Here is a 461373-nt window from a genome sequence, read left to right on the forward strand (position 1 = left end):
CCTGCTGCAACATCGACCACTGTATCTTTATGCCCAATGACCGCTAAAATCGAAATTAACAAAGCGTTAATCATTAAAAAATCAAATAACTTTAACAGGATATCTAATCCGTTATCGGCAACTTTTATTTTATTGCTCATACGTGTTAATACCTTTAATTATATTAACTATGCCCCTAAGTAAACTAGAAGCTGTGAAAAACATCAAGTATTCAGTCGAATACAAAAAAATGGTCACACCAAAAATGACATGACCATTGTTATTATAGGGTAATTAACCGATTAAATACTACAAAATTACCAGAATAGAGTTAAATCATTGTAAACATCGCCCCACAATATAACATTTCGAGCCATAAGTATTCACATGATTAATTTAGCCTTAATTATAATTAGTTGGCATGATGATTATTCAGTGTCAACATCCCTTCGGTGACGATAAAATCAATAATCGTATCCAGCCCTTTGCCTTCTTTAAGGTTGGTAAACACATACGGCTTATCATGACGCATACGTTTGGTATCAGACTCCATCACTTCAAGCGATGCACCAACATAAGGGGCAAGGTCGATTTTGTTGATCACTAATAGATCCGAACGAGTAATACCTGGGCCACCTTTACGTGGAATTTTCTCACCTTCTGCCACATCAATCACATAGATGGTTAAATCAGCAAGCTCTGGGCTAAAGGTAGCGCTTAAGTTATCGCCACCACTTTCAACAAATACTACATCTAGGTTTTGGTGACGTCTTGCTAGTTCATCCACCGCAGCAAGGTTCATCGACGCATCTTCGCGGATCGCCGTATGCGGGCAACCGCCTGTTTCCACACCGATAATACGATCGGCTGCCAGCGCCTCAGCGCGCGTTAAGATCTTGGCATCTTCTTGGGTATAAATATCATTGGTCACGACCGCAATATTTAATTTGTCACGAATCGCCTTACATAAAACTTCTAACAGCGCTGTTTTGCCCGAACCAACAGGGCCACCGATACCAATGCGTAGCGGTTGTTTATAGCTTGGTTGTGAAGAAGTTGCTTGATTTTCCATGTTAAAATGTCCTTTTGTATACTCAAAATCATTCAAGATGCAGCAAGGCAACCAGATGTTGAGTGTATCGCTTAAGAGCGAAATAACCTTGTGTATTGAGTTTCATGAGCGCTACTTGCCATCGCAATGGCGGGCGTAAAGCTGCCGATTTCATCATCTGTGAGTTGCTCAGATTTTAAAAGCGCCTCTGGCATCACGCTTGATAGCGCAAGCAAGACTTGTTGCCCTGCGCTTTGTCCAAGCGGAATGAGCTTGACCCCAGCCGTGACGAGATTTTCCGCCCAGCTCCATAAGTAGCCTTGTTTGAGCTCAGTTAAACCTATGCCCCAGACTTTTGCAGCAAGCGCAAAGCCAAGCAGTTGATTATGCAGATGCAATTTATCTTCAAAAACTGCAAAGGCCTCGGGTAACAATTGCTTGCCGAGCACAAACATCGCGCGTCCACGTTGGGTTTCTTCAAGCCGAAGCTCTTTGGTCTCGCGGCTGGCATATAAAAAAGCGCTCCACTTTTCGACGGCTTGCCAATCAATTTGCAGCGTTTCTTGGCTTTCATCTAGTGTAATGGCTTGATAAAAGCGCGCGAGAATAGGCAGCTCAAGGCTTGCTAAACTATAATTTTGTTGCAGCTTCATCCAAGCAATGCAATCGGCTTGATTTTTCACCCATCCGCCTTCCACCGCCCACTCCAATCCTTGCGAATAAGTAAAGCCGCCAATTGGCAAACTTGGACTTATCAGCTGAAAAAGTCGAAATGGGCTGGTTTGAGATGTGTTTGTTTGCATAATCGGCCTAAGCTGCAAGGGTTAGAAATGCAGAAGCTGCGATCACGCCACCTAACCAACGGCTAGCGATCAATTGACCTAGGCTGCGACCTGCTAGCATCAACACACTTGCGCCAACCAGCATACCTAAACCAAACTCAACCAATGAGCCTGTTGCTTCAACGCCGTGTGCATAACCGTGGAAGAAGACGAGCGCAACACTCGCCATGCCAAGACCTGTGCTAAGCTTTAAGTTGCTGAAAAGTTTCGTATTTGAAAAGCTAAACCAAATGCCAGCAGCCACTACAAACATAGATGCGCTAATGGCTAATTCAACACCATTGATTGCGCCGAAGGTTGCGCCAAAGCCAAGTCCTGCAACTAAGCTTGCTAGCGCCATCATTGCCCAAGAAAGTTGGAATTTAACTGCTTGCTTGCGATCAGTGTCTTTATTTTGCGCAGCGGCTAGGCTCAAGAAAATGCCAAAGCCAAGCAGCATTAAAAGGTGATCCATGCCTGTGATTGGGTGCATCACGCCTTGCGCAAACGCCATATCATGACTGTGCGCCATATTGCCAACGTGGGCGAAAGCAGGCGTCGCTGCAAAGCTTGCTGCTGCGCCAAATAGAGAAAGTTTTGCAGTCGATTTTAGTTGTCTTGTTTTCATATCAAATCCTTGATTTTTTTTGCTTTTTCAAATTTAAATTTAGTGGTTGTGCGAGTGCGTATGGGAATGGCTGTGACCATCATCAGCGTCACTTCCATGAGAATGGCCATGTTCGTGAGAATGACTATGCCCATGCGAGCTGCCGCCGTATGCCCCATCTTCTGGCTCAAACGCCGCTTTCTCTGAGGTCACTTGCGCGCCAAGCCCTTGCACCATGTCATCGAGCACATGATCGTGCTGATAACGCACAAAGCCTGCGCCAATTTGCAGTGGTACATGGCGGTTACCTAAGTGATAGGTCACGCGGTTTAAAAGCAGCGCATCATCGCAATACACACTTGAGACAGACTCAGGCGCTGCGATCACTTCGATGATCTCGCCGGTTTCACTTTTAAGTAAGCTGCCACCACGTAAGATTTGTCCACGCGGCAAGAAAAGCCCTGCATCTTGCCCATTATCAAGCACGACGCGTAAGCGGCTTTTGATGCGCTTGTTAATCGGTAAACTTAATGTGGTCACCACTTGGCTTGCAGCCTCGCTAAAATTTGGGCTGCCTTGGGTGATCACAGAGGTAAATTCTTGCATTATTTGTCCTTTTTATTTCTGTTAACGCTGCTACAACTTCAAATATGACGACAATTAAAATAAGAAATAACGCTGCGCCATAGGCAATACTTCAGCCGGCTCACAAGTTAACAGCTCACCATCGGCGCGCACTTGATACGTCTGAGAATCAACTTCAATTTCTGGTTGCCAATCATTTAATTTCATATCTGATTTAGAGATATTACGGCAATCTTTTGCCACCCCAATCAAGCTTTGTAGGCCTATTTGCTGAGGTAAGTTTTGCTCTTTAGCAAGTTTTGAAATAAACAGCATCGAGGTTTTCTTGCTTGCTTGACCAAAGCTGCCGAACATTGGGCGATAATGCACAGGTTGCGGCGTTGGGATGGATGCGTTTGGATCGCCCATTGGCGCCATCGCAATCATGCCACCTTTGATAATGCAGCTTGGCTTAACACCAAAAAATGCTGGTTTCCATAAAACTAAATCTGCCAGTTTGCCCACTTCAATCGAGCCCACTTCATGGCTGATCCCATGCGTGATCGCAGGGTTAATCGTATATTTGGCCACATAACGACGGCAGCGGAAGTTATCATTTGCTTCGCGCGTATCTTCTGCTTCTTGGTTGGCTTTGAGATCTTCTTCAAGGCTGCCACGTTGCACTTTCATTTTGTGCGCCGTCTGCCAAGTACGTAAAATCACTTCCCCGATTCGCCCCATAGCTTGAGAGTCAGAAGAGATCATTGAAAATGCGCCCAAGTCATGGAAAATATCTTCTGCCGCAATGGTTTCACGGCGAATACGTGATTCGGCAAAAGCCACATCTTCAGCAATCGATGGTGATAAATGGTGACACACCATCAGCATGTCTAAATGCTCATCGACAGTATTGACTGTGTATGGGCGAGTTGGGTTGGTCGAAGATGGCAAGATATTGGCCTGACCACAGGCTTTGATAATATCTGGCGCATGACCGCCACCCGCACCTTCTGTGTGATAAGTATGGATCACGCGATCGCCAATGGCGCCAAGGGTTGATTCAACAAAACCTGACTCATTTAACGTATCGGTATGAATCGCCACTTGGGTATCGGTTTCTTCGGCAACGCTTAAACAAGCATCAATCGCAGCCGGCGTACTGCCCCAATCTTCATGCAGTTTCAGACCAATCGCGCCTGCGGCGACTTGCTCAGTTAAAGCTTCTTTTAAGCTTGCGTTACCCTTACCAAGCAGGCCAAAGTTCATTGGAAATTCATCCAAAGATTGTAGCATGCGGTGCATGTTCCAAGGCCCAGGGGTACAAGTGGTTGCATTAGTGCCAGTTGCAGGACCTGTGCCGCCACCAATCATAGTGGTGATCCCAGAGCTCAGCGCTTCTTCAATTTGTTGCGGACAAATAAAGTGGATGTGAGAGTCAATTCCGCCTGCGGTCACAATCGAGCCTTCTGCGGCGATAATTTCTGTGCCCGGGCCAATGATAATGTCAACGCCTGGTTGAATATCAGGGTTACCCGCTTTACCAATCGCGCAAATGCGACCATCTTTAACGCCGATATCAGCCTTGACCACGCCCCAATAATCTAAAATCAATGCATTGGTTAAAACTAAATCTGGCGTTTCGCTTGATGGCAACTGACTTTGTCCCATGCCGTCGCGGATCACTTTGCCGCCGCCAAATTTCACTTCATCACCATAAACGGTGTAATCTTTTTCCACTTCTAGCCAAAGATCAGTATCGGCTAAACGCACTCTGTCGCCTGTGGTTGGGCCAAACATTTGTGCATAGGCCTCACGTGATATTTTTGCCATTTGATGTCCTTATCTATCTTAGTTTGATAGCTTTCTATTCACATTCATTCAATCTCTATACAAGAGAATTAATCCAATGGCCCCATGACCTTCCCTTGAAACCCGTAGACTTCACGCTTGCCAGCAAGGGCAACTAATTCAACGGTGCGGGCTTGGCCTGGCTCAAAACGTGTCGCGGTGCCGGCTGGAATATTAAGACGAAAGCCGCGGGTTTTTTCGCGATCAAATGACAAGGCGTTATTGACTTCATAAAAATGATAATGCGAGCCAATTTGCACCGGTCTGTCACCATGGTTTTCCACGCGGATAGAAATCGTTTCGCGGCCTTGATTGATTTCGATGTCACCCTCTTGGGTTTGAATTTGGCCGGGCGCCCATTCGGTATTAATAATGCTTGATCCCATAATTTATCCTTTTTAACTCATTGACTTTTAGGCTAATAATGTCGTGATACGATGATCGAGCTAAACAATCGGATCATGAATCGTCACAAGTTTAGTGCCATCTGGAAAAGTAGCTTCCACTTGCACATCTGGGATCATTGAAGGCACGCCTTCCATCACATCATCAGCAGTAAGTAAAGTGCGTCCATAGTTCATCAACTCGGCAACGGTTTTACCTTCACGTGCGCCTTCGAGTACCGCACTTGAAATCAGCGCGATGGATTCAGGGTAATTTAGCTTCAAGCCTTTGTCTTTGCGCTGCTGAGCAAGCATGCCGGCGCAAAAGATTAAAAGCTTGTCCTTTTCTCTTGGTGTTAATTCCATCTTCTGTCCCTATTCTTTAATCTAAATAATGCTTTATCTAAAATCAGGCGAGCTAGGTTGCCCAAATTCGTGGAATGTCTGGACTCTCGCCAAACCAATGCATACGAACCGCTTGCCAAATCTGGCAAAATGCTTGCTGCATCGGCTCGCTCCAGTTGCTCCATGCACGAACCACAATTAAACGCTCAATTTTAGTGCAGGATATAACCAATTCGGTGCGTGGTTGCAGAGTTTGAATATCTAAAAGCAAGTTTTGTACCAGTTCAAACTCTTGATCGTCTTTTAGAGTAATAAAAAAGCTTCCAAGCATTTGAAAACCTTGTAGTCCAACCTCGCGCATCAAGGCATCATCGCCCTTGAGGTTTAATTGCTCGGTTAAGATTAATTGTGGGTTTTGCGGATCTTTGGCATCAAAAATTTGTGTTTTGCCTGTCAGTTGTCCGAGCTCGAAGCACTCTTTTAGTGCAGGACGTCCAAAACAGTGCACCTCCCAGCCCAAAAATAGTGCATCGGTTCCAAGGTAAATATGGGTTTCTAAATGCGCTTTGGCATCATTAAAGAAGATATTTTCTTGTGGCAGCCATTCTAAAAAGCTGCCTTGCGCCACAGTTAAATCTTGCACCTGTTTGGAAAAGTGCCCGTTGTGGCGATAAAACTTAGTCGCGCCGGGCGTGGTTACTAGTGCATGCGCACCCGCTTGCGTTTTCGCCGTAATATGCAGCTCATCACCGCCTACCACACCACCTGGTGGGTGCAGCAAATATAAATGGCAAGCACCTGTTTTTTCAGGATAAAATGGACGCTGAACACTTAAAGGGCCAAATTGCTCACGGCGGCTGAGTTTGGTTTTACCCAAAGCACCAGCTTGGTAATAAGCGGCTTGATTTGCCTCTTCAATCTCTGATGAGTCGCTGACTATTTCAGCTGTAGGTATGGCATGTAAACTTGGGCTGAAGGTTAATTTAAGATCAGCCTTCCAGCTTGGTTTTGAAGATGGCGTGACAGGGGAATCGGTAGAAAGGGAAGTTTGAGTTGCAGTGTGCATAGGCGCGTTTTGTCCTTAAATCTAGTGCTATCCATGATTGAATAAACTAATTAAAGCAAGAAACGCGCCAGAGTGTATTAGCTCCTGATAATATTAAAGATCTTGGGATAACGTCTTGGCAAGCTTGATTAACTCACAACGAGTATGTTCAAGATCTTCTGTATGGTGATGCAAAGTTTTTGAATTGAGCGTCATAAACGGAATCGTCACCACGGCAAGAATTTCTTTTAACGCGCCAAAAATCGGCACTGAGATATTCGTTACCCCTGAGATTTGCGGACTTTCTCCAACAAAATAACCCTGCTCGATAATTTTAGTGATTTGTTCGCGCGCATGGGCAACTTCTTCTTGAGTCGCAATATCTTTGTTTATCATGGCTTGGCGCTGCTCTTCTTCCACGAAACTTAACCAAACAAGCCCTGAGCCTGAGGCGCAAACATCTAATTTAGCACCCTCTCGCAAGCTAAAGCCCATTTTGTACGGACTCTTTTGACTTGCAATCACCACCAGCTCACCATTGCTATAACGGCTGATATGACACGATTGATTGACCTTATTGGATAAGCTTTCCATCAAAGGCAGCGCCTTTTTGAGTAGCAGCGCCACGGGAGGATGCTGATTCGATAAGGCAAACATTTTTAACGTGAGGTAATAGCCTGAATTTTCGGCTGAAAGTGCCACATATTGGCGCTCCACAAGCACAGACAACATACGGAATATTTCATTCACGCTGCGATCGAGTCGCTCTGAAATTTGCTTTTTGGTTAAAGGTTGGGAAGATTGAGCGAGTAATTCAAGAATATCTAACCCCTTTTCAAGGGCCGGTGCTCGGTATTGGGTTTTATTGGTTTCCATATTCATTTCACTCTCTAGGACCCAAGCTTTAGGACTTCATAAAAGTAAGGATGATTTATCTTAATCAAGTCACATATAAAATGCTATTAAAAAAGCTTTCCTACGCAGATAAGAAAGCTTTATTGATTATTTTTTATATCCAATCCCGATTACTTAATTAAACCAAGCGATTCAGGAATAAACATAGAGATTGCCGGAATATAAGTCACCATCATTAAAATCAAGAAGATCATTAAGAAAAATGGCAATAAGGTTTTCACCACGTTATCAATACTTATCCCACTCACCTTACAACCAGTAAATAAAATTGGACCAACCGGTGGCGTAATCGTGCCTAATGATAAGTTAAACACCATTAAAATCCCAAAGTGCACAGGATCCATTCCAAAACTCATACAGATAGGCAAGAAAATTGGCGTAAAGATTAACACCGCAGGGGTCGGATCCATAAAGGTACCGACAAAAAGTAAAATCAAGTTAATGATCAGCAAGATAATAATTGGATTATCGGTTAAAGAGAGCAAGGTATCAGCGATCATATCTGGAATTTGAGTAAAAGCCATCACCCAAGACATGATCGAGGATGTTGCGAGCATAAAGATCACAATTGCCGACATTTTTGCAGTATTTAAGAATATTTCAGGCAAAGCTTTTATGCTTAACGAGCGGTAGCACAAGGTTAAAAATAGCGCATAAACTACAGCAATAGCAGAGGCTTCGGTCGCGGTGAAAACGCCGCCCAAAATCCCACCAATGACGACGACAATCAAAGATAAACTTGGGATCGCATCGATTGTGACGCGCAGGCATTCTTTTAAGCTAAGTTTTTGGCTGGAGACATAACCACGACGCTTTGCCATCAGACCAGCAATTAGCATCACCCCTAACCCCCAAAGAATTCCCGGTAAGTAACCGCCGACAAAGAGCGCTGAAATAGAAACGCTGCCGGCAATGGTGGCATATACAATGAGAGTATTGCTCGGAGGGATCAACATACCTGTTGGCGCTGAAGCGATATTGACCGCAGCGCTATAGGCTGGATCATAGCCTTCCTTTTTTTGAATCGGAGACATGATCCCGCCAACCGCCGCTGCCGATGCCACGCCAGAGCCGCTAATCGAGCCAAACAGCATATTTGATACGACATTGGTTTGCGCCAAAGAGCCAGGGAAAAAACCACTGACTAGCTTAGAAAAGTTAATTAAACGAATGGCTATACCGTCATTATTCATGATGTTACCAGCTAAAATAAAAAACGGAATTGCAAGCAGTGCAAAGGAGTCTAAGCCCGTAAACATACGTTGAGCGGAAGTTATCATCGCGCCCTGACCGGGTAAAATCACCATCATTGCTGCAAAAGATGAAATCCCGACACTAATACTAATGGGTGTACCAATAATTAAGAAAAAGAGGACACCACAAAACATCACTAATGATGCAATTACAGCCAAGTCCATAATGAGTCCTTAGTAAGCTTTATGCTTTATTTAAATTGATTTTAATTGTTGAATAAATTTTGCTTGATTATAAATAAAATAAAACAAAATCATGCAGCCACTAATTGGGATCGCAGAATAAATCACGCCCATTGGAATTTGTAACGCTGAGTCCAATTGCCACATTTGACGCACGGTACTGGTATAACCGCCAAAGATCATAATACTTGCGGCAAAGACTAAAATAACTGTCTCGGAAAACATATCGACGATTATTCGTAGCTTAGGTGGGAATTTATCTTTAATAAAAGATATCGACATATGCTCACGTAAACCAAACACATAAGCGCTGCCATAAAAAATAAGCCAGATAAATAAATAGCGGGATAACACCTCACTAATCGCACTTGGACTATTTAATAAATAACGCGAAGCGACTTGATATGTCACCAAACATGTCATTGCCCCCACAATAAAAATACATAAACTTGCGACAATTTTATCGACAATAGTTTTAGACTTTTCCAAAAGATTAAAAAAGCCTGATGTTTGAGTATTCATTTTCACAACCAACCTTAAAAGCTAGTGATCTTGTTTTAGGTTTAAGCCAAAAGACAGATCACCAGCTTTATTTAGTTTAAATTAAGCATCAATAATTTTTTGATAAAGCGCTTTTTGTTCATCTGTTTTTAACATTTCAGACTGAAGCGGTTGGCAGCTTTCTTGGAATGGTTTGATATCAACTTCGTTAAACTTCGCACCTTTTGAAATGGCAAAATTCTTCGCATCTTCAATTTGTGCATTCCAAAGTTTAAACTCTTCAAGCGTGCTCTCTTTGGCTAATTTCTTAAAGCTTGCTTGGTCTTCCTCAGACATGCTAGATAAGAAGTCAGTGCTTACTACTAATAAGTCCGTCACCATTAAATGACGCGTTTCAGAGAAATAAGGTGCAACTTCGTATTGCTTGAGATCTGAATAAGTGATTTCGTTATTTTCAGCGCCATCAAGCACGCCTTGTTGAATGGCACTGTAAACTTCCCCTTGCCCCATTGGCACACCGGTGCCGCCCATGCAAGAGAGCATTTTGATCATCGTATCTGACTGCATCACGCGGATCTTACGCCCTTCCATATCGGCAACGGTATTAATTGGTCCTTCTTTGGTATACATGCTGCGAGCGCCTGCTGTATAAGCGGTTAACACATCAAAACCAAACTTACTGGTTGAGGCAAATAGATCATCTAACATACCAGAAGTAAAGACTTTTTCTTGGTGCTCAGAACTTGAATAAATATATGGTAAACCAATCACTTGGAAGTTTTTATCATAGTTTTCAACGATAGGATTGGCCACCACAGCCATTTGAATCGAGCCATTTTGTACGAGCTCAAGAGCAGAGCGTTGGTCGCCTAATAATTCGTTGGGAAAAATGTTTAGTTTATAGCGGCCATCGGTTGCAGCATCGAGCTTTTTACCAAAATCTTCCAAAGCTTGATATTGCGGGTGTTTATTTGATTGGTTAAACGCCACTTTTAAGGTTGCGGCATTGACCACACCAGAGACTGCGCAAAGCCCACCAATCACGGCACTTAATGTCATCAATTTAAATGTTTTAGTTTTCATGATTCTTCCTTTTTGTGTTCACGTTTTAAAATTAATAATTATTTTAAATTTGGCATTTCAATAAAATCCATGTCGTCAAAGGTTTGGTTCTCACCGACCATTCCCCAAATAAAGCTATAATTTTTCGTGCCACAACCCGAGTGAATTGACCAACTTGGAGACAAGACCAATTGCTTATCTTGCACCACGATATGACGCGTCTGACTTGGTTCGCCCATAAAGTGGAACACCACTTGTGATGGGTCAACGTTAAAATAAAGGTAGGCTTCCATACGGCGTTCATGGGTGTGAGCCGGCATAGTGTTCCACACACTGCCTTCTTTAAGGTGGGTGATGCCCATGCAAAGCTGGCAAGTGTCGACGAGATCAGGATGTAGATACTGAGTTAACAAACGCTCGTTGGCATTGGCTTTGCTGCCTAGCTCAATTTTGTTGGCATCTTGTTTGCGAATAATTTTATCCTCGTAAGCGTGATGCGCCGGCGCACTTAAGCAATAAAACTGAGCAGGATTTTGTGTATCGAGCGAGCGAAAGCGAATATTTTCCTTACCAAGGCCAATATATAACGCATCTTGATTGCCAAGCTCAAAGCTCTCTTGGTTGGTCTCGATGACAGCTGCGCCACCTAGATTAATGATCCCCAACTCACGACGCTGCAAGAAAAAGTCAGTGCCAAAAGCCTTTTTATCAATAAATTCATCAAGCGCAAGCTCACGAGTGGTTGGCGAGACGCCTAAAATCACCAGTCTATCGATATGGGTGTAGACGATTTGTACAGAATCAGCTTGAAACAAATCCTCAGTTAGAAATTCGTCACGTAAACGTTGAGTATCGTATTGACGTGCATCTTGTGGGTTGCTGTTGTAATTAATTTTCATATCCACTCCTTAAGTCTGATCACAGAGTAGATATGAATTCATATTTGATCAAACTAATTCATATATAAGTGAATCATTTTTGCGAGGATGATCGCTATTTTTTTAAACCATCGTTTCTATTTTGCTTTACACATAAAAAAACTTGCCAGATCTGCAGCTGACAAGTTTGGAGATATCACACTATTTGTTAGAGAAAGATAGAAAACTACAGCGCCTGTTTGTACAAGCGAATCACATCCTCTCGCGTCATCGCAACAGGTGCTGCGCCTGCGCAAGGATCAGCCAGCGCATCATCCGCCCAGATTTCAAAATCGGCTTCTGTGACGCCAAATTCAGCAAAACCACTTGGAATATTAACTTCTTTATTTAAATCACGAATAGCCGCTACAGCTGCTTTACTTGCTGTTTCAATATCCATGTCTGAAGTATCAACGCCAAGAGCTAATGCTAATTTTGCAAATTTATCTTGACGCGCTTCACGGTTAAACTCACAAATGATAGGCAGCAAAATTGCATTACAAACGCCATGTGGAAGATCTTTATGCGCCCCAGCAGGGTGAGCCATTGCGTGCACCATACCAAGTCCTGAGCTATTAAACGCAAGCCCTGCAATAAATTGAGCTTGTGCCATCATTTCACGTGCTTCTTTGTCTTGCCCATCATTCACCGCACGAGCAAGCGCTAGTTTAATTAAGCGCACAGCTTCAAACGCACTAAAATCAGTTAAAGTATGAGCACCTGCAGCAACATAAGCTTCAACAGCATGCGTGAGCGCATCAATACCAGTGGCAGCTGTGACAGAGGCAGGAATATTAAGCATGACTGAAGGATCATTAACAGAAATATCAGGAATAATATTATCACTGATAATCACATGCTTGACCTTGGTCGCCGTGTCTGTGATCACCGCATTACTTGTTACTTCTGCGGCAGTTCCTGCAGTCGTATTAATCGCATATAACGGGCAACCAATTTTTTTAACTTGCGCAATACCATTATAATCGGCAATCACACCTGGATTATTTGATAAAATACGCACAGCTTTTGCTGTATCGACAGCACTACCGCCACCAAAACCAATGACAAATTTAGCTTTATCGTCTTTATATTGCTTAAACGCAGCATTCACTACATTTGTATCAGGGTTTGGCTTCACATCTTTAAATAAGCTTAAATTTAAATCTGAATCGATTAACTTTTTATAAAAGCCAAGCTCAACCATTGCCGGATCGCAGACAAGTAAGCCTTTATCTGTACCATGAATATCAATAAGCTGATCGACTAATGCTTCAATTGCACCAAAACCAGCTAAGTTTACTTTTGGAAAAGAAAGTTTAAATACTGACATAATTGTCCCCTATATTTTTTATAAATGATATGAATCTATTTCAAATATCACTACGTAGAGATATATTTGAAATAGAAGCAGAGCTGATAATAATTAGACTAAAAGAAAATAGCGTCTGAATAAATCTGGACGCTATTTTCTATATTAAAACTTAAAGCCCGAAGGTCTCTTTAAGTTTTTGCATATTTTCTACGCTGACCCCTTCTGGCTCAAAACCGCTTGCAAGGCACATTAAAAATAGCTTCGCACCTTTATTTGCAACATCAATAAAATCAAAGGCAACAAGTGCGTCTGGGCCAGTTGCCACTGCGCCATGTTTTTCCCAAATAGCGACATCATGCTCCGCAAGTTTTTCTTTCGTGCCTTCTGCCATCGTTTTACTACCTGGCATGCAATATGGGACAATGCCAATTCCACGCGGCACAAATGCGCGCACTTCAGGGATCATCTGCCAGCATGCATGCGTATAAGCGGTATCATCATGGGCGTATTTTGGATGATGTGATAAAGCAATTAATTCAATTGGATGGGTGTGCACTACGCAGCGATCTTGACTGCCTGCTTGTTGCTTTTGAATAATGATCTCAACATGCGAGATGAATTCACTTGTTGGCGCATAATCCGCCTCACCACGACCACCCCACAGAATATGGTAACCTTTGGCTTCATCATCAATACGCAGTACGCAACCTGCAAGTTCAGGCGTTTCTAATTCACGGATACGCTCGCCTGTACCTTTGACAAAAAAGATATGCCCAGCGGCAGCACTTGGAAAGCTATCATCGCCAATCATAGATAACTCACAATGTGGGAACTGATTCAAATCTTGGTTAAATTCACCAAAAATATCTGTTAAATCAACCGAGATATTACCACCGTTACGCTCTGCCCATTCACGCTGCCATAGGTATTGAGCTGCTTCAGAGACTTTCGCAATCTCTCGGCGCACAGCTTCATTTAATTCAACTTGTTTCATAATTTATTCCTTGCCGTTAAGTCATATAGAAAGTTGGTTTTAGATCAATGCTTTGTGGGGACATATCTGGGTTCGTTTGCATAATATCCCCCATGTATTTCCACCATTTTTGGCATACCTCACTTTGGCTAACCTCGGCCCAAGTCGCCTCATCTTTCACTTCTACATAACCAAATAATTGATGCGTTTGTGGGTGAAAGAAAATCGAATAATTTTGTCCACCTTTGGCCTTCAAAAGTGCGAGCATTTCTGGCCAAACTTCATCATGACGTTTGATATACTCATCAACCTTGCCTTCATCAAGCTGCATTACAAATGCTTTACGGATCACTTCAGTCATCTTTTCACCCATTTAAATTTTCATAAATACCACAAACTAATATTAACGTTTAATTAATACTGCTTCTTCGTAATGACGGATATCTTCCAGCCAATCTTGGCCCACTGGCGCCCCTTGCTGCATGCAATAATAATCCCAAACAGCAGCCCAAGGTGTTGAGTGACCTTCTTCCATCAATGCAAGACGAGTCGTGTAGTCACCGCTATCTTCTGCCGCTTTTAGGCGATCCACTGGCTCAAGCATGGCTTTTAGTAGTGCTTTACGCATATTACGTGTGCCGATAACCCAAGCTGCGATACGGTTGATGGATGCATCAAAGAAATCTAAACCAATATTGACGCGGTCAAATAAGTCATTACGTACAATTTCGCTCGCGATAGCTTGTGTTTCAGTATCAAACGACACCACATGATCACTGTCCCAACGCATTGGGCGTGTCACGTGCAAGATGAACTCATCGACATATAAAGAACATGCTGAAATCTTATCGCTGATCACCTCTGTTGGATGGAAGTGGCCAGCATCAAGACAAAGTAAAATGTCACGGCTTGCTGCGTAGCCCATATAGAACTCGTTGCTACCAACGGTATAAGCTTCTGCGCCTATCCCGAATAATTTAGATTCAACAGCATCTTTATGATATTTAGTGTCAATTTTTTCACTGATAATCTCATCAAGTGACTCTTGCAGACGTTTACGTGGACCTAAACGGTCAACTGGCATATCTTTCATGCCATCTGGCACCCAAATATTCATTACTGATGGCGTGCCCAGTTCACGACCAAAATACTCAGAAATTTTACGGCTCGCCTTACAATGCTCAATCCAAAAATCACGCACTGCTTTGTCTGGATGTGAAAGCGTCATACCATCTGCGCTTTTATCATGTGAGAAACATGATGGGTTAAAATCTAATCCCACTTTATTTTCTTTCGCCCATGCCACCCATTTTGCAAAGTGCTCAGGTTTAATTTGGTCGCGTTCAACTGGCGTGTCAGATTCAAGATAAATCGCGTGTAAGTTCAAACGCTTCGCACCCGGAATCAAAGAAAATGCTAAATCAATATCTTGACGTAAGTCTTCACCATTGCGCGCACGGCCAACATAGTTCCCTGTTGCTTGGATGCCACCACTTAGCTCTTGATCTGGGTTTTCAAAACCACGAACATCATCCCCTTGCCAGCAGTGCACTGAAATTGGCACTTCATTAAGTTTTGCAAGGACAGCTTCCGTGTCGACGCCTATTTCTTTAAACTGAGCTTGCGCGATTTCGTATGCTTGTTTAATTTGATTTTCTTTCATAGCGTTAAACCTTATTTAGATAGAAGTGCATCGAATCGCGATACAACTTGTGATAAATGAGAAATGTTTTTGGGTTGATACGTATCAATTTCAAAAGACTGACGTAAAATTTTGCGCCCTTCATTGATATCTTTAATTTCGCCAAGAGCAATAAACTGACCGACTAAATTGCCCAAAGCAGATGCCTCGGTTGGGTTGGCGCATACCTTGATTTGGCACACGTCAGCTGTGAGTTGATTTAAAAATTTGTTATTTGCACCACCGCCAATAATATGTAGCTCAGTCAATGTTTGTGGCGCAATCGACTGCAGCATTGCAAATGTTTTGGCATAACGCAGCGCCAAGCTGTCATAAATGCAGCGCACCACTTGGCCTAAGTTTTCAGGCACCTGTGTCGCACTTTCACGACAGGCTGCAATAATTTCTGCTTGCATATCTTGCGGGTTTAAAAAACGAGGATCGTCTGGATTTATCAAGCACTTAAAAGGCTCTTCTTGCTCAGCTAACGCCACTAAATCTGCAAAACTATACTCAGGATGTGCTTTGCGTACTTCTTGCACCAACCACAACCCCATGATGTTTTTTAAGATTCGATAACGCCCTTCAGCGCCACCTTCATGAGTAATTTCAAGTTCGGTGGTTTGCGGATTAATTAAAGGCTTAAATGACTCTATCCCCATCAATGACCAAGTGCCTGAGCTTAAATAAGCCACATGTTGGCCTGCAAGCGGCGCGCCGGCGACAGCAGAAGCAGTATCATGACTTGGCACGGATGCAAGCGGGATAGATTGGCCTTTAACTTGATATTCACCAATAATTTGATTTGGCATTTGAACATCCAAAAGCCAGTGATCTGGAATGTCTAATTGCTTGAGAATGGTTTGATCCCAAGTTTTAGTTTGGCAATCAAGCAGCCCAGAGGTCGATGCATTGGTATATTCACAATGCTTCACTCCAGACAGGCGATAATTTAAGTAATCAGGAATAAATAGCAGCGTTTGAGCTTGTGATAGATAACTTGGTTTTTCTTCAAGTAAGGCTTTTAATTGATAGATAGTATTAAATGGTAAAAACTGTAACCCAGTTCGCTGATACAATTCATGACGCGACATATTTTGCGCAAATACTTTTTCCATCATGCCTTGAGTGCGTGCATCACGGTAAGACACAAACTCACCTAACGCTTCACCTTCTTGATTTAAAAGTACAAAATCGACGCCCCAGCCATCAATCGCAAGACATTTTGGTTCAATACCTTGCATCAGCGCTTTGTCGATACCTTTTTTAATTTCAGCAAGTAAGCCTTCAATATTCCAACAATCCTTGCCATTATGAGATTCAATGCCGTTATAAAAGCGGTGCACTTCTTTTAACGTTATTTTCTTATCTTGCTGTAATCTGGTTGGATTTTCTAAACAACCCAGGATCACGCGACCACTGGATGCGCCGAGATCAACGGCTAAGACTTGAGTATTCATAAGCTCTCACTTGCTTGATAGTACGTCTGAAAAATATGGATTTATTTTTTCATGACGTCGCAAGTAAAACCTTAAAAGGTATGCCAATTTTTGAAAGCATGTGTCTGATTTGACAAGATAAGCTGCGTGAGATCACAAAATGCAGCTCATCTTTTTATTGAGGATGGAGAATGAATAAGAAGTGATTAAGCGGATTCTAACTCTTGCTCAGCGCGTGATAACAGAGCAAATTCTTCTTTTGCTGTTTTCGCTACTAAGTGGTGGCGACTATAAACAAGATAGTAAGCTATACCTACGGCAAATAAAACCATAGTGGAAACAAAGGCTTTCACATCATAAGCATACACCCCAGTTAAAGCGATAAGCGAGAGTACAAAGGCAATCCCAGAAGTCAGTATGCCACCCGGTGTTTTATATGGGCGAGGCAAATCTGGTTGCTTGATGCGTAATAAAATATGGCTCAGTGACATCATGGCATACGAGATTGTGGCCCCCACAACCGCCATCGCTAAGATAAAGTCGCCTTCCCCGCTTAAAGACACGATAAAACCTAAAATTCCAGGATAAATCAAGGCTCGAACTGGCACTTTGCGCTTGCTAGTTAAAGATAAGTCCTGCGGAAGATAGCCAGCTCTTGACAAGGCAAAAACTAGACGGCTATAGCCATAAATAATTGAGAAGAAAGAAGCAATCAGCCCAGCTAAACCTAATAGGTTAATCAAAATTGCGACTTCAGAATGTCCAGTTAGGTTTAGTGCATCAACCAAAGGCACGGCGCTTGCACCAATCACATCTGCGCCAACTGCGCCACTTAATAACACCACTACAAGCACTGCGGTTAAGATTAAAAATAGCATGGCAGCGATGATCCCTTTTGGCACATCTTTGGCTGGATTTTTGGCTTCTTCTGCGGCAAGTGGCACGCCTTCAACAGCTAAGAATAACCACATCGCAAATGGTAATGCCGCCCACACGCCATAATATCCCATAGGTAAGAAACTGCTTTGCTCCGGCTGCGCTGCAACGCTAAATAGAAGATCTGAATTAAATTCAGGTACGAGTACCACTGCCGTAAGAATGATAGCAAAAACAGCCAATGCGCTGATCACCATCATCAATTTCATTGCCTCACCTGCGCCATACGCATGGATGCCAATAAAAGCTATATAGAAAAGTGCATACACAAATGGCCCATCAATGCCGACTAATTCATTCACTGCTGAGCCAATAAATATCACGATTGCAGCTGGCGCTAAGGAGTATTCAATTAATACCGCAAGCCCCGTTAAATACCCCCCTAATGGCCCCATCACTTGGCGAGCAAAACTATAACCCCCGCCCGCTGCAGGAATTGCGGCTGACATTTCAGCTAAGGATAAAACTAAAGTGAAATACATCAAGCCCATTAAGAGCGCAGCAATCACAAACCCGCCCCAGCCCGCTTGAGCAATCCCAAAGTTCCATCCTGCAAAATCACCAGAGATCACAAATGAAACCCCAAGCCCTGCGAGCATTAACCACCCTGCAGTGCCTTTTTTGAGCTGTCTTTTCTCTAAATATGTTTGGTCTGACATGTTAATTTCCCTATCTATTTGTTAGACAAAAAGTTTGTGTTTGACGTGAGATCTGCGTGGGCGAATCGGATGCTGGCAAACTTGGCGCAACAGATTCGGCGCGATCTTTAACTGCTATGCCTGAAATATCTAATCGTTTCGATTCTTCAAGCAGATACAAGCATTTATTCACCGCATCCACATAACTCAAGCCTTCAAGTCGGATATTTGAAATGCAGTTCCGTCTTGCATCTTCAATACCCACTTTTGGCGCCCATGTTAAATACAGTCCCATACTATCTGGCGAACTCAGTCCCGGACGTTCCCCAATAAGCATGATCACGGCTTTAGCATCTTGCATCACTGCAATTTCATCCCCGATTGCCACTCGCCCTTGCGCTACCACTGACAGCGGCGCGATATGCAGGTTTTTCTCTTTAGCTTGCTGCATAAAGGTTTGTAAAAACGGCGCGGCATTTTTTGCAATCGCATACGAAGACAAACCATCTGCCACCACAAACGCCAAATCATACTGACCCTTATGATCGCGCTTTAGTTGATGGCGGCTTTTCTCATCTAAACGGCGACCTAAATCAGGGCGTTGTAAATATTCAAATCTATCTTTGACTTGGCTATGCAGTTTATACGCAGGTAATAGTCGCTCAAGCTCTGGCAAATTAGCGCACTGTTCAAGAAAAGCATCAACATCTAAGCCATGATGCACAGCGTCCATTGCCTTAGCATGTGCGAGTTGAAATTTTAATAACTCATCGGTTGGGGTGCTTGAGCCAGCGCGTCCAATCGCAATCCGCGCTTGAGTAAACTGGCGTAACTTTTGCCACGGATCTGGCTTTACATTTTGTTTAGAAGAATGGCTAGTAATTGAAATCACACTCATGATGCCTCCGAAATATTACGCAGCGGCGCAGCAAGCGCTTGGGATAGGTTTTCACTTAATTGAGTCGAGAGATCATCTGGCACAATTTGCATTTGTTTCAGCCAAGCATCAAACTCAGGCGCAGGACGTAAACCTAGAACTTGTCTCGCATAAAGCGCATCATGAAAAGAAGTGGTTTGATAATTGAGCATGATGTCATCTGAGCCTGGGATCCCCATAATAAACGAGCACTCGGCAACACCAAGTAAGGTCAACAAAGTGTCCATATCATTTTGATCGGCAAAGGCATGGTTGGTATAGCAAATATCACACCCCATCGGCAGACCAAGTAACTTACCGCAGAAATGATCTTCAAGCCCTGCGCGTATGATTTGCTTGCCATCAAAGAGGTATTCTGGGCCGATAAACCCAACCACAGTGTTGACCAATAGCGGCTTAAATTTACGCGCAACGGCGTAAGATCGCGCTTCACAAGTTTGCTGATCTAAGCCATGATGCCCGTTGGCAGATAAAGCGCTGCCTTGACCGGTTTCAAAATACATCAGGTTTTGCCCAAGCGTGCCACGATTAAGCGATAAACCCGCTTGATAAGCTTCTTCGATTAAAGCTAAATTGATCCCAAAGCCTTGGTTGGTGACCTCAGTGCCACCAATGGATTGGAAAATTAAATCAACCGGTGCGCCAAGTTCAATCGCCTCTAATGTATTCGTAATATGCGTGAGTACGCAAGATTGGGTTGGGATCTGATATTCTTGGATCACATCATCCATTAAATGCATCAGCTTAACTGCTTGCGCGACACTATCGGTTGCAGGGTTAATTCCAATCACGGCATCGCCATTTGCATACAACAGACCATCGAAAATAGAAGCAGCAATGCCGCTCGCATCATCCGTTGGGTGGTTGGGTTGCAGACGCGTGGATAAGTGACCTTTTAAACCTATGGTATTTCTAAACTGGGTAACAACAAGGCATTTCTTAGCCACTAATATCAGATCTTGATTACGCATAATTTTGCACACAGCAGCGACCATTTCGGGCGTCAGCCCTGCTTGAATACGCGTGAGCTCAACGCTTGTCGTGGTTTCAAGCAATAACCAATTTCGAAAATCACCCACAGTAAAATGCGCGATTTCAAGAAATGCTGTGCTTGAATGCTCATCTAAAATAAGGCGCGTGATTTCATCGCTTTCATAGGGGATCAAGGGGTCATTTAAAAAGGTGGTAAGTGGCAATTCAGCGAGCGCCATTTGCGCCACGGCTCTTTCCTGCGCAGAGCTTGCGGCAACACCTGCCAGTTCATCCCCACTACGTTGCGGCGTCGCCTTTGCCATTAATTCGGCAAGGCTTTTAAATGTATAAGTGTGCGAGCCTTGTTGGTAACGATAGCTTGGCATGGATTATCCTTAGTTAAAATTTTTCTTACTAAGAAAGCATAAGCAGCAATCGTGCCAAAAACCAGCGTATAAAAGACGAGCAAATCACTCAAAATTCAAGCTATATTGTTAAGTATATGTTACCTATATTTAAAATTTACTTTAACCTTCAAAATTAATATTCCAAATTGGTGCATTTAATTTTTGACGCACCATTTCTGTGCAAATAAATGTGCACAGCATGTCACAATTTCTTCATCTAAATCCACAGAATATGTCATAAAAAGTCGATACAGTTCGCATCTTTATCCGCACTTTGTACAAGGATCTACGCATGCAAACATCTTATTTTAATCCCAGCCGTCGCCAATTTATCAAACAAGGCAGTATTCTTGCTGGCGCAACTGCGCTGCTTAGTGCCTGCGGGGGCAATGGTCCAAAATATGATTTTAATGGCGCAACCAATAGCCAGAATTTTCAAGTCGCTATTTTAGGGGATGTGCATTTCCATGATATTTTTGGCAACTATGAGTTTACTGGCAATGATGTGAGCATTCGCTCAATGCAAGATAGCGTCGAAAGCACACGCATGTTTAATGAAAACTACTTTGCATTTAAGCAAGCACTTGCTGACATTCAAGCCCAAGGTATTTCATTGGTGGTCTTAGTTGGGGATATGTCAGATGATGGACAAGTTGCCACAATCGACGGGCTGGCTGCATTTTTAGAACCTTATAAAGCGCAAGGCATGCAATTTTTTATCACCAACGGCAATCATGATCCAAACGCCCCTTTTGGTAAAAACCAGAGTAAACGCTTCCTGAACTCAGATGGCTCAACCACAACTGTTACCTCTGACGAAAATACCGATCCAAGCGAGCCCAATACCCTCATCACACAAAAAATGTGGGGGCTTGGCTACGAAGGTTTGTTTGAACGCCTAGGCAAGTGCGGCTTTATGCCTCAAGATTCTTATCTGCATTATGAAACCCCATGGGGCAGCACGGATATTGACAAACGTGGCAAACAAATGTCATCCCTTGATGGTGAAGCCTCGCACTGGTGCCATGATTCAAGCTACTTAGTCGAGCCAGTCGAAGGTTTATGGATTGCAAGTGTCGACACCAATGTACACAATCCAATTACTGGCGCAGATATTGACCTGTGCGCAGAAAAAACAGGTGAGAACTGGGAATCCAATGCCAAAGGCTACGAAGAAGCGAAAACCTATAAAGCAGAATTATTTGATTGGCTCACCGATGTCACCGCACGTGCTGAGCAAGAAGGTTAGTGCTTACTTGTTTTCTCACATTACCCTGCTGTGGAGTATTTAAACTACTCTGCCGATGATTTTTATTATCTTTTCGATGATAGTTCTTATAATCATAAGCGCGTGCCATCAGATGACACAGCGCAGCAAGTGCGCGCAACTGGTGTGCGTTTAAATATCGCAGGTCACATTCATATTAGTGATACGGCGCGTCATGTTTCGCCAAATGGTGACGTGCTATTTAATGTGCAAGCCCCATCACTGGCGGCTTATATTCCTGCATACAAAGTTGTGAAGTTTAATAACCGAGATGAAGTTGAGATCACAACTCATACTTTAGATGAGGTTGCGGACTTTGATTCACTTTTCCCTTATTACCAAGCCGAGCTTGAATATAGAAAAGCACAAGGTGAAGATGTGGCATGGGAAGATATTTTAACGGCGACTAACTATCGTGAGATGATGTTCAAGCATTTGATTATTTTAAATAATATCCGCACCTCTGAAAAATGGGGACAAGATATTAAAACCATGTATGACAACAAATTGCCACTTAAAGCCGTCATGCTTGCGGGTGAGTTGAAAGCGTTAAGTGATGAAGAATTAGTCGCTTTTGTTAACGCTGAAGATTTAAGCTCAGATCAAGCCATGCTAGATGTCTTGACTAGCATTAATGCCAACCTTGATGCCTATGGTGCGCTCGATACTGTTAATGCTTTCTTAACTCAGTTTAGCTTGCCAGAGTCGGAGCTCAATAGCCGTAATTTTGCGGATTATTGTGATGATATGCTGCATATGCGCTCAGGGGATGAAGATGCGATTGCTGATATTGGTGAGTCGAACGTGATTGTTTATGCTGTGGTCAGTGAGTTTTTTAACCGCTTTGATCTTGACGGTGACTTAACCCAATCAAGTGGGGAAGATTACTTAGGTGGTGATCCAAGCCACGGCAGTGATATTGATGCCCTCACCACTGCCGCGCTGCAAACCCGTCTCGCTGCTTTTGCGCGTGTCTATTATCACTTTATCACTGCGCAACCTTCGAAACATTTTGTGCTGGATTTGGCAAACGGGACATCACAAGATTTATGGGGTGGCAATATTTTACGTGATTATGCGTAAGCACCTCTAAAAATCCAAAAGCCCTAAAACCCAAAACCCCCTAAGCAACTTGCATCACTTAGGGGGTTTCTTCAAGGGTGACCGAGTTTATTTCGCTAGCCAAGTCTTTAAATCAATAGACAAAACTTGCGATATATCCCAGTTCTATTTTTGCTTCACGTTGTTATTCTTTTTCGTCACAGCTGATCTGCACCTTGGCAAGCTCAGAAAAGTTCAAACCTTCGTTTTAAAATGTTTTTATAGAGTGTTTAAAGATTCTAAACTTCTGTGAACGGAAATGAGTATATGCTGCTTTATTTTTTTCGCCCAGTTAAATAAATACCTAGATCTCAAAAAGATCCAAAATGAGATCCAAACCGATGAATTATCTAAAATCTGACGGCGTTCTGTTGGTGAACTGTTTAAATTTCGTACTAAAATAGTTGCTATCTTTATAACCAACCTGAAAAGCTATCTCTGTGATAGAGTCTTCTGAGTATTGTAATTTGTTCATCGCTTGGTTGATTCGCACGCGGTGCACATAATTATTTAAAGATAAGTTAGTCATTTGCTTCATTTTTCGACTTAAAGTGCGCGAGGAAACTTGAAACTGCTCGGATAAATCCGCCACACTGATATCTTGATCATAATGATGAGCGATCCAATCTAAGATCTGCAAGATCACATTCTCATGATCTGCTTTCGCTTGATGCGTTAAACGACCACGCGAAATCTCCACTACTAATTGCTGAAATAGCGCTTCTTTCATTAACTTAGATTCAATGCCCATTTGCTTATTTTCTTGATCCATTTGTGCAATCAAGTGGCTGATCCGCCCCATCGCATTGGTCGTCACAAACCAGTGATTAAAGGCGTCATCATCTTTAGGTAAGAGTTCTTTTAGAATGGGGCCTGCGCTAAGTTTATCTTTCTTAAACAATATATTAGTAAGAAAAAGGCCTTCGGAAGATTCAAATAAATGCCTATCGCGTGGTGAGATAAAGCAGATCAGGTTTTGTGATAAATTCATCGGGACATCATTGAGCACATGCTGCCCTGCCCCTTTGGAAACCACCACTAATTCATGAAAGTCATGACTATGCTCAGGAAAGTCCTGTTGCGGTGCACGCACTTCCGTCCAGATCGCCGCTTCATTTTTAAAAAACTCTTCACTATTTAATTGAAACATCATTTTATTATCCAGAATGAACCCTAGATAAGATAGGTAAGTTATAACAATTAAACAAGTGAACGAAATCAATATATCCTTAAATTTCATGAGATTTCGACAATTTTGTGATGCCCCTCTGAAAAACAACAAAGCCCATGCGATATACGTCTTATCGCACAGGCTTATGTTTACTTATTCATCGCAAGCTTACAGATAAGTGCGTAAGTATTCAGATAAGCACAAGATCGCCATCGCTTGACCATAAGGCATTGAAGTTAATGGGATATTACGATAATAATCTAAATCCTCGCCCATCGCTGTACCAAAGGATACATTGGTCAACTCACCATCTTGGTTAATATAATCAGCCAAAATACGATCCACAGCTTTGTGCGCCATTTGGGCATATTTCTCATCAATATAACGCAGGCGAACAGCTTTTAGGATCCCGTAAGCAAAACCAGCACTGGCTGATGTTTCAACATAAGAGTTCTCATCATCAAGCAAAGTACACCACAAACCATTGGCTTGTTGACTGGCAGCTAGCGCTTCAACCTGACGCCCCAACGTGTGGATCAAGTGACGGCGATATGCATCGTGTGCTGGCAGATCGAGCAATTCAAGAAAATCAGGGATCACAATAGTTACCCAGCTGTTGCCACGCGCCCAACGAGCATTGGCAAAATTATGCTTGCCGTCAAATGTCCAACCGTGGAACCAAGTGCCAGACTCGCGATCCATCAAATATTGAATATGATTTAGGAACTGGAATTTCGCTTCTTCAACATATTCAGGGCGATCAAGCAGGAGGCCAATTTTAGTCAGCGGCATAACGCTCATCATTAAAGTGTCATCCCACATTTGTTGAGTATTTTCGCTATTATAAACAATGTGTTGAATACCACCTGAAGCCGTGCGAGGCATCTGATACATCACATAATCTGCCCAAGTTTCAAGGTATGGAACTAACGACTGATCGCCAGTTTCTTCATAACGATACGCAAGGGTTAAAAATGGGCAGACTGTATTCACATTTTTTGTGGCTTGCTCTTCACTAAAGCGGTCTTTAAACCAGTCATCAATAATTTGCACAACTTCTTTATCATTGGTTTGCTGATAATACTTATACATACCATATAAACCGATGCCATGAGTCCACTCCCAACCGGCCCAACCCTTGGTATCAATCACACGACCATCATCAAGGTGTAATAAAAACTCACCTGTTTCATCTTGAATATTCACTAAATTATCAATCAGACGCTTAATATTATCGACCACTTCACTACGTGGGTGTGGACGCTCAATACATGCGAGTAGTTTGCTATGCTTCACGGGAAAAACTGTCGGTGTCATAATATTTTGTCCTTTTACAATACGCCAAGTAATCTTGGTAAAAATAGAGTTAATTCAGGGATATAAGTAATTGCGAAGAGCACTAGAATAATCGCAATATAAAATGGGATCAGCGGTTTGACTAAGCTTTCAACCTTCACTTGGCCAACACTTGCGCCAACGTATAAGCCGCTGCCAACTGGGGGCGTAATCGTGCCAATCGCAAGGTTAAACACCATCAAGACGCCAAAGTGAACCGGATCCACGCCAATTTGAGTGACGATTGGTAGCAAAATTGGCGTAAAAATCAAGATCGCAGGGCCGATATCCATAAAGGCGCCAACGACAAGTAAGAAAATGGTCACGGCAAGCATGATCACCGCTGGGCTCTCTGAAATGCCGAGTATCATGGCGCTTAATGCAGCAGGAATGCCTGTCATCGCCATTGCAAATGACATTGCTGATGAAGTGGCAAGTAAGAACATGATCACCCCACTCATCACAAAGGTTTGCATTAAAATACGCGGTAAATCATTTAGTTGAATCGTACGGTAAAGCCCAAGGGTTAAGACTAAGGTGTAAATCACAGCCACTGCTGAGGCTTCCACCGCAGTAAAAATACCTTGCACTATGCCGCCAACAATAATCACGACGAGCAGCAAACTTGGCACCGCATCTTTGGTGACTTTCCACGCCATACCTTTTTGTAATTTAAAGAAAGTCTGATAATTATTCTTCTTGGCAATAAAATAGGTAATGATCATGCAGCCAAGGCCCCATAAACTCCCTGCTACAAAGCCGCCTGCAAAAAGCGCTGCAATCGAAGTGCCGCCACTAGCCAGTGCATATAAGATAAAAGCGGTTGTCGGTGGGATCAGCATGCCTGTTGGCGCTGAAGCTATGTTAACCGCAGACGCAAACTCACGGCTGTAACCCTCTTTGGCGCTCATTGGGATCATCACCCCACCAATTGAGGTGGACGCAGCAATCGCGGAGCCAGACACTGCGCCAAACATCATGTTGCCCGCAATATTGGTGTAAGAAAGCGAACCCGGTACGCGGCCTGTAAAAATCTTGGCAAAGTTCACCAAGCGCGTCGCAATGCCGCCGTTGTTCATGATCACCCCCGCGAGGATGAAAAATGGTACAGCTAAAAGCGCAAAGCTGTCTAAGCTTGAGAACATTTTTTGCGCCGTGGTAAACATGGCAATATCAAATGGCAGCACCAGCATAATGGTGCAAGTCGAGGCAATCACAATACACAAGCCAATAGGTGTCCCCATTGCAAGTAATAAGGCAAAAATGCCGACTAACATACCAGAAGCTAAGATTGGATCAGGCATTAGAGTGCTCCTTCTTCTGATTGAGAATTATCTTCTGTTGGTGCCATCGACGGTGACTTTTTAATTTCTCTATCTTGTTTAATATCAATAATATTCAATACAGAGTAAATAATGATGAGCACGCCAGAGATAGGCAGCACGTAGTACACCACTCCCATAGAAAGCTGCAAGACAGGTGAAACTTGCGTCATGGCATTGCCTGAGATTTTTAAGCCGCCAATGATGAGGACATAAATAGCAAATAGGATAAACACCACTTGCAAAATAATGTTCCATGTCTTCACGAATCGCTGTGGCGCTTTGTCTAAAAATAGGGTTAAGTTGATATGCTCACGCTTTCCAGCGACATAAGCCATACCAATCACAGACACCCAAACTAATGAAAAACGTAAAAACTCTTCCGAAAATGTACTCGGCGCGTTAAAGACATAACGGCTAATTACCTGCCAGCATGCAACGATAACCATAAGTATCATCGCGCTGCAGCCAAAAACCCCGATGACTTTATCGAGCCACCACCTAATTTTTGTAGTCATAAGATCACCTTGTGATTTATTTTAATTTTGTTTCACGGTGCAAGACGAGCTTGCGAACTTGGATAAAATTCATTCATCAGCGGCTTGGTTGGCCATCTCTATTTGTTGGTAGATTTGATACACGTCTGGCTTGGCTTTGAGCGACTCATAAATAGGTGCAACCGCTTGTTTAAATGGGCTTTGATCAACTTGAGTAAACTCAACATTAAATTGCGAAACCGCTAGCTCTCGGGTTTTTGCCATCTCGGCTTGCCACGCTTTTTTCTCGACGTCGATTGATTCTTTAATCGCATCCAATAAGGCTTGATATTGCTCCTCAGTTAATTTTCGCTTGGTCATGGTGCTTAAAATGACAATATCCGGTATGCGTGTATGCATATCATAAGAATAATAACGCGCCACCTCCCCATGACGGGCAATCGTTAGTGCAAATTCATTATTCTCTGCGCCATCAATAATGCCTTGTTGTAAAGAGGTATACACTTCCGCTTGACCCATCGCAATGGGCGCTGCGCCGAGTAGTTTGAGGGTTTTAATCGAGGTCTCACTTTGCATCACACGGATTTTTTTACCTTTTAGATCCGCTAGCGTTTTGATAGGAGCTTTTGCCATATAAAAGCTACGTGCGCCCGAGTCGTACCAACCTGCACCGATATAACCTTGAGCACGAGTGGCTTCATAGATAGGCGTCATAATTTTTGGATCATCCATCACGCGATAAAACGTCGCCTCATCTTTAAACATATAAGGCAAAGAAAACACGCCATAATAAGGAGAGAAGCTTTCTAGCAAACCAGAAGATACTTTGGTAATGTCAATCGCGCCAACTTGCGTCATTTCAACTAATTCACGCTCACCGCCCAGTTGTCCATCTGGAAAGTATTGCACCACAACCTCGCCATTGGTTTTTTCTTCCACGGCTTTACCTATGTACTTCAAGGCATCTTTTACAGGTTGGCTATTTTCAGCATAAGCAAGACGTAAAACAGTTTGCGCTTGAGCAGGAGCAAGCATCGTCATGGAGACACTACAGGCTATACCTATAGCTTTTAAAAGTGAGGTGAGTTTCATGGTATCTTCCTTAGTCTGTAACTAAAATTTGGATTTTTAAAGTCAGCCTATTGTCAGCACTCAACTGCCCTTCGTGTTCAGGGCTATTGTTATGACATTATTGTGTCTTTTATATGCCTTATTGACCTTTAAAATTCCGCCAAATGAGTGATTCACTTGTCGTGTTTTTCAAGCTCAGCGAACCAAGATCACATTTTTGTTACTGCCTATTTCATGCTTAAAATTAACTTTATTTTTAACGAAAAATAAGAATCACAGACATAAAAAAATGCCAGCCTAAAACTAAGCTGACATTCACTTTAAAGCCCCTTACTTATGCAAGTTAGCTAAGTACTTTTATCTCAAATTAAGCCAATACAGACTCAACATAGGCTTTAATTTCAGCATCTTGACAGTTTTCAAAGAAACACGCTTGGAAGCGCTCGCCTGTCACTGCTGTTTTGACTAACTCTTGATCAATGGCACGTAGCGTATCAAGGTAGCTATCTTTGTTTACCGCAGCTTTAACTTGGCTCAAGATGCCAGCATTTTGCACTTGTGGCGCTTTACGCTCAACTGGATAACCTTCACCACGAGGGCCTGTGAATGCTTTTTCAAAGATATAACGTGCGTTAAGCTCTGCCGCCCAACCAAAACCTTTCGCAAACGCCAAAGATAATGCATTGCCATTATTGATTTGGTTAAATAGGAAAGCATCTGATGGATCAAGGCAATAACCACATGCCACACCTGGGTGAAGGTTAAGTGACATCATAGCGCCTTGGCCTGTCCCACAACCTGCGACGACAAAATCAACCGCTTTTGAGTTTAAAAGGATACTTGCTTGAATACCTAGGTGGATATAAGTCAAGTGGTGATCGTTTTCATCACTCATGCCAACGTTCGCAACAGTATGACCAAGCGGCTCAACAACCGTTTTAAGCTCATTTAGAATCGTTGCGTTTTTACCCGCTTGGCTGTTTTCCATCATTAGTGCAATTTTCATTTGCGTCTCCAGTAAATTTTTGTCTGATATAAGATCTTGTATAATATAGTTAAACTTTAAATTAACGTGCTAACCAACCACCGTCTACAGCAACAGTGTAGCCATTAATATACGAGGCTGCATCCGATGCTAGGAACACACATGGGCCTGCTACATCTTCTGGTGTGCCCCAACGATCTGCTGGAATGCGCTCTAAGATCGCTGCATTACGCTCTTCATCTGCGCGCAGTGCTTGGGTGTTATTGGTTGCCATATACCCTGGTGCAATCGCATTCACATTGATATTGTGTTTTGCCCACTCATTTGCCATCGCACGGGTGATGCCCATTACTGCGCTTTTTGATGCCGTGTAAGATGGTACGCGGATCCCACCTTGGAAAGACAGCATTGATGCAATATTAATAATTTTACCGCCAGTGCCCTGTGCGATAAATTGTTTTGCCGCTGCTTGCGCCATAAAGAAAACTGTTTTTGAGTTAATGTTCATCACATCATCCCAGTTTTGCTCGCTAAATTCGATCGCATCTTCACGGCGGATAATCCCTGCATTGTTGACAAGAATATCGATTTTACCGAATTCGGCGACCGCTTTTTCGATGATCATTGGGATGTCATCTTGTTTTAATAAGTTTGCACGCACATCTAAAAATGTATGACCACCTGCATTCATTTTTTCAATTGTCTCACTTGGCTCCACATAGTTCACACCAACCACACGGCAACCTGCTTGGGCTAAACCTAATGCCATACCTTGGCCTAGGCCCGTATCACAACCTGTTACTATCGCGACTTTACCTTGAAGATCAAAAGAGTTGAGGATCATATCTATTCCTTAGCTTTGTTTTAAGTGCCTGAATTAATAATGTGATTCAATGTTTACCAACAAGAAGAAACATTGTCATCACTTACATGCCTATTATATAAGCGCAAAATAAATCAGAATTCAAGTATTTTTGAAATAACGTTTCATTTTTGTTTTATGCGTCGATATTTTTGGCATAATGTAATACAATTGAAACTACTTAGATTTGATCTGAGTCCCTTGTGTGTGATTTCTCTCTCAAAAAACCATACAAGAAAAGAAAAAACATTTTGATGTGATCTAGATCACACTTAATCGGAGTTAAATTTTAATTTGCTTTGCGAAAAAATAATACACCGTATATATTGTAATAAAATTTCATAAAGGAATAAATTCAGATGAAAGCAAAAACAATCGCAGTCATCGGCGAATGTATGGTTGAGTTGCAAAAAGCAGCCGATCTGTATCGTCAAAGCTTCGGTGGTGACACTCTAAACACTGCACTTTACCTATCACGCCTAACCAATGTTGAGGGTGTTGAAACCTCTTATTTCACAGCATTAGGTAAAGATTCTTTCAGCCGCCAAATGCTTGACGCATGGCAAAGTGAAAAGATTAATACTGAGCATGTACATATTTCTGAAACGAAATTGCCTGGTATGTATGCGATTGAAACAGATGACACTGGTGAGCGTACTTTCTTCTACTGGCGCAGTGATGCGGCCGCTAAATTCTGGTTACGTGATTTCACGACGACAGAAGTTGTTGAGAAACTGTCTAAACATGAGCTTATTTATCTAAGTGGCATCAGCCTTGCGATCCTTCCAAGCGATTGCTTAGATAAGCTATTTGATGTGCTAAAACAATGTAAAGACAAAGGCTGCCAAGTTGCATTTGATAACAACTTCCGCCCTGCGCTTTGGTCTTCAATTGAAGCGGCGCAAGATGCTTATGAGCGCATGCTTAAACTAACGGATATTGCTTTCTTAACTTTTGATGATGAAGTAATGCTTTATCAGGATAAGCACGAAGAAGAAGCTATCGCACGTACACAAAAGTTTGGTGTTGAGCACATCATCATCAAGCGTGGTGAAAAACCTTGTTTTGTGATCACTCAAGGCGAGCAAGTTGAAGTGGCGGCGAACAAGATTGACAATGTTGTGGACACCACAGCTGCTGGGGATTCATTCAGCGCTGGTTACCTTGCTGCTTATGTTACAGGTCAAACCCCTGAAAACTGTGCAAAAATGGGTCATAGCCTAGCTGGCACAGTGATCCAATATCCTGGCGCAATTATTCCAAGTGAAGCAATGCCTTCGCTTAACAGCTAAAAGCAGATTCTATTTTATACCAACTTGAGCTTTCGAGTTGGTATTTGTATGTATAATTAGCTTTATGTAATAAAATTACGGTTTAAACTTATCTGTTATTCATTTGCTTCAAAATAATGGAAGTAATGCTAACAATTCAAAGGAAATTTAAATGTCTACGTTAAACGACAAACTAAAAGCGATCCGTGTTGTTCCTGTTATCGCTATCAATGATGCAAACAAAGCAGTAAAACTTGCACAAGTTCTTATTGAAAATGGCCTACCATGTGCAGAAGTTACTTTCCGTACTGCTGACGCGGTTCAAGCGATCAAAAACATGCGTGAAGCATACCCTGAAATGCTAATCGGTGCGGGCACAGTGCTAACTACTGCGCAAGTTGATGATGCAATCAACTCTGGCTGTGACTTCGTAGTAAGCCCTGGCTTCAACCCAACAACTGTTCGTTACTGCCAACAGCGTGACATCGCTATCGTCCCTGGCGTAAACAGCCCAAGCCTAGTTGAGCAAGCAATGGAAATGGGTCTTGATACACTTAAGTTCTTCCCTGCTGAGCCTTCAGGCGGCGTGAACATGCTGAAAGCACTTTCTGCTGTTTACCCAGTTAAATTTATGCCAACTGGTGGCGTAAACCCTAAAAATGTTAACGACTACCTAGGTCTATCAAGCGTTCTTGCTTGTGGTGGTACTTGGATGGTTCCAAACGATCTTATCGATAACGAAAAATGGGATGAGCTTGCAGCGCTAGTAAAAGAAGTTGCAAACATCATTGGTTAATATTCTTGGCTTGAGACAGCCTAATTGCGCTGTTTAATCCTAGCTAGATATTACATTAAAGCCGTTACTAAAGATTTTAGTAACGGCTTTTTTATATAAAAATAAAAGGCTTACACATCATCTAGTAAAACTCGAAGCGCCATTTTATAGCCTTTCACGCCAAATCCAATCAGAGTGCCATTGGCAACTGGTGACACATAAGAATGATGGCGAAAAGCTTCTCTGGCATGCACATTAGTAATATGTACTTCGATAACAGGAACTTTTGTACCGGCAATCGCATCATGCAAAGCAACTGAGGTATGGGTATAAGCCCCCGGATTAAATACGATTCCTAAGCACTCGCCTTTTTCAAAAGCAAAGTGCGCTTGATGAATCGCATCGACCAATGCGCCTTCATGATTTGACTGTAACGCTTCCAATTCAACCCCATGCGTTGCGGCGTATTCACGACACATATTCTCTACATCCGTTAATGTATCTGCGCCATATTTTTCAGGCTCACGTGTGCCGAGCAAATTTAGGTTGGGTCCATTGAGTAAGAGTATTTTCTGCATTATCCCTCCGTTGATGCGCTTACAAGACTGATCTTTTTATCTAAAAACAAATATATACATAATTTAGCACGCATTGTCTGGTGAAACACATATAAAATTAAATTATCCAAACTTTGCTTAGCTTCTAATATAAATCTCAATAATTAGTGTAAGATCATTAAATTAATCCTTATCAACTGTACAAAGGAAGTGCCATGAATGATCCCATCAGCATCTTGCTGTCCAATCTACCGATAATTTTAATCCTTGTCTTAATTATCCTGACCCTAAAAAAAGGCATCAAGTTCGTGCCGCAAAACCAAGCTTGGCTGATTGAGCGTTTTGGTAAGTATCAATCAACTAAACTGGCAGGTTTAAACTTCATTATTCCATTTATTGACCGCATTGCAGCTGAGCGCAGTCTAAAAGAGCAAGCCCAAGATGTGCCCTCTCAATCGGCAATCACCAAAGATAATATCTCGCTAATCGTTGATGGCGTCTTATATTTTCGTGTGCTTGACCCTTACAAAGCAACCTATGGCGTGGATGATTATGTCTTTGCTGTCACCCAACTCGCGCAAACCACCATGCGTTCTGAGCTAGGTAAAATGGATCTTGACCGTACTTTTGAAGAGCGTGATTTGCTCAATACGAATATCGTGAGCGCAATTAACCAAGCAGCAGAACCTTGGGGCATTCAGGTCTTACGTTATGAGATTAAAGATATTGTACCGCCAAGCTCGATTATGGAATCGATGGAAGCACAAATGAAGGCGGAGCGTGTGAAACGTGCGCAAATCCTTGAGTCTGAAGGGGATCGCCAAGCAGCAATTAATGTAGCTGAAGGTCGAAAACAAGCGCAAGTGCTTGAAGCAGAAGCAGAAAAAGCTGAGCAAATTTTACGTGCAGAGGGTGAAGCAGCGGCCATTTTAGCAGTCGCCAATGCTCAAGCCAAAGCCTTGATGGAAGTGGGTGAAGCGGCGGCAACTGAGCAAGGTCAAAAGGCTATTCAACTTGATCTTGCCACCAAAGCCATTGCGGCAAAAGAAGCGATTGCCAAAGAATCTTCGGTCGTATTACTGCCAGAAAACGGCACGGATCCATCAAGTATTGTGGCCCAAGGTATGTCGATTATTAACGCGCTAAATAAAAAGTCTTAATGACAAATCATTAGAATAATTTACAGTGTAAATACTCCAAACATCAAACGGTTATAGAGACCATAAATACGTCATGGTTGAGACTCACAAGTGAGCTTCGCCATGACGCACTTTTTATTTAGCATTCATTTTGCGCAGAGGTAGCCATGCAAAATATCACTTCTATTCTATTTTTTGTCGGTATGTTATTGCTGATCTTAGAAGTCGCGGTATTGGGTTTTAGTAGCCTAATTTTACTCTTCATCGGCGCTGCTTTTATTCTTACCGCCGCATTATTATGGCTTGGGATTTTACCTGTGAGCGTCACAGCAATAGCCTTGACCTCTGGCGCTTTGACCTTAATCTTTGCCATTTTATTATGGAAACCATTGAAAAAGCTTCAAAAAACGCCAGAAGAAAAGCCGCTTGAAAGTGATTTTTTAGAGCATGAGTTTATTTTAAGCGATGACCTCAACGAGTTTAACAAGGTGAGTCATCAATATTCAGGTATTACTTGGCAGGTCAAAAGTAGCCAAGCCATTCCTCAAGGCACCCTAGTTAAAGTTGTACGTTGTGAAGTAGGCGTATTATGGGTGGAAGTTAAAGCGTCATAACATATCGCCTAGATAAAAAAGATACAAAAAAGGGTAACAGCGCAGCCATGATGGCCTAACTACTACCCTTTTTTATTGTATGTTTAAAATTTACTGCTTCGCAAACTCAATCATACCTTTATTCACTACCATGCCGAAATAGCCTGTCTGTAGTTTTACTTTCTCGTTTAAGCTTGTGCCAGCTGGCGCTGAGCAGAAAATAAACTTAGGTGAGCCGCCACAAACGATTGCAGGATCATGCTCTGGGCCAAATAATTGATTATAGCCTTGCTCTGGCACTTCAAGCAGTTTCACTTGTTCCACGCCATTATGATCTTGTAGTGACCATTGCTTTACTGAGGCATCAATTGTCTCTTCACCGATTTTTTGAATACGGTTTTGCTCATCAGTAATCGCAACAATTTTAAGTGGTAAACGCTTTGCTTCCTGCTCGGCAGTCATTGTCACCCCTGGTGGTGCGATCTGTAAAAACGTCCCGCCAAGTGGATCATTATTTGCCGCAGCAGTCGAAGATGAGCCTGTACTTGCACACGCACTTAGCATTAGGGCTGCGCTTAAAGGTAGAAGCTTAGTTAATAATTTTTTCGACTGGGTAAATACCATGGTAGATCCTTAAAAATAAAAGTGTTCTTGCATGGTAAAGCTTCACCGCTGAAAAATAAATAATATTCATGATATTTTTGTGTAAAAAACAATGTTCTCCACACTATATATGTATGTTTTTCATGATTTAAAACTAACCAGGGTGCCCATCAACCCTTGGTTGACAAAGCATTGGTACAAAATGTCGTATGTATAAAGCTAAGCTTATAACCCAGCATAAGGCTGCAAAATCAATTAGATAAAATAATTGACTCGGTGCAAAAGCAACACCAAAACTGCGTACGATAGCTGCAATGGATAAACACAAATATGCTAGCCCCATTTTCGGCCCTTTGTATATCTCTCGCCCTGTGTGCCCCATAGTGACGCGGCAAATCATCGCAAGGATCACCCCAGCCAAAGTGCCAATGGCAAATAAATGGGTCAGCGAATGTCCGAGTAATGGATTCGTGGTCAAGCCTTTTACTAGCATGCCAAGCGGTAATGCTAAATAGCCAAGGTGTAAACTCCAAACCAAAGGCTCAGACAAACTTAAATAGCCTTTCCAGCGATATAAACGCACCAGTTGACACACGCCACCAAATACTAAAATCACCTTCACCAAGCTAACTTGAAGCGGGAAAAAGCTTAAAATAATCAATGCAAGTAAAGGCAGATTTGCCGCCCACTCGAGCCAAAAAATTGGCTGAGGTTTATCAAAGTTAAACTTACGCGCGGTGAAAAATGGGATCACACGGCCGCCCATAATCGAGATCAGCAGCATCATCCACCAAAGCATCGCCTGCCAAACACTTGAGGCAGTAAAAGGCGCAACGCCCTTGATGGTTGCATAGCTAAAAAAGTTAAAACCTATCGCTAAAAGAAAGAGTGGGATAAAAAATAAGTTACGATAGTTTTTGCTTTTCACCGCGCGCATGCCAACTTCATACGCGACCCACGCAAGAAAGAACGCCTCGACACAAGCGGTCATCCATAAAGGCACGGGCAGCCAAAATAAAATGCGTACCAAAAGCCAAATCCCAAGTAGCGCAATTAAAGGTTTAGATTTTATCCCTGGGATCCCTGTCCACGTTTGCACTGCGGTTAACACAAAACCTGCGATAATGGCAAAAGCAAAACCAAAAATCATTTCATGGGCATGCCACCACAACCCCGGTACTTGCAAGCCAAACCCCATGCTCGAGACTTGGCTCAAGGCGCCAGTTTGAAACATCCACGCCCAAAGCGGGACAATTAATAAGGCGTAGAAGCTGCCGGCAAAGAAAAAACAGCGAAATGCCAAGCGAAAAAGCGGATAAATTTTATCTTCAATGCTTTTATCTAGGATTTGCATGAAAAACTCCAGTAATGATGATCTCAATTAGTTTTAAGGCTGCGCTGAAATCATATTGAATGACTGATTAATAAACTAATCTCTATGGTTGCTATAACCTATTGCACAATTCATGCCAAAATATAAACAACTGATATTTAATGCTTTTTTATTTATAACTTGTCTGCGCCTTAAATATGATGTAAAAAACACATCAAACCAAAAATAAATGAGAGCATTATGCCGATACCGACTGTGACTACTGATATGCCTTCAACAATCAGCCAAGCTAAAGAGCCTGCTAATTTACCTAAAAAGCTTGAATCTGTGCTGCTCGATATGGCGCTAAAACTCAATGCTCAACCTCCCAGCGCCAAGCAATATCAAATTTTGCTACAAGGCTTACAACAAGTGGTCAATTTTGATGCCGCAGGTTTATTTATCTATGAAAAAAACAGCCCCAGTTCATCACAACTAACATCACAGCCAGCTAAAGATAAAAAAGTGCTGCGCCCACTAGCAACCAAAGGCTTAGCCATGGAAGTCATGGGGCGCACCTTTGACCCAACGCAGCACCCGCGCTTAGCGGCGATTTTAGACAGCGCGCATGCGGTTCAATTTGCCAGTGACTCCAAACTTGCAGACCCATTTGATGGTCTTTTAGCCCTTTCCGATCAACCTAGCTTAGGCGATCACCGTGAAATCGACGTGCATGCCTGCATGGGATGTAGTCTGCGGATTGAAGGTGAGATTATTGGCGTGCTCACCATTGACGCTGCCGATCCCGATGCTTTTTTACAATTAAAGCCGCAAACCCTTGAAACTTTTGCAGCCTTTGCCGCAGCGACGATACGTAATATTAGTTTGTTTGAAGCGTTAAAATTTGCTCACCAAAAGCAAAAAAACTGGACCAAAACCTTAATCGAACAAACCCGCAGTAAGTTTAGCACTCTGATTGGCCAAACCCCTGTGATGCAGGCATTAAAATCTAATATTAAAATGGTTGCGCCGAGTCAATATGCGGTGCTGATAAGTGGTGAAACTGGCACGGGCAAAGAGTTGGTCGCACAATCTATCTATCAGCAAAGCCTGCGCAGCGACAAGCCTATGGTGTATGTCAACTGTGCAGCCTTGCCTGAATCGATTGCCGAAAGTGAGTTATTTGGTCATGTAAAAGGCGCATTTACCGGTGCCAATTCACATCGCAGCGGTAAATTTGAACTTGCCGATGGCGGCACCATATTTTTGGATGAAATTGGTGAGTTGCCACTACTGCTGCAAGCAAAGCTATTGCGCGTGATCCAGCAAGGTGAGTTGCAACGTGTTGGATCTGATCAAAACAAACATATTGATGTGCGCATCATTGCCGCCACCAACCGAGATTTAGAACAAGAAGTCAGCGCAGGACGTTTTCGCTCCGATCTCTACCATAGATTAAATGTCTTTCCGATTTATGTGGCGCCATTGCGGGAACGTTTAGCCGATATTCCTCTTTTAGCTGGGCATATTTTAGATAAGCTCAAACCTCAACTTGGGATCAGTGACTTGTATGTCAAAGCGGCGGCGCTCACTCAAATGCAACACCAAACTTGGCCAGGAAATGTGCGTGAGCTCGAGCATAGCCTGATGCGCGCCGCATTACGCGCGATTGGTGAGCAAAGTCAAGGCATTGATATTAAACATTTTCAAGCTGACTTTCATTTAACTGATATGCAAACAGACACTGAGGCTTGCGCTCAAACAACGCCACTCAATGTGCCAAGCACAGAGCCTGAATCAAGGCAGGAACAAGGCTTAGAGTTTTACCTCGAAGATAAGTCAATGCGTGAAGCGGTGGAGTGTTTTCAAAAACAACTGATTGAAGATGCATTACGTCAATCTGGCGGCGTGTGGTCCCAAGCGGCGAAAGCCTTGAAAATGGATCGCGGAAATTTATATAAAATGGGGAAAAAACTCGGCGTACAATCCGTTTGATGTCAAAAACACATCAAGTGAAATCAAGCGTTTATATTTGATGTTCTTTTCACATCAATTCTCGTCTAAACAAATACGGCTTATAGTCAAAATTGAACACAAATCCAGTAAAATCAGTAGCATACAAACTTGGCACACTAATTGCTTAAAGGGAGTCACTATCACTGATAAATAATAAAAATACACTGGAGCAATAAATTATGTTTTGTATTCAATGCGAACAAACTATCCGCAGTCCAATGAAAGATGGCTGCGCTTACGCCGCGGGGATGTGTGGCAAAACGAGCGAAGTTTCTGACTTACAAGATGTGCTGGTTTATGCCTTACAAGGCGTTTCTTTCTGGGCAAGCCTTGCGCATGAATACAAGCTGGACACCCAAGCGGTCGATGAATGGGCGCCAATTGCCTTTTTTGCAACCTTAACCAATGTAAACTTTGATGCTGAGCGTATTTTAGCCTTTGCTCATGAAGCAGATGCGTATAAAAATAAACTCGAAGAACAAGTTCGTGCGGCTGCCCGTTTAATTAACCAAGAACTGCCTAGCATTACCCCTGCTGCGCAATTTAAACTTAGCACTGAAAAATCAGAGATCTTAAAACTTGCGCCTCTTGCAGCGGTGAATCGTGGTCAAGATGAAGTAGATGAAGATGTGATGGGCTTGCGCCTGCTTTGTCTTTATGGTCTTAAAGGCGCTGCCGCATATATGGAGCATGCGCGCGTTTTAAATCAAACTGACACTGCAATTTATAAAGAATATCATCAAATTATGAGCTTCCTTGGCGCTGATCCAACCGATCTTAATGCCCTGCTTGAAACCTCAATGCAAATTGGCATGATGAACTTTAGCGTGATGAAGATGCTCGACACTGGTGCAACTGAGACCTTCGGTCACCCTGAGCCAACTCAAGTCAACACCAAGCCGATTGCAGGCAAATGTATTCTAGTCTCAGGCCATGATCTGCATGACTTAGAAAAAATCCTTGAGCAAACCCAAGGCAAAGGAATTAACGTTTACACCCATGGTGAGATGCTGCCTGCATTGGCTTACCCTGAACTTAAAAAGTACCCTCATCTTGTGGGCAACTTTGGCAGTGCGTGGCAAAACCAACAGTCTGAATTTGCCAACTTCCCTGGCGCTGTGGTAATGACGTCAAACTGCATTATTGATCCAAATGTTGGCAAATACGCCGAGCGCATCTTTACCCGCAGCATGGTTGGCTGGCCGGGCGTGACCCACATCGAAGGTGATGACTTTAGCCAAGTTATTGATTGCGCGCTAAGTTTAGACGGTTTTGCGCACACTGAAATCGAACATATGATCACTATCGGCTTTGCCCGCAATGCGCTGATGGCTGCTGCGCCTGCTGTGATTGATGAAGTCAAAGCTGGCAACATCAAACACTTCTTCTTAGTCGGCGGTTGTGATGGCGACAAATCTGAACGTCACTACTACACAGAGTTTACTCACCAAGCACCAAAAGATAGCCTGATCTTAACCTTAGGGTGTGGCAAATACCGCTTTAACAAAGACAGCTTTGGTGAGATCAATGGCATTCCACGCCTGCTTGATGTGGGCCAATGTAATGATGCTTATTCTGCCATTGAACTGGCAATTGCCCTGTCACAAGCCTTTGAATGTGAAGTCAATGAACTGCCGCTGACACTTGTTCTTTCTTGGTTTGAACAAAAAGCGATTGTTATTTTACTGACCTTATTTGCCCTTGGGATCAAAGGCATTTATACCGGCCCAACCGCGCCAGCTTTCCTGACCGACAATCTCGTTAAAATCCTCCAAGAGAAGTTTGATTTACGTATGACGGCAAAAGCTGAAGATGATCTTGCAGAGATCTGCGCAGCCTAAGCCAGACGGGTTATCTAATTAATCGTTAAACCAAAACAAAGGGTGCGCTGAAAAATCTTGCGCCCCTTTATTTGATTCTTTCACCTCTTCGCTATATCAAAAGGCTGATGATGAGCATCCAAGATATTCAACCAGCGCCAACTCGCAGCGCACAACCAAACATCTATCAATGGCCCAAACAAGGCACCCAAACCTTTGTTTGCACACACAAATGGCAGCAAACGCCGCAATCTGTGAGCATACGCCTTATCCCGGCGCCAAATGATCCCCAAGCAGGAAATTTAATCTCATTTAAACCGGGTCAATTTGTGAACCTTGGCCTAGAAATCAATCAAAAAATGCATTTTCGCGCGTATTCAATTAGCAGTGCGCCGGATGAAGATCATCTCACCCTGACAATTAAACGGGTTGAAAATGGTTTGGTGTCCAATGCGATTTGTGATTTATTGCAAGTGGGCGACTCCGTCGAATTAATGGCACCACAAGGTGAGTTTCATCTGCAAAAAATGCCAACTAGCCAATCTGAAGTGCTGCTGATCAGCGCAGGTTGTGGCGCGACGCCTGTTTTGTCTATGCTGCGCCAACTGGTGAAAAAAGCTAGCTATCAAACGCTAAACCAGAATACTCCAACAACAGATGTGAAAAGCAGATCAAGTAAAATTTTATTGCCTTATGCCGTGAGTTATATTCACAGCGCCAAAGAGCTTGAAGAAGTACCTTTTTATGATGAACTGCTGGCGCTCTCGCATCAGGTTGAGAATTTCACCCTATCTATCAAACTCACTCAAGAGTTTCATCCGCATTATCCAAATGGACGCATAAGTCTCCAAGATATTCAAAACGCCTGCCCGCAATTAGAGAAAAGTGCCATTTTTTTATGTGGTCCAAATGCATTTATGGCGAGCATTCAGGGCATGCTTGAAACAAGCGGCTTTAATATGCAGCACTTTTTCCAAGAAAGCTTTACCCCAGCAAAGCCAGAAGGAGCAAGCGCGCAACAAGATAATACGCATGAAAACGGGCTGAGCGATGAATCTTCGACAAATAACAAGGCGACGCAATATCAAGTCAGTGCGCCAAGTTTTGCTGCCAGTGCAACAATCCAAGCAGACCAACCACTTATTGAGAGTTTAGAAGCCATGCAACTGCCGGTAATTGCAGCCTGTCGCAGCGGCGTGTGTGGGTCATGCAAATGCAAGGTTAAAGGTGAGACTGAGTCTACCAGCAGCATGACGCTAAGCGAGGAAGAAGTTGAGCAAGGTTATCGACTCGCCTGCTCAACTTATGCCAAGAGTGATCTTGAAGTCACCCTTGGTTAAAAACGAATAGCAATAACGGCAATCAAGCAAGGTTGGCTTTAAAGAAATCTAACGTGCGCTTCCAAGAAAGTTCAGCCTCTTTTTTGGCATAGCGCGCGGTCGAATCATTATGGAAACCATGATTCACCCCTTCATAAACATAGGCTTCATATTTGGCGTTGTTTTTCTTCAACGTGGCTTCATAATCCGGCCAAGTGTCATTCACGCGCTTATCAAGCTCTGCAAATTGGAGTAAAAGCGGGCCTTTGACTTTCTCGGTTAAATCCCCTTTCGCTGGCGTGCCATAATACGGAACCCCTGCATCCACCTCATCTGGCAAAGTTGCACTCAGCATATTGGTGATATAGCCGCCGTAACAAAAACCAACCACGCCTAACTTGCCCGAGCTGAGCTCATGCCCTTTGATAAATTTTGCCGCCGCAATAAAGTCAGCTTCGAGTTTTTGTGCATCCATTTGGCTTTGCATTGCGCGGCCTTCATCATCATTGCCCGGGTAACCACCAACTGGGTATAAGGCATCTGGGGCAAACGCGACATAACCTGCCACTGCAAGGCGGCGCGCCACATCTTGAATATATGGGTTTAAGCCACGGTTTTCATGCACCACCAACACCACAGGCGCACTGCCCACAAGTTCTTTTGGCGTCACCAAATAACCGCGGCATTCACCGTGACCATCTGGCGAATCAAATGTCACAAACTTACCTGTGATTTTAGGATCGTTAAATGACACTTGTTCGGCATTGGCATAATTTGGCAGCAAAGCACTGGTGAGTACTGTCATACTAAAACCAAGCGCAGCAAGCCCTGCTAAGCGACCAAAAAATTCACGTCTATCGATATAACCGTGTGCGTATTCATCATACCAATCAAACGCCTCTTGCGGGATAGCTTGAGTTTTAGATTGATTTTGCGGGTCTGAATTTGATTTTAATTCGAACCCTTGAGACTTTTTTTCATCACTTGTTGCCATGGATACACTCCTTTGTAAGCACAATGCTTATTACCCGAAAATTATCAAATCTTGATTTAAAAGTCTGACATTATGCTCTTCAAACATAGCAAGCATAAATCATACATATTCAGCATAGCAGTATTTTGTTTATTTATTCAGCAAGATAGTAATTTTTATTATCAAAAATAAATTTACTTACAAAATAGAAATCACAAAACCCAGTTCTTCTCTATTGACTTACAAGTGTACGCTGATATTCTAGCTTACAAGTGTAAGCCTAAATGTAAATTCAGGTTCAATTTGATCCCATCACACAACGACTATCAAATTATTAAAGAAAGAAAAACCACTATGACAAACGAAACAAAAAATACCTCAAAACCGCCTCTTATTTGGCTGAATTTAACCATATTTGCCGCAACCTTTATCTTTGCCGTGGTGGTTGCACCTTGGTATGGGTTTAGTCACGGCTATACAAGTGCGCATTGGATTTGGCTCTTGATCGCCTTTTCATTTTGTAATCTCGCGATTACCGCAGGCTATCACAGACTTTGGTCACACAAAGCCTATCAAGCCCACTCTGCTGTGCGTTTTATATTTGCTATTGGCGGTGCATTTGCTCTGCAAAACAGCATCTTGCATTGGTCATCCGATCATCGCGTGCATCATAAACATGTCGATAATAACGACAAAGACCCATATAGCGCCAAGCGTGGCTTTTGGTTCTCTCACATGGGTTGGATGCTACGCAACTATAACCAAGATGTGTACGCCGATTATGCAAACTGCCGCGATCTACAAAAAGATAAGATTGTCATGTGGCAACACAAATATTATGTACCACTTGCGATTGCAACGAACTTTGGGATCCCGCTATTACTTGGTCTAGTCTATGGTGATATCTGGGGTATGTTACTTATGGTCGGTGTGGTGCGTTTATTTTTAAGCCATCATTCAACATTCTTTATTAATTCACTTGCGCATATCTGGGGTAGCCAACCTTATACAGATAAAAACACCTCGCGTGACAATGCGATTTTAGCGGTTTTCACCTTTGGCGAGGGTTATCATAACTACCACCATATTTTTGAAAATGACTATCGCAACGGCATTTACTGGTGGCAATATGATCCAACTAAGTGGCTGATCAAAGGGCTGGAGTATTGCAATCTGGCTTCCAAGTTGCGTAAAGCACCAATGCTTAAAGTTGAAGAAGCACGCGCAAAAATGGCTTATGAACGCGCCTTAAGAAAAGTTGCACATATGCCAAATTGCCAGCAGCTGATGGAGCAAATGAAAGCAGAATTCGATACCTTGGTGTCGCATATGCGTGAGTATTACGCACTCAAAAAACAGCTTCTAGAGAGCAAACGTGACGATATGATGCGTAAATATGAATATAAATTATTGCAGCTGCGCATTGAGCAAGCGAAACAAGCAATGATAGAAAAACAGCAAGCATGGCAAGCACTAACGCATAAATTTGCCTAAACCCTAGGATTTTGAATATATTCAACACCTTAGGTTAAAACCTTAAAACACAGTAACTTAGTGGTTATTCAGCAATAAGAACCTTTCATTATTGATTGCGATAGTGAAAGGTTTTTTTATGCATATTTTTCTTGGTAGGCCGCAAATTCCTATGCCATAATATGACCTGTCGTTCACAAAACAAACATTTACGGATAGATAAGGAGGTTGCATGGAGAGCACAAATAACATAGTCGCTCCATTAAAGAGCAGTATCGCGCGCTTGAATATGCCAGCGATGCAAACACTCTTCACAGCGCCACACAAAATTTTTAATCTTAACCTTTTTTTGCGCTACTTTAATCGTCTCCTTGTCTGCTTTGCATTTGCTTTTGTTAGTGCTTGCAGTTCTAGCCCAGTCAACCAAGGCGGTGAAAGTTACTATCGCGCGCAAATGCAAGAAGTCTATCGTGAATGGCAAGGCACGCCTTATCGTTTAGGTGGCACCAACAAACGCGGCATCGACTGCTCAGCCTTCACTCAAATCGCGATGTATGATGTCTATCGCTTAGACTTACCTCGCACCACATCGCAATTAGTCAATAAAGGTAAAAAAGTTTCGCGTAGCAACGCAAGCTATGGGGATTTAGTTTTCTTTAAGACAGGTTCACGCACTCGACACGTTGGAATTTATATCGGCAACAACCAGTTTATGCATGCTTCAACATCGAAAGGTGTGATTATTTCTAGCCTGAGTAATTCTTACTGGAAGAGTAAGTTCTGGCAAATTAGACGTGTGATTTAATTAAGATTGACACAAAATGAAGATGTTTGTCGCTTTGGCACTGCTTAAAAAGACTTAAGGCAGAGCCAAAGCGCAAAATATTTTGTTTTACAAAGGAGTGATACTCAGCGCCTTTGTAAAACGAACCTTTAAGCACATACTTTAGTGCTTAGGTATTTCTCAAGCCCTTGACGACGCAGTTCACAAGATGGGCAATCACCACAACCATCCCCAATCACGCCATTGTAGCAAGTCAATGTTTGCTCGCGAATCAAATCTAACGCGCCAAGCTCATCAGCAAGTTGCCAAGTTTGCGCTTTATCTAGCCACATTAACGGTGTTTGGATCTCAAGTGGATAATCCATCCCTTTATCCAAAGCTTGTTGCATGGTTTTAATAAACTCATCACGACAATCTGGATAGCCAGAAAAATCTGTCTCACATACGCCTGTTATCACAGCATGTGCGCCAATTTGGTATGCATAAATCCCAGCAAGGGTTAAAAACAAGATATTACGTCCCGGAACAAAAGAGTTTGGCACCCCTTTTTCTGTTAATTCATGCGATACAGCAATGTCATCACGGGTGAGTGAACTCACAGCAAGCTCGTTTAACACCCCAACATCTAAGACTTTATGACTGGCAACCTTGAGATTTTTCGCCAATGTTTTGGCAACTTCTATTTCTTGCGAATGTCTTTGGCCATAATCAAAAGTGACGGCATGCACTTCATCAAAATTTTGAATTGCTTGGACTAAACATGTTGTGGAGTCTTGCCCGCCACTAAAAACGACGACAGCTTTACGCATTCTACTTTCCTTTATCAGTTGCCAATCTGGCATATAAGCATGAGAGGGATCACAAAAAAATGGATTCTAGCACTCAAGCGCGCGCATGTGCAAGCCGAGCAACAAGGCGCTCACGCAGTGCGCCAGGAGCTAAATCCGCACAAATCTGCTCAAGCTGCTGCCAATCTTGCTCTGTAAAACTGGCGTAAGTTTGGGCGATTAATTGCTGTTTAATGGCATCATCAACAAATGCCGCTTCCAGTGCGCACAAGGTCACATCCAACAGCTCGGCGCGAGCAAAGCCAAATTCACTGGCTGCAATCCGATATTCTTTGCCCACGTCGGTGCCAAAGATGCCCGCATCATCGGTATTAATCGACAAACGAATGCCCTTTTCATAAATGCGGCGAAGTGGATGTTTAGCAAAGCCGTGTTCCATTTCAGACACCAAAATACGGTTACTCGTTGGTGAGACTTCAAGGGTAATATTCTCAGCAATCAAACGCTTAATCAAATCTTCATCATCAATTGAGCGGATCCCATGCCCAATCCGCGTTGCGCCAGCATCCAGCGCATCGATCACACTTTGTGATCCGCAAATTTCACCCGCGTGATAGCTTTTAGCCAAACCAGAGGCTTCAACCTTTTGATGTAAATATGCAAAATCACCAAATGCGCCAGCCGCTTCATTGCCTGCAATGTTAAACCCAGTCACTATATCTCGCGGATTTTCTGTCACAAAATCAACACTTTGATTTAGCTGCTGAATATCTAAATGACGTACGCCACAAGCATGCAAACGCGTCACAGTGCCATACTCTGCCTCAATTTCATTAATAGCTTTTTGCATCGCATCCATCATTGCGTGGTATTTACCGCTGTCATACGTTTGCGTTGCCTCATCAAAACTCATATGAAAGGCGGAGCTTATCATTTCGCAATACACCATGCCCTGCTCGGCATTACGCTTTAAATAATCTTTTAAGACAAGATAATAATCATCTGCATCACGTACTAAATCTGCCACCTTGTCATAGGTGTGCACAAACGCCATAAAATCGTGCTCATCATATTGATAACGACCATTGGGGAAATCTGCTTCGTCGTATTCTCCTTTTGGATAACAAAAATCTTCTGCAAGCTGGACGTGATATTTCTCAGCCAAGATTTTTGCCACATCAGGGGTAACTGAGCCTTCAATATGCTCATGCAAAATGACTTTTGGTAGGACGTTTGCTTTTAATTCTTTTAAATCTGTTGTCATTTTTACGACTTTCCTTTGAGTAAACAGTGTTTGATTATAACAAAAGCTAAAATCTAAAGTAAGCACTAAGCTTGGTTAAAAAATCTTTTGAACAGCATAAACCTTTACACTTATTGACTGCATCTCATTCACTGAAGTGCTAAAATATGCCCTAAATTTCAAATACTTCTCATTTCACCATCTCGGAGCCATGATCTTGAACGCAACCCAACCTAAACTCAGCAAGAATGCGATGCTGATCTTTCTTGTTTTTATTAGCGCTTTTCCACCGATTACGACAGATTTATACCTTCCTGCGCTGCCGCAAATGGTTGAGATGCTCAACACCAACCAAACCATGGTCAACCTCACTTTAAGTGTTTATTTTATGGCCTATGCCTTTGGTTTGCTGTTTTGGGGACCGCTTAGTGAAAAATTTGGGCGTAAGCCAATTATGAGTATAGGGCTTGGGATCTATATCGTTGCCAGTTTATTGTGCTCACAAGTTGAAACGATTGAGACTTTAATTTTTGCACGTTTGTTGCAAGCTTTTGGTGGCAGCGCCGTCACTGTTACCGCCACCGCGATTGTCAAAGATCTATATAAAGGCCGTGAACGTGAAAAAATCATGGCAACCATTATGTCTTTGGTGATTATCGCGCCTATGGTCGCCCCTGTTTTTGGTGCTTTTTTACTAAAAATAGCCTCATGGCACATGATGTTTGTGGCGTTAGCTGCATTTGGTTGTATTTGCGCTTTTTATAGCCTGTTTTATAAAGAAACATTGAAAAATCCTTACCAAGGTTCAATTCTACGCTCTTGGACACGTCTGTTTGTGGTGATCAAAAACCCACACTTTAGCGCCCTATTGTTTGTTTTCTCCATTGCGCCGATGGCCTTGATGTCTTTCTTAGCCGCAGGCTCTTATATTTATATCGATGGTTTTGGATTAAGTGAGCAAGCCTTCAGCTATGCCTTTGCTTTCAATGCCTTTTGCGCCTCGTTTGGGCCAAGCATTTATATGAAGCTTTCGCGAAAAATCAAGACTCAAAGCATCATTACGGCCTGTTATGCGCTGCTTGCGTTATGCGGCGTGTTAACTTTAACCCTTGCCAAATTCTCACCTTGGATTTTTGGTTTAGCAGCTGCGATTGCCACCTTGATGGTGCTGATCACCCGTATTCCTGGCACCAACTTAATGCTTGAGCAGCAAGAAGAAGACACAGGCTCAGCTGTCGCGATTATTCAGTTCTTTAGTATGATTTGCGGCTCACTGGGGATGACATTAGTTTCGCTACGCCCTGAGGCATTGATTGATAATTTAGGTTGGCTGCAACTTGGCGTTGGCGTGGTAGGTTTTGTGATTTGGCTGCGCTTAAAACATAAAGATTATGTTACCCAAGCGCTGGCGCGTTTAGCCAAATAGACCTAAAGCATTTAGGCGCAATAAGCTTTATTTGCTTGAATGAAATATACGCCGCCAAAGTTTGGTTGGCGTATATTTTTCATATTTTCCTGTATTTCAAGATGATTAGACTAATCCAGTGATAGGGTTTAAATCATAAAGACTCGCCTCGGCTAAGCCATTTAAGGTCAAGCGATCCAGCCCATCAATAAAAAAGCGGCTCGTCATCGTATGCTTCCCTTGATTTAAAAAGATCTCAATCACAGATTTATCAACATAGATCTCAACAGTTTGCTTACTTTCAAGTCTTGGCGCCTGACGCGTACAACCATACTCTTGCGCGTACAGATTCGTCATTTCACTTCGATCTAACTCAAAATGCGCCGCATCTGCGCGAAGCACAATTCGCTCACCTTTTTGATTTAAAAGCGCGAACTCAAAATCTTCGGCTTCAAGTTCAAAAGAAAGATAAAAACTTGTGCTGGTTAACTTGTGCTCGCCCTGAACCCGTTGCTTTTCTTTGCGCAGCGCAGAAAGCTCTGCCAGCGGAGTTTGAATTACATAACCATCTTTCACATTTAACTGGCGCGGCAGCGATAACATGCCTGCCCATTGATGTTCAATTGAAGGCGTATCTATATCTGGCAATCCTATCCAAGCAATTAAGATTCGACGTCCTTTTGCATCTTGGTAAGTTTGCGGCGCATAAAAATCAAAGCCAAGATCTGGCTCAGCAATAGCTTGATGTTTTTCCAGTCGTGGCGTTTCAAAGTTTAGTGAATCTCCTATAAGATAAGTCACCGAATAGATATTTTTATAGTAATAAGGATGAGTCGTTTTAACCCCTTGTGGCGAAAACAACATCACCGCCTTGCCATCAAGCTCAAAAAAGTCCGGACACTCCCACATATAACCGAGCTCGTCATAATCTGTCTCAATCGCGCCTTTATGTGTCCAGCTGTCTAAATCATGGCTGTGATAAAGCGCCATTTTGCCTTGTTTTTTAGGCGTTTGAGCGCCAACAACCATCCAATATTGACCATCTTGGTACCATACTTTGGGATCGCGAAAATGCTCGGTGTAATCCTGATTTTCAATGATCACCCCTTGTTTATGAATTGCATTCTCAGCATCCATACTCGCAACACATTGTGTCGGTGTGCGTAGCCAGTCTTGATCGCGTTTGTTGCCGGTGAAAAACAGCTTCACCTCTTCATCTAACACCAAGGCACTACCTGAGTAAGCGCCGTGTGAGTCATAATCGTCACCCGGTGCAATCGCCACCCCATGGTCGATAAAATTCACGTAATCCGTCGTCGACACATGTCGCCAATATTTAAGTCCATGTACAGGGCCTACCGGCGTCCATTGATAAAAAATATGGTGCGCGCCATTAAAGTAACACAGACCATTTGGATCATTGAGCAAACCAAATTTTGGCGCAATATGATAATGAGGAAAGCCATCATCTTGCGCGCGTTTCGCATTCATTTGTGCAATGCTTTGCGCAGAAATCGCTTCAAGACGTTGATACCTTTGCTCGGTAGTCCAACTATGTGTTTGATTCATATATTACAACTCTATAAATATGTATTTAGCTATGCGGGGAAAAAGCATCTAAGAAGATGTATAACTCTGATCGACTCGGCAGCGCCGTCATCGCTCCCTTTTGGGTTGTCGCAAGCGCTCCGCAAGCATTCGCCCAACCAATCGCCTCTTCAACCGCTTGGCGCGTTTTCCATTGCTGGATTTGTGACAAACGTGCCAACAAGCCGCCGACAAAAGCATCGCCTGCGCCTGTGGTATCCACAGGTTGCACTGCTTTGCCGCTGATCTGCTGACGCGCGCCTTCAAATACACAAAGCACGCCTTTGGCGCCAAACGTCACCAGTACAAGTGGAATGTGATATTCCTCTAAACTTGCGAGCCCTGCTTCAACTGAGTCCGTTTGGGTTAAATAGATCAACTCTTCTTCTGAAAACTTGACCACATCCGCCTGCGCAACAGCTTGCATTACCATAGGAATGATCTCTTGCGGGTTTTGCCAAACCTCTTCACGCAAGTTGGGGTCCACACTGATATAGCCGCCGGCTAATTTCATCCGTTTAATCGCTTCAAAAGTGCTGCCACGGCTTGGCTCATTCGCAAGTGAAATCGAGCAAACATGTAACCATTGCCCGCTTTCAAATTCAGGAATATCTTCAACTTGCATAAATTGATCAGCGCTTGGTTTAACCATAAAGGTAAAGCTACGCTCACCATGATCATCGAGCCCAACCACAACCGTTGACGTTCGGTGGTTAGGATCTTTGTACAAAGCCTTGGTATTCACGCCTTCTTTACTTAAGGTCGCTTTCATGAAGTCACCAAAAGGATCTTTCCCCACACGACCAAAAAATCCGCTACTTGCGCCAAGGCGTGCAATCGCCACTGCCACATTTGCAGGTGCGCCACCTGGGCATTTTAATAAACTTGTTTCTGACTCTGGGATCAAGTCCACTACCGCATCACCGGTTACCCATACTTTGTTCATATCCAACCTTCTTTAATTTTTAGATACTTAAGCAGCAGCTTGAAGCTTGGCTTGTTTTTGTTTTGCGCGCACAGCTAACACAAAAGTGAGCACAAATGTCACGCCAAATGCAATCAGCATTCCCGCAATGTAATAACCAATTTTGCCCGGTACAATAGAAATCACCCCAGGTAAACCTGCTGCGCCTAACGCCTGCGCTTTAACATTAAATAAAGTGATAAAAGCACTTGAAACCGCTGAGCCACAAATCGCCGCAATAAATGGGTAGCGAAGTTTTAAGTTCACCCCAAACATTGCAGGCTCTGTGATCCCAAGTAGGCTTGTCACCCCAGCTGGAATCGCAATTCCTTTCAACTTTTTATCTTGGCTCATCCAACCAACAGCCAGTGCAGCAGCGCCCTGCGACACATTTGACATCGCCGCAATCGGGAAGATAAAGGTTCCGCCAGTTTTAGCGATATCCACCAAAAGCTGAGTTTCAATTGCGATAAAGCTATGGTGCATCCCTGTGATCACAAAAGGCGCATAAATAAAGCCAAGTAGCGAACCGCCGACAAAGCCTGCATTGTTATATAGCCAGTTCAGGCCATCGCCTAACAAGAAGCCTAAATCGCGAGTGAACGGGCCGACGACGGTAAAAGTTAAAAAGCCGGTGATAAAAATAGCCAGTAGCGGCGTGAGTAAGTTATCTAATACCGATGGGATAAATTTGCGTAAGCCATTCTCGATTTTTGCCAAGATAAATGCAGAGACAAGCACCGGCAAGACAGAGCCTTGATAGCCAACTTTTTGGATTTCAAAACCTAAAATATTCCACGTCGGGATATTCCCAGTAACAGATGCGCTGCCAAACCCCCAGCCATTGAGCAAGTCTGGGTGAACCATCAACATCCCAAGGGCTGCGCCTAAAAACGGGTTACCGCCAAATTTTTTGCTCGCAGAAAAAGCAAGTAAGATAGGCAAGTAGACAAAAGGTGCATTGGCAAAGGTATTGATCATACTCGCTAAATCAGCAAGGCCTGGGTTTGCATCAATCAATGATTGACCGTCAATAAATAAACCTTTAGCAGTCAATAGGTTAAAAATACCCATGAGCAGACCACCCGCCACAATTGCAGGAATAATCGGCACAAAGATATCCGATAAACCTTTCACCGCGCGCTGCACGATATTTTGTTTTTGCGCCCCCGCAGAAGCGACTTCCTTCGTCGACATCTCACTCATACCAGTAAGTTGCGCCATTTGTGCATAGACTTGGTTCACAATCCCTGAGCCAAAAATAATCTGATATTGGCCGGCAACTTTAAATTGGCCTTTGACCCCTTCAAGATCTTCAATGCCTTTTTCATCAATCAAAGACTCATCGGCCACAGCTAAGCGTAAACGGGTTGCGCAATGCGCTAGTGCTGTAATGTTTTCTTTTCCGCCAAGCTTAGCTAAAAGCTCTTTTGCGACTGCTGGATAATTCATGACGTACCTCGTTATTGGAGTATCTATTCCCTTTAGCTTTTCTTTTTTGGGAACGTTTGCAAAAATAATTCTGACTAAAAAAGACGCCATATTCAAAGATACTAGGTGAAAAATGAGATCATGATCGTATAAAAAGCCAGATTAAGATTAAAAATAAGGTTAAACTCATCATCAGAACTTAAAAATATCAGCTTTCTTTGCAAACATTCCCAAGTTTGCGCAGCAGTCAAATGCAGCCTATCTATTGCAAAGAAGCTATATCAAATCGATCCAATACAGATCAAACATAAACGGATAAATACATGGCAAGTTTGCATGATGTCGCACGTTTGGCGGGCGTCTCAAAATCAACCGTCTCAAGAGTCATCAATAACGAATATGGAGTGAAAGCCGCCACCAAGATAAAAGTGCAGCAAGCTGTTGCGCAATGTGGTTATTTGCCCAACCAAGTTGCCAAAGATTTAAAATCACAAAAAACCAACCTTGTTGGGGTGATCGTGCCTCGGGTGTCATCCAATGCCATTGCCCAAGGTATCGATGGCTTAAGCGCCGTACTTGAAGCGGCTCACAAACATGTTTTACTTGCTAGTTCGCATCAAGAACATGCAAAAGAAATTGAATATATTCAAACCTTTAATCAAAAACGAGTGGAAGGTATCATTCTCTATGCGACCCATTTGGATCAAGACTTAATTCAAGCTATTCAAAGCTCATCTGCGCCAGTTGTGATCATAGGTCAAGACGCCTCAGAGTTTGATATTCCAAGTATTGTGCATGATGACTTTCGTGTCGGCGTGGCGGCGGCAAAACGACTTGTGCAGTGTGGTTGTCAACATATGGGCTTTGTTGGGGTACAAGAAGATGATATCGCAGTGGGTCAAAAGCGCGCCGCAGGTTTTGTTGCTGGGCTTTCTGAACACGGCGCAACACTTGCTTTTCATGCCAAGGGGGATTTTAGTATTGAATCTGGATATCAATTAACCAAGGCGCAACTTGAACTTGGCGTTGCTAACACTGCGCCGAAATTAGATGGCTTATTTTGCGCCACAGATAGAATTGCGATTGGCGCGATGCAGGCAATGACTGAGGCCGGCCTCACCCCAGGTAAAGATATTAAAGTCTTAGGCGTGGGTAATGATGAGCTCGGCGCTGTGTGTATGCCGGCGCTCTCAACATTTAGTTATACCTTTGATAAAGCAGGTGAAAATGGCGCAAAACTATTACTTGAGCGCATCAATAGCCAAAGCCAAGAAATGAGTAAATTAGTTCTTAGCTTTAGCTCGGTGACGCGTCATTCATGTTAACTCTGCGCGCTAATAAGTTGTTGTAATTGAATCAAACTCATAGGTTTTCCATATAAATAACCTTGTCCAAATTGTACTCCAAGCTGATTTAAGTTGGACTCTTGGGCAAGGTTTTCTATCCCTTCTGCCACCACACTTAAGTTCAAATCTTTTGCCATATCCACAATATGCGGCACCAGTGAGGAGCGGATCGCCCCGCCTTCAATTTGATTAATAAAAGACTTGTCGATTTTTAAAATATGACAGCTTAGTTCTTTAATCGAATTCAAGTTTGAATAACCGGTCCCAAAGTCATCAATCGCCACTTTAAAGCCAGCATTGGTCAAGGTTTGCAAATGCTCAGCCGCATTGGTTGTGAGCAGTTTTTCATCTTCCGTCACCTCGATAACCCAATTTAAATTCGGGTTCACCGCTTGGTTTTGCAGTTTTAAAACTTGTCCTGAGTCGATATCCCGCGCAAAGCAGTTAATATTGACGCGAAATTTATCCACTTCAAATTGGAGCTGCGAGAGCTCATTTAGCGCATGTGCAAAGATAATCTCCGTCAGCTCCCAAGTTTTATTATTCTTGGCAATCAAAGGGATAAATGTGTCGGGATACAAGTCACCTTTTTGATCTTTAAATCGCGCGAGGACCTCACAGCCAATAATTTTCTTAGTTTGCATATCAATAATAGGCTGATACAAGCAATAAAAACTATTATTGGATAGCCCTTTTAAAGTACGAAACTCAGGTAAATTACGTCTATATTGACGCTTACATAAACGATTGTATGTAAAGAACATCAAAAACAAAGCAAAAAAGATAGCCACTGCGATCGTCACAAAGTATTGATTTGCATAATCGACAAAGTGATTATCACTCATCAAACAAAATAAACTGATTTGACTACAAGTGATCACAGATTGAGCCAGCCAACTGACGCTTGAGTGTGTCGTCTTATATAAATCAGGCATGCCTAAGAGATGAGTCACCTTGCCATGACCTTGGTGATAAAGCTGCCAACGTTTGCCAAAATCTTGCTCAAAACGGCTAAAATCAGGGCTAATGACTAGGTTGTAGTTGCCATAGCCAATCACAGCAGTGCGATAACTTGGATCAACCGCAATCTGAGTTTGCGCCCAAATTTTAAAATGATCAGGCGTGTTTAAATCCGGCTTGCCTAAGCTAAAAGGTTTATCTAAACGTCCAAGCGTGCCAGAGCAAACTAAGCGATCTTGATAGTAATAGCCTATATCACTGATATTTTGGGAACCAAAAACCTGCTTACGAATTTGCAATAACCCTTCGTCTGAACAAGCATCAATATCCGAATCGTGCATCCCTTTTAAGGTGGTGCGAATCTTCAAAATCAATTGATTTAAGCGCTCGATCTGAAGCTCTTGTCTGTGTTCGATATCCGCGTGAAAGTCATGCGAAATCGCACTGAGAATAACTAGAATGGTGAACACACCTAAGCTTAAACTGATGCATAAGCTATTGAATTTTGTTTTAAACCACTGCGACATAAATCTTACTACCTAATAGGTATGTCTAATAAACCAGTGATCTTAATATTTTTTTAACACCTTGTTAACGTTTTATTTGTGCGTTTTTATGCTAAATAAACATAAGAGAGATTGCCATGTGAATATTAAGGCTTTGTGTTTGTATGCTTATTTGGCTAGATATGTTTGCATAGAGATAAACTCAAATAAATGCTTAAAAGGGTAAGGCGTTACTGTCGGCGACTTATGTTTTAAATGGTACACGCCAAATAAATGTTCGAGATCATCAGGCAGGGATCTAAAACTGTGTTTAATCACGTATAAGTGGCTAAAATTTTCAACCTTGGCTTGAGCGCTACCTTTGCTCCCCGCAAAATATTTTCCTTCTTCTTTGTTATAAAAAAATCCAAGTGAAGCATTAAAATAACCGTCCTTGTGAGATCGCAATGATGCCTTTAAAAGATAACCTTGCTCAGCTAATTCATCATAAAAGGCTTGAGCATCTCGGCCTTGGTACTTTAAGCCATCGAAATCATCAAACCTGAGATGACTGAGATTTAAATCAAGAAGCTGATTGAGCTGATCTTTAATCTTCGTCTGTGGATTCGCGGTTAAAAAATCCTGCACCAATTGACTAGGAATAGCTTTGCTTCGCCCTTGTTCTAGGGCTTTGAGCGTTTGAGTAATTGATTCAATTTCAGGTAACATTTGAACATCTGAGTCGACAAAAATTGCATAATCCCCTGACGCTTGCCAATACATTAATGGCGAACGTTTCGCCCCCCCAAACACATAAGATGCATCCTCGCCCAGATCTAATTCTAAATTCTCACGCTCTTTATCATCCACCTCTTGAAATGCTAATTTTTGTGTGTGACTGATCGGGTCGGCTTCTATTGTGAGCTTATACAGAGGCCATTTTGCATGCTCCTCTTGATTGGCATCACACGCTTTGACATCTAGCTTGGCTAAGTCTTGCTCTGTTTCTTGTTCAGACTCAGGCTCTGGGGTTGGTTTTAACGATAGATAATATGTGCACTCTGATGGGGGCATTGGATATTCAAGCAAAAGCTTTTGCAATTTAACTTCCTGTTTAATTAGCAATTCTTTTAATAATACAGTGACCACTGGCGTTTTGAATTTGCCATAGCGATCGAACAAGCTTTGAGCATAACAGGACTGAAAAACCGTGCTCGGTAACTTTTTGCGATAGATTTTATACGGATCGCCATCTTCTGGGTATTGCTCAGCTTCATCGACAATCAAAATATTCAAAGCATCAGCTAAAGGTTCAACATGTATTTTAGCTTCAAGACCAACAGCTTGTATGCCAGCTAAAAGCGCTGACGCAGAGGTGTTGGATGGTTTAAGACTTTTATCACAAATAACGATTCGCTTATCCTTTAGCTGAAGAAAAATATTAGCATAAAAATTCTCAACCTTTTTCTGAGTAATCATAGTGTGTTGCTTGTTTTTTATTCTTTTTAATTTTAATTTAAACGCACCACCATATGCTTTTTCTATATCTTGAATAAATTGCGCTAAAATTCCCAATTTAGACTGCTGAAAATTACGCAAGAGATCTTTACGAATATCAGTCGCAAAAACGCGGCTTTTAGTATTTGGATAAAGAGGCTTCTTAATATAATCCCCTGTTAATGATTTCTTAATTTGCATCTCAAGTGTATTGAGTTCATATCTTGGTGCATTCCGTGCTCGTCGTTGAAGCTCACCACTTTCGAGCCGAAACCAAGATAAAGGTGAGAAAGTGCGGGCAACTAAGCTTAAAGCATGTGCATTTAACGCATCGCAAGGTTTAATATCCACTTCAACGGCCACAAGTTCATAACCTTTATGGCCATTTGGAAGTTGACGAGCTTCAATTAAATAATATAAACCGTCGGCTTCAAATCGTGTAACTTGCTGATCGCTTTGTTGGCTCAAGAAGTGCGGCATCGCTTTGAGTAATAAACGGGCTAATGGAAAATCGGGCATTTGCTTTACAGATACCGCTTTCACTGCAAGTTGCGAATCGTTTAAATTTAAATCAGAGCCAAGCGCAAGCATCACCCAATAACATTTATTTTTATAATCTCTGATCAAACTCAATACAGATCCCGCACGATATATTTGAGCAGCTAATGACACCAATTGTTTTTTACGATCAGCTTGATTGATGCCTTGATAACTGACTTTAAAAATAGAAAACTGAGCGTCAACCCAATCACGATCAATGTCTATTGTGTCAATTAAAGTTGAAAGTGGATCTTTATGGGGCAAAAAACTGCCCTCTGCTATATCCAAGCTGTTTGCTTGAGCATTTTTATCACTATCGATAATCGAATTAGAATGATTTAATTCTGGTATAGCCATTGGCGTAACTCCATGATTGCATTTTCATTCGTCATTGCGCTGTGTTCATCAATTAATGCAGGAATTTCAATAACCTTTGCACGTTGAGGTGAAGTCGGAATAAAGTTTTCATCCAAATAACCTATCGGTTTATTGCTATCACCAAGCGCATTAATATAAACAAATTTAGATGTTCCACATTTGCTTTCGACCAATTGAATTTTGTCGCTATATGTATGAAAGTCTTCAAATGTTGAACCGTCATCATGTTGCCAATACTTCGCATCTAGCCAGATTCTTGTCGCAACACCATCCAATATAAGTTCAGCATCAAATCTTTCATAAATTTCAGCGTCAAGCTCATTAAATTTAAATCCATAGTGACTTAAAATGGCTTCGACTGCTTGTTCACCCAAGGCGGCTTTATATATGTTCGTAAACATAATTGGCGTCATAATATAAGCGGCATCTTGCTCCCACTGGATACAAAAATCCTTATCTTTAAACCAGTTATGAGCACATTGATTCTTCATTAAAATAGGTAAGCGAGATGACTGCTCAGAAACCAGACTTCCTTTTGCCACATTATCAAAAAACTTAAAATTTGCTGCCAGACCATCTAATTCGCCCTCATATCGATAATATGAGCGAGTGGGTGAGTGCAAATAAAGGCGATTAAAATTATCGGGTAACGCCACAGCGCATGGATGGCAAAGTAATTGCTTACGCAACGCCTTCCATTCTTGGATATCTCTCGTTGTGGCTGGCGCTTGATGTAACCTTGAAACCAAAGCTGTAATAATCTGCATACCTTCTTTATTATTGCGGATTGCAAGGTTGATTTGACGCCTTTGTTCTCGCTCAACTGGCATATGAATTGAACGCGTCTGTGATTGCGCGTGGAGAACTAAAGCAGCATATTCATGCGAACATGTACTAAGGTCGCGCCCTTCCTGCGCCAAGATATCTTTTAGCTCGGCAGCAGCAAATATATAAATTTGGTTTCTTTTTAAAGACGTTCGGCCTGTACGTCCAACGGCTTGCTCAATATATTTACGCACCGCAGCTTGATAATCAGAAGTTTGATAATATTCTTGTAATGCTCGTATCCGATTCATTCCTTTAAGCTGCTGTCGTATCCAACGCATGGTATGTGAAGTTGAGATCTCGCCAGACTCTTGAAGTGATAAAATTTGATGAAATTGACACAAATTATCTGCTGTATCATTCTCTTGTATAGATAAAAGTAAATGTGTTGGCTTTTCCAAATAAAGACAATCAATATCGGTTCTTAACTCCTTGCTATACACCAAATCAGTCACACGTATTAACGTCTCGTTTTCAAATTCTAAGTTCACTGGATAGTCTGGATTTTTCCCAGCGCCCATTGCGGCATAGGTACTCAGCACAATCACCTTACCAGTATGAGTCGCTAAATAATCTGTAATGGCTTGATACCCATGATGCTTAATCCAACTTGCTTTCACTTTTGGGTATAGTTTCACTTGCGTCTGAAATTCTTCCGCCCAAAGTTCACAACAAAATGAAATAAATTGATTTAAATCTCCATGCTTCTTGTCATCTATATTTCGATTTAATAATGCCAGCATATAGCGATTATCTGATGTCTGTATAAAGGCTTTCAAACTAACCAATAACTTAGAGAGCCAAGTTCGGGCATAATCAACGCCCTTAGCTTCAATATTAAAATGAAGATTAAAGATCAAATTCGTATTCACTACTTCTGGTTTATACGCAACCAGTAAAGGATCTAAGAATGCATCATGGCTATTTTGGTATTGAACGATGATAGCTATATTATGTTTTTCATAATTTCTTAACCTTTTATAATAATCGCTTACTTGCTTTTCTTGAGATCGTGTCAAGTTTAATAATCTATCGCGTAAACGTTTTTTTAAATAGTCAAAATCAAAATTATGAATCACTGTTTGACTGGAAGCGGTCGCGCTTATACCTAAAATAACAGCGCCACTATCAACCATATCAGCCAGTAAACCGGAAGGAGATAGATTCAAAGAGGAGGTATTACAGTTGACTGTATCTATGGTGTCAGGATTCAATGCAACATTGACTAATTTAAATCCAATATGATGGTAACTTAAATTATTGTCCAAGCGTACCATGTTCATTTGACGCTTACGCCAACTGATGGTGCTAAATGAGTCATTCACTAATGATGTGAGTTCGGTAAGATTAAAATGAGTTAGAATAGATTGTACCGCTACTTGAAAACTTCCTTCAAGACTTCTATTTTCTCTTTTGTTAACCTCTAATTTTTTAATATTCTCCCAGTATTGAAAAATAGACTTTTGCATCGCATCTAAAAACCATCGATATAACATATCAGCTTCATTCACAAAACGTGTTAACCGATTAGTCTTACTCGATATTTTCTCTTCTTTTTTCTCGCTTGTATAAATAAAATTTTTCAGCTTTATATGGTCAGATTTGAGTAATAAATTATGCGTCGCACTACTCACATGAGTAAAACTTCGATCTGAAAATAGATTTACTGGGCTATCGGCTAAGCTCTCACCCTCAGTATTAAAGGAATACTCAAGTTGCCAAGTTTTGCTAAATAATTCAAGGCGCTCACGCAATGGTTCAAAGAAAGATTCAATCTCTACGTAACGCTCTGAATGCTCAAGTTTATATTCTCGTAAATTAGCCGTTAAGGTTCGAATTAAGCTAATAAGATCTGGCGCTTTTTGTTCACAAATCTCTCTTAATATGACTTCATTTTGCTTATCGATTTCATCCATAATAAGCAACGCTTGGTTTACATTGGTCAATGGACGGTACAAGGCGTGCGTATGGTGAAAGCCTTTTAAAAACTTACTTGTCGTTAAAAACAAAACATGTGAGCTCTGATTACGAATTCTTTCGCCAGGAAGCAAGGTTTCAATTGCAGACTTTAAATCCTCATCATCTTCAAATAATATCGGCTGTCGACCTCTTTGGCGTTTTTGAATAGCCGTAACAAAATAGCTATATAACCAACTTGCTTGTGATTCAATGGTGAAACTCATTTCAGCATAATTTACGTTCTCTTTTAGTGCTAAAAACTCCCCCAATCTCTTTTTTATATCCGCATTTTTTTCCAGCTGAAATGCATTCATGATCTGGCCTAGCATTTTCTCGGAGCAAGATAACAATTGGCTGGCTTGGTTGGGAATATAAAGGATCTGTGAACGTAAATATTCTTGTTGTAACGGATTAAACCTTGGCTTGTCGAATACTTTTTGTGACTCAATTAGCTGGAGAAGCTCATCTCTTGCACTCGTTACATTATCAATCAAGTCGGTCACATAATATAAAGGTCGTTTGGGCTTAGGCTCGCTATGATTAATATTTTTTAAATCATCTTGAATTTGTGCAAGCATTTGCGTCAGTATAAAGTTCATTGCTGTATAGGTTTTACCTATGCCTGTTTGCAATGCTAATGGGAGTAAAGCGCCAGATGTTGAGTTTTTATTTAAACGACCACTCTCTCTTGATCCTAAATAAGGCCCAAGAGTCTCTTCAAGTAATTCATCAAGTGGTGACTGACTTGGCGCTTGATTAAAATTAAAATCCTTAAATACTTCTACTGAAATTTGCATAAGCCCTCCAATAAGACCAGATAATTAATACGCCTTATCGTTGGAACTGCAACTTTAAATATTTTTGTTTAGACTTACATCACATTTGATTTATTCATATTTATTTTTATTATTACTGGATATATTTCAACTCACAGAAATTCAAACCTCAAATTTCATAATGAGTAAACATAAAAAAACGGCCCTATTATCTAAGGCCGTAATTAAAATTACCATGCTTTAACTGAGTATATTAAGCGCTATTGATTTGGCTTTTCTGGCTTATTTTCTGAATCGTGTTCGCCATCTTGCGGCATCAATTGCTCCTCTATATCTTGCGCGGCTTGATCTTTTTCTGAAGCTTCCAAAGGTTCTGCACCATCATACTCTGGCAAGTCTTCTAAGGTTGCTTCAAAAATCTCCGTCACCTCTTGCGTATGCTCAGGTGCATTGGCTTCAACTTCTGAAATAAACTCAGCCACAGCATCGTCAATCTCTAGCATTTCCCTATCTGGTGCACGCATATTTTCCGTGCTTTCGATAACGTTTTCCGCAATCTCTTGAGTCAACTCAGGAATAAGCTCAGGATTTGCTTCAGCAAGGGTTTCAACCACGCTCACCTCTTCATCTTCAATACTCGCCGTGCTAATTGCCGCCAACTGGGTGATGGTATTTTCTGGCTCTTTCTCAATTAACCAATCCACCAGCGGCTGCGCATCATGGTATTCAGATTCTGTCACAGCGGTAACAAAGTCAGTAAGATGATCCGGCGCGCTGAGTGCAAGTGTGCGATAAAGTACAATCAAGTCCAGCTCGCCCAACTCAGGAACGCGCTGCACAAAGGGCACAATCCATTCTGGATGCTCTTGCGATACACCGCGTAAATAAGCCACTGCTTCATGCTCATCTTCTTGAATTAAGGTCACTAACTCATCTTTTGATTCTTCGAAATAAACCGATTGTTCATGATATTCGACACGTGGATCCAACTCTTCACTTGCGCCCACAGGCGAATACATGACAAAGCTTTCTTGCTCTTCGACCGGTCGACCTTCACGCACTATCATGCGATATAAGATAAACACAAGTAACACAGCTTCAACCGCGCACATGAAGATAAATAAAGACGAATTACCAAATTGATTCATCACCAGTGACGACACATATGGACCAATAATCGAACCAATCGCATACACACATAACAAGCTCGAAAGCGCAGGTACTAGTTGCTCACTTAAAGCGCGGTCAAAGGTCACTGAGATACTTAGCGGGTAAAGACAAGCGATGATCCCCATGACCACTGCAACCACCACAAGGGAGGCGCTAAATAAAGATAATTGCATCACTTGTAATAAGGCAAAGGTGCTAATTAAAAGCACAGCACACGAAGCAAAAATAACTTTACGGCGCTCAAATCTATCAGATAAATAGCCGACTGGAATTTGCAGTAAAATCCCGCCTGCGGTCGCTGCGCCCATAAAGAGTGACAACTGAAAGCCTGTGATCCCCACATCTGTGGCGTACAACGGCAGCATGTTCATAATGGTGGAATATAAAATCCCGCAGATCAAACAAGCCAAGCCGCCAAGTGGCGAGATCTTAAATAAGGTAAACACAGACATGCTTTTACCTGATTCAATTTTCGGCTCAAATTGGGAAATAAATAACAAAGGCGTGATCGACAAACTAAACAACAAACCACTAATAATAAAGAGTGTCGCTTGGCTTGGCTCAGCTAAAGTTAAACCAAATTGACCTGCGGTAATCGCAGTTAAAATCACGACTTGGTTGACGGCAAGCACGGTGCCGCGGTTAGCTTGCGTTGAAACACTGTTATACCAAGTATCTAACGTTGCCATGGCGCAAGCAATACTAAAGCCCATTAAGACGCGCATCCCAATCCAAAGATAGAGACTATAGTCTAACCCCATACAAAGGATACCTGTTGCCGCTAAACTGCCACACATGGAAAAGGTACGAACGAGGCCAATACGTTGTAGGATTTTTTTTGCCAGAATAGCACCAAGTAAATAACCAACTGAGTATGAAGATAAAATCATACCTATCGATTGCACAGGCACACTGTCTGCGGCGAGTTTAACTGGCAAAAGCAGGCCACTTAGCCCGTGGCTCATCATGAGAATGAATGAGCTAATGCAGAGTAATATTAAAGGGCGAATGGCCGAGCTTGCACTCATAGGTATCCTTTTGTAATCATGTACTAATCGAGTAAATTCTGACTATCGCATAAATAAGAAATATAAAAAAGTAAACAGATAAAATACTTGCCACTCTCGGGTATAAAGAGTGAAATATTTCAATATCCTTGCACTCCTCAAACAGATCCCCTACCCTTGGCAATACGCTTTAAATATCAAAGGAATACATATGAGTTCTATCCCGAAAACCATGCACGGTGTTTATCTTACGGGCCATGGCGGGCTTGAGTATCTTGATTTTCTCCAAGACATTCCAACGCCAATTGCGCAGCCAAACCAAGTGTTGATCCGCGTGCGCGCTGCGGGCGTAAACAATACAGATATTAATACCCGTATCGGTTGGTATTCAAAAAATGATAATGACAGCGCAGATGCCGCGTGGACAGGTACACCACTGCCACTGCCATTGATTCAAGGCGCGGATGTATGCGGCGAGATTGTTACGGTTGGCGAAGGCGTGGACCCATCACGCATCGGCGAGCGCGTGATTATCGAGCCTTGCCTTAAAGAGCTCAACGGTGAAACAACAGATAGTTTTTTCTATTTAGGCTCAGAATGTAACGGCGGTTTTGCCCAATACACAGTCGTTGCAAGCCAACATGCTTATGCGGTGAAGTCGAAACTAAGCGATGCCGAACTCGCATCATTCCCATGCTCTTATTCCACGGCTGAAAACCTGTTAACCCGCTCAAATGTAGCTGAAAATGACCGCGTCTTAATTACTGGCGCATCCGGCGGTGTCGGCTCTGCGGCAATTCAACTTGCCAAAGCGCGTGGCGCACACGTTGTCGCCATCACCAGCGCAAGCAAAGTTGAGGAATTAAAAGCCCTTGGCGCAGATGAAATTATCCTGCGCGATCAAGATTTACTGCAAACTCTTGGGCAAAATAATGTCGATGTGGTGATTGATTTAGTCGGCGGCCCAACTTGGCCACAGCTTTTAGATGTGCTGAAAACCAAAGGTCGTTATGCGGTATCCGGCGCAATTGCTGGCCCTATGGTTGAGCTAGATTTGCGCACTTTATACCTGAAAGATATCAGCTTTTTTGGCTGCACTATGCTTGAGCCTGAAGTCTTTAGCAACCTAGTTTCGCGTATTGAAAACGAACAAATTCGCGCCGCCGTAGCCAAGACTTTCCCACTTCAAAACATTCATCAAGCGCAAGAAGCCTTCCAAGAAAAGCAACATGTGGGCAAGATAGTTTTGTTGGTTGAGTGATGGCTTTTCAAGTTTTAGCATAGCTTAAAAAAGATGTGACAGTGAGTCACTCACCCCTAACACTGAAACCAAAAGCATCACTGGTAATGCAAAATGTTTCAATGACTTAGGTGGTGAGTGATTAAAGAACCATTGGCCTGCTCGCACCGCAATTAACGTTGGTAGGAATAATAAGCCAAACAGTTCTAAGGTTTGAGTCTCAACCATGCCACTTGAAATCATGGCTACAAGTGCTATCAACTCACTGATAATAAAAAATAAAATCATGGTACCGCGCTGCGCTGCCGTGGTTAATTGGCTAGAAAGCATATAACACACGATTAATGGCCCGCCAACCGATGCCCCTGCCGTGCCGATACCACTTGCTACCCCAAAGCTTAACTGAGTGCTGAACTTCTCTGCTTTTTTTAAGCGAAAGTCACACAAAACCATCACAGATAAAATCAAAATAAACAAAGAAATTAGCAGCTTAATACTTGTCTCGGGGATAAAAAATAACAAACTTAACCCCACCGGGATCCCCAACACTGAGCCAAAAGTTAAGGTTTTAAGAATGGGCATATCCGCTTGCTCAAGAGCCTGTTTACAAACACCAAAGCTGCATAGCACATCAAGCGCAAGGACAATTGGAATGCTTTGTTGTGGCGATAAGAAAAAATTAAACCCAACCACAGCAATGGCTGCAAAGCCAAATCCTGAATAACCGCGTACCACGCCTGAAAATATCGCGACGCCGACAAGAACGAATATATACTCTGACACCATGGCTCCTTATCATCACCCCAGATTGAAAAAAGATGCTTCTATCTAGTGGTGACAATAACTCAGCGCTTTTCATTGCTATAGAGCCACAATGGTTTTTTTAGTGTGTCAGTTCAAGCGTATCTTGTTCACAAGATTACTCAAAACTCACTTGCGCCCAACGCGCTAAACCTGCGGTAACCGAGCCAAAGTAGTTGCCACTGACAATCGGGATATCCGGCAATACTTGCGCCACGGCGTCGCGTAAAATGGGTGAGCGGGCTGAGCCGCCTGTCATAAAAATTGCATCGGGCTTCACCCCTGCTTCTGCGACCACATCACGCGCTAGCGCCGTCATTTTTTCAACTGGGGTTTCAATCGCTTCAATCATCAGATCGCGGGCAATATCTAGCTCAAGTAACTCAGAAACTAGTTGGATTTGCGCGTGATGAGTTTCTTTTTCAGATAAGCCAATTTTTGCTTCTTCTGCGCGGCGCACAATTTGATAGCCCAAGGTTTCATGATACACCTCAAGTAAACGTGCTAGTTTGCTCGGCTCTTGGGCTTCTTTGTGCAGCAGGCTTAAATCCGCTAAGTTTTGACGCGAATAAAAGCGATTTTGCGCATCGATATTATTGATTGCTATCGGGTTCCAAAACTGAGTGGTTGGGATCACAAGCCCTGAGTCAAGCGCACTACCCTTGCCAAACGGCTGCATAAAAGCCTTAAATGCCAAGGCAATGTCGAGATCGTTTCCACCCACACGCTGGCCTTTGTGCCCAAGCAAACTTGCGCTGCGATCTGGCTTACCTTGCCATGACGGGCCCATTTGGATCATCGAGCAGTCTGTTGTCCCGCCGCCAATATCAACCACTAATACGGTTTGATCTTGGGTTAAGCTTGCTTCATATTCCAAACCTGCGGCAACCGGCTCAAACTGAAACTCAACCTGTTTAAAGCCTGCACGTTTGGCGGCATTGGTTAAGATTTGCTGCGCTTGACTATTTGCCGCTTCACCGCCACTGCCTTGGAAGTTAATCGGGCGACCAATCACGGCGCTTTCAATGCTTTGCTCAGTGCTAAGCTCAGCTTGGGTTTTAATGTTATCCATCATGGCGCAGACTAGATCTTCAAAAAAGCTCAGCTGCTGCTCACGTAAACCGGCTGCACCTAAAAAGGATTTTGGCGATTTGACGTAATACACATCACGCGGCGCTTCTAAATAGAGATCGAGCGCAGCTTGTCCAAAGGCAACTTCTTCATCATCTAAATCAATCCCTTCTTCTTCATTGATGCGCATCGCGCGGCGCAGCATGTTTTCGCCAAGGGTATCTAAAGGCTTGATATTGCGATTACGAAATAAGTATTCAGAGACAGATTCTCGATTTGGCGCAGCTAACGTTGAGGGGATGTAAGTGCTTGCATTTTCAAGTGCTAAAAGCTGTGGTTGACCTTGTTTGATATGCGCGACAGAGCAGTTGGCGGTGCCGTAGTCAAAACCGATATACATAGATTTCCCTCTTGATTGCGGATGTGTAAAAAAGTGCGCAATGGTAACTGAAACTTGGGGAAAGTGCTAGTGCGAGCGACGTTGCACATCACCTCGCCGCTTAGCGCGATTGGATTGATTGCCAACCGGCTTACCGACTGGTTTTTGTCTTTCTTTGAGTAAATGGCGGATCGCCAAAATCGGATGTGGGAGTAGCATTCTTGGCCCAGAGTAAATCATCACCTGCTTCATTTTCGCTTTTGGCAGAGGCTTATAACAATGCACTGGGCAGCGGTTACAGGTTGGCTTTTGCTCACCGTATGGGCATCTATCCAAGCGCATTTTGGCGTATTCAAGAAGATCGCTACATTCATGGCATAAATCAGATGCAGCCTTATCTGATCTTGCATGATGCTTGTGGCAATAAATGCGCATCATCGCATCTAAGGTTTTAAATTCAGTATCTAAACTGCCGTGAAGTTGAATTGGGGTCATACGTTTCGTTTCACTAGATAAGAGCCGTGATTTGAATTATCTGGTATCAGTTAGATTAGTCAAGCAGCGAGTACCCACTTACAAGCCTTGAGAAAAATAAATAACACATCCCTTGATTTCCCACAAAATTTATACCAAAATACTGTTTATTTATACAGTAATTTAAACTTATGAAAGTCATTCCGATCAAAGCAAGTGCCGGGATCAGCGGGTTTGAGTCCCCTGCCCAAGAATATTCTCAACTTCCACTTAGTTTGGATGAATTGCTCATCGAGCATCCGAGCGCCACCTTTATTGGCCGAGCATGTGGGGAGTCGATGCAAGGGGTTGGGATCTTTAATGATGATATTTTGATTGTTGATCGCCACGTTTGCGCGGGGCATATGGATGTGATCGTGGCAAATTTTAACGGTGAGTTTGTGTGTAAATTGCTCGATACCAAGCGACGCATGCTCCTCTCAGCAAATGAGAAAGTTCAGCCTGTGCCAATTCATGATTACGACACCTTTACGATTGAAGGCGTAGTGATCCGCTCGATTCGTTGTCACCAACAGAGTTATTTGTTAATGAATTAAATACAAAAAGGAAGATGATATGTATGCCTTAGTCGATGCCAACTCTTTTTATTGCAGCGCCGAACAAGTCTTTCGCCCAGAGTGGCGCGGCAAGCCTATTATTGTCTTATCCAACAATGATGGCATGGTGGTTGCAGCTAATCGACAAGCCAAGCAAGCAGGTATTCCCAAATTTCAACCTTACTTTAAACTCAAAGACTTATGTGAGCAAAAAGGGGTGATTGCGCTCTCTTCAAACTATGAGCTATATTCAGATCTCTCCGCCAAAATGATGCAAGTGATCGGCCGCTTTGCGCCTGAGCAGCATATCTATTCGATTGATGAGTCCTTTTTACATTTTAAACATTGCCAAGATCTGATCCCTGACTTTGCCGCCCAAGGGATGGCGATTCGTAAAGCGGTTTGGAAAGAGTGCCGCTTGCCCGTTTGCGTCGGTATGGGACCAACCGTCACCTTAGCCAAAATAGCCAACCATGCAGCCAAAAAAATCAGAGGGTTCAACGGTGTATGCGTGATAGATAATGATCCATTAAGGCTTCAAATTTTAAACCAAATCGATGTCGCAGATGTATGGGGAATAGGCAGAAAACTTGCCGTGAAACTGCGTCAGTTAAAAGTGCACACTGCGCTGGATTTAGCGCAATTGCCATTGGCTCGCGCTCAGCGTGAATTTAATATTGAAGTGCAGCGCACAATTTTGGAATTAAACGCGACCAAATGTATTTCATGGGACAAGGCGCGCGCAGACAAGCAGCAAATCTTTTCAACCCGCAGCATGGGCATGCGCATCACAAGTTTGTCTGATTTGCAGCAAGCATTGAGTAAGCATATTGCGATCGCTGCTTACAAAGCCCGCCAACAAGGCAGTTTATGTAAGGTCTTGATGTGCTTTGCTGCCAATTCACCTTATGATGAAAAACCTGCCAGCTTTAAAACCTTGCATCATTTCGCCTACCCAACCAGTGATACCAAAGTGATGACCCAGTTGATCACGCAAATCGCCAAACAGCTCTATCAGCCTGGCGTTTGTTATTACAAAATCGGCGTTGGCTTGCTTGATCTTACTAGTGAAAAACACCAGCAGTTGGATTTATTAAACCCTGCGCCAGATAATCCAAACTTGATGCAAGTGCTGGATAAAATAAATCAAAAGTATGGTGGTGAAACCTTATTTTTAGCCGCCCAAGGGATCAATCAAAAATGGGGCATGAAGCGTGAACTTCTTACCCCACAATATACGACCAAATGGCGTGATGTGCCTTTTATTCGGTGTTAAACATTAAAGTCTACTCATTTAAGAAATAATGAATGCTGATAATAAGCCAATCAATTATGTTACCCCATCCTGATAACTGTCGTTTTTATTCAATCTTTTATATCCCTGGGCATATATCCTCTTAATTCGCGCCCTTATCAAAAATGACGGCATCTTCTCCTATCTCATACCAACTTAACTTCTCACCGACCCATATATGGCATTGAGGCTTAAAAATATCGTCTTGAGGAAAATTGACAGGTTTTAACTTAAGTTTTATCAAATTAGGGGCATCAGGGTTAAAGTGGTAAATACGGGTGCCACAATTAGAACAAAACATCGCACAATTACGATTACCACTTTCCGCGATACGTTCCCAACTTTTTAATGGTCCAAAAAATTCAATTTTAGATGCGTCTATTATTGCTGTGACACTGAATGCGCTAGTTGATAATTTTTGGCATTCCGTACAATGACATGCTGAGACTTTTATCGGCTTATCATGTAAAAAATATGTCACTTGCCCGCATTGGCATGCGCCTTTAATTGGATATTCCACTGTCCGCTCCTTATCAAAATCATATACTGAAACAATTATTGCCTTAAAAAAGTATCACTGATTATTCAATAAATAGCTAACTTAATTGTTCAAGTAAACTATCAGAGTGAAGTATGCTTTAAAAAATATAAGATCACATTAACTCAGCAACTAATAGTGCTGCGAAATTAACCCCACCCAACCTCCCCTTGGAAAGGGGAGGAGCAGTATATTACCAACAGCTCTTACCTTGCAAAAAAATATAAACAAAACGACCACACACAAGCCACCACGACATTAATGAGCCTACGAAATAACCCCACCAGCCCTCTCCTAATAAATGGGTAGAGAAAGCCCCCATTTCCCCTTTTCCCCACAAACTGTTAAAATCTGCGCTAATAGAATCTCCAAAGGCTTATTTAATGATTAACAACAAAATTCAGTGGTTTCCGGGCCACATGCACAAGGCACGTAAAGAAATCGAAGAAGTGGTGCCAACCATAGATGTGATTATCGAAGTGCTGGATGCGCGTATCCCATTTTCAAGTGAAAACCCAATGATTGCGCAGATCCGCAAAGATAAGCCATGTATCAAGGTGCTAAACAAACGTGATCTTGCTGATCCAGACATGACCGCGCTTTGGATTGAACACCTTGAAAAAGAGCAAGGCGTTAAAGCGATAGCCACTACCACTGACAATGTTCAAGAAATTCATCAAATTATGGAGCTTTGCCGCAGCCTTGCTCCGCATCGCACTGACATTGGGAAGAACATTCGCACCATGATTATGGGGATCCCAAATGTGGGCAAATCCACCATTATCAATACCCTTGCTGGGCGCACCATTGCGCAAACGGGTAACCAACCTGCGGTCACGCGCCGTCAGCAACGTATCAATCTGCAAAATGGCATTGTACTTTCTGACACGCCGGGAATTTTGTGGCCAAAAGTTGAAAACCCGCATAGTGGCTTTCGCTTAGCGGCAACGGGCGCAATTAAAGATACGGCGATGGAATATGATGAAGTCGCGTTTTATACCATTGAATATTTGCGTGATGCTTATGCGGATCTTTTAAATGAGCGTTATCAGCTTGCAGATGTGTGTGATCAGCCAGTTTCTGAGATGGAAGCGTTGGAATTGATGGAAGCGCTGGGCACTAAACGCGGCTGCTTGCGCGCGGGTGGTCGAGTCGACTTGCATAAAGCCAGTGAAATCTTGCTGCATGAATTGCGAAACGGCACGCTTGGAAAAATCACTCTTGAGCACCCAGATATGATCACGCAAGAGTTGGTCGAAGTGGAAATCGCGGAAGCCAAACGCACCGAAGAGAAGATCAAGAAAAAAGAAGAGCGCCGCAAACGTTATTTGAAAAACAAGCGCTAATCTCTAATAAACGTTAATATCTAACAGATGAAAGTTTCAACCGACCCTCTTTATAATTCATATAATTGATGCATAAAGAGGGTTTGTTTTATTTAAGACTTATCCAAAAGCGCTTGCGCAGTCGCGCTATCCATCGGCCGGCCTAAATAAAACCCTTGCGCATAACCACAACCAAATTCCGTCAGTGCATCTTGCTGTGACTTGGTTTCTATGCCTTCGACAATGACTTTTATTTTCATGCTGTCAGCCAGCGCAATTATCGCTTTGACGATATTATTACTATCTGGATTTTCAGGAATATCTAAAATAAATGAGCGATCAATCTTAAGCTTATCCACCGGTAGACCTTTTAAATAAGACAAGGATGAATAACCCGTGCCAAAGTCATCTAATGCCACTTCTATCCCTAGCTCGCGCACTTTTTTAAGCTCTTGATGCACATAGACAGGATCATCAAGCAACACGCCTTCGGTTATTTCAATTTCTAGATACTGCGCAGGTAAGCCAGTTTCAATCAGTTGATCACGCAGCGTTTTGTAAAAATTTCCTTGTTGTAATTGCAATGCGGAAACATTGACTGCAATCCGCCCAAAGTCATAGCCGGCGTCAAGCCATGCTTTGGCTTGCTTACAAGCCGCGTTTAGCACCCAGTCACCAATCGGCACAATAAAACCTGTTTTTTCCGCTACGGGGATGAAATCTGCCGGTGAAATAAAGCCCATTTCATTATGCGTCCAACGCAGCAGAGCTTCAAAACCAACTAATTTTTGCGGTGTGGTTAAACTAAACTGCGGCTGATACACAAGGTTAAACTCGCCAAGCTCTATCGCCTCACGCAGTGACATACGAATCTTCAAATGCTTGTGCGCAAGGTTACTCATCTCGTTTTTATATAAGGTATATGTGTTGCGGCCGCTGTCTTTGGATTGATTTAAAGCTGAATTGGCATTACGGATCAAATCTTCATAGTTTTGCGCATTGTGCGGATACAGGGCTATCCCTATGCTTGAGGTTAAATGCACATATTTGATTTCTTCAGATAAAGAGAAAGGATGGATAAACACACTTTGTACTTTAGCTATCAAGGCTTCGAGATATTTATCTTGCTCACGTAGCGGCAAATTGCCTAATAACAAAAATTCATTGCCGGTTAAATGGGCCACAAAACATTCTGGCTCGACTTGCGTGACTAAGCGCGTTGCTATCTGAAGTAAGATTTGATCGGCATTTTGATAGCCAATGCTGTCATTCAAGGTTTTAAACTGATCCACTTCAATGATAAATAAAACAAAATCTTTCGAACCAATTTCAATTCGGCGGTTAATTTCCTCTAATGCGTAAGCCCGGTTGGGCAAATTGGTCAATGGATGATAAAACGCCAATTTATGCAGTTTTTCATCGCTCTTTTTCTGCAAGCTAATATCAGTGAAAATACCAAAATAATACGCCGGCTCACCATGCTCATCATACACAGTATTAATGGTCGCACATTGCGGAAAGGTACTGCCATCCTTGCGTTGACTCATTAACTCACCACGCCAAATACCACGCGTATTTAAGCTTTTCCAAACCGACTTGAAGAAATCTTTATCGACATTCTTACGATTAAAAATTGATTGCAGCGTGCCAAGAACTTCTTCTTCGCGATAACCAGTGATCGCTTCATAGGCTTTATTCACACGGATGATTTTTTTGTCTTTATCCGTGATCAGCATGCCTTCTGAGCAATTGTCAAAGATCTCAGCGGTGAGTGAGAGCTGCTCTAACAGCTGACTTTGCTCAGTCACATTATTGGACACACCGATGAGCTTATGAACTTTTTGGTTACGATCAAAAATAGGCGTCTTAGTGACGTTAAACCTTTCTATTTTCTTGGTTTTCTTATTATAAATGGGATAATTGTTTTCTTCGTGACTGCGCCCTGTTTGGAACACATAGCGATCTGCAATATTAAAATCTACCACATATCGAGAGTCAAAAAACTGATCCGCGGGATGGCCGATAACTTCTTCTTTGGTGCTATTTTGACGATCGGCAAAGGCTTGATTGCAATAGCTATAACAACCATTGTCATCTTTCACCCAGATCAAGGTATCAATTTTATCGAGCGCATCATGCAGGATATGAAACTCTGAACCAAATTTAGTATTTTGAATATCAGCATCAATTTGACGGGACGTCACTTGGATGATTTTACGATAGAAATCCGTAATATGGGGTAAGCTGCTGTGGAATTGATAAATTAAAAAGAAATTCGCAAAACTCGGCAAGCGTTGCAAATAAAGTAAATGCCCTTGATAAGGGTATTCAAATCCTGTGTCTTCTTGCTGAATCAAGGACTCAAAATCATCTGCTTTTAAATCATGCGTAATCTTACTACCACAGATATTATCGAGGGAATAATCTGAGCGCACATAAATGAGCTGTATGAATTTTAGCTGCTTATCAATAATCTGCGCAAACTCAAAATTCCATTTTTCAACAGGTAAAGGTAATCGATTCATCTGTCTAACTTTTATATCCTAACACACAATAAATCATATACTTTTTATGGTTATTTCTCATAAAAAAAGCACCAAGAAGTGATCTTGATGCTTATTTGTTAGATAGATTGTTTTTTAAACCCGATTAACGAGTCTTTAAGCTTGAGACAAAGTGCAACTCATATGAAATCACGCGGTTATTAACAACTTTTTCTTCTGCCGTGAGATTCATTTCATCGAACAAGAAATTGCTATATTTCACAAATAGGAAATAGAATAACGACATAGGTAAACCTGCCTGATGATGACTTTCAACAATACGCATACGATATTCATGCAAGTTGTTATTAGTCCGATTACACTTATACATCAACTGGAAGTAGTTACTTATCAAGTAGTTAAGCTCACCATGATAGCAAGATAAAACTTTTTCATTTAACTCAGTTTGTAGTTGATGCTCAGCGGAGATATAGTTTAAACGCTCATGCATATTAAGTTTCATCTCAACTTCTTCGTCTGATAAGTTAATATCAAAACTGTCAAACTCTTCGCAAATGGTATCGATTTTCTTAACCGATTTTTTATTAATCAAAATATTATCGGCTTTGCTCAAGGCTTGCGATAAGGTCTGATCGCTATTGATATCAAACAGAATATGCCCTGCGCTAACAGTGAACAGAGGAATCGACATCGACTTACAATCGTAGGCAATTTTCTTATTCAAGCGGTCCATAAACTCATCAGGGCTAAACTCTGCGCCATGACGAATATATAAGAAGACAAGGAACTCATCACCGCCCATGCGCACGATATCATCGTTAGCTTTCGAGACATAACGCGCCGAGTTCACAATCAACTTGATCGCGCGATCGCCCATATCATGGCCATATTTGTCATTGATTTGCTTAAACTTATTCGCATCAATCGAGAAAATATGGACATCTGTATTTTTGTGAATCGAGTCTTCTATTTTCTTAAACACTATCTTATATAGACCGTTACGGTTATATGATGGCGTTAATGAGTCAAAATACTGCTTATTCCCTTCTCTAAAGCCGCGGAACAACTGCAAGAAGAACATATAAGAGAAAATAGCGATAAAGAATGGCGTCGCGAATAATAAGATTGGATCGCGCTGGACGATAACTTTAAATAGACTCCAAACACCGATTGAGACTTGAATATCAACGTTACCAAAGTCAGAAATCTGCTGCGTATCTTTTGGCGCAGTGAAGTCAATCACACGCTGTACGCCGCCGATATTAAGTCGAGCTTCACGATCATAAATCGCGCGATCATGGTTAAATAAACGGATATTCAGATGGTCAAAAGAGTTCAAATCAAAGCCGATTTGGTTAAACGCTGTGTACACCAGCTTGGTCAAATCTTGCTTATAGATATCACGTACCAAGAAGCCTCTGATTTGATGCGAGTGGTCAAAAATATTTTTGATGAAAGTGGTCGCTTTTTTGCCAGTGAAAGGATCCACATATTGCTCTGAAATCCAATAATCCACTGGGACTTCACTTTGCATGCGTGACAACGACTCACTCAAACCTGTACTTTTATACTGTAAGAAGCGATTGTCGTTCATTTCAACATTATAAATATAAAAATACGGCTTATCGCTTGAAACATAATAATAAAGTGAATCAAGTTTCGGATTTTCTTTAACCATGCGGATGGCTTCAGAGTTGACGCGACCTGTGCTTAAAACTGTACATAAAAGACGTAGCTCAGTGTCACTAAAATCATCTAATGAGCCTTTCCCGAGCAATACGCCGCTAAAGTTTTCTTTGCTTGGGCGCAATGTCGCATGGCTGCTATAACTGTCTGTCGATTCATCATATTTGATTTCATCAATACAAGTTGAAATAGGTGATTTTGGTGCGTTTTCAACCTCTGCAAGTTCGATATTTTGCTTCGCAAACTTGTTGGTTAGATAATCTTCACGGATAGAAGTGTACTCTAAACTATCAAATTGGTTTTGAGTATTAAAAGCTATCTCATTGAATTTTTGAGAAATATTAGGGAAGACTATCTTTTGTAAATTCTTATTTAGCTCATGGTAGCTATTGAATAAAACAAAAGCTGTCGCTATACAAGTGAATACGATGGCGAAGAGAATACTTTTCTTCTTCAGTTGGCTGTCTTTATCTAGCATTGAAAAACCTTGTGGAGCAAAAAATAAAAGTATCTAGATGATAATATGCCCGTTCCTTATGTTTCCTTTTCAAATCCTTTAGGTGAACAAACTTCTTGATAAAACCTCTAGAGAGTGTATGTATTATACACACTAATGCTGTGTTTTTTTCATTTTTGTATATAAAAAGTTTGATTTGTCACAAACTCTAATGAGATAGGTAAATTTTAATGAAGAGGCTAAATTTCACCCTCTCTGCTACTAATTTTGAGCAACATTTTGAATTTGCTGAATTAACCACTGCACACTGTCTTGGTTATCATAAAGATTATGGGTAAAAATACTTAAGGATAAATCTGGGATCCCTTCAGGCAGTTGCACAATTCGTAAGGGCAACATCTGAGTCAACTCCAGTGCAATTTGCAGCGGCACATTCATTAAATAATCAGTTTTTGCCGTCACCATGCCGCCCACCGCATAACTTTGCACTATCATCGCAATTTGGCGTGATTGGTGTAGCGTCATCAAGTAACGGTCGATTAAATCTGCTCCAGAGTTAATTAAAGGCAGATGAATTTGTGGGGTTTCTAAATATTGTTTTAAGCTTAATTTGTCACCAAGATGATTATTGGTTGCAACAATGCCAACATAAGGATCTGTCATCCAATGGTGGCGATTATAGTAGCGAGGCATGGTTTGCAGCTCATCCACACCTAAAATTAAATCAATGCGCCCCTGCTCAATGCTCTCCATCTGCATATTTTCAGATAAAATTTCAATCGCAATTCGTATATTAGGCGCTGTTTTTTCAAGATTTTTAGCAAGTTTTGGTAAAGCATAAAATTCAAAGTAATCAATCGCGCCGATATAAAAAGTCTTGGCATCTAATTCTGGCTGAAAGGGTTTCATGCGATCCAGCGCAATATCAATCGAGCTCAGTCCTTTTTCAATATCCGGCAACAAAGAAACCATCAAAGGTGTGGGTTTCATCCCTTCTCTTGTTTTAATAAACAAAGGGTTATCAAAGCGTTCACGCAATTTAGCCAACACATGACTGGCCGCCGATTGGCTCATAAAAAGTTTCGATGCAGCCTTTGATAAATGACGCTCTCTTTCCAAAACGACTAAAAGTCGCAACTGATTGATATCTATATCCATATTAATACCTTAGGGTTAGATTATGAAAATTTCTCATATAAAAATAAGAATATTGCATTTCCATAATAACCTAATTTTCATTAAAACTAATACTAACTTTTCGACTACCAGTGTTTTTACCTCTGGATAAGTCTTTCAATTTTATATGGATAATGAAAAAGGATAGAAAATGAGAAATGTACGCGTGGCTGCAACTCAAATGGCTTGCTCTTGGGATTTAGAGCAAAACTTAACTCAAGCGGAAACACTGGTGCGTCAGGCCGCAAGCGAAGGTGCACAAATCATTTTACTCCAAGAGCTATTTGAAACGCCTTATTTCTGTATTGAAATCTCTGAAAAATATCATAGCCTTGCAACGACTTTAGCAGAAAACAAAGCCTTTCAATTACTTACTCGCCTTGCTAAAGAGCTTGAAGTCGTGCTGCCATTTAGCTGGTTTGAAAAAGCAGGCAATGTACGCTTTAACTCCGTGGCTGTGATTGATGCAGATGGCAGTTTACTCGGCACTTATCGTAAAACTCATATTCCAGACAGTGACGGTTACTTAGAGAAATACTACTTTAGCCCTGGCGATACTGGATTCAAAGTTTGGCAAACTCGTTATGCCAAAATCGGCGTCGGTATTTGCTGGGATCAATGGTTCCCAGAAACAGCGCGTGCGATGGCGCTGCAAGGGGCTGAGTTACTCTTCTATCCAACTGCGATTGGCAGTGAGCCAAGCCAACCTGAGTTAGATTCTCAGCCGCATTGGCAATGTGTGATGCAAGGTCATGCTGCAGCCAACCAAGTACCTGTGATTGCCTCTAACCGTATCGGCGTTGAAAATGCCCAATATAAAGATTTATCCCTGACTTTCTTTGGCTCATCTTTTATTGCTGATCACACCGGTCAAATCCAACAAAAAGCTGACCGTGACACGCAAGGCGTCCTTGTGCATGAGTTTGATCTCGATGAAATTGAGTTCCAACGAGCTTCTTGGGGACTGTTCCGTGATCGCCGCCCAGAGCATTATCAAGTGATGCAAACGCTTGATGGCCAACTATCTAAATAAGGGGCGGTTATGACGAGTAAAAAAATGGGCGTCACGCCACTGGCGCTATTTAGTTTATGCGCCGTCTTGGTGGTTGATACCTTAACCGCATCCGCTTCTATCGGCGTCAGCTCTTTAAGTTGGTGGCTACTTACTTTGGTTTTCTTTGTGATTCCATACGGGCTTATCACTTCAGAGCTGAGCGCTGCTTACCCTGGAGAAGGCGGCATTTATGATTGGGTGAAAAAAGCTTTTGGTAGCAATTGGGCGGTGCGCACCACTTGGTATTATTGGATTAATGTCGGCTTGTGGATGCCTGCTGTATATATTTTATTTGCCGGCATGTTTGCATCTATTTTTGCCCCAGATTTAGCCCTTTCTTATCAAATTGGGATCTGCATTTTGCTCACTTGGCTAACGGTTTGGGTATGTAATGTGTCGGTTGATATCGGCGTTTGGATCACCAATGTGTGCGCAGTGTTAAAGGTTTTGATCATCTCAGTACTTGGCATTGGCGGCTTTATCTATGCCTTTAAAAATGGCGTTGCCAATGAGTTTTCATGGGCCAACATGGTGCCATCGATTGATGCCGGCGTTGCGTTCTTACCTGCTTTAGTTTTTAACTTGATGGGCTTTGAGTTGGTTGCTACCATGACCAAAGAGATGAAGAATATCAAAGATGTACCAAAGGTTATTTTCCTAGCCATTGGGATCACAGCCTTCTTATATATCTTCGGCACTTTAGGCATTTTACTTGCGCTCCCAGTGGAAGAAATTGGTTTGGTTTCTGGGATTATCGATACTTTAAAAACACTTTTCGGTGACGGTGCATTCGGTCAATTTATGGTGACTAGCCTTGGTATCGTGACGCTGATCACTTTTATCGGCAATATGGTCAGCTGGACCATGGGTTCAAGCCGCGCGGCAAGTGAGTCAGCCAAAGAAGGTGAACTTCCACAAATCGTGGCAGTGCAGTCGAAAAAATACCACACCCCTGTTGGCGCAAACGTGATCACAGGAGTGGTATCAACAAGCGTGATTTTAACTTACGCCCTGTTTGCGCAATCTAACGATGAATTGTTTTGGTCTATGTTTGCCTTCTCAAGCTGTATTTTCTTGATGCCATATTTATTTATGTTCCCAGCATTTTATAAATTACGCCTAAAAGATACACAATCACCGCGTCCATTTAAAATCAAAGGGCCACTTTGGGTACAAGCACTCTTGGCTGTCGTATGTTTTGCAGTCATTGCCCAGGCTATCTTGCTTTTTGTATTCCCTGAGATTTTCTCATTTAGCATTGATTGGACGTACAGTTTACCCGTAGTGCTTGGCATTCTGGTCACCATCTTGATCGGTGAAGTCTTGCTGCATAACGCAAAGAAAAAAGCACACAGCAATACAGACTCTAACCAAGCATATCGCCTTGCAGCAGGAGAATAAGATGAATTTAACAACTGAAACTTTACCTAATACTGCTGGCTTTTATATGCCGGGTGAACATACGCTACAAGAAGAAGTTTGGATGGCGTGGCCAGTGCGCGCAGATAACTGGCGTTTTGGCGCGAAGTTTGCGCAAGCAGCCTTTGTTGAGGTCGCGCATACCATTGCTCAAGCGACCCCTGTCGTGATGCTCGTCGATACATCGCAATATGAAAATGCACGCGCCATGCTTAATGCTGAGATTAAAGTGGTGGAAATGTCGTATAACGATTGCTGGATGCGTGATATTGGCGCAACCTATGTGATTGATGACAAAGGCCAACGCGCAGGCATCAACTGGGAATTTAATGCTTGGGGCGGCTTGGTCGATGGTCTCTATTTCCCTTGGGATCAAGACAATTTAGTTGCTGACAAAATGCTTCAATTAACCAATGATCACATGTTTAAAGCGCCGATTGTTTTAGAAGGTGGATCGATTCATGTGGATGGTGAAGGCACTTTATTTACCACTGAGGAGTGTTTACTTCATCCGAGTCGTAACCCGGATATGTCTAAAGCTGAGATTGAAGATTGTCTGAAAGCTTATTTAGGTATCAGTAAAGTGATTTGGCTGCCACGCGGTTTATATAATGATGAAACCAACGGCCACATTGATAATATTATGCATGTGATTGGCCCTGGCAAAGTAGCATTGACTTGGTGTGATGATCCAAACGATCCTCAATATGCTATTAGCCAAGAAGCTTTTGAAGTCTTATCCAATACATTAGATGCCAAAGGTCGCGCGCTACAAGTGTATAAACTGCCGATGCCTGGACCTTTGTATATCAAGGCAAGCGAAGCGGACGGGATTGATTTTAGCGATGGTATGGAGCGTGAGCAAGGCGAGCGATTAGCCGCTTCTTATGCAAACTTTTTGATTAGTAATCAGCAAGTTATTTTCCCATTGCTAGACCCTAAAAATGACACGCAAGCTAAATTATGCTTGCAAGAGGCATTTCCTGAGCATCAAGTGGTTGGCGTGAATGCGCGTGAAATCTTACTTGGTGGTGGGAATATCCATTGCATCACCCAGCAAGTTCCGGCGTTGAAAATCTCTTAATAACGTCTAACCCTCATCTAAAACAAAGCCCTAGCTTAATTTTCTGGGGCTTTGCTATCTCTAACGCTTGTATTATCGCCGCAACCTAGTGCCTGAGCACCTGACTAATATCCTCAAGACTCATACTTTTCAAATTCCAAACTTCATTTTCATCGCATCTTGCATCCCATGAATAATTTGGCAAGCTTGAGTGAGGTTAGCGTAGTCAAAGCTTGCTAAGTTTTCGACTTCAACCTGATTGGAAAGCGGTTCTCTGCGCGCCAATAACGCCCCATTATTCATGTCGCGCAAGCGATTTAAATACTCAAAAATCGCTTTAAAATCATCATATGACTGGCGGTTTATCTGCGCACTAGAAAAGGCAAATTGTAATCGCTGCTGGGTGGATAGGCGATCGCCACCTTGACTTAACATATAAATCCTTGCCATATCAACAATGCTCGTGATGCCTGCCTTTTTTATATTTAAGACTTTGCGATCCTGTGCATTTTTCTCAACCTGAAGGTGTTTAAATACATTAATTGGCGGACGTGTTTTTAACATATTTTGGATCAAGGCAAAGATTAAGCGCTCATTATGTAAAGTAGATTCACGACGCGTATCCTCAAGTTGATGAAATAGATGCGCATCACCGACTAATAAGCGCGTATCTAAAAAAACGGTTAATTGGAGGAGAAAATCATATTCAGGATGACTTGCCCACTTTTTATAATACGTTTGCCAGACCTCAAGTGTTTGGCACCATTTCGGCGTCGCCGCCATAAAGTGCCCGCTACATAATGCATATCCAGATTGTGCAAGCCCTTTGCACACATACATAGCTAAATGTGCGAAATAAGCCTTATCGGCCTCGGTGGCTGAGTTATCTAAAATTAGCGCACTGTCTTGATCAGATAAAAGATGAATTTCTTCTCGCGCATGCGATCCTGCTAGCATCCAAGCGTATGCACATGGCGCCTCCCCCAGCGCCGTTTCAGCTAGCTCAATCCAACGCCAATTAAAGGCATCATATATTTGACTAAGTACTCGACCAATAATATGCGGATGTGCTCCAAGACGAAGCAGAGATTGATAAATCTGATGACGCTTTTTAGTCAGCCGGATCAGCTCATAACTGCTTTGACTTGCTTTGATTGCATTAACTAAACCGCTAAGCTGATGCAGCTGAGCAATATCTTGAGTCGCTAGTTCATCATTTAATACTGTATCCATGCATTCACCTTTTGATAGCTCACTGACAGCCTTAAGATCGAAAAAAGGCTCCAATAGCTGAAGCCTTAAGCGCAGCAACACCTGCTGCTTGTTCTTAAATATTTATTGGCTTACCAAAAAACACTATATAACACAGCGACTAAGATAAAGATGCCATAAGACGCTAAGTTGAAACTCGATTCAGTGGCGAACATTGTTGAAGTCACGCGAATCGCTTTGGGATCATCATCATTTTCAGATGTACTCAAGCTTGTGAAAGCAATTACCGTCATGGTAAATAGCAAGGTATAGAGCATTTGATCCATAAATGGCATATTCAATGGCATAAATTTCAAGAATAGCGCGAATGGAATCGATGCCACAACCCCAATGATTGCGCCTTTACTCGTAGTTTTTTTCCAGAATAAACCGAGTAAGAAGACCGCTAAGATGCCAGGGCTCACTAGACCTGTATACTCTTGAATATATTGGAATGCTTGACCAATACCGCCTAACATTGGCGCAACTAAGCAAGCAATAATTAATGCCACAATTGCCGTCACTCGGCCAACGTTTACAAGTTTATGATCAGCTGCTTGTGGCGCGATATATTCCTTGTAAATATCCATAGTAAAAATAGTTGCTGTAGAGTTCAGCATCGAAGCTAATGATGAAACGATTGCTGCGGCTAACGCTGCAAACACCACACCTTTCACCCCAACCGGCAAGAACTGAGTCAGCCAAGGGTAAGCTTTATCGGCATGTTCAAAACTTGGCATATTATTCGCTGCGCCTTCACCTAAGCTTGCAAGAAGCGTTGGATCATTGATGATCACATAGGCTGCAATCCCAGGAAGCACGACTAAAAATGGAATGATTAGCTTTAGAAAGGCTGCAAAAACAATCCCTTTTTGAGCTTCAGCAACAGACTTAGCAGCCAGCGTGCGTTGGATAATATATTGGTTAAAACCCCAGTAATAAAGGTTGGCAACCCAAAGACCGCCAATTAGCACGGCTATGCCAGGTAAGTTCATATATTGAGGGTTTGATTGATCCAAAATCATTTCAAAATGACCTGGCGCAGCATCTATCATGCTTGAAACCCCAGCAAAGAAACCATTCTCACCACCGATGAAGCTAACGGCCATCACCATAGTTAAGAAGCCACCTAAAACAAGGAAAAATACTTGGATAACATCTGTCCATACAACCGCAGATAGGCCACCATAAATTGAATAAATCAACGCAAAAAGCGCCAATCCAACTATCGAGTAAATCAGTGGAATACCTAAAATTGTTTGGAGTGCGAGACCACCGAGATAAAGGACTGAGGTTAGGTTCACAAAGACATACAAAGCAATCCAGAAAATAGCTAAAATTGTTTTTAAATTCTTATTAAAGCGTTTTTCAACAAACTCTGGAATTGTATAAATGCCCTTTTCAATAAAAATTGGAAGAAAGTATTTACCAACAATGATTAGCGTGATGGCAGCCATCCATTCGTAAGAAGCAATTGCAAGTCCGATCGAAAAGCCAGATCCAGACATGCCGATAAATTGCTCAGCAGAGATATTAGCTGCAATCAAAGATGCACCAACTGCCCACCAAGGGAGAGATTTGCCCGCTAAGAAATAATCTTCGGTGCTTTTTTTAACACCTTTCTTATCTCTCGAGACCCAAAGCCCGACACCTATGATGACGGCGACATATAGTGCAAAGACCATAAGATCGATAAATCCAAGACCGTGTTCAACGTTTGACATAATTTTTGTCCCACTATTATTAGTATAGGGTAAAAATTGTAAACGTTTCCATTGAAACATTTTGCAACCAAGTTCACAAATTTAGCGCAAGATAATAAATTTTAATAGATGCCTAAAAATCTAATATTTGTATGATAATTATAGAATTTAAAACCCATCAGATATAAAAAAAGCCCCTCTGATATCATCAGAAGAGCTTTAAATTCTTAGATTATAAAATAAAAGCTAATTCACTTTTATCCTACAAATTATCAATACACGACTTTATTCTTACCTGTTTGCTTCGCATGGTATAATTTAATGTCTGCTTTTTTGATCAGATCATTTAACTGCATAGTGTCCGTGCTAGTAATGGCTTCAACCCCTGCAGACACGGTAAATCCGTCGCTAACGATACGTGTTGATTTCTCTTCAATCTTTTTGCGTATCTTATCCAATACATTATAAAACACATGCAAGTTGGCGGTGTTAGCATACACAATAAACTCTTCGCCACCAAAGCGTGCGACACAATCGGTATTGCGCACAGATGACTTTAAGGTTTCAGCCATGAAAATGATCGCATTGTCGCCAACATCGTGGCCAAATTTATCATTAATCTTCTTGAAGTCATCAATATCAAAAATTGCCAAGACTTTATAATCTGCCGAAGCATCCTTTTTATATGCAACTTCCAAACCACGACGATTTAATAAACCAGTGAGCGGATCTTGCTTCGTTAAGATACGTAACTGTTCTTGGTTGCGGCGCATATCCCAAATCACAATAATAAAAAATAAACCAGCCAGAGAAATAAAGAGCACCCCAAGCAACACTGAGTTATCCTCGAAGAAATACTTCACTTCATCAAACAAGTTAAAATCGACATACAAGATATGATTCGAATCTAAGCCTTTCACCTGTAGCTGCTTGACTAAATAAGCATTATCAGGAATTTCAGATTCTTTCAACGACAAAATATGCACCGTGCGCAAGGAGCCTTGGTTTATCAGCTCATTGGTAAGGATATCCTTGACCACAACGCCCTGAAAAACATCATGATCAAACATGCCTTCGGTAATCGAAAGCGTACTATTACCTGAAATTTCATCTGTATATGGGCCACTTAATTTAATCCGCTGATCCCCATTTTTGGCGCTTAACCAATAACTACGCTTGCGCCATACATTACGCCAAGCTTGATATCTAATATGGTTAAAATTATCAACCCGTTCTAACGGCGCAGCCAACATATAGTCATGCACAGAGAAGAAATATAAGCCATAAACGTATTGATTTACTTGACTCATAAAGGCAAAAATAGGTGCAATGATTGTTTTCGCCTTCATGATTTTATTTTCAGGGGAGCCTTCCTGACACGCTTTATCTTCCCCTAATAAAATATAATAACGACTTGTATCTTGGTGATCGGCTAATTTATCCGGCACATAAGAACATAATCCATCCTTCATCTGAAAGCTTGGCAGGTTCGCTGTGGCGGCAAAATCTGGGTTATCGTAAACCAAGTTGAAGTTATATCTAAGTGACTCCAACAAGTTTACAGATTCAACCAAAGAGCTTGAGATCTGGTTATATTTAGCGCGAATAGAGTACTCCACCTCGCTGGTATATTTAAATAATACACCTATTGATGCTATTAAATAAAAACCAATAAAAACAAGCAACAAACGTCCTTTATTTACATTATTGCTATGATCCATGCTATATCCTTGTAGGTATATGTGCCAATTAAGCTTGCGCCTTTTGAAGAATAGTTTCTGTCTCTGAAACCGGCAGTGGGCGCCCAAGATAAAAACCTTGCGCATACCCACAACCAAAGCCAGACAAGGTATCTTGCTGTAATTTGGTTTCTATTCCTTCCACTACAACCTTAATTTGCATGCTATTTGCAAGCGCAACAATGGCTTTAACGATGTTGTTACTATCAGGGTTTTCAGGAATATCTAAAATAAACGAGCGATCAATTTTCAATTTATCAATCGGCAAGCCTTTTAAATATGACAAAGATGAATAGCCTGTACCAAAATCATCCAACGCAACACTCATCCCCAGATCGCGAATAGCTCTAAGCTGTTGATTAGCATGATCTGCATTGCTAAGTAACACACCTTCGGTGATCTCAACTTCAATATATTCAGGTGGCACACCGGTTTCTTCTAGCTTGGCTTTCAAACGCTTATAAAAATTACCTTGATGCAGCTGCATCGCCGATACATTCACCGCAATTCGCCCAAAATTATAACCCGCTTCGAGCCACGCCTTGGCTTGCAAACACGCAGTTTCAACAACCCAAGCGCCAATTTGTACAATGTAACCCGTTTCTTCTGCAACAGGAATAAAGTCTGCCGGAGAGACAAAGCCAAGTTCATCATTATTCCAACGAAGCAAAGCTTCAAAACCAGTCAGGCTATTATCAATCAAAGAAAACTGAGGTTGATACACAAGGTGAAATTCATTTTTCTCAATCGCTTCACGCAGCGCCATACGTATATTTAAATGCTTATTTGCGACACTGCTTAACTCATCATGATAAAACGCATAACTATTGCGTCCATTATCTTTGGCATCATGCAAGGCCGTATTGGCATGACGAATTAAGTCATCCAAGGTCTCGCCATCTTGCGGGTAGCAGGCTGCGCCAATGCTTGTCGTCAAGTGAACAAATTTAATGTCTTGTGCTAAGTGAAACGGTCTATAAAAAAGCTTTTGAATACGATAAATAAAATCTTCAATAGAGGCTTTGGTATCTTGCTCAGCGTCTATAGGTAATAAGAACAAAAACTCATTGCCACGCACGTGGGATAAAAAGATCTCTGACATATCATCACAGATACTCTTTAAACGCTCTCCAATTTGAATCAAAACTTGATCCGCATTTTGATAACCTAAAGTATCATTTAAATTTTTAAACTGATCGACATCCAGTAATATCATTGCAAATGATTGATTTGCAGCCGCGATCTTACGCTGCACTTCTTCAATCATGTAAGTGCGGTTTGGCAGCCCAGTTAATGAGTCAAAATAGGCAAGCTGATGTAGTTTTTTAGCTTGCATTTTTTCCGCGCTGATATTGGAGAAAATCGCAAAGTAGTTGCTGATCTCGCCATGCTGATTTTTCACCGTATTGATATTCACACGCTGTAAAAACTCTGAGCCATCGGTATGGCAATTAAGATATTCACCTTGCCAAACGCCTTCTTCATCTAACTGTGTCAGGATCTGCTGATAAAAGGCTTCATCGTACTCATGATTAATATAAAAATATGGTTTCTTACCGACCACATCTGCTTTCGCTAAGCCTGTGACCTTTTCATATGCTTGGTTCACATCAATTACAAGACGATTTTTATCTGTCAGCACCATAGCTTCTGAGCACGCATCAAAGGCCAATGAGATAAGGTTCATCTGCTCTAGAATTTTATTTTGACGAGTGATGTCAGAGCAAATTCCAATCAATCCAAGTAAATTGCCTTGAGCATCAAATATCGGCTTTTTATAAATATGAAAAACCTCAGCCTTATTTGTCATTTGGTTGATAATTTCATAATGCGGCGCTTGGTAGGTTTTATGTCGCGTCAGTACATATTCGTCCGAGGCTTGATAATCTTTCACATATTCATGTGCAAAAAGGCTGTCACTCTTTGAGCCAATGATGTCCTCTACAGACATGTTTTGACGCTCAGCAAAGGCCTGATTACAAAATGTATAATAGCCTTTTGCATCTTTCATCCAAACCAAAGCATCCACTAAATCTAAGGCATGTGTCTTAAACTTGTCTTGCTCAAACAAAGCATCGGCTTGGTTCATGATGTCATGCACTTCAAGATCGCTGTGAATCGTCTCGCAGAGACACTCAAGCATCATTTGAACATAGGTAACTAACGATCGCGTCGTGCTGTAAGTCACCACAAGGCAAAAGTCATAATGGTCTTTAATATGATAAAAATCGAAAGTTTGATGTGAATCTTGATAAGAATGACGCGTGCGCTTATGTTTTCCGAATGCTGCGCGTTGGGTGCTAATCTCGAATGTATCACCGCAGATATGCGTCGTTGTGATAGTGTCAGACAAGCGTGATGAAGCCGATTCAGGGGCCAAGTTGAGATCTTGGATCTGAATCAGTTGTAATTTGTATGTTAGTGAATCCCTTAACTTATAAAATAATCCTTCCCATTTATCGACTGGTAATTGCATTACTTCCACTTGAACTGATAAACAAAAATATTTTAGCTGACCATTATAGGCTAGTTTTGCATTTTCAACTAATTATTTTGCCATCTAAATAAAATAATTATTACTATATTTATCAATGCATTATCTTATTAGTTAATTTTTATTATGTTTCATTGATGCGTATCAAGGTTTGTTTTCGCTGCGAAATCGACGCATTTATCTAGATTTATGCTAAAATATGCCGCTCTCTTTTCACTCTCTAAAGGTCATAATATGAAACGTGTTGTCCTTTATGTGGCAGACAAATGCCCACATTGCAAAGCCGCTAAAGCTTACCTAGACTCAAAGGGGATTAAATATCGCCTCTGTAATGCCAAAATGCAGCGCGGTCGAAAAGAACTTGAAGCCATAGGCGCACGTAGCGTGCCTGTGCTAAAAATTGGCGATCGCATGATGGCAGGCTGGAACGCTGCAAATTTCGATAAAATTTATCGCAGCTGATCGCTCGCAATTAAACGATTGTTTTTATTATAAAAAGGTACACCATTTGACAACTTCTTTAGACTTTCACGCCTTATCGCTGCAACCTGAGTTGGTTGATAACTTAACTCAGCTTGGCTATGAAAAAATGACACCAATTCAAGCGGCGTCGCTGCCACTTATGCTTGCAGGCAAAGATGTGATCGGCCAAGGTAAAACTGGCTCAGGTAAAACTGCAGCATTTGGCCTCGCGCTGCTTGCGAACTTAAATGTTAAGCGTTTTCGCGTGCAATCTTTGGTGCTTTGCCCTACCCGTGAACTGGCTGATCAAGTTGCCAAAGAAATCCGTAAACTGGCGCGTAGCATCCACAATATCAAGGTATTAACCTTATGTGGCGGCATGCCATTTGGTCCACAAATTGGCTCACTTGAGCATGGCGCGCATATTTTAGTTGGCACCCCGGGGCGTATTTTGGATCACCTTGATAAAGGTCGCATTGATTTATCTGAGCTGAATACTTTGGTTTTGGATGAAGCCGATCGCATGCTCGAAATGGGCTTTCAAGATGCCTTAGATGCCATCATTGATGCCGCGCCAAGCCAGCGTCAAACCTTACTATTTAGTGCAACCTTCCCACCACAAATTGCGCAAGTAGCAAGCAAAATTATGCAAAGCCCTGAGCAAGTTAAAGTGGAAAGTACGCACCAAGAAAGCAAAATCAAGCAAGCTTTTTATAAAGTCGAAGGCTTTAATGCACGTATTGATGCAACCTGCCGTTTGCTTTTAACCCACGAACCAGAATCAAGCGTGATCTTTTGTAATACCAAGCGTGAAACACAAGAAGTGGCAGACACACTTGAAGATTATGGCTTTGATGTGATGGCGCTGCACGGTGATATGGAACAAAGAGAGCGTGATCAAGCCTTGATCAAGTTTGCCAACAAAAGTGTTTCGATTTTAGTCGCAACCGATGTTGCCGCGCGTGGTCTTGATGTTGAAAACCTAGATGCGGTGATTAACTTTGAACTGGCACGTGATCCTGAAGTTCATGTGCACCGTATTGGTCGTACCGGTCGCGCAGATAAAAAAGGTAATGCGTTTAGCTTCTTTGGTGACAGAGAACAATATAAAGTAGCGCAAATTGATGAGTATATGGATATTGCAATTGCAGCAACTGAGTTGCCAAGCCAAGATATTCTCAAAACACCCGCCTTTGATGCAAAAATGGCGACCATTCAAATCGATGGCGGCAAAAAGCAAAAAGTTCGCCCTGGTGATATTCTTGGCGCGCTAACAGGTGGCGATAATGCACTGTCTGGCAGTCAAGTGGGTAAGATTAATCTTTCAGATGTGCGCGCTTATGTGGCGGTTGATCGTAACCTTGCGAAACAAGCACTGAAAAAGATTTCAAATGGCAAAATGAAAGGTAAAACTTTCCGCGCACGTATCATGTAACGCTGCACTGATAGTCTTGCTAGACTAAATAATATCTGTAGAACAAAAAACAGCTATAAAAAATGCCCTTGGGATCAACTTAACGATCACAAGGGCATTTTTGTATCGACTTGCATCTGTGTTAGGCACCGTCTTAGCTGCAACAACCTATTACGAGAAGTTTAATATTCCCAAAGAGGCAAGTAAGATCAGTTTCAAGCGCCCCTTCCAAGACGTTGGAATTTCCACAATTTGCATTGAGTCTTGCGTTTTTGATTGATTTAAAACATCCATGTTTTTTCCCTTTCATCCATAATGTGCATTCAAAAACCATAAAATCCATATGGTATATAAAGATAATACACAAAATCAGAGAGATAAACTTAGACTTTTAAAACAAACTTACAAATTATGTGCATTTATCCATAGTTTTATTACAAAAACTTGAGCTTACACATGCGTATTGGTGCTTAATCTGTTTTTTAAGTGAATTTACTCACACGGCGGTGCAAGATGAATCATCGCCAAGCCGCCAAGTGAGGTTTCACGATATTTCATATTCATATCCTTGCCCGTTTGCAGCATGGTCTCAATCACCTTATCAAGTGAGATTAGCGTCTTGCTGGTACGTTTAAGCGCCATACGAGAGGCATTAATCGCCTTCATTGCGCCCATCGCATTGCGCTCAATGCACGGCACTTGGACTAAGCCGCCAATTGGATCGCAAGTCATGCCAAGCGAGTGCTCCATCGCAATCTCAGCAGCAATACACATTTGCTCATTGCTGCCGCCAAGGAGCGAGGTTAAACCTGCTGCTGCCATCGATGACGAGACGCCAATCTCCCCTTGGCAACCCACTTCTGCCCCTGAAATTGAGGCATTCATTTTATACAGCATGCCAATCGCGCCCGACACGGCAAAGAAATCTAACAGCTGTTTATTATCAAGCTCACGAATAAACTTGTGATAATACATCAGCACAGCTGGGATCACCCCTGCTGCGCCATTGGTTGGCGAAGTGACCACTTGCCCACCGGCAGCGTTTTCTTCACTCACGGCAAAGGCGAACAGGTTGACCCAATCCAATAAACCTAGTGGATCTTGACCTAGGCTTTGATTCGCTTCGAGCATTTTAAGTAGCGCAGGCGCGCGACGTGGCACACGTAAACCGCCTTCAAGCAAACCTTCGGTTTCAAAACCGCGCTGCATGCACAAAGACATAACTTTCCAAATTTGCGCCACTTTTTGCTCAGTTTCGGCGTTTGAGCGAATGCAAGATTCATTGGCAAGCACGAGCGCTTTTAAACTCAGGCCATCACCTTCTGCCATTTTTAATAAGGACTCGGCGCTATTAAAAGCATACGGCACATTGACTTTGAGTGTTTTGGTGCCATTTTCAAGCTCATCCGCAGTGGCCACAAAGCCGCCACCAATTGAGTAATAAGTCTCTGAAAATAAGCAAGTCTCGCCATCAAAAGCACGGATCATCATGCCATTTTCATGCAAAGGTAAGCTGCTTTGATGAAACACAATGTCAGACTCAGGCGCAAAGGCAATTTCTTTCTCGCCATTGAGCAAAAGTTTATGCTCGGTTTTCACTTGCTCAAGCGCCATTTTGGCACTATTCATCTTGATATTATCAGGGCGATTGCCAAGCAGGCCTAAAATCACAGCGCGATCGGTGTGGTGACCTTTACCTGTCAGCGACAACGAGCCATATAAATCCACTTGCACGCGATTGGTCTTTGCAATAAAAGGCGCTAAAGCCTGAGCAAAGTCAAAGCTTGCAATCATTGGGCCATTGGTGTGCGAGCTAGATGGGCCAACGCCAATTTTAAAAATATCAAAAATAGATAACATCTGGATATATCCTTGTTAAAAAGGGCTCTCTTTATCAAGAGCCTTGCATAACTCGATCATAGCAAGGGATAGACCAGATTTCAGCATATTTTGCTGTCGTTCACGCTGCATTTGGTAGAAAGCCATGTCTTCTTCGGGATCGGCTTGGATAACTGGCGAGAGGTAAGCGTAGGATTGCATATAAGATATTTTTTGGATTTGCTCTAAAATTGCCGCATCACTAAATTGATAATCCACGGCTTCATTATTTAAAAAACTTTTGATAGCTAGAATTTGTTCGATGTCGTGGTAGACATCACTTGGTAAAGCGCCGAGGCCAAATAAAAGTTTTAACCGTACCGAGAGATCGCCAAGTGGCCCACTTTGTTGGAGTAAGGGGCCAACAACGGACTGCACGGCAAAGTCATCTTTTAAAAAGATCCGTGAAATTAATATATCTATCGCTTGAGTGATGATTTCAACCGAGGTTAAGAAAAAACCACGCACCGTTTGTGCTTCATTAAGCAGCTCGAGAGCTTGGTTCTCATCTAATTCTAGGTTGGCAACATGAGTAGAGTGAGACGCAGGCGAATTATTTTTATAAGTAAAAGCTTTATGATCCATACATCCTCAATGGCAAAAAGGTAAAAAGCAGTTATGTATTGCACCACTTTTTACCTTATCTTCTATAAAACACTAACTTAGGCTAGTGAATGGGGCAATAACCTCATTTTTTGTTTGCTCATTCTAATCTAATTCGTGATAGATTTCTTCTACTCGCGCAAGTTCTGGGCCATTTTCATCCAAACCTGTGTATTTTGCGAGGCTTGGTATTAATCCTTCAGCTGCAATCGCCTCTTGAAGCTCACACGCTTGCTCATCATCAGCGTTTTGATAATGACATGCCGCCGCAATACCTTTTAATAGCATATCGTTTTCAAGGCCATATTCCATAGTGCCAAGAAGTGGTTTCACTAAACGATCTTGCGCGCCAAGTTTACGTAGCGGCTGACGGCCAACACGGTCAACTTCATCACGTAGATATGGGTTAGCGAAACGAGTCAGGATTTTTTGAATATAAGCCGCGTGCGCATCTTTATCAAAACCGTAACGCTCAATCAGCACTGCGCCGCTTTGCTCCATCGCTTGGGTCACTTGTGCTTTTAGGCTCTCATCAGCAATCGCATCGCCAATGGTTTCAAAACCATCAAGGTTGCCTAGATAAGCTGTGATGCAGTGACCTGTGTTGAGCGTGAAGAGTTTACGCTCAACAAACGCCATCAGGTTATCGGTTTGCTCCATGCCTGGGATATTTGGGATCTCGCCTTTAAATTGAGTCTTATCAACAATCCACTCGCTAAAGCTTTCAACTGTTACTTCAAGTGGGTTGGTTTGACCTTCTGGCGCTGGCGGCACGATGCGATCCACTGCTGAATCCACAAAACCAATATTTGCATCGGCAAATGCTTGCTCTGCTTCATTTAAATGCGCATACACATGGCCTTTAAGCTGAGTGGTGCCGCGCACCATGTTTTCACATGCAATGATATTGAGCGGCGCTTGATTGTTTGCCTCAAAGCGCTTTTGAATGCCTTGAGCTATAGTGCCAGAGATGATTTTAAGCACATTTGGTCCAACTGCTGTGGTCACAAGATCTGTCTGTGCAATCAAGTCAATCAGCTTCTCATCCATAGAGTGGATGCCGGTAACCCCGGTGACGGTTTCAGTTACTTTGCTTTCGCCAACAATGTAAACTGGATAGCTTTGCTCGCTGACGAGTAGGTCAATCATCTTTTGATCAACGTCGGCAAATGTCACAGCAATACCAGCATCTGCAAGAAGTTTACCAATAAAACCGCGACCAATGTTACCTGCGCCAAAATGAACTGCTTTCATCTTATTTTCCTTATTTAAACTTAAAAATTTTAACTGCTTATTCTTAAATCAATTGTATTTCTTAAATACACAAGGGAGACAAACTTGCCTCCCCTGTGTTTGGCTCAATTAGCCTAGAATTTCCAACACTTCTTCCACACTTGTGGTTGTTTTTAAGCGCTCGATGGCGGTGTCATCATCCAGTGCGTTGGTGATGCTTGTGATCACTTGGATGTGCTCATCATTCTTCGCTGCAATACCAATCACGATGTGCGCGAGTTCATCTTCATCTTCGATAAAGTCAACGCCAGCAGGGTATTGGCAAATCACGATACCTGTTTGTTTTACTTTGTCTTTGGCTTCGATGGTGCCGTGTGGGACTGCAATCGACTCACCAAGATAAGTTGGAACAAGTTTTTCACGCTCAAACATTGCATCGACATAAGCATCTTCAACATAGCCAAGGCTCACAAGTTGCTCACCGGCAAAGCGAATCGCTTGTTCTTTGTTATCCGCAGCGCAGCCAAGGAAAACGTTTTTCGCTTCAATCTTGAACACATTTGCAGGCGCTTCTTCTGCTTGTTGTGGGTCAGCGACTGGCGCTGGTTCACTTGTTTGCTCAGTTGGTGCCTTGCCAGCTTGTGCTTGTTGCAATTTCTCTACTAGGCTTTCATATAAAGCGCCATCTAAGAAGTTTGTCAGTGACAAGTGCTGCGCGCCTGGGACGACTGATTTTGCACGGTCAGTTAAGTCTTTATGCGTCACCACAATGTCGACATCTTGCGGCAAGTTGTTAATCGCAAGGTTGGTCACAGAGATATCTAGACCCGCGCCTTGAACTTTCTTGCGTAGAAGACCTGCGCCCATCGCACTTGAACCCATACCTGCGTCACATGCAACAATGATGTTCGTCACTTTTGAGTAATCAAGCTCACCTAGGTCAACTTTTTTACCTTTCATCGCACTTGATTGAGCTTGCGCTTTTTCAAGGCTGTCGTCTTCTTCAACTTGCTTTTGCGTTTTCATCAAGATGGCAGCGACTGTGAATGAAACAGCAGTTGCAGCAATGATAGCTAAAATCACACCAATGATTGATGACTTCGGCGTAAGTAGCAAGATAGCAAAGATAGAGCCCGGTGATGCTGGTGAAACAATACCTGCGTTAAAGAGTGTTAGCGTAAACACACCTGTCATGCCACCTGCAATTACAGCAAGAAGTAGACGTGGGTTCATCAGGATATATGGGAAATAAATCTCATGGATACCACCGAAGAAGTGAATGATTGACGCACCACCAGCGGTTTGTTTCGCTGTTCCTTTACCAAACACAACATAAGCAAGCAAGACGCCAAGACCAGGACCTGGGTTCGCTTCAATCAAGAAGAAGATAGATTGACCTAGCTCATTTGATTGTTGGATACCAAGTGGCGAGAAAATACCGTGGTTAATCGCATTATTTAAGAAAAGGATTTTCGCAGGTTCAACAAAGATAGATGTTAGCGGCAATAGATTTGCAGCAACTAGTCCATTTACGCCCGCAGCAAGAGTTTGAGATAATACTTTAACCATAGGGCCAAATAGGTAGAAAGATAGGATCGCTAAGATCATACCGATAATACCTGCAGAGAAGTTATTGACTAACATCTCAAAGCCGCTTTTGATCTTACCATCAACAGCTTGGTCAAATTTCTTGATTGCGTAGCCGCCAAGTGGGCCAACCATCATAGCGCCCATGAACATTGGAATGTCAGTACCGACAATCACGCCCATCGTTGTAATTGCGCCAACCACTGCGCCACGTTCACCGGCAACAAGCTTACCACCTGTATAACCGATAAGAAGTGGTAATAAATAAGTCACCATAGGGCCAACCAATTGTGCTAAGCCTTCATTTGGCAGCCAGCCGGTTGGAATAAATAGAGCGGTAATAAAGCCCCAAGCGATAAATGCGCCTATGTTAGGCATCACCATATTCGACAAGAAGCGTCCAAAGTTTTGGATTTTAATTTTTGCATCAGGTGAGATCATGATACGTCCTTCATCAACTTTCGTTTCAACTGTTAACTCGAGCTAACTTCACTCGATTCGGGTAATGGCAAGCTTTATACGCCATCTGGTATGCTTAATAAGCTAACACAAAGCCGACAAAACACATCCTAGCGGCCATTTAATCGATTGCGATCACATAAATTGAACGTTAAAATAAACTAATAGTGATCATGATCACATTTATTGCATGAAATTATATTTCAAAATGATACTTTTTATTTTGTCAAAAATTTTTAAGTGATTAACATCACAATTACATAAATACTACTTAAAAATATTTTGTGATATGGATCACCTTTTAAATACTTATCAAAAAAATCAAGTTAACTTAAGTGACATACATCACGCTTTTGCATTTATTTCACTAATTGAATTAAATTGCACTCAATTTTAGATTTTTTCTGAAATAAAACTACGCTTTTCTAGTGAATTATTTTGCTATTCAAAAATAATACTTCAGGGTGAGAATTGGCAATAAAAGCGCTCAAAAAAAACCAAAGACCATTGTAATGCTAGGTATATCAAGGGCTGCGCGCCACAAAGCATAGCTTAAATAAAAATCTTCTCGCCGTGACATACCATCGATTGCCACGATCAGGAAAGAATAAACCTCTGCGTGAAACTTGCATCTTAAGCGCTAAAGATTAAAATCCTTCTGTTTTCTCTTTCTACAAATATTTCCCCGCTATATATAGTTAAACTCATAGGCAATACAGCTTTGAGATCAAAATATAGCGACATCACATTTAAAGGTAAGTAAATGAACAAAAGTCTTGTTACCAATCTGGTTGCATTAATCGCTCTTGCAGTTGGCTATGCAATGGATAATCAAGTCATTTTATATGCAGGCTTATTTGCTTTTTCAGGGGCGATCACCAATGCATTGGCGATTCATATGCTGTTTGAAAAAGTGCCAGGTCTTTACGGCTCTGGCGTGATTCAAGATAGATTTGAATCAATTAAACTGTCGATTAAAGATCTAATGATGGCGCAGTTTTTTACCGCTGAGAATATTCAAAACTTCTTACAAGGTAAAACGCCGCCTCTTGATGAAAACGCGAAACAAAATGATGCCCTGGCGCCAATGACAATTAGCGATGTGGCAGCAAGTCAAGCGCAAGAAACGCAGCACTCGCCTGACGAGAAATCACACGCTGCGCCAGCCTTTGATTTCACCCCAGTAATGGATCAAATCGACTTTAATCAAACCTATGATTCATTAGTAGATGTGATTAATAACTCGCAATTTGGTGGCATGCTGGCGATGTTTGGTGGTAGCGAAGCGTTAGAGCCGCTCAAAGCGCCCTTTATTGAAAAGATTAAAGCCAATATGCTTGAGCTGAGCCATAAACCAAGTGTGCAACAAGCAATCCAAGCTCAACTGGCGGGCGAAGCCGTGTCAGATAAATTGGAGCAAAAAATCGAACAAATGATTGAAGCGCGTTTGAATGAACTCACGCCTCAAATGGTCAAAGAAATGGTGCAAAAGATGATCAAAGCGCACCTTGGCTGGCTTGTGGTTTGGGGCGGTGTCTTTGGCGGCTTGATCGGCGTCCTCTCGGCGCTTATCGCTAACTAATCGCTACTCGCTTTAACCCAATAAAAAGCTTACTTTATAAAGCGCATAAATTTCACCCTAGGCAGAAATCCTCCTAAGCTGTGATAATTTATGCGCTTTTTTATTTTAAATCGGGTAAAGTAAAAATATCGCTTAAAAATCAAACAGACTTTCTGGCACTAAATAAGGATATTTATATGAGTGAGAAGCAACAAAACGAAGCCCAAGAGCAACTTAGCAAGTTATGCAAAAAATTTCACAAGGCGATTCGCGATGAAGATCATGATTTAAAACTCTCGACGAAAGACAGTCTTGATCTGCTCCATGATGCCGGCACCTTTCCTTACCCGAAACGTATGGACACAGATGAGTACGAAGAAGATTTAGCCGAACTGCAAATCGAACTCGTCAAACTTCAAGCTTATTTATTAAGTACAGGTAAACGTTTGATGGTTATCTGTGAAGGTCGTGATGCTGCGGGCAAAGGCGGCGCTATTTCTCGCTTTACGCAATATTTAAACCCGCGCCATGCTCGTGTTGTTGCCCTGCCAAAACCAACCGACAGAGAACAAACTCAATGGTATTTCCAACGTTATATCAATCACTTCCCTGCTGCCGGTGAAATCGTATTTTTTGACCGTTCTTGGTATAACCGCGCCGGCGTTGAACGTGTGATGGGCTTTTGCTCCGACTCTGATCTGGCTAATTTTTACCAACAAGCCCCTGCCCTTGAAAGCATGCTGGTTGAATCTGATATTGTCTTGGTGAAATTCTGGTTTACGGTTGAACGCCTAGAGCAGTTGCGCCGCTTTCATGAGCGCATGACCAGCCCACTGAAACAATGGAAACTCAGCCCAATAGATGTCGAATCACTAGAAAAGTGGGATGATTACACACTCGCACGCGATGATATGTTTAAGTACACAGATAAAAAAAGCGCGCCTTGGGTGACAGTCAACTCAAATGATAAACGCCGTGCGCGCGTGCATTCCATTCGTTACTTACTGCAGCAATTTGACTATCCAAAGAAAAATAAAAAGCTGGTTGAGAAAATCGATAAAAACGTTATTTCTTGCGTGCATAAGCTAATTGAATAAGTTTTTTAGTTAAAAAGTGACAGAGAATTGACCTCTTTGCGTAAAATACACTCAATAAGACTAGGCGCAACGAGGTCTCTTAGTTAAAATAAGCCGATGTTTTTAAAATAAGTTCTCTCTATGGCCACTATCAAAGATGTAGCAAAAGAAGCCCAAGTCTCGATTGCAACGGTTTCACGTGTGATCAATAAATCCCCAAAAGCCAGTCAAGCGGCGATTGAGCGTGTGACCCTCGCGATGGCAAAACTAGGCTATCGCCCGAATGCCGCAGCCAAGGCCTTAGTCAGTCAGACCAGCCAGACCATCGGCGTCTTAGTTGGCGATGTGGCCGATCCCTTCTTTGGCAGCTTAATTAAAGCTGTCGATATTGAAGCTAAAAAGCATCAACGCCACCTTCTTATTGGCAATGGCCATCATGATAAAGATGAAGAAAAACAAGCCATTGAGCTATTAATCGAGCACAGATGTGATGCTTTAATCGTACATAGTAAAGCGCTTGATAACCAAACCTTGATTGACTTTGCGCAAGAACTTCCTGCTATGGTGCTGATCAATCGCTATATTCCTGAAATTGCTGAACGCTGCATCGCTTTAGATAATGAATATGGCAGTATGCTCGCGACAGAGCATTTAATTACGCTTGGGCATCAGAAAATTGGCTATATTTGCTCAAATCATGAGATTGAAGATGCGACCGAAAGACGTATAGGATTTGAAAAGCGTTGCCAAGACGCCAACATTGATTATCAGATCAGCTATGCAACACCGGATCAAATTGGTGGTGAAGTTGCAGCGCAAAACCTGCTTCAAGTATTTCCAGATTTAACTGCGATTGCTTGTTATAACGACGCCATGGCTGCCGGTGTTCTGGCTTACCTTGATGATCACGGCATGAGCGTGCCCGAAGATATTTCTCTGGTTGGTTTTGACTACGGCTTAATTGGTCAATACATTCGCCCAAAACTTACCAGCGTCGCCTACCCTATCGAAGAAATGGCAACCCAAGCGACTCAACTTGCTCTGGCTTTAAGTCATGGCGAAAGTCTTTCTACGAATACTCTAGTCAATGGCTTAACTAAGCCAAAACTTATCACTCAAGTCTCTACTCGCGCGTATAAAAGTAATTAGGTAAAAGTAAAAAACACCAAGCCAAAGGAGAGGGTGTGCTTGGTGTCAACGAAGAACTCGTCTAATTTTTGGGGTATCTTTTTCTAATTGCCAATACTTATGCTGGTACTTGGCACATATCAAGGCGCCCTGCACCGCTTTTGGCTTGGCATATATAAATGCTTTCTTTAAGGCCAGTTTGAGTAAAATAATTTGTTTCAATTGCTTGTGAAACCGCAGTCACTAAACTAGGCGGCACCAGTGCCACCACACAACCACCAAAGCCGCCACCTGTCATGCGTACGCCACCAGCCTGTCCAAGGACGTTATCAATAATCTCAACCAAAGCATCGACTTCTGGCGCTGTAATTTCAAAGTCATCTCGCATAGACAAGTGGGATGCTTTCATCAGTTGACTTAAGGTTTGAATATCTTGATTTTCTAACGCTTTGGCGGCATCTAATGTACGTTGGTTTTCCGTAATAATATGTTTCGCGCGTTTCGCTGTTATCGGATCTAAACCTTTGTATTTATCAAGAAACATCTCATAACTCACATCACGCAGCGCTTTGACACCAAAATATTTTGCAGCTTCTTCACATTGTTTACGGCGAGTATTGTATTCACTATCCACAAGACCGCGTTTTTTATTTGAGTTAATAATCATCACTACAAGATCATCTGGCATATTTACCGCATGAGTTTCCAAGCTTCGGCAATCAAGCAGCAAAGCATGTTGTGACTCACCACATGCTGAAATCATTTGATCCATAATGCCGCAGTTACAACCGACAAACTTGTTTTCCGCTTCTTGACCATATAATGCTATTTGGGCGCCATCCAAGTTGAGCCTAAACATATCATTGAGCATTTGACCAATCGCCACTTCAAGTGAAGCCGACGAGCTAAGTCCTGCGCCCTGCGGCACATTGCCACTCACTACTAAATCAAGCCCGCCAAGTAAATAGCCTTGATCAGCAAAGACTTTCACCACACCACGGATATAATTAGCCCACATGCAATCTGGATCAAATTCAATCGCTTGGCTAAGATCAAATTGATTTTCTTGATTATCAAAATCTGCAGCAATAACGCGGATAATGTTATCTGAGCGCTTACTGCAAGCCACTATGGTTTGATAATTAATCGCACAAGGCAACACAAAGCCGTCATTATAATCTGTATGCTCACCAATTAAATTTACCCGTCCAGGTGCTTGAAACATATCCGTTGGTACATAGCCAAAAACTTGCTCAAAGGTTTGACAAACTGTTTCACTTAAACTCAATTTTGTATTCATCATATTTATCTCATTATAATTTTTATCAAAGCGTTATTCGGTTGCAATTAAGCGCTAGGCTGCTGCTTATAATGCTGTTTGGGTAAATCTCTTAGACGCTGCGCCGCCTGCTCTGCAGTTAAATCTCTTTGGCTTTCAGCAAGCATTTCATACCCAACCATAAACTTTTTCACCGTCGCGCTACGCAAAAGCGGCGGGTAGAAAAGCGCGTGTAATTGCCAATATTGACAAGGATCATCCTGATGAGATGCTAATGATTGTTCTGGGTGGGTTTCGATAAATGGCGCATAATGCCAGCCCATTGAATAAGGGAAAGATGTCTCAAATAAATTATCATAAGCTGTCGTTAAAGCTTTTAAGGCAACAGCTAAATCAGCTTTGGCTGTTGGATTTAAGTCACTAAAACGCGCCGCTGCCATCTTAGGCAATAACATAGTTTCAAAAGGCCAAGCCGCCCAATACGGAACCAAGGCGACCCAATACTTTGTTTCAACCACAATCCGTTCACCAGACATCAGCTCTTTCTTGACATAATCAAGCAATAAATTGGTGCCATGTTCTTGATAATAAGCATGTAGATTTTTGTCTTTTCGCTCAATTTCATTCGGCAAAAAGTTATTCGCCCAGATTTGTCCATGTGGGTGCGGCTGTGAACAGCCCATCACTGCGCCTTTATTTTCAAACGCTTGCACCCAAATATAATCTTTAGAAAGTGCGTCAATTTGCTCAGCCCAAGCGTCCACCACAGTTTCAATTTGCGTGTACGATAATTCTGGCAAACTTTGGCTATGATCCGGGGAAAAACACAATACACGGCTCACTCCGCGCACGCTCATAGTTTGAAATAAAGGATCTTGAGTCTGCTTATCTAACGGTGTGTCAGGCAAGAGTGCGCCATGATCGTTTTGAAAAATAAAAGTCCCCTGATAATTGGGATTCTTTTCGCCAGAAACACGAGTATTACCTGCACATAAAAAGCAATCTTGATCATAGGATTTCGATTCTTCACAAGTTTTAGCTTCAGATGCCCCTTGCCAAGGACGCTTAGCTCGATGTGGCGACACTAAGATCCACTGCCCTGTTAGTGGATTAAAACGGCGATGAGGATCATTCTCTGCTTGAAATTTATTTACACTCACATCTGTCATACTCGTCCCTTTTAAACTCAGACTTACTCTTGATTGAGTGTATCCTAGCAAGAAGTTCGACTTAAAATCCGTGATAAAGATCACGCAGTGTAAACGTTTACACCGCTAGCTCAAAAAAAACCTAAACACTGTATCCATCAGCTTGTTTAAAGCCAATGGAGCGATCCCTAGTTTAGGTTTAGAGCATTGATACAATTTTGAGAATGAAGGCAAGTTTGACCTAGCCTAACGTTGAATAGATCTAAGGGTTAACCAAGAGCAAGGATTAAATTAACCACGCCGGTTGCAATCGAAAAGGTGATAAGGGCAGCAAAGATGACATCTAGATCAAAGATACTATTTGCAAGCGATTGAAACGAAAATTTAAAAGCCATGAGAATTCCTTTTAAGTCAAAGCTAAGAGAAAATTATTTGATCACAATATGTATAAGTATATTCAGTTTAATCCATGAAACGTGAACTAAATGTGAATATTTAACTAATCTGACCTCAAAACCTAAAAGTATTTCGATTTAACCCCAGATAAACTTACATTCTGTGAACCAGATCACCCTTAGTGTTAACAAGGTTATCAGAGAGTTAAAAATGATTGGACGAAACTAATATTTGACACATACCAAATGAACCTTTATTATTTAAGGACCATATCAAATGAACCAAAGGAAATTCATGTCACAGACTTATGCATATATTCGCCGCTCACCCAAAAACAAAGATCTTGAACGTCAAATTGAAGCCATTTCACATAGCTATCCAGACGTAAATTGGCTTGAAGATACGCAAATTCGTGGCTACGTTCCCTTTACTCAACGTCCTGCGTTTGAAGAGTATAAAGACAAATTTAAACCCGGCGATGTCGTTGTCGTTTGGTGGATTGATGCTCTCGGACATCACTTTGAAGCTTGTCATCAAGCTATTCTTTCCCTTCTTGCACTTGATGTCGAAGTGAAAACTATCTCTCAAAATTTAAGCTTTAAAAAAGATGATTTCACTACCAATGCACTACTTGCCATGCTCCAAGGTTTTGCTCAAAGTGAAACTCAAAAGCGGTTAAGTGCAGCTGAGCTTGCGCGTCATAAATTGCGTGAACATCCAGATAAGTGGCAAAAAAAATATCGAGGCAGGCCTAAGAATAAAGCTTTACACCAGCAAATTTTAAGCTTGTTATTAAGTGGCGAAACCTTACACAGTACTGCGCAACAAACCCAAGCGAGCCTTTCTACTGTGAAACGCGTCAAAGCTAAAATCACGCATATGAAAGAAATAGGACAAGATCCGAAGCAACTGCTTGTCGCATGCGAATCTGAAGATTAACCCAGAGTCGAATGCTTTCGACCGAGCTTAGCAAAAATAAGTCTCACTTGATAAAAAATAAATGCGAATCACTCTCAAAAGTGTTTTAATCTATACCCAAGTGATTTCAAGATGAAGGAACAAAATGATGTCTAACCAAGCCACTGCGCCAAAAGAAGGCCCACAAGGCAAAGCCTTAGCACCCAAAAAATTGATCGTCAAAAAAGTTGAAGATCGCTCTGCTAGTATTCGCCGAATTTGGTTTGATTTAAGCCAAGTGGATGATGCCGCGCAAGATTGGGCTGGGCGTTATATCAAGTTGCTGTTTACCCCAGAAGGGAGCACAGACATCTCACCTTTAATTGCTCAAGGCGAAGCAAAACTTTGTCAAAAACGAACCTATACCTTAGCCGCGCTCGATACTAAAACAAAAGTCTGTGCAATTGATTTTGTATTACATGTGAGCCATGCAAATGAAATCATGACGCCCGAAACTGGCGGTTATGGTGCGCAGTTTGCGTTAAATGCAGCTCCAGGTGACGAGATTTACTTTGGTGGCCCCGGCACACTCAAGCCATTTGAGACTCAAGATAAATTCTTTTTGATGTTTGCCGATCTCACTGCCGTGCCGGCTTTGGTGCATCAAGTTTCTTTACTCGGTGATAACCCACAAGGCTATGTGATCATCAGTATTTTGGATGACTCAGACAAGCAACATGCCGCAGAGAGTTTAAATCTGCCGCAAGGTTTAGAGCTAAAATATGTGCAAGACCCAAGTGCAACTCAATTTGCAAGCCAAATAAAAGAAATGAATCTAGCACTCCCTGAGGCACAAAAACTAGCAGTCTGGTGTGCATGCGAATTTAGTCAAATGCGCGCCATCCGCGATCTTTGTCGTGGCATTGAAGATTTTAATTTACGTGGCCATTATTTCAGCAGTTATTGGAAAACTGGATTGACGGAAGATGGTCATAAAGTAGTAAAACGCGCTGATGCGGCTGAGCTTGAAAATCAACAAGCTTAGGTTTTAAGTCGATTCCTTGTCATGCTATAAATTAAAAGCAGACCCAATAAAAAAGAGCACGTAGAGAATGAAGATCCTACGTGCTCTATTTTTTTATATTTAGTTATTCATAGAAGAATAAGAAAGTATATTCTTCATAACCGCGTTTCCACTCAGCTTTGAAATCTTCTTCATTTGCTAAGCCTTCACATTGGCCAACATAATTACGGCCTTCTACACCATATTTGTATGCCTTGTCTGTTTGACAATATTCCACTTGGCCTTGCTTATATCCTTGAACATATTCAGCATATTCAGTATCTGAAATTGGATGATTGGGCATCATTGCATTGAGGTCAGCTTTGCTCATGAGCATCACACCATCAAGCGCACAGTGTTGACCAACTTCATTCCAAGGCTTCATTGTTTTATTTTGGTTTGCAATATCCGTATGCGAACAACCAAACATAAACACTGAAGATAAAATTATAGGCAAAAGTTTTTTCATAGTCCTTCCTTCTTCTAGATTTTATCAAATAATATAAACACACAAGTACTTGGTTACGATTCATACTAGCAACAAAGATATGGTCTTTCTGGTAACCCACGCATAAAAAGTAAAAATAGTTATCAAATTGTTAATGAATTTTGACTTGAATCACATGTGAATACTTCGCTTGGATTGATTATAAATAAAGAAATAATACAAAATCTGGCGTAAACTACTGGCGTGAATAAACACCATAATATAAAAAGGAAAAATTATGATTTTCGGAAGTTTAAATAATATCAAAGCGGCCACTCTTCCAAAAGTAATGCAAGATATTCTACAAAAGCACACACAAGATCTTGACGCACTGAAAGCGCTTGAAAATGGTCTTTATAAAGAAGATGGTTATTTTTATATTGTCGATACGCCGATGACAGAGCCCGCAGATGAGCGTCGCGCAGAATTCCACCACAAGCATATCGACATTCAATTATTGCTTGAAGGTGAAGAAATCATGGAAGCGGATATTAGCGCGCCAGATATGGATAACCTTTACTCTGCAAGCGAAGAAAAAGACTTATTCTTCGTCAATGAAATGGACAGTCGCACACAAGTTTATTTACGTGCTGGTGATTTTGTAACCTTCTATCCAAAAGAAGTGCATAAGCCACTTTGCGCGGTAGGTGAAGTTTCAAAGTTGAAAAAAGTCGTTTTCAAAATCCCTGCAAGTTTATTAGAAGACTAATCCTTCGATAAGGTTTATTTAGACTCAAATAATATAAAAATACCCCTTCACTCTCGCTGGTGAGGGGTATTTTTTATCCATCTAAATAAGAGCAAGCCGCTATATTTTTACCCGCTCATTCTTTTAAGTGCCCTATTTATCTCTGGGAATATAATACACTTAAAGTATCACATCACTTCAAGTATCTAAGCTTTGCCACATCTTGCATTTGCGCGATAATCTTAAAGGCTTCTTTTAAGTGCTTACGTTCAAAGCTGCTAAAATCATTTGGATTAATATTATTATTTGGCTCATGACCTTCTTTTAAGGCTTTGGCTTGGTGATTAAAACGTACTTGACTTAAAAATCTTAGCGCGCCAATAATATTTTCACAGCTATCAACCGACATCTTGCCATGCTCAGTAGCAAAACGGAATCGCTCTTCTGTGCCAGTTAAACTGCCGCCCGCAGACAAGCTGAAAATACGCGCTAAATCAATAATTAAGTTTAGAGCATACTTCTTGATATTTAAGGTTTTACTATTTTGACCTTCTTTTTCAAGCACTAAGCTATTAAAAATGCCAAGCGGTGGCTGAGTTGCAATCGCATCCCTTGCCAGCGAAGATAGGAAATAAGGGTGATTATGGATTTCTTGGTGCAAACTTTTATTTAGCTCATCCACTAGCTCAAGATTGCCATGGATCCCACGCACTTCTAAGAACACACTAATGTTTAATAAACGGCCATATTCAGGGCTCTGCACCCATTTGTGATAATATTCTTTCCAACGGCTTAACGGCTGACACCATTTTGGCGTCGCTGCCATGTATTTCCCAGTACACAAAGGATAGCCACAGGCATCTAGGCCGCTGCATACTCGCATTGCTAAGTGTTTGAAATATAGCATATCTTCAGGTTTTGCATCATCACTTAAAACAATTGCATTGTCTTGATCTGAAAGCATATGCACTTCATTGCGGGCATGCGAACCCGCCACAATCCACGCATACTCACAAGGCGGCGGCCCAAGCACTTCTTCAGCAAATTTTATCAAGCGACGGTTGAAGGCATCCATGATCATCGACATCACTTTGCACTGAACCTCACTGCTCATGCCTGATTCAACCAAAGCCATAAAAATCGCTTCACGTTCATCTTTTAAGGCAGCAAGAGATTTCACTGAATCGGCATATTTAATTTTTTCAATCAAAAAGAGCGCTTGAGTTCTATGATTATGCACGAGATGCGACGTGGTCAAAAGGCCGACAACTTCACCATGATTCACCACAGGTAAACAGCGAATATTGTATTCAAGCATAATCGATACAGCTTGATAAACGCGATCGCCCGCTTGGATCACTTGCGGGTTTTTAGTCATCACAGTTTCGATCGGACTTAAAATCGGCACACCATCACTGACGACGCTGCGGGTCATGTCTCTATCTGTCACTAGGCCGACAATTTTACCGTCTGCCATCACCACAGCGCAGGAACTACACACTTGCAAACTTGCGCCTGGAAACTTACCAGACATTTTTTGCGCCACACTTTGAATCGAATCGCTTCTATCAGCAATGACAATCGCAGTACTGGCAACTTCTGAGACTTTACGGTTAAAAATGCCCTTTTCTTCACGCTTGGCAGCCGCAGCAGCTGTTGTTAAGCGCGCTGAAGCCGATGAAAAATAATCTGAAAACTCAGGGAATTTATTTAAGATATCTTTAACTTGCTGATAAGGGACTAAGTATAAAAGACTGTCTTCAACCGCGTGCGCTTGATAGCCATCTTCAATATTTTTTAGTGGTGTAAAGAAGGTAAAACCAAATTGGTCTTCGACCCCAAGGCGCGAACGTAATTCACCATTTTGCAAACGCTGCTCAATGACGCCCTTTCGGATCAAATACAAATTAGGCTTGCGGCATAGCGAATCAAGGCTTATCACTTCACCTTTTGCGAGCGTCTCTACCTCAACATTTTCAGCAATTTGTTCCACGATTTCAGTGGGCAACTTGTCGAAAGGATCAAGCTGAATCAAGAAGTTGTAGATATGTGACCTTGATGAAGTGTCCATAAGCATTCCTTACTAATTATTTCACTATAATATATTGGATTAGCTAAGCGCTATTTAATTATTTTGGTTACCACCTGGGTATTGGTGATAGCCTAATTCTGTTGATATTTTAGCGCAGGCAGTTTGCAATAAATCTACATAATATGCTTTACGCTTTTCATCAAATCGAATGGTTGGCAAAGAGATCGACAAACCGGCGATCACATGACCAAATCTATCGTACACTGGCGCTGCAATACAGCGTAAGCCGGTTTCTTGTTCTTCATTATCTTCGGCAAAGTGTTGATTACGGACAAGTTCAAGTTCACCCAATAACTGGTCAACATTTTCCAGCGTGCGGTTGGTGTGTTTCACAAATTCCACATCAGCTAAGACTTCACGAACAAAGCTTTCATCACGCTCTGCCAATAAAACTTTACCAATCGCTGTACTATAAAGTGGGTTACGACGGCCAATTCGCGACTGCATACGCAAGTTATAGCCTGAATCAATTTTATGGATATAGATGATAGCATTTTCATCCAGTGAGCCTAAATGCAAAGCTTCATTGGTTTGCTGAGAAATATATTGCATCTCTTTATCCGCAAGCGCGACCAAATCAACATACTCAAGCGAGTGAGAACCAAGCTCAAAAAGCTTTAATGTCAGTGAATATTTATCATCTTCACCTTCTTGCGAGACATAACCTAAAGTTTTCATGGTTTGTAAAAAGCGATAAGTCGTTGCTTTAGACATCATCAGACGTTGCGACAACTCTGATACCCCAATCGCTTTTTGCTCCGCTAAAGCCTGCAGAATGTTAAATACTTTTAAAACCGAAGAAACGGCTTCCGGCTGTGTTGTTTTTTCCATCTTATCCCTCTTTGATACAGCAAAAATATGCGAAATATGTGATGTCTATCTAATTTGTATCTGAATTTTATTTTTTGCAAGACAAACACTTCTTTCTTTTGTATTATTTAATACAAGATGTGCTGTTTTATATTATACACAGCTAGGGAGATGCTTCCAGTTTTTATAAAATTGAATTTCATTATTTTGAAACCACTCCCAGTTCAACTCAGCACGCGAACAAACAGACAAAAACACACAAAATAAACCACCGTTTTAAAAACTTTACATTCGCGTTTATTTTTTGTTTAATAGCAGGATAAGCAATCATCAATCGAGGTGGATATGCTGCTTCAATCTGGTCTTGAGTTCGACCTTGCACAAGCTTTAGGTTTTGTCAGCTTTGCATTGGGAATTTCGACGTTTTTTCAAAAAAATGATCGCCGTTTAAAAATAGTTATGCTGATTTATAACGCGAATCATTTTGTACACTTTTTACTGTTAGGCTCACTGACCTCGGCTGCGAGTACAGCATTATCAGCTATCCGGACAGCGAGTTCAATTTACACATCGTCAAAATATGTTTGTGCTGTATTTATTTTGGCTGGTATCGCTTTGGGCGGTTATCTAGCTGAAGGGCCATGGGATCTGTTGCCAATTCTTGGCGCATGTATCGGCTCCTATGCTGTATTCATGCTTGAAGGGATCAAGATGCGACTGGCGTTTTTAGCTGGCGCAATGTGTTGGTGTTTGAATAACTATATTGTTGGTTCAATCGGGGGCTTCATGCTCGAATCAACTCTAATTTGTGTAAATATTTCAACTATTTACCGATTATACCGAGAGAATAAAAGACAAATTACAGTCAGTTAGATATTTAATCTGCAATACACTAGCTTTTAAGCGAAGGAGAACACAATGTTTGTATATAATAAAGACGTTAAACTAGAAGATCTAGGTGATGGTGTTTCACGTAAGATTATGGCTTACAGTGAAAACGTAATGTCTGTAGAAGTATACTTTGAAGAAGGTGCTGTTGGCGCACTACACAGCCACCCACATGAGCAAATCACTTATGTGCTATCTGGTGAGTTTGAGTTCACAATTGGTGACGAAACTAAAATCGTAAAAGCTGGCGACGCACTATACAAAGAGCCAAACATTGTTCACGGCTGTGTATGTACAAAGAAAGGTGTTCTACTTGACACATTCACGCCAATGCGTAAAGACTTCGTTGAAGCTTAATTGATATTTAGTTGCCCTTAATCTTCTAGGGTATAGCTATATCTTTTTATAAATCAAGCAGGTATCTTAGGGTATCTGCTTTTTTTTGATCTTATGTTTAAGTCAAATTATGTTTAAGGAGAAACCTATGCAAACAGATGATCGCCTACCCTATCAAGATTTATCAAGTTTAAATGAAGAAGGTACTGAGCATTATTTTTTATTACCTGAAGTGTTTAGAAACCCTATATCAGACACGGATTCTGAAAGCGCTGGTAAATTCATTATTCGTAACCCGACTCCTGAGCCCGATCGAGCTTTAAGTGATCATCACCAACTCGAATGCCTTGTCTATACACCAGAAAAATCCAACCATATTGGGATTGTGATGTTTGCTGGCGGCAGTTATTTACGTTTGGCGATTGATATCGAAGGCACGCGCTGCGCAAAATTATTAGCAGCGAAAGGCTACACGGTTTTTGTCTGCAATTATCGTATGCCAAATGGCAAAAAATATACCAAGCAAAGTCCTTTTGGCTCCTATACCTCTTTATATGACGCCAAACGTTCGATGCGTTGGGTGCGCGCGAATCAAGATAAATGGCAACTCAAACATGTCGGCGTGATGGGTTTCTCAGCCGGTGGGCACTTGGCTGGGATGCTTGGTGCTTATTATGATTTTGATATTGCGAGCGCGTTTGAACTTGAAGCAGACTTGGGTAAAGACGCCCTTGAAACCTCTCTTGCTAAAATTTATGGGCAAGACATCAAAAGCCAAGATATTGAAGCGCAAGATGAAATTGACGCGCTCAGCGCGAAGGCTGATTTCAACGCTTTGATTTACCCGGTTGTCACCACCACTGCGCCTGCGGTCCACAATGGTTCGCATTTTCGCTTAGTCAGACATAAGTTTGAGCAGTTCTCGGACGATCCCAAAATTGCTCAGGCGCAAAAACAAAAAGCCGCTTTCTTCTCGCTTGAGAAAAATGCCAATCCAGAAGCGAGTCCTTACTTTTTAATCCATGCGTGTGATGATCAGGTTGTTGATGTCGAAAACAGTCTCTACCTCTGGCAAGCCTTAAAGCAAAATAACGTCCCTGTTGAGATGTATCTTTTCGAGGAAGGAGGCCATGGCTTTGGCGTTGGCCGCGAGGGGTTAAGTAATGCGCATTGGGCCGATATGTTTGATACTTGGGTGCGTGGGAAACTGGCTTAAAACATCCCCTCAAAGAATTATCGTCATCAATGAAATAAAGCTCCTTTGTGCAAACAGAAAGTGATGTAACTCGCATATTTAGACCTAAACAACAAAACTAAACCGATGTTTTGATTTTAATCACCCATCTTTTTATTTTTGCTGATATCCTGTTTTTATCATTCAACATGTGAGATAAAATTATGGATTATAACTATCTTGTGATCGGCGGCTATTTTGCGCTGATGGTAGCAATTAGCTTAGTGTTTAAAAAAATGGCGAGTAGTAGTACGAGTGATTACTTTCGAGGGGGCGGTAAGATGCTGTGGTGGATGGTTGGCGCCACAGCATTTATGACCCAATTCTCCGCTTGGACGTTTACCGGAGCTGCTGGTAAAGCATTTAGTGATGGTTTTGCTGTGCTTGGCGTCTTTATTGGTAACATTGTCGCATATATGTTTGCCTATTTTTATTTCGCACGTCGCTTTCGCCAAATGCGTGTCGATACTCCAACCGAAGCTATTCGCCGTCGTTTTGATAAGAACAACGAGCAATTCTTTACTTGGGTGATCATTCCTCTTTCTGTCATTAATGCAGGGGTATGGCTGAACGGTTTAGGCGTATTCGCATCTGCAGTATTTGATGCAGACATCACGACGACTATTTATGTCACTGGCGCCGCAGTATTAATTATTTCTCTGCTCAGTGGTGCATGGGGCGTAGTGGCTTCTGACTTTATTCAAACCCTTGTTGTAGCAGTAATTTCAATTGCGTGCGCAGTGGTCGCTCTTTATTTTGTTGGTGGCCCAAGTGAAATTGTAGAAAACTTCCCTGGCGGATTCATCATGGGGCCTGATATGAACTATCCGTTATTATTGGTTTGTTCATTCATCTTCTTTGTCGTGAAACAGCTGCAAAGTATCAACAATATGCAAGATTCTTATCGCTTCTTAAATGCTAAAGATTCTAAAAATGCAACCAAAGCCGCGCTACTTGCTGGCGCAATGATGCTAGCAGGTTCAATTATCTGGTTTATTCCTCCTTGGGCATCTGCAATCATGTACCCAGACGCAGCCAGCCAATACCCTGCTCTAGGTGCAAAAGCAGGTGATGCGGTTTATCTTGTCTTTGCACGTGAAACCATGCCACTTGGTACGGTTGGCTTACTCATGGCAGGCCTCTTTGCGGCAACTATGTCTTCAATGGACTCAGCCTTAAACCGTAACTCGGGTATCTTTGTGCGTAGTTTCTACGCTCCGATTATGCGTAAAGGTCAAGCAAGCGATCAAGAACAACTACGTGCCGGACAAATTGCATGTATCGTCAATGGTATTCTTGTTATCGGTATGGCTCAATTCTTCAACTCATTGAAGCACTTAAGCCTATTTGATCTCATGATGCAGGTCGCGACCTTGTTGCAATCACCTATCCTAGTCCCACTCTTCCTTGGTGTCATTATTCGTAAAACACCAAAATGGGCACCTTGGGTAACCGTTGTGTTTGGTATGTTCGTGTCTTGGTGTGTAGTAAATATTTTCACCCCACAATTTGTTGCAGGTTGGTTTGGCATTGACAGTATCACAGCGCGTGAAGCAAGTGAGATGAAAACCATGATCACCATTGCGGCGCATTTATTCTTTACTGCTGGTTTCTTCTGTTTAACCACTTTATTTTATAAAGAAGAAGCAGATACCAACCTTGAAGAAAAAGATAAATTCTTTGTCGATCTCAACACAGAAGTCATTGCGACAGAAGGCCAAGATATTGTCGATCGCATGCAGCGCAACAAGCTTGGAACACTCGTGATGTATATGGCGGCAGGTCTAACCTTAATGATCTTGATTCCGAACCCGCTATGGGGACGTCTGGTCTTCTTGGGCTGTGCCTTATCTATTTTTGCGATTGGCTTTGCGCTTAAACGCAGCGCAGCAATTCCAGAAGTAAAAACTCGTGCAGATTTAACTTCATAACAAGTTAAGCTCATTCATTATAAAACGCGACAAGTGCATTAAATTTGTCGCGTTCACTAGACAAAAAATTGGAGATAATGCAGATGGCTAAAGGCTCTCAAATACAGCTAAACTTTGAAACATTTATTGATTCAGATACACAAAATGAAGTGATTCGTCTTACTCCAAAAGATGTGATCTGCCACCGTAATTATTTTTATCAAAAATGCTTTACCAAAGATGGCAATAAGCTACTTTTTGCAGGTGATTTTGATGGTCAGCGTAACTACTACCTGCTTGATTTAACAACACAAATCGCAACGCAATTGACCGAAGGCAGTGGTGACAATACCTTTGGAGGTTTTCTCACTACAGATGAAAGCGCACTGATTTATGTCAAAAATGAGCTTTATCTAAACAAGGTTGATCTAGACACTCTTGAAGAAACGACTATTTATACCGTTGAGCCAGAGTGGAAAGGCTACGGTACTTGGGTTGCAAACTCTGATTGCACTAAACTTGTTGGAATTGAGATTCATAAAGACTCATGGCAGCCGCTCACCTCTTGGGAGAAATTTGCCCAGTTCTATCATACGAACCCTAGATGCCGTTTAATTAAAATTGATATTACAACTGGTAAGCTTGAGGTTGTGCACGAAGAAAACACTTGGCTTGGGCATCCAATTTACCGTCCATTTGATGACTCCACAATAGGTTTTTGTCATGAAGGTCCACACGATTTAGTCGATGCACGCATGTGGCTTGTGAATGAAGATGGCAGCAATGTGCGCAAGATCAAAACCCATGCACAAGGAGAGTCCTGTACCCATGAGTTTTGGATCCCAGATGGCAGTGCGATGGCCTATGTGTCTTATTTTAAAGGTCAAACAGAGCGAATGATCTACAAAGCAAACCCAGAAACTCTAGAAAATGAAGCCGTGATGCAAATGCCAGCTTGCTCACACTTAATGAGTAACTATGATGGCTCTTTGATGGTTGGCGATGGTTGTGATGCGCCAGTGGATGTTGCTGATAGCTCTGGCTACAACATCGAAAACGATCCTTTCTTATATATTTTAAACACCAACACCAAAACGGCGACTAAACTTGCTAAACATAGCACGTCATGGGATGTTTTAGACGGTGACCGTCAAATCACACACCCTCACCCATCATTTACCCCTAATGATGACGGCGTACTATTTACTAGTGATTTTGAAGGAGTGCCAGCGCTCTATATTGCTAAAGTACCAGCGGCGCTACGTGGTTAATAAATAAGATCGAATGGTATAAATTTGCCCAAGGTGAACTTCTCTCCTCACTTTGGGCTTTTTTATCTATATAGTCCAATAAAAACCTATCACCAAACGTTTTAATTCCAAAACAAATGCAAACGACTAACTCACGACCAAAGGATACCCCTTAGTTGGATGCTCAATTACACTCATTTCTCGTCCATAGGCCTGCCTGATATTATTTGCAGTAAGTACTTGCCACGGGTTGCCATCTGCTTGTATCTCGCCATCTTTTAACAGCAAAATTCTATCCCCATATTGCGCTGCTAAGTTAAGATCATGCAGCACCACAAATACCGCAGCGCCCTGCTTAGCCTTTTGCTGCGCCAATTTCAAACAGGTGTCTTGGTGCGTTAAATCCAGCGCCGAGGTTGGCTCATCAAGCATAAACACAGCTTCATTGGTTTGACTAAGCTGACATAAGACTCGCGCCAAATGTACCCGCTGCTTTTCTCCGCCTGAAAGATATGGATAAGGCTGCTCGGCAAGATGGCTGAGATCAAGCTTTGCCATCAAGGCATTGGTCCGTTGATATAACGCATCGGTTGAAAGGCTCAAACACATGGCGCCAAGTTCAATCACTTCACGCACTGTAAAGTTAAAAGCGAGGCTAAAATCTTGGGTTAAGACGCCCATCTTTTGCGCCCGCTCAGTATTCGTCCATGTTTGAATATCTTTTGAAAATAAACGTACTTGGCCTGCTTGTGGGGTTAAGCTGCCATCAAAAAGCTTCAATAAACTGCTTTTGCCTGCGCCATTGGGCCCAAGTAAGATGCAAACTTGCCCCGTATATAAGCTAAGCGATACTTGGTTTAAGATATTTCTGGGGCCAAAATTTAAGCTAACATTTTTAACGCTTAGCGCATCTTTCATTATATTGTCTTTGTTATCAATTGGTGCTTTAACTGTTGGCGCATCTTTAGAGTCTAATAACGCCTGCTTCATTGCATGCCTCGTTTTTGCTTTAATAATAAATAGATAAAAAACGGCGCGCCAAGCGCTGCGGTGACGATCCCAACTGGCAGCTCTTGGGGCAATAAAAGCGTGCGCGCTAAAATATCCGCAAGAAGTAAAATAGCTGCGCCAAGCAAGGCGCTTACGGGAAGTAAGTACTCATGTTTTGGCCCAACCAATAAGCGCCCAAGATGCGGCACAACCAAGCCAATAAACCCAATCGGCCCTACCACAGCAACGCTCACGCCAACCCCTAATGCGCACAAGATAATTAGATTTTGCTTGAGTTTTTGCACATTTACGCCAAGGTGACGCGCAATCGGCTCGCCCAGTAAAAATGCATTCAACGCCTTGGCCTGACGCACAAAACAAACCCCAAGCCCGATTAAACAAACTAAGCTCAATAAAATACTCGGCCAACGTGCACCAGCCATCGACCCCATTGACCAAAGCGAGAAATCACGCAGCGCCATATCATCGGCAACATAGTTTAAAAAACCCAGCACAGCGCCAGAGATAGCGCCAATAGCGACCCCTGCAAGAAGCATAGTCGTCACTGAGGTGCCTTGCGCTGAGGTGCCAATTTTATACACCATCAAGGTGGTTAAGACGCCAAATATAAATGCAAATAAAGGCACGATACCAATACTTAACAAAGCTTGTAGCCAAGGCGAGGCATCATGGCTAATAAGCGGCGTAAAGATAACAATCGCAAGCCCTGCACCAAGCCCTGCACCACTAGACACGCCGATAATCCCAGGCTCAGCTAAAGGGTTACGAAATAGGCCCTGCATCACAGCGCCACACAAAGATAAAGTGGCGCCAACGAGCAAACACATTAAACTTCTTGGCAGGCGCAAATCATAAATAATCATCTCTATATGCGCAGGTGCCGGCACAAGTTTTAAAATTTGTTGCCAAGTGACGCTCACAGCGCCAGTGGAAATAGAAAAAAGGCTCAGCAATATCAGCAAAAGCCCTAATCCTAAACAAATGAAACGCGCCTTTTGAGCTTTAGTAGATCCCACTAAAGGCGCTTTGTTGATGGTTAACGATGTCATAGCAAGTCAGTACTCACTCTCATTGCTTCATCCAGTGTGCTTAAACCTAAACCACCAATCAAGGCGCGTCCATCAATCACCCACACACGTTTGGCTTTGCCTGCTGGCGTTGCTTGTAACACTTCATTTTGAGCTAAAAATTCATCCACACTGCCAAATTGCTTTAAGGTGCGCTGACTAATTAAAATCACATCTGGCGCCATGCCAAGTAAGGACTCAGCCGCCACAGGTTTATAGTTTTTAATCGCCATTTCTGCGGCAGGGTTTGTCATCCCAGTTAAATTAATTAAGGCATCCGCAGGCGTATTGCTGCCTGCAATATTTAAACTACGACTATGCATGGTAAGCAAAAAGACAGCTTTATAGTCTGTTGGTTTGGCTTCTTGTTGTGCTTGCAGCGCAGCACTTTTCGCGCGTACTTGGTCGATTAAATCCTGTGCCTGCGCTTGCTGGCCTGTGAAATCACCAATATCTTGAATACGCTGAATTAAGTCTTCAATTTTGTTGCCAGAGTTAGTGACATGAAGATCAACACCTGCTTGTTTAATTAAATCTAAACTCGTTTGTGGGCCGGCTTCATCTGATGCGACTAACACTTTTGGTGATAATGCAATCACCCCTTCTGCGCTTAATTGTCTGTGATAACCCAGTTTTGCAACACTTTCATCGACAAAACCGCTACTGGTTGCGTCCACTGCAGCGAGTTGTTCGGATAATCCAAGCTTTACCATGATTTCTGTGATCGAACTCCCAACACTCACAATATTTTTTTGGGCCTGCTGAATCACTATTGGCTCAGAAGTGCTGCTATTTTGCTCACTGGCACTGGAGTGATGTGCATGCATACCGAATGTGGTGAGCATCATAAAAACATAAGCACCTTTCCTTATATTTTTAATTTTCAATAACTTATATTTATTCATTGTCACATCCTAAAATTTTAAAATTTATTTTTGTCATCATTTGACAACTCATCTATCCTTATTAAACCACTCAATACAAATGAGATCAATTATCGTTTGCATTTTTATTTCGATCACTTATGCTAGTCAGCAAATCAAACAAGGTTATTTAAAAAATTAGAAATAATTCAATATAAACAATCAGTTAACATTAAATTCAACAATCGTACTACTTTTTAAAAGGACACCAAATGTCAGAAACGAATCTCTATGCAGAGCAAAAGGCAAAACGTCTGCAAGATAAGATCATTCAAGATATTGACGCGCTACACCAAAAATCTCAGACCTTGCAACTAGCAAGTTTGACCCCAGAAGGCACGCCACACGCAAGTTACGCACCTTATGTCGTAGATGGCGGGAAATATTTCATTTTGATCAGTGATATTGCTCAGCATGCGCAAAATTTGGCAATTAACCCAGATGTGGCGTTGATGATTATTGAAGATGAAGCCGATAGCCGTGAGCCCTTTGCGCGTCGCCGCTTAAGTTTTGAAGCCAAAGCCTTGGAAGTTGCGCGTGATACGCAAACTTGGGAAAACATTGTCCCGCAATTAGAGGCAAGATTTGGTGACATCATCACCCGCCTTACCGCATTACAAGACTTCCATCTCTTTTGTTTAACCCCTATTCAAGGTCGTTTTGTCAAAGGTTTTGGCCAGGCATATCAAATCAGCCCCAATCAACTGGGTGAAACCCAAATCGGCACTGTGCACTTAAAACAAGGCCATATCAGACGCGATGATGGTCGAGAAATTACTTTAGAAAATATTGATCTTTCAAAATAGCTATTAAATATCAATAAATTAAAACCAAATAACTAATTATAAAAATAAAAATCAACAAGTGAGAACACTTTTTACTTTTTAGGGACTTTAAAAATATGAACCACAAATATCACCTCCTTGCGAGCCTGATTGCCGCAAGTTTTGCCTCTTCGGCTTTATCTGCCACAGCGGATACATCAAGCGTAACGAATGCGACACCAGCAGCTCATGCGGCAAGCGCCAATGATATTTTGCTTGCCAACAATAACCTCGAAAAAATGACGGTCACGGCGGATCGCATTGCGCAAACCAAGCAAGCCCAAACCCGTGTTGTCGAGACGGTTAGCCGTGAAGCGCTTGATGAAATTCAGCCAAACTCAGTCGCAGATGTGCTTAAATATGCACCCAATGTGACCATTGCTGGCGGCGCGGTGCCGGGCAACCAATCGGTGAATATTCGTGGTTTACAAGGCAATAAAATCCTTCAAGTCAGTGATGGCACACGTCAGAACTTAGATTTTGATCACCGTCCAAGCTACTTTATTGATCCGGCGCTATTAAGTGATATCCAAGTTATTAAAGGCCCAATCAGCTCGCTTTATGGCTCTGGCGCAATTGGTGGTGTGGTCTCACAAAACACATTAAGCGCAAGTGATTTGCTTGATGAAAATGGCATTGGTGGGCGCGTGAAAGCTGGCTATCAAACTAATGGTGATATTTGGAGCACCACAGGCGCTGTTGCAGGAAAAACTGACCTGTATGACTTCTTAATCGGCGGCACTTTCCAAGAAGCGCATACTATGGAGCAAGGCAATGGCTCTAAGCTCTACGGGACACGCGCCGAAAACACCAGCGGCCTTGCAAAATTCAATATTAACCTTACCCCTGAGCAAGTCCTTGGCATCAGCTATCGTTATTCTGATATGGACGGGCATCCGCCAAGTGTTGGCGATGCAAGCGATCTTAGTAATACCTCAAGCAACTTAATTGATCGCGATACGGAAGATCAAAAAGTTCAGGTCAGTTATGACTACACGCCTGACGATAACCCTTGGGTCGATTTATCTGCCAATATTTTCTACAACGACACTGAAATTACGGAGCATACATCAGGCTTTATCGGTGATGACGTCAGCCAATATAAGACGCGCGGCTTCAACCTTTCTAACCAAAGCACATGGAATGATGTGAAATTCTTGATCGGCGCAGATGGCTATCATGATGAACTAAAAGGTGAGCGCGCAGTCAATCCAAATGATACTACAGGTAACCGCCCGGTTATCCCAGACGGCGCAGAAACCGATAATTACGGCATCTATGCTTATGTTAACTATGCACTTTTAGACAACTTAAGCTTTGATGCAGGTGTCCGCTATGATGACTTTGAGTCAAACTCAGATGATGCAGATAACAGCAATGAAAGCGAGTGGTCAAGCTCTGCGGGGATTCACTGGCAAACCACAAACTGGATGGCGTTATCGCTACGTTATGATGAAGCCTTCCGCGCGCCATCTTTAAACGAGCTTTATATTACAGGTACACACTTTAGCTTAGGTGAAAGCCCTATCATTCCTGGGCTACCAATTAGCAACACCTTTGTGCCAAACCCAGATCTATCGCCTGAAAAATCGCACAATATTGAGTTCAAATCAGACTTTAATTTCGATGACGTCTTTGCCGCAGAAGATAAGTTAACTTTCTCTGGTAGTTATTTCTATAACCGCATCGAAGACTTTATCAACCTGGATGTCAACGTCACTTATAACCCAATCACAGGTGATGGCGGCACCAGTACTTATAAAAACGTTGATAACGCGAAAATCAAAGGCTTTGAGCTCACCTCAAACTACCAATTAGGCGGCTTTAACGCAGGCCTTGCTTATGGTCAAACGCGCGGCAAAGATGATGATACCCATGATTGGCTAGACAACATGCCAGCAGACAAATGGACGCTTGATCTCAGCTATGATGTGTGGGCGATTAACACTAAATTTGGTACCCGCACTATCTTCGCTGAAAGCCAAGAGCGCATTACTGACGGCGATGTGGATAAATATGACAGCTACACCTTAATGGATCTCTATGCAACATGGGAACCTATGGGAGCATTGGATGGTTTATCAGTTGATTTTACCCTATCCAATGCCTTGGATGAAAACTACCAAACTGCATGGAGCAATGTGTATGAGCCTGGGCAAAACTTCAAGCTCTCAGCGCAATACGACTTTTAATAGTTAGTCTTTCTCTATGTTATCCCTCTTGCCTGTTGGGTATTCGTACGCTTCAGGCAAGACATTAAGTTTTTGGATCCAACCATGACTCAAATTGATTTTACACCCTATTTTGCCAGCACCAAAGGTCAAGCATTTGCCAACAGACACGCCGTCATGCCGTGGCGCAACCAAGTGCCAATTGCTAAAGATAAGGTTCAAGCTAGCTGGCAAGACCTATTACAACAAGCTGCACCTAAAAATAAACGCCTGCTATATTTACATATTCCATTTTGCGCAACGCACTGCACCTTTTGCGGCTTTTATCAAAATAAATATAAAGCTGATAAAGCCAGTGAATATACCAATGCGCTGATTGAAGAAATCAAGATGGAGGCGAGTAGCCCATTACATCAAAGTGCGCCGATTCATGCGATCTACTTTGGTGGCGGCACCCCATCTGCGCTTGCTGCGAATGATTTATATAAAATTATCAGCACCTTAAAAGAATACCTGCCGCTTGCGCCAGATTGCGAGATCACCATCGAAGGACGAGTCAATGGCTTTGATGATAACCGCATTGATGCTTGTTTAGACGCAGGAGCAAATCGCTTTTCAATTGGCGTGCAGTCCTTTCAGTCACGTTTAAGAAAGAAAATGGCACGTTTAGATGATGGCAAGTCCACGCAAGCCTTTATTGAAAAACTATGTGCACGCGATAAAGCCGCCGTGGTGTGTGATTTATTATTTGGCTTACCTGAGCAAACCCCAGAATTATGGCAAAAAGATCTTGAGATAGCCCGTGATATTGGCTTAGATGGCGTCGATCTGTATGCGTTAAATATCTTGCCAAATACAGCGCTTGGCAAAGCTGTTGCCAATGGCCGCACCCAAGTCGCATCCCCAGCCCAAAGGCGTGATTTTTATCTGCAAGGGTTTGATTTTATGCAGCAAAACGGCTGGCGCTGCTTAAGTAACAGCCACTTTGCGAAAGATACCCGTGAGCGCAACTTATATAACCTTTTAATCAAACAAGGCGCAGATTGCTTAGCGATCGGCTCTGGCGCAGGCGGCTCGCTCAATGGTTATTCTTGGATGGTCGAGCGCAATTTAGAAAACTGGCACCAAGGGATCAAACAAGGCCAAAAACCATTAATGGTGATGATGCAACCAAGCAAGTTGCAATATCACTGGCGCCATCAATTGCAAGCTGGAGTGGAAACTGCGCGGATTAATTTAACCAAGCTGACGCCGCATGCAGAGCGACTTGCGCCACTGACCAAGCAATGGCATGCAGCAGGTTTAACCTTTGATGACTCAAGTTGTTTGCGACTCACCCCTGAGGGACGTTTTTGGGCAAGTAACATCTTAGGCGCGTTGCAAGATGTGATTGTTAAAGTCAATCATCCTGATTCACAAATGATCCCAACGACCGCTTAAATACAGCAGCTAAATAGACATAATCCGTTTCAATCCAATCAAATAAATACTTTGAAAAAGAATAAATAAGGAATACTCATGACAACTGAACTTAAAGCCCACCTTGCAACCAAACCAGACGGCACACTTGAGGCGATTGCCAAAGAATTTAACGTCAGCGTGCTCGATGTTTTAAAACTTTCAGAAGATGTAAAGCTGACCACTGGCGATCAATTTGACGCAGTTTGGGATGATGTTGTGGAATGGGGCAAAGTCACGTTTATTGTCAGCACAGATGATATTATCGCGGAGTTCTCAGGCGAACTGCCAACAGGTACGCACCGTCATGGTTATTTTAACCTGCGCAGCAAAGAAGGCTTTGGCGGCCATATCAAGGCGACAAATTGCACGCATATCGCCTTTGTTGAGCGTCCATTTATGGGCACAGCCACTGCATCGATTTTATTTTTAAATCAAGCCGGCATGCCAATGATGAAAATCTTTGTGGGCCGTGATTCACATCGTCAACTTGATAGCGTCCAACTGGAAAAATTCCATGCCTTGGGCGATCGCCTAAGCGCAGCAGAGGCTTAATTCTTCATGAAATCTTATTTAATTTTTGGCGCTGGCGGCACGGGCATTGGTTTTTTAACTGCCAAAGCTATACTTAGCAAAGCTGCGCCGGATGCGTCAATTGTTGCCCTAGTGCGCAGTGAAAAGAGCGCAGAAAAACTCCAAGACTTGGGCGTTAAAGTTGTGACTGGCGATGCAAAAGATGAAGTTGCCGTGACAAAAGCGTGCGAGCTTGCAGGTGAAAGTGCCACGATTATCTCAAGCATTGGCGGCGAAGATGATTACCTTGCGCACCGCACCATCATTGATTGCGCTGAGAAATCTGGTCTTTCACGCATGATCATGGTGACTTCTTTAGGCTGTGGCGAAACTTGGCAACATATGTCTGAGCGTGCCCGCACAGCTTTTGGTCATGCATTAAGAATCAAATCTTTAGCTGAAAGCTGGCTGCAAACTAGCACTCTAGATTATGCCATTGTGCGCCCAGCAGGTTTAATGGATGGCGCGCCAACAGGCAAAGCCACACTCACTCAAGGGATTGAAGTGCATGGTTTTGTGATGCGCGCAGATGTGGCAAACCATGTCTATCAACTAAGCATGCAAGCGCGCCTTGGCGAACAAATTTATGCCTTAGCTGAGCCGGGTTTGACGCCTAGCTAGTTCAATGAATACGCACTGCTAGATTTGCACTACGCCCTCATTGAATAACCAATAAATAAAAACCAATAAAAAACTGACAGCTAGCCGTTTTAGTTATAAATATTTTTATATCTATAATGACGCTAGAACTGTCAGTTTTATTTTTTAAATCCAGCCTTACTAAACTATATTCTTGGGCTTTAAACCCCTTGATAATACCCAGGTACGCGGAACCAACGGCGGCACGTATCTAAGAAATAGCCATATAAAACGCCCATCGCGCAAGAGATCGCAGCATTACTCGCCACCGCGGTTAAGATTTGATCCGTTTGTGCGCCGACTGCAAATAAAATCCCTGCATAGACAGGTGATTGAAATAATACATACGCAATTAAATCAGAGATATTTTTTGCAGCTTTCGAAGTCGATACCTTCTTCCCAAGACGCAATACCCAATCACGAAACACGCCATACGGCCATGCAATCGCAATATTGACAGGAATAGACAACATCCTTGATGCAAGTGATTGCTCAAAGCTCATCCCAGAGATTAAAATCTCAATCATCATGCCAGTTAAAAAGCAAAAAACCACCATCGCAAACGTATCCGCTGCGGCATTACGGATACAAAACGGTCCACGAGACTTCATTTAGCAAACCCTTACAAAATTAAACACTATTATTTTTTACTAGCCAAGAATGATTAGCTGCCTATTGACTTTCAACCCAGTCAATAGGGCTATTAAATCACACTATTTGTAGCTTATGTTTCCGTATTTAAAAGTAAGGAGTGGATTTATCACCAGTTTTTGAACCCAAACTAGTGGTTTTAGCTAGTTTTTCATTTTTTGATTTTTTGCTTGTGCTGCAACACACAAGAGCTCAAACATCATTGTCGCACCAACCAGTGCAGTACTACCTGTTGGGTCAAATGGCGGTGACACTTCAACCACATCCGCACCGATAATATTTAACCCAGCTAAACCTCTAATCATTTGTAATGCTTCATAAGAGGTCATGCCGCCAACCTCTGGTGTACCTGTTCCTGGCGCAAACGCAGGATCTAAACAATCGACATCAAAGGTAACGTAGACGGGCGAATCCCCAACAATACGTTTCACTTCATCAAGGACACTTGCAATGCCTAATTTGTAAAACTCATCCATATAAATCACACGCATCCCACTTTCATGGCTAAAGCGCCAAATATCAGCTGAATTAACTGTGCCGCGGATACCGATTTGGATGGTCTTTTTAGGGTCGATCAATCCTTCTTCTGCTGCAATTTTAAACGGTGAGCCATGATGGAATTTAGAACCTAGGTAATCATCTCCCGTATCACAATGAGCATCTAAATGAACAAGCGCAACAGGCCCATCTTTTGCCACTGCACGCAAGATTGGCAAGGTAATAGAGTGATCGCCACCAGCAGAAATAGGCATCACGCCAGCTTCAACAACTTTATTAAAAAATTCTTCAATTGATTTATGGCTTTGAATTAACTCGAATGGACTTTCAGGCAAAGCATCCCCAATATCTGCAACGCGGCATAAGTCAAAGGGAGCAACACCTGTCTCTTGGTTAATGGTGCGCATCAAACTAGATTGATTGCGTACTTCTCTTGGACCATGACGTGTACCTGTACGGTTGGTAACACCACCATCAAAAGGCACACCAATTAACGCAATATCGACACCATCCAAAGTCGTCTGATAAGGACAACGCATAAATGTTGCAATACCACTATAACGTGGTTGTTGTTGAGGGTTTTGACTCATTTTGATTATATCCTTATAAATTATTGCAATTAAAATTTAATAAAAGAAGGGATCGCCATCCGCTGTGCGACCTCGCATACACTTTTATAGATAGCTAAATTAGAAGCACTTGAAGCTATATGTGGCGTGAGAATAACATTCTCTAATTCATATAGTTTGGAATGACTAGGTAAGGGCTCTTGTTCAAAAACATCCAAAATCGCACCGCGTAACAGGTTGTTTTCCAATGCATAAATCAAATCTTTTGTTACTAATTGCTCGCCACGCCCACAATGAATCAATGCGCACTCAGGATTGAAAAAGCTTAATAACTCTTGATTAATAAAAGCTTTTGTTTGTGAGTTTAAAGGCAACAAATTGACCACTATGTCTGCATCGGATACTGCATTGAGTAAATCTTCCTGCGAAACAAAAGAAGTCACGCCATCTATCGATTTTTGGGAGCGTGACCAACCATATACTTGATACCCAGATTGCGCTAACGTTTGCGCAACATATTGGCCAATTGCGCCTAAGCCCAATATTAAAATACGCGTGTCTTGCGCAGATTTTTGTTCAAATGTCTGCCAAATCCGCTTCTCTTGCTGTGCTCGATAACGGTCCATATCGCGTTGATAATATAAAATGCCCCATAATATATATTCCAACATCCCTTGTTTTTGCTCTTCATCGACCATGCGTTCGATCTGAAGTCCGGAATGAACCAAAGCACCTAAGTTATCAATGCCTGCGCCAATCGAATGCAAAGATTTTAAATTTGGAAAACGTAAGCATAAATCTTGCGGTGGGTTCCAACATGCAGCAACTTCAGCCAGTTGCGCTTTGTGATCCTGCATGTCGACCCAGTCAATATCTTGATTTTGTTTTTTCGCAAACTCAATTAACGAATCGCTCTCTTTTTTATCTGTCACTGCGACAAGAACAATAGGCTTTACCATGATTAATCCTTATACGATGGGTCTATACAATCTAATTTACGACGCCAAGCTTGCCACACGATTTGACGTTCATGAGCGGCTTTTTGAAACTGCCCAGAAACATAACTAGCAAGTTTATTCGGGATTAACTCTAATTCAGATGTGCCAGATAACTGCGCGGCTGCAAGTTGTATTTCACAGGCACGATTAAGATAAAACATCACCTGAAAAGCATCCGCAACGGTCTCGCCGACACTGAGTAAACCATGGTTTTTCAAAATCAACGCCATGTTCGCCCCCAAAGACTGCACAATTCGCTCACGCTCTTCTAAATTAAGCGCAATGCCTTCATACGGGTGATAACCAAGTTGTTGATGAAATTCAGCGCTAATTTGATTCACATTAAGAAGTCCTTGACGAGTGGCAGCAACTGCCATTCCCGCCAATGTATGCGTGTGAATCACACAATGGGCATCTTCTCGTCCCATATGTACGGCGCTATGTATCGTAAACCCCGCTGGATTATATTTCGCGTCGCCATCAATAACCTGACCATGCATGTCAACCACTATCAAATCACTAGCTTTGACTTCATCAAACATCAAGCCAAATGGATTAATTAAGAATCTTGGTTCATTTGTATTTGGTAAACGTACAGAAAAATGAGTGTATAAAGTATCTTCCCATCCATGCAATGCAGCGAGGCGATATGCCGCGGCCAAATCTTCCCTAAGTTGTTGTTCTACTTCATCCATTACGCAACCTTCCCCATAAATTCTTTCATTCGCTTAAACTCTAAAGTTTCGTTTTGCTGATTTAAAATATCTTCTGGCTTTGCATCGACTTGGATGATGCCACTTTCCATCATAATGACGCGATCGGAAACACTTAATGCAAAATCCATTTCATGTGTCACGATAACCATGGTCATGCCTTCTTTGGCTAAGTCTTGAATCACTTTTAATACTTCGCCAACCATTTCAGGATCGAGCGCAGATGTTGGCTCATCAAATAACATAATATCTGGCGACATAGCTAATGCCCTTGCAATCGCGACACGTTGCTGTTGACCACCAGAAAGCTGATGTGGATATTTATAGGCATGCGCTAACATCCCAACCCGATCAAGTAAATATAAAGCTTGTTGCTTGAGCGTCGACGTTTGAGATTTACCTTGATGATAACTTGGCGCCATCATAATATTTTCAACCACTGTTTTATGTGGAAAAAGGTTAAAAGATTGGAACACCATACCAATGCGCTGGATCCCTTGAGAGATCAGACGCTTTGAGCCTGTTGGCGTAATATAATCCTCACCAAATAAGACAATTTCGCCTTTATCAATGGTTTCCAGATGATTCATGGTACGAATTAAAGTCGTTTTACCTGAGCCAGAAGGACCGATTAAACTTAACACTTCGCCTGGTTTAATTTTTAAATCTATCGACTTTAAAACTTCATGGTGACCATACGATTTTGCAATCCCTTGAAGCTCCAAAGCATTTGGCATGCCTTTTTCATTCGCATCGTATGTTTGATGTGGAACTGGGGTGAGGTTTTTTCTTAAAGCTTGGCATTCAATATCGGTTAAGGTTTGCGGGTTGCGTGATGGCACATCCATTTTCTTTTCAACCCAGTTTAAGATAGAGCTAAAAATCGTCACTATGCCAACATAATAAACAGCCACCGCCAATAAAGTTTCAAGGACTAAAAAGTTTTGTGAGTACAGGCGCTGCCCTGTTTGAAGAAGCTCTGGCAATGAAATTGCTGAAACAAGAGAGCTGAGCTTGATAATTGTCACGAGCTCATTAATCAGCGCTGGCATAGATACGCGTAACGCCTGCGGGATAATAATCATACGCTGAATACCTAAAAAACTAATACTCAGCGCATGACCGGCTTCTTGTTGACCTTTTGCAACCGATAATAAACCGGTACGGTGAATTTCTGCCATATATGCTGCTTCTGTCACCACTAGGCTTATTAAACCGGCAATGAAAGGCACTCCTAGGTAGGCACCAGTTGATGGAAATAATTGCGGCATGTTATACACAAAAACAAGCAAAACAAGTAATGGTACACTTCTAAAAAACCAAACATACACAGACGTTGGTTTTGATAGCCATGGATTTTTTGAAATTTTTGCACACGCCACAACAAAACCAAGCACCACACCTAAAGCCCATGCAAGAAGACTCAGACTAATCACGATAAGGCATGCTTTATAAAATGATGCCATGGTGAATAAAGAGAAAAAGTAATCCCAATCCAAACTCATAAATACTCCTTTTTTTTGAGTTTTGTATAAAAAATAAAAGCCACAGATACCCAATCCGTGGCTTATCTATCGCTACTCTTTCACGCTGACTAAGTTGTACTTAGTAATTAAAGCATCATAAGAGCCATCTTCTTGAATTGCTTTCATCGCTTGTTCAAATTCACCTTTTAGCGCATCATTCCCCTGTTGCACATAAATGCCGAGTGTTTGTGGGAAGATCAACCCTTCAGAGCTAATGCTCACGCGTCCTTTTGTGCGCTCAACAAACATATCCGCTGCGCCAGCAATCTCAATTTGCGCCTGAACATTACGCGACATCAGCGCTTGAGTGACCTCAGGCGCGGTTGGAAACTCTAAAACTTCAATCCCTGACTTACCATTTTTTTGACAATAATCTTTCGAAAGCTGCTCTAAGATACTGACCCAACTCGTCCCCTGTTGTAAGCCCACTTTCACGCCACATAATTCATGTTCATTTTTAGGCGCAACTTCACTGCCGTTGATAACCATAATCGAAGCTCCCGTTTGTGCATAAGGAATCGCATCCGCCTTGCTCAAACGCTCTGGCGTAATATAAAGCCCAGAGATAACCGCATCGAATTTTTTAGCTTCTAAGCCCAGAATTAATGTAGTGAACTTATGATCAGATAATGTAGCCTCCATTCCCATTTTATCTGAAAGTAGTGCTGTTAATTCTGGGTCAAAACCTACAATTTTATCCCCTTCATAGGATTCAAATGGTGGGTAACTGACTTCCATCGCAACTTGTAACTTGCCTTCTTCTAAGGTGCCGGCTGCATTAGCAGATAAGCTAGTTAAGCCCAAAAGCGTTGCAGAAATAATTCTTTTCAATGGTAGTGTTTGATTTGTAGTCATCGTGACATTCCTTATCTTTGATCTATATAATTTATGCAGTGTATTTTTTTAAGTGGCCAAAACTAGCTACTTTTGTCGCGCGTGGGGGAAGTGACAGTTCTCCTTTAGAAACTTTTTCTCTTAAATAACGATACGTTTGTAAAGCTTGGCTATACATATGCTCACCTATGCTTAATTCATGGTACTCATCCTTGCCATTATCAAATTGCGGTAACGGTCGCACTAAAGTGTCATAGTCACATGCAAAAAATAATGGGAATGAATAGCGCTCTTTCTCAACCTTTCGCACGCGATGGGATGTCGCAATAAATTGTCCAGCAGTTAAGACTTCAAGCATATCGCCAACATTAATAATCAGTGCTTCCTCATCACCGACCATCAAAGGTGGTGCATCAATCCATTCACCATCTTGATTCATCACTTCAAGTCCTGGCTGATCAGGCAAAAGCATCGTAAAACATTCATAATCTGTATGCGCCCCAATACCTGGTCTATCTTCCGCTTCGCTATCAAATGGATAATGTATGAGTCGCAGTTTTGATGGCGGACAAGTAATCATCTTTTCAAAATAATCCGCCTCTAGCCCTAGCGCTAAAGCAAAACCTGAAAAGAGCTGTCGGCCTAATGCAAAAGCTTTCTCGTAATAAGCCATGATAGGTTCACGAAAATCATTTAACGCTGGCCAATCATTTTGCCCAATTAATGGTGTATGATTTAAAACAAATGGGTGATCATCTGGTGCTGGAAAACCTACATCAAAGGCTTCTTTTTTATCTGGCTTTCCTGTGCCATAAATTTCTTCCCCTTCTGGCACAAATCCCTTATGAGTTTTCGACTCGCCAATATAAAAAGCCATTTTTTGCTCAAAACTTTGGGCGAAAAAACGTTTACTCGCATCTCGCAAGCCTTGAATCACTTCGGCAGAAATACCATGCCCTGTCACATATAAAAAGCCGACATCACGTGCAGCGTTACCCATATCCTGAGCGACACTTAGTTGTTGCTCAAGGTTATTGCTGCGAAGACCACTCACATCAACAATTGGAATGGATTGAAAACCTTTATTCATACTCATACACGATACCTCCCTGTTTCGCTGTTTCACTAAAAGACTGAAAATGCTTGTGTTCTTCTTCAGCCATCCATAGATTTAATTGATTAAGATCTGCAACCGGTACATCCGTAAACGGTAAATGGTGTAAATAGCCATCTGGGCCAAACTCTGTGGTCATCGTGGTATAAGCGCGCTGTTTTTGCATTTGATAACGCCATACCTTCTCCCATAGCAATTGATGAAAAGATAAAAACTTCTTATACTCTGGCGCTGCTGGATGCGGCACTTGCGCGCCTTGGTCATAGCCAACTCTTGCTTGAATATGGAAGACGCGTTGAAAAAACTCATCAAGATCATCTTCTTTTTGATCCAATAATCGCTCGCATACCAAAAACCAATGACTAATATCCATAGTAAATTTCATATCTGGAACACTTCTTAAGATCTCAAGAGTGACCCATGGGCTATATAAAGAAGTCCCTCTATGCGTTTCAAAGCTACAGATTAAACCCATATCTTGTGAGAGTTGATGTGCTTTTTTAAAAAACGCCACTTGAGTAGCTAATGGCCAGCGATCATTACCAGCTAAAACATTTACGAATTTAGCACCCAAAAATTTGGCGTGATTAAGCTGATCTTCCAAATGGTTTAAATGCTGTTCCGGTGTAAGGGATTGATCAGGAATAACGCCTTTTCCGGTAAAAATTATGCCTATATACTCTAAATCAGCTTCGCTGAGATGGCGTTTAAAGATTACACGTTCATCTTGCGTCGCGGGGATCCGCCCTTCCACCCCACAATAACCATATGAAGGCAAAGAAGAGAGAAAGCTTAATGAAGGCTCAGTGATCCCCCAAAGTGTGCGATACATTTTTAATTCCATCGTTATTCCTCCTCGCGTAAATCACCTCGAAAGGCCTTAACGCTCTTCTCGCTTCAATGCTTGACACATACAGTGCACACCACCACCACCTTTGGTGATCATCGAAATATCTGGATCAAAAACTTTTAATCCGCGATCGATACAAGCGCGCTTCAAGGTCAAACTATCTTCTGGAATTAACACGCGTTCATCGCCTAAAGAAACAATATTGCAGCCCAATTCCATTGCCTCTTTATAAGGAATATCAATAATGTCGATACCTTTTTGTTTCAGCCACACAAGGAGTTCATCCGGTGCAACGGCAGTGCATACCGCTGCTAATTTGTCTGCTACCATGACGCACTGCACATCCATATGTAAAAAGTGTTGATCAAAAGCAACCGCCTTAAACTCCCAACCCTCTTTTTCAAACCAAGATTTTACTTGCTGTATCCCTGCCGCGCTCGTACGCTCGCCTGAATAACCACATAAAACCACACCAGGTTCAATCAGCATGAAATCTCCACCTTCAAAGCTACCTGCAGTCACGACATCATAAAGCGGGATATTATTTTGTTGATAGAATTCAAGCACTGTTAGCCATTCGCTGCGACGCCAAGGGCTGTACATTTGTGTAATGATCGGTCCCCATGGCGTCATCACGGAGGAATCCCGTGCATATAAAGAATACGGTTGCTCAGCTTTAGGATTAAGAAAGTGCACATTGACGCCAGCTTCCTTATAAACCGCTAACATTTCTTGGTATTGCACTTTTGCAACACTTAAATCAAACTTTTGACCCGCTTGAATATGACGGCGAGAAGTTGAATTGCCATCTCGCCATGAGAAGTGATCAATAGGCCCCACCAATACATCTTTTAAACGTGCGGTTTCAGAAAAAATGCCCCAATCCTTAAGTGGGCTCGTATCACCATTTAAATTACGGCGTCCTAATCCTTGATTCATAATTAAAATTCCTTTTTATTTATTAACTCTAATGCGCTGTGAAGCAATACATTTGCGCCTGCTTCTAGGCTTTCATCATCAACATTTTCTTTTTCGTTATGGGAAATACCAGCTTCACACGGGACAAAAATCATGCCTGTTGCGCCCACATTGGATAAGTAAACAGAATCGTGCCCAGCACCAGAAACAATTGGCATTGAACTTAAATTTAGTTTTTGCACACTATTGGTGACCGCTTGAATGCACAGATCATCAAAAACAACAGCAGGTGATTGCCATAAGGTTTCGTAACTCGCATTTAAGAAAGGTGGAACATTCTCACACAGAGCTAATACCTGTGTTGACATTTCATCTAAGATTGCTTGATTAGGGTGGCGTATATCTAAAGTGAATGTGACGTGTTTGGGGACAGTGTTTGGCGAAGCAGGCTGAGTTGTAATTTTCCCAACCGTAATTCGTGCATCTTCACCATATTCGGCAACTTTTTGATAAATTTTAGGTAAGATATCAAATGCACCTTGGACAGGATCTTTACGCATTGACATAGGTGTTGGACCAGCATGGGTTGTTTCACCGGTGATTTGGATTTGATACCAGTTCATACCCTGAACACCTTGAACGATGCCAATCGATTTTTTTTCTGCCTCTAAAATGGGACCTTGTTCGATATGAAGTTCGAGTGCGGCATAAAATGGGAAAGCTTGACAAGGAATGTCGCCATATTGCTGACTTTGATGAAGAGCTTGTTCGTACGTGATGCCATCTAAATCTGTCGATGCATACACATCTGATTGTAATAGCTTTCCAGCAAATACACCGGAACCAGACATAGCAGGGCTAAAGCGGCAACCTTCTTCATTTGCCCAAGCTACAATTTCAACTGGACGGTATCGAGGGAGTCCTTGTTCAACAAGGCTTGTCATCACCTCCAGCGCAGCGAGAACACCATAAACACCATCATATTTTCCGCCAGTGGCTTGGGTATCAAGGTGTGATCCCAAAAGTAATGGCAAAGCATCTTGGTCGTCACCTTCAAAGCGAACAAATAAGTTACCCATGCTATCAAGGCGTGAAATGCCACCTATCTTATCGCACCAAGAAAGAAATAACTCACGTCCTTGTTTGTCTTCTAGAGTTAAGGCCTGACGATTACAACCACCGTTATTCGTGCCGCCAATCGCTGCCATTTGCATTAAAAAAGAGTGTAGGCGTTCAAAGTTAATCAGATTCATAAGTCTCATCATGCTAAATTCAAAAGATGTATTCAGCATAACAATGCATCGCTCTAACTAACTATTACCCAATTGAGTTATAGCAATTCAAAAACAAAATATTACATGAAACTCAATAACTTACACTTGATGTGGATTTATTCGTATCCTAAATTAACGATGTCATCAAATATTTTAGCGAGTAACTCATTCTGAGATTTAACCTGCAGTTTGTTATAAATATTTTTACGGTGGACTCTGTCTGTCTCATAAGAAATATCTAAAATTCGAGCGGCTTCCTTGCTTGAATAACCGCGAATCATCAATTGTGTCACTTGTCGCTCACGCTCAGTTAAAATGTTTTCGCCAAAGGATTGGATATAATCTTTCACCTGGGTACTCGAATCACGCTCAGGCAGAGTTTGGGTCAGATCATGTCGTTTTACAGCAGAGCTAAAGATGGGGTAAAGATCTTGCAACTTCATTAACACTCGCTCGCTAAACTTAGCTAAGGTTTGTGTCCGTCCAAGCGAAAGTAAGTACACATTATCATTTTGTCCTTGCACACAAAAACAAGTCTCATCAACTAACTTTGAATGATGAAAATAATCTTGGTAATAGGTGCTTTGGTAAAAATCTTCAGGGGCAATTTCATCCAGCGTCACAAAACCTTGCTTGCCTTGGTTGACACTAAAATCATAAAAAGGACTTAAAAGATAAGCCCCTGCCAAATATCGCTTCCATGCTGACAGCTCTTCCATCGCAAAAGAAGATGCCACGACCGTTGGAGATTGTGTCGGATGATAAATTAAAATCACATAATCATCAAAACTTGCGGTTGTCTTGAGTAAGTAAGTTAACTTTTCAAAAAAATCATCATGCCCAATAGATAAAATGAGATCAGCTATTCCGTAAGTAATGACATTATTAAAATCAACGCTTTCCATATTTGCATTCCATTAAAATATGAGTGAGTCTGAGCTCATAACAGACCTCAAGGTTGACCACCTTACGCCAACTGATGATGAGTTGCAAAACTACTCACACTGATGCAATTCTTGAATCACAGAGATAAACATATCCCGTGCGCGGTTACTGCGTCCGGCTTTACGCGTGACGGCAGCAATCCCCAGATCATAGTGTTTATAATTTGGCACCAATCTCCAAAGCTCGCCTGATTTCACATACGGCTCGGCATAATTGTCTGGGAAAAACCCGATATACATGCCCGAGAAAAGCATCGCCAGACGCGCTTCATAAAAGTATGAAATCGCAGCTTTATTCATATTGGCTAATTGCTCGCTCACCGCAGGGCTAGGTTGAATGCCTGCATGCACCACTTTGGCTTTGGCTACCTCAGCTAACACTTCTTCAGATTCCTCTTTGCCATACAAAGGATGCTGCTGACCACAATATAAATGACACCTATCAGTGTAAAGCGGCCAATAATTTATCCCCTCATATTGATGGTGATAAGGGATAAATCCGACATCAGCTTCATCATTTAATATCATGCGCTCGATATCAGATAAGGGGCGTACATCTAAAAGAATCTTTACATCTGGCGCCGCTTGCGCAAACCCGCGGATCGCTTCAGCAATTTTTGCTTGTGGCGCCATGCAAACCACATCACTGGTGATCACTCGCAGCTCACCAGTTAACTCCACATGCAATGCATTGACGCCACTTTTAAAACTTTCTATTGAGGAAAATAGTTCCGTCATTAGGCGATACACTTCTTGCCCATCTTCGGTCAAGCCAAAGCCTCCACGCCCACGACGACATAATTTAAGCTTCAGCCTTTCTTCTAAGCGTGAGATATGCACACTTATGGTTGAGCGGCTAATATTAAGATCAGTTTCTGCCGCAGCAAAGCCACCAGCTTCGACGACAGCATGAAACACGCGCAGTAATCGGATTTCATAATCTGAGACTTGCGACAAATGAGAGGACAGATTTTTTTTCATACTAAATAATCACAAAGTTTGATAAAAGTTAAAGTAAGAAACGAATGTTTTATATTTATCTCACAAATTAAACTCGATTACTATCCAAGAAGATTGAGTTTGATTATCACTTTCAAAGCAAGGAATGGTTGCCACTTATGCACATAGAATTAACCAACCCAGAACTACTCAAAGGCCAAGCATTTATCGCCGGTGAATGGGTAAAATCATCTAAAAATGAAACCTTTAATGTTTATAACCCAAGTAACGGCGAGCTGATTTGTGAGGTTGCAGATTGTGATCAAGTCGACACCGACATTGCGATTGCAAGTGCAGACAAAGCGCTCACACATTGGAAAACATTAACAGCCAAAGAACGCTCCAAAACGCTTCGCCAGTGGTTTGACTTGATCTTAGAGAATCAAGAAGACCTAGCCAAGCTCATGACTTTAGAGCAAGGCAAGCCTTTAACCGAGTCGCGCGGTGAAGTTGTTTACGCGGCCTCTTTTATCGAGTGGTTTGCCGAAGAAGCCAAGCGTATTTATGGTGATGTGATCCCATCTCCTGCCGGGGATAAAAGGTTAATCACAATCAAACAACCTATTGGTGTTGTCGCAGCGATTACGCCATGGAACTTCCCGATTGCGATGATCACGCGCAAAGTTGCGCCCGCTTTAGCTGCAGGTTGTACGGTTGTCGTCAAACCAAGTGAAGAAACACCATTGTGCGCACTCGCACTCGCACAACTTGCCCAGCAAGCTGGGATCCCATCTGGGGTGTTAAATATTATTACCACGAGCCAATCCAAAGATGTCGGCAAACGTCTGTGTGACGATCAGCGCGTGCGAAAGCTCTCTTTTACTGGCTCAACCAATGTTGGCAAATTATTGATGAGCCAATGTGGCGATACCATCAAGAAAGTCTCATTAGAACTTGGCGGCAATGCACCTTTTATTGTCTTTGATGATGCTGATATAGACGCAGCAGTCAGTGGTTTAATCGCCTCTAAATTCCGTAATGCTGGGCAGACTTGCGTTTGTACCAACCGCGTTTTGGTGCAAGATAGCATCCATGATGCATTTGTAGAAAAGCTTATCCAAGAAGTGAAAAAACTCTCGATTGGTGACGGTTTTGAACAAGGCACGACCATCGGCCCACTTATCAATGCAAAAGCAAGTGAAAAAGTCACCAATCTGGTCACCAGCGCAGCCGAGCAAGGGGCAAAAGTTGCCTATCAAGCTGACAATTCTAAAGCACATGCGAATTTTTCATCCCCAGCAGTCTTAACAGATGTCACCTCGGATATGGAGATTGCTCAAACAGAAATCTTTGGCCCTGTGGCGAGTATCATGCGCTTTTTTGATGAAGCACAAGCGATTCAAATCGCCAACGATACACCTTATGGTTTAGCTGCGTATTTTTATTCGCGAGATATTGGCCGAATTTGGCGTGTGGGTGAAGCCTTAGAATATGGCATGGTTGGGATCAATGAAGGCCTAATTTCAAATGAAGTCGCACCTTTTGGCGGCGTCAAACAATCAGGGCTTGGTCGTGAAGGCTCAAAATATGGCATGGATGATTTTGTTGAAATCAAATACCTGTGCATGGGCGGGATTTAACTTATCTTTATTTTTCAAGGACAGAACAAATGAATAACCAATTACTCCAAGAGCGTAAAAACAAGGCATTTGCGCGTGGGCAAGGCGCGTTGACCCAAGCTTATATTGCAAAAGCTCAAAATTCTGAGCTTTGGGATGTAGAAGGCAAACGTTATATCGACTTGGGAAGCGGCATTGCCGTGGTCAATACAGGGCATAACCACCCCAAGGTGAAAGCTGCCGTGCAAGCACAGCTTGAAAACTTCAGCCATACTTGCTTAACCGTTGCGCCTTATGCCAGCGCAGTTGAATTGGCAGAAAAGCTCAATGAGATTGCACCGGGGGATACGCCAAAGAAAACCTTGCTTGTCACCACTGGCGCAGAAGCCGTTGAAAACTGCGTTAAAATTGCTCGTTACTACACCAAGCGCACTGGGGTAATTGCCTTTCATGGCGGTTTTCATGGGCGCACCAATTTAACCATGGGTTTAACTGGCAAGGTTGCCCCTTATAAAAAAGGCTTTGGCCCATTCCCGAATGAAATCTACCATGTGCCCTATCCAAATGACTATCACGGGATCTCAATACAAGAGTCATTACGCGCACTCGATTATCTGTTTAAATGTGATATTAGCCCTGATCAAGTCGCCGCAATAATTATCGAACCGGTGCAAGGGGAAGGCGGCTTTTACCCTGCGCCAGTCGAGTTTATGCAAGCCTTGCGCGCCTTGTGCGATCAACATGGGATTTTACTGATTGCCGATGAAATCCAAACTGGTTTTGCCCGCACCGGAAAAATGTTTGCTTGTGAATATTCAAACATTGAGCCAGATCTGATGACCATGGCAAAAGGTATTGCTGGTGGTTTCCCACTTTCGGCCGTAGTGGGTAAAGCAGAGATAATGGACGCGCCACACCCAGGTGGGATCGGCGGTACATATGGCGGCTCACCGCTTGGCTGCGCAGCAGCTTTAGCCGTTTTAGATGTGATAAAAGAGGAAAACCTGTGTCAACAAGCGAGCAAGATTGGCGAATCCATTACTCATTACTTGACCCATATTCAAGAAAAACATCCACAAAGAATTGGCAATATTCGCCATCTTGGCGCCATGATCGCAATGGAGCTGATCCAAGACGGTGATCCAGAAAAGCCTGATCCTGAGCTAACCAAAGCGCTAGTTGCAAAAGCGGCTGAAAATGGGGTGATCTTATTATCCTGTGGGATCCGCGCGAACGTGATCCGCTTCTTGCCACCGCTAACGATCACCGATGAGTTGCTCCAAGAAAGCATGCTGATTTTAGATAAAATATTCGATGAATTAGTAAAATAAGCTGAAAAATTCAATTAATAAATGGCTGAAAATATGTTTTAATCAATTCATTCAAAAATAGCAGTATGGATGGCTAAATGAAGCAAGTAACAATTCTTGATGGTGGCATGGGCCGTGAACTTAAACGCATTGGCGCCCCTTTCTCACAACCGCTTTGGAGTGCTCAAGCCCTAATTGAAGCGCCAGATTTTGTGCGTAAGGCGCATCAGAACTTTATTGAGGCTGGCGCGCAAATGATTACGACCAATGCTTATGCATGTGTGCCCTTTCATTTAGGTGACGATCTCTATCAAGCGCAAGGCGTTGAATTAGCAGCTTTAGCTGGACAATTAGCCAGACAAGCGGCAGATACTGCCGAGCATTCTGTGCAAGTAGCAGGCTCGATCCCACCACCTTGTGGCAGTTATCGCCCTGATTTATTTGACTCAAAACGCGCACGTGAGATCGCTCAGAATCTAGTCGATGCGCAAGATGCTTATGTTGATCTATGGATTGTTGAAACCATCAGCAGCCTTGCTGAACTTGAAGTGCTCGCTGATGTGCTGAGCCAGTCCAAAAAACCTGTGCTGTATGCATTTTCGCTTTTAGATGAAGAAGGCAGTGCCAAGTTGAGATCGGGCGAACCTGTATTTGACGCCGCACGCGAAGTCTGCAAGCTAAATGGCGAAGGGATTTTATTTAATTGCTCAATTCCTGAAGTGATGGAACAAGCGGTGCAAATGAGCCAGCAAGTACTCACTGACAATGCACAACGAAACCCATCACAAAACATGACCTTAGGCGTGTATGCCAATAGCTTTACCCCGATTTCTGGGAAACATCAAGCCAATGATGCGGTGCAAGCGATGCGTGAAGTCACCCCAGAAGATTATTTAGTCTTTGCCAAAAAGTAGGCAGATGCGGGCGCAAATTTAATTGGTGGTTGTTGCGGAATACGCCCAGATCATATCGAGGCGTTAAGTCAGTGGCAGTTGGCTAAGTCTTGATTCAAACTATCTTAATTTATAGATCTCAGAAAGCAGCCATTGAATCGACGGCTGATGATCAAAAAGCTTATGCGTGATAATACTCATCGTCAAGGGTGGTATGCTTTCTGGTAATTCAATCACTTTTAGCGGCAGCATCGCCACTAATTTTTCAGCCACTTTGATTGGCACGGGAAATAACAAGCCCGTTTTCGCACTAATCATTCCGCCGATAGGGTAGCTTTGCGTCACCATATGGATATTTCGATACAAGTTTTGATCATGCAACCAATGGTCGATAACATCTAAAGTATTCACGGTTACAGGCAAGTGAATTTGGCTTTCCATCGAAAACTCAAGCGTGCTTAATTTATCTGGAATATCTCGCCAATTCGCCACTACTGCCACATACTCATCTTTTAACCACTCACGATAGTTAAAATTTTTGATTTGATTGAGCTGATTATCCACGCCTATGTGTACATCCAAACGCCCACTTTCCACTCGCTCCATCTTGACGTGATCCGAATTTATATCGATAGATAAGCGAACATTGGGCGCTGTGTTTAAAAACTTTTCGGCTAATACTGGCATCGCAGTAAATTCAAAATAATCACACGCACCAATATAAAAAGTATGCGCATCATTGACAGGATCAAAACTTGATTGCATATCCGCAGCTTTGGTGATGTTCGACATCCCATCTTTTAATAAAGGCAATATATTTTGCGCAAAAGGCGTCGGCTGCATTCCGCGACTGGTCCGCACAAATAAAGGATCATTAAACCGTTCACGTAATTTCGCCAGGTTATGGCTTGCTGCCGACTGGCTCACAAAAAGACGATTTGCTGCTTTGGTCATATTTCGCTCTTCATCTAAGGCAAGCAAGATACGTAATTGATTTAAATCTAAATTCATTTGGCTTCCGGCATTATGAATTGGATGCATAATAAAATGATAATAACCCATTTCCCAACAAAACAGAATGGCTATAAGTTTAATAAGACATGTTAATCAAATCCGAAATAGGTATGAATATGGAAATGGAACATTCAAAGCGAAATATAGACGATGCTTTTTTAGAAGCAAGTAAAATGGTTAGTCTTATTACGAAAACCGAAGATGATATTAGCCAAGCAGAACGTACTTGGATTGCGACCAGTACTTACCAAAATTTTGAGCACCATATTAATAAAGGCTTTTTAGAATATCGAAAATCTGTCACGGAAACAGAAGGCATTGCCCTAACTGACTGGACAGGACAAGGCTCTATCTTAAAAGATATTCTCGGCCGCGAGTTTATTGATATGTTAGGTGGCTATGGCCTGTATTCCCCTGGGATCAAGCATCCAAAGATCGTTGCTGCAGCCAAAGCGCAACTTGAGCGCAGCCCACAATATAGCCAAGAAATGCTCGATCCTCTGCGCGCGCACCTTGCTAAAGTTATCGCAAAACTAACACCTGGCGATCTTCAATATGGCTTTTTTGCCAACTCAGGAACCGAAGCCGTTGATGGTGCAATGAAGCTTGCCAAAATGTATACCGGCAACAAAGGCTTCATTTCAACATTAAAAGCATTCCATGGTAAGTCACTGGGCGCACTCTCTTTATTAGGTAAAGCAGAATATAGAGAGCCGGTTGGGCAACTTCTTGATGGTATTCGACATGTCCCTTATGGTGACGCAGACGCGGTTGAAGAACAGCTTAAAGCGGCTCAAGCTATCGGTGATGGTATTGCCGCTGTGATCGCTGAGCCAATTCAAGGCGAGGCAGGCGCGATTGTGCCACCAGATGATTACTGGCCAAAACTGCGCAAAATTTGTGATAAATATGACGTATTACTCATTGCCGATGAAGTTCAAACTGGCTTTGGCCGCACAGGTAAAATATTTGGTGTGGATCACTGGGATGTGGCGCCAGATATTATGTGTTTTGGTAAAGCCCTTGGCGGTGGCGTGATTGCGATGTCAGGCTTCTTTGCGAGCGCTAAAATTTGGAAAGTATTAGAGCCAAACCCTTTCATGCACACGACCACAACAGGCGGCAACCCTATCGCTTGCGCTGCGGCGCTGGCACAAATCTCCGTCTTATTGGAAGAAGATTTAGCGACTCAAGCGCATGAAAAAGGCGAATATATCAAGCAAAAATTGTTTGAAATGAAAGCTAAATACCCTGGAATTTTAACCGATATTACAGGTAAGGGGTTACTTTTAGGGATGGTGTTTGAAAATGATGAACTAGGTTTTGAGGTTGTCTCTGGTTTATTTAAGCGTGGCATACTGATTGCGGGGACATTAAATAATTCACAAGTTGTTCGCATTGAACCTGCACTTAATATTCCATACCCGCTCATCGACAAGTTTTTAGTAGAACTTGAAGACGTTTTAAAATCTATTTAAAAAGCAAAGTCGTGAAGAAGCCATTTTTTCACGACTTTTTTAATTCTGCTAAAGAGCTAATGCTATATCAACGTATAGGAATACTTATCATGGAAGATATAAAGCAACCTACCAAAACGTTACATATTAAAGAATCTGTAAAAAATACCTATATCAGCCGAAAACTAGTTTTTACCTTAGGGATCAGCATCGCGGCGTATTTTGTGTTTTATTTATTATCCCTGACGCAAAATGAAGGCGAACCTTGGGGCTGGAAATCTATCCTCCCCACCTTAAGCGTTTTAATCATAGCAGTTTTATCTCGCCGCCCTTTCGAGGCTATGATGGCAGGCATTGTCGCTGGCCTTATCATGTTAAACCCCACCAACATTATTAACTCTTTTTCCGAAAACATTTCAGCCGTGATGGGCAATGAAACTATTATTTGGATTATTCTTGTCTGCGGCTTAATGGGTGGGTTAATCCAAATTTTAGAAATCAGTAATAGTCTTAATGGTTTTACCCAATGGTTAAAAACAAAAATTAAATCCAGACGTCAATCTATGGTCACCACAGTTGCTTTAGGCGCCGTCATATTTATTGATGATTATTTAAGCTGTTTAGCGGTTTCATCATCGGTAAAGAAATTAACCGACTATTATCAAGTTTCACGCGAAAAAATTGCTTATTTAATTGATTCTGCCGCAGCGCCTATGTGTGTGATTGTGCCGATTTCAACTTGGGCAGTCTTTTTTTCAGGTCTACTTGAAGAAAATGGTGTCGCCGACGCCAACCAAGGGATCAGCCTTTATATCTCATCCATTCCTTTCATGATGTATGCATGGGTAGCACTTATCGTCGCATTTTTAGTTGCTTTTGGCGTGATCGGTGACTGGGGTGCGATGAAAAAAGCTGAGCAACGCGCCAAAAATGGCCACCCAATCCCAGAAGACTTCGAAGGCGTTGAGCTCACGAATCGATCTATGGTGCAAAAAGAAGTCAGCTTAAAAACACAATTATTTAATTTCCTATTTCCAATTGGCTTACTTATTTTATCAACGGTTTATTACGATGTAGATTTATTAAAAGGCGTGATCATCACCATAGTTATCACTTCAGTGATGTATTACTTGCAAGGCCTACTTTCCATCGAGCAACAAGTCAATGCCATGTTTGAAGGCTTTAATACCATGCTCTACCCTTTATCGACCGTGATTGGCGGATTTCTGTTAAAAGAGATAAACGATAATTTAGGCATGACAGAATATATTATTGAGTCGGTGACGCCTTATTTAAGCGCCGAAATTTTCCCTGCGATTGTGTTTGTCTTGCTGTCTTTAATTGTTTTTGGCACCGCATCGAGTTGGGGCGTGTTTGTGATTGCGATTCCTATTGTGATCCCGGTTGCGCTTGCGCTCGATGTACACATGCCATTAGTCATAGGATCACTTATTTCAGCATCAGCTTTTGGTAGCCATGCATGCTTTTTCAGTGATTCTTCCATTCTTGCTTCGCAAGGCGCAGGTTGCTCGCCAATGAATCATGCATTTACGCAGTTCCCCTATGCCTTATTTGGCGCTTTTCTATCTATTGCAGCATTCATTATGCTTGGTTTTACGTACGCTTAATGCTTAAAGGAATTAAAAATGAAATATAAATTATGGATAAATGGCCAATCTTGTGAGGCTAAAAATGGCGCAGTGTTAGCTGTTGAAAACCCGGCTACAGGCGAAATAATTGATCATGTGCCAGATGCTGGGATCGAAGATGTGAATGCTGCAGTGAAAGCGGCGAAAGATGCATTTGAAAATGGTTCATGGTCTAAAATCCCCCCTGCTGAGCGTTCAGCTGTCCTACATAAAATGGCGCAACTGATTGAGGCTCGCGCAGATGAAATAGCGCGCATCGAATCAGAAGATACCGGCAAGCCATTTGAGTTTGTCAGCGCAGGTGGTGACATTCCATTTGCGATTGATAATTTGAAGTTTTTTGCTGCCGCTGCACGTGATATTTCAGGTGCGTCAAGTGGCGAGTATGCCGAAGGATATACCTCTATTTTAAGAAGAGAGCCGTGCGGGGTCACCGTTGGGATCACGCCATGGAATTACCCGCTATTGATGGCGATTTGGAAAATTGGTCCATCCTTAGCGGCAGGTTGTACAGCCATTTTAAAACCTGCGCCAAATACGCCAAGAACCACACTATTGCTCGGTGAAATAGCCAAACAAGCAGGCTTGCCAGATGGCGTTTTAAATATCCTTAGTGGTGGCAATCAAACCGGTGAAGCCCTCACCTCTCACCCAGATGTGGATATGATCAGCTTAACCGGTTCAAGTCGAACGGGAACCGCTATCATGAAAACCGCGGCTGAATCTTTAAAACGTGTCCATCTAGAATTAGGCGGAAAAGCCCCTGCGATCATTTTTGACGATGCGGATTTAGATATAGCGGTCGAAAAAGTTGTCACTGGCGGCTTTTTAAATTCAGGCCAAGACTGTACCGCTGCAACGCGTATTTTGATCCATGAATCAATTTTCGATGAAACTGTCGCTAAATTAATCCAAGCTGGCAAAGCATTTAAAGTTGGCAACCCGTTTGACGCTGACACCATGATGGGATCCATGATCTCAAAGTCGCATTTAGAGCATGTTGCAGGTTTTGTCGAAAGAGCCAAAGCCGCGGGCGCAGAGGTTCTATTAGGTGGTCAAATCATTGATAGAGAAGGTTTTTATTATCCACCGACAATTCTAGCAAATGTGCAACAAGACTCGGAAATTGTCCAAGGCGAAGTTTTTGGCCCCGTCATCACAGTGCAATCTTTCACAACCGATGAAGAAGCTCTCAACATGGCGAATGATGTGAAATATGGCTTAGCATCCTCTGTGTTTACGACAAATTTAAGTCGCGCCATGCGCTGCTCGCGCGATCTTAGATTTGGCGCCGTCTGGGTGAACGATCATCTACCTTTAACCTCTGAAACCCCGCATGGTGGATTCAAACAATCAGGTTTTGGCAAAGATTTATCCGCTGAAGCCATCTCTGATTATCTTGTCACTAAACATGTCATGTTGGCGCTATAATGCCATGTAAACAAGATAAATTATTGTTTTCATAGTGGGTTAAAAGCGATCACACGCTCATTGAAATAGCCAAACAATAGATTGAAACTTTAAATATAAATGGGTTATGTTAATTAAGACTGACCCATTTATTTTAAAGGAAGACATATGGAAACGGTTCTTATCACAGGTTGTTCGCGTGGCATTGGTCTTGAATTAGCTTGCCAGTTTTTAGAAGGCGGTTATAAAGTCATTGCTACCTATCGCAATGAACCTTCAGAGACGCTGCAAGCATTAAGCCAAGACAACCCTAATTTGCAACTCGCAGAACTTGAAGTAAGCAGCTCAGCATCAATCGACAAGCTGGCACAAACGCTTGCCGATACGCCGATTGATATCTTAATCAACAACGCAGGCATTAGCGGCCCAGAAGCGCAAAATCTAAATGATATTGATGTAGATGGTTGGCTTGAAACCTTTAAGGTCAACAGCATTTCACCACTTTTAGTCAGCCAAGCCTTAATTGCCAACCTCACGCAATCCTCCAACCCAAGAATCATCACCATCTCAAGTCAAATGGGCTCCATGGAGCACCAAGGTGTTGGCCGTTATGCGTATCGCACCTCCAAAGCGGCAGTGAATAAAGTCATGCATATCTTATCCCAAGAGCTGCATGAGCAAGGCATCATTGTTTGTCCTGTCCACCCTGGTTGGGTGCAAACGGATATGGGCGGCAAAAATGGTGAGCTCACCCCAGAGCAAAGCGCCGAAGGCATTATCAAACTTATCAAAGGCTTACGCATAGAGCAAAGTGGTGAATTTTTTATGTGGAATGGTGACAAGCACCCGTGGTAAAGCGTTAATTATTATTTATATCTTAATTTCAGTGCTAAAAATGACAAATAAAGTGCCGGTTAAACATTCAACAGGCGCTTTAGTTACTTATTGTCTATCTAATTCACGATCAAAAATGATTTATGTAACGCTTTATGTCTTCCCTTGTATGACTAAAAATATTTAGTATCATAGCGTTAAGCTATACCCATACATTTAACAGGGAAAACTATGCAGCACTACATGCTAAACCTCGCACAGCAGCTTCGTATTGGAGAACATGAAATTGAGCGCCGAAAAGTATTTTTAGGGCTCACTATTGAAGATGAGCAAAACCTAAAGACCCTTCTTCCATGGATAAAACCGCATGTAAAAGCTTTAGTGAAAGACTTTTATGAATTGCAGCTCCAAATCCCTGAGATTGCTTTTATTATTGGTGATTGCAAAACTCTCTCTCGATTACATAATAATTTAGAGCAATATGTTCTGGATCTGTTTTCAGGACGCTATGATCTTGCGTATGTTGAAAAACGTTTAGAAATAGGAAAAATACACCATAGAATTGGCGTTAGCCCAAGGCTTTATTTATCCGGCACCAATCAATTACAAATTTTATTAGAAAACTTAATAGAAGAATATTCAGAAGAAAAGCAGCTCAATAGCAAACAGTTAAAACAATCAATGCGCAAAATACTCTATCTTGATAATCAGTTTATCTTTGATACCTATATTGCAGCGCTTCAATTTGAAGTTCAAAGTGTGAATGACCAACTTGAAGCCTATGCAACAAAGCTTCAGAACAAAGTCAATCAACGTACCAAAGAGCTGCTCGAGCTTTCTTTACATGATCCCTTAACCAATTTATATAATCAACGTGCATTTCATGAGCAAACCGAAATGTTGACAACAATTATCGAGCGTCAACAAAAACATATGGCTGGAATTTATATTGATGTGAATAAATTCAAGTCTATCAATGATAACTATGGTCACCTTGCAGGTGATGAAGTGCTGGTCAGCCTCGCAAATGCTATTTTTAAAACCATGAATAAAACACAAATTTCCGCGCGCTTTGGTGGCGACGAGTTTTGTATTTTGTTACCTGAAATGGATATCCAAGCATCCGCTAAGCTTATTCATAACTTATTAGCTGAATTTGATAACCTTTGTCCATATCCTGCAACCTTGAGCATAGGCTGTGCATCCATAAACCCAGTCCAAGGCTATAATCTAAAAGAAATGCTGCGACGCGCCGATACTGAAATGTACCATGCAAAAAAAGCTGCCCATCAGTCAGGTAGGCATGAAATAAATTTGGATTTAATTAAAGTTTAGCCTTTAAATATATCTTCATAAATGCTGGATATCACCTCAGAGCCATATTTACTTAAGTGGTCATCATCCATATATAAAGGCACGCCTTTTTTGCTGCCATAGCAAAATTTATCATCACACAGGTAGGGAATGGGATCTAAAATTTTAATATGGCAATTTTTCTGTGCTTTATCTTGCAGCGTATAGGCTATTTTTTGCCTCTGCTGATACGCCTCAAAAGGGATCTTGACCACTTTTTCAGGATTAACAAACATAGTTTTTGGCACATTGATTTTTAACTCAGGAATCGAACGCACCACATACACTGGGTTGTGTTCACTAAACTCACAAATCGTATCATACATATGCTTGGCAAGGTTGTTGCGATAAGCACTGTCTCTTTCTGTAAACGCTTTATCAACAAAGCGGTATGGCTTGATATCAAACGGGTTTTCATTCATCCCATAAAAATTTTGTGACCAGCGATTAATCATAATTACCGGCACGCCCGGATAAAGGTTGCCCACATCTTGGATACTTTTGGCAACAAACTTTCCGCAATTGGCATTCACCTTATTGCCATTTTTATCCACACTATAGAGGCCTTTAATCGAGTTGCATGCTGACAAGCCAAGATCTAACACTGACTGCCCATGTCTTGCAGCAAGCTCGCCAATCGTCTCAACTTGCGCCCTTGCATGACTGTCACCGACAACAATCGCACCAATAGGTCCCTCTCCAAACATGCAGTGCGGTCCATTGCCATCTTCATCGACCTTGCCACACTCTTTTTCTCTTGGATTCTTTTGTTGCTGCTTGGTGATCATCAAATGCGTCTCATCCAAGCGAATCGAGTTATTTAAGCCGCCATTTGCCAACACATAGTGGCCAGCGCTTGCTAGCACTATCATTAAGTAAATAGGTTTACATTTAATGTATTGCCCAAGGTGGCTAAAATCATTTCTAAATTTAATGCTTTCGATATATTTATTGCTGACAAAACCAAGCACAATCGACACCAGCATCCCAATATAAAGCGCCTGCTGAGAAAAATGAAAGAAATTGATCCCAACAAAAATCGGCCAGTGCCATAGATAAATGGAATAAGACCACTTGCCTATATATTGAAATGGCGCATTCGCGGTTAACACACTGTCTTGACGCTGCGCTTGAATCAGCAAAAATGCGCCAAGCACAGGAACTAAGGCTAAATAACCCGGCCACGGCGTATCTTTGGAAATAAAAATATATGAACAAAGAATCAAGCCTATGCCTAAAGCTTCCCAATATTTCTTCTTTTGCTCGCTTAATTTAAACGGATATAGATAGGCTACCCCGCCAAGCATCATTTCCCAAGCACGGTTTTGAAATAAATAATAGGCAGGATTAGGCTCGCTAAAGGTTGCAACAATACCGAGAATAAAGCTAATACATGCGGCAAGAGCGACCGTTATTTTTAAGGATTTTAATGATAAGAGTTTGCTCAAACCAAGCAAGATAATCGGATAGATAATATAAAACTGCCATTCAACCGATAATGACCAAGTATGTAACAACCACTTTTCTTGTGAGATAGGTGCAAAATAGCCCACTTCACCGCTATAAGTATTATTTGAGGTAAAAAGCATGCTGGCATGAACATGCTTGCCTAATAATTTATAATCTTGCGGGGTTAAATACAGCCAGCCCATCACCAGCAATGCGGCGCATAATACGGCTAAAGCAGGAATGATCCGATTGGCTCGAGCGGCGTAAAATTTTAGTAGGGAAAATTGCTTTTGCTCCAGACCGCGAAAGATTATCCCAGTCATTAAAAAGCCAGAAATAACAAAGAAAACATCGACCCCAGCAAACCCGCCAGGCAGCCAATCTGCATTGTAGTGAAATAACACCACTGCAATCACGGCGATGGCTCTTAAGCCATTTATATCTTTTCTAAACTGCACATTTAACACCTATTAATCCAGTATAAGATTATGGTATCTCAAGCTAGCTAAGCAGCCAAAGGTGTTATTTTAATACAAATAGATAGCGTGCATTTTATTGAAGCGATTTCACACTTTGCACTATTAATATGCAAACTGCACCAAAAAATTCCTCTTCGAATCGCCCGTATGCGTAAGGAATAAGAATGAAGCCTGATATACAAAGTGCTTTAACAGATGGCACGATTGTTGCTTTTATAAATATAAATGAATCAATCGTTTCATATTTTAAAGGACTAAACCCATGAAAAATCTATTTCGCAAGTTATCTTTTGCCTTGATGGCAAGTTTGTTATCTGTCACCTCACTTTTTGCTCATGCAGATAAACTTTCGGACATCAAAGACAGAGGCGAGCTTATCGTCGCTGTGCCGCAAGACTTCCCTCCTTTTGGCTCAGTTGGTACTAACTTACAACCTCAAGGATATGATATTGATACAGCGCAATTCCTAGCAGATGAGCTTGGTGTCAAGCTAAAACTTATCCCTGTCACAAGCGCAAACCGCATCCCTTACCTACAAACAGATAAAGTCGACATTGTTATCTCAAGCTTAGGCAAAAACCCATCTCGTGAAAAAGCGATCGATTTTACAGATGCATATGCGCCTTTCTTTCTAGGTGTATTTGGTAGCACTGAAGAAAAAGTCACAGATGCAGCTTCATTGGCAGGCAAAACTGTCGGCGTCACTCGTGGATCGGTTGAAGATATTGAACTTTCTAAAATTGTTGGTTCAGACGTGACAGTCAAACGTTTTGAAGATAATAACGCGACCCTTTCCGCTTACCTATCAGGTCAAGTATCTTTAATTGCAACGGGTAACTTAGTCGTCACAGAGATCGCAACACGCTATCCAGATAAAGCACCAGAGACGAAGTTCATGTTAAAGAACTCACCTTGCTACATTGGTGTTAAAAAAGGAGAAGAAGCCTTTATTGCCGAGCTAAATACACTTATCTCGAAAGCAAAAACACAAGGCAAATTTGAAACTCTTTCACAAAAGTGGCTCAAAGCATCCTTTCCAACTGAGTTAATGTAAAAGACAGGGCCAATTATGTATCAACTTGATTTTAAAAGTTTATGGCCCTACCTACCTGAGTTTATCTCAGGTACGGTGACGACCATAGAAATCACAATACTTTCAACTGGACTTGGCTTATTGCTCGGAACTTTGTTAGCAGCCGCTCGTACGGGTAAATCTGGATTTATATCTGGGGTTTCAGCAACCTATATCGAAGTTGTGCGTAATACCCCCTTCATTGTGCAACTATTTTTTATCTTCTTTGGGCTACCTGCACTTGGACTGAAAATGACAGCATGGCAAGCGGGCGTATTAGCTATGGTGCTGAACTTAGGGGCTTATAGTGCAGAAATAATTCGCTCCGGAATTGAAGCTACAGCCAAAGGGCAATGGGAAGCAGGCCGAACATTAGGGCTAACTAAACGACAAATTTTTATTCGCATCGTCCTGCCACCGGCATTTCAAAAAGTTTATAGCGCGCTTGTTAGTCAATGCATCATTGTTATGCTTGGTTCTGCCGTGCTGTCACAAATTTCTGTCGAAGACCTAACCTTTGCTGCAAACTTTGTGCAATCTCGAAGCTTTTTAAGCTTTGAATCCTACATTTTAACCGCCGCAATTTATTTAGTTTTATCCATTGCCATGCGCCAAGTTTTCTATTGGCTCAAACGTACTATGTTTAAAAACCCTGCTTTGTCATAAGGAATTGACTATGACGTCATTTACAGATTGGGATATTTTAAGAAACCTGTTGTTAGCTGCCCGTTGGACATTGCTACTGTCATTACTAGCATTTTTCTTTGGTGGCTTACTTGGTATGATTTTGACTTACTTACGCTCACTCAAAAGACCGATGTTTAATTGGTTAATTAATTTCTATGTTGAAATTTTCCAAGGCACGCCACTTTTAATGCAAATGTTCCTCGCTTTCTTTGGCCTATCATTACTTGGCATAGAAGTCAGTGCATGGACAGCCGCAATTTTGTCTTTAACCTTATTTAGTGCAGCCTTCTTACATGATATTTGGCGCAGCTGCATCGAAGCTATTCCAAAGGGGCAATGGGAAGCCTGCCGTACGATTGGCATGACCTACTCTCAAACCATGCGCTATGTCATCGTCCCACAAGCTTGGCGCATGGCAATTCCACCAACAGTTGGCTTTTCAGTGCAAATTGTAAAAGGTACAGCGCTCGCTTCAATTATCGGTTTTGTCGAGCTGACTAAGGCTGGAACTATGTTAAATAACGCAACTTTTCAGCCATTTAAGGTATTTGCTATGGTTGCTGTCCTTTATTTTGTTATCTGTTTCCCACTTTCATTATTCGCACGTCACTTGGAGTCCAAACATTATGTCTCTCGTTAGTATAGATAAAGTCCATAAATTCTATGGCGAAAACCATGTTTTAAAAGGTGTTGACTTACGTATTGAGCCTGGCGAAGTTATTTCTATTATCGGTCGCAGTGGATCAGGCAAGAGTACCTTATTACGTTGTATTAATGGCTTAGAAGAATTTCAAGAAGGCGCAATCATCGTTGATAGTCAAGCGGTTGAAAATGATGAGTACAAACTGCGCGAGCTAAGCCGAAGTGTCGGCATGGTGTTCCAAAACTTTAATTTATTCCCACATATGACCGTGGGTGAAAATGTCATGCTTGCACCAAAACTTGTGTTAAATAAACCAGATAAAGATGCGAGAGAAAAGGCCAAGGAACTCCTTGCAAAAGTTGGACTTGCCGATAAGTTTGATGCTTTTCCAACAAGCCTTTCCGGTGGGCAGCAGCAACGTGTTGCCATTGCTCGCTCCCTTGCAATGTCACCCAAAGTGCTTCTATGCGATGAAATCACCTCAGCGCTTGATCCAGAATTAGTCGGAGAAGTTCTCAAGGTGCTAGAGCAGCTCAAACGAGAAGGCATGACTTTGATTTTAGTTACTCATGAAATGAACTTCGCTCGTGATGTAGGCGATAGAGTCGTGTTTATGAATCAGGGCAAAGTGTGGGAAATCGGTGAGAGTAAGGAAGTGTTTGCTAACCCTCAAACTACTGAACTACAAAGCTTTTTATCTGCAGTCTTGTAATATGGAAAAATACTCAAACTTAAAGGATAAAATCCAAGAGAGCTATCCAGATTTTAGCGCAGGGCATATTAAGGTTGCAGATTATATCCAGTCAAACCCTGAACAGCTACTCGTCCAATCAACCAATGAGATCGCACAATATTGTGAGGTCTCAAAGGCTACAGTGAGCCGTTTTATACGCAAATTAGGTTATAAGACGCATCAAGAACTGAGAAATGAGTTGCTCGATGTCAGGGAGCAAGGCATGCCAATGATCACGCAAGATAATATGAGTGATGCCTTGAGTGCCGATATCGAAGCCCTTTATCAGCTTAATATACAACTCCAAAAGCTTGATATGCCCTGCTTATTTAAACAAATCAGTACCGCACGTAAAATAGTTATTATTGGCTTTCGAAATAACTACCCTGTTGCATTGCATTTAAGACAGCAACTTCTTCAATGCCGCAATCAAGTCTTGGTATTTCCCACTACAGGACAGACACTCAGTGAAGAGTTGGTTGATATTACCGATGATGACTTTGTTATCTTAATTGGAATCAGGCGGCGCACACATATGTTTAAGGCTTTGATTCAGCATTTAGCACGCTTTAATACTTTATTAATTAGCGATCAATCTGGACAAAAATATGCGCAACAATGTCAGCATTTTCTATTATGCCCAATGAATAATCAAGAGCCGCTCGATAGTTATGCTAGTCCTATGGCGGTAGTCTCTTATCTTTGTAACCATATCTATCGTAATTTAGGACACAAGGCCAGCAATCAAAGCAGTCAAATATCTAAATTATATCAAGAATTAGGAGAGCTTGAGTAAATTCAAGAAAACTCAATTTCTCACATACATGGTTTTAAACTGATAAGTATCACAAGTATGTTTGGCAATTGAATACTCAAATAACTGGCCGTTATCAAGGTAGGCATTTTGTTCAACACAGACAAGGTGTTCCCCAACTTGGACGCTTAATAAGTCACTTTCTTCAGGGGTAGCATTGCCAATGGTTATCATCATATTCGCGCTATGCACACGATATTTCAGATCATTTTGAATATAGTCATAGATAGAATCTTTGACATGGGTCACCGTTAAGTTTGGGATCACGGTTACTGGCATATAGGTATGTTCAATAATTGACGGCACCCCATCAATCACGCGCACACGCATAATATCATAGACAATATCGCCGAATTGGCATTTGAGTTTATCCACAATATCTGCATCTGCTTCGAGCACTTTAAACCGTAGCACACGAGTCGTAATTGTCTTACCTGAATGCTTATAGCTCGCTTTCGTCCCTAAAAGGTGGGAATCAGGGTGGGTCTTAGTTGGCTGTTTGACATAAGAGCCGGAGCCGCGCTTGCGCACTAAAAGCCCATCTTTAACCAAGATATCCATCGCCTTTTTAAGCGTAATTTCACTACAACCAAACTCACGTGCTAAAGTTTTACCATCTGGTAATTTTTGTTCATGAGTATAAATCTGAGAGTGAATTCTTGACTTAAGCTCTTGATAGATATCTTGATATTTAACCATAACGACCTGGGTTTAATTAACGGGCGAGTGAAGCAGCCATTCTAACATATGTGTGACGCTTGCCACGAATCGCGACTGAAATACTTTGCACGGCTTCTGGCGCGGGAATGCCAGAAATACCTGCATCACCAAAATTAATCATATCTGTGCCACAACGTTTGCTGGCAAGTCCTATTTCTCTTATTGTATCACAATCAGAACCTTCTTGGCTCGAGCTAATCGTTGTCGCAGCCACAGCGCCCGCTTGATGGATCGCCTCAATTGCAGCTTCAACTCTTGCTTCTGATGAGAGGCGTACACTGCCAGGTGCGGGGATAATGACCACATCAGCGCCAGCATTAGCAAAGCTGGCATACAACTGTCCTTCAGCAACACCAGAAGAAAGGTATTTCACCGCCATAATCAAACCATCAAAATGTTGTTTTGCCACTTCAATTGCTTCTAATAATAAATCAGATGTGATCCCTGGTTTGTCATAGGCAGTTAAACAAATAAAATTTGCATGTTGGATATTTTTTAAGTTTTCAGCCGTAAACGCATTAGGTGCATCTAATTGATCTTTTGGTAAAACTTGTAAACTCACGCCAACCAATCGACCTGTGAGCTTTTTAGTTTGCGCGATTGCATCAGCGCCAAAGCTTTTATCTGCGCCAGTCATAGTCAATGCTTGCAAATCCATACTTTTGATTAAAATTAGATCTGCGCCAAACGCACATAAAATTTCCGCATTCGAAACGCCTGGGTAATAAGGCGACGTATTGGCATCAAATTCAGCCATGATGACGCGACCTTCAGCCGCCACAATCGAAGATTTAAACCCTTCTGGGCTTGGCTTTTGCGCAAAATCACTTGCGCGGCAATCGAGTAAACGTTTCATATATTTTCCTTTTTAAAAAGGGCTTATCAACACTTGTTTTTTACGAAAGTGAAGACTCACCCCATCTAGTTAATTTAAAGACGGCGATTATATAATTTGTGCAACCTGCATGAGTGCCGCTTCACCATCGAGTTTGGCAAAGAAACCCGGATTAATTGGCTCAATCGGCAAGCTATGTAGCGTAATATCTTGGATTTCGCCTTTCATATATGCCAATTGCGGACCAAGTAAGATGAAGTCAACTTTCTTATATTCAGCTTCCACATTTGCAGCGCTCATTGCATAGACTTTAGTTTCAAGCCCAATCTTATTCGCATGTTGTTGCATACGTTTTGCCATCATCGAAGTCGACATGCCTTCGTTGCACACGAGCAGTACTGTTTTGCCATTGAGAATAGAAATATCCGCTTCCTCACTCGGGGATACCTGTACCTCTTGAGCAGCGCTTGCTTGCGGAGCAACTTGTGCATTGTCTTGATTGGCATTGGCATGGGCAACTAAATCTTCTGCCAATTCTTGCTCTTTTTTGCGCATCATGCCGCGCTCATAAGCCATTAGGAAAGGCAGATAACAAACAACCCCAATACCGAGCAAAATGATCTGCAAGATAGAGTTACGAATATCCCCGCCTGAACCTAAATAACCAGATAAAATTGGCGGCACAGACCAAGGGGTATACACAACAATACGTCCGACTAGATCAGCAGCTGTGACATAGTAAGCAATCACATAGTTAATCATTGGATAAAAGATAAATGGGATGATTAAAAGTGGATTCATCACAATTGGAAACCCAAAAATAACCGGCTCATTGATGTTAAATAAAGATGGCACAGCAACCGTTCGAGCAAACTTTTGGTGACTTGAAATACGTGATTTCACCAACACAGCTAACAAAAGCGCAAGGGTTGATCCAGTACCACCAAGATGACCATAAAGATCGCGGAAAGGTAATACGATAATATGTGGCGGGACTAAGCCTGCTGCAAATGCGGCAGTATTTTCGTTCATTGCCGCAATCAAAGGTGGCTCTAAAATTGGGTTTACGATCCCTGATGGGTGGATACCAATAGAGAATAAGAAGTTAGCCAAAAAGCTTAACGTCATAAAGCCGGGCAAACCTGTTGTAATATGCACTAGCGGTGCTTGAATTGCTTTTTGTACCGCTTCATATACTTCATAACCAGTAAAGGTAAAAGTTAAATGCGATAGCATAGCAAAGCAGCTAACGGTGATCATAATCGCAAACAATGAGTTAAACGAATCCGATACCATAGGCGGCACATCATCGCCTAAATTAATGCGAAAACGCTTATTGTTAGCAAAAAATAAAAAGATCTCTGTAGAAAGCAAACCGCCAATCACTGCCATAAAGACCCCACCAGTACTTAGCAATGCATATGGCGCTAGACCTGAGACTTCAACCGCAGTTTGTGCATCCGTTGGTACCACAGACCAATGACTTGGCATCAAAGTAAAAAAGCAAGCAAGTGACACCATGGCAGGGATTATCGGGCTTTCAAAACGCTTTTTGGTTGCAAGGTTAAATGCAACTAATACCGCTAACATCACTGACAGAATGTTCATCGTACCGTTTAATGCTTTGGTACCAAATTCTCTCCAATACTGACTTGTTTCAATTGAAATATAGCCTTTCAACATGCCTTCAGGATCTAAAATAACGAAATTAAAGACAATCATCAGGCCTGCAAGAACCAAGAAAGGGATCGCGATAATAAAGCTATCGCGCAGGCTTCTTAAGTGGGCTTGTGTCGCTAGCCATTGTGACCAGCGAGTTATAGTTTCAAACATAGTGCATACTCACTTACTGTTGTAAAATTAGTTACTTCTTAATTGCTTTATGCAAATCAATCAGCTCAATAATCAACTCTTTTGCGAGCATTGAGGTCATGATGTGATCTTGTGCATGCACCATAATCAATTGAATTGGTAATTTACCTTCACCTTCATCCAAACCGATTAAACCTGTTTGCACATCATGAGCACGTTTAGCCGCAGCACTAGACTCTTCGAGCAGCTCATTAGCCTGTTCAAAGCTACCCTTTTTCGCTTGTGCGAGCGCTGCAAACGCAAGGCTCTTGCATTGGCCAGCGTTTACAATCAATTCCATTACCGTTTGTTCCAGATCAAAATCTTGCATGTGTTGCTCCTAGTTATTGATGTTGCAGCTCTTACTGGCTGCTGGTTGATAGGTGGTCTTTTTTCAACTTAACAGCATCACAAAAATAAAAAGACGACAGAGATCACAATAAATAAAAACATATGGTTATCTTCAATATAAAGAACTCAATATTATTATTTGGTGATTCATGTCACATTAAATAGGCATTAAAATAAATTACCATATAGTTATTGAATATAGCCATTCAATAAAAGAATATTAAATAACAGGAGTTTGGATGAAGATTGCATACGTAGGATTTGGCAAGAGTACACATAGATACCACATGCCATTTGTTGATAAAGCGAAAGATTTTGATGTTGTAGGTTACTACACAACATCGGGGCGTGAATTTGATATGCCTTACCCGCCCCTTGCCAATAGCATTGAACGATTTGATAATTTTAAAGAAATGCTAGCCACAGATGTGGAAGTGATTGCCATTACCACACCAGCACCTTTTCATTATCAATATGCAAAAGAAGCGCTACTTGCTGGTAAACATGTCCTTGTAGAAAAACCTTTATGTGACACCCTTGAGCAAGCCCAAGAGCTCTATGCACTAGCAAAAGAACAAGGCGTTAAACTCGCGCCGTATCAAAACCGCCGCTTTGACAGTGACTTTTTAACCATTAAAGAAATTCTAGCGCGTGATGATATTGGTAAAGTGATGGAAATCGAGTCCAATCATACCCACTATCGCCCAGATGGCGCAGCTAATCGCGGAAATATGTATGACGGTAGCGTGTTTGGCCACGCGGTGCATTTTGTCGACCAGATCGTGAGCTTATTTGGTGAGCCTGATGAGATCATCTACGATATTTGTAATCAGAAGAATTACTATATTGGCGAAGGCATGTCGTACGGCGACAAAGATATTCCTGAAGATTATTATGATATTAAGTTTATCTACGGCAATATGCGTGTACGCATTCGCCACTCACAACTCATTGTGAACGATCCACCACGTTGGATCATCAATGCGACAGAGTCCACCACTGAAAAGTATTGGATTGATCAACAAGAAACTTACTTGAAGAAAGGTTTATATTTAGATCACCCAGATTTTGGCATCGACACACCAGATGGCTTATGTAAGATTTATTTCCGTGATCGCACGGTACAAGTACCGGCAAAATATGTCCATTATACAGAGTATTACAACCAATTTGCGGCATGGCTACAAGGCAAAGCAGATGCTCCTGTCACCGAGAACGAAGCCCTAATTGTGATTCATATTCTTGAGACGATTGCGGGGATGAAGAAATATCAGCCACTTGGCTTAAAGTAAAGCTTTATGCAAAAATAAAGAAAATGTATGACTGCATCTTCAAGGATGAAGGTAAAATAAATCCGCCGTAAATAGATTAAATTATTTGCGGCGGATTTTTAATTCACATTAAAGAATAAATTAATGCACTGGGGTTTGGTTTTCTTGGTTAAATTTACCAAAAAATTCTTCAAGTATTTCTGGCGTCAGTTCACCTTTCGCTTCAAGCTCTTTTAATTTCGCAGCAATCGCTTTTTGCTCTTCAATGCTTGGCAGTGGAACTTCTGGCGCATCCCCTACTTCAAGGTTCATTTGTTCAAGTTCTTTTTCAAAATCAGACATGGATCTTTCCTAACAGATTTAACGTATCCGCCTATTTTACATGCTTTCATAGATACGTGCCAATTTTAGCGCGATTTTGCTATCATCAAGCCTTTCCTCTCTTTTATCAAGGATTCACTTTGACTCAAATCACCCCAGTTCGTGAGCCGATAATTCCAATTGGCGCCCAGTTTATGCTTTTATCTGCGCTTGGCTTCTCGCTGATGTCTGCGTGCGTCAAATATGTCTCGATTCACGGTATTCCAGTGTTTGAAATTGTCGCTGCACGCGCCTTGGTCTCACTCATCATTAGCTACTTGGATGTCAAGCGCAAAGGGATCTCGATTTGGGGGACACATAAAAAGCTTTTAATTGCACGTGGTAGCTTGGGCACCTTGGCATTAATGTGCGTCTATTATGCACTCACCACTCTGCCATTAGCCGAAGCGACCGTGTTGCAATATACCTACCCAGTATTTACGGCTGTGTTAGGTTGGCTTGTATTAAAAGAAAAAATATCTGGCGCAACCTTTACCTGCATTAGTCTGTCGATTCTTGGCTTAATTGTCATGGTCAGTCCCAACTTTAGCGCAAACCTAACCGATGATCTGCCAATTTTTAGCGTATTGATAGCATTACTCGGTGCATCCGCAAGCTCAGTCGCATATATAGTGGTAAAGACACTCAGTACGAAGGAAGATAGCTCTGTGATTATCTTTTATTTTCCTATGATTGCTCTGCCTGTGTCACTTGTCATGATGCTGATAAATAACAGCTTCGTGATGCCAGATATCTGGTTAATTGGCGTGTTGATTTTACTAGGCATTTTTACCCAAGTGGGACAATTTGCACTGACTAAAGCGATGCAAAGCCAAGCGGCATCCAAAGCCTCAGCTTATTCTTATGTGCAAATTGTCTTCTCGACGCTACTGGGTTTTATCCTCTTTTCAGAAATTCCATCACTGTGGACATATTTAGGGGGCGGATTAATTATTTGTGGCGCCTTGATTAATTTAAAATCTAAATAATCACCACAGGCGGCAGCAAAATAAAGCGAATCAATTAAAAAGCAAAGCGATATACAGTTCGATATTGATAGCTTTGATTCGCTAAAAGCCTCGCATCATGCTCTTGCGGCCAATCTTGATTGGGTGAATCTGGCAAGAACTGAGTTTCCAGGGCTAACCCTTGATGCTTCTGATACTGACCTGTGCGTGATGGCGTACCGGCTAAGAAGTTGCCCGAATAAAATTGCACACCAGGTTTTTCCGTTAGTAGTTCCATCGTCACTTTTTTATCACTCGAAACTAATCGCGCGACTGGCGTTTGCGCGTCACAATCTTGTGGGTCAAAGGTATAAGCATGATCATACCCTGCCGCTATTTTTTGATCTTCATCTCGCAGCAAACGCGCACCGACTGTCTGCGGCGTCGTAAAATCAAAATTTGTGCCGGTGATAGATTTAAGCTCTCCCGTTGGAATAAGGTCGTTATCAGTTGGTGCGTAATGAGTTGTTTTTAAAAATAATTCATGCGCTAAGCAATCTTTTCCTGATTCCGCGCCATCTAAATTAAAATACGCATGATTGGTTAAATTGACCAAGGTATCTTTATCTGAAGTAGCGCAATAATCGATACACACTTCGTTGTTATCAGTCAGGGTAAAGGTGACTTCAAGGGTTAACTTGCCAGGAAAGCCTTGATCGCCATCTTCTGAGGTTAGACCAAAGCGAATCTGCTTATTATCATGTGCTAACACTTGCCACACTTTCTTATCAAAACCTTGCGCACCGCCATGTAAAGCATGCTGCTCACCGGCCGCTAAAGCGATTTGATAGACTTTTGCGCCTAATGAGAATTTCCCACCCGCAATACGGTTGGCGTAACGGCCCACTGTTGCACCTAAAAACGCAGTATGCTGCTTATAATCTTCTAAATTATTCATTCCTAACAAGACTTCACGTCCACCATCTAACGGCAGAGTTAAGCTCACCCAAGTCGCGCCATAAGGCATAAACGAAGCTGTTACCCCTTGTCTATTTTTAAGTGTATACGTTTCCATTTTTGTTTGCGCGTTTTCGAATTCAATACAAGATTCAGGCATACTACTTCCTATTTATTTACAGTGTAAATTGACTACCCTAAAGCTAAAAAACAGCATCTCTAGGATGATTTGTCCATCATAAATAAAATCCAGACTTGGAGTTTAACTTCCTTGGTGTGAATGTGAAGTCAGCCGTAAAATTTTTTACTAAACCTATATCGCATAAGCTGTTATATTTGCAAAATTTCAAACTTTACAGCAGTAAGAATAATGAACAAATTTATAAAAACAGGCCTGCAGATTGGTTGTAGTTTCTTTTTAGCATCAAAACTTATAGCAAGCCCGGCCACAGATTCATTTACAGATATAAAAACGCAAATTCAGCACCAAGAAACCAAACTCTCCGCTACCATAGGAGTTTCTATTTTAGATACGGCAACGACACAAGAGTGGGGCTACCAAGCAGATAAACGCGTTCCACTAACCAGTACGTTTAAAACACTCGCTTGTGCAAAACTGCTCCAAGATATCGAGCAAAAGAAGGTTTTAGCAAGCCAAAGTGTTCTAGTACGGCAAGCCGATCTCATCACCTATTCGCCAGTTCTCGAAAATTATGTAGGTAAATCCATTACACCTAAAAAAGCCTGTGAAGCGGCGATGCTAACAAGTGATAATACGGCGGCGAATATTGTGTTAAATGCCATTGGCGGCCCAGCAGCATTGACTGAATATCTGCATCAAGATTTAGATGATAAAGTGACACGTCTTGATCGCTTTGAGCCGGATTTAAATCAAGTGAAGCTGGGTGATCTGCGAGATACCACAACGCCACAAGCTATGACTCAAACCTTATATAAATTGCTATTTACACAGAGCCTGAGTGCGCAAAACCAAGCCCAGCTTAAAGACTGGTTACTTGCTAATCAAGTGACAGGGAATTTATTACGTGCAGTCTTGCCAAAAGGTTATAGCATTGGCGATCGCTCTGGCGCCGGAGATTTTGGTGCTCGCGGGATCACAGCTGTGATTTGGGAACCAATCGAGGAAAACAAAAACGCTCCTATTATTGTGAGTATTTACATCACGCAAACAGAAGCGAGTATGGAAGATCGCGATCAAGCGATTAAAGAGATAGGAAAGGCAATCTTTAAAGCGTTTTCATTATCGCCAAAATCAACGCAATAAAGTCTTTTTCAGCGAGCTTGGCGCATTTTAATGTTTGCGCATGCGAAAGCTCAACATCGCCAAGCCCTTCTGCCATATTGGTAATTGCGCAAAGGGCTAACACTGGCAAACTACAATGCGCAGCGGCAATCACTTCCGGCACAACCGACATCCCCACAACGTCACCACCAATGGTTTGCATCATGCGAATTTCAGCCGCAGTTTCAAAGTTTGGCCCCGTATAAGAAACAAAAATGCCTTGATTAAGGTGGATGTTTTCATCTTTTGCGACACTTAAAGCTTTTGCACGCAAGTCTTTATCATAAGCATTCGCAAGGCTGAAAAAGCGCGGACCGTATTCATCATCATTTGGCCCTGTCATTGGTGACTCTGGCATAGTATTGATGTGATCGCTAAAAACAACCAATGATCCCACATCAATACGCTCAGGGCGAAGTGAACCGGCTGCATTGGTGACTAACATGAACTCACAACCAAGACGCTTGAATGTACGCACTGGGGTGTTCATGATCTTCATGCTTTGGTGCTCATAATAATGACCGCGTCCTTTCATGCAGGCCACTTGTACACCATTTAATGTGCCCAGAACCAATTCACCACTATGACCTTCAACTGTGCTTACAGGAAAACCCGCCAACTCTTCATATGGGATCACCACTTTATCTTCAAGTTGATCAGCGATAACGCCTAAACCTGAACCTAAGATCATCCCCACCTTAGGGGCAAAATTAGGCTTACGAGCGTGGATCGTTGCAAGCGCTTGAACGACAGGATCTTGATGCATGGGTATTCCTTAAGATTTTGATTAAAAAAGAGATAGGTACTTATTTTAGCAGAAAATAACAAGGATGATATGGTAAAGCGGAAAATTCCCCCCTTTTGATTGGGGGGATAAGTGTAGTGAAGAATAAAAGTTAATCGACGTTAAATATCAGCGCCGATAATACCGGTTGTGATGCTTTGATCATTCGCATCAACTTGCTCGAGAATGTCTTCTAGATACAAACCGACATGTTCGCCTACTTTCTCTGCATCTTGAGTGAAATAAGCCAGATGGAAAATTGCATCCCCTTCATTGACCAAAGGTAATGTTTGTTGGCCAATCACTATGCCATTTTTTGGCGCGCGCACTTCCACTTCATGATGCCCAAGTGGCGAGTTGATATAAGCTAAGATCTGGCCTTTATCTACTTTTTCGCCCAAGGTCACAATGGTACGCAGCATACCATCTTCATTGGCACGCACCCAATTGGTGGATTTCGCGATAATAGTGCCATCTTCTGATTTCGCAGAAATTTTCGAATTATCGCTCACTTTCACAGCTTTTTTACGCAATTTCGGCAACATAGAGAGATGGCGCATGACACGCACAACCCCTTGTAAACCAGCATTAATCGCAACTGGTTCAAAGCGCAAGGCTTCCCCTGCTTCATAAGTGAGCACAGGAATACCGCGTTTTTCAGCCTCTGCGCGCAGCGAACCGTCACGCAATGCGGCATCGATAATCACGGGCGTACCAAACGCCTGCGCCATCTGCAAAGTTTCTTCATTATCTAAACAAGCGCGAATTTGTGGCAAGTTGGTACGATGAATCGCACCTGTATGTAAATCAATAATATAATCTGCTTTGACTGCCACCTCTTCAAAAAAGGTATTAGCGACCCTTGACGCCAATGATCCCGTTTCACTGCCCGGAAAACAACGATTAAGATCGCGTCTATCGGGTAAGTAACGTGATTTATGGATCACACCAAATACATTCACAATAGGCACAGCAATTAAGGTGCCTTTGAGTTTGCTCGCGTCTATTTTTTCAATTAAACGGCGTACAATTTCAACCCCATTGAGCTCATCCCCATGAATGGCTGCATTGACCATGAGCACAGGCCCTTGGTATTTACCATGGATCACCTCAACAGGGATCGACAACGGCGAATGTGTATATAACTTAGCGGACTCCAGATAGAGTACCTTACGCTCGCCAGGTAAAATACTTTGTCCGAAAAGCTCAAAAGGTTTATTGCGTTTTGCGCGCGTTGTTTTTTGGGTTGAAGATTCGTCTGTCATATAATTATCTCTACAATCAGCCTTTACCACGAGTCTTAATGCCGCGAGTGCTCGCATTTTTCTCGATAAACTCAATAATCATACCGGCAATGTCTTTGCCTGTTGCTTTCTCGATTCCCTCAAGGCCAGGTGATGAGTTCACTTCCATAATCAAGGGACCACGTGATGAACGTAAAATATCTACACCTGCAACATTTAATCCCATGATTTTAGCCGCCATCACTGCCGTTTTGCGCTCTTCAGGGGTAATTCGCACAAGTGATGCGCTGCCGCCACGGTGCAAGTTAGAGCGAAACTCACCTTCTGGTGCTTGACGCTTCATCGCAGCAATCACGCGATCGCCGATCACAAAACAGCGAATATCCGCGCCGCCAGCTTCTTTAATATATTCTTGTACCATGATGTTGGCTTTAAGCCCCATAAAGGCTTCAATTACGCTTTCGGCTGCTTTGCGCGTTTCAGCCAATACCACACCAATGCCTTGGGTGCCTTCTAAAAGCTTAATCACAACTGGCGTGCCGCCAACCATTTCTAATAAATCTTTGACATCATCAGGTTTACTGGCAAACCCTGTGATTGGCATGCCCAAGCCTTTACGTGATAACAATTGCATTGAACGTAATTTATCGCGTGAGCGCGTAATCGCGACAGATTCGTTCACAGGGTAAACCCCCATCATTTCAAACTGACGCAATACTGCCGTACCGTAAAAAGTCACTGATGCACCAATACGTGGAATAATTGCATCAAAATCAACAAGTTCTTCACCTTTAAAGTGAATCTGAGGTTGCTCGGAATTGATATTCATATAACAACGCAACGCATCAATGACTTTGACTTCATGACCGCGCTCTTGGCAAGCTTCGATTAAGCGCTTAGTTGAATACAAAGAGCGATTGCGAGATAAAATTCCTATCTTCATTTTAAATATCCTTAATAACCATATGGTTATATATTTATCGCAAGCTCAGATCTTGTGATCTGTAAGGCGATGTAAAAAGTAAATTCGCATAAGTATGCAAAATAGTATTCGGTCTTTATTTTTGCTGGAGTAAAAAAGATGCTTCTGGGTCAACCAAGATTTTGCCATGCATCGCAGTGCGACCAAGCAACATACGAAAACGCATTGAGTCTCTATCGGTTAAAGTCATTTCAATTGGCCATTGTTCATGACCGATATCAAGCATTGTTTCAATCACATAGCGCATTTCAACATGACCACCAGAATCTCGAACTTCACGCTTATCCACGACTTTTGCGCAAGTTTCTAGAGCGATTTCGGTATTATTTTGTTCGGGATGTATCCAAAAACGCACCCATAATTCGTTTTCTTGGGTGAAAGGCTCAATTTTATAAGTATGTAAACAAGAAGTACGCGCACCGGTATCAACTTTTGCTTTAATTTTGTCAATTCCAAGTGCTGGAAGTGCGACAAATTCGCGCCAACCGACTGCATATTTTTGTTGCGCAGAATTTATATTCATAACTCATTCTTAACATTAGATTAAAAAATGTAACACGCTTGAGTGTACAATGTATCAACTAATGTTGCTAAGGTATTGCGAAATATTTTTATGTTATCGATAAAAATCCTTTCATATTCAGCAAACGATTAAATCACGCCCCAAAAACAGCCTCAAATCTATATATTTTCGTCTAACAAAAACCCAACTGTATGTTTTTTAACCTATATTTTTCATCCTAAAAAAAGAATGTAATAAAATGCAAAAAAACTATGGTGATCATAGAACTTTTATGGAAATCTATACTCTTACAGTAGCTAAATTGGTCTTTAATCCCAGTTATCTCATTTTTTTTGATCTAAACATATAACTAGCTCAAAAAAACAGCTACAATGACGCCTTATAAATTAACTAATTTTTTATGATTTGGCTAAACAAAGTGACTTGTTTAGCGGGGTCATCAAACTAAAACATTAAAGTACATATTAATCATGAAAAAGCATCAAACAATCGCCCGACTGATAAAGTTAGCATTAGCCGGCGGTGCTGCGATGATTGCTCTACAGGTTTTTTTGCCCGTTGCAAATGAGCCAAGTCAACCCATCCAGCTTAAGATTTCAAATTTGCTGCATTTAAAATCAGCGAGTGACAAGGAAAATGTTGACGCTGTGATCAACAAAAACTCACCTCAGGAAAACAAGGTGAATGATCAGGCCGAGATGTTACAAGTCCCGAGTTTATTTGTTAGCCAAAAAGAAGTCGCATCCGCTAAAACCAAACAATTAAGCACAGAAGTACCAACTTACGAATATACAGTAACCAAAGATGACCTTAAAAAAGGTGGCATCATTGATAAGTTATTCGATGAAATTGGTCTTTCTAAAACAGATAAAGACAATATCTTTGAATCTGACTTTAATAACCTTTCTTTAGATAATATCGAAGATGGTGATGTGTTACGTTTATGGGTCAAGACAGATCCTAAAAAAGGCCCTGCGCTAAAGAAGATGGAAGTCGAGTTTAACTTGGCAGACCGCGCCCTGTTTACTCGTAACGCTGACAATTCTTTTGATTACACAGATATTCATCTTCCTGGTGAATGGCGTGATACACCAATTAGTGGTGAAATTCACGGTAGCTTCTCTGTGTCTGCGCTAAAAGAAGGCATCCCATATACACAAGCAGATCAAATTGTCCGTCTACTTAAAACCAAACTTGATTTTCGTCGTGATTTACGTGCGGGTGATCGCTTTGAAGTGATCCAAAGCAAGCAATACATCAATGACAAACCAACAGGTAATTCAGAAATCAAAGCGGTTCGCATCTATACGCGTAATAAAGAAGTCGAAATTTACCAATATACAGATGGTCAATTCTACGATGAAAATGGCAATAGCTTAGATCGCGCATTTAACCGCTATCCAGCGAATCACAGCTTAGCTGTGACGTCTAAATTCAACCCATATCGTCGTCACCCTGTGACAGGACGTGTATCACCACATAATGGTGTTGATTTTAGAGCAAAAACTGGGACACCAATTCTTGCAACAGGCGATGGCGTGGTCACACTTGCCACCTATCACCCATATGCGGGTAACTATGTTGTGATCCAAAACTCATCTAAGTATAAAACTCGTTTTATGCATATGAGTAAAATGCTAGTTAAACCAGGTGACTCGATTACACGTGGTCAAGTCATTGGCCTTGCAGGTGCAACTGGCCGCGTTACAGGGCCGCATATTCACTATGAATTCATGGTAAATAATAAACCTGTGAATCCAATGACAGCTGAGATCCCAATGGCGCATGAAGTTCCGGCGAAAGATAAACAAGCGTTTAAATCGCGTATTGCAAAAATAGATAACCTGTTTGAACGTCAGCAACAGATGCTTGCACAAGCTGATACGAAAAAAGCATCAAAAGAAGATAGTTAATCTGCTTTGATCAAAAACGGCTCCTAACTTTATTTAGCATCTTGCTAATCGAAGTTAGGAGCCGTTTTGTTATGGGCATAAGTATTCGTTTAAATTACATCCAAGGGATCATGTGAGGCTTTCTTTTTGATGCAGACAGATCCAACAATTGATGAATATAATCGATCCGCAACCATACAATTTGCGGATTCTCTAGATCCTGCATAAAGCCTTCACCACGGGTTAAGCCATGGGTGAATGCACTTTGCTTTCCAGACAACATAAAGTTTTCAATAGCAAGCCATTCTCCTTGATCTTTAATCGTTTTTAGATCTCTGGCATACCCAGTCACTGTCACGTCAGAGCGCAATGAAAGCTTGAGCTTTTGACTACGCATACAGCAAATTTCAAGTTGGTCATAGTACTCACAAGGTAAAGATTGATATGCTTGCATAGGTGTCTCCTAATCAACGTCAAAGCTAAGTTCTAGCTTTTACTATGTCTCATATATAGAGTATGAGAATCTTATTTATATCCCATCTTTTACAAAAAAACATCATTTTTATTAATGCTAAAGCTAGCATATCTCAGAAATCAAAGTTGTGATATCCATTTACAAAAATTTAACATTTATCCTTACAAAAGCTCAGAATGTGATATTCTCAGCATATAGTTTTGAGATCATTTTTAACCTAAGTCCTTCTTTTTAAATTTGAAGAAATCACCTAAGCTAAAAATAATGAAAGTTTGTTTCTTAGAAGAGGTTCATATGGATAGCCTCTTTCTATTGGGCAGAACATAACTTGCAGGAGATAGTTAATGCTAACTTGGGAAACAGTTTTAGAACGTGCCAACAAAGGCAACCTTGAACCGAAAAAACGAGTTGAAAAAACGGAACAAGAATGGGAGAAGATACTTTCACCAGACGCCTTTAATGTGACACGCTTACGCGGCACTGAACGTGCTTTTAGTTCAGATTCTTGTACCTTATTTGAACCGGGTTTATATCAATGTGTCTGCTGTGATACCTTACTCTTTGATGCAAATGAGAAATTTGATTCTGGGACAGGCTGGCCATCCTTTACCCAACCTGTCGATGACACAGCAGTGGCATATCACAAAGATGAAACTTATGGCATGGTGCGTATTGAAGCGACCTGTGCAACTTGTGATGCGCATCTAGGGCACGTTTTCCCTGATGGCCCAGCGCCAAGTGGCTTACGTTACTGCATGAATGCAGTGGCGATGAAAAAAGCTTAATTCAACGCTTCACAATATACGCCTTGCGTAAACTTAAAAGCCAAATCATGCATGCCTCATTTATTTATGAGCTCATCGCATATTTGGCTTTTTTATTGCCTCAAGATAATCAAGCGATTACTAAAAGAGCTGAAATCTCAGGGTTTAATCGAATCTATCTTGCGAGGCTGTAGTGATTAAGGTAAGTTACAAAAACACCTTTAAATAGAAAGGAAACCTTAAGATGCAAAGACTCAACAAACCGCTACTCTTTCTCCTCGCGACTATGCTGACTGGCATATCCCATGCAAATACTCAAACCCCAGCACAAACACCAGAAGTGAAGCAACTTGAAGCTGCCGCACAAAGTGGTGATGCGCAAGCACAGTTTGAACTTGGCGCACTCTATGCCAATGGTGATGGTGTTACGCAAAGTGATGAAAAGGCTTATAAATCTTTTGATGCAGCCGCAAAGCAAGGTCACCAAGGAGCTCAACTTAGCTTAGCCTTTATGTATGCCAATGGCAGTTATGTCAAAAAAGACCTTGCTCAGTCTTATGTCTGGGGCCAAGTTGTGACACTAAATGGTATGGATGGCACAGTGGTGACAGATGTGATCAAGATGCAAGCTGAAACTGCTCACTTAAGCGATGCGGATTTTGAACGTTTAGATAAAATTGCCAAGCAATGTATTGAGACAAGTTATAAGGAATGTGCTGCAAATAAAAACTAAACAAAAACGAATTGATGCAAAATTTTTAGGTACAAGGATGTACGAACCTTTATAAAAGTGTGGGTAAGATCAATAATTAAACATTTCCTCTGAAATTTTTATGATCCATTAATCGCTTTTGTATTTCCAATCTTGAAATATCTCTTCACTGTATGAGAATACTGTTCATTAAGCCAACAGGAAGAGATTAAATGCAAATCAGAGTGATCCAACAGCCGTTATTTAAGTCAAGCGTGATCGCTATCATCTTCTTATCTATTATTTGCTACGCAGTGCTTAACGCTAACATCTTTTACTCTGACAAAAGAGTCACTGAGCATATAAAAAACACAGCTTTGAATCAATATAATTTATTTTCTGCTGAAACAAAAAACTTCCTTGATTTCATGCGCTTAACTAGCAAGAACACGGCTGCATCATGGGAAAGCATTCCTGATTGCCTAAGCGAATTTACAGTCACATCCAAGCAACGTAACTATGTGAATACAAGTTATCTTGAACAAGTAGACAAAAACCTCGTTATTTTAGGAACCGGCGATCTTTTAAATTTACCTTTAGAGACGCAAAAAGAGCTTTGCGTACTATTTAATACCGCATCCCCGATTCAACAAGCAATCAATAGCCGAAAATCAGATGCTCGCTTATACCCTGCTTATTTCTTTTTTTCTTCCGTAAATTCAAATTTTTTAATTTCTTATGATAACAATGAAAAGCTAAATATTTTTAATTACTACACCAACATAAATATAAAACAGTTTTATAAAGAAGAAGGCTTTGATGACTTTTGGGTCACGCCTATCTATAAAAACCAGGTTCTCAATAAGCAAACCATATCTTTTGTGAATACTTCTTATAATTACTACGGCGATATCGTGGGTTTTTATTACCGTGACTTTTATATTGACGATATTTTCAAGCATTTCAGTCAGTTTTTTACCCTAAAAGGGATTAACTTCCTCAACCGTGGTGACTTTGAGATCTATATCGAAGACAAGGAAATGTTTAACAGCAAGCGTATCAAAGATGCTTGGCTCCTTCCCAAAACCTATACAGCGCAAAGCCCTAAAAATGCATTTGGCAAAATGATCATCAGCCTGCGCTTGAACACTTTAGATGCGCTACTATTGCAATTTATCCTCGCGCCAAATCTGCTGATTTTCATCTTACTGTCAACCATTACAATTTTTATTTCTTTCTATTTTTACTTTCGCAGAGGCACGCAACTCACCAATTATTATTACCTCGATCAAAAAAATAAAATTTTCAATCAAAATGGTTGGGATAATTATGTCAAACCTAAATTAATTAGGCATAAAAAATATCGCTATAAGACTTATATGTTTGCGGTAGACTTTTACTACCCGAGTACAGGAAAACGACTCGAACGTACCGATGTCAATCTCAAAATATTGAGCTATATAGGCAAGGCACTACAGTCGTCGATCAAAGAGCCTAAAGACATCATTCATGGGCATGACACGCGTTTTTATATCATTTGCTATCAAAAAAATTGGCAGGAAGATGATGTTAAAAAGTGCATCATAAAGATGAAAAGAGCACTCAATAAAGCCATTCACCAGCAAATCAAACTAGAGATTCAAATGCTGTTTAGTCACTTTGAATTGACGACGAAAGATGAGGTTCGAACCGATTACTTAATTCAGACCCTAAATAAGCAGTTGAGCCTGCAAATGCTAAATAAATCAGAGTCCTTAATCAATAATCAAATTGAGAAGGTTGGCATCAAACTAGATATGAATGATGAAATGCTCAAATCTTCAATCATGAATAAGATAAATTTCGTCAAATTAGAAACTGAATTTCAAAGAAACTTAAATAGAGAAGTCAGTGAAATCTATTGTGTTGATTTAAACTATCACCTATCTACCTTAGTCCATTTGGCTTTATCTACGCATCAGGGTGAAACTGACAACCAAACCAGTTTGTATAAATATAAACAAAGAATATACACTAGCCATCAAGAGCAAGGTGTGTGTATCTCTTTATACCTATATCTTATAAATCAGATGCTTAATCTATTATTCGCACGCACTAATTTGACCCATAATGAACAGCAATGCTTGGTCAAACTCGCGACGATTGAGCAGCACTATATCTATAATCTAAGTAATCGAAACTTTTAGCTACCAACACGCAAGGAATCGCTATGCAAACATCAGCCAAACATATTCCCGGTCAAATTTTCCCAACATTTAGCTTAACTAGTTTAAATGGTGAGACGATCACCTGTGGCAAAGCAACCAAAGAGGGCTATTGGCAAGCTATCTTCGTTTATCGCGGTAAACACTGCCCTTTATGTACAAAATATCTAAATAATATCGAAGGTTATCTGCCAGCGTTTGACGAGTTAAAGATAGAGGTTGTGGCCGTCAGTGGGGACAGCTTAGCCCAAGCGACAGCGCATAGTGAGGCTCTCAATGTGAGTTTTCCGATTGGCTATGGGCTAAGTCTTGAGACCATGCAAGCGCTTGGATTATTTATTTCAACCCCACGCAGCGAGCAAGAAACCGATCACCCCTTTGCAGAACCTGGATTATTTATTGTCAACGATAAGGGCGCACTGGCTATGGTCGATTTAGCCAATGTGCCATTTATCCGCCCAGAGCTTGAGTCGCTTGTCATGGGGCTGAAATTTGTCAAAAACCCTGACAACAATTACCCAATCCGCGGAACCTTTCAGCCGAATCAATCTTAGTCAGCAAAGTAGATACCGCCTAAAATAGCTTCTTGGCTTGCACCTGTTACCGCAGGGAGATTACCAGATAATTTGTGCATACTTTGATGTGCAAGCCAAGCAAAAGCCATCGCTTCCATATAATCACTATCGATGCCATATTTGAGAGTGTTTTCAACTTGCCAATCAGGTAATAAAGCTTTCAAACGTTGCATCAATTGTGGGTTTTGCGCCCCACCGCCACACGCCAATAATTCATTTTCTAGCGCCGTAAATTTATTCACCTCAACCGCAATAGTTTGCGCAGTCAACTCGAGTAAACTTGCTTGCACATCTTCAATACTGACAACTTGATGTGGATAATGCGCTTTAAATTGCGCTAACTTTTGATCGAGCCAATCTAAGCTAAATAATTCACGGCCGGTGCTTTTTGGCGCAGCTTGAGAAAAATATGCTTCGTCTAAAAAGATAGCCAACAGATCTGAATTCACCTGCCCTTTTGTGCCAAGTAGTCCATCCTTATCATATTTTTGCCCCGTATGGCGCTCACACCAAGCATCCATCAGCATATTTGCCGGTCCAGTATCATAACCACTTGTTGCTGCGCCAATCACTGAAATGTTCGCAATCCCGCCCATATTTAACACTAAAATATTTTTATCTAAATGGCCAAATAACGCTTGATGAAAAGCAGGCACCAGTGGCGCGCCTTGGCCTAAATATGCCATATCTTTACGTCTAAAATCAGCCACAACATTGATCTTAGTTTGGGCACAAATTAAATTGGGATCGCCAATTTGCATCGTAAATGGATACCGCCCTTGGGGATCATGAAACACGGTTTGTCCATGGCTGCCAATGGCACGGATGCTTTTAGGATCAACTTGGTATTTATCAAGTAAAGCTGTGACGGCATCTGCAAACGTTCGTCCTAGACGATGATCCAATTGGCCAATTTCAATTAAATTTGTCGCTTGCCCTGTGCACACATTGAGCACATCTTGGCGCAGCGCCGGATCAATTGGGAATTCATCATGTCCAAGCAAGCGAATACTTTTACCATCGGTTTCCACTAACGCAGTGTCCACGCCATCAAGGCTAGTTCCTGACATGATCCCTATATATTTTTCCATTTGCGCCCCATTAAGATGATCTTATTTATTCTAAAAAATCAGTATATACTGAGCCTGTTTAAAAATAAAAAGAATAGAGGAAATCAAATGGGTCCATTATGGTTAGATGTTGAAGGCTTAACGCTTGATGCAGAAGAAAAAGAAATGCTTGCACACCCAACCGTTGGTGGTGTGATTTTATTTGCGCGTAATTTTCATGATAATGCGCAGTTAATTGAGTTAAATCGCCAAATCCGCGCCGCGGCTAAACGCCCAATCTTAATTGGAGTGGATCAAGAAGGAGGCCGTGTTCAACGCTTTCGTGATGGCTTTAGCTTAATTCCTGCGGCGCAAGATTATGCAAAAATGGACAACAGCGAAGCGATGGCAGAGCTTGGCGGTTGGTTGATGGCGGCAGAGCTTATCGCCCATGATATTGACCTTAGCTTTGCGCCTGTGCTGGACCAAGGTTTTGACTGTAAAGCGATCGGCTCACGCGCTTTTGGTGATGATCTTAACACTATTCTCACCCACAGCACCGCATATATGCAAGGCATGCGCTCCGTCGGCATGGCGACAACCGGCAAACACTTCCCTGGCCACGGCGGCGTCGTCACTGACTCACACTATGAAACCCCGTTTGATCAACGCAATAATATTTTTGAGCGCGATATGGCTATTTTTAAAGCGCAAATCGATTCGGGAATTTTGGATGCCATGATGCCGGCGCATGTGGTTTACCCTGAATATGACGATAAACCTGCAAGTGGCTCAAGTTATTGGCTAAAAGATATTTTAAGAGACAAACTTGGCTTTAATGGCATTGTCTTTTCTGATGATTTAAATATGGAAGGCGCAAGCATTATGGGCACCCCAGCAGAGCGTGCGGCGCAATCTTTAGCTGCCGGCTGTGACATGGTGCTGGTGTGTAATAATCGTCAAAGCGCGATTTCAGTACTTGACCATTTGCCGATCACAACAGTAGAAAAAGCTACAAAACTGCTAAAAAGCCAAACTTTTAGTTACAATGACTTGAAAAAATCAACAAGATGGAAACAAGCGCAAGCCAGTTTCGCTGCCTATTGGGACTCATTAAATAGCTAAATACTTATAATCGCGTCATAATTCGTGCCAATACTGCAAATATACATACAAATAAATAGGTATTTTGCAGCAGAGATCTCTTTTTGGCGATTATAAGTGATATTTTTAAAATATAACTATACTTATCGGCAAAAGGGGGGTATTGTAGATCACGTTCTGAAACGGACTTATTTATTTGAAAATTGCTTTAGAAATCTTTGTAACACCAGCTATACCAGTGATGTGTCACCTAGAGCTCTCTTATATGAAGTACAGCCTCACTTAAGTAACTCTTTCAGCGATTCCGCGCAATTATGCGTTTTTTAGTAAAAAATTTTATAGGATACACCCATGTCTAAGACTACTGGTACAGTTAAATGGTTTAACGAAGAGAAAGGTTTCGGTTTCATCACTCAAGAAAATGGCGGCGCTGACGTATTCGTTCACTTCCGTGCTATCGTTGGTGAAGGCTTCCGTACTCTTGCTGAAGGCCAAAAAGTAGCATTTGAAGTTGAGCAAGGTCAAAAAGGCCCTCAAGCTGCTAACGTTGAACTAGTTTAATTTTAAACTAAGTTATCAAATTCTAAAAAGCTGCATCTTTATGATGCGGCTTTTTTTTCGTCTGTATTCCCTTTTAGACACTCTAAGTTATTAATTTATTTCTACTTTTTAATCTTTCATTTCATCTCGACTTAAGTGTCATCACGCCAAATCAATCTCAATGAAATAAAAAAAGCCCCAAATGCTTTCACTGATACAGATCCAACATTTAGAGCCATCATATTTAAAGTTTAGCAATACCGCTAAGCTCGAACTTAATACAAACTAGGGTTAAACGCCTGAATCATCACACGCTCACCTGCTTGCACATGCCCACGCTCACGCTCAAGGACGATAAAACAGTTCGCAAGACTCATCGAGCGAAACGCGCCCGAGCTTTGATTACCGGTTGTTTCAACGACAAACTGGCCATTTTCATCCAAAGCATAAATGCCGCGTTGAAAATCCATACGCCCTGGCATTTTTTTCAAATTAGTTTTTGCTATTGCTGGGATCATTGGGGCCGCTTGCCATTTATCATGACCGCTTAATTTCGCCAGCAGTGGCTGCACCAGCACATATAAAGTCATCATAGCTGACACAGGGTTACCCGGCAGTCCACAGAAAATAGCCGAATCTAGCTGACCAAAAGCAAAAGGTTTGCCTGGTTTAATCGCAAGTTTCCAAAAACCAATTTCACCAAGTTCATCTAAGATCTCTTTGGTATAATCCGCCTCACCAACACTCACGCCGCCAGAAGTGACCACAACGTCAGCTTTGTCTTGGGCAGTTAAAAAAGCTTGTTTGAGTTGTGCTTTATCATCAGGAATAACGCCTAAATCAACCGGTTCGCAACCAAAGCGCTCAATCAAAATCGCAATCCCATAGCGGTTACTATCATAAATTTCACCCGCTTGTAGTTCTGTGCCAAGAGGTTTGAGCTCATCCCCAGTTGAGAAAAACGCAACTTTTGGTTTATCAAACACTTCCAGTTTGGCAACCCCAAGAGTAGCAATCATAGGAATATCACGCGCAGTTAAGCGGTGGCCTTTTTCAAGTACAAGCGCGCCTTGGGTAATGTCGTCTCCCTTTGGACGCACATTTTGCCCTTGTTTAAGCTGCGCAGATGTAAAGCTTATTAAATCACCATCGACATTTGCTTCTTCTTGCATGATCACAGTATCAAAGCCTTGTGGGATCTGCGCGCCTGTCATAATGCGTACGCAGCTGCCTGCTTGATAGTCACCATCAAATGGCAGACCGGCAAAAGACTTACCTATCTGAGTAAAAGTTTGTGTCGATTCAAGATCTGCATAACGAATCGCATACCCATCCATTGCCGAGTTATCAAAAGGTGGCACAAAAATTGGCGATTGAAGATCTTGCGCCAGTACAAAACCTGCGGCGTCTTCTAAATTGCGCACATGCGTACTCGTAAGGGGCTTGATCGTTTCTAGCATTTTAACCAGAGCTTCATCAAGTGGAAGTAATCCAGGTGTTGTATCACAGCTCATGCTTGTATCCTTTTTCTCAAAATTTAACGGATTATACGAAAGCTTGACGAAGAATGTGAGTCTTTAAATTGATATTTCGTCAGATCGCTTCTCAAAACTATAAATTTGTTACAAAAGCGAGTATTCTTTCACATATCAGCCCAAGATGCTTGAATTATCATTATTTATCTTGTGGGCATTCATATCAAAAGCAACTAGCGCATTCGTTAAATGGAGAAATAAATGCCAGAGCAAAACTTGCAGTTAGCCAGTGAGCAAGACCAAAATTTATCCCACGCCGCACAATTGGTAAAACAAGCACTGCAAGACAAAGGGATAGAAACACCAATGCAAGTCAACGCCCTCAATAGCGTAGAAAAGAAAGCGCAAATTGAAGCGCATATGCGTGAAATTTTAAAACTGCTTGCACTTGATTTAAACGATGACAGCTTAGAGCAAACGCCACATCGCATTGCAAAAATGTATGTGAATGAGATTTTCTCAGGGCTTGATTATCAAAACTTCCCAAAAATCACTGTGATTGAGAATAAAATGTCCTGCCGTGAGATGATCCGCGTCAAAGACATCACCATGACCAGCACTTGCGAGCACCACTTTGTGACCATTGATGGCAAGGCGACGATTGCTTATATTCCAAAAACTAAGATTATTGGCCTGTCTAAAATTAATCGTATTGTGCGCTTTTTCTCACAGCGTCCACAAGTTCAAGAGCGTCTGACCTCACAAGTATTAGTTGCGCTGCAAACTTTGCTTGAAACCGACGATGTCGCCGTGCGTATTGAAGCGGTGCATTACTGCGTGAAATCGCGAGGCATCATGGATGCGACCAGTGAAACCGCGACGACAGCTTTAGGTGGCATTTTCAAATCTAATCCTGCGACCCGTAGCGAGTTTTTGCACGGAGTTTAAATCAAGCCTTTTGTACCAAATTTAAGACAAAAAAAGCCCCCATATACGCGCTCAAGGCCGATATGGGGGCTTTACATATGAAACTTCTATCTTAGCCTCACATCCCGCCGCGATGTTTATCGCCACCTTTCCCTATATTACTATCTGATGTCTTGATAGAAGTGGGTTGCGAGTCAAAATCTGTATTGCTACAAGCCGTCAACGAGCCCATCGAAAAAGCGGCCACAGCCAAGCATAAAAAGTGTTTAATCATAGTGTTATCCTTTTTCATCCATATTTATTAGGAAGAAATTGCAAAATAACAAAAAATTTCAACACTTTGCTATTTTCTTTACCTTAATAAGAAAGACAGGCTCACTCATCATCAATAAACACATGCCCTTCTAACGAATACGGCTCTGAGCGCTTATCACGCATATCGACAGAGGATTGACGGTATTTTTTAAGCTCACGCTCAAGATTTGACGCCAACTGATAATCACCTTCAGAGTAAGCAAGATAAATTTGTTGTTCAATATCTTCAATTTGCGCTAGTTTGTTCATACTCACCTCCAACATTCCTCACCCAGTGGGCCTTTGGCTCTCTTTGCAAGTGTAGACAAGCATCATCAAAATGCGAATTTTAGCTAAAAAAATGTGCCAGCCGGCAAGCCAACTGACACATCATTTCAAGCGCTAAAATGGATTAAATTTACTTCTTAAAGTATAAATCTTTTGAGTAAATACGCCCTTCTGCATTTTCTGTTGGGTAACCACCTAAGTTCGGCTTCACCAAACGCGCTTGCATAAAGTAATAAATCGGCGCAATTGGCATATCTTCGGCTAAGATTTTCTCGGCCGCGTCATAATATTGATTACGCTCTTTCTCGGTTTTACTTTCTTGGGCAAGTTTAATCACTTCATCGTAATTCGGGTTGCTATAGAAAGCAAAGTTACGGCTATTGCCTGAAGTAAAGAGGCTCAAGAAAGTTGAAGCTTCGTTATAATCGCCACACCAAGAAGCGCGCATAATGTCAAAGTCACCTTGCTGACGCGATTCGAGGTAAGACTTCCACTCTTGGTTGTTAAGCGTGATATCTGCGCCTAGGTTTTGTTTCAGCATCGATGCAATCGCCGTTGCAATCGCTTTGTGGCTCTCACTTGTATTATAAAGTAAGTCAGCTTTAAGCGGTTTGTCTGGGCTGTAACCCGCTTCTGCTAGCAGTTTTTTGGCTTCTTCGCTGCGTTTTTTCTGATCCCAAGCGGCGTATTCTGGTTGAGTCGCTTTGAAACCTGCCACATTTTGGTGAGCGAAAGTATAGGCCGGCACATTCCCTACTTTGGTGATCCCATTGGTGATCACATCACGCATAATGCTATATGAAATGGCTTTGCGCACTTTTGGATCATCAAAAGGTTTACGCTTCGTATTCAGCGCATAGTAATAAGTACAAAGAAGTGGGCTGACGCGATATGCATCTGGATTATCTTTTTTAAGCTTATCTACCATTTGACTTGGCACATCAGAGGTAATATCCACTTCGCCAGTTAAATAGCGGTTCATCGCTGCCACTTGGTTTTCAAATGGAATATAAGTGACTTTATCAATCACTGTATGTTCGTTATCCCAGTAATTTGGGTTACGCTCCATATCAAGACGTTCGTTGATCACCCAATCTTTAATTTGATAAGCGCCGTTTGAGACTAAGTTTTCAGGCTTGGTCCACTCATCACCAAACTTCTCAACCACTTTTTGATTAATCGGCATCATCACAGTGTGCGCTGTCATCGCCACAAAGTATGGGACAGGTTTATCAAGTTGGAAGGTAAGAGTGTAATCATCCTCCGCCTTCACGCCTAAGCTATCGGCTGGCTTTTTGCCTTCGATAATATCTTGTGCATTTTCGATCGAAGTCAGTTTTAAATACCAAGCATTTGGTGACGCTGTTTTCGGATCAACTGCAAGTTTAAGGCTATATTCAAAATCATGCGCCGTTACAGGATCGCCATTTGACCATTTGGCATCTTTACGTAAGCGGAAGGTATATTTTTGGTTATCTAAGGTTTCCCAAGAGGTTGCAACGCCAGGGATCACTTCGCCTTTTTCATTTTGAATGACTAAACCTTCAAATAGATCGCGTAAAATATGAATCTCAGGCATGCCCTCGGCACGTAGCGGATTCAACGTTGCCGCTTCGGCGTCGTTGCCTCGAACAAGTTCTTGTTTTTCAGCTAATTGCGTTCCTTCTGGAACTGTTGCGGCATAAACGCCAGAAGACATAAAAATAGAAGATAAAAGAAGAGGTAAAAGTGTTTTTTGAGTCTTTAGCATGATTTTTCCTTGAAAAGGCGATTATCCATAGAAAACTTTGCGTATAAATGCGCCTACTTTTATTATTACTTATATATTGTGTTAATATTTAGATTACATTATTTTCACTCACTTTTCAGTGTTTATCTGATTTAAACGGATTTTATATGTCGAACCATCTTCGCCAGCGCACTCAGCGTGGTCAATTTCAACGTACACCACAAGTCTATGGCCAATCTGTCTTAGGAGCACCTTTGCTCTACTTTGCCGCTGAAACCAAAAGTGAAAATAAAGGCTTGATTCTAGCTGGTACCCATGGTGATGAGACGGCAAGTATCGCAACCTTATCTTGCGCCTTGCGCAGCTTAAACATCGGCTATTTGGCACATGATGTGATCCTCTCGATGAATCCAGATGGCAACCAACTTGGCACTCGCAGTAATGCACGTGGCGTCGATCTTAACCGTAATTTTGCCACCAGCAATTGGCAACCCGGCGGTACGGTTTATCGTTGGAATAGCCTGCAAAAAGAAAGAGATGTTGACATAGGTACTGGCGAGCATGGCAATTCAGAGCCAGAGACTCAAGCCCTGTGTGAGCTGATTAAAACCCTCCAACCGGCTTGGATTTGCTCATTTCATGAGCCGCTGGCATGTATTGATGACCCAAAACATTCTGAGCTAGGCAAGTGGCTTAGCCAAGCCTTTAACTACCCCTTAGTGGAAGATGTGGGTTACGCCACACCCGGCTCATTTGGCACTTGGTGTGATGAGAATGGCTTCTCCTGCGTAACCGTTGAATTTGACGCAATTTCAGCTGATAAAGCAAGTGAAGATCATCTCGACGCGATGATCGCTTTGCTGCGTAAAGCTTAATTAAAGCAAGATGTTAGAGCCAAGGTTAGGTTTACCCCCAAAGCTTAGGGGTAAAGACTTGCATTAACGAGCCTTCAAACTCAAAACCTGGCGCACAATCTTGGGCTAACAAAAGTGGCCCGTCTAAATCAACCACTTGCGCGCCTTGAGCAACCACAAATGCCGGTGCCATTGCCAGCGAGCTGCCAACCATACAGCCGACCATTAAATCAAACCCTAACGCTTTAGCTTTTTCTTTTAAGATAAGTGCTTGCGTAAGGCCACCGGTTTTATCTAACTTAATGTTAATCATATCGAAACGACCGACCAACTCGCCTAAGCTTTGGCTATCATGGCAAGATTCATCGGCGCAAAGTTTAATCGGCCGCGCCAAGCCATCGAGCCAATGATTTTTATCACTCGGAAATGGCTGCTCAATCATACTCACATGAAGCTTTTCAAGCTCTGGCACCATTTTCAAATATAAGTCTTTGTCCCACCCCTCATTGGCATCGACAATAATTTTACTTTGCGGCGCATTCTCGCGTACTGCTTTGACTCGTTCAATGTCCCCTTCCCCAGCAAGTTTAAGCTTTAAAAGTGGGCGATGCGCATGTTTAGCCGCCATTTTCGCCATATTCTCAGGGGTATCTAAAGAGAGTGTATAGGCGGTGATCAGCGCGCTCGGCGCAAGCGCAGGCACAGTGGGCTCACTCATTTTTGCGCTTAATTGCCAAATCGAAGTTTGCTGCAATTTACATTGTAAATCCCACCACGCACAATCTAATGCATTCCGCGCAGCGCTTGGTTTTAAGCCAGTTTGAATTTGCTTTTGCGATGGATAAGCTTGCTCGGCGCGACTATCAAAACGCTCCGCAAATTGAGCCAAGTCTGCAATGCTTTGCTTGATTGATTCACCATAGCGCGCATAAGGCACAGATTCACCACGCCCAACTTGGCGCTCGCCATTTTTATCTAGCGCGCTCATTTCGACCATGATCACATCAGCATGGGTTTTGGCGCCGCGAGAAATACGAAACACACCAGCTATCGGGTATGAGATTTGGTAGATTTTTAGCCATGAATCTTCATATTGAAGGCTATGTGTTATCGAAGGAGAGATTTGAGAAGAGTCGTGATTATCCATAAATTATCTTCTATTTGAGTCACAAATAAAATTAAGATATCACGCTCTTAAAGATTCTCAAATCTCTATGCTTAGAAGTTGGGAGCAACTTAGATCTTGTGATTGTTTAGATCTTAAAATGGCTAAGTCTCAAAACTTGTTAGAACAACAAATTCACCAATTTCTTTTGGTTTTCCTGATCTTGTTTGAGTTTCGCCACGCTTTTGTCAAACACAGGCAGTTTATATGCGGCTTGGGCATACAACATATTGGTGTAGGCCGCATTAGGTTCCATGCCTTTTTGCTCTTTATATTCCCATTTATCTGGCTCAACGACATAGTTGGCAATAAACTCATAGCCTTTTTTCAAGCTATGCTTATCTATTTCATAATTCCACACATCCACGCCAAGCTTCTCGCCATACACACCTAATAGGTTATAAGCTTCTAAGTTAAAGTTTGAATAGTGCCAAGGGCGGGTTCGATCAAGCTCAGCTTTTTGTTTGCCTTCCGTATCAAAGTGCCCACCAATCCGACGCATTTGCGTGATTTGTAAACGTTTCTTGGCTTCTTCAAGATCATTGGTGAAGATTGCAAAGGCAACGACTTGTGCGTCATACCAAGTGCCGTGATTGTTATGCCAATTATCTTCTTCAAAGCCATTTTTACTGGTTAAAAGCCATTGGTTGAAGTCTTTAAACCAAGCCACTATCGCTTGATAGTCCTTTTCATTTAAGACAGGTTTGAGAAGTTCAACACTATCGACCACGCCAATTAACAAGCGGCTATCGATGATCCCAATCCCGCGACCATCGACTTTGCCAGGGATCGCTTGGGCATAATCCATATTTGGATTCATTTTAGTTTTTTCATCAATAAACCAAGCTTTGAGCTGATCTATCGCTTTATCCGCATATTTTTGATCATCGGTAAAATAGTAAGCTAAGCCCAAATGCGTCACATCTTTGGCAAAGGTAATCATTCTTTGCTTATCTGTCGCAGCCGTTTTGGTGTCCATATTATATTCACCGTCTTTACGAATATAAGGCAAGCCATCTTTCGTATCTGGGTTGGGCCACCAATACGGACCAAAACTGTAGTAATCATGCTTATCGCCACTTGCAGGCAACAAAGTTTTATTCACCACAGGATCAAGTGGATTTTTCAACGCTTTGTCTGCCCGTGAGAGCAAGTCTTTCAACGCAAGGTTGGTTTCATCGAGTTGGGTTTTATTTTGCGCAAGTTGCGTCATGTCATAACTCACAGCCGTTGATGCTTGCGCGGCTAAGACATGCGGTGACATCACCCCCGCACAAAGTGAGAGTGAAACGAGTAAAGCAAAAGATTTATGTTTCATGTTCGGACCTTAGTATTTGATTTAATTATTTTTATATATTTTAAAATGAGCAAGTTGTGGCTATATCACGACAGACTCAAAATTAAGCTAGAAGGGAAACATGAATTTCGGTCGAGCAAAAAAATTGCAATGCGATCCAGATCACTTCACGCCTTTATAAGTGTGACCAAGATCGCACCATCCTTTCTGAACTCGCCTTTTCTGGATCAAAATCATGCGTTAAGCCCTTAGATTTAGCATTAGATTTAAGGGGAATGAAGAAATTAACGTGATATCAATCACACTTTAAGCTTGATGCTGTGATATGAATCACAGTCCGCTCAAATCCGCATACGTTTATCTGGCCACACAAACTAAATCTACACATCAATCAGGAAGAAAACATCATCACCTGATACTCCTGATAACAAACAATATTCCAATCAGGATTCAAGTTGTAAAGATTTTTTTATTCCATAACAACGACTTATAGTCAAAACAGACAAAAGGAAATGAAACATGAACATAGACATCCTAGTGGTGGTCGTCTATTTCGCTTTTATGGTTGCAGTCGGCATCTTATTTAAGCGATTAGCGGGACGTTCAACCAGTGATTACTTTCGTGGTGGCGGTAAAATGCTTTGGTGGATGGTTGGTGCAACCGCCTTTATGACCCAGTTTAGTGCTTGGACATTCACCGGCGCAGCAGGCAAAGCTTTCAGTGATGGCTTCCCGATTATGGTGGTCTTTATGGCGAATGCCTTTGGCTTCCTTCTTTCTTGGATTTTCTTCTCTTATCGCTTTCGTCAAATGCGTACCATTACGCCAATTGAAGGGGTAAGACGTCGCTTTGGTGCGACCAATGAGCAGGTCTTTACTTGGGCAACCATGCCAACAAGTATCGTTTACACAGGTATTTGGCTAAACGGTTTGGCGCTGTTTGTCAGTGCAGTGTTTAAAGTCGATATCGAAGTCACCATTGTGGCAACCGGCTTAATTGTTTTATTTATCTCATTAATCGGCGGCTCTTGGGGAGTTGTGGCATCAGACTTTGTGCAAATGGTCGTGATCATGGCGGTGACTGTGGTCTGCGCTGTCGTTGCTCTCGTTAAAGTCGGCGGTCCAAGCAACCTCATAGAACAATTCCCAGCAGACAATATTATGGGCTCAGGCATGAATTATCCACTGCTATTTATTAGCTGGTTTATCTTCATGTTTGTCAAACAGCTCCAAAATATCAACAACATGAACGATTCCTATCGCTTTCTAACGGCCAAAGACTCAGCCAATGCGCGTAAAGCTGCGCTACTGGCATTTGTCTTGATGCTCATTGGTCCTGCGATTTGGTTTATGCCACCTTGGGCAACCGCAGTTTTATATCCAGATGCGGCGGCTGCACATACCGCAGCGCTTGGTAATAAAGCGGCTGATGCTGTCTATCTTGTGTTTGTTGAACGCGTCATGCCTGCGGGTATGGTCGGGCTTTTGATGTCAGCGGTGTTTGCTGCAACCATGTCATCGATGGACTCTGGCTTAAACCGTAATGCTGGTGTATTTGTGCGTAACTTCTACTCCATTTTCATCAATAAAAATGCGGATGAACGCAAACTGATGCAAGTAAGCCACATCGTGACCTTGGTCTTTGGCGCTTTAATTATTTTGGTTGCATTGTTTATTAACTCACTGCGTGGCTTAAGTTTATTTGATGCCATGATGTATGTGAGTACCTTGCTACAAATGCCTATTTTAGTACCTTTATTCTTCGGTATGTTTGTGAAGAAAACCCCAGATTGGGCGGCATGGGCAACCTTAGTCGTCGGTGTGTGTGTCTCTTATATCGTGAGCTTTGTCATCACCCCTGATCTCATTGCGCAGTGGCTAGGTCTTGAGCAAGGCTTTACTGGACGTGAAGCAGCAGATTTACGCGTCATGAACGGCATTATTGGGCATCTCTTTATTACCGGTGGTTTCTTCTGCTTAACCACTAAGTTCTATAAAGAACCGGCTGAGCAAAGAAGCAAAGAGCTACAAGCCTTCTGGCATGATGTAGATACCCCAGTGGTCGAAGAGGCAGGTCAAGATGAACTCGACCGCCAACAGCGCAGCATGCTGGGCAAGTTAATCTTAGTCTTTGGTGTACTCGTAATGGCCATGGTGCTGATCCCGAATCCATTTTGGGGAAGAATGGCCTTTGTCTTCTGTGCATCTGTGGTGCTGATCATTGGCTTCTTACTGCTTAAAAGTGCCAAAGCAGGCATGAATACCAAGCAAGTCACCTCAAGTTAATGAAACCAATGATTTAACCTCAATAAGCGATTATCAGGCTGGGCTGTGCCTAGCTCAGCTTGATAATCAACGCCTCTTATTATTTATTAGGTCTTCTTTATGTCCGCATACATCCATGACAATTATTTATTAACGAACCCATTAGCAGAGCGTTTGTATCATGAAGCCGCCGCTTTAATGCCGATCATTGATTTTCATAATCACTTGGATCCGCAGGTTTTTATCAAAAATAAAGGTCCTCAAAATTTAACCCAAGCTTGGCTCATGGAAGATCATTATGTGTGGCGTGCCATGCGCAGTAATGGCATTGATGAGCGCTTTATTACGGGTGATGCGAGTGAGGAAGAAAAATTCAAACATTGGTGTGAGGCCATGCCTTATTTGCTTGGCAACCCTTTATACCATTGGTCACACTTAGAGTTAGCCCGTTTTTTTGATTGTCAGTTGTTATTAAATCCACAAAATTGCACACATATTTGGCAACTTAGCCAAGAAAAGCTTCAAAGCGCTCAAGCTTTGCCACGTCAAATAATGCAAAAACTAAATCTAGAGATTGCCTGCACCACAGATAGCCCGCTGCAAAGCCTTGAAACACATCAACAACTGGCGCAGCTCTATCAAAATAAAACAATATCCTTTCAAGTGCTGCCTAGCTTTCGCGCAGATGATTTATTTAATTTTGATTCTCCAGATAACTTTGCAACCAAACTCAGCCAACTGACGTCACTCACCCAAATAAAGATTGCATGTCTGGATGATTATTTAGCTGCCATCTATCAACGCATGGCAAGCTTTGCCGCTCTGGGCTGTAAAAGCGCCGACCTTGGTTTACCTCAAGTGCCCTATCAAGCTTTAGATCAACGCAAAGCGAGCCAAGCTTTTATATGCTTACTTAACCAAAAGCGACTTCATAAAGATGCTGCGCATTATTTGTTTAGCTATGTCTTTCATTATTTTGGGCGTCACTGCGAAGCCCTTGATTGGGCGCTACAGTTACATGTCGGAGTGCGCACCAATGTGAATCAACGTCGCCTATCAGAGCTTGGCGCAGGCACAGGTTTTAGCGTGATTGGAGAAGAAAAAACCATCGCGCCGTTGGCGAATTTACTCAGTGATCTTGATGCCAGCGGGCAGATGCCTAAGCTGATTTTATTTAACTTAAACCCCTCTCATAACGCTGCCTTTGTCGCCCTTTGCGGCGCTTTTCAAGATTCAGGCTCAGCCAAAGGCAAGGTCCAATATGGCCCGGCATGGTGGTTTAATGATCATAAACAAGGGATCAGCGCGCAACTCACTAACTTAAAAAATCTTGGCGCGCTGGGTCGTTTTATTGGCATGACCACAGATTCTAGAAACCTCTTCTCATTGAGCCGCCATGAATACTTTCGCCGGATTTTATCCGAGCAGTTCAGCCAATGGGCCCGTTGTGGTGATTTACCCAATGATTGGGATCTCCTTTCAAGCAGTATCAAAAACATCTGCTATCACAACGCAAAAGAATTCTTCACGTTTGATTTTTAATCTTATCTTTCAATTTTATTAGAGAAATTAGCATGTTACAGTTTTCTGAAAACGAGATGCAAGACCTGAGAAAGCACCTAAGTCAAGGCTTACTGACGCAGTTAAAAAATGATAATCACACGGTTCTGGCGCATGACATTTTAGTCCCGCCGGATGCACGTGCGACGTGGAACCTCTATTACTTTTGCCCAGAGCATGGGGTTCGCTTAACCTGGGATAGATTCAAACCAAACTCTCATTGCTGCCCGATTGATGGCCATGAATTTAGCGGTGAGCCTTATGATGGTGCATGGTGGCGCTGGCTCAATACCCTTAACTCAAAAGCTTGCTATGAATTAGGTTTATTATGGCAACTCACCCAAGAAGAAGTATATTTGAATAAAGTACGCAGCTTATTACTTGAATATGCTAAATATTATCCAAGCTATGAAGAACATGGCGGGATCCCATATAACGGTCCAGGTAAAGCCAATGCACAGACCTTGTGCGAGGCAAACTGTCATCTTGATTTTGCCCGTGGCTATGACTTTATTCGCCAAGCATTAAGTGATGCAGACAAAGCCTATATTGAACAAAGATTATTGCGTGAAGGGGCAGATTTTTTAAGCCAACATCGCAGCGCCCAACTGCACAACCATGAAATGAAAATCAATGCGACCATAGGCGTGATTGGGCTGCTGCTCAATGAACAAAGCTATCTTGATTTTGCACTGTATTCAGACTACGGCTTACATTATCAGCTTAATCACGGCTGCATTGGCGAAGGTATGTGGTTTGAAGGTTCCGTTCATTACCACTATTATGCGCTGCAAGCACTTCTTGCCTATGAGAAAATTGCCTACAAAACCATGCATAGCGTTTCGAATAATAAAAACTTGCTCGAGATGCTTAAATTCCCCTTGCGTCTCATGACAAATACCGGTGATTTTCCACGTTTAAATGATTGCATTGCAGGACAAGAAAAGCTCAATCATAGCCATATTTTTGAATTTGCTTACAAACAATATCAAGATGAAAGCTTTTTAGCTGCGCTGCATGCCATTTATAAAAATAAGCCGCGAATAAATTTAGAAGCATTTTTATATGGCATTGAGACCTTACCTGCCTACCAACCGCTGGCTTGCCAATCATTACATGCGCCAGAATCAGGCTACACACTTGGCTATAATCGAAGCAAAGAGCATTTATTTTTACTCAAGCATGCCCCTTATGGTGGCGAGCATGATCATTATGACCGCCTGGGCATTATTTTGATCCGAAATGGGTTTGAGATCTTGCCTGATCTTGGCACCACAGGTTATGGCGCGGATCTTCACTATAAATATTATAAAAATACCGCCACGCATAATACCTTAAGTGTAAATCAAGCCAATCAGCCGCCAAATAATCCAAGCTTGCTTGCCTACCATGAAGATGAAGATCTTTTATATATAGACACCAAAGCTGATTGGTCACAGCGCCCGCCAAAAGTGGACAGCCATACGATCACCCAATGGGATGTGTCGGCATATAAAAATGTCAAATTTCGCCGCATCTTGATCTGGCTTGGCGATGCACTGATTGAGATCAACCGGATTCATAATCCGCATCAGCAAGCCTTAAGCCTCACCTATCATGTACGTGGCAAACATCGCTTAAATGAGAGTTGGCAAAGCACTGAAAATCGCCTGAACGGGCCTTTGTCTATCATGCATTCATGTGCTCACAGACATCTCCAAACACAGCTCAATTTAAGCTATCAAATTAATGGTCAAAATGATTTTTATCAAAGCTTAGCCACCAGCCATGCCTGTGATTTATTAGCCGGTTATGCCCCCGATAACCCAGCGACTCAAGATTTAGCTTATTTATTAGTACGTAGCCAAGCGCCTTTATTTTCTACTATGCTAGTGCATGATTTAAATCCGCATCCTAAGTATCAAATCAGTAATGTTGTTTGGCATTTAGATACGTTAAACTTTCAGCTAAACTTTGATGGGCAATCCCAACAGTTTTCCTACAACTTTGGTCAGCACGCATTACAGAGGCAAGAATATGCTCCAATTTAGCGCCGAGGAAATGTCGCAAATTCGCACCCATGCCACACCTGAGGTGATCCAAAAGCTTATCCAAGATAATCATATTATTTTGCATTCAGAAACCTTGGTACCGCCAGATAGTCGCGCCACTTGGAACCTGTATTACTATTGCCCTGATCATGGCGTGCGCTTAATTTGGGATCGTGACAACTGCCATGCGCACCGCTGCCCGATTGATGATCGCATCTTTACCGGCGAGCCCTATGATGGGGCTTGGTGGCGCGGCTTAAATGATTTAAATGCCAAGGCTTGTTATGAGCTTGGTCTTTTGTGGCAACTGACCCAAGAGCCCATCTACCTTGAAAAGGTCAAAGACATCTTGCTGCAATATGCAACTTACTATCCGCATTATGTCGAGCATGGGGATATTCCATATAACGAGCCAGGAAAGGCCAATGCTCAAGCTTTATGCGAAGCCAATTGCCATTTTAATTTTGCCCGTGGTTATGATTTTATCAGGCAAGATATTCACCTGTTTGATCGCCAAAAAATAGAAAAAAACTTGCTGCGTGAAGGGGCTGAATTTTTAATCGCACATCGCACCCCACAGTTGCATAACCATGAAATAAAAATCAGCGCTGCGGTGGGTGTGATTGGCTTAATTTTAAATGAAGAGCGCTATATTCATTTTGCACTTTTATCCGATTATGGGCTGCATTATCAGCTCAATCATGGCTGCATTGGCGAAGGGATGTGGTTTGAAGGCTCGATTCATTACCATTATTACGCACTGCAATCTTTATTGATGTATGAAAAAATTGCCTATCAAACCCCTTATTCAATTGGCGCAAACCCTAATTTCTTGAAGATGTTAAAACTGCCGCTTGAGTTGATTATGACAAGTGGTGATTTCCCACGTTTAAATGATTGCATCGCCGGGCAAGAAAAAGTCATCCACGCAGAAATTTTTGAATTTGGCTATCGTGAATACCCATTTATCGAACTGCAACAAGCACTGCAATATATTTACTCACATGAAAAACGCCACAACTTAGAAGCACTTTTGTATGGTGCGCGCACCTACCCTCCGATCACCCCGCTTGCCAGTCGAGCCTCACATAAACCTTATGCTGGCTATACGACAGAAGTGAACCACAAAGCAGGCCATTTTTTATTAGTCAAACATGCACCTTTTGGCGGTGAGCACGATCACTACGACCGATTAAGTATGATCTTATGCCGCTTTGGCAAAGAGATTATCCCTGATCTTGGCACCACAGGATATGGCGCACCTTTGCATTATCAATATTATAAAAATAGCGCCACGCATAATACATTAGCGGTGAATGAGACAAACCAATCCCCCAACCAACCCGAAGTTTTATACTTTGAAAAAAATGATACCTATACCTTGCTCGATGTCGTAGCAAATTGGCAGCAAACACCTCCTCAAATAGATAGCAAAGTCATCAAACAATGGGATGAAAAAGCCTATCAAGATATTCAATATCGACGCGTTTTCTTATGGATGGATGAGTGTGTAATCGACATTAGCCAAGTGCTCAATCCTCATTTAGCCCAGCTTGATCTGCATTATTTAATCCGCGGTGAACATAAAAAAACGCCGCATTGGAAAGCAATAAAAAATCCATTTCATGGCGTGTTATCTGTGCTTGAAGACTGCCAAGGCCAGCAGATAGAAAGTCAGCTTAAAACCTGTTATCACATCCAAGGCCAAACGGACTTTAAACAAGAAATATATGTTAATCAGCCAAGCCAAGCGGTTCGCGGATATGGTCCAGATAACCCTGCAATTAGCCAAATTAGTTACTTGATTTTACGAAGCCAAGCGAGCAATTTTTCGAGCTTAGTGATGCACGACTTAAATGGCAAACATCAGGTAAGCGAGGTGGACTGGAAGGAACAAGAGTCGGTTAGTTTTCGCCTTCAAAGTCAAGCTGGTGAGCATGATTTTGAGTTCAACTTCACAAATTCTAAACTAACTTATATAAGAAAATAATATATTTATAGAATAAAAAACCATATCAAATTTTATTGACCTCATTAAAAATTCGGCGTAGTTTAAATTTATCAAATGATTCAATTACTTGTTTGTAACATTTATTCTCACCTTTTTTAAAGACAAGTTAGCATTATTGAATTGGTTTTCTAGATATCATTGCGATCATAACCAAAAGATATAGCCAAATACTTTACTCTTTAAACTTAATCACTCACATTCATTAATTTTTTAATTATTGGTCGGTTTCAAATCTAGGAGTTATTTATGTTTTCTGTATCAAATAAAGTGATCCGTACAACTGGTTTTGCTGCTGCAGCTTGTGCAGCGCTAATGCCATTATCAAGCTTTGCTGAATCAACTATTGTCAATGATATTGCTCAGCAAAATGCGAGCGCTCCTACCGCTTCAGGCCCACAAATCCAACTTGGCGCACAAGCGCAAAAAGATGGCGTAACCGTCAACCTACTTAGCGCCGTGATCAAAGATGACTCAACGGTAGGTTTGAACTTCTACCTCACTTCAGACAAAGACTTAGCTGTTGAATCAGTAACAGTTAAAGCAAAATTTTATGATGATGAAGGCGACTTAATCACAACTAAAATTATCCCAGTATTGCGTGCAACACAGCCGCGAAATACAGAATATTTAACGCCAAATCAGCCACAAATGCGTCAAGCGCTGATTCGTGATGTGGATACAACGAAAGCTAAAGAACGTAAAGTTGAGCTTGAAGTCACTCAAGTGGATATCGCGGTTCAACCTTAATTAAATCTCCATCTTCCACAACTAAAAAAGCCACTTGCAAAATGACTCGCAAGTGGCTTTATTTTTATCTAAGACTTCGTATCTAGTTCTGGGTATTAATCAAGATCAATCAATTGTTGTTTGTATTTACGATGCTGTGCTTTCACTTCATCATCCGCACCGCCAGTTACAAGGCTCACAATAATGATGCTTAGCATAGATAAAATAAATCCTGGAACAATTTCATAAATATCAAAAATACCGCCCGTTAACTGCTTCCAGATGACGATAGTAATACCACCAACAAGAATACCAGCCAGAGCGCCAAAGCGGTTTGCATTGCCCCAGAAAAGGCTTAGCAAGACAGCAGGACCAAATGCCGCGCCGAAACCCGCCCATGCATAAGACACAAGCCCAAGAACGGAGCTTTCAGGGTTCATCGCAAGTGCTAGCGCAACCAGTGATAACGCGATAACCGCAATGCGTCCAACTTTGACGACATCATCCGAGCTTGCATCAGTCTTAAAGACTTGTTTATAAAAGTCTTCTGCCAGAGCTGAAGAAGAAACTAACAACTGGGAATCAGCTGTACTCATAATTGCAGCCAAAATCGCGGCAAGTAAGATACCGGCAATCACAGGATGGAAAATCGCATTCACTAAGATCATGAAGATTTTCTCACCATCGACTAAATCAAATGGATGCGCTGTAACATAAACCAGACCAACTAAGCCGACTAGCAATGCACCAACCATAGAGATAGCGGTCCAAATCACGGCGATACGTCGTGCTGTTTTAAGATCTTTATTTGAGCGGGATGCTTTAAAGCGCGCCAGAATATGTGGCTGACCAAAGTAACCTAAGCCCCAAGCAACAAGCGAGATGATCGCGATAGCAGAAAGCGGCTCGCCTTCCACATTGTTCATCAAGGTTAAAAGCTCAGGGTTAATACTATTTAAATCTGTATATAGCTGAGAGAACCCACCTTGCATCGCTGCAATAGGGACGATTAAGAGCGCAGCAGACATCAATAGACCTTGCACTAAATCCGTCCAAGAAACCGCTAAGAAGCCGCCAAATAAGGTATATGAAACCACGCACACAGCGCCAATCACAACTGCATATTGATATTCAAGCCCAAACACAGTTTCAAATAGCTTACCACCTGCAACTAAACCAGAACTGGTATAGAAAAGGAAGAAAAGTAAAATGAAAAATGCTGAAATGGTTTGAATAAGTTTAGATTTATCTAAAAATCGACGTGATAAGAACTCAGGTAAAGTGATCGCATCCGTGGTGATACTATAAGTACGCAGACGCTTCGCGCTCACAAGCCAGTTCAACCATGTACCACATAGAAGGCCTCCGGCAAGCCACACAGCTTCGACCCCAGAAGCATAGGCATAACCTGGTAAACCAAGTAACAGCCAACCACTCATGTCTGACGCCCCTGCTGAAAGCGCAGCAGGCCAAGGCCCAAGGGTTCGTCCACCTAAAAAGTAATCTGTCGAGTTAGCCGTACGTTGATAGGCATACCAACCAATCCATAGCATTAAAATTAGATAACCGATAAAGGTTGCAGTAATTGCAAAACTATTTTCAATCATTGAAGCTCCCATAAAAAAAGCCCCTCTAATGACAAAGATAAATCTTATTTAGAGGGGGTACCCTTGATAGCAAATATTCAACTATTTTGGGTATGTATGTATAATTTGTTAATAATTATAGCTTAATTTCTATTTTAAGCATAACTAAGGCAAGTTTGCAAAATCATCACTTCTGAGCCGCTTGCGATATTGCAAGTAAACTTGCATTGCCACCCACAGCGGTAATATTTATGCTGCGGGTTCGTTCAATCACAAAATTTAAAAACAAATCAGGATCGAAGAAGCTAAACTTGCTCTCTTGTGGTGAGCCTAACAAATCATCCTCATCTAACAACTGATAAACATAATGGATAATCTCATCCTTGGCCGACTTCATCCTTGATTTTAAAGCTAAGTTTAAGGCTTGTACTTTTTGCAAAGAGCCGATCACGGTCAACACTTTACACCCTTGATCAAGCTGCGCTTCAATCGCGAAGCAATTTACAAAATGACATTGAGAAGCCCATTGCCCTGTCATCAGTTTCGTTTGCAACCAAGTTTGCGTTTTCTCATCATCCAAACAAATGGTCAGCGAGTTGCCTGCGCTTAAGCTTGCTGCGACATAAGCTGCCAATGCAAGATGCGCTTGTTTAGCTAAATCTGGCGACAGAGGCATTTCAAAATAAATTAAGCTCGCCCCACGGGGAATAAAATACAACTCATTACGCTCGCCTGTTGGCCCTGGCATGGTTTTCGTCACTAGCTTATCTTGCGTATTTTTTATTTGGTAATCAAAAACTTGATCAAGAGTGACGGATTCAAGTAAACCGCTAGCATCATTTGTCACTTGACTAAAACGTTGCAAATAATGCGGCCCGCCAGCTTTCGGTCCTGTGCCAGATAAACCTAAACCACCAAAAGGCTGCACCCCGACCACAGCGCCCACTTGATCGCGGTTAATATAACTATTGCCGGCTTTCACTTCTGATTCAATATAGCGATAAGTGGTTTCATTACGACTATGCACGCCAAGGGTTAAACCAAAACCGGTTTGATTGATTTCTTCAACAACTTTTGGCAAATCCTGCGCTTGATAAGTGATCAAATGTAAAATTGGACCGAATTTTTCTTCCTCAATTTGAGAGATATGTTCAATCTCAATCACGCTCGGTGCGACAAAACTGCCTTTGGCGCATTCATTTGGCAAAATGAGTTTGGATATAAGCTTATGTTTTAAAGACATAGTTTGAATATGTTGATCAAGCTTTTCACGCGCAGCCTCATCGATGACAGGTCCAACGTCCGTTGCATGTAAATAAGGCGCGCCAACTTGTAGTTCCATCATTGCGCCTTGGATCAGCGAGATGATCCGCTCACGAATATCTTTTTGCACGTATAAAACACGTAATGCTGAGCAGCGCTGCCCAGCCGATGCAAAGGCCGAACGTAACACATCGCGCACGACTTGCTCAGGTAAGGCGCTGCTGTCAACGATCATTGCATTTTGACCACCGGTTTCAGCAATCAGCCTTGCTGGTAAGCAATTTTTGCACTGGGCGAGGCTTTGAGTAATTTTTTGCGCGGTAAGGGTGGAGCCTGTGAACGCAACTCCAGAAATAGCCCCAGATTGAGTTAAAATTTGACCTATCTCTGTCGCGCCAATCACAAGCGCAATCGCATCTTTCGCAACGCCAGCTTCAAGCATCAGCTCGACGGCTCGAGTTGCAATCAAGGTAGTTTGTGGTGCAGGTTTCGCGACAACTGTATTTCCTGCAACTAAAGCAGCTGTGATTTGACCTAAAAAGATCGCTAACGGGAAGTTCCACGGGCTAATGCATACAAAGACCCCAAGCCCTTGTCGCTGAAGAGTTATTTCTTTATTAAAATCAAGTACATAAGGTTCAAAGGTTTTCTCCTGTGACGCGTAGTAACGACAAAAGTCAACCGCTTCACGCACTTCATCAATACTATCGTGAATCGTTTTACCGGCTTCAAAGTGACATAGTGCCACAAGCTCAGGCATATTTTTCTCTAGTAAATCAGCTAAGCTGCGTAAACATTCAGCCCGCTTTGCAAAGCCAATCGCCTGCCACTTCGCTTGACCTTGTGCCACACACTCAATCGCTTGGATAGCCTCTTGCTCAGTGGCATAAATAGCTTCGCCAACAAGGCGCTGATGATCAAAGGGGGACATGATCTTTTGTCGCACCTTTGCTTCCTTGATCATGCTTTCGTAAGCCCTATCTTGATCTGGCTCATGGCGCTCAAGACTTAAATCTAAATCATTGTTATTGAATAGCTTTATCCCATTAATTATGCTCACTGCTTGCCAGCGATGGGATTTAAATGCCATCACAGACTGAGTAAAAGGCACAGATTCGCTTTCAATATCTATGTTGATCCCACGTGAGTTTTGACGATCGCCAAAAAGATCTGGCGGCAGAGGGATCATCTCATTGTGTAGAGGATCATAGCTTGCTAAAACTTCTGCAGGATCTTGAATCAAGTCATCTATCGGGCATTTCGCATCCACCAAGCGGTGTACAAACGAGCTATTCGCCCCATTTTCGAGTAAACGCCTAACGAGATAAGGTAGTAGATCTTTATGTGAACCAACCGGCGCATAAATCCTTAATTGTGAATTAAATTTTTTCGTTGCATGCTGATACAGCGCCTCACCCATGCCGTGTAAGCGTTGAAATTCAAAGTCTGTTTGTGGATCGCAACCATTTTGCTGCGCGATAACAGAAATAGCTGCGAGCGTATGTGCATTGTGGGTCGCAAATTGAGGGTAAATATGACCTTGAGTATGCTCACTCAATAAAAAGCGCGCACAGACCAAATACGACACATCTGTCGCTTCTTTGCGCGTAAACACAGGATAAGCTTGGTAACCGGCTTGCTGTGACCATTTAATTTCGCTATCCCAATACGCGCCTTTGACTAAACGAACAGGGATCTTGTCTCCTTGCTGTTTGGCCAGTTGATTTAACCAAACTAAGACAGGCAAGGCTCGTTTTGAATACGCTTGTACGACTAAGCCAAATCCGCCCCAACCTTTTACTGACTCACTGGTGTAGAGTTTTTCAAAGAGTTTTAGTGATATTTCGAGTCTGTCGGCTTCTTCTGCATCAATGGTCAAGGCCACATTTAAACGCCGTGCATGTAAAATTAAACTTTCAACTTGATGGTACAACTCGCTTAGTACACGTGCTTCTTGCGCTGCTTCGTATCTTGGATGCAAAGCAGAAAGTTTAATTGAAATCGACGGCGCCATCGCAGTATCTTGCGCTTGTTCGCCGATAAATTCGATCGCTTGCATATAATCATGAAAATACTTTTGTGCATCGGGCAAGGTTAAGGCTGCCTCACCAAGCATATCGTAAGAATAATTATGCCCTTGCTCACGGCTCTTATTCCCGTTTTTATAAGCTTGCGCCATGGTTTGACCTAACACAAACTGATGCCCCATAATTTTCATTGCTTGATTCATTGCATTGCGGATCACAGGCTCAGACATTTTATGCAAGAGGCGATTCAAACCTTGGGTTGGGCTTGGCTCTTGTTTTAAACCCACCACTTTACCGGTTAACATCAATCCCCAAGTGGATGCGTTGACAAAAACAGAATCAGAACGTTTGAGATGAGCTTTCCAGTCAGCTACGCCAAGCTTGTCTTTAATTAATGCATCGGCAGTAGCTTTATCCGGAACGCGCATCAAGGCTTCCGCCAAACACATCAGCAAAATCCCTTCTTCTGTATCCAAACTATATTCCAGTAATAAAGAATCAATTAATTGGACTGATTTTTTATCCGCGCGGATCGCTTCAATTAAACTGCGTGCGCTGGCTTGAACTTGTTTATTTTCTTGCGCAGAAAAACGTGCGAGAGGCAAAAGCTGCGCAAGATATGCCGATTCATCTTGCATATACATAGGTGAGATCTGTTGCCATGCAGTTTCAACAGATTGCTGCTGGCAGGCGCTGGTAAATGCATCCTTAGGATTAAACATATGTTTCCCTCTTTATATGTCGACCGATTAGCCCAAAGCATGAGCCCATATCTGGCTATTAAATCTGATTTTAAACACATTCCCTAGTCAAAAAATCTAAATTAAAAGCTAGATCGCAAAATAACATTTGGTTATACCTGCTATTAATGAATGAAAAAAGCAAGCAGAAACAAACACAAAACTAGTCATCATGATGCTTTAATAATATCCTATAGTTGAATCTTTATTATTATTTTACTCAACTAGAGAAATGCTTATGAAACCCATAGATGATTCCTCACGCGTTTTCGTCAACAATGTCGTCGAAGCCTTTATTCGTATTGGCTTAATTTTTGTTTTAGTTCTTGGCACTTACCATATTGTTCAACCTTTTATCTTACCCGTGTTATGGGGTGCAATTATTGCGGTTGCACTTAACCCTGTTGTGAATATCCTGATTGATAAATTAAATTTAAAACGCAGCGCCGCATCAAGCCTCGTCACTATTGTTTGTATCCTACTTCTGTTTGTCCCTTTTATTGCAATTACAGCCTCAATTTATGAAGGCTTAATGGGATTAATTCAAACCATAGGTTCAGGTCAATTAGCAGCATTTACGCCAAGTGAGCAAATCAAGAATATTCCGCTTGTTGGTGCACATATCTATGATGGTTTAATTTATTTAACTGCGCACATCAAAGATATGGTGTTGCAATTCTTACCACAAATTAAAGCCATGCTTACCGGTTTGTTATCAACCTTTGGAAGTGGGTTTGCGTCACTCGCAATGTTTATTATCTCGCTGATCATCGCTGGAATTTTTATGGCAGCAAGTAATCCTATTTCTAAAGTTGTGGTGCAAGTATTTGAGCGCAGCGCAGGCAGTAAAGGTGAAGAATGGGCATTTATGACGGCGCAAATCATCCGCAGCGTCTTAGTTGGCGTGATTGGGGTTGCATTTATCCAAACTGCAATTATCAGTGCAGCCCTGTTTACCTTCCATATTCCAGCCGCGGGTTTAATTAGCTTATTAATTTTGGTGATGTGTATTGCGCAATTACCAGCTATTTTAGCGATTTTACCTTTGTGTCTTTATATGTATTTCACAGCCGATACCACGCCATTTATTATCTTCACGATTTGGGCACTTGCAGCTGGCCTTGCGGATAACATCTTAAAACCTATTTTAATGGGCCGCGGTTCTATGGTGCCGATGCCTGTGGTGGTGATTGGTTCGTTAGGCGGCATGATGTACGCCGGTATTATTGGTCTATTCCTTGGCGCCGTGGTTCTAGCATTATGGTGGGGCGTATTTATGGCATGGCTTGGCTCTGAAGAAGAACAACAAGCACTTGTAGAAGCAGCGCACAAGCAAGCTGAAGATATGGAAAAAACACTTAGTAAATAAATTTACACTGTAAATTCAAATTATCCCCTTTGTACTATCACTTCGGTTGAGATGTAGAGAGGGGATTTTTTATATCTGTAGAGTTTTAATTTTTTATTGAGTGCAATTTCAAACTAAACCCACCACAACCACTTGATTCAAAATGTCCTTCCCCTTGTACGCAAAAGCCAAACGAATAACTAAACTTGTTCAAGGGAAGCGGAGATGGGGTTAGGATATGATCAGTGAATAAGATATAAATACGGAGCTAATAGGACTTGCTGCCAATCATTCGAATATACAGATAAAGTTTAATGTGAGTTAACCCCATCCCCGCTTCCCCTTTATATAATTCATTGCCCTTCTATGACTCCGACTTAAAGGGGAAGTGCTTATCCGCTCTGCACTTGTTGGAGATCTAATTTACAAATTTACACTGTAAATTATTCTTGTCTGACTGTGAGTAAGACACATAAGAAGAGTTTCAAACTAGACTAGTATCAAACGCATAAGCCAAAAAGTCCTTCCCCTTACACGCAAAAGCCAAACGGATAACCAAACATGTTCAAGAGGAAGGGAGAAGCGGAGATGAGTCAATCTAAACTAAATCTATCAACTATGCTTAATTTTCAACGGTTGCAATATCACACACAGAAATCGAAAAGTCCTTCCCCTTGCACGCAAAAGCCAAACGGATAACTAAACGTGTTCAAGGGGAAGCGGAGATGGGGTTGGTCGATTTGAAATATGTTTTACAAATTGAAATTTTACTCCGAATCAATCAATAGAGTATAAACCTCCCCCAGCCCCTCCTTGAATTAGTACAGATTTCAACGCTAGCTAATGTCAAGGAGGGGAGTGTTTAGCGTTTAATTTGGATACTGAATTCAAAATCATATCTAGTGTGAATCTCCGATGCAGATTTTCACTCAATCTAATCACAATTAAAAGTGAATAAGTCCTTCTCCTTGTACGCAATAGCCAAACGGAAAACTAAACTTGTTCAAGAGGAAGCGGAGATGAGTCAATCCAAACTAAATCTATCAACTATGCTTAATTTTCAACGGTTGCAATATCACACACAGAAATCAAAAAGTCCTTCCCCTTGCACGCAAAAGCCAAACGGATAACAAAACTGATTCAAGGGGAAGCGGAGATGGGGTTAGTCGATTAGATTTAAATAACACGGGAAAATGGAAAATTTAACTACAGTGTAAACTCATTTCAAATTTACACTGTAAATCGATGAACAATGTATTAAGGTGCTAAACGCTCAATCGCCCAAGAATCTGCAATATCTTCTGATTTTGAATATAAAAATCTATCATGCAGTCGGTGCTCACCACCTTGCCAAAATTCAATTGAATTAGGGATCACACGATAACCACCCCAAAATTTTGGCGCAGGAATCTCACCTTTATCGAATTGCTTTTTAAGCTCCATAAATTTAGCTTCAAGCAAATGCCTCGCACCAATACGGCTACTTTGCTTACTCGCAATTGCGGCTAACTGGCTTGCTTTCGGACGAGACATAAAATATTTAATATTTTCAGCTTGCGTAAGCTTCTCGACTTGGCCTGTGATATGAACCTGACGCTCAAGCGGATGCCAAGGAAAGTGCAGGCTAATTTTAGGATTATGGTCAAGATGCTGAGACTTACGACTACCAAGGTTAGTATAGAAAACAAAGCCTCCTTGATTCACATCTTTAAGAAGAACTATACGCTGAAAAGGCTGACCAGATTGATCGACCGTTGCAATAGTCATCGCAGTCGGATCTGTTAAGTTTGCTTCAATCGCTTGCTCCAGCCAAAGGTTGAATTGGTCAATTGGATTTGGATTTAGATCGGCTCTTTTAAGTCCGCCTAATGCGTACTCACGGCGCATATCTGTCAGCTTCATTGGTCTTCCTTTTTTAGACAAGATGATATTTTTTGATTTTGCGCTGTAACGAATTTTATTGCAAGCCATTTAACCCTCTTCACACTACATATATCAAAGCTTTATGGGTTAGGATATAGATATATAAACCTGTAAAATGGCATTCAATTTACAGTGTAAATCGAGAGAAAAAGCGAGTGAGCTTTATACCGATTTACACTGTAAATTTTGAAGAAGCAAAGCTAACTCAGTACGTAAAGCTTGCTCAACTTGTTTACGTCCCACAAGCTTAAATTCAACAGCTAACTGTGAAAAGTCAGCTTTTAGCATAAATGCCGCAACCAATAACTCAATATGAATCACATAAATACACTGCCCCGTGCTCACAGCGAAAGCGACACATTGTTGCGCGTCATGACAGATAGACTCAAAACAACTGCCGCCTTGAGCATAAAAACTCAACTTTTTCAGCTGATAAGAAGTGGGCATAGCAATTTGAGGCGCTAATGCCTGGATAAGCGCAATATAACTCGCTCTATCCATATCTTGCCAAAGCAATGCAGCTTGAGCTGCCAATAAACCAAAACAGCTCTCCTGAGCCGATTTAAGCCATATTTCGGCTGTATTTGTATTCGGTCGAACCCAAACAGCAGAGTAAGTGCCACTGGCTTTATCACGACTGGTACCAAGATAAGCAAGATCAAACTCTGTTTTCCAAAAATGAACCAAAGCTTGTGTCACGCCAAAGCTAGTGGCAATGAAATCATACATTTTTTGACTCTGAGTAAGCATGCGCAGCATCCAAGTGCCGATACCTTGCCCTTGAAAAGAAATATCTACAGCAATGCGCATCACGCGTAAGCAGGACTGGGAAGCAATCTCTGGCAATCCTAATTGGTTAGCAAGCAAAGCAGATGCTAAGTGCCCTCTTGGGCGACGTTTACCCAAGCAAATATCCATTGCTAACTCCGGATTAAGTCCGCCCTCTTCTACCCCTAAAATACACCCCAACACCGGCGAATTTGAGCGCTTAGCTTTGGCTATAAAAATCTTCATCGCTGGATCGTCTAGCATTTGCCATAAATCATTAGCACTGGTTTGGTAATGTGCACTAATCAGTAACTGAAAGACCTGCTCCGCCAGCGCCCTTTCGGATAATAAATCACTGGCTTTGAGCATTTTAAAGCTTAATTCTGAAGGCAGTATTTTTATATTCTGCGGTTGATTGAGATGAAGTTTAGCTGCGTTAAATAAAAACGTGTCAAACAACCAGTTTTCAAGCGGATCATCTTTGGACCAGCGAATCGCTTGCTCAAGCCATACTTCTTGAACTTGGCGTTGTTGATGTAGCCAAGGTAAGAATTTTAAGCTAAATCCTCGTCCACAACCTTCATAACCATGTGTTGTCGTCGAAAAAATTAGTCTGTGATAGTTGTGAGTAAAGGCTTTAAGAAACGAAATAGGCAAAGACGCCGCTTCATCAACAATAAATAAGTCGCATGCAGGATAGGCTTGCATCACAGCATCAGGCGCAATAAAACTTAGTTGGCTGCCATTGGCAAGACAAAGGGTTTGCTTAGATTGCTGCATACAGCCAATGTTTTTTGTTTGGCAAACATGTTTAAAGTACTCAAACACACCGGATATGGCAGAAAACTTAGCTGTGGTTATGATTATATTTGTCTTCTTGTTGCAAGCAATCTCCGCTGCGCCAATCCCAAGAATAGCCGATTTCCCTCGTCCACGACTTGCTTGCAGCACTAACGGTCGTTTGCGATGACCGCTAAGTACCTTTTCAATTGCTTGTGCAGCAAGGGCTTGATCTCGTGTCACTAACACCTCACCAACTTGTGAGTTCAAACTTTTCCAAGCGCTGCAAGAAGGTTTTGGTCGCAAATGCTGCGCCGCATCCCCCTTAGCACGTTGCAATGAATTTAACTCCAGTAAAGGCCAGCCAATAAGCGCTTGCTCAAGCCACACTTGGCTATGCTGCTTGACATCGAGCATGTCTTCTAGCTCAAGCATAATCAACACACCACCGGCGATTAAGGTGCCGCAAGCTGCGTTGAAGCTATCTGGATTTAAATCATGCCGCGTCACGACTAGCACTTGGCTCTCTTGCCCTAAAAGCTGTTGGCCTCTTGCTGAATCAATGAGATTAAATTTGCTATTGCTTAGTGTCGCGCTTAAATCTAATTTTGGATCCGCCAAAACATGCCAAGATGCAGTACTTTGGCTAAGTTCATCTTCTATCGAGCTGCATTGTAATTGCTTAAAAAAATCAGCCAAAGCGTCAGAGCTTGTTGGGTAGCGGCAAAAAGCACGCTGGCCAGACACTTTCGCTGATTGGATATAGGCAAATAAATCAAAATGAGTTGAGGTATCAAAGCTAGTCATGAGAAGCCTTTATAAGAAATTATCTTAATATGATAACAAAGCTTAAACCCTAGGCATAAAAAAACCTGACCAAGGCTGATCAGGTTTATTGTCTTGCGGGTTGAAACTTAGCTTTCGAGTGTTTTTTCAATAAAGGCTAAGATAGTTTCGAGCTGATCTTGATCGACCTTCTTCAAATTCAGCGCCACTTGATTGCCTTTTCGTTGATAGCGGATCTGCTCATTCACTATCTTCTCTTTTGGCGTGGTTTTCACTGGCGCCGGGGCTAATTCTTTAATCCAGTCTTCAAGCATATCTGAAACTTGCTTGGTTAAGCGCGCCACACCTTGCTCTTTGGTTGACGCCATAATCTTGGCTTGCTCTTGTTGGCATTGCTTGAGCAAAATCGCTTGTGAAGTTTGATCCAAATTAAAGTATAACTTGTGTAGTTTTACGATAGTTGGACGGCCAACATCACTAATATTTGGATAAGTTTGAAGCAAAGTTAAAGGCAACGCCGCCGCTTTTAATGCGCCACTGACAAGAGCTTCACTGCATTGATAGATATGCGCCAATGATTTTTGATCGCCCGCTTCACCAGAATCAAGCAAAGCTTGCATCTCTTTGCCCTTTTCATACAAAGATAATGGCTTGTGCGCATTGGCAACATCAGATAAAAACTTTGCATGTTTAGTTTCGATGTTTTCTGCGACATAAATTAAGAAATCTTTTTTCGCGAAGATACATGACATGCGGCGACGGCTACCGTCCAAAACCTCAATCACACCTTCTTTATTGCGACGACCGACGGCTGGATATTGCTGCCCACGGGTCTTTAAGGTGCTTAAGATATCACTTAAAGCATGCTCATTTAAGAAAGATTGTTCACGTGCATTTTGTGCAAAGACACGGGTTTTGGACTCGATTTCATCCGCAGAAATTCGCACAAGTTCAAATGCAACTTTCTCTTCACCGGCAACGGCGAGCTCAATGGTTTGCGCTTTATCTTTGGCTGCTGCTTGCGCTTCTTGCGGTGTTGATGCAATTCGCTTGTTCGCTTTGCCAAATAACTTTGCATTTAAATCAGATGTTTTGATCGCCATTTTATTTCTCCTGCTCCAAAGCTGCCCAGTGGCTATGCATCACACGTTCAAATTCAAGCGCACTTTTTTGCACCGCATCTTGCGCTTTTGCGAGAGTTTTCTTACCGCCTTCAAAGTCTGATGCAGTTAAATCAAAGACTGTACTATAGGTATCTGCGCAGGTTTCGAATGCGCGACTGCGTGGAATTGTCGCCATCATGACTTGATTTGCCAGCAAATAGTTCATTTCCGTCAAGACAGATACTTGTTTTTGGTTGTCATCTTCAAACATAGTTGGAATCAAACGAACAAACTCAAGCCCTTTCCAGTCCTCCGGAAACATTTGATAAACCGTGGGTAAATGCTGGAAAAAGTTAACTGTTGATGCCCAGTCCAAACGTTTTGCGGCGCAAGGAATAAGCAAAGCATTGGATGCATACATCGCATTCCAGACCAAGGGATCAACGTGCGGGCCTGTATCTATCATAATAATATCAAAATCATCGCTCATGCGATCAATCAGCTTTTCTTTTAACAGCTTGACGATATCTAATGACTGATTTTGCGATAGATACTGCCAAGCTTCGGCATTAAACATCGCATCTTCAGGAAAAGCGGAGATAGTTTTTAAGTTTGGATATTGCGTTGGCAGTAAGACATTTTTACGCAAAAACTCAGAATCAACATCCACGCCTTCAGGCACGTTATCAAGCATAATATCCACAGCAGAGTAGATATCTTGATGGTCATCCGTGCTAATTTGAGGGTTTAAAAACAGACGTAATGAACCTTGTGGGTCAAGGTCAATCAAGCAGATACGATATTGTTTATCTAAATTAAGAGCCAAGCAAGCTGCCAAATGCACTGCTGTCATAGACTTGCCAGTGCCACCTTTTTGGTTTTGAACATTTACCACCCAAGGTTTTTTAGCTTTATTATTTTTACGCTGGTAAAACTTTTGCACGCCAGCCGCTTCCATCAATTGATGCGCTTCATCAAGTGTAATGGAGTAATGGTTAGCATTATTTTTTGTAAACTGGTGCCCTGCGGCTTCCATTTTTGCAATTGCGTCATCTAATTTACGGCGGGTTAAACCAGAGCGTGTTTCCATCAATGCTTTTGACATAGGTGGAAAGTGAATATCTCGGCGCTCTTCTAACACTATTTCGATGCGATCAGCTTGCACTTGTTTGGTTTGCTCGGCTAACTGCTCTAAATTGGCAATCGTCTGCTCTCGTTTCATTTGAAATCCCACTCGGTTTGAAATTAATAGTTAACAAACATATTTTTATAAGCTAATAACAGTGTACATGAATATAATACTATATCAATAAAAAGCTGTACATATTACTGATTGCTTTAAAACGCTTTTATCTATGCTTAACACCATTTTGCTGAACGCACTTCACAAAAAATAGCCAATTTTTATGCCTAAAAAGGTCGGTAAAGTCTAATAAATTTTAACAGTTACAACGTCACTTATTTACATTGTAAATTAAATATTCGAGTTTTTACTTCGGACACATATTTTAATCTCATAAAATTACGGCGAATGTCAGATCAATTTAAAATCCTATTATTTTTTGATATTTTGCACACTTAGCTAATTGAAAATTAAAAATCTCATACTGAAATTGATTTTTCCTATAAAAATAGCCATGAGCTAGGCTACCAAAAGCTAAATAAGTTGAGATATCCTTGATCATGCTTCCAGATAGGTTTTTATCGCTTCCATAATTAGCGCTCTCAATCTCTAATCATTCCATCTTTCCTTGATCATGTTTCCACAGCACTCAGATAAATACACAATTACAGGAAAGATGATCAAGGCAGCATGATCAAGCATATATATAGCAAACGGATCAATGATCAAGGCATAACCGTGTTGATAGATTGATTTTAATTGCGATTCAATTAGATCTTTATCGGATCAATGATCAAGTGTAGAATCTCTCCGGAAGCATATAAAATAAAGGCTTTGTTACAGCAAGCGTCATTTCAACTGTATTTCAACCATCGCTAATCATAGAAATAAGCCTTGATCATGCTTCTAGACTAAACAGATGATGGATATACGTTAGATTTTAATAAAAATAATCAAAAAACATTAATATTAACCTTGATCATGCTTCATAAGGTAATTTTCAGACTAAAAATCAATGGATTGTGGATAAGTTGTTTACACCCGATGATCATGCTTTCATAAAGTCTTGATCATATTTTCGTAGCTATGATGATCATGCTTTGGGTTAATATTGATCATGCTTTCAGCTCAATGATGATCATCGTTTCATGCTACACTTGATCATGCTTTCAACAGACAAAAAAAATACCCTTTTAATATCAGCTACTTGAAATGATATTTAGTGCTAGATCATAAGATCATATAACCATATAAGATCAAATAAACAAAAGATCAGTTATAAAAAGATCTTATTTTTTTCTTTATTTTTAAGAGAAAATTCTCTATCCTATCGGAACTATATTCAATTTACGCCTAATGATGAATCAATAAACATGAGCTCGAGCATTTTGGAATCTAAATCTTGCGTTGATCTAAGCACTGCTAATGATCCACAACAATCAAAAGATCAAAAAGTATTGATCGCATTGCCACGTACTCATAAAGATGGTCATCTGTTTCAAATCAATCCAAATATTGTTGATTGGATTGACGAATATCAACATTTTAAAGGCGTTACTAAAAGCATTCTTGAATTACTCAATTTAATCTCACTTCGTGGCATGTCGAGCAAAGATGGTTATGTCTCAACCACTGAGCTAATTGATGCAACAGAAGGGCAGCTGACTCGCGCTGCTGTGCAACAACGCTTACGTGCAGCGGTTCAAATTGGTTTATTTAAACAAGTTAAAATTCAATTTGAACAAGGCTTGGCAGGCAAAACGATGCTGCATCACTTTGTAAATCCTAATCAGCTGATTTCAAAGCTAGGAAATATGGGATTAAAAACAGAGCGTAGTCAAACCAAAGAAAAACAAAAACGTTCAAAAGCGCTCGCTCAGTCGCAAGTTAACCAACAACTGCTAACTGAGCATGGGTTATATACCCCCCCTTCAATGCGTGATGAAGCAGATCAATTCATTGTCTCGCCAACCAATTGGGCAGGGATCATAGATCAAGCTTTAGCGCCACCACGCACGCGTAAAAACTACCAAAAATCAATGGTTTCTATCTCCGGTACACGCGCAATTATTGAAACCCGATCTTCTAAGCATATTATGACCGTTGATGATCTGATGACCCTGTTTGCACTCTTTACGCTAACGGTTCAGTACCATGATCATCATCAAGATAATTATCAATTAAGCACCAGCGCGATCCCAAATAAAAGCCCATTGTACATCACAGATATTTTATCACTGCGTGGTAAAAAGGACAGCGGTCCTGCACGTGATGCTATTCGTGCTAGTATTGATCGCATCGAGTTTACAGACTTTCAATTGCATGAACTCGCAGGGCGCTGGTTAAGTGATAATATGCCTGAAGGCTTTAAGAGTGATCGTTTTCGCTTTATTGCACGTACCATCACTGCATCAGATGAAGCGCCAACAGAAAATGCAGATGGTGAGATCAAGATCAAACCTAATTTATATATCTTAGTCTGGGAGCCGTCATTTTTTGAAGAGCTATTAACGAAAGATTATTTCTTCTTGTTCCCACCTGAAATTCTAAAACAACATACGTTAGTTTTTCAGCTTTACACATTCTTTCGTAGTCGCTTAGCCCGTAGACACCGTGAGTCGTTACTTTTAAGTGAATTAAATCAAAAGCTTGCACGAAATATTGAGTGGCGTCGTTTTTCCATGGATTTGATCCGTGAACTTAAAAAGCTAAGTAAGGGTAAAGCCACAGAAGATCTGTTTATCGTCAATTTATGGGGCTATCACTTAACGATCCAGTCGATCGTCGAGAAAGGATCATTAAAAGATTATCAAATTGATATCCAATGTAACCCAGAAGAAGTGCTAAAATTCTCACGTGCTCGGACGACCAATGCTGGCAAGCGTCATATGGCGCCTACTTTGCCAAACCCATTGCGTCATGAGTTAGTATCTAAGCAAAAGATTGAAGAATTGGCGACTGTGATTGACGGCGAATTTGAGCCAATTATTCACAAGCCAAAACAAACCAAAGGTAAACTTGGACGAAGAATTAAGCTGAAAAAGCACTTAGTTGAGATCAATGCCGACGAAGTAACGATAACTTTATCTAAATATACCTCACAAAGCGCCTTAGAGCGCAGTTTAACCGCTCTTTCTGCGATGACAGGGCATGCCTATACTGCATTAAAAGAAGAGTGTGACGCGCTTATAGAGAAGCTTGAGTGGCTTAAAGTGGGTGAACAAGTTGTTTCTTACCAAGTGCTTAGCCAAACGATAGATTTTTATAATAAACAAAGCACGGATAAACATTTATCAATTGAGCGTTTAATTGGCGGTTTAGCCGTTAGGCGTAAGATTTGTAAACTTATCTTTGAAGGTCACTTTGATGAAAGTGTGTTACGTGCTTTGGATGATATGGCCAGCGGTTAAATTAAAATTGGCGCATAAATACCCTTGATCATGCTTTCGATTTGTTTTGTTTTTTGCTTATTTTTTAGTTGCTTAAATAAATACCAAGCTGACTTGATAACTTGTTGTAGATCAAAAAAGCCGTTTTATTTGTGAGAACTGAGATTTTTATCCTAAAAAAGATAATCTAGATCACATTCCCTCGCTTTTTATGCTTGATTTTTTATTCGGCTCTAATCTATTGTATGACTTAGACCTACTTCAAAAAATTGAACAACAAAAGGTAGTATTGGAGGCTAATATGTCTATTAATTCCATCGAGAGAAATGAAGTCAATCATGGGCATGGTGAAGATCCAGAAATCCTTGATTCAAAAACATCAGCATCATTTACTGAAGCACGTCGTGCCCAGGCGAGACGTCGTATTGAAGCTTTACGCGAAATCCAAGAAAGTGGGTTGTCACTTGAAGAAGCAAGAGAGCTTGGCTTAATTGACTAATCCATCAGTCCTAGTTTAAAGGAGCTAATTGAATCTCTCATTAGCTCTTTGCTTGGCTGAGAGTTATCCTTACTCCAAATTCAGAATTTTGCTGTATATCCTACCTAAATTTTCAAATTTACACTGTAAATCCCGCTTTAGCTTAGTTTCCTTCCCCTGTTTCGTCGGCTATTTGATGGTTAAACTTGAACTTAGCCAGCCATATACATTATTATATAGCCCGCATGCTTATTCATTTCACAAGCTAAAATAGAAGACTCCTATGGCATATAATCTATCCCTTTTACCTGCAGATCAAAAAAACAACATTGAACTTGATAAACAGGCTTCTTTTCTTGTGTGGCAAGCAAAACAAGGTAAAATTATGCCAGAGCAGCTGATGCTAGAAGTTGAGAAAAAACCTCAAGGCAATGAACGCGATTTGTTTGGACAAGCGGTTCAAAAGTATCGACAAATGATGGGTGTGTAGCTTTATAGCAGCAGGCATCATTCAAATCATAATCCATAATATGCTCAACATGATTGAAAAGGTAACCTTCGACGTTGCTTTTTGAATATGCGGGTACACAAACATTAGAGAGAACCCAGATGGGAAGAAGTTTTGAAGTGCGCAAGGCCTCAATGGCAAAAACAGCTGGCGCAAAAATTAAAGTTTATTCTAAATACGGTAAAGAGATCTACGTAACGGCTAAAAATGGCGGCGCAGATCCAGATATGAACTTATCGCTTAAACACCTCATCACTAAAGCAAAAAGAGATAACGTTCCTGCGCACGTTATTGAAAAAGCGTTAGATAAAGCAACGGGTGGCGGCGGTGAAGACTTCCAACCAGCACGTTATGAAGGTTTTGGTCCTGGTGGCACAAGTGTGATTGTGGACTGCCTAACTGATAACGGCAACCGTACTTTCCAAGATGTTCGCCAATGTTTTGTGAAATCTGGCGCGAAAATCGGTAGCCCTGGCACTGTTGCGCACATGTTTGATCACCAAGCTGTGTTCCAGTTTAAAGGTGATGATGAAGATGCCATTTTAGAAGCATTAATGATGCAAGATGTGGATGTGACGGATATCGAGCTTGAAGATGGCGTGATCACTGTTTTTGCACCGCATACTGAGTTCTTTAAGACTAAAACGGCGCTAAATACTGAATACCCTGATCTTACTTTGGATGTGGAAGAAATCACTTTCGTACCGCAAAACCATACGCCAGTGACTGGCGAAGATGCTGAGAAATTCCAAAAATTCTTGGATCTTTTAGATGACTGTGATGATGTGCAGCAGGTTTATCATAACGCTGAGCTAGAAGACTAATCCGTCTTTTCCAAGCGTAAAAAAGTAAAGCATGAAGAAAGCCCGAGGGATGATGATTTAATCACTGCTCGGGCTTTTTTGTGCCTTACATTTATAATACCAGGCTTAGTTCACACTCGGCGCTTTCACCTGTGATACCAACTGACCTGCGACTTCGATTGCCTGAATACGATTTGTGATATTAAATTTTTGATATAAATTTCGAATATGCGTCTTAATCGTTGTTGGCGCAACATTGAGCTGATTAGCGATTTGCTCGTTCGTATAGCCTGTATAAATCAGCCCCAGCACTTGCCACTCTCTTTGGGTGAGTGGGCTGAGCTTTAACACTTCCGGCAAGTCATTTGATTTGAGTAAGTCTTCAATGAAGCTATCATCAAAATTAGCCTGAACGGGGGCTTTTCTGAGGCGTTCACTGATTTGTTTAGCACGCAGTCGGGTGAGCTCGTTAAGCTGCACTGGATAGCTTTTACCATGAATTTCGATGACGTCTGTCTGCGCCATATCTTGTAATAGCTTGCTAAGGCTTGTTGGCAGCAGTAAAAAAGGGCTGATAACCCCTGATTGAGCAGAGAAATCAAGTGCCTGCACTAAGCTATTGAGCATGGCTAGGTAGTTGGACTCTTGCTCGTAAATTAATGCTTCACAGCAATGATTTTTAGCTTTATCTGAAACTAACTCATGACGCTGGGCCGCTTGCTGCATCTTAATTAAAATTTGCATCGCTTCAATGCTGCGGTTTAATCCAACCAGCGCACAGACTTGGTTACGTGCTTGCAGTTGTAAGAAGTGGTTTGAAAGTCCATTATCATTATTTGCTTGATTAGCCTGTGTTTGCTCAAGCCAAGCCGCTAACAATTCTTTTTGCCCAGTCGCTTTCCAATACAAAATTTGCACTGAATCTGCATGCGCTAACCAATCTGGATGATACTGAGTGTGGTGCATGAGTTTTTGGCATAGTGAAAGGTAGCGCTGAGCTTTTTCTTGATTATTCTGCGTTAGGGCAATGCGCGCCATTAATGCATAAGCATGCAGCTGTTTATTCTGATCATAAGCTTTTAGAACTTGGCAGCCTCTTTCAACAGCTTGCTCCGCTTCATCAAAGCGTCCCCATAAATAAAGGATTTGTGCATGTAGACGCAATAAGAACTCATGCAAAGGCAGTTGTTGTAAGTGCTGCGTTTGCACCAACTCAAAGCCATGTTGGACGATATCATAACTAGATTGCGTATGACCTTGTGCGAGTAAAATTTCTGCTTGTTGGATAATAGCCCATAAGGCTTGATGATAAACGCCGTATTGATGCGCCATTTTTTCAGTTTGTTGCATCATAGACAGCGCGCGGTTGAGATCGCCCAAGCAATGATGCACTTCACCGATAATCGACGTCACAACAATTTTGCTGCGATATTGGCTTTCAGATAAAAGACTTAAGGCTTGTTGCGCGAGCTTATACGCTTGATGCGGCTTACCCAAGTTAATTGAAGCTTGAGCCCGCAATGCATGAAAAGATCCTTGCTGATTGTCTGTCAATTTAATATTTTGCATTGCAAAAGCTTGCTCTGCTTCGCTTATCATTGATTCGACTTTGCGGTATTCATATTGACTTTGCGCGAGCCAAGCTTTGACTAAGCAGATTTTAGGGTGGGCAAAGCGCACCTGTGAAGGGATCAGCTTAAATGCCATTTCAAGCAAGTTAAGTTGGCCTTGATGGAATAACTCCCACGCATGTTGATTTAAAAACTCAATTAAATAATCTATATTTTCAACTTGAATTTGCGCCACTTCTTCTGCCGCAGAGTCAGGTGTTTGCACGCTTTTAATCGCATGTCTGAGTGCTTGTGGGTGATCATTTTGCGCAATCCAAGCTTGAGCTGCTGACTGATGCCACTCTTTGATCTTATGAGGATACAAGGTCAAGGCTTGATGGCGTAAAAATTGGGCAAACAAATTATGGAAACGAAACCAATTATCCACGCCTAATGGGCTGAGAAATAAACCAACTTTATTGAGCTTCTCAAGCTTTGCAAGTGCATCATTATGCGCTGTTACATGGCTCACCAACTGCGCGTTAAACATATCTAACACAGAGCATTGGAGGAGGAAGTCCTGAGTGCTGCTATCAAGCGCATCAAAGACTTCTTCTGCAAGGTAATCCCACAAGTAGCTGCGGTTAAAGCTGGCATCGAGCGCATCAAGATTCATTTGCTCAGAGATATCATCTTGGACAAATAAGTGTTTGGCGCTTTGCTTTTGATCAAGCGCGATTAATTGCAGCACACATGGCCAACCTTCGGTTGATTGATGGATATTTTCAATGGCTTGAGGGCTGAGATCATGTCGTTTTTGGCTTGTCAAAAATTGCTCAGTTTCATTTAAATCAAAAGCTAATTCTTGATGGGTAATTTCAATCATTTGGCGACGGATGCGTAAGCTTGCAATATTTAAACACGGCAAAGTTCTGCTGGTTAACACCAAAGTCAATTGTGGCGGTAAATGCTTGAGTAAAAAGCGGATCCCTTGGTGGATGTCTTCATTTTTTATCCAATGATAATCATCTAATACTAAATATTTATGTGAGCTTGTAAAACTGAGCTCATGAAAAGCTTGAGTGAGCAAGGGGATCAAGCTATTAAACTGACCGGTTTGCGCTAGGGCTAAGGTTTGTGGGCAAGATTCATGACCAAGCTGGTGGAGTGCTTGAATTAAAAAGTGGCCAAAATATTTAAGGTCATTATCCATTTCATCTAAGTTTATCCACGCAAAGTCTTTCTCTTTGAGCCACTGTGCGGCAGCTGTAGTTTTGCCGTAACCTGCAGGTGAGAAAAATAAAACAAGGTCAACTTGCTCTGCTTGGGCTAACAGTGGCAGCAACTGGGTGCGTTCGATAGTGGCGAGTTGTTGGTTTGGGGGGCTGAGCTTAGATTCCATCCACATTTTTAATTCCTCTGTCTGTGTGCCACGAAATTTATACGTCCATTGCTCATTTTTATATGTTTTATGTACACCGCTTTAAAAAGAGTGAGTGAGCCGACAGCTATAACTTAGTGAGTTATTTAAGAGAAAGAAATAAATTTTAAGATCTGGCTGATATAAATGTGTTATCGGTCTCATATTTTTCTTATGTATTGCAACTAGGCAAGTAGGAGAAGGAAAAAAGGGGGGCGTAAGTCACTGGCGTAGAGGGGAGGAGAGGGGGCATTTTAAGGAGGAGTGAAACGCTGTCATTTTTTGTGATAATTAGCAATATTATAAATGGCAGACGGAGCGCATATGAATCTAAACTTAGCTCGTATTCAATCTCACTTTAATTGGGGTTGTGGAGATTTTGGTGATTTAAAACAGGAGATTGCAAACCTAGCGCGGCAAAGTCCACCAGGCCAAGTTGCAAGCCTTGAGTTAGGCGGCCTTGAGGGAGAGCAAGACAGAGAGTTCGCATTTTTAGATATTTGCTCATTAAAAGCATTTTTTTATAGCCCACAAAGCCAAGATTGGGTCGGTAGTCACGAATTTCAGAGAAAATTAGATCGACTAAAACAGATGCCGAATGTCGATATATCAGAAGTTCGTGAGTTAAAGTTAGCTGTGCTGCGCTTGATGTTTTGTGAGTTGTACCAAGATTTTTGGTTGGGTAACCCTTTATACGCGAAAGATTTTTGCTTATTTTTGAGTCAGTCTAAACCAACCTTTGATGCCAGCATCAGTTCAGATTTTGAAGAGCTATTTGCGCTGTATTGTGAGTTTGTGTGGTTGCAGCAATGGCAAGATGTGAAGGCGTTTGCGAAGATGAATGAAGTGTTGATTTGTTTTGCAAAAAAAGAGTGACGAGGTAAAATCCGTCACTCTTTTTATATGATTAAAGTTTAATACGACTTAAATTGACGCCTAAGCTTTATTCTTTTTATATTGCTTTGGTTTTTGGAATTCGGTAGCCAGACCTATCACTAAACTTACACAACCAAGGATCAAAATAATCGTAAATGGCAAGGCTGCGATAATGGTGATGGATTGCAGCGCTTGAATCGACTGCGTGCCGCCCACCCAAAGCATAACCATTGCAATGGAAGCGGAGATTACCGCCCAGACCACTTTTTGCTTCATTGGCACATCCAGTTTGCCGCCAGCTGTCATGCTATCAATAACGATTGAACCTGAATCCAGTGTCGTCACAAAGAAGACGATGATTAAAGCGATTGCCACAACTGAGATAATGCTACCAAATGGAATGGCATCAAGCATATAGAACAGGCTTAATGACACATCGCCAAGGCTTTGCTGCTCGCCTAATAAACCAATTTTATCAATGATTTGCTCAATCGCGACGCCGCCAAAAACAGACATCCAAGCTGTTGTGACCAGTGTTGGAACCACCATCACGCACATTAGGAATTCACGAATCGTGCGTCCTTTTGAAATGCGCGCCACGAACATACCAAAAAATGGTGCAAACGCTACCCACCACGCCCAATAGAAGATAGTCCAGCCATGTAGCCAACTCACATCTTCACGGCCAGTGACTTGGCTCAGTGGAATGATGTTTTTGACATAACCAATCACAGCTGTGACGAGTGAGTCAAACGCTGTGGTGAAGTGTAAAACACAGATAAGGCCAAGGAAAACAAAAGCAATCATCATGTTAAGATTGCTGAGGAATTTCACCCCACCATCCATGCCGCGAACGACCGAAATAATCGCGAGGCCCATAATAAGTAAGATCACGCCAAGCTGTAAGGTGAGGCTGTTGTCAAAGCCAAATACATGGCTTATTCCGCTTGCGGCTTGGGTTGCGCCAAGGCCAAGTGAGGTGGCAAGGCCAAATAAAGTCACCAGCACAGTTAAGATATCAATCACATCGCCCGCTCTGCCCCAGACTCTTTCGCCTAATAGCGGATAAAAGACTGAGCGCATTGATAATGGCAGGCCTTTGTTATAAACAAAATAAGCTAAACACAGCGCTGTCACGCCATAAATTGCCCAAGCATGTAACCCCCAGTGATACACAGCTGTGCCTAATGCTAATTCACGGCCTTCAGGTGTAAAAGGCGCGACATTAAGTGGTGTTCCAAACCAGTCGGTATAGAAAGCGGTCGGCTCGGCGACGCCCCAGAAAATAAGTCCAATCCCCATGCCGGCAGCAAAGAGCATTGAAATCCATGAGGCGGTTGAGTATTCAGGTGTGGCATCGTCGCCTCCTAAGCGCACTTTACCTAGCGGTGAAAAGGCTAAAACCACTGCAAATAAAAGAAGGATGTTGGCGCCCCACATAAACAAATTGTCAAAATTTGATAGTACGGACGCTTTGACTGCATCAATCGCAGCTTTTGCATCGGGTGGTGAAAGAATGAGAAGCGAGATGATAAAAAGAACTGAGAGGCTAACCGAAACAGTAAATACTGTGTTGTGAATGTCCATGCCCCATTTAGTGACGTTATCTTGACCAATTTCGTAGTCTGTTGAATCTATACTATATTTTTTAGATTTAAAGCCCATAAATTATAATTGTTTTCATATTCGATACTTGAATATAAATACTGTCTCCATACTTAGTTGATCTCTGATTAGTGGCACTAATCCCCTAAGTGTAAGAGTTTAACATAAAACTGTTTTTTCTTATGAACAATCTAATTTTGTTATGATTTAGGACAGTATTGATTGATATTTTTTATAAAAAAAGCATCTCAGCTGGGGTTGGGCTGAGATGCTTTATCCAAGGGAAGAACAAATTAGTTTAAATTTAAGCTCGTTTATTGTTGCGCTTTGACTGCTTTGATGAAGGTTTGACGGGCATTTTTTACCCCTAAACGTTGGGCTTCATCCATGAGTTTCATTGCTTTATCTAAATCACCAGCGGCGACTGATTTTTCAATGCTATCTAAATAATAACTTTGTGTTTCTTCCAGTGCTGGGGCATAGACATTGGTTTTTGCGCCACTGCTTTGACTTGCATAGCTGATTTGGCTGTTGCTATAACTTGACTGGATTTCAAGAGAAAGTTTGCCGCTTTGGGCGTGCGCAATTTGTGGATCTTTAATATTAGGTGGCACAGTGCCTTTGTTAATTGCAAAGATCTTCGCAGGATGCATCACGGTCGATAAACCGTATTGGTCGTCTTTTTTTGTATAAATCAAAAGTTTCAGCGTTTCATCTGTATAGCTTGGGATCACATTGACACTTAAATCAAAGCTATCTTGTTTCGCCATGTATGCAGGATCATACTCGGCTTCTGAAAAGTCTTTTTGCGCCAGCACTTTTCCATCTTGGTTCATGACCTTGATGCTTGCCGGATACAAAGTTTTATCTGCGTAGCTTTCTAAGCTAATTTGCAGTTGACCTTGATCTGCGGGTAATTCAAACGCTGCAATTTTACTGGTAAAGCCATCAAGAACTAAGTTTTGGCTTTCATTATTAATTTCAAAATCAAATTCAACCGGCAATGCCAGCGGCGAATAAGTGACTTGCTCAAGGCTAGTTGCGCTGATCCCTTGTTGAGTGGTGAGCGCACTGGAAGCGGCGTCATCATTGGGCGTACTTGAACAAGCGCCAAGGCTTGCAAGACTGATTAAAAGCGCTGCTTTGGATAGCCTATTTTTAGATAGAATCTTTGTTTGTGCCATACGATATACCTTATATTTTTTATTATATCTTTCGGATATTTAATTATTTTTATAAACAGAATATAAGAGAAGAAAAGGGCGCTAAGCGAACACTAAGCGCCCTTGGAAGTATTCTTACCACCAAGCTTCTGCTTGAATCCCAAACATGGTTTCAGAATCGTTACCAAATTCATCGGTATCAACTTTATCGCCAGAGTAATGGGTGACATAAGCACGAATCGATGGACGCGCCCAGAAGTTGTCCCCTGCATTCCACTCTTGCGCAAGTGTTACTTTGGTTAAATCTTCCCAGTCATCGCTGCCTGCTTCGGCTTTTTCATTCGCATAGCCGACTTCAAGTACGGTTGCTAAGTTCTCATTCCATTTATAGCCAGGACGCACCACTGCGTTATAAAACTCTGTTTTACCTAAAACATGTGTATTGCCTGCTGCGGTATCATCAATGTCACGCATACCATAAATAAAGGAATAACCTAGGTTCCATTTCTCTTGCTCAAATACACCCCAATCAATGACGCGCCAGCCGTCACCTTCAGTCGCATTCAAACCTTCACCAGCGTGGTTATCAAAACCGCCGATTGCTAACGCATCTGTGCCGTATTGAGCAATAAATTTATTAAAGCCGCCTAAAATGTTGCCTTGCGTGTGCTCAAAGGTTAGTAAGAAACCATCTTCATCTACTGGGCCTTTACCTTCTTCTGAAACTGAATCTTTTTGGCCGTCAGAAAGGGATGGATTACCATAGATAAGGCCTAAATCAATGCTACCGTTTTCAGAGACTTGGATACCGGATAAACGAAAATCTGCCTTGTAGCCACGACGCCAGTTATCGCCATCTAGGCCATTTGAGTAATCATCTTGCCAATCTTCTGAAGACACGGTGACAGCTGCAGAAAACTTACCAAATGGACCTAAATCAATATCTTCGATACCACCGCCATAACCTGAGTTATTTAAGTAATAAAAATCAAGGATGTGGATGTCTTTACGTTGATAGAAGCGCTTACCCGCCCAAACGGTGTAGTTCTCAAATTCACCAAGTGCAAAGGCTTCACGTAATGAAGTATTACCGCTGTCCCAAGGGCCGCCATCGCCGACACGCTGCATTGAGTTACCTTGCTTGTCGACACTTCCTTCTGCGGTGGCATAGGATACGCGGGTGTGAATGGAGAAGCGTGAGTTATCTTTTTCATACAAGCCTTTGCCAAGACCGATTTCAACATAGGTATCTACTTCATCACCTAAGCGGCCCACGGCATGGCCTGAACCACCATTACCATAAGCGTATGCACTACCACCGTCGGCGTTGATGCCGATCCCTGCGCGCATGTAACCGCTAAATTGCAGATCCATAAAATCAGTATTTGCTACAGCTGGCGCTGCGCTCAGTACTGCAGCCACGGCAAGGCTGAGTGGAAGGATTCTATTTTTTATTTTCGATTGCGGGTTTAGAGTATTTTGTTTCACGATTGCTTTCATAGCGGTCTAACTCCTGTTTATATTATTTAACGCATCTGTTTAACGCATCGTTAAGTGCGCTTTTTTATTGCTTGGTACAGAAGCTAATATAAGGATTTAAACGGCTTTGAAATCCTCCTGATTTCCTGAAATTTAGGGCGTAGAAAGGGGGGCGTAACCACGTAAAAAGGGATGAGAGAGGGGGAGGAGATGAAAAATAAAAAAAGATCCTAAATCAGATATTTAAGATCTTTGAGGCCAAAATGCGGCTAAATGAACGAAGGACAGAATATGAAAAAGTGAGTTTAAACCTTTTCTTGGTGATTACGTCGACAAGCACGTCCATCACTGTGGAAAAGATGGCAACGATAAGCCGGAATACCAACAGTTAAGCTATCGCCTTCATGGGTATCTAAGGTATCGATTTGACGGTAAATAATATCCGCATCGAGCTGGGCTAAGTGCAAATAAACTTGGGTTTCATGGCCTAATTTTTCAAGCACTTGGACTTCCCCTGAAAGGGTTGCATCACCTTGTTCGGCTGGCACAAAGTGCTCTGGGCGGATCCCCAGCGACATACGTGTGCCCACTTTAACGTCACGCCCGTCGACATCAATCCAAAAACCATCTTGGTTGGCGATTTTGACTTTGACTTTATCATCTTCTACATCAAGAACTTGTACTGAGATAAAGTTCATTTTGGGGGAGCCAATAAAGCTTGCGACAAAGCGGTTCTCTGGGTAGTGATAGAGTTCCAATGGACGCCCAACTTGTGACACTGCGCCGCCATCTAAGACCACAATTTTATCTGCCAGCGTCATGGCTTCGACCTGATCATGAGTCACATAAATCATGGTGCAGGCTAAGCGTTTGTGCAGTTTGGCAAGTTCAATACGCATTTGCACACGAAGCGCAGCATCAAGGTTAGATAAGGGCTCATCGAGCAAGAAAACCTTAGGCTGAGAGACTAGTGTGCGGCCAATTGCCACGCGTTGTCTTTGCCCGCCAGAGAGTGATTTTGGCTTGCGATCTAAAAGGTGACCAAGTTGCAAAATATCGGCAGCATGGTTGACGCGACGCTTGATTTCGCTTTGATCAGCTTTCGCTAGTTTTAAGCCAAATGACATATTATCAAACAGGTTTAAGTGTGGGTACAAAGCATAAGATTGGAACACCATGCCCACGCCACGCTTGGCTGGTGGCACATCATTCATTCGCTCGTTATCTATGTATAAGTCCCCTGAAGTAATATCTTCCAGTCCTGCAATACAGCGTAAAAGCGTTGATTTACCACACCCAGACGGCCCGACAAAGACCACAAACTCACCAGATTCTATTTCTAAATCAACATTTTTGGAGATGAGGTTATCCCCATAGGCTTTGGATACATTTTCTAAACGTACACTCATACAGACACCTTTGCTTTCTAATTTATAAAGTTATTTTTATATAGGCTTTGTGAGAAAAATGTCGCTACGGCAAATATATCAATGCGATGGAACGAAACACGCTTCAAATATGCGCACGTAGCGACTCCCAAAAAAAGAGCACATGCTCACAGGGAAGGCACAAAGGCTAGGATTACGATTTTTAAGCTAAACCAATCATGCCGAAGTTTTTTTGCTTTGCCCTCATCCTTAAAATTTTTCTTGGGGGGAGGAGGGCGAAGGAGGATGCCAACTTTTTCTTTTTATTTGATGATAAGGACAAGCGCTGATGCGTGAGACTAAGGTGAAACAGAACATCATATAAAAATAAGTACAAAAGGAAGAGTCTAATGAAAAAACAAAAATCCCTACAGGTTACAAAAATTGCACTGGCAAGTGCTGCGTTATTTGCTGCAACAGGTTTATTTAGCGCCAATGCAGCGATCGAAGAAGGCCAGTTGACCATTTGGATTAATGGTGACAAGGGTTATAACGGCCTTGCTGAAGTGGGCAAAAAGTTTGAAGAAGAAACGGGCGTCAAAGTTACGGTGGCGCACCCAGATAAACTCGAAGAGAAATTCCCACAAGTCGCTTCAACTGGTGATGGCCCTGACATTGTGTTTTGGGCGCACGATAGATTTGGTGGTTATGCTAAAGCGGGTCTTTTAACTGAAGTGAAACCAAGCCCAGAGTTCCAAGCAAAATTTGAAGACTTTACTTGGGATGCTGTGTCCTATAACGGCAAATTCATTGGTTACCCAGTGGCAGTAGAAGCTTTATCGCTCATTTATAACAAAGATTTAATTCCTGAGCCGCCAAAAACTTGGGAAGAAATGATAGCGCTTGATAAAGAGCTTGCTGCTAAAGATAAAAAAGCCATTATGTGGAACCTACAAGAACCTTTCTTCACTTGGCCTGTGCTTGCCGCTGCAGGTGGCTATGCGTTTAAACTCACCCCAGATGGTTATGATGCCAAAGATGTCGGCGTGAATAATGAAGGCGCTAAATATGGCATGAACTTCGTGAAAAAAATGGTGGATGAAAAAGTCATTGCCCCAGATGTAGATTATGCGATTGCTGAAGCAGGCTTTAACCAGGGCAATGTTGCCATGACAATCAATGGCCCGTGGTCATGGGCAAACATTGATAAAGCAGGCATTAACTATGGCGTCGCCAAACTGCCAACACTACAAGGCAAAGATTCAAAACCATTTGTTGGGGTATTAACCGCGGGGATCTCGAGCGCGTCACCAAACCAAGACTTGGCGGTTGAGTTTTTAGAAAACTACCTCTTAACCGATGAAGGTTTAGCCAAAGTTAATGATGACACGCCACTTGGCGCAGTCGCGCTTAAATCTTATCAAGAAAAACTAGCGCAAGATCCACGTATTGCAGCGACTATGGCGAATGCGCAAACTGGTGAGGTGATGCCAAATATTCCACAAATGGCGGCGTTCTGGTATGCAGAAAAAGCAGCCATCGCAAATGTGGTAAATGGTCGTCAAGGTGTTGATGAAGCGCTAAAAACTGTTGCTGAGCGTATGGTGAAGTAAGGTTTTTAAGGACTTTATCAAACAAGGTAGGGTTTGCTTGTGCTTATGTTCATAGAGCAAAGTTTAAAAAATACAGGGATGTATTTTTGAAAGTGACCATGGATGGCTCGAACGTCTTTGCGGCATGATATAAGCATAAGTAAACATGAGCCTTAAGCCAAACCTAAAAGAAATATAATAAAACCCCGAGGTTGCTATGTCGTCATCTCAATTAACAAAGCCGCTCAATCATTCTTCTGCGCCAAATGTCAGCGATAACCTACGCAAACATGGCTTGAAATGGTTGGTGCTCACCCTTATCAGCCTAATCAACGGCTATGCTTGCGTACTTATGTATTCGCGCGGGGAATATGCCTTTGCACTGCTCACATTAATATTAACTAGCCTCGGCGTATACGTTTTTGCACGCAAAAAAACCTATGCCCATCGTTATATCTATCCTGGCGTGGCTGGGATGATTTTATTTGTGATCTTCCCTTTGGTATATACCCTTGGACTCGCATTTACCAACTATAGCGGTACGCATCAGCTAAGCTTTGAACGTGCCCAAGGCATTCTTTTATCGCAAAGTTTTCAAACCGGTAAAAAAGTTAACTTTGATATTTACCAATCAGAAGAAGGGTATCGTTTAGCGCTGAAACAAGATGATGCTTATTTTGTGACCCCTTGGTTTGAAAACCTTGATGCTGCGATTGAGAACTCGGATCCGATGAACCCAACCGATGGGATAGTTTTAATTAAACAAACCACAGTTCCAAGTGGTGAAAAGCTAGCCTTAAAATCGATTATCAAGGCGCGTAAAAACCTCTCAAATCTACAATTAGAAATGCCAACGGGTGAGCATTTAAGCATGTCGGGTTTGCGTCATTTCGCTCAAAGCTCGCCTTTGTATCAAGTTGGTGAGGATGGTGAAAGTTTATTAAACCTCAAAACTGATACTATATATAAACCAAATTATGAAATAGGTAATTATCAAGCGGTTGATGAAACCGGTAATTTTGTTGGCAGCCCGCTATCACCTGGCTTTGTGGTGCAAATTGGTTTGCATAACTTTGAACGTATTGTGACCGATGATGGGATCAAAGCGCCATTTCTACAAATCTTTATTTGGACAATAGTGTTTGCAGCCTTGACGGTGCTTTTTACCTTTGCGATTGGCGTGGTACTGGCGTTAGTTGTGTCGTGGGATGATCTTCAAGGCAAAGGCGTTTATCGCGTGCTTTTGATCTTGCCGTACGCCGTCCCCGCATTTATCTCGATCTTAATCTTTAAAGGTCTCTTTAACCAAAGCTTTGGTGAGATCAACCAACTGCTGGATCTTTTATTTGGCATCGAGCCAAAATGGTTTACCGATCCACTGTTAGCTAAAAGCATGCTGATCATCGTCAACACTTGGTTGGGTTATCCTTACATGATGATCCTCGCAATGGGGATGCTCAAAGCGATCCCAAATGATCTCTACGAAGCCTCAGCTATGGATGGGGCATCACCACTGGATAATTTCTTTAAGATCACTTTACCGCTTTTGATCAAACCTATGGTGCCACTTTTGATTGCAAGCTTTGCATTTAACTTCAACAACTTTGTATTGATCCAGCTCTTAACCAATGGCGCGCCAGATATTATTGGCTCAAGCACGCCAGCAGGGCATACCGACTTACTTGTCAGTTATACCTACCGAATTGCGTTTGAAGGCGCTGGTGGGCAAGACTTTGGCCTTGCAGCGGCGATTGCAACCTTGATTTTTGTATTGGTTGGGATCTTGTCATTGGTGAATATGCGTCTCACAAAGATAGATGAAAAATAAGGAGTCTTTTCATGGCAATGGTTCAATCGAAAAATTTAAAATACAGAGTTTGGCTCACTCACTTAGGTTTAGTCGCCTTTCTCTCCTTGATCATGTTTCCGCTGGTGATGGTCATTGCGATATCGTTCCGTGAAGGGAACTACGCTTCTGGCGGATTTTCAATGGATTCTTGGTCGTTGGAGCACTGGAAATTAGCGCTTGGCTTTTCTGTTGAACAAGCCGATGGCACAGTCAAGCCACCACCGTTTCCTGTGCTGTTATGGCTGTGGAACTCAGTCAAAGTTGCAGGACTCACGGCGATTGGGATTGTGGCGCTGTCGACCACCTGTGCGTATGCTTTTGCACGCATGCGTTTTAAAGGCAAAAGCGTGATTCTAAAATCAATGCTGATTTTCCAAATGTTCCCAGCAGTGCTTGCGTTAGTCGCTTTATATGCTTTATTTGACAGAATTGGCGTTTATATTCCATTTTTAGGCATGGATACGCACGGCGGCGTGGTGTTTGCCTATATGGGCGGAATTGCCTTGCACGTATGGACAATTAAAGGTTACTTTGAATCGATTGATGCAAGTTTAGAAGAAGCTGCAGCGCTTGATGGCGCAAGCCCTTGGCAAGCCTTTTATAAAGTCTTATTGCCACTTTCAGTGCCGATTTTGGCCGTGGTATTTATCTTGTCTTTTATTGCTGCAGTGACAGAAGTACCGGTTGCATCCTTATTACTGCGTGATGTGGAGCAATATACGCTTGCAGTCGGCATGCAGCAATATTTATACCCGCAAAACTACCTTTGGGGTGACTTTGCTGCGGCCGCTGTATTATCTGCAATACCTATTACGCTGGTCTTTTTAATGGCGCAGAAATTCTTAGTTGGCGGCTTAACATCAGGTGGGGTGAAAGGCTAACTTTATAAAGGATATATTATTAATATGAAATATCGCAGTGATTAAAAGCTGCGATTTTTTTTATTTAAAATTTATCTAGGGATAAAAAAAGGCCTTCTCAATAAGGGGGTTAGAGAAGGCCAAACTGCTCGACTACAGGAGAGGATAGTAAAGCTTAGATCTTAGATAGATATGGGAAGCGATAAATTACTTAATTGATTCCGTAAGGAGCTCGACAAGCTCGTCTTCAGTAGATGGTACTTTTGCTAAATTAAACGACTGACTACCGCCACCTTTTAACATATAAGCTTTATCTGTTAAGTGATCATGGTGATACCATTTGCCATCTAAGCACACGTCCGTATAGCATTTTTCACAAGGTTTAAGTTCCATTTAATATTCCTTTTAAAAAATTTATGCCTTTAAGCTTTGATAATACAAAACCTTAACTTGTTGCGACCTTGTTAACATAGCGTGAATAGATTGAGTGAGTTTTGATCTAGATCAATTTTATTTTTAACTTATAAATAATTTGAATGATTCAAAAATTATGACTAATAAATTTTAATTATTATTTAAGCTAATAATAAAATACTATTTTCTATTCGTAGTGTGAATGTGTTGAGGTGTAAAACATATCATATATGTATTTTAAATTTGCATATTTTAAATAAAAAAAAGCTCCTAACATTTAATCTCGTTAGGAGCTTTTGGGATTCAGTTGTACAAACTGGGTGGCGTTAGAAAATTAAATGCGCCACACCAACAATCACAGGTAAGGTAATAATGGTACGCAAAATGAAGATAATAAACAGCTCCCAAATCGAGACAGGGATCTTACTACCTAATAGCAATGCGCCCACTTCAGACATATAAATCAGCTGAGTCACAGACATAGCTGCAATCACAAAGCGAGTAAATTCACTATCAATTGATGCCGCAATAATAGCCGGGATAAACATATCTGCAAAACCAACCACCATAGTTTGCGATGCTTCCACAGCTTCAGGAATACCCAGCATTTTCAGGTAAGGCACAAAAGGTTGACCTAGCATCGCAAAGACAGAGGTATGCTCTGCAATCACAAGAGCAAGTGTGCCTAGGCCCATGACCACAGGCAATACACCAAACACCATATCGACAGCGTTTTTAATGCCTTCTAGTAGCACAGACTGAAGTGAACCCACATTGTGCGCTTTATTCATCGCAAGCTTCATGCCCCAAGAGAAACGCGTCTCGCCTTGTGGCAGCTCATCTTCATGGTCATCCGGTGTGGTGCCATCAATATAGACGTCTTTCTTATAACGCAGAGGTGGCAAACGCGGAATGATAATTGCTGCAACCAAGCCAGACAAACATACTGCGGCATAAAATGGAATGAATAGGTTTTCAAGGTTTACTTGTGCAATCACAACTAAGCTAAAAGTGATTGAAACCGCTGAGAATGTGGTGCCGACAATCGCAGCTTCGCGCGCAGTATAAAACTTTTCTTCATATTGTTTGCTAGTGAGCAAGATCCCAACCGAACCATCGCCTAACCAAGAGGCCATACAGTCAATTGCAGAGCGGCCTGGTAAGTTAAATAATGGACGCATGACTTTACTTAACAAGGTGCCAAATAGCTCAAGCAAACCAAAGTTTAATAATAGCGGCAGCAAAAGACCAGCAAATAAGAAGACGCACAATAGAGTTGGCAATAAGCTGGTTAATACCATGCCACCTGTATTTTCTTCCCAAAAGATCTCAGGGCCGATTTGAAAATTTGCCATATAGGCCAGCACACCACCGACAAGGCGTACAGCAAACCAAAGTGGGCTAGGTGTTAATAATGCATGCAAAAATTCATTGTTTTGCAACCAGTTTGGTTTAATAAACTTATAAATAAGGGTCGCAATGCTCATAAAAACGATAATCGCGCAGATAAGCGGCACAATAAAGTCACTTAATGCGGCTTGGAGTGTTTTGGCCAAAATCGCAACAGGAATAGTAAATGATTCTTGATAGCTAATTGGCGCCATAAATAGGAACAAACCAATTAGAGATGGGATCAAGAACATAAAAAAGGTTGATTTTGGATATTCAGATGTATGCTTTAAATTAGAGCCTGAATTTTCAGTGTTTTTTGTCATTTTCTCTTGCCTAAATAGAAGCTTTGTTGGCTTTTATGTAACTTAGCAGGTTTTTAGTTTGACTTGGTCTGCTATGTCATTGAAAAATAAATTGAATAAATATTCACGTTTAAGCAGTCAATATTCATAATGGCGCAAGGATACATAAAATTGGCACAAAGTGGAATAGTATTCATAAAAAAATATTAATTATTCAGTTCTGCTCTGAAGAGGTGCCTGTAAGAGATTGACGTATTTCATGTAAGAAATAAGCCTTTTTGGGTATGAAAATCACTGAATATTTTCTTATTTGAAAATTAATATTTCTTTAATATCAGTTGTTTATTTCATTTTTTGCAAAGAGAGTTTGATTTGTGATCACATCTTACAAGAATCTGACTTGCATGGCTTAGAAAAAAAGGTATTCTAAGCGCAACAAAGTAGTTCACCATGACTCAAGCGTTGAACTACCCGAGCAAGGACATTGTAGCTTATGGAAGAGTCGGCAGATTCAAGATAATCGCTGAACTGATTTTGATAAGTTTATAATGGATGAAACTTCTGCTTATTTAGCTTTTTGGTTAAATGAGTATGGAAAAACATATGGATATGTTGGTTCTAGCCAGGAAGTAGCTAGCAAAATGGATCTTGAGGACACCGCTAGGAAGGCGATGGTTGGATAGGCGGCAGGAACAGTCTTATCAAGGACGATACAAGGATAGCTTGTATTTGCTCGGATGCGAATAAAAAATTACCCCGATGTCAGAGATGGCATCGGGGTTTTTTGTTATCATAGCTTTTTTAATATTTTAGAGTGAAGACATTTATGACTGATACGTCAACCACAAACGAATTTGATTTGCCGGCTTTTATCAAACAAGCTGCAAGTGAAGACTCACTAGCGAGTGCATTAAATCTATTTAAAACAGCGCAACATGCTGAAATTTCTGAGGTCGCACAAAGCTTAAGTGGCCAGTTTGCGCTAGCTGAAGTGGAAGGTGAAAAGCGCATCTACCATGTGACTGAACAAGAAAACGAGCAAGGCGAGATGCAAGAGTTTGTTGAGCATGTAATGAATGAAGGTGATGAGACGATTCGTTTTGTGGCTTGGTTCTTTGATAGCTTTTTTGATATTAAAGCGAAAGAAACATACGCCATGGCAGGCAAAACTTATCGCCAACCAAAACGTAGCTAGTTTTTATAAGGATAGATTATTTAAGGATAGAAAATGAGCTTGAGCCTTTGGAGTTCTTTATTTGTCGTGTGTTTATTGGGCGCCATGTCACCGGGCCCAAGTTTAGCTATGGTGGTCAAACATAGTTTAGCCGGCGGACGCATGCAAGGTTTGTGCGCCGCTTGGGCGCATGCGTTTGGCATTGGCTTATATGCACTCGCAACAATTTTGGGTTTGTCTGTGTTGATTGCCCAATACCCAAGCCTTTATGATGTGGTCAGCCTTGCTGGGGCGGCTTATTTGATTTGGCTTGGCTGGGGCGCTATCTCAAGTAAAGGCGGGATTGCTGCAAAACTCAAAGCGGGTCAGAAAATGAGTATCGCACAAGCGGCGAGAGAGGGCTTTTTAGTTTCAATTTTAAGCCCTAAAATCATGATTTTCTTTACTGCTTTGTTTAGTCAGTTTGTCGCGCTAAGCCATGATATAACTGCGCGTAGCCTGTTGGTGGTGACGCCTTTTGTCACCGATGCGCTTTGGTATACACTTGTGTGTGTGTTGATTTCGCAAGCCAGATGGTTAGATATGCTCAGAAGTAAAGCTGTGATCATTGATAAGATTTCAGGCGTTATTTTGATTTTATTAGCACTGCGAGTGGTGTCATTGCATATTTAGCTAAACCCCACCCAACCTCCCCTTGAAAAGGGGAGGAGTAGTCTGAGTTTGTATTAAATTTTGTGGAATAAATACCAGCCAAGCATCTTCAGCTTACTTCGAATATTTATATAAAACATCCCTTGGGATATGACAATAATCATCTGGGCAACGGGTGAGGCGATCTTGATGCTCCGCATCACTGGCAACAAAATTAGTGAGTGGTAAGACTTCTACTTGAATCTTTCTCGCTTGTCTTTGCTGCGCTTGGGCAAGGTTATCTTCTTGTGTCTGTTTTAGCTCAATAAAGGCTTTAGCGAATTCTAAATCTTCTGTTTCTAGGCTATAAATCCCAGTGCGATACTTTAAACCCTCATCAATGCCTTGTTGATTGACACTGAACGGGTCAATGATCTCCCAGAAATATTCGAATAATTGCGCAAGTGGCAAGGTGACAGGATCAAAGTTTGTAAGTACACACTCTGCGTAACCATCATACGGCTCAGTCGTGGTTTGGCTGGTGCCATTGGCACGACCGGCTGTGGTTTGAACAACCCCTGGCAATTGTTTGATATATTCTTGGACGCCCCAAAGGCAACCGCCGGCAAGGTATATTTGCTGCATACTCTTCTCTTTTGTAAACTAAACTCATATATTTAGGTTTACTTTAAGTGTCTTTGCAGCTTGATGCAAGTATTTGATGTCAGCTTTTAATCCAAGTAGAAGTAGATGTAGAGTAAAAATAAAGACGGCGGGAAACCGCGCTGTGGATCGTTAGGTAATAGCAAATAAAAAATCCCCGCTGAACTGGCATGTTTCCATTCACCAATGCAGCAGGGATTCGATTAGTTTTATCTTGAAGTCCAAGATTTGGTTGGACGCCTTCTACAACCTTGCTTTATTTGTTAGTTATACGCACGCGCATAACGGCCACTTGATTGCACTTGATAGGCTTTTGAAGCAAACGGAATAAAGGCAGACTGGCCTTTCTTAAAGCTAAGGGTTGCGCCAGATTCATGCGTCAGCGTCACATCAGCGTCGATCGCAAAGATGATTTCTGCGCTTTCACATTCAATGTTTGCATCACCAGTGTAAACACTAAAGTTAAAATCAGGCACAGGAATCGCATAATGCTGCGCATTGCTCTCTACTTGTGGCGCAAGCAATAAGGTTTCACTCGGTTTTGGACGACAAATCGTATTTTTAACCAGCTCAGGCACATCCATATATTTTGGTGTAAGGCCAGCGCGCAACACGTTATCAGAGTTTGCCATGATCTCAAGGCCAGTGCCTTTGATATAGGCATGTGGTGTGCAGGCATCAAGATACATAGCTTCACCCGGTTTAAGGGTGAGCACATGCAGCATGAGCGGCGTAAACAGACCAACATCATTTGGATATTGCTCATTTAGGCTTAATAATAATGCACCAAGTTCAGTGTCTTGATTCGCTTTGGCATAGTCTAGAAGGTAAGTTAGTGCTTGCTCTTTAGTCTCATCATCTAGGCTGAGCATTTGAGTGAAAAACTCAGTGAGGCCATCTTGATTTTGATTTGCCTTTAATGCTGCCACGCGCTCGGCAAGCACAGGTGCATTAACTGCTTCAAATAAAGCAATAATATCTGCATATTCGCGAAAACCGTTCATAGCTTGATAGTGAGTAATCGCAAACACAAGCTCAGGCTTATGGTTATCATCACGATAATTACGATTTGGTGCTTTTAAATCTATGCCAGCTTGGTTTTCTTTAGCGAAACCTTCGACAGCGGCGGCTTTACTTGGGTGGACTTGTACCGATAAGGCATTGTTTGCTGCAAGGACTTTGAAAAGATACGGCAAGCTTTTGAAATTTTGGTAGGTATTTGGATTTAAAATAGCTTCTGGGGCTGTTTTGATCCACTCATCCAAGCGAATGTTTTCACCATTAAGATTTAAAATCGAGCAGCCATTTGGGTGTGCGCCCATCCAGATTTCAGCTTGCGGCTCTTGGCTTGGGTTTGGCATATCAAATAGATTTTGAATAGCGTCAACGCTGCCCCAAGCATAGTTTTGAATTGGATTTTCCATGAGCGCAAAAGCGGGTAGAGTTTTCATCTGATACCTTCATTGAGTTTAACGTTATTATTGGATAAAAAGATTCAAAATAAAGCTTAGATAAATTTTATCATATAAAAGAAATCCGCAAAATCATCCGATCTTTTTCAAGCGATGTGTCTCAAACTAAAATAAGCGCCTAACCTGAGCGTCATTAGGCGCTTAACCTAGGTCACGACCAAAAATGGGGGAAGTCGTGATGATGTTTGAATATTCGTTCGCGTTTTGGTGCTTACGCTGCAGCGATTTGTTTCGCTTGGCGCGCTTTTTTAATGCTGACACATACAAGCGCCGTGACAACCGTTCCAACTGCCATGCAAAGCAGAGCAAGTAAAGGCTTATTCATTGCGCCAAGTAGCGCGACCACTGGGCCACCGTGTGCAACCGTATTGGTAATACCAAATGAGAATGCCATCACAGCGCCGACCATGCTACCAATTACGTTAGCAGGAATCACTGAAATAGGGTCTTGTGCGGCAAATGGAATCGCACCTTCTGAGATCCCAACCAGACCCATGGCGCCAGCGGCTTTGCCAGCTTCGATTTCATTCGCTTCAAAGACGCCAAATTTACGTCCAATAACAGTGGCAAGGGCCATACCAAGTGGCGCAATTGGAATCGCGACAGCCATCGCGCCCATAAATTGGGTTTGACCGCTGGCAATCATGCCAACTGAGAAAAGGAATGCGACTTTGTTAAATGGCCCGCCCATATCAAAGCCTGCCATACCGCCAAGCACAATACCGAGCAGCACCACGTTACCTGTGCTCATTTCAGTCAGCATTGCTTCTAAGCCTTGCATTAGGCCAGCAATTGGCGCACCGATAATGTAGATGAAAATACCGGCAATAAACACTGTGCCTAGAATCGGTGCAATCATAATTGGCACTAATGGGGCGAGCATTTTGTGATAATCACGGGTGGCAATAAAGCGCACAAAATAACCAACTAACAGGCCTGCGATGATTGCGCCGATAAAGCCAGTACCTGCCTCTGCGCCATAAAAAGAGCCATCATTGGCAATCCAGCCACCGATAAAGCCGGGCACAAGGGCTGGGCGATCCGCAATGGCATAGGCGATATAGCCAGCTAAGATAGGGATCATCAACTTAAACGCAATCGCGCCGACATTGAGCACATTTTCCCAGAAGCTGCCGGCAGGAATTTGCATCCCGTTTGGTGTTGGTTCACCACCAATGGCAAGGGCTAAGGCGATCATCAAACCGCCGGTGACCACGAATGGGATCATATGCGAGACGCCATTCATCAAATAGCGATAAAGGTTAGATTTTGCTGACGTTGGGGCTTGTTGTGGAGCCTTATCATCTTCAGAGGCTGTGTATGGCGCAGCATTTAGCGCTTTTTGGATCACGCCTTTGCCATCACTAATTGGTGCTTTGACGCCAGTTTGGATCAAACGTTTGCCAGCAAAACGCGCCATATCCACTTGCTTATCACAACTAACGATAATCGCCTCAGCTTTGGCAATCTCTTCCGCCGTCGGCGCGTTTTTCACTCCAATCGAGCCATTGGTTTCAACTTTGATTGCATACCCAAGTTCGGCAGCTGCTTTTTCGAGTGACTCGGCCGCAAGGTAGGTGTGTGCAATCCCTGCGGGGCAACCTGTGACGCCAATTAAAAAGCCGTTTTCTGTAGAAGTGTTTTGCGCAGTTTGTTTCTCTGCCAATAAAAGGTTGAGGGCTTCTTCTTGGGTTTTAGCTTGCATAAAGTTTTCGATAAAGCCATCTTCAATCAGTTTAGATGAAAGCTGGGCAAGTACTTCGATATGATGATTGGCACCACCGTCAGGCGAGGCAATCATAAAGAATAATTTAGAAGGTTCACCGTCTTCTGCGCCATAATCAATCCCTTGGCGGTGAATACCAATCGCTACGGCTGGGGTTTTGACAGCGGCGCTTTTGGCATGTGGAATGGCGACACCATCTTCAAAGCCGGTGTTACCAATTTCTTCACGTGCGTAGATATCTTGAATAAAAGCTTCTTTATCCGATAGTTTGCCTTGTGCGTCTAAAATAGCCGCCATTTGTGCAAACACTTCATCTTTATTTTGCGCTTTTAAATCAAGACAAATGAGATCTTTATTAATGAGCTCTTTTATCATTTTATGTTCCTTTGCTTTGGATTGGAGGCAGAACAATGGCTGCCAAAATAAGAATCAGCTTTATTTTTCTAAAACCTATCTGATCCCGATAAGCTAAGTATTGTGAGTTTGAGGCAAAATAAATAGTGTGAATCTGTGGCATTTACTGGATTATTGTACCCTCAAGATGAAAGTGTGATCAGTGTCATATTTATTATTAAGTTGCTTGTTTTTCATTTAATGTCTTATTTATCAGGCAATTATATTGGTTTTTGAGTGGTTTTGTCTTGACGCCTTCAGATCACGGCTTGCTTCTAGTGGTTTTATTTATAGAATCAACTGGAAAATTATCTTGTATTAGGAAGACATCATTATGCCATTAAAGAAAAACCAAGTTTTTGTCGATATTTTTGATGGTGTGCTGTCTGATGACTCAGACTTTAATCGAGTCTGGTTTGCGCAAGATAAACACACGCCGCCTGCATGCTGCTATCAAGTCAATTTTCCGCGTTTAGAACTCGTCTTACATGGCACTTATTTATGCCAATTAGAAGATCCTGAAACAGGCGTACAAGATGTTGAAATCTTGCCTGGGGATATTTTATATATTCCGCCAAATGCTTGGAATAAACCAGATTGGAACACAGATTGCGCCGTGCTCAGCGTTCTGTTTGGTAAACGTCAGTTAGGCTTTAGTTTGGTTGAAAAACGCAAAACTGAGCAAAGCTTTTTTGATGTTCAAAAGCATAGTATTCAAAGCCGCACTGGGCATGCGATTGAGCATATTTTGGCCGCGCTGAACACCATAGCAACGGAAAAATCGATTCAACCCACTGGCGGTTATTTGCTCAAAGCCTTGACCAGTTATTGCCAAGTGATGTTGTTAGAAGCAAACCAACATGTGCATAGCCGTAGCGAAAACTTATACCAAGGGATCTGCATTTATGTTCAAGAAAACTTCCACCGTGATATTAATCGCGCGAGTATCGCAGAGCGTTTTAATTTAAGTCCAAACCATCTGTCGCGCTTGTTTCGCCAACAAGGGCATATGAAGTTTGCAGATTATTTGACTTGGGTACGTCTTGAGCGCGCCAAATTTATGCTAACAAGGTATGAGTTTAGGTTGCAGGATGTGGCGCAGCGATGCGGGTTTAAAGATGTGAATTACTTTTATCGCGTATTTAAGCAAAAAACGGCGCTAACGCCGAGTGAATACCGCCAGCGCTATACACTTATGCGACGATAGGCTGCATTTAAGGTTGATTTTAGATAATTTAATTTGCTTTTATTTGATCGCTATAAAGCGGCGTTTTTTGCACTTTCATAAAGCTATTGATAATCGCTTGGAGCTCATGGCTGGTGTAATGTTGGCAAATAAATTCACCATTTTTATGATTGAGCATACTGAGCGAGAGCGCGCGAAAAGCACCTAAATGCGCATATTCTGCAGACGGCGGAAGTAACATTGCAATGATATGTGTCACTGGCCCAAAGGTGCCGCCCCAATCAATTTTCTCATCTAAAGCAAGGCACACAATGCTTGGCTGCAGGATCTCACTTGAGATCACGTGCGGCAAGGCAATGCCTGATTTCATTGTGGTTGGCGAAATTAGTTCGCGGTTGCGCAGTTGCTCTAACAGGCGAGTAGGATTGGTTGCACCCGGTGCACTGGCAATTTGACCGAGTAAAAATTCTTTGATTGCATATTGGCGCTGACTTAAGGTCGCATTGGGCTCCATTTTAGTCAGCATCTTACGAAACTCTTGGAGTTGTGCTTGTGGCTGAATAAAAGACCATTCAAATTGGTTAGATAATTGGCCCATGATGGCATCAACTTCAAGCTTATGAATCGCGGAAACGATCGGCGCGACAAGTTGCGTATATTTGGCGAGAAACTTACATAAGTTTTGAATGTTTTTTTCTGATTCTTGAGTAAAAATAATTAGTTGGCATAGTTCGTAAGGTTGAAAAGCAAGGCTCATAATATTTAAGTATTGCTTCACATCAACTTGCTGTTGCGACTGCATTTGGAGCAGCTCAACTTCACCTTTAAATTGACTGACCTGATGGTAAATTGACTGGATCAACCATGCTGGCATACCGTCTTTTCCTAGATAAAAGGTAATGCGCGTTGGTTTATTCATCGTTACACCCATAATTAAAACGAGTAAGGTTAGCCTTGTTATAAAATAATGGGCATTTACTCAAAATTTCTAATCAAACATTATATTTGATAGGGGGGGAAAGATTAAGCCAAGATAGAGTATAAAAGATGTTCAAGTTCACACTTCTGAATATATAATTTGTTACATTCAGAAGCTGAACTATATTTAAAGATCTATGTTAAAAAGCTATCACTTATATAGTGTTGGCTTATTTGATGGCACATTTAGCATGCAGCAGTTGTAAAAAGCCTTTCGCATCGACTAACACTGGCTCGATAGGAGTACGCAAACAGTGTTTTGCCATTTCAAAACGTTGTCCGTTTTCGATTTCAATATCTGACGCTATCAATGCGAGATCAGCTTGCATGATTTCTTGCATTTTTAGCTCATTTTCAAGCCCCATTGCCCCTTGGGTTTCAATCCGGATATTAAACCCCAACTCATCTGCTGCGCGAGTAAGCTCATCCGCTGCCATATAGGTATGGGCAATGCCGGTCGGGCAAGCGGTCACGGCAACAATTTTAAATGCCTTATTTTGCTTCATGACACTTTTCCTTTATAGCGCTTTTTCCGTCAGCACGTATTTTTCAATCGCCACGCCAACGCCACTCTCTTGATTACTTGTTGTGATCACATCGGCCACTGATTTGACCTCATCGACTGCGTTTTCCATTGCCACACCAAGCCCTGCATGTTCAATCATTTGCTTGTCATTGCCTTGATCACCAAGCGCCATAACTTGGCTTGCGCTGAGCTCAAGGTGAGAAAGAAGAGCTTCAATGCCTGCCCATTTTGAAATATTTTGCGGCATAAATTCAAGGAAAAAGTCTGCGGTGCGCACCATGTTAATTTGGCTAACGAGTTGAGCATCAATATTTGGGATATTGGTATCAAGCGCAGCTTTATCCGCCACAATCATGGCCTTTAAGAACTTGCTATCTGCTGACATATCTTCTAGATCAATTACTTGCACATCAATACCATTGATATCACATTCATGTTGGGTCCAAGGGTTCATGTTTGGCGTGATAAGTCCGAGCTCTGTTGAAAATGCATGAAATTCAAGTCCTAGACGTTTAGCTTCTGCGGCAATCTGCTTAACAGTAGAGTAGTCGAGAACTTCTTGATGCAAAACTTTCGCGCTAAGCGCCTCTTGCACCAAAGCGCCGTTATAGCTGATCACATAATCTTCTTTTGTATTTAAACCTAGCTCATTTAGCGCAGCTTGCATGCCTGTGATTGGGCGACCAGAGGCGAGCACGACGTTCACGCCTTGGGCTTTGGCTTCTTGGATCGCTTGTTTATTTTTATCTGTGATCTGGCCGCTTGGATCTAAAAGTGTGCCATCCATATCAATTGCGATTAGTTTGTACATAGGGTTTCCTTTATTGGATTATTATTTTAGTTATCGAAATTTATCTCGTTAGTATACATATAATTTATCTATCTTTAATCCGATAACCTTAAATTTTATACATTTTGCCTGATTTTCAGGTACAATTTTTTCAAGTGACTCAAAATGAATTATCGATAATAAAAAGGATCTGAAATGGCTGGACTTAGTTTGTTAACCCTGCTGGATGATATAACTGCTGTATTGGATGACGTTGCAGTGATGTCAAAAGTTGCGGCAAAAAAAACCGCAGGTGTGTTGGGCGACGATTTGGCGTTAAATGCGCAACAAGTGGCAGGCGTAAAAGCCGATCGGGAAATTCCTGTAGTGTGGGGAGTGGCTAAAGGCTCGTTTAAGAACAAACTTATTTTAGTGCCGGCGGCTTTGATCATCAGTGCCATTGCGCCTTGGCTGATCATCCCAGTACTGATTATTGGTGGCCTGTATTTATGTTTTGAAGGGGCAGAAAAGGTGCTCGCCAACTACTTGCCGCACGGGCATGCAGAAGAGGCTAGCGATGAGACTCAAGATCTTAAAACACAAGCAGATATTGATGCCTTTGAGAAAAAGAAAATTCAAGGCGCGGTGCGTACAGACTTTATTTTATCACTTGAAATCATAGTGATAGCACTAGGCATCGTACAAGGACACCCACAACTGACGCAAATTGCAGTGGTTAGCTTCATCGCTGTGATCATGACGATTGGCGTTTATGGTCTGGTTGCTGGGATAGTGAAGATTGATGACTTAGGTTTTTATCTGCAAAAGAAAGGCCAAGGAAAGGGCGTACTTGGCAGCATAGGTAATATGCTTGTCTCACTAGCGCCAAAACTAATGAAGCTATTAACTATTGTGGGCACTGCGGCAATGTTTTTAGTCGGCGGTGGCATTTTAGAGCATAATATTGAAGCTGTGCATCACTTTAGCGCCTCTCTTTCACAGCCAATGCTTGATATTCCTGTGCTTGGCGCAATTATCCCAACCCTGATCACTGGCGTGATTGGCTTTGTCGCCGGCAGCATTTTGGCCTTTGCGATTGGCTTTGCAATGAAACTAAAAGGCAATTCGGCGCATTAATCACGCAGCGTTCTAGTTGTAATCAAATAGGCGCGATGAGAGTTTTTCTTGTCGCGTTTTTTTATATCTTTTTATGTCTAATGCTGCTTTCTTAGGGCAAGTGGGGAGAGTTTAAACCAGCGAATGCAAGCCCGCGTCAATGCGCTTTGATCGCTATAACCAAGTAAGTGGCTAATTTGGCCGATACTAAGCTGAGTTTGCTTTAAATAATGCCATGCTTGTTCCTGCCTGGCAGTATCTTTGAGCGCCTCAAAGCTAGTGCCGAGTTTTTGCAAGCGGCGCTGCAAGCTTCGTGGGTGTAAATAAAGCCGTTGGGCAACTTGTTCTAGGCTTGGAATCCCTTGCGTCAGTTCATTTCTTAAGATTTTTAGCACTTGATCTTGAATCGATTCATGTTGATCTTGAGTGAGGCTATCTAAATATTGGCTGATTAATTGGCAAGTTAGGGGATCAGCATGCTCGATTGGGGTATTGAATATCTGATTGCTGATTTCAATCCCTGCAATTTCACGGTTAAAGCGCACAGGGCAGTGGAATCTTTGTTGATAAGCTTTATCGGCGCCAAGTTGATGATGACGAAACTGAGCATGCAGTGGCGGCGTTTTATCAACTTGTAGGCTATAGATAATTTCTAAAATATTGCCCAGAGCGAGCTCTTCGAGTTGTGCGTGTGGAAAGGTGATGTCTGTGATTTGATAAAAAATCCATGTCGATTGCTGACCTTTGAGCATCTGAATATGGATGCTGGGGGTAAATTGCATTAAATAATGAGTAATGGATTTCAATGCGAGCTCAATCGAAGGGCTATTTTTAGCAACCACAGCAATTGGGCCTAAAAAATCTATCCCTTGATAGCGAGATAAACGTAGCCCAAAATCAGGGCAATCGAGTTGAAAGGCTGTATTTTCTATTAAATAAGCTGCATTTTGAAATGAAAGTTTACCACCAAGCTGCTGTTTATTATCTAAATTTAAATGTGAATGGGGAAATAAATGCTGTGCGTTTGCATGAATAGATAATTGATCTTTGACCAAATTTTGGTAGCTATGTAATAAACTACTGCTAATAAAATTCTGCATAATGGTCTTTCAAAGTGTGAGGAATATTGGAAATTATATATAAAAAAATTACATGTGTCGCTTCAGGATAAAAAATTGTCGTATCAAAGCAAGCCTTTATTTTTGAGAAGTCGTAATCTTTGGTTTCAATTTATCAAATAAGAAAAATGTGATTTCAAATTCAATTCATATAAGTGTGATTGAAGCATTTATATTAAGGTCACATGTAAGGAGCTTTTCATGACACAATCACTACAAAATGTAACAGTTTTAGGCTCAGGGGTACTGGGTGGACAAATCGCTTGGCACAGTGCTTTTAAAGGTAAAAACGTGATTGTCTGTGATATTTCAGAGCAAGCGCTTGAGTCATGCCGCAATGCACATGAAACTTACGCTCAAATCTATCTTGCTGAAGTGGAAGGGGCGACAGAAGCAAACCTTGCGCAAACCCGTGAACGTATTTTATTTACCACAGACGTGAAGGTCGCTTATCAAAACTGTGATCTTGTGGTCGAAGCTGTGCCTGAAATTCCAGATATCAAGCATGCCGCTTACCAAGCAATGGCTGATAATTTGCCCGAGCACGCGATTATTACGACCAATAGTTCAACTTTCTTACCACGTGATTTTGCGCGTGAAACGGGTCGTCCGGATCGCTTCTGCGCACTTCACTTTGCAAACCTTGTGTGGAAACTAAACTTAACTGAAATCATGGCGCATGTTGGCACAAGTGATGAAACGCTACGCGCAGTGACCACATTTGCCATCGAAATCGGCATGGTGCCAGTGCCGGTTCAAGAAGAACAAAACGGTTATATTTTAAATACTTGGCTTGTGAACTTAGTCAACTCCGCGCAAACTCTGATCACCCGTGGTGTGTCGACTCCAGAAGATATTGATCGCACATATATCATTGCTAATGAGGGCTCAAAAGTAGGTCCTTGTGGTTTGATGGATATCGTTGGGATGAAAACTTACTATCACATCTTGAGCTATTGGGCGAATGAGAATAACGATCTCACCATGTATCGTAATGCACAATATCTAAAAGAGAATTTTATTGATAAAGGTATTTTAGGCCTGCAAACCAATCAAGGTTATTATTCTTACCCAAATCCTGCTTATTTAGAAAAGGGCTTTACTGATATTCCATCTCTGGATCAAGTTGAAGATATTGTGCGCCGTGCAAAATTGACGCCAAAAGATGAAATTTAAATAAAAGAACAATCATACAATGTAATGATGTAATTCATTTGTATGAAATTAGTAAAATAAAGAGGTGAGGTGTTTATTTATCCTTACCTCTTTTTTATTGTTTGTTATATATCAAATGTAATTTATTAACCTGTATTTAACATCCAAGCCTGATATTGTCTGACTAATATTAAATCTGGCGTTTTTTTACCACTTTTTACTGACTCATTTTGCGATCTGAATTATACTTACGAAAATTTTTGCATACTTCTTAAACAATTTGAGAGCCATATGAAAAAGACTATCCTTTGCGTCACCCTCGGTGCACTATTTTCAAATTTTGCGATGGCAGAAACTGAAACAACTGCAGCGCCTGCAGCAGACAGCTCAACCGCTCCAGCAGCAGCGCCAGCTAAAAAAGAACCAGTGTTAGATAAAAACGGCAAAGAAGTTCAGGACATGTCTGATCCACTTGCTGTCTTTACTCAAGCGGGTTTGGGTTTTACTAATAAAGGTGTGAACCTTAAAATTGGTCAAACTTATGACACAGGTAATCCTGAAACTGCGGGCATGAACATCATTGAACTTAAAGGTATTTTAGGTGAAGCGGTCGGCTGGGATAGCAATAGCGCACGTGATAACTCAATAGATTCATTCCGCTGGCGTAACTTTAGCGTGCTGTTGCCAAAAGGCCGCGCGACTCAGTTTGATTTAAGCTATTCTGTGGAGCAATCTCTTGTTGCAGACCAAACTTTAAATGCTTCTTATAGCTATATTCAAGCCTTGCCAAAATTATGGCGTATCAACCTTTACCCACTAGCAGGTGTTGGTGCGGCAATCGGTAAAGATGCAATTGATGACATTAAAGATGTTGATCAAAAAACAGGTGTTATGCAATGTTATGCATCACACGGCTCTGCAAGTTCTTGCGATGTTGATAATGGTTATTCAATGATGGGTGTATACGGTCTTGTCGGTATGTACTCTAAGTTCACCATCACAGACAAAATGTGGTTAAACTATAACCCATTCTGGTTATCAACAATTGCAGGTTCTGACGTTTACGAAGATAATGCATACGGCCTAGGTGAAAGCCATATCTTGACTCACGAATTTGCAGCAAGCTACCAGTTTACTCCTCGTTTCAACATGCGTTATTTTGCAAACTGGGATGAGAACACAGACTTTATGGATGGCGATCACCGCATCGAGTTTAACTATCAGTTTTAGTCAGAGCGCTCAGTTCTAATTAGAGCGCCTCGTTCCTATCACTCATAGTTAAACCAAGCTAAATAAAGTCAAACAAAGTTAAATAAAGCCAGCAGAGCAATCCGCTGGCTTTTTTATTAATCACATTCTGCGTAATTGGTTTCTAAGCATTGTTGCGCCATAGCTTTGGCTTTATACATGAGTTCACGATGCAACTCATTATGCATAATGCTTGCCCCTTCTTTTGCAGGGTGTGCGCCGTTATAGGTTGCTAAATCAAACCACATCAAAGATTTTTTATGTGATGCATCCACCCCTTCACCAATTGCATGCATGACCGCAAGGTTTAGTTGTGCATCCGCATAGCCTTGTTTGGCTGCTTGTTTATACCAGTGCGCAGCTTGCTCTTTATCTGATTCAACACCATCGCCGTGATAATAAATTGAAGCAAGATTATATTGGGCGCCAGCAAGACCTTGCTCTGCGGCTTTTTGATACCAAGCAACAGCTTTCGTCTTGTCTTGCTCGACACCTTCACCGCGCATGTATTTAACTGCTAAATCATATTGCGCTTTGACATCACCTTGATGGGCGGCAGCAATAAGATCCGTATGCTCAGGTGCGTGCAAAAGGTTGGCGTTTGCGACAGTGGCATGTAAGCCAAGCGCAAAGAGAAGTGCGACTAAGCTAGATTGAATACGCATGAGATGATCCCTCCTATGAACACTTATACCGATGATCAAGTCAATGAAACATAAGTGCTTAAAAACTATCCATAAGTATAAAATAACACAATTACCCCTTATTGGGTAAGGTTAATCTCATATAAAAAGTAAGGAAATCTTTCTGGATAACAAAAAAACCACCGCTAGGGTGACTCTTTTAAGCTGTTAAATTAATACCGGAACATAGCTTTTTTGTTATTTTCCCTTTCTTGTTGCTGGATCATCAATTGCTTTTCATGGGCTTTAAAAAATGGGCGGTACAAGGCCCAAGAGACAAAGATAGCAAACAAGCAGGCGAGCATATTATTCAAGCTGCCATTAGCCGCGAGTGAGGCTCCAATCGGTGCAGGCATGGACCAAGGCAGCATAGTGACAAAAACATCCAATACGCCAAATTGCATTAAATGCCAAGTGATCACTGCATTGAGCATAGGAACGCAAATAAAAGGCAATAAAAACAATGGGTTCATAATAATAGGAAAGCCAAAAATGATCGGCTCGTTAATATTAAAAATAGAGGGGATAAGACTCACTTTGCCAATGGATTGAAGCTGCTTGTTTTTGCTTCTTAGCGCCATAAAGGCAAGCGGCAAGGTTGAACCCACCCCACCAATTAATAAGAAATAATCCCAAAATCCTTGGACAAAAAAGTGGCTTGGCTCGATCCCAGCGGCGATTGCTTCTTGATTGGCAATGAGGCCGGCAAACCAAAATGGATTCATGATCCCTGTGACCACCACTGCGCCATGAATACCGGTAAACCATAAGAGTTGGCATAAAAATACGGCTAACAAAATAGCGGTTAATGTATCGGTTGCCATGATCAAGGGTTGAAATAAAGAGGTGATTAGATCGGGCAAGTAATAGCCAGTGGTTTGCTTTAATACGGTATTAAAAACGCTAAGCGAAATCACAATAAATAAAAGCGGCGACATTAAATCAAAACTTCGACGCGTCAGTAGTGGGACTTCGTCAGGAAGTTGAAAGACCCACTTTTTTTGATAGAAAAAACGGATCACCTCCACACTATAAATGGCGGCAATTAAAGCAGTAAATAAGCCATTGCCTCCTAGGTAGTTATTACTCCCACCGAGAAAGTTTCCATTTTGAGGCATATTCATCACGCCTGTAAGCATCAAAAATGACAAAGAGCCAGTTAAGCCAGATAGGCGCTCTGGGATTTGATACTGCTTGGCAAGGCTGGCGCTCACACCAAAGGCTAAAAATAGGGCAACCAAGCCAAAGGTATGGCGTAGTATGTATTGAAAGCTGCCGTGATTGAGACGCAAAAACTCCGCAATATTTGGATAGTTCGCCAGATCAAACGGCGGATAGAGTAAAGGAATAAACAGGCTGCCGATAACGACAAAGGGCATGGTCATTTGAAACCCCTCACGAATCGCAATTAAATGTTTATTTGATGACAGTATCTGAGCTAAGGGAAAAATCGTACGTTCGATAAATCGGGAAACAAGTTGTCCATTTAATTGCTGCATGGGATCCAATATATTTAGAAAAGTTAACTGGATCTCATTTTGCCAGATATTTGATCAAAAACAGGTGATCTGTCTCACGTTTTAGTTTCCATTCTACGGAAACCGGTTTCCAAAACGTTTCCTTATGGTACATTAAACTTATTCGAGTAGAGATAGAAATGCTATCAGGATTTGAATAATATAATAAATTCAATAAGTTATACTTAATTGAAAATCATAATAAAGTGCTTAGTAAGTAAAAGTCTCATGAAACAGTCATTTACTTAACTTGCATGAGTTTCTTAGGATTTGCGATACCTTTCACATAAAGTTTCCAGCAAATCATGTAGAAACATAAACCGAATTAAAAATAACAAGGAACGAGGTTCTCATGAAAAAGATTATGTTATGTTGCTCTGCAGGTATGTCTACAAGCATGCTAGTGAAGAAAATGATTGAAGAAGCAGACAAGCGTGGTCTAGAAGTTGAAATTAAGGCGTATGGCGCGGCTGAGTTCGATCAACAAGCTCCTAACTATCAATGTGTGCTACTTGGTCCTCAAATCAAGTATATGCAAGCAGATCTTCAAAAGAAAGCCGATGCTTACGGCATCAAAGTTGAACCTATCAACATGATGGATTATGGCATGCAAAAAGGTGATAAAGTGCTGGATCACGCACTGTCACTGATTGGCTAATTATATTCCCCATGTGAGTATATAGCTTTTAAAATTCAGGCTTACTTTTGTTCTCTCCCCCTATTGATTAGGTTTCAAAGGTAAGCCAACTCCCTACAATTTATATTTTTAAATATGAGTTTCTTATTTTAGAAAATACTAAAAAGAAGCTTGCGGGCATTTATGTCTGAAATTTATACGCCGAATAAAAATAAAAAAGGCTTTTTATTTAAAAATATACCAATAAAAAGGTGACATCATGAGTGCACTAAATAATTTTATTGAAACAAAAATAACGCCAATTGCTGGTCGAATTGGTAACCAAAAATATGTAACCTCTGTTCGTGATGGCTTTATTGCAGCATTGCCATTTATGATCGTCGGTTCTTTCATGCTTGTATTTATCTTTCCTCCATTTTCACCGGACACCTCTTGGGGATTTGCACAAGCTTGGCTAGCGTTTTCAGAAGAACACCGTGAAGCCTTAATGCTCCCATTTAATATGAGCATGGGGATAATGACCGTTTTCATATCGGTCGGGGTGGCGGCAAGCCTTGCGCGTCATCATGATTTAGACCCAATCGCCACTGGCTTGCTTGCTTTAATGTCATTTTTGATGGTCGCAGCGCCAATTGAAGATGGTAAGATAGTGATGACTTACTTAGGTGGCCCGGGCATCTTCACGGCTTTGATTACTGCTGTGTATGCAACCGAAGTTTATGCCTTCTTAAAACGTAAAAATGTCACCATTAAGCTACCACCAGAAGTGCCAACAGGGGTTGCACGTTCATTTGAAATCTTAATTCCTGTATTAGTGATTATCTTTACGCTACACCCATTAAATATCTTCATTGAATCTCAAACTGGAATGATTATTCCTGCTGCGATTATGTCTTTGTTAGAGCCACTTGTTTCGGCATCGGACTCATTACCAGCGATTTTACTTGCGGTACTAGCCTGTCAAATCCTATGGTTTGCGGGTATTCACGGCGCCTTGATTGTCACAGGTATCATGAACCCATTTTGGCTATCTAACCTAGCGGTTAACCAAGCAGCGCTGGCAGCAGGTACTGAGCCACCAATCATTTTCTTACAAGGTTTCTGGGATCACTACCTACTAATCGGCGGTGTGGGCACAACTCTACCATTGGCATTCTTATTGCTTCGTAGCCGCGCAGTACACTTAAAAACAGTGGGTAAATTAAGCGCCGTGCCTTCACTATTTAACATCAATGAGCCATTATTGTTTGGTACGCCAATCATTATGAATCCAACTATGTTTATCCCATTTGTATGTATTCCAATGGTAAACGCAGTGATTGCTTACTTCGCTCTGAAATTTGATTTAGTTGCACGTGTGGTGTCTGTGACGCCATGGACAACACCGGGTCCTATCGGCGCCTCTTGGGCTGCTAACTGGGCTGTGAGTCCGGCTATCTTAAGTATCCTTTGCATGGTGATTGCGGCAGTGATGTACTATCCATTCATCAAAGCATACGAGAAACAACTACTTAAAGAAGAAGCTGCGAATCAAGAAGCTGAACAAGAAACTCAAACAGCAACAGCTTAATCGAGCAAATATAAAATTAAATCTAAGGGTAGGTCACGACTTACCCTTGCAAAAAAATTAAAATAATAAGGAACAAATGATGGATTTAGAAGAACAAGTAATGGGCATTATCATTAACGCTGGTCAATCAAAAAGCCTAGCATTTGAAGCTCTGTATGCTGCGAAAGCAGGGGATTTTGAGAAAGCGCAAGCGCTCATGGCAGAGTCTCAAGAGTTCGCAAATCAAGCGCATTTAGTTCAAACTAAGCTGATTGAAGAAGATGAAGGCGAAGGCAAAACTAAAATGACATTAATTATGGTTCACGCACAAGATCATTTAATGACAAGCATGCTCGCTAAAGAAATGATGAATGAATTAATTGATTTGCACAAAAAAATTGCTGAGAAGTAATTCATATTTTGTATCTATTTAAAAACTAATAGCATATAAATAAAGAGGCGAGCGGGTGAACATCTAATTTTTACCTTTTGCCTCTTTTCATTTTTGATTATTTTCGTCATAATAAGTGAATTGTAATACAATATAAAAAGTTAAATTTAAGCTGTAAAATTTAGAGGGTGTTATGGCAACTATTACTGATGTATCTTTGCTTGCCAATGTATCTAAGGCAACCGTTTCCCGTGTTTTAAGCGGCAGTCGCGGCGTACGTGAAGAAAGTCGTTTAGCGGTTCTTGAAGCGGCTAAAGCGTTGAATTATGTGCCGAATGTCAATGCGCAAAGCCTAGCTACGCAAGCGAATAAAGATATTGCTGTGATCATCTCTCTTTCTGAAGTGTCCCGCCTGCAAGATTACCTCCCACGCCTGTCGATGCAACTTATGCAGCAAGATTTACGTATGCTGGTGCAATTTAGCCAAAATGCGCAAGAGCAGCAAAGCCTAGTTGAAGATTATGCCCAGCAATGCCAAGCCGTGGTGTTAATTGGCGCACAGATAAATACCAGTGCGTTTGATAACGTGATTTTACTTGATAAAGTCAATGCCAGTGCACAGTTTGCTGTTGGCGTGGATTATCAATTTGCGAGCCAAACAGCAACCAGCTATTTACTTGGTCTTGGCCACCGTCAAATTGCCTTATTTTATCAAGATGAACACATTGATAGCCAAATTAAAGAAGGCTATTTAGCTGCGATGCAAACCCGCGCAGTGCCGTTTAATCGTCAGCTATTATTTGCCATGCAAGGCGACTTTGAAGCCAGTTGTTTGCAGCTGTTAAATCAATTCTCACAATTTAGCGCTATGGTCGTCCCAAGTGCAACGCACGCTGCGCTAGCGATTAAAATTTTGCGTCAATATAATCTTTATGTGCCGCAAGATGTGTCACTTATTTGTCTTGAAGATAGCGAACTTGCGACCCAAGTCAGCCCACAAGTGACGGCGATTTCACATGATAGTCAGTCTTTGATTGATACTTGCATGACAAAAATCTCCCACCTCTTAGGTAAACAAGCCAGTAACCAAGGTGTTGAAGTGCAGCAAGGGCGCTTAGTGTGCCGTGAAAGTGTGCAAAACCTAAGCTAATTTTTTGATCCCATCTGAGCTTTTTAAACCACTGCACTGTCTTTGTGATATTAGATATATACTTCTTTTATAGGAATAAAAAGAAGGAAATTAATATGCTAGATTGGATGCAGGAATTTAAGAACCAAACTTGGGCGCAGCAAACCCCTGATAAGTCTTGGTTATCGTTACTCCCAAAAGTTGAGCTGCACATGCATTTAGAGGGCTCGCTTGAACCCGAGCTGATGTTTGCGCTAGCCAAACGTAATCAAATAGATATTCCCTACCAAAACCCAGCAGAGCTTAAAGCTGCGTATCAATTTACGGATTTACAATCTTTTTTAGATATATATTATCAAGGCGCAAATGTGCTTGTGCGTGAGCAAGATTTTTATGATCTTACTTGGGCTTATTTATTGCGTTGTAAGCAAGATAATGTGATTCATACAGAAGTCTTTTTTGATCCGCAAACGCATACTGAGCGTGGCATTGCCTTTGACACTGTGCTCAACGGGATCCTTGCTGCGCTAAAGCAAGGTGAAGCAGAGCTTGGTATATCCAGCCACTTAATTTTATGTTTTTTACGCCATTTAGATGAAGCGAGTGCATTTGCGACCCTTGACGAGGCATTGCCTTTTAAGGATAAAATTATTGGCGTGGGTTTGGATTCTTCAGAAAAAGGCCATCCGCCAGAGAAATTTGCGCGGGTGTTTGCCAAAGCCAAAGCGCTAGGCTTTTTAACGGTCGCTCACGCAGGAGAAGAAGGGCCTTCGACAAATATACAAACTGCGATAGAATTGCTCCAGGTGAGCCGCATTGACCATGGGGTGCGGGCGACAGATGATCCTGAGTTGGTGCAAGCCCTTGCAAGTTCGCGCATGCCGCTAACGGTTTGCCCCTTGTCGAATACTAAGCTAAAAGTGTATCAAGATATGCGTGAGCATCCGATTTTGGACTTGCTGCATCAAGGCGTGTGCGTGACAGTGAACTCAGATGATCCGGCTTATTTTGGCGGTTATATGACGGATAACTTTATTGCGCTTGCCCAAAGTCTCGCATTAACTAAACTAGATTGTTTAATGCTAACGGCAAATAGCATTGAAGCTAGTTTTATTTCAGATAAAGCCAAGCTTGCCAAATTTAAAATTTTACACGACTTTGGATTAAGTCATCACTAATTACTCTTAGGAAGCAAGTTGTCACATGAGTGAGCCAAAAATTATTCGCAGAACAGGTATTGCACGCATTTTATATGCCTTTGTACACAGTTATAACGGATTTAAATATCTGATTTTAAATGAAGCTGCGTTTAGACAAGAAGTGATGTTATTCATCCCACTGACGATTTTAAGCTTCTTTTTAGATGTCTCTGCGCTAGAGCAGTGCGCTATGTTACTGAGCTTAGGCTTTGTGCTTTTTGCAGAAATGACCAACTCAGCGATAGAGGCTGTGGTCGATCGAATCGGCCTTGAATACCATGAGCTTTCTGGTGTGGCGAAAAATATCGGCTCTGCGATTGTATTGCTAAGCTCTGTGATGGCGGTTGCAGTGTGGTTGTGTGTTTTGTTTAACTAAGTTTGCAATAAGGCCTGCAATAGGCTAAGTTACTTTGAATGAGTAAGAAAAAAGCTCTGATCAAATGCCATGATCAGAGCTTTTTTGTGCGTTTTAAATAATAAATTTAATCTTCTTCTTTGGCTTTTTGCTCATTATGATACGGCCAGTAATGATGACCAACGCGGATCACCACGGTTGCTGCGGCTAAAATCAGCGCCGCTAATGACAGCCAAACCACAGGCACAGCGTCAAGCTCCTTCATGCCAAGGGTGACATAACGGGCAATCGCCATAATCGCAATGTAAATTGGGTAGCGCACTGGGATCTTGCCATGTAAAATAAATTGCTGAACCATGGCCAAGACTTCTAAGTAGATGAACATTAATAAGATATCTGTCAACATGACTTTTTTGGCAACAAACAGATAAATAAACTCTTCGACCATGGCATAGACAGTTGCTATGGTGATCGCGACCAAAATAATGGCTTCTAAAGTATGGAAAATCTTTAAAAAAGGTTTGGTAAAAGATTCAGGTAGGTGAGATTTCATTGGCGATCCAAAACGTAAATAAACACAACTCGTTAAAGTATATGATCAATATCACCAGATTGTTACTTAATTATTAATCAATAGGGCAAATCATGTATCTGATTTTCAAAAAGTTTATGCTTTCATTTATATTGATAAGCCTCGTCTCTGGTTGCGCCACGATATTGACGAAAACCAATCAAGACCAAGGCCATGTCTACTCAGGCTTTGTCTGCAATCTCAAAGGTTTGTCTATGATTTTAGAGCCGCCGTTAAGCTTGTCAGTGCTCTTGCTACCTGTGTTTGTGATTGATTTGCCCTTGTCTTTGGTTGCTGATACTTTCTTTCTTCCTGCGGATCTCAATAAGCCATCCAGTCGCTTTAATTATCAATGTAAAATGTTGGAATGGTTGGAGTAAGTGGCGGCTTATTAACTATTAACGCTTGGCTTATGAGAGAAACAAAAAAGCTCAGCAAACCACTGCCGAGCTTTTTATATTAATCAAGTGAGATTATTTTTGACTTAGCCAGTGACGCCAACCGCCAAAGTGACTAATGTTCTCCCCCAGTAGCATCGATTTTGGCTCACTAATAAAGCCAATGACCCATTCGCCAGAGACTAGTTCAACCTTCCCAAGCCCAAGCGGATGCGGGATTTTTTCAAGCAAAGCGCCAAGATTATGTTTTGGCATACGCCAAACTTCCACATCAAGACTCACGCCTTTGTCTTCATCACGCACAAGTGCTGGACGTGCGGGCGCTGGGTTTTCGAGAGCATACATAGTATAAGCTGGCGCCGTTTGGGTTTTCTCTTTCAAGGCTGCGCCAAGACTAATTAATTGCTCGTTTAAAGGCAAGCCTTGCATATGCGCGCCGCACACTAGAATATCAATGGTTTGCTCAGTTTGGTTAAACACACCCGTTGCGCCCAATGGATAAGCTTGTGAAGCCTGCCATGCCTTGGCGTAGCTGATGAGCTTTTTATCTTCAAACGCTTGACTAAAGAGGGTGATCCCAAAAGGCAGATCTTTTGAAGTGAAACCTGCAGGGATCGCAATTGCGCTATAGTCGAGCAGGTTCATAAAGTTGGTATAAAAGCCTAAATTGGTATTTAACGCAATCGGGTTGTTTTCAACTTCTGCAATGGTATAAGTTGTGCCTGCCGTCGGGGTTAAGACAAAATCAACCTGCTGCATTTGTTTATCTGCTGCGATTTTACACGCTTGAAGCTTATACATGGCATCAAATGTTTGCGCCGCTGTTAGGTTTTTTGCGCCGCCAATAATAGTTTGAATCACTTCCAAACAGGCTTCTGGCGTTGCATTGAAAAACTTTTCAATCGCAACATAACGCTCCGCCACCCAAGGCCCATGATAAAGCAGGTTGGCAGCTTCACTAAAGGCTGAAAAATCGATTTCAATTAGCTCAGCGCCAAGGCTTTGCAAACGCTTCAGGCTGCTTTCATAGAGACTTTGATAATCCGCATCATCAAAAAATGCCAATTGATCGCGGCTTAATACGCCAACCTTAGCGCCGGCAAAAGAGATCTGCTCGACCTTTGTTTGAACGCTTGGCTCTGGGCGTGCATAGCAATCTTGTTCATCATACACAGCGACCACTTTATCTAAGATCGCAATATCTTGCGCAGATTTTGCAAACAAGGTTACGCAATCTAAGCTTTTACATGCTGGCACCACACCTTGGGTACTCAAACGACCTTTGGTTGGCTTTAAGCCATATAGGTTATTAAACGCAGCAGGGACACGACCTGAGCCAGCGGTGTCAGTGCCGAGCGAGAAAAGCACTTGATCGGTTGCGACACTTACGGCGCTACCAGAGCTTGAGCCGCCAGAAATATACTCTGGGTTAAAGCTATTTTTAACTGCGCCATATGGGCTTCTAACGCCCACAAGACCAGTCGCAAATTGATCTAAATTGGTCTTCCCAATGGGCACTGCGCCTGCTTGGATAAGCTGTTTGACCACAAATGCTGACTCGTTGGCAACATATGCGTATTCAGGGCATGCTGCGCTGGTTGGCAGGCCTTTTAAATCAATATTATCTTTAATGGCAAACGGCACGCCATATAAAGGCAAGTCATCAATATTCTGCTCAGCAAGTTGGGCAATATATGCCTCTAACGCTTGCTCAGATAAGGTTTCAATCCAAACATTAGCGCTATCTTGCTGCGCTAGGCTTAGCTTTTGTTTTAAGTATTGTGCAGGCGTGGTTGCGCCGCTTTTGTACGCCTCAATCAAGGCATTAATATCTTTAATCATATCCATTTTTTCTATTCCTTAGCTGCCTTGATTTAGAACCACGAGCGCTTGACCGGCTTGAACTTGATCGCCTTCTAGTTGGCAGATTTGATCCACGATACCGCTGCTTGTGGCGGTCACTTCAAGCTCCATTTTCATCGCTTCGATGATCATAATGACTTGGTTTTCTTGTACATGTTCTCCTGGTTTGACTAGAATCTTCCAGATACTCCCTGCAACATGGCTTTCCACAGCTTCTTGATTATCGTTAAGCTCGAGCGCTTGGCTTGGGGCTTGTTGGATGTCTTTGGCGACAAAGTTGGCTTGTCCTGACTCTTCCCAGCGCTGTCTTTCGGCTTCAAAAGCGGTTTGCTGTTTGGTTTTGAAGGTTCTGATTTCATCTGCGTTTTCTTCCAAGGTTTGTTGGTAATCCGCTAACGAGAAGCTAGTTTCTTCAATCTTAATTGGATACTGCCCATGCGGGTGTTTTTCACGCAGCTCAAGCAGTTCGTCACTTGAAACCTCATAGAAACGGATCTGGTCAAAGAAGCGTAATAACCAAGGTTTTTGGAAGGCTTGCGTTTGACGATAACGGTTCCACATTTGGATTGTGCGGCCAACAAATTGATAACCACCTGGGCCTTCCATGCCATAAACACATAGATAAGCGCCACCAATCCCCACGGCATTTTCAGGCGTCCAAGTACGTGCTGGGTTATATTTGGTTGTCACTAAACGATGTCTTGGATCGATAGGAGTTGCCACTGGCGCGCCAAGGTAAACATCGCCTAAGCCCATAACCAGATAGCTAGCATCAAAGACAATTTTCTTTACTTCTTCCATTGAATCCAAGCCATTGATACGGCGGATAAACTCAATGTTATCTGGGCACCAAGGGGCATCTTTGCGCACCACTTCATCATATTTTTTGATCGCAAGTTTGGTCGCCGCATCATCCCAAGAAAGCGGCAGATGAACCACACGTGCCGGCACACTAAGTTGGCTAATATCACCTAAGTTGCGCTCGGTTTCTTCTAATAAATCAAGCAGTTTAGCTTGTGGCAGAACCAAGTTATCAAAGCGGATCTGTAGGCTACGGATCCCAGGGGTTAACTCTTTAATCCCTTCAATCTTTTGCTCTTCAAGAGATAGCATGAGTGCGTGCGCACGGAAACGTAATTGAATATCAAGAATTTGCTCGCCATATTCAACCAAGAGATGATCTTCACCACTTGGGCGATAGACAACTTTCTCACCAAATACATCTTTGGCAAGGGTTTTGATCACAGGGGTTTGCTTGATTAATTCAGGCAGGGCAATCGGCTCGATCTCAACTGGCGCAAGTTGCAAGTCTTGCAGTTGCTTGGTTTGAGTCAGTTCAGCTTTGGCAGCAGCTTCAAATGATACAGGAATAAAGCGAATTTCATCACCAGCTTTGAGTTGCCCAATTTTCCACAAATCAGCTTTAATGATGGTTGCAGGGCAAACAAAGCCGCCAAGACTTGGACCATCTGGGCCTAAAATGACTGGCATATCTCCGGTAAAGTCGATACTGCCGACAGCGTAAGCATTGTCATGGATATTTGATGGATGAAGGCCAGCTTCGCCGCCGTCAGTACGCGCCCAATTTGGTTTTGGACCCATGAGGCGAACGCCGGTGCGGCTTGAGTTAAAGTGGACTTTCCATTTTGCTTGGAAGAAGTTTTCAATATCTTCTTCAGTGAAGAAATCTGGCGCGCCATGTGGACCATAAATCACGCGAATCTCTTGGGTTTGGCTAAGATCAGCCGGCGTAATTGTAGTGCTCGCTTGAACGGGTGCACTTGGCTCTGTCGGTGCAAGTTGCAGCGGCAAAACATCCCCCGCAACTAAAGTGCGGCCTAAATGACCACCAAATTGACCTAACGTAAAGGTTGATTTACTGCCTAAGTAATCCGGGCATTGAATCCCACCTTCAATGAGTAAGTAGCTACGTGCGCCTTGCGTGATTTTCCCTAGGCTGAGCACTTGACCGGCTTCAACTTGGATCACTTGGTTGTTTGCAACCGCGACATTATCAAGGCTGGCATCAATGTGCGCGCCTGTGATCGCAACTTTTTTACTAACATTAAACTTAAGCTTTGGACCTGAAATTAAGATCTCAAGACCAGCGGCATCTTGTGGGTTATTTAGAAGTTGGTTACCAAATTGGAAGCTAAGGCTATCCATTGGGCCTGATGGCGGAACGCCAATGTGCCAATAGCCATCACGCGCAGGGTAATCTTGAACACTGGTTTGAGTGCCGCCAGAAATAACATCGATTGAGCAAGCTTTGTAAGCAAAACTATTTAGGCTTTGCGTTAAGATTTCACCGCTTTGAACCATAGGGCTTGCAATCAGCTGCGCAAGGTAATCTTGGTTGTGGGCAACGCCATAGACGAGCATTTCTTCAAGTGTTTGACTGAGTTTGGCTAAGGCTTCGTCACGGCTTGGGGCATAAGCGATGATTTTACCTAACATAGGGTCGAAAAATGGCGAGACTTCAATCCCAGATTCAATCCAGTGATCAATACGCACACCTTCAATGCTTGGGAATTCGACATGGCTTAATAGGCCAGCACTTGGTTGGAAGTCTTTATTTGCATCTTCGGCATAAAGGCGCAGCTCAATTGCATGACCTTGTGGCGCGCCCAGTTGCTCAGCTTGAGAGAAATCAAAGCTTTGATCGCCAAGTTTAACCATCCATTCAACGAGATCAACGCCAAATACTTCTTCGGTAATGCCGTGCTCAACTTGCAAGCGAGTGTTCACTTCAAGGAAATAAAATTGCTGCGTTTCTTGGTCAAAGACATATTCCACTGTGCCCGCATTGCGATATTTCACGCTTTGCGCTAGCGAAATTGCGGTGTCTTTTAGTGCTTGACGGGTTTCATCTGAAATATGTGGCGCTGGGGTTTCTTCAATGACTTTTTGGTTTCGGCGTTGCGCGGAGCAATCACGCTCACCCAGTGCAACCACTTGGCCTTGGCCATCACCAAAAATCTGCACTTCAATGTGACGCGCTTTGGCGATAAATTTTTCTAAAAAGATGCCATCATTGCTAAAGTTATTTGCACTTAAGCGTTTAACTGAATCAAAGGCATGTTCAAGCTCTTGGTCTGTGTTACAACGCAGCATCCCGATACCACCGCCGCCGGCCGTACTTTTAAGCATCACTGGGTAGCCAATTTCATTGGCAATGCGCAGGGCTTCTGCTTGGTCGGTTAATAGACCTGAGCCCGGTAAAAGCGGCACGTTAGCATTTTCTGCAATCTCACGCGCACTGTGTTTTAAGCCAAAAGAGCGCATTTGTAGCGGTGTTGGGCCAAGGAAAATGACGCCCGCGCTTTCACAGCTTTCGACAAAATCTGGGTTTTCACTTAAAAAACCATAGCCAGGGTGAATGGCATCGGCATTGGTTTGTTTGGCAATTTCAAGAATTTTTGCTTGATCAAGATAGGTTTCTTTGACCGAGCCTGCGCCAAGAGAGATAGCAATATCAGCTTGTTTGACATGTAGGCTATATTTATCGACTTCGTTATAAATTGCTACGCTTTTGATATTTAGTTTTTTTAATGTGCGAATAATGCGACAAGCAATGGCGCCGCGGTTAGCAATTAATACGGTTTTGATTGGCTGATGTGCAGTCATAATCTGTTCCATGATAATAATGGACGAGTCGTCTCGTCTCGTTTTATGTGAGCTTTCTACCTTCCTCATTTCGGTATACATATATCAAAAGGATATATCAGGGGTCGTCCCCAGCTCATTTATATATCTTGCGGCTTAGCTTATTCCCAAACTAAGACTTCGATTGGCGTTGGGTTGTAAGCATTACAAGGGTTGTTCAATTGTGGGCAGTTTGAAATCAGCACAATCACATCCATCTTAGCTTCCAGCTCAACATATTTACCTGCGCCACTGATGCCATCTTCAAATGTCAGGCCACCTTCTTTGGTCACAGGGACATTCATAAAGAAGTTAATGTTGTGGGTAATATCTTTTTTGCTCATGCCAAAGTGCTCGTTTTCAGCAATGGCCAGCAGGTAGCTGTCGCGGCATGCATGCATGCATTTTTTCTCAATGGCATAACGCACAGTGTTACTTTCGGTTGCGCAAGCGCCGCCAAGGGTATCGTGTCGGCCACAAGTATCCGCAACGATTTCAAGCATTTCATTGCCTTGATCAGATAAGATTTTGGTGCCCGCAGTTAAGTACACATTGCCTTGCTCGCGAATCGTATCAATCGCGCTATAACGCTCGCTTGGATCTTCTGCGCTATAAAACAAAGTATCTGCCGCTTGGTTGCCTTCAAGATCTAAAATGCGAACGGTTTGGCCTTTCTTCACCACTTTCATGTAGTAATCGCCAGCAGGCACAACATCTCTTCTTAAGCAGTTTTCAGGGGTTAATTTACTTTCAACAATCATGGGGAGACTCCTTATTTAGCCTGCATTAAATAACGGCGATTATTTTCAAAAGCACGCGCATTTTCTTCACGAGAATTTAGACACGCATCATCAGCTTGCACTGCTTCAGCTTGATGAAGTGAGACTTCAACAGGTTTGAATGGGTATTCAAGGCTTGGGTTTAATGGGTGCGGACAGGTTGTCATGATGACCAAAGTATCCATTTCAAATCTAAGCTCAATCACATCACCTGCTTTGCTGTGCGCTGGCACATAATTCAGGTTACCCTCATCATCGGTCGCAACTTTTGAAAATAGATTTAAGTTGGCGCATAAATCGCGTTTGCCTAAGCCATATTTAGCCAGTTCAACAAGCAGGGCATCATAACCATTTTGTTTCCATGAATTGCGATCATTTTGATAGTCACGCGTGCCCCATTTTTCCGTCACTTTGTCTTTATTTGCTACGCCACAGACACTGTCAATCCAGTTGGTATCATCGCGCACAATAGAGCAGAACACGCGGCCCATATCTGAATATAAACAATGACCTTGGGTTAGTTTAAAGGTGTGTTGACCTTTTAAGGTATCCGGCGCGTTATAACGCTCTAACAATTGATTGGCGTTATAAAAAATCATGCTGAGGTTGGCGCCGCCTTCAAGGTCGGTTAAGCGCATGATATGGCCTTTTGGAACCGTCACAGAAAAGTGCGCTGCGCCGGGTAAAGTATCTTTAAAAATGTAATCTGATCCATTCATGATGAATAAACTCCTTGTGTGCTTGCCATTGAATTTGAAATCGTTGTAATTTTGTTTTGGTCTTCGCGATCAAGCTTGTCTTGTGCTTGTTGACGTTTTTCGCGAGACACAGGAATATCGAATGTGACTTTTGCGCCAAAGCGCTCAGGGGCTTGTGGGTCAATACGGTCATGGTCAAATACCCATAAACGCGAGCCGAGTAAAAAGCCTTCACTTAAATCATGAGTGATCATAAAGACGGTTAAGTTTTGCTCTTCACACAGATTTAAAATCAATTGGTGCATGTCTTTTTTGATCCCAGGATCAAGCGCGCCAAAAGGTTCATCGAGCAATAAAATACGTGGTTTTTTGATCACAGATTGGGCGATAGATAAACGCTGACGCATGCCGCCAGAAAGCTCATGCGGATATTTTTCATAAGCATGGGATAAACCCACGGCATCGAGCACTTTTTTCGCCTCTTGTTTCGCTTGCGCGCGGGCACTGCCAAACAGACGACCAAAAAGTTTGCTTGAAAGGCCTGGGGCATCTAATTCAAGCCCTAAAATCACGTTTTCTAAGACGGTGAGATGAGGGAAAACCGAGTATTTTTGAAACACAATCCCACGCTCAACACTTGGCTCATACTTTAATGGCTTGCCATCGAGTAAGATCTCGCCACGAGTGGGTTGCTCTGTGCCAAGCAGCATGTTTAAAAAAGTTGTTTTACCGCAACCAGAGGCGCCAACAATACTAATAAAGTCACCTTCGTTAACACTTAGGTTGAGACGCTCAAGAACAATATTGTTGCCATATTCTTTCCACAAGTTATTGATTTCAATAAGTGGGGATGCTTGTTTAGGCTGCATTGAGTGGGCTGACTTATCCATTTGCGCCTCCTTGTTCAACGTGGTACCAGTTGCTTAATTTTTTCGACAATTTGCTTAATGCCCAGTCAATACCATAGGCTAAGATGGTGATCCATAAAACATAAGGCAAAATCACATCCATAGATAAGTAACGACGCACCAAGAAGATGCGATAACCTAACCCTTCGGTGGCAACAATCGCTTCAGCTGAGATTAAGAATAACCAAGCACTCCCTAAAGCAAGGCGCACAGCTTCAATCAAGCGAGGCAATAATTGAGGGATAATCACGCGCACTATCATTTGCCAAGTGTTGGCGCCAAGGGTTTGGGCTTTAATGATTTGCTCTTGCGGTAAGCTTTGCGCACGCAATTGTATATCTCGCGCTATCATGGGGCAGATGCCGATCACGATAAGCATGATTTTTGACAGTTCACCCACCCCAAAGGTAATGAACAAAATAGGTAAAATTGCCATTGGTGGGATCAGTGAAATCACTGTGATAAGCGGTGAAAAGCTTGAGCGAGCAAACGGGATCACCCCAGTTGATACCCCAATACAAAAGCCAGCAAGGGCGCTTATTCCCACACCAATAAATAAGCGCTGTAAACTTGCTAACGTATCTACCCAAAGTAAATACTCACCAGTACGGCGGTTTGGCGTAAACGCCATTTTATTGATGGAGTCGACAATCGTGGTTAATGAAGGAAGTAGTTTGTCGGCTGCATTGGCAGCAAGTCTTGCTTCTGAGCTGATGATATAAAGCACCAACAAGAGCAAAAATGGCAGGAGTCCAAGCAGTATACGCCCGTACTTTGGTGGATGGTTGTTCATTAATTTAGTCATATCAACTCCATATATCCCAAGAATTAAAGCTTGCTATCCGCAGCCATTTGCATATAGCTTGGGTCAAATCTAAGTTTGATATTGTTGGTATCACCAAAGGTCGCGCTTGGGCCTTGAATACCGATAAAGCCAGCATCATCTGCCATTTCGCCAAGTAGACCTTGCTCAAATGAGAACTCGCTAACTTTTTGCATCGCTTGGATCAGATCAGGGCTTTGCGTAAATGCCACCGCATCTTGAGGCTTATAAAACATCTTGGTGGTATCAAGTTGAGATTGGTAACCGGCTAGATCTGTGCCCGATGCTTGCGCCATATGGGTTTTCACCGCTTCGGCTTCATCACCTGTCATTTTTTCCATGACTTCGTACCATGCGCCGGTTAAAGCTTTGGCAAAATCAGGGTTGTCTTGTAAGGTTTGGCTGTTTACTACTAATAAATCCATGATTTCTCCTGGAATATCAGCAGAGGTGAAAAGCGTTTTGCTGTTTGGCGTTTTTTCGATTTCGCTTAAAAGAGGATTCCAAGTGACTACATTTGTCACATCTGGTGTTTGAAAGGCTGCCACGAGATCCGCATCAGAGGTGTTGACTACTTTGATATCACGCTCAGATAAACCAACAGTTTCAAGGGCGCGAGCGAGAAGGTAGTGAGATACGCTTAGCTCAACTAAGTTAAGGTTTTGACCTTTTAGATCTTCAAGTTTTTGTGCTTCTTTGGAGACGATGCCATCGTTTCCGTTGGAAAAGTCACCCACAATAATCGCTGTTGAATCCACACCACTTGCTGCGGGAATGGTTAATGCGTCCATGTTTGCCATGACCGTCGCATCAAACTGGCCTGTGGTGTATTGGTTGATTGACTCGATGTAATCATTCACCTGCACAACATCGATTTCAATGCCGTATTTATCTGCCCATTTATCTAAAATACCTGAAGAATCAGCATATTCCCACGGCATCCAACCGACATAAATCGACCAAGCAAGGGTGAATTTTTCTTTTTGTTCGGCAAGCGCACTCATTGAGGTCGCGCACATTGATAGGCCAAGTAGCGAGGGGAGTAGATATTTTTTGAGTGATTTCATAGTAACCTTCCTTTGGTTGTCACATAGAGGCGCAGAGACATAAAAATAAGTCTCCCGGGCTTTTGTCCCTCCGTGTGACCTTCCATGCGTCTATCTGTTGGATAAATGCGAGAAGGTTGATAACTCTCGGACCAGTCACTGATTATTCGAACAAGGTGAATCAATCAGTCGGAACCCTAGATATCTATTTTACAAATTGTATACCTAAGAAATTGAACCAAATTCAGTCAAATCTTTGGGTAAGTGACAACTATGTGTGAAACTTTTTGATAAGTCTCTGCGCAATGGTCTTTATACAGGTATAAATAAGCAAACGGCATGCCAACTTTATGAAATCATTGAATTTCAGTTGGTTACACCATAGTTGTGTGATTTTTATACCTATAATGGATTAATTTGATGCGATCCTGCACTTTGGCTGTGCATTTGCGATCGAAAGGAGTGCTAATCTTGCACTAAAATAAACCTTGCACCAAAATGCTGCGCACGGTGGCATTGTTTTGGTGCGAGGTTGACGGACAGGAAAGTGAATTAAATATCACCACAAATGCCGCTTGATCCCGCTTTGCTCCAATAAACGGGTGGCAATTTCCTCAACCGAGAGCGAAGTGGTATTGATATAACTAATGGCTTCACGGCGAAATAGACTCTCTACTTTTGCCAATTCTGCTTGGCATTGGGCAAGGCTGGCATACTCACTGTTGGCATAGCGCTCAGTGCGAATTGCCGCTAAACGCTCAGGATCTATCGTTAAACCAAAGGTTTTGTAGCGATAGGGCTCAATCTCAGTCGGCAATCTTAGTCCTGACATGTCATCCTTAATAAATGGATAATTGACTGCGCGTACGCCAAATTGCATCGCCAAATATAAACTCGTTGGGGTTTTGCCGCAGCGTGACACCCCAAGCAAAATAATATCTGCTTTATCAAGTTGCGACAGCGACACGCCATCATCATGGGCAAGGGTATATTCAATTGCCGCAATCCGATTGGTGTAGCTTTCAAGATCTTTATGAATACTGCGCGAGCGGTGCAATTGCGGCTTAGGTTCTAAGTTTAGATCTTTGGCAAGCGGCGTCACAAGGGATTCTAAGACATCATAACAATGGGCTGGCGCGGTCTCGATATAGGCTTTGATTTCAGGCAGGACAATGGAATAAAAAACGAGCGGCTTTTGCTGGTGTTTATGATACGAGCTTTCGATAAGCTGCATGATTTTTTGCGCGCGTGCCATGTTTTCAACAAAGGGAAAGGTACTTTGCTTGGTCTTAAAGTCAAATTGACCAAGCACAGAATGGCCCATAGTTTCTGCTGTAATGGCGGTGCCGTCTGAGATATAAAAGACGTCCCTTAATTCGCTATTTTCTGGCGCTATGTTTTGACTCATCGCTATCCCTATCCACTTGTCTTTTGGTGAGTATATAAGAAGTTGCTTGCCAAGATCGCGCATTTTGCGTATGCCGACAGCGTCTCAAGATGGCTTTGCGAAGCTTGCCTCATTTTTAAACATGAAATCTTATTTTTTGTTTTTATTTTTGTATGTTGAATCCAGTCGCACATGATCATTGTTGTTTGCTTGTTGTGATGATGTGCATCTCGCGAAATGTTTAAAGGAGCGCGGTATGGGACAGCAAGTCATTTGGTATGAAAAGCTTTCAATGCATGATGTAGACAAGGTCGGAGGCAAAAATGCTTCCTTAGGGGAAATGGTTGCAAATTTAGCAAACCTTGGGGTGCAAGTGCCAAATGGGTTTGCCACCACGGCGCAGGCGTTTAACCAGTTTTTAGAGCAAGATGGGCTCGATGACAAAATTCACCAACTGCTTGATGCGCTCGATATTGAAGATGTTGAAGCCTTACAGCAAGCAGGCAAAAAGATCCGCCAATGGGTGCTTGATGCGCCACTGCCAACTGAGCTTGAATCGCAGATTAAAACCTCTTATCACACGCTTACTCAAGGGGATGACAATATCGCAGTTGCTGTGCGTTCCTCTGCTACGGCTGAAGACTTACCCGATGCCTCCTTTGCAGGGCAACAAGAAACCTTCCTTAACGTGCGTGGCATTGACGCTGTGATTGAAGCCACCAAGCATGTGTTTGCTTCCCTTTTTAACGATCGCGCAATTTCATATCGTGTACACCAAGGCTTTGATCATAAAGGCGTCGCGCTTTCGGCTGGGATCCAGCGTATGGTTGGCTCAGATAAAGCGGCATCTGGGGTGATGTTTACCTTAGATACAGAAACTGGCTTTGATCAAGTGGTGTTCATCACCTCATCTTGGGGGCTTGGTGAAATGGTAGTGCAAGGCGCGGTCAACCCAGATGAGTTTTATGTGCATAAGCCAATGCTTGAAGCTGGCAATCAAGCTGTGGTGCGTAAGACCTTTGGCTCCAAACTTCTAAAAATGGTCTATACCCAAGATCAAAGCATAGGCAAACAAGTGGAAGTGGTGGATACCACACAAACCGAGCGTCAAAGCTACTCACTGACCGATGCGGAAATTACTGAACTTGCCAAACAAGCGCTGATTATTGAAAAGCATTATGGTCGCCCGATGGATATTGAATGGGCAAAAGATGGCGTGACAGGGGAGCTCTTTATCGTTCAAGCGCGTCCTGAAACTGTTCGCTCGCGTGAGAGTGTGCAAAGCATTGAACGTTTTGAATTAGCCAATACAAAAGAGCATGAGGTGCTAGTACAAGGCCGTGCGATTGGGCAAAAAATTGGTCAAGGTGTGGTGCGTGTGGTCAAAGGCTTAGATGAGATGGATCAAGTTCAAGCGGGCGATGTGCTGGTGACGGATATGACAGATCCTGATTGGGAGCCGGTGATGAAAAAGGCGGCTGCGATTGTCACCAACCGAGGCGGGCGCACTTGTCATGCGGCAATCATTGCACGAGAGCTTGGCATTCCGGCGATTGTCGGCTGCGCGGATGCGACGCAAAAACTGGTTTCAGGTATGTCTGTGACCGCATCGTGTGCCCAAGGGGAAACCGGCTTGGTGTTCCAAGGTTTGCTTGATTTTGCAGTCAAACGCTCGAATGTGGACGCACTGCCACAATTGCCATTAAAAGTCATGATGAATGTCGGCAACCCAGATCGCGCCTTTGATTTTGCAACCATTCCCAATGAAGGCGTGGGGCTTGCCAGACTTGAATTTATTATCAATAAAATGATTGGCGTGCACCCGAAAGCCTTGCTTAACTTTGCGCAGCAAAGTGATGACATCAAACAAGAAATTGCGCAAAAAATGCGAGGTTATGACAGCCCAAGAGACTTTTATGTGCAAAAACTTACGGAAGGGATCGCAACCCTTGCGGCGGCATTTTGGCCAAAACGCGTGATTGTGCGCTTATCTGACTTTAAATCTAATGAATACCGCAACTTAATTGGCGGCGCAGCCTATGAGCCAGTGGAAGAAAATCCTATGATTGGTTTTCGTGGCGCGTCGCGTTATATCTCAAGCGAGTTTGAATCTTGTTTTGAACTTGAATGTGAAGCGGTTAAACAAGTGCGCAATCAAATGGGGCTGAAAAACGTCGAGATTATGATCCCATTTGTGCGCACCCCAGATGAAGCTGCATCTGTGATTGATTTGCTAGCAAAATTTGACCTGCGCCGAGGTGAAGAAGGGCTGAAAGTCATTATGATGTGCGAGCTGCCATCCAATGCTGTGCTCGCAGATGAGTTCTTAAAGCACTTTGATGGTTTCTCGATTGGCTCGAATGATATGACGCAATTAACCCTCGGCCTTGATCGCGACTCAGGGGAAGTGGCGCATTTATTTGATGAGCGCAACCCTGCGGTTAAAGCTATGCTTTCGATGGCGATTGCCGCAGCAAACCGCGCCGGCAAGTATGTTGGGATTTGCGGCCAAGGCCCATCAGATCATGAAGATTTAGCTATGTGGCTGATGGAGCAAGGCATAGATTCAGTCTCGCTTAATCCTGATACTGTGGTCGAAACTTGGCTGCATTTGGGGAGTAAAGTAGGGCGTTAGGGTGTGAGTTCGGTGTAACCTTCACGACGATTCCCAAAAGCCATCTACCTCTTGATAACATCTCAAAGCAGATGGCTTTTTAAGGTCTTAAGTTTAGCTTAGCACTTGGTGCTTAAAACGAGCAGCTAGAGCTTGAAGCTAGCACCTAAAGCTTAAAAAACTGCATAAATTTTTGATATTTTATGGTTTCTTCATGCATATCGGCGCAATAAAATTTCAGTTTAGTGCCAGGTCTTGCTTGGGCTAAGCGCATCATGCTCATCTTGCTGACACAACCTATTTTCGGATAGCCGCCTAACGTTTGGCTATCGCTGGATAAAATGATCGGCTGGCCATTGGGCGGAAACTGAATTGAACCTTCCACAATCCCCTCAGAAATAATCCCACCAATTGATGGATGAATCGGCTCACCTTGCAGGCGTATCCCCATGCGATCGAGTTTGTCACTGACGGTATAAGTTTGCGCGTAAAACGCTTCTTTTTGCGCGTCGCTAAAGCAGTCTGCTTGATAGGTTTCAAAAATGCCGACATCAATTAGCGGTGCATAGCTTGGAATAAACCTTGGCGGCGTGAACACTGGTTTGCTAATTAAGGTATTGTTTTGACAGGCACTAATTTCATGTCCTGCTTGCAACGCCTGACCGGGAAAACCTTCTAAGCCGCCAACAAAATTTCGCCGCACCGTCGCGCAGCTTTGATGGACTTTAGGTGCATCGATGCCAGATTGAATAGCAAGATAGCCGCGAAGCCCTGAGCGCGCATAGCCGATACGTAAAATTTGGCCTTTTTTAAGTATAAAAGATTGCCAGTTTTCAACTTTTTCGCCGTCGATAGTGATTGGCATGTGCGCGCCAGTGAATGCGAGGGTCAGATCATTGAGCGCCTCAAACGCCACTTGGCCGATGCTGATTTCAATCGCAGGGGCGTTGGGAGCGTTGCCTAATAAGCGGTTCGCCCAACAAAAAGCATGTAAATCAACTGGCCCGCCGCGACTAAAACCTAAATGCGCGACACCTTTTCGGCCAAGATCTTGCACCAAAGACAAGGGGCCTGGAGTCATTACGCGAAGTGCTTTCATGCGCATTCCTCCTTGTTTGAATTTGCTGCAATGCTGCCACCCATCTCAATAAAGCTTTGTTTGCTAACAGGTTTAAACATCACCTTATCGCCCACTTGAAAGTTGGGATCGGTTAAATCGACAGGGCAGTTGCCGATAATTTGCCAGCCACCGGGTGAGTCAAGCGGATAAACTGCGGTTTGTTCATCGGCAATCCCAACACTGCCTTTGGCAACATGCAAACGCGGCTCAGTATGGCGCGGGGTTGCAATCGCTTTATCTACCGAACCAAGAAATGCAAAGCCTGGGGCAAAACCAATTGCGCAAATGGTATATTCAACTTGGCTATGATGCGCGATCACTTGCTCAACCGATAAACCATGTCGCGCTGCAACATCATTAAGATCGGGCGCAACCTCTGGGTGATAATACACCGGTAATTCTATCGTTTTTGGCTCTCGAGTACCGGTTAATTGGTCGAAATCTTCTAACTGCTGCGCAAGGTAGTGGATTAGCTTCTCTACATCTGTATGCAGCGGGTGAAACTCAATCAGCACGCTATGGTAAGATGGAATTATATCAATTAGTTTAGGAAACTTGTGCTTAATCTTTCCACAAAATAAGGCAATTTTAGGCGTCAGCTGGATATCAATTTTATCTTCGCTGACATACACCATGACATGACTTTCACTGATCCGCAGCACTCGTTTTGAATGCGCAGGGCTTCCTTGTTTTTCACTTTTCGAACGGCTCATCGTATCTCCTCAATTCCTTTGAGCAAGCCTGATTGCCTAAATTATGGGTGGATCACGCCTCGTAAGCGGCTGATGGTGGCGATGGATTCATCGTTATCACCATGCACACAAATCGTATCAGGATTGAGCATAACTTCTTCCCCTTCAATGGTTTGCACGCTGCCGTTGTTCACCAATTGCGTCACTTGGGCAATAATTTGGCTTTCATCGTGATAAACAGAGCCGGGAATTTGCCTTGAAACCAAGAAACCTTGATTGTCGTATGCTCGGTCAGCAAAGGCCTCAAAGAGTAGTCCAACATTGGCAGCATTGGCAATTTCTTGATAAACGGAGTTATCTTTTTTGGCTAAGATCATCAATGGGATCTCAAGCTTAGATTGAGACATTGCCTCAACAATGGCGCGAAAGACATTTTCATCCGCCATCATATCGTTATACAGCGCGCCGTGCGGTTTAACGTAACTAACCTTAGCGCCATACAAGCGGCACATGGCTTGCATCGCGCCAATTTGATAAGCAACTAAGTGTTTGAGCTCATTTTTGGTATGTGGGATAGAGCGACGACCAAAGCCTTTTTTATCATCATAACCTGGGTGCGCGCCAATTTGTACATCATGCTTGAGCGCAAGTTGTATAGTGCTTGCCATGACATCCGGATCCGAGGCATGAAAGCCACATGCTATGTTTGCCATGTCGATATAAGGCATCACAGCATCGTCTTTTCCTATCCGCCAAATCCCGTAACTTTCGCCTAAATCACAGTTGAGTTTCATCTTTTTCTCCCTTTTTTTGCAAATTATTTCCGTATATAAATTAAGCACAAAATTGAAAATGAATACAATTTATATACTATTCATTTGTAAATTGCTGTCAAATTGTTTATATATTAAGAGTGTGCGGAACTACACATGTGCGTCAGCTCTATGCAAATTTAGGATAATTACAAGGAAATAATCATGAAAAATGGAATTTTGAAAAACAACGTCTTGAAAAAGACGCTCCTGACATTGGCAATGTTTACGAGTGCGACAAGTGTTGCAGCAACGCGCTGGGACATGGCAACGCCTTATGTGGATGCCACCCACCATACGCAAAATGTTGTGCAATTTGCTAAAGACGTGAAAGAAGCGACTGATGGCGAGCTAGAAATTGTGGTGCACTCGGGCGCTTCTTTGATTAAGCATCCTGAAATTGCACGCGCGGTGCGTACTCAGCAAGTGCCAATTGGTGAAGTTTTCATTGGTATGCTTGGCAATACTGATCCTATCTACAAACTTGATAACATTCCTTTTTTAGCCACAAACTTTGATGAAGCGAAAGCCTTATACGAAGCTTCAAAAGCGACAATTGAAGCCAAGCTAGATAAAGATGGCATGATGCTGCTTTATTCTGTGCCTTGGCCACCGCAAGGTATTTATAGCAACAAACCACTAAATTCAATTGATGACTTAAAAGGCGCTAAAATCCGTGCCTATAGTCCGACCTTATCTCGCCTCGCTGTATTACTTGAAGCCACTCCGACAACTGTTCAAACCGTTGAAATTCCACAAGCCTTCTCAACTGGCATCATAGATATGATGTTTACCTCACCGACGACAGGTGTGAGCAGCCAATCTTGGGATTACCTAGATAATTACACAGATGTGCAAGCTTGGATCCCTAAAAATATGGTGATTGTGAATAAACGTGCCTTTAAGCGTTTGCCAAAAGAAGTGCAAGCCGAGTTGCTTGAAGTGTCGCAAAAAGCAGAGCAGCGCGGTTGGGAAATGGCGATGCAAGAAACCACTGAAAAGACTAAAGAGCTTGCAGAAAATGGCATTAATGTTGCCAAGCCAAATGATGCGTTAATGACATCACTGAAGCAAATCGGTGATGAGATGACGACTGAATGGGCGCAAGAAGCAGGTGAAGAAGGTAAGGCTGTGCTCAGCGCATATCAAAACCGATAATTTTAACCCCTTGATCGTTGAACTTGTATTGTGTGGCCTGATTGCTGCGCTGCATCTTCAACGATTTTTTATTGCATTCAAATTTAAATATCAAAAGCATCACTAAGGATAGTCGCATGCGAACATTATTAGATAAGCTTTATTTAGCCTCAGGAGCTATCTCAGGCTTAGGCATCATTTTGATATGCCTGATTATTTTAGCAAGAGTGATTGGACGTTGGCTCGGCATTCTTATTCCATCAAGCGAAGATTTTGCAGGTTATCTTTTGGCCTCATCTAGCTTTCTCGCCTTGGCTTATTCCTTTCGTAGCGGTGCTCACATTCGCGTGAGTCTATTTACTTCCCACCTTAAACCTCACATCTTAATCTGGTTTGATCGCTTCGTTTTAACCATCGCATCTGTTTTGGTGTGCTTTGTTGTTTATCAATTGATTTATATGGTCTGGGAGTCATGGATTTTTGAAGAAGTGACTTCGGGTTATGTGCCGATGCCGTTATGGTTGGTGCAATTGCCGATGTCGATTGGCGCTTTGATCTTTTTCATTGCTGTTCTCGATAGCACTTATTCAAGTTGGGTGCATAAAACACCAATTCCAAAATCAGAGGAAGAAATGCTCGCAGAATCGGATGCGATATCTATGTTAGATGATGAGCCAAGGTTAAACGAGGAGCGCAAATAATATGAATGAGTTAATGGTAGGCGCTATTTTATTGGTTCTCTTGTTTACGCTGTTAGCCAGTGGCACTTGGGTTGCATTGTCGCTGATTTCAGTGGCAACGGTTGGGATGATTTTAATTGGTAATGACTCGTTTGGTTTGGTCTTTGCATCGACAACTTGGGGCACAGTTTCCGATTGGTCGCTGGCGGCATTGCCACTCTTTATTTGGATGGGCGAAATCCTCTTTCGCACCCGATTATCCAAAGATTTATTTGAAGGCTTAACCCCTTGGCTGAGCCGAATTCCGGGTGCATTATTTCACGTGAATATCCTAAGTTGTGGCATTTTTGCAGCGGTTTCAGGCTCATCGGCAGCGACAGCGGCGACCATAGGTAAGATGACCTTACCTGAGCTAAAACGCAAAGGGTATGACGATAAAATGGCAATCGGCACCTTGGCAGGCTCTGGCACTTTAGGTTTGCTGATCCCGCCGTCAATTATTTTGATTGTCTATGGCATTTCTGCTGAAGTTTCGATTAGCCGCTTATTTATTGCAGGCGCTGTGCCGGGGATTATGCTGGTGATCATGTTTATCGGCTACACCATGTTCTGGTCGATTAAAAATAAAGATCGCATGCCAGTGGATGAGACGCATTATTCATGGTCTGAAAAATTCAAAGCCATCTTTAAATTAATCCCAATTTCACTCTTAGTGACGTTTGTTTTAGGTTCTATCTATGCAGGGATCACCACGCCAACAGAAGCCGCGTCGTTTGGGGTGTTAGGCTCGCTAATCTTAGCGCTAACAAGTGGTACCTTGAGTTGGGATACCTTTAAAGAGAGCTTATTGGGCGCGGTGAAAACCTCGTGCATGATTTTATTTATTCTTGCCGGCGCGGCATTTTTAACTGTTGCCATGGGCTTTATCGGCTTGCCGCGTATGTTGGCAGAAGAAATTGCCTTAATGCAGTTATCGCCTTATATGCTTTTGTTCTTCTTAACTATTTTGTTTGTGATTTTAGGCTGTTTTTTAGATGGAATTTCAGTTGTGGTACTGACCACATCAGTTGTCCTGCCGATGGTCATTCAAGCTGGTATCGACCCACTTTGGTTTGGTATTTATATCGTTTTAGTGGTTGAAATGTCACAAATTACGCCTCCGGTTGGGTTTAACTTATTTGTGATCCAAAGCCTAACTGGCAAAAACATACTCTATGTTGCCAAAGTAGCGTTGCCTTTCTTCTTCTTATTAGTGGCAGCCGTTTTAATCATTACTTTGTTCCCTGAAATAGTTACTTGGTTACCGATGACGATGACCCAAGGATAGTTTTATGTCTGATAAAGAAAATAAAAATGAACATTTACCTATCGTTTCATCTTCGCATCTTGCAAGTAAGGATGCGATGAAGCTGAGCGAGTTTGAGTATGGACTGACGATGATGAACAATGCGTTTAATCGTTGGATGCAATCTTGTAGCACCACATCTGGCATGCCAGAACTCAGTCCGTTGGATATTTTGGTCGTGCATAATATTTATCATCGTGACAGGCCAAAACGTATTGCAGATGTGGCTTTTACTTTAAATATCGATGACTTACATAATGTTTCATATGCCGTGAGAAAGCTTGTGAAGCTTGATTTAGTCACAAGTTTTCGCCAAGGCAAAGATACCTTTTATAAGGTGACCGAGGCTGGCGAAGATTTTTGCCGTCATTATCGGGATATTCGAGAGCAGTGCTTAGTGGAAGTTTTAAAGTCGATGCAAATTAATGACCAACTGGGTGATGCCGCAACCTTAATGCGAACTTTATCTGGCTTTTATGATCAAGCCTCGCGTGCGGTGCGCTCATTGTAAAAAGTCACAATCTAAATAATAAAGGAAAACAAAAATGATAGATTTATGGCCTTTGATCGGTATTGTGATTATTACCGTGGGCCTAGCACTCAAACAAAACACACTGCTTGTTATTTTAATTGCAGGGGTCGCAACGGCCTTCGTTGCACAAATTCCAGTGATGGAAATTTTAACCATTCTTGGCAAGTCGTTTACTAATAACCGATATATGTCGCTGTTTATTCTCATTCTACCTATGATCGGTATCTTAGAGCGATTTGGCCTGCGTCAACGCGCTGAGGCGTTAATTGGTTCGATGAAAAATGCCAGTATTAGTAAGATTTTGCTGAGCTATTTAGTGATGCGTAAAGTCACCAATGCCATGGGACTCAACTTAGGTGGTCACCCATCTATGATCCGCCCATTAATTGCGCCGATGGCAGAAGCAGCAGCAGAAAAAACGTCGCCAGGTCTGAAAGATTCGCAACGTCAAACCATTCGCGCGCTTTCTGCAGCAAGCGAAAATTTTGGTAACTTCTTCGGCCAACTTTTATTTGTCGGCACAGGTGGCCTGCTACTGATTAAAGGGGTTTTATCCGATAACCAATTGGATGTTGCGCTCGAAACCATGGCGATTTGGGCATTGCCGACGGCGATCATGTCTTTTATTGTTTTTGCTATTTATACCCAATGGATCAGCCGTAGAGTTCTTCGCCAAGCAAATAAAGACCAAGCAAATAAAGACAATAAGCGTGCAGAGGTGAACGATGCTTGAGTATATTTATCAAGCCACAGGCTTATTATTATTAGCTTTTTCACTGCAAACATTTCTTGATAAAGCTAACCCAAAACGTATCGGCACTGGCTTATTTTGGCTTGTCTATGGCATGACATTTATGTTTGGCGCCATCTTACCGCACAGGGTAACTGGCGTGTTTGTGCTTGTGCTAACCTTGCTCGCAGCAGGCGGATTTATGGGGATCGGCAGCTATGGCACAACCGATGATAAAGAAAGGGAAGCTTCTTCTTTAGTCTTAAAAAATAAACTCTTTATCCCTGCTTTAATTGTTCCATGTGGCACAGTGTTAATTAGTCAGCTAACTGAATTTAGTGCGTTAATTGGTCTTGGGATCAGCTCGCTCGTTTCGATTGTGGCTGCGCTAGTGATCACCAAAAGCAAACCAATGCAAAGTATCCATGAAGGTCGTCGTTTGATTGATTCGATTGGTTGGGCTGCAATTTTGTCCCAATTTTTGGCTGCACTAGGTTATTTATTTAATCAAGCGGGCGTTGGTGATACGGTTGCTGGCATCGTCAAAATGATTGTGCCGGAAAACTTCTTGTTGATTAAAGTCGTCGCCTATTGCGTAGGCATGATGCTCTTTACCCTGATTATGGGCAACGCATTTGCGGCCTTTGCGGTAATTTCAACAGGTATTGGTATTCCTCTACTTATTCTTGAAGAGGGCGGTAATCCTGCAATCATCGGCGTGCTTGGCATGCTTTCAGGTTATTGCGGCACCTTAATGACGCCAATGGCAGCGAACTTTAATATCGTGCCAGCAGCATTATTGGAATTAAAAAATAAACACCATGTGATCATGATGCAAATTATCCCAGGTAGCATCATTTTAATCTTTAACATCATGGTGATGTATACATTTGCATTTTAAGAGATTGGATTGATGAAAAAAATATTAATAACAGGCTTTGAACCTTTTGGCGGCGCGAGCATTAACCCAGCGCTTGAAGCGGTCAATAAACTGGCTGATTGTGAGCTAGAAAATGGCAAGATTGTGGTATGTGAAGTGCCAGTGACGCGTTATGAGTCGATTGACACTGTGATTGCAGCGATTGAAGAACATCAACCTGATGTAGTGATCACTGTCGGTCAAGCTGGCGGTCGCACTGCGATCACACCAGAACGTGTGGCAATCAATGTCGATGATTTTCGAATTAAAGATAATGGTGGCTTTCAGCCGGTTGATGAGCCTATCGTTGAAGGTGGCCCCGATGCTTATTTTAGCACTTTGCCAATTAAAGCCATCACTGCAAGTCTGCAAGAAAAAGGTATTCCATGCCAAGTTTCAAATACAGCGGGTACTTTTGTATGTAACCACTTATTTTATGGCATTCAGCATTATTTAGCTGATAAATCAATTCGTCACGGCTTTGTGCATATTCCGCTATTACCTGTGCAAGATGCAACGGGCGCGCAACCAACCATGGCGCTTGAAACCATTGTCGAAGGTTTGAAGCTGCTTGCGCAAGCCTGTGTGGATAATCAAGAAGATATAACGTTTAACGCGGGGACTATCTGCTAATTTAGCACAGCGGTTTCGAAAGTAGGTAATATTAAAAAGAGGTGATATGAATTGCCAGTCATTGAAGTGTGTTGCACTCAAAATGGCTGGCATTTTTGTATCCGATTAGCTTTTGTCTCAAATTAACTTTTTTAGCTCAAATTAACTTTGCGCGACTTTCACTCGGATCTTACTTTTTGCAAGTGTCGAGAGGTTCAATTTCTCAATTGCAGCTTTGGCTTCATCTTCATCTGCCATTTCAACAAATGCAAAGCCTTTGGATTGACCAGTTTCTTGGTCTAAGACTAATTGACACTCAGCGACTTTGCCGTAAGTTTCAAAAAGTACACGGATTTCATGTTCTGTGGTGTTGCGTTCTAAATTGCGAACTAAAAGTTTCATATATTCTGCCTAGTATTAAATGCCCCGCCAGTATCTCAGTTAAGCCGTTACAAACCAAGCTTATTGTGAAATTAAATCTCAGTTTGGCTTTTATTGACCCGCAAGCTTTTAATTTGATAGTCATCGCCCCACTAATAACCTTATATATGTCAGTGCTTTATGGTTTCTAACTCTTTGGTACTAATCATAGAGTATTAATTTTCATGGGATGACAAATTAAAGTTGCATCTCAAATACATCTAATGTCAAATGGATACTATCACCTCACAATCATTAAGCCGATAGGACAGATTGATATGAATGAAGCACAAAAAGCATTGGTTAAAGCCACCATTCCTGTTTTACAAGAAAATGGTGTCGCGCTGACTGCGTATTTCTATAACCGCATGCTGACCCACAACCCTGAGTTGAAAAATATCTTCAACCAAGCACACCAAAGCCAAGGCGATCAACCTAAAGCCTTAGCTGGCGCTGTGCTTGCTTATGCACAAAACATTGATGATCCTTCTGTCCTGCTGCCTGTTGTCGAGCGCATTGCGCATAAACATACAAGTCTCGGTATTCGCGCTGAGCAATATGCAATTGTAGGCAAGCATTTACTTGCTTCTATTCAAGAAGTACTAGGTGAAGCTGCGACCCCTGAACTCGTTGATGCGTGGGCAAATGCCTATCAAGAACTGGCTGATCTATTTATTGATGTTGAGTCAAAACTTTACCAAACCTCAATTAATGAGCACAAAGGCTGGACAGGCTGGCGCCCATTTAAGATCGCGAAAAAGGTTCAAGAAAGTGAACTCATCACATCTTTCTATTTAAGTCCGTGCGATCAAGGCGAGTTGCCAAGCTACCAACCGGGGCAATACATTAGTGTGCGTGTGTTTATCCCAGAAACAGGGCTTTATCAGCCGCGCCAATACAGCTTATCGCAAGCGCCAAATTCTGAGTACCTGCGTATTTCGGTTAAAAAAGAGCTAGCACTTGAAAGTAAACCAGAAGGCTGTATCTCCAACCAGCTGCATGATAAGCATCAAGTGGGTGATGTGATTGAAGTCTCTGCCCCTTATGGTGAATTTTTCTTGGATACACAAACAGATAAGCCTGTGGTCTTAATCAGTGGTGGGGTTGGGATCACGCCAATGATGGCAATGAGTGAGTCCTTACATCAGCAAGGTAAAGCGTCGCAAGTACACTTTATTCACAGTGCACGCAATGCCAAAGTGCATGCATTTAAATCTATCACAGATGGTTTTGCCAAAGATGGCATGCGAGTGGATTATTTTTATGATTCAGGTGAAGAAGCAGGCGTTGGTGCTGCACCATTCGCATTAGCTCAATTACTTGGTGATGCGCCGCAAGCTGCGCAGTATTACATCTGTGGGCCGATTGCCTTTATGACGCATTATATTCAAGCACTCAAAGATCTCGGAGTGGCAGAAGCGCAGATCCATGCGGAAGCATTTGGATCGGGTGGTGTTTAAGGTTTAACGACAGCGTAAATCTTAAAAACATATGGATTTAAAGAACTGAGGCGATGATGTCTCAGTTTTTTTATGCCTGCTATATAACCTTTTAATTGATATTGATTTTACTTAAGTGTTTGAAAGTGTGAAGTTTAATTAAATTTTAAACCTATTTTGGGCTTGAATATGCATAATGTAAAAATCTGACATGCGTCAAAGTAATAAATCTAAATTAAACATAATCTGGTATAATGTGTATGGTTTTAAGATGGTTAGACAGACTTAAACCATTACACATAATCATTCTATACAAATAGGACATGTGCTTGTCAGGTATAGATAAAGCTTATGTTAGAAGATTAAATTATGACTTTTCAAAACAGAGTAGGCAAGGATTGCCAGAGGCAGTAATGTTTATAAAAAGCACCAATGTTTATTATTTAACAGGGACAGTCACGCTAGGGAGTTTACTCTTTGGTTATGATACCGCTGTGATCTCCGGAGCCTTAGACTCCATCCGAATTAATTTTAACCTTTCTAAACTCGAACTTGGCTTGGCTGCCTCCGCGGCTTTATTTGGCTGCGTGATTGGCGCATGGATAGGGCGTTGCATGAGTTTGGCGCATGGCAAGCGCTCGGCGTTAATGCTCGCAGCTGTGCTTGTTTTGCTTTCGACTATGGGCTCTTCAGTTGCCCCGAATTACTATTTATTTATTTTATTTCGCTGTCTTGGCGGTGTCGGCATTGGGATTATTTCATTGATTTCCCCCTTATATATTGCTGAAATTGCGCCAAGTCAATCTCGGGGACGCTTTGTTTCAAGCACTCAGCTAGCGATTGGTGTCGGCATGCTGCTCGCCTATACCGTCAATTATGGAATTTTAAGCTGGGGCTCTGAATATTGGTTACACATTGAGGGATGGCGCTATATGTTTGCCTGCGAAATTGTGCCAGCGACACTTTTTTTAAGCCTACTTTTTACCATTGATGAACCAAAAGCTTGGGATCAAAATAAAGATCCTGCGGTAACAAAGTTCATGAAGCCACTGATTGTTGAGCTTTATCAAGATAAACATATGTTCAAAAATTATAAGCTGATTTTAGGTGTCGGGATCATTTTAAGCGTGATCCCACAATTGGCTGGAATTAATGTCTTTCTATATTTTTTGCCGAATTTGATGCGCGACTTTTCGCAAGATTTAGAGATGCACAGCGCCTTATTTTTAACCTTAATGCTTGGTATTGCTAACCTTATTGCGACATTATTTGCGATGTATTTTGTGGATAAGCTTGGCCGTAAGCCATTGTTAATTATCGGCGGCCTTGTGATGAGCCTCTCTATGTTGCTACTTGCCGCTGCAGCGAGAATGGATATCTTAGAGCATCTCCACTTATATATTTTAATTCTTTATATTAGTGCCTTTGCCTTTTCTTTGGGGCCGATTACTTGGGTGCTTTTGGCTGAAATCTTTCCGCAAAAAGTACGCCTTAACTTCTTATCCATTGCTGTCATGGCGCAGTGGTTTGCTAACTTTTCGATTTCATTTTTGTTTTTATTCTTTAATAATCAAAAAGCCAATAGCATATTAGTCGATCAATATAATGGTGTGATATTTATATTTTTTGGTGTCGTGAGTTTATTAGCAATTTCTTTTTTCTATATGTATATCCCTGAAACCAAAGGTAAGACATTTGAGGAAATTGAGGCGCAATGGTAAAAAAGTATAGTCAAATCTAGGTCTTAGGATTTGATAAAATGTAACCAAGTGTAACATAGACACATAAGTGTCAAATTCTATCTTTAAAGTTTAGTGTACTCAGCTGGCGTATAAAAATATCAAGCTGAGACACTTTTTGGGAATAAAAACTTTAAGGATTGATTATGTTTTTTCAAGATTCTCGCAGCTTGGCAAAAAAGCCATTATTGTTGGCTCTCTCTTCTGTATTGGCAACTTCAACGTTCTTCTCTGCAAGCACATTTGCACAAACCCCACAAAGCAATGATGACTGGTTTAAAGCAGGCCAGTCACAAATTGCGCAAGCCAAAAAGAATAAGCCAATCACAGGCAAAGCGAAGAATGTGATTTTGTTTATAGGTGATGGCATGAGTGTTGGCACCATCACCGCGGCGCGTATTCTAGCTAGTCAAGAGCAAGGCCATGCAGGTGAAGAAACCATTCTTAATATGGAAACTTTGCCGCACATGGCGCTAGCCAAAACTTATAACACGGATTATCAAACCCCAGATTCAGCGGGCACGGCAAGTGCGATGGTCACAGGCGTGAAAACTAAATCAGGCGTGATTTCAGTCAATGACAATGTGATGCGCGGATTTTGTAACACAGTCAAAGGCAATGAAGCGCAAACCCTTTTTGAAATGGCTGGCGAGCAAGGCAAAGGGCTTGGCGTAGTCAGCACCGCGCGTATTACCCATGCAACGCCAGCAACTGCGTATGCACACACAGCAGATCGCAACTGGGAAAATGACACCATGTTGCCAAATATTGCTAAAAACCAAGGTTGTGTTGATATCGCACAGCAACTTGTTGAATTTAAAGCAGGTGATGGCTTAAACGTGGTCTTTGGTGGCGGTCGTCGTGAATTCTTACCTGAAACGGTAAAAGATCCAGAATACCCAGAGCAAACGGGTAAGCGTAAAGACGGTCAAAACTTGATTGAAACTTGGCAGCAAAAGCATGAAGACGGCAAATATGTCATGGATAAAGCAGGCTTTGATCAAATTACAGCCGATGACAAATATGTACTCGGTTTATTTGAGCCAAGTCATATGCAATATGAAGCGGATCGCTCAGACAATGAGCCATCTTTGGCTGACATGACAAGCAAAGCGATTGATATCTTGAGCAAAGATAAAGATGGTTATGTGATGATGGTGGAAGCGGGACGTATCGATCATGCGCACCACGCTGGTAATGCTGCGCGCGCACTTAAAGACACGATTGCTTATGATGAAGCGATTAAAGTTGCGCTAGAGAAAACCAACCCAGAAGATACCTTGATTATTGTGACTGCCGATCACGCGCATACGATGATTTTAAATGGTTATGCAAAACGCGGCGCATCTATTCTTGGTTTGTCAGGTGAAAAAGATGCCAACGGCAACCCATATCCAACGATTTCTTACGGTAACGGCCCTGGCGGCTTTGAAGATAACCTGAAGAAAAAACCAAGCGCAAGCATTGTGAATCAAATTGATTATATCCAGCCAGCACTAATTCCGCTTGAGTCTGAAACCCACTCACAAGAAGATGTGGCTATCTTTGCGCGTGGCCCACAAGCTTGGTTATTCCAAGGCGCGGTTGAGCAAAACTACATTTTCCATGTGATTAATGAAGCAACAGGGCTTGCTGATTTATAATTCAATTGTTATATTATAACAAATCATTTGGCTTTTGCTAAAATGAACAAAAGGCCGTGATTTCAATGATTTATATTGTTTCACGGCTTTGTTGCGTGATTTGAACAGCTTTATTACTCTTATCTTGTAATCTTTGGTTAAAAATAGCTAAGCTCATAACAAACATTATTAACATAAAGCCATTATTAACATACAACATAGCAGGTACGCTCTTGTTAAAATACATCAAACCCCTCATCTGTACATTTTTATATTGCTTGTCACTTTCTGCATTTGCCGATGACATCACGACGTTGGATTGGGCCGATCTGATCCCAGAAAGTGAGAAAAAAGCCTACACAGAGCAATTTATCAACCGCGCATCGCCACAGGTCAATCACCAAGGCAGCGGCCCTGCTGCGCAAAACAGCCAATTTGGCATGCCACGTCAAGAATTAGACGGCAAGCACGTAAAAATTCCGGGTTTTGTGATCCCACTTGAAGGCGATGACAAGCTAGTGACTGAGTTTTTATTAGTGCCATTTATGGGCGCTTGCATTCACGTTCCGCCACCGCCGCCAAATCAAATTGTCTATGTGAAATTCAAAGATGGTATTGAAATCGGCAAACTCTGGGAGGTGGTTGTGGTTGAAGGCATCATGAAAGTTGAGACCACAAGCGCAGAGATTGCGCAATCGAGCTATTTGCTTGAAGGGATCGACTCTGAGCCTTATCGCAGCCCAAATTAATCGCTATTTCATATAAAAATATCCAAATTCAAAAACTTAAATAAGATATACCCAAAAAGTAAAAAGGGTATCAATAGGGAAATTATCCATGAACAAAGCAGTTATCTTACTTTTGGGCTTAGGTTTAAGCCTTTCGCCACTTGCTTATGCGGATCACGATAGTCAGGATCATGAACACGAGCATGCCCACGAACATGAAGCCCATGATGAGCACGAGCATGATCATGATCATGCGGATGATGAACATAGAGAGCACGGCGCCCACCTTCACGGACAACTTGAAGTCAATATTGCGCGCGATGGCAACAGCCTTGAAATTGCGCTTGAATCACCGCTGCACAATCTTCTTGGTTTTGAGTATCAACCAAAAACGGCGCAAGAAAAAGAAGCCTTTGCTGCTATGCTTGGGCAACTTGAAGCGGCGCAGAGCTTTGTATTTCAAGCCAAAGCAATCTGTAAACTGGAAGATTCAAGCATTCAAATTGGTGGCCATGACGCAGCAGAGTTTTTAGAGCATGGTGAATCAGGGCACAATGATCTGATGGCGGATTATCACTTCAGTTGCGAAAACCTTGACGCAGCACCAGAGTTGGCGACTCGCATTTTTGCGCTTTATCCAGAAACTCAAGCTATCACGGTTAACCTCTTGACTGAAAAAGGTCAAAACCAAGTTAAACTGAACGCTGATGCGAATAAACTTGCATTAGATTAATCACTTGTGTTAATAACGCGCACTGACAAGACAAGCGGTGCGCGAAGAAAAGTGAGATTTCATGTTAAATAGTATTCAAATTAAGCAGCTACGCTTTTGTTATGAGAAGGGCAAAACGGCGCTTTCACTTGATGAATTAAATATCAAGGCGCAAAGCCTCGTCTTTATCAAAGGTAAAAGTGGTAGCGGCAAGTCAACCTTGCTCAACCTGTTAACTGGTATGTTAGTACCCACTTCTGGCGAAGTGACAGTGCTTGGTGAGCGCTTAGATCAAATGAGCGCAAGGCAGCGTGATGCATTTCGCTCTGATCATATCGGCTATATCTTTCAGCAATTTAACCTTATTCCCTACCTCTCTGTGGTGGAGAACGTGATTTTGCCATGCCAGTTTTCCAAGCGTCGGATGCAAAAAATTAACCAAGGGCTAGTTCCTGAAGCTCAGTCTTTATTAGAAAGTTTGCAGCTAGATAAGTCCATGTGGGATAAGAAGGTGTCAGATTTAAGTGTCGGGCAGCAGCAGCGGGTTGCGGCAGCGCGCGCCTTTATTGGTAGCCCTGAACTCATTATTGCCGATGAGCCAACCTCGGCGCTTGATCATGACAACCGCGAGGCCTTTATCGAGCTTTTGTTTACTGAGGCCAAGCGCACAGGGGCGAGCTTAGTCTTTGTCAGCCATGATCCCACGCTTGAGCACAAGTTTGAGCAAGTCATTGGGCTGGAAGCGATTAATCATCACTGAAGGGATTTATTTTAATTAAAGTGATAAATCATATTTGAAATGATAAATCCTAACCAAAGTGATAAATCTCATTCAAATTGATAAACCAAGCCCAAAGCATATATACCTAATTTTCTCTTTATTTTACTGGCAGATATCCCATTATGGCGATTTTAAATCTTGCATATAAAAGTCTTTTGAGTCGTAAAACCAGCGTCATTTTTACCTTATTAACGCTGGCAATTTCTGTTTTGCTTTTGCTGACGGTTGAGCGTGTGCGCGTGGAAGCCAAGCAAAGCTTTGCCAACACCATTTCAGGCACAGATCTGGTCGTCGGGGCACGTTCGGGGCAAATCAACTTACTCTTGTATTCAGTCTTTCGAATCGGCAATGCGACCAATAATATCGATTGGCGCAGTTATCAAGATATTATTCAAGACAAGGCGGTCAAGTGGGCGATCCCGATTTCTTTGGGGGATTCACACCAAGGCTTTCGCGTGGTGGGCACCAATACGAGCTATTTTGAGCATTATCAATATGGTAAAAAGCAAGCCCTTACTTTTCTGCAAGGACATGAATTTAAAGGGCTATTTGATGCGGTGATCGGCAGTGAAGTGGCGCAAAAGCTTGGCTATAAAATCGGCTCGCCTATGGTGTTGGCACACGGCATGCAAGACACTGGTTTTAGTCGTCATGATAATATGCCCTTTAAAGTCGTAGGAATTTTAGCGCCAACGGGCACGCCAGTGGATAAAAGTATCCATGTGTCGTTAGAGGCGATTGAGGCGATTCATATCGGTTGGGAGTCGGGGGCAAATGTCGGCTACGCACCAAGTCAATCTGATGTGCTTAGTCTTGCTGATAGTGAGCGTTTACAACCCAAGCAAATCACGGCGGTACTGCTTGGCTTAACCTCTAAAATTCAAACCTTTAAAGTGCAACGTGCGATTAATACCTATCAAGCTGAGCCACTGACTGCGATTTTGCCCGGAATTGCGCTGCAAGAATTATGGTCGATGCTCTCGATTGTTGAGCAAGCCTTGCTGGTGATTTCAGGGCTTGTGGTGATTGCTGGGATGTTTGGCATGCTCAGCACCTTAGTTGCTAGTTTACGTGAGCGCAAGCAAGAGATCCGTATTTTACGTGCCATGGGTGCAAGACGTAAGCATATCTTTTCATTACTAATTTGTGAGGCAAGTTTGCTGACCTTTTTAGCCATTGTGCTTGGCGTGATTGGCCTGTATTGCATTTTATGGTTGGCTGGCCCCTTTATTCAAACCCATTATGGGATCAAACTTGGGGTTGCAGTATTAAGTGAATATGAGTGGCTATTGCTTGGCTGTGTGCAACTGCTTGGGGTTGTAATCGGTATATTCCCGGCAATTGGTGCGTATCGTCAGGGCAGCTGATTGATTTTATAAGCTTACTTTTTTAGATAGCAGAACGTATGCTGCTAGATAACAGAAACTATACTAGATCACCAAAAAGCCTTGCATGGATGCTTCCAAACGCAAGGCTTTTTTATGTGTCTAACTCACTCGAGCCAGATTGTTTTCTATTAATCTGTGCTATTTAGTTAACTATAAGCCAAAGCTTGACGCTTATCTAACGCACTGCTCAAACGGGTTAAAGCCAGTGCAACTAACACTATCACCGCGCCCACCCAAGGCGTATGCATCAGGCCATAATGCTCAACAATCAAGCCGCCGCCCCAAGAGCCTAAGGCTATGCCCACATTAAAGGCTGCGATATTTAAGCCAGAGGCAACATCCACCGCATCAGGGGCAAATTTTTGCGCCAAGTTCACCACATAAACTTGCAAACCTGGGACATTACCAAAGGCAAAGGCGCCCCAAACAAAGATGGTGAGCACGGCCAGCACAGGTGAGCTTGCGGTCAGATTAAAGGTAAATAAAACCAGTGCAAGGCAAGCAAAGATATAGCTTAATGCTTTGGTTGGGCCCATTTTATCTGCCATTTTCCCGCCCCAGATATTACCTATCGCAACAGAAACGCCATACACCAACATGATAAGACTTACGGCATTGGCATGGAAACCTGTGATCTGCTCTAATATAGGCGCTAAAAAGGTAAATGCAGTAAAGGTGCCGCCATAACCGAGCGCTGTGATCAAATACACAAGCAGTAATCTTGGTTGTTTAAACACTTTTAGCTGAGTCGAAATTTTTGCCGCAGGCGGCTGTGCTAAGTTTTTAGGCACTAATAAAGCGCTGCCGATTAAGGCGACAAAACCAAGTAAAGCAACAATTAAAAAGCTTGCTTGCCAACCAAAGTTTTGCCCAATCCAAGTTCCAAGTGGCACACCAGTGACCAGTGCAACGGTTAAACCGGTAAACATAATCGCAATCGCGCTGGCAGCTTTGTCTTTGGCAACCAAACCTGTGGCAATGGTCGAGCCAATTGAGAAGAAAACCCCGTGCGCAAGGCCAGTTAAGATCCGCGCTAAAATTAGACTTTCATAGTTGGGCGACTGCCAAGCGAGTAAATTACCCAGCACAAATAGGCTCATCACGGATAATAAAACATATTTACGCTTCCATTTTCCTGTCAGCGCGGTGAGCACAGGTGCGCCAATGGCAACGCCAAGTGCATATAAACTGACAAGTAAGCCAGCAGAAGGCAGGCTAACATTAAGATCGCTTGCCATGGTTGGAATAAGGCCAACGATGACAAACTCTGTGGTTCCAATAGCGAATGCGCTTAAGCTGAGCGCAAGCAGTGCGAGTGGCATAAGGTTTCTCTCTTTTCATAATGATGTTTGATGGACGAGAGTATGCCGACTTATTCTTTTGTGAAAAACAGCGTGTATAGCAAATAACTTTTGTCAAAAATAATGTTAATCTGTTAGGTATACCTATACGGAGGAATAAAATGCGTACGCGTTCAGATGATTTAGAGATATTACTCACTGTAGTTGATTGCGGCGGGTTTTCTGCAGCGGCAAATATGCTAGGCATTCAAGTGGCGCGTGTGTCGCGAGCGGTAAATAAAATCGAAGCTCAGCTTGGAGTGAGTTTACTCAACCGCACCACTCGTAAGATGGATTTAACCCAAGAAGGGCAAACCTTCGTTGAAACCATTCGCCACTCGCTGGCGCAAATTGAGCAAGCCGAAGAAGCGGTAATAAACCAAGGGAAATTGCCACAAGGGCGTTTAGTCGTGGACGCTGCAAGTCCATTTATGCTGCATCAAATCATACCTTTAGTTGCTGAATTTAAAAAAGAATACCCAGATATTTCATTGCATATTCGCTCCAACGAAGGGATTGTTGATTTACTTGAAAAACGCACTGATGTAGCGATTCGGATCGGTAAGTTAACGGATTCTAGCCTGCATGCCAGAGCCCTTGGCACCAGCGCTTTATATATTGTCGCAGCGCCTGCCTACCTTGCGCGTTATGGCGTCCCAAAAAAGGTTCAAGATTTAACTGCGCATCAATTCATTGCCTTTGATGGTCCCAAATCGCTGAATCAGTGGCCCTTGTCTGGTTTTGTCATGCCAGAGGCTTGTTTAGTGGCAAGCAATGGTGAAGCTGTTCGCCAACTTGCACTGGCTGGCAATGGGATTGCGTGCTTGTCTGGTTTTATGGTGAAGCAGGATATCGAGAAGGGTGACTTGATCACAATATTGGTTGATGACTTGTTGCCATCTGCTGAGCGCGAGCAGGTGAATGCTGTTTATTATAAGTCGTCGCAAGTGGCAAGGCGCATCAGTGCCTTTCTTGATTTTATTCAGCCAAGGCTTGAGCTTTGATGAAATATTTCTAAAACCCATAATGATTTTTTTTGATAGCGCACAGATTAAGGAGAAATAATATATTATTCAGTGCGTTATGTATTACAAATGTATATTATTATGATTCTTAGATTGCGCGCCATACATCATGATAGCCATTTGGGGATAGGGAAGATCCAAAATGTTGATAGAAAAAGCAGAGTTAAGGATAGACAAGCAAAGTGTCGAGCTGGTTTGGGATTGGGATAAAGGTGACAAAGTGATCTCTATGCGGCAATCATTAACCAAAGAAGATCTTGCTAAGTTGCGCCATGCACAAACTGGGTTAAAGCACGGCTCCATCGTGAACTTTGTGCGCGTCAAACAAGGTGATAAATGGCAAGTTAGTGATCTTATTGTTGCAGATATTCCGCTTTCAAAATCCTTATATGTAGTGCGTGCGCGTGACTATCAACAAGGCTATCTGATTAAATTTAAGTCAATAACCAACAGTCTTTTTAACTCGACACATGAGCTTTATTTTGATAAATCGGATGCGTTAGCAAAGCTCTTATGGATGCGAGAGTGTGGCGTCACATTAGGCTTTCAGATTAAACCGGGCAAAGAAGTTTTTTATACTCAGCTAGATGACATTGAAGATCTGCCTGAAAAAGTTTCGGGTATATTGACGGATATACAAGAAAATAACGGGATTTATCACGCCAAACTACAGGCTGATGATGAATATAAAGGCCGCAGTTTCCCTTGTTCGTTTAATAAAAACATACTCTGGAAAGCCAATATTTCTAAATTAGGCAAGACGGCAAAGATCCCAGCAAACATTGAGTTTTCAGAGAAGTATAAATCTTATACAGTCAGTCAATTTGAGTCTTTATTAGATCTTGGTGAGCATCAACTTAAGTTAGATAGTATTGAGGTGCTCACGGCAAGTAAAGCCAAATCACGCTTAATTTTATCGCATCCAGAGTTAGCAGATATTTATTTTTGCGCGACCAGTTTTTGGCCTGTGACCAGCTTTCAAGCGTCCGATAAAGCTCCGGTTTATGTTGATATTGAAGTGAAAGCTAATTCGGATTACTTAGAGCTAAAGCGCTTGCATATGCCAACTGACAACCAGCTCTGGGCGAACGTCTCACCAGTTAAGACAGCGCAAGCCGACGCGGCCCTTAATGAGCTATATCAATTTGAGCTTGAGCATCCAAGTATTAAGCTCGCTTGGCAAGATAAGCTCTTTTTACCCAGTGAGTTAGAGCTCCTTGGGGAGACTAAAAGCACTTCCATCCCTGTGGTTTGTGATGAACATAAACTAAAAATAAACTTTGGCTTGAACGATGAAAATCAATCCACAATTCAAGCGAAATTTATCTTTCAAGGTTATTCCAAAGATAAACCAGAGCACTGTTTATTAGTGCGTCAAGATCTTGGCAAAGATGTCGCTAAAAAAGAATTAGGTTTTGCCTATCGGGTGCATATTAAAGAGTTTTTATTCTTTGGGTTAGTGCCCAAATTAGGCTCTAAATTGGTACTTGATTTGTGCCTTCAACGCATGCCAGCGTCGTCCAATTCCAAATATTTTTTATGGAAAATAGAAAGCTTTGCCACGCTAAAACAGCTTAAATTAGATGCTTTTTATCGACAAAAAATAGCGCGAGTGTCTGAGGTTTGGCAACCAAGCGTGAGGAGTAAACAATTTTTAGCCGATGAAGCCCAAAGCTATTATCAAGATGGCGCGGTGACTTATTTAGACATGGATAAACATTTCTATTTAGTCTTACCTATTTCCGCATCGCTTTTAAATCAGTCTGGTTATTTTTATTTGGATCCCGCGCGAGAATTAACGGTCGATATAGAAATTAAACAAAAGCAAAATCCACATCGACTCAGCCTTGTTTGCTTAGATCTTGTCCCTGCATCGCAATCCTCTGTGCGCAAAAAAGAACTCGTTGTGTACCTAGAGTCTGTGGAGCAAAAAGACAACGGCAAACGTGAATATCAATTTGCAATCGATGACGAGAGTAAAGACCTCGTCAGCTTAAATATGCCAGTTGTGTATTCTGAAACGCCCGCTGAGGCGCAAAAATCAAATTTTCAGCTGAGTCAGATCCCTCATTTAGATACTTACAAATTTGTCGTTGCTGTGTCGCCTTTTGCGAGCCGCTATTATGTATCCAAATTCATCCAACTAAAAGTGAAATAATATGTCTCAAGTGAATCAATATTTAGAACTTCTTCAGCATCTTTTAAATTTGCCAAATTTTGAGCATATTGAGCCAATTAAAGGCACACGTACGATGGATGCGCAGCAAGCGAATCAATTAGCGACCAATGCATTTGGCTTGCCACAAGAAGAAGAGAATCTTGCAAAAATTGCCTATCAATTAAAGAACAATAAACAGAATATTTATTTAATCTTTAACTTACATAGCAGTAAGTTACGAGAGACTCTGGCATTTTTAGCTATGCCTGTCACGGTGAACCAGTTTGATGAGGAACAAGGTTTTTATAGCCTAAAGCCGAACCATCATGGCGCATTTTTATTTAATCAAGCTTATTTGGCCGACCCCAAAAAATCCCAACCTGATTTTGTCTTAGGCAACCAGCAGGCCTATATTGATTTTAAGCAGCAAGCCAGTTTTCCCAAAACAGATAGTTGGGCGATTTGGCTTAGCTTTGCGCATCAGCTTTTAGAAAGCGTCACTGGGCATGATATCAACGGTTTATTAAAAGATGTTGAGCAAAAATATGCTCAAAGCTTTCAGTTTTACACTGAACTTGCAGTGTTTAAAGAGGCGGATAATAAGGCCAATATTAATATTTTGTCCTTGTATCAAGCACTTTCTAGTGTTTCAGATGAAAAATTAAAAGCAACTCCAGTCGTCAATGCCGTGCGCGCGCATAACAAGTTGCAACCTTTAGCCTTTAAGCCTAGTCATGCGACTGAGGATGACAGCTTGGCGCGCGATCTTACATCCAACCCAAGTTATTTGCTTGGACATATGGATGAGCAGCTTAGTGATGAGCTCAATACTTGTGCAGACAGGGAAATCTTTGCTTTAGATAACTCCCAGCGTTTAGTCCTAGAAAGACTTAGCCGCTGCCAGCAAGGGGATATTCTTGCGGTGAATGGCCCTCCGGGATCGGGTAAAACAGCAATGCTTAAAGCTGTGATCGCCAATCAATGGGTGCGCGCTGCGTGGCAGAAAGAGCCGTGTCCGATTACGGTTGCGGTCGGCTCGACTAACCAATCTGTGACCAATGTGATCGGCGCCTTTCCTAAGGTGTTATATAAAAAGAAAACGCCACCACCACAGGCTTTGCTGCATTATCAACGCTGGTTGCCAAATAAGTACGTACGCAACTATGGAACCTATTTCCCATCTCAAACCAGTAAAAATAATATCCAAGACACCAGTGGCTATGTGTTGGCGCAACCGAGTGCGATGGATGCATTAAATGTGTTTGAGTGGACCAATGAAAACCAAGGTGTCTCTGAGATTAAAAACTTCACGAACTTTGCTAAGTTTTATCAGCAAAGTGCGAGCATTCGATTTGATCGAGCATTTGATAGTTTAGACGCTGCGATTGAGGCATGCCACGCTGCATTAAGTCGCAACTGTGAGCAAATCACAAAACTCTTAGCTGAGTTAAACTCGCATATTTGCGATCTCAAATGGTTGAACCGAGTGTTCAAGCTTGAAGGCTTAGTGGCAGATTTTAATCATCCCAAGCCAAGAGTGAGCACAGGCCAAGCGCATAAATTGGCGAATGATTTATTGTGCTTATGTGGCGAGGATAAAAACGCCAAGCTCAAGCTGTTAAGTACGCTTTTAAGAGAAAAGATTGCCGATGAAAAGATAACACTTGAGGATTTAGATGATGCAAGTTTGCAAGGTTTAACGGGCCAAGCATTCGTGATTGCGTTTCATTCCTTGCTCGATGTGACGCTACGTGTGGATGCATTTCACTTCACGGCGCGCTATTGGGAAGGTTGTTATATCAAAGATAACCTTGAAAATATCTTGATTGCGCGCACCGAGCAAAATGTGGAGGCAGGGCTGCGCCGCTTAACTATGCTCACTCCTTGTTTAGTCTCGACAATCCAAAGTGCGCCGAAGCTATTTAGCTTAGATAAGGCATCGAGCAAGTCTTCGCAGCGTTATTTATTTGGCAAAGCAGATCTTTTAATTATGGATGAAAGTGGTCAAGCTCAGCAGCGTCTTGGGATCCCTTTGTTGGCGCTGACACAAAAAGCTTTGGTCGTAGGCGATGTGGATCAACTCTCACCTGTTGTGACGGATATTCAACTGGCAGATGAAGCCTATGCGTACCGCAGCTTTGGTTATAGCGATCAAGACTTTATCTATGCGCAGCAGCAAAAGCTGACCACAGCTGGGGGCAATATGTTGAGCTTAATGCGCCTTGCATCAAACTTTTCCCACCAAGGGCATGGCTTAATGCTACGTGGTCATTATCGTTGCCAAACCAATATTATTCAGTTTTGCAATGAGCTTATCTATGATAATAAGCTGATGTTTTTAGGCTTTAATGCTGATGAGCGTGGGCCTTTGCCATCTTTTAGCTGGGTGGATTCCTGCTTTCCTAATCAAAAAGTAGGCACATCCAAAACTAGCCAAGGAGAAGCTGAATACATTGCTGAGTTTATCTTTAAGCGTTGGTCTGGGATCTATGCGTTTTACGCCGAAAAAGACAAAAAGAAGAACAAACCTGAGCGCTGTTTATCTGATCTTATTGCGATTGTCACCCCTTATAATCAGCAAGCCAAAGTGCTGCGCAGTGCATTAAAAAAGAAACTGTCTGAGTCAGCGCCACAGCATGGACTAGATGCGAAAGAGATCGATGATATTGTTATTGGCACAGTGGATTCACTGCAAGGCGCTGAAAAACCAATAGTAATTTTTAGTGGTGTGTTTAGCAAGTTTGAGTCGGGTGAGCCGCATTTTGCGAAAACACCTTTTCTGTTAAATGTTGCGATTTCGCGCGCGCAAGACTGTTTTGTTGCCTTTGTGTGTGAGCAGACTTATGGCATAGGGCAAACCTACCAAGCCGATGAGTTAGAAGCTTTGCGTGAAAACTCAGTGCGTTATCTTGGTTACTATTTAGGTCAAGCTTGCCATGGGAATGGAAGACGCCGTTGTCAGCGTTTATTTCCAAAGCGTTTGGTCGTGATGGAAGCGACGGGTAAGAAAAAGGTGCTTCAAAAATATTTAGGCGCTGACTATTTAATCATCGACACACAAGGCAGTATTACAGAATATACGCCTGAAAGTTTAGATTTTGATTATCTCGTCAAACATCACTTTAAGCCAAAATTTCAGCTAACAAGTCATGGCAAACAAGCGATTGAGCAGATCGTTTCGCAAGGCGCAAGTGTGGATGAAATCATTCTTGCAACCGATGATGATTACGTTGGTGAAGCCATTGCGTGGCATATTTATATGCAGTTTAGGCATCATCCTGACTATCAACAAAAGATGACCCGTGTGCGCCTTGGCGCGATGACCCAAGAAGCGGTCGATACTGCCTTTGAAACCAAGCGAGTCAATAAGCATGAAGAAGACTTAAATCGTTTCAAAACCGAAGATGAAAAACAAGCAGCGAAGCGTGCGTTTTTAGCGAGCCGTGGCAAGATAGATAAAGGGCGAGTTAAAGCAGAGCTTTTCCGTGAACTGGTTGACGCCTTGGTTTCAAGTCAATCTAAGTCGCTGCCTATCACTCATAACCAATCTGATTTGTTAGATGAATTAATCACTTATCAAACATCACAAGACAGCAACGGACAAACTATTAACACCCAAGCTTTGCCACAGGCGATGGGGCGTGTGCGTTTAGGTTTATTAGATATTTTGTATACAGATCTTAATTTAAAATATCAATATAAGAAACATTCAGAGCCTCAAGTGGTATTAACCCAAGGCGAGCATCGTTTTATTGGGCACCTTGATGGGAAAGATAAAGCGGCGATGATCACTCAATTTAAAAAACACTGGCAGCAACATGATGAAATACAAAGTAAAGATTTGTCGTCTTGGAAGTATGACGGTATGTCTAGCCAGCTGAGTCAAAGCTTGCCTGCGCCAAGTGCGTCGACGATGCAAATTATTCAATCTATGCACACTGAGCATGGCATGAGCCCTGCACTGACAATGAAATTGCTGCAAGCTTTATATTTAGGAGATTTCTAATGACGGCCACGAACATAGCCAATACCACCAATAGTGCGCATGATGATATTCAGCTCACCATAGATGCTAGCGATCTCCCTAAATATCATCAACTGCTTACTAATATGCGTTTCGGTGAGCCCGGCGATGCGCTTAATCTATTAGATCTGATTGTGCGCATCAATCAAGCTAGCGCGCAAGAAAATGCCCAAGTTGAGCATATTTGCTTTCATTTTTCGCACCAATCAACGGATATTCAATTAGTTTTTAAAGCTAAAGTGGTCCAGCAGCCCAATTGGTTAAGCGACTTTGAGGATAAACTCGCGCAGTTTTTAACGCCGCAGCAAGCGCAAGAGATCGACGCTGTCTTATCGGTTGACCCAAGCGCGCAGCTATTTGAAATAAGCTTTTGCGCGCCGAAAATTACGCCATTAAAACTTGATGATTTATATGCATCTTTAGATATCTATAAAATCGGCCGCCCGTCTTCATTGCCCGATATCATTAGTAAGCTAGAAGAGCTTGGGATGATAGCACTTAATCAAGACCAAGTTATCTTGAGCGCAAAAGGGCTGCAAACCTATTTACTCTTTAATCAGCAGCGTAAGGGATTGGCAGATAAAACCTTTTCAACTCAGCTTGCATCACTGCAACAAGAGATTGAGCGCGATGAGATAAGCATTGAGGCGGCGCTAGCTAAGCTATTGCCTGCGATCACCGCGGAGCCTAAATCTGTCCAATTGGCACAAGGTGTATGGCACGACATTGACGATTTATATGCAGCAGACGATGAGGTCGATTTTATTTCAGAGCAAGGCTTGATCCAAATTCAGTCTGTGAAGCGAGGACATGGCGCATGAGTGGGGTGATTTCATACCCAAGAACCGACGGCTCTAAGCGTTTGGATCGTGAGATTGCGTATCTAGAGATGCTAATTATGGGGCTGGGTTTTAATGTTTCTTTGCATCAAGTCAATGATTTATTAGCACTTGCGAATGCTATCGGTTGGCATAATTTACCGCCTGAGTTAAGAAGTAAATTGTTTTGGTTACTTCGCCAAGCGCAAATGAAGCTAGCCCAAGAAGCTGCTTATATTGATGAGGAGACTTATCATCAAGCCGAGCCTATGCGGATTGAATTGATGGACTGGATTGATAGGCAAGAATCCACTTGGCTGACGCTTGAAGACAAGCAAGATCGTGAACCCTTTGCATTGGCTGGTGTGTTCATGCGCCTCGCTTGGGTTGATAACCATCTGCAAACCCATACTTATCAGCGAAAATATCAGCCGCAAACCGAGAGTTTTGAAAAGGCGAGACAAAAAGCGCCGCAAGCGGGCTATTTTATTGGTTTGTATGAATTCAAAAACCAGCAAGAGTCACGCTTGAGCTTAATCAATCGGCTTTATCAAGCAAGCTTGCAAACGAGCCAGCCACTTGCCGACACAGACTCATATTTCACTAGTTTTGATTGCGCAGAAGAAGCGGGCACAGGTGTTAAACATTACGCTCAACTTTTTGGCTTAGCTTACCAAGCAACGAGTGGTTATGCATTGGTGGCCGTGGATATGCAGCGCTTAAAAGAGCTATTGACTGTGCAAGTAAAACCAAGAAATGATCACACCGCAGCGGTGCCTTTAGTTGAATTTATTACTAGCAAACCATGCTTTATGGCTGAATTAATCATAAAAGGTGTCGTGAAAGTGGTGCAAGAGTTTGATGTGGAAGGTTAAAGCAAAATAAGAAACGACGGCAAGGCTAAACTCACCTTGCCGTTTATTTAATTACTCATGATGAATGAATCAATTAAGCTTCTGCTTCTAGTGAGGCCATGTCAATCACAAAGCGATAGCGTACATCTGATTTTTCCATGCGCTCAAATGCGTGGTTGATTTCATCCATACGTATCATTTCGCACTCTGGTAAAATATTCATACGCCCACAAAAATCAAGCATCTCTTGGGTTTCTTTGATCCCACCAATGATAGAACCGGCAATGCGGCGGCGGCCTAAAATTAGCGCAGGGGTGGTGATCTCATCCATTGGTCCGATTTGGCCAACCAACACAATTGTGCCATCAATTTTTAGAAGTGGCATATATGGATTAATGTCATGTTTGACCGGCACAGTGTCGATAATAATATCAAACTTGCTGGCTGCGGTAGCCATTGACTCTTCATCCCCTGAGACCAAGAAATAATCTGCGCCAAGTTCCATTGCATCGGCTTTTTTACTGGTTGAGCGGCTAATCACCGTCACTTCTGCGCCAAGGCCAGCAGCAATTTTTATCGCCATATGCCCAAGACCGCCCATGCCGACAACCCCAACTTTACTGCCTGGGCCAACGTTCCATTCGCGCATTGGTGAATACGTGGTGATCCCTGCACACAGAAGCGGCGCAACTTTTGCCATATCCAGCGAGTTTGGCACACTTAATACAAACTCTTCACGCACGATTAGGTGTTTTGAGTAGCCGCCCATGGTGATATCACCCGAGATGCGATCTGGGCTGTTGTAGGTTTGGGTCATGCCTTCTTCACAGAACTGCTCTTCTCCATGATGGCAAGGGTTACAGCTTTGGCAACTATCAACCATGCAGCCCACTGCAACATGATCTCCGACTTTAAATTTGCTCACATCTGCGCCAACTTCAATCACGCGTCCAACAATTTCATGCCCAGGCACGTTCGGGTAGGTCGTCCAACCCCAGTCATTGCGCGCAGTGTGTAAATCACTATGGCAAACGCCGCAATATAAAACTTCCATCGAGACATCATTGGCGCGCAATTCACGGCGCTCAAACGTATAGGGGACAAGCTCTGAATCTGCGTCATGTGCGCAATAACCGATTGTTTTCATGTGGTGATCCTTTTTATGGTGGAAGAAGTGTTGCTAACGAGATCTAGTATAGGAAAAATACTACCTAGATGTCATCTGAATAGTAGATAAATGATTGATGGAAGATGCGCCACACAAGAAAATAATATCTATCTTACTTAATGAGGCGCATATTTTAGTAATGTCGGGTGCTCGCTTATTGAGCCTGCAAGCTAGTATTTGCTTTTTTACCTTGCCAATAAATTGACGCGATCACAATCAAGATAAATGCACACTGAGCAAGGGCAGTTTCAAGGGTTGGGTAGAAACCGATAAAGTTAATCGTCGGCAGCGACTCAAGCACATGAATGCTCACATGACCGGTTAATTGCAGCGCGTGAATACTCACCCCAAGCATCTTAAAGGCTAAGAAATAAACTAGCCAAGTGAAGATCTTAAAGATAGTTGGAATCGGCAATTTGAGCGATGTTTTGACGATCACAATGGTCACCAAAGCCAGCACCGCCAGCGCAATAAAGATCCCTAAGAAGAACTGACTGAGCTCAATTTTAGGTAAGATGCCGGCATAAAAGAGTACAGTTTCTGCGCCTTCACGAAAGACGGCTAAAAAGCTCAAAACAGCTAACGAGGTAAAACTGCCCACAGAAATCGCACTAGAGGTATGTTTGGCTAAGAAATCTTTCCACGCTTTGGCAGAAGATTTACCATGCAGCCAGATCCCAACAATGAGCATCATGATCACCGCAAATAGCCCGACAAAACCTTCTAGCGTTTCACGCGCATTGCCTGCAAGGTTGCTTGGTAAGAAGCGCACTAACGCCCAAGCGAGGGCTAAACTTGTGACCAAACCGAGCACTGCGCCGCCAATCACCCAACGCTGACCACGTTTTTGTTTGGCCGCCTGCATCGCAGAGAAAAGCGCTAACACGATTAATAATGCCTCTAAACCTTCACGCAATAAAATCAGCGCAGCGTCGATAGCAGTGTAGGCTTGGCTTGGGTTTAAGGCTGATAAATCAGTAATTAAAGACCCAAGCTTGGCTTGGCTATCAGTGTCGCCATCGGCTGCCATAATTAGCGGTAATTGGTTTTCAACTCGCGTATACAAACTTGGTGCGCGGGTGCTGACATCGCCCTCAAAAGTCGGCCAATTGTTAATAAACTCAAGTAAGACTTGGTTACCCGCAGCGCTGTCTTGCTGCTGATAGTCACTTAATGCTGTGTTGAGCATGGCGATGCCATCGGCTAAGTCCATATCACTGTTTGTGGTTTGGATTTTTTCGCCGTTATTAAAGCTTGTTAGCGTCTCGCCTAGCGCATCACTTTGCAGCTTGATCTGGCTCCAATCTGGGTTTTCGCGTGACTTTTCAACATTTAACAGAGCAAGTGAGGTTTCAATCTTTCCATAGTGACCCATGCTAGTTTCATGCACGACACGCTCACGCTTGGCCCAAGTTGAATTGAAAATGCGAAATCGTGCATTCAGCGCTGCCATATCTTGCGCCTCAACAGCTTTTGCCATTGCGTCATAAGTTGGCATGACTTGCTTGGTAAATTGCGCGCGCATGGCTTCATAATCAACAGGGTTGACGTATTTCTCAAGAGCAATCAGGCTTGCAGAGAGCTTGGTTAAATGCTCAACCGATGGTTCATCACTTGCCGTTTCAATGGCTTTTAAGACGTTTTTCTTTTTCGCCGTGTCTGCAATCTCAAGGCTTTCGATATAGGTTTTAATGTCAGCCAGATCCGCTTTTGCTGCGTCCAGTTCACCATTTTTCGACTCGCCTAGCGCATCGGAAAGGCCAATGTAGGCAGGTGAAAAATTAACTTTTTGCGCCGCCATAGTGTTTGCGCTAGCTAAAAAGAAAAGACATAAAACACTCATCTTCATCAGCTGCATACTGAATAGAGATATAGATTTAGCCTTCAAGTAAAGATTGTCCAAGGTATTCTCCCTCTTTAACGCCAGCAAAACAGGCAAATAAGCCGCTTCCGATATGGGTTATGTATTCATTCATTTTGTCGACTTTGCCAAAGGCATTTTGAATCGTGATGAATTGCTGTGGTGATTTTTGGAATGAGATAAACAAAAGCCCTGCATCATATTGGCTGGTGCGGGTGTTGATCCCACCAAGATATGAAAATGAGCGTCTGAGCATTTGCTGCCCTGTACTATGCGCAAGGTGGACATGCGAATCCACTGGCATGGCCGGCTCGCCTTTGTCTGTCTTTAAGTTTGGATCAATCAGCTCAAACTCATCTTTTTGTCCCATAGGCGCGCCCGAGATTTTATCGCGGCCAAAGGTGTTTTCTTGCTCGCCATAGCTGGTGCGATCCCAGGTTTCAAGGTGAGTTTGAATGCGGCGCACGACTAAATAACTGCCGCCTTTCATCCACTCTGGCGAGTCTGCCCAAATGTGCTTATCCGCTTCTTTGAGCGCGAGTGCATTGGCGGTGCCATCTTTAAAAGAAAACAGATTACGCGGAGTTTGATCTGGCGTGTTGTAGGAGTTAAAGCCATTTTGCGCCCAACGCATAGACACCATAGTGGAACGTGCATGGCGCACTAACTGCCTGACGGCATGAAAGGCGACTTGCGGATCATCCGCGCAAGCTTGAATACAAATATCACCGCCAGTGTAGTCTTCTTGCAGCTGATCGCGTGGGAAGTGTGGCAGTGGTTTAAATTCTTCAGGTGATTTATCTTGCAGACCTAACTTGTCGATAAACGCTGGGGAAACCCCAAAGGTTAGGGTTAAATTATACGGGTGTAAACTATCGGCTTCACCTGTGTCAGCAGGCGGCACCAGTTTGTTTTTGCTATAAGGCGCAACATTTCTACCTTGTGTGAGCAAAGCAGATTGACGCGTCCACTCTTTAAATAATTTAATCACAGCGGCTTTGTCTGTGTTATCTAAATCTAGCACCATAAAATAGATATGACGCTGCGCAGGCGTGACGATGCCGGCTTGATGCTCCCCATAAAAGGGAACTTGGCCAGTGGCAAAATCAGGCTCTTGCGGATGTTTTTGTGGCGTTGTTTGATCTTGCGTGCTTGAGGAAGTTGTCTGATCTGCTAAAGCCTTCCCTAAGAATAGGGAAGACCCGGCTAATGTAGCGCCTTTTAGCAAGAGACGACGAGATAAACTGGAATGTTCCAAAAGCGTTTTATTTTGTCGTTCACTTGTCATTATTTTTAATCCAGAATAATACCCATTTGCGCCAATGGCTCACCAAGTTTATTCACAGCTTCAGCAAGGCCAGCAACTTCTTCGTCACTTAGCTCTGTGTAGCTCTTAAACTTGTCACCGACTTTTTGCGCAGCAAGGAGTTCGTTAACATGTGCGAAACGTTGATCAAGCGTGTTGACTAGATCAGCATTCACCTCGTTTAGCTTAGGTTTGAAGATGTCGAAAATTTTCTTTGCGCCATCGATGTTGCCTTGGAAATCATAAAGGTCAGTGTGAGAGAAAATCTCTTCTTCACCAGATACTTTGCTCGTTGAAACTTCGTTTAGAAGATCGACCGCGCCTTGCACCATGAGCTCAGGCGTGACTTCAACCGTGGCAACTTTTGCGCGCAATTCTTTGACATCCGCAATCAGTTGACCGCTGTATTTTTCAGTACCTTGTGTGGTGTTGTTGACCCAAAGAATTTCTTCGATAGGGTGGAAACCTGTCCACTCTTCACCCGGTTCAAGGTCTGCTTTACGCGCATCGATACGTGGGTCTAAATCACCAAAGCTCTCAGCAATGGGCTCAACTGTTTCAAAGTTCATACGTACAAGCGGATAAAGCGCTTTGGCTTCTTCAAGCTTGCCTTCGTTGAGGTAATCGACAAAGGTTTGAGTTTCGCTCACGAGCGCATCGATTTTCTCAACCGAAAACGTTTTATATTCAGCAAGTTCAGCGTCAAGGTTTGGCGCAGCAACAGCAGTGCCACTGATTGCAAGTGAAGTGATGAACGCGAGGCATGTTTTTTGAAAACGCATAAAAAGTCCCTTTAAAAACTAGTATTAATGATAATGAGAATGAATCTCATAAAGCTTTGTGGATTGTACGTTTCCTGAAGTCGCTGTCAATGATTTTGTTTCAAAATATGAATGGTAGTGTAAAGAAGTGTCAAGGCGCAGCGAAGAGATAAACCCATTACTGCGCCTGAGAGGAGGGATTAACGATTCATTTTTTCAAGAAGTTTGTTGCCTGAAATACCACCAATAATCAAGAAGATAAGATATATCCAGCCTGAAAGTGAGAAGTTTGCGATAGGTGTATAGAGAGCGCCAACGTTACACCCATTGGCAAAGCGGGTGCCAAGGCCCATCAAGAGACCGCCGAGGGCAAATAAAGCATATTGTTTGGCGGAATAACTTATTTTTGTCGGGTTTTTAAAGCGGCCCATAAGCAGCACAGCCACGAGCGTACCAATCAAAATGGCTAAGTTTTGCACTGAGATGGAGTGTTCAAAAAATGGCAGTTCAAATGACGCAGCAGAACGATGAGTAAAGGCTGCTAAGCTTTCAGAAGAAACTCCAAGCGCCATTAAACCTTTGCCAAACCAGATCCCAAACGGAGTCGATGCGCCCCAACCCGATCCTGTGGTTGCCATCATGATGCCAAAAATAATTGCAATCACTAATGCGCCTTGGCGTAATGTCCACAGTTGGGCAAACCAGCGGTGATAGGTTTTCCATTCTAACAGACTGGCGGATTTTTCTTGTGGCTGTTGGGATAATTGTTCACGTTCAATCTCACCGGCAACGCCTAAAAACTCGCCTTTGGCATGACGTTTTTGTTCATAGCGCTTGGCAATATGCACCACGATTAATGCAAAAAATACTGTCACAAGTACAGCGCTTAGGTACCCGTTGAGTGGACCTGCGGCAAATAAATCAGGCAGGTAGATGCCACGTTCAAAGCTTTGGCTCGTCCAAATCGATTGTGTGACCCAACTTTGAGTCGCTTGCAGTGGGAAGCCAATAAATACGCCGAAACCAAAAAAGATTAAAGTCGTCAGGGCGCGCGGAATATCCGATACCATTTCAACCATCACACCACTGGCGCAGCAACTGGATAAGCACATGCCAGCTCCAAACATCACGCCGCCAATGATCAAACCTAAGTTAATTGGATTGACCCACAAGTTGAAATCCGCAGGGCCATTTTTATATAGCAATCCTGCATTAATGATTGCGGTGACCACAAACATAAACATTAAGGTTTGGATTAATTGGGTTGAGCCGCGGCGATAAGCACGGTTGACACTGCCCGCAAAACCTATGGATGCTTTGGTCAGGGCAAAGCCAAGGCTAAGGCCTAAGAGAAGGCGTAAAAATAAAGTGTCGTCTTTTAAAAATGTAAGACCGAGCGCAAGGGTGAGCAGGGCAATCGCGCCGCCCCATAAACCTTGGCTCGTTTTGAGCTGTGGTTGGCTAATAGATAAACTGGACATAATGAACTCTAAACAGTGAAATAAAAGATTCAACTATTCTAGACACTGTTAAAGTAGGGGGATAACAGCCAATTGGCATATTTCAGAACAAAAGGTTATACAAAAGATTTTTATATTTAATGACTTGGGAAAATGCAAAAAAAGCTGCGCACACTAAAAGGCGCAGCTTGGGAGAAATATTCAATACACTATTTGGACTAGAAAATTAATAAGCGAAGTATTCTCGCTCAGGTGATTGGGCTAAATCTTCCAATGTTCCATATTCGGTATCAATGAGGAAGTGATCGCTTGCTTCGCCAGTCGCAAACTTATCTAAAATGTAAAAAAGTGAGCCAAAACGTGAGCGGAAAAGTTCGCCAGCATTTAAACTACTTGTATCAGTAGCATCATCAACTAAAATATCGCCTTTAAATTCAGAAAGTTCACGACTAAGCATGCCATACTCGGCTAGGCGCTGTTCATCGATATCTCTAAATGCTAGCTCATCAGCATTACGCAAACGATAAAAATCAGTGGCTAAATCAGTCCCTGTCCAGGTTTCTAAGCTATCTAATGTTACGCCCATTTGCTCGGCTTTAATGCTTGCTTTATCGCTCGCAGTTTCCCACTGAATTTGGGCTTGCTCTAATTGAGTTTCAGTTAAGCGACATCCAAGTTCATCCCCTAATAAGTAACTCATTTCACAAACTGTCAAACTAGTATCAATTTGCGATAGGATCAGCATATCTTTACCATTCATATTAAAAATCATAGATTTAATATCATCAGGCCATTCACTTGGTAGAAAACGTAAACGTGTCAATTCCTTAATATGCCAGTCGGTTAATTCATAATAATTCTTTGACGTTAAAATATCTTTATTCCAAATCGAGTCAGAGCCTGAAGAGACAAGGTATTCATATTCTTCTTCATAGTGCTCAAAAAGCTCATCAAATCTATCCACATCACTGATAACTGCAGTTTCGACTTCTATTTGTGAATCTGGTTTTAAAGAGAGGATCTTATAAGCGGGTATATAACCAGCTAATGATGGGGCTTGGATATTAAACAAGGTGTAAGTTTTACCATCCTTTTGATATTGCTTCACCCCTGTATCATTAAAATGCATATGCCCGCCGACATGTACAGTTAAGCCTGTTGTCGCTAAAGCTTCACTGGTCGAACTGTCTGGTACACGACTTAATTGGAAGTTTCCTTCACCGAAAATATCTTCAATGTCTTCTGAAGCGCCATTGTAGAAGTCTGTCATAGGAAAATGGCTAAATGACAATAAGACTTTGTTTTGTGCTTTTGCTCGTTGCACAACATCACTAATCCATTCAATAACTTGCTGTTTATGGGTTAACATTAAGTTATAGCCTGCACTACTTGAACCATCATAGTCATTCGGATTGTCTTCACCACCGGTCGAATCTTGTTTCGGGCGATACACATTTGCATCAATCGCCATGATCCAGACACCTTCAACTGGCTCGACTAAATATGTTGAATCAGGCACCATAGAACAACTTGTGTAGTCTTCTTTTTTATATTCTCCACCTGTGCCTTGATAACAAATTTCATACATACGATTTTGATATTCAGCCTCTACTTTTGCTTGTGCAAATGAGTAACTACTTGAATCTTTATTTACGCTATAAGGAGTTTCATAATAAAGATAGGATTCATCAGGATATAAGCCAAAATCACCCATAAGAGACATGACATTTTCATAGCCTAAATGCTCAATTTCTTGTGTGCAAATGGTATCTAAGCCAGCAGGGTTTGCAATCGTTGTCGTCGCTTCGGTGTAACCTGTACATTCATTTTTACCATAACTATATATAGCTTGATTTTGTCCGCCTTGACCAAGAAAATCAGACTTACCACCTGGTTGATTGAAAGGACGAACGGGATCATGGTTGCCTGGTGCAGCAAAAAACACTAATCCATGTTCTTCTTCATATTTTTTAAATATATCAACTAATCCGCGTAAATGTACGGCTTGGCCGTCATCACTAAAATCGCCAGGAAGTGCAACATATTTTATTCCTTTTGCGACTACGTCATCTAATGCTGCTAATAAAGCAAAGTAGTTCTCATTAAATAAACGGGTAGAGTTCATTTGTGACAACATTGTACGAATCGTTGCGTTTTCGCCACTTTTACTATTAGGTAAACCTTGAAATGACCCATCTTCAAAATCGCCGTATACATCATGAAAATGTATGTCAGGCATGAAGGCAATTTTTAATGATGAGCTGGGATCTGTAACGACGACTTCACCATTATCGACTTCTTCAACTTTGTCTTCTGTCGTTTTAGTTTCATCATTACAACCAAATAGTGCCATTGTCATAGCAAGGGGAATATAAGTGCGAAAAACTTTCATTACAACTCCATGTGATATTAAAAATTCGGATGGAGTCTAAATGGCAAATGTTACAGAAATTGTATTTTTATATTGCAAATATGAAATTAACTTATTGGTAAGAACTCTTGATACACACAAAAAAAGCTGCGCACACTAAAAGGCGCAGCTTTGGCTTAACCATGATAATAACCAGATGGTTACCTATGGGGAGAGGTGATGATATGGAGGGTATCAATCATCTCCATCAGTGTAATTATCATGGGTATTCTCTAGCTTATAGAATGTAACTTTGGCGTAGTCGTCGTCATCACTGGTATTATCTTGTAAATAGACGCCGGCCTTGAAGTACATGTAATTGCTTGCATCATCATAGCCACTCTCAGCCATGCTGATTTCCTCATAGCCGATTTGCTTGCCATCTTGGGTAATCGTGACTTTTAGATCGTCGCCATCAACTTCAATGTCATAAGAGAATTCTTCATTGAGCGGGATCCCATCACTTGGATTTGACGTATCGTTTAAATCGCCATTAGATTTGACCATATCACCGACTAGGTTGTACCAAGTTTCATCGCCACCATCAGATTTAGAGGTTTCATGGGCAAAGTAAATGGCACCATTTTTATTGTCAGGTAGTTTGTGATAGTACAAACGGATCGGCTCATTGCTTTTCGCATGGATCTGACCAACCACAAGACGTCCAACTTGTGTTTCATCATCTGATGTTGTGGTGACATGGTTGATTGCAAGGGTCGCGCTTAGCTTGCCATCAATGCCGCCAAAATCTTCTTGGTCATCACTGTCTATGCTCGAAAATGCCCAGTTATTGCCCTTGCCGCTGGTTGAATATGAGGTATCGCCGCGGCGTAGCATTTCGCGCAATTCGGTGCGTACAAATTTAGTGCTATCAGACGTTTTATAGCCTTTGACAGGGGTGTAGAAGACCATGCCGCCATCGGTGCCGGTATAGAAAAACTCATCTTCATAACTTGCAGCAAGTTCATTTTCTTTAATTGAAGTGGCAAAACCATCACCTTCATCAAGTGGCACGCTTAAATACCAATCGAGTAAATCAAAGTTACTGGATGGTGCTTTTGATGCATCCAGATCATGATCAGAGGATGATCCCTCAACTTTTACTTCAGTGATATTTGTCCAGTCGCTGCCCGCCGTATTATTAAAGACTTTGATGCGGATCCAACGTGCTTGGACATTGCCAAGATCATAGCTTTCAAAATCTGTGGTCGAGCCAGAACTGTTGCCGTAATAAACTTTATCCCAAGTGTTACTGGCGTCATCGGTTAAGGTGCGAATTTCAAATTTATTGCTTTGTTGATCGCCACGCCCCCAAGCAATCTTTACGTCTGAAACGTTTTGCACTGAGCCTAAATCGAGCACTAAGTTGACTTCACTGCCTTCATCGATGGCAGCCCAACGAGAAGACCAATCTGTGTTGCCATCGATGGCTTTGGACGCTGGGTAACTTGGATGCGCACCGCCCCAATCGCTAGCCTCGACAATGTCTAAGGTTTGCGCTTGGGTTGCCATGCTGCAAGCAATTAAGCTGGCGAGCGTGCCGACTTTTAAATATTTCATGTATTTCACCTTTGTTTTACTGGATTAAAAGAAGCGGTAAATCAATATCATGCCTTCAAGCAACGTTTTATATTGCAACCACTTTTAAATAGCAGATGAAGCTCTGCCTTATAGGTTCGCCTGTTGCGTCAACTGCGTTAAATAAAACGACAGATTATGCAGCAAGCGAGCATTTTTATATTAGTGATTGATTATTATTATAATTTAATAATACAAGCCAATTGGATTGGTTAAATTGTGAGCGATGTTGTGTTTTTACATCTTGGGATTTTTACGTTTTTTGATTTTATTAAATATGATTTTTTGCAGGGAATGTATAGCGATTAAATTAACACTAGCAAGTTATAGATTAATGGTAGTTATTTGGAGGGCACAAAACAGATAATAAAAAGCCCCTAACAGCGAGGTTAAGGGCAATTGGGGTAATGCTTATAATGGAATCTATTTATAAATATATGCGTTCACGAGGTTTTCTAAAAATTCTTGTTGTCCTGAGACGCGTTGTGGATCAAGGTTTTGCTCAACAGCATACTTAGCTAAGCTTTCAAGTGAATAATCACCGGTTAGAATTGCTTGACCAAGACCTTGATTCCAACCAGCATAGCGCTTAGCAACATACTCAGAAAGTTTGTCATTTTCGAGCATTTTTGCTGCATTTTTAAGTGATAATGCCATAGTATCCATACCACCAATGTAGCCGTGGAAAAGATCAGCGCCATCAATAGACGGTCTACGAACACGGGCATCAAAGTTCAAGCCACCAGTGGTAAAGCCACCCGCTTTTAAGATTTCATACATGATTAATGTATTTTCTTCGACACTATTTGGGAACTGATCTGTATCCCAACCCAGTTGTGGGTCGCCACGGTTTGCATCGACAGAACCAAAGATACCGAGTGAGGTTGCCGTAGCAATTTCATGTTGGAAACTATGTCCTGCCAGCGTTGCATGGTTCGCTTCGATGTTCACTTTGACTTCTTTTTCAAGGCCAAAGTCTTTTAAGAAGCTATAGACAGTTGCCGTATCATAATCATATTGATGCTTGGTTGGTTCTTGTGGTTTTGGCTCAATTAAAATCGCGCCTTTAAAGCCAATTTTATGTTTATGTTCAACGACCATTTGCATCAAACGACCAAGTTGCTTGCGCTCTTGACGTAAATCAGTGTTAAGTAAGGTTTCATAACCTTCACGACCGCCCCACAGCACATAGTTTTCACCATTTAGGCGTTTGGTTGCTTGCATCGCATTAAAAATTTGAGTTGCTGCATAGGCAAATACTTGTGGATCTGGGTTGGTTGCCGCGCCTGCCATAAAGCGTGGGTGGTTAAAGGCATTCGCCGTGCCCCATAATAACTTGACTCCTGTTTGCTCTTGTTTTTTCTCAAGAACATCCACCATATGTGCAAAGTTTTCAACATATTCATGCAAAGACTTGCCTTCGTATGCGACATCTACATCATGGAAGCAGTAGTAAGGAATGGTCAGCTTTGAAAAGAACTCAAAGGCAGCATCCGCTTTTTTCTCTGCCATGCTTTGGCTAGTCTCACCCTGCCATGGGCGCTCAAATGAACCTGCACCGAAAATATCAGCGCCCGGCCAACAGAATGTGTGCCAGTAGCTTGCTGCAAAGCGAAGATGCTCTGCCATGGTTTTACCAAGAATGACTTCATTTGCATTGTAGTGACGAAATGCAAGTGGGTTTGTAGACTCAGTGCCTTCATATTGGATTTTATTAATACCTTGGAAATATTCTTGCATGGTTATTATTCCTTATTTGCGAAGATTGAGTTTATTTAAGGTTATTTTTTTTACTCTCGCAATTACGAAAAATTATTAGTGGATTGTCATATTTTGTTTTGAAATTAAACTTTCGATTGGAATCACAATAGCTAAAAAACGTAATTTAATTATCATATTTCACAAATGTGACTTATATTTTTTTGACTATGATGAAAGGGCGTGAAACATAAAATAAAAAGGATAATAATATGCAAATAATAAAGCTCTCTCGGAAAGAAAAAATAGCTTATGGCTTAGGTGATATGGGGTGTAATTTTGTATGGCAAACCGTCATGCTCTTCTTAGCTTATTTCTATACTGATGTATATGGCCTCTCTCCTGCTCATATGGGTACCATGTTTTTGCTTGTGCGATTTATTGATGCGGTGACGGATCCTATTATGGGTGGGATCGTTGATAGAACCCAATCGAAACATGGTAAATATCGTCCTTATCTACTTTGGATTTCAGTTCCATTTGGTCTTTCATGTTTGATGGTCTTTTTCACGCCTGATGTTGGTGAAGTCGGAAAAGTTATCTATGCATATGTTTCTTATATCTTTTTAACCTTGATGTATACAGCAATTAATGTGCCGTATTGCGCAATGGCGAATACCTTAACCAATGATTCAGACGAAAGAACATCTCTTCAATCGTATCGTTTTGCTTTTAGTACGATAGGTGGCTTAATTGTGGCACTCGTTGCATTACCATTAGTGTCTGTAATTGGGCAAGGGGACAAACAATTAGGCTATTTAGGCGCTATGTCCATTATGGGCGCAGGCGCAATTGTCTTATTTTATTTATGTTTTAAAAATGTAAAAGAAAAAGTGTCAGTTGAACCAAATAAGAATTCAACTGTGAGTCAAAATTTAAAATCATTTAAACAAAATAAAGCATGGGTCATTATATTTGTAGCTAATGTTATTTTATTAGCAGGTGTTGTCTTAAAAGGTGGTTCAACGCTTTATTATGTCAATGAAGTGATGGGACGAGAAGATCTTGCAACCTGGATGATTTCACTCGGTATGGTTGCTAATATTATTGGTGCTTTTATTTCACCAATTGTTTTAAAAGGTTACGATAAAGTATCTGCTTATCAAGTTCTGATTGCTATTTCGGGCATTCTTTCTTGCATTATTTATTTCCTTCCACCAACAAATGTCTTGTTGATCTTTAGTTTTGTACTTGGTTTAGGCGTGATTCAAATGATGACCACTCCACTTCTGTGGAGCATGATGTCTGATGTCGTTGATGATGAAAAAACTAAAACTAGTCGTAACATTAGTGGAACCGTTTTTGCGAGCGCTTTGTTTGCTATCAAAATGGGCATTGCATTAGGTGGTGCACTGCTTGGTTGGATGCTGGCTTTCACTGGTTATGACGGGCAACTCACAAGCCAACCTGATGCAGCATTAAATATGATCAACTTACTCTTTAGCTTTATTCCTGGCGTCATTTTTATCAGCCTGGCTGGGGTGATGCACTTTTACCCGTTACGTAAAGCTGAACTTGAAAAAATTAAAGCCTTGCTTGAGTTAGAAGGCAAAGAAACGAATCAAAATAAAAAAGAAACCTTACACCCTGCAGAATTAAACTAGAGGTCGTTTTATGCAAGCTTATAAAGATAGTCAACAGCCAGTTTCAGTACGTGTCCAAGATTTACTTGAACGTATGACAATGGAAGAAAAATTAGCCCAACTTGGCGCACAGTGGTTGTATCTAGATCCGCAGGGAGAACACAAGTTTCGTGAATTAGAAATGAGTGATTCGGCCCAATCGCTAACAGTCAAAGAAGCGCTAAAAAATGGACTTGGGCAAATTACGCGCCCACTTGGGACAGCTCCTGTCGACGCCAAAGAAGGAGTCAAAGCGCTGAATCAATTACAAAAATTCTTAGTGGAAGAAACTCGTTTGGGGATCCCTGCGTTATCTCATGAAGAAAGCTTAGTCGGGCTTATGGTGAAAGGTGCAACACTTTTCCCATCGTCGCTTAATTATGGTCACACTTGGGATCCAGAGCTTATCGAAACTGCAGGCCAAGAGATAGCGAAAGAAGCGGCGATGATTGGTGCGAAACAATGTCTTGCGCCAGTGCTAGACGTGTCCCGCGATGTACGTTGGGGACGCACAGAAGAAACGCTTGGTGAAGATCCTTACCATGTTGGGGTGATGGCAAGTGCATATGTCAAAGGGATCCAAGGCAAAGATAGACAAATGCTTGCGACCTTAAAGCACTTTGTTGGTCATTCATTTAGTGAAGGTGCCCGCAACCATGCGCCGGTGCACCTTGGATTTAAAGAGTTAAATGATACTTTCTTATTGCCGTTCGAAATGGCGGTTAAACAAGTCGATGCAGCGTCCATCATGCCGGCTTATCATGATATTGATAATGAATCTTGCCATGCATCAAAGCATTTATTAACGAAAGTACTGCGTGAAGATTGGGGCTTTGATGGCTTGATTGTCGCGGATTATGGCGGTGTGGAGTTGCTTGCCAGTCACCATGGTTTGGCGCAAAACAAAGCTCATGCGGCGGCGCTTGCCTTTAATGCAGGGCTTGATGTGGAATTACCAGACAGTCAATGCTCATCGCAATTGCAAACGGCGCTAGAGCAAGGCTGGATTGAAGAAGAGGTGATCAACCAAGCAGTGGCAAGAGTTTTAAAATTCAAATTTGAACTCGGGCTTTTTGAAAATCCATATACAGATGAAAATAATATAGCGCTGCAAGCTGAATCTGCCAAAGAAGCAGCTTATCAAGTGGCGCAAAAATCTGCTGTATTACTAGAAAATAACGGCATCTTGCCACTTTCGACGCAAACTAAATTGGCCTTGGTGGGCGCAACTGCAGACGATCCGCTGGCGCTACTTGGTGGCTATAGCTTCCCTGTACACTTAATTTTAAGTGGCCTCACAAGTTCGCTTGAAACCTGCCCAAGTTTGCGCACTGTGCTGGAGCAAAGATTTAGCACAGTAAATTATCATCAAGGTTGCGAGATTTTAACTGAGCGTAACCCTGATGCGCCTGTTTTTCCAGGGGATGTGGATTTAGCCATTAATCAAGATAAAGAATCACCTATTTCGCAATCTCGTGAATACTTTGAAGCGGCTAAAGCGCAAATCGAACAATCGGATGTGGCGTTAGTCTGTGTCGGAGATTTAGCCGGCTTATTCCAAACCGGAACCATAGGAGAAGGCTCGGATGCAGATAGCTTGAATTTGCCAGGTGTTCAGCAAGAGCTGATTGATTTAGCGCTAGATTCTGGCAAACCTGTGGTGGTGTTAGTGACTGGTGGTAGGCCTTATAACTTGGGCCGAGCAGAGCAAGAAGCTGCGGCTATTTTGTATGCTTGGGCGCCAGGGCAAGAGGGCGCACGCGCGATTTGCGATCTCTTAACCGGTGAGGCTGCACCATCTGGACGCTTAACTTTATCGATTCCTAAAAATGCGGGAGCTGTGCCGTATTACTATAACCATAAGCTAAAAAGTAGCGGCACACCGATTGCGTTTCACTTTGGCTCAAAATATAACTTTGGTTATGGCTTAACCTATACTGAGTTTGAGTATACGGATGTAGCGTTACTTACTCCTACAGTTCAAATGGATGACGATATTCAAGTGCGGGTGAAGGTGAAAAATGTTGGCTCACGTGCAGGTTGTGAAGTTGTGCAATTGTATGTTCGTGATGTATTAGCAAGTTTAGTTCGTCCAATTCGTGAACTAAAAGGCTTTAGCCGTGTGGAACTTGCGCCGGGTGAGGAAAAAGAAATCCTGTTTAGTTTACCAACGGATATGCTTAATTTCACAGATAGTTCACATCAACGTATTGTTGAGCCGGGTGAATTTGAAATAATGATTGCCAAGTCTTCAATTGATATTGTGAAAAAATTAGATGTAGTAGTTGAAGGTAAAACTAAGATCTTGGGGAAAGACTGGGATATGACATGTGAGGTAACTGAAGTTTAATTTTATAGTATGAAGTAAGCCTTACTTATTATTTAGGTAAGGCTTTTCATATATTTATTCAAATTACTTATGGCTGTTCGCGAAACCCCTTAGGCGTCACAGCTAACTCTTTTTTAAACACACTATACATATATTGAGTCGACGGATAACCGCAAGCTTGAGCGATTTCATTAATAGGAAGCTTAGTGCTTTTTAATAAGTGACAAGCTTGCTTGAGTTTTGAGAAATGAATTTCATGGTGGATCGAGTGCCCAAGTGCATCCTTAAAACGAGTTTCTAAATTGGAGCGTGAAATTTTAACTTGATCGAGCACTTGCTCCACCTTGATCCCACGACAGGCATTTTGGCGAATAAAGTGCATCGCTTGGATCACATAAGAATCGGTAAGGGATTGAAAATCGGTACTTTGGCGCTCAAAGACTTGAGTCGGCGGCACAACTAAACGTGGTGGGATATTGTTTGTTGTGTAATTTGGTTTTTCATCTAGCATTAATTGTTGATCAAGCATTTTTGCCGCTTGATAGCCCATCTCTTGGCAACCTTGCCCAACCGAACTTAACGACACACGACTTAAATAACGAGTGATCTCTTCGTTATCTATGCCAATCACAGCGACTTTATCTGGCACCATGATCCCAAGTTGGGCACAAACTTGTAAAAGGTGCCGCGCTCTTGAATCTGTGGCAGCGATGATACCAATTGGGGTTGGTAAGCGTTCAATCCAGTCAGCCAAACGATTCATATCATGGTGCCAATTTTCTGATTTGGTGTCATTACCACGAAAAGTAAGGCCAGTGTAACCTTGTGACTGGGTTAAGTGAACAAAGGCGTCGAGCCGCTCTTTTGCCCATTGATAATAAGGCGTTTCAGGAAAACCATAAAAGGCAAACTGCTCCAGTCCTTTGGCTTTTAAGTGTTCTAGTGCAACGCTTACTAACGCATGGTTATCGGTTGCAACATATGGAAATAGAGGATAATCCTCTTGATTCGCATAAGATCCGCCCACCCCGACAACAGGGCAGTTTAGATGCTGGACTGCAGCGAGAATATCTGGATTATCGAGGTCGGCAATCACACCATCACCTTGCCAGTTTTTGATATTCTCAAGGTTAGTGGTGAAGTCATCTTCGATGTAAATATCCCAATTTGATTGGTTAGCGTGAAGGTACTCCCCAATTCCTTCGATCACTTGTCTATCGTAAATTTTATTGGCGTTAAACAATAAATTAATTTTATAAGCTTTATTCATTATAGGTTTTCGCTTTAATTTTTTGTGTGCTTGAAAGATATGCACTTTATTCAAAATTCTCAAGACCTTAGTTCAAGATCGTGACATCAGGCGCAAATATAAAATCTCTCAAATACATAACGAAAAAACGTAATTGCACCAAGAGTACCCCCCATTCAGTATAAATCATCGGCTAAGGAATTTGCTAAAAAAGGAGCAAATCATGTATTTAGGTATAGATTTAGGCACATCTGGCGTTAAAACTATTTTGATGGATAGCCTAGGCAAACTAGTGGCGAGTCAAAGTGCAGCCCTTGAGGTATCTTCACCACAAGCTTTATGGTCTGAGCAAGATCCTAATGCATGGTGGCAAGCGCTCACACAAACCATGGATGCGTTATCATTGAGCCAAGATTTATCTCAAGTCAAAGCGATCGGCTTATCAGGGCAAATGCATGGCGCAACCTTGCTTGATGAAGAAGGAGAAGTCCTTCGTCCGGCGATTTTATGGAATGATGGACGCAGTTTTCTTGAATGTGAAGAGCTTCAAGCAGCGGTGCCAGAGGCGCAGGCGATCACGGGTAATTTAATTATGCCTGGCTTTACAGCGCCTAAACTTAAGTGGGTACAAAAACATGAACCTGAAATCTTTGCCAAGATAGATAAGGTATTGCTGCCAAAAGATTATTTACGCTACAAGCTTTGCGGGGAGTTTGCTTGCGATCTATCCGATGCTGCGGGCACTTCATGGTTAGATGTTGGCGCGCGGGATTGGTCGGATGAAATGCTTAGCGCAACAGGGCTTTCACGCGCGCATATGCCAAGTCTCTTTGAAGGCAGCGAAGTCACTGGCTATTTAAATGCAACACTGGCAAACCGTTGGCAACTTAAAAAAGTACCAATTATTGCAGGTGGTGGTGATAACGCTGCTGGCGCCGTTGGTGTTGGGATTGTCGCACCCAATCAGGCAATGCTCTCACTTGGCACCTCTGGGGTATATTTTGTTGTCACTGATGGTTTTGTGTCTAACCCAAAAGAAGCGATGCATAGCTTTTGCCATGCCTTGCCATCACGTTGGCATTGTATGTCTGTGATTTTAAGCGCAGCCTCATGCCTTGATTGGGTGTGTAAATTGACCAAGTATTCCGATGTCGGCAGTATGCTTGAAGCGCTCACACAAAGTGATGTCAAGCAAACCGACGTGATCTTCTTACCGTATTTATCTGGTGAGCGCACCCCGCATAATAATCCAAATGCGCAAGGTGTGTTCTTTGGCATGACCCACCAAACAAGTGATTTGGATTTAATTCTAGCCGTGCTCGAAGGTGTTGGCTTTGCATTGGCGCAAGGGGTAGAAGTGGTTGAAAGAGCAGGTGTGTCCCCTGAATCAATTAGTCTAATTGGTGGCGGTTCAAAAAGTGCCTTTTGGCGTCAAATGCTTGCCGATATTATTCAAAAACCGCTTGAATACCGTGAAGGTGGCGATGTTGGCCCAGCACTTGGCGCGGCGCGTTTAGCCCAATTAGCAATTGAGACGGATAAAACCTTAGCGCAGATTTGCGCGGCGCCAGAGCTGGTTCAAAGGCATGAGCCGGATCTTAAAAAAGCCGCAGCGTATCAAGTTAAATATGCAGTATTTAAAGATTTGTATCAGAAGATTTGGGGATAATCTCGCTTATAAATTAAAAAGGCTCACTTGATAGTTATTTATCAATTGAGCCTTAAATTAATCGTTGGATGTTAGCTTAGAGCCTAAGGCTTTTGCGCCAATGCTTCATCAATATCTTTCGCACTATGACGCTCATCAATGCCATCCCATGGGTTGTCGGCAAATGGGCGGTTGACGATACGGCCACGTTTGACTGCTGTGCGTTCGTCCATTTCTTGTGCCCAACGAAGCACATGCGTGTAACTCTTCACATCTAAAAACTCAGCTGCGTTATAGGCGCGGCCAAGCACCAAGTTGCCATACCAAGGCCAGATCGCCATATCCGCAATCGTGTACTCATCGCCAGAAATAAAGCTATGTTGAGCAAGCTGCTTATCAAGCACATCTAGTTGACGTTTTGCTTCCATCGCAAAGCGGTTGATTGGGTATTCAAACTTCTCAGGCGCATAGGCGTAGAAATGACCAAAACCGCCGCCAAGATACGGCGCAGAGCCTTGCAGCCAGAATAACCAGTTTAAAGTTTCGGTGCGCGCGGCGAGATCTTTTGGCAAGAAAGCATCATATTTTTCAGCTAGATAAAGCAAAATTGCGCCAGATTCAAACACACGTAGCGGCTCATCTGTGCCGGCAGAATAATCAAGCAATGCAGGGATTTTTGAGTTCGGGTTGATTGCCACAAAGCCAGATGAGAATTGATCGGAATCGCCAATTTTAATTGTAAAGGCGTCATATTCTGCATCTTTACCTAGTGCAAGCAACTCTTCGAGCATGATGGTGACTTTTTGGCCGTTTGGCGTGCCCATTGAATGCAATTGAAGGCCATGTTCACCTTTTGGGAGATCACGCTCAAAACGTGCGCCAGAGTCAGGACGGTTGATGCTGCCCCAAGTGCCACCGTTTTCAGCTTCCATTTTCCAAACTTTAGGTGGGATGTATGTATCAGTCATATCTGTTCCTTTTATGTGTAAGCCCAGGTAGTTATAAACCAAAGTAACGATAAACTAAAGTGCTTATAAACTAGCGTATTGACACCTTCATGCTGCCTCAAACTTGGAGAAATAGCAATTTCTCAACTCGCATATCTAAGTTGCGTTTTTTGCATACGTCACTTTTTTTATGGAATACTTAATAATAATGTGGTTATATTCTGGCTTTTTAGCTAGGAAATTAAAGATTCTTATAATCAGTGTCAAATAATTATATGTTGAATATAAGTTAATTAATAGTAATTATCTGTTGGTGTTTTTATTAATATTTATTTGTCTTTTATATGATATTAAAACATGTTTTGTATTAAATTTTAATGAATGAAAAAAAAGCATGATTAAAGTCATGTATCATTCATTTTTATATGTAACTAAATATGAAATACTATTATGATTTGCAGCATCCGACTCAGCTTAAATATGATGAACCATAATGAATAATTGTCTTAAATATATTGCACTAACCGGTGTCGTCATTGCTCCTTGCGTTCAAGCGCACACCGCCACGCCTTTACGCTCATACTCCCAATCTCAGTTTCAATCAACTAGCTTATCTATGCAGCTTCGCTCAGGGTTGGCACCAGATTCAAGTGAAATTTATACCACTATGAATGCATCCAGTGTCTGGGGGGAAGGGGATGATTTTCATATGGATTATTATCAAAACCAATGGATGGTCGGAAGTCTTTGGAAAATTAATTCACGTTGGGCAATGGATTTATCCTATCAGTTAGGTTGGACTGGAAATAACCACTTAGATAATTTAATTATTGAATTTCATGATTGGTTTAATATTGACCAAAATGGCCGTGATGATGTCGCTGATCATCAATTTAATATTGATTCAGATAATTATAATTTTCATTTAAATGATTTTGAAGATGAGCGCACAGTGAGTGCTTTTTCTTGGTATACCCAATATCAAATTTATCAAAGCGATGAGCATGGTTTAAATATAGGTGTGACGCTTTATTATAATGATGTCGGCAGTGGCCCGTTTGAACGCAGCACATTTGAGCAGCAAGTACAGTTAAATTACACCTATCTTACTGGAAAGCATGCATTATTTTCAAGCCTTGGGGTATCCAATAAAGATGATGAAACCTTTTTAGATAAGGCTGCAGATGAGCAGGACGTCAATATACACGCAAGAGATATGACGATTGATTTTGCTTTAGGCTATAGCTACCGCGTTGCGCAAAATCATGAGTTACTTGCAGAATATCACGGTTATCAAGGGAACTTAAAAAAGGTCGAAGACTTTGAAAACTTTACCAATGAAATCACCTTGGGGTATCGTTTCTCACATCTGAATTGGCAGCTAGAATTTGCATTGACCGAGAACTTTATCAATATGGATAATTCGGCAGACATTAGCTTTAATGGTGGGTTTCGTTACTTCTTATAATTTATACCTAAGTGACCTAAGAATATTATTTTTAAACTCAATAATATGAGGTCACTTGGGTATATTTGTACATCCTTGTACAAATCAGCAAGCTTATTTCTTACGGCAATATTCAGCGATAAGATACATTTGCTGGCCGTTTGCTTTACCAGAGATCAGACGAGGATCAGCGTCAAGGCTAATGCCACGCACGACTGTGCCTTGTTTGATTACTTGTGAAGAGCCTTTAACTGGAAGATCTTTAATCACAGTCACATCATCGCCTTTTTGAAGGATCACGCCATTCACGTCACGTGCACGTTCTTGGTCTTCATCCATGCCGATTTCAGCCCAGTTTTTCACTTCATCTTCCATATACATCATGTCAAGAAGCTCATTCGCCCAAGTCTCACCTGCGCGAGAAAGGTGCGTGAGCTGACGCCATGCAAGTACTTGTACTTGTGGCACTTGGCTCCACATGCTGTCGTTGAGGCAGCGCCAGTGGTTTACGTCTAGGTTTTCTGGCGTTTCAACTTGTGCAAGACAAGTATCGCAAAGCATAGCTGCATCATCCACTGTCACTTGCGTTTTAGGTGCAACAGGGTGCGCAGTTAGGTTTGAGCTTGAACCGCAAAGTTCACAAGTTGAACTGCAACGTTCAAGAAGGGTTGCTTCTGTAGACATAGTATTTCCTAATTTTTATTTCTTATTTAATGATGAAGAGGATTAAGCTTTCGCTGCTTCTTTTGCAGCTAAGAACTCTTCATAAGTGCCACGGAAATCGTGAACTTTACCATCACGGATTTCTAAAATGCGCGTTGCAATTGAGGATACAAAGGTACGGTCGTGCGAGACGAAGAATAAAGTGCCTTTGTAGTTTTCAAGTGCAAGGTTCAATGCTTCGATTGATTCCATATCCATGTGGTTGGTTGGTTCATCCATCAGCAGCATGTTTGGCTTATGCATCATAAGTTTACCAAGTAGCATACGGCCTTGCTCACCACCTGACAGAACTTTCACTGACTTTTTAATATCGTCTTGACCAAATAGCATGCGGCCTAGGAAGCTGCGCACGACTTGCTCATCGTCGCCTTCTTGACGCCATTGCGCCATCCAGTCGAATACTTTTAGATCTTGCTCAAAGTCATGAGCATGGTCTTGTGCGTAGTAGCCAATGTTTGAGTTTTCAGACCACTTATAAGTACCAGTTTTTGGCTCAAGTTGACCAGCTAGGGTGTTTAGTAGGGTAGTTTTACCCACGCCGTTTTCACCGATAATTGCCACACGCTCACCGACTTCAAAAATCGCGCTGTATGGTGCAATTAGCTCAGTGTCAAAACCTTGGGATAAGTTTTCAAGCTCAAGTGCATTACGGAAAAGCTCTTTAGATTGCTCAAAGCGAATAAATGGGCTTTGACGGCTTGAAGCTTTGACTTCTTCAAGTTGAATTTTATCAATTTGCTTGGCGCGAGAGGTTGCTTGTTTTGCTTTCGATGCGTTTGCAGAGAAGCGTGACACGAAGGTTTGCAGCTCTGCAATTTGGGCTTTTTTCTTGGCATTATCAGAAAGTAAGCGCTCACGTGCTTGGGTTGCAGCAAACATATAATCATCATAGTTGCCAGGGTAAACACGCAGCTCACCGTAATCTAAGTCAGCCATGTGGGTACAGACTTCGTTTAAGAAGTGACGGTCGTGCGAGATGATGATCATAGTGCAGTTACGTTGGTTTAAAGTCTGCTCAAGCCAGCGAATGGTGTCGATGTCCAAGTTGTTGGTTGGTTCATCAAGTAGCATGATGTGTGGTTCAGCGAAAAGCACTTGCGCAAGCAGCACACGTAGCTTCCAACCCGGCGCAACTTCGCTCATTGGGCCCCAATGCAGTTCAGTTTCGATGCCTACTGCAAGCAGCAGCTCACCTGCGCGAGATTCTGCCGTGTAGCCGTCCATTTCTGCGAATTGAACTTCTAGATCCGCCACTTTCATGCCGTCTTCTTCGCTCATTTCTGGCAAGTTATAGATGCGATCGCGCTCTTGTTTAACTTCCCAAAGCTCTTTGTGACCCATGATCACTGTATCAATGACGCTGTATTCTTCGTAGGCGAATTGATCCTGATTAAGTTTCGCTACGCGCTCGTTAGGATCAACGCTCACGTTACCAGAACTTGGCTCAAGCTCACCGCTGAGGATTTTCATAAAGGTTGATTTACCACAACCATTGGCGCCAATTAAGCCATAACGATTGCCTTCGCCAAACTTGATTGAGATGTTTTCAAACAGTGGCTTTGCGCCAAACTGCATGGTGATATTCGCTGTAGAAATCAATGTAGAACCCTTATTACGGTTAAGCTTGAAAAGAAATTATTTGCTGTAAAAAAGCGCAATATTGTAGCGGTTTTAAGCAAATTTTTCAAGTTTAGTGATCAGTTTCAAAGTTTTAGTATAGCAAACAGGGGTTAAATTTTGATGAATCGCGAATATTTTGCTGCTTCAGGCTTATCTTGGCTTGGCCTGACGCACTTTGCCCATAAAGTAAATTAATATTAGGAGTAATAACACGACAGGCGTAAACCAGAGCACATAAGTGCCGGAGTTTAATTTTGGCTTATATAAAACGAATTCACCAAAGCGCTCCGTCATGTAATCAAGAATCTCCTGATCGCTCTTGCCGGCATCGACAAGCTGATAGACTTTAAGGCGCATGTCGCGTGCAATCGGTGCGTTGGATTCCGTCAGGTTTTGATTTTGGCAACGTGGACAGCGCAGCTTCTTGCTTAAATCTAAGGCTCTGTCTTGGTCGGCCATTGATTTAAAAGGAAACAAATCCACTAAATGTGCATCCGGCGTCCCCGTGTCGGATATGGCCTTTGGCTCATTGCTATAGACATGGGCAGAGGTCAACGCAAAACACATCAGCGCTAAATAAAAATAATGTTTCACACTTAAGTTCCTTATACTAAGCAGTTTAACGTCTTATCAGCAGCTGCGATTATCGGTTTGGTTATTTTGCAGTGTTTCATATTCATCGACACTGATATGCGCAGGATCTGGCATACGTCTTTTGTGTTCAGGCTGTGGTATTTCAATCGGGCGTTTGCCTTTCGACTTCAAATATTGATACAAGCCAATGAGGGCGCCAAACACCATCAAATAGCAGGAATACCAAATTAGACGTACAAAAGGTTTGTACTGAATGCGCAGGGCATAGGTTTGATTTTCCAACTTATTACCTAGTGTAATATACCAATCCCCCAGTCCATCACTTAAAATGCCAGCTTCTGTCATCGGCATATTGCGCACCGTGTAATGACGTTTTTCCGGGTAGGCGAGGCCAATTTTTTCACCTTGTGGGTCGGTAATTTCAATGATGGCTTTTTCTGTGGTGTAATTTTGCGCAATTAAAAGTTGGGTATCTTGATAGCTAATTTGATAGCCATTGACCTCTACTTTTGTGCCCGGACCCATTTTTTCATGCACTTCAAAGCTGGTGTAGCTCATCATGCAAATGCCGATTAAACCAATCGCAAGACCAGAGTGGGCAAACACAGCTGCAAAGCCGCGGTAGTTTTGCTGGGTAATAAAGGCCAGCATATAAAAATAAGAGGTGATCAAGACCCAAATTGCTGCGATCACAGAAATAAAGCCTACCCAAAAGTTTTCACTTTGCCATTCAGGTACATAGAAATAAGCATATAAGATATAGCTAAGGCTTAAGCTTAATGTGAGCCCTACAGCAGTATAAAACTGAGAGGATTGAATTTGTGTACGAATTGATTTTGAGCTTGAGAAATAGCTCATTCCAATCAAGATACAAATCAATACACAGAGCGGGAAAAAGAAGAAATTAAAGTACGGCGCGCCGACGGAAATATCCCCTAAATCAAATGCTTGGAAAAACATGGGATACAAGGTTCCCAAGAGCACGATCAAACAAGCCAAGATCAGTAAACATACCCCAAGCCCAACCAGTAAGGGCTTACTGCGTGAATGTAATGGAGATTGTTGCAGGTAACGTCCGCCCTTTAAAGCAAATAAGCTCAACGAGACAATTAGCACTATGCTTAAGAGGCCAAGTAGCAATAAGCCTCGGGTTGGATCGGCAGCAAATGCATGCACAGACGTCATCACCCCAGAGCGCACGATAAAAGTGCCAAGTAGGCTAAACGCAAAGGCAGCAATCGCAAGCAAGAGTGACCACAAGTGCAAGAGTTTTTTATGATGAGCAATCAGCAAGGTGTGGATCAAACCGAGCGTGAGTAACCAAGGCATCAAGGAGGCATTTTCTACTGGATCCCAGAACCAAAAGCCACCCCAACCAAGTTCATAATACGCCCACCAAGAGCCAAGCATGATCCCAAAGGTTAAAAATGCCCAAGCGCAGAGTACCCAAGGGCGCAACCAAGCTGCCCATTTCCATTGCGGGGTTTGACTTAAAAGGGCGGCAATCGCAAAGGCAAACCCAACGGCTGTGCCAACATACCCTATATACAATAAAGGTGGATGGAATATCAGTGCAATGTCTTGCAGCATAGGGTTTAAATCTCGGCCTTCGATCGCAGCTGGGAGCATACGTACAAATGGGTTTGAGCTAAATAAAATTAAACTGCCGATACCTAGAATTAAGATCCCGAGCGTGGTGAGTACATAAATACTAAATTCACTTGGATAGGTCTTGCAGCGCCATGCAACCAATGCGCTCCAAAAGGACAAAGCAAAAAGAAGGAATAAAAATGAACCTTCGTGCCCACCCCAAACCGCTGCAATTTTATAGAAGCTTTCGAGTTGAGTGTTGGAGTGCATCGCGACATATTGCACTGAAAAATCGTCATTAAGAAAGCTAGCTCCTAAGAAGCCAAGGCTTAGTAACAAAAAGAATGTGATAAAAGGGTAAATTGGGCGAATTTGATTGATGTACGAAGGTTGATTTCTTACCGACGCATAGACGCCAAGTAGGGTTGCTAATAACCCAAGGCTTAATGCAAAGATAAGAGAAAGGTGTCCAAATTCAGCTAGCATAATGATCCATTTAAGTACGGCATGATTCTTGTTTGATCAATAAATATAAAAAAAGGCAACCGAATAAAAGGCCGCCTTGGTTTTCTTTGGTGAACGTTTTCACTGCTGAAATACTACACCAAGGTCATTTGTCCAGAATATAGGATGAACATTCTTAACATAAAGACCCCGATCAAACTTATCCCTGAAATTAATGTGACATACATCACGCTATGGGATATTTTCTTCGGTGTGAAATAATTTGCTAACAAAGGTACTAACATGCCAATAACAATTACCCCCCACCAGAACCAACTTGCCCAAAAGCCACTGCCAATCGCGTTGATCACCGCTTGGGTGCGTTGACCGCCACCAAAATATAATCCGGCAAAGAAAGCCACAATCGTAAATAGCTCGAGTAAGACCACTGGGCGCTCAATTTTGTGGATCAAGTGTGAGCAGGTGCTAGTGGTGGATTCTTTGAAGCATAAAGTGCCAAATAATAAACATGCCGCAGCCCCAGAAGATACACTTGAGAACAAGAATAAAATCGGTAGTGCTGGGTTATTCAGCATTGGGTAGGTTTGCAGCGCTGAAAGTAAAAAGCCAGTGTATGCAGCAAGCAAGATAGCCAATACAAAGAGCACAGTTTCAACTGGTTTGATGATTTTACCAATAAATGTCAGCACTTTTTCTACAAAGTTGCGCAATTTAACCCAAGTTGGCAGGTGTTTTTGCATCAAATCTAATACTAGCGTTTGATACAAGCTGCCAAGCCATGCAAAGAGCACTAGCATGTAGACTTGGAAGAGCAAGACGCCCATTGACATCACGGATGTTGGGTTATAGAAAATCATGATTTTCCAGAAGGTAAACGGGCGCTGCAAGTGGAAAATCAAGATAGTTAAACCTATGATAATTCCAAGTGGCGCAAAAATTGCGACCGCTTTGATGATCCCATTTTGCGCCGCATCGCCTTCAATTGCTTTACGTTTTAAATATAAAGCAATCATCACGCCGCCAGCCGACATCCCAGTTAAAAATAGGTATACCGCAATGATCCAGTCCCAGACCAAGGAGTCAAAATGGAATGGACTTGTGATTAATTCATTCATCCTAAAATCTCCCCTTTGTTGTTTGGCACTTTATACATTTGTGGATGTGTCCCAAGCTGATCTTTCATCCGATAAACAGGTTTTTGCGTGATAAGCTTGCTGATCTCACTGTTTGGATCGTTTAAATCCCCAAAAGTGAGCGCCTTAGTTGGGCAAGATTCGACACATGCCGGCTCTTTACCCTCGGCAAGGTTGGTTTTCTTACAAAAATCGCACTTGTCTGCCGCGTGGGTTTCTGGGTTGAAAAAGCGTACTTGGTACGGGCAAGCGGCAAGGCAATAACCACACCCGACGCAGCGGAAGTTATTGACATCGACAATCCCGTTTTCATCTTTAAACGCTGCGCCGGTTGGGCACACATGCACACAAGGTGGGTTTTCACAATGTTGGCAGGAGATACGCTCAAATTTATAGCTCGCATCGGGGTATTCCCCAAATGGGCCATGACGCTCAATTTTGAGGCGTGTCACCCCTTCAGGGACTTGGTTTACCTCACGGCATGCGTCAGTACATTTTGTGCAGCCAATACAAAGGGTTTCATCATGCACCATGCCATATTTGATTTTGCCATCTTCTTTGGTGGCAATGAGTTTTTTGCCAGCGGCGACAGCGACTGAGCTTATCGCGCCAGTAGTCATGATCACCGCCCCTGAACCAAGAAGGAAGTTTCGTCTTGAACACGTCATTATTTATCCTCCTTAGTGGCATCTGCAACTTGAGCCGTTGAGCCATGCGCCGCGCTGTATTTTTCATGCATAAGCGCTTGTTTTGCTTTGGTTTGATCGCCATGACAATCCACACATTCAGCAATTCGTGCATCATGGGTGATATCTTTCATTGGATCTTTTTTAGGATGCAATTGGTGGCACGATGCACAGCTGAGATCCTTGGCGTGCACATCATGGGTCCAATCACCTTCACGTAGTTTCTCTGGTTTAGCATGACATTGCGTGCACTGTTGATTTTGCGCAGCAATCACGCTTGGATCTTGCGCAGGTTTTTGCGTGCCAGCTTGAGTTTGAGCAGGGGAGAATGTTTTAACTTGTTTACCGCCGTCACGATGCTCAGGGCCAATTTTGCCATGGCAATCGACACAACCAATCGGACGTTTAGAGAGTTTACTCGTCTTATTAGTGGTTGCATGCGTGCCTTCAAATTCGAAACCATCGTCTTTGTGACATTGCGTACAGGCATAGTTTTTATCACGAACAAATTCCACTTTAGCCGTGGGCGCAGGATCCGTTGCCTTAGCATCGGTTTGCGCAGCCAAAGAAAGAGGTGATAAAACAAGCCCTACAAGTAACACGAGCCATGTCAGCCGTGTAAAAGGGGGTGTTTTAACTTTCATTAGATTGCACCTTGCAAAGAATATCTCACAGCATGTTGTATTAGTTTTAGGATGCTGTTTCGATGTACTTAAAGTAAATATCAACTTTGACTTGAATGTTTCTCTTAATAAGTAATTGAATTGGAAACACAAAAAATCGCCGCTGCCTTGGTGCAACTTTAGATTAGAAATATATTTAACTTTTGATATCCAGTATTTATCAAAAGGGATTTAAATTTAGCCACAACGCTATGCCTGTATATTTAACCATACTTGAAAAGAGGTTTCTTGGGCGCGGTTAACACTTATAAGGATTGAAAAGGATACTTGACGCAGCTTTGTGTTAGATCAAAGAAGGGTCTAATTCTAAAGTATCATTTCAAATGTATGTTAAAATTAAGGTGTTCTTTTTATAGGATAAATTTCAGATTTGAAATGATAAATTGAACATTTGCACTCTAGATAAGAAATAAGCCGCATTCACAACGCCATGCTTGTTAAAACTTAAATGGAGTATAGTGATATGAATAACCAATCCTCGCGTCTTTCGCCGATAGGGTACGCTGCCTATCTGTGCGCTGCGACGTTTTTGATCCATCCTTTTAGCGCCTTTGCTGAAAGCTCAGCCAATACGGATGCAAAAACTGCGCAAATTGAACAAACCATTCAAGCTGAAAAAGTCAAAGCTGATGAAGCACTTAAAACCGCTGAAGCTGAGCTAAAAGCCCAAGCTGAAAAGGCTAAAGCCGATCCGCAAAAAACTGCGGCTGTGAAAAAAGGCGAAGTGCAAACTGCTGCGCCAACCAAAGTTGATATCGAGAAACAAAATGCAGCGGTTGAAAAGTTTGATCCACGCAATGAAGATTTTGCCAAAGCACATCAAGATCAATACACCTCTTGGAAAGCCACGTCTGAAAGTAAACCTATTACCGATGCATTAGCAGAAGATCCTAACCTTGTGATTTTGTGGGCAGGCTACGGCTTTGCTAAAGACTATAATGCGCCGCGTGGTCACTATTATGCGGTGACAGATGTGCGTGAAACGCTGCGTACAGGCGGTCCTAAAGATAAAATCTCAGGCCCAATGACGATGGCGTGTTGGAGCTGTAAAAGTCCAGATGTGCCGCGCGTGATTGAAGAGCGTGGCGAAGACGGTTACTTTGAAGGCAAATGGTCACGTCTTGGTGAAGAAATCGTTAATCCAATTGGTTGCGCAGATTGTCATGACACTGGCAGTGAAGACTTTAAAAATGGTAAACCTGCCTTACGTATCGGCCGTACTTTTGCTGCGCGCGCAATGGATACCATTGGCAAACCATTTGAAAAACAAGATAGATTTGGTCAACAAGCACAAGTGTGTGGCCAATGTCACGTAGAATACTATTTCACAGGCCCGACTAAAGCAGTTAAATTCCCTTGGGATGATGGCATGACGGTTGATGATATGGAGAAATATTACGACAATATCGAGTTTAGTGATTGGACCCATGCTTTGTCGAAAACGCCTATGCTAAAAGCGCAGCACCCAGGTTATGAAACTTGGTCAATGGGCGTGCATGGTCAAAACAATGTTGCCTGTGTCGATTGTCACATGCCGAAAGTAACTAACAAAGAAGGCAAGGTGTATACCGATCATAAAGTGGGCAATCCATTTGATCGCTTCGAAGAAACTTGTGCCCAATGCCACACTCAAAGCAAAGAGCAGCTTCACGGCATCGTTCAATCACGTAAAAACAAAGTACGTGAAGCTAAACTTAATGCTGAGAAGCAAATTGTCGCGGCGCACTTTGAAGCCAAAGCGGCTTGGGATGCTGGTGCAACCGAAGAAGAAATGAAACCAATCTTGATGGATATTCGTCACGCACAATGGCGTTGGGATTATTCAATTGCATCGCACGGTATTCATATGCATGCACCTGAAGTTGGTCTACGCGTTCTAAATACTGCGATTGACCGCGCGGCAGATGCTCGCGTTAAACTTGCACGTCTACTCGCGAAAAAAGGCATTACAGACCCAATCCAAATCCCTGATATTTCAACTAAAGCAAATGCACAAGCAGCGCTTGGTATGGATATGGATGCAATGAATGCTGAGAAGCAAGACTTCTTAAAAACTGTCGTTCCTGATTGGGATAAAGCAGCTAAAGAACGTGAAGCCACTTATCCAAAGAATGATTAAGATTAAATAAATCATATCTGCTCCTCCCCTTTCCAAGGGGAGGTTGGGTGGGGTTCATTCACGTAACTAAAGCTAGCCCAGATGCTGCTATTGTTTTTACTGTGAGTCTGTTTCAAGCAATGGATTTTCTAATTTGAGGCTAGTTCAGACTATTCAGCTTTGTTCAAGGTGAGACTACCTCAGACTATTCTTGCTTTATTCAAGGTGAGGCGATCTCAGACTGCTCCTCCCCTTTCCAAGGGGAGGCTGGGTGGGGTTCACGTAACTAAAACTTACTCCACCGCAGCTTTTAAATCTTGCCACTGCACACCTTGCTTACCTTGTAGCTGAACCTGATAGCCTTGATACAACTCAATCAACTGCCCCGCAACCGACACCGCCACCTCCATCGGCAACTTGCCTTTGACTTGTGGCAGACCAATCGGGCATTGCATGTGCGCGATCTGCTCAGGGCTAAAATCACGATGCGCTAACCTGTGCTGAAATTTTTTACGCTTAGTCTCAGAGCCAATCACCCCAAGCCATAGAGAATCTGCACGCTTTAGGATGGCTTGGCATAACTCAAAGTCCAACATATGATTATGCGTGAGGACTAAAAAAGCCGAGTTTTCACTTGCCGCTTTGACCTGTTCAACCGGATCTTCATCGCAAATTTTTTCTACATTATCAGGGGTTTGAGCTGGGAAAATATCCGCTCGGCTATCAATCCAGCGAATACGAATGGGTAATTGGGCTAAAATTGGCACTAATGCATGGGCAATGTGTCCCGCGCCATAAATATCAAGGCGCAACTTATGATCGACAAAAATCTCAAACATCACGCGCACACTGCCACCGCAGCATTGACCCAAGTTTGCGCCAAGTTGAAACTCTTCGATATGTTGGCAAGGCTGATCTTGTGCAATAAACGCGCGAGCTTTTTCGATCGCTTTATATTCTAAATGCCCACCGCCTATGGTTGCGTATATATTGTCTTGGCAGACCACCATTTTAGTGCCGCTCGCGCGTGGGGTTGAGCCTCTGGTGTCAAGAACGGTTATCAGGGCATAGGCTATGCCTGCCGCATCTAACTTGCTTGCAGCTTGTAGCCAACTGGATTGATCGAGTCCCTGAAAAGACTGGTTAAGCATAATATCCTCCATGATAATGCAATTATTTACCGCTTAACTCTCCCAACCTTTCATGGGTAGATTCAATGGCACTTAAGCGATCACGTGCTTCTGGGCTTTTAGTGAACACGCAGCTAATCAGCAAATTTAAAACGCTCATGACGCTAGTATAAGAATCAAAAGGTGATCTGCCATGAACGATGCAATTTAGATGCCATTGTGCACGTTTATCTAAACTTGCAGCGGTTGGATCTGAGATTAACCCAATTGGCGTATGTGTATGGCTAGCGAGATCAAAGATTTGTTCTAAAATCGGCGTTCTGCGGCGCATCGCAAACACAATTAACAAATCGTCCTCATTTATATCAAACAACTCCTCCGCAATAGCTTGGTTTGCGCCCGGATGTAAACTGATATGACTGTGGAGTAAAGCTAACTGACGATATAAATATTGCGCAAGAAAGTTATTGTTACGATAGCCTATAATCATCACACGTTTTTTATTGCAAATCGCGTCCACTAATCCATGCAGCATATCTGGATTAATTGCTTCGATTGTGCGCTGTAAGTTTGCTTGCTCATAGTTAAGATGGCTTGTGAGTAGGCTATTAGTCGTTGACGGTTGTGCGTTATCAAAACTGCCACTTTGATAAATCGGAGCGCCCCATTTTTTTGCTGCGCGCGCTTGGCGACGGGCATCATTAAAATCTTTATAGCCTAAACGGCTGAAAAAACGCGTCGCAGCAGCGCGTGAGGTTTTTGCTAGATCGCACAATTCAGTGGCTGAATAGTCGGTAATATTGCCCGGAAAAGAGAGCAGCAAGTCTGCAAGAGGTTTCTCTGAAGGTGGGATAGTTTCATAATGCGCTCGGATCCGAGCATCCAGTCGATCTTGCTTATCTGTCTGACTCAATGTTTACTCCAGATGAATCGGTAAGTTATTTTCAAAAATAATAGCATATGAAAATTCTTTATCAAAGACTTGTTATGAACAAGCCCGCGTGTCATGACTCTTTCTTAAGATCATCGACATCACGGGCTTTTTATTTGGATTTTACTTATTTATTCTTAGATGGATGGCTTACAAACCAAACTCAGGTTTAACGATTTCCAACCACTTAGTGAGGCGCTCTTCAGTTAAGCTTGCTTGGTTGTCTAGATCTAGCGCTAGACCAACAAATTCATCGCCATCTAAGGCAGCAGATTCATTAAACTCATAACCTTTATTTGGCCAGCGGCCAACGATAGTTGCGCCAGTTTCTGAGAAAATATCATATAACTCGCCAAGTCCATCAAGGTACTCGTCTGGGTATTGCTCTTGATCGCCTAGACCAAATAGGGCGATTTTCTTGCCGCTAAAATCAGCCTCTTCTAAATCATCCGCTGCTTCTTCCCAGCTTTCATCTTCACAATCCACAGATAGACCCGGTAGTTCGCCATCGCCAAGTGTTGGGGTGCCGATGATGAGGTTATCATATGCCAATAAATCCTCTACTGAGCAGCTGTTGATATTCACCGGCTCTGCGACATCTGCGCTGTCTAACATTGCGTAAATTTGCGCAGCAACTTTTTTAGTTTTGCCAGTGTCAGTTCCGAAAATAATACCTGTTTTAGCCATGATTACGCTTCCTTTTGTTTTAGCTTATGCTTGGTAACTTAATATAAATGTTTGGGTTAACTTTCTTCTTCTGCATCAGCAGGTTTTGCCGTTGCAGGTAAATAAACTTCGATTCTGTCGCCTTCTTGAACCATTTGGCTTGTTTTACACACTTTGCCAAAAATCCCGATTTTAAGCTTTTGAATATCTAAATCTGGAAACTGCTCTAAAAGTCCTGATTGTAAAATGGCTTGCTCTGCCGTGAGTGCTTCATCTGATTCAAATTCTTGCCAAAAGCTATTGCTGCCGGCAGCATGTGCGACGCTAAACTTCATTTGCTGCTCCTTTTTTGGTTCTATTTGCAAAAAATGTATCCAATAGGCGCTTGCCTGAAAGTAAGACGCCGAGCATGATAAAGCCGCCGGATGGCAAAATAACAAGCAACATGCCACGATAATCAGGCAATAAGGTCATCTCAATGCTGGAGAATGCATCGCCAAGTAAAAGGCTAGCATTGGCAAATAAAGTGCCGCTGCCAATCACTTCACGAAAGCCGCCTAAAATAACGAGCGCCAAAGTAAAGCCAATGCCAGTGGTGAAGCCATCGATCATCGAGGGCAGCCAAGGGTTTTTTGACGCGTAAGATTCAGCACGGCCTAAAATGGCGCAGTTGGTGACGATTAAGGGGATAAACAGCCCTAAAACTTTGTGTAATTCATGCAGCCAAGCGTTCATTGCGAGATCGGCAATTGTCACCAAGGTTGCAATTAAAAGAATAAAGATTGGCACTCGAACTTGTGGCGTAAGCAAAGGGCGGATCAAAGAAACCAACAGGCTAGATAGCACCATAACTAAGGTCGTGATGATACCAAGTCCTAAGCCATTGGTCGCGCCACTGGTGACAGCAAGGAGTGGACACAGCGCCAACATTTGAGCAAAAACAACGTTATTGACCCAGATGTTATTTTTAGCCATCTCTTTATATTTGTACTCACTCATGGCTCTCTCCTTGGTTTACATCCTGTTTCTCAAGAAAGAAATCTTTATTCTTTTCAAATAACTGCAAGGTTTCATGAACCCCTTTGACGACAGCTCTAGGGGTGATGGTTGCACCAGTAAACTCATCAAAATCACCGCCATCTTTTTTCACCGCCCAGCCTTTTTGATCAGGTTGCTTCAGCGATAAGCCCATAAAGCTTAAGATCCAGTTAGATTTTTCTAGCTCAATTTTGTCCCCAAGGCCTGGCGTTTCGGTATGACTGAGCACGCGCACGCCGCTTAAACTGCCATCGGCGCGAATACCAATAAGCATGGAAATATCGCCAGAATAACCAGGCGTACTGGTATATAACACAATCGCACTGACGCTATCTTTTTGGCGTGCGCGATAAAAAATATAACTGCGTCCATCAATGTCAGCTTGATAACGTTTGGCTAAGGGCTGATTATCATAGGCTTTTGGCGGCAAGACTTGATCAAGCAGTTGAGTCAAGTCTTCATATTGTCTTTGCGCAATCGGCTCGGCGGTGAGGTAGTTGCTAAGCACAAGCAGGCTACAGACTAAAAGCGACACCATGCCCATTAGAAGCGCCGAATATGCGTGAGTTTGTTTGAGTTTCTCTAAATTTATGCTCATTTCACCTCTCCATAGCTGCGATGCTTGGTCACTGTCTCAATCAATGGACTGACGGCATTCATTAGCAAAATGGCAAAGGCTGCGCCTTCTGGGTATGCACCAAAGACGCGAATAATAAAGATTAAAAATCCGCAGCCAAGGCCATATAAAATGCGGCCTTTTGGCGTGGTTGGGCTGGTAACGGGATCAGTTGCAATAAAAAATGCACTCAGGAGTAAGCCGCCACTCACAAGGTGAGTCAGTGGTGATAATAGTGTTTCAGGTGAAACAAGCCATGCAATACTGACAGGCACGATACAACCAATAATTAGCCCAAGAGCGATGCGCCAGTCGATCACATGTTTGTGGATCATCCACAAGCCACCGAGTAAAAGCAATACAGGTGACTCACCTAAACTGCCGACATTTAGACCTAAAAATAATGACAAGAAAGAAGGCTGACTGACTTGAGCGCCCATTTCCATTGCGCTGCCTAACGTAGTGGCGCCGCTAAAGCCATCTATCAAATTGCTAAGGGCAGCAAATTCAGGCAATACAGGTGTTGGCGCAGGCCAGTTGGTCATTTCAACAGGAAAGGAAATCAAGAGCACAACACGCGCTAGCATGGCTGGGTTAAATAGGTTTTGACCTAAACCGCCGTAGACTTGCTTACCAAAGATAATGGCAATCGATGCGCCAAATGCGCCCAAATACCAAGGAAAGTGCGGTGGCAGGCTCATGACTAACAATAAAATAGTGACAATTGCACTGGTGTCGACCAAGCTGCCGACAGGCTTTTGCTGACATTTTTGGCATAGCCACTCAGTGACTAAGCCTGCAATCAAGGAAGCAGCAAGCAGCACTAAGGCTTTTTCGCCATATAAATAGAGCCCATATGCAAGCGCAGGCGTTAATGCAAGCACGACTTGGCGCATCAAGCGATTGACTGTCATTCCCGAATGAATATGTGGGGCGCTTAAAATCTCAGACATAACTTAGGACTCTTGTTCAACAGTTTTAGGGGCGCGGGAAGCGCGTTGCCCACGTTTGGCTTTTTTCGCAGCTTTTTCAGCGGCTTTACGCGCAGCCTCTTGTTCAAGGCGTAGCGTGCGCTGCTCGGCAAGTTTGCGCACCCGTTGGGCTTTGATATCCATCTTTTTCTGCCGCGCCACTTCAGTGCTGGCATAAGAAAAATATTGCGTCAGCGGCAGTGACGCTGGGCAAATAAAGGCGCATGAACCGCATAATAAACAGCTATTTAAGCCTTTATTCACCGCCGCATCTAAGTCATCATTTTCGATTAATTCTGCCATTGCATTGGGCAATAAACCCATAGGGCAGGCAGACACGCAGCGACCACAACTGATACACGGGCTGTTGCGGTGTTGCGGCAATTCACGCTCATCAAGAAATAACACGCCGCTGGTGCCTTTCATGATCGGGCTATGCATATTGGTGATCGTGTGTCCCATCATAGGGCCGCCAACCACGGTGCGCGCTGCACTTAATTTTAAGCCGCCACATGCTGCCACAAGCTCAGAAATTAAGGTGCCAATTGGCGCTTCGATATTCATAGGTTTTTCAAGGGCGCCGCCACTTAAGGTCACCACGCGATGAGTTAAGGTGCGGCCAAAACGAACCGCTTGATACACAGCAGCGCTGGTTGCGACATTTTGCACAAATACGCCAACATCGGTAGAGCGCTTGCCTTTTGGCACTTCGACGCCGCAAAGCGCTTGAATAAATTGTTTCGCAGAGCCCATTGGGTAATGGGTTGGCAGGACTTTGACTTCGATGTTTTCATCCTCACTGGTCGCATCAAGCAAGCACTGCAAGGCGTCAGGTTTATTGTCTTCAACGCCGATAATCGCTTTGCTCGCGCCACTTGCTTCGATTAAATAACGCACCCCACCAACAACTTGCACGGTTCGCTCTTGCATCACTAAATCATCACAAGTGAGGTAAGGTTCACATTCGCAGCCGTTGATTAATAAGGTTTCAACATTTTTATTTAAGGTTGAGCGCAGCTTGGTTGCGGTGGGAAAAACAGCGCCACCCATGCCAACAATACCTGCATTATCAATGATATCGATAAGCTCTTGACGACTTTGGTATTGAGTATCGAGCTTGCTATATTCACGCTTGGCGCTGGCTTGGCAAAGGATTTGGATCATCAATTGTTTTTCACCGCCGGGCACTGCTGCGCTAAAAGGCGCAATTTTTTCAATCGTCCCTGTTTGCGGCGCATGGATATTAGCGCTGCCGCCTTGGCCTTTGGCAATCAACTGGCCTGCAATGACTTTCTCACCAATAGCGACCACAGGTTTGGCCGGCTCGCCAGAGTGCTGTTTAAGCGCAATATATAAGCGTTTGGGCGGGTGGATACGTTGGATCGTGCCTTGATTGCTAAGGTTTTTTTGATCCTCAGGATGCACGCCACCGTTAATTAATTTCTTTCTGAAAAACATCTTTAGCTCCTTATTGCAACTCTGGTTTAGGCCATGCCCAACCCGTGCTAAAGATAGGATCTGTCTTATAGCTGAAGGCGTCTTGCGGACAAACTTCAGTGCAAAGTCCGCAGCCAGTGCAGATATCACTTAATACCCCATGCAATTGTTTATTTGCGCCAACAATCGCATCAAACGGGCATTTTTTAAAACAGCGGGTGCAGCCATCACAGCGCTCAGCGCTGATCTCGACAATTTGTGGCAGGCTCGCAGCGTTTGGATCTTTCTCTAGCGGCACATCGAGCAACACAGATAATTTTTCAGCTAGCGCAGAGCCACCCGGTGGGCAGCAATCTGGGCCTAAGTTACCTTCACACATAGCAACCGCTGCTTGTGCGCAACCGGGAAAGCCACATTGGCCGCATTGTCCGTTGGGTAGCACATCTAAAATGGAATCAACGAGAGGATCTTTCTCTACCGCAAAAAAACGTGCTGCCATACTCAGCGCAAAGCCCATGATGCTTGCGAGAATTGGTAAACTTATGAGTGCTAAAATATCCATCTATGCCTCCTTAAGCGAGTCCAGCAAAGCCAGAAAATGCCATTGCCAAAATCCCTGCGGTAATAAATCCAATCGGAGCGCCTTCCATCATGGCAGGGATGCGGCAAATCGCCATCCGCTCCCTAAGTCCTGCAAAAATAACGATCACTAAGGTAAAACCGACTGCCGAGCCAAATCCGTAAAGGATGGCTTCAATAAAATTAAGCTCTTCACGAATAGTGAGTAAGGCCACCCCAAGCACAGCGCAGTTGGTCGTGATCAAAGGTAAAAAGATGCCTAATAATTTATGCAACTCAGGGCTGTAATAGGCCACCATCATTTCAGTTAATTGCACAAATACGGCAATCACTAAAATAAAACTGAGTAAGCGTAAAAAATCTAAACCTAATGGGACTAATAAATAGTGCTCTAAGATCCAACCGACAGCGCAAGAAAGGGTTAATACAAAGGTCGTCGCAAGACCCATCCCAAATGCGGAGCCAACTTTATTCGAAACTCCCATAAATGGGCATAAGCCTAGAAATTGCACTAGAACTACGTTGTTGACGAGACTTGTGCTCAGCAGTAGTAATAGATATTGACTCATTTGTATTCCTTTATTTGTATCCATCTACCTAAAAGGTACTAATTTTATTAATCCTTGCAATTTGTGTGCCAATAAGAAAAAGAAGGATAAGTGTCTGATTTTTTGGAGCGACATAGTAGAGGGATGAGATGCTTTCTAAGTGTTAAGAAGCATAGACATAATTACGTGATGTCTTTTGTTTTCAGAGGATTACCAATATAAATAATATAATAATACATTTAACGGTAAGCTCAAATGATATTGCTAGCTTATAAATCAACGCGTAGTAAAGTTGTAATTGACTGTAATTAAAAGATTTTTAACTAACTTTTATACTCTTTTATTACTTACTTCTGCACTATTTATGTGCGTTTTTATTTTTTATTGCACTATAATCAAGCATACAATTCACCATTATCTGGCAAAGATGCACTTTAAACTAGCATTGTTAACATCTATCTTAACCTCTATCTAAGTTATGATTTCTTACTAATTCGTCTATTTTGTCGCTAGTTTGCGACACAAAATGCTCATCCCTTGCGCTTATATCGATTTTGATTATTAAGCAGTTCATTTAAAAAATCCACAACATTTTGAAAATAAATTATCTAAAATCAAAAAAGTGAAAATAAATTATCATAAACTGGTTGTCATACTGATAATAAGGTTTTAGTATGTTTGTTAGTTGATAATGGATTTTCAGTTTCATGTGTAAGGATAGAGAATGAGTGAATTAGGTTTTAGCATTAATGCACAGCGCTTGCAGTCGCGTTTAAACGCATTAGGAGAGATGGGAGCGCTTGAAGGCGGTGGTGTCTCACGCTTAGCTCTGACAGATGCGGATAAGCAAGGTCGTGATCTTGTTGTCGGTTGGATGCTTGAGCTAAACCTTGATGTTCGCATTGATCCGCTTGGCAACGTGATTGGCACGTTAAAAGGCCAAGAAGATATGCCTTGTATCATGATGGGCTCGCACATTGATACAGTGTCAACTGGCGGTTTATATGATGGCAACTTAGGTGTGCTGGGCGGTCTTGAAGTCATAGAGACTTTAATTGATAACAATATCAAACCTTTGCAACCTATCAGTGTTGGCTTTTTTACCAATGAAGAAGGCTCACGTTTTGCCCCTGACATGATGGGCAGCGCCGTGTTTACCCAAGTCTTGAGCCTTGAAACTGCGCTTGAAACTATTGGGATTGATGGCGTAAGCGTTGGCGATGAGCTAAAACGTATTGGTTATCAAGGAGATGCGCCATTTTTAAATGTCTCGAAAGATGTAGCGGCCTACCTTGAGCTGCATATCGAACAAGGTCCAGTGCTCGATGAGCAAAATCTAGATATTGGCGTTGTCGAAGGAGTGCAAGGCATTTCTTGGCAAGAGTTTCAACTCACTGGGGTGTCAAACCATGCTGGCACCACGCCAATGGGCTATCGCCAAGATGCAGGTTTAGTTGCCGCAAAAGTCGCCACCTTTGTGAATGAGCTTGCGCTGTCTATGGCGCCGAATCAACTGGCAACGGTTGGCGCATTAACTCTTGAGCCAAACTTGGTCAATGTGATCCCAAATTTTGCTAAGTTTACGGTTGATTTACGCAACCCAGATGAAGCGCAACTGCAACAAGCGATTGCTGCATTGGATGAGTATATTCATGCGCAAGCGAAAGAACATGGCCTTGAAGTGGTGACCAAAGAACTCGCGCGTTTTGAGCCAGTGCCGTTTAATCCAGAGCTTGTAAGCAGCGTTGAGCGCGTCGCGCAAGCAAAAGAATTTTCCACCCATCGTATGTTTTCTGGCGCTGGGCATGATGCGCAAATGTTTGCCCCGCATTGCCCAACCGCTATGGTTTTTGTCCCGAATTACAAAGGGATCAGTCACAATATTAACGAATATACAAGCCCAGAGCAGGCGGCAAAAGGCGCGGATGTGCTGCTGCAAACTGTTTTGGAATTGGCAACTTATTAAAAAGGAATTGATAAATGTCTAGAATGTTAACCGTGGGCGTTGCCCAACTTGGTCCAATCGCCCGTGATGAATCTCGCGAGCAAGTCGTTGCACGTATGATCACGCTACTAACAGAGGCAAGCGAGAAAAAGTGTAAGTTTGTTGCCTTTCCTGAGCTTGCGTTAACCACGTTTTTCCCGCGTTGGTATTTTGAAGATGAAGCGGAATTAAATAGCTTTTATGAAACTAAAATGCCAAATGATGCGACGCAAGCTTTGTTTGATAAAGCCGCTGAACTTGGGATAGGTTTCTATCTTGGATACGCTGAGCTAAGCGAAGAAGATGACGGCCAAGTGCATAAGTTTAATACCTCTATCTTGGTCAATGAAGAAGGCCAAGTGGTTGCGAAATATCGTAAAATTCACTTGCCAGGCCACAAAGAAAACGAACCTTGGCGTCCATTCCAACACCTTGAAAAACGCTATTTTGAACCGGGCAACCGCGGCTTTGGTTGTTGGGACTTTATGGGTGGCAAAGTCGGCATGGCGCTATGTAATGATCGCCGCTGGCCTGAAACGTACCGCGTGATGGCATTGCAAGGCGCGGAGATGATAGTGCTAGGTTACAACACGCCAATGCATTACCCGCCAGTGCCGCAACACGATCACCTGCAAGGTTTCCACAATCATGTGGTGATGCAATCTGCTGCGTATCAAAATGGCTGCTGGATTGTCGCATGTGCGAAAGCGGGTAAAGAAGAAGGTTGTGATTTACTTGGTGAAAGCTGCATTATTGCGCCAACCGGTGAAATTGTCGCTCAAACCAAAACGCTTGGTGATGAACTGATTGTTGCAGATTGTGATTTTGAGCGCACGCGTGAAATCAAAGAGCACATCTTTAATTTTGACTTGCACCGTATTCCAAAAGAGTATGAGATCATCAGCCGTCCAAAAGATGCAGTTGAATAAGCGATAGTTAAATCTCTTTTCAAAAAGTTATAAAAAATGCCAAGTTTGAGTTCGCTCACTTGGCATTTTTTTATTATAAGTAACAATGGTTTAATTCTTAATTTCGTACTTCTTAATCTTACGATATAAGGTTGCGATCCCTATCCCTAACTCTTGCGCCACCAATTTACGATTGCCTAAACGGTTAATCGCCTCTTCAATTTTTTGTTTTTCCATACTTTCAAGGCTCATATTGGCATGATCTTGGACAAGGGTTGGCGCACTAGGGCGCTGCGCTTGCAGCATTTGGATATGCGGCGGCAATAAGTCAGTATCAATTTTCCCACCTTCAGGCAAAATATTAATTAAATACTCGACTAAGTTACTCAATTCACGAACATTTCCCGGCCAGTGATACTGAGTTAAGTTATCCATCGCTTCTTGGGTGATCCCCGGATAACTGACGCCAATTTTTTGACTATGATGGGACATAAAATAATTCACCAACAAGGCGACATCGCCAGCACGTTCTTTGAGTGGCGGCAGATATAAAGGGATCACATTGAGGCGATAATAGAGATCTTCACGGAATTCATTATTGGCGATTAAGGCCTCAAAGTTGCGGTTTGTCGCCGAAATGATGCGAATATCAACGGGAATTGCTTTATTCGAGCCAATTGGCACCACTTCACGGGTTTCCAGCACACGCAACAGTTTGGCTTGAAGTTGCAATGTCATATCGCCAATTTCATCGAGAAATAAGGTGCCATGATTAGCGGCTTCAATTAAACCGACACGCCCTTGATTGGATGCACCAGTAAATGCGCCTTTGACATAACCAAAAAGCTCACTTTCTAAAAGCTGATCAGGAATTGCCGCGCAGTTAATGGCAATAAACGGGTTTTTGCTGCGGTTGCTGAGTTTGTGAATCGCATTGGCGATAACTTCTTTGCCCGTGCCACTTTCACCATTAATCAAAACGCTCGATGGGCTTGAGGCAACTCTGCCAATTAAGGATTTGATATGTAACATCTTTTCACTTTCGCCAATCATGTCGGCAAACACAGCATTGGGTTCTATTTTTACCCCTGAGCTATGCGGCTGATAAAAAGACATCAAAAAGAGTTTATGTGATTGCGAGCGGTTAAAGCGGCCAATTAATAATTCGTCACGCGCGCCAAGGCTAATAATATGCTGCTGCTCGCCATCTATGTTGTTTTTATGGTGAGCTAATGGCTTGATATTAATCTTGATTTTACTTAAATCTGACTTTTTCAAGCTTAAATGATTGAGCGCAGGTTGGTTGCCATATTTGACGTAATCATTTTCATCTAAGACTAAAACCCCTTGATCCATATTATCAATCAGATTTAAAAACACTTCTTCAAGGCCATGCTCTGGGCTGTCTTTTTCAGCAAGGTTGGCCACCACAAGTTGCGCCACATGCTTAATATAATCCGAGAAAGTGGCACTATTTTGTTGGATGTTTTGCTGCGCTTCGTCATTAAATGCCACGAGACTTATTACGCCAATGCATTGCTCATTGCTGATGATAGGCACGCCTAAAAATGCTGTTTCAGTGCATTTATGGCTGTTCTCACATTTGCCGCAAAAGGAATCATCTTGGGTGCGAATAATTGTTTTTTGCTCTTTTGTTTCAAGGATATAGCGAAACAACTTGGCGCTATGGTTTAACTTTTTGCCAAATGAATGATTGTATGGGCCTGTCCCTGCGATGCGCACTAAGTCTGAGTCTACAACTTCAGCATCAATTTTAAGCACAGATGCGAGCATATTGGTGAAGCGAATAATAGTCGGCTGAATCGCCATGAGCTGCGAGGTGAAGTTTGAGTTCTTATCTAAGTGTTGCATATAAATCCATTTAATATTGATTTCGAAGCGATTTTATAGTGTCACAATTCCCATATCTTTTCCATTGATTCACTAGGCTTGAGGACAGGGCGATGTGAAAACCGCACTCTGCTTGACTTAAATCAAGTATCACTTTGAGAGGCTTCACTATCAAAATGAGAATGAATTCTATTGGCAACTATCAATCATGATAGTAAGTCAAAAGCTATGTCTAAATTCTGCTTGATTGGCGCTTGGGTTTTTAAGCTTTTGCTTTCAAAATCAATTTGTTTATAAGTTGGCATGGTATTTGTATGGTTATTGTCAGTAAGTTAAAAATTTAACGAATGAAGCAGTTCAAATTATGAAAGGATATTATTTTGACTAATTTTAAGATTGAAAAAAACAGCCACTTTACAGGCGAGTTAAGCACGGATTTTTGTGTGCAAGAAGGTGAAAAAGCGCGTCAGTTTCATCAGCGTTTACCAGGATATGAAGCCACGCCTCTGCGTGAATTAACTGAACTGGCGAAGGAATTTTCACTAGGCAATATTCTAGTCAAAGATGAGTCGTATCGTTTTGGTCTAAATGCTTTCAAAATGCTTGGCGGCGTGTATGCAATTGCGCGTCTATTATGCGCAGAATTTAAGATTGATATTAACGATTTTAATTTTGATGTGTTGAATAAATATACAGATAAAAAAATGACCTTTACCACAGCAACCGATGGCAACCATGGTCGCGGCGTAGCATGGGCAGCGCAGCAGCTCGGTCAAAATGCCGTGATTTATATGCCAAAAGGCGCGGCGGATGAACGTGTGAATAACATTCGTGCACTTGGCGCTGAGTGTATCGTCACGGATATGAACTATGATGAAACCGTCAGAATGGTGGTGTCATTGGCTGAAGAAAATGGCTGGAAAGTGGTTCAAGATACAGCTTGGGAAGGCTACAGCGAGATCCCAACATGGATTATGCAAGGCTATAGCACCATGGCAGCAGAAGCTTTAAGCCAAGTTGAGGCGCAAAACATTGCCACCCCAACACATGTGATTTTACAAGCAGGTGTCGGCGCAATGGCGGGCGGCGTGTTGGGTTATTTGTCAGATAAACTTGGCGCCGACAACTTAAAAGCCATTATCGTTGAGCCAAAAGAAGCGGATTGTATTTATCGCTCAGGTAAGAACGAAAGCGGTGAGATCGTGAACGTTGGCGGCGATTTAGACACAATTATGGTTGGTTTAGCTTGTGGTGAGCCTAACCCACTTGGTTGGGAAGTGCTACGTAACTGCTCATCTTATTTCGTCTCAAGCGAAGATACGGCAGCAGCGCTTGGAATGCGCGTGCTTGGTAACCCACTTGGCAATGATCCGCGCGTCGTTTCAGGTGAATCTGGCGCGATTGGTGTTGGCCTGCTTGCGTCACTCTATTATAGCGAAGAACGTGAAGCATTAATGAAACAGCTTGAACTTGATGAAAATTCAGTTGTTTTAGTGCTAAGCACAGAAGGGGATACAGATCCTGTTCATTATCGTGAAGTAGTTTGGCAAGGTAAACACCCAACAGCGTCAAGCAAATAAGGTTAGCTTATGAATCAAGGGCAAGAGAAAGCGACCCAAGCATTGGTTATTCGCAATGGTTTTGTCGCCGATCATCAAAGCACACAAGTTGCAGATATTTTGATTAAAGACGGTAAAATTGCCGAAATTGCGCCAAATATCTGCGTTGATGGACTAAATTGCAGCGAAATAGATGCTAAAGGGAAATATGTCATGCCCGGCGGCATTGATGTGCATACCCATTTTAATATTGATATGGGATTTACCCGTAGTTGTGATGATTTTTATTCGGGCACAGTGGCTGCGGCTTGCGGCGGCACCACGACGATTATCGATCACATGGGGTTTGGACCTAAAGGCTGCGATCTTTTCCATCAGCTTGGTGTGTATAAACAATATGCACGTGATAAAGCCGTGATTGACTATAGTTTTCATGGAGTTATCCAACATATTGATGATCAGATCCTTGCCCAAATGCGACCTATGGTTGAAGAAGAAGGGATCAGCAGCTTTAAACTTTATCTGACTTATCAGCATAAACTTGAAGATGAGAGTGTGTTTCGCGCCTTAACTGAGTTAAATAAGGTTGGCGCCTTAACCACGGTTCACCCTGAAAACGATGCCACGATTGCAATTAAGCGTCAGCAGTTTCTTGAAGCGGGCAAAACCAGCGCTAAATATCATGCACTGAGTCGCCCGCTTGAGTGTGAAGCCGAAGCGATTGCACGGATGATAAACCTAGCCAAGCTTGCCGATGATGCGCCTTTATATATTGTGCATCTTTCCAATGGCTTAGGCTTAGATTATGCCCGTATGGCACGCGCTAATCAGCAGGCAGTGTGGGTTGAAACTTGCACCCAATATCTACTTTTGGATGATTCTTGTTATCTCAAAGAGGATGCATTGAAGTATATTTTAAGCCCGCCGCTGCGCCCTGAAGCTGAAAAAGAAAAGCTTTGGGCTGGTATTGTTGATGGCAGTATCGACACGGTTGCGACCGATCACTGCAACTTTACCTATGCACAGCAAAAACAGCTCGGACGGGATAATTTTAGCCGTTGTCCAAATGGTATGCCCGGAGTTGAAGTGCGTATGCCTTTGCTATTTTCCGAAGGAGTCATGAAAGGGCGAATTGATATTCAGCGTTTTGTGGAATTAAATGCTTATCAACCAGCCAAACTCTTTGGTTTATATCCACAAAAGGGCAGCTTGCAAATTGGCGCAGATGCGGATTTAGTGATTTTTGATTCGACCATTCGCACTGAAATTTCCCATGCAAAGCTGCATGATAACAGTGACTACACGCCGTTTGAGGCAATGGAATGTCACGGCTGGCCCGTGATGACTATTAGCCGTGGTGAGATTGTGGCGCGTGATGGGAAATTTACCGGCCAAGCAGGTTATGGAAAATTCCTCCATCGTCAGCCGTTTGATCAAAAAGCTGAGTTCAACCATCTTTTAAACTAGTCTTTAGTATGGAAGTATGAGGTGTTCCACGGCGCAAGATATTTTGGCTATCATCCTTTTTCTATTCGTCGACTGGCTATTTATTTTAATAATTGCTGTGTTTTCTCAAGAAAGTATAAATCCTACAGCCTCGTTATATGATTTGAGGAGTAAACCATGAGCGAATGCGATGCGGTGGCAGATCTAGTTAATTTCAACCTAGAAATTTCTGTAAGTGACCTTTTATCCTTTGTGCCAGTTGAATCTAAAATATTGGATTTTGGTTGTGGCTATGGTCGTGTAACACATCAAATCTCAGATCTAGGTTACATAAAATAATTGGAATTGACTCCTCTAAAGAAATGATAAGTAGGGGATTGAGTGAATATCCAGAACTTGATTTACGTTATTTATCGGGTGACGTTTTACCGTTCGCGGATAGTGAATTTGATTCGATAATTACATGTGCTGTGTTTACATGTATAGCTGAACAAAACTCTCGTGAAAAAGTGCTCAGTGAATTGCGGCGAGCGCACAAACCTAATGGCGTAAATTACTTAGCCGAGTTTTGTTCAGAATTCAGCCTTCGTTTCATGTCAGGTACAGGTGTTTTAATGTGGCATAGTAAACAAATTGAGCTTGAAGCTTTGCTAACGGGTTTTAATATTGAGACCTCAATATTAGTTGAAACCTCAACTATGTCTGGTTATGAAAGTAAGGCTAATCATATTATCGCCAGAAAAATCATATAAAGAGAGTTATAACACATTATTAATCCCTTGTTCAAAATTCTTAACTGGACTATTATTTGTACATAATTTTGTACCATTTGGAGTCCAGTATGAGCCGTATTCATTTCGACCAAGATATTCAACCATTATCTGAATTTCGAGCAGGTGTAGCGTCTTACATCAAACAAATCAATGAGACACGTCGCCCATTGGTCATCACACAACGAGGCAAAGGTGTTGCAGTCGTTCTTGATGTTGCTGAGTATGAGGCAATGCAAGAAAAAATTGAATTACTTGAAGAAATCCGTACAGCAGAAGCTCAATTAGCTTCAGGGTTAGGTGTTTCAAATGACGATGCTCGGGCTCAAGTGTTAGGCCGACTTAAAAAATGAAAGTAGTTTGGTCACCGTTAGCACTTGAAAAAATTGCTGATGCAGCTGAATTTATTGCTTGGGATAATCCGTCGGCGGCTGAAAAGTGGGTGAATGAGGTGTTTGATAAAGCCGAGAAACTTGGAAGTATGCCAGAAATAGGGCGAATTGTGCCTGAAATACCACATACAAATTATCGAGAAATAATTTTTGGACATTACCGCATTATTTATAGCTTAAGCCATGAAATACGTATTTTAACGATTCGTAATTGTCGCCAAATTTTGACTGAAGATGATGTGTTATAACAAACGCTGCAAACGGATTCGCCCCGGGGCAGCAGTGGTTTCAGTAAGTTAAGTGAATAAGGTGCAAGCTTAGGCTTGGTGATTGGGGCTCACCCCTTAGCAGGGTGTCATATGAATGAGGATATTTATGATAACAACAGAGAACCTAATACTCTCCCCAGTTAATTACGGTGATTTAGATTTATATTCCCAAATATTAGGTTCTGATGAATTAACAAAATTTCTTCCTAAAGGGCGCTCATATACAGATTCAGAAATTCAATTACATGTAACAAATCGAGTGAAACATTGGGAACATGGATTTGGCTCTTATATAATCAGCCTCAAAAATGAATCTAAAACTAAAATAGGCTATGTTGGAGTTGAGTTTTGTGAGGATTCAGAATTTAGTGATATTAGATACGCTTTACTCTCAACTCATCAAGGGAAAGGGTATGTTTTTGAGGCTGCATATGCAGTTTTGGAGCAAACTTTCCGAGTAGGTAAACATGCCAAAATCTATGGGGTAGCATTGAAAGGAAATTTGCCTTCTTTAACAATAATCAAAAAGTTAGGTATGACTCTAGAACCATCGGTTAATCTTTACGGTAACACCAATAACCTGGAAACGTATGCGATAGAAAAATTCATATAACAAGAGACTATGGTGTCAATAGCTAATTTTAACTCATTGTTTTACTAGCTATTTATTTTAATAATTGCTGTATTTTCTCAAGAATGGAGAAATCCTATAGCCTCGTTATGCATTATGAAGGAAAATTCACAATGGAAGTAAAAATTAGAAAGCTCGAACCATCAGATGCAGAAGCTGTAAAGGAAATTTATGAATGTCCAAATGCGTATGCTAATACTTTGCAACTACCTCTCCCATCTTTAGAACTTTGGCACAATCGACTTCAAAATATCCCTGATAATGTTCATGCTTTCGTTGCACTTATCGATAATAAAATAGTTGGAAATCTTGGCTTTGAGCAAAATACAAACCCAAGACGACGACATGTTGGTACATTTGGAATTGGCGTCAAAGATGATGTTCAAAATTGTGGCGTAGGAAAAGCCTTGTTGGAAACTGCAATTGATTTAGCGGATAATTGGTTAAATTTGAAACGGATAGAGTTGACGGTATATACAGATAACAAAGGTGCAATTCATTTATATAAGTCATTTGGTTTTGAAATAGAGGGTGAATCAAAATGCTATGCTTTTCGAAACGGTAAATATGTTGATGCTTATCATATGGCAAGAATTATTGGACATACATAACAAGTATGCCAAAGTGTCTCATACGTTAACCTGTCGTTATACCTAAGGTAATAAAATGAACATGAAAGAATTCTCTACCAAAGTTGGGTTATCAGCCTATACACTTCGCTAATATTTTGAACTCGATAACCTGCCTGAACTGTCAAAAAGTCGTGTTTTGCGACAGGATATTGAATTAATGTTTGAGCATTATAAAAACCCAACGAATGTTGTGCTTGTGGACTAAGTAAAGCATCAGAGCAAGGTTATGAAGATTTATGATTTCCTTTCATAACCTAAACTAAGATGCAGCATAGCTTCGAGCACGCTGCCGCCAATTGCGCGCGCTTTATCTGACACAGTTAAGTGATCAGCTTTTTCACCGCGTGGATCAATATCTGCAATTTTAAACTCGCTCACCACTTCAATATTATCGTTGATCATGCCGCGCAACATACCAGAAAGTGGCGCATAAACAGGCGTGTCACCAATGGTAGCAATGCAATCGCCTTCGCTTACAATATCACCAAGTTTTGCCTTGGCCGTCACCACACCAGCGCAAGGTGAGCGGATCACTCGCTCATAGGTAAAGCCGGCAATATTGCCCGGAACGCCCGTGTTCGCTTGGGTTTTTCCTTGATAAATCACCCGTCCAAGGTAATGCCCACGGTTGGTTTCAATCACAGCGTCACAATCAATACCAGCCTCAAAGCCGGGCCCTAGCGCAATCGTAATCGGCGCTAAATCTTTGTGAAAGCCTAGGTTGGTTTTAGCTAAAATGGCATCGACTAGATAGTTTGCTTGAATATGTTTAAGTACGGATAAGTTGGGGTCAACCAAGACGGGGATCTGGCCTTTTGCTAAAATCGGCTCTATTTTGGCATAATCTTTTGCGTGGCAGGCGATGATCCCTTCAACGCTTTGCACGCCATCAAATAAGCACTGACCAAAGGCGACACTACAGCGGATCATAGTTGGGCGGGCAATATCCGTCATAATGACTTGGTAACCACAGTTGTATAAGCGCACTGCAATGCCAGTGGCAATGTCCCCTGAGCCGCGGATGATCACCCGCTTATTATCCTTGGTGTAACGAGTTAACATGTACTAAGTATCCTTTTATTCTTTTGAAATCAGTAGCTTTTTAAGTGGGTTAGCTGCTTGGAGCTGCATCAAGCAAACCCCATGTAATAACGGCGACTCATTGAGTAATTCGGCCGCAAGTGCCAAAAGGGCGTCTTGATCTGAGCTTAAATCTAGTTTATTGATCACCCAAAACCTGCGAGCCTGCTTGGGCGCATTTTTAAACATGCCGTGCGCTTTGTTGATAAGCGGCTTTAAAACCTGCTGGTCAATACGCATATCTTCTTGGCAAGCGGTGAGCGCGAGAAATTCTTGCCAGCGCTGGATCTGGCTTGGCTTAGCAGGGCTGAAAATCATTTCTGCGCCAGTCACGCTAAATACAATATCTGAGCTTGGCACAATGCAAGGCTCATGCGCAGCAGGGGCTTTAAGCGCTTTTCCTTTGGCGCCATCGGCTTCCAAAATAATAACCGAAAACTCTTTGCTGCTTGCAAGGGTTGCAACTTGCGCAAAAGATAAGCCTTTGACTTTTATGTCTTGCTCCGCTTGCTTGGGTGTTTCCTGCTCCGCTTGCTCTTTAAATGGCTGCGCGCTTTGAATCAGCTCTTGATAGATGAAAGTGCGTTGCGGCGCAGATTTTGGAGCCTGTACCTCTTGCGCCTGATAGCTTTTATCATAGTTTGCAAAGGATATAATCCGCTCAAGCTTATCCGCCGGCGGCAAATACATTTTGGTTGTGGTGCTGACGCACACTTGATGCCCGTGCGCTTTAAATAACGCTGCCAGCCAATACACAAGGTGGGTTTTGCCGCCAGCGCCGACCACAGAAATAATCAGCGGCTGGTGTGTTATATTATTTGAGCGCTTAGATAATAAAAGCTCAATTAGCTGCTTATTTATTCTATCCAAGGCTGCGCGCTTTAAATGGCTGTTCGGTTTTAGCATTATGCGTCATCTAAATAAGGGAATGAAAATGAATCTAACAAAAAATATTGACTGTATTATGCCAGCCGCAGGGCTTTCTTCGCGAATGGGAAGTTGGAAATTAATGCTTCCCTATCAAGATCACACCATTGTTGAGGCAAGTGTGAAGAATGCGCTTAATTTCTGCTCGCGGGTTATTTTAGTTGCAGGTTTTCAAGCTGATCAATTAGCTGAAAAAATGGCAAAATATGAAAACGTCGATGTTATTGTGAATAAAAACTATCAGCAAGGGATGCTATCGTCAATTAAGTTTGCATTGGAATATGTCAAGACGGATTACTTTTTTATTGCCCATGCGGATATGCCATGTCTTGACGCTGATATTTATTATCAGCTCTGGCAAGCAAGGCGCACAGGCGCAGTGTTTCCGGGGACGCCTGATTTGAGTGGTCACCCGGTGCTGCTGAGTTTAGATGTCAAAAACAAAGTCCTCGCAAGTCATCACGGCTCAATGAAAGCTATTTTAAAACAAGGCCCGCAGCATTATCTGCACCTTGATGCGCCTGAGATTCATTTAGATGTGGATACACCTGAGGCTTATTCTAAATTATCATTTTGATACCAGTATCAAGCTGATAGTCGAGTATCACTTTGATATTCTAAATTGAGAGGTAATAGCTATTTTTGGCTTGTTTTTATACTTTTTTGCATAAAATTCTTTATTTCTTATCTTTCGTATTTTCACTCTATTTCTCTTTCTTTTATAGACTGCCTAAATAAGCCGATTAAATAGTTTTAAAGCGCTAAATGAGAGGCTTAAATTGATCTAAATCAATTGTAAAAATAAAAATAATCCTGTTTTCTGCTATAAATAATACATTGGCACAACCTTTGCATGGATATAAGAAATCACATTTTAAATAAAATTTCTAATTTTCATATTTATGCCAAATTATTGCCGTTTGAGTGCGGCGGGCATAGCTTACAAGGATTGTTATCATGGCAGACATCATGCGTCCGGTTCCATTTTCAGAACTGTTAACACGTATTTTTAGCGAATATAAGCAAAACCAATCAATTTTCTCAATTCCTGCGCAAGAGTTTTATAAACCAACAAGCGATAAGCGAATTAGCGTCTGGAATGAGCAAAGTGAAACCCCTGTTGGGCCAGCAGCAGGGCCGCATACCCAACTGGCGCAAAACATTGTTTCATCATGGCTTGCAGGTGGCCGCTTTATGGAACTTAAGACCGCGCAAATCATGGATACTCTTGAAATCGCCAAGCCATGTATTGACGCTGAAGATGAGTGTTTTAATACCGAATGGTCGAGTGAATTTACCCTACCAAAAGTCTTTGATGAATATCTAAAAGCTTGGTTTGCATTGCATTTATTAGAAGCTTTGTTTGACCCACAGCAAGGCACTCGCTCAGAGCCAAAAGCGCGTTCATTTATTTTTAATATGAGTGTTGGTTATGATCTTGAAGGGATTTTGCAGCCGCCGATGCAGCAATATCTCGACAACATGACAAATGCTGCTGCGCACCCGAAATTTGCCCAATATCAAACTGAGCTGAAAGCCTTTATTCAAGATTCTGGGCTGCTTGAAAACCAAGATTTTGATCTTAATAAAGAAGCCTTGCTTGCCTTAGCAGATAATGTGTCGGGTGAGATCGCGCAAGGTTTGACCCTTTCCACTATGCACGGCTGCCCACCGACAGAAATCGAAGCTATTTGCCGCTATATGATTGATGATCGCGGCATTAATACTTATGTGAAGCTAAACCCGACCTTGTTAGGTTTTAGCCGTGTGCGCGAGATTCTTGATCAAGCTAGTTTCTCATATGTGGCGCTGAGTGAAGAGTCCTTTACCCATGACTTGCAGATGGGCGCTGCCAAAGAAATGTTACATCGTTTAAAAGCTTTAGCTGCGCAAAAAGGCGTTGGCTTTGGCGTGAAACTGACCAACACACTGGGCACTGTCAACAATAAAGGCCGCCTGCCAGAAAAAGAAATGTATATGTCTGGTCGCGCCTTGTTCCCGATTGCAATTAATGTCGCGCTTGAATTATCACGCGAGTTTAACGGCAGCCTGCCGATTTCATACTCAGGCGGCGCAAGCAAATTCAACATTCGTGAAATCTTTGAAGCTGGCATTCGCCCAATCACTATGGCAACGGATCTATTAAAACCGGGCGGCTATATGCGTCTGACGGATTGCGTCAAGGTGCTAGATGAAAGCGAAGAATGGGACATGCCTGCGGTTGATTTGGTGAAATTAGAAAAACTTGCAGCCAAAGCGCTAACAGCGACTTACACCCAAAAAGAGTGGCGCGGGCCTGAAACCATTAGCGTGAAAAAAGCATTGCCAGCGAATGATTGTTATGTCGCGCCGTGTGTAAACGCTTGCCCAATTAGCCAAGATATTCCTGAATATTTACGCCTAATGGGTGAAAAGCGCTACACAGATGCATTGGGCGTTATTTATGAGCGCAACGCCTTGCCTGCTATTACAGGTCATATTTGCGATCACCAATGTCAATATAACTGTACTCGTCGTGATTATGAAGGCGCGGTGAATATCCGTGAAATGAAAAAAATCGCCTTAAATCAAGGCTGGGAGTCTTACAAGGCGCAGTGGCAAAAGCCAGATGCACAAACGGACAAAGGTGCGGTTGCCGTGATTGGCGCAGGGCCTGCTGGACTTTCGGCGGCATATTTCCTTGCGCGCGCAGGCTACCCAGTCACTATTTTGGAAAAAGAGCAAAGCGCAGGTGGCGTGGTCAAACAAATCATCCCGCAATTTCGTATCCCAGCGCAAACCATTGAGCATGATATTCAATTTGTCCAAGATCACGGGGTGCAAATCGAATATGGCAGCAACCCAGATGTGACTATTTCTGATTTAAAAGCAAGTGGTTATAAATATATTTGCTTAGCGGTTGGCGCAGATAAAGGCAATCCAATCGTGCTTCAAGGCGATAACGACAACATCTATAAGTCACTTGATTTCTTGCGCCGCTTTAATGATGGCGAAACGCTTGAACTTGGCACACACGTGGTCGTTGTGGGCGCAGGTAACACGGCAATGGATAGTGCAAGGGCTGCGCTTCGGGTGAAAGGCGTGGAAAAAGTGACGGTTATGTATCGTCGCACCGTGGCGGAAATGCCTGCGTATAAAGAAGAATATGAAGAAGCGGTGGAAGATGGCGTTGAATTTATGTTCTTAACCAACCCTGAATCATTTTACGCCGATGGTACGCTCAACGCGCGCGTGATGAAACTCGGTGAGCCGGATGAAAAAGGACGTCGCCGCCCAGTGGCAACTGATGAAACTGTTAGCGTGAATGCGGGCGCGGTGATCACTGCCGTCGGTGAGCAAACTAATACTGAAAAACTTACTCGCATGGGGCTAGTGCTGGATGCCGATGGTTGGCCGGTTGTGGATGCAAAAACCGCCGAAACAGGTGTTGAGAATGTATTCTTATTAGGGGATGCAGCAACTGGGCCTTCGTCAATTGTTGGCGCTATTTCTGGTGGACGTAAAGCGGCAGATAGCATTTTAGAGCGTGAGCGCCAAGTGCAAGCCGCCGCAAACTTTGACTCTGGCGCTAAAGCAGTTCAAGTCTATGCGCGCAAAGGAAAAATTGAAGTCAAACTAATTGAAGCCGGCGATGAAGCCCAAGCGCAGCAAGATGCTTTTGCTGAGCAAGAAGCCAAACGTTGCTTGGAGTGCTCTTATATTTGTAACAAGTGCGTGGATGTGTGTCCAAACCGCGCCAATGTGTCGCTGCCAATTCCTGGTTTTAAAGACCCGTTCCAAGTCTTGCACCTTGATGCATATTGCAACGAATGTGGCAACTGCGCTCAGTTCTGCCCGTGGGATAGCCAACCTTATAAAGACAAATTTACCTTGTTTAGCTTGCAAGAAGATTTTGATTCAAGCACCAACAGCGGTTTTTATGTCACTGGCGATAGCTTGCAATTACGCATTGCAGGTGAGGTGCAGCGTTATTCAATTAACCAAGATGGCAAAGTCGACTTGCCGCCACACCTAAACAAAGAAGCCTTGATGATCAATGACGTATTGGCGAATCACAGTTACCTGCTTGGCGCAGTTGAAGTTTAATCAAAAGGAAGAAGAATGTTATTACTTAAAAATGCGACAGCAGTACAATTTGAACCGACGTTTATCAAACATGGCGTGGATATTGTGATTGAAAATGGCCTGATCAAAGCCATTGGCAGCAACCTTAGCAGCCAGTTTCCAAGCGCCCAAGTGAAAGATTTAAAAGGCCAATTGGTGATGCCGGGGATCGTGTGTTCGCATAACCACTTCTATTCAGGTTTATCGCGCGGGATCATGGCAGATATTAAACCTAGCCCAGATTTTATCTCGATTTTGAAAAACCTTTGGTGGCGATTAGATAAAGTCATGGATGAAGAAGCTGTCTATTACAGCGGTTTGGTATGCTCGTTAGAAGCAATCAAAAGCGGCTGCACGTCAGTGATTGACCACCACGCCTCGCCAAATTTCATTGAAAACTCACTGGCGACCTTGCGCCAAGGTTTTCTAAAAGCGGGTCTGCGTGGCATGACTTGCTTTGAAACCACAGATCGCAACGGCGGGATTGAAGAAATGGCCGCAGGCGTTGAAGAAAACATCCGCTTTGCACAGTTAATTGACGCAGCAAAAGAAAAGGGCGACGAAGCTTATTTAGTGGAAGCGCATATTGGGGCGCACGCACCATTTACCGTCACCAACGAAGGGTTGGAAATGCTTGCCAAGGCGGTTAAAACGACCCAGCGCGGCCTACATATTCACGTCGCAGAAGATAGCTATGATGTCACCCATAGCCATCATCACTATGATCAAGATGTGATTGAGCGTTTAGATAGCTATGGCTTGATTAATGATAAAAGCTTGATTTCACATGGTTTATTCTTATCTGATAAAGATGTTTCAATTATGAATCAACGTGATGCTTTCCTTGCGCACAATGCACGCTCGAATATGAATAATAATGTGGGCTATAACCATATGCTGGGGCGCTTTAATAATGTTGCGCTTGGCACAGATGGGATTGGCTCAGACATGTTTGAAGAGCTTAAATTTGCCTTCTTTAAACACCGTGATGCGGGCGGCAGCATGTGGCCAGATAGCTTCTTAAAGCAGCTTAATAATGGCAATGAATTGCTTGCACGTAACTTTGGCGCAAAATTTGGCTGCCTTGCTGAAGGCTATAAAGCGGATTTAACCATCTTAGATTATATGAGTCCAACCCCATTGGTGGCAGAAAACCTACCCGGGCACTTTGCTTTTGGCATGAATTCAAGCAGTGTTGCGAGCGTCATTGTTGATGGCAATTTTGTCTATCAAGATCGTGAATTTGCCTTTGATGTGGCGCCAATTTACGCCCAAGCACAAAAGGTTGCAGCACGCCTTTGGAAAGCTATGGATGAATTATAAATCACACTGAAATAACTTGATTTAAATAGCTATATCCAACCTCAAGGCATGCTCCTATTGCTCTATTTTAATGCAGCGAATAGGGGCATTGCTGCACTCGAATTACGTTTTTATACATTCATTCTTTATTGCATCATAAATATGCATATTAAGTGGTTTTATGTGCATTTTTATACAGATCTACCACTTTTTGGGTGGCACAATTCTTGCATAGATAATGGGTAATAACAAAGCCACACAAAGATGGCGAATGAAGACTTTTGATACTCAGGATAAACATGATTAATTTAACCCTAAATGGAACCCCTTTAACCGTCGACACTTCGAAGCCAAAACGCTTGATTGATTTTTTACGTGAAGATCAAGGTTTAACTTCAGTCAAGGATGGTTGTAGTAAAGGTGCATGTGGCACGTGTTTTGCAATCATTAATGGCGAGGCACAAAAAACATGTGTCAAAGTCGATAGCCTAGATGAAGAAGTGAAGGTCACAACCCTTGAAGGTTTAACTGAGCGTGAAAAAGAAGTTTATGACTTTGCTTTTGCGCACGCGGGCGCAGTGCAGTGCGGATTTTGCATTCCGGGCATGGTGATCAGCGCAAAAGCTTTGCTCGACAAGGTATTAGATCCAACAGTTGAGGAAATTAAACATGCGCTGCGACGTAATGTTTGCCGCTGCACTGGCTATGTCAAAATTATCGATGCAGTGAAATTAGCGGCTAAATATTTTAGAGAAAACCTTGATATTCCAACGCCTGAATTCACCGGCAAATTAGGCGAAGATTTCCACCGTATTGATGCAAGAGAAAAGACCCTTGGCTATGGCGAATATGTCGATGATGTGGTCGTGCCGGGGATGATTTTTGGTAAAGCGTTACGCGCCAAATACCCACGTGCTTTAGTCAAAAAAATCGATATTGAACAAGCAAGTGCGCACCCAGATGCAGTTTGCGTGGTCACGGCAAAAGATATTCCCGGCGAAAATAAACTTGGCCATTTGGTGCAAGATTGGGATGCCTTGATCCCAGAAGGTGAATGTACCCGTTATGTCGGGGATGCGATTGCCTTGGTGGCGAGTGAAAATCAAGACACACTCGATGAGATCCTTGCCTTGATCGAGGTGGAATATGAAGAGTTGCAACCAGTCACTAGCCCAGTGGAGGCGATGAGTGAAGACGCGCCAGCGATCCATGCGTCAGGAAATTTACTTCAGCAAGAAAAATTACAGCGTGGGGATGCGAAAACGGCGATTGAAAATGCCGCCTTTAAGGTCACTCAGCATTACTCCACACCCTTTACCGAGCATGCGTTCATGGAGCCTGAATGTGCGATAGCTATGTATGAAGATGAGGGGATCTTCTTATATTCAGGCGCGCAAGGCATTTATGATGATCAGCGCGAAGTCGCACGCTTGCTTGGTCTTGAAAAAAGCAAAGTACGGGTGCAAAGCAAACTTGTTGGTGGCGGCTTTGGCGGTAAAGAAGATGTCAGTGTGCAGCACCATGCTGCCTTGCTTGCTTGGGTCAGCAAACGCCCAGTGAAGATTAAATTTTCACGCGAAGAAAGCTTATTGATCCATCCGAAGCGTCATGCGATGGAAATGGATTTAACCACGGCTTGTGATGAAAATGGCATCTTGGTCGGGATGGACGCGCAAATTGTGTTTGATACCGGCGCTTATGCTTCCCTTGGCGGGCCAGTCTTGCAACGTGCTTGTACGCACGCCTCTGGGCCATATCATTTTCATAATATCAGCGTTGAAGGCAAAGCTTATTACACCAATAACCCACCGGGCGGTGCATTTCGCGGCTTTGGGGTGTGTCAAAGCGCCTTTGGGTTTGAAGCCAACCTTAACTTACTCGCTGAAATGGTGGGTATTTCTGCATGGGAAATTCGTTATCGCAATGCGATTCGCCCAGGTCAAAGCCTTGCCAATGGTCAAATTGCAGACAATAGCACCGCATTAGTGGAGTGTTTGGAAGCGGTCAAAGATGTCTTTCATAGCCACCCTTATGCAGGGATTGCGTCATCGTTTAAAAACAGCGGCATAGGTGTTGGGATCCCAGATATTGGTCGCGCAATTTTGTCGATTGAAGAAGGCAAAGTACATGTGCGCACCAGCGCCGCTTGTATTGGGCAGGGGATCGCAACGGTTGCGGTGCAAACTGTGTGTGAAGTGACCGACTTATTGCCTGAGCAAATTATAGTCGAAGCGCCAGATACCGAGCGCACGCCTAACTCTGGCACTACTACGGCATCGCGTCAAACCGTGTTTACCGGTGAAGCTGTGCGCCGCGCTGCGGTTAAATTAAAAGAGGCGCTAAACAGTGGCAAGAGCTTGCAAAGCCTTGAACAAGCAGAGTTTTATGGTGAGTTTGGAAGTGAAACCGATCCACTTGGTAGCGATAAGCCAAACCCAGTCAGCCATGTGGCCTATGGCTATGCTGCGCAGGTCGTGATTTTAAATGAAGAAGGCAAACTTGAGAAAGTGGTTGCCGCATATGACTTAGGCAAGGTGGTGAACCGCAAAGCGGCAGAAGGGCAAATTGAAGGCGGGATTGCCATGGGGCTAGGCTATGCCTTAACCGAAGATTACCCACTTGAGAATTGTGTTCCGAAAGTCACATACAAAGGACTTGGCTTATTTAAATCTGTCGAAGTTCCTGAAATTGAAACAATTATTGTTGAGCGCGAGTTTGAGGCTGACATTGCTCATGGCACCAAAGGGGTCGGCGAATTGGCAACTATTCCAACCGCACCGGCGGCGCAAGGCGCTTATTACGCATTAGATGGAAACTTTAGAAATAAGCTGCCTATGCCAGATACGGCATATAGCAAGAAGAAAAAACCTAAAAAACGGAGAACGAGACGATGAGTAAGTCAAGCATGGAGCAAGATAACGAGAATGATCTCATTTATGGCTTAGAAGATAAGCCCAAGACAAAGGATGCTTTTTTTGCCGCAATGCAGCATATGTTAGCCATCTTTGTTGGGATCATCACCCCACCCCTGATTATTGGCGGCGCACTTGAGCTACCTGCTGAAATGAAAGCTTATATTATTAGTATGGCGCTTTTTGTTTCAGGGATCGCAACCTTTATTCAAGTGAAACGCTTTGGGCCAATTGGCTCAGGTTTGCTGAGTATTCAAGGCACAAGCTTTACCTTTTTAAGCCTGTCAATAGGGATTGGTTTATCAGTCAAAGCTGCCGGCGGCACGCCAGAGCAAGCCCTTGGCACCATTTTTGGTGTAGCGCTTATCTGCTCGCCAATTGAGATGATTTTCAGCCGCTTTATTCCTGCACTGCGCAAAGTGATCACCCCACTTGTCAGCGGCATTGTGGTGACCCTTATCGGTTTATCTTTGATCCGTGTCGCCATGACAGATATTGGCGGTGGGCAATGGGTTCTGGATAACAAACCTGAACAATTTGGTAGCATTGAGCATCTTGGCCTTGCTGTCATGGTCTTGCTTACGATTATTTTATTAAACCGCAGCCGCAACAAATGGCTACGTATGAGCGCCATCTTTATTGGTTTAACCTTAGGTTATGTCGTAGCGGCATTTATGGGCATGATCCAATTTAGTAAAATGGATGACTTTACGCTTTTCTCAGCGCCAATTCCGTTCAAGTTTGGCTTTTATATCTCTTGGGATCACGTGATCCCGATGGCGCTTTTATATCTCATTACTACTGTTGAATCGATTGGTGATTTAACTGCAACCTCTTTGGTATCGGGCGAGCCGGTCAAAGGTGAGCGTTATATGAAGCGTCTTTCAGGTGGGGTATTAGGCGATGGCTTGAACTCAGCGCTTGCCGCAGTATTTAACTCATTTCCAAACACAACCTTTAGCCAAAACAGCAGCGTGATCCAAATGACAGGTATCGCGAGTCGCCATGTAGGCTTTTGGATCTCAGGTATGTTAGTGCTATTTGGACTCTTTCCTTTTGTCGGCAGTTTCTTCTCGCTGATCCCAAGCGCAGTCTTGGGCGGTGCAACCATCATTATGTTTGGTACCGTCGCAGCTTCAGGGATACGCATTATTGCCAGCAGCATTATTGATCGCCGCGGCGTTTTAATCATGGCTATCTCATTTGGTATGGGACTTGGCGTGGTCTTTCGTCCTGAAATCTTAGGCATTTTCCCTGACTTTGTGAAAAATGTGTTTGGCTCAGCCATCACCACGGGTGGCCTAACTGCCATTTTATTGAATATGTATTTGCCACAATCTTTACGTGAGCAAAAACCAAGCAATGTTGGTGATGCTTATGTCAAAGCTGCTGCTAAATAGTCAAATTTGATAACTCCTTAAATTGCGCCAAATCAACAGAGAATACAGAAGTTGATTTGGCTCGATTTTTTTGTTTAAAGTTAATCCTAATTCTTGACTTAGGCACTGATTTTAAAGGTTTTTATCTATTTAAAATGTTGGAAACTTAGTTTGTCATACAAGCTTTGATAAGTCGGCTTATGTTAAAATGGCGCTTTAATTCGTGACTAAAAATGAAGATCAGTTGTTGTCGTAGTCGACTATAAGGAATAACAATGAATTTTTTAAAACCTTTAACAATCAGTGCATTGTCACTGGCTATGTTACCAAGCTTAGGTTGGGCAATCAGCTTTGATGAGTTACAAAGTTTACAAACACCGCATCAAGTGATTGATACGCGTGATAGCGCCAGTTATAACGGTTGGCAACTAGGAGATGCTACGGATTCTGCCAATACAGGTCATTTTCCAGGTGCGATTCGCTTTGATCCGAGTTGGTTTCGCTGGTTAGATGATGAAGAAAAACAAGCACTTTTAGATAAATATAAACTTGCCCCCAATGTGCCAACCTATGTTTATGGGGATGATGCTAAAAAATTACAAGATGAATTAAAAGAGAGTAAGTTTAGCAAAGTTGAAGTCATCGAGGGTGAGATTCAAGACTATCAAGGTCAAAAAGACCGTTTAGCGAATTATCAAGATCTTGTCCCAGCCGTTTGGGTACATGATTTAATTAAAAATAAGCCTGTGCCACACCCACCAAGCTCAGATTATAAAATCATTGAAGTTGGGGGCGGGCCGGCGACGACTTACTTACTCAGCCATATTCCTGGCGCTTTTTATATGGATACCAATGAGTTAGAAGCTGAGCCAGTGTGGAATAAAAAATCCGACGCTGCCTTAACTAAGGCGCTAAAGACAGCAGGTATCGCGCATGACACAAGCGTGATTTTGTACGGACGTGACCAACTGGCAGCGGCGCGTGCTGCGAGCATCTTAATGTATGCTGGAGTTGAAGATGTGCGCATACTTGATGGCGGTATGGATGCATGGATTTATGAAGATTTTGAAAGAGAAGCATTAAGAGAAACAGCTACCGAGAAAGCGTTTGGCAAACCTATTGCGCAGCATCCTGAGTATTATATTGACCTAGCCCAAGCCAAAGATTATTTAAAGGATCCACAATCTCATTCTTTAGTCAGTATTCGCAGTTGGCCTGAATATACAGGCGAAACCAGTGGTTATGATTACATCGAGCCAAAAGGGCGTATCCCTGGTTCAAAATGGGGGCATGCTGGCAGTGATGCAAATCATATGGAAGATTTTCATAATCCAGATCAAACCATGATAAGTCCTTATATTATCGAGAAAAACTGGCAAGAATGGAACATTAATAAAGATCAACAAGTTGCATTTTATTGCGGGACGGGTTGGCGCGCAGCAGCAGCCTTTTTCTATGCGCATGTTCTTGGTTGGCAAAATATCAGTATTTATGATGGCGGTTGGCTTGAGTGGAGCATGGATAAAAATAATCCAACTCAAACCGGTGATGTTACAAACAAAATATAAACATTGAGGGGATACTTCCCCTCTAAATTAACCATAAATAATTGTGCGTGTTAGTGATTTTAAAAGGAATTTATTAAATGTCAGATGTACGCTTGACCCAATATAGTCACGGTGGCGGTTGCGGCTGTAAGATTTCCCCAAAAGTGTTGAAAGAAATCCTTGCCACACAAACGGAATATTTTCGCGATCCTGCCTTACTGGTTGGCAACGAAACCAGTGATGATGCCGCTGTATATGACTTAGGTAATGGCCAGTCAATCGTCAGCACGACAGATTTTTTTATGCCGATCGTCGACGATGCGTATGACTTTGGACGTATTGCTGCTGCCAATGCTATCAGTGACATCTATGCGATGGGTGGCAAACCTATTATGGCAATCGCGATTCTAGGCTGGCCTCTTGATAAACTTCCTGCTGAAGTCGCACAACGTGTGATTGAAGGCGGTCGCGCCATGTGCCAAGAAGCGGGCATTAGCCTTGCTGGTGGACACTCGATTGATGCGCCTGAGCCAATCTTTGGCCTAGCTGTGACTGGTATTGTGGCGACAGAGAATATTAAGCAAAATAACAAAGCGAAACTTGGTGATGTGATTTATGCAACCAAGCCTTTTGGCATTGGAATGCTCAGCCACGCACAAAAACAATCGACTTTGCGTGATGAAGACAAAGACAAAGCCCGTGATTGGATGTGCCGTTTAAATAAAATTGGCGCAGAGTTAGCGCAACTGCCAAGTGTACACGCCATGACTGATGTGACAGGTTTTGGTCTGGCAGGGCATTTAATTGAAGTGTGTGAGGGCTCAAACTTGCAAGCTCAATTAGATTTCACGGCGATTTCGCATATTGCTGATCTTGAACATTATTTTGAAGTGGGCGCTGTCCCTGGTGGCACGCATCGTAACTTTGCAAGTTATGGCGAAAAGATCGATGCCTTATCAGATTATCAAAAAGCGATTTTGTGCGATCCCCAAACTTCTGGCGGCTTGCTGATTGCGGTGGATCCAAACCAAACTGAGGAAGTCGAAGCACTTCTGAAAGCCCAAGGTTTTAAAGCAGACCCAATTGGCCGCTTTGTCGGCGAAAAAGACTCAGATGTGGTGGTGAGTTTAACTTAATATCACTGCTCTTTATTCAAAAGTAAAGTCAGATAACAGTTAATGACTTATTCCCTTTTCAAGGGGAGACCACATAACTGCTCCTCCCCTTTGCAAGGGGAGGTTGGGTGGGGTTTGTTATGGTTATTTCAATCTCTCAACAATGCGTCCAACCCCTTGGCGGAAAGGATCAACCACAGGCAAACCAATCTCAGCTTCCAAGTCCGTCATATAGGCCAGCGCTTCACTTTCACCTAAAGCCGAGCTATTAATCGACACACCGACAAATTTGACATTTGGATTGGTGAGTTTTGCTGTGGCAATGTAAGCATCAAAACAAGCTTTAATATCTGGCAGAGGGTAATGCGGCAGGCCGCGCATATGCTCGCGGGTTGGCTCATGGCAAAGCACGAGTGCATCTGGCTGTGAGCCATGAATCAAACTTGTGGTCACGCCAGCAAAGGATGCATGGAAGAGTGAGCCTTGACCTTCAATGATGTCCCAATGTTCATCATCGTTATCAGGAGAGATGGTTTCAATCGCCCCTGCAACAAAGTCAGACACCACACAATCGGCGCTCACGCCTGAGCCTGTGATCAAAATGCCGGTTTGACCTGTCGCGCGAAAGTCCACATCAAAGCCTTGCTGACGCATTTCTTTCTCTATCGCAAGTGAGGTGTACATTTTACCGATTGAGCAGTCTGTTCCCACAGTAAGCAGGCGTTTGCCACTACGCTTAATGCCTGTGCCAATTGGGTAGCTTTGGGTTGGGTAACGGACATCAAAAAGTTGGCAGCCGTTTGCCTTGGCAGCGTCGACTAATTCTGGAATATCCGCCAGTTTTTGGTGTAAACCAGAGGCGAGATCCATACCTGCATTTAAAGCCTGCTTTAAAATATCTATCCAAAGTGGAGAAATCACGCCGCCGCGGTTAGCCACCCCAATAATCAAGGTTTTTGCACCTTTTTCAACAGCTTGCTGTATAGATAAATCTGGCAGTTTTAAGTCTGCATGGCAGTTTTCAAGGCGCAATTGACCCACACAAAACTCTGGTCGCCAAGTGTGGATCCCTTGCGCAACTTTTGCTGCCAGTGGATCGGCAGCGTCGCCTAAAAATAACAAGTAAGGTTGTTTAAGTTCCATTTAATTAAGCTCCTCGAGTGTCCTTGAATTGTATAATTATTCATCATAATTTCACCCATTTCTCAAAGATTCAAGCTTAATTTTTAACATGTGATCAAATGCTTAAGATACTTAAATAGTTAGCATTATTATCGCTTAGCGTTTTTATAAGCAGTGTTATTAACTATTTTTTCGCGCAGCCTGCACATAAATCTCAAACAGCTTCTGGCTGATTTCTCCCGCTTTGCCATCGCCAATTTTCTTGCCATCAATTTCGATCACAGGCAAGACAAAAGTGGTGGCAGAAGTCGTAAAAGCTTCTTTGGCTTGATAGGCTTCTTCCAAACTAAAGCGTCTTTCCTCAATTTTGAGGCCACATTGCTCGGCAAGTTGTAGCACAGAGTGGCGCGTGATGCCGTGGAGGATATCCGTATCGAGTGGGTGAGTGATGAGGGTATTATCTTGCGTCACAATATAAACATTGTTTGAGCCGCCTTCGGTGATGTGATCATCTTGAGTCAGCCAGACATCTTCCACGCCTGCACTTTTTGCTGCGCTTTTCGCCATACAAGCCGCAAGCAGGCCGGTGGTTTTAATATCACGGCGACCCCAGCGGATATCAGGGTATGAAATCACTTTTACCCCAGTTTTAGATTTAGGGTTATTTAATAGGTTTTTAACTTGGGTGAATAAGACTAAAGTTGGGGTAATCGTATCACTTGCAACAAAATCACGGTCGCCATCATCGCCGCGCGTGAGTTGTAAATAAACACAACCTTCTGTGACTTGGTTTTGGCTGATAAGTTCTTGATGCACTTCTAATAATTCTTGCGTAGTCAGTTCTAGTTTAAGTCCTAGCTCTTTGGCTGAGCGAGAAAGACGCGCCATATGTCCATCAAAATCAACCAGTTTGCCATCAATGACAGCGCACACTTCATAGACTGAATCTGCAAATAAAAAGCCGCGATCAAAAACAGAGATCTTTGCTTGTGATTCCTTTACATACTCACCATTGATATAAACGCTACGTTCCATGTGAAATCCTTTAGAAAATGAATAAGTTATATAGATAGAAAATGATAAACATAGATAGTTATATCACTTGTCTCCTCGCTTGTGCAGTAGATTTTTACTAAAGTAAGCTTGCAAGGAGGAGAAGACTCGTGGCATGTGAACTCACCTAGAATTCATTTAAGTTGCCGTGTTTGTATCCAGTTCATACAAAAATCAATATAGGTTCTGATGATGGTTGAAGGGTGCTTGTGACGGGCATAAACAAGATGCATTGATATCGGATCAGCATGAAGATCTGGCAATACTTGTACCAATTCACCGCTATCGACATAAGGCGTGACTAATATGTCGAGTAATTGCGAAACTCCCATACTATTCAATGCGTAATGAAAGAGTCCTGCGACATTATTGGTTGAAAATATCGGTTCGAATGTTATTTTCTCTGCCCCCAATTTCCATTCAAACGCCCCATGATTAATGCTTTCCCATGTCACGAGGGGAAAGTCTGCTAATTCACTTAATGTCCTTGGGTGACCAAAGCGTTCTAAGAGTTTAGGGCTTGCTACTAAGCATGTTTCTACATTCATGATTTTTTTTGCTATCACATTATCTGTATGTAAATCCCCCATTCTTAACGCCACATCAATGCCATCTTCGAATAAATCGACCACGCGTTCACTGGCATGGCAAAATACTTGAATATCAGGATATTGGCGTTGAAATTCGGTCAGTAAATCCCACCACAATGGGAAATTAGGCGGAATAGAGATGCGTAATTTGCCTTGCAACTTATGTGTCGATTGTACTGATTTTTGCGCATCATCCAAAAGCTCTAACCCTAAACGCGCTTGTTCGAAAAACTGTTGCCCTTTATAGGTCGCTTTTATCCCTTGGCTCGAACGCTCCAAGAGTTGCACTTGCAAGCTTTGTTCTAATTCATTCATTTTTCGACTAAGTGTGGAAATAGGTATACCCGTTTTCTCGCTAGCAGAAGATAAACTCCCCGCTTGAACGACGGCGATAAACAGTTTAGCGGCATTGTAATCCATAGAGGTTTCCATATTTGGCAAGCGGTGTTCTATTTTTGCCTATTCGCTTTCAAAATTCAAAGGATAAAATGCCCAGCATCAATGGTTAATCAAATTTGTTCGCAGCAATCGCGAGCGAAAATCCTGCTTAGCCTTGCCATGATTTCCAACTAAATTAAAAGATAATAAATATGAAAAACCGTATTACTGAAATGCTGAACATCAGATTCCCACTTATTCAAGCGCCGATGTATTTTCTAACAAGTGCAGAGTTTGTCGCCGCAGTTTCCAATGCTGGTGGGCTGGGTATTCTTGGGCCTCATGCTGGTCAAGAGACTTTACCTGATTCTCGTTTTGTGGCGCTTGAGCGAATGCGACAAGAAATCCGAAAAACCAAGAGTCTGACGAGCAAACCATTTGGCGTGACTTTAATTAATGGACCAGATATGAGTTTTTGGCGTGCAACCGCGCAGATGTTTGCAGAAGAAGCGGTTGAGGTTGTACTTATCAATGAAATACTGGATGCAGAAATCTTCGATTTTTTCAAAGCGCACAATATTAAAACGCTCTATCGCGCCTTGACTCCAACAATAGAAAACTCAAAAGAAGCCGAGCGTTTAGGTGCTGATATTATTATAGCGACAGGTTTTGATGAAGGTGGCACTGTGCCAACACGAGTGATCGGCACCTTTAGTATTGTGCCCATGATAGCCGATAGTGTGCGTGTGCCAGTATTGGCCACAGGTGGTATTGGTGATGTACGTGGCGTGCGAGCGTCGATCGCATTGGGCGCAGAAGGGGTATCTATCGGTAGTTTGTTCTTAACATCGGAAGAAAATCCTGCCGCTGAAAAAGTGAAGCAATTGATTGTGGATTCAACCGCAGAAGATCTTATGATGTTTCGTACACTGCCTGCTTATTACCGCACTTTGCCCACAGAGTTAAGCCCAAAATTAGCGGAGCTTGATGCGCAAGATGCAGACAGAGAGGCCATGTTTGATGCCATGAATGGCTACCGCTCTTTGTGGCAAGCTATGCGTTTAGGTCATTTGGATAAAGGCATTGTGACAACCGGCACCGGCATCTCTATGATTCAATCGATTCGCCCTGTAGCCGAGATTGTTGAAGATTTAATGCAAGATTTCATTGGATGAAATTGGCGTTTTTAAAATAAAGATGTCAGCATGAATCTTTCGCATCAAAGCTGGAAGCTAAAGTTCAATCTAAGCGAGATATAGAAGCAATAAAAAAGCCGGCCTATGATAGCCAGCTCAATTTAGTTTGCTTTGAACCTTACTTCAAAATTAGAAGTTTGATGCAATCATGTCTTCAAGTTTACCTTGGTCCACCGCAAAGGCGCGGATACCGTCAGCAAGCTTTTCAACCGCCATAGGATCTTGGTTATGTTCCCACAAGAACTCACTGTGTGAAATTGGCTCTGGTTTGGCTTGCTTTTGGGTTGCAGGTTTAAGTTTTTGCTCAAGCTGTACATCCATAGCGTCAAGCTCTTTTAGCAGACTTGGGCCAATGGTTAAGCGATCACAACCAGCTAACTCAATGATTTCGCCGGTGTTACGAAAACTTGCGCCCATCACAACCGTGTCATAATCATGCTCTTTGTAGTAGTTGTAGATCTTAGTTACAGACAACACACCTGGATCTTCATCTGCTGCGAAGTCACGGCCTTCTTTCGCTTTGTACCAGTCCATAATACGACCCACAAATGGCGAGATTAAATAGACCCCAGCTTCTGCGCAAGCGCGCGCTTGAGCAAATGAGAAAAGTAAGGTCAAGTTACAGTTAATGCCTTCCTTTTCAAGCACTTCAGCAGCGCGAATGCCTTCCCAAGTGGATGCTAGTTTGATCAACACGCGGCTTTTATCAATGCCGGCTTCTTCATACATTTTAATCAGATGACGCGCTTTTGCGATGCTTTTTTCTGTGTCATAAGACAGGCGTGCATCGACTTCTGTTGAAATGCGTCCAGGGATGATTTCTAGAATCTTTTGACCGATTTTTACGGCGATGCGATCACAAGCAAGTTCGATTTGAGCAGCTTTATCACTTGCATTTTTTTTCGCATAGTCAACGGCTTCGTCAATAAGTGGCGCATATTCAGCTAGTTGAGCAGCTTTTAAGATAAGAGATGGGTTGGTTGTTGCATCTTCTGGCTTATATTTAGCCATTGCATCAATCTCACCTGTATCCGCGACCACTGTTGTCATTTTACGCAGTTGTTCTAATGTGCTCATAGTCTAACCTTCTTGTCTGTTTGTGTGTCCGTCATTCGATAATGAGAATATTTAGCGCTGAAGTCAAACGATTCGATGTATTTTTTTCGCCAAGCGCAAATAAATTTGAAGGCAATCGAATGCGTCAGACTTCATCCTAAATAAATAATATTTAATAAAAAACCATAATTATATGAGTACTTAAACTCAATCTTGTCTTGATTATTGCTGTAATAGATAAAGTCTATTTTGATCCCTTTCTCGTCGTTATGAAAGATCGAAAATTGCAATATGTATGGTTAAATTTGCTTAATTTTAAAGCTGTGATCTGTTTGGAATTTACAGTGTAAATTTTATCCTATCGACAAAACTTTTATCTGTGGTGTAAAGGATAGTTGGAAAAGCTGAAAATGCGTACAATCGACTCCTCTTTACGCGCTAAAAAGGAGCGATTGCAGGCAGGAAACAGCTCTAATTGCGAGCCATGCTGGAGATGATGTGCGGATTAACTTGAAACTGTATGCAGCGGCTCGTGACCATCATCTTTACAATAGTCACGTTGCAGCATATACATACGAATCGCATTGCGATATTGACCATTCATAAAAAACTCTTCGATTAAAACGCCTTCAGTTTTAAACCCAGCGGCTTCATACAGGTGGATAGCTTTTGGGTTTTCATCTGAAACTAACAAGTATAGTTTGTTCATATTCAAGATCTTAAACGCATAGTTAACCGCTTTATCTATGATTTGTCTGGCATAGCCACGGCCTTGAAAACTTGGCGCGATAATGATCTGAAACTCAGCCGTACGGTGCACATAGTTAACTTCAACCAACTCCACCAAACCCACTTGCTCTAGAGATTCATTTTCCGCAATAAAGCGGCGCTCCGTTTGATCATGGATATGCTTGCTATATAGACTTTCGAGCTCCATAAAGGACTCATACGGCTCTTCAAACCAATATGCCATGACGCTACGGTTGTTGTTTAAGCGGTGAATAAAACGTAAATCATCGCGTTCAAGGGCGCGAATTGAAATATTCTCTTGTTGCATAAAATTTCCTTGTTCTTATCTAGTATGAAGCCATCTGCTTCTACCCATACCCGTCATAGTTGAAGTTGCAAGGTGTTAACCGCGTGCCATTGGTCTTGATGAGGGGGGGAATTAACATCACTTGTAACACGCTTTGATATAAAAACATATCATGATTTTGATGAAATTATATACTGCTAAAGATAAGGAATTTTTATCAAACTGAAGAAGATGAAAAAAGCGGCGCACTAAGGTAAGTGAACCGCTTGGATTAGAGGAGATTAGACAAATACAAAAGCTTAAAGGGGGGAAGCTCTTATGCACTTGTTAGGTGAAACTGCCGTGTTATTTCACACTTTGCAGTAATTTTTTCGGTTGCGCCATCGCATCTTTGGTTGTGGTATCAATCACTTTGATATGCTTAAAGCGCTCCACTTCTTTGATTGCGACGTCATGCGCAAAAATCACTAAGCTGGCATTTTGAATATCTAAATCTGTGATTCGATTGACAATACCATTTGCCCCTTGGGTTTCAACTTTGACCTTGATGCCAAGTTCACGACCGGCTTTTTCTAGGCTTTTCGCCGCCATGAAAGTATGCGCCACACCGGATGGACAAGCGGTGACGGCAAGCACTTGGGCTTCGCCTTCAATTAAATCCATTTCAACTTCTGGGCGCTCTTCTGCGCTCGCATCTTCTTCTGCAACAGGTTTTTTAAGTAGGTTAACGATAATTGCCGTGGTTAATGCGCCTGCAATCGTGCCTATGATATAGCCAATTTTGCCATCGACAACAGGCAGCACAATCCAACCGCCCCAAGGTGCGTGGTTAATTACATTCATCATAAAGCCAATCACGTTGCCGACAATACCACCGGCAACAATTGCAGGAATGACGCGGATTGGATCGGCCGCTGCAAATGGAATAGCGCCTTCTGAGATACCTATCATACCCATAATCGCGGCAGCTTTGCCTGCTTCACGTTCATCTCTTTTATAACGCTTTGGTGAAAGAAAGGTCGCAAGCGCCATGCCAAGAGGTGGCACACAAATTGCGATGCCCACACCGCCCATCAGCCAAGGCTGGGTATCGACTTGAGTTTGGGCAAATAAAGTCGCGACTTTGTTAATCGGGCCGCCCATATCAAAGGCTGTCATGCCACCTAAGATAGCGCCAAGTAAGGCTTTTCCGCTGCCCGCCATGCTTGCTAGCCACGCATTGAGTGCTTCCATCATGGCTGCGATAGGCTCACCAATGCCCCACATCACAATACTACAGGTTAAGAAAGTCCCAATCAGAGGGTAGACAAAAATAGAGCCAAGGGAAGCCATGCTGTCTGGAAACTTAATCTTTTTAAGTAACTGGACAATGCTACCGGCAATAAAACCAACGATGATCGCGCCTAAAAAGCCAGTACTGTATTCTTGCACTGCAATCCAAGAGCCGATCATGCCCGGTGCAAGCCCTGGTTTATCGGCAATCGAATAAGCGATATAACCACCTAATACGGCAGTAAAGAGGGTTAAACCTGCAATGCCCATGGTCGCAATATCTTTGAGCACACCGGACTCAGGCACAGCGCCTTGCCCTGAAATCATCACCGCAAGTGAGAGCAAAATCCCGCCGGCGACGATAAATGGGATCATATGTGAGGTGCCAAACAATAAATGTTGTTTAAAAACAGTCAGTTTGTCTTTCCAAGAGGGCGCTGCTGCAAGATCGTCTTGGATGCTATTTTGGAGTATATCTGGTTGCGCTGATTGACTTGCTTGCGCGCCAGGTGAGTGTTGCTCCTGCGATTCTGGGCACATTAAACCAATGACTTCTTGTGGCGTTTTAGCCTGATGCAACTCGTCAATAAAACCATCGGTTAAAATAAGACTAGAGACTTGCGCTAAGGCTTCAATATGGTGATTATCCCCGCCATCTGGTGAAGCTAACATAAAGAAAGTATGTGATTTTTCACCATCGTCGGCGTCAAAATCAAGACCTTCCTTATGTAAACCAACCACCACGGCAGGCTTGATGACGGCTGCGCTTTTGGCGTGCGGAATGGCTATGCCATCTTCAAAGCCTGTTGAGCCTAAGGCTTCACGCGCCCAGACATCTTTTAAAAATTCTTCTTTACTGCTGATATATGCTTTAGCTTCTAATAAGCTTGCAAGTTCTGTGAGTACATCTTCTTTGCTATTGGATGCAAGATCGAGACAAATCAAGTCCGGATGGAGTAAGTTTTGCAACATAGGGTCACCTTTTTATTATTAGAATGTTTCAAATCTGGGGTAACCTTATCATTTATGATGGCACTGAAACTATCGGATAAAATGCGCATTTACTGGACTTTTGTACCCTGAAAATAAAAAAGAGATCTCCACCGCAAAATGAATGAGGGGGCATGGTTTGATTTTTTGTCTAGGACCTTAGGAGATGAGTGAATATCTGTAATGCTAAAGCTGAATGATTGAGGATTCTGTCAAAAAATTTTAAAACCCAAAAAAATTATTGAATCTTGAATCATTGCAAGATAAGTTATGAAAAACACATAACAAAAAAGCAAGGATGAGAGATGTTTCAAACCGATGATGTCAGAATAAACCAAGTCAAAGAGCTCCTACCACCAGTGGCTGTTTTAGAGAAGTTTCCAGCAACGGATGCAGCAGCCCAAACTACGTTTGAAGCACGTCAGGCAATCAGCCAAATTTTAAAAGGGGATGATGACAGACTCCTTGTCATTATTGGCCCATGTTCAATTCATGATCCAGCCGCTGCGCTTGAATACGGTAAAAAACTCAAAGCGCTACGTGATGAGCTCAAAGGTGAGCTTGAAGTTGTAATGCGTGTTTATTTTGAAAAACCGCGCACAACAGTGGGCTGGAAAGGTCTGATTAATGACCCGTACCTAGATGATACCTACCAAATTAATGACGGTTTGCGCATTGGCCGTAAGCTGCTATTAGATTTAACTGATGCGGGCATGCCAACGGCAAGTGAATTTTTAGATATGATCACGCCGCAATATGTGGCGGATTTAATTAGCTGGGGCGCAATCGGTGCACGCACGACGGAATCCCAAGTTCACCGTGAGCTTGCATCTGGTTTGTCTTGCCCAGTTGGGTTTAAAAACGGCACAGATGGCAACATCAAGATTGCAACTGACGCATGTCGCTCGGCGGGATCTTCACACCATTTCCTATCTGTGACTAAATACGGTCACTCTGCGATTGTTGAAACCGCAGGCAACCCAGATTGCCATGTGATTTTACGTGGCGGCAAAGTGCCAAACTACAGCGCAGAAGAAGTCGGTAAGGTAAAAGATCAATTAGCAGCGCAAGGCTTGTCACAAAAAGTCATGGTTGATTTTAGCCATGCAAACAGTGAGAAGAAGTTTGAAAACCAAATGAAGGTTGCGACCAACGTTGCCGAGCAAATCAAGCAAGGTGAAGATGCAATTTTTGGCGTGATGATTGAAAGTCACTTGGTTGAAGGCCGTCAAGACTTATGTGAAGGCAAAGCGCCAACTTATGGTCAAAGTATCACGGATGCTTGCATTGGTTGGGATGACACGGAAAAAGTATTAAGAGAATTAGCCCAAGCTGTGAGTACGCGCCGCGGTTAATTTTTTATATACATAAACTATTTATAAGCCCTGATTGGAATTGTTTCCTAATATATGGACAATCAATTGGGGCTTTTTTGTCGCCAATTTTTGTATGCTACATTGAAGGCGCATAAATATAATAAATAGGCCATCTAGCTTAACTCTGCTACACTGAGGCACCAGTAATCGTGTTGATAATACTGGCCTAAGACTAGGACCTATTTTGATAAATAATGATATTTTACGTCGCGTACGTTACACCTTTGATTTAAAAGATGATGCCATGCTAGAAGTGTTTGCTTTAGCAGATTTAACCGTCACCAGAGCGCAGCTAAATGCTTGGCTGAAAAAAGAAGACGACGAATCATTTGTTCATCTAAAAGATCCTGAGCTTGCGACATTTTTAAATGGTTTGATTAACCTAAAACGCGGCAAGCGTGAAGGGGAGCAGCCAGCGCCAGAAGCAACGCTTACTAATAACATGGTGTTTCAAAAGCTGCGTATTGCGTTAAACCTAAAAGCTGAAGATATTCTCGATATTTTAAAAAGTGTTGATTTTTCCATGAGCAAACATGAGCTGAGCGCATTTTTCCGCAAGCCAGATAATAAACACTATCGTGAGTGTAAAGATCAAATCTTAAGAAACTTTTTGCTTGGTGTGCAGCGTCAGCTTCGCCCAGAATCTGCAGAGTTTGATGCAAGCTAATTTGTCATCATTCTAAATATTGCGAATATAAAAAATCCCTCGAAGCCAAGCCTAGAGGGATTTGTATTTGAATCAGTTTAAATTAATTCAACTTAACACTTTTGCTCAATGGCCATTTGACGTGCAATTTGTGGCGCATTCCAAAGTGATGGCAATAAGATAAAAGATACTGGCACTGCGGTGATCACAATAAAGGATTGCAGCGCAGAAATGCCGCCTTCACCCAGTGAAATCAAGATAAGCGCGGTCACACCCATCATCATGCCCCAGAAGGTACGGATCCAACTATTTGGCTCAGTTTCACCACTGACAACCACGCTAATGGTGTAAGTCATGGAGTCACCTGTGGTCACAATAAAGACAGTTGTCAGCACAAGGAACAAGATTGAAATCAGGGTTGGCATTGGGAACTGCTGGGTGATCGCAAGCAATGCGCCCGGCAAGTTAAAGCCTTCAAATGCAGAGCTGACGCTACCTGGGTTTGCAATTTCAAATGCAAGGCCGCTACCGCCGATAATAGTGAACCAAAAACAAGTCACAATTGGCGCAACCACGCTGATGGTACCAATCAATTCACGAATCGAGCGACCGCGAGAGATACGCGCGATAAAGATAGCCATCATCGGACCATAGCCCAAGAACCAGCCCCAGAAGAACACAGTCCAACCGCCAAGCCAGCCTTCATCACCACGGTAAGTCGCCATCGGAATAAAGTTATCGATCATGCCGCCAACACCTTGAATATAGGCATTGAAGATGAAATCAGTTGGGCCGAAAATTAAGATATAAGCCATTAATAATACAGCTAAAATAACGTTATAACGGCTCAGCATTTGCATGCCACGGTTCAGACCACTTAAGGCAGAAATCGTATATAAAGCAATGGCAAACATCACGATGATCATTTGCGTCGTAAAGCCATCTGGGATCCCAAAGAGCTCATTTAACGCATAGCTAATTTGCAGACCCAAGAAGCCGATTGGGCCAATGGTCCCTGCGGCAACCGCAATAATGCAGCACGCATCAATCAATGCGCCAGTATGGCCTTTAAGCGCGCGCTCACCTAAAACAGGGTAGAGCAAGGTTCTTGGTTTAAGCGGTAAGCCTTTGTCATAGTGCAGGTGCATCACCACAATGGTAGTTAAACTGCCGACAATCGCCCAAGCTAGAAAGCCCCAATGCATAAAAGATTGAGAAAGCGCATTGATCGCTTGGGTTTGAAGATCTTCTTGCTCGCCAAAGATAGGCGGGGCACTGACAAAGTGAGCGATTGGCTCAGCTGCCGCCCAAAACACGCCACCACCGGCAAGTAAGGTACAAAATAGGATCGCTGTCCAGCGAAAGTTAGTCATTTCAGGGGTGTTGGTGCCACCTAAAATCACGCGCCCAGTGCGACCTGCGCCAAGGGCAAGACCAATTAAAAAGGTCAGAAGCAGTAGGATCTGCCAATAAGGGCCAAATAGCTTAATTGACCAAGCAAAACCAGTATTAACAAGAGAAGAAAGCAGATCAGCATCAAATAATGCTAAGGCAACAAACAGAGCAATAAAGCCGCCGCTGTACCATAAAGTTGGATTGTTTAAGCCAAGGGTTGAGATTTTCGATTGTGAAGGTAGGGGGTGTTCAATTTCAGAATGTAACGATTGTGATAAATCAGGCATGCTGACTCCAAGTTGTCTTCGCTTTCGCAAAGATGTATTTAAACCTGTTATCACAAGACTAAAAATGAGTAAAAAGCCAGACAAATATCAGCTCTAGCTCAAAAAGTGTGACTCATATCAAACAGGTTGCGCAGGACAAGGGTATAGATCTCATCCATAAATCGCAACCTTATTTACAAAAATCAGTCAAATTTTAACCAAAATGTAAAATATCTAACCCAAATTGGCTAGTAATCGATAGGACTCTAACTTTTCTTTTTGATCAAAAATGAGGCTGTTGACCATGATCTCATCAGCGCCTGTTCTGGCGACTAACTCATCGAGTCTGGCTTTGACGGTTTCAGGGCTGCCATGAATCGACTCACTTAATTGCGACTGAATTTGCGCTTTTTCTATGCTATCCCAGACCGTGTCGATGTCTTCAACTGGTGGCGGGATAAGCTCACGCTTGCCGCGGATCATAGATAAGAATTTAAGCTTTTCGGTTGAAGCAAGGTACTGGGCTTTTTCATCTGTTTCGGCGACAACAATATTCACCCCAATCATCACATAAGGCTTGTCGAGTTGATTCGACGGCTGAAATTGGCTGCGATAGATTTGCAGCGCTTGAAGCATAGCTTGCGGCGCAAAGTGCGAGGCAAACGCAAATGGCAGACCTTTGACGCCCGCTAAATGGGCGCTATAAGTGCTCGAGCCGAGTAACCAGAGTGGTAAATTTGGCGCGCCATCTTTTGGGTTTGTGCCTGCGCCCGGAATGGCTTTAACCGGCTGGCTTGCTGACGCATCACTTAAAAAGAATTCTAATTCTTCAAGTAAATCATCAAAGTGCGGGTCGATACGCTCAGGATCGCGACGCAGCGCGTGCATGGTTGGGTAATCCGTACCCGGCGCGCGGCCAAGGCCAAGATCAACGCGATTTGGAAATAATGCGGCTAGCGTGGCATATTGCTCGGCAATCACAATCGGCGCATGGTTTGGTAGCATCACGCCACCTGAGCCAATACGAATGTTTTGGGTTTGAGCGCCTATATAGCTAAGTAAAACTGACGTGGCTGCGCTGGCAATATCTGGCATATTGTGATGCTCGGCCATCCAAAATCTATGGTAGCCCAGTTCATCGGCCAGTTTTGCAAGTTCCAGTGACTTGGCAAAGGTTTGGGGCAAATCCGCACCTTGGGTCACGGGCGCAAGGTCTAAAATCGAAAGTTTTACATTAGCCATTAGCTCACCTTAAAATTCTTTGTCAGCAAATCCTGTCATTTCTTCCAAGTTTAGTGCTTTACCAATTTTAGTTAAAGGGTGCACCACGACAATGCCTTTCACTTTTTTCTTCAGTGCGCCTAAATCTGCTTGCTCAGCTTTGGTGATTGCGCGGCTAAATGGCATATCTAAAAGGGCTTTACGCTCTTTATTTAGGTCATATTTTTGTTTGTGAGTGAGCGATGCAACTTGCTTGCTTAGCTTGTTGATTTCTGCTTCAAATTGAAAAATCATCGCTTTATCAGCACGTTTTTGCGCCGCTTCTAGCTTATGGCGACAAGTGTCGATGCGGTTATTTAGGGCTTGGATATCGTTTTTAATGCTCATGGCGTCACCATAGTAGAGGGTAGATAAGGTAAATGGGCGAGGAGTATAGCACTGAAGTGTGAGTTTGACTATATAAGCCGCACCTTCAATCATTATACTCGACGCCCATTATTTATCTGAATTTAATTTTGACTTTCGCTCAGAGCTAAACAATTAAGCCTTGCTACCTTTTAACCAAGACAGCCAAGTTTTGCTTGAACTGGTTTGTGTTTGTGGTGCTCGCATTAATTGATAATAACGAAGTGCTGCCGTAATACCACCAATGAAGAGTGCAAAGTTTGCTAAATCAGTAAAGATGAATGAGCAAAGTAGTGCAAGAACTGTCGCAGGTAATAGCGCTTTAACCGCTTTTGGATTAATACCATCTTGATACCAGTATGCCGCTTTTTTATCTTCGGTATAAAGCGCATCAATGTCGATTTCTTCGCGACGGATTTTAAAGTAGTCCATTAAGATAATGCCATAAATCGGACCTATCATTGCAGCTAACACATCAACCGTATAGTGAATCACTTCTGGGTTATTAAATAGGTTCCAAGGCGTAATTAAAATGCCGCCAACCGCTGCGATGAATCCGCCAGTTTTGAAGCTAATTTTTTGCGGTGATACGTTTGAAAAATCAAATGCTGGGGCAACAAAGTTTGCAACGATATTGATGCCAACGGTTGCTAAAATGAAAGTAAATGCGCCTAAAACAATGACAGTGCCATTATCAAGACGTTTCACGGTTTCGATTGGGTCGGTGATCATCTCACCAAAGACTGGAATGGTTGCCGCCACAATGACGACGCTTATCACAGAGAAAATCAAAAAGTTCAGTGGTAAGCCTAACCAGTTGCCAAGCTTTAATGATGAATAAGACGGGCTATAACGAGAAAAATCAGAAAAGTTTAGCGTTGGGCCCGCAAAATAGCCTGCAATCAAGGCGGTTGCCATGATCATTTGGGTTATCGACTCTGACCCTGTCAGCAATTTATCACTTAGGTTAAAGTTTATATTTTCCCAACCGGCTTGATAAACCATCCATGCAGTTAATAAAATCATTGCCAAATAAATCGCAGGGCCGGACCAGTCGACAAGCTTTTTAATGGCACCCATACCAAATAAGAAGACGCCAGCTTGCACAAGCCACATTGCGATAAAGGCAAACCAACCAAGGCTAGATAAGCCTAAGAAAGAGTCTTGGGTATAGACTTCATATTCTGGCGCAAAGTAAAGAATCATCACGATCAAGCAACTTGAAGCCAAGAAGGTTTGAATGCCATACCAAACGACAGCGATTAATCCGCGTATGACGGCAGGAATATTTGCACCTAAGACGCCAAAAGACATGCGACATACGACAGGGAAGGGGATACCCGCTTTTTGTCCCGGCTTACCCATTAGGTTGGCAAACGTGAGCACTATCATGATACCCAGACATAAGCTAATCAATACTTGCCAAGCGGTTAAGCCAAGGGCAAATAATGAAGCAGCAAATACATAGCCGCCGACTGAGTGAATATCCGACATCCAAAAGGCAAAAATACTATACCAATTCCAAGTGCGATCTTGAGTGGGTGCAAGATCATCATTCATTAGCCTTGGGCTAGTTTTGTACTTATTTGAAAGTTGCATCATTCATATCCTTGTGAAGTTAAGCTTTAATTTTATTCCTGATATTATGTATACAATTTATGTGCCAATTTGGGGCGCATCATTCTTAGTCATTGTTTCTTAAATAATTTACTTTTAATTAATTATTAACTTGGTCTGATATAGGTCGGAATGTGTTTTGATATCGAAATGAATAAATTAAAAGGAATTTAAATGTTCTATTTTGATGCAATTTCGCACCAAAAAATGTCAAGGCTGAGCTGTATGATACAAATAGGGGGCATAAAAAGAAGGGTTTTAAGGTTGGAATCATTCTTGCATGTATTAATTATCGTATACAAAACTTAAAATAAATGAGGACAATATGAAGATTAACTTAATTAACCCAAATACTTGTTTAGCTATGACGCAGACAATGGGAAAAGTGTCGCAAGATATCGCGGCAGTGGATACGCAAATTATTGCGCGCTCGCCAGAGCATGGACCTGCATCGATTGAATCAATGCGTGATGAAACCATTGCCGCAGCCGCCTTACTTGATGTGGTGGTGCAAGGGGAAGCAGAGGGCGTTGATGGGCATATTATTGCTTGCTTTGGCGATCCAGGAATTGACGCCGCCAAAGAGATCGCCACCGCGCCTGTGATTGGTATTGCCCAAGCAAGCTTTCATTTTGCAAGCCTTGTGAGTCATAAATTTTCCATCGTGACCACGCTTTCACGCACCATTCCTATGGCGGAGCATTTATTGCATAAATATGGCTTTGCGCATCAGTGCGCGAGTGTTCGCGCAGCAGAAATTCCTGTGCTTGATTTAGAAAACCTATCACAAGCGGCTTATGACGGGTTAAAAGCTGAATGTATTCAAGCTATTGAAGAAGATAACGCTGAGGCGATTGTTTTAGGTTGCGCTGGCATGGCGGACTTGGTTGAGAAGTTGCAGCAAGAGCTCAATATTCCTGTCATTGATGGCGTGAGCGCAGCGGTGAAGTTAATTGAAGCGATGAAAGGTTTAAACCTGCGCACCTCAAAAGCCTTTATTTATAGTCAGCCACCGCAAAAAGAATTTGTCGGCCGTTATGAATATTGGAGTAAAAACACGGACTAAATGAATAGAAAAGCTTCTTATCTGTTGTCTTATTAAACGTATCACTTTTTGGTGGAAATGGGTAATAGGGGAGAGCGGATGAGAAGTTCAAATACGAGCAGTTTAATCAATCGTAAAATCATCGCCATTGATGCAGGGCATGGCGGGCAAGATCAAGGCGCCAGTGCCCAGATTATAGCAGGCAGACCAGAGCGCTTAGCTGAAAAAGATGTCACCTTTACGCTTGCCAAACGCGTCGTTGCCAAGCTTTCAGAAATAGATATTCTTGATCCACATTTAGTGCGCAGCCAAGATGAATTTATTGCCTTAAATCAGCGCACTCGCTTTGCAAACGGTTTAATGGCAGATGCCTTTGTTTCCATTCATATCAACTCAGCGCAAAGCTCCACTGCCAATGGCTTTGAGTCTTATATCTTTACCTCAGATGGCGAAAATTCAGAGTCTTTTGCGCTGCAATCAGCATTGCATCAATATTTAGATCCGATTTGGGAAAACGCCGGGCGTGACTTGCGCGGACGTAAAAAAGCCAACTTTGCCGTCCTGCGCACCTTTGTTGGCGCCTCGGTGCTGCTTGAGTTGGGCTTTATCAGCAATGCGCAGGATAGAGATTTATTACAAAATAAAGCTTTTTTAGATCAGTTGGCAGAAGGGATCAGCCAAGGGGTTGAGACGTATTTTCAAAACATAGATTAATCCCAAAGCGAGTGAGTCGCTTAAATTGGGTTTAATCTACATTAGATTATCTAATCCATAGGGTTAGCTTCTTTTATCGAAGTTAGCCCTTTTTTATATCTTAGTTATTTGTGTTTTGCTAGTTTGCATTAAATCGGCACGATTGGTGTAAATCTAAGCGATAAAATAGATGAAAAACGTGATCCATTTATCTATTTGATATTGATTCTTATTTAATTTTCATTAATGGAAAAATCTTTTCTATTTTTGGTGGATTAGCTAAATTTATTGATTTAGAACAAGTTGTAACATTTTGTTTGTGGCAAACTCAGACGTAATTAGCCCTTAGTGGGTAACTAAAAAGAGCAATGTCGATGAAAAACAAATTGAAACAGCTTTTAAGCTTTGATTCGAGCCGTCGAAGCTTTATCAAATCCAGTAGCGCCCTTGGTGGCCTTGCCGCTGCCGCATCCGGGATCACCATTCCATTTAGCATCTCTCAAGCGAAAGCCGCGCAAACCCCTGCCAAACCAGATGAAAAAATCGTCTGGAGTGCGTGTACGGTAAACTGCGGCAGCCGTTGCCCACTGCGCATGCATGTGATTGATGGCGAAATCAAATGGGTTGAAAACGACACCACAGGTGATGATGAATATGGTAATCACCAAGTGCGTGCCTGTTTGCGTGGCCGCTCGATGCGTCGCCGTGTGTATAACCCGGATCGCCTTAAATACCCAATGAAGCGTATCGGCAAACGTGGCGAAGGCAAATTCAAGCGTATTAGCTGGGACGAAGCGTTAGACGATATTGCGCAAAACCTTGAGCGTATTCGTAAAGATTACGGCAATGAAGCAATTTATTTGAACTATGGTACAGGTACGCTTGGCGGCACTGTGACGAAATCTTGGCCGCAAGGTTCAAGCCTGATTGCCCGTTTGATGAACCTAAAAGGTGGTTATCTAAACCATTATGGCACTTATTCAGATGCGCAAATCGACATGGGTCTTGACTTTACTTATGGCGGTTGGGGTGACGGTAACTCGCCATCGGATCTTGAAAACTCTAAGCTGATTGTTCAATTTGGTAATAACCCTGCTGAGACGCGTATGTCTGGCGGCGGCGTGATCCATCACTTCATGGAAGCCAAAGAAAAATCAAAAGCAAAATTGATTGTGATCGATCCTCGTTATACCGATACAGCTGGCGGTCGTGAAGATCAATGGGTGCCAATTCGTCCGGGTACGGATACAGCGTTAATCGCAGCAATGGCGCATGTGATGATCACCGAAGACTTGGTCGATCAGCCATTTTTGGATAAATATTGCGTTGGTTATGATGAGAAAACACTGCCAGCGTCTGCGCCAAAAAACTCGTCTTATAAATCTTATATCTTAGGTTTAGGCGAAGACAAAACCGTTAAAACCCCTGCATGGGCGGCGCCAATTACAGGTATTCCTGAAGATGTGATCATCAAACTGGCTCGCGAAATTGGCTCAACCAAGCCATGCGCTGTGATGCAAGGCTGGGGTCTACAACGTACCGCAAACGGCGAAATCGCCTGTCGCGCCGTCGCAATGCTGGCTCTTCTAACCGGTAACTTAGGTATTTCTGGTGGTGGTAGTGGTGCGCGTGAAGGTGGCAAGAGCATTCCTTTTGTTCGCTTCCCAACCCTTGAAAATCCAGTCGAAGCCTCGATCCCTATGTTCCTGTGGACGGATGCGATTACCCGTGGCCCTGAAATGACGGCGACCAAAGATGGTATTCGCGGCAAAGACAAGCTCGATGTGCCAATCAAGTTCATCTGGAACTATGCCGGCAACTGCTTGGTGAATCAACATGCCAACATCAACAAAACGCACCAAGTGCTGCAAGATGACAAAGCATGTGAAATGATCGTCGTGATTGATAATCACATGACAGCTTCGGCGAAATATGCAGATATCGTTTTACCAGACTTAACTGCTTCTGAGCAATCCGATTTTTGTATGGACGCAAGTGCAGGCAACATGCCTTACTTCATCTTTGCCTCGCAAGCGATTAAACCGCAATTTGAATCACGTGGCATTTTTGATATTTGCTCTGACTTGGCAAAACGTTTGGGCGTGGAAAAAGAATTCACCGAAGGGCGCGATCAAGAAGGTTGGTTACGTCATTTATATGCGTTAACTCGTGAGAATGATCCAAGCTTGCCTGATTTTGAAACCATGCGTGAGCAAGGCATCTACAAGCGTAAAACTGAGCACCATGTGCCATATAAAGCTTTCCGTCAAGATCCAATCGCTAACCCATTAACCACGCCATCTGGCAAGGTTGAAATCTACTCTGAACGTTTAGCTAAAATTGCTAGCGAGTGGGAGTTGGAAGACGATGAAGTGATCCACCCATTGCCGATTTATGTGCCGAACTTTGAAGGCTATGAAGCTTCGAAGAAAGGGGATTATCCGCTGCAATTAACAGGTTTCCACTACAAAGGACGTGCGCACTCAACCTATGCCAACGTTGATGTTTTGAAAGCTGCTAACCGCCAAGAAATGTGGATCAACCCAATTGATGCGCAAAAACGTGGCATTGAAAATGGCGATCCGATCCGAATCTTCAATGACCGTGGTGAAGTGCGTATTACGGCAAAAGTGACGCCGCGTATCATCCCTGGCGTGGTTGCGCTTGGTGAAGGTGCTTGGTATAGCCCAGATAAGAAGGGCATTGACCATGCGGGAAGCATTAACGTGCTGACAACCCAACGTCCAAGTCCACTTGCCAAAGGTAACCCACAGCACACCAACTTGGTTGAAGTGCAAGCAGTGAAGAAAGCGTAAGGAGCAATCATGGCACAGCAATATGGTTTTTATATTGATTCAAGTAAGTGTACTGGTTGCAAAACCTGCGAGCTTTCTTGTAAAGATAACAAAGATTTAGATCCAAAAGTAAGTTTTCGCCGCATCTATGAATATGCAGGTGGTGACTGGGTACAAGAAGGCGAGATTTTCCGCCAGTCAGTGTATTCATATTATTTATCAATCGCTTGTAACCACTGCTCAAACCCAGCGTGTACCAAGGTTTGTCCAAGTGGCGCGATGCATAAACGTGAAGAAGATGGCTTTGTGGTTGTCGATGAAAGCGTGTGTATTGGCTGTAAATATTGTTCAATGGCCTGTCCTTATGGCGCGCCACAATACAATGAAGAAAAAGGTCACATGACCAAGTGTGATGGCTGTTATGAGCGTGTGGCGCAAGGGCTAAACCCAATTTGCGTGAATTCATGCCCATTACGCGCACTTGAATTTGGTCCAATTGATGAATTGCGCGCTAAATATGGCACCAATGCGGATGTCGCGCCGCTGCCATGTTCGTCATTAACCAGCCCGAACATTGTGATCAAACCAAACAAAAATGCACGTCCAACAGGTGATCAAACCGGTCACTTAGCAAATCCGAAGGAGGTTTAAGATGGCTTGGCATGAATTACCCCTGATCATCTTTACTGTATTTGCGCAGACATGTGTGGGTGCATTTATTATCTTAGCGCTAGCCGTGTTATCGGGTCAGCTCAATGAAGCGCAGCACAAACGCTTGCACCAAGGGATGTTTTTCTTGTGGTGCTTGATGGGGCTTGGTTTTGTTGCATCGACCATGCACCTTGGCAGCCCGCTACGTATGTTCAACTCGCTTAACCGCGTGGGCGCATCTTGGCTGTCTAACGAGATCTTAACCGGCAGCATCTTCTTTGCAATTGGCGGTTTATATTGGCTGATGGCGATCACTAATAAAGTCTCAGCTGGCCTGCAAAAAGCCTTTGCCGTGCTTGGCATGATCGCAGGCGTTGCAGCCATGTATGCCATGATCAATGTGTATTTAATTGATACCGTGCCAACATGGAACAATGGCTACACGCCAGCAGGTTTTGTGTTAACGGTTGTGATTTCAGGCTTTGCCTTTGCTGGCGTGATTCTTGCTTACGCGCTAGATAAACCTTGGCCTATTGCAAGCTATTTACCACGCGTTGCCGCTGTGTTTGCATTAATTAGCATGCTGGTTAGCTTTGACTTGGTGGCAAGTTTGCCAGAAATGAAGTCTGCAATTGTGAGCGCGCATGAGATCATTCCAAACCTAAAAACCTTGCTTACAAGTCGCTATGTGCTCTTGTTTGTGGGCATTGGGATTTGGATGATGAGCGCCAAACGTGGTAATCAACTACCGCTAACACTTGTCGCTTGGCTATTGATTGTCGTCTCTGAGTTAATGGGTCGCGGCGTATTTTATGGCCTGCATATGAGCGCTGGTTTATAAGCTTTCATTATTATAAAAATAACGTAAGAGCCTGCAGAAATGTTGGCTCTTTTTTGTTATTCTTGTTATTTAAAAGTAAATGAAATTATTCAATATTTACTTTGTATTTGCTTTATATTTACTAATTAAAACAGAGTTAATAATTACTTATGCTTTAATTGCGGATTCATTATTCTCTGGTATGATGACTTTTTTCGGCGTGGTTCACATTTTTAATGCACTCTTAGACCTAGCTGATCTTTTTACGAACCCTTTTATAATAGGTTGATGCATGAAACATCTTTCTAAAACACTTTCTCTCTCTTTGATTGCCTCTGCATTATTTTCAGCAACAAGTGCGCAGGCTGGTGGTTTATATCTGTATGAAATCGGTAACGATGATCTTGGCCTTGCTGGCGCGGGTGCATCTGCGCGCGCTGAAGACTCGTCTGTGATGGCAGCAAACCCAGCCGGTTTAACCCATGTAAAAGGCACTTCAATCACATCTGGTTTTATGGGCCTGTATGGTGATACAGACTTTGATTTAGACGATTCAAGCAAAAATGGTCCGGGCAACACCATTGGCTTTACCCCGATTGCTTCAAGCTTTTATAGTAAGCAATACAATGACAACTTTACCTACGGGATCGGCCTTTACGGTAACTTTGGTTTAGGGCTTGATTATGGTAGTGATTGGGCAGGCGCGGCACTGGTTGATGAGCTTGAACTAAAAGCTATGATTATCCAGCCTACCGTGGCGTATAAAGTCGATGATCACTGGTCATTCGGCCTTGGCATGGGCATCAACTACGGTAAGTTTGCGATCAAAAATACCAACAATGATGTTGATGACAGTGATTGGGCATTGAATGCGAAAGTTGGTGTTTTGTATGAAGTTGATGCAAACACGCGCTTTGGTTTTGCTTACAGCACAGAGTCTGATTTTGACTTTGATGCAGATTTAGATGTCGATGCATTTGATATTGACTTAAACCTAGATGCAACCTTTAACGCGCCGCAACAAGTGCTATTTAGTGCCTATCATAGATACAATGAAGATTGGGCTATTATGGGTAACTTAGGCTGGCAAGACTGGACAGCTTACGGCGACAGCCCACTGACTGTCTCATCTGACACGCTTGGCACAGGTACTGACACTAAGCTCGACTCAGATGGCAAGTTCCAAGATACGTACCACATTGCTCTTGGCGCGCAATACACGATTTCGCCAAAGCTGTTGTGGAACATGGGGATGGCATACGACACCAGTATGTTTGAAAGCCAATCAAAAGGCGATATCACTATTCCAACCGGCAACGCGTTCCGTATCGGTACTGGCTTTAAATATAAGCTAGATGATAAGCAATCTGTCGGCGTGGCATTTGAAGGCTTATTTATTGAGTCATCACGTGCCTCATTCCCACTTGCGGGCACAGGGCGTTATGACAACCCAGCGCTTTATTTCATGATGGTCAATTATAGCTGGCAGTCTCTCTAATCGAGTCTTAAATTTATATCAAAGCGGCAGCCTGATGGTGAGCCGCTTTTTTTATAATTTTAGGCCGCAAATATATATTTTTTAGTCTGCAAAATTACACCTTGCAATTCAAACTCAGCTTCCTACAATTGTAATGGTTAGATTAAATAGAAACAGTGTATATTTGTGGAATACTTTGCACTTTAAGGAAAAGATAAAGCCAAAGTTTCTTAAAAGGACATAGATTTGAGGTTGTTATGGACACACTAAGCCCGAAAAATTGCCACACCGAATATCATGCGCATGTATATTATGATGCATCCACGCAAGGCATTGCCGAGCAAATTTATCAAGAATTATCCCAATTCTTCGACGTCAAACTAGGGCGTTTCCATACTCAAAATGTCGGCCCCCACCCTCAGTGGAGTTTTCAGATATTATTTTATGACCATGATTTTGAAACGCTCATCCCTTGGCTTGAGCAAAATTCACAAGGCTTAAGTGTTTTAGTGCACGGTCAAACAGGGGATGATTTACGTGATCATACGGATCATGCTTATTGGATAGGGCAGCCACAAGCACTTGATTTATCTAAATTTCAGCCAATTTGAAGGATAACTGACGAGTCCCTGTAAAAAGTAGGTTAAAGATTGATGAATTGGCAAATAATTGTTTGTATTTAGTTGCTTGTTTGTTAAACTCTTAACTGAAAGAACAATCTTTTCAATAATATAAGGATGAAGATTATGGGCTTTATTTCATGGATTATTCTCGGCCTAATCGCAGGTGCTTTGGCTAAAGTAATTATGCCGGGCGATGATGGCAATAGCTGGTTCAAAACTATGATCTTGGGTATTGTCGGTGCTTTCGTTGGTGGGTTTGTTGGTCAATTTGCAGGTTTTGCTCCGGCAAATGGTGTGAACTTCCCAAGCATTGCCGTTGCCACAGTTGGTGCTTTGATCGTACTGTTTATCAATAAGAAATTCTTTTCTAAATAAGATTTTTCATTCATTTGCTTGATTTGTTGAGGCAAGTGATGTTTTATCCGCAAAAAGGAGTAGGTCGAAAGACTTGCTCTTTTTTTTTGTGTATAATCCGTGTTCAATTTAGCTTTTCTGGTCAGCAACTTGAGCTTAATGCTCCGCAAACTCAAGCGCCATTAAATTTAGCTATAGAAGGCAAACAAGATGATGCTTGGTATGCGTTAACAGAGATAGAAGTTCGATAAAATTAATAAATTAAGCTAGGTGAATAAGATGTAAATTATATATCTAGCTTGTTAATTATGTTTAATAATATATGCTAATTTCGTCAAAAAACATCCCTGAAATAAATTGAAACATTTATAAAATAATAACGTCATACTCTCTCTGTAGTTTCTGCTTATCTTTTTTAGCACAGAGAAAAATATAATGTCGTTATCCAGAAGAAAATTTATTCGTTTAAGCAGTTTAGGTTTTGCTACCACAATGTTATTTGGTTGTGGCAGTGATGGACCAGATTATGATTTATCTTTGACTGATGGTTCTGAAAATAATGGTTCAGGCAACAATGGTTACGGAAATAATGGTTCTGGTGGCGAAACGGGTAATTTAAATCTTAGTGCTGCACCTTTTATTATTCCTAACTTTAACGATGGCGACACTGCGGCACGTTTTGCCGCCATTGGTGATGTGCATGCAAACTGCTCTTTACTTGATGGTATGCTGAGTAAATGTGAAAATGAAAAAATAGATACTGTCTTGTTAATTGGTGATTCAGTTGAAAATTTTTATCTGAAAAACAGTGATGGCAGCTTGATTTATGAAGACTATGAAGAAGGTCAAGCACAGGCCTATAAAGAATATCTGATGGATCAAAAGCAATGGAATGACAGGTTAGACATTTATCCAACCCGCGGTAATCATTGCGTGAAAATGGATCATCAAGTCGTCACTGGGCCACTCGGTAAAACTGTCTTAGTCGAGGGCAATGATGGCTATATTGAAATGCAAAAACAATGGCACACTAGCATTGGTCAATATTTAAATAATAAAGATCTGATTAAACCGGGCGATTATTATTCATACCTTAATCCAACGGATATATTAACTGAAAAACTGCAAGCATTAGTTGATGAAGGCTTACATGATGATGTGAGTAAATTATATGCACCTGCGACTTATGCCTTTATAAAAGATCAGACTTTATTCTTTTCTCTTGATTCACAGTTTACTATGGGTTGGGCAACCTTAGACCGAAGTCAAATTACAAATAAAATGATTAAAGCTTATTTAGCGACTGACCAAAATATATTAAATAATGCGTATCGTGATTTAGGTAATGCGCCGTTTGACCCGATTGTGGAAACCTCAGAAGGCCAACCTGTTTATATTGGCTGTGAATGGATTCTATTATTAGACTTCATGAAGAATGTCACCAAAGATTATCAAGGGCAATTTAAAAATATCGTTACTTTTTATCACTTTCCTATGTGTGGTCGCGATCATGCGGGGCAATTCCACAATATCTCGCCAACCTCATTCCTTTCAAGCGGCAACTCACCTATGCTGATTGAAAAAGCAACTGAGCTTGTGATCCCATTATTAACAGGGATTTTTAGCGGCACAGGTAATTTAGATTTAGGCGATTATACGGTTGCAGATCTGATAAATTTACTCGAACAAATGGGCTATGACGTCACAGGTTTCCTTGATGATTATGGCCAACTTATTGAAACTATGTTGCCTAAATTCATGAATTTATTGCGCAGTGTGCTCGCTGATTTTGATATTGTTATCCCTGAAGGCATCGAAACTTATGCGGCTGGGTTTACCAAAAAGATGTTGAGCTTCTTTGCTGAAAATAATATCGTGCACTTATGCGGGCATGATCATATTTTTGCCAAAAGTAATATGTACGCTGTCGATGTCGATACGATTAAAGATCCTGCCAACGGTGTTGATTTTAGCCCATATGCGGTTGCTGAGAAAAATATGCAGGGTGCGTTAGCAACAGATTTAAGCTTTAATCAAACGCCGTCATTTAAGGCGTTTACGGTTGATTCTGGCTCTCACAAACACTACACCACGCATTATGCTTTTTCAGCGCCAGGGTTTGAAATCCCACTGCTTGGGCAAAGTACGAACCGTGGCATAAATGGCGGTGACACTTCCGATGCCGTGGTCAATGGCATGATGATTGGAGAGTTTCGTGGTGACTTGCTTAGCCTGATTGAAATTGGCAATGAACACCAAGGCTGGACCAACGATGGTTTTCTTGATTATGTCGCAGGGGATATCAGCGAGTCAGAGCTCCACCAAATTGATGTCACCAATTGGCAGCCGATTTCATCGACATTAGTTTTTAACAATGCAACGAATCTTATTATACCTGCGAAATTTAGCTATCAAACTCAAGCTATGGTGTCAGAAAATAAGACCACAGCGCAGATTTTGACAGGAGATAACCTGACTTTTAACACTTGTGTCGGTACTGTGGCTGGGCGTTTAGGTGAGCAAACATTAGCTTATGCTGAAGAAGTCAACATGATGTGGCTTGGCTCAGAAAATGACGCTGTGCTCTCTGATGTGCTCTTTATTGAAGGCATGATGGAGCAAAATGGCGCTGAGTTTGATGATAATGGCAATGTTCAAAATGGCTTGGATTGGTATATCGCAGAAGATCAAGCAACGGATCCATTTACGCTGTCCATGCAGATAGAGGAGACGCTGTCTGATACGGCGCAACTTGCGATTTATGATGAAGTCGCGCAAACATGGCAAGCGCTCAACGCAAGCCGTACTGATTCTGGCTTTGAGGTGGAAAACTGCACTCAAAATGGCTTCTTTGCCATTGTGGATTTTGATTTGTTGGCGCAAGCTGAGGAATTGCCTGAAGCTGTATAAAGGATATTTTAGTTTTTGATTAAGTATAACCGCCCTGAAGATTGATATGTTTAGGGCGGTTTTTTTATGAAAAATTTTAATTTATCAATTTAACTTATAAAAATAGCTAGCTTTTTTATTGGCTTAAAATTAATCTGTATATTTCTTGCACTAAAATTAAGGATAATTTAATGGCACTTATCAAGCAGATTGAACAAAATAAAATTCAGTTCATTGGCTGGCGACACGCATTGCACCAACAACCCGGCATAGGTTTTGAAGAGCACTTTGCTGCAAATTTTATTGAAGAAAAACTTAAATCTTTTGGGTTTGATGAAGTGCATACGCAGATCGGCAAAACAGGAATCGTTGGCGTGCTAAAAGGTGCAACGGATAATGGCGAGGCGATTGGCTTACGCGCTGATATGGATGCATTGCCGATTGAAGAAGCGAATACCTTCTCGCATCGTTCGCAAGTTGATAGCTGTATGCATGCGTGTGGGCATGATGGTCACAGCGCAAGTTTGCTCGCCACCGCTTGGTATTTAAGTCAGCATAGAGATGAGTTTAGTGGACGAATTTATTTCATTTTTCAACCCGCAGAAGAGGGCTTAGGTGGGGGGCTGGCGATGATAGAAGATGGTTTGTTTCAGCGTTTTACCCCTAAACGCATTTATGCTTTTCATAATATGCCTGGCTTTGAGCGTCATCATATTTTCATGAAAGCCGGCGCATTTTTAGCAGGGGCTTCTTTTTTTGATATAGAGATCAAAGGAAAAGGAGGGCATGCTGCATTTCCACATACAGCAATTGACCCCACTTTGATGATGAGCCAGATCATTGTTCAAGCCAATACGATAGTCAGCCGAGATTTAGATCCGATTCAAACCGCTATTCTTTCTTTCACCGATTGTGAGTCGAAAACCAATAGTAACAATGTGATCCCAGACAATGCGAAAATGCGAGGTTGTATTCGCTTTTTTGACGAAGCGGTTGGGACGAAAATGAAGCATAAACTACAAGCCATTGTTGAGCATACGGTTAGCATGCATGGGGGCGAGGCGAGCGTTCGATTCAATGATAACTTCATTCCGTTAATCAATGATCCTACAGCGACACAAATTGCCTTACAAGTTGCCCAAGAAGTCGTTGGCTGTGAGCGTGCAACCGACAAAGCTCAAGTGATCACAGCAAGTGAAGATTTCTCATTTATGCTAAAACAAGTACCTGGCTGTTATGTCGGGATAGGTGCAGGCAAGGAAGCCACAGCGGTGCATAACCCTCATTATGACTTTGATGATGGGATATTAGCTGTTGCAGCAAGTTATTTTGTCACCTTAGTTCGTCATGAATTAAGTTGTTAGGGAGAGAGATCATGGATGATGTATTAGCGGTCGCAAATAGCCCCACGATGTGGTTATTAGCAACATTAACCGTACTCGTGGTTGTTGTGCAAGCCATTATGTTTATTCGATTGGCGGTTCGTTTTTCTAAACGGCATCAGATTTTGACTGTGTCTGAGCAAAGAACCATTTATAAAACGGCCACAGTAAATAGTATTGGTCCAGCCATGGCAGTGCTGTTTTTGGCGATTGGTTTAATTAATGTTGTCGGTGCGCCGATTACCTTAATGCGTATTGGGGTGGTAGGCTCTGCATTTTTTGAGCTTTATGCTGCTGACCAAGGGGCGATAGCTGCTGGCGCACAAGTTGGGCAGGCGAGCTATGATTTAACGGCATATACATCGTCGGTCTGGGCGATGACCTTAGGTGGATTAGGCTGGCTCATAAGTGCGTTTTTTATGGTGAAACGCTTAGACAATGCACAACAAAAGTTAAATAAGTCTCAACCACTTGCCTTGTTAATTGTGGGCTCAGTGACCCCGATTTCAATTTTTACTTTATTGATGATTAATCAATTTGCAACACGCCAAGCTTGGTTTGATTTTGAGATCAGTCCCGATAAATTAATGGCAGCGCTGGCTTCTGCTTTGAGTATGTTTTTCTTCCAACAAATAAGTAAAGATATCCCTTGGTTGAAAGAATGGGCACTTGGATTTAGCTTTGTGATTGGCCTGGTTGTAGGCTATTGCACACACTTGTTTATCGTTTAAAGGGAATAATGCTATGGATCAGTTAGAACAAGATTATCGTGGGAGTTTTATCCCATCCGCGCATCGCCTAGGTATGGCAACCTTATTATTAGCCATCGGCTTGTCGTTATCTCCCGCGCTTTACCTCTCATTTGTATTGGATGCTTTTCCTGGTATAGATGTTATTTTTCAAGCGTTTATTGTCATTGCTGCTTTTGTTGCTGTGGTTTGGTTTATTGAACCCATTTCTTACTTCCCTATGCTTGGTGTTTCAGGCAGTTATATGACATTTTTGTCTGGAAATGCAGGGAATATGCGCTTACCTGTTGCGATTGCATGTCAAAAGTCTATTAATGCCCCAATGGGTAGTAAAAAAGCTGAGCTTGCCACCATACTTGGCATTGGTGTTTCCGTTATGATCAATTTATTCTTCGTGTTATTACTTGTGCTACTGGGGAATTGGCTGATTGATAAAATGCCAGATGGGATGATTTTTGCTTTCAAAAACTATACTTTTGCAAGTATTTATGCAGCTGTATTTGTGATGTTTTTTACGAATGCAAAAGCGCGTAAGTATGCATTAATGGGGGTAGCGGTTGCAATTGTGACGATTTTACTACCAATTTCAAAAGTTTATAATGTGGCGATTGTTGGTGTAGCGGCGATATGTATAAGCTTGCTCTGGGCAAAACTGGAGACAAAAGAAGTGCTGGTTTAATGAGGGTGTGAAACTTTGAAAGATTAGGTATGAAGGCTTAGTTGTTTTTAACTCAGCCTTCATTTTTGTGCATAAATTCAGTTTATTCTTTTGGCTTATACCCCAGCGCATCCAAGTCGATACCTTTCTCTTCAAGCAGTTTTTCAATTACTGGCAGCAATGCGCCTAAGTTTTCATTTAAAGTGTCACGCACAGTATCCACCACCACTTGCGTGCCGCGCTCGATTTCCACATTAATCAAATCACCGGCAACTTTTGACTCAAACACAGTCATGCGGCGGGTTTCTGGGATCAGCCAAACCTCAAACCAACCTTGGGTTTTATCGACATCGGCAATGGTTAAGCTAGCGCCATTTAAGGCAATGTAACCTTTTGAAAATACATACTTTCGCCACTCTTGTGGTAAGTCAAAACGGATGCAGTAGTTGTCATCGAATTGTTTGACTTCTAAAATTGCGACATTGAAATCTACATGCCCTGAAAGTGGGTGCCCACCAATTTCTGCGCCATCTTTGGCTGCGCGCTCGGCATTGACCTTGTCACCAGCTTTATATTGACTAAGTGTGGTAATGCGCAAGCTTTGCAGCATCACATCAAAGCTGACTCTTGTATCAGAGAGGATTTGAGTCACGGTTAAGCAGACACCATCAATCGCAATGCTGGCGCCAATTTCAAGCTCACGGCAAAAGCCTGTAGGGAAATCAATGATAAAGGTGCGAATGCCATTTTCATCTTTAACATCAATGATTTGTGCAACGGATTGAATAATACCTGTGAACATGTGTCCTCGTTAATCCTTGTGGATACTTATAAAACTTAAATTCAAAAAAAAAACAGCTTATCACACGAGGCAATAAGCTGTTAAGTCGGAAAGTTTAGAATACTTAGGACACAACTGTGCAATGACCGTAATATTGGCTAGGTATTATCTTTCCATCTAGAGTGACGAAATTTCGGCTGTGTATAGAGGACATATCATTTGCAATAGAGGTTGTCATAATATTTCCAGATTGTGTTTGCTCAATAAAGCTAAAGTGAGCGGTTCCTTTTATAAAAACAACTTCATTACTACCAACATCCCCGACGACATAAGATTTTCCAGATTCAGAGTCTAGTATAAAACTTAGGTGAAACTTACCTTCAACTTTATGATTACCTTGAGGATCTGAGTAAGTCTGGTAATCACATTGAACTGTTGTCATTGATGCAAAAGAATGAAAGGAAATAAAGGATAGTGCTATGCAAAGTAAGTGCTTAAAGTTCATAATCAAGCCTATATGGTATAAAGGAATAAGCTTCATAGTATTACTTTTTGTGTGTATTTTCGAGTGGTTAATTGACAAATATTAAGCAGGTTTGTTCGAGGATAATCAGAGAGAATTCAAAAATATTTGAAATATATAAAAACAGCTTATCACACGAGGCAATAAGCTGTTAATAGGATTGGATGATTTCAACGATGGATCTTAACGCTTATCGTCAATCAGTCATCAATTATGTGTAGAATGAATCACTTACGTGTAAAATCAATCGCTTGAGCTTGGTCTAAGAAAATTTCTCTTGTAGCAGGCGCAGTTGTCGCCAGCACACGGCCTTGGCGCACTGAATATAAGACTTCAGATTGACGGCGCACGGCATCAAACCCATTCTCAGCGTTTAACAAAATAAAGTTGGCATCAAAGCCTTCTTTTAATTGATATTTATCTTGTAAATATAAGGTTTTGGCGCTGTTTTTGCTAATTAAGTCCAAAGACTGGTTAATTTGATCATAACCCATGCATTGGCTCACATGCAGCCCCATATGCACGACTTGCAGCATATTCGCTGTGCCCAGTGGGTACCAAGGGTCAAACACATCATCATGACCAAAACAGGTATTGATCCCTGCGTTTAATAGCTCTTTCACGCGCGTCATGCCGCGGCGTTTCGGGTAATCATCAAAGCGGCCTTGCAAGTGAATGTTCACTAGCGGATTAGCAACAAAGTTAATCTTACTCATGCGCAGCAGACGGAACAAACGCGAGGCATAAGCACCATTGTAAGAGCCCATTGCTGTGGTATGGCTAGCCGTAACTTTTTCACCCATGTCATATTTATGCGCAAGCGCGGCAAGCGTTTCCACAAAGCGTGATTGCTCATCATCAATCTCATCACAATGCACATCGATCAGGCGGTCATATTTTCTTGCCAGCTCAAACACATAGTGTAGGGATTCAACGCCATATTCACGGGTAAACTCAAAGTGTGGGATGGCGCCAATCACATCTGCGCCAAGTTTTACCGCTTCTTCTAAAATTTCTTTGCCGTTTGGATAAGACAAGATCCCTTCTTGTGGAAAGGCAACAATTTGCAAATCAATATGATCTTTTAACTCCTCTTTTACCTCAAGCATAGCTTTGAGCGCAATTAGGCTAGGATCGGACACATCGACATGGGTACGTACTGCTTGAATCCCATTGGCTATTTGCCATGAAATGGTTTGCTTGGCGCGTTTTTTGACATCTTCAATACTGAGCAAAGCTTTACGCTCCGCCCAACGCTCGATACCTTCAAATAAAGTCCCAGAAATATTCCAGCTTGGCTCACCTGCGGTTTGGGTCGTATCCAAGTGAATATGCGGCTCGAAAAATGGTGTATGCAGCAGTTTGCCTTGGGCATCTAAACAGCTTGCATCATCTTGAGTATTCTTATTTAAAATATCATTTTGCTGCGTAATTTGGCTAAACTTGCCATTTTCAATGCTTAACTGCCAAAGTCCTTCTTTTCCTTGGAGTTTAGCATTGATGATTTGTTGAATGATTCTTGACATAAAAAAGCCTTTAAATTTGTTTGTGCATTAGGCAGCAACTGGTTTTGAATTAAAAATTGGTAGTCGATTTAAAATCACGAAGCTAATCATACCACCAAGCACAGAGTTTAGTGGCACAACTCCTGGTAAAAATTGGCCGCAACCGACGCCAATCGCCACGCTAAGCATTGCCGCCCAGTTAATATCGACAAATTTAGCATTGGCAAAATCAGCATATCTTTGTTTATTCATGAAATAATCAGCAATAATAACGCCGCCAATTGGTGGGATAGCAAGGGAGAGGAAAGTCAACCAGCCAACAAAGTTGTTATATAACCAAAGCGCAAACAAGGTGCCGATAATTCCGTTGCCGATAGCGAGTTTTTTACTATCTAAGCCGGTAATGTTGGAGAACCCAAGGCCTGATGCATAGAGCGCATTGTCATTTGTCGTCCAAATGTTTAAGCCTAAAACGATAATCGCAGGCAGGAGCAAGCCTTGCATCATCATCACTTCTGAAATATCTGCTTGGCCTGTGACTTTTGCACCAGCAGCGCCAAAAATAAACATCAATGAGTTACCAATGAAAAATGCCACCATGGTGATTAATACTGCGGTGCTTGGCTTTCTGCCAAAGCGAACAAAGTCAGCCGTTAAAGTGCCTGCGCTAATAAATGAGCCCACCACTAAGGTAAACGCCATCGGCATAGAAAGCGGGTCGCTGGCAGGGATTTGCGCGATAGCATCTAAACCGCCTGCGCCAGTTATTGCCGTGTATGCGGAGTAACCGCCTAAAAGCGCAATCGCAGGGACGGCAATGGCAGAAAGCACCATCAGAGCAGAAATGCCAAAATACACAGTGGCTGTCATTAAGAGGCCAGAGACAAGTATAAGGATGTTGAGATCAATCCCAAGCGCTTTTTGAACCGGCAGAGCAAACATGGCAACGCCAACCCCAAACCAACCCACTTGTGTGCCACCGAGTAAAAGAGATGGCAGCCAAGAGCCGCGTGCGCCAAATGAAAAACGCGCTAAGAGGTGTGTCGAAAGTCCGGTTTTTGCGCCGATGTAGCCAAGTAAAGAGGTATAGACACCTAAAAGAAGGTTGCCGCAAAGCACAGCAATCACAAATTGATTTAAAGTCAGGCCAGTGCCAAGCGTACCGCCTGTCCACATGCTGGCAGAGAAGAAGGTTAAACCTAGCATCACAAGGCTGAGTGAAAGGGCGCTTTTACGGGCTGTCATTGGGACAGGAGAAAGGCTGTAGTTATGATCTTGATTGACGCTATGATTATCAGACATCTGAACTCCGCTTGTTATGAATAGGCAAACGGAAGGTGATTATAGTCTAATTTTTGAAGCTTTCAATTGATTTTTGTGTGGGCATACGTTTGCGTAGCATTATTCGGTTTTATCTTACTGATAATAAAGGAAATGTATTTTTATTTTTGTGTTTTATTTTAATCGGTGGAAAATCTGACGGCGCGAAACAGATATTTAGGTGTATCTGATCCCTTAAAGATTTTAGCCGCCAGATGAATAGATTTGTTACTTTAATTACATAAGATCATTATTTTTCTTAAATTCACTATCAAGACCTTCGAGTTTCATCTCATCCATTAAATAATTAATCGTATTGAGGAAATGCTGCTCACCCTTTGGAATAAGATAACCAAATTGACTTTTCGTGAAAGGATCTTCTTCTCTGACAGCTTGCAAGCGAGAGTCTGTATTTTGATAAAACAAGGCTTCAGGCGTTTCCGTTACCATGACATCAACTTTGCCTTCTGCGACAGCTTGTGGAACATCGAGGTTATTTTCATAACGGACAATTTTGGCATTGGTGAGGTATTTATCTGCAAAGATTTCATTTGTGCCACCTATATTTACACCAACCGTAACAGATTTTTGATTCACTTCTTCAAGCGTATCAAATTGTGCTTCTTTTCCGTTTGCCACCAAGAAGACCTTGCCAAATGTCATGTAACCTTGTGATTGCTCAGCGGCGAGCTGACGTGATACTTTGCGCGTGATCCCGCCCATGGCAATATCATATTTATTGCTAGTGAGATCCGGAATTAAGTTCTTCCATGTGGTTTGAACAAACTTAACTTCAACCCCAAGTTGCTTGGCAATGTATTTTGCCACATCGATGTCATAGCCTGAGAAAGATTTGCCGTCATAATATGAAAAAGGTTTGTAATCACCTGTCGTGCCGACTGTGATATAGCCTTTATTCTGGATATCTTCGAGGTGATCAGCGTTGGCACTGAAACTCAGGCAGGCGCAGCTAGCGAGAAGGAGTAGTTTTCCTTGCATTGATTTATCCCTAAATAATTTTCTGTGACCGATAATACTTGCATAAACTCGCAGCTTAGCCAAGTTATTAAGCTTATAAAGAGAGCGCAGGAAAATTTAACTGAGGGAGTTTTTTGGTGTAAACGCCATCCCCGCCGCTTGAATATAACAAGCCTGAACACATTGGCCGCAACCATTGCATATCTCTGTGTTAAGCGCAGGCAGGGTATCATCAAGGTGAGAGAGGGCAGATTGCGGGCAAGCGTCCACACACATGCTGCAATAACTGGTTTGATTATTACAATGGCTATAAAACACTGGCCGCATCTGGTTATCTTGTGGCGCATCAAGGGATAAGGCGCCACTTGGACAAGCTTTCACGCACTCACCGCAATGGGTGCAGGCGGCAAGCTCAAGGTTGAGGCTTGGGCGCTTATCCACTTGTTCAATAATCTGCTCAGGGCAAGCATCGATACAAGCGCGGCACGCAGATTCATGATTACATAAGCTCACAAACTTAGTTTCATCCACCGCATGCGGCGGGCGCGCGCAAGGACGTGCTATCGCTTGAATCCGCGATGGCGCTGCATCTTGCACGCTCACTTGTGCACCTTTAGATAAGGCGGTGAACAGGCCGCGACGGCTAATCGTCTGATGCTCAAGATAAGCTTTATAATATTGCTGATCTTTTTTATCAGGCATATCCGCAAGCTTTGCGTCATCTGCGTTATCAAGCGATTGACGGCGGCTAAATAAGTTTGTGATTCTCTTCATGCTATTTTACTTGTCTGATTGAAAATAGATTTTCATTTCAGTTGGCGTGATCGCAAGGGTTTCTTGCAAATAGTTTAGCCAATGCTCTGCCAGCTCAGGCAGCATTTGATAGCTTTTGGTTTGTGCATGTTTGCGCATTTGAGTTAAATAACTCGGCGCCCAAGGTAATAAATGCTCTTGAAGTAGTTCTGTCACGCCATTGGCAAAAGCAAGTTTGACCTCAGCGCTGTGTTCAGGCTGTTGCAGCTGCTCGCTTAATGTTGCCAGCACAAACAAAATCAAACCAAATTGATCTTCAGGCTCACGCATGCCAGTTTGTAAATCAATCCCAAAGCGTTTTAAAAACTCACGAAACTTTAAGGTTGAATCCCCAAAGATAACTTGCTCACGATCAAGATACACAGAGCCCCAAGGCGGCGCAGGCATCACATCTCCACCTTCAAAGAGTTGTTGAAAATCAAGCGCTAGGGCTTCTTTATCTTCTTGGTGAGCTTGCGCTGCTAACATTCCAAAACCTGTGTCCGTTTGGGTTACATCTTGACGGATTTGGCTTAACGCATCCATATTATTTTCATGTGAAATCGGAAAGTAAAACAGTGAGCCAAGGATTTTTGCGGTCACAGAAATTGAGCCCACAAGCTCAGGGTGTTGCAGTAGGATTGGATCTTGAGACATGGTGATTATCTTTTATATGCTGATTTGAAGACAGATTATAACTTAAAACGCGGCTTATCTAAAACGCTTGGTTTATTTAAGGTGTAAAAAAGCCCCAACTCACAACAAGTAGGGGCAAACTCCATCGCTTTTATAGTTATTATTCGATAGTAAAGTGAGAGGTTATATTAACCAAAGTCACCGTTGACATAACCCTTAGTGCGATCATCTTGCGGGTTACTAAAGATATTTTGTGTTTCGTCGTGCTCAACCAATTCACCCATTAGGAAGAAAGCGGTGCGATCTGAGATGCGGCGTGCTTGTTGCATGGAGTGGGTCACAATCACGATCGTATAATCTTTTTTCAGCGTTTCCATTAACTCTTCGATTTTGTGCGTCGCAATTGGGTCAAGCGCTGAGGTTGGTTCATCCATCAAAATCACATCGGGCTGCATCGCAATGGTGCGCGCAATACAGAGACGCTGCTGCTGACCACCAGAAAGACCAAATGCGTGAGATTTTAAGCGATCTTTTACTTCATCCCACAATGCTGCGCCACGTAGTGACTCTTCAACCACTTGATCAATATGCTTTTTATCCTTGATCCCTTGCGCGCGCAGGCCATACGCAACATTTTCATAAATGCTCATTGGGAATGGGTTTGGCTTTTGGAAAACCATGCCAACTTTAATGCGCAGATCCGCCACATCAATATTGCCATAGATATCATTGGCATCCATTTCAACTTTACCAGTGATGCGCACGCCTTCAATCAAGTCATTCATGCGGTTTAAGCAGCGCAAAAGGGTTGATTTACCACAACCAGATGGGCCGATAAGCGCGGTTACTTTTTTGTGTGGGATCGGCAAGTTAATGCTTTTTAGTGCTTGGTTGCTGCCGTAAAAAAGGTCTAGGTTTTCAATATTAAATTTGTTCATCTTTAAATTCTCTTGATGCCGACGCCGCATCTTGTTTTGCCACGTCGTATATATAGGTATTAGTCAGTTAATCGTTTATGGGTTAACAGCTTAGTGATTGGCTTTGTTGAATTTATTTGCAATCAATTTTGTGAGCATGTTAATCACTAGGACTAAAACAATCAGTACGGTTGCTGTGCCGTAAGCTTGGTTCCACTCATCTTGGCTAAAGAGCTCAGTCGTGAGTTTGTATAGGTGCACGGTGAGGGTTCGACCAGAATCAAAGACTGACTCAGGGATACGTGCCACCATACCAGCGGTTAAGAATACAGGCGCTGATTCACCAATCACGCGGCCAATACTTAAAATCACAGACGTGATGATACCTGGCATTGCACTTGGCAAAATTAAGCGCCAAATGGTATAGATTTTTGAAGCGCCAAGTCCGTATGAACCTTCACGATAGGTCGCCGGTACAGACATTAATGACTCTTCGGTGGTGCGAATAATCACCGGTAAAATCAAGATACTTAGGGTCAATGCACCCGATAGAATCGAGAAGCCAAAGCCCATCACGGTGACAAAGAATGTCATCCCGAATAGACCAAAGATAATCGATGGAATACCTGCCAGTGACTCAGTACAAAAACGAATGACTTTGACGAACTTACTGCCGACTTTGGCATATTCAGTTAAGTAAATCGCTGTCATGATCCCAAGTGGCGCGGCCACTGCAATCGAGGCGATAACCATATAAATGGTTGCCATGATCATAGGGAAGATGCCGTGTTCTTCGCCTGTTGTGCTGTAGTTGTCGGTAATAAAGTTCCAATCGACATACTGCAAGCCGTTTGAAAGGATGTACCATAAAATCCAGAATAAGAAGCCAACCGTCAATGCCGCAGAGATCCAAATAAAGCAGTTAAGCATTTTGTCTTTGAATTGACGTTGCTGTTTTAGTTTTGCGTAATTCATGCCGAGTTACCTTGCTTTTTGACGATTAAGAAATAGAAGACCAGCATTTAACACCATGATAAATGCGAGCAATACAATGCCTGTTGCATAAAGCGCATTGGCGTGAAGGCCACTTGCATAAGACATTTCAATCGCAATGTTTGCGGTTAAGGTACGCGCAGAATCTAAGATCCCACTTGGCATGGCTGGGGCGTTCCCCATGACCATAATAATCGCCATGGTTTCACCCAGTGCGCGGGCAATCCCAAGGATAACGGCAGTCATAATGCCTGAGCGTGCAGCTGGCACTAAGATTTTGAAAATTGTATAAGTTTTTGATGCGCCAAGTGCAAGAGAGCCTTCTTTATAAGCATGTGGCACCGCGCGAATCGAGGTTTCTGAAACCGTGATTACTGTTGGCAGAATCATCACGCCAAGAACAATCATACCCGCCAAAATGGTGTTACCAGCCGGAACTTGGAAAATGTCTTGGATAAGTGGAACAATAATCACCAAGCCAAAGAAGCCATAGACCACAGATGGGATACCAGCTAGCAGTTCAACTGCTGGGCGAATGATATCAGCCACACGTTTTGGGGCGATTTCAGCGATAAAAATAGCGGTTAAAATGCCGATTGGTACACCGATGACAACTGCGCCAAGGGTGGACACAATCGAGGCAACAATCATGGTTAAAACACCAAAGAGTGCCGGTGGTAGCCATTGATCGCCAAATACAATTGCGCTGACGCCAACTTCTCTAAAGGCAGGTAAGCTTTCAGCAAAAATGTAATAAGCAATTAAGGCAAGGGAGACAATCCCGATAATTGCGCTGCCAAGGAAAAGGGCATGGAAGATACGTTCTTTCCAGTCCACACCATTTTTCTGGCGTAAGGTGGTTTGCGTCTGGGTAGCAACTTTATTCATAGTATTATCACTATTAGTGGTTGACACGCTAGTCGTACTATTTGTCGTGTTTAAGATACTATTTGACATAGTGGGTACTTTTAATTGTGCGCCTATACTAAAGAATTGCTGAGCCAATTTTGCGAATAAATTGTCCCTAAAACTTTGAATTCTAAAACTATGGTGCGATGGTTAATGTTTAAAAAATAAATAAAAAAATAAAATTATTGGCAATAAAAAGCCCAACCCTTTCGAGCTGGGCAATAAAATAAATTGGTCTTACAGTGTTGCTTAGTGGATGTCGATATAACCTTTTTCAGTCACAAGTTTTTGTGCATCTTTAGTTAGCATCCAATCAAGGAATTTTTGTGTTGCTTCGTTTGGCTTGCCTTCGTGATAAAGCACTAGGAAAGGACGTGCAACTTTGTAGGTGTCGTTTTTCACGTTTTCAACGCTTGGCTCAACACCATCAACTGAAAGTGCGTGAACCGTTTCGTCAACTGTACCTAAAGAGATATAGCCGATTGCATATGGGTTGCTTGCAACCATAGTTTTTAGGCCGCCGTTACCGTTTGCAACTTGCGCGCTTTGTGAAATCGCAGACACTTCGATATCGTTGACTTTCATTTTCAGATCCATGATGTCTTCAAATGCGCCACGTGTACCTGATGCTGTGTCACGTGTAATCGCAACGATTGGCTTGTCTTCACCACCAACATCTTTCCAGTTTGTGATTTCGCCTTTGTAGATTTTAGTCACTTCTTCAGAAGTTAGTGCTTTGATAGTATTTTTTGGGTTTACAACAACCGCGATACCATCACGTGCAATCACTTCTTCAACTAATGTATCTTCTTTTTCTTCCGCTTTAAGTGCGCGAGAAGACATACCTAAATCCGCAGAGTTAGTTTTTGCAGCTTTGATACCAGCAGAAGAGCCAGGACCTTGAACTTCGATGAATACGTCAGGGTTTGCTTTGGTATAAGTTTCTGCAAACACTTCCATAAGCGGCGTGACACTACTAGAACCAACCGCAGAGATTGTTTCTTTAGCTGATACAGGGGTTACACTTAGTGCACCAAGCAGAGCTAAGGCGCCAACGACTGTTTTTTTCATCACATTTTCCTTTTTTGGCAAAAGATATAAGTTGTTTTGTCTAAAATAAGTCAGCGATCCATTCGCAAGACTTTGGAAATCACTTAGGTTTGTTGAAGTGACGAGTGCAACTTTAAGCGGGAAATGTGACAGTTATGTTTCAGTTTATTGAAGGCTAGATGACAGTTGTAGAGAAAAGGGCTGAATGCGGGTGATTTTAGAATGGAATATCTTTGTATATCAGTATGTTAAGGGTTATTTTGGTTTGTGACACTTAAATCATAAAAAAAGTCTGTTTGCTTAATAAAACAGCATTAGTGTCGGCATCTTGTCAAAATATTTATAAAAAACTGTGAGTCATCATACTTTTTAAGGTCTTTATGACACCTTATTTACTAAGTAAAGCCGTGTGCTTTTTATGCATATTTAAATGCTTCATCTGAAACCTCAATTTTTGGATTTATTTTCGGCTATAAAATATACAAAAATAATACTTTCATAGTTTATAGCCTCAAGATGACAATAGTATGAAGTTTAAGCGACAATAATCCCCCTTGTTTTTTTGTGATAATGCTTTAAAATCCCCGCCATTAAAGCAAGGCAAACGTTTGCTTTTATTTTCGCCTAAAATATTAATATGCAATAAATAGAGAGACCGTCATGTTAACTGATGCGCAAATTTCAAACCAATCTCCACGCCAACCTATTGATAAGGTTGCACAAGAGTTTGGACTCATCGCAGATGAATATACTTGCTTTGGAAAGGATAAAGCAAAAGTTAGCTTAAATGTGCTCAAGCGCTTAGGCGAAAAAAAAGGCAAATTTATTACGGTAACGGCAGTCACGCCAACGCCTTATGGTGAAGGCAAAACGGTAACCAGCATTGGCTTAACCCAAGCCTTGCATCATTTAGGACATAAAGTGGCAGCTTGTTTGCGCCAACCTAGCATGGGGCCTGTGTTTGGCACCAAAGGCGGCGCTGCGGGTGGCGGTTATGCGCAAATCGTGCCGATGGAAACCTTAAACATGCACCTCACCGGTGACATTCATGCCATTACCAGTGCGCACAACTTAGCGGCAGCAGCGATTGAAGCGCGTTTGTTCCATGAAAATAAACTTGGCGATGACTTTGAAGCTAAAACTGGCTTAGCTCGCTTAAATATAGAAACCATTTTATGGCGCCGCGTGATGGATCACAATGATCGCGCTTTGCGTCAAATCCAAGTCGGCTTAGGCTCGCATGTGAATGGTGAAACCCTTGATTCTGGCTTTGATATTACCGCAGCATCAGAAATTATGGCGATTTTAGCGCTTGCAACCGACCTGCAAGATTTACGTAAACGTCTAGGCAAGGTGATTTTAGCTACCAATACCCAAGGTGAAGCGATTAGCGCAGAAGATCTTGGCGTGGCAGGGGCGATGTGCGCAATTATGAAAGATGCGATTGAGCCAACCTTGATGCAAACTTTAAATGGTGCGCCATGTTTAATCCATGCAGGGCCATTTGCCAATATTGCGCACGGCAACTCATCTATTATTGCTGATGAAATTGCGCTGCGCGCGGCAGATTTTGTTGTCACCGAAGGTGGTTTTGGCTCAGATATGGGCTTTGAGAAATTCAGCCATATCAAAACCCCAGTGTCAGGCAATAAACCAGATTGCGCTGTGCTTGTGGTGACGCTGCGCGCACTTAAATCTAATGCCAACATCAGTGCAAGTGAGATTGATAAACCAAATCAAGCCGCGCTTGAAGAAGGGGCGTCAAACCTTAAATGGCACCTTGAAAATGTGCAAAAATATAAGCTGCCTGTTGTGGTGGCGATCAACCGCTTCCCAACTGATACAGTCGATGAACTTAACTGGGTGCGTGACTTTGCGATGGCGCATGGCGCAAGCGGCTGCTCTGTGAGTGAAGCTTTTGCCAAAGGCGCACAAGGCGCGCAGGATTTAGCGGAGCAAGTGTTAAGCGTGCTTGCAGAAGATAAAGCCAATTTCACGCCTTTATATGAGGCAAAAAATGGCCTTGCTGCCAGCATCTCAACCTTAGCGGAAATTGGCTATGGCGCATCAGGTGTTGAATTATCAGAAAAAGCAAAAGCCGATCTCGCGAACATCGAGCGCCTTGGATTTGCACATTTACCTGTGTGCATGGCAAAAACGCCAATGTCTGTGAGCCATGATCCAAGCCTAAAAGGCGCGCCATCTGGTTTTGTGTTGCCTATTCAGTCGTTGCGTTTACATGCTGGCGCAGGCTTTGTCACCGCGCTGCTTGGCAATGTGATGACCATGCCGGGTTTATCTGCCAAACCTAGCTATCTCAATATTGATATTAATGAAGCAGGCGAGATCACAGGCTTAGATTAAGTTTTCATTGGCTTAAAGCTTGCTCCCTTGCCCACCTTGTTTATCTAATAAATGAATCAAGGTGGTCAAGCCCTCCCAACGGTAACTACACCAATCTGGCGCAAGCAGCATCGGGCGTTTAGCATAGGCGGTGACGCGGTGATAAATAATCTCTTTTGGCGTATGCGCAATCAAGTTCGCAGCGCTTTGGGTGTATGCTTCTAACGTGGGCGGGCTTAAACGCTCAGCGCGCCACGCTTTTGCCATAGTGCTACCTTCCACAATATGCAAAGGGTGTAGTTTTAAGCCCTCTGAGCCCGTTTCTAACACGGCATTTAATGAGTCAAGATGCATGGCTGGGGTTTCTTTGGGCAAGCCTAAAATCAAGTGGGTGCAGACTTTTAAGTTTCGCGCCTTTGCACGCTGCATCGTATCTTGATAACAGGCGAAATCATGCCCACGGTTAATGGCTTTTAAACTGCTGTCATGGGCGGTTTGCAGGCCAAGCTCCAGCCAAACTTCATGGCCTTTGTCTTGATAACTGGCGAGTAAATCAAGTACTTCATTGGGCACGCAATCGGGACGTGTGCCCACACAAATCCCTGCCATATCTGCTACTTGCAGCGCTTCATCATAATTCTTCTTTAAATACTCATATTCTTGATACGTGCTGGTGTAGGCTTGAAAATATGCCAAATAGCGTTTTGCTTCACGCTGCATCCGAGCCTTGCCTTGGCTGAGCTGATCAATAATTGAGGCGGGCGCTGCTTGGGCATTTTCATAGCTAAAGGATTCCACATTACAAAAAGTGCAGCCACCACGACCTAAGGTGCCATCACGATTTGGGCAGGTAAACTTGGCATCTAAGGTTAATTTTTGTAGGCGTTGGCCGAATTTTTGCTGGCAATAACTGCCAAAAGTGGTCACGTAATCATCAAGACGCATGGGAAACCTTTGTCGGATATGGAGAGCATGAAAACGCGCTATTGTATGGGGAAGATCGGTTGGAGATGATAATCAAGATCAAAAAAGCCCCCAATAATGGAGGCTGTTGTAGGTTAAATTTGGAATTTGGACTTATCCCCGATATCAAAATCAAAAGGTTGTCTAAATTTAGCTATCCCGATAGTCAGTAAAAGCATACTTGAGAGTAAGCTCACCCCTTGAGTGATAAGGGTATTGGGAAAAAAGCTGACCACAAACCAAAACAAAATCAAGACCAAAGGCGTGATGCGTATCACAGGCAAGCGAAAGCAATAATATTCTTTAATCGATAAGCCGCAAAGGGTGACAAGGCTTGCGCCCAAAGATAACCAAGGCCAAGCACCTAAGGTTGCACAAAGCATTGCAAATAAACTCGCGCCAAGCAGCATCCAGCGAATATTTTTATCATAGATATGCATGCAGCAGGCGCTGAGTAGGCTGTTAAAGCACAGAAGCGGAATTAAAATATCGGCAGAGAAAGGCAGCCAATGGCTAAAACCAAGCATCAACAGCATGAGTGCATAGCTAATAAAGCTGATGCGATATAAAAAGACGCTGATGTAATCTATTTTATCTAGCTTTTCGTGTATGTGGATGTCTGCCATGGGGTCCTGATTTTCTATGTATTTTGCTTATATAAAGCGACTGAACTCACGCTGCTTGCTAATGCGGGTATCATCAAGCCTCTACTATAAGCTTAGCAAGTAATCCAATCCACCGACAAGCGCTGCCACTTGCGCTTGATTGCAAATCTCAAGGCTGGCTTTCGGACTGTCTGGGTAAACTTCTGTGGTGGTGGTATATGGCGCGCCGGTTACCCCCGCACATAAACTTAGCGCATTTAAAGGGTAGTTAATCACGCCAAATTGCACTACATCTGAGCCAATAATTTGATTTTTTTCATCGGCAGGGGCGATGTGCGTCACCTTTGCAACCGACTCAATAATTGCCTTTTGAAACTCAGGTTGTGGGTTTTGCGTATCGCCAACGGTATAAAAACCATCTGGGATATGCCCAGGCTCAAAACTTAAGCCATCGCGCGCGGCAAGGGCAGGGCGAAACTCATTTTCATCACTGTCAGTCGTTTCATGAAGGTCAAAATGGGCAAAGAAATCTTCCCCAAAGCTTGCCACAAATGCCATTAATGCGCGTGACTCTTGCGCTGGGCTATCTGCAAAGAAAGAGCGGTTTGGATCGAGCGTTTCAGGGTTCCAGCGGTTAATGACTTCATACCCCCAAGGGCTGACACAAGGCACAATGACAAAGTTAAAATCATCTTCATAGTCACTGGCATGACTTTGAGCAAAGAGCAATGCCCCTTGCACACCAGAGGTCTCATAGCCATGGACGCCGCCTGTGATTAAGATATTTGGTTTGTCATCTTTCCAGTTCTTTGTTTTTAAAGCAAATAATGGATAATTTTGGGTTTGAGTAGGAGTGTCTGGGTAGCTTAACTCACCATATTCAAGACAATCAAATTGGCTACTTAAAGTGTTTATTTTTTCAACAACTTCTGTATGATAACTACGTTTTTGTTGCTGATTTTCAAGCCATGCTTGCTTTTCTTCCGTTCCCCAAGCTTCGCCTTGGCTGCCAATTGGATAAAAATAATTGTCTGAGTTTTGCATTCAATACCTACCTGTAAATTATCTATTTATAAGCACTTTATCAGGAATCTGAGCTACATCAAAATGAATTATTTCATGCCTAAAAAGATATGGAATACTAGTTAGTTGATATTTTGCTCACCTATACCGAGCATAGGTTTTGATATCATCGGAAAAACCGAATATAAACAACTAAACAAACGATTTTTTATTCCTACTCGTTAGGAGTAAGATGAAGTTAATCGAGTCAGGTAATGGAATTATTTGGAAGGACTTATGAGTAATACAATTAAATCGTTTTTTAAATTAGAATCTGCAGGCGGCATTATTCTCGTCATCGCTGCTGCAGTCGCTATGATGGTCGCCAATTCACCTTTAGGCGAAACTTACAACCATGTGTTACACACTTACATCGGCGGTTTGTCGATTGCGCACTGGGTCAATGATGGCCTAATGGCAATTTTCTTCCTCTTGATTGGTCTTGAAGTGAAGCGTGAGCTCATGGAAGGGGCACTGAAATCAAAAGAAACCGCAATTTTCCCTGCGATTGCAGCGGTCGGCGGTATGTTATTCCCTGCGCTTATCTATGCAGGCCTTAATTACGCCGATCCCGAAGCCATTTCTGGTTGGGCGATCCCAGCTGCAACGGACATTGCTTTTGCTTTAGGTATCATGTCTTTATTAGGCAAACGCGTTCCGCTTAGCTTAAAAGTTTTCTTATTAGCATTGGCTATTATTGATGACTTAGGCGTTATCGTGATTATCGCACTTTTCTATACTTCAGAGTTGTCTCACCTTGCATTGGCTGTCGGCCTTGCAGCAACGGTTGCACTCTTTATGATGAACTCGAAGAAGGTCACAAGCATTCCTGCTTATATGATTGTTGGTTTGATCTTGTGGGTAGCGGTACTTAAATCTGGCGTTCACGCAACATTGGCTGGTGTGTTAATTGGTTTCTCTATTCCGCTACACGGTAATGTGAAAGATGGCGTGAAAGAAAAATCACCACTAAAAACACTAGAGCATGCGCTACATCCATATGTTGCATTTGGTATCTTGCCACTGTTTGCTTTCGTAAACTCTGGTATCTCACTTGCAGGTGTGTCGCTATCAGGTTTATTCTCAAACCTACCAATGGGCATTGCATTAGGCCTTCTCATTGGTAAGCCATTAGGCATCAGCTTATTTAGCTACGCGGCAATTAAACTAAAAGTTGCTAAGTTGCCAAAAGGCGTTACTTTTACCCAAATTATGGCGGTATCAGTGCTTTGCGGGATTGGTTTTACCATGTCTATCTTCATCTCATCACTTGCTTTTACAGGTGTGAGCGCAGACTTTGAAACTTACTCGAAACTAGGTATCTTGATTGGTTCAACATCGGCAGCTGTCTTAGGTTATTTCTTCTTAAGTTGCAGCTTACCAAAAGAAGCAGGTTATGAAGACCCAGCGCTGAACTAAGCCATAAGTTTCACCGAAAATAGCTTCCTTTTATTTTAGCCCCAAGTTTTTGGGGCTTTTTTTTGATTTTTATTCTGGTAAATCAAGTGATTAACTGAAATTCTTTTTAAAACACCCACCAAAACGCCTGAAAAAATGCTTTCTTCGCATCTTTTTCTATCATCAAACCATTGGTTGATAAAATACGTTCAAATGGCCATGTCATGATTTCTTGCACAGATGCGCGCAAAAGGGCTTTATTTTTAAAGTGTTGGCGACGATACAGGCTTAACCCCAACTCTTGGCGCACGCCATGGACTAAGGCATCAATTTTTTGTCCAAGTGGTAAGTGCGGCTGAAAGCCAATTAAAAGCTCTGGCATGATCAAGGTTTTGGACTCAAACTCATAGAAAAACATCTTGGTCGGACGTGAAAGGTCGCTTAACGCTGTTTGCATTAAATCATTTTGCCACAAATTGGGTGCATGTTTGGCTAAAGCGCCATCAAATCTAAGATCTGTACGCTTTTGAATTAAACCGGCAGTGCCAAATAGCCTTGCTTCTGGGTAGGCGAGCCACCAGTCTGAAAGGTAATGATGAAATTTAGGGCTTGGCGCCACAATCGCGCTAATTTGACCTAAATCTTGCATTTGTTGCTTGAGTCTTGGAGTCAATTCGATAGGATTGATCACCATCAGGCTATGATCGTCGAGTTTAACGATCATCATACGTTGCAGATGTGCAAAACCATACTCAGAATAGAAAGCATCTTGGTACCACAATTTGTTTGCTTGCCAGCACACGAGCGACCCTGCATCAGCCATGATTATTTTATCCCTACCCCTGAGCATGAAAACTGTTAAAGTGAACTTAACACATCTAAGAAAGACTAATTCTTCTAGTAGTTTAAGTCTTTTTTGCAAGATTAAGCTTGAATTAGCCGAAAGTCTATACTTAAACATTCGGCCAAGTTAACAAATTTTTCATATTATTTTATTTAACAATTAAAAGAAGGCAATGTATGTCAAATAAAGCACTGGTTGTGATCGATTTCATTAATGATATTGCAAATACCCAAAGCCAAGTCGCGGGGTGTGCGGCGCATACAGCAGAGCGTGATGTGATTGGCGCAGCAAACAAGGCGATTGCTTGGGCGCGCAAGCATAATCATATGGTCATTCAAGTGAAAGTCGGCTTTGATCAAAGTTATCACCTTCAGCCGGAACACTCGTTAATGTTTGGCAAGGCGAAAGAGTTTAATGTTTTCCAATTGGATACTTGGGGCACAGATTTTCACCCTGATTTAGATGTGCAAGAGACAGATCTAGTGATTGAAAAACCACGCGTCAATCCTTTTTATGCGACCCAGCTTGACGCTGCGCTACGCGCGAAAAAAATTGAAGATGTCTATGTTTGTGGCGTGAGCACAAGCCTTGCAATCCAATCGATGATCCGTGATGGACATGACAGAGATTACAACATGTATCTGGTTGAAGATGCGTGCAGCGCCCATGATGAAGCCGAGCATCAGGCGGGCGTGAAGCTGCTTGAGCGTGTCTGTCGTCAAGTGCAATCAAGCGAATTAGTCTAAATTCAATGTGATATAACGCTTTTTTGTTGATCTATTCATCAGTAAAAGCGTTATATATTTATTTTTTCGAGTGACTATACGCCAACCGGTGATATTGTTTATAGCAACTCAAGTTCACCGCTTGGCTGTGTGGTGAACTAATCCATACGCTTAATTTTTAAAGCTGCGCCCAAAGGTTTGGGTACAAGGCATTAAATTAGTAATTATATCGACTTAAGGGAGGGCGCAGGCTTTCCCTTTTTTTGTGTGTTTACGGTATACTAAAGTTTTGATTAATCTTTAGAGCCTTATGTCACATTCACTTCTAAACAAACAAAGCTTACTGAAAATTGCGCGGATGCAGATGCCATTTGGCAAATATGCCGGCAGACATTTAATTGACTTACCTGAAGAGTATTTACTTTGGTTTGATAAAAAAGGCTTTCCAGAAGGGGAGCTTGGGGAGTTATTGAAACTGACTCTAGCACTCAAAATTGAAGGACTAGAGTCAGTGGTGAGGCCGCTCAAATACGGGTTACATTAACCCAAAGCCTTTCAAAAATGCAATCCCAAGAGTACAAGTCATGAGCGATGCGATCGTTGTCAGGGCAATAATGTTTGCCGCCATGGTAGCATTCGCGCCCATTGCTCTTGCCATCACATAACTTGCCGCAGCCGTTGGGGTGGCAGTCATAAAGAATAACAAGCCTAAATAAATATCGCGTAAGCCTGCAAAATAACCAATCGCGACGATAAAAATTGGATTCAAAATAAGCTTATATATTGTTGAAATCCAAGGGCCTTTCGAGCTTTTACGAAAACTTTTTAGATCGATTGAGCCGCCGGTACATAAGAGCGCTAACGGAAGCGTCATGTCGGCTAAATAATGCCCTGTTTGCTCAAGCATAGATGGCAGAGGAATGCCGGTTGCTTTATAAGCAAAGGCGAAAGCAATCGAGATGATCAGCGGGTTTTTGAGCATAGAAGCCAGCAAGGATTTAATGCTTTCCGATTTATTTTGATTACTATCTGGAGGCGTCAGCGCTATCACGGCCAAAATATTATATAAAATCGTACACACCCCAACATAAATTGCTGCCAGTGCAATTCCATCTGAGCCATAAGCATTCGCGACATAGGCGAGCGCCACAATCCCTGTATTTGAACGATAGCCACCTTGCAAAATCACGCTGTGATCGGCATGCGGATAACCAAAAGGTTTCAAGCTAAAGTGGGCAAAGAAAAAGAATAGTAAATTACCAAGTAAGCCCACAGTGATAAGTGGCAACTGGGTCATATCTAAGCTTGGGGAATCTAAGATATTTAAAAACAATAGTGCAGGCAGGGTGACTTGGAAAACTAGCTTGGAGCCAATTGCGATAAAGGTATCATCAAACAATTTGACGCGGCGTAAAAACATCCCCAGAAAGAGCATTAAACAGATGGGCATGGTGATAGATAGGGAAAACATCAGTGCGTCGAGCATACTTGCCTCAAGCTAACAGTTTGTTGATAAAAGAATTTGTATTATTACATAATCTTAAGTGAAGAGGTATGAAAAACAAAAAAAGCGAACCAACAAAAATGCTGATCCGCTTTTCAGTTTCTTTCGCCTATTAACCTAAGTTAATGAGACTTAAGCTGTTGTGAACTTAGGCGGCTCAAACGCTGTTAGTTCTGGCGCTTCACCGACAAACTTCTCAACACGTACGATACCTGAGTTACCACAGTTACCATTGCCAAGACGTGAGGTTGGAATATCCATAGTGAGGACATTCACGCCGCCATTTTTACAGATGCCAGTTTGTGGATCAAGATCTGGCCATGCACCTTCGTGCAGACACACGCTGCCTTGTTTGATGCCATCCGATACGAATGCACCTGCAAGCACTTGACCACGGTTGTTAAACACGCGTACCAAATCACCATCTTTGATCCCACGCGCTTTTGCGTCCTCTGGGTGGATAGTAAGTGGTTCACGATTTTGCACTGCGTATTCTTTACGAATGTCCGCATAGTTAAATTGGCTGTGCAAACGGTGCGCCGCGTGCGAGCTCATTAACTGCAAGTGATCATCATTTGTACGCAGTGCCCACTCAGTTGGTTCAATCCAAGTTGGGTGCGGTGGACAATCTTCAAGGTTATAGCCTTCAATCGTTTTTGAGTAGATTTCAATCTTACCACTTGGCGTACCCAATGGGTTTAAGATAGGATCTTCACGGAAATCAGCATAACGCACAAATTGTGCATTCTTCTCATTCCATTTCATCTCAATCAGCTCATTTGCTTCCCAGAATTTAGAGAAGTTGATCATCGGCACACGTGCGTTACGACCACCTTGTTGCGCTGTTTTATAGAAATCGCGTAGCCATTCCATCACAGTTTTGCCTTCGGTGTAGGCATCACGGCCACCCGGCGCAAGAAGCTCCGCCATGTCCGCAAACACTTGGAAGTCATCACGTGCTTCACCTTGTGGCTCAACCACTTTCTTCATTGGCACTAGGTGTTGGTTCGAGTAGTCACCCGTCATGGTTAAATCATCACGCTCAAAGGTGGTGGTGATAGGCAATACGATATCCGCATGTTTTGCCGCCGCCGTCCAGTAAGGTTCTGAAATCACGATAAGTTCAGGTTTTTGCCACGCTTCAATCAAACGGTTTGTGTCTTGGTGATGCGTAAAGTTCGCGCCACCTGCCCACCAGATCATTTTCAGCTCTGGGAAGGTCATTTGATGGCCGTTATGGAAGTATTGACCACCTGGGTTTTCCAAACACTCAACGATACGCGCCACAGGGAAGGCTGCAACTGAGCTTTGTGATGCCCAGTCATTGCCACTTGTGCCTGAGCTGCTTAGGCTTGGTGAAATCGCAGGAAGAACGCCTGCATCACGCGCTGGGTTACCACCATTTGAATAGTGATAAGAATAACCAAAGCCGCCACCCGGTAGACCAATTTGGCCAAGCATTGCTGCAAGGGTGGTTAGCATCCAGTGACGCTGCTCACCATATTGCTGACGCTGCATGCCCCAACCAGCCATAAGCATGGTGCGGTTTTCTTTGAAAATTTTCGCAAGCAGTTCAATTTGCGCAGCAGGGACGCCACAAACGCTTTCAGCCCATTTGCTGTCTTTTACTGTGCCATCTTCAGTGCCAAGTAGATAAGCTTCAAACTTATCATAGCCTTCAGTGTATTTACCTAGGAATTCAGTGTCATGCATCTTGTTTTTCACAAGCGTATGCGCAACACCTAGCATCATTGCCACATCTGTTTGTGGGTGCGGCGCAATCCACTGGGCATTGTCGCCAAAGAACTCAGCCGTTTCTGAGCGCATTGGGTCAATGATGATGACTTGCTTGCCAGATTTTTTCAGCTGGTGGAAGAACTCAAGACCTTGACCATCCGTTGAAGACCAAGCAATTTTAAGCGTGTTCAATGGGTTAAGACCCCAAAGTACGACAACTTTACTGTGCTCAAGTACAACAGGGTAAGTGGTTTGTTGATCGTATACTTCAACCCCACCCACAACGTGTGGCATGATCACCTGCGCAGCGCCTGTTGAGTAGTCACCCATGTGACCACAATAACCGCCAGCCATGCTCATGTAGCGTTGAAGCAGCGTTTGCGCTTTGTGCAGAACGCCTGATGAACGCCAGCCATACGAGCCAGCAAATACTGATTCTGGGCCGTAAGATTTACGGATACGCATGTGTTGTTCGTGAATCAGCTTATAAGCCTCATCCCAAGACACTTGCACAAACTCATCAGATCCGCGGCGACCAGTTGGCGCGCTTGGGTTTTCTAAAAAGCCTTTACGCACCATTGGATGCGCCACACGTGCTTTAGTATGCACTTGTGATGGACCTGTGGTTTGCAAGCTGTTTGGCACGGTTTGCGCAAGACCAGATTTGGTCTCAACCAGTTTGCCATCTTCAACTTTACATAGCAGTGGCCCCATACGACCAGCGGTTAAAATTAAATTATCCGTACGGCCAGCAGCGCTAGCTTTAAGCGGAGTGATAGAGCTAATCGCCAAAGCACCAGCTGTTGCGCCTGTGCCTTTTAAAAATCCGCGGCGTGAAATAGTAGTCATGTTCTCACTCCTTTCTTATTCGTGACCAGCAACGTCTTTCGCATTGCTTTGGAAGAATTTAGTTAAGATCTCAAGGTTAAGATCCGAGATATCTGTACGGCTACCCATACTTTTCGCAACAGGGCCCCACGCATTCACGGTGAAGTGATTTGGTGCGATCTTCGCGTGACACGTTGAGCAATAAACGTTATCTAGCTCTTCGGCATAGTCCCAAAGTGGTTTGTTAGAAGCTAGAACATCTGCTTCAATCTCACCGGTTAAGCTTGCTGGGCGCCATTCGTTGCCGTAGCTATCTGTGGTCGCTTCGCCAAGTTTAACTGCTGCTTGACCTTTTTCAGTTAAGGTTGCCAAAATTGAACGTTTGCCTTCACCCATGTAGATCACAGATTCAGCGCCTTTCATTTGATAGCCAGAAACAGTCACGGTGCGCTTGTTGCCATCCGTATTGTTAACGGCTAGCTCAACAGTTGGGTTGATGGTTGCTAAATCGCCCATTTCAACTGTGTTGATTGGGTAGACGGCTGGCGCATCTTGTGGGGTTTCTTTTGCAAGATCAAATAGGTGATCAAATGCAGACGTATCAAGTTTTGCTTGTGGCGCAAAGTGAGCGACACCTTTGTGGCAATCGATACAAGTTTGATCATTTTCTTGCGCATATTGGTGCATATCACGTGCACCTTGTGATTGGTCATATTCTTCCATTGCATCAAAGCTATGGCATGAACGGCACGAAGCAGAGTCGTTATCTTTAAACTGCGCCCAAACGGTTTCCGCCATTTCCATACGATGTTCTTCGTATTTCTCTGGGGTATCAATCTTACCGGTCACAAACTCGTGATAGATATCTTTTGATGCGCGCACTTTTGCTACTAAGTAGTCAAACGTATCTGGCGGGAGGTGGCAATCTGCACATTCTGCGCGAATACCTTTTTCATTACTATAGTGAACTGAGCCTTGATACTCTTTATAAGGTTGTTCCATAGAGTGACATGAGAGACAGAACTCAGTGTCTGAAGTGGCGTGAAGCACCGCTGCCGTACCGCCCATAGTGAGCCAGCCGATTGCAATACATACCACAGCGCCGAGGGCGAGGTAACGTTTTTTCATCTTTGCTTCCTTTTATGTTTTTATAACCCAATTATGTTTTTATAACCTAAATATAGCTTAATCAGTCCTACTTAGGGGGTATGTTAAGTTTAACACCAAAGAAGTAGTTTTGTGAGGGTTATTCAAATCTTATTTTGCGAAAACGTACTGATTGTTTTCTTTTTAATCAGATAGTTACTTGACTAAAACACTAGGTTTTGAACGCTTTGTAAACAAAAGTTTAAAAAACCTGAAAGTTATTGTTGATTTGCTCTGTCTCTATTCATAACCTGACGGGAAGATTAGCATTTCATCCCTAAGGTTACTTGGTAAATGTTTCCAGTCCATGCATTTATCAAGTTTGCATCATTACATTTTAGGTAAGGCGCTTCAGGAAGAAGTTGATTGTTACCAACAGCAAGCCATAGCAAATTTTGTTATGGCTTTTTTGTGCCCCAAAGATGTGTGTCGGGATAAAAATATTTGCTTCGGGCATAAAAAAACTGCCCCAAGTGAAAGACTTAGAGGCAGTTTTTATTTATCGTTTTATATAGCAACTATAAGTTTAGTTCGTTGGATATTCACTCCAAGAGTTACCATCTAAACTTACATAGACTTTGCCTTGGAACTCCATCACAGTGCTGCCCGAGTTTTGTGCAACGAGATCTGTCTCTGGTAAATCCGCTGCCAGAGCATTGGGATCAAAACTTTCTTTGCTGTATAAGTCTTGCGACAAAATACGTCCAAGAAGCTCTGAAATTGCCAAGTGGCTTGATGGCTGCTCAACATGCACAGTTTTACCTGTTGATTTCAAGTTCTCACCAAAAATCTTTAGACCAACGGGTGTATGCACAATACTTTTTGCTGGGATCTCACGCATTCCTGGAATTTGCATTTTATCACCACGCATTCCCGCGCCATGCTCAGGCACAAGCACCACAACGATGTTACGCTTTGATTCTTTTAAGGTTTGGAAGAAATCATACAGATCATCAAGCATATTCTTCAGACGAATTTTATAACCCGGCAGACCGGTTTGATCGCTTGCGCCAATAATGCGGTTCCCATCGTGCAGTGAAATGGTATTAAACAAGGTGACCACTTGCTGGCTTGGATCTTTCTCACGGTTTTGTAGCCAACGATTTAAAACGTCTTTATCACGATATATTTGCGAGCCATCAAACACAGTTTGATAGGGTTTTAAACCATCGTGCGAGGCTAAGTTTGATTTTAAGTGTCCATCTTCTTGTAACAGGCCAATAAAGTTATCAAAGCGGCCGTCATGGTTCATGATAAAGTCTTGTTTGAAACCTAATTTTGCTAAATTATCAAACAGGTAGCATTTTTCATCTTGTGCTGGTTCAAAGAGTTTTGAGTGCGGCACTTGGCCACAGCCTGCGCGTAGCAAACGTACGACCGCCGGGCCACTGTATGAGGTGGCAGCGCTAAAGTTGTCGAACATAATGTCGAATTCTTTAAACAATTTGTGATCTTTTAAGCCTGCAATTTCAATATCATCCCACGCCACCGAGCAGATGCTTAAAAATAACACATCAAATGGGGCACTTGGCGCAGCCTCTGGGAAATCAGCAATACGGCTTTGCTCTTTCTCAAAGAAGGCATCACGCGCTTGGTTTAATACATCATCGGTGACATTTGCCACTTGCTGCGCCGGCGCAGTTTGACCACTTGCTGCATTCGCTGTGCTTGGCGCAGCTTGCGCTATATTTGCTTGCGGGGCAGGGCTTGGTTTTGGCACGGCAATATAAATCATCGCCAATATCACAAACACGGATACGCGCAGCACCTTGTTTAGCACTATATATGCTGCGATCACGACAAATACAGCAATCAAGGCTTGGAGGGAGATAAAACGTCCCATCAGCTCGATTAGATAATCCAGTTTAAAGTCTAACAGCTGGCCGATTTGCGCCCATAAGCGTTCTAGTGGCGGTAAAAAGGAGTCATAGTGAGCCAAATAAAAGCCGATAATCACCGCAATCACTTGACGGCCAATACGTAAATACGACTTTTGCAAAGGAATTAATAAAAAGAAGGCAAAAGCAATATTTTCTAATGGATGAAAGCCAATAATGCCTTGCGAAAATAAGCCAAGCTTAATAATAAAGTAGATATTCCACCAACCAAGGCCAAGTAATTGCCATGTTGGGACTTGTGTTTTATTCATATATCTTATTCGTCTTCTTCAAAAGTATATTGTTGGAGATATTTCGGGCGGCGCAAGCGATAAGCTAATTTCTTACGTACAAAAATCATCACATCACGGAATAAAAAGCCGGCTAAAAAGCCAACCCCAAGCGCACAAAATACGGTGATTAAAAAGTCAGAAATATTCATGCATCACTCCAAGGGGTATGGGTTGCAAAGTGTATCTGAGTGGATTGTTTATCTTCTGAAACCACATCTTTAGGAGAAAAGTAAGCGTCAAGTATTTTGCTATCAAAGCTAATATCCACACCATGATCTTGAATATAGGTGAGTTCGTGTTCGATGCGGTTAATGGTGATGAAATTTTGTTGGGATAAAAACGCATCGCCAACTGGAATTCTAAAAATATTTTTTAGCGCAACACTAATATTATTTTCACGCACAGAGTTTAGCAGTAAATAAATACTATCTTCACAAGTGGTAATAATATCACCATCACGTTTTATATCCCACATACTTAAATATGCGCTCATCTCTATGTTGGGCATGGTGTTAAATTTAATTAATGCAAATTGAGTTTGAGACTCATCATAGCGGGCGATTAACTCTTTGACATGCTCAAGAAAGATAGCATTTGGTACATAGCCTTTGCGCCCTGAGCTGGTGTGGAAGGTGAGCAAGTGCTCCACCGAGCTTGGCAAGTTACGTTTAAGAACTTGGCCTTGCAAGGTTTCAAGCATATTTAAAAAGCGCGCATAGTTGATATTTGAGCCAATGATGACATTTGCGCCAGCTTTGGTTAAAAACATTTCATCAGAATAGCGCAAGCATTGGCGAATTTCGCGAATTGCAATTTTCAAATTTTCACCATATTTACGGCGCAAGCGCAAGCAGAGCACGCCGAGGGCCTTCACTTCTGATTGCTCAGAAAGACTAAAAACGACAGTGCCATAATCAGAGATATGCATATCTAACACATCTTGATTCGACTCAAATATATGCAAATTATCCGAGCTCGATTGCTGGCTAGCCTGTGCATATTTAGACATGTAAATTTGTGAATCATCTGTAATTTGCGCGCCGTCATCAACTTGATTGACAGGGTCTTTTAAGCTCAAACGATTGAGCTCATCTTTATAAACCAAATCATATTGTTTGTCATAAAATAAGCCGGCATGTGAAGACCAAAAATGCACATTTAAATAGCGATGATTTTGATCTATGGCTTGCAGGTTTAAAAGCCCAGAATACAGCTCAGGGTAGCGCATGATTTCGCTATGCATGAACTGGTGCTCGTAACCATGGATCACGACTAAAATAGGTTTTTTAAATTTATGCGAAATCTTACGCACTATATGTGCAAATGCATGCCGGCGTTTAAAATCTGAATCCACCAGAACTTGATCGGGAAAGACTAAAATAGGTAAGCCTTTTGGCGCAAAGTTGATTTTATCAAGATCGCTTGCAATCGTCTCCAAGCTTTCTTTCGCAACGCTTTCACCTAAAAAATACACACTTTGGCAGTGTTGTTTTAGGGTTTGTTTGATGTGTTTGAGAGCAGGTTTGTCGTAGCCGCGTTTAAATTTATCCCAAGCTGCAATGTATACAAAGTGCGCATCTTGCTCTTTCTCAAGCAAACTATCTATATAAGCTGTCGATAAATACTGGCTACTGACGGTGTGGATATAGAGGTTTGGGGCCATATTTTTGGAGGAAAGATAATCAAGATCGAACATAATGGACTCAAAGTTGCACAAAAAGGTAGTGCGATGGATTATAAACAAAAAAAAGTAAACTTAATATGCTTTTTTACTTATAAAAAACTTAAAAATTGATATAATTTAACATTCATAACTATTATTTATTGTGTGACTATTACGAATGAATATATAGAATGAAATAACCTTGATTTATAAGGTTTATCAATAGATAAAAACGCTAGACACGAATATATTTTTGTTGAAACAATGTTTATTAAACTTTTGACAATTGACACTTTAGATCAAAGCGTTTCAGTTCATCCTGAACGTTGAGACAAGTAACCAACTAGGCGCGCACATAACTTATGTCTAAAAAAGAGCTAAGCCAAGATATCAACCTGTTATTTGAGGCTTATGAAACCAAACCACAACGTTATCTTGAAATCACCGAAAAAGAGCGTTATCAAGCGGTAAAAAACAAATGGAAAGGTTTGCTCGCAACCCCAGAAAAACGCTTACATAAAATGCGTTCGGCATCCCAACACAAGGAACAAGACAAGTGAAACGTATCATTATCTTTAGTTCGCGTGGGGGAACCGGTGCAACCAGTGTCGCCGCCAATTTAACGAGTGCGCTCAATGCCGTTGGCCAATCAAGCTATGTGATTGATATGAATCCGCAAAATGTGCTGCGTTTGCATTTTGCGATGGATATTCATGATGCCAATGGGTGGGCTGTTGAGGCGGCAAATCACGCGCTGAAAACCGAAACATTGCAAGCGGGGCAATTATCCTCAAGTGAAATCAATCAAGCATGGCTTGGCTCTGTGTACAGCTCAAAGCGTCAAGTCGCGTTTGCGCCGTATGGCAACCTTGACGCCGCGCAAAGCCAAGCCTTGGCACAGGCATTGCGAGATCAGCCAAATGTATTGGCCGAAAGCTTGACCCCACCGGCGAGCAAAGCAGAAGCGTGGCAGCTAATTTTGTTACCTGCATTGGAAGTGATGCAAGCGGCGCATTATGCCCTATGCCAAAGCGCCGATCTGGTATTGTGTGTGGGCTGCGCGGATTTTCAACATTATGCTTTATTACCTAATAGTCAGCCGCTGCAAAACTTAGCTAAAGTGTGCGATGTGCAAGTGCTTCTCAACCGTGTGGAAGCGACTGCCAGTTATAGCCGTGATATGCGGATTATTTTTGAGCAAGAACTGGAAAGCCTAGTGCCTGTGTATCTGCATCAAGATACCTCGATAAACGATGCACTGTTAAACCTCATGCCTGTGATTGACTATGCGCCATATAGCCAAGCTGCGCGTGATTTTAACTCGCTTGCATTTTGGTGCATGTCTTTGTTAAACCGCGAAAACTTCGCTGCAGCAACGGAAAATGCCGATGTTTGATTGGACTGCGCTATTTTTTCAGCCACAGGTTGTGGCGATATTTCGTCAGCAGCTTAAATTCTATGCGCGTGGCCGTGTAGTCTCGCCAATGGGCAAACTTTGCCTTGGGCTTTGGCTTATCTTTTCCTTTATCTTTTTAAAACCAGAGTTGCCGCGCGTTGGCGAAAGTTGGAAGTTTTTATACCACGCATACCCGCAAATTGACTGGTCACGCCCACGCCTGTTTGATCTGCTTCGTTTTGTGATTCAAAGCGTATGGCTGCTGCTGGTGCCACAAACGGCGCGTAAGAACTTGGCTCAAGTTGATTTTGTATCCCCGCTGCAACGCTTTGGCGGTGGGATCAAAAAAGTCTTTTACTTGCCACTAACCAGCCTGACTAACTTCGTCTTATTACTTGAATCGCGCGCTGAGCAAGGTGTTGATTTAAAAGATGAAAATGTGCAAAAGGCGGAGCGCGTTAGCCGTATGTTTGATATCGTATTAAGCATTGTGGTGGTGGCGATGGCGTTTTTAAGCGTCACGGTTCCTTTTGATACCGCGTCACAACTGCTGTTTATCGGTATTTTGTGGGTCTTGGTGATGATGTTTCGCCGCATGCCGGGACGCTTTGCGACCATTTTGATGATAGTGCTTTCGGTGACCGTGTCGTGCCGTTATATCTGGTGGCGCTATACCTCAAGCCTAAACTGGGATGATGCCTTAGGACTTGGCCTTGGGATTGTCTTATTATTGGCAGAAACCTATGCCTTTATCGTCTTGCTTTTAGGTTATTTTCAAAATATCTGGCCACTTAAACGTAAGCCTGCCGAAATCCAAGCCTCGCCTGAAACTTGGCCAACAATTGATCTTTTTGTCCCGACGTATAATGAAGATTTAAGCGTGGTGCGCGCAACCGTGTATGCCGCGCTGGGCATCGACTGGCCAAAAGAGAAGCTCAAGGTTTACATTTTAGATGATGGCAAACGCGACAGCTTTAAAGAATTTGCTGAGCAGGCCGGGGTCGGTTATATCCGTCGCCCAACCAATGAGCACGCCAAAGCCGGTAACATCAACTATGCGTTAAAACACACAGATGGCGAGTTTGTGGCCATTTTTGACTGTGACCACATCCCAACCCGTGCATTTTTCCAGTTAACGATGGGCTGGTTTGAAAAAGATAAAAACTTGGCGATGATTCAAACGCCGCACCACTTTTTCTCGCCGGATCCATTTGAGCGTAACTTGTCAAACTTTCGTGATGTGCCAAACGAAGGCAACTTATTCTATGGCCTCATCCAAGACGGGAATGACTTGTGGGATGCCACCTTCTTCTGCGGATCGTGCGCGATTATTCGCCGTGGTCCATTGCTTGAAGTTGGCGGCATTGCAGTGGAAACCGTCACCGAAGATGCGCACACCTCATTGCGTATGCACCGTTTGGGCTATCGCTCGGCATATCTGCGTAAGCCGCTTTCAGCCGGGCTTGCGACCGAAACCTTGTCTGCCCACATTGGTCAGCGGATCCGTTGGGCGCGCGGCATGGCGCAGATTTTTAGAGTCGATAATCCATTTATGGGCAAAGGCTTACGTTGGCAACAGCGTTTATGTTATGCCAATGCGATGCTGCACTTTTTATCTGGGATCCCAAGGATTATCTTCTTGCTCGCGCCGCTCGCATTTTTGATTTTGCATACCTATATCATTTATGCCCCAGCGCTCGCGATTCTACTAAACGTCTTGCCTCATATGATTCATGCCAACATTACCAACTCGCGCATGCAGGGTGAATATCGCTATTCATTTTGGGGGGAGGTGTATGAAACTGTGCTTTCTTGGTACATTGCGCGTCCCACCACAGTGGCACTTTTTGCGCCGCATAAAGGGACTTTTAACGTGACCGCAAAAGGCGGCTTGATTGAAAATGTTCACTATGACTGGCAAATCACTAAACCTTATTTAGCCTTAGTTGGGCTTAATGTATTAGGGGTTGCGTACGGGATTTATCGCCTGTTTTGGGGCGATCCGCAAGAAATTGGCAGTACGATTGTGAACATGCTTTGGGTGTTCTACAACTTATTGATTTTAGGCGGCGCTGTCGCGGTGGCAGAAGAATCCAAGCAAATTCGTAAAGATCACCGCGTGGTGGTGGATATCCCGATGAGCATTCGCCTCAAGTCAGGCCATGTGATTTGCGCAACGATGAAAGATTTCTCCCTTGGCGGCTGCCGAGTTGAGCTTCCAGAGCCGATTCATTCAGCCCAAGGTTATGAATTTGATATTATTTTAGAGCGTGCAGGGCAAAAACTTAGCTTCCCTGTGCACGTCACTTATAGCCATGGCAAAGTGCTTGGTTTGCAATTAAATTCACTGACTAATCAACAACAAATTGATTATGTGCAGTGCACTTTTGCAAGAGCCGACACTTGGTCGCAATGGCAAAGTGGTTATCAAGCGGATAAACCTCTACTGAGTATGTGGCGCGTGCTTCAAATCGGTAGCCAAGGTTATTATCGACTCATGAAACATGGCCCTTGGTGTATCCGTATCCCAAGTATGATTATCGGCCATATTTTTAAATTTATTGCCTCGTTTAAACCGAGTTTTATTAGTCTGAAAGGTTAGTAGCGATACATGTTGAATTTCTCAAAAATTACCCAAGCTGTTTTGATGACGACTTTGGCTTCAAGTTTATTTCCTGCGTATGCAGCCAATGAACAAGATGCGGCTGCCGCGACAGCGCAAACATCAGCCGAAACACAAGCACCATCCCCAGCGCCAACATTGCAAAGTGCGCCGATAGAAGATCGCACCTACACCTTTGCGGATCTTTCTTACGCCGGCTCGATGATTATGGCGGGCAATGGCGGCGGTGCTTATATAGGTTTTGGCTCGCGCTTAGATGAAATCATCACCCAAGGCTCACTTGATTTTGATTTTACGCCTTCACCTGCGCTACTGGCTGAAGTGTCACACATCAAGATTTATTTAAATAATGAGCTGATGGGCGTGGTGGCGATAGAAGATGAGATGAAAGGCAAAAAAGTGCATCAAAGCATCAAGCTTGATCCGCGCCTGTTTTCTGATTACAACCAGCTGCATTTTGAGCTGATTGGTGATACCAAACTGACCTGTACGACGCCAAATGATAACAGCATCTGGGCTGAGCTTAGCCAAGAAAGTAAATTGAGCCTTAAGGTACAAAAGACCCAGCTCAAAAATGATCTTAACCTTTTCCCTGCACCATTTTTTGATCAGCGTGATTTAAAACCTGTGTCTGTGCCGATGATGATTGGTAATCAGCCTGACTTGGCGCAAACCAAAGCCATGGGGGTTGTTGCCGGCTATTTTGGCACCTTAGCGGACTGGCGTAAGAGTGATTTTCCGATTGAATATGACGTCTTGCCAAAAGACAATGCGATTGTATTTGTGACCAATCAAAACCGTCCAAGCTTTTTGAAAGATTTACCAGAGATCAGCGGCCCATCGCTACAGATCATGACCAACCCGGTCAACCCTTATAGCAAGTTATTGTTGGTGCTAGGGCGTGATGGCAAAGACTTATTGCAAGCAGCGCAAGGCATGGTGTTTGGTGAGTCACTGTTAACGGGCTCATTTGCTAAAGTCACTTCAGTGAAGAAAATCCTGCCGCGCAAACCTTATGATGCGCCAAACTGGATTGACGTGTCACGCCCAGTGACATTTGCCGAGTTAGTCAAACAAGCGCAAGATCTACAAGTGGAAGGTGTGACGCCGCCACCGATTAATGTGCGTTTTCGCTTGCCGCCGGATATCTTTACTTGGCAAAGCCGTGGGATCCCGATGGATTTATCCTATCGCTATTCACCGCCGCAAACAGATACCTCAGGTTCACGCTTAAGTCTTAGTTTGAATGAAGGTTTTGTGAAAGCATTTAACCTGACCAAAGACGGGCATGCGAGCCATAATTCGCGTCTGCGTTTGCCTTTGCTCGATGATAATCTAGCCGCTTCAATCGACAGAATTCGTATTCCTGCGTTTAAGATTGGCAGCCAGAACGATCTTAAATTTGAGTTCGGTTTCGCTAACTCGATGCTTAATACGGGCGATTTACAAGTGTGTCAAACCACTCAGCCAAGTAAGCAATATGCGGCGATTGATCCAAGCTCAACACTAGATTTTAGTGGCTTCCCACATTACATCCAGATGCCTAATTTGCGCACCTTTGCACATGCAGGGTATCCGTTTACGCGTATGGCTGATCTTTCTGAAACTGTTGCCGTGATGCCAAAAGAAATCAACGAGCCAAGTATTCAAGCCTTTGTCAACTTGATGGGCTTTTTCGGCTCACAAACCGGCTACACAGGCTTTAATATTCAGCTTGTGGATGACTGGGACGAGGCATTGATGAAAGATAAAGATATCTTAGCGATTGGTTTTGATCCGACGCTTGATCAAGTCGAAGATAAAGACTTAGCCCAAAGCTTGATGGACACCAGTGCGCGTATTTTGCAATTGCCATTAGGTGAGAAAAAAGCCTTCAACCACGGCTTGCTTGAATCTGACATGTCAGGCAACCCTGTAGCAGATGAAGTGACGATTTCGGCCCAAGGCAGTTTTGCTGCAATCACTAGCCAAGAGTCACCATTTAGTAAAAACCGCACCCTTGTGAGCCTGTTGGGTAACTCACCAGAATCACTCAGCCTCATCAATGACAGCTTATATGACTCGGGCAAAGCGGATGCGATGACAGGCTCTGTGGTCAGCATTCGTCCAGACAGCGTTGCAAGTTTTGATGTGGGTGAGCACTATTATGTGGGTGAATTGCCACTTAAAGATTTGATTTGGTATCACTTCTCGAAATATCCAAGCTTGATTGCAGGCCTTGCTATCTTTGTTGTGATCATGGCAACTATTGTGCTTTGGCGACTTCTACGCCGCATTGCGACACGTCGTTTATCTGTGGAGGAAGAAGACAATGACTAAATCATTTGCCTTAACTCTGGCTTTAACTAGCCTTGGATTAAGCCTAGCTCACGCGCCGCAAGCAGAGGCTGCGCCAAGTCCTGCGCCGTCTCATTTGATGCTTGGCGCGATGGCCAATCAAGACTGCCGCTGGCCACTATGGCAAGACTTTAGACGTCATTATGTGCAAGATGGGCGCGTGGTGGATACCAGTGATCCGCGCATGATCACCACCTCTGAAGGGCAATCGTATGGGATGTTTTTTGCCTTGGTTGCCAATGACAGAGAAACCTTTGCCAAGTTAGTCGATTGGACGCAAAGCAATCTTGCAAAAGGGGACTTTACGCAAAACCTTCCGGCATGGCTTTGGGGGCAGTTGCCCAATCAAGAGTATGGCATTTTAGACTCAAATCCAGCTTCAGATTCTGATCTCTGGATTGCCTACAGCCTGCTTGAAGCAGGGCGCATTTGGCAAAATGATTACTACACCATTTTAGGCCGTACGCTTTCACGCCAAATTTTGGCCCAAGAAGTGAAAAATCTAGACGGCCTTGGCGAAAGTCTATTGCCCGGTCCTGTTGGGTTTGAGTCTGAGGCTGGAGCGCGTTTAAATCCAAGCTATGTGCCGCCGCAATTGTTGGCGCGATTTGCGCAAGAATTTCCAGATTTAAAATGGAAGCAAGTCGAGCAAGCGAGCATTGAGATGCTGATTAAAACCATGCCGTTGGGCTATAGTCCGGATTGGGTGCTATATAAAGATGGCGAGTTTAAGCCAGATGAAGACACCCAAAGTATCGGCAGCTATAACGCAATTCGCACCTATTTGTGGGCAGGGATGTTAGATGACAACTACCCAGCCAAGCAATCTTTGGTGCAAGCGATGCAACCTGTGATCGATTACTTGATGCAAAACAAAGCCATGCCTGAGTCATTTGATGCGCAAACAGGGCAGGCCCAAGGCACGCCAGATGTCGGTTTTGATGCCGCCTTGATCCCACTGCTACGCAGTCAAAATAAAACCCAGTTAGCCGATGCATTTGCTAAAAAAGCAGTCGATGCACTGCCAAGACTGATTCAAGATCATTACTACGCACGCATGTTAACCATGTTTGGGCTTGGCTATGACCAAGGTTTTTATCACTTTGATGAACATGGACAAGTAAAATTAAAATGGGAAACTGGATGCCAGTAAAAGGACTTTATTTGTCATCTCAGACAGTGAAACGAAGACAGCAGAAAAAGCCACTTGCCATGACCATAGGTGCCGTGTTGGGGCTTGTGTCTGCTTATGCGCCAAATAGCCTTGCTGCGGTGCCACTTAGCAATAAGCAAGAAGTGGCGCAAGGACAAGTGCGCGCGTCCAATGTCGGCGAGGTTGATTCGGTTGAGTTTTTAGTTCATCAGCTTGAATATGCACGCCTTATTGGTCGTGATGACCTGCTCGAAAGCACATTGATACGCCTTGAAGCCATCGATCCAGACACGCCTTATAGTGACTATTATGAGGCGCTTGCTGCGCTGAAAGTGAAAAAGCTCGATCAAGCGAAAAGCTTGCTGGCAAAGCTTATCGAAAGCGATCCAAATTCGGAGCAAGTGAAGCGCTTACAAGCCATTATTTCGCTGCAAGGTGAGCATAAAGATGCGTATAACCAAGCGCAATTAATGGCTAAAACAGGCCGCTTGGCCGAGGCGTTGGATATATATGACGATATTTTCCCAGATGGCATGCCGACCCCTGATTTAGAGCTTGAATATTTAAATATAGAAAGCCAAATTTTTGCACGTTATGACAAAGTGCTTAAGAGTTTGAAAAACTTATATCAGCGCTACCCAGATGTGCCAAGAATTGAGCTAGCTTATGCCAAGCATTTGACTCAAGATGAGCCTGAAAATAGCGAAGGGATCAAGCTGTTATCTAAATTGATTGCTGATCCCGCGGTGGGCAGTGAAGCGGCTGAGCTTTTATTAAATCGCTTAGATCAAGCTTATATCACGGATGATGTGGCCAAGGCCTATCGGATTTTGGCCAGCTATTATCCAAATAACCAAAAACTGCAACAAGCCAACCAAGATGCGGCCCAGAGATTGGTTAAAGAAAAAGAGTTGCGTAAAGATCCAACTTATCTTGCCAAACTTGATGGGCTTGAATTAGTTGAGCAAGAAAAGTATGCCAGTGCACGTCAAAAGCTCCTGTATGCTTTGACTACGCGCCCACAAGATCCGGATATTTTAGGCGGATTGGGAATGGTGTATCGTAATACAGACCAACCTATTGAAGCATTAAAATACTTTGAGTTGGGCAAAAAATACGATCAAAACTTACTTCATACCGATAGATGGAATTATCTAATTAAGTCCTCATCTTATTGGGTGAGCCTTGAATATGGCGATCGCGCACTGGCGAAAAAGCAATATACAAAAGCCAAAGCCTTCTATCATAAAGCGGAAGAACTATTCCCTGATGATCCTTACACTCGGATTAAATTAGGCGATCTTGCCTTTGCGCAAGCGAATTACAAATTAGCCAAAGCTGAATATCAAAACGCATTAAAATTAGACAGCCAAGAGTCGAGTGCTGTCCGCGGAATTGTCAATGTGATTGAAGCGAGCGAGGGCCAAGGCGCAGCGCTGGCGTATATCCAGTCACTCTCACCGTTTTGGCAAAAAGAATTGGCAGATCGCGCGCGTGGGCTTAATCAAGACGTTTTATTGAAACAATTAGCCTTGGCGCGAACCAGTCAAGACAGTGCTAAAGTTTTGTCTATTCTAGATAAACTAATTGAGCACCCACCTGAGTCACCTTGGGATAAAGCCGATATCGCTGATGCCTATATTGCGAATAATCAAGCAGGCAAAGCAGATAGTTTAATGGCGAATTGGCGCAAGCAAGACAACAGCGCGCAGATGAAATTTGCCTACGGTCTATATTTGTCACGCCGCGATCGCTTAAACGATGCGATTTTCGAGCTCAGCAGTATTGCGCCGAGCCAGCGTACCGAAAGCATGCGTAATAACCTTGCGCGCTTAAGCTTTACTGCGCAGCAAATTGAACTTGCCAAGTTAGTGGAAGAAAACCCAGCCGCAGCCAAAGCGAAATTAGCCACACTTAAAAAGCTCTATCAAGATGATTTGGATGCCCAGCTGCGCTTTATTGATGTGGAAGCATCCCTTGGCATGCGTGAGCAAGCACTGGCAGATATTAACGCCTTGCTCGCAAAACGTGATCAGCTAAGTTTTGAGCAAAATTTGAGTCTAGGCGAGGCTTTATTTGACTTAGAGGATGCGCAAGGTTTCGCGCGTTGGAAGCAAGGACTTACGTCGCCACAAATGCCAAGCAATGATGAGGCCGCAGCGCTTGCGATGCAAAGTTTATATGATCGCCGCGATGAGCTATTTGCCCGTGACGCACTTGCAAGACAGGATTACCAAGCCGCCAAAAACTTGTTAACCCCATTGTCACGCCGCTCGAACCTTGAGGCAATTGATGCTAACTTGGCGCTATTGGAAGTCAACCAAGCATTAAGTCAGCAAGATCCAAATTTGCTACGTGAAAATCAGCGCATTTTAGATACCTTATATCAGCAAAATGAGCTGTTAAATAGTGGGCAAAAAACAACCCTTGCTGCGGCCTATTACGCGCTCGCATTAGAAGATAAATCGAAGCAAAAACAAAACCAAGCGCGCGCCGCAGAGTTGGTTAAAGCTTTGGTTGATGAAAAAGATGCGAGTGCTTTGGATTATCGCCAAGGCCTTGGAATTGCGATGCAAATGCGTGATGAGCCGCTAGCTAAAACCATGGCATATCAATCGTTAGCCAAAGCAAAAACTGAGTTTGCCACCGATGACAGAGAGGATGGTTTGCCAATTGGCGCGCCAAAAACCTTGCATCAAGCACTTTCAAGCTCAACGCAGTCCCCAAGCCAAGCGCCCCAAGAAAGTTTGCGCGATCTTTATGATACAGCGGCCAATAACTGGCTCACACGTAGCGTGAAATCAGATATAGATAAAATCAACCAAGCACGTGATGGCTATGTCATGATCGGCATGGATTATAGTGGCCGTGACGGTGAAAATAAAAGCGTCACAGTGCCGGTAGAAGCCTTGATTGCAATGCCAGAGTATCATGGGCATTTACTCCTGCGCGCAGATTATGTGTCACTCGACTCTGGCAGTTTAGATTATTACAGCACGGATGACAGCTTTGATGCAGACTTTAAGCAAAAGGTTGATGGCGTTGCCCTAGGCATAGGTTGGCGCGCGCAAGATTGGTCGTTTGATATCGGCACCACGCCAGTAGGCTTTGACAAAACCGAGTGGGTGGGTGGCGTCAACTTTGCGGGTGATTTGGGTGACTTTGGTTGGAAAGTGACGGCATCACGCCGCGCCGAAACCAGTTCAACCCTTTCTTATGCTGGCATGGTTGTGCCGGATAATGCGACCGTCCCGGGTGAATTTGAAAATTCTCAAGATCCCGACGCAGAGCCTATCCCTAAGGCTTCGCAGGCTCGCGGTGATTATTGGGGCATGGTGATGACCCAAGGCGTGAAGCTTGGCTTGAGCTATGATGTGGGCGATCCTGTCGGTTATTGGGGCAGCTTGCAGGCGCATTGGTTAACGGGTGAGAATGTTGAAGATAACACGCGTTTTGCTTTGTTAGGCGGCGCCTATTGGAAGATCATCAATGAAGAAAACCAGCGTTTGTCGCTTGGTGCAAACAGCTTGATGTTCTTCTATGATAAAAACTTGAGTGAATATTTATACGGCTCAGGTGGGTATTATAGCCCGCAACAATATTATTCTGTGTCCTTGCCTGTGACCTATTACGCGCGCCCAACCCCTTGGCTGTCGTATTATTTGAGCGGCTCTATCTCCAACTCGTGGACCAAAGAAGATGCCCCTTATGGTACCAATGATGGCAGTTCAACAGGTGGCGGCTTTGGCGGCTCACTAGAGGGGGCGATAGAGGCAAGGTTAACCAAAAGGTGGTATATCGGTGCCTCGTTGGATATGCAGCGCTCAGAGGACTATGCACCGAACCATTATATGATGTATCTGCGCTATACCTTTAATGACAGGTGGCAGCCCGTTGCGATGCCGATTGAGCCATTAACCCTATATGCAGATTTTGAGTGATCCGCATATGAGTGATAACTTGGTGCAAAACCTCAGCGACGCCGAGATAGTCGACATCCCTTATCCAGCAAGCAAACCGCGCCTAGTATTAGTGCGCGGCTTGCCTGGTTCGGGCAAATCGACCAAGGCCAAGGCAATCGTAAAAAGTTGGCAAGAAAAATACCCAGATGTGCGCATTTGCCACTTTGAAACGGACATGTATTTTGTTAATCAAGCAGGGAACTATCAGTTTGATAGGACTAAAATTCCACAAGCTCATGCGTGGTGTCAGCGCCAAGTTGCGACAGCATTAACCCAAAATGCTTGGGTAATTGTTTCGAATACATTTGTTGAAAAGTGGGAAATGAAAGCCTACTTAAAACTTGCAAAAAAGCACCACATCAGCACGCAAATTATTGTCTGCAAAGGTGAATATCAGAACATTCATCAAGTCCCAGAAGCTGTTATTTCACGCATGCGCAAGAAATGGCAAAATGAATAATTATTATCTTTCGTATTAGTTGTCAAAAATTCCCAAATATTTGTTCAATTGTGAAGCAGATCACCAATTCTCATTACTTCCTTTGCAAGTCAAGAAACAAATTCGATCACGTTCACAGATTTTAAATGTAAATTTTGACATTTAATTACCTGTTTAGTCCTTTTTGCATAAAAATAATACAAAAGTTTATATTTTTGATCGAACCTTATAATGATTAATGAAAATATAAACATGCAAAAAGTATAGATATCTTATTCCTTCTCTAATCCGTAATCTTTTTAACGTTTTTAAATTCATCAATGCGATATATGCTTTAAACCAGTACATTGTCATCCATTATGATTAGATGAGACACGGGAAGTGAGTTATGCCTACAAGGAAACTAAGGAAAGTAATAATTGTTTCTAACGCATCATTGCAAGCAAGTTTATTAAAGGACTTGCTAGATAAGTCAATTGAGTTAAGCGTCGAGGTGATTCCTTTTAAAAATATCTATGATTTAAATGATCAAGAATTAGGAACAAGTTTATTTGTTTTTGACCATGAGTATATAGATCAAAAAGATACCAATTTATACCTTCAGCTTTTATATGAAAAAGAGCTTCATTCATTCCAAGCGCTGATCAATATGCCAAAAGAAACCCCAGTCGAAGAATTCTTGCTTTGGCCTAACCTAGTCGGGGTATTTTATGATTGTGATAATTTTGAAATCTTAATCAAGGGCTTAAATAATATTTTACTCAAAGGGGAGTTTTGGTTTAGCCGTAGCCTTTCGCAAGAGTTGATCACGGCATATCGTAAAAATGATTGCCCAACCATCCGCATGGATGTGACTTTAACCGAACGCGAAAAACAAATTATGCAGCTCCTATCTAATGGTGCCTCCAACAGCCAAATTGCCGATGCATTATTTGTGAGTGAAAACACAGTTAAAACCCATTTACATAATATTTTTAAGAAAATCAAAGTTAAAAATAGACTGCAAGCGCTTATGTGGCTTAGAAATACAAGCTTTACGAGTTCGCAAGCTGTGTCGAATGGGTGAGCCCTATGAAAACCAAATTCCTCCAAACTGTGCTTCTTTTTGGTTTTTTTTCTCTCCATACGCAAGCGTTTGCGCAGACTGAAAATGGTGAAAAGCCAAAGGTTGAGCAAAATACAGCCGAGCAGCAAAAAGCTCAAGAAAGCCAAGCACAGAGCGCAGAAGGCAAAGAAGTTGAGGATAAACTGGCTGAAAAGCTAGAAAAGGACGCCCAAGGAGAAGATGAAAGCCTAGATGATATATCTGGTTTAATTGTGAATCGCACCATGACGCGCTTTGGGCAAGATTTTTATAGCATTTTCTCGCAGTTTATTGCCGATAAAGCAAGTAGTGAAAACGAAAACTTAAGTATTACAGAACGTGCCACCGCGCTCTCAGGGAGTATTATTTCAATTCGACACGGGCAAAAGATTATATATCGGACCGCACTTTCTCCTGCGCGTAGCCAGATTGAATTTAAAGCCAAACAAGCGGTTGACGCCGTGGATAAATATTTATTGCAATGGAAGATCCAGCAGCACTTTCAAGATACGTTTGATTTAGCAAAGGATGAAATTTAAGGAATGAATGATGAAAAATTTAAAAAACCTTAAGCGTGTTGTGTTACTTACAAGTATATTTAGCTTCTCATCTGCCTATGCTGGTGAATTAGTATATACCCCTGTTAACCCAGCCTTTGGTGGCAACCCATTAAACTCAAGTTATTTACTCGGTGTTGCTAACGCAATAAATGATCATAAAGCCCCAGCTTCTGATTATGAATATGAAGAAATATCTGCGCTAGAAAGTTTAGCTGCAAACTTACAATCACGTTTACTTAGCCAGTTACTTTCAGATGTAGGTGGTGGTAATAGTGGTCAATTAATCACGGAAGATTTTGTTTTAAATGTCATTGATAATGACGGCGGACTTGTCGTAAATATTATTGATAAAAATACCGGTGAATCCAGCACAATTGAAGTGAGTGGATTAATTCCCGACTTATAACATATAAATAAAAAGACAAGCGTTAAAATATAAAGAAGGATTTTAATATGAAATCATGGATTGCTGTGGGCGCAAGTTTATTATTAAGTGCATGTGCGACTTCGCTTGATATTCCAAGATTAAGTGATGAAGCATATTTAATGCCAAGAAGTGCGAATTATGAAGATTTAATTGCATTGCCAGAACCATCCGGAAAATTATTGGTGGGTGTGTATGATTTTCGTGATCAAACTGGGCAATATAAAGCTTCACCAAATAGTAACTTTTCAACCGCTGTTCCACAAGGCGCAGCCTCTTTATTAAGCCAATCTTTGCTTGAGTCAAAATGGTTTAGCCCACTTGAGCGTGAAGGGTTACAAAACCTTTTAACTGAACGCAAAATTATTCGCGCAGCCCAAGGCAAAGAAGGGGATTTAAGTAACCACAACGGTGGGTTACCATCTTTGCAACCGGCAAGCCTTGTGATTGAAGGCGGGGTTATCGCATATGACTCCAACATGCAAACCGGCGGCGCTGGGGCAAGGTACTTAGGCATAGGCGCATCGGGTCAATATCAAGTTGACCAAGTCTCGGTAAACGTACGTGCGGTCGATGTGCGCACAGGTAAAATTTTGTTAAGTATCACCACGAGTAAAACTATTTTATCTAAAGAGCTTGAGACGGGCGTATTTAAATACATAGATTACAAAGATTTGCTTGAAGCTGAGCTTGGTTATACCACTAATGAGCCGGTGAACCTGGCCTTGATGTCTGCCATTGACGCGGCGGTTATCCATCTCATTGCATCTGGCATAGAGCATGGCATGTGGAATCTGAAATCAGCAGAAGATGCGAATAATCCAGTCTTACAAAAATACCTCACCACAACGCGTCAAATATTATAAATGCTCTCTTTTTTATATTTTAACTTATGAAATAAATAAATTTATATACGGTTTTAAATTAATCAAGCAGTGCAGAGATGTACTGCTTTTTTATTGCGCATTTATTAAGGTTTTCTTAATTTATAACGAATTCTATATTGTTTTTATATAACTAAACTTTTGTATATTTTTATTTTTAACTTTGGTTATTTCTATGCTTAAACTTTGGTTTTTTTATTTGGTTTTATTCAGCTTTAGTTTAATAAATTAACAATTATAATCATCAAAAGGTTTGCTTGTTGTTTTTATCTCCTCAGCCATAATTAATCTATAAATAAATACCTAGCAGAGGTAAAGATGAAATTTAAAAATGGATTTAAGCAGAATAGAATAGGTAAAAAAACATTCGCTTTCACTTTGTGTTCTGTTTCATTTTTATCTATGAATACTTTTGCTGAAACCGCAACGCTTGATAATAATGCGATTGTTAATTTATATGAACAAAACAATAGTAACTATCAAGTGGTTCAAACTGGCTCTGCCAATGATGTAACGATTCAAGGCCTATTTGGGGCGAGTTCGAATGTGAATGCTACCCAAGCTGGGAGTAATAACTTTGCTTATATTCAGCAATCTCAAAATATCAATTCAAATATTGATGTGAACCAAAATGGCTGGAACAACACTTTGGACGTAAAGTTAACTCATTTAGAAAACAGTGACTTTGCGATTAATCAAAATGGGAATAGCAACTGGGCAGAAGTAGAAATAATTAATAGCAAAGGCAGTGCTAGTTTTGATTTAAACCTTACCCAAAATGGTAACTCTAATTATGCGGAAATAATTCAAACCAACATTACAGGTGAGATGAATATTATCCAAAATAATGATGGAAATAAATTATATCTTGTCGATAAGACAACAAATGGAAAAACTGGGTATGACATCACCCAGAATGGAGGTGAGACTCACACAATTGTAAACGCTATCTCGGCAGCACGTATAACAATCAATTGATATATCTTTATATAAAGAAGGAATTTTAATATGAAAAAATTAGCACTATTTATCTCAGCAGCATTGGTTTCTGGTGGCGCACTAGCAGCAACGCCACTTAAATCGGACAACAACGCAACTGTTACGATTGAACAAATGAGTGACCATAACGATACTTTCGTTAAACAAATTTCTCCAGGAACAGCTGACTTTAACCAAGTTGAAGTTAGTCTTGATGATGCAGCGACGTATAACTACTCAAATGTTTACCAAGAAGGTGACCATAACAAGGCAACAGTAGATATCGTGGGCGGTGACCACAATGACTCGTTTATCAGAAGCGTTGGCTCAGGTAACGTGAGTGAAATTGATATTGATGGCGATGGCGCAGACTTTAACTATGTGAACATTAATCAAACGTCTAATAATTCATACGCAGAAGTTGATATTGATACTTCAAATAGCTATCGAGGTCATGGTGCAACAGCTTCACACAACGATGTGTTTGTGACACAAACTGCTTTTGATAGCGCAATGGTTAGCATTTCGTCAAGCAGCCATAACTATGTAAACGTGTATCAAGATTAGTTCTTAAACTGATTTAAAACACTTAAAGACTTTCAAAGGCGGCCCGCGTGGTCGCTTTTTTGTCTTACATCTATACTCATAATGCAGGACTTACACCATGCAGTATCCATTTGCAGGCGAGAAATAAGGAAGATGATGATGAAACAGACACAGATAAATAAAGCAGACGATGGTTTGAACAAATCCGTTGGCATAATCACGAAATCTATTCTTTTTGTTGGCTTTTTCCTTTTTGCGCAAGCGGCTGCAACCGAGGAAGAAATGGAGCCATCCGCTGCGCCACAAGCCTTTGACTATCAATGTGAGCTTTCTAGCCATCAAGTTAATCTCACACTCACAGGCAAAAGCCAAGGCACAGTGGTCTTAGAAAGTGGGGGCGGCAATCGCATGCAGCTTAGCATCTCTGCGCATTCATCGCTTAACCTTGGTATCGCGATTGATGATCTGCCGGCGCAATTAAGCTTTACCCCAGCAGATGACGCAGCGGCGACGCAAACTTGGTCTGTGATGCCAGATTGTTCCTTAGCCGAATCTTAATCTTTGTTTGGTTTCTTCTGTGGGGCTAAGATCTGCTCTGCCAATTGCTGCATTTCAGGCAACATTTGATAGACCAAATATAATTGCTGGATCACAAGTCGCGCCACTGGGTTTTGGTGATCACGCCAGAGAGCAAGGCTTTGCGCCAGCGCGTCATTGGTTTGCATCAAGGCATCATCACCTTGCGAGTCTGCCTGCGCAGGCATTGTGGTCAGCTTTTGACTTAATAGCGCAAGTTGCGCGTGGATCTCACGATGAGCTTTTAAAATCAGCTCATGAATTTGCGCATCATTAATATTTTGACGATGTGCGCCAAGGGCTGAGATGTAGCTTAGCATCGCGTGATTTAAGGTTAAAAATCGAAAGCTCTCATCAATGGCATGCTGATATTTCCCCGGCTCATACAGCATATGGCTGATCCCTGTGCTCAGCGCGGCATTTAAGTTATGCGCTTGGCGACGCGCGATACGATAATCCATGCTGTCACGTTTGCCGTGGCGATATTGCGCAATCACATGTCCTAAATAGTTTTGGTTGGCGCAAATCGCATCATGCATCACTTGTGGCAAGCGGCGGCTTTGCCAGTCTGGCAGAATATAACGTACCGCAAGCACCGCGAGCAAACAACCTAGCAAGGTATCAAACAGCCTTGGTAAAATCACCACAAAACCTTCGCCTAATTGGTTAAAGCAAAACAGCACCAACATGGTAATGAATGCCGTGGCATAGCCATAGTTCTTCTGTCTAAAGCTAAAAAATAGCACCCCAGAAATGGTTAAAAAGACCAACTGGCTATCTTGTGACGGGAACAAGGTCAGCAACACAAAACCAATCAGCAAACCACTAATGGTGCCAATCACGCGTTGCTTCAGCTTTTGTCTGGTGGCGCTAAAGTTTGGCTGACAAACAAAGAGGGTGGTGAGCAAAATCCAAAAGCCAAAATCCAAATCTAATAATTGAATGAGGGCATAGCCTAAGGTTAAGGTGCTCGACAAACGCAGCGCATGACGAAACAATACCGAGTCCGGCGTCATTTGGCTCATGATCCGGCGCCACATGTCTTTTAAGCCCGCAAGACTGTTGTCTGGCAGTTGGTGATCTTTGGCTTCTTCTTCTGGCGTAATGCTATTTGTGCTCGGCTCTTGGGTATACCAACTTTGCCCCGCGCCTTGACCTATGTGCGTGATGTTTGCCAGCAGGCGCTCCACATTGGTTAAGTTATCAAATAAATAGTCGAGCTGCGTAATGGCAAATTTAAGGTTTGGATCTTGCTTTTGCTTGAGGCGCTGCATGGATAACTGCAACTCATCAATCGCGATAATACTGGTATCATTTTGCTGATAAACCTTCCCTTGCTCAAATGCCTTGGCAATTTCACGGCAGGCATTGGCTTGCGCTTGCATCACATATTTAAAGCGAAATAACACATCACTGTCTTGAAAATGCGCGGCTAAATCTTGATAACGATAATGGCTTGAACTCACGCGCTCATGAATATCTTGAGCCAAAAAATACGCTTGCAAGTATCTATCACCACGCCCAGTCACCACGCCACGTTTGGAGCGCGCTTCAAGCCCAACTTTAACCGCCTCTAAACTTGTGACCGTGTTGGCATTGAGCTTAGCCTCTAAAATACGATACGGTTGCGGCGTCAGGTTCTCCCTTGGGTGAAACAGCTCACTTTTGGCTGACATATAAGCATAAATATTACTAAAGACTTTGGATAGATTTTGCGAGATCCCTTGCATCGGCCAAAAGGAGTGCCAAAGCATGGCAATGCTTGCATACCAAGCCGCGCCTAATAAAAGCAATGCAGGTTGTTGCCAGATATTGGTACTGGTGTGCGCGCCAAGCATGGCATACACCGCAATTAAGATGGAACCAAAGGCGATGGTTGCATACCGCGGGCCCAAAGCGCCAAGCATGATAAAGCCAAAAGTGCTGGAAAATAAACCGATTGCAAATAGCCACGGGTAGGGGAATAAAATCTCAATCGAAAACGAGGCCACCGCAAAACAGATAAAGGTAATAAAGAGGGCTTTTAAACGTGATAAAAAACCTTCGTCGGTTTCGGTTAAGGCGCAAGCAATCACGCCTAAAATCAATGGCGTAATCGCTTCGGTTGTGCCCATATACCAACAAGGCAGCACAATGCCGATAAAAGCAATGAAAATGCGAATGCCATAGTTGATGCTTGTGTCGCGCCAGAGTTTGAGGATTTGATTGAGCACAATAAGCCTTTGTTTATGAAAATTAACTTCAAAAAGTGTGTGATGCTAGTATATCTGTTGCCAAGTTGCTGATGATAGTATTTTTTAAATTATCTTAACTAGTAGAAGATCAATAAATTTTGTAATATACCTCTCACTATATATATTAACGTTATATTTCTTTATTGTGATCAGCAAGTGCCAAGGAACCTAGATGCAACTAAACGCCAACTCATTCGCTAACTTTTTAATTCAAGATGAATTTCATAATGTAGCGATCGACCAAGACAAGCTGATTTTTGCTTCGAGTACGTCAGAGCTGACCGTCCCTTTTACCGAATGGAATGGACAAATAAAACTTGAACGAGGGATCTTGTGGGGAAAACTGTATTTTTATAGCCATGAAGTCAAAGGCGAGCAAACTCAATGGCTAGTGCAAGGCCTGCCTTGGGATGAATGCCAACGTTTTGTGATTTATGCCAATGATGCGTATCAAGCATGGTATCAAAGTAAAGGCCAAGCCTTAGCCAGCCAGTTGCCGGATTTAATTGAAACCCTTAAAACTTTAGTGCATCAACCAGGTTATTTGGCTTATGGCGCGGTTTCTAAATGGAAACAAGAAGTTGAAAGTTATCTCAAACGATTAAATATTCGTATGTCGGACGCGGTGAATCAACTCCCTGAAAATGCCGTGCACTTAAAGCAGTGGCTGACCAACACTAAACAAAGCCTTGAGCTGCGTAATCAAACTTGGCTTAAAAATGAGTTAGAGATTTGGCAAGATTATTTTGATCACGTCGAAGACACACCACTGGATGACTCGCAGCGCCAAGCTGTGCTGATGAATTGCAGCCATAACTTAATTTTAGGTGGCCCGGGCAGTGGGAAAACCAGTGTGTTGTGTGCCCGCGTGGGGTATTTAATTCAAAGCGGCCAAGCGCGTGGCGAAGATATCTTATTATTAGCTTTAAGCCGCTCTAGTGCGCAGTTTATGAAACAAAAGCTGCAATCGATTTTAGGCGCGCGCGCCAAAGATGTGCAAGTTAAAACCTTTAACCAGCTTGGCCTGATGGTGGTGATGGATGTGCTTAATCCAAAATCAAATCCAAAAACAAGCGTGACAGGCACAGAAATTAGCGAAGCCTCTGAAAAAGGCAATCTTTCAAGTTTGGCTTCGGATGAGCAAAAACGCCATCAATGGCTGAGCCAATGGCTGGCCGATCACTGGCAAAGCCGCAGTGAATTTGGTCGTTGGAAAACCCACCTTTCGACTTGGCCAATTGCCTTTTTATCTGGCGATGATGAGCTGAAAACGCAATATGAGCATCCTTTATTACTCAACTGGCTGGAAAAGCAAGTGGATCAGCTCTGCGCTTTGCAGCAAACCAAAAAGCAAATACAGCAGCGTTTGGCCCACCATCCAGATGAGCAAAGACTGCTTAGTGAGCTTGAGCTAGTTTGGCCCTGTTATCTGACTTGGCAGCAACTTTTAAAAGATAATCAACAGCTTGATTTTCATTCACTGGTTACGCGCACCTTGTTATATATCAAACAAGGGCAATATCAGCCAAAATGGCGTTTCGTGATGCTAGATGAAGTGCAAGACATGACAGTGAAGCAGTTGGAGTTGGTGGATGCGATTTGCCAAAAATCACGCCCAGATTATATCTTGGATGATGCCTATTTCTCTTGCTCATTATTTGCCACAGGCGATGATTGCCAAGCTGTGTATGCACTGGCGGATTCGGCGAAAAATGTCACCACAGGGGCACAAGCACGCTACCCTGAAACCAATATCCATTATCTTGAAAAAGGCTATCGCTTAGATCCTAATTTGGTTGGGGTCAGCGAGCAGTTTATCTATCGCAATCCAAATCAAATCATGAAACCGATGCAAAGCGTGACAGATGCAGCGCAAGGTGCGGGCGTGAGCATTGGGCAGATGAAAGATATGGAAGAGATTTTATATAATCTTGATCGCCAAATAAAATCATCCAAAGATAAGCGCAAAGCCAAGGTGATCTTAATTTCGCGTCAAGCCAGCCATCAACCAGAAGGCTTTAGTGAACTGGTGCGCCGTTACCCGTATTTAGATTTACGCTTTATGACGTATTTAACGGCCAAAGGCAAAGAAGCGGATTATGTCTTAGTGTTGCATTTAGATCAGGGCGTATTGCCACATCAAAAACGTCAAGATCATCTACACGATGCGATTTTGCACGCGCAAGATACTTATGCCCAAGCCCGCGAACGCCGTATGTTATATGTTGCGATGACGCGCGCGCGTAAACAAGTTTGGCTCTTGCATGGGGCGCATCCATCCGAGTTTATAGATGAAATTAAGAGCTTAGAGGGGTAATCTTAATAATGCTCGATTTTTAGACAAAATAAAGCTGCAATCTACCAAGTTTACGCATAGACATAAGCTTGGCTGGTTGCAGCTTTTTTATTGCAGTTAAATTATTTTAAACGCTCATTGAGATAAGACTGATAGTCAGGGATCTCAATTGCCACTTCCTCTTCTAGCATAGTTGAGCTGAACAAGAAATTAGCCGTGGCGCGGTTAGTTGCCACTGGGATATTCCAAACACTTGAAATACGAAGTAAAGCTTTGACATCTGGGTCATGTGGCACAGCATTGAGTGGATCCCAGAAGAAAATCATCATGTCGATTTTACCTTCAGCAATCAAAGCGCCAAGTTGTTGATCTCCACCCATAGGGCCACTGATCAAGCTTTTAATCGCCAGACCAGTTTCTTTACTTAGCATATTACCTGTGGTGCCCGTGGCATATAAAAAGTGACCTTTTAGCTTATCTTTGTTCGCTGTGACCCAATCAAGTAGCTCAGCTTTGTAGTGATCGTGCGCAACTAAAGCGATGTTTTTGTGTGCCTGCATGTGGCGAGTTGTTTTTTTCATTATTTCATCCATAAAAGAAGAAGTTATCTAAGTCTCTTTTATCATTAATAGCAATTAATTTGCAATAAAATTACCTAAAAAAGTGGGGCATCTCTAGCATTTTGAATCGATTTGGTTAGAATGCCCACTTTTACTAAGTGAACGAAAACCTTTGGCGTATGAAGCGCTTAGGTTTGGATTTATCTTCACGCTGACATTTTGATTAAAATTGGACTCTAACTATGAAAAAACTAACACTCGTATTAGCTGTTGCACTTGGCGCATCAAGTTTAGCTGGCTGTATGGGCCACATGGAAGCAACAGGCGTTGTCACCAAAGCAAACCTAAAAATTGTTGATAACCGCTATGGCCGTGCTGGGGTATTCATCCTAATGAGCCCAGTGTATGCAATTGCATCTGTTGGTGACTTGTTTATCTTCAACACAATTGAGTTCTGGACAGGTAAAAACCCAATCTCTGGTAAGCGCGCAGTGGTCGATACGCCAGCAAACGCTATCTTAAAAGTAAACAGCAGCTTAGACAGCAGCTTGAAAACAGCGCCTATTCAAGCGAACACTACACTTGATAAAAACATCGAAAAAACAAATATCAAGCAAATTGATGAGAACACAATGGAGATGGAAATCTCTTACGTTGACGGCTCACAAAAAGTGCTACGTGGCGTGAAGAAAGGCAACAGCGTGGACTTCTTCCTAGATGGTAATCTTATCTCAAACGTGTCAAACCAAGAGCTAACAGACTACGTGGCGCAAGCGCAAGGTTAAGTTGGCCAAGTTTAGGCGTAAGCTGCGCAAGGGAAGATTTATTTGTAAAATAAAAGTTAATTTGAAGAAAATTCAAAGACTAGGCTTGCGTAAAAAATTTTACTGCCTATAATGTTGAAAACCGGAGCGTCTGCCAACTCTCCGGTTTTTTTGTGCCTGTAATTTGGGCAAGGGATTCGAGCTTAGCTCACTTGGTACCTGCCAGTACCCATGCACCTGCCAGTGCGATGTGTGAACTAAACCCGATTTCTGACTCAAGGCACTTATGTCGTTTATAAAGACTATTCGCTTAAAAGATCAGTCGTAATAAAAAGGAACAAGCAATGCGTATCGAATCAGAACTTAAGTTAGGTTTTAAAGATGTACTCTTTCGTCCAAAGCGTTCAACTTTGAAAAGCCGCTCTCAAGTAAATTTAACCCGAAATTTTACATTTAAACACTCCGCGCGTCAATGGGAAGGTGTACCTGTAATTGCGGCAAATATGGATTCTGTTGGTACATTTGAAATGGCGACTGCGCTTGCCAAGCACGGCGTGATGACAGCAGTGCATAAACACTACACAGTTGAGCAGTGGAAAGACTTTGTTGATAACGCAGATAGCGAAACCTTAAACAAGGTCATGGTTTCAACCGGTACATCGGATGCTGACTTTGACAAAATCTCGCAAATCTTAGGTTTTAATGACGAACTTATCTTTATCTGCATTGATATTGCGAATGGTTACTCTGAGCACCTTGTTGATTTTGTTTCAAAAGTACGCGCAGCCTTTCCTGATAAAGTGATCAGCGCGGGTAATGTTGTGACAGGGGATATGGTCGAAGAGCTTATCCTAGCTGGCGCAGATATTGTGAAAGTAGGCATTGGCCCTGGCTCTGTATGCACCACACGCGTGAAAACAGGTGTAGGTTATCCGCAACTTTCTGCAATTATCGAATGCGCAGACGCAGCGCACGGCCTTGGCGGTCAAATTATTGGTGACGGCGGCTGTACTTGCGCAGGGGATGTTTCAAAAGCATTCGGCGGTGGCGCTGATTTCGTGATGCTTGGCGGCATGCTTGCAGGCCACACCGAAGCTGGTGGCGAGCTAGTTGAAAAAGACGGCAAGCAATTTATGAAATTCTATGGCATGTCTTCACAAAGCGCTATGAAAAAGCACTCTGGCGGCGTAGCAAAATATCGCGCAGCTGAAGGGAAAACAGTTCTGCTACCTTTCCGTGGCAGCGTTGATTTAACCATCTCTGATATCCTTGGTGGCGTGCGTTCAACCTGCACATATGTAGGCGCAGCCAAGCTTAAAGAGCTAACCAAGCGTACGACTTTCATCCGTGTGCAAGAGCAAGAGAACAATGTTTTTGGTCGCGAGTAAGTAAATATCGATGACTAAAAAATAGCAGAAGCCGCCCCAAATTAGGGCGGTTTTTTTATGTCTAAAATTGGCTGAAAAATGGAAAGTGGCGACAAAGTGGCGACAGCGGATTTATTTTTATAAAGTGGCGATCGGGTTTTTAGTGATGGCATCAAGTAGGTGATCGGGAGCGAGTCCAAGAGATTGGTGAATATGCTCGCTCAAGCGGAATGGTAGAAGCGATTGCTAATGCCGTCGTAGATGAAATTCAATCAAATGCGAAGGCTAAAGTGATAAGCGGTAGTTCTGCAGGTGATTGGCCTGTTGAGTAAGTAAATTCAATATTAAAAGCCCCTTGCGTTGTTTGGGGCTTTATTTTGGGATAAATTCATTTTTGATTTCAGAGTTATCAGTTTTCAAAAAACTACCCCATTGCTTTTGCTTGAGCTATGACTTTGTTTTGAGCTTCAATTGCTGCTGTCATGACATGCTCATAAACTTCACGTTTCTTTTCTTCCGAAGCGTATCGGACAAAATCAGATAATGGGGTCGATTTCACTTTTTTAGTTTGTTTTTCTTGATACATAAAGTGTTCCTCATTTGTATATAAAACTAAGTTCATCATCAGTAGCTTTTTTGATGTAATCAAAGATATTAGTGATATTTGCTATATGTTCTTTTGTACAGCCATCTGTATCTTTCAGAAGTAAGTCGACTTGAATTTGGTCGTCATATTTTGCTTTTAAGTTATGGATAGCTTCTTGAGCGCCAATGAACTGTTGAGTAAAATGCTCAGGTAGTATTTTTCGACCTTCAATTTTTTCTCTAGCTTGAACAAATTCCCAAGCGAGTTCGGGACGTTGGTAAACAAATATGATTAAAACAAAATACCCTTTCTCTAGCGCCCTAGATATGTTCTTACTTGCTACAAATTCATTTGCTAATGTCCCATCTAAAACAAATGTCTGCTTATTCCTCAAAATAAAATCAAGTGCTCTTTCTACTAAGGTTGTGACAGCTCGTTGGAATAAATATGAATTAGAACCATCATATTGAGCAAACTCTGTGCGCAGATCATCAGGGTCTAAACGTAAAATTGGATTCTCTTCGTCGGTTATAGTTGCAATGAACTCTTTAGATGACTCAGTCTTACCTGCTCCAGGAGAGCCACTCATGAATACAGCTACAGGGTTTTCTTCTGAAGGATACTTTTCTTTATCGGTTAAACGCCTACAAATTGTTGTTCGGTTTCGTTTAGCAAACTCAATGGCATCTTCTACAATTTGCTGATCGCTATACACATTTATCCCTTTTACCATTGGTGATATAACTAAAGCCCCGAGGCCCGTGCGCAATATAACGCTCTGTTAAAGGGCGAGCAACAAAATGATCAGCGATGTCCCGCTTAAAGTCAAGTTAAATAGCCGAGTGTACTCAATGGCGCACAATATTAAACATTTGACAACCCAAACTCAAAGCTAAATCAACTACTACTCTGTTTGAGGCATCAGAGCCGCCCCAACTGAGGGCGGTTTTTTTGTGCAAAAAGTGATTATTTAGGGCTTAAAAAATATTTATTTATCACAAAACATGAAATTTTTACATTGATGATAACTGTCGATTTTAGGCCGTAATATGCGAGATCCATAGATTTCATTGATAATAAAACATAAGTTTAAAATTTGTTAAAACTAAGCTTATGGCATCAAGTTAGGCACTTGTTACGCTTTTGGGAACTTATTGATTTTTTGTGATATTAAGCGCAAAAATCTTAGCATTATTGATAAATTTACATATTAACATGATCTGCGTCGCATTAATCTGAAAGTTAAAACAACAAAACACTATGCTTTTATCTTAAAAATAACCCAAATGTAAAGATAATTTGTGTCGAGAAATAAGCTATATTCTTATTTTTTTTAGTTATAAAGGATATTCACATAAGCATGATTACAAAAATATAATATATATAACAAATTTTACATTAAATGATGTAAACCCTTGATATTCATATTAATAATATATATAAGGGTATTGTTCGAGTAGGGCTATGGCGTGCTCGGAAACATATATAATTATTATTAAAATAAAAGAAATAAATGCTGTAATTTATATTTGATATTAAATTGACATTTCTGTATATTTGCACCACTTCTAAACTGAATTTGCAAAATATCAAATTTTAAGATAATTACACATGAACCCACAAACTTTGTCATTGAAAAAAACGCTGATGCTGATGACCAGTGTCATGCTTACAGGATGTACGCTTGTTCCAGGATCTAACTTAAGCTTAGATGACAAGTCTGTAGTAGCCGAACAAGAAGAGCAGCAGGCTGATCTCTCAACTCGCGTAAAGGTCTACCCTTTAACCGCTAACACGGTAAACGCTTTTCAAACCACACCCGCGCAAGCTCAAAGCAACCCTTCGCTTGATCAAGAAGTTTCTGGTTATCAATACCTTATTGGCCCTGGCGATATCTTAAATGTCACCATTTGGGACCACCCAGAGCTGACAATTCCTGCCGGTTCTTATCGTAGCTCTGAAGAAGCGGGTAACTGGGTTCAGTCTGACGGCACCATTTTCTACCCATATATTGGCAAAGTGCATGTCGCTGGCAAAAATGTCACCCAAGTGCGCCAAGAAATTGCTAACCGCCTTGCTCGCTTTATCGAAGCCCCTCAAGTTGATGTCAATGTTGCCGCGTTTCGCTCACAAAAAGCCTATGTGACAGGCGAGATAAAAAACCCAGGCCAACAACCAATCACTAATGTTCCGCTGACAATTCTTGATGCAGTGAACCGCGCGGGAGGCCTTGGCGCCGAAGCAGATTGGCGTAACGTCACCTTGACGCGCAATGGCGTTGAAGAAAACATTTCCCTTTATGCCCTCATGCAACGCGGTGACTTGACTCAAAACCGCTTGTTACGCAATGGCGACATCATTCATGTGCCACGCAATGACGCGCAAAAAGTCTTTGTGATGGGTGAAGTGAACCAACCTCAATTGCTGAAAATTGACCGCGCAGGCATGAGCCTCACCGAAGCGCTGAGCAGCGTTGGCGGGATTAACGAGCTTGAAGCTGATGCCACTGGCGTGTTTGTGATTCGCGGCATGAAAGCCAATCCTGAAGATCCAAACCAAGATTTAGCCAACATTTATCAGCTAGATATTAAAGATGCAACGGCATTAGTAGTGGGGACTGAATTTGAAATGCAGCCTTACGACATTGTGTATGTGACCGCTGCGCCAATTGCACGCTGGAACCGTGTGGTTCGCCAATTGCTACCAACCATCGCAAGCTTCAACAGCCTGTCTGAAGGTATCAACTACTACACAGATTTAAAATAATAATAGGTTCGAAAAACGTCATCAGACAGACAGGGCTTGTGCAGGCATGAGCCTTGTTTTTAAAGGGAATATAGTAAATGTTTGAGCGAATTTTAGTTGTATGTGTGGGCAATATTTGCCGCTCACCAACCGGGCAAGCTCAATTAGCAAAACTCTTGCCACATAAGCGCATCGATTCAGCTGGAATCGCGGTGGCGCGCAGTGGCTTAAGCGACAAGTCAATGGATGCGACAGCGCAAGCAGTGGCCGCAGACAATGGCTTAGTTGTAAAAGACCATCACGCCAAACAGCTTACCCAAGAGATGTGCCATGAATTTGATTTGATCTTAGTGATGGAAAAAGGTCATATCGAAGCCATTTGTTCGCAATATCCACAAGTGCGCGGCAAAGTCATGTTGTTTGGCCAATGGCTAGATAAAAAAGAAATTCCAGATCCATATAAAAAAAGCCGCGAAGCCTTTGAACATGTCTTTGAATTAATTCAAGACGCGGCGCAAGCCTGGGCAAGTAAGCTTAAATAACAAATTTGTTAAACCGACATTCTTTTTATTTCTCCCCTAATGTAGCAGGACGAACATATATTAGGCTTATTCAAATGGAACACCTATGAGTCACGATCAAACAAATCATCTAAGAGCGCCACAACAAGACAACGATGTTATCGATCTTGGTAAACTATACGGTTTATTACTCGACAGCCGCTGGTTTATTATCGGTTTAACAAGCCTTTTTGCGATTATCGGGATTGCCTATGCACTTTTAGCGACGCCCATTTACAAAACCGATGCTTTGGTCCAAGTGGAAGAAAAATCATCCGGCATGCCCGCGTTAAGTAATGACATGGCTGATCTCTTCTCGCAAGAGTCACCGGCCACCACAGAGATTGAAATCCTTAAATCGCGCATGGTGCTTGGTCAAACCGTTGATAACCTAAACCTTACCACCATTGCCAACCCTGTGCATATGCCAGTGATTGGTAAAGGCTTAGCGCGCTTAAGTGGTGAGGTGCAAAACATAGCGATTGGCCGCTTTGAGCTTGATGAAAATTTAGAGCCGCAAGCTTACCTGCTACGTGTGGCCGATGCTGCGCAAGGGCAATATCAATTGTTTGATCAAAACGACAACTTAGTCTTAAAAGGGGAAGTGGGCAAACTTGCGACAAACCAAGGCATCACACTTTTCATCACTCAAATTCAAGCACAAGATGACGCCGAATTTAGCCTGTCAAAAATTAGCCGCTTGGATGCGATTCAAAACCTGCAAGATAACTTATCGGTTGCCGAGCGTGGCAAACAAACTGGTATTTTGCAATTGTCACTTACAGGCGAGAGTCGCGCAAAGATTCAAAAAATCCTCAATGATGTGACGCAAAACTACTTAATGCAAAACGTGGCGCGTAATTCAGCAGAAGCAGAAAACAGCTTAGTCTTTTTGAAAAAGCATTTACCAGAGATTAAGGCGCAACTGACATCAGCAGAAGACAAGCTCAATCAATTTCGCCAAACCAATGAGTCGGTTGACTTAAACCTTGAAGCCAAATCCACCCTTGATGTGATGGTGTCATTAGAAGCCCAACTCAATGAGCTGACATTTAAAGAAAGTGATATTTCACAGCTTTATACAAAAAATCACCCGGCTTATCAGTCTTTGCTTGAAAAGCGTCAGCAACTTTTGACGGAAAAGAGCAAGCTTAACAAGCGCATTGAAAAATTGCCAAAAGTGCAACGTGAAGTTCTGCGTATGACGCGTGATGTGGAAGTTAATCAACAAATTTATATCCAACTGCTAAACAAGGTGCAAGAGCTTAATATCGTTAAAGCAAGCACAGTGGGCAACGTGCGCATCATTGACTCTGCGCAAGCTTACACTGCGCCGGTTAAACCGAAAAAACCTTTAATTGTGGTGCTGGCAACCTTGCTTGGTGGCATGTTAGCCGTGGCAATCGTCTTGCTCAAAGCGGCGATGCGTCGTGGGATCCAAACCGCGGAAGAAGTGGAATCAACTGGCATTCCTGTTTATGCCTCTTTGCCGCGCTCTCCTGTGCAGATAAAAATTACTCAAGCCTTGAAAAAGCGTGAGCTACCGCTTAATCAAAGCTTGTTAGTCTTAGCAGAGCCAACAGATCTTTCCATTGAAGCCTTGCGCAGCATGCGCACCAGTTTGCACTTTGCCACCATGGAAGCCGCGAACAACGTGGTGATGATCACAGGCCCTGCGCCAAGCTTAGGTAAGTCGTTTGTGGCGGGCAACTTAGCCGCTGTGATTGCGCAATCTGGGCAGAAAACCTTAGTTATAAATGGGGACTTGCGTAAAGGCATCACCCATTCGGACTTTAAAGCAAATGGTCAAACTGGCTTATCAGAATATTTAAATGGCCAGAGCAGCATTCAAGATGTGATTCAAGCAACGCCAATTGATGGCCTTGACTGTGTTGCGCGCGGAAAAGTGCCGCCAAACCCTTCAGAGCTTTTAATGCACGCACGTTTTGGCGAGCTGCTTGAGTGGGCGAAAAAAGAATATGACCTTGTGTTGATAGATACCCCGCCAATCTTAGCGGTGACAGATGCTGCGATTATTGGTAAGCATGCTGCCACCACCTTTATGGTTGGGCGTTATCAACAAACCTCTGTGAAAGAGATTGAAGCCGCGCGCACTCGCCTTGAGCAAAATGGCATCTTGGTGAAAGGCTTTATTATCAATGATATTGAAGACTCTGCCGCAGCCTATTATGGCGGGTATGGCTTCTATCACTACGAATATAAAAAGTAACGCCACATAAAGATTTAACCGGCGCAGTTTAAGCCTAGCTGCGCCAAGCAACAAAGATTCAAAAAGATACAGATTTACAATAATTTAGCTTAATAATTTTCATTCGCGTTTGTAGGGTACGCTAAACCTAAGGGCGGTAGCGTGAATAAAGACCAAGGTTAGATGGATTTTTAACCTTTAACTGGAACAAGAATATGTTTACACAACTCACAACAGCATTTTTACTTTCTTTTGCGTATTTGGTGGTTTTTCGCCAGATTGCAAAGAAGGTTGGCTTAGTCGATAAACCCAACGCCCGCAAACTTCACCAAGGCAGTGTGCCGCTCGTTGGTGGGGTGTCCATCTTCTTCACTATCATTTCATGTTTCGTTATTTTCTATGAGATGCACATGCATATGGCCTTATATATGTTTAGCGCCGCTGTGCTCGTCATCATTGGTGTGGTGGATGACAAATATGACATCAGCTTTAAGTTTCGCCTGTGCGCACAAACCTTGATTGCTTGCCTTATCATTGCTGTGGGTGACAGAAGCTTGCATAACTTTGGTGACTTAATCGGCAATGGACAAATCTTCTTGCCCGAGTTTTTAAGCTATGTGGTGACGATTTTTGCCATTGTTGGCGCGATTAACGCCTTTAACATGGTGGATGGCATTGATGGCCTACTTGGCGGCCTAGCATGTGTGAGTTTTGCGAGTGTTGGCTTGATGTTCTACCTAGATGGAAACAGTTATTTTGCCTTTATTTGCATGATGTTTATCGCCGCGATAATCCCTTATATTGCACTAAACTTGGGCTCGCGCTTAAAAGTATTTATGGGCGATGCAGGCAGTATTTTCATTGGCTTTACAGTGATTTGGCTTTTAATTGCGGCGTCACAACTTGAACCAAGCAAGAATGTGGTGCGCCCAGTCACAGCCTTGTGGTTTATTGCAATTCCTTTAATGGACATGACAGCGATTATGATCCGCCGCGTGAAAAAAGGCCAATCGCCATTTAAACCTGACCGTGAACATTTACACCATATTTGTCAACGCGTAGGCATGAGCTCGCGTCAATCACTTTTATTTATTGTCGTGCTGGCGGCAATGTGCGCAGCGGTTGGCGTGTGGGGAGAGCTTGCGAATATCCCTGAAGTGGTGATGTTTGTGCTCTTTATGGCAATGAGCTTTGGCTACTTGTTTGCGATGATTCATGTATGGAAGTTGGTCAGCTTTACGCGCAGATTTTTGGGGATGGAGCTTAAAGGTGCTTCGGCAGACTTTTAAGTTCTGGGCTCAGACTTAGTCACAACGACAACATTTAGGGTTTAAGTTATCTGATTTTGTTTTAGCGTTTGCTTCGCGGTTTTGCCGATGCTTTGCATCTATCGCTTGTTGGCGCGCAGCAGATTCTAGCCTGTCTTCACGGCGCATTCGTTTGGCTTCTTTGTCACAGGCATCCAGGTGGCGCATCAAGGCTTTGTACTTAGCATAAAGCGTTGAAAATAACATAGTTTTCACCATTTTTATTGTTGTAATATTAATTATAACCACAGTGTTAGTATGTTGCATCAATGTGTTGAAAGTTTGAAGTTTAAGCCCTAATTGTCAAGATTGTGTGAAGATTTGTACTAGATATAATTATTATTGAATGCTTTGAAAAGATTTAAAAAATGAAAACTTATAAAAGCGATAACACTGTCGGACAAGCTGTCTTATGATGTGGCTGATCGAAGCTAGAGAATGGTTGATGATATTAAAAAACAATCTTTTAGCCGTCTGCGTCTAGATATTGTAACAAAGAGTCAGACATTACATAGTTACTATATTAGACAAATAGATTAAATATTAAGACAGAAAAATAGTCATATATGTTATTTGATTATCTTTTGAATAATATTTATGTGACTAATGGTTGTTTTAAAAGACTTGAGATAATGGTAATGAATAAGCAGTGTTATAGATACCTAATGATGAAAAAATCTACTTTTGTTTTTAAAAATTAATCTAGTAACGCTTTATCCGACATAATATAATTTATATTACATGCATTCATTTTATTTAGTATGTAGTTTTAAGGGTAACATTTTGAATATATTTATTTGCACAAAACCTATCCATTTTATTCATGCTGAAAATATTATTACTCAAGAGGGAATAAATGATTTTGAATATGCAGTACTTGATTCGTTTTCTAATGCAAAGAATTTTTATAAAAATATAAAGCTTAAAAATAATAGATGTAATTTTTTTAGTGATCAATGGGAATTATTAAGGTATTTCTTAAAATGCAAGCTTAAAGGCATAAATATTAATACATTTCATGATTGGGATTGCGATCTTTGGTCTTTTATATATAATTTATTATCGGTAGATTATTATTTATTTGATGATGGATATTATTCATATAAAAAAACACCAATAAATAAGGGATATGGGATTTTCAAATGGATAGTTAAAAAAGCATTAGGTATTCCTGATGTATGGGGAACGTCTTCGTGGGTCGATAAAATTTATGTATACCATAAAAATATTTTATATAAAGAGAAAAATATTTCTGAGAATAAAATTATCCAGATAGAATTAAATATATTTGATTTGTTAAGTAAAAATAGTATAAATATTGATAGAATATTTGACCTAGATCAGGTTGAATATTTAGAAAGTATAACAATCAATATGCTACCTAAGAACTTCACGCCTGACTTATTTCATAAGGGGCAATTATTAAAGTTTCATCCAGCCACTATAAACTATAATAGAGATTTAATAAAAAATTTCAAAATAATAAGAACGGATATTCCGATTGAAATATACCTTTATAAATTATATTCAATCAATAACAATATAAGTGTCAAAGTGTTGCATAATAGCACGTCTTCACCATTCTATATTACAATAAATGATATGCATATTAGTTATACTAATAGAGATAATAACAAAGAGTATGATAGTTTGTTTTCAAGATATATAAGTAAAGTATAATGTTTAAGTTAAAAGAAAGAAGTATGCAAGATTATATTTTATATACTTCTCTTGTTTTATTTCCGTTATTTTCTCTGTCATGGAATCAGATAATTACATATCAATATAATAAATATTTCTATGATATTATATATGTATTTTGTTTTGCTATTGGCTTAACAAAATTGATTTTAGAAAATAGAATTAAGTTAAAAAAAGATAATGTATTTTTATTTGGTTTCATATTTATTATCTTTGTTGTTTTTTCTATTCGATTTTTGTTTATATATGGTACTTCTAATGTATATCCAATTATTTATTTAATGGAAAGCAAACTGTTTATCTATGTTTTTTTGATATCACCTATTTTATTAGTTAAAAATAAAATAAAAATAGAGTCACTTGAATATTATATTTTTTCTTTCTCAATGATCTTTGTCATTAATTTCTGTCTGGATTTTTTAGTTGATGGGAATATTTGGCGACCATCAGTTATGAGTGAGGCAAATTATGATGGTGTTGTGATCATTCTTGGCTTTATTCTTCATCTAGCAATAAAAGATAGTAAAAAAGAAAAACTATCTTTACCTAGGTTAATTATATATACGTTAGCTACATTTTCGACGCTATCAAAGACTGGTATTATTTGTTATAGTTTGTTGGTTTTTATTTATTCAATTAAGAATTTAAATATTAAATATTTAATATTTTCATTGATCAGTGCTATTTTTGTTTTAAATATTTTTATTGAAAAAATTTATAATATTGGTGGTGATGGGGTTTTTTCTTTAGATCGTTTCGTTATGTGGGATGCTTTTTTTGACATAATTCGAAATGAACCAAAGTATTTTTTTTGGGGAAATACTGCTGGGATACCAATTGAATACTTTGATAATAAGATGAATTGGTATATACAGTATCAAGGTGAAAAAATTGGTGTGACCGGTTTGCATCCATATAATTTCCATTCTATGTTTTTGAGAATGATTTTTGATCATGGTGTGATTACTTTATTATTATGGTTTGGATTATTCCACTATACATTGAGAAATATAAAATATAAAAGATATATTTATCCGGTAATTATTTTATATGGTTTTTCTATGGGGCTGTTTTTTTTATCAACAGTTTTTATTTTTTTTATTTTTTCAATTCAAGTTTTAAAAAGTATCTAGTTAAGAGAGATTTATGAAGTCAAGTTTGCCTGAAGTAACATTCATCATTAAAGTTTTTGATAGGCATGAATGTGTTAAAAACCTTATATCGAGTATCCAGAAGTTTTATATTAATCCTAATATATTGATTGTTGATGATGGATTTACAAAATTTGATGCAAGTCAATATAATCTTAAGTATATAAGACTTAAACCTGACTCCGGTCTGAGTTCTGGTAGGAATATTGCTGTTAAAAATGTTGATACGGAATATTTCATTTTACTCGATGATGATTTTCTTTTTACCTCGAAAACAAAAGTGGAAAAACTCCTATCACAAGTTAAAAGTGGAGAATACGATATTGTTGCTGGATTAGTGAGTGACTTTGGTATAAAAACGCGGCATTACTATGGAACATATTCTTTAGAAAATAATATATTAACTTTAAATTTAAAAAAAACAAAAAATAAAGAAAATGAATTATATGATTTCGTTCCAAATTTTTTTTGTGCTAGGAAGGATATATCTAATATAGTTGAATGGGATAATAAGATAAAGATTCATCGTGAGCATGATGACTATTTTATTAAATGTAAAGAACATGATATACGAATAACAATAAACAAAAATGTTATTGTTGAACATTATCCAATTACATCTGGTCATTATGAAAAATATAGGAAAAGATCATCAGAGTATGAAGTATATTTTAATCAAAAACATTCTATTTCACAACGTGTAATTAATGGTCGGACATATTCACCTTACGAATATATTAAGGCATTATTATTCAGAGAAGTTTTTAATAAAAGAATTTATATTAGTGCTTATAATAAACTTTTCAATATAAGAAGTTAAGGCTTTATTTAAGTGAAAAACTCATACTACTTAATGATGGATGCAATATTAAATAACTCAAACTCTTTTTTGTATTTTTACATTGTTTCATCTTTATTTGAAAAGGAAGTCTTTGGACAGTTTAGCTACTTTATTGTAATCTTGGGACTTTTATCAATTGTTATTACATGGGGTACTAATGAAGTTTTGCAAGAGTATTCTCAGCAAGATATCGACCATAAAAAATTATTGTATAAAGTAGTTCTAGTTCGATTAGTTTTATTTTTTAGCGTTATATTATTATTTGTTATTTATGATATTCTTAGTGGAAATCGATTATCTATATTATTCGGCTTACAATCTTCCACTTGGGGATTAGTAATAATATTATCAGCATCTGGTTTTATTTTAGAACCAATAAGAACATATGCATATACAAATGGAATGTCTAAATATATATTTTGTTGTAAAGTGGTCACATTGTTAGTAACTGCTCCAGTTAAAGTATATGCAATCAAGAATCCTGAAAACATAAATATATTTCAAATATCTATTATTTACTATATTGATATAGTATTATATTATTTCTTTTGTGCAATATATTGGTTTAAGTTATCAAATGAAGTTAACGAAAAAAAATTAGTCTCAGTCATTGATATTTTTAATAAATCAACTCCCTTTGTTTTAGCTGGTTTTATTTCTATGCTATATATGAAAGTTGATCAAATAGTAATAAAGTATTATTTAGATTATTCATATTTGGCTGATTATTCTGTCGCGGTTAATTTTTCTCAATTTTGGTTGATTTTACCATCTGTATTTATATCAAGTCAGTATTCTAAAATAAGAAAATCATATCTTATAAAGCATACTATAGCTAAGTATTATTCTATTTTATATATGGTTTTGTTTAGTTCGTGTTTATTATTTGGAATAGGTTCTTCAATTATTATTAATTTTTTCTTCGAAAAATATATATCTTCTATTCCAATTGTTTGGATTTTAACTTGGAGTGGATTTTTTGTATCAGTAAGAATACTGAGTGGAAAGATATACTTAATTGATGGGTTGGGTAAGTTAACTTTTTATAGATCGATAATTGGCTTATTAATAAATTTTGTGCTTAATATTATTTTGGTTCCTATCTGGGGATTACTTGGAGCTGCTATTTCAACGCTGTTTTCGTTGTTTGTGGTTGCATTTGTTTTTGATCTTTTATCAAAAAATACGGTTTTATATTTTAATGATAAAATCTTAGGTTTTAATTTTATTCGTTTCTTAAAGAGAGCAAAATGAAAGTTTCGATTTTTAATGATACCCGTATTGATGGTCATCATGGGTGTTCACGTGTAATGCACAATTTAATTTCAGCTCTTAGTCGTAGAGGTGTTACTAAGCTTGATTTTTTTCAAGCTCATTCAAATTGGACTAATAATGAGCAAGCACGTGAGTCTATTCTTAGTTCTGATATTGTAATAATTAATGGTGAAGGTACAATTCATCATGATCGATTTCATGCTATTAAATTGTTAGAAATTTCAAGGTTTTGTAAATTTTATAATAAGCCTATATATCTTGTTAATGCCCTTTTTCAAGATATGTCAAATGTTATAAATTTACTTGATAATTTTGAATTTATTTATGTTCGTGACTCATACAGTCATTCACAGTTGAAGTCTTTGGGAGTAAAGTCAAAAGTTGTACCTGATTTAAGCTTCTTGAGTGACGTCAATATTTGTACCTTAACAAATACTAAGATAGCAGCAACTACTAAGATAGCAGCAACTTGTAGTGTTGACCCTTATAAGTCACTGATTTTAAAATCTTTTTCTGATAATAACAGTTTGGACTTTATTAATTTTTCACATGGTATAAAACCTGCTTATGATTTTAATCCATCAAATCTAAAGCGGAATTATAAGAATGCTCCTTATAGAATAATAAAAAAATTAAAGTTATATGTTGATAATAAAAAAATTTTTAGAAAATCAGTTTCTTTTGACTGTGATATTTCGATGCAAAATTATATTAGCTCTCTTGGTTTACTAGTGTCCGGTAGATTCCATGCTAACTGTTTTTCTATTAACTCTCAAACACCTATTTTGGCTTTAAGTTCTAATTCTCATAAAGTGGAGTCATTATTTTTTGATGTTGGATTGAATAAGAATAGAATTTTGGATAATGTTTCATCATTAGATCTTAGTGATATTGATAAATATAAGTATACACCTAATGAACTTGAAAATGTTAAGTTCTACACGAGCAATGCAAAGGATGAAATAAATAAAATGTTTGATGATATCATTGGTCGAGGAGTTTAGCTTGTCTAATTATCGTGAAGTTTTAGATTCAAAAATTTTTGGATATGAAAAAATTAGCTCATTACTCGAACGCAATTTTGATGCTAATATTTCGACAGTTTCTTTCATTAATCCATTTTCATATCAAATACTTAGAAATAGGATTGATTTAATTGATTCCGTAGATTATTTTTTCATTGATGGTTCTTTACTTCAAAAGTTTCATAATTTTAAATACCCACATAATGTAGTTGAACGTGTAAGTTTTGACTTTTCATCTATAGCAGGAGATGTTTTTTCTGCATCAATAAAAAATAACTATTCGGTAGGTATTATTGGAGGGAATAGTGATGAAATAAATTCAGCTAAAGAAAATCTTGTTAAGTTATATCCTTCACTTGATATTAGTTATGTTCATAATGGCTTTTTTGATGATATTGATGAAGTGATAAATAGAATTAATGAGTTATCTATTGATTACCTTATTGTTGGTATGGGGTGTCCTCTTCAAGAAGATTTTATAATGTCTTCTAGACATAGACTAATGAACGTTAAAGTTATTTTTACATGTGGCGGATTTCTTAGTCAAACTGCAATAAAACCGGACTATTATCATCCACTTATAAAAAAAACAGGATTGCGTTGGCTTCAAAGATTTATTATGCATAGTCATGTTCGTAATCGAGTATTAAAAGATTATCCTAAGTTTATGATTAGCTATTTTTCTGGCAGTGATTAACATTACTTATTACTTATTACTTATTACTTATTACTTATTACTTATTACTTATTACTTATTGCATATATGTTAATAATTTCTAACCCACCTAATGAATTCGATTCAATAATGATTAATTATTGAACATATGATGTGGTATTTTATAAACCTAATCGTATTTCTAAATATATATTGGATGTGTGGTTAATTACTGACCTATATGTAATCTTGACGGTTTTGATATCCAAAATGTTATTAAAACTATGCTAGGTGAGTGAAATAGTTCTTATATTTTTCCCTTACAGCACTTGTTCATCGTCAAAATCCATCTTTAAGTTTTCGCCCTGTAGAAACTTTACCTATTCTTTAGTAGCTGTAAATTTTTTTAATTGACCTGAGTGCCCTTTATAAAGCTATGATAACTAGGGTAACAATGAGCATTGAGTTATGATATTTCAATTGGATCTATTATTTATAGTAATAGCAATCCTAGTGAATTGATACTGAAGATAACTATCAAATAAACCAAAATAATCATGGAGCAAGAGAGCTAAATGTATTCAAACTCTATAAAAATCGCTAAAGAAGTTATTAAGACTGAAATCGATGGGTTGGCTTTTATGTCTACCAATTTAGGTGAAACCTTTTCTTTAGCTATTGGTGAAATTATTAATACTAATGGCCGTACTATCATTTGTGGAATGGGAAAGTCTGGCATTATTGGTAAAAAAATAGCTGCTTCATTTGCTAGTACAGGTACGCCAAGCTTTTTTATGCACCCAGGAGAAGCTTTTCATGGTGATTTAGGTATGGTTAAACCTGAAGATGTGTTTATTGCTATATCTAACTCAGGCGAAACCGATGAGGTTTTAAAGTTGCTTCCTTTTTTACGTGATAATGGTAATTTCATAATAGCTGTCACGGGTAATAAAAATTCTACATTATCGCAAAACTCTCACTGTCACTTAGATATCTCAGTGCCAAAAGAAGCTTGTCCGTTACAATTGGCACCAACATCTTCAACTACAGCAACACTAGCAATGGGGGATGCATTAACTGTCGCGTTAATGGAAGCCCGCAATTTTCAACCAGAAAACTTTGCAAGATTTCATCCAGGAGGTAGTTTAGGCCGGAAACTATTAAGTAAAGTTGAAGATGAAATGCAATCTGAGCCTTTACCCATCATTGAGTCGGAAGCTTCTTTTACAGATATTGTAACTGCTATTAGCATTGGACAGTTAGGTGTAGCCGTTGTTAAGATAGATAATTCTTTTGGTATAATAACTGATGGTGATATTCGCCGTACAATGGAAATTAACCAAAAAGAAGCTTTCGATTTAAAAGCTATTGATATAGCAACAAAAAATCCCTTAACCATACAAGCTAAAGCAAGAATTCATGAATCTATTGATTTAATGGAATCTAGAAAAGTGAATTTATTATTGGTTATGGATAATAACGCTCTTGTCGGTGTACTAAAAAAATAAATAAACTTATTATTTATAATATGTATTAAGACACTTGGAAGTATAAAAAGACTATTGGTTTTGTTCTTTAAATGTCATTTATTTAGCTTGTGTCAGAAATATCTCAAGCTAACTCACAAAAGACATCAATATCCCAAACACTCCAAACAGGAGCGAACACACATTTAATATCACAATGATCTGAACCAAAATGCGCCAGACGGCGAGGCCTTGGTATAGCTTTGCGGCGCGCCACAAGGCAATCAGCACAGATAGCATATAAACAAGCACCAAGGCTAATATACCAAGCATCAAGGCAAACGAAGTGCTTTGAGAAAAAATAGCAGAGATGATAGGGTTTAAAATCATCGAAGGGACAAACAAACCGAGCCAGAATGTTTTGGCAAGGCCAAAGCCGCCTTGGGTGAATTTGTCAAAAAAACCTTTGTATTCTCGCGTTAGTTGGTTTGTCATGCTGCCTCTTCTCTCATTTATGTGCGTCTAAGCTTTTGTTTCCCTATCATATACTATCTTGCCATAGATTTTCTATTGTGCCTTGTTATTCCTCATATTTTCCTGCTTTCTTGCTTTTCTAGTGACTAAGTAAGACTCAATCCATTTGAGTAATAAAGGTGTGCTCGTCATCCACAAAGGCGACATAGCCACCATGATAGATAAACACGCGCCCGCGCCCCTCAACAATGCAGGCAAGTTGTGGGTTTAAATCCTCTTTGAGTGCTTTGCTTTGGAAGGTGCCCGTATCTGTGATCTTGCCATCAAGCCGAGGCAAAAAACCATAAGCATTTTTAGCTTGATCGATAAGGCCCAATTCACTACGGGTTGAAAAGTAAGAAGGGATAGCGCCGGCTTCTTCGATAAACAAAGGTTTCAGTTCTTCAAACCCTGTGATCACTAGCCAGTCAATACCGTTGACATGATGGATAAACATAATCTTTCTCATTAATTCTAATGCCTAGATTCTATCACTATCAAAGCTCAGAATGTAGTGGCTAAACTGTCAATCGGAAAGTTATGATAAACTGGTGTGATACGCCAAAAACAAAATGTAGTAATAGGGATAACAATTATGAAATCAGAATACTTACAGGCTAACTTGCGTCTGTTATGTAGTTATGTTGGAAGCGCTACAGAGTGTTCTAGAAAGATAGGTATAAATCGTCAGCAGTTCTCTAAATATTTGAATGGATATAGTCAACCATCAATGAAAAGTCTGCGGAAAATTTGTGATTTTTTTGGTGTGGATACTGAGGAAATTTATTTAGATCCAAATGAATTTAAAGAACTTGTCTCGACTCAAAAGAAAGAATTTACACTCGATAGCATTTTAGCTCAGGGACCATCAGGGCAACGCTATGGCAATCAGATCAAAAATATGATGCTAACATCCTCAAATGCTATCGAACGATATCTGGGGGATTATTATTATTACTACATGACGCCTTCCTATACAGGCTTTATTAGTAAGGGGTTTGCTCGACTTTCCTTAATTGACGGCTTTTGTTACTCCCACTTTTATGAACATGCAGATCCAAAACAGGCGATGCTTGAAGGTGCTGAGATTGGTAAGTTTGTTGGATTAGTCTTCTTGCTTGGCGAGCGTTTGCAGATAGTCGATTATAGCGTCCATTGCCAGCGCGCCGTATCACAAACAATTCTCTACGGCGCGACTAAAGGTAACATTCATCTACTTTCAGGGCTTACAATGGGAATTCAAGGGCGTAACTCGCGCATTCCATTTACTTCGAGAGTCGTGTTTGAAAAAATTGGCGACAGTAAAAGCCTAAAAGAAAAATTAAAAGAAGTGAAACTATTAACAATAGAGGATAGCGAAGATGTTTCTACGGCTATCCTATCTCGTCTAACCTCGCCAAGCAGCCTCGATAATCCACATATATTTACGGCTGCCGAGAACTTTTAAGGGGCTAGTAAGTACCCATCACGGATAGCTTTTTCTCCTGCAACATTACCGACTAGCATTCCCGCTGTAGCTGTTCGTCTGTTCGTTCTTGAATAGACGCGGCCTGACTGGCTTGCTTTTATTTGCTCGACTTGATCGCTAATAGGATCAATAACTTCAGCAAATAACTGGCCTGCATCAATCCAATCTCCGGGCTGAACTTTGAGAACTAACAGCCCACTTTGAGTCGCTTTTAATGTCTCAACCGCGCGTAAATCAGATGATGGTGATGAATAATCAGGGGCAGCCTTAAACTGACCATCAATAACTCCTTGATCACTTAAATATTGCAAAATTGCATCGCAATCGTGTTGGGCGTATTCATCATTTACATCTGCTTGACCGCGAAGTTCTACCGTTGCGCCCATACAAGCTTGCGGCACGATATCACCATAGATAGCGTGCAAACGTTGCCACACCATATCGACACTACTGTCAAAAGGATTACCGCCTGTATTATCGGCTAACATATTGACTTCTGAGCCGAGTAAGCGCGCTAAAGGTTCGATCCCATTCCATGAATAATGCGTGCTATAAATATGCAAGATAGCCTCAAAGTCGCAATGCAAATCGAGCATGATGTCAGCATCATAACTTAACATCTGAAGTACTTTTTGTTGAGATTGGAACTCAGTTTCCACTTGCCAGTTATCTAATGAAGCCTTCATTGCGCATCGGATGATTTTTTTATTCGTTTCTAGATCAGTTGTTAGTTGATCTTCAATCTGCAACTTTATATCGTCAAAAGTATCAAAGTAGCCACGATTAAAATTCGTGCCATTTTCAAGCTCATAACGGCCTAAATGGATATCCATCAGATGCTGGTTTTGACCAATAGGGTTTGCGACCGGCACAAGAACAACTTCACCATGAATACAGTCTATCGATTCGAGCTTGCGCAATGCTTGCTTAAGCTTCCATGTAACCAACATTCCCGGCAATTCGTCAGCATGAAGAGACGACTGTATATAGACTTTTTTTCCGCGGCCTGAGTTTCCAAAATGGAAGCTATCGATGACACGTTGTGTGCCTAATACTGGAGCAATTAGTGGTGTTTTTAGATGATTCATAAAGACTTTACTTCGTAATTTAAATCAATCAAAGACAGTTAAGTGAGCTTAACTGCCTTCATTAGGTAATCTAACATCGAGTAATATTTATTCGTTGTAGAGTTTCAATTCACCGAAATATTTGGCTTGAATGCGATCATATGTCCCGTTCTTACGAATACGTAGTAGGCCTTCGTTAATCACATCAGCTAATACTTTATCGTTTTTACGAACCGCGATCGCAGAATCGGCTGGTAGCATTTCATCTTCAACACGTGTGTTCGTGAAGTCTCGATTATCGCCAGCTTCAATAAAGTTAAATTGGGCTTGAATCATATCTTGGAAAGAAGCATCGATACGCTCGTTTTTTAAATCAACGTAAATAGAATCTTGATCTTGATAGATTTTGACTTTTGCACCGTAGGGGGTAAATCGTTCACTTATGTATTCTTCTTGCATCGAGCCCATTTGTACGCCGATGGTTTTACCTTTTAAAGATTCAGCGGTCGGTTTTATATTTTCACTCGTGCGGCTTAACATTGAGGTATAGCCGGCCCACACAATATTTGTAAAGCGAACCTGTTTTTTGCGCTTTTCAGTAATGCCTAAAGAAGAGAATACAGCATCAATTTTATGGACTTTTAAGCTAGGAATTAATCCATCAAAATTAATGTTTGTCCATTCACATGTCTTGTTCATCTCTTCACAGATAGCATTGCCAATGTCAACTTCAAAGCCAACAATATCACCCTCAGGGGTCATTGATTCAAAAGGTGGAAAAGTGGCATCAGTGCCAAATCGAATTGTATCCCCATTTGCAAATGCCATTGTTGAAAACAAAGAAGCTAAGGCTAAAGGGACGATGCGAGATTTTTTCATAATTTCATCCATGATTTGTCAAAAATATTACAACTGATTTTTTACTCTATAGAGTGTCGACGTTTTAGTCTATGGGCTCATCTGAATTATATTGCAGCACAATGCCCCCCTTGAGCATCAATTAGCATCAAATCCTACTACCTCTGAAATCTAAGCGTTGAAACTAGCATGGAAATGTGAGTTGTTGCGGGTGTGAAATAGTTAGGATTGCATGAATTATTATCCTTTTTATTCAATCACTTCAAGAATCGAAGCGATGACAGATTTTGTTTGTTCATTAATCTTCACATTAGATGGCAAGCACACGCACAATTCTTCTTCAAGGCGCTTATCTGTCAATGGCGTAAACACAAGCTGACCTTTTTCAACGAACTTTTCGACATCATAAATCGTCATAAAACTCACCCCCGCGCCATCCAAAACCAAGTTTGCTAATAAATGGTAAGAATTACTGGTCGCGGCGATTTCAAAATTACTATTTTGCCTTAGTATTTCAGAATAAAGCCGAGTATGAACAGAAAGATTTATATCGGGAAAACAAATCGGCCATTGCAAACATTCGTGTAAATCAATACTTTTTGTCGCTTGAGGGAGAAGGTTAGGTAAATGCACCAGTCCTATTTTTGTTTTTTTACGCGCAGCAAAATGAATTTTTTCATTGCTGATAACGTTGAATGCAATGATAAAATCGAGCTGATCATTCATTAGCATATCCGTTAAAGTTTGAGTGTCGCCAGTTTTAAAGTGAACTCTAATATTGCCAAATTTAGACGATAACTTGTGATAAAGCATACTTAAAGCGTGATTACTTAAACACTCCACAGTGCCAATTCGAAACTGTATAAAATGAGGGCTGTGGTTTTCTTTTAAGGCTCGACGGAAGCGATTCTCTTCGGCTATCCAAGCTTGTGCCTGTTTATAGAGCGCTTGCCCTTGCTCTGTTAATTCAATCCCTTTGGGCGTTCTAAAAAATAGACGGGTTCCAAAATCTGATTCTAAAATGCTCAATTGGCGACTCAACGCGGAGGCCGAAACATGAAGCTTTTGCGCTGCTTTTCTGACCGACTCTTCCCTTGCTATCACGACAAATGAGCGAATTTCTTTGGTTAAGGCTGACATCCGTTTCCTTAGGTAATTGAATAGGTGTTCTAAATTTTAGCACGCACTGGGCGAAACATTCTAGTTTATAAAACACCAGTCCTCTCTTATAGTTCTTATATCAATAGATGCGATGAATATATTATTAGGAGATTTAAATGGAAAAGGACATTCATTACTTAAAAACAACTATCCAGTTAGCAAAGCAAAGTAAAAATCAGGGGAATCACCCATTTGGTGCTTTGTTAGTGGGGCCTGATGGTGAAGTTTTGGTTGAGTCGGGAAATACATATTTAACAGATAAAGGCGTTGGACATGCTGAGTCCAATGTCGCGCGGATTGCATCACAAAATTATACACCTGAATTCCTACAACAGTGTACGCTAGTGACGTCAGTCGAGCCTTGTTGTATGTGTGCGGGTGCGATTTACTGGTCTGGCATAGGTCAGGTCATTTTTGGTATGACAGAGAAGCGCTTGGCACAGCTAACAGGGGATAATCCTGAAAACCTAACGCTAGATCTTTCGTGTTATCAGGTATTTGAGTCTGGCCAACGCAGCGTTGTGGTGCATGGGCCATACCCGCAGTTAGAGGAAGAAATTGCAGCCGAGCATATTGGTTTTTGGTAAGCAAGGTTGTTTTGTCTGAATATGGAGATTCAAGATTATGACTATATTGGCGGTAAAAAGTAAGCACGCATCGCCCACCCAGTGTCACCCCGTCGATGCCGTGCCAACAACATCTAAGTTAATTTTATTATCCTTGCAGCATGTCATGGTGATGTATACAGGGGCAATTGCTGTGCCTTTTATTATCGGCGCTGCACTTGGGCTCAATCAACAGCAGATTGCTTATTTGATCCAAGCAGATTTGATCACATGTGGGATTGCAACCTTGATCCAGACGATCGGAATTTGGCATTTTGGTAGCCGTATGCCATTGATGCAAGGCTTAACCTTTGCCTGTATTTCACCTGCCATTGCGATTGCGAGTGACCCCACTTTGGCTGCTGCGGGCGTCGAAGATGGTTTGCGGGCGGTCTATGGCGCGGTGATTGTGTCGGGAATGTTTGGGATTTTTATGGCACCTTTTGGGCGTTATATGGTTCGAGCATTTCCCCCTGTGGTGGTGGGCTCCGTCTTAACTGTGATTGGTTTAAGCCTTTTGCCAGTTGCTATTCAATATTCAGAAGGTGGTTATGTTGCTGATGCGGGTGATCCAAAATACATAGGGCTAGCATTTGCTGTGCTGGGGATTATTATCGTTGCCAATTTATTTGGCAAAGGTTTTATTAAAAATATATCAGTCTTAATTGGAATCGTTGCTGGGGTTGGGATAGCGGCTAGCATGGGCATGTTAGATGTCTCACATGTGAGCCAAGCGCAAAGTTTTGCCATGATTGAGCCTTTTTATTTTGGCACGCCAACTTTTCATATCGCGCCTATTCTCACCATGATACTAGTCATTGCGATCACTTGGGTGGAGTCAGTGGGGGACGCAATTGTTGTGGGTGAAATGGTAGATAGAAAACCAGATGATAAAACGATAGCGCGTTTAATTCGCGCGGATGGGCTTTCAAGCATGATTGGCGGTATTCTCAATTCATTTCATTACACTGCTTTTTCTGAAAATGTTGCTTTAATCAGTATCACGAAAGTGAAAAGCCGTTGGGTGATCGCGCTGGCAGGGATATTTTTGATTTTGTTAGGCATGTCGCCGTGGCTTGCTGCTATTGTGTCATCGATTCCTAAGCCTGTGGTCGGTGGCGCTGGTTTTATTATGTTTGGTAGCTTAGTTGTTGTTGGCATCAAAACCTTAAATAAGATTGATTTTGAAAACACTTATAATAACTTTGTAATTGTTGGTTTAAGTATTTCAATGGCGATGATTTCAATTCTTAAGCCGGATTATTTCCAGTTTATGCCTGAATGGTCACAATTGTTTTTTAAATCTCCAGTGATTATGGGGGCGTTAACTGCCATTTGCTTAAACTTTCTGCTAAATGGGCTAGCAAAGAGTGAGGGTGTAGAGAAATCTTAAATCAGGATTAAATAAAGATCTAAGCAGGTGCCATTGGTATCTGCTTTTTTTATATATCTAATAAACACATACTAACATGGCGGTTAAAATTTGTGCAATTGCACTGAAATGAGCCATAACGATTTCATGTGTATTAATTAATCTTGGTTGAGTGTTTGTTGTTAAAATGTTTATTCTTGGTTAAATTTATGGCCTGTAAATTGCATATTCTAAATTTGAAACACTAAAATCGTACAAGCCGAGACGGCCCGGAGGTAGTTCATCTACCAACGCTTCTGGACGGCCAGATAACACTTAGATTTCAAATTAGGAGAATGTTATGCCGGCGTATGGAAACGTTAAGGAAAAACAAACTGCATTTAAGCAGATCCCTCTCGTTGATATTAGCTTATTATCTTCAGCTAAACTTTCGGATCGACAATTTGTTGCTCAGCAATTAGGCATTGCCGCGAGTGAAGTGGGATTTATATATATCAAAGGCCATGGAATTTCGCGAGATATTATCGATCAACTCAAGGTCAAAACACACGAATATTTTTCGCAACCTCTCGATTTAAAAATGCGTGATTACATAGGGAACTCAGTTAACCATAGTGGTTATGTACCAGAAGGAGAGGAGCAACTAAATACGGAGACTTCCGTTGTTGATAAAAAGGAGTCTTACGATGTTAATTTTGATTATTTAGCTGATACTGGTAGGAGGCCAATGCTTGGGCCGACTCAATGGTCTGAATTTCCAGGGTTTAAACAAACCGTCAAGGCTTATTATGATGAGGTATTAGCTTTAAGCCATTTGTTATTTAAAGGTTTCGCTTTAGCGCTAGGACTTGCTGAGGATACTTTTGAAGCGCTTGTCAAAAATCCGCCCAGTCAGCTACGATTAATTCACTACCCATATAATCCAGCGCTTAAAGATGACCGACCAGGGATCGGCGCACATACTGATTATGAATGCTTTACGATTCTTCTGCCAACAGCGCCAGGGTTGGAAGTTTTAAACGGTGAAGGACAGTGGATTGACGCGCCATTAATTGACGATACTTTTGTCATTAATATTGGTGATATGCTTGAAATCTTAAGCAACGGACGTTTTATTGCAACTTCTCACCGAGTCAGGAAGGTTGCGCAAGAACGTTACTCTTTTCCACTTTTTTGTGCCTGTGATTACGACACGGTTATTTCCCCGCTTAGTGAACTTATCGATCCTACCTGCCCGAATCGTTATGAGCCTCTTTCCTGTGGTGAGCACCTTTATGCTCAAACAATTCAATCCTTTAGCTATCTTAAAAAACGTCTTGAAGCAGGTGAAATTATGCTTCCAAGCGGTTCTAGGGACTTATCTTCTTTTGGACAATTGGCTCAAAAGGAGGCTGTTTAATGAATTTAAATGAACTGCTTTTAACGCATGCGCAGAAATCTAGGCAAGGCGTACCAGACTGGATGCTTGGTTATTTTAAGCGTTATGCAATTAGTTTTGCGAATGGTGATACTGATCTGGATACGATTGTATGTTGGTTGCAAAGTCGCAATTTCACCATAGATCTGCGTTTACCTATTCAAAGCGATCAAGTTGTTGCGAAATCACTGAAGGATTATTCGCATAATGAATTATTAGTACTGGCAGATTATGAGGGTTGGGAAGCCGACTGCGTGTGGCAGGAGGAGGAGGAGACCTTGAGCTGGCTTGAGACAGAAACCTCACTTCAACTTCATAATCGTTGGATTGAACCGGGGATCCTCCAGCGTTTTGGTAACTGCATGATCGAGACATCGCCTAACGGAACTTATGTTGAAGATTGGCGGTTACAACCTTCAACACCTGGTCCATTGATGGGTTTGAAATTAGTCGAAGAGCGCGTGATTGAAACTGGAGAGGTTCGACATTGCGGAGGTGGTTTAATCGTTTGTGGTGATTATGCAGGCCTTGTTTTAGGGCGCTCAGAGCCAATCAATTCACAGATAAAATATAACGCTATGCGTGAACTGGTGATGAATGCACAAGGAGATGAAGCAGCATTAGCTCGTTTGTTTAACTTTGAAACCTCTGTGGCGAAAGGAGATCTAACCACTGGTTTTAAGGTGATATTTTCAACAAATGCACACCGACTTGAAGAAGATTTGTTCCCATTAGATGGCTTTGAGGTTGTCGAAACGAGTGGTTCCGAAATTCGTACTATTCGCCAAGTGCTTCAGTGCCAAGGGGAAGTGTGTGAGCGAATCTTCACAGTTGATACGCTTGAGCCAACAGTTGATTTTCAGCAATCGACACCTTTTACAGCTGAATCCAAAGCATGGTTTGAACGAGAAAAACAAACATTAACTCGTTACACAAAGCCACTAATTTAGTCTTCTTATTTCAAAATTAACTGCTCATAGGGGTCACAATGATAAATTTTAAATCTATTTATAAGAGATTCATTATCGTATGTATCGCAGTACTAAGTTTAACCACTACGTCATATGCAAGTGAGAAAAAGCAAAACTTTAAAGTTGCATGGTCAATTTACTCAGGATGGATGCCTTGGGGCTATGCAACTGAACATGGAATTATTGATAAATGGGCGAAAAAGTACGGCATTCATATCGAAGTTGTGCAAATGAACGATTATATAGAATCCATCATCCAGTATACGGCCGGAAGTTTTGATGCATGTGGCATGACAAATATGGATGCTTTAACCATCCCTAGCGTCAGTGGCGTGGATACTACAGGGCTTATTCTTGGCGATTATTCAAATGGTAATGATGCGATCTTATTAAAAGAAGGTAAAACTCTTTCTGATATTAAAGGGCAAAATGTCAACCTAGTTGAGCTTTCAGTTTCGCATTACTTATTGGCTCGTGCTTTAGATATTTATGGCATGTCTGAAAGAGATGTGAAGATAGTTAATACTTCAGATGCAGATATAGTTTCAGCCTTTGAAACGCCAGATGTCACCGCTGCAGCAGTTTGGAATCCTCAGCTTAGTATGATCACAAAACAATATCCTGATGTTGCTTCTGTGTTTAATTCTTCTGAAATTCCGGGCGAGATTATTGATATGATGGCGGTGAATACAGAAGTTTTAAAAGCAAACCCTGACTTTGGAAAAGCTTTAGTCGGAGCTTGGTTTGAAACTATGCAACTTATGTCTGCGGATACTCCTGAGGCGAGAGCAGCGCGAACTGTAATGGCGAAAAACTCAGGTACTGATCTTGCTGGCTATGATGCGCAATTAAAACTTACTCAAATGTTTTATACACCGAAAGCAGCACTTGAATTTGTTAATAATCAAACCTTACATGAAACCATGGATAAAATTAGAGTTTTTTCATTCAACAAAGGTTTATTCGGTGATAATACGAGCAGCCCAGATGTTGTCGGCATAGAGTTCCCAGACGGCACTGTATTAGGCGATACTCAAAACATTAAACTCCGTTTTGATGCAAGTTTTGTCGAAATGGCGCAAGAGGGGACGTTATAATATAGATGTAAGATATTTCTTATTCTATCTATAGTGCGATTAAAAGTGTCTCAGTCTGTCAGAGGTGAGACACTTTTTGTTTATATCTGATAATCTTTATAACTATAAAGGCTAGCCCTGCATTATATTTTTATATTTGATGTCGTCTCTATATAATTCATGAAACACTTGGTACTTTTTATCGTAGAAGCGCTTCATTTTTTCCGTTTGAGGCATGATCACCTTGCTGATGCGGCTCATTGCATTCATTGCATCAGGGATATCAGAATGAAAACCAGAAGCTACGGAGCCCAGCATAGCCGAGCCTAGTAACACAGCTTCACTTTCTTCGGGTAATAAAATCATACACCCTGTCGCATTGGCATGCTCTTGCAGAAAGATTGGATTTTTAGTTCCTCCCCCGCACGCCATGATGGTATCGATGGCATAACCTGCCTGATTCATGACTTCAATAATATGTCGTGTTCCAAGTGCTATACCTTGAATACTAGATAGATACTCTAATGCCATATCGTCAATGCTTTGTGACATGGTTAAGCCTGTTATCGTACCGGTTAAATGTGGGTCAGCTCTTGGTGAGCGATTACCATGAAAGTAGGGCAACACATGTTTATTCTGGGTTAAAAAGGCAATTTCATCCTTGGTACCGGCTAAGTGTAATAAATGCTCATTGAGTATTTGGTAAACAGTTTTAGCTTGTTTATTCGCAAGTTCTAATACTTCATGGTAGCGAGGATGCGATGTGATGATATGGTCAATTAATGCACCAGTTGCAGACTGACCACCTTCATTTAACCAATAGTTTGGGATCATCGCGCTGTAATAGGCGCCCCAGACTCCATCTATAAACTTGGCAGTTTTAGATACCGCCATATGACATGATGAAGTGCCACCAATTAAAGCTAATCTTTTATTAAAGTCAGCTTTTTCACCTGTAATACCCGCTGCTCCCAATACGCCAATGCCACCAGCATGCGCATCAATAATGGACGTTCCAACTGCTGTTCCCTTAATCAGCCCTAAATCAGCAGCGGCATGAGCGGTTAAGCCATTACCAACCGGATGACCCATTGGAAGAATGTTTTCTCCAATAGCTTGCGCATTGTTTTCTAATAAATCAGCTAAACCTATTTGTTCGAAAAAATGCTTATCCCATTTATTTTCATGTCCAAGATATGTCCATTTACATACTGTTGAACATAAAGAACGGCTAGCTGTATGTGTGGCTTTCCAAGTTAAAAAGTCCGGTAAGTCAAAGAAGTAACCAGCTTTTGACCAAGTGTTTGGGATGTGTTGTTTTAGCCATAAGAGCTTAGGCATTTGCATTTCGGGCGAGATACGGTTTCCGACATAGGCTAGAACAGGGTGATTGGTTGCATTAATACGTTCTGTTTGTTCAATGGCTCGATGATCCATCCACATAATAATATTTTGTTCGCTACGCCCATCTGGGCTTACCGTAATTGGTTTGCCTTCATTATCCAATACAACTAATGAGCAAGTAGCATCAAAGCCAATACCTTTGACTTGAATAGGATCAATATTAGCTTTTGCGATCGCATCTTTTACGGCTAAACAAACCGCTTGCCAAATATTTTCAGAAGACTGCTCAACAAAATTAGCTTTCGGTTTAAAGATTAAAATGTCGCGTTTTGCCTCGCCAATTTTTCTACCTAAGGAATCGAAAATACCCGCTCTTGCACTGCTGCTGCCTACATCCACGCCGATAAAGTAAATACTCATATTACTCTCCCTTAAGCTTTATTCTTTTGTAAAAAGATAAATAAAATTAAAATACCACCCCATAACGCCATGGTGAGGTAACTACTGATCCCTAAAAGATTAAATCCACTTTCTAAGGTCTGTAAGACTATCAGTGCAAGAGTGATTCCTATTATGCGGCCAAATCCACCATCAGGATTAATACCACCTAACACTGAAGCAAGAATGGCAATGAGCAGGTAAGACTCACCATATCCTGCTTTAGCAGAGTTGAATTTTGCCATCATCAAAATAGCGGCAACCCAGCATAGAATTGATGAAATAATATAGACATAAATGATTGCCTTTTGAGTATTGATACCAGAAAAACGCGCAGCTTTTTCGTTTGAACCCATTAGATAAATAATTCTTCCAAGACTGGTATGCTCTAAAATCCCCCATAATCCAACTGCTATCAGCGTAAAAAGCATAA

The 461373-nt window shown here is 42.1% G+C and carries 391 protein-coding genes, 4 pseudogenes and 1 riboswitch (2 of these 396 cut by a window edge); of the genes and pseudogenes, 186 read left to right on the plus strand and 209 right to left on the minus strand.

Annotated elements, in window-relative coordinates; genetic code table 11:
- From AC2VOY_RS12315 to AC2VOY_RS12420, 22 genes are all read right to left on the minus strand, one after another.
- Nucleotides 1-140: the 5' end (the start) of an undecaprenyl-phosphate glucose phosphotransferase gene (locus AC2VOY_RS12315; RefSeq protein WP_491833883.1), read on the minus strand. It extends 1261 nt beyond the left edge of the window; the window shows 140 of its 1401 coding nt (coding positions 1-140); its start codon is at nt 138-140; its stop codon lies off the left edge, out of view.
- A 251-nt stretch (nt 141-391) separates the two neighbouring features.
- Entirely contained in the window at nt 392-1051 is a 660-nt protein-coding gene (gene ureG, locus AC2VOY_RS12320; protein ID WP_491833885.1) for an urease accessory protein UreG, read from the minus strand.
- 71 nt (nt 1052-1122) lie between these two features.
- A complete protein-coding gene (locus tag AC2VOY_RS12325; RefSeq protein WP_491833887.1) occupies nt 1123-1833 on the minus strand; it encodes an urease accessory protein UreF in 711 nt (236 codons plus the stop codon).
- A gap of 7 nt (nt 1834-1840) precedes the next feature.
- On the minus strand, nt 1841-2479 hold the full coding sequence (locus tag AC2VOY_RS12330) for a HupE/UreJ family protein (RefSeq protein WP_491833889.1): 639 nt from the start codon (nt 2477-2479) through the stop codon (nt 1841-1843).
- A gap of 39 nt (nt 2480-2518) precedes the next feature.
- Nucleotides 2519-3064 (minus strand): urease accessory protein UreE, encoded by a 546-nt coding sequence (gene ureE / locus AC2VOY_RS12335; RefSeq protein ID WP_491833891.1) that lies wholly within the window; start codon nt 3062-3064, stop codon nt 2519-2521.
- Nucleotides 3065-3118: 54 nt separating this feature from the next.
- The gene (gene ureC / locus AC2VOY_RS12340; protein WP_491833893.1) at nt 3119-4852 is read right to left on the minus strand and encodes an urease subunit alpha; all 1734 of its coding nucleotides are present in this window, start codon (nt 4850-4852) and stop codon (nt 3119-3121) included.
- A gap of 68 nt (nt 4853-4920) precedes the next feature.
- Complete coding sequence (locus tag AC2VOY_RS12345) at nt 4921-5256, minus strand: urease subunit beta (protein ID WP_491833895.1); 336 nt, start codon at nt 5254-5256, stop codon at nt 4921-4923.
- A 60-nt stretch (nt 5257-5316) separates the two neighbouring features.
- Nucleotides 5317-5619, minus strand: coding sequence for an urease subunit gamma (gene ureA / locus AC2VOY_RS12350; protein ID WP_491833897.1), 303 nt, complete (start codon nt 5617-5619; stop codon nt 5317-5319).
- Between the two features lie 52 nt (nt 5620-5671).
- Nucleotides 5672-6664: an urease accessory protein UreD gene (locus AC2VOY_RS12355; protein WP_491833898.1), complete on the minus strand. Its 993-nt coding sequence runs from the start codon at nt 6662-6664 to the stop codon at nt 5672-5674.
- Between the two features lie 93 nt (nt 6665-6757).
- Complete coding sequence (locus tag AC2VOY_RS12360) at nt 6758-7519, minus strand: IclR family transcriptional regulator (protein ID WP_491834132.1); 762 nt, start codon at nt 7517-7519, stop codon at nt 6758-6760.
- A gap of 149 nt (nt 7520-7668) precedes the next feature.
- The gene (locus AC2VOY_RS12365; protein ID WP_491833900.1) at nt 7669-8976 is read right to left on the minus strand and encodes a TRAP transporter large permease; all 1308 of its coding nucleotides are present in this window, start codon (nt 8974-8976) and stop codon (nt 7669-7671) included.
- Between the two features lie 30 nt (nt 8977-9006).
- Complete coding sequence (locus AC2VOY_RS12370; protein WP_491833902.1) at nt 9007-9516, minus strand: TRAP transporter small permease; 510 nt, start codon at nt 9514-9516, stop codon at nt 9007-9009.
- Between the two features lie 81 nt (nt 9517-9597).
- Nucleotides 9598-10578 (minus strand): TRAP transporter substrate-binding protein, encoded by a 981-nt coding sequence (locus AC2VOY_RS12375; RefSeq protein WP_491833903.1) that lies wholly within the window; start codon nt 10576-10578, stop codon nt 9598-9600.
- Nucleotides 10579-10616: 38 nt separating this feature from the next.
- Complete coding sequence (kduI, locus tag AC2VOY_RS12380; RefSeq protein ID WP_491833905.1) at nt 10617-11456, minus strand: 5-dehydro-4-deoxy-D-glucuronate isomerase; 840 nt, start codon at nt 11454-11456, stop codon at nt 10617-10619.
- 205 nt (nt 11457-11661) lie between these two features.
- A complete protein-coding gene (locus tag AC2VOY_RS12385; protein WP_491833907.1) occupies nt 11662-12804 on the minus strand; it encodes an iron-containing alcohol dehydrogenase in 1143 nt (380 codons plus the stop codon).
- A gap of 151 nt (nt 12805-12955) precedes the next feature.
- The gene (gene rhaD / locus AC2VOY_RS12390) at nt 12956-13780 is read right to left on the minus strand and encodes a rhamnulose-1-phosphate aldolase (RefSeq protein WP_491833909.1); all 825 of its coding nucleotides are present in this window, start codon (nt 13778-13780) and stop codon (nt 12956-12958) included.
- A 16-nt stretch (nt 13781-13796) separates the two neighbouring features.
- Nucleotides 13797-14120: an L-rhamnose mutarotase gene (rhaM, locus tag AC2VOY_RS12395; RefSeq protein ID WP_491833911.1), complete on the minus strand. Its 324-nt coding sequence runs from the start codon at nt 14118-14120 to the stop codon at nt 13797-13799.
- Between the two features lie 42 nt (nt 14121-14162).
- Nucleotides 14163-15422, minus strand: a complete 1260-nt coding sequence (locus AC2VOY_RS12400) for an L-rhamnose isomerase (protein WP_491833913.1) — start codon at nt 15420-15422, stop codon at nt 14163-14165.
- Nucleotides 15423-15433: 11 nt separating this feature from the next.
- Nucleotides 15434-16900, minus strand: coding sequence for a rhamnulokinase (rhaB, locus tag AC2VOY_RS12405; protein ID WP_491833914.1), 1467 nt, complete (start codon nt 16898-16900; stop codon nt 15434-15436).
- 185 nt (nt 16901-17085) lie between these two features.
- The gene (eat, locus tag AC2VOY_RS12410; protein ID WP_491833916.1) at nt 17086-18474 is read right to left on the minus strand and encodes an ethanolamine permease; all 1389 of its coding nucleotides are present in this window, start codon (nt 18472-18474) and stop codon (nt 17086-17088) included.
- 10 nt (nt 18475-18484) lie between these two features.
- Nucleotides 18485-19351: an ethanolamine ammonia-lyase subunit EutC gene (gene eutC / locus AC2VOY_RS12415; protein WP_491833918.1), complete on the minus strand. Its 867-nt coding sequence runs from the start codon at nt 19349-19351 to the stop codon at nt 18485-18487.
- The gene (locus AC2VOY_RS12420; RefSeq protein WP_491833920.1) at nt 19348-20748 is read right to left on the minus strand and encodes an ethanolamine ammonia-lyase subunit EutB; all 1401 of its coding nucleotides are present in this window, start codon (nt 20746-20748) and stop codon (nt 19348-19350) included. The genes eutC and AC2VOY_RS12420 overlap by 4 nt, the downstream gene beginning before the upstream one ends.
- 313 nt (nt 20749-21061) lie before the next feature.
- Here AC2VOY_RS12420 and AC2VOY_RS12425 point away from each other — a divergent pair, with 313 nt between their 5' ends.
- Both AC2VOY_RS12425 and AC2VOY_RS12430 read left to right on the plus strand, forming a co-directional pair.
- A complete protein-coding gene (locus tag AC2VOY_RS12425; RefSeq protein WP_491833922.1) occupies nt 21062-22018 on the plus strand; it encodes a metallophosphoesterase in 957 nt (318 codons plus the stop codon).
- Between the two features lie 102 nt (nt 22019-22120).
- Nucleotides 22121-23119 (plus strand): hypothetical protein, encoded by a 999-nt coding sequence (locus AC2VOY_RS12430; RefSeq protein ID WP_491833924.1) that lies wholly within the window; start codon nt 22121-22123, stop codon nt 23117-23119.
- Nucleotides 23120-23483: 364 nt separating this feature from the next.
- Here the strand turns inward: AC2VOY_RS12430 and AC2VOY_RS12435 are convergent, their stop codons facing one another.
- From AC2VOY_RS12435 to kduD, 7 genes are all read right to left on the minus strand, one after another.
- On the minus strand, nt 23484-24290 hold the full coding sequence (locus AC2VOY_RS12435) for a helix-turn-helix domain-containing protein (RefSeq protein ID WP_491833926.1): 807 nt from the start codon (nt 24288-24290) through the stop codon (nt 23484-23486).
- A gap of 186 nt (nt 24291-24476) precedes the next feature.
- Nucleotides 24477-25625, minus strand: coding sequence for a beta-galactosidase BglB (bglB, locus tag AC2VOY_RS12440; RefSeq protein ID WP_491833927.1), 1149 nt, complete (start codon nt 25623-25625; stop codon nt 24477-24479).
- A gap of 14 nt (nt 25626-25639) precedes the next feature.
- Nucleotides 25640-26947 (minus strand): TRAP transporter large permease, encoded by a 1308-nt coding sequence (locus tag AC2VOY_RS12445; RefSeq protein ID WP_491833928.1) that lies wholly within the window; start codon nt 26945-26947, stop codon nt 25640-25642.
- The gene (locus AC2VOY_RS12450) at nt 26947-27483 is read right to left on the minus strand and encodes a TRAP transporter small permease (RefSeq protein ID WP_491833929.1); all 537 of its coding nucleotides are present in this window, start codon (nt 27481-27483) and stop codon (nt 26947-26949) included. Before AC2VOY_RS12450 ends, AC2VOY_RS12445 begins: the two co-directional genes overlap by 1 nt.
- 69 nt (nt 27484-27552) lie before the next feature.
- Nucleotides 27553-28554, minus strand: a complete 1002-nt coding sequence (locus tag AC2VOY_RS12455) for a TRAP transporter substrate-binding protein (protein ID WP_491833930.1) — start codon at nt 28552-28554, stop codon at nt 27553-27555.
- A 346-nt stretch (nt 28555-28900) separates the two neighbouring features.
- Nucleotides 28901-29539 (minus strand): RpiB/LacA/LacB family sugar-phosphate isomerase, encoded by a 639-nt coding sequence (locus AC2VOY_RS12460; protein ID WP_491833931.1) that lies wholly within the window; start codon nt 29537-29539, stop codon nt 28901-28903.
- 61 nt (nt 29540-29600) lie between these two features.
- Nucleotides 29601-30362 (minus strand): 2-dehydro-3-deoxy-D-gluconate 5-dehydrogenase KduD, encoded by a 762-nt coding sequence (gene kduD, locus AC2VOY_RS12465; RefSeq protein WP_491833932.1) that lies wholly within the window; start codon nt 30360-30362, stop codon nt 29601-29603.
- Nucleotides 30363-30739: 377 nt separating this feature from the next.
- Between kduD and kdgK the strand changes: the two genes are divergently transcribed.
- Nucleotides 30740-31672 carry a 2-dehydro-3-deoxygluconokinase gene (gene kdgK, locus AC2VOY_RS12470; protein ID WP_491833933.1) on the plus strand — a complete coding sequence of 311 codons (933 nt, stop codon included), beginning with the start codon at nt 30740-30742 and terminating at the stop codon, nt 31670-31672.
- A 151-nt stretch (nt 31673-31823) separates the two neighbouring features.
- Complete coding sequence (locus AC2VOY_RS12475) at nt 31824-32447, plus strand: bifunctional 4-hydroxy-2-oxoglutarate aldolase/2-dehydro-3-deoxy-phosphogluconate aldolase (protein ID WP_491833934.1); 624 nt, start codon at nt 31824-31826, stop codon at nt 32445-32447.
- Between the two features lie 110 nt (nt 32448-32557).
- Here AC2VOY_RS12475 and aroQ read toward each other — a convergent pair whose 3' ends face one another.
- Nucleotides 32558-33004, minus strand: coding sequence for a type II 3-dehydroquinate dehydratase (aroQ, locus tag AC2VOY_RS12480; protein ID WP_491833935.1), 447 nt, complete (start codon nt 33002-33004; stop codon nt 32558-32560).
- A 194-nt stretch (nt 33005-33198) separates the two neighbouring features.
- Between aroQ and AC2VOY_RS12485 the strand changes: the two genes are divergently transcribed.
- A complete protein-coding gene (locus AC2VOY_RS12485; protein ID WP_491833936.1) occupies nt 33199-34143 on the plus strand; it encodes an SPFH domain-containing protein in 945 nt (314 codons plus the stop codon).
- A 146-nt stretch (nt 34144-34289) separates the two neighbouring features.
- Entirely contained in the window at nt 34290-34736 is a 447-nt protein-coding gene (locus AC2VOY_RS12490; RefSeq protein WP_491833937.1) for an NfeD family protein, read from the plus strand.
- 90 nt (nt 34737-34826) lie between these two features.
- Here the strand turns inward: AC2VOY_RS12490 and AC2VOY_RS12495 are convergent, their stop codons facing one another.
- Together AC2VOY_RS12495 and AC2VOY_RS12500 are read right to left on the minus strand one after the other, a co-directional pair.
- Nucleotides 34827-35339: a hypothetical protein gene (locus AC2VOY_RS12495; RefSeq protein ID WP_491833938.1), complete on the minus strand. Its 513-nt coding sequence runs from the start codon at nt 35337-35339 to the stop codon at nt 34827-34829.
- 133 nt (nt 35340-35472) lie between these two features.
- Nucleotides 35473-36672 carry an NnrS family protein gene (locus AC2VOY_RS12500; protein WP_491833939.1) on the minus strand — a complete coding sequence of 400 codons (1200 nt, stop codon included), beginning with the start codon at nt 36670-36672 and terminating at the stop codon, nt 35473-35475.
- Nucleotides 36673-36918: 246 nt separating this feature from the next.
- Here AC2VOY_RS12500 and norR point away from each other — a divergent pair, with 246 nt between their 5' ends.
- The 3 genes from norR to AC2VOY_RS12515 all read left to right on the plus strand — a co-directional run bounded on the left by norR (nt 36919) and on the right by AC2VOY_RS12515 (nt 41806).
- Entirely contained in the window at nt 36919-38625 is a 1707-nt protein-coding gene (norR, locus tag AC2VOY_RS12505; RefSeq protein ID WP_491834133.1) for a nitric oxide reductase transcriptional regulator NorR, read from the plus strand.
- A gap of 200 nt (nt 38626-38825) precedes the next feature.
- Nucleotides 38826-40487 carry a hydroxylamine reductase gene (gene hcp / locus AC2VOY_RS12510; RefSeq protein WP_491833940.1) on the plus strand — a complete coding sequence of 554 codons (1662 nt, stop codon included), beginning with the start codon at nt 38826-38828 and terminating at the stop codon, nt 40485-40487.
- A gap of 110 nt (nt 40488-40597) precedes the next feature.
- Nucleotides 40598-41806: a flavin reductase family protein gene (locus AC2VOY_RS12515; RefSeq protein WP_491833941.1), complete on the plus strand. Its 1209-nt coding sequence runs from the start codon at nt 40598-40600 to the stop codon at nt 41804-41806.
- A gap of 22 nt (nt 41807-41828) precedes the next feature.
- Here AC2VOY_RS12515 and AC2VOY_RS12520 read toward each other — a convergent pair whose 3' ends face one another.
- Nucleotides 41829-42779 carry a dienelactone hydrolase family protein gene (locus AC2VOY_RS12520; protein ID WP_491833942.1) on the minus strand — a complete coding sequence of 317 codons (951 nt, stop codon included), beginning with the start codon at nt 42777-42779 and terminating at the stop codon, nt 41829-41831.
- A 333-nt stretch (nt 42780-43112) separates the two neighbouring features.
- On the opposite strand from AC2VOY_RS12520, the gene AC2VOY_RS12525 reads away from it, so the two are divergent.
- Both AC2VOY_RS12525 and AC2VOY_RS12530 read left to right on the plus strand, forming a co-directional pair.
- Nucleotides 43113-44252: an acyl-CoA desaturase gene (locus tag AC2VOY_RS12525; RefSeq protein ID WP_491833943.1), complete on the plus strand. Its 1140-nt coding sequence runs from the start codon at nt 43113-43115 to the stop codon at nt 44250-44252.
- Nucleotides 44253-44463: 211 nt separating this feature from the next.
- Complete coding sequence (locus tag AC2VOY_RS12530; RefSeq protein ID WP_491833944.1) at nt 44464-45036, plus strand: NlpC/P60 family protein; 573 nt, start codon at nt 44464-44466, stop codon at nt 45034-45036.
- 128 nt (nt 45037-45164) lie between these two features.
- On the opposite strand, the gene queC is transcribed toward AC2VOY_RS12530, so the two are convergent.
- Nucleotides 45165-45857, minus strand: coding sequence for a 7-cyano-7-deazaguanine synthase QueC (gene queC, locus AC2VOY_RS12535; protein WP_491833945.1), 693 nt, complete (start codon nt 45855-45857; stop codon nt 45165-45167).
- Nucleotides 45858-45897: 40 nt separating this feature from the next.
- On the minus strand, nt 45898-47067 hold the full coding sequence (gene add, locus AC2VOY_RS12540; protein ID WP_491833946.1) for an adenosine deaminase: 1170 nt from the start codon (nt 47065-47067) through the stop codon (nt 45898-45900).
- Nucleotides 47068-47263: 196 nt separating this feature from the next.
- Here add and AC2VOY_RS12545 point away from each other — a divergent pair, with 196 nt between their 5' ends.
- Nucleotides 47264-48472, plus strand: coding sequence for a multidrug effflux MFS transporter (locus tag AC2VOY_RS12545; protein WP_491834134.1), 1209 nt, complete (start codon nt 47264-47266; stop codon nt 48470-48472).
- 105 nt (nt 48473-48577) lie between these two features.
- Here the strand turns inward: AC2VOY_RS12545 and AC2VOY_RS12550 are convergent, their stop codons facing one another.
- Genes AC2VOY_RS12550 through AC2VOY_RS12560 form a run of 3 tightly spaced genes read right to left on the minus strand, consistent with a single transcriptional unit; the run spans nt 48578 to nt 52454 of the window.
- The gene (locus AC2VOY_RS12550) at nt 48578-50020 is read right to left on the minus strand and encodes a sucrose-6-phosphate hydrolase (RefSeq protein WP_491833947.1); all 1443 of its coding nucleotides are present in this window, start codon (nt 50018-50020) and stop codon (nt 48578-48580) included.
- Between the two features lie 25 nt (nt 50021-50045).
- Nucleotides 50046-50984 carry a fructokinase gene (gene cscK / locus AC2VOY_RS12555; RefSeq protein ID WP_491833948.1) on the minus strand — a complete coding sequence of 313 codons (939 nt, stop codon included), beginning with the start codon at nt 50982-50984 and terminating at the stop codon, nt 50046-50048.
- 27 nt (nt 50985-51011) lie between these two features.
- Nucleotides 51012-52454 (minus strand): sucrose-specific PTS transporter subunit IIBC, encoded by a 1443-nt coding sequence (locus AC2VOY_RS12560; protein ID WP_491833949.1) that lies wholly within the window; start codon nt 52452-52454, stop codon nt 51012-51014.
- A gap of 302 nt (nt 52455-52756) precedes the next feature.
- Between AC2VOY_RS12560 and AC2VOY_RS12565 the strand changes: the two genes are divergently transcribed.
- Nucleotides 52757-53758: a LacI family DNA-binding transcriptional regulator gene (locus AC2VOY_RS12565; protein WP_491833950.1), complete on the plus strand. Its 1002-nt coding sequence runs from the start codon at nt 52757-52759 to the stop codon at nt 53756-53758.
- Here AC2VOY_RS12565 and AC2VOY_RS12570 read toward each other — a convergent pair.
- From AC2VOY_RS12570 to AC2VOY_RS12585, 4 genes are all read right to left on the minus strand, one after another.
- The gene (locus AC2VOY_RS12570) at nt 53755-55266 is read right to left on the minus strand and encodes an EAL domain-containing protein (protein ID WP_491833951.1); all 1512 of its coding nucleotides are present in this window, start codon (nt 55264-55266) and stop codon (nt 53755-53757) included. The two genes, AC2VOY_RS12565 and AC2VOY_RS12570, sit on opposite strands and share 4 nt — an antisense overlap.
- A 147-nt stretch (nt 55267-55413) precedes the next feature.
- Nucleotides 55414-57618, minus strand: coding sequence for a hypothetical protein (locus AC2VOY_RS12575; protein WP_491833952.1), 2205 nt, complete (start codon nt 57616-57618; stop codon nt 55414-55416).
- Complete coding sequence (locus AC2VOY_RS12580; RefSeq protein ID WP_491833953.1) at nt 57600-61220, minus strand: hypothetical protein; 3621 nt, start codon at nt 61218-61220, stop codon at nt 57600-57602. Before AC2VOY_RS12580 ends, AC2VOY_RS12575 begins: the two co-directional genes overlap by 19 nt.
- A 239-nt stretch (nt 61221-61459) precedes the next feature.
- Complete coding sequence (locus AC2VOY_RS12585; protein ID WP_491833954.1) at nt 61460-63397, minus strand: MFS transporter; 1938 nt, start codon at nt 63395-63397, stop codon at nt 61460-61462.
- 190 nt (nt 63398-63587) lie between these two features.
- Here AC2VOY_RS12585 and AC2VOY_RS12590 point away from each other — a divergent pair, with 190 nt between their 5' ends.
- A complete protein-coding gene (locus AC2VOY_RS12590) occupies nt 63588-64637 on the plus strand; it encodes an alcohol dehydrogenase family protein (RefSeq protein WP_491833955.1) in 1050 nt (349 codons plus the stop codon).
- Nucleotides 64638-64661: 24 nt separating this feature from the next.
- Here the strand turns inward: AC2VOY_RS12590 and AC2VOY_RS12595 are convergent, their stop codons facing one another.
- The 3 genes from AC2VOY_RS12595 to AC2VOY_RS12605 all read right to left on the minus strand — a co-directional run bounded on the left by AC2VOY_RS12595 (nt 64662) and on the right by AC2VOY_RS12605 (nt 67362).
- Entirely contained in the window at nt 64662-65399 is a 738-nt protein-coding gene (locus AC2VOY_RS12595; RefSeq protein WP_491833956.1) for a sulfite exporter TauE/SafE family protein, read from the minus strand.
- 136 nt (nt 65400-65535) lie between these two features.
- A complete protein-coding gene (yegD, locus tag AC2VOY_RS12600; protein WP_491833957.1) occupies nt 65536-66888 on the minus strand; it encodes a molecular chaperone in 1353 nt (450 codons plus the stop codon).
- A gap of 66 nt (nt 66889-66954) precedes the next feature.
- Nucleotides 66955-67362, minus strand: coding sequence for a nitrous oxide-stimulated promoter family protein (locus AC2VOY_RS12605; protein ID WP_491833958.1), 408 nt, complete (start codon nt 67360-67362; stop codon nt 66955-66957).
- 170 nt (nt 67363-67532) lie between these two features.
- Here AC2VOY_RS12605 and umuD point away from each other — a divergent pair, with 170 nt between their 5' ends.
- Both umuD and AC2VOY_RS12615 read left to right on the plus strand, forming a co-directional pair.
- Nucleotides 67533-67937, plus strand: a complete 405-nt coding sequence (gene umuD / locus AC2VOY_RS12610) for a translesion error-prone DNA polymerase V autoproteolytic subunit (RefSeq protein WP_491833959.1) — start codon at nt 67533-67535, stop codon at nt 67935-67937.
- A gap of 19 nt (nt 67938-67956) precedes the next feature.
- Nucleotides 67957-69213 carry a Y-family DNA polymerase gene (locus AC2VOY_RS12615; protein ID WP_491833960.1) on the plus strand — a complete coding sequence of 419 codons (1257 nt, stop codon included), beginning with the start codon at nt 67957-67959 and terminating at the stop codon, nt 69211-69213.
- Nucleotides 69214-69334: 121 nt separating this feature from the next.
- On the opposite strand, the gene AC2VOY_RS12620 is transcribed toward AC2VOY_RS12615, so the two are convergent.
- On the minus strand, nt 69335-69751 hold the full coding sequence (locus AC2VOY_RS12620; protein WP_491833961.1) for a GFA family protein: 417 nt from the start codon (nt 69749-69751) through the stop codon (nt 69335-69337).
- Between the two features lie 401 nt (nt 69752-70152).
- Here AC2VOY_RS12620 and ylqF point away from each other — a divergent pair, with 401 nt between their 5' ends.
- Complete coding sequence (gene ylqF / locus AC2VOY_RS12625; protein WP_491833962.1) at nt 70153-71115, plus strand: ribosome biogenesis GTPase YlqF; 963 nt, start codon at nt 70153-70155, stop codon at nt 71113-71115.
- A gap of 92 nt (nt 71116-71207) precedes the next feature.
- On the opposite strand, the gene AC2VOY_RS12630 is transcribed toward ylqF, so the two are convergent.
- From AC2VOY_RS12630 to AC2VOY_RS12640, 3 genes are all read right to left on the minus strand, one after another.
- Nucleotides 71208-73619, minus strand: a complete 2412-nt coding sequence (locus AC2VOY_RS12630; protein WP_491833963.1) for a putative bifunctional diguanylate cyclase/phosphodiesterase — start codon at nt 73617-73619, stop codon at nt 71208-71210.
- A gap of 124 nt (nt 73620-73743) precedes the next feature.
- Complete coding sequence (locus AC2VOY_RS12635; RefSeq protein ID WP_491833964.1) at nt 73744-75762, minus strand: GGDEF domain-containing protein; 2019 nt, start codon at nt 75760-75762, stop codon at nt 73744-73746.
- A 240-nt stretch (nt 75763-76002) separates the two neighbouring features.
- Nucleotides 76003-76899 (minus strand): LysR family transcriptional regulator, encoded by an 897-nt coding sequence (locus AC2VOY_RS12640; protein WP_491833965.1) that lies wholly within the window; start codon nt 76897-76899, stop codon nt 76003-76005.
- Nucleotides 76900-77068: 169 nt separating this feature from the next.
- Between AC2VOY_RS12640 and aguB the strand changes: the two genes are divergently transcribed.
- The 3 genes from aguB to aguA are packed head-to-tail and all read left to right on the plus strand — an operon-like array spanning nt 77069 to nt 80474.
- On the plus strand, nt 77069-77950 hold the full coding sequence (aguB, locus tag AC2VOY_RS12645; RefSeq protein ID WP_491833966.1) for an N-carbamoylputrescine amidase: 882 nt from the start codon (nt 77069-77071) through the stop codon (nt 77948-77950).
- Between the two features lie 9 nt (nt 77951-77959).
- Nucleotides 77960-79372 (plus strand): APC family permease, encoded by a 1413-nt coding sequence (locus AC2VOY_RS12650; protein WP_491833967.1) that lies wholly within the window; start codon nt 77960-77962, stop codon nt 79370-79372.
- A 1-nt stretch (nt 79373) separates the two neighbouring features.
- Nucleotides 79374-80474: an agmatine deiminase gene (gene aguA / locus AC2VOY_RS12655; protein ID WP_491833968.1), complete on the plus strand. Its 1101-nt coding sequence runs from the start codon at nt 79374-79376 to the stop codon at nt 80472-80474.
- 129 nt (nt 80475-80603) lie between these two features.
- On the opposite strand, the gene AC2VOY_RS12660 is transcribed toward aguA, so the two are convergent.
- The 4 genes from AC2VOY_RS12660 to AC2VOY_RS12675 all read right to left on the minus strand — a co-directional run bounded on the left by AC2VOY_RS12660 (nt 80604) and on the right by AC2VOY_RS12675 (nt 87622).
- Entirely contained in the window at nt 80604-81686 is a 1083-nt protein-coding gene (locus AC2VOY_RS12660; protein WP_491833969.1) for a DUF294 nucleotidyltransferase-like domain-containing protein, read from the minus strand.
- Between the two features lie 110 nt (nt 81687-81796).
- On the minus strand, nt 81797-83428 hold the full coding sequence (locus AC2VOY_RS12665; RefSeq protein WP_491833970.1) for a sodium/sugar symporter: 1632 nt from the start codon (nt 83426-83428) through the stop codon (nt 81797-81799).
- A gap of 251 nt (nt 83429-83679) precedes the next feature.
- Entirely contained in the window at nt 83680-85128 is a 1449-nt protein-coding gene (locus AC2VOY_RS12670; RefSeq protein WP_491833971.1) for a GGDEF domain-containing protein, read from the minus strand.
- A gap of 28 nt (nt 85129-85156) precedes the next feature.
- Nucleotides 85157-87622, minus strand: a complete 2466-nt coding sequence (locus AC2VOY_RS12675; protein WP_491833972.1) for a sensor domain-containing protein — start codon at nt 87620-87622, stop codon at nt 85157-85159.
- 252 nt (nt 87623-87874) lie between these two features.
- On the opposite strand from AC2VOY_RS12675, the gene AC2VOY_RS12680 reads away from it, so the two are divergent.
- Entirely contained in the window at nt 87875-88102 is a 228-nt protein-coding gene (locus tag AC2VOY_RS12680; RefSeq protein WP_491833973.1) for a glutaredoxin family protein, read from the plus strand.
- A 46-nt stretch (nt 88103-88148) separates the two neighbouring features.
- Nucleotides 88149-89537, plus strand: a complete 1389-nt coding sequence (gene dbpA, locus AC2VOY_RS12685; RefSeq protein ID WP_491833974.1) for an ATP-dependent RNA helicase DbpA — start codon at nt 88149-88151, stop codon at nt 89535-89537.
- Between the two features lie 150 nt (nt 89538-89687).
- On the opposite strand, the gene AC2VOY_RS12690 is transcribed toward dbpA, so the two are convergent.
- From AC2VOY_RS12690 to AC2VOY_RS12710, 5 genes are all read right to left on the minus strand, one after another.
- Complete coding sequence (locus AC2VOY_RS12690; RefSeq protein ID WP_491833975.1) at nt 89688-89810, minus strand: hypothetical protein; 123 nt, start codon at nt 89808-89810, stop codon at nt 89688-89690.
- Between the two features lie 198 nt (nt 89811-90008).
- A complete protein-coding gene (locus tag AC2VOY_RS12695) occupies nt 90009-91376 on the minus strand; it encodes an L-serine ammonia-lyase (RefSeq protein WP_491833976.1) in 1368 nt (455 codons plus the stop codon).
- 15 nt (nt 91377-91391) lie between these two features.
- A complete protein-coding gene (locus AC2VOY_RS12700; RefSeq protein ID WP_491833977.1) occupies nt 91392-91979 on the minus strand; it encodes an MltR family transcriptional regulator in 588 nt (195 codons plus the stop codon).
- Between the two features lie 123 nt (nt 91980-92102).
- The gene (locus tag AC2VOY_RS12705) at nt 92103-93251 is read right to left on the minus strand and encodes a mannitol-1-phosphate 5-dehydrogenase (protein ID WP_491833978.1); all 1149 of its coding nucleotides are present in this window, start codon (nt 93249-93251) and stop codon (nt 92103-92105) included.
- Nucleotides 93252-93359: 108 nt separating this feature from the next.
- Complete coding sequence (locus AC2VOY_RS12710) at nt 93360-95258, minus strand: PTS mannitol transporter subunit IICBA (RefSeq protein WP_491833979.1); 1899 nt, start codon at nt 95256-95258, stop codon at nt 93360-93362.
- A gap of 781 nt (nt 95259-96039) precedes the next feature.
- Here AC2VOY_RS12710 and AC2VOY_RS12715 point away from each other — a divergent pair.
- The 3 genes from AC2VOY_RS12715 to AC2VOY_RS12725 all read left to right on the plus strand — a co-directional run bounded on the left by AC2VOY_RS12715 (nt 96040) and on the right by AC2VOY_RS12725 (nt 99062).
- Nucleotides 96040-96858, plus strand: coding sequence for a DUF445 family protein (locus AC2VOY_RS12715; RefSeq protein ID WP_491833980.1), 819 nt, complete (start codon nt 96040-96042; stop codon nt 96856-96858).
- Nucleotides 96859-97034: 176 nt separating this feature from the next.
- Nucleotides 97035-97934 (plus strand): polyphosphate kinase 2, encoded by a 900-nt coding sequence (ppk2, locus tag AC2VOY_RS12720; RefSeq protein ID WP_491833981.1) that lies wholly within the window; start codon nt 97035-97037, stop codon nt 97932-97934.
- A 120-nt stretch (nt 97935-98054) separates the two neighbouring features.
- Nucleotides 98055-99062: a substrate-binding domain-containing protein gene (locus tag AC2VOY_RS12725; RefSeq protein WP_491833982.1), complete on the plus strand. Its 1008-nt coding sequence runs from the start codon at nt 98055-98057 to the stop codon at nt 99060-99062.
- 97 nt (nt 99063-99159) lie between these two features.
- On the opposite strand, the gene galK is transcribed toward AC2VOY_RS12725, so the two are convergent.
- The 3 genes from galK to AC2VOY_RS12740 all read right to left on the minus strand — a co-directional run bounded on the left by galK (nt 99160) and on the right by AC2VOY_RS12740 (nt 101863).
- Nucleotides 99160-100341: a galactokinase gene (galK, locus tag AC2VOY_RS12730; protein ID WP_491834135.1), complete on the minus strand. Its 1182-nt coding sequence runs from the start codon at nt 100339-100341 to the stop codon at nt 99160-99162.
- A 47-nt stretch (nt 100342-100388) separates the two neighbouring features.
- Nucleotides 100389-101480: a UDP-glucose--hexose-1-phosphate uridylyltransferase gene (locus tag AC2VOY_RS12735; RefSeq protein ID WP_491834136.1), complete on the minus strand. Its 1092-nt coding sequence runs from the start codon at nt 101478-101480 to the stop codon at nt 100389-100391.
- Nucleotides 101481-101737: 257 nt separating this feature from the next.
- Complete coding sequence (locus AC2VOY_RS12740; protein WP_491833983.1) at nt 101738-101863, minus strand: hypothetical protein; 126 nt, start codon at nt 101861-101863, stop codon at nt 101738-101740.
- A 295-nt stretch (nt 101864-102158) separates the two neighbouring features.
- On the opposite strand from AC2VOY_RS12740, the gene AC2VOY_RS12745 reads away from it, so the two are divergent.
- Nucleotides 102159-102803 carry a recombinase family protein gene (locus tag AC2VOY_RS12745; protein WP_491833984.1) on the plus strand — a complete coding sequence of 215 codons (645 nt, stop codon included), beginning with the start codon at nt 102159-102161 and terminating at the stop codon, nt 102801-102803.
- 124 nt (nt 102804-102927) lie between these two features.
- Nucleotides 102928-103806, plus strand: coding sequence for a siderophore-interacting protein (locus tag AC2VOY_RS12750; RefSeq protein ID WP_491833985.1), 879 nt, complete (start codon nt 102928-102930; stop codon nt 103804-103806).
- A gap of 103 nt (nt 103807-103909) precedes the next feature.
- On the opposite strand, the gene AC2VOY_RS12755 is transcribed toward AC2VOY_RS12750, so the two are convergent.
- A complete protein-coding gene (locus AC2VOY_RS12755) occupies nt 103910-104293 on the minus strand; it encodes a DUF2799 domain-containing protein (RefSeq protein ID WP_491833986.1) in 384 nt (127 codons plus the stop codon).
- Nucleotides 104294-104549: 256 nt separating this feature from the next.
- On the opposite strand from AC2VOY_RS12755, the gene AC2VOY_RS12760 reads away from it, so the two are divergent.
- Nucleotides 104550-105020, plus strand: coding sequence for a NanQ anomerase/TabA/YiaL family protein (locus tag AC2VOY_RS12760; protein ID WP_491833987.1), 471 nt, complete (start codon nt 104550-104552; stop codon nt 105018-105020).
- 172 nt (nt 105021-105192) lie between these two features.
- Here the strand turns inward: AC2VOY_RS12760 and AC2VOY_RS12765 are convergent, their stop codons facing one another.
- Both AC2VOY_RS12765 and kdgR read right to left on the minus strand, forming a co-directional pair.
- On the minus strand, nt 105193-107070 hold the full coding sequence (locus AC2VOY_RS12765) for a DUF294 nucleotidyltransferase-like domain-containing protein (RefSeq protein ID WP_491833988.1): 1878 nt from the start codon (nt 107068-107070) through the stop codon (nt 105193-105195).
- A gap of 54 nt (nt 107071-107124) precedes the next feature.
- On the minus strand, nt 107125-107922 hold the full coding sequence (gene kdgR / locus AC2VOY_RS12770) for a DNA-binding transcriptional regulator KdgR (RefSeq protein ID WP_491833989.1): 798 nt from the start codon (nt 107920-107922) through the stop codon (nt 107125-107127).
- A gap of 324 nt (nt 107923-108246) precedes the next feature.
- Here kdgR and AC2VOY_RS12775 point away from each other — a divergent pair, with 324 nt between their 5' ends.
- From AC2VOY_RS12775 to AC2VOY_RS12795, 5 genes are all read left to right on the plus strand, one after another.
- Nucleotides 108247-108774, plus strand: coding sequence for a YgjV family protein (locus tag AC2VOY_RS12775; protein WP_491833990.1), 528 nt, complete (start codon nt 108247-108249; stop codon nt 108772-108774).
- Nucleotides 108775-108819: 45 nt separating this feature from the next.
- Nucleotides 108820-109146, plus strand: a complete 327-nt coding sequence (locus tag AC2VOY_RS12780) for a cupin domain-containing protein (protein ID WP_491833991.1) — start codon at nt 108820-108822, stop codon at nt 109144-109146.
- A 127-nt stretch (nt 109147-109273) separates the two neighbouring features.
- On the plus strand, nt 109274-110341 hold the full coding sequence (locus AC2VOY_RS12785; protein WP_491833992.1) for an alpha/beta hydrolase: 1068 nt from the start codon (nt 109274-109276) through the stop codon (nt 110339-110341).
- Between the two features lie 182 nt (nt 110342-110523).
- Nucleotides 110524-112290 carry a sodium:solute symporter family protein gene (locus AC2VOY_RS12790; protein ID WP_491833993.1) on the plus strand — a complete coding sequence of 589 codons (1767 nt, stop codon included), beginning with the start codon at nt 110524-110526 and terminating at the stop codon, nt 112288-112290.
- An 83-nt stretch (nt 112291-112373) separates the two neighbouring features.
- The gene (locus tag AC2VOY_RS12795; RefSeq protein ID WP_491834137.1) at nt 112374-113540 is read left to right on the plus strand and encodes an oligogalacturonate lyase family protein; all 1167 of its coding nucleotides are present in this window, start codon (nt 112374-112376) and stop codon (nt 113538-113540) included.
- A 126-nt stretch (nt 113541-113666) separates the two neighbouring features.
- Here AC2VOY_RS12795 and AC2VOY_RS12800 read toward each other — a convergent pair whose 3' ends face one another.
- From AC2VOY_RS12800 to AC2VOY_RS12810, 3 genes are all read right to left on the minus strand, one after another.
- Nucleotides 113667-114437: a heme ABC transporter ATP-binding protein gene (locus AC2VOY_RS12800; RefSeq protein WP_491834138.1), complete on the minus strand. Its 771-nt coding sequence runs from the start codon at nt 114435-114437 to the stop codon at nt 113667-113669.
- A 68-nt stretch (nt 114438-114505) separates the two neighbouring features.
- On the minus strand, nt 114506-115546 hold the full coding sequence (locus AC2VOY_RS12805; protein ID WP_491833994.1) for a FecCD family ABC transporter permease: 1041 nt from the start codon (nt 115544-115546) through the stop codon (nt 114506-114508).
- A gap of 29 nt (nt 115547-115575) precedes the next feature.
- On the minus strand, nt 115576-116502 hold the full coding sequence (locus AC2VOY_RS12810; RefSeq protein WP_491833995.1) for a heme/hemin ABC transporter substrate-binding protein: 927 nt from the start codon (nt 116500-116502) through the stop codon (nt 115576-115578).
- A 230-nt stretch (nt 116503-116732) separates the two neighbouring features.
- Here AC2VOY_RS12810 and AC2VOY_RS12815 point away from each other — a divergent pair, with 230 nt between their 5' ends.
- From AC2VOY_RS12815 to AC2VOY_RS12835, 5 genes are all read left to right on the plus strand, one after another.
- On the plus strand, nt 116733-117326 hold the full coding sequence (locus AC2VOY_RS12815; protein WP_491833996.1) for a pyridoxamine 5'-phosphate oxidase family protein: 594 nt from the start codon (nt 116733-116735) through the stop codon (nt 117324-117326).
- 95 nt (nt 117327-117421) lie between these two features.
- Nucleotides 117422-119536 (plus strand): TonB-dependent hemoglobin/transferrin/lactoferrin family receptor, encoded by a 2115-nt coding sequence (locus AC2VOY_RS12820; protein WP_491833997.1) that lies wholly within the window; start codon nt 117422-117424, stop codon nt 119534-119536.
- A gap of 84 nt (nt 119537-119620) precedes the next feature.
- A complete protein-coding gene (hutW, locus tag AC2VOY_RS12825; protein WP_491833998.1) occupies nt 119621-120955 on the plus strand; it encodes a heme anaerobic degradation radical SAM methyltransferase ChuW/HutW in 1335 nt (444 codons plus the stop codon).
- A gap of 78 nt (nt 120956-121033) precedes the next feature.
- Nucleotides 121034-121528 (plus strand): heme utilization cystosolic carrier protein HutX, encoded by a 495-nt coding sequence (gene hutX, locus AC2VOY_RS12830; protein WP_491833999.1) that lies wholly within the window; start codon nt 121034-121036, stop codon nt 121526-121528.
- Between the two features lie 6 nt (nt 121529-121534).
- On the plus strand, nt 121535-122167 hold the full coding sequence (locus AC2VOY_RS12835) for an NAD(P)H-binding protein (RefSeq protein ID WP_491834000.1): 633 nt from the start codon (nt 121535-121537) through the stop codon (nt 122165-122167).
- Nucleotides 122168-122346: 179 nt separating this feature from the next.
- Here AC2VOY_RS12835 and AC2VOY_RS12840 read toward each other — a convergent pair whose 3' ends face one another.
- The 13 genes and pseudogenes from AC2VOY_RS12840 to AC2VOY_RS12900 all read right to left on the minus strand — a co-directional run bounded on the left by AC2VOY_RS12840 (nt 122347) and on the right by AC2VOY_RS12900 (nt 134055).
- Nucleotides 122347-122796 (minus strand): L-alanine exporter AlaE, encoded by a 450-nt coding sequence (locus tag AC2VOY_RS12840; RefSeq protein ID WP_491834001.1) that lies wholly within the window; start codon nt 122794-122796, stop codon nt 122347-122349.
- Between the two features lie 183 nt (nt 122797-122979).
- On the minus strand, nt 122980-123924 hold the full coding sequence (gene speB, locus AC2VOY_RS12845; RefSeq protein WP_491834002.1) for an agmatinase: 945 nt from the start codon (nt 123922-123924) through the stop codon (nt 122980-122982).
- A gap of 29 nt (nt 123925-123953) precedes the next feature.
- Nucleotides 123954-124862 carry a 2-hydroxyacid dehydrogenase gene (locus tag AC2VOY_RS12850; RefSeq protein ID WP_491834003.1) on the minus strand — a complete coding sequence of 303 codons (909 nt, stop codon included), beginning with the start codon at nt 124860-124862 and terminating at the stop codon, nt 123954-123956.
- Between the two features lie 2 nt (nt 124863-124864).
- Nucleotides 124865-125596, minus strand: coding sequence for a class II aldolase/adducin family protein (locus AC2VOY_RS12855; protein ID WP_491834004.1), 732 nt, complete (start codon nt 125594-125596; stop codon nt 124865-124867).
- A complete protein-coding gene (locus tag AC2VOY_RS12860) occupies nt 125596-126351 on the minus strand; it encodes an amino acid ABC transporter ATP-binding protein (RefSeq protein WP_491834139.1) in 756 nt (251 codons plus the stop codon). Before AC2VOY_RS12860 ends, AC2VOY_RS12855 begins: the two co-directional genes overlap by 1 nt.
- Before the next feature lie 117 nt (nt 126352-126468).
- Nucleotides 126469-127119 (minus strand): annotated as a pseudogene (locus tag AC2VOY_RS12865) (amino acid ABC transporter permease); the annotation flags it as partial.
- A 72-nt stretch (nt 127120-127191) separates the two neighbouring features.
- On the minus strand, nt 127192-127995 hold the full coding sequence (locus AC2VOY_RS12870) for a transporter substrate-binding domain-containing protein (protein ID WP_491834005.1): 804 nt from the start codon (nt 127993-127995) through the stop codon (nt 127192-127194).
- A 31-nt stretch (nt 127996-128026) separates the two neighbouring features.
- A complete protein-coding gene (locus tag AC2VOY_RS12875; RefSeq protein WP_491834006.1) occupies nt 128027-129070 on the minus strand; it encodes an isopenicillin N synthase family dioxygenase in 1044 nt (347 codons plus the stop codon).
- Nucleotides 129057-129932 (minus strand): sugar phosphate isomerase/epimerase family protein, encoded by an 876-nt coding sequence (locus AC2VOY_RS12880; protein ID WP_491834007.1) that lies wholly within the window; start codon nt 129930-129932, stop codon nt 129057-129059. Before AC2VOY_RS12880 ends, AC2VOY_RS12875 begins: the two co-directional genes overlap by 14 nt.
- A 36-nt stretch (nt 129933-129968) precedes the next feature.
- Nucleotides 129969-130877, minus strand: coding sequence for a dimethylarginine dimethylaminohydrolase family protein (locus AC2VOY_RS12885; protein WP_491834008.1), 909 nt, complete (start codon nt 130875-130877; stop codon nt 129969-129971).
- A gap of 2 nt (nt 130878-130879) precedes the next feature.
- Nucleotides 130880-132109: a Zn-dependent hydrolase gene (locus AC2VOY_RS12890; protein WP_491834009.1), complete on the minus strand. Its 1230-nt coding sequence runs from the start codon at nt 132107-132109 to the stop codon at nt 130880-130882.
- A gap of 137 nt (nt 132110-132246) precedes the next feature.
- Nucleotides 132247-133035: a helix-turn-helix transcriptional regulator gene (locus AC2VOY_RS12895; protein WP_491834010.1), complete on the minus strand. Its 789-nt coding sequence runs from the start codon at nt 133033-133035 to the stop codon at nt 132247-132249.
- Between the two features lie 90 nt (nt 133036-133125).
- Nucleotides 133126-134055 (minus strand): LysR family transcriptional regulator, encoded by a 930-nt coding sequence (locus AC2VOY_RS12900; RefSeq protein WP_491834011.1) that lies wholly within the window; start codon nt 134053-134055, stop codon nt 133126-133128.
- Nucleotides 134056-134192: 137 nt separating this feature from the next.
- Between AC2VOY_RS12900 and AC2VOY_RS12905 the strand changes: the two genes are divergently transcribed.
- From AC2VOY_RS12905 to AC2VOY_RS12915, 3 genes and pseudogenes are all read left to right on the plus strand, one after another.
- Nucleotides 134193-135653 carry an NAD-dependent succinate-semialdehyde dehydrogenase gene (locus tag AC2VOY_RS12905; protein WP_491834012.1) on the plus strand — a complete coding sequence of 487 codons (1461 nt, stop codon included), beginning with the start codon at nt 134193-134195 and terminating at the stop codon, nt 135651-135653.
- 29 nt (nt 135654-135682) lie between these two features.
- A complete protein-coding gene (gene gabT / locus AC2VOY_RS12910; RefSeq protein ID WP_491834013.1) occupies nt 135683-136963 on the plus strand; it encodes a 4-aminobutyrate--2-oxoglutarate transaminase in 1281 nt (426 codons plus the stop codon).
- Nucleotides 136964-137040: 77 nt separating this feature from the next.
- Nucleotides 137041-137949: pseudogene (locus tag AC2VOY_RS12915) on the plus strand (homocysteine S-methyltransferase family protein).
- A 6-nt stretch (nt 137950-137955) separates the two neighbouring features.
- Here AC2VOY_RS12915 and AC2VOY_RS12920 read toward each other — a convergent pair.
- Nucleotides 137956-138846 carry a LysR family transcriptional regulator gene (locus tag AC2VOY_RS12920; protein WP_491834014.1) on the minus strand — a complete coding sequence of 297 codons (891 nt, stop codon included), beginning with the start codon at nt 138844-138846 and terminating at the stop codon, nt 137956-137958.
- A gap of 119 nt (nt 138847-138965) precedes the next feature.
- Here AC2VOY_RS12920 and AC2VOY_RS12925 point away from each other — a divergent pair, with 119 nt between their 5' ends.
- The 5 genes from AC2VOY_RS12925 to AC2VOY_RS12945 all read left to right on the plus strand — a co-directional run bounded on the left by AC2VOY_RS12925 (nt 138966) and on the right by AC2VOY_RS12945 (nt 145534).
- Complete coding sequence (locus tag AC2VOY_RS12925) at nt 138966-140327, plus strand: putrescine aminotransferase (protein WP_491834015.1); 1362 nt, start codon at nt 138966-138968, stop codon at nt 140325-140327.
- A gap of 89 nt (nt 140328-140416) precedes the next feature.
- Entirely contained in the window at nt 140417-141934 is a 1518-nt protein-coding gene (locus tag AC2VOY_RS12930; protein WP_491834016.1) for a Na+/H+ antiporter NhaC family protein, read from the plus strand.
- A gap of 18 nt (nt 141935-141952) precedes the next feature.
- Nucleotides 141953-143386 carry an aminobutyraldehyde dehydrogenase gene (locus AC2VOY_RS12935; RefSeq protein ID WP_491834017.1) on the plus strand — a complete coding sequence of 478 codons (1434 nt, stop codon included), beginning with the start codon at nt 141953-141955 and terminating at the stop codon, nt 143384-143386.
- Between the two features lie 147 nt (nt 143387-143533).
- Nucleotides 143534-144220: an SDR family oxidoreductase gene (locus AC2VOY_RS12940; RefSeq protein ID WP_491834018.1), complete on the plus strand. Its 687-nt coding sequence runs from the start codon at nt 143534-143536 to the stop codon at nt 144218-144220.
- 210 nt (nt 144221-144430) lie between these two features.
- A complete protein-coding gene (locus tag AC2VOY_RS12945) occupies nt 144431-145534 on the plus strand; it encodes a GGDEF domain-containing protein (protein ID WP_491834019.1) in 1104 nt (367 codons plus the stop codon).
- Here the strand turns inward: AC2VOY_RS12945 and AC2VOY_RS12950 are convergent.
- Nucleotides 145531-147459: an acyltransferase family protein gene (locus AC2VOY_RS12950; protein WP_491834020.1), complete on the minus strand. Its 1929-nt coding sequence runs from the start codon at nt 147457-147459 to the stop codon at nt 145531-145533. The two genes, AC2VOY_RS12945 and AC2VOY_RS12950, sit on opposite strands and share 4 nt — an antisense overlap.
- Nucleotides 147460-147742: 283 nt before the next feature.
- On the opposite strand from AC2VOY_RS12950, the gene AC2VOY_RS12955 reads away from it, so the two are divergent.
- Genes AC2VOY_RS12955 through AC2VOY_RS12975 form a run of 5 tightly spaced genes read left to right on the plus strand, consistent with a single transcriptional unit; the run spans nt 147743 to nt 151411 of the window.
- Nucleotides 147743-148534: a transporter substrate-binding domain-containing protein gene (locus AC2VOY_RS12955; protein ID WP_491834021.1), complete on the plus strand. Its 792-nt coding sequence runs from the start codon at nt 147743-147745 to the stop codon at nt 148532-148534.
- Between the two features lie 15 nt (nt 148535-148549).
- Complete coding sequence (locus AC2VOY_RS12960; protein ID WP_491834022.1) at nt 148550-149218, plus strand: amino acid ABC transporter permease; 669 nt, start codon at nt 148550-148552, stop codon at nt 149216-149218.
- Between the two features lie 10 nt (nt 149219-149228).
- Nucleotides 149229-149879 (plus strand): amino acid ABC transporter permease, encoded by a 651-nt coding sequence (locus AC2VOY_RS12965; RefSeq protein ID WP_491834023.1) that lies wholly within the window; start codon nt 149229-149231, stop codon nt 149877-149879.
- On the plus strand, nt 149866-150594 hold the full coding sequence (locus AC2VOY_RS12970; protein ID WP_491834024.1) for an amino acid ABC transporter ATP-binding protein: 729 nt from the start codon (nt 149866-149868) through the stop codon (nt 150592-150594). Before AC2VOY_RS12965 ends, AC2VOY_RS12970 begins: the two co-directional genes overlap by 14 nt.
- Nucleotide 150595: 1 nt before the next feature.
- Nucleotides 150596-151411: a MurR/RpiR family transcriptional regulator gene (locus AC2VOY_RS12975; protein WP_491834025.1), complete on the plus strand. Its 816-nt coding sequence runs from the start codon at nt 150596-150598 to the stop codon at nt 151409-151411.
- A gap of 12 nt (nt 151412-151423) precedes the next feature.
- Here the strand turns inward: AC2VOY_RS12975 and AC2VOY_RS12980 are convergent, their stop codons facing one another.
- The 4 genes from AC2VOY_RS12980 to AC2VOY_RS12995 all read right to left on the minus strand — a co-directional run bounded on the left by AC2VOY_RS12980 (nt 151424) and on the right by AC2VOY_RS12995 (nt 155166).
- The gene (locus AC2VOY_RS12980) at nt 151424-152128 is read right to left on the minus strand and encodes a GntR family transcriptional regulator (RefSeq protein WP_491834026.1); all 705 of its coding nucleotides are present in this window, start codon (nt 152126-152128) and stop codon (nt 151424-151426) included.
- A gap of 16 nt (nt 152129-152144) precedes the next feature.
- Nucleotides 152145-153005, minus strand: a complete 861-nt coding sequence (locus AC2VOY_RS12985; protein WP_491834027.1) for a DUF7916 family protein — start codon at nt 153003-153005, stop codon at nt 152145-152147.
- 87 nt (nt 153006-153092) lie between these two features.
- Nucleotides 153093-154817, minus strand: a complete 1725-nt coding sequence (locus AC2VOY_RS12990; protein WP_491834028.1) for a PTS transporter subunit EIIC — start codon at nt 154815-154817, stop codon at nt 153093-153095.
- 31 nt (nt 154818-154848) lie between these two features.
- A complete protein-coding gene (locus AC2VOY_RS12995) occupies nt 154849-155166 on the minus strand; it encodes a PTS lactose/cellobiose transporter subunit IIA (protein WP_491834029.1) in 318 nt (105 codons plus the stop codon).
- A gap of 259 nt (nt 155167-155425) precedes the next feature.
- Here AC2VOY_RS12995 and AC2VOY_RS13000 point away from each other — a divergent pair, with 259 nt between their 5' ends.
- Complete coding sequence (locus tag AC2VOY_RS13000) at nt 155426-156478, plus strand: Gfo/Idh/MocA family oxidoreductase (RefSeq protein WP_491834030.1); 1053 nt, start codon at nt 155426-155428, stop codon at nt 156476-156478.
- 120 nt (nt 156479-156598) lie between these two features.
- Here AC2VOY_RS13000 and AC2VOY_RS13005 read toward each other — a convergent pair whose 3' ends face one another.
- Nucleotides 156599-156799 (minus strand): restriction endonuclease subunit S, encoded by a 201-nt coding sequence (locus AC2VOY_RS13005; RefSeq protein ID WP_491834031.1) that lies wholly within the window; start codon nt 156797-156799, stop codon nt 156599-156601.
- A gap of 128 nt (nt 156800-156927) precedes the next feature.
- Between AC2VOY_RS13005 and AC2VOY_RS13010 the strand changes: the two genes are divergently transcribed.
- Complete coding sequence (locus AC2VOY_RS13010; protein ID WP_491834140.1) at nt 156928-157806, plus strand: DMT family transporter; 879 nt, start codon at nt 156928-156930, stop codon at nt 157804-157806.
- Nucleotides 157807-157840: 34 nt separating this feature from the next.
- On the opposite strand, the gene galM is transcribed toward AC2VOY_RS13010, so the two are convergent.
- Nucleotides 157841-158881 carry a galactose-1-epimerase gene (galM, locus tag AC2VOY_RS13015; protein WP_491834032.1) on the minus strand — a complete coding sequence of 347 codons (1041 nt, stop codon included), beginning with the start codon at nt 158879-158881 and terminating at the stop codon, nt 157841-157843.
- 210 nt (nt 158882-159091) lie between these two features.
- On the opposite strand from galM, the gene bla reads away from it, so the two are divergent.
- Nucleotides 159092-160006, plus strand: coding sequence for a class A beta-lactamase (gene bla / locus AC2VOY_RS13020; protein WP_491834033.1), 915 nt, complete (start codon nt 159092-159094; stop codon nt 160004-160006).
- On the opposite strand, the gene xapA is transcribed toward bla, so the two are convergent.
- The 4 genes from xapA to AC2VOY_RS13040 all read right to left on the minus strand — a co-directional run bounded on the left by xapA (nt 159969) and on the right by AC2VOY_RS13040 (nt 163557).
- Complete coding sequence (xapA, locus tag AC2VOY_RS13025) at nt 159969-160790, minus strand: xanthosine phosphorylase (protein ID WP_491834034.1); 822 nt, start codon at nt 160788-160790, stop codon at nt 159969-159971. The genes bla and xapA overlap by 38 nt on opposite strands.
- A gap of 140 nt (nt 160791-160930) precedes the next feature.
- Nucleotides 160931-162073 (minus strand): succinylglutamate desuccinylase/aspartoacylase family protein, encoded by a 1143-nt coding sequence (locus AC2VOY_RS13030; RefSeq protein WP_491834035.1) that lies wholly within the window; start codon nt 162071-162073, stop codon nt 160931-160933.
- Between the two features lie 16 nt (nt 162074-162089).
- Nucleotides 162090-162995: a 30S ribosomal protein S6--L-glutamate ligase gene (gene rimK, locus AC2VOY_RS13035; protein WP_491834036.1), complete on the minus strand. Its 906-nt coding sequence runs from the start codon at nt 162993-162995 to the stop codon at nt 162090-162092.
- A 115-nt stretch (nt 162996-163110) separates the two neighbouring features.
- Entirely contained in the window at nt 163111-163557 is a 447-nt protein-coding gene (locus tag AC2VOY_RS13040; protein WP_491834037.1) for an ATP-dependent zinc protease family protein, read from the minus strand.
- 470 nt (nt 163558-164027) lie between these two features.
- On the opposite strand from AC2VOY_RS13040, the gene AC2VOY_RS13045 reads away from it, so the two are divergent.
- Complete coding sequence (locus tag AC2VOY_RS13045) at nt 164028-165470, plus strand: peptidoglycan DD-metalloendopeptidase family protein (RefSeq protein ID WP_491834038.1); 1443 nt, start codon at nt 164028-164030, stop codon at nt 165468-165470.
- A gap of 94 nt (nt 165471-165564) precedes the next feature.
- Here AC2VOY_RS13045 and AC2VOY_RS13050 read toward each other — a convergent pair whose 3' ends face one another.
- A complete protein-coding gene (locus AC2VOY_RS13050) occupies nt 165565-165903 on the minus strand; it encodes a Rho-binding antiterminator (protein WP_491834039.1) in 339 nt (112 codons plus the stop codon).
- A gap of 365 nt (nt 165904-166268) precedes the next feature.
- Between AC2VOY_RS13050 and msrB the strand changes: the two genes are divergently transcribed.
- The 4 genes from msrB (at nt 166269) to AC2VOY_RS13070 (ending at nt 170137) form a co-directional block, all read left to right on the plus strand.
- Nucleotides 166269-166709, plus strand: coding sequence for a peptide-methionine (R)-S-oxide reductase MsrB (gene msrB, locus AC2VOY_RS13055; protein WP_491834040.1), 441 nt, complete (start codon nt 166269-166271; stop codon nt 166707-166709).
- A gap of 223 nt (nt 166710-166932) precedes the next feature.
- Complete coding sequence (locus AC2VOY_RS13060) at nt 166933-167421, plus strand: tetratricopeptide repeat protein (protein ID WP_491834041.1); 489 nt, start codon at nt 166933-166935, stop codon at nt 167419-167421.
- A gap of 191 nt (nt 167422-167612) precedes the next feature.
- Nucleotides 167613-169565: a hypothetical protein gene (locus tag AC2VOY_RS13065; protein WP_491834042.1), complete on the plus strand. Its 1953-nt coding sequence runs from the start codon at nt 167613-167615 to the stop codon at nt 169563-169565.
- Between the two features lie 23 nt (nt 169566-169588).
- On the plus strand, nt 169589-170137 hold the full coding sequence (locus AC2VOY_RS13070; protein WP_491834043.1) for a redoxin domain-containing protein: 549 nt from the start codon (nt 169589-169591) through the stop codon (nt 170135-170137).
- Here the strand turns inward: AC2VOY_RS13070 and AC2VOY_RS13075 are convergent.
- Nucleotides 170134-171249, minus strand: a complete 1116-nt coding sequence (locus AC2VOY_RS13075; RefSeq protein WP_491834044.1) for an anhydro-N-acetylmuramic acid kinase — start codon at nt 171247-171249, stop codon at nt 170134-170136. The genes AC2VOY_RS13070 and AC2VOY_RS13075 overlap by 4 nt on opposite strands.
- Nucleotides 171250-171336: 87 nt before the next feature.
- On the opposite strand from AC2VOY_RS13075, the gene nagZ reads away from it, so the two are divergent.
- Complete coding sequence (gene nagZ, locus AC2VOY_RS13080; RefSeq protein ID WP_491834045.1) at nt 171337-172332, plus strand: beta-N-acetylhexosaminidase; 996 nt, start codon at nt 171337-171339, stop codon at nt 172330-172332.
- A gap of 330 nt (nt 172333-172662) precedes the next feature.
- The gene (gene cspE / locus AC2VOY_RS13085) at nt 172663-172872 is read left to right on the plus strand and encodes a transcription antiterminator/RNA stability regulator CspE (RefSeq protein ID WP_491834046.1); all 210 of its coding nucleotides are present in this window, start codon (nt 172663-172665) and stop codon (nt 172870-172872) included.
- Nucleotides 172873-173126: 254 nt separating this feature from the next.
- Here the strand turns inward: cspE and moeA are convergent, their stop codons facing one another.
- Nucleotides 173127-174365 carry a molybdopterin molybdotransferase MoeA gene (gene moeA / locus AC2VOY_RS13090; RefSeq protein WP_491834047.1) on the minus strand — a complete coding sequence of 413 codons (1239 nt, stop codon included), beginning with the start codon at nt 174363-174365 and terminating at the stop codon, nt 173127-173129.
- A gap of 222 nt (nt 174366-174587) precedes the next feature.
- Here moeA and folE point away from each other — a divergent pair, with 222 nt between their 5' ends.
- Nucleotides 174588-175274: a GTP cyclohydrolase I FolE gene (gene folE / locus AC2VOY_RS13095; RefSeq protein ID WP_491834048.1), complete on the plus strand. Its 687-nt coding sequence runs from the start codon at nt 174588-174590 to the stop codon at nt 175272-175274.
- Between the two features lie 97 nt (nt 175275-175371).
- Here folE and AC2VOY_RS13100 read toward each other — a convergent pair whose 3' ends face one another.
- The 3 genes from AC2VOY_RS13100 to AC2VOY_RS13110 form a co-directional block, all read right to left on the minus strand.
- Nucleotides 175372-175527: a hypothetical protein gene (locus AC2VOY_RS13100; RefSeq protein WP_491834049.1), complete on the minus strand. Its 156-nt coding sequence runs from the start codon at nt 175525-175527 to the stop codon at nt 175372-175374.
- Nucleotides 175528-175628: 101 nt separating this feature from the next.
- Nucleotides 175629-175817, minus strand: coding sequence for a hypothetical protein (locus tag AC2VOY_RS13105; RefSeq protein ID WP_491834050.1), 189 nt, complete (start codon nt 175815-175817; stop codon nt 175629-175631).
- 148 nt (nt 175818-175965) lie between these two features.
- Nucleotides 175966-177585, minus strand: coding sequence for a peptide ABC transporter substrate-binding protein (locus AC2VOY_RS13110; RefSeq protein ID WP_491834051.1), 1620 nt, complete (start codon nt 177583-177585; stop codon nt 175966-175968).
- Nucleotides 177586-177731: 146 nt separating this feature from the next.
- Here AC2VOY_RS13110 and mpaA point away from each other — a divergent pair, with 146 nt between their 5' ends.
- Nucleotides 177732-178439 (plus strand): murein tripeptide amidase MpaA, encoded by a 708-nt coding sequence (mpaA, locus tag AC2VOY_RS13115; RefSeq protein WP_491834052.1) that lies wholly within the window; start codon nt 177732-177734, stop codon nt 178437-178439.
- 31 nt (nt 178440-178470) lie between these two features.
- On the opposite strand, the gene dgcA is transcribed toward mpaA, so the two are convergent.
- Complete coding sequence (gene dgcA / locus AC2VOY_RS13120; protein WP_491834053.1) at nt 178471-179565, minus strand: N-acetyl-D-Glu racemase DgcA; 1095 nt, start codon at nt 179563-179565, stop codon at nt 178471-178473.
- Nucleotides 179566-179704: 139 nt separating this feature from the next.
- Entirely contained in the window at nt 179705-180901 is a 1197-nt protein-coding gene (locus tag AC2VOY_RS13125) for an alginate lyase family protein (protein ID WP_491834054.1), read from the minus strand.
- A gap of 498 nt (nt 180902-181399) precedes the next feature.
- Between AC2VOY_RS13125 and AC2VOY_RS13130 the strand changes: the two genes are divergently transcribed.
- The 5 genes from AC2VOY_RS13130 to AC2VOY_RS13150 all read left to right on the plus strand — a co-directional run bounded on the left by AC2VOY_RS13130 (nt 181400) and on the right by AC2VOY_RS13150 (nt 189493).
- The gene (locus tag AC2VOY_RS13130) at nt 181400-183166 is read left to right on the plus strand and encodes a sodium:solute symporter family protein (protein WP_491834055.1); all 1767 of its coding nucleotides are present in this window, start codon (nt 181400-181402) and stop codon (nt 183164-183166) included.
- A 99-nt stretch (nt 183167-183265) separates the two neighbouring features.
- Nucleotides 183266-184687 carry a glucuronate isomerase gene (gene uxaC, locus AC2VOY_RS13135; RefSeq protein WP_491834056.1) on the plus strand — a complete coding sequence of 474 codons (1422 nt, stop codon included), beginning with the start codon at nt 183266-183268 and terminating at the stop codon, nt 184685-184687.
- Between the two features lie 32 nt (nt 184688-184719).
- The gene (locus AC2VOY_RS13140) at nt 184720-186735 is read left to right on the plus strand and encodes a heparinase II/III domain-containing protein (protein WP_491834057.1); all 2016 of its coding nucleotides are present in this window, start codon (nt 184720-184722) and stop codon (nt 186733-186735) included.
- Nucleotides 186722-188725 (plus strand): heparinase II/III domain-containing protein, encoded by a 2004-nt coding sequence (locus AC2VOY_RS13145; RefSeq protein WP_491834058.1) that lies wholly within the window; start codon nt 186722-186724, stop codon nt 188723-188725. The genes AC2VOY_RS13140 and AC2VOY_RS13145 overlap by 14 nt, the downstream gene beginning before the upstream one ends.
- Nucleotides 188726-188992: 267 nt before the next feature.
- Complete coding sequence (locus AC2VOY_RS13150; RefSeq protein ID WP_491834059.1) at nt 188993-189493, plus strand: DUF3157 family protein; 501 nt, start codon at nt 188993-188995, stop codon at nt 189491-189493.
- A gap of 95 nt (nt 189494-189588) precedes the next feature.
- Here AC2VOY_RS13150 and putP read toward each other — a convergent pair whose 3' ends face one another.
- Nucleotides 189589-191079 (minus strand): sodium/proline symporter PutP, encoded by a 1491-nt coding sequence (putP, locus tag AC2VOY_RS13155; protein WP_491834060.1) that lies wholly within the window; start codon nt 191077-191079, stop codon nt 189589-189591.
- A gap of 826 nt (nt 191080-191905) precedes the next feature.
- Nucleotides 191906-195070, minus strand: a pseudogene (gene putA, locus AC2VOY_RS13160) (bifunctional proline dehydrogenase/L-glutamate gamma-semialdehyde dehydrogenase PutA); the annotation flags it as partial.
- A 256-nt stretch (nt 195071-195326) separates the two neighbouring features.
- Between putA and AC2VOY_RS13165 the strand changes: the two are divergent.
- Nucleotides 195327-196457, plus strand: coding sequence for an AI-2E family transporter (locus AC2VOY_RS13165; protein ID WP_491834061.1), 1131 nt, complete (start codon nt 195327-195329; stop codon nt 196455-196457).
- A 1236-nt stretch (nt 196458-197693) separates the two neighbouring features.
- On the opposite strand, the gene pdxH is transcribed toward AC2VOY_RS13165, so the two are convergent.
- From pdxH to AC2VOY_RS13185, 4 genes are all read right to left on the minus strand, one after another.
- Complete coding sequence (gene pdxH / locus AC2VOY_RS13170; protein ID WP_491834062.1) at nt 197694-198338, minus strand: pyridoxamine 5'-phosphate oxidase; 645 nt, start codon at nt 198336-198338, stop codon at nt 197694-197696.
- 183 nt (nt 198339-198521) lie between these two features.
- Nucleotides 198522-200714 carry a tRNA(Met) cytidine acetyltransferase TmcA domain-containing protein gene (locus AC2VOY_RS13175; RefSeq protein WP_491834063.1) on the minus strand — a complete coding sequence of 731 codons (2193 nt, stop codon included), beginning with the start codon at nt 200712-200714 and terminating at the stop codon, nt 198522-198524.
- A 107-nt stretch (nt 200715-200821) separates the two neighbouring features.
- Complete coding sequence (locus tag AC2VOY_RS13180; RefSeq protein ID WP_491834064.1) at nt 200822-201796, minus strand: ParB/RepB/Spo0J family partition protein; 975 nt, start codon at nt 201794-201796, stop codon at nt 200822-200824.
- 1 nt (nt 201797) lies between these two features.
- Entirely contained in the window at nt 201798-203018 is a 1221-nt protein-coding gene (locus tag AC2VOY_RS13185) for an AAA family ATPase (RefSeq protein ID WP_491834065.1), read from the minus strand.
- 1274 nt (nt 203019-204292) lie between these two features.
- Here AC2VOY_RS13185 and AC2VOY_RS13190 point away from each other — a divergent pair.
- The 4 genes from AC2VOY_RS13190 to AC2VOY_RS13205 all read left to right on the plus strand — a co-directional run bounded on the left by AC2VOY_RS13190 (nt 204293) and on the right by AC2VOY_RS13205 (nt 208118).
- Nucleotides 204293-206329, plus strand: coding sequence for a replication initiator protein RctB domain-containing protein (locus tag AC2VOY_RS13190; RefSeq protein ID WP_491834066.1), 2037 nt, complete (start codon nt 204293-204295; stop codon nt 206327-206329).
- A 280-nt stretch (nt 206330-206609) separates the two neighbouring features.
- Nucleotides 206610-206807 (plus strand): hypothetical protein, encoded by a 198-nt coding sequence (locus AC2VOY_RS13195; protein ID WP_491834164.1) that lies wholly within the window; start codon nt 206610-206612, stop codon nt 206805-206807.
- Nucleotides 206808-207069: 262 nt separating this feature from the next.
- Nucleotides 207070-207276, plus strand: coding sequence for a DUF3283 family protein (locus AC2VOY_RS13200; protein ID WP_491834067.1), 207 nt, complete (start codon nt 207070-207072; stop codon nt 207274-207276).
- 119 nt (nt 207277-207395) lie between these two features.
- Nucleotides 207396-208118, plus strand: coding sequence for a YebC/PmpR family DNA-binding transcriptional regulator (locus AC2VOY_RS13205; protein ID WP_491834068.1), 723 nt, complete (start codon nt 207396-207398; stop codon nt 208116-208118).
- Nucleotides 208119-208223: 105 nt separating this feature from the next.
- Here the strand turns inward: AC2VOY_RS13205 and malT are convergent, their stop codons facing one another.
- Complete coding sequence (gene malT, locus AC2VOY_RS13210) at nt 208224-211055, minus strand: HTH-type transcriptional regulator MalT (RefSeq protein WP_491834069.1); 2832 nt, start codon at nt 211053-211055, stop codon at nt 208224-208226.
- Nucleotides 211056-211391: 336 nt separating this feature from the next.
- Here malT and AC2VOY_RS13215 point away from each other — a divergent pair, with 336 nt between their 5' ends.
- The gene (locus tag AC2VOY_RS13215) at nt 211392-211943 is read left to right on the plus strand and encodes a hypothetical protein (protein ID WP_491834070.1); all 552 of its coding nucleotides are present in this window, start codon (nt 211392-211394) and stop codon (nt 211941-211943) included.
- A 60-nt stretch (nt 211944-212003) separates the two neighbouring features.
- On the opposite strand, the gene AC2VOY_RS13220 is transcribed toward AC2VOY_RS13215, so the two are convergent.
- The 4 genes from AC2VOY_RS13220 to malK all read right to left on the minus strand — a co-directional run bounded on the left by AC2VOY_RS13220 (nt 212004) and on the right by malK (nt 217599).
- A complete protein-coding gene (locus tag AC2VOY_RS13220; RefSeq protein ID WP_491834071.1) occupies nt 212004-213608 on the minus strand; it encodes a BCCT family transporter in 1605 nt (534 codons plus the stop codon).
- A gap of 254 nt (nt 213609-213862) precedes the next feature.
- Nucleotides 213863-214732 carry a MalM family protein gene (locus AC2VOY_RS13225; RefSeq protein WP_491834072.1) on the minus strand — a complete coding sequence of 290 codons (870 nt, stop codon included), beginning with the start codon at nt 214730-214732 and terminating at the stop codon, nt 213863-213865.
- A gap of 114 nt (nt 214733-214846) precedes the next feature.
- Nucleotides 214847-216211, minus strand: a complete 1365-nt coding sequence (locus AC2VOY_RS13230) for a maltoporin (protein WP_491834073.1) — start codon at nt 216209-216211, stop codon at nt 214847-214849.
- Nucleotides 216212-216495: 284 nt separating this feature from the next.
- Nucleotides 216496-217599, minus strand: a complete 1104-nt coding sequence (gene malK / locus AC2VOY_RS13235) for a maltose/maltodextrin ABC transporter ATP-binding protein MalK (protein WP_491834074.1) — start codon at nt 217597-217599, stop codon at nt 216496-216498.
- A gap of 368 nt (nt 217600-217967) precedes the next feature.
- Between malK and malE the strand changes: the two genes are divergently transcribed.
- The 3 genes from malE (at nt 217968) to malG (ending at nt 221879) form a co-directional block, all read left to right on the plus strand.
- Nucleotides 217968-219170 (plus strand): maltose/maltodextrin ABC transporter substrate-binding protein MalE, encoded by a 1203-nt coding sequence (gene malE, locus AC2VOY_RS13240; RefSeq protein ID WP_491834075.1) that lies wholly within the window; start codon nt 217968-217970, stop codon nt 219168-219170.
- Nucleotides 219171-219366: 196 nt separating this feature from the next.
- Complete coding sequence (malF, locus tag AC2VOY_RS13245; protein ID WP_491834076.1) at nt 219367-220977, plus strand: maltose ABC transporter permease MalF; 1611 nt, start codon at nt 219367-219369, stop codon at nt 220975-220977.
- Between the two features lie 11 nt (nt 220978-220988).
- The gene (gene malG, locus AC2VOY_RS13250; RefSeq protein WP_491834077.1) at nt 220989-221879 is read left to right on the plus strand and encodes a maltose ABC transporter permease MalG; all 891 of its coding nucleotides are present in this window, start codon (nt 220989-220991) and stop codon (nt 221877-221879) included.
- A gap of 186 nt (nt 221880-222065) precedes the next feature.
- On the opposite strand, the gene AC2VOY_RS13255 is transcribed toward malG, so the two are convergent.
- Nucleotides 222066-222251, minus strand: a complete 186-nt coding sequence (locus tag AC2VOY_RS13255; protein ID WP_491834078.1) for a hypothetical protein — start codon at nt 222249-222251, stop codon at nt 222066-222068.
- A 347-nt stretch (nt 222252-222598) separates the two neighbouring features.
- Nucleotides 222599-223915 (minus strand): YjiH family protein, encoded by a 1317-nt coding sequence (locus AC2VOY_RS13260; protein WP_491834141.1) that lies wholly within the window; start codon nt 223913-223915, stop codon nt 222599-222601.
- An 877-nt stretch (nt 223916-224792) separates the two neighbouring features.
- On the opposite strand from AC2VOY_RS13260, the gene AC2VOY_RS13265 reads away from it, so the two are divergent.
- Both AC2VOY_RS13265 and AC2VOY_RS13270 read left to right on the plus strand, forming a co-directional pair.
- Nucleotides 224793-225161 (plus strand): hypothetical protein, encoded by a 369-nt coding sequence (locus tag AC2VOY_RS13265; RefSeq protein WP_491834079.1) that lies wholly within the window; start codon nt 224793-224795, stop codon nt 225159-225161.
- A gap of 33 nt (nt 225162-225194) precedes the next feature.
- Nucleotides 225195-225812 (plus strand): LysE family translocator, encoded by a 618-nt coding sequence (locus AC2VOY_RS13270; protein ID WP_491834080.1) that lies wholly within the window; start codon nt 225195-225197, stop codon nt 225810-225812.
- Nucleotides 225813-225905: 93 nt separating this feature from the next.
- On the opposite strand, the gene AC2VOY_RS13275 is transcribed toward AC2VOY_RS13270, so the two are convergent.
- The 3 genes from AC2VOY_RS13275 to AC2VOY_RS13285 all read right to left on the minus strand — a co-directional run bounded on the left by AC2VOY_RS13275 (nt 225906) and on the right by AC2VOY_RS13285 (nt 230006).
- Nucleotides 225906-226415 (minus strand): peptide-methionine (S)-S-oxide reductase, encoded by a 510-nt coding sequence (locus tag AC2VOY_RS13275; protein ID WP_491834081.1) that lies wholly within the window; start codon nt 226413-226415, stop codon nt 225906-225908.
- Nucleotides 226416-226696: 281 nt separating this feature from the next.
- Entirely contained in the window at nt 226697-227884 is a 1188-nt protein-coding gene (gene manA / locus AC2VOY_RS13280; RefSeq protein ID WP_491834082.1) for a mannose-6-phosphate isomerase, class I, read from the minus strand.
- A gap of 232 nt (nt 227885-228116) precedes the next feature.
- Nucleotides 228117-230006 (minus strand): PTS fructose transporter subunit IIABC, encoded by a 1890-nt coding sequence (locus AC2VOY_RS13285; RefSeq protein WP_491834083.1) that lies wholly within the window; start codon nt 230004-230006, stop codon nt 228117-228119.
- A 352-nt stretch (nt 230007-230358) separates the two neighbouring features.
- Between AC2VOY_RS13285 and AC2VOY_RS13290 the strand changes: the two genes are divergently transcribed.
- Nucleotides 230359-231231 carry a helix-turn-helix domain-containing protein gene (locus tag AC2VOY_RS13290; protein WP_491834084.1) on the plus strand — a complete coding sequence of 291 codons (873 nt, stop codon included), beginning with the start codon at nt 230359-230361 and terminating at the stop codon, nt 231229-231231.
- Nucleotides 231232-231259: 28 nt separating this feature from the next.
- On the opposite strand, the gene AC2VOY_RS13295 is transcribed toward AC2VOY_RS13290, so the two are convergent.
- The 3 genes from AC2VOY_RS13295 to AC2VOY_RS13305 all read right to left on the minus strand — a co-directional run bounded on the left by AC2VOY_RS13295 (nt 231260) and on the right by AC2VOY_RS13305 (nt 233525).
- A complete protein-coding gene (locus tag AC2VOY_RS13295) occupies nt 231260-232129 on the minus strand; it encodes a PTS sugar transporter subunit IIA (protein WP_491834085.1) in 870 nt (289 codons plus the stop codon).
- 229 nt (nt 232130-232358) lie between these two features.
- Nucleotides 232359-232694 carry a PTS fructose transporter subunit IIB gene (locus AC2VOY_RS13300; RefSeq protein ID WP_491834086.1) on the minus strand — a complete coding sequence of 112 codons (336 nt, stop codon included), beginning with the start codon at nt 232692-232694 and terminating at the stop codon, nt 232359-232361.
- Between the two features lie 12 nt (nt 232695-232706).
- Nucleotides 232707-233525: a Cof-type HAD-IIB family hydrolase gene (locus tag AC2VOY_RS13305; RefSeq protein ID WP_491834087.1), complete on the minus strand. Its 819-nt coding sequence runs from the start codon at nt 233523-233525 to the stop codon at nt 232707-232709.
- A gap of 174 nt (nt 233526-233699) precedes the next feature.
- On the opposite strand from AC2VOY_RS13305, the gene AC2VOY_RS13310 reads away from it, so the two are divergent.
- Nucleotides 233700-234620, plus strand: coding sequence for a DUF808 domain-containing protein (locus tag AC2VOY_RS13310; protein WP_491834088.1), 921 nt, complete (start codon nt 233700-233702; stop codon nt 234618-234620).
- A 77-nt stretch (nt 234621-234697) separates the two neighbouring features.
- On the opposite strand, the gene AC2VOY_RS13315 is transcribed toward AC2VOY_RS13310, so the two are convergent.
- On the minus strand, nt 234698-235699 hold the full coding sequence (locus AC2VOY_RS13315) for an AraC family transcriptional regulator (protein ID WP_491834089.1): 1002 nt from the start codon (nt 235697-235699) through the stop codon (nt 234698-234700).
- 219 nt (nt 235700-235918) lie between these two features.
- On the opposite strand from AC2VOY_RS13315, the gene AC2VOY_RS13320 reads away from it, so the two are divergent.
- Nucleotides 235919-236893, plus strand: a complete 975-nt coding sequence (locus tag AC2VOY_RS13320; protein ID WP_491834090.1) for a 3-hydroxyacyl-CoA dehydrogenase — start codon at nt 235919-235921, stop codon at nt 236891-236893.
- A gap of 270 nt (nt 236894-237163) precedes the next feature.
- Entirely contained in the window at nt 237164-238102 is a 939-nt protein-coding gene (locus AC2VOY_RS13325) for a hypothetical protein (protein ID WP_491834091.1), read from the plus strand.
- A 116-nt stretch (nt 238103-238218) separates the two neighbouring features.
- Here the strand turns inward: AC2VOY_RS13325 and AC2VOY_RS13330 are convergent, their stop codons facing one another.
- Both AC2VOY_RS13330 and AC2VOY_RS13335 read right to left on the minus strand, forming a co-directional pair.
- The gene (locus tag AC2VOY_RS13330) at nt 238219-238785 is read right to left on the minus strand and encodes a tetratricopeptide repeat protein (RefSeq protein WP_491834092.1); all 567 of its coding nucleotides are present in this window, start codon (nt 238783-238785) and stop codon (nt 238219-238221) included.
- 191 nt (nt 238786-238976) lie between these two features.
- Entirely contained in the window at nt 238977-240302 is a 1326-nt protein-coding gene (locus tag AC2VOY_RS13335) for a PTS sugar transporter subunit IIC (RefSeq protein ID WP_491834093.1), read from the minus strand.
- A gap of 370 nt (nt 240303-240672) precedes the next feature.
- Here AC2VOY_RS13335 and AC2VOY_RS13340 point away from each other — a divergent pair, with 370 nt between their 5' ends.
- The 6 genes from AC2VOY_RS13340 (at nt 240673) to AC2VOY_RS13365 (ending at nt 245601) form a co-directional block, all read left to right on the plus strand.
- Nucleotides 240673-240978 carry a PTS sugar transporter subunit IIB gene (locus AC2VOY_RS13340; RefSeq protein WP_491834094.1) on the plus strand — a complete coding sequence of 102 codons (306 nt, stop codon included), beginning with the start codon at nt 240673-240675 and terminating at the stop codon, nt 240976-240978.
- A gap of 238 nt (nt 240979-241216) precedes the next feature.
- Nucleotides 241217-242527 carry a PTS sugar transporter subunit IIC gene (locus AC2VOY_RS13345; protein ID WP_491834095.1) on the plus strand — a complete coding sequence of 437 codons (1311 nt, stop codon included), beginning with the start codon at nt 241217-241219 and terminating at the stop codon, nt 242525-242527.
- A gap of 79 nt (nt 242528-242606) precedes the next feature.
- Nucleotides 242607-242918, plus strand: coding sequence for a PTS N,N'-diacetylchitobiose transporter subunit IIA (gene chbA, locus AC2VOY_RS13350; protein WP_491834096.1), 312 nt, complete (start codon nt 242607-242609; stop codon nt 242916-242918).
- A 172-nt stretch (nt 242919-243090) separates the two neighbouring features.
- Nucleotides 243091-244047 carry a LacI family DNA-binding transcriptional regulator gene (locus tag AC2VOY_RS13355; protein WP_491834097.1) on the plus strand — a complete coding sequence of 319 codons (957 nt, stop codon included), beginning with the start codon at nt 243091-243093 and terminating at the stop codon, nt 244045-244047.
- 95 nt (nt 244048-244142) lie between these two features.
- Entirely contained in the window at nt 244143-245204 is a 1062-nt protein-coding gene (locus tag AC2VOY_RS13360) for an adenosine deaminase (RefSeq protein WP_491834098.1), read from the plus strand.
- Between the two features lie 25 nt (nt 245205-245229).
- Nucleotides 245230-245601: a diacylglycerol kinase gene (locus AC2VOY_RS13365; protein WP_491834099.1), complete on the plus strand. Its 372-nt coding sequence runs from the start codon at nt 245230-245232 to the stop codon at nt 245599-245601.
- Nucleotides 245602-245707: 106 nt separating this feature from the next.
- On the opposite strand, the gene AC2VOY_RS13370 is transcribed toward AC2VOY_RS13365, so the two are convergent.
- A complete protein-coding gene (locus tag AC2VOY_RS13370; RefSeq protein ID WP_491834100.1) occupies nt 245708-246133 on the minus strand; it encodes a phosphate-starvation-inducible protein PsiE in 426 nt (141 codons plus the stop codon).
- 92 nt (nt 246134-246225) lie between these two features.
- On the opposite strand from AC2VOY_RS13370, the gene AC2VOY_RS13375 reads away from it, so the two are divergent.
- On the plus strand, nt 246226-246531 hold the full coding sequence (locus AC2VOY_RS13375) for a YceK/YidQ family lipoprotein (protein WP_491834101.1): 306 nt from the start codon (nt 246226-246228) through the stop codon (nt 246529-246531).
- A gap of 93 nt (nt 246532-246624) precedes the next feature.
- Here the strand turns inward: AC2VOY_RS13375 and atzF are convergent, their stop codons facing one another.
- From atzF to ppsR, 8 genes are all read right to left on the minus strand, one after another.
- A complete protein-coding gene (gene atzF / locus AC2VOY_RS13380) occupies nt 246625-248397 on the minus strand; it encodes an allophanate hydrolase (protein ID WP_491834102.1) in 1773 nt (590 codons plus the stop codon).
- 12 nt (nt 248398-248409) lie between these two features.
- Nucleotides 248410-252039 carry an urea carboxylase gene (uca, locus tag AC2VOY_RS13385; RefSeq protein WP_491834103.1) on the minus strand — a complete coding sequence of 1210 codons (3630 nt, stop codon included), beginning with the start codon at nt 252037-252039 and terminating at the stop codon, nt 248410-248412.
- Nucleotides 252040-252179: 140 nt separating this feature from the next.
- A complete protein-coding gene (locus AC2VOY_RS13390; protein ID WP_491834104.1) occupies nt 252180-252818 on the minus strand; it encodes an urea amidolyase associated protein UAAP2 in 639 nt (212 codons plus the stop codon).
- An 11-nt stretch (nt 252819-252829) separates the two neighbouring features.
- The gene (locus AC2VOY_RS13395; protein ID WP_491834105.1) at nt 252830-253555 is read right to left on the minus strand and encodes an urea amidolyase associated protein UAAP1; all 726 of its coding nucleotides are present in this window, start codon (nt 253553-253555) and stop codon (nt 252830-252832) included.
- Nucleotides 253552-254424: an ABC transporter ATP-binding protein gene (locus tag AC2VOY_RS13400; protein ID WP_491834106.1), complete on the minus strand. Its 873-nt coding sequence runs from the start codon at nt 254422-254424 to the stop codon at nt 253552-253554. The genes AC2VOY_RS13395 and AC2VOY_RS13400 overlap by 4 nt, the downstream gene beginning before the upstream one ends.
- Nucleotides 254417-255247 carry an ABC transporter permease gene (locus tag AC2VOY_RS13405; protein ID WP_491834107.1) on the minus strand — a complete coding sequence of 277 codons (831 nt, stop codon included), beginning with the start codon at nt 255245-255247 and terminating at the stop codon, nt 254417-254419. Before AC2VOY_RS13405 ends, AC2VOY_RS13400 begins: the two co-directional genes overlap by 8 nt.
- 23 nt (nt 255248-255270) lie before the next feature.
- Nucleotides 255271-256332, minus strand: coding sequence for a putative urea ABC transporter substrate-binding protein (locus tag AC2VOY_RS13410; RefSeq protein ID WP_491834108.1), 1062 nt, complete (start codon nt 256330-256332; stop codon nt 255271-255273).
- A gap of 49 nt (nt 256333-256381) precedes the next feature.
- A riboswitch (guanidine-I (ykkC/yxkD leader) is annotated at nt 256382-256523 on the minus strand.
- A gap of 347 nt (nt 256524-256870) precedes the next feature.
- Nucleotides 256871-257719, minus strand: coding sequence for a posphoenolpyruvate synthetase regulatory kinase/phosphorylase PpsR (gene ppsR, locus AC2VOY_RS13415; RefSeq protein ID WP_491834109.1), 849 nt, complete (start codon nt 257717-257719; stop codon nt 256871-256873).
- 235 nt (nt 257720-257954) lie between these two features.
- On the opposite strand from ppsR, the gene ppsA reads away from it, so the two are divergent.
- Entirely contained in the window at nt 257955-260333 is a 2379-nt protein-coding gene (ppsA, locus tag AC2VOY_RS13420; RefSeq protein WP_491834110.1) for a phosphoenolpyruvate synthase, read from the plus strand.
- Between the two features lie 145 nt (nt 260334-260478).
- On the opposite strand, the gene AC2VOY_RS13425 is transcribed toward ppsA, so the two are convergent.
- Genes AC2VOY_RS13425 through AC2VOY_RS13435 form a run of 3 tightly spaced genes read right to left on the minus strand, consistent with a single transcriptional unit; the run spans nt 260479 to nt 262918 of the window.
- Nucleotides 260479-261411: a 5-oxoprolinase subunit C family protein gene (locus tag AC2VOY_RS13425; protein WP_491834111.1), complete on the minus strand. Its 933-nt coding sequence runs from the start codon at nt 261409-261411 to the stop codon at nt 260479-260481.
- Nucleotides 261408-262145: a 5-oxoprolinase subunit PxpB gene (pxpB, locus tag AC2VOY_RS13430; protein WP_491834112.1), complete on the minus strand. Its 738-nt coding sequence runs from the start codon at nt 262143-262145 to the stop codon at nt 261408-261410. The genes AC2VOY_RS13425 and pxpB overlap by 4 nt, the downstream gene beginning before the upstream one ends.
- Before the next feature lie 41 nt (nt 262146-262186).
- Complete coding sequence (locus tag AC2VOY_RS13435; RefSeq protein WP_491834113.1) at nt 262187-262918, minus strand: 5-oxoprolinase subunit PxpA; 732 nt, start codon at nt 262916-262918, stop codon at nt 262187-262189.
- A gap of 183 nt (nt 262919-263101) precedes the next feature.
- On the opposite strand from AC2VOY_RS13435, the gene AC2VOY_RS13440 reads away from it, so the two are divergent.
- The 7 genes from AC2VOY_RS13440 to pcp all read left to right on the plus strand — a co-directional run bounded on the left by AC2VOY_RS13440 (nt 263102) and on the right by pcp (nt 268912).
- Entirely contained in the window at nt 263102-264094 is a 993-nt protein-coding gene (locus AC2VOY_RS13440; protein WP_491834114.1) for a TRAP transporter substrate-binding protein, read from the plus strand.
- A 116-nt stretch (nt 264095-264210) separates the two neighbouring features.
- Nucleotides 264211-264774: a TRAP transporter small permease gene (locus AC2VOY_RS13445; RefSeq protein WP_491834115.1), complete on the plus strand. Its 564-nt coding sequence runs from the start codon at nt 264211-264213 to the stop codon at nt 264772-264774.
- 1 nt (nt 264775) lies between these two features.
- On the plus strand, nt 264776-266080 hold the full coding sequence (locus AC2VOY_RS13450) for a TRAP transporter large permease (protein ID WP_491834116.1): 1305 nt from the start codon (nt 264776-264778) through the stop codon (nt 266078-266080).
- Nucleotides 266081-266084: 4 nt separating this feature from the next.
- The gene (locus tag AC2VOY_RS13455) at nt 266085-266609 is read left to right on the plus strand and encodes a winged helix DNA-binding protein (RefSeq protein WP_491834117.1); all 525 of its coding nucleotides are present in this window, start codon (nt 266085-266087) and stop codon (nt 266607-266609) included.
- Nucleotides 266610-266643: 34 nt separating this feature from the next.
- Complete coding sequence (locus tag AC2VOY_RS13460; RefSeq protein WP_491834118.1) at nt 266644-267363, plus strand: DUF969 domain-containing protein; 720 nt, start codon at nt 266644-266646, stop codon at nt 267361-267363.
- The gene (locus AC2VOY_RS13465) at nt 267356-268261 is read left to right on the plus strand and encodes a DUF979 domain-containing protein (protein ID WP_491834119.1); all 906 of its coding nucleotides are present in this window, start codon (nt 267356-267358) and stop codon (nt 268259-268261) included. The genes AC2VOY_RS13460 and AC2VOY_RS13465 overlap by 8 nt, the downstream gene beginning before the upstream one ends.
- 12 nt (nt 268262-268273) lie before the next feature.
- Nucleotides 268274-268912: a pyroglutamyl-peptidase I gene (gene pcp, locus AC2VOY_RS13470; protein ID WP_491834120.1), complete on the plus strand. Its 639-nt coding sequence runs from the start codon at nt 268274-268276 to the stop codon at nt 268910-268912.
- Between the two features lie 141 nt (nt 268913-269053).
- Here the strand turns inward: pcp and AC2VOY_RS13475 are convergent, their stop codons facing one another.
- Nucleotides 269054-269293, minus strand: a complete 240-nt coding sequence (locus AC2VOY_RS13475) for an RNA recognition motif domain-containing protein (protein WP_491834121.1) — start codon at nt 269291-269293, stop codon at nt 269054-269056.
- Nucleotides 269294-269589: 296 nt separating this feature from the next.
- Here AC2VOY_RS13475 and hmpA point away from each other — a divergent pair, with 296 nt between their 5' ends.
- From hmpA to AC2VOY_RS13510, 7 genes are all read left to right on the plus strand, one after another.
- A complete protein-coding gene (gene hmpA / locus AC2VOY_RS13480) occupies nt 269590-270771 on the plus strand; it encodes an NO-inducible flavohemoprotein (RefSeq protein ID WP_491834122.1) in 1182 nt (393 codons plus the stop codon).
- 392 nt (nt 270772-271163) lie between these two features.
- The gene (locus AC2VOY_RS13485; protein WP_491834123.1) at nt 271164-272471 is read left to right on the plus strand and encodes an MFS transporter; all 1308 of its coding nucleotides are present in this window, start codon (nt 271164-271166) and stop codon (nt 272469-272471) included.
- A gap of 164 nt (nt 272472-272635) precedes the next feature.
- Entirely contained in the window at nt 272636-274132 is a 1497-nt protein-coding gene (locus AC2VOY_RS13490) for an alkaline phosphatase family protein (protein ID WP_491834124.1), read from the plus strand.
- 224 nt (nt 274133-274356) lie between these two features.
- The gene (locus tag AC2VOY_RS13495) at nt 274357-274860 is read left to right on the plus strand and encodes a DUF3299 domain-containing protein (RefSeq protein WP_491834142.1); all 504 of its coding nucleotides are present in this window, start codon (nt 274357-274359) and stop codon (nt 274858-274860) included.
- An 88-nt stretch (nt 274861-274948) separates the two neighbouring features.
- Complete coding sequence (locus tag AC2VOY_RS13500) at nt 274949-275572, plus strand: ZrgA family zinc uptake protein (RefSeq protein WP_491833091.1); 624 nt, start codon at nt 274949-274951, stop codon at nt 275570-275572.
- A gap of 61 nt (nt 275573-275633) precedes the next feature.
- On the plus strand, nt 275634-276311 hold the full coding sequence (locus AC2VOY_RS13505) for an ABC transporter ATP-binding protein (protein WP_491833092.1): 678 nt from the start codon (nt 275634-275636) through the stop codon (nt 276309-276311).
- A 140-nt stretch (nt 276312-276451) separates the two neighbouring features.
- Nucleotides 276452-277699, plus strand: coding sequence for an ABC transporter permease (locus tag AC2VOY_RS13510; protein ID WP_491834143.1), 1248 nt, complete (start codon nt 276452-276454; stop codon nt 277697-277699).
- A 167-nt stretch (nt 277700-277866) separates the two neighbouring features.
- Here the strand turns inward: AC2VOY_RS13510 and AC2VOY_RS13515 are convergent, their stop codons facing one another.
- The gene (locus tag AC2VOY_RS13515; RefSeq protein WP_491833093.1) at nt 277867-279042 is read right to left on the minus strand and encodes an MFS transporter; all 1176 of its coding nucleotides are present in this window, start codon (nt 279040-279042) and stop codon (nt 277867-277869) included.
- A gap of 140 nt (nt 279043-279182) precedes the next feature.
- Between AC2VOY_RS13515 and AC2VOY_RS13520 the strand changes: the two genes are divergently transcribed.
- From AC2VOY_RS13520 to AC2VOY_RS13540, 5 genes are all read left to right on the plus strand, one after another.
- Entirely contained in the window at nt 279183-280064 is an 882-nt protein-coding gene (locus AC2VOY_RS13520) for a LysR family transcriptional regulator (protein WP_491833094.1), read from the plus strand.
- A 163-nt stretch (nt 280065-280227) separates the two neighbouring features.
- The gene (locus AC2VOY_RS13525; protein WP_491833095.1) at nt 280228-282243 is read left to right on the plus strand and encodes a hypothetical protein; all 2016 of its coding nucleotides are present in this window, start codon (nt 280228-280230) and stop codon (nt 282241-282243) included.
- Between the two features lies 1 nt (nt 282244).
- Complete coding sequence (locus AC2VOY_RS13530) at nt 282245-286249, plus strand: AAA domain-containing protein (protein WP_491833096.1); 4005 nt, start codon at nt 282245-282247, stop codon at nt 286247-286249.
- Nucleotides 286249-287088, plus strand: a complete 840-nt coding sequence (locus tag AC2VOY_RS13535; protein WP_491833097.1) for a hypothetical protein — start codon at nt 286249-286251, stop codon at nt 287086-287088. The genes AC2VOY_RS13530 and AC2VOY_RS13535 overlap by 1 nt, the downstream gene beginning before the upstream one ends.
- Nucleotides 287085-287960 carry a hypothetical protein gene (locus tag AC2VOY_RS13540; protein ID WP_491833098.1) on the plus strand — a complete coding sequence of 292 codons (876 nt, stop codon included), beginning with the start codon at nt 287085-287087 and terminating at the stop codon, nt 287958-287960. Before AC2VOY_RS13535 ends, AC2VOY_RS13540 begins: the two co-directional genes overlap by 4 nt.
- 73 nt (nt 287961-288033) lie before the next feature.
- Here AC2VOY_RS13540 and AC2VOY_RS13545 read toward each other — a convergent pair whose 3' ends face one another.
- The 8 genes from AC2VOY_RS13545 to xylA all read right to left on the minus strand — a co-directional run bounded on the left by AC2VOY_RS13545 (nt 288034) and on the right by xylA (nt 300223).
- Nucleotides 288034-289086 (minus strand): NAD(P)-dependent alcohol dehydrogenase, encoded by a 1053-nt coding sequence (locus AC2VOY_RS13545; RefSeq protein WP_491833099.1) that lies wholly within the window; start codon nt 289084-289086, stop codon nt 288034-288036.
- Between the two features lie 175 nt (nt 289087-289261).
- On the minus strand, nt 289262-290950 hold the full coding sequence (locus AC2VOY_RS13550; RefSeq protein ID WP_491833100.1) for an FTR1 family iron permease: 1689 nt from the start codon (nt 290948-290950) through the stop codon (nt 289262-289264).
- Nucleotides 290951-290984: 34 nt separating this feature from the next.
- Nucleotides 290985-292256: an iron uptake transporter deferrochelatase/peroxidase subunit gene (efeB, locus tag AC2VOY_RS13555; RefSeq protein WP_491833101.1), complete on the minus strand. Its 1272-nt coding sequence runs from the start codon at nt 292254-292256 to the stop codon at nt 290985-290987.
- A gap of 5 nt (nt 292257-292261) precedes the next feature.
- Entirely contained in the window at nt 292262-293056 is a 795-nt protein-coding gene (gene efeO, locus AC2VOY_RS13560; protein ID WP_491833102.1) for an iron uptake system protein EfeO, read from the minus strand.
- Between the two features lie 179 nt (nt 293057-293235).
- On the minus strand, nt 293236-294516 hold the full coding sequence (locus AC2VOY_RS13565; protein WP_491833103.1) for a YeeE/YedE family protein: 1281 nt from the start codon (nt 294514-294516) through the stop codon (nt 293236-293238).
- Between the two features lie 205 nt (nt 294517-294721).
- Nucleotides 294722-296887: a metallophosphoesterase gene (locus AC2VOY_RS13570; protein ID WP_491833104.1), complete on the minus strand. Its 2166-nt coding sequence runs from the start codon at nt 296885-296887 to the stop codon at nt 294722-294724.
- Nucleotides 296888-297100: 213 nt separating this feature from the next.
- On the minus strand, nt 297101-298465 hold the full coding sequence (locus tag AC2VOY_RS13575) for a polysaccharide lyase family 7 protein (RefSeq protein ID WP_491833105.1): 1365 nt from the start codon (nt 298463-298465) through the stop codon (nt 297101-297103).
- 441 nt (nt 298466-298906) lie between these two features.
- Complete coding sequence (xylA, locus tag AC2VOY_RS13580; protein ID WP_491833106.1) at nt 298907-300223, minus strand: xylose isomerase; 1317 nt, start codon at nt 300221-300223, stop codon at nt 298907-298909.
- A gap of 230 nt (nt 300224-300453) precedes the next feature.
- Here xylA and AC2VOY_RS13585 point away from each other — a divergent pair, with 230 nt between their 5' ends.
- Both AC2VOY_RS13585 and AC2VOY_RS13590 read left to right on the plus strand, forming a co-directional pair.
- Entirely contained in the window at nt 300454-301845 is a 1392-nt protein-coding gene (locus tag AC2VOY_RS13585) for a glycoside-pentoside-hexuronide (GPH):cation symporter (protein WP_491833107.1), read from the plus strand.
- A gap of 10 nt (nt 301846-301855) precedes the next feature.
- Entirely contained in the window at nt 301856-304213 is a 2358-nt protein-coding gene (locus AC2VOY_RS13590) for a glycoside hydrolase family 3 N-terminal domain-containing protein (protein ID WP_491833108.1), read from the plus strand.
- 67 nt (nt 304214-304280) lie between these two features.
- Here the strand turns inward: AC2VOY_RS13590 and AC2VOY_RS13595 are convergent, their stop codons facing one another.
- Nucleotides 304281-305462 carry a XylR family transcriptional regulator gene (locus tag AC2VOY_RS13595; protein WP_491833109.1) on the minus strand — a complete coding sequence of 394 codons (1182 nt, stop codon included), beginning with the start codon at nt 305460-305462 and terminating at the stop codon, nt 304281-304283.
- Between the two features lie 202 nt (nt 305463-305664).
- Here AC2VOY_RS13595 and xylB point away from each other — a divergent pair, with 202 nt between their 5' ends.
- Nucleotides 305665-307110, plus strand: coding sequence for a xylulokinase (xylB, locus tag AC2VOY_RS13600; RefSeq protein WP_491833110.1), 1446 nt, complete (start codon nt 305665-305667; stop codon nt 307108-307110).
- Between the two features lie 83 nt (nt 307111-307193).
- On the opposite strand, the gene yghU is transcribed toward xylB, so the two are convergent.
- Complete coding sequence (gene yghU / locus AC2VOY_RS13605; RefSeq protein WP_491833111.1) at nt 307194-308057, minus strand: glutathione-dependent disulfide-bond oxidoreductase; 864 nt, start codon at nt 308055-308057, stop codon at nt 307194-307196.
- A gap of 472 nt (nt 308058-308529) precedes the next feature.
- Here yghU and AC2VOY_RS13610 point away from each other — a divergent pair, with 472 nt between their 5' ends.
- Nucleotides 308530-309504, plus strand: a complete 975-nt coding sequence (locus tag AC2VOY_RS13610) for a DUF3187 family protein (RefSeq protein ID WP_491833112.1) — start codon at nt 308530-308532, stop codon at nt 309502-309504.
- A gap of 93 nt (nt 309505-309597) precedes the next feature.
- Here AC2VOY_RS13610 and AC2VOY_RS13615 read toward each other — a convergent pair whose 3' ends face one another.
- From AC2VOY_RS13615 to nrfB, 7 genes are all read right to left on the minus strand, one after another.
- Complete coding sequence (locus AC2VOY_RS13615) at nt 309598-310167, minus strand: PhnA domain-containing protein (protein ID WP_491833113.1); 570 nt, start codon at nt 310165-310167, stop codon at nt 309598-309600.
- Nucleotides 310168-310209: 42 nt separating this feature from the next.
- The gene (locus AC2VOY_RS13620; protein ID WP_491833114.1) at nt 310210-311805 is read right to left on the minus strand and encodes an ABC-F family ATPase; all 1596 of its coding nucleotides are present in this window, start codon (nt 311803-311805) and stop codon (nt 310210-310212) included.
- A 171-nt stretch (nt 311806-311976) separates the two neighbouring features.
- Entirely contained in the window at nt 311977-312420 is a 444-nt protein-coding gene (locus AC2VOY_RS13625; RefSeq protein WP_491833115.1) for a cytochrome c-type biogenesis protein, read from the minus strand.
- 36 nt (nt 312421-312456) lie between these two features.
- The gene (locus AC2VOY_RS13630) at nt 312457-314496 is read right to left on the minus strand and encodes a heme lyase CcmF/NrfE family subunit (RefSeq protein WP_491833116.1); all 2040 of its coding nucleotides are present in this window, start codon (nt 314494-314496) and stop codon (nt 312457-312459) included.
- 113 nt (nt 314497-314609) lie between these two features.
- The gene (gene nrfD / locus AC2VOY_RS13635; RefSeq protein WP_491833117.1) at nt 314610-315590 is read right to left on the minus strand and encodes a cytochrome c nitrite reductase subunit NrfD; all 981 of its coding nucleotides are present in this window, start codon (nt 315588-315590) and stop codon (nt 314610-314612) included.
- Nucleotides 315587-316276 (minus strand): cytochrome c nitrite reductase Fe-S protein, encoded by a 690-nt coding sequence (nrfC, locus tag AC2VOY_RS13640; protein ID WP_491833118.1) that lies wholly within the window; start codon nt 316274-316276, stop codon nt 315587-315589. The genes nrfD and nrfC overlap by 4 nt, the downstream gene beginning before the upstream one ends.
- Entirely contained in the window at nt 316276-316938 is a 663-nt protein-coding gene (gene nrfB, locus AC2VOY_RS13645; protein ID WP_491833119.1) for a cytochrome c nitrite reductase pentaheme subunit, read from the minus strand. Before nrfB ends, nrfC begins: the two co-directional genes overlap by 1 nt.
- A gap of 502 nt (nt 316939-317440) precedes the next feature.
- Between nrfB and nrfA the strand changes: the two genes are divergently transcribed.
- On the plus strand, nt 317441-319096 hold the full coding sequence (gene nrfA, locus AC2VOY_RS13650) for an ammonia-forming nitrite reductase cytochrome c552 subunit (protein WP_491833120.1): 1656 nt from the start codon (nt 317441-317443) through the stop codon (nt 319094-319096).
- Between the two features lie 272 nt (nt 319097-319368).
- On the opposite strand, the gene xdhC is transcribed toward nrfA, so the two are convergent.
- From xdhC to rsxA, 10 genes are all read right to left on the minus strand, one after another.
- Nucleotides 319369-320226 carry a xanthine dehydrogenase accessory protein XdhC gene (gene xdhC / locus AC2VOY_RS13655; RefSeq protein WP_491833121.1) on the minus strand — a complete coding sequence of 286 codons (858 nt, stop codon included), beginning with the start codon at nt 320224-320226 and terminating at the stop codon, nt 319369-319371.
- Nucleotides 320227-320248: 22 nt separating this feature from the next.
- Nucleotides 320249-321118, minus strand: a complete 870-nt coding sequence (locus AC2VOY_RS13660) for a MurR/RpiR family transcriptional regulator (RefSeq protein WP_491833122.1) — start codon at nt 321116-321118, stop codon at nt 320249-320251.
- 168 nt (nt 321119-321286) lie between these two features.
- Complete coding sequence (locus AC2VOY_RS13665) at nt 321287-321823, minus strand: flavodoxin (RefSeq protein WP_491833123.1); 537 nt, start codon at nt 321821-321823, stop codon at nt 321287-321289.
- A gap of 56 nt (nt 321824-321879) precedes the next feature.
- On the minus strand, nt 321880-322137 hold the full coding sequence (locus AC2VOY_RS13670; protein ID WP_491833124.1) for an RnfH family protein: 258 nt from the start codon (nt 322135-322137) through the stop codon (nt 321880-321882).
- Nucleotides 322127-322801 (minus strand): electron transport complex subunit E, encoded by a 675-nt coding sequence (locus tag AC2VOY_RS13675; protein ID WP_491833125.1) that lies wholly within the window; start codon nt 322799-322801, stop codon nt 322127-322129. Before AC2VOY_RS13675 ends, AC2VOY_RS13670 begins: the two co-directional genes overlap by 11 nt.
- Nucleotides 322794-323438, minus strand: a complete 645-nt coding sequence (gene rsxG, locus AC2VOY_RS13680; RefSeq protein WP_491833126.1) for an electron transport complex subunit RsxG — start codon at nt 323436-323438, stop codon at nt 322794-322796. Before rsxG ends, AC2VOY_RS13675 begins: the two co-directional genes overlap by 8 nt.
- Entirely contained in the window at nt 323435-324409 is a 975-nt protein-coding gene (locus AC2VOY_RS13685; RefSeq protein WP_491833127.1) for an RnfABCDGE type electron transport complex subunit D, read from the minus strand. The genes rsxG and AC2VOY_RS13685 overlap by 4 nt, the downstream gene beginning before the upstream one ends.
- 3 nt (nt 324410-324412) lie before the next feature.
- Nucleotides 324413-325885, minus strand: coding sequence for an electron transport complex subunit RsxC (gene rsxC, locus AC2VOY_RS13690; RefSeq protein ID WP_491833128.1), 1473 nt, complete (start codon nt 325883-325885; stop codon nt 324413-324415).
- Nucleotides 325886-325895: 10 nt separating this feature from the next.
- Nucleotides 325896-326426, minus strand: coding sequence for an RnfABCDGE type electron transport complex subunit B (locus tag AC2VOY_RS13695; protein ID WP_491833129.1), 531 nt, complete (start codon nt 326424-326426; stop codon nt 325896-325898).
- A 10-nt stretch (nt 326427-326436) separates the two neighbouring features.
- Entirely contained in the window at nt 326437-327012 is a 576-nt protein-coding gene (rsxA, locus tag AC2VOY_RS13700) for an electron transport complex subunit RsxA (RefSeq protein WP_491833130.1), read from the minus strand.
- A 703-nt stretch (nt 327013-327715) separates the two neighbouring features.
- On the opposite strand from rsxA, the gene AC2VOY_RS13705 reads away from it, so the two are divergent.
- Together AC2VOY_RS13705 and AC2VOY_RS13710 are read left to right on the plus strand one after the other, a co-directional pair.
- On the plus strand, nt 327716-328957 hold the full coding sequence (locus AC2VOY_RS13705; RefSeq protein WP_491833131.1) for a Zn-dependent hydrolase: 1242 nt from the start codon (nt 327716-327718) through the stop codon (nt 328955-328957).
- A 14-nt stretch (nt 328958-328971) separates the two neighbouring features.
- Entirely contained in the window at nt 328972-329904 is a 933-nt protein-coding gene (locus AC2VOY_RS13710; protein WP_491833132.1) for an N-carbamoyl-D-amino-acid hydrolase, read from the plus strand.
- 90 nt (nt 329905-329994) lie between these two features.
- Here AC2VOY_RS13710 and AC2VOY_RS13715 read toward each other — a convergent pair whose 3' ends face one another.
- The gene (locus tag AC2VOY_RS13715) at nt 329995-331755 is read right to left on the minus strand and encodes a sigma 54-interacting transcriptional regulator (RefSeq protein WP_491833133.1); all 1761 of its coding nucleotides are present in this window, start codon (nt 331753-331755) and stop codon (nt 329995-329997) included.
- Between the two features lie 359 nt (nt 331756-332114).
- On the opposite strand from AC2VOY_RS13715, the gene dpaL reads away from it, so the two are divergent.
- The 8 genes from dpaL to AC2VOY_RS13755 all read left to right on the plus strand — a co-directional run bounded on the left by dpaL (nt 332115) and on the right by AC2VOY_RS13755 (nt 337412).
- The gene (gene dpaL, locus AC2VOY_RS13720; RefSeq protein WP_491833134.1) at nt 332115-333314 is read left to right on the plus strand and encodes a diaminopropionate ammonia-lyase; all 1200 of its coding nucleotides are present in this window, start codon (nt 332115-332117) and stop codon (nt 333312-333314) included.
- A 9-nt stretch (nt 333315-333323) separates the two neighbouring features.
- A complete protein-coding gene (gene hydA, locus AC2VOY_RS13725) occupies nt 333324-334760 on the plus strand; it encodes a dihydropyrimidinase (protein WP_491833135.1) in 1437 nt (478 codons plus the stop codon).
- A gap of 156 nt (nt 334761-334916) precedes the next feature.
- Nucleotides 334917-335078: a hypothetical protein gene (locus tag AC2VOY_RS13730; RefSeq protein WP_491833136.1), complete on the plus strand. Its 162-nt coding sequence runs from the start codon at nt 334917-334919 to the stop codon at nt 335076-335078.
- 23 nt (nt 335079-335101) lie between these two features.
- Nucleotides 335102-335491, plus strand: a complete 390-nt coding sequence (locus tag AC2VOY_RS13735; protein WP_491833137.1) for a methyltransferase domain-containing protein — start codon at nt 335102-335104, stop codon at nt 335489-335491.
- Between the two features lie 89 nt (nt 335492-335580).
- Nucleotides 335581-335862: a type II toxin-antitoxin system Phd/YefM family antitoxin gene (locus AC2VOY_RS13740; protein ID WP_491833138.1), complete on the plus strand. Its 282-nt coding sequence runs from the start codon at nt 335581-335583 to the stop codon at nt 335860-335862.
- On the plus strand, nt 335859-336149 hold the full coding sequence (locus AC2VOY_RS13745) for a type II toxin-antitoxin system RelE/ParE family toxin (protein ID WP_491833139.1): 291 nt from the start codon (nt 335859-335861) through the stop codon (nt 336147-336149). Before AC2VOY_RS13740 ends, AC2VOY_RS13745 begins: the two co-directional genes overlap by 4 nt.
- Before the next feature lie 127 nt (nt 336150-336276).
- The gene (locus AC2VOY_RS13750) at nt 336277-336783 is read left to right on the plus strand and encodes a GNAT family N-acetyltransferase (protein WP_491833140.1); all 507 of its coding nucleotides are present in this window, start codon (nt 336277-336279) and stop codon (nt 336781-336783) included.
- A 131-nt stretch (nt 336784-336914) separates the two neighbouring features.
- The gene (locus AC2VOY_RS13755; protein WP_491833141.1) at nt 336915-337412 is read left to right on the plus strand and encodes a GNAT family N-acetyltransferase; all 498 of its coding nucleotides are present in this window, start codon (nt 336915-336917) and stop codon (nt 337410-337412) included.
- 255 nt (nt 337413-337667) lie between these two features.
- On the opposite strand, the gene yqeB is transcribed toward AC2VOY_RS13755, so the two are convergent.
- Together yqeB and yqeC are read right to left on the minus strand one after the other, a co-directional pair.
- Nucleotides 337668-338495 (minus strand): selenium-dependent molybdenum cofactor biosynthesis protein YqeB, encoded by an 828-nt coding sequence (gene yqeB / locus AC2VOY_RS13760; protein ID WP_491833142.1) that lies wholly within the window; start codon nt 338493-338495, stop codon nt 337668-337670.
- A gap of 15 nt (nt 338496-338510) precedes the next feature.
- Nucleotides 338511-339419, minus strand: coding sequence for a selenium cofactor biosynthesis protein YqeC (yqeC, locus tag AC2VOY_RS13765; protein WP_491833143.1), 909 nt, complete (start codon nt 339417-339419; stop codon nt 338511-338513).
- A gap of 28 nt (nt 339420-339447) precedes the next feature.
- Between yqeC and AC2VOY_RS13770 the strand changes: the two genes are divergently transcribed.
- The 7 genes from AC2VOY_RS13770 (at nt 339448) to selD (ending at nt 351820) form a co-directional block, all read left to right on the plus strand.
- A complete protein-coding gene (locus AC2VOY_RS13770) occupies nt 339448-340017 on the plus strand; it encodes an NTP transferase domain-containing protein (protein WP_491833144.1) in 570 nt (189 codons plus the stop codon).
- A 380-nt stretch (nt 340018-340397) separates the two neighbouring features.
- Entirely contained in the window at nt 340398-343526 is a 3129-nt protein-coding gene (ygfK, locus tag AC2VOY_RS13775; RefSeq protein WP_491833145.1) for a putative selenate reductase subunit YgfK, read from the plus strand.
- A gap of 15 nt (nt 343527-343541) precedes the next feature.
- The gene (gene ssnA / locus AC2VOY_RS13780; RefSeq protein ID WP_491833146.1) at nt 343542-344867 is read left to right on the plus strand and encodes a putative aminohydrolase SsnA; all 1326 of its coding nucleotides are present in this window, start codon (nt 343542-343544) and stop codon (nt 344865-344867) included.
- A gap of 278 nt (nt 344868-345145) precedes the next feature.
- On the plus strand, nt 345146-347740 hold the full coding sequence (gene xdh / locus AC2VOY_RS13785) for a selenium-dependent xanthine dehydrogenase (protein WP_491833147.1): 2595 nt from the start codon (nt 345146-345148) through the stop codon (nt 347738-347740).
- Entirely contained in the window at nt 347737-349158 is a 1422-nt protein-coding gene (locus tag AC2VOY_RS13790) for a uracil-xanthine permease family protein (protein WP_491833148.1), read from the plus strand. The genes xdh and AC2VOY_RS13790 overlap by 4 nt, the downstream gene beginning before the upstream one ends.
- A 254-nt stretch (nt 349159-349412) precedes the next feature.
- The gene (locus AC2VOY_RS13795) at nt 349413-350705 is read left to right on the plus strand and encodes a sulfurtransferase (RefSeq protein ID WP_491833149.1); all 1293 of its coding nucleotides are present in this window, start codon (nt 349413-349415) and stop codon (nt 350703-350705) included.
- Between the two features lie 77 nt (nt 350706-350782).
- Nucleotides 350783-351820 carry a selenide, water dikinase SelD gene (gene selD, locus AC2VOY_RS13800; protein ID WP_491833150.1) on the plus strand — a complete coding sequence of 346 codons (1038 nt, stop codon included), beginning with the start codon at nt 350783-350785 and terminating at the stop codon, nt 351818-351820.
- Nucleotides 351821-351943: 123 nt separating this feature from the next.
- Here the strand turns inward: selD and dgcN are convergent, their stop codons facing one another.
- The 3 genes from dgcN to AC2VOY_RS13815 all read right to left on the minus strand — a co-directional run bounded on the left by dgcN (nt 351944) and on the right by AC2VOY_RS13815 (nt 354984).
- Nucleotides 351944-352942 (minus strand): N-acetyltransferase DgcN, encoded by a 999-nt coding sequence (gene dgcN, locus AC2VOY_RS13805; RefSeq protein WP_491833151.1) that lies wholly within the window; start codon nt 352940-352942, stop codon nt 351944-351946.
- A 159-nt stretch (nt 352943-353101) separates the two neighbouring features.
- On the minus strand, nt 353102-353956 hold the full coding sequence (locus AC2VOY_RS13810) for a D-amino-acid transaminase (RefSeq protein ID WP_491833152.1): 855 nt from the start codon (nt 353954-353956) through the stop codon (nt 353102-353104).
- A 152-nt stretch (nt 353957-354108) separates the two neighbouring features.
- Nucleotides 354109-354984 (minus strand): LysR family transcriptional regulator, encoded by an 876-nt coding sequence (locus AC2VOY_RS13815; protein ID WP_491833153.1) that lies wholly within the window; start codon nt 354982-354984, stop codon nt 354109-354111.
- Between the two features lie 170 nt (nt 354985-355154).
- Between AC2VOY_RS13815 and AC2VOY_RS13820 the strand changes: the two genes are divergently transcribed.
- Nucleotides 355155-356117, plus strand: coding sequence for an NAD(P)H-dependent flavin oxidoreductase (locus AC2VOY_RS13820; RefSeq protein ID WP_491833154.1), 963 nt, complete (start codon nt 355155-355157; stop codon nt 356115-356117).
- A 150-nt stretch (nt 356118-356267) separates the two neighbouring features.
- Here the strand turns inward: AC2VOY_RS13820 and tal are convergent, their stop codons facing one another.
- The 3 genes from tal to AC2VOY_RS13835 all read right to left on the minus strand — a co-directional run bounded on the left by tal (nt 356268) and on the right by AC2VOY_RS13835 (nt 360474).
- Nucleotides 356268-357215: a transaldolase gene (tal, locus tag AC2VOY_RS13825; protein ID WP_491833155.1), complete on the minus strand. Its 948-nt coding sequence runs from the start codon at nt 357213-357215 to the stop codon at nt 356268-356270.
- A 484-nt stretch (nt 357216-357699) separates the two neighbouring features.
- Nucleotides 357700-358251: a spermidine N1-acetyltransferase gene (speG, locus tag AC2VOY_RS13830; protein WP_491833156.1), complete on the minus strand. Its 552-nt coding sequence runs from the start codon at nt 358249-358251 to the stop codon at nt 357700-357702.
- Nucleotides 358252-358575: 324 nt separating this feature from the next.
- A complete protein-coding gene (locus AC2VOY_RS13835) occupies nt 358576-360474 on the minus strand; it encodes a PTS fructose transporter subunit EIIC (RefSeq protein WP_491833157.1) in 1899 nt (632 codons plus the stop codon).
- 323 nt (nt 360475-360797) lie between these two features.
- Between AC2VOY_RS13835 and aroG the strand changes: the two genes are divergently transcribed.
- Entirely contained in the window at nt 360798-361847 is a 1050-nt protein-coding gene (gene aroG, locus AC2VOY_RS13840; protein ID WP_491833158.1) for a 3-deoxy-7-phosphoheptulonate synthase AroG, read from the plus strand.
- 205 nt (nt 361848-362052) lie between these two features.
- A complete protein-coding gene (locus tag AC2VOY_RS13845) occupies nt 362053-362535 on the plus strand; it encodes a YehS family protein (protein ID WP_491833159.1) in 483 nt (160 codons plus the stop codon).
- Between the two features lie 92 nt (nt 362536-362627).
- Here the strand turns inward: AC2VOY_RS13845 and AC2VOY_RS13850 are convergent.
- The 4 genes and pseudogenes from AC2VOY_RS13850 to AC2VOY_RS13865 all read right to left on the minus strand — a co-directional run.
- Nucleotides 362628-364130, minus strand: a pseudogene (locus AC2VOY_RS13850) (BCCT family transporter); the annotation flags it as partial.
- A gap of 279 nt (nt 364131-364409) precedes the next feature.
- Nucleotides 364410-365417 carry an LLM class flavin-dependent oxidoreductase gene (locus AC2VOY_RS13855; protein WP_491833160.1) on the minus strand — a complete coding sequence of 336 codons (1008 nt, stop codon included), beginning with the start codon at nt 365415-365417 and terminating at the stop codon, nt 364410-364412.
- A 9-nt stretch (nt 365418-365426) separates the two neighbouring features.
- A complete protein-coding gene (locus AC2VOY_RS13860) occupies nt 365427-365783 on the minus strand; it encodes a YibL family ribosome-associated protein (RefSeq protein ID WP_491833161.1) in 357 nt (118 codons plus the stop codon).
- A gap of 153 nt (nt 365784-365936) precedes the next feature.
- Nucleotides 365937-367403 carry an NCS1 family nucleobase:cation symporter-1 gene (locus AC2VOY_RS13865; protein ID WP_491833162.1) on the minus strand — a complete coding sequence of 489 codons (1467 nt, stop codon included), beginning with the start codon at nt 367401-367403 and terminating at the stop codon, nt 365937-365939.
- Between the two features lie 340 nt (nt 367404-367743).
- Here AC2VOY_RS13865 and AC2VOY_RS13870 point away from each other — a divergent pair, with 340 nt between their 5' ends.
- The 13 genes from AC2VOY_RS13870 (at nt 367744) to AC2VOY_RS13930 (ending at nt 381575) form a co-directional block, all read left to right on the plus strand.
- Nucleotides 367744-368484 (plus strand): aspartate/glutamate racemase family protein, encoded by a 741-nt coding sequence (locus AC2VOY_RS13870; protein WP_491833163.1) that lies wholly within the window; start codon nt 367744-367746, stop codon nt 368482-368484.
- A gap of 78 nt (nt 368485-368562) precedes the next feature.
- Nucleotides 368563-369177, plus strand: a complete 615-nt coding sequence (locus tag AC2VOY_RS13875; protein ID WP_491833164.1) for an N-acetylmuramoyl-L-alanine amidase family protein — start codon at nt 368563-368565, stop codon at nt 369175-369177.
- A 353-nt stretch (nt 369178-369530) separates the two neighbouring features.
- The gene (locus tag AC2VOY_RS13880) at nt 369531-371972 is read left to right on the plus strand and encodes a DmsA/YnfE/YnfF family dimethyl sulfoxide reductase (RefSeq protein ID WP_491833165.1); all 2442 of its coding nucleotides are present in this window, start codon (nt 369531-369533) and stop codon (nt 371970-371972) included.
- A 9-nt stretch (nt 371973-371981) separates the two neighbouring features.
- Nucleotides 371982-372602: a DMSO/selenate family reductase complex B subunit gene (locus tag AC2VOY_RS13885; protein WP_491833166.1), complete on the plus strand. Its 621-nt coding sequence runs from the start codon at nt 371982-371984 to the stop codon at nt 372600-372602.
- A 1-nt stretch (nt 372603) separates the two neighbouring features.
- Entirely contained in the window at nt 372604-373443 is an 840-nt protein-coding gene (locus tag AC2VOY_RS13890) for a DmsC/YnfH family molybdoenzyme membrane anchor subunit (protein WP_491833167.1), read from the plus strand.
- Between the two features lie 271 nt (nt 373444-373714).
- A complete protein-coding gene (locus tag AC2VOY_RS13895; protein WP_491833168.1) occupies nt 373715-374920 on the plus strand; it encodes an OmpP1/FadL family transporter in 1206 nt (401 codons plus the stop codon).
- 236 nt (nt 374921-375156) lie between these two features.
- Nucleotides 375157-375510, plus strand: coding sequence for a DOPA 4,5-dioxygenase family protein (locus AC2VOY_RS13900; protein WP_491833169.1), 354 nt, complete (start codon nt 375157-375159; stop codon nt 375508-375510).
- Between the two features lie 135 nt (nt 375511-375645).
- Nucleotides 375646-375897: a GlsB/YeaQ/YmgE family stress response membrane protein gene (locus tag AC2VOY_RS13905; RefSeq protein ID WP_491833170.1), complete on the plus strand. Its 252-nt coding sequence runs from the start codon at nt 375646-375648 to the stop codon at nt 375895-375897.
- 86 nt (nt 375898-375983) lie between these two features.
- Nucleotides 375984-376127: a hypothetical protein gene (locus AC2VOY_RS13910; RefSeq protein WP_491833171.1), complete on the plus strand. Its 144-nt coding sequence runs from the start codon at nt 375984-375986 to the stop codon at nt 376125-376127.
- A 184-nt stretch (nt 376128-376311) separates the two neighbouring features.
- Nucleotides 376312-378786, plus strand: a complete 2475-nt coding sequence (locus AC2VOY_RS13915) for a metallophosphoesterase (protein ID WP_491833172.1) — start codon at nt 376312-376314, stop codon at nt 378784-378786.
- Between the two features lie 170 nt (nt 378787-378956).
- The gene (locus AC2VOY_RS13920) at nt 378957-380129 is read left to right on the plus strand and encodes an amidohydrolase (RefSeq protein ID WP_491833173.1); all 1173 of its coding nucleotides are present in this window, start codon (nt 378957-378959) and stop codon (nt 380127-380129) included.
- Nucleotides 380130-380140: 11 nt separating this feature from the next.
- Nucleotides 380141-380878 carry a DUF5058 family protein gene (locus tag AC2VOY_RS13925; RefSeq protein WP_491833174.1) on the plus strand — a complete coding sequence of 246 codons (738 nt, stop codon included), beginning with the start codon at nt 380141-380143 and terminating at the stop codon, nt 380876-380878.
- A gap of 13 nt (nt 380879-380891) precedes the next feature.
- The gene (locus tag AC2VOY_RS13930; protein ID WP_491833175.1) at nt 380892-381575 is read left to right on the plus strand and encodes a hypothetical protein; all 684 of its coding nucleotides are present in this window, start codon (nt 380892-380894) and stop codon (nt 381573-381575) included.
- 82 nt (nt 381576-381657) lie between these two features.
- Here the strand turns inward: AC2VOY_RS13930 and AC2VOY_RS13935 are convergent, their stop codons facing one another.
- The 11 genes from AC2VOY_RS13935 to AC2VOY_RS13985 all read right to left on the minus strand — a co-directional run bounded on the left by AC2VOY_RS13935 (nt 381658) and on the right by AC2VOY_RS13985 (nt 391979).
- Nucleotides 381658-382356: a riboflavin synthase subunit alpha gene (locus AC2VOY_RS13935; protein ID WP_491833176.1), complete on the minus strand. Its 699-nt coding sequence runs from the start codon at nt 382354-382356 to the stop codon at nt 381658-381660.
- Nucleotides 382357-382459: 103 nt separating this feature from the next.
- Entirely contained in the window at nt 382460-382840 is a 381-nt protein-coding gene (locus AC2VOY_RS13940; protein ID WP_491833177.1) for a hypothetical protein, read from the minus strand.
- 245 nt (nt 382841-383085) lie between these two features.
- A complete protein-coding gene (locus tag AC2VOY_RS13945) occupies nt 383086-384384 on the minus strand; it encodes a cytosine deaminase (protein ID WP_491833178.1) in 1299 nt (432 codons plus the stop codon).
- A 27-nt stretch (nt 384385-384411) separates the two neighbouring features.
- The gene (codB, locus tag AC2VOY_RS13950; RefSeq protein WP_491833179.1) at nt 384412-385665 is read right to left on the minus strand and encodes a cytosine permease; all 1254 of its coding nucleotides are present in this window, start codon (nt 385663-385665) and stop codon (nt 384412-384414) included.
- 255 nt (nt 385666-385920) lie between these two features.
- On the minus strand, nt 385921-386682 hold the full coding sequence (locus AC2VOY_RS13955; RefSeq protein WP_491833180.1) for a transporter substrate-binding domain-containing protein: 762 nt from the start codon (nt 386680-386682) through the stop codon (nt 385921-385923).
- Between the two features lie 96 nt (nt 386683-386778).
- Complete coding sequence (locus tag AC2VOY_RS13960; RefSeq protein WP_491833181.1) at nt 386779-387435, minus strand: 4Fe-4S dicluster domain-containing protein; 657 nt, start codon at nt 387433-387435, stop codon at nt 386779-386781.
- 6 nt (nt 387436-387441) lie between these two features.
- On the minus strand, nt 387442-388110 hold the full coding sequence (locus tag AC2VOY_RS13965) for a molecular chaperone TorD family protein (protein ID WP_491833182.1): 669 nt from the start codon (nt 388108-388110) through the stop codon (nt 387442-387444).
- Nucleotides 388111-388277: 167 nt separating this feature from the next.
- Nucleotides 388278-389081: a phosphate ABC transporter ATP-binding protein PstB gene (gene pstB, locus AC2VOY_RS13970; RefSeq protein ID WP_491834144.1), complete on the minus strand. Its 804-nt coding sequence runs from the start codon at nt 389079-389081 to the stop codon at nt 388278-388280.
- A gap of 36 nt (nt 389082-389117) precedes the next feature.
- A complete protein-coding gene (pstA, locus tag AC2VOY_RS13975; protein WP_491833183.1) occupies nt 389118-389981 on the minus strand; it encodes a phosphate ABC transporter permease PstA in 864 nt (287 codons plus the stop codon).
- A 6-nt stretch (nt 389982-389987) separates the two neighbouring features.
- Complete coding sequence (pstC, locus tag AC2VOY_RS13980; RefSeq protein ID WP_491833184.1) at nt 389988-390887, minus strand: phosphate ABC transporter permease subunit PstC; 900 nt, start codon at nt 390885-390887, stop codon at nt 389988-389990.
- Nucleotides 390888-391157: 270 nt separating this feature from the next.
- Complete coding sequence (locus AC2VOY_RS13985) at nt 391158-391979, minus strand: phosphate ABC transporter substrate-binding protein (protein WP_491833185.1); 822 nt, start codon at nt 391977-391979, stop codon at nt 391158-391160.
- A gap of 639 nt (nt 391980-392618) precedes the next feature.
- On the opposite strand from AC2VOY_RS13985, the gene AC2VOY_RS13990 reads away from it, so the two are divergent.
- Entirely contained in the window at nt 392619-394322 is a 1704-nt protein-coding gene (locus AC2VOY_RS13990; RefSeq protein WP_491833186.1) for a formate--tetrahydrofolate ligase, read from the plus strand.
- Between the two features lie 12 nt (nt 394323-394334).
- On the opposite strand, the gene mnmL is transcribed toward AC2VOY_RS13990, so the two are convergent.
- The 3 genes from mnmL to AC2VOY_RS14005 form a co-directional block, all read right to left on the minus strand.
- Nucleotides 394335-395246: a tRNA modification radical SAM protein MnmL/YtqA gene (gene mnmL / locus AC2VOY_RS13995; protein ID WP_491833187.1), complete on the minus strand. Its 912-nt coding sequence runs from the start codon at nt 395244-395246 to the stop codon at nt 394335-394337.
- A 113-nt stretch (nt 395247-395359) separates the two neighbouring features.
- Nucleotides 395360-395890 (minus strand): DUF2301 domain-containing membrane protein, encoded by a 531-nt coding sequence (locus tag AC2VOY_RS14000; RefSeq protein WP_491833188.1) that lies wholly within the window; start codon nt 395888-395890, stop codon nt 395360-395362.
- A gap of 84 nt (nt 395891-395974) precedes the next feature.
- Nucleotides 395975-396913, minus strand: a complete 939-nt coding sequence (locus AC2VOY_RS14005; RefSeq protein ID WP_491833189.1) for a M14 family metallopeptidase — start codon at nt 396911-396913, stop codon at nt 395975-395977.
- 255 nt (nt 396914-397168) lie between these two features.
- On the opposite strand from AC2VOY_RS14005, the gene nhaA reads away from it, so the two are divergent.
- A complete protein-coding gene (gene nhaA, locus AC2VOY_RS14010) occupies nt 397169-398350 on the plus strand; it encodes a Na+/H+ antiporter NhaA (RefSeq protein ID WP_491833190.1) in 1182 nt (393 codons plus the stop codon).
- A gap of 106 nt (nt 398351-398456) precedes the next feature.
- Here the strand turns inward: nhaA and AC2VOY_RS14015 are convergent, their stop codons facing one another.
- Nucleotides 398457-399152, minus strand: coding sequence for a hypothetical protein (locus AC2VOY_RS14015; RefSeq protein WP_491833191.1), 696 nt, complete (start codon nt 399150-399152; stop codon nt 398457-398459).
- A gap of 197 nt (nt 399153-399349) precedes the next feature.
- On the opposite strand from AC2VOY_RS14015, the gene AC2VOY_RS14020 reads away from it, so the two are divergent.
- On the plus strand, nt 399350-399919 hold the full coding sequence (locus tag AC2VOY_RS14020; RefSeq protein WP_491833192.1) for a cysteine hydrolase family protein: 570 nt from the start codon (nt 399350-399352) through the stop codon (nt 399917-399919).
- A gap of 289 nt (nt 399920-400208) precedes the next feature.
- Complete coding sequence (locus tag AC2VOY_RS14025) at nt 400209-400442, plus strand: DUF3820 family protein (protein WP_491833193.1); 234 nt, start codon at nt 400209-400211, stop codon at nt 400440-400442.
- On the opposite strand, the gene AC2VOY_RS14030 is transcribed toward AC2VOY_RS14025, so the two are convergent.
- The 6 genes from AC2VOY_RS14030 to bcsE form a co-directional block, all read right to left on the minus strand.
- The gene (locus AC2VOY_RS14030; RefSeq protein WP_491833194.1) at nt 400434-401384 is read right to left on the minus strand and encodes an AEC family transporter; all 951 of its coding nucleotides are present in this window, start codon (nt 401382-401384) and stop codon (nt 400434-400436) included. The genes AC2VOY_RS14025 and AC2VOY_RS14030 overlap by 9 nt on opposite strands.
- 150 nt (nt 401385-401534) lie before the next feature.
- Nucleotides 401535-403988 carry a molybdopterin guanine dinucleotide-containing S/N-oxide reductase gene (locus AC2VOY_RS14035; RefSeq protein WP_491833195.1) on the minus strand — a complete coding sequence of 818 codons (2454 nt, stop codon included), beginning with the start codon at nt 403986-403988 and terminating at the stop codon, nt 401535-401537.
- 15 nt (nt 403989-404003) lie between these two features.
- Nucleotides 404004-405095, minus strand: coding sequence for a NapC/NirT family cytochrome c (locus AC2VOY_RS14040; protein WP_491833196.1), 1092 nt, complete (start codon nt 405093-405095; stop codon nt 404004-404006).
- A 544-nt stretch (nt 405096-405639) separates the two neighbouring features.
- Entirely contained in the window at nt 405640-407262 is a 1623-nt protein-coding gene (gene bcsG / locus AC2VOY_RS14045; protein ID WP_491833197.1) for a cellulose biosynthesis protein BcsG, read from the minus strand.
- A gap of 5 nt (nt 407263-407267) precedes the next feature.
- Nucleotides 407268-407432 (minus strand): hypothetical protein, encoded by a 165-nt coding sequence (locus AC2VOY_RS14050; protein WP_491833198.1) that lies wholly within the window; start codon nt 407430-407432, stop codon nt 407268-407270.
- Nucleotides 407429-408979, minus strand: a complete 1551-nt coding sequence (gene bcsE / locus AC2VOY_RS14055; protein ID WP_491833199.1) for a cellulose biosynthesis protein BcsE — start codon at nt 408977-408979, stop codon at nt 407429-407431. The genes AC2VOY_RS14050 and bcsE overlap by 4 nt, the downstream gene beginning before the upstream one ends.
- A 329-nt stretch (nt 408980-409308) precedes the next feature.
- Here bcsE and AC2VOY_RS14060 point away from each other — a divergent pair, with 329 nt between their 5' ends.
- The 14 genes from AC2VOY_RS14060 (at nt 409309) to AC2VOY_RS14125 (ending at nt 425890) form a co-directional block, all read left to right on the plus strand.
- Complete coding sequence (locus AC2VOY_RS14060; protein WP_491833200.1) at nt 409309-409506, plus strand: hypothetical protein; 198 nt, start codon at nt 409309-409311, stop codon at nt 409504-409506.
- Nucleotides 409503-410342, plus strand: coding sequence for a cellulose synthase operon protein YhjQ/BcsQ (locus tag AC2VOY_RS14065; protein ID WP_491833201.1), 840 nt, complete (start codon nt 409503-409505; stop codon nt 410340-410342). Before AC2VOY_RS14060 ends, AC2VOY_RS14065 begins: the two co-directional genes overlap by 4 nt.
- Complete coding sequence (gene bcsA, locus AC2VOY_RS14070) at nt 410335-412944, plus strand: UDP-forming cellulose synthase catalytic subunit (RefSeq protein ID WP_491833202.1); 2610 nt, start codon at nt 410335-410337, stop codon at nt 412942-412944. The genes AC2VOY_RS14065 and bcsA overlap by 8 nt, the downstream gene beginning before the upstream one ends.
- Nucleotides 412945-412953: 9 nt before the next feature.
- Nucleotides 412954-415284, plus strand: a complete 2331-nt coding sequence (gene bcsB, locus AC2VOY_RS14075; protein ID WP_491833203.1) for a cellulose biosynthesis cyclic di-GMP-binding regulatory protein BcsB — start codon at nt 412954-412956, stop codon at nt 415282-415284.
- Nucleotides 415277-416455 carry a cellulose synthase complex periplasmic endoglucanase BcsZ gene (gene bcsZ, locus AC2VOY_RS14080; protein ID WP_491833204.1) on the plus strand — a complete coding sequence of 393 codons (1179 nt, stop codon included), beginning with the start codon at nt 415277-415279 and terminating at the stop codon, nt 416453-416455. Before bcsB ends, bcsZ begins: the two co-directional genes overlap by 8 nt.
- Nucleotides 416456-416466: 11 nt before the next feature.
- Nucleotides 416467-420396: a cellulose synthase subunit BcsC-related outer membrane protein gene (locus tag AC2VOY_RS14085; RefSeq protein WP_491833205.1), complete on the plus strand. Its 3930-nt coding sequence runs from the start codon at nt 416467-416469 to the stop codon at nt 420394-420396.
- A gap of 7 nt (nt 420397-420403) precedes the next feature.
- Nucleotides 420404-420877 carry an AAA family ATPase gene (locus AC2VOY_RS14090; protein WP_491833206.1) on the plus strand — a complete coding sequence of 158 codons (474 nt, stop codon included), beginning with the start codon at nt 420404-420406 and terminating at the stop codon, nt 420875-420877.
- A gap of 367 nt (nt 420878-421244) precedes the next feature.
- Nucleotides 421245-421922: a LuxR C-terminal-related transcriptional regulator gene (locus tag AC2VOY_RS14095; protein WP_491833207.1), complete on the plus strand. Its 678-nt coding sequence runs from the start codon at nt 421245-421247 to the stop codon at nt 421920-421922.
- A gap of 5 nt (nt 421923-421927) precedes the next feature.
- Nucleotides 421928-422479: a curli production assembly/transport protein CsgE gene (locus AC2VOY_RS14100; protein WP_491833208.1), complete on the plus strand. Its 552-nt coding sequence runs from the start codon at nt 421928-421930 to the stop codon at nt 422477-422479.
- Between the two features lie 10 nt (nt 422480-422489).
- Nucleotides 422490-422906: a curli assembly protein CsgF gene (locus AC2VOY_RS14105; protein WP_491833209.1), complete on the plus strand. Its 417-nt coding sequence runs from the start codon at nt 422490-422492 to the stop codon at nt 422904-422906.
- Nucleotides 422907-422953: 47 nt separating this feature from the next.
- Nucleotides 422954-423790, plus strand: a complete 837-nt coding sequence (locus tag AC2VOY_RS14110) for a CsgG/HfaB family protein (RefSeq protein ID WP_491833210.1) — start codon at nt 422954-422956, stop codon at nt 423788-423790.
- Nucleotides 423791-424126: 336 nt separating this feature from the next.
- Nucleotides 424127-424786: a hypothetical protein gene (locus AC2VOY_RS14115; RefSeq protein ID WP_491833211.1), complete on the plus strand. Its 660-nt coding sequence runs from the start codon at nt 424127-424129 to the stop codon at nt 424784-424786.
- Nucleotides 424787-424816: 30 nt separating this feature from the next.
- Entirely contained in the window at nt 424817-425353 is a 537-nt protein-coding gene (locus AC2VOY_RS14120) for a hypothetical protein (protein WP_491833212.1), read from the plus strand.
- A gap of 138 nt (nt 425354-425491) precedes the next feature.
- Nucleotides 425492-425890, plus strand: a complete 399-nt coding sequence (locus tag AC2VOY_RS14125; protein WP_491833213.1) for a hypothetical protein — start codon at nt 425492-425494, stop codon at nt 425888-425890.
- Here the strand turns inward: AC2VOY_RS14125 and yccS are convergent.
- Nucleotides 425887-428121, minus strand: coding sequence for a YccS family putative transporter (yccS, locus tag AC2VOY_RS14130; RefSeq protein WP_491833214.1), 2235 nt, complete (start codon nt 428119-428121; stop codon nt 425887-425889). The two genes, AC2VOY_RS14125 and yccS, sit on opposite strands and share 4 nt — an antisense overlap.
- 193 nt (nt 428122-428314) lie before the next feature.
- Between yccS and helD the strand changes: the two genes are divergently transcribed.
- Nucleotides 428315-430459 carry a DNA helicase IV gene (gene helD, locus AC2VOY_RS14135; protein ID WP_491833215.1) on the plus strand — a complete coding sequence of 715 codons (2145 nt, stop codon included), beginning with the start codon at nt 428315-428317 and terminating at the stop codon, nt 430457-430459.
- Nucleotides 430460-430560: 101 nt separating this feature from the next.
- On the opposite strand, the gene AC2VOY_RS14140 is transcribed toward helD, so the two are convergent.
- Nucleotides 430561-431019, minus strand: coding sequence for a methylglyoxal synthase (locus tag AC2VOY_RS14140; protein ID WP_491833216.1), 459 nt, complete (start codon nt 431017-431019; stop codon nt 430561-430563).
- Nucleotides 431020-431240: 221 nt separating this feature from the next.
- On the opposite strand from AC2VOY_RS14140, the gene AC2VOY_RS14145 reads away from it, so the two are divergent.
- A complete protein-coding gene (locus AC2VOY_RS14145) occupies nt 431241-431783 on the plus strand; it encodes a DUF3332 domain-containing protein (RefSeq protein ID WP_491833217.1) in 543 nt (180 codons plus the stop codon).
- Nucleotides 431784-432106: 323 nt separating this feature from the next.
- Nucleotides 432107-433150 carry a GMP reductase gene (locus tag AC2VOY_RS14150; protein WP_491833218.1) on the plus strand — a complete coding sequence of 348 codons (1044 nt, stop codon included), beginning with the start codon at nt 432107-432109 and terminating at the stop codon, nt 433148-433150.
- 403 nt (nt 433151-433553) lie between these two features.
- On the opposite strand, the gene AC2VOY_RS14155 is transcribed toward AC2VOY_RS14150, so the two are convergent.
- Both AC2VOY_RS14155 and AC2VOY_RS14160 read right to left on the minus strand, forming a co-directional pair.
- On the minus strand, nt 433554-433715 hold the full coding sequence (locus AC2VOY_RS14155; protein WP_491833219.1) for a hypothetical protein: 162 nt from the start codon (nt 433713-433715) through the stop codon (nt 433554-433556).
- Between the two features lie 10 nt (nt 433716-433725).
- Nucleotides 433726-434430: a zeta toxin family protein gene (locus tag AC2VOY_RS14160; RefSeq protein WP_491833220.1), complete on the minus strand. Its 705-nt coding sequence runs from the start codon at nt 434428-434430 to the stop codon at nt 433726-433728.
- A gap of 896 nt (nt 434431-435326) precedes the next feature.
- Between AC2VOY_RS14160 and AC2VOY_RS14165 the strand changes: the two genes are divergently transcribed.
- The 4 genes from AC2VOY_RS14165 to wecA all read left to right on the plus strand — a co-directional run bounded on the left by AC2VOY_RS14165 (nt 435327) and on the right by wecA (nt 440518).
- Nucleotides 435327-436481: a polysaccharide export protein gene (locus AC2VOY_RS14165; RefSeq protein ID WP_491833221.1), complete on the plus strand. Its 1155-nt coding sequence runs from the start codon at nt 435327-435329 to the stop codon at nt 436479-436481.
- 77 nt (nt 436482-436558) lie between these two features.
- Complete coding sequence (locus tag AC2VOY_RS14170) at nt 436559-437002, plus strand: low molecular weight protein-tyrosine-phosphatase (RefSeq protein WP_491833222.1); 444 nt, start codon at nt 436559-436561, stop codon at nt 437000-437002.
- Between the two features lie 85 nt (nt 437003-437087).
- On the plus strand, nt 437088-439250 hold the full coding sequence (locus AC2VOY_RS14175) for a polysaccharide biosynthesis tyrosine autokinase (RefSeq protein ID WP_491833223.1): 2163 nt from the start codon (nt 437088-437090) through the stop codon (nt 439248-439250).
- A gap of 194 nt (nt 439251-439444) precedes the next feature.
- Nucleotides 439445-440518 carry a UDP-N-acetylglucosamine--undecaprenyl-phosphate N-acetylglucosaminephosphotransferase gene (wecA, locus tag AC2VOY_RS14180; RefSeq protein ID WP_491833224.1) on the plus strand — a complete coding sequence of 358 codons (1074 nt, stop codon included), beginning with the start codon at nt 439445-439447 and terminating at the stop codon, nt 440516-440518.
- Nucleotides 440519-440533: 15 nt separating this feature from the next.
- On the opposite strand, the gene AC2VOY_RS14185 is transcribed toward wecA, so the two are convergent.
- Nucleotides 440534-440743 (minus strand): hypothetical protein, encoded by a 210-nt coding sequence (locus tag AC2VOY_RS14185; protein ID WP_491833225.1) that lies wholly within the window; start codon nt 440741-440743, stop codon nt 440534-440536.
- A gap of 576 nt (nt 440744-441319) precedes the next feature.
- Here AC2VOY_RS14185 and AC2VOY_RS14190 point away from each other — a divergent pair.
- The 7 genes from AC2VOY_RS14190 to AC2VOY_RS14220 all read left to right on the plus strand — a co-directional run bounded on the left by AC2VOY_RS14190 (nt 441320) and on the right by AC2VOY_RS14220 (nt 448692).
- The gene (locus tag AC2VOY_RS14190; protein WP_491833226.1) at nt 441320-442216 is read left to right on the plus strand and encodes a hypothetical protein; all 897 of its coding nucleotides are present in this window, start codon (nt 441320-441322) and stop codon (nt 442214-442216) included.
- A gap of 23 nt (nt 442217-442239) precedes the next feature.
- Nucleotides 442240-443370: an O-antigen ligase family protein gene (locus AC2VOY_RS14195; RefSeq protein ID WP_491833227.1), complete on the plus strand. Its 1131-nt coding sequence runs from the start codon at nt 442240-442242 to the stop codon at nt 443368-443370.
- A 13-nt stretch (nt 443371-443383) separates the two neighbouring features.
- A complete protein-coding gene (locus AC2VOY_RS14200; RefSeq protein WP_491833228.1) occupies nt 443384-444208 on the plus strand; it encodes a glycosyltransferase family 2 protein in 825 nt (274 codons plus the stop codon).
- Nucleotides 444209-444220: 12 nt separating this feature from the next.
- Complete coding sequence (locus tag AC2VOY_RS14205) at nt 444221-445483, plus strand: oligosaccharide flippase family protein (RefSeq protein WP_491833229.1); 1263 nt, start codon at nt 444221-444223, stop codon at nt 445481-445483.
- A complete protein-coding gene (locus tag AC2VOY_RS14210) occupies nt 445480-446508 on the plus strand; it encodes a polysaccharide pyruvyl transferase family protein (RefSeq protein ID WP_491833230.1) in 1029 nt (342 codons plus the stop codon). Before AC2VOY_RS14205 ends, AC2VOY_RS14210 begins: the two co-directional genes overlap by 4 nt.
- Nucleotide 446509: 1 nt before the next feature.
- Nucleotides 446510-447226, plus strand: a complete 717-nt coding sequence (locus AC2VOY_RS14215; protein WP_491833231.1) for a WecB/TagA/CpsF family glycosyltransferase — start codon at nt 446510-446512, stop codon at nt 447224-447226.
- 533 nt (nt 447227-447759) lie between these two features.
- Nucleotides 447760-448692 (plus strand): KpsF/GutQ family sugar-phosphate isomerase, encoded by a 933-nt coding sequence (locus AC2VOY_RS14220; protein WP_491833232.1) that lies wholly within the window; start codon nt 447760-447762, stop codon nt 448690-448692.
- A 108-nt stretch (nt 448693-448800) separates the two neighbouring features.
- On the opposite strand, the gene AC2VOY_RS14225 is transcribed toward AC2VOY_RS14220, so the two are convergent.
- Nucleotides 448801-449145, minus strand: a complete 345-nt coding sequence (locus tag AC2VOY_RS14225; protein ID WP_491833233.1) for a hypothetical protein — start codon at nt 449143-449145, stop codon at nt 448801-448803.
- 136 nt (nt 449146-449281) lie between these two features.
- Entirely contained in the window at nt 449282-449620 is a 339-nt protein-coding gene (locus AC2VOY_RS14230; protein ID WP_491833234.1) for a cytosolic protein, read from the minus strand.
- A gap of 138 nt (nt 449621-449758) precedes the next feature.
- On the opposite strand from AC2VOY_RS14230, the gene AC2VOY_RS14235 reads away from it, so the two are divergent.
- A complete protein-coding gene (locus tag AC2VOY_RS14235; RefSeq protein WP_491833235.1) occupies nt 449759-450610 on the plus strand; it encodes a helix-turn-helix domain-containing protein in 852 nt (283 codons plus the stop codon).
- Here AC2VOY_RS14235 and AC2VOY_RS14240 read toward each other — a convergent pair.
- From AC2VOY_RS14240 to AC2VOY_RS14250, 3 genes are all read right to left on the minus strand, one after another.
- Nucleotides 450607-451719, minus strand: a complete 1113-nt coding sequence (locus AC2VOY_RS14240) for a succinylglutamate desuccinylase/aspartoacylase family protein (RefSeq protein ID WP_491833236.1) — start codon at nt 451717-451719, stop codon at nt 450607-450609. The genes AC2VOY_RS14235 and AC2VOY_RS14240 overlap by 4 nt on opposite strands.
- 87 nt (nt 451720-451806) lie before the next feature.
- Nucleotides 451807-452577, minus strand: a complete 771-nt coding sequence (locus AC2VOY_RS14245; protein ID WP_491833237.1) for a transporter substrate-binding domain-containing protein — start codon at nt 452575-452577, stop codon at nt 451807-451809.
- A gap of 228 nt (nt 452578-452805) precedes the next feature.
- Entirely contained in the window at nt 452806-453696 is an 891-nt protein-coding gene (locus AC2VOY_RS14250; protein WP_491833238.1) for a LysR family transcriptional regulator, read from the minus strand.
- Between the two features lie 137 nt (nt 453697-453833).
- Here AC2VOY_RS14250 and AC2VOY_RS14255 point away from each other — a divergent pair, with 137 nt between their 5' ends.
- The 5 genes from AC2VOY_RS14255 (at nt 453834) to AC2VOY_RS14275 (ending at nt 459179) form a co-directional block, all read left to right on the plus strand.
- Nucleotides 453834-454304: a nucleoside deaminase gene (locus AC2VOY_RS14255; RefSeq protein WP_491833239.1), complete on the plus strand. Its 471-nt coding sequence runs from the start codon at nt 453834-453836 to the stop codon at nt 454302-454304.
- Between the two features lie 37 nt (nt 454305-454341).
- Entirely contained in the window at nt 454342-455715 is a 1374-nt protein-coding gene (locus AC2VOY_RS14260) for a nucleobase:cation symporter-2 family protein (protein WP_491833240.1), read from the plus strand.
- A 319-nt stretch (nt 455716-456034) separates the two neighbouring features.
- Nucleotides 456035-457093 carry an isopenicillin N synthase family dioxygenase gene (locus tag AC2VOY_RS14265; RefSeq protein ID WP_491833241.1) on the plus strand — a complete coding sequence of 353 codons (1059 nt, stop codon included), beginning with the start codon at nt 456035-456037 and terminating at the stop codon, nt 457091-457093.
- Nucleotides 457093-458061 (plus strand): hypothetical protein, encoded by a 969-nt coding sequence (locus AC2VOY_RS14270; protein ID WP_491833242.1) that lies wholly within the window; start codon nt 457093-457095, stop codon nt 458059-458061. Before AC2VOY_RS14265 ends, AC2VOY_RS14270 begins: the two co-directional genes overlap by 1 nt.
- A gap of 38 nt (nt 458062-458099) precedes the next feature.
- The gene (locus AC2VOY_RS14275) at nt 458100-459179 is read left to right on the plus strand and encodes a putative urea ABC transporter substrate-binding protein (protein WP_491833243.1); all 1080 of its coding nucleotides are present in this window, start codon (nt 458100-458102) and stop codon (nt 459177-459179) included.
- 111 nt (nt 459180-459290) lie between these two features.
- On the opposite strand, the gene AC2VOY_RS14280 is transcribed toward AC2VOY_RS14275, so the two are convergent.
- Both AC2VOY_RS14280 and AC2VOY_RS14285 read right to left on the minus strand, forming a co-directional pair.
- The gene (locus AC2VOY_RS14280) at nt 459291-460922 is read right to left on the minus strand and encodes an FGGY-family carbohydrate kinase (protein ID WP_491833244.1); all 1632 of its coding nucleotides are present in this window, start codon (nt 460920-460922) and stop codon (nt 459291-459293) included.
- 11 nt (nt 460923-460933) lie between these two features.
- Nucleotides 460934-461373 carry the 3' end of an ABC transporter permease gene (locus AC2VOY_RS14285; protein ID WP_491833245.1) on the minus strand. Its footprint extends 511 nt past the window's final position, so 440 of the gene's 951 nt are visible here — the last part of the coding sequence; its start codon lies beyond the right edge, outside the window; it ends in the stop codon at nt 460934-460936.

This window comes from Vibrio sp. KMM 9700 (genome assembly GCF_058545285.1).

Coding starts and splice junctions, on each gene's coding strand:
- ureG (WP_491833885.1), bottom strand. CDS start 1,051: ATGGAAAATCAAGCAACTTCTTCACAACCAAGCTATAAACAACCGCTA.
- AC2VOY_RS12325 (WP_491833887.1), bottom strand. CDS start 1,833: ATGCAAACAAACACATCTCAAACCAGCCCATTTCGACTTTTTCAGCTG.
- AC2VOY_RS12330 (WP_491833889.1), bottom strand. CDS start 2,479: ATGAAAACAAGACAACTAAAATCGACTGCAAAACTTTCTCTATTTGGC.
- ureE (WP_491833891.1), bottom strand. CDS start 3,064: ATGCAAGAATTTACCTCTGTGATCACCCAAGGCAGCCCAAATTTTAGC.
- ureC (WP_491833893.1), bottom strand. CDS start 4,852: ATGGCAAAAATATCACGTGAGGCCTATGCACAAATGTTTGGCCCAACC.
- AC2VOY_RS12345 (WP_491833895.1), bottom strand. CDS start 5,256: ATGGGATCAAGCATTATTAATACCGAATGGGCGCCCGGCCAAATTCAA.
- ureA (WP_491833897.1), bottom strand. CDS start 5,619: ATGGAATTAACACCAAGAGAAAAGGACAAGCTTTTAATCTTTTGCGCC.
- AC2VOY_RS12355 (WP_491833898.1), bottom strand. CDS start 6,664: ATGCACACTGCAACTCAAACTTCCCTTTCTACCGATTCCCCTGTCACG.
- AC2VOY_RS12360 (WP_491834132.1), bottom strand. CDS start 7,519: ATGGAAACCAATAAAACCCAATACCGAGCACCGGCCCTTGAAAAGGGG.
- AC2VOY_RS12365 (WP_491833900.1), bottom strand. CDS start 8,976: ATGGACTTGGCTGTAATTGCATCATTAGTGATGTTTTGTGGTGTCCTC.
- AC2VOY_RS12370 (WP_491833902.1), bottom strand. CDS start 9,516: ATGAATACTCAAACATCAGGCTTTTTTAATCTTTTGGAAAAGTCTAAA.
- AC2VOY_RS12375 (WP_491833903.1), bottom strand. CDS start 10,578: ATGAAAACTAAAACATTTAAATTGATGACATTAAGTGCCGTGATTGGT.
- kduI (WP_491833905.1), bottom strand. CDS start 11,456: ATGAAAATTAATTACAACAGCAACCCACAAGATGCACGTCAATACGAT.
- AC2VOY_RS12385 (WP_491833907.1), bottom strand. CDS start 12,804: ATGTCAGTATTTAAACTTTCTTTTCCAAAAGTAAACTTAGCTGGTTTT.
- rhaD (WP_491833909.1), bottom strand. CDS start 13,780: ATGAAACAAGTTGAATTAAATGAAGCTGTGCGCCGAGAGATTGCGAAA.
- rhaM (WP_491833911.1), bottom strand. CDS start 14,120: ATGACTGAAGTGATCCGTAAAGCATTTGTAATGCAGCTTGATGAAGGC.
- AC2VOY_RS12400 (WP_491833913.1), bottom strand. CDS start 15,422: ATGAAAGAAAATCAAATTAAACAAGCATACGAAATCGCGCAAGCTCAG.
- rhaB (WP_491833914.1), bottom strand. CDS start 16,900: ATGAATACTCAAGTCTTAGCCGTTGATCTCGGCGCATCCAGTGGTCGC.
- eat (WP_491833916.1), bottom strand. CDS start 18,474: ATGTCAGACCAAACATATTTAGAGAAAAGACAGCTCAAAAAAGGCACT.
- eutC (WP_491833918.1), bottom strand. CDS start 19,351: ATGAGTGTGATTTCAATTACTAGCCATTCTTCTAAACAAAATGTAAAG.
- AC2VOY_RS12420 (WP_491833920.1), bottom strand. CDS start 20,748: ATGCCAAGCTATCGTTACCAACAAGGCTCGCACACTTATACATTTAAA.
- AC2VOY_RS12425 (WP_491833922.1), top strand. CDS start 21,062: ATGCAAACATCTTATTTTAATCCCAGCCGTCGCCAATTTATCAAACAA.
- AC2VOY_RS12435 (WP_491833926.1), bottom strand. CDS start 24,290: ATGATGTTTCAATTAAATAGTGAAGAGTTTTTTAAAAATGAAGCGGCG.
- bglB (WP_491833927.1), bottom strand. CDS start 25,625: ATGACACCGACAGTTTTTCCCGTGAAGCATAGCAAACTACTCGCATGT.
- AC2VOY_RS12445 (WP_491833928.1), bottom strand. CDS start 26,947: ATGCCTGATCCAATCTTAGCTTCTGGTATGTTAGTCGGCATTTTTGCC.
- AC2VOY_RS12450 (WP_491833929.1), bottom strand. CDS start 27,483: ATGACTACAAAAATTAGGTGGTGGCTCGATAAAGTCATCGGGGTTTTT.
- AC2VOY_RS12455 (WP_491833930.1), bottom strand. CDS start 28,554: ATGAAACTCACCTCACTTTTAAAAGCTATAGGTATAGCCTGTAGTGTC.
- AC2VOY_RS12460 (WP_491833931.1), bottom strand. CDS start 29,539: ATGAAAATTGCACTAATGATGGAAAACAGCCAAGCGGGTAAAAACGCA.
- kduD (WP_491833932.1), bottom strand. CDS start 30,362: ATGATCCTCAACTCTTTTGATCTTCAAGGTAAAGTCGCGATAGTAACA.
- kdgK (WP_491833933.1), top strand. CDS start 30,740: ATGAAAGCAAAAACAATCGCAGTCATCGGCGAATGTATGGTTGAGTTG.
- AC2VOY_RS12475 (WP_491833934.1), top strand. CDS start 31,824: ATGTCTACGTTAAACGACAAACTAAAAGCGATCCGTGTTGTTCCTGTT.
- aroQ (WP_491833935.1), bottom strand. CDS start 33,004: ATGCAGAAAATACTCTTACTCAATGGACCCAACCTAAATTTGCTCGGC.
- AC2VOY_RS12485 (WP_491833936.1), top strand. CDS start 33,199: ATGAATGATCCCATCAGCATCTTGCTGTCCAATCTACCGATAATTTTA.
- AC2VOY_RS12490 (WP_491833937.1), top strand. CDS start 34,290: ATGCAAAATATCACTTCTATTCTATTTTTTGTCGGTATGTTATTGCTG.
- AC2VOY_RS12495 (WP_491833938.1), bottom strand. CDS start 35,339: ATGGTATTTACCCAGTCGAAAAAATTATTAACTAAGCTTCTACCTTTA.
- AC2VOY_RS12500 (WP_491833939.1), bottom strand. CDS start 36,672: ATGCAAATCCTAGATAAAAGCATTGAAGATAAAATTTATCCGCTTTTT.
- norR (WP_491834133.1), top strand. CDS start 36,919: ATGCCTTCAACAATCAGCCAAGCTAAAGAGCCTGCTAATTTACCTAAA.
- hcp (WP_491833940.1), top strand. CDS start 38,826: ATGTTTTGTATTCAATGCGAACAAACTATCCGCAGTCCAATGAAAGAT.
- AC2VOY_RS12515 (WP_491833941.1), top strand. CDS start 40,598: ATGAGCATCCAAGATATTCAACCAGCGCCAACTCGCAGCGCACAACCA.
- AC2VOY_RS12520 (WP_491833942.1), bottom strand. CDS start 42,779: ATGGCAACAAGTGATGAAAAAAAGTCTCAAGGGTTCGAATTAAAATCA.
- AC2VOY_RS12525 (WP_491833943.1), top strand. CDS start 43,113: ATGACAAACGAAACAAAAAATACCTCAAAACCGCCTCTTATTTGGCTG.
- AC2VOY_RS12530 (WP_491833944.1), top strand. CDS start 44,464: ATGGAGAGCACAAATAACATAGTCGCTCCATTAAAGAGCAGTATCGCG.
- queC (WP_491833945.1), bottom strand. CDS start 45,857: ATGCCAGATTGGCAACTGATAAAGGAAAGTAGAATGCGTAAAGCTGTC.
- add (WP_491833946.1), bottom strand. CDS start 47,067: ATGACAACAGATTTAAAAGAATTAAAAGCAAACGTCCTACCAAAAGTC.
- AC2VOY_RS12550 (WP_491833947.1), bottom strand. CDS start 50,020: ATGAATCAAACACATAGTTGGACTACCGAGCAAAGGTATCAACGTCTT.
- cscK (WP_491833948.1), bottom strand. CDS start 50,984: ATGAACAAAGTATGGGTAACCGGTGATGCGGTAGTGGACTTGATCCCA.
- AC2VOY_RS12560 (WP_491833949.1), bottom strand. CDS start 52,454: ATGAATTATCCAGCAGTCGCAAAAGAGCTTTTAGCTAAGCTTGGCGGA.
- AC2VOY_RS12565 (WP_491833950.1), top strand. CDS start 52,757: ATGGCAAGTTTGCATGATGTCGCACGTTTGGCGGGCGTCTCAAAATCA.
- AC2VOY_RS12570 (WP_491833951.1), bottom strand. CDS start 55,266: ATGTCGCAGTGGTTTAAAACAAAATTCAATAGCTTATGCATCAGTTTA.
- AC2VOY_RS12575 (WP_491833952.1), bottom strand. CDS start 57,618: ATGGCTATACCAGAATTAAATCATTCTAATTCGATTATCGATAGTGAT.
- AC2VOY_RS12580 (WP_491833953.1), bottom strand. CDS start 61,220: ATGCAAATTTCAGTAGAAGTATTTAAGGATTTTAATTTTAATCAAGCG.
- AC2VOY_RS12585 (WP_491833954.1), bottom strand. CDS start 63,397: ATGAGTGCAAGCTCGGCCATTCGCCCTTTAATATTACTCTGCATTAGC.
- AC2VOY_RS12590 (WP_491833955.1), top strand. CDS start 63,588: ATGAGTTCTATCCCGAAAACCATGCACGGTGTTTATCTTACGGGCCAT.
- yegD (WP_491833957.1), bottom strand. CDS start 66,888: ATGTATATCGGTTTTGACTACGGCACCGCCAACTGCTCTGTCGCGCAT.
- AC2VOY_RS12605 (WP_491833958.1), bottom strand. CDS start 67,362: ATGACCCCAATTCAACTTCACGGCAGTTTAGATACTGAATTTAAAACC.
- umuD (WP_491833959.1), top strand. CDS start 67,533: ATGAAAGTCATTCCGATCAAAGCAAGTGCCGGGATCAGCGGGTTTGAG.
- AC2VOY_RS12615 (WP_491833960.1), top strand. CDS start 67,957: ATGTATGCCTTAGTCGATGCCAACTCTTTTTATTGCAGCGCCGAACAA.
- ylqF (WP_491833962.1), top strand. CDS start 70,153: ATGATTAACAACAAAATTCAGTGGTTTCCGGGCCACATGCACAAGGCA.
- AC2VOY_RS12630 (WP_491833963.1), bottom strand. CDS start 73,619: ATGAATCGATTACCTTTACCTGTTGAAAAATGGAATTTTGAGTTTGCG.
- AC2VOY_RS12635 (WP_491833964.1), bottom strand. CDS start 75,762: ATGCTAGATAAAGACAGCCAACTGAAGAAGAAAAGTATTCTCTTCGCC.
- AC2VOY_RS12640 (WP_491833965.1), bottom strand. CDS start 76,899: ATGGATATAGATATCAATCAGTTGCGACTTTTAGTCGTTTTGGAAAGA.
- aguB (WP_491833966.1), top strand. CDS start 77,069: ATGAGAAATGTACGCGTGGCTGCAACTCAAATGGCTTGCTCTTGGGAT.
- AC2VOY_RS12650 (WP_491833967.1), top strand. CDS start 77,960: ATGACGAGTAAAAAAATGGGCGTCACGCCACTGGCGCTATTTAGTTTA.
- aguA (WP_491833968.1), top strand. CDS start 79,374: ATGAATTTAACAACTGAAACTTTACCTAATACTGCTGGCTTTTATATG.
- AC2VOY_RS12660 (WP_491833969.1), bottom strand. CDS start 81,686: ATGGATACAGTATTAAATGATGAACTAGCGACTCAAGATATTGCTCAG.
- AC2VOY_RS12665 (WP_491833970.1), bottom strand. CDS start 83,428: ATGTCAAACGTTGAACACGGTCTTGGATTTATCGATCTTATGGTCTTT.
- AC2VOY_RS12670 (WP_491833971.1), bottom strand. CDS start 85,128: ATGGATCATAGCAATAATGTAAATAAAGGACGTTTGTTGCTTGTTTTT.
- AC2VOY_RS12675 (WP_491833972.1), bottom strand. CDS start 87,622: ATGCAATTACCAGTCGATAAATGGGAAGGATTATTTTATAAGTTAAGG.
- AC2VOY_RS12680 (WP_491833973.1), top strand. CDS start 87,875: ATGAAACGTGTTGTCCTTTATGTGGCAGACAAATGCCCACATTGCAAA.
- AC2VOY_RS12690 (WP_491833975.1), bottom strand. CDS start 89,810: ATGGATGTTTTAAATCAATCAAAAACGCAAGACTCAATGCAAATTGTG.
- AC2VOY_RS12695 (WP_491833976.1), bottom strand. CDS start 91,376: ATGTTATCTATTTTTGATATTTTTAAAATTGGCGTTGGCCCATCTAGC.
- AC2VOY_RS12700 (WP_491833977.1), bottom strand. CDS start 91,979: ATGGATCATAAAGCTTTTACTTATAAAAATAATTCGCCTGCGTCTCAC.
- AC2VOY_RS12705 (WP_491833978.1), bottom strand. CDS start 93,251: ATGAAAGCAGTTCATTTTGGCGCAGGTAACATTGGTCGCGGTTTTATT.
- AC2VOY_RS12710 (WP_491833979.1), bottom strand. CDS start 95,258: ATGATCTCACCTGATGCAAAAATTAAAATCCAAAACTTTGGACGCTTC.
- AC2VOY_RS12715 (WP_491833980.1), top strand. CDS start 96,040: ATGAACAAAAGTCTTGTTACCAATCTGGTTGCATTAATCGCTCTTGCA.
- ppk2 (WP_491833981.1), top strand. CDS start 97,035: ATGAGTGAGAAGCAACAAAACGAAGCCCAAGAGCAACTTAGCAAGTTA.
- AC2VOY_RS12725 (WP_491833982.1), top strand. CDS start 98,055: ATGGCCACTATCAAAGATGTAGCAAAAGAAGCCCAAGTCTCGATTGCA.
- galK (WP_491834135.1), bottom strand. CDS start 100,341: ATGAATACAAAATTGAGTTTAAGTGAAACAGTTTGTCAAACCTTTGAG.
- AC2VOY_RS12740 (WP_491833983.1), bottom strand. CDS start 101,863: ATGGCTTTTAAATTTTCGTTTCAATCGCTTGCAAATAGTATCTTTGAT.
- AC2VOY_RS12745 (WP_491833984.1), top strand. CDS start 102,159: ATGTCACAGACTTATGCATATATTCGCCGCTCACCCAAAAACAAAGAT.
- AC2VOY_RS12750 (WP_491833985.1), top strand. CDS start 102,928: ATGATGTCTAACCAAGCCACTGCGCCAAAAGAAGGCCCACAAGGCAAA.
- AC2VOY_RS12755 (WP_491833986.1), bottom strand. CDS start 104,293: ATGAAAAAACTTTTGCCTATAATTTTATCTTCAGTGTTTATGTTTGGT.
- AC2VOY_RS12760 (WP_491833987.1), top strand. CDS start 104,550: ATGATTTTCGGAAGTTTAAATAATATCAAAGCGGCCACTCTTCCAAAA.
- AC2VOY_RS12765 (WP_491833988.1), bottom strand. CDS start 107,070: ATGGACACTTCATCAAGGTCACATATCTACAACTTCTTGATTCAGCTT.
- kdgR (WP_491833989.1), bottom strand. CDS start 107,922: ATGGAAAAAACAACACAGCCGGAAGCCGTTTCTTCGGTTTTAAAAGTA.
- AC2VOY_RS12775 (WP_491833990.1), top strand. CDS start 108,247: ATGCTGCTTCAATCTGGTCTTGAGTTCGACCTTGCACAAGCTTTAGGT.
- AC2VOY_RS12780 (WP_491833991.1), top strand. CDS start 108,820: ATGTTTGTATATAATAAAGACGTTAAACTAGAAGATCTAGGTGATGGT.
- AC2VOY_RS12785 (WP_491833992.1), top strand. CDS start 109,274: ATGCAAACAGATGATCGCCTACCCTATCAAGATTTATCAAGTTTAAAT.
- AC2VOY_RS12790 (WP_491833993.1), top strand. CDS start 110,524: ATGGATTATAACTATCTTGTGATCGGCGGCTATTTTGCGCTGATGGTA.
- AC2VOY_RS12795 (WP_491834137.1), top strand. CDS start 112,374: ATGGCTAAAGGCTCTCAAATACAGCTAAACTTTGAAACATTTATTGAT.
- AC2VOY_RS12800 (WP_491834138.1), bottom strand. CDS start 114,437: ATGAAAGATGCGCTAAGCGTTAAAAATGTTAGCTTAAATTTTGGCCCC.
- AC2VOY_RS12810 (WP_491833995.1), bottom strand. CDS start 116,502: ATGAATAAATATAAGTTATTGAAAATTAAAAATATAAGGAAAGGTGCT.
- AC2VOY_RS12815 (WP_491833996.1), top strand. CDS start 116,733: ATGTCAGAAACGAATCTCTATGCAGAGCAAAAGGCAAAACGTCTGCAA.
- AC2VOY_RS12820 (WP_491833997.1), top strand. CDS start 117,422: ATGAACCACAAATATCACCTCCTTGCGAGCCTGATTGCCGCAAGTTTT.
- hutW (WP_491833998.1), top strand. CDS start 119,621: ATGACTCAAATTGATTTTACACCCTATTTTGCCAGCACCAAAGGTCAA.
- hutX (WP_491833999.1), top strand. CDS start 121,034: ATGACAACTGAACTTAAAGCCCACCTTGCAACCAAACCAGACGGCACA.
- AC2VOY_RS12835 (WP_491834000.1), top strand. CDS start 121,535: ATGAAATCTTATTTAATTTTTGGCGCTGGCGGCACGGGCATTGGTTTT.
- AC2VOY_RS12840 (WP_491834001.1), bottom strand. CDS start 122,796: ATGAAGTCTCGTGGACCGTTTTGTATCCGTAATGCCGCAGCGGATACG.
- speB (WP_491834002.1), bottom strand. CDS start 123,924: ATGAGTCAAAACCCTCAACAACAACCACGTTATAGTGGTATTGCAACA.
- AC2VOY_RS12850 (WP_491834003.1), bottom strand. CDS start 124,862: ATGGTAAAGCCTATTGTTCTTGTCGCAGTGACAGATAAAAAAGAGAGC.
- AC2VOY_RS12855 (WP_491834004.1), bottom strand. CDS start 125,596: ATGGATGAAGTAGAACAACAACTTAGGGAAGATTTGGCCGCGGCATAT.
- AC2VOY_RS12860 (WP_491834139.1), bottom strand. CDS start 126,351: ATGCCAAATGCTTTGGAGCTTCAAGGGATTGCAAAATCGTATGGTCAC.
- AC2VOY_RS12870 (WP_491834005.1), bottom strand. CDS start 127,995: ATGACTACAAATCAAACACTACCATTGAAAAGAATTATTTCTGCAACG.
- AC2VOY_RS12875 (WP_491834006.1), bottom strand. CDS start 129,070: ATGAGTATGAATAAAGGTTTTCAATCCATTCCAATTGTTGATGTGAGT.
- AC2VOY_RS12880 (WP_491834007.1), bottom strand. CDS start 129,932: ATGGAATTAAAAATGTATCGCACACTTTGGGGGATCACTGAGCCTTCA.
- AC2VOY_RS12885 (WP_491834008.1), bottom strand. CDS start 130,877: ATGAATCAAGGATTAGGACGCCGTAATTTAAATGGTGATACGAGCCCA.
- AC2VOY_RS12890 (WP_491834009.1), bottom strand. CDS start 132,109: ATGAATCTGATTAACTTTGAACGCCTACACTCTTTTTTAATGCAAATG.
- AC2VOY_RS12895 (WP_491834010.1), bottom strand. CDS start 133,035: ATGGAAAGCGTTGATTTTAATAATGTCATTACTTACGGAATAGCTGAT.
- AC2VOY_RS12900 (WP_491834011.1), bottom strand. CDS start 134,055: ATGAAAAAAAATCTGTCCTCTCATTTGTCGCAAGTCTCAGATTATGAA.
- AC2VOY_RS12905 (WP_491834012.1), top strand. CDS start 134,193: ATGCACATAGAATTAACCAACCCAGAACTACTCAAAGGCCAAGCATTT.
- gabT (WP_491834013.1), top strand. CDS start 135,683: ATGAATAACCAATTACTCCAAGAGCGTAAAAACAAGGCATTTGCGCGT.
- AC2VOY_RS12920 (WP_491834014.1), bottom strand. CDS start 138,846: ATGAATTTAGATTTAAATCAATTACGTATCTTGCTTGCCTTAGATGAA.
- AC2VOY_RS12925 (WP_491834015.1), top strand. CDS start 138,966: ATGGAAATGGAACATTCAAAGCGAAATATAGACGATGCTTTTTTAGAA.
- AC2VOY_RS12930 (WP_491834016.1), top strand. CDS start 140,417: ATGGAAGATATAAAGCAACCTACCAAAACGTTACATATTAAAGAATCT.
- AC2VOY_RS12935 (WP_491834017.1), top strand. CDS start 141,953: ATGAAATATAAATTATGGATAAATGGCCAATCTTGTGAGGCTAAAAAT.
- AC2VOY_RS12940 (WP_491834018.1), top strand. CDS start 143,534: ATGGAAACGGTTCTTATCACAGGTTGTTCGCGTGGCATTGGTCTTGAA.
- AC2VOY_RS12945 (WP_491834019.1), top strand. CDS start 144,431: ATGCAGCACTACATGCTAAACCTCGCACAGCAGCTTCGTATTGGAGAA.
- AC2VOY_RS12955 (WP_491834021.1), top strand. CDS start 147,743: ATGAAAAATCTATTTCGCAAGTTATCTTTTGCCTTGATGGCAAGTTTG.
- AC2VOY_RS12960 (WP_491834022.1), top strand. CDS start 148,550: ATGTATCAACTTGATTTTAAAAGTTTATGGCCCTACCTACCTGAGTTT.
- AC2VOY_RS12965 (WP_491834023.1), top strand. CDS start 149,229: ATGACGTCATTTACAGATTGGGATATTTTAAGAAACCTGTTGTTAGCT.
- AC2VOY_RS12970 (WP_491834024.1), top strand. CDS start 149,866: ATGTCTCTCGTTAGTATAGATAAAGTCCATAAATTCTATGGCGAAAAC.
- AC2VOY_RS12975 (WP_491834025.1), top strand. CDS start 150,596: ATGGAAAAATACTCAAACTTAAAGGATAAAATCCAAGAGAGCTATCCA.
- AC2VOY_RS12980 (WP_491834026.1), bottom strand. CDS start 152,128: ATGGTTAAATATCAAGATATCTATCAAGAGCTTAAGTCAAGAATTCAC.
- AC2VOY_RS12985 (WP_491834027.1), bottom strand. CDS start 153,005: ATGAAACGTTTACTCGATTGCCGCGCAAGTGATTTTGCGCAAAAGCCA.
- AC2VOY_RS12990 (WP_491834028.1), bottom strand. CDS start 154,817: ATGTTTGAAACTATAACTCGCTGGTCACAATGGCTAGCGACACAAGCC.
- AC2VOY_RS12995 (WP_491834029.1), bottom strand. CDS start 155,166: ATGCAAGATTTTGATCTGGAACAAACGGTAATGGAATTGATTGTAAAC.
- AC2VOY_RS13000 (WP_491834030.1), top strand. CDS start 155,426: ATGAAGATTGCATACGTAGGATTTGGCAAGAGTACACATAGATACCAC.
- AC2VOY_RS13005 (WP_491834031.1), bottom strand. CDS start 156,799: ATGTCTGATTTTGAAAAAGAACTTGAACAAATGAACCTTGAAGTAGGG.
- galM (WP_491834032.1), bottom strand. CDS start 158,881: ATGCCTGAATCTTGTATTGAATTCGAAAACGCGCAAACAAAAATGGAA.
- bla (WP_491834033.1), top strand. CDS start 159,092: ATGAACAAATTTATAAAAACAGGCCTGCAGATTGGTTGTAGTTTCTTT.
- xapA (WP_491834034.1), bottom strand. CDS start 160,790: ATGCATCAAGATCCTGTCGTTCAAGCGCTTGCAACGATCCACGCTCGT.
- AC2VOY_RS13030 (WP_491834035.1), bottom strand. CDS start 162,073: ATGACAGACGAATCTTCAACCCAAAAAACAACGCGCGCAAAACGCAAT.
- rimK (WP_491834036.1), bottom strand. CDS start 162,995: ATGAAGATAGGAATTTTATCTCGCAATCGCTCTTTGTATTCAACTAAG.
- AC2VOY_RS13040 (WP_491834037.1), bottom strand. CDS start 163,557: ATGAATATAAATTCTGCGCAACAAAAATATGCAGTCGGTTGGCGCGAA.
- AC2VOY_RS13045 (WP_491834038.1), top strand. CDS start 164,028: ATGAAAAAGCATCAAACAATCGCCCGACTGATAAAGTTAGCATTAGCC.
- AC2VOY_RS13050 (WP_491834039.1), bottom strand. CDS start 165,903: ATGCAAGCATATCAATCTTTACCTTGTGAGTACTATGACCAACTTGAA.
- msrB (WP_491834040.1), top strand. CDS start 166,269: ATGCTAACTTGGGAAACAGTTTTAGAACGTGCCAACAAAGGCAACCTT.
- AC2VOY_RS13060 (WP_491834041.1), top strand. CDS start 166,933: ATGCAAAGACTCAACAAACCGCTACTCTTTCTCCTCGCGACTATGCTG.
- AC2VOY_RS13065 (WP_491834042.1), top strand. CDS start 167,613: ATGCAAATCAGAGTGATCCAACAGCCGTTATTTAAGTCAAGCGTGATC.
- AC2VOY_RS13070 (WP_491834043.1), top strand. CDS start 169,589: ATGCAAACATCAGCCAAACATATTCCCGGTCAAATTTTCCCAACATTT.
- AC2VOY_RS13075 (WP_491834044.1), bottom strand. CDS start 171,249: ATGGAAAAATATATAGGGATCATGTCAGGAACTAGCCTTGATGGCGTG.
- nagZ (WP_491834045.1), top strand. CDS start 171,337: ATGGGTCCATTATGGTTAGATGTTGAAGGCTTAACGCTTGATGCAGAA.
- cspE (WP_491834046.1), top strand. CDS start 172,663: ATGTCTAAGACTACTGGTACAGTTAAATGGTTTAACGAAGAGAAAGGT.
- moeA (WP_491834047.1), bottom strand. CDS start 174,365: ATGAGCTGTGATACAACACCTGGATTACTTCCACTTGATGAAGCTCTG.
- folE (WP_491834048.1), top strand. CDS start 174,588: ATGCCAGAGCAAAACTTGCAGTTAGCCAGTGAGCAAGACCAAAATTTA.
- AC2VOY_RS13100 (WP_491834049.1), bottom strand. CDS start 175,527: ATGATTAAACACTTTTTATGCTTGGCTGTGGCCGCTTTTTCGATGGGC.
- AC2VOY_RS13105 (WP_491834050.1), bottom strand. CDS start 175,817: ATGAACAAACTAGCGCAAATTGAAGATATTGAACAACAAATTTATCTT.
- AC2VOY_RS13110 (WP_491834051.1), bottom strand. CDS start 177,585: ATGCTAAAGACTCAAAAAACACTTTTACCTCTTCTTTTATCTTCTATT.
- mpaA (WP_491834052.1), top strand. CDS start 177,732: ATGTCGAACCATCTTCGCCAGCGCACTCAGCGTGGTCAATTTCAACGT.
- dgcA (WP_491834053.1), bottom strand. CDS start 179,565: ATGGATAATCACGACTCTTCTCAAATCTCTCCTTCGATAACACATAGC.
- AC2VOY_RS13125 (WP_491834054.1), bottom strand. CDS start 180,901: ATGAAACATAAATCTTTTGCTTTACTCGTTTCACTCTCACTTTGTGCG.
- AC2VOY_RS13130 (WP_491834055.1), top strand. CDS start 181,400: ATGAACATAGACATCCTAGTGGTGGTCGTCTATTTCGCTTTTATGGTT.
- uxaC (WP_491834056.1), top strand. CDS start 183,266: ATGTCCGCATACATCCATGACAATTATTTATTAACGAACCCATTAGCA.
- AC2VOY_RS13140 (WP_491834057.1), top strand. CDS start 184,720: ATGTTACAGTTTTCTGAAAACGAGATGCAAGACCTGAGAAAGCACCTA.
- AC2VOY_RS13145 (WP_491834058.1), top strand. CDS start 186,722: ATGCTCCAATTTAGCGCCGAGGAAATGTCGCAAATTCGCACCCATGCC.
- AC2VOY_RS13150 (WP_491834059.1), top strand. CDS start 188,993: ATGTTTTCTGTATCAAATAAAGTGATCCGTACAACTGGTTTTGCTGCT.
- putP (WP_491834060.1), bottom strand. CDS start 191,079: ATGATTGAAAATAGTTTTGCAATTACTGCAACCTTTATCGGTTATCTA.
- AC2VOY_RS13165 (WP_491834061.1), top strand. CDS start 195,327: ATGAAACCCATAGATGATTCCTCACGCGTTTTCGTCAACAATGTCGTC.
- pdxH (WP_491834062.1), bottom strand. CDS start 198,338: ATGAAGCTGACAGATATGCGCCGTGAGTACGCATTAGGCGGACTTAAA.
- AC2VOY_RS13175 (WP_491834063.1), bottom strand. CDS start 200,714: ATGACTAGCTTTGATACCTCAACTCATTTTGATTTATTTGCCTATATC.
- AC2VOY_RS13180 (WP_491834064.1), bottom strand. CDS start 201,796: ATGGCGATCAAAACATCTGATTTAAATGCAAAGTTATTTGGCAAAGCG.
- AC2VOY_RS13185 (WP_491834065.1), bottom strand. CDS start 203,018: ATGAAACGAGAGCAGACGATTGCCAATTTAGAGCAGTTAGCCGAGCAA.
- AC2VOY_RS13190 (WP_491834066.1), top strand. CDS start 204,293: ATGAGCTCGAGCATTTTGGAATCTAAATCTTGCGTTGATCTAAGCACT.
- AC2VOY_RS13195 (WP_491834164.1), top strand. CDS start 206,610: ATGTCTATTAATTCCATCGAGAGAAATGAAGTCAATCATGGGCATGGT.
- AC2VOY_RS13200 (WP_491834067.1), top strand. CDS start 207,070: ATGGCATATAATCTATCCCTTTTACCTGCAGATCAAAAAAACAACATT.
- AC2VOY_RS13205 (WP_491834068.1), top strand. CDS start 207,396: ATGGGAAGAAGTTTTGAAGTGCGCAAGGCCTCAATGGCAAAAACAGCT.
- malT (WP_491834069.1), bottom strand. CDS start 211,055: ATGTGGATGGAATCTAAGCTCAGCCCCCCAAACCAACAACTCGCCACT.
- AC2VOY_RS13215 (WP_491834070.1), top strand. CDS start 211,392: ATGAATCTAAACTTAGCTCGTATTCAATCTCACTTTAATTGGGGTTGT.
- AC2VOY_RS13220 (WP_491834071.1), bottom strand. CDS start 213,608: ATGGGCTTTAAATCTAAAAAATATAGTATAGATTCAACAGACTACGAA.
- AC2VOY_RS13225 (WP_491834072.1), bottom strand. CDS start 214,732: ATGGCACAAACAAAGATTCTATCTAAAAATAGGCTATCCAAAGCAGCG.
- AC2VOY_RS13230 (WP_491834073.1), bottom strand. CDS start 216,211: ATGAAAGCAATCGTGAAACAAAATACTCTAAACCCGCAATCGAAAATA.
- malK (WP_491834074.1), bottom strand. CDS start 217,599: ATGAGTGTACGTTTAGAAAATGTATCCAAAGCCTATGGGGATAACCTC.
- malE (WP_491834075.1), top strand. CDS start 217,968: ATGAAAAAACAAAAATCCCTACAGGTTACAAAAATTGCACTGGCAAGT.
- malF (WP_491834076.1), top strand. CDS start 219,367: ATGTCGTCATCTCAATTAACAAAGCCGCTCAATCATTCTTCTGCGCCA.
- malG (WP_491834077.1), top strand. CDS start 220,989: ATGGCAATGGTTCAATCGAAAAATTTAAAATACAGAGTTTGGCTCACT.
- AC2VOY_RS13255 (WP_491834078.1), bottom strand. CDS start 222,251: ATGGAACTTAAACCTTGTGAAAAATGCTATACGGACGTGTGCTTAGAT.
- AC2VOY_RS13260 (WP_491834141.1), bottom strand. CDS start 223,915: ATGTTCTTGATCCCATCTCTAATTGGTTTGTTCCTATTTATGGCGCCA.
- AC2VOY_RS13265 (WP_491834079.1), top strand. CDS start 224,793: ATGACTGATACGTCAACCACAAACGAATTTGATTTGCCGGCTTTTATC.
- AC2VOY_RS13270 (WP_491834080.1), top strand. CDS start 225,195: ATGAGCTTGAGCCTTTGGAGTTCTTTATTTGTCGTGTGTTTATTGGGC.
- AC2VOY_RS13275 (WP_491834081.1), bottom strand. CDS start 226,415: ATGCAGCAAATATACCTTGCCGGCGGTTGCCTTTGGGGCGTCCAAGAA.
- manA (WP_491834082.1), bottom strand. CDS start 227,884: ATGAAAACTCTACCCGCTTTTGCGCTCATGGAAAATCCAATTCAAAAC.
- AC2VOY_RS13285 (WP_491834083.1), bottom strand. CDS start 230,006: ATGATAAAAGAGCTCATTAATAAAGATCTCATTTGTCTTGATTTAAAA.
- AC2VOY_RS13290 (WP_491834084.1), top strand. CDS start 230,359: ATGCCATTAAAGAAAAACCAAGTTTTTGTCGATATTTTTGATGGTGTG.
- AC2VOY_RS13295 (WP_491834085.1), bottom strand. CDS start 232,129: ATGAATAAACCAACGCGCATTACCTTTTATCTAGGAAAAGACGGTATG.
- AC2VOY_RS13300 (WP_491834086.1), bottom strand. CDS start 232,694: ATGAAGCAAAATAAGGCATTTAAAATTGTTGCCGTGACCGCTTGCCCG.
- AC2VOY_RS13305 (WP_491834087.1), bottom strand. CDS start 233,525: ATGTACAAACTAATCGCAATTGATATGGATGGCACACTTTTAGATCCA.
- AC2VOY_RS13310 (WP_491834088.1), top strand. CDS start 233,700: ATGGCTGGACTTAGTTTGTTAACCCTGCTGGATGATATAACTGCTGTA.
- AC2VOY_RS13315 (WP_491834089.1), bottom strand. CDS start 235,699: ATGCAGAATTTTATTAGCAGTAGTTTATTACATAGCTACCAAAATTTG.
- AC2VOY_RS13320 (WP_491834090.1), top strand. CDS start 235,919: ATGACACAATCACTACAAAATGTAACAGTTTTAGGCTCAGGGGTACTG.
- AC2VOY_RS13325 (WP_491834091.1), top strand. CDS start 237,164: ATGAAAAAGACTATCCTTTGCGTCACCCTCGGTGCACTATTTTCAAAT.
- AC2VOY_RS13330 (WP_491834092.1), bottom strand. CDS start 238,785: ATGCGTATTCAATCTAGCTTAGTCGCACTTCTCTTTGCGCTTGGCTTA.
- AC2VOY_RS13335 (WP_491834093.1), bottom strand. CDS start 240,302: ATGCAGCAATTAAATGGACAACTTGTTTCCCGATTTATCGAACGTACG.
- AC2VOY_RS13340 (WP_491834094.1), top strand. CDS start 240,673: ATGAAAAAGATTATGTTATGTTGCTCTGCAGGTATGTCTACAAGCATG.
- AC2VOY_RS13345 (WP_491834095.1), top strand. CDS start 241,217: ATGAGTGCACTAAATAATTTTATTGAAACAAAAATAACGCCAATTGCT.
- chbA (WP_491834096.1), top strand. CDS start 242,607: ATGGATTTAGAAGAACAAGTAATGGGCATTATCATTAACGCTGGTCAA.
- AC2VOY_RS13355 (WP_491834097.1), top strand. CDS start 243,091: ATGGCAACTATTACTGATGTATCTTTGCTTGCCAATGTATCTAAGGCA.
- AC2VOY_RS13360 (WP_491834098.1), top strand. CDS start 244,143: ATGCTAGATTGGATGCAGGAATTTAAGAACCAAACTTGGGCGCAGCAA.
- AC2VOY_RS13365 (WP_491834099.1), top strand. CDS start 245,230: ATGAGTGAGCCAAAAATTATTCGCAGAACAGGTATTGCACGCATTTTA.
- AC2VOY_RS13370 (WP_491834100.1), bottom strand. CDS start 246,133: ATGAAATCTCACCTACCTGAATCTTTTACCAAACCTTTTTTAAAGATT.
- AC2VOY_RS13375 (WP_491834101.1), top strand. CDS start 246,226: ATGTATCTGATTTTCAAAAAGTTTATGCTTTCATTTATATTGATAAGC.
- atzF (WP_491834102.1), bottom strand. CDS start 248,397: ATGGATATGATTAAAGATATTAATGCCTTGATTGAGGCGTACAAAAGC.
- uca (WP_491834103.1), bottom strand. CDS start 252,039: ATGACTGCACATCAGCCAATCAAAACCGTATTAATTGCTAACCGCGGC.
- AC2VOY_RS13390 (WP_491834104.1), bottom strand. CDS start 252,818: ATGATTGTTGAAAGTAAATTAACCCCTGAAAACTGCTTAAGAAGAGAT.
- AC2VOY_RS13395 (WP_491834105.1), bottom strand. CDS start 253,555: ATGAATGGATCAGATTACATTTTTAAAGATACTTTACCCGGCGCAGCG.
- AC2VOY_RS13400 (WP_491834106.1), bottom strand. CDS start 254,424: ATGGATAAGTCAGCCCACTCAATGCAGCCTAAACAAGCATCCCCACTT.
- AC2VOY_RS13405 (WP_491834107.1), bottom strand. CDS start 255,247: ATGACTAAATTAATGAACAACCATCCACCAAAGTACGGGCGTATACTG.
- AC2VOY_RS13410 (WP_491834108.1), bottom strand. CDS start 256,332: ATGAAATCACTCAAAAAATATCTACTCCCCTCGCTACTTGGCCTATCA.
- ppsR (WP_491834109.1), bottom strand. CDS start 257,719: ATGAGTCAAAACATAGCGCCAGAAAATAGCGAATTAAGGGACGTCTTT.
- ppsA (WP_491834110.1), top strand. CDS start 257,955: ATGGGACAGCAAGTCATTTGGTATGAAAAGCTTTCAATGCATGATGTA.
- AC2VOY_RS13425 (WP_491834111.1), bottom strand. CDS start 261,411: ATGAAAGCACTTCGCGTAATGACTCCAGGCCCCTTGTCTTTGGTGCAA.
- pxpB (WP_491834112.1), bottom strand. CDS start 262,145: ATGAGCCGTTCGAAAAGTGAAAAACAAGGAAGCCCTGCGCATTCAAAA.
- AC2VOY_RS13435 (WP_491834113.1), bottom strand. CDS start 262,918: ATGAAACTCAACTGTGATTTAGGCGAAAGTTACGGGATTTGGCGGATA.
- AC2VOY_RS13440 (WP_491834114.1), top strand. CDS start 263,102: ATGAAAAATGGAATTTTGAAAAACAACGTCTTGAAAAAGACGCTCCTG.
- AC2VOY_RS13445 (WP_491834115.1), top strand. CDS start 264,211: ATGCGAACATTATTAGATAAGCTTTATTTAGCCTCAGGAGCTATCTCA.
- AC2VOY_RS13450 (WP_491834116.1), top strand. CDS start 264,776: ATGAATGAGTTAATGGTAGGCGCTATTTTATTGGTTCTCTTGTTTACG.
- AC2VOY_RS13455 (WP_491834117.1), top strand. CDS start 266,085: ATGTCTGATAAAGAAAATAAAAATGAACATTTACCTATCGTTTCATCT.
- AC2VOY_RS13460 (WP_491834118.1), top strand. CDS start 266,644: ATGATAGATTTATGGCCTTTGATCGGTATTGTGATTATTACCGTGGGC.
- AC2VOY_RS13465 (WP_491834119.1), top strand. CDS start 267,356: ATGCTTGAGTATATTTATCAAGCCACAGGCTTATTATTATTAGCTTTT.
- pcp (WP_491834120.1), top strand. CDS start 268,274: ATGAAAAAAATATTAATAACAGGCTTTGAACCTTTTGGCGGCGCGAGC.
- AC2VOY_RS13475 (WP_491834121.1), bottom strand. CDS start 269,293: ATGAAACTTTTAGTTCGCAATTTAGAACGCAACACCACAGAACATGAA.
- hmpA (WP_491834122.1), top strand. CDS start 269,590: ATGAATGAAGCACAAAAAGCATTGGTTAAAGCCACCATTCCTGTTTTA.
- AC2VOY_RS13485 (WP_491834123.1), top strand. CDS start 271,164: ATGTTTATAAAAAGCACCAATGTTTATTATTTAACAGGGACAGTCACG.
- AC2VOY_RS13490 (WP_491834124.1), top strand. CDS start 272,636: ATGTTTTTTCAAGATTCTCGCAGCTTGGCAAAAAAGCCATTATTGTTG.
- AC2VOY_RS13500 (WP_491833091.1), top strand. CDS start 274,949: ATGAACAAAGCAGTTATCTTACTTTTGGGCTTAGGTTTAAGCCTTTCG.
- AC2VOY_RS13505 (WP_491833092.1), top strand. CDS start 275,634: ATGTTAAATAGTATTCAAATTAAGCAGCTACGCTTTTGTTATGAGAAG.
- AC2VOY_RS13515 (WP_491833093.1), bottom strand. CDS start 279,042: ATGCCACTCGCACTGCTTGCGCTCAGCTTAAGCGCATTCGCTATTGGA.
- AC2VOY_RS13520 (WP_491833094.1), top strand. CDS start 279,183: ATGCGTACGCGTTCAGATGATTTAGAGATATTACTCACTGTAGTTGAT.
- AC2VOY_RS13525 (WP_491833095.1), top strand. CDS start 280,228: ATGTTGATAGAAAAAGCAGAGTTAAGGATAGACAAGCAAAGTGTCGAG.
- AC2VOY_RS13530 (WP_491833096.1), top strand. CDS start 282,245: ATGTCTCAAGTGAATCAATATTTAGAACTTCTTCAGCATCTTTTAAAT.
- AC2VOY_RS13535 (WP_491833097.1), top strand. CDS start 286,249: ATGACGGCCACGAACATAGCCAATACCACCAATAGTGCGCATGATGAT.
- AC2VOY_RS13540 (WP_491833098.1), top strand. CDS start 287,085: ATGAGTGGGGTGATTTCATACCCAAGAACCGACGGCTCTAAGCGTTTG.
- AC2VOY_RS13545 (WP_491833099.1), bottom strand. CDS start 289,086: ATGAAAACAATCGGTTATTGCGCACATGACGCAGATTCAGAGCTTGTC.
- AC2VOY_RS13550 (WP_491833100.1), bottom strand. CDS start 290,950: ATGAGTGTTTTATGTCTTTTCTTTTTAGCTAGCGCAAACACTATGGCG.
- efeB (WP_491833101.1), bottom strand. CDS start 292,256: ATGACAAGTGAACGACAAAATAAAACGCTTTTGGAACATTCCAGTTTA.
- efeO (WP_491833102.1), bottom strand. CDS start 293,056: ATGCGTTTTCAAAAAACATGCCTCGCGTTCATCACTTCACTTGCAATC.
- AC2VOY_RS13565 (WP_491833103.1), bottom strand. CDS start 294,516: ATGTCCAGTTTATCTATTAGCCAACCACAGCTCAAAACGAGCCAAGGT.
- AC2VOY_RS13570 (WP_491833104.1), bottom strand. CDS start 296,887: ATGAAAGTTTTTCGCACTTATATTCCCCTTGCTATGACAATGGCACTA.
- AC2VOY_RS13575 (WP_491833105.1), bottom strand. CDS start 298,465: ATGAAATATTTAAAAGTCGGCACGCTCGCCAGCTTAATTGCTTGCAGC.
- xylA (WP_491833106.1), bottom strand. CDS start 300,223: ATGCAAGAATATTTCCAAGGTATTAATAAAATCCAATATGAAGGCACT.
- AC2VOY_RS13585 (WP_491833107.1), top strand. CDS start 300,454: ATGCAAATAATAAAGCTCTCTCGGAAAGAAAAAATAGCTTATGGCTTA.
- AC2VOY_RS13590 (WP_491833108.1), top strand. CDS start 301,856: ATGCAAGCTTATAAAGATAGTCAACAGCCAGTTTCAGTACGTGTCCAA.
- AC2VOY_RS13595 (WP_491833109.1), bottom strand. CDS start 305,462: ATGAATAAAGCTTATAAAATTAATTTATTGTTTAACGCCAATAAAATT.
- xylB (WP_491833110.1), top strand. CDS start 305,665: ATGTATTTAGGTATAGATTTAGGCACATCTGGCGTTAAAACTATTTTG.
- yghU (WP_491833111.1), bottom strand. CDS start 308,057: ATGACTGATACATACATCCCACCTAAAGTTTGGAAAATGGAAGCTGAA.
- AC2VOY_RS13610 (WP_491833112.1), top strand. CDS start 308,530: ATGAATAATTGTCTTAAATATATTGCACTAACCGGTGTCGTCATTGCT.
- AC2VOY_RS13615 (WP_491833113.1), bottom strand. CDS start 310,167: ATGTCTACAGAAGCAACCCTTCTTGAACGTTGCAGTTCAACTTGTGAA.
- AC2VOY_RS13630 (WP_491833116.1), bottom strand. CDS start 314,496: ATGCTAGCTGAATTTGGACACCTTTCTCTTATCTTTGCATTAAGCCTT.
- nrfD (WP_491833117.1), bottom strand. CDS start 315,590: ATGAATGAATTAATCACAAGTCCATTCCATTTTGACTCCTTGGTCTGG.
- nrfC (WP_491833118.1), bottom strand. CDS start 316,276: ATGACGTGTTCAAGACGAAACTTCCTTCTTGGTTCAGGGGCGGTGATC.
- nrfB (WP_491833119.1), bottom strand. CDS start 316,938: ATGAAAGTTAAAACACCCCCTTTTACACGGCTGACATGGCTCGTGTTA.
- nrfA (WP_491833120.1), top strand. CDS start 317,441: ATGAATAACCAATCCTCGCGTCTTTCGCCGATAGGGTACGCTGCCTAT.
- xdhC (WP_491833121.1), bottom strand. CDS start 320,226: ATGCTTAACCAGTCTTTTCAGGGACTCGATCAATCCAGTTGGCTACAA.
- AC2VOY_RS13665 (WP_491833123.1), bottom strand. CDS start 321,823: ATGGCTAAAACAGGTATTATTTTCGGAACTGACACTGGCAAAACTAAA.
- AC2VOY_RS13670 (WP_491833124.1), bottom strand. CDS start 322,137: ATGAAGTTTAGCGTCGCACATGCTGCCGGCAGCAATAGCTTTTGGCAA.
- AC2VOY_RS13675 (WP_491833125.1), bottom strand. CDS start 322,801: ATGAGTGAGTACAAATATAAAGAGATGGCTAAAAATAACATCTGGGTC.
- rsxG (WP_491833126.1), bottom strand. CDS start 323,438: ATGAGCATAAATTTAGAGAAACTCAAACAAACTCACGCATATTCGGCG.
- AC2VOY_RS13685 (WP_491833127.1), bottom strand. CDS start 324,409: ATGTCTGAGATTTTAAGCGCCCCACATATTCATTCGGGAATGACAGTC.
- rsxC (WP_491833128.1), bottom strand. CDS start 325,885: ATGTTTTTCAGAAAGAAATTAATTAACGGTGGCGTGCATCCTGAGGAT.
- AC2VOY_RS13695 (WP_491833129.1), bottom strand. CDS start 326,426: ATGGATATTTTAGCACTCATAAGTTTACCAATTCTCGCAAGCATCATG.
- rsxA (WP_491833130.1), bottom strand. CDS start 327,012: ATGAGTCAATATCTATTACTACTGCTGAGCACAAGTCTCGTCAACAAC.
- AC2VOY_RS13705 (WP_491833131.1), top strand. CDS start 327,716: ATGAGTGAATTAGGTTTTAGCATTAATGCACAGCGCTTGCAGTCGCGT.
- AC2VOY_RS13710 (WP_491833132.1), top strand. CDS start 328,972: ATGTCTAGAATGTTAACCGTGGGCGTTGCCCAACTTGGTCCAATCGCC.
- AC2VOY_RS13715 (WP_491833133.1), bottom strand. CDS start 331,755: ATGCAACACTTAGATAAGAACTCAAACTTCACCTCGCAGCTCATGGCG.
- hydA (WP_491833135.1), top strand. CDS start 333,324: ATGAATCAAGGGCAAGAGAAAGCGACCCAAGCATTGGTTATTCGCAAT.
- AC2VOY_RS13730 (WP_491833136.1), top strand. CDS start 334,917: ATGAGCGAATGCGATGCGGTGGCAGATCTAGTTAATTTCAACCTAGAA.
- AC2VOY_RS13735 (WP_491833137.1), top strand. CDS start 335,102: ATGATAAGTAGGGGATTGAGTGAATATCCAGAACTTGATTTACGTTAT.
- AC2VOY_RS13740 (WP_491833138.1), top strand. CDS start 335,581: ATGAGCCGTATTCATTTCGACCAAGATATTCAACCATTATCTGAATTT.
- AC2VOY_RS13745 (WP_491833139.1), top strand. CDS start 335,859: ATGAAAGTAGTTTGGTCACCGTTAGCACTTGAAAAAATTGCTGATGCA.
- AC2VOY_RS13750 (WP_491833140.1), top strand. CDS start 336,277: ATGATAACAACAGAGAACCTAATACTCTCCCCAGTTAATTACGGTGAT.
- AC2VOY_RS13755 (WP_491833141.1), top strand. CDS start 336,915: ATGGAAGTAAAAATTAGAAAGCTCGAACCATCAGATGCAGAAGCTGTA.
- yqeB (WP_491833142.1), bottom strand. CDS start 338,495: ATGTTAACTCGTTACACCAAGGATAATAAGCGGGTGATCATCCGCGGC.
- yqeC (WP_491833143.1), bottom strand. CDS start 339,419: ATGCTAAAACCGAACAGCCATTTAAAGCGCGCAGCCTTGGATAGAATA.
- AC2VOY_RS13770 (WP_491833144.1), top strand. CDS start 339,448: ATGAATCTAACAAAAAATATTGACTGTATTATGCCAGCCGCAGGGCTT.
- ygfK (WP_491833145.1), top strand. CDS start 340,398: ATGGCAGACATCATGCGTCCGGTTCCATTTTCAGAACTGTTAACACGT.
- ssnA (WP_491833146.1), top strand. CDS start 343,542: ATGTTATTACTTAAAAATGCGACAGCAGTACAATTTGAACCGACGTTT.
- xdh (WP_491833147.1), top strand. CDS start 345,146: ATGATTAATTTAACCCTAAATGGAACCCCTTTAACCGTCGACACTTCG.
- AC2VOY_RS13790 (WP_491833148.1), top strand. CDS start 347,737: ATGAGTAAGTCAAGCATGGAGCAAGATAACGAGAATGATCTCATTTAT.
- AC2VOY_RS13795 (WP_491833149.1), top strand. CDS start 349,413: ATGAATTTTTTAAAACCTTTAACAATCAGTGCATTGTCACTGGCTATG.
- selD (WP_491833150.1), top strand. CDS start 350,783: ATGTCAGATGTACGCTTGACCCAATATAGTCACGGTGGCGGTTGCGGC.
- dgcN (WP_491833151.1), bottom strand. CDS start 352,942: ATGGAACTTAAACAACCTTACTTGTTATTTTTAGGCGACGCTGCCGAT.
- AC2VOY_RS13810 (WP_491833152.1), bottom strand. CDS start 353,956: ATGGAACGTAGCGTTTATATCAATGGTGAGTATGTAAAGGAATCACAA.
- AC2VOY_RS13815 (WP_491833153.1), bottom strand. CDS start 354,984: ATGGATTACAATGCCGCTAAACTGTTTATCGCCGTCGTTCAAGCGGGG.
- AC2VOY_RS13820 (WP_491833154.1), top strand. CDS start 355,155: ATGAAAAACCGTATTACTGAAATGCTGAACATCAGATTCCCACTTATT.
- tal (WP_491833155.1), bottom strand. CDS start 357,215: ATGAGCACATTAGAACAACTGCGTAAAATGACAACAGTGGTCGCGGAT.
- speG (WP_491833156.1), bottom strand. CDS start 358,251: ATGCAACAAGAGAATATTTCAATTCGCGCCCTTGAACGCGATGATTTA.
- AC2VOY_RS13835 (WP_491833157.1), bottom strand. CDS start 360,474: ATGTTGCAAAACTTACTCCATCCGGACTTGATTTGTCTCGATCTTGCA.
- aroG (WP_491833158.1), top strand. CDS start 360,798: ATGTTTCAAACCGATGATGTCAGAATAAACCAAGTCAAAGAGCTCCTA.
- AC2VOY_RS13855 (WP_491833160.1), bottom strand. CDS start 365,417: ATGGCTAATGTAAAACTTTCGATTTTAGACCTTGCGCCCGTGACCCAA.
- AC2VOY_RS13860 (WP_491833161.1), bottom strand. CDS start 365,783: ATGAGCATTAAAAACGATATCCAAGCCCTAAATAACCGCATCGACACT.
- AC2VOY_RS13865 (WP_491833162.1), bottom strand. CDS start 367,403: ATGATGCAACTTTCAAATAAGTACAAAACTAGCCCAAGGCTAATGAAT.
- AC2VOY_RS13870 (WP_491833163.1), top strand. CDS start 367,744: ATGAAGATTAACTTAATTAACCCAAATACTTGTTTAGCTATGACGCAG.
- AC2VOY_RS13875 (WP_491833164.1), top strand. CDS start 368,563: ATGAGAAGTTCAAATACGAGCAGTTTAATCAATCGTAAAATCATCGCC.
- AC2VOY_RS13880 (WP_491833165.1), top strand. CDS start 369,531: ATGAAAAACAAATTGAAACAGCTTTTAAGCTTTGATTCGAGCCGTCGA.
- AC2VOY_RS13885 (WP_491833166.1), top strand. CDS start 371,982: ATGGCACAGCAATATGGTTTTTATATTGATTCAAGTAAGTGTACTGGT.
- AC2VOY_RS13890 (WP_491833167.1), top strand. CDS start 372,604: ATGGCTTGGCATGAATTACCCCTGATCATCTTTACTGTATTTGCGCAG.
- AC2VOY_RS13895 (WP_491833168.1), top strand. CDS start 373,715: ATGAAACATCTTTCTAAAACACTTTCTCTCTCTTTGATTGCCTCTGCA.
- AC2VOY_RS13900 (WP_491833169.1), top strand. CDS start 375,157: ATGGACACACTAAGCCCGAAAAATTGCCACACCGAATATCATGCGCAT.
- AC2VOY_RS13905 (WP_491833170.1), top strand. CDS start 375,646: ATGGGCTTTATTTCATGGATTATTCTCGGCCTAATCGCAGGTGCTTTG.
- AC2VOY_RS13915 (WP_491833172.1), top strand. CDS start 376,312: ATGTCGTTATCCAGAAGAAAATTTATTCGTTTAAGCAGTTTAGGTTTT.
- AC2VOY_RS13920 (WP_491833173.1), top strand. CDS start 378,957: ATGGCACTTATCAAGCAGATTGAACAAAATAAAATTCAGTTCATTGGC.
- AC2VOY_RS13925 (WP_491833174.1), top strand. CDS start 380,141: ATGGATGATGTATTAGCGGTCGCAAATAGCCCCACGATGTGGTTATTA.
- AC2VOY_RS13930 (WP_491833175.1), top strand. CDS start 380,892: ATGGATCAGTTAGAACAAGATTATCGTGGGAGTTTTATCCCATCCGCG.
- AC2VOY_RS13935 (WP_491833176.1), bottom strand. CDS start 382,356: ATGTTCACAGGTATTATTCAATCCGTTGCACAAATCATTGATGTTAAA.
- AC2VOY_RS13940 (WP_491833177.1), bottom strand. CDS start 382,840: ATGAACTTTAAGCACTTACTTTGCATAGCACTATCCTTTATTTCCTTT.
- AC2VOY_RS13945 (WP_491833178.1), bottom strand. CDS start 384,384: ATGTCAAGAATCATTCAACAAATCATCAATGCTAAACTCCAAGGAAAA.
- codB (WP_491833179.1), bottom strand. CDS start 385,665: ATGTCTGATAATCATAGCGTCAATCAAGATCATAACTACAGCCTTTCT.
- AC2VOY_RS13955 (WP_491833180.1), bottom strand. CDS start 386,682: ATGCAAGGAAAACTACTCCTTCTCGCTAGCTGCGCCTGCCTGAGTTTC.
- AC2VOY_RS13960 (WP_491833181.1), bottom strand. CDS start 387,435: ATGAAGAGAATCACAAACTTATTTAGCCGCCGTCAATCGCTTGATAAC.
- AC2VOY_RS13965 (WP_491833182.1), bottom strand. CDS start 388,110: ATGTCTCAAGATCCAATCCTACTGCAACACCCTGAGCTTGTGGGCTCA.
- pstA (WP_491833183.1), bottom strand. CDS start 389,981: ATGAATTACGCAAAACTAAAACAGCAACGTCAATTCAAAGACAAAATG.
- pstC (WP_491833184.1), bottom strand. CDS start 390,887: ATGAATAAAGTTGCTACCCAGACGCAAACCACCTTACGCCAGAAAAAT.
- AC2VOY_RS13985 (WP_491833185.1), bottom strand. CDS start 391,979: ATGAAAAAAACAGTCGTTGGCGCCTTAGCTCTGCTTGGTGCACTAAGT.
- AC2VOY_RS13990 (WP_491833186.1), top strand. CDS start 392,619: ATGTTAACTGATGCGCAAATTTCAAACCAATCTCCACGCCAACCTATT.
- mnmL (WP_491833187.1), bottom strand. CDS start 395,246: ATGCGTCTTGATGATTACGTGACCACTTTTGGCAGTTATTGCCAGCAA.
- AC2VOY_RS14000 (WP_491833188.1), bottom strand. CDS start 395,890: ATGGCAGACATCCACATACACGAAAAGCTAGATAAAATAGATTACATC.
- AC2VOY_RS14005 (WP_491833189.1), bottom strand. CDS start 396,913: ATGCAAAACTCAGACAATTATTTTTATCCAATTGGCAGCCAAGGCGAA.
- nhaA (WP_491833190.1), top strand. CDS start 397,169: ATGAGTAATACAATTAAATCGTTTTTTAAATTAGAATCTGCAGGCGGC.
- AC2VOY_RS14015 (WP_491833191.1), bottom strand. CDS start 399,152: ATGGCTGATGCAGGGTCGCTCGTGTGCTGGCAAGCAAACAAATTGTGG.
- AC2VOY_RS14020 (WP_491833192.1), top strand. CDS start 399,350: ATGTCAAATAAAGCACTGGTTGTGATCGATTTCATTAATGATATTGCA.
- AC2VOY_RS14025 (WP_491833193.1), top strand. CDS start 400,209: ATGTCACATTCACTTCTAAACAAACAAAGCTTACTGAAAATTGCGCGG.
- AC2VOY_RS14030 (WP_491833194.1), bottom strand. CDS start 401,384: ATGCTCGACGCACTGATGTTTTCCCTATCTATCACCATGCCCATCTGT.
- AC2VOY_RS14035 (WP_491833195.1), bottom strand. CDS start 403,988: ATGACTACTATTTCACGCCGCGGATTTTTAAAAGGCACAGGCGCAACA.
- AC2VOY_RS14040 (WP_491833196.1), bottom strand. CDS start 405,095: ATGAAAAAACGTTACCTCGCCCTCGGCGCTGTGGTATGTATTGCAATC.
- bcsG (WP_491833197.1), bottom strand. CDS start 407,262: ATGAATAAAACACAAGTCCCAACATGGCAATTACTTGGCCTTGGTTGG.
- AC2VOY_RS14050 (WP_491833198.1), bottom strand. CDS start 407,432: ATGAATATTTCTGACTTTTTAATCACCGTATTTTGTGCGCTTGGGGTT.
- bcsE (WP_491833199.1), bottom strand. CDS start 408,979: ATGTTCGATCTTGATTATCTTTCCTCCAAAAATATGGCCCCAAACCTC.
- AC2VOY_RS14060 (WP_491833200.1), top strand. CDS start 409,309: ATGTCTAAAAAAGAGCTAAGCCAAGATATCAACCTGTTATTTGAGGCT.
- bcsA (WP_491833202.1), top strand. CDS start 410,335: ATGTTTGATTGGACTGCGCTATTTTTTCAGCCACAGGTTGTGGCGATA.
- bcsB (WP_491833203.1), top strand. CDS start 412,954: ATGTTGAATTTCTCAAAAATTACCCAAGCTGTTTTGATGACGACTTTG.
- bcsZ (WP_491833204.1), top strand. CDS start 415,277: ATGACTAAATCATTTGCCTTAACTCTGGCTTTAACTAGCCTTGGATTA.
- AC2VOY_RS14090 (WP_491833206.1), top strand. CDS start 420,404: ATGAGTGATAACTTGGTGCAAAACCTCAGCGACGCCGAGATAGTCGAC.
- AC2VOY_RS14095 (WP_491833207.1), top strand. CDS start 421,245: ATGCCTACAAGGAAACTAAGGAAAGTAATAATTGTTTCTAACGCATCA.
- AC2VOY_RS14100 (WP_491833208.1), top strand. CDS start 421,928: ATGAAAACCAAATTCCTCCAAACTGTGCTTCTTTTTGGTTTTTTTTCT.
- AC2VOY_RS14105 (WP_491833209.1), top strand. CDS start 422,490: ATGAAAAATTTAAAAAACCTTAAGCGTGTTGTGTTACTTACAAGTATA.
- AC2VOY_RS14110 (WP_491833210.1), top strand. CDS start 422,954: ATGAAATCATGGATTGCTGTGGGCGCAAGTTTATTATTAAGTGCATGT.
- AC2VOY_RS14115 (WP_491833211.1), top strand. CDS start 424,127: ATGAAATTTAAAAATGGATTTAAGCAGAATAGAATAGGTAAAAAAACA.
- AC2VOY_RS14120 (WP_491833212.1), top strand. CDS start 424,817: ATGAAAAAATTAGCACTATTTATCTCAGCAGCATTGGTTTCTGGTGGC.
- AC2VOY_RS14125 (WP_491833213.1), top strand. CDS start 425,492: ATGAAACAGACACAGATAAATAAAGCAGACGATGGTTTGAACAAATCC.
- helD (WP_491833215.1), top strand. CDS start 428,315: ATGCAACTAAACGCCAACTCATTCGCTAACTTTTTAATTCAAGATGAA.
- AC2VOY_RS14140 (WP_491833216.1), bottom strand. CDS start 431,019: ATGAAAAAAACAACTCGCCACATGCAGGCACACAAAAACATCGCTTTA.
- AC2VOY_RS14145 (WP_491833217.1), top strand. CDS start 431,241: ATGAAAAAACTAACACTCGTATTAGCTGTTGCACTTGGCGCATCAAGT.
- AC2VOY_RS14150 (WP_491833218.1), top strand. CDS start 432,107: ATGCGTATCGAATCAGAACTTAAGTTAGGTTTTAAAGATGTACTCTTT.
- AC2VOY_RS14155 (WP_491833219.1), bottom strand. CDS start 433,715: ATGTATCAAGAAAAACAAACTAAAAAAGTGAAATCGACCCCATTATCT.
- AC2VOY_RS14165 (WP_491833221.1), top strand. CDS start 435,327: ATGAACCCACAAACTTTGTCATTGAAAAAAACGCTGATGCTGATGACC.
- AC2VOY_RS14170 (WP_491833222.1), top strand. CDS start 436,559: ATGTTTGAGCGAATTTTAGTTGTATGTGTGGGCAATATTTGCCGCTCA.
- AC2VOY_RS14175 (WP_491833223.1), top strand. CDS start 437,088: ATGAGTCACGATCAAACAAATCATCTAAGAGCGCCACAACAAGACAAC.
- wecA (WP_491833224.1), top strand. CDS start 439,445: ATGTTTACACAACTCACAACAGCATTTTTACTTTCTTTTGCGTATTTG.
- AC2VOY_RS14185 (WP_491833225.1), bottom strand. CDS start 440,743: ATGTTATTTTCAACGCTTTATGCTAAGTACAAAGCCTTGATGCGCCAC.
- AC2VOY_RS14195 (WP_491833227.1), top strand. CDS start 442,240: ATGCAAGATTATATTTTATATACTTCTCTTGTTTTATTTCCGTTATTT.
- AC2VOY_RS14200 (WP_491833228.1), top strand. CDS start 443,384: ATGAAGTCAAGTTTGCCTGAAGTAACATTCATCATTAAAGTTTTTGAT.
- AC2VOY_RS14210 (WP_491833230.1), top strand. CDS start 445,480: ATGAAAGTTTCGATTTTTAATGATACCCGTATTGATGGTCATCATGGG.
- AC2VOY_RS14220 (WP_491833232.1), top strand. CDS start 447,760: ATGTATTCAAACTCTATAAAAATCGCTAAAGAAGTTATTAAGACTGAA.
- AC2VOY_RS14225 (WP_491833233.1), bottom strand. CDS start 449,145: ATGACAAACCAACTAACGCGAGAATACAAAGGTTTTTTTGACAAATTC.
- AC2VOY_RS14230 (WP_491833234.1), bottom strand. CDS start 449,620: ATGTTTATCCATCATGTCAACGGTATTGACTGGCTAGTGATCACAGGG.
- AC2VOY_RS14235 (WP_491833235.1), top strand. CDS start 449,759: ATGAAATCAGAATACTTACAGGCTAACTTGCGTCTGTTATGTAGTTAT.
- AC2VOY_RS14240 (WP_491833236.1), bottom strand. CDS start 451,719: ATGAATCATCTAAAAACACCACTAATTGCTCCAGTATTAGGCACACAA.
- AC2VOY_RS14245 (WP_491833237.1), bottom strand. CDS start 452,577: ATGAAAAAATCTCGCATCGTCCCTTTAGCCTTAGCTTCTTTGTTTTCA.
- AC2VOY_RS14250 (WP_491833238.1), bottom strand. CDS start 453,696: ATGTCAGCCTTAACCAAAGAAATTCGCTCATTTGTCGTGATAGCAAGG.
- AC2VOY_RS14255 (WP_491833239.1), top strand. CDS start 453,834: ATGGAAAAGGACATTCATTACTTAAAAACAACTATCCAGTTAGCAAAG.
- AC2VOY_RS14260 (WP_491833240.1), top strand. CDS start 454,342: ATGACTATATTGGCGGTAAAAAGTAAGCACGCATCGCCCACCCAGTGT.
- AC2VOY_RS14265 (WP_491833241.1), top strand. CDS start 456,035: ATGCCGGCGTATGGAAACGTTAAGGAAAAACAAACTGCATTTAAGCAG.
- AC2VOY_RS14270 (WP_491833242.1), top strand. CDS start 457,093: ATGAATTTAAATGAACTGCTTTTAACGCATGCGCAGAAATCTAGGCAA.
- AC2VOY_RS14275 (WP_491833243.1), top strand. CDS start 458,100: ATGATAAATTTTAAATCTATTTATAAGAGATTCATTATCGTATGTATC.
- AC2VOY_RS14280 (WP_491833244.1), bottom strand. CDS start 460,922: ATGAGTATTTACTTTATCGGCGTGGATGTAGGCAGCAGCAGTGCAAGA.